General features: G+C 37.1%; 396 protein-coding genes, 8 tRNA genes, 3 rRNA genes and 3 pseudogenes (2 of these 410 cut by a window edge). 193 read left to right on the top strand and 217 right to left on the bottom strand.

Features of this window, described 5'->3' with window-relative positions:
* From sufD to G7050_RS01110, 7 genes are all read left to right on the top strand, one after another.
* Nucleotides 1-179, top strand: the 3' end of a protein-coding gene (gene sufD / locus G7050_RS01080) for a Fe-S cluster assembly protein SufD (RefSeq protein ID WP_166109949.1). 1162 nt of this gene lie to the left of the window's left edge; only the last 179 of its 1341 coding nucleotides appear in the window; its start codon lies beyond the left edge, outside the window; the stop codon is at nucleotides 177-179.
* Between the two features lie 102 nt (nucleotides 180-281).
* The gene (locus G7050_RS01085; protein WP_166109952.1) at nucleotides 282-1502 is read left to right on the top strand and encodes an aminotransferase class V-fold PLP-dependent enzyme; all 1221 of its coding nucleotides are present in this window, start codon (nucleotides 282-284) and stop codon (nucleotides 1500-1502) included.
* Between the two features lie 196 nt (nucleotides 1503-1698).
* A complete protein-coding gene (locus tag G7050_RS01090) occupies nucleotides 1699-2718 on the top strand; it encodes an endonuclease/exonuclease/phosphatase family protein (protein ID WP_166109955.1) in 1020 nt (339 codons plus the stop codon).
* A gap of 107 nt (nucleotides 2719-2825) precedes the next feature.
* Nucleotides 2826-4094 (top strand): nucleoside permease, encoded by a 1269-nt coding sequence (locus tag G7050_RS01095; RefSeq protein WP_166109957.1) that lies wholly within the window; start codon nucleotides 2826-2828, stop codon nucleotides 4092-4094.
* A gap of 13 nt (nucleotides 4095-4107) precedes the next feature.
* The gene (gene rsmI / locus G7050_RS01100; protein ID WP_166109960.1) at nucleotides 4108-4782 is read left to right on the top strand and encodes a 16S rRNA (cytidine(1402)-2'-O)-methyltransferase; all 675 of its coding nucleotides are present in this window, start codon (nucleotides 4108-4110) and stop codon (nucleotides 4780-4782) included.
* A 109-nt stretch (nucleotides 4783-4891) separates the two neighbouring features.
* Nucleotides 4892-5764, top strand: a complete 873-nt coding sequence (locus G7050_RS01105; protein WP_166109963.1) for a hypothetical protein — start codon at nucleotides 4892-4894, stop codon at nucleotides 5762-5764.
* Between the two features lie 129 nt (nucleotides 5765-5893).
* The gene (locus G7050_RS01110; RefSeq protein ID WP_166109967.1) at nucleotides 5894-6589 is read left to right on the top strand and encodes a YjjG family noncanonical pyrimidine nucleotidase; all 696 of its coding nucleotides are present in this window, start codon (nucleotides 5894-5896) and stop codon (nucleotides 6587-6589) included.
* 79 nt (nucleotides 6590-6668) lie between these two features.
* Here the strand turns inward: G7050_RS01110 and G7050_RS01115 are convergent, their stop codons facing one another.
* The 5 genes from G7050_RS01115 to serS all read right to left on the bottom strand — a co-directional run bounded on the left by G7050_RS01115 (nucleotide 6669) and on the right by serS (nucleotide 10924).
* Nucleotides 6669-7457 carry an aspartate dehydrogenase domain-containing protein gene (locus G7050_RS01115; protein ID WP_166109970.1) on the bottom strand — a complete coding sequence of 263 codons (789 nt, stop codon included), beginning with the start codon at nucleotides 7455-7457 and terminating at the stop codon, nucleotides 6669-6671.
* Nucleotides 7458-7607: 150 nt separating this feature from the next.
* Nucleotides 7608-8366 (bottom strand): MBL fold metallo-hydrolase, encoded by a 759-nt coding sequence (locus tag G7050_RS01120; RefSeq protein ID WP_166109973.1) that lies wholly within the window; start codon nucleotides 8364-8366, stop codon nucleotides 7608-7610.
* Nucleotides 8367-8527: 161 nt separating this feature from the next.
* Complete coding sequence (locus G7050_RS01125) at nucleotides 8528-9049, bottom strand: SPOR domain-containing protein (RefSeq protein WP_166109976.1); 522 nt, start codon at nucleotides 9047-9049, stop codon at nucleotides 8528-8530.
* 161 nt (nucleotides 9050-9210) lie between these two features.
* Nucleotides 9211-9621: a lipocalin-like domain-containing protein gene (locus G7050_RS01130; protein WP_166109979.1), complete on the bottom strand. Its 411-nt coding sequence runs from the start codon at nucleotides 9619-9621 to the stop codon at nucleotides 9211-9213.
* A 31-nt stretch (nucleotides 9622-9652) separates the two neighbouring features.
* Entirely contained in the window at nucleotides 9653-10924 is a 1272-nt protein-coding gene (gene serS / locus G7050_RS01135; RefSeq protein ID WP_166109982.1) for a serine--tRNA ligase, read from the bottom strand.
* A gap of 322 nt (nucleotides 10925-11246) precedes the next feature.
* Between serS and G7050_RS01140 the strand changes: the two genes are divergently transcribed.
* The 20 genes from G7050_RS01140 (at nucleotide 11247) to G7050_RS01235 (ending at nucleotide 24221) form a co-directional block, all read left to right on the top strand.
* Complete coding sequence (locus tag G7050_RS01140) at nucleotides 11247-12284, top strand: tetratricopeptide repeat protein (RefSeq protein WP_166109985.1); 1038 nt, start codon at nucleotides 11247-11249, stop codon at nucleotides 12282-12284.
* Between the two features lie 114 nt (nucleotides 12285-12398).
* The gene (locus G7050_RS01145) at nucleotides 12399-12950 is read left to right on the top strand and encodes an RNA polymerase sigma factor (RefSeq protein WP_166109988.1); all 552 of its coding nucleotides are present in this window, start codon (nucleotides 12399-12401) and stop codon (nucleotides 12948-12950) included.
* Between the two features lie 49 nt (nucleotides 12951-12999).
* On the top strand, nucleotides 13000-13350 hold the full coding sequence (locus tag G7050_RS01150; RefSeq protein WP_166109991.1) for a hypothetical protein: 351 nt from the start codon (nucleotides 13000-13002) through the stop codon (nucleotides 13348-13350).
* A 12-nt stretch (nucleotides 13351-13362) separates the two neighbouring features.
* The gene (locus G7050_RS01155) at nucleotides 13363-13830 is read left to right on the top strand and encodes a hypothetical protein (RefSeq protein ID WP_166109994.1); all 468 of its coding nucleotides are present in this window, start codon (nucleotides 13363-13365) and stop codon (nucleotides 13828-13830) included.
* 213 nt (nucleotides 13831-14043) lie between these two features.
* The gene (gene hisG, locus G7050_RS01160; RefSeq protein WP_166109997.1) at nucleotides 14044-14895 is read left to right on the top strand and encodes an ATP phosphoribosyltransferase; all 852 of its coding nucleotides are present in this window, start codon (nucleotides 14044-14046) and stop codon (nucleotides 14893-14895) included.
* A 12-nt stretch (nucleotides 14896-14907) separates the two neighbouring features.
* A complete protein-coding gene (locus G7050_RS01165; protein ID WP_166110000.1) occupies nucleotides 14908-15378 on the top strand; it encodes a hypothetical protein in 471 nt (156 codons plus the stop codon).
* Entirely contained in the window at nucleotides 15375-15902 is a 528-nt protein-coding gene (locus tag G7050_RS01170) for a GNAT family N-acetyltransferase (RefSeq protein WP_166110003.1), read from the top strand. The genes G7050_RS01165 and G7050_RS01170 overlap by 4 nt, the downstream gene beginning before the upstream one ends.
* A gap of 32 nt (nucleotides 15903-15934) precedes the next feature.
* Complete coding sequence (hisD, locus tag G7050_RS01175; protein ID WP_166110006.1) at nucleotides 15935-17209, top strand: histidinol dehydrogenase; 1275 nt, start codon at nucleotides 15935-15937, stop codon at nucleotides 17207-17209.
* Complete coding sequence (locus tag G7050_RS01180; RefSeq protein ID WP_185154940.1) at nucleotides 17209-17652, top strand: GNAT family N-acetyltransferase; 444 nt, start codon at nucleotides 17209-17211, stop codon at nucleotides 17650-17652. Before hisD ends, G7050_RS01180 begins: the two co-directional genes overlap by 1 nt.
* Nucleotides 17653-18117 carry a hypothetical protein gene (locus G7050_RS01185; RefSeq protein ID WP_166110009.1) on the top strand — a complete coding sequence of 155 codons (465 nt, stop codon included), beginning with the start codon at nucleotides 17653-17655 and terminating at the stop codon, nucleotides 18115-18117.
* 56 nt (nucleotides 18118-18173) lie between these two features.
* The gene (locus G7050_RS01190) at nucleotides 18174-18752 is read left to right on the top strand and encodes a DJ-1/PfpI family protein (RefSeq protein ID WP_166110012.1); all 579 of its coding nucleotides are present in this window, start codon (nucleotides 18174-18176) and stop codon (nucleotides 18750-18752) included.
* Between the two features lie 42 nt (nucleotides 18753-18794).
* Nucleotides 18795-19826: a histidinol-phosphate transaminase gene (hisC, locus tag G7050_RS01195; protein WP_221412834.1), complete on the top strand. Its 1032-nt coding sequence runs from the start codon at nucleotides 18795-18797 to the stop codon at nucleotides 19824-19826.
* 90 nt (nucleotides 19827-19916) lie between these two features.
* Entirely contained in the window at nucleotides 19917-20765 is an 849-nt protein-coding gene (locus G7050_RS01200; protein ID WP_166110018.1) for an SPFH domain-containing protein, read from the top strand.
* Between the two features lie 96 nt (nucleotides 20766-20861).
* Entirely contained in the window at nucleotides 20862-21977 is a 1116-nt protein-coding gene (hisB, locus tag G7050_RS01205; RefSeq protein WP_166110021.1) for a bifunctional histidinol-phosphatase/imidazoleglycerol-phosphate dehydratase HisB, read from the top strand.
* An 88-nt stretch (nucleotides 21978-22065) separates the two neighbouring features.
* Nucleotides 22066-22139: transfer RNA gene (locus G7050_RS01210), tRNA-Cys, on the top strand.
* Between the two features lie 445 nt (nucleotides 22140-22584).
* A complete protein-coding gene (locus tag G7050_RS01215; RefSeq protein WP_166110024.1) occupies nucleotides 22585-22782 on the top strand; it encodes a DUF6132 family protein in 198 nt (65 codons plus the stop codon).
* A gap of 5 nt (nucleotides 22783-22787) precedes the next feature.
* Nucleotides 22788-23090 (top strand): rhodanese-like domain-containing protein, encoded by a 303-nt coding sequence (locus tag G7050_RS01220; RefSeq protein ID WP_166110026.1) that lies wholly within the window; start codon nucleotides 22788-22790, stop codon nucleotides 23088-23090.
* Nucleotides 23090-23338: a hypothetical protein gene (locus G7050_RS01225; protein ID WP_255499238.1), complete on the top strand. Its 249-nt coding sequence runs from the start codon at nucleotides 23090-23092 to the stop codon at nucleotides 23336-23338. The genes G7050_RS01220 and G7050_RS01225 overlap by 1 nt, the downstream gene beginning before the upstream one ends.
* Nucleotides 23339-23342: 4 nt before the next feature.
* Nucleotides 23343-23816, top strand: a complete 474-nt coding sequence (gene trxA / locus G7050_RS01230; RefSeq protein WP_166110029.1) for a thioredoxin — start codon at nucleotides 23343-23345, stop codon at nucleotides 23814-23816.
* Nucleotides 23817-23855: 39 nt separating this feature from the next.
* On the top strand, nucleotides 23856-24221 hold the full coding sequence (locus G7050_RS01235; protein WP_185154941.1) for a winged helix DNA-binding protein: 366 nt from the start codon (nucleotides 23856-23858) through the stop codon (nucleotides 24219-24221).
* 72 nt (nucleotides 24222-24293) lie between these two features.
* On the opposite strand, the gene G7050_RS01240 is transcribed toward G7050_RS01235, so the two are convergent.
* The 8 genes from G7050_RS01240 to G7050_RS01275 all read right to left on the bottom strand — a co-directional run bounded on the left by G7050_RS01240 (nucleotide 24294) and on the right by G7050_RS01275 (nucleotide 37823).
* A complete protein-coding gene (locus G7050_RS01240; protein ID WP_166110037.1) occupies nucleotides 24294-26630 on the bottom strand; it encodes a glycoside hydrolase family 3 N-terminal domain-containing protein in 2337 nt (778 codons plus the stop codon).
* 21 nt (nucleotides 26631-26651) lie between these two features.
* Complete coding sequence (locus G7050_RS01245; RefSeq protein WP_166110039.1) at nucleotides 26652-27518, bottom strand: alpha/beta hydrolase; 867 nt, start codon at nucleotides 27516-27518, stop codon at nucleotides 26652-26654.
* Nucleotides 27519-27537: 19 nt separating this feature from the next.
* Nucleotides 27538-28839 carry a glycoside hydrolase family 2 TIM barrel-domain containing protein gene (locus tag G7050_RS01250; RefSeq protein WP_166110042.1) on the bottom strand — a complete coding sequence of 434 codons (1302 nt, stop codon included), beginning with the start codon at nucleotides 28837-28839 and terminating at the stop codon, nucleotides 27538-27540.
* Between the two features lie 32 nt (nucleotides 28840-28871).
* A complete protein-coding gene (locus tag G7050_RS01255) occupies nucleotides 28872-29699 on the bottom strand; it encodes a family 16 glycosylhydrolase (protein ID WP_166110045.1) in 828 nt (275 codons plus the stop codon).
* A 129-nt stretch (nucleotides 29700-29828) separates the two neighbouring features.
* Complete coding sequence (locus G7050_RS01260; protein WP_166110048.1) at nucleotides 29829-31613, bottom strand: TIM-barrel domain-containing protein; 1785 nt, start codon at nucleotides 31611-31613, stop codon at nucleotides 29829-29831.
* Nucleotides 31614-31633: 20 nt separating this feature from the next.
* Nucleotides 31634-33064, bottom strand: coding sequence for a calcineurin-like phosphoesterase family protein (locus G7050_RS01265; RefSeq protein ID WP_166110051.1), 1431 nt, complete (start codon nucleotides 33062-33064; stop codon nucleotides 31634-31636).
* A 65-nt stretch (nucleotides 33065-33129) separates the two neighbouring features.
* Nucleotides 33130-34659, bottom strand: a complete 1530-nt coding sequence (locus G7050_RS01270; RefSeq protein ID WP_166110054.1) for a SusD/RagB family nutrient-binding outer membrane lipoprotein — start codon at nucleotides 34657-34659, stop codon at nucleotides 33130-33132.
* Between the two features lie 38 nt (nucleotides 34660-34697).
* On the bottom strand, nucleotides 34698-37823 hold the full coding sequence (locus G7050_RS01275) for a SusC/RagA family TonB-linked outer membrane protein (protein ID WP_166110057.1): 3126 nt from the start codon (nucleotides 37821-37823) through the stop codon (nucleotides 34698-34700).
* Between the two features lie 790 nt (nucleotides 37824-38613).
* Between G7050_RS01275 and G7050_RS01280 the strand changes: the two genes are divergently transcribed.
* Nucleotides 38614-41394 (top strand): triple tyrosine motif-containing protein, encoded by a 2781-nt coding sequence (locus tag G7050_RS01280; RefSeq protein WP_166110059.1) that lies wholly within the window; start codon nucleotides 38614-38616, stop codon nucleotides 41392-41394.
* A 110-nt stretch (nucleotides 41395-41504) separates the two neighbouring features.
* Nucleotides 41505-43097, top strand: a complete 1593-nt coding sequence (locus G7050_RS01285) for a GDSL-type esterase/lipase family protein (protein WP_166110063.1) — start codon at nucleotides 41505-41507, stop codon at nucleotides 43095-43097.
* Between the two features lie 104 nt (nucleotides 43098-43201).
* Here G7050_RS01285 and G7050_RS01290 read toward each other — a convergent pair whose 3' ends face one another.
* The 6 genes from G7050_RS01290 to G7050_RS01315 all read right to left on the bottom strand — a co-directional run bounded on the left by G7050_RS01290 (nucleotide 43202) and on the right by G7050_RS01315 (nucleotide 50137).
* A complete protein-coding gene (locus G7050_RS01290; RefSeq protein ID WP_166110066.1) occupies nucleotides 43202-43825 on the bottom strand; it encodes a bifunctional 2-polyprenyl-6-hydroxyphenol methylase/3-demethylubiquinol 3-O-methyltransferase UbiG in 624 nt (207 codons plus the stop codon).
* A 162-nt stretch (nucleotides 43826-43987) separates the two neighbouring features.
* Nucleotides 43988-44176, bottom strand: a complete 189-nt coding sequence (locus tag G7050_RS01295) for a DUF2892 domain-containing protein (RefSeq protein ID WP_166110069.1) — start codon at nucleotides 44174-44176, stop codon at nucleotides 43988-43990.
* A 1-nt stretch (nucleotide 44177) separates the two neighbouring features.
* Nucleotides 44178-44489 (bottom strand): hypothetical protein, encoded by a 312-nt coding sequence (locus G7050_RS01300; protein WP_166110072.1) that lies wholly within the window; start codon nucleotides 44487-44489, stop codon nucleotides 44178-44180.
* 6 nt (nucleotides 44490-44495) lie between these two features.
* Entirely contained in the window at nucleotides 44496-47708 is a 3213-nt protein-coding gene (locus G7050_RS01305) for an efflux RND transporter permease subunit (protein ID WP_166110075.1), read from the bottom strand.
* A 9-nt stretch (nucleotides 47709-47717) separates the two neighbouring features.
* Complete coding sequence (locus G7050_RS01310; protein ID WP_166110078.1) at nucleotides 47718-48797, bottom strand: efflux RND transporter periplasmic adaptor subunit; 1080 nt, start codon at nucleotides 48795-48797, stop codon at nucleotides 47718-47720.
* A 20-nt stretch (nucleotides 48798-48817) separates the two neighbouring features.
* On the bottom strand, nucleotides 48818-50137 hold the full coding sequence (locus G7050_RS01315) for a TolC family protein (RefSeq protein WP_166110080.1): 1320 nt from the start codon (nucleotides 50135-50137) through the stop codon (nucleotides 48818-48820).
* A 90-nt stretch (nucleotides 50138-50227) separates the two neighbouring features.
* On the opposite strand from G7050_RS01315, the gene G7050_RS01320 reads away from it, so the two are divergent.
* From G7050_RS01320 to G7050_RS17990, 9 genes and pseudogenes are all read left to right on the top strand, one after another.
* Nucleotides 50228-50488 carry a LysR family transcriptional regulator gene (locus tag G7050_RS01320; protein ID WP_166110083.1) on the top strand — a complete coding sequence of 87 codons (261 nt, stop codon included), beginning with the start codon at nucleotides 50228-50230 and terminating at the stop codon, nucleotides 50486-50488.
* Between the two features lie 218 nt (nucleotides 50489-50706).
* Nucleotides 50707-51048, top strand: a complete 342-nt coding sequence (locus G7050_RS01325) for a LysR substrate-binding domain-containing protein (RefSeq protein ID WP_255499289.1) — start codon at nucleotides 50707-50709, stop codon at nucleotides 51046-51048.
* A 200-nt stretch (nucleotides 51049-51248) separates the two neighbouring features.
* A pseudogene (locus tag G7050_RS01330) lies at nucleotides 51249-52193 on the top strand (YeiH family protein).
* A 103-nt stretch (nucleotides 52194-52296) separates the two neighbouring features.
* The gene (locus tag G7050_RS01335) at nucleotides 52297-52701 is read left to right on the top strand and encodes a DUF134 domain-containing protein (protein WP_166110089.1); all 405 of its coding nucleotides are present in this window, start codon (nucleotides 52297-52299) and stop codon (nucleotides 52699-52701) included.
* On the top strand, nucleotides 52698-53021 hold the full coding sequence (locus G7050_RS01340) for a NifB/NifX family molybdenum-iron cluster-binding protein (protein ID WP_166110092.1): 324 nt from the start codon (nucleotides 52698-52700) through the stop codon (nucleotides 53019-53021). The genes G7050_RS01335 and G7050_RS01340 overlap by 4 nt, the downstream gene beginning before the upstream one ends.
* Entirely contained in the window at nucleotides 53018-53389 is a 372-nt protein-coding gene (locus tag G7050_RS01345) for a NifB/NifX family molybdenum-iron cluster-binding protein (protein WP_166110095.1), read from the top strand. The genes G7050_RS01340 and G7050_RS01345 overlap by 4 nt, the downstream gene beginning before the upstream one ends.
* A 51-nt stretch (nucleotides 53390-53440) precedes the next feature.
* Nucleotides 53441-53670 (top strand): annotated as a pseudogene (locus G7050_RS17845) (IS982 family transposase); the annotation flags it as partial.
* A 358-nt stretch (nucleotides 53671-54028) separates the two neighbouring features.
* A complete protein-coding gene (locus G7050_RS01350; RefSeq protein ID WP_166110098.1) occupies nucleotides 54029-54226 on the top strand; it encodes a hypothetical protein in 198 nt (65 codons plus the stop codon).
* A gap of 812 nt (nucleotides 54227-55038) precedes the next feature.
* A complete protein-coding gene (locus G7050_RS17990; RefSeq protein WP_166110101.1) occupies nucleotides 55039-55215 on the top strand; it encodes a hypothetical protein in 177 nt (58 codons plus the stop codon).
* Between the two features lie 588 nt (nucleotides 55216-55803).
* Here G7050_RS17990 and G7050_RS17850 read toward each other — a convergent pair.
* Nucleotides 55804-55932 carry a hypothetical protein gene (locus tag G7050_RS17850; protein WP_255499239.1) on the bottom strand — a complete coding sequence of 43 codons (129 nt, stop codon included), beginning with the start codon at nucleotides 55930-55932 and terminating at the stop codon, nucleotides 55804-55806.
* Nucleotides 55933-56931: 999 nt separating this feature from the next.
* On the opposite strand from G7050_RS17850, the gene G7050_RS01365 reads away from it, so the two are divergent.
* Nucleotides 56932-57180: a helix-turn-helix transcriptional regulator gene (locus G7050_RS01365; RefSeq protein WP_166110104.1), complete on the top strand. Its 249-nt coding sequence runs from the start codon at nucleotides 56932-56934 to the stop codon at nucleotides 57178-57180.
* Between the two features lie 332 nt (nucleotides 57181-57512).
* Entirely contained in the window at nucleotides 57513-58232 is a 720-nt protein-coding gene (locus tag G7050_RS01370; RefSeq protein WP_166110107.1) for a hypothetical protein, read from the top strand.
* A 205-nt stretch (nucleotides 58233-58437) separates the two neighbouring features.
* On the opposite strand, the gene rrf is transcribed toward G7050_RS01370, so the two are convergent.
* The 10 genes from rrf to G7050_RS01420 all read right to left on the bottom strand — a co-directional run bounded on the left by rrf (nucleotide 58438) and on the right by G7050_RS01420 (nucleotide 69974).
* Nucleotides 58438-58548 (bottom strand): 5S ribosomal RNA (gene rrf, locus G7050_RS01375).
* Nucleotides 58549-58664: 116 nt separating this feature from the next.
* A 23S ribosomal RNA gene (locus G7050_RS01380) occupies nucleotides 58665-61553 on the bottom strand.
* Between the two features lie 122 nt (nucleotides 61554-61675).
* Nucleotides 61676-61749 (bottom strand) — tRNA-Ala (locus G7050_RS01385).
* A gap of 32 nt (nucleotides 61750-61781) precedes the next feature.
* Nucleotides 61782-61855: transfer RNA gene (locus G7050_RS01390), tRNA-Ile, on the bottom strand.
* A gap of 159 nt (nucleotides 61856-62014) precedes the next feature.
* Nucleotides 62015-63542, bottom strand: a 16S ribosomal RNA gene (locus G7050_RS01395).
* The 16S, 23S and 5S rRNA genes sit together here with 2 tRNA genes alongside, the layout of an rRNA operon.
* 467 nt (nucleotides 63543-64009) lie before the next feature.
* The gene (locus G7050_RS01400; protein ID WP_166110110.1) at nucleotides 64010-64396 is read right to left on the bottom strand and encodes a DUF423 domain-containing protein; all 387 of its coding nucleotides are present in this window, start codon (nucleotides 64394-64396) and stop codon (nucleotides 64010-64012) included.
* A gap of 19 nt (nucleotides 64397-64415) precedes the next feature.
* The gene (locus G7050_RS01405) at nucleotides 64416-65762 is read right to left on the bottom strand and encodes a citrate synthase (protein WP_166110113.1); all 1347 of its coding nucleotides are present in this window, start codon (nucleotides 65760-65762) and stop codon (nucleotides 64416-64418) included.
* A 61-nt stretch (nucleotides 65763-65823) separates the two neighbouring features.
* On the bottom strand, nucleotides 65824-67086 hold the full coding sequence (icd, locus tag G7050_RS01410; protein WP_166110116.1) for an NADP-dependent isocitrate dehydrogenase: 1263 nt from the start codon (nucleotides 67084-67086) through the stop codon (nucleotides 65824-65826).
* Nucleotides 67087-67096: 10 nt separating this feature from the next.
* On the bottom strand, nucleotides 67097-67684 hold the full coding sequence (locus G7050_RS01415; RefSeq protein ID WP_166110119.1) for a DJ-1/PfpI family protein: 588 nt from the start codon (nucleotides 67682-67684) through the stop codon (nucleotides 67097-67099).
* 31 nt (nucleotides 67685-67715) lie between these two features.
* On the bottom strand, nucleotides 67716-69974 hold the full coding sequence (locus G7050_RS01420) for an aconitate hydratase (protein WP_166110122.1): 2259 nt from the start codon (nucleotides 69972-69974) through the stop codon (nucleotides 67716-67718).
* Nucleotides 69975-70550: 576 nt separating this feature from the next.
* Between G7050_RS01420 and G7050_RS01425 the strand changes: the two genes are divergently transcribed.
* The 9 genes from G7050_RS01425 to G7050_RS01465 all read left to right on the top strand — a co-directional run bounded on the left by G7050_RS01425 (nucleotide 70551) and on the right by G7050_RS01465 (nucleotide 84888).
* On the top strand, nucleotides 70551-71564 hold the full coding sequence (locus G7050_RS01425; RefSeq protein WP_370521929.1) for a linear amide C-N hydrolase: 1014 nt from the start codon (nucleotides 70551-70553) through the stop codon (nucleotides 71562-71564).
* 289 nt (nucleotides 71565-71853) lie between these two features.
* Nucleotides 71854-72441 carry a DUF3575 domain-containing protein gene (locus G7050_RS01430; RefSeq protein ID WP_166110128.1) on the top strand — a complete coding sequence of 196 codons (588 nt, stop codon included), beginning with the start codon at nucleotides 71854-71856 and terminating at the stop codon, nucleotides 72439-72441.
* A gap of 11 nt (nucleotides 72442-72452) precedes the next feature.
* Nucleotides 72453-73847, top strand: a complete 1395-nt coding sequence (locus tag G7050_RS01435) for a DUF3868 domain-containing protein (protein WP_166110131.1) — start codon at nucleotides 72453-72455, stop codon at nucleotides 73845-73847.
* Nucleotides 73847-74857 (top strand): fimbrial protein, encoded by a 1011-nt coding sequence (locus G7050_RS01440; protein ID WP_166110134.1) that lies wholly within the window; start codon nucleotides 73847-73849, stop codon nucleotides 74855-74857. The genes G7050_RS01435 and G7050_RS01440 overlap by 1 nt, the downstream gene beginning before the upstream one ends.
* A 90-nt stretch (nucleotides 74858-74947) precedes the next feature.
* Nucleotides 74948-75871, top strand: a complete 924-nt coding sequence (locus G7050_RS01445; protein WP_166110137.1) for a FimB/Mfa2 family fimbrial subunit — start codon at nucleotides 74948-74950, stop codon at nucleotides 75869-75871.
* Between the two features lie 38 nt (nucleotides 75872-75909).
* The gene (locus G7050_RS01450; RefSeq protein ID WP_166110139.1) at nucleotides 75910-77304 is read left to right on the top strand and encodes a hypothetical protein; all 1395 of its coding nucleotides are present in this window, start codon (nucleotides 75910-75912) and stop codon (nucleotides 77302-77304) included.
* Nucleotides 77305-77328: 24 nt separating this feature from the next.
* Nucleotides 77329-79284, top strand: a complete 1956-nt coding sequence (locus G7050_RS01455) for an FISUMP domain-containing protein (RefSeq protein ID WP_166110142.1) — start codon at nucleotides 77329-77331, stop codon at nucleotides 79282-79284.
* A 262-nt stretch (nucleotides 79285-79546) separates the two neighbouring features.
* Nucleotides 79547-82840: a TonB-dependent receptor gene (locus G7050_RS01460; protein WP_166110145.1), complete on the top strand. Its 3294-nt coding sequence runs from the start codon at nucleotides 79547-79549 to the stop codon at nucleotides 82838-82840.
* A gap of 11 nt (nucleotides 82841-82851) precedes the next feature.
* The gene (locus tag G7050_RS01465; protein ID WP_166110148.1) at nucleotides 82852-84888 is read left to right on the top strand and encodes a RagB/SusD family nutrient uptake outer membrane protein; all 2037 of its coding nucleotides are present in this window, start codon (nucleotides 82852-82854) and stop codon (nucleotides 84886-84888) included.
* A gap of 71 nt (nucleotides 84889-84959) precedes the next feature.
* On the opposite strand, the gene G7050_RS01470 is transcribed toward G7050_RS01465, so the two are convergent.
* Nucleotides 84960-85031: transfer RNA gene (locus tag G7050_RS01470), tRNA-Arg, on the bottom strand.
* A 180-nt stretch (nucleotides 85032-85211) separates the two neighbouring features.
* Between G7050_RS01470 and ung the strand changes: the two genes are divergently transcribed.
* The 7 genes from ung (at nucleotide 85212) to G7050_RS01505 (ending at nucleotide 97482) form a co-directional block, all read left to right on the top strand.
* Nucleotides 85212-85874 (top strand): uracil-DNA glycosylase, encoded by a 663-nt coding sequence (gene ung / locus G7050_RS01475; protein ID WP_166110151.1) that lies wholly within the window; start codon nucleotides 85212-85214, stop codon nucleotides 85872-85874.
* A gap of 42 nt (nucleotides 85875-85916) precedes the next feature.
* A complete protein-coding gene (locus G7050_RS01480; protein WP_166110154.1) occupies nucleotides 85917-88520 on the top strand; it encodes a tetratricopeptide repeat protein in 2604 nt (867 codons plus the stop codon).
* Nucleotides 88521-88720: 200 nt separating this feature from the next.
* A complete protein-coding gene (locus G7050_RS01485) occupies nucleotides 88721-90526 on the top strand; it encodes an HSP90 family protein (protein ID WP_166110158.1) in 1806 nt (601 codons plus the stop codon).
* Nucleotides 90527-90530: 4 nt separating this feature from the next.
* The gene (locus G7050_RS01490) at nucleotides 90531-91148 is read left to right on the top strand and encodes a DUF4253 domain-containing protein (protein ID WP_166110160.1); all 618 of its coding nucleotides are present in this window, start codon (nucleotides 90531-90533) and stop codon (nucleotides 91146-91148) included.
* A gap of 82 nt (nucleotides 91149-91230) precedes the next feature.
* Complete coding sequence (locus G7050_RS01495) at nucleotides 91231-93489, top strand: family 20 glycosylhydrolase (protein WP_166110163.1); 2259 nt, start codon at nucleotides 91231-91233, stop codon at nucleotides 93487-93489.
* Between the two features lie 281 nt (nucleotides 93490-93770).
* Nucleotides 93771-95984 carry a DUF4838 domain-containing protein gene (locus tag G7050_RS01500; protein WP_166110166.1) on the top strand — a complete coding sequence of 738 codons (2214 nt, stop codon included), beginning with the start codon at nucleotides 93771-93773 and terminating at the stop codon, nucleotides 95982-95984.
* Between the two features lie 166 nt (nucleotides 95985-96150).
* Nucleotides 96151-97482, top strand: a complete 1332-nt coding sequence (locus tag G7050_RS01505; RefSeq protein ID WP_166110169.1) for a glycoside hydrolase family 28 protein — start codon at nucleotides 96151-96153, stop codon at nucleotides 97480-97482.
* Nucleotides 97483-97569: 87 nt separating this feature from the next.
* On the opposite strand, the gene G7050_RS01510 is transcribed toward G7050_RS01505, so the two are convergent.
* From G7050_RS01510 to G7050_RS01530, 5 genes are all read right to left on the bottom strand, one after another.
* Nucleotides 97570-99738, bottom strand: coding sequence for a polysaccharide lyase family 8 super-sandwich domain-containing protein (locus G7050_RS01510; protein ID WP_166110172.1), 2169 nt, complete (start codon nucleotides 99736-99738; stop codon nucleotides 97570-97572).
* A gap of 168 nt (nucleotides 99739-99906) precedes the next feature.
* The gene (locus G7050_RS01515) at nucleotides 99907-101031 is read right to left on the bottom strand and encodes a glycoside hydrolase family 76 protein (RefSeq protein ID WP_166110175.1); all 1125 of its coding nucleotides are present in this window, start codon (nucleotides 101029-101031) and stop codon (nucleotides 99907-99909) included.
* Between the two features lie 61 nt (nucleotides 101032-101092).
* Complete coding sequence (locus G7050_RS01520; RefSeq protein ID WP_166110178.1) at nucleotides 101093-102238, bottom strand: SusE domain-containing protein; 1146 nt, start codon at nucleotides 102236-102238, stop codon at nucleotides 101093-101095.
* A gap of 29 nt (nucleotides 102239-102267) precedes the next feature.
* Nucleotides 102268-103899 (bottom strand): RagB/SusD family nutrient uptake outer membrane protein, encoded by a 1632-nt coding sequence (locus G7050_RS01525; protein ID WP_166110181.1) that lies wholly within the window; start codon nucleotides 103897-103899, stop codon nucleotides 102268-102270.
* Between the two features lie 20 nt (nucleotides 103900-103919).
* Nucleotides 103920-107063: a TonB-dependent receptor gene (locus tag G7050_RS01530; RefSeq protein ID WP_166110184.1), complete on the bottom strand. Its 3144-nt coding sequence runs from the start codon at nucleotides 107061-107063 to the stop codon at nucleotides 103920-103922.
* A 344-nt stretch (nucleotides 107064-107407) separates the two neighbouring features.
* Between G7050_RS01530 and G7050_RS01535 the strand changes: the two genes are divergently transcribed.
* Nucleotides 107408-111433 carry a hybrid sensor histidine kinase/response regulator transcription factor gene (locus tag G7050_RS01535; protein ID WP_166110187.1) on the top strand — a complete coding sequence of 1342 codons (4026 nt, stop codon included), beginning with the start codon at nucleotides 107408-107410 and terminating at the stop codon, nucleotides 111431-111433.
* Nucleotides 111434-111503: 70 nt separating this feature from the next.
* On the opposite strand, the gene G7050_RS01540 is transcribed toward G7050_RS01535, so the two are convergent.
* A complete protein-coding gene (locus G7050_RS01540) occupies nucleotides 111504-113210 on the bottom strand; it encodes a RagB/SusD family nutrient uptake outer membrane protein (protein WP_166110190.1) in 1707 nt (568 codons plus the stop codon).
* Nucleotides 113211-113224: 14 nt separating this feature from the next.
* Nucleotides 113225-116269 (bottom strand): TonB-dependent receptor, encoded by a 3045-nt coding sequence (locus G7050_RS01545; protein ID WP_166110193.1) that lies wholly within the window; start codon nucleotides 116267-116269, stop codon nucleotides 113225-113227.
* Between the two features lie 358 nt (nucleotides 116270-116627).
* On the opposite strand from G7050_RS01545, the gene G7050_RS01550 reads away from it, so the two are divergent.
* Both G7050_RS01550 and G7050_RS01555 read left to right on the top strand, forming a co-directional pair.
* Nucleotides 116628-117128, top strand: coding sequence for a GNAT family N-acetyltransferase (locus tag G7050_RS01550; protein ID WP_166110196.1), 501 nt, complete (start codon nucleotides 116628-116630; stop codon nucleotides 117126-117128).
* Nucleotides 117129-117197: 69 nt separating this feature from the next.
* Nucleotides 117198-117836 carry an HAD family phosphatase gene (locus G7050_RS01555; RefSeq protein WP_166110199.1) on the top strand — a complete coding sequence of 213 codons (639 nt, stop codon included), beginning with the start codon at nucleotides 117198-117200 and terminating at the stop codon, nucleotides 117834-117836.
* A gap of 129 nt (nucleotides 117837-117965) precedes the next feature.
* Here the strand turns inward: G7050_RS01555 and G7050_RS01560 are convergent, their stop codons facing one another.
* From G7050_RS01560 to G7050_RS01570, 3 genes are read right to left on the bottom strand one after another with little or no spacing between them, the layout of a single operon-like run.
* Nucleotides 117966-118544: a hypothetical protein gene (locus G7050_RS01560; RefSeq protein WP_166110202.1), complete on the bottom strand. Its 579-nt coding sequence runs from the start codon at nucleotides 118542-118544 to the stop codon at nucleotides 117966-117968.
* A 30-nt stretch (nucleotides 118545-118574) separates the two neighbouring features.
* Nucleotides 118575-120104 carry a PKD domain-containing protein gene (locus tag G7050_RS01565; RefSeq protein ID WP_166110205.1) on the bottom strand — a complete coding sequence of 510 codons (1530 nt, stop codon included), beginning with the start codon at nucleotides 120102-120104 and terminating at the stop codon, nucleotides 118575-118577.
* A 5-nt stretch (nucleotides 120105-120109) separates the two neighbouring features.
* Nucleotides 120110-120703 (bottom strand): hypothetical protein, encoded by a 594-nt coding sequence (locus G7050_RS01570; protein ID WP_166110209.1) that lies wholly within the window; start codon nucleotides 120701-120703, stop codon nucleotides 120110-120112.
* 517 nt (nucleotides 120704-121220) lie between these two features.
* Between G7050_RS01570 and G7050_RS01575 the strand changes: the two genes are divergently transcribed.
* Entirely contained in the window at nucleotides 121221-121847 is a 627-nt protein-coding gene (locus G7050_RS01575; protein ID WP_166110213.1) for an NUDIX hydrolase N-terminal domain-containing protein, read from the top strand.
* 14 nt (nucleotides 121848-121861) lie between these two features.
* Here the strand turns inward: G7050_RS01575 and G7050_RS01580 are convergent, their stop codons facing one another.
* The 3 genes from G7050_RS01580 to G7050_RS01590 form a co-directional block, all read right to left on the bottom strand.
* On the bottom strand, nucleotides 121862-122728 hold the full coding sequence (locus tag G7050_RS01580) for an alpha/beta hydrolase (RefSeq protein ID WP_166110216.1): 867 nt from the start codon (nucleotides 122726-122728) through the stop codon (nucleotides 121862-121864).
* 96 nt (nucleotides 122729-122824) lie between these two features.
* Nucleotides 122825-123775: an aldo/keto reductase gene (locus G7050_RS01585; RefSeq protein WP_166110219.1), complete on the bottom strand. Its 951-nt coding sequence runs from the start codon at nucleotides 123773-123775 to the stop codon at nucleotides 122825-122827.
* Nucleotides 123776-123818: 43 nt separating this feature from the next.
* A complete protein-coding gene (locus G7050_RS01590) occupies nucleotides 123819-125555 on the bottom strand; it encodes a thiamine pyrophosphate-dependent enzyme (RefSeq protein WP_166110222.1) in 1737 nt (578 codons plus the stop codon).
* A gap of 260 nt (nucleotides 125556-125815) precedes the next feature.
* On the opposite strand from G7050_RS01590, the gene G7050_RS01595 reads away from it, so the two are divergent.
* The 19 genes from G7050_RS01595 (at nucleotide 125816) to G7050_RS01685 (ending at nucleotide 141098) form a co-directional block, all read left to right on the top strand.
* Nucleotides 125816-126370, top strand: a complete 555-nt coding sequence (locus G7050_RS01595) for a TerD family protein (protein WP_166110225.1) — start codon at nucleotides 125816-125818, stop codon at nucleotides 126368-126370.
* 96 nt (nucleotides 126371-126466) lie between these two features.
* Nucleotides 126467-127021, top strand: a complete 555-nt coding sequence (locus G7050_RS01600; protein WP_166110228.1) for a TerD family protein — start codon at nucleotides 126467-126469, stop codon at nucleotides 127019-127021.
* Nucleotides 127022-127129: 108 nt separating this feature from the next.
* Nucleotides 127130-127816 carry a TerD family protein gene (locus G7050_RS01605; RefSeq protein ID WP_166110231.1) on the top strand — a complete coding sequence of 229 codons (687 nt, stop codon included), beginning with the start codon at nucleotides 127130-127132 and terminating at the stop codon, nucleotides 127814-127816.
* 147 nt (nucleotides 127817-127963) lie between these two features.
* On the top strand, nucleotides 127964-129061 hold the full coding sequence (locus G7050_RS01610) for a toxic anion resistance protein (protein ID WP_166110234.1): 1098 nt from the start codon (nucleotides 127964-127966) through the stop codon (nucleotides 129059-129061).
* Nucleotides 129062-129106: 45 nt separating this feature from the next.
* Entirely contained in the window at nucleotides 129107-130069 is a 963-nt protein-coding gene (locus G7050_RS01615; RefSeq protein ID WP_166110237.1) for a hypothetical protein, read from the top strand.
* Nucleotides 130066-130605: a transposase gene (locus tag G7050_RS01620; RefSeq protein ID WP_166110240.1), complete on the top strand. Its 540-nt coding sequence runs from the start codon at nucleotides 130066-130068 to the stop codon at nucleotides 130603-130605. The genes G7050_RS01615 and G7050_RS01620 overlap by 4 nt, the downstream gene beginning before the upstream one ends.
* Nucleotides 130602-131243, top strand: coding sequence for a VWA domain-containing protein (locus G7050_RS01625; RefSeq protein WP_166110243.1), 642 nt, complete (start codon nucleotides 130602-130604; stop codon nucleotides 131241-131243). The genes G7050_RS01620 and G7050_RS01625 overlap by 4 nt, the downstream gene beginning before the upstream one ends.
* A 115-nt stretch (nucleotides 131244-131358) precedes the next feature.
* Complete coding sequence (locus G7050_RS01630; protein ID WP_166110246.1) at nucleotides 131359-131997, top strand: VWA domain-containing protein; 639 nt, start codon at nucleotides 131359-131361, stop codon at nucleotides 131995-131997.
* A gap of 30 nt (nucleotides 131998-132027) precedes the next feature.
* On the top strand, nucleotides 132028-132663 hold the full coding sequence (locus G7050_RS01635; RefSeq protein WP_166110249.1) for a VWA domain-containing protein: 636 nt from the start codon (nucleotides 132028-132030) through the stop codon (nucleotides 132661-132663).
* A 25-nt stretch (nucleotides 132664-132688) separates the two neighbouring features.
* Nucleotides 132689-133753 (top strand): TerY-C metal binding domain-containing protein, encoded by a 1065-nt coding sequence (locus tag G7050_RS01640; protein WP_166110252.1) that lies wholly within the window; start codon nucleotides 132689-132691, stop codon nucleotides 133751-133753.
* Nucleotides 133754-133782: 29 nt separating this feature from the next.
* On the top strand, nucleotides 133783-134208 hold the full coding sequence (locus G7050_RS01645; RefSeq protein ID WP_166110255.1) for a hypothetical protein: 426 nt from the start codon (nucleotides 133783-133785) through the stop codon (nucleotides 134206-134208).
* A 245-nt stretch (nucleotides 134209-134453) separates the two neighbouring features.
* Nucleotides 134454-135995, top strand: a complete 1542-nt coding sequence (locus tag G7050_RS01650; RefSeq protein WP_166110258.1) for a PP2C family serine/threonine-protein phosphatase — start codon at nucleotides 134454-134456, stop codon at nucleotides 135993-135995.
* Between the two features lie 2 nt (nucleotides 135996-135997).
* A complete protein-coding gene (locus tag G7050_RS01655) occupies nucleotides 135998-137497 on the top strand; it encodes a helix-hairpin-helix domain-containing protein (RefSeq protein ID WP_166110261.1) in 1500 nt (499 codons plus the stop codon).
* Nucleotides 137497-138174 (top strand): HAD family hydrolase, encoded by a 678-nt coding sequence (locus G7050_RS01660; protein ID WP_166110264.1) that lies wholly within the window; start codon nucleotides 137497-137499, stop codon nucleotides 138172-138174. The genes G7050_RS01655 and G7050_RS01660 overlap by 1 nt, the downstream gene beginning before the upstream one ends.
* Entirely contained in the window at nucleotides 138152-138988 is an 837-nt protein-coding gene (locus G7050_RS01665) for a phosphoribosyltransferase family protein (RefSeq protein ID WP_166110266.1), read from the top strand. Before G7050_RS01660 ends, G7050_RS01665 begins: the two co-directional genes overlap by 23 nt.
* A 168-nt stretch (nucleotides 138989-139156) precedes the next feature.
* Nucleotides 139157-139438 carry a hypothetical protein gene (locus G7050_RS01670; RefSeq protein WP_166110269.1) on the top strand — a complete coding sequence of 94 codons (282 nt, stop codon included), beginning with the start codon at nucleotides 139157-139159 and terminating at the stop codon, nucleotides 139436-139438.
* A gap of 12 nt (nucleotides 139439-139450) precedes the next feature.
* Entirely contained in the window at nucleotides 139451-139705 is a 255-nt protein-coding gene (locus G7050_RS01675; protein WP_166110271.1) for an HU family DNA-binding protein, read from the top strand.
* Nucleotides 139702-140592: a hypothetical protein gene (locus tag G7050_RS01680; protein ID WP_166110274.1), complete on the top strand. Its 891-nt coding sequence runs from the start codon at nucleotides 139702-139704 to the stop codon at nucleotides 140590-140592. The genes G7050_RS01675 and G7050_RS01680 overlap by 4 nt, the downstream gene beginning before the upstream one ends.
* A 47-nt stretch (nucleotides 140593-140639) precedes the next feature.
* The gene (locus tag G7050_RS01685) at nucleotides 140640-141098 is read left to right on the top strand and encodes a hypothetical protein (RefSeq protein WP_166110277.1); all 459 of its coding nucleotides are present in this window, start codon (nucleotides 140640-140642) and stop codon (nucleotides 141096-141098) included.
* On the opposite strand, the gene hisS is transcribed toward G7050_RS01685, so the two are convergent.
* From hisS to G7050_RS01705, 4 genes are all read right to left on the bottom strand, one after another.
* Nucleotides 141082-142440, bottom strand: coding sequence for a histidine--tRNA ligase (gene hisS, locus G7050_RS01690; RefSeq protein ID WP_166110280.1), 1359 nt, complete (start codon nucleotides 142438-142440; stop codon nucleotides 141082-141084). The two genes, G7050_RS01685 and hisS, sit on opposite strands and share 17 nt — an antisense overlap.
* 403 nt (nucleotides 142441-142843) lie before the next feature.
* Nucleotides 142844-143746 (bottom strand): DMT family transporter, encoded by a 903-nt coding sequence (locus G7050_RS01695; RefSeq protein WP_166110283.1) that lies wholly within the window; start codon nucleotides 143744-143746, stop codon nucleotides 142844-142846.
* Between the two features lie 114 nt (nucleotides 143747-143860).
* Entirely contained in the window at nucleotides 143861-144268 is a 408-nt protein-coding gene (locus G7050_RS01700; RefSeq protein ID WP_166110285.1) for a DoxX family protein, read from the bottom strand.
* A 20-nt stretch (nucleotides 144269-144288) separates the two neighbouring features.
* The gene (locus tag G7050_RS01705) at nucleotides 144289-145545 is read right to left on the bottom strand and encodes a hypothetical protein (protein ID WP_166110288.1); all 1257 of its coding nucleotides are present in this window, start codon (nucleotides 145543-145545) and stop codon (nucleotides 144289-144291) included.
* Between the two features lie 226 nt (nucleotides 145546-145771).
* Between G7050_RS01705 and G7050_RS01710 the strand changes: the two genes are divergently transcribed.
* Nucleotides 145772-146332 (top strand): AraC family transcriptional regulator, encoded by a 561-nt coding sequence (locus G7050_RS01710; RefSeq protein WP_166110291.1) that lies wholly within the window; start codon nucleotides 145772-145774, stop codon nucleotides 146330-146332.
* Between the two features lie 74 nt (nucleotides 146333-146406).
* Here G7050_RS01710 and G7050_RS01715 read toward each other — a convergent pair whose 3' ends face one another.
* The 8 genes from G7050_RS01715 to G7050_RS01750 all read right to left on the bottom strand — a co-directional run bounded on the left by G7050_RS01715 (nucleotide 146407) and on the right by G7050_RS01750 (nucleotide 155716).
* A complete protein-coding gene (locus G7050_RS01715) occupies nucleotides 146407-147069 on the bottom strand; it encodes an NAD(P)H-binding protein (RefSeq protein WP_166110294.1) in 663 nt (220 codons plus the stop codon).
* Nucleotides 147070-147087: 18 nt separating this feature from the next.
* Entirely contained in the window at nucleotides 147088-148425 is a 1338-nt protein-coding gene (locus G7050_RS01720) for an NAD(P)-dependent oxidoreductase (protein WP_255499240.1), read from the bottom strand.
* Nucleotides 148426-148531: 106 nt separating this feature from the next.
* Nucleotides 148532-149296 carry a peptidylprolyl isomerase gene (locus G7050_RS01725; RefSeq protein ID WP_370521931.1) on the bottom strand — a complete coding sequence of 255 codons (765 nt, stop codon included), beginning with the start codon at nucleotides 149294-149296 and terminating at the stop codon, nucleotides 148532-148534.
* Nucleotides 149297-149510: 214 nt separating this feature from the next.
* Nucleotides 149511-149951 (bottom strand): DUF937 domain-containing protein, encoded by a 441-nt coding sequence (locus G7050_RS01730; RefSeq protein ID WP_166110300.1) that lies wholly within the window; start codon nucleotides 149949-149951, stop codon nucleotides 149511-149513.
* Nucleotides 149952-150133: 182 nt separating this feature from the next.
* A complete protein-coding gene (carB, locus tag G7050_RS01735) occupies nucleotides 150134-153352 on the bottom strand; it encodes a carbamoyl-phosphate synthase (glutamine-hydrolyzing) large subunit (protein ID WP_166110303.1) in 3219 nt (1072 codons plus the stop codon).
* A 104-nt stretch (nucleotides 153353-153456) separates the two neighbouring features.
* Nucleotides 153457-154527 carry a glutamine-hydrolyzing carbamoyl-phosphate synthase small subunit gene (gene carA / locus G7050_RS01740; protein ID WP_166110306.1) on the bottom strand — a complete coding sequence of 357 codons (1071 nt, stop codon included), beginning with the start codon at nucleotides 154525-154527 and terminating at the stop codon, nucleotides 153457-153459.
* A gap of 301 nt (nucleotides 154528-154828) precedes the next feature.
* The gene (locus G7050_RS01745; protein WP_166110309.1) at nucleotides 154829-155299 is read right to left on the bottom strand and encodes a hypothetical protein; all 471 of its coding nucleotides are present in this window, start codon (nucleotides 155297-155299) and stop codon (nucleotides 154829-154831) included.
* A gap of 9 nt (nucleotides 155300-155308) precedes the next feature.
* On the bottom strand, nucleotides 155309-155716 hold the full coding sequence (locus G7050_RS01750; protein ID WP_166110312.1) for a hypothetical protein: 408 nt from the start codon (nucleotides 155714-155716) through the stop codon (nucleotides 155309-155311).
* Nucleotides 155717-155888: 172 nt separating this feature from the next.
* Between G7050_RS01750 and G7050_RS01755 the strand changes: the two genes are divergently transcribed.
* From G7050_RS01755 to G7050_RS01765, 3 genes are all read left to right on the top strand, one after another.
* Nucleotides 155889-156062: a hypothetical protein gene (locus G7050_RS01755; protein WP_166110315.1), complete on the top strand. Its 174-nt coding sequence runs from the start codon at nucleotides 155889-155891 to the stop codon at nucleotides 156060-156062.
* Nucleotides 156063-156225: 163 nt separating this feature from the next.
* Nucleotides 156226-156702, top strand: coding sequence for a glutathione peroxidase (locus G7050_RS01760; RefSeq protein WP_166110318.1), 477 nt, complete (start codon nucleotides 156226-156228; stop codon nucleotides 156700-156702).
* Between the two features lie 41 nt (nucleotides 156703-156743).
* Nucleotides 156744-159209, top strand: a complete 2466-nt coding sequence (locus tag G7050_RS01765) for an endonuclease MutS2 (RefSeq protein WP_166110321.1) — start codon at nucleotides 156744-156746, stop codon at nucleotides 159207-159209.
* Nucleotides 159210-159224: 15 nt separating this feature from the next.
* On the opposite strand, the gene G7050_RS01770 is transcribed toward G7050_RS01765, so the two are convergent.
* The 3 genes from G7050_RS01770 to G7050_RS01780 form a co-directional block, all read right to left on the bottom strand.
* Entirely contained in the window at nucleotides 159225-160364 is a 1140-nt protein-coding gene (locus G7050_RS01770; RefSeq protein ID WP_166110324.1) for an endonuclease/exonuclease/phosphatase family protein, read from the bottom strand.
* Between the two features lie 235 nt (nucleotides 160365-160599).
* On the bottom strand, nucleotides 160600-161445 hold the full coding sequence (locus tag G7050_RS01775; RefSeq protein WP_166110327.1) for a lipopolysaccharide assembly protein LapB: 846 nt from the start codon (nucleotides 161443-161445) through the stop codon (nucleotides 160600-160602).
* A gap of 91 nt (nucleotides 161446-161536) precedes the next feature.
* A complete protein-coding gene (locus G7050_RS01780; protein WP_166110330.1) occupies nucleotides 161537-161989 on the bottom strand; it encodes a hypothetical protein in 453 nt (150 codons plus the stop codon).
* A gap of 236 nt (nucleotides 161990-162225) precedes the next feature.
* Here G7050_RS01780 and G7050_RS01785 point away from each other — a divergent pair, with 236 nt between their 5' ends.
* Nucleotides 162226-164040 (top strand): DUF349 domain-containing protein, encoded by a 1815-nt coding sequence (locus tag G7050_RS01785; RefSeq protein WP_166110332.1) that lies wholly within the window; start codon nucleotides 162226-162228, stop codon nucleotides 164038-164040.
* 315 nt (nucleotides 164041-164355) lie between these two features.
* Complete coding sequence (locus tag G7050_RS01790; protein WP_166110335.1) at nucleotides 164356-164856, top strand: flavodoxin; 501 nt, start codon at nucleotides 164356-164358, stop codon at nucleotides 164854-164856.
* A 64-nt stretch (nucleotides 164857-164920) separates the two neighbouring features.
* Here G7050_RS01790 and G7050_RS01795 read toward each other — a convergent pair whose 3' ends face one another.
* From G7050_RS01795 to G7050_RS01820, 6 genes are all read right to left on the bottom strand, one after another.
* Entirely contained in the window at nucleotides 164921-165364 is a 444-nt protein-coding gene (locus G7050_RS01795) for a thioesterase family protein (RefSeq protein WP_166110338.1), read from the bottom strand.
* 18 nt (nucleotides 165365-165382) lie between these two features.
* The gene (locus tag G7050_RS01800) at nucleotides 165383-165676 is read right to left on the bottom strand and encodes a DUF721 domain-containing protein (RefSeq protein ID WP_166110341.1); all 294 of its coding nucleotides are present in this window, start codon (nucleotides 165674-165676) and stop codon (nucleotides 165383-165385) included.
* 4 nt (nucleotides 165677-165680) lie between these two features.
* A complete protein-coding gene (locus G7050_RS01805) occupies nucleotides 165681-166781 on the bottom strand; it encodes a DNA replication/repair protein RecF (RefSeq protein ID WP_166110344.1) in 1101 nt (366 codons plus the stop codon).
* Nucleotides 166782-166928: 147 nt separating this feature from the next.
* Nucleotides 166929-168026, bottom strand: a complete 1098-nt coding sequence (locus G7050_RS01810) for a type I restriction endonuclease (RefSeq protein ID WP_166110347.1) — start codon at nucleotides 168024-168026, stop codon at nucleotides 166929-166931.
* A gap of 108 nt (nucleotides 168027-168134) precedes the next feature.
* The gene (locus tag G7050_RS01815; RefSeq protein WP_166110350.1) at nucleotides 168135-168890 is read right to left on the bottom strand and encodes a DUF5040 domain-containing protein; all 756 of its coding nucleotides are present in this window, start codon (nucleotides 168888-168890) and stop codon (nucleotides 168135-168137) included.
* Between the two features lie 82 nt (nucleotides 168891-168972).
* A complete protein-coding gene (locus G7050_RS01820) occupies nucleotides 168973-170337 on the bottom strand; it encodes an APC family permease (RefSeq protein ID WP_166110353.1) in 1365 nt (454 codons plus the stop codon).
* Nucleotides 170338-170550: 213 nt separating this feature from the next.
* Between G7050_RS01820 and G7050_RS01825 the strand changes: the two are divergent.
* A pseudogene (locus tag G7050_RS01825) lies at nucleotides 170551-170703 on the top strand (endonuclease VIII); the annotation flags it as partial.
* A 62-nt stretch (nucleotides 170704-170765) separates the two neighbouring features.
* Here the strand turns inward: G7050_RS01825 and G7050_RS01830 are convergent.
* Nucleotides 170766-172547 carry a biotin/lipoyl-containing protein gene (locus G7050_RS01830; RefSeq protein ID WP_166110359.1) on the bottom strand — a complete coding sequence of 594 codons (1782 nt, stop codon included), beginning with the start codon at nucleotides 172545-172547 and terminating at the stop codon, nucleotides 170766-170768.
* 590 nt (nucleotides 172548-173137) lie between these two features.
* Here G7050_RS01830 and G7050_RS01835 point away from each other — a divergent pair.
* Nucleotides 173138-173779, top strand: coding sequence for a biopolymer transporter ExbD (locus G7050_RS01835; RefSeq protein WP_166110362.1), 642 nt, complete (start codon nucleotides 173138-173140; stop codon nucleotides 173777-173779).
* A gap of 172 nt (nucleotides 173780-173951) precedes the next feature.
* Here the strand turns inward: G7050_RS01835 and G7050_RS01840 are convergent, their stop codons facing one another.
* The 13 genes from G7050_RS01840 to G7050_RS01900 form a co-directional block, all read right to left on the bottom strand.
* Nucleotides 173952-174548, bottom strand: coding sequence for a hypothetical protein (locus G7050_RS01840; RefSeq protein WP_166110365.1), 597 nt, complete (start codon nucleotides 174546-174548; stop codon nucleotides 173952-173954).
* 99 nt (nucleotides 174549-174647) lie between these two features.
* Nucleotides 174648-175118 carry a single-stranded DNA-binding protein gene (locus G7050_RS01845; protein ID WP_166110368.1) on the bottom strand — a complete coding sequence of 157 codons (471 nt, stop codon included), beginning with the start codon at nucleotides 175116-175118 and terminating at the stop codon, nucleotides 174648-174650.
* A gap of 180 nt (nucleotides 175119-175298) precedes the next feature.
* Nucleotides 175299-175817, bottom strand: a complete 519-nt coding sequence (locus tag G7050_RS01850; RefSeq protein ID WP_166110370.1) for a mechanosensitive ion channel family protein — start codon at nucleotides 175815-175817, stop codon at nucleotides 175299-175301.
* Nucleotides 175818-175974: 157 nt separating this feature from the next.
* Nucleotides 175975-176487, bottom strand: a complete 513-nt coding sequence (locus G7050_RS01855) for a ferritin (protein ID WP_166110373.1) — start codon at nucleotides 176485-176487, stop codon at nucleotides 175975-175977.
* 136 nt (nucleotides 176488-176623) lie between these two features.
* On the bottom strand, nucleotides 176624-177376 hold the full coding sequence (locus G7050_RS01860) for a YgcG family protein (protein ID WP_166110375.1): 753 nt from the start codon (nucleotides 177374-177376) through the stop codon (nucleotides 176624-176626).
* A gap of 201 nt (nucleotides 177377-177577) precedes the next feature.
* Nucleotides 177578-178159 carry a LemA family protein gene (locus G7050_RS01865; RefSeq protein WP_166110378.1) on the bottom strand — a complete coding sequence of 194 codons (582 nt, stop codon included), beginning with the start codon at nucleotides 178157-178159 and terminating at the stop codon, nucleotides 177578-177580.
* Between the two features lie 122 nt (nucleotides 178160-178281).
* Nucleotides 178282-179682: a chromosomal replication initiator protein DnaA gene (gene dnaA / locus G7050_RS01870; protein ID WP_166110381.1), complete on the bottom strand. Its 1401-nt coding sequence runs from the start codon at nucleotides 179680-179682 to the stop codon at nucleotides 178282-178284.
* 299 nt (nucleotides 179683-179981) lie between these two features.
* The gene (locus G7050_RS01875) at nucleotides 179982-180875 is read right to left on the bottom strand and encodes an MlaD family protein (protein ID WP_166110384.1); all 894 of its coding nucleotides are present in this window, start codon (nucleotides 180873-180875) and stop codon (nucleotides 179982-179984) included.
* 136 nt (nucleotides 180876-181011) lie between these two features.
* Nucleotides 181012-182364 carry an N-acetylmuramoyl-L-alanine amidase gene (locus tag G7050_RS01880; RefSeq protein WP_166110387.1) on the bottom strand — a complete coding sequence of 451 codons (1353 nt, stop codon included), beginning with the start codon at nucleotides 182362-182364 and terminating at the stop codon, nucleotides 181012-181014.
* A 61-nt stretch (nucleotides 182365-182425) separates the two neighbouring features.
* Nucleotides 182426-183433, bottom strand: a complete 1008-nt coding sequence (locus tag G7050_RS01885; protein WP_166110390.1) for a 2-hydroxyacid dehydrogenase — start codon at nucleotides 183431-183433, stop codon at nucleotides 182426-182428.
* Between the two features lie 195 nt (nucleotides 183434-183628).
* Nucleotides 183629-185158, bottom strand: coding sequence for a ribonuclease Y (gene rny / locus G7050_RS01890; protein WP_166110393.1), 1530 nt, complete (start codon nucleotides 185156-185158; stop codon nucleotides 183629-183631).
* A gap of 214 nt (nucleotides 185159-185372) precedes the next feature.
* Complete coding sequence (gene zapA, locus G7050_RS01895; protein WP_166110396.1) at nucleotides 185373-185675, bottom strand: cell division protein ZapA; 303 nt, start codon at nucleotides 185673-185675, stop codon at nucleotides 185373-185375.
* A 13-nt stretch (nucleotides 185676-185688) separates the two neighbouring features.
* On the bottom strand, nucleotides 185689-185985 hold the full coding sequence (locus tag G7050_RS01900; protein WP_166110398.1) for a hypothetical protein: 297 nt from the start codon (nucleotides 185983-185985) through the stop codon (nucleotides 185689-185691).
* Nucleotides 185986-186184: 199 nt separating this feature from the next.
* On the opposite strand from G7050_RS01900, the gene G7050_RS01905 reads away from it, so the two are divergent.
* The 6 genes from G7050_RS01905 to proS all read left to right on the top strand — a co-directional run bounded on the left by G7050_RS01905 (nucleotide 186185) and on the right by proS (nucleotide 194258).
* Entirely contained in the window at nucleotides 186185-186622 is a 438-nt protein-coding gene (locus G7050_RS01905) for a septal ring lytic transglycosylase RlpA family protein (RefSeq protein WP_166110401.1), read from the top strand.
* A gap of 138 nt (nucleotides 186623-186760) precedes the next feature.
* On the top strand, nucleotides 186761-189703 hold the full coding sequence (locus tag G7050_RS01910; RefSeq protein ID WP_166110404.1) for a calcium-translocating P-type ATPase, PMCA-type: 2943 nt from the start codon (nucleotides 186761-186763) through the stop codon (nucleotides 189701-189703).
* 420 nt (nucleotides 189704-190123) lie between these two features.
* Nucleotides 190124-190810 (top strand): hypothetical protein, encoded by a 687-nt coding sequence (locus G7050_RS01915; protein WP_255499241.1) that lies wholly within the window; start codon nucleotides 190124-190126, stop codon nucleotides 190808-190810.
* A 48-nt stretch (nucleotides 190811-190858) separates the two neighbouring features.
* Nucleotides 190859-191212, top strand: coding sequence for a P-II family nitrogen regulator (locus G7050_RS01920; protein ID WP_166110407.1), 354 nt, complete (start codon nucleotides 190859-190861; stop codon nucleotides 191210-191212).
* A 111-nt stretch (nucleotides 191213-191323) separates the two neighbouring features.
* Complete coding sequence (locus tag G7050_RS01925) at nucleotides 191324-192616, top strand: ammonium transporter (protein WP_370521933.1); 1293 nt, start codon at nucleotides 191324-191326, stop codon at nucleotides 192614-192616.
* Between the two features lie 160 nt (nucleotides 192617-192776).
* The gene (gene proS, locus G7050_RS01930; protein WP_166110414.1) at nucleotides 192777-194258 is read left to right on the top strand and encodes a proline--tRNA ligase; all 1482 of its coding nucleotides are present in this window, start codon (nucleotides 192777-192779) and stop codon (nucleotides 194256-194258) included.
* 102 nt (nucleotides 194259-194360) lie between these two features.
* Here proS and eis read toward each other — a convergent pair whose 3' ends face one another.
* The 3 genes from eis to ilvA form a co-directional block, all read right to left on the bottom strand.
* Entirely contained in the window at nucleotides 194361-195584 is a 1224-nt protein-coding gene (eis, locus tag G7050_RS01935; protein WP_166110417.1) for an enhanced intracellular survival protein Eis, read from the bottom strand.
* A gap of 179 nt (nucleotides 195585-195763) precedes the next feature.
* Complete coding sequence (locus G7050_RS01940; RefSeq protein WP_166110421.1) at nucleotides 195764-196636, bottom strand: endonuclease/exonuclease/phosphatase family protein; 873 nt, start codon at nucleotides 196634-196636, stop codon at nucleotides 195764-195766.
* A gap of 171 nt (nucleotides 196637-196807) precedes the next feature.
* On the bottom strand, nucleotides 196808-198070 hold the full coding sequence (gene ilvA, locus G7050_RS01945; RefSeq protein WP_166110425.1) for a threonine ammonia-lyase IlvA: 1263 nt from the start codon (nucleotides 198068-198070) through the stop codon (nucleotides 196808-196810).
* A 198-nt stretch (nucleotides 198071-198268) separates the two neighbouring features.
* Between ilvA and G7050_RS01950 the strand changes: the two genes are divergently transcribed.
* The 3 genes from G7050_RS01950 to G7050_RS01960 are packed head-to-tail and all read left to right on the top strand — an operon-like array spanning nucleotide 198269 to nucleotide 201721.
* A complete protein-coding gene (locus G7050_RS01950) occupies nucleotides 198269-199333 on the top strand; it encodes a hypothetical protein (RefSeq protein WP_166110428.1) in 1065 nt (354 codons plus the stop codon).
* A 28-nt stretch (nucleotides 199334-199361) separates the two neighbouring features.
* Entirely contained in the window at nucleotides 199362-200432 is a 1071-nt protein-coding gene (locus G7050_RS01955) for a hypothetical protein (protein WP_166110432.1), read from the top strand.
* A 20-nt stretch (nucleotides 200433-200452) separates the two neighbouring features.
* On the top strand, nucleotides 200453-201721 hold the full coding sequence (locus G7050_RS01960; protein WP_166110435.1) for a replication-associated recombination protein A: 1269 nt from the start codon (nucleotides 200453-200455) through the stop codon (nucleotides 201719-201721).
* Nucleotides 201722-201784: 63 nt separating this feature from the next.
* Here the strand turns inward: G7050_RS01960 and G7050_RS01965 are convergent, their stop codons facing one another.
* Nucleotides 201785-203347 (bottom strand): NAD(P)/FAD-dependent oxidoreductase, encoded by a 1563-nt coding sequence (locus tag G7050_RS01965; RefSeq protein WP_166110438.1) that lies wholly within the window; start codon nucleotides 203345-203347, stop codon nucleotides 201785-201787.
* Nucleotides 203348-203566: 219 nt separating this feature from the next.
* Between G7050_RS01965 and G7050_RS01970 the strand changes: the two genes are divergently transcribed.
* The 5 genes from G7050_RS01970 to G7050_RS01990 all read left to right on the top strand — a co-directional run bounded on the left by G7050_RS01970 (nucleotide 203567) and on the right by G7050_RS01990 (nucleotide 207895).
* The gene (locus tag G7050_RS01970; protein WP_166110441.1) at nucleotides 203567-204019 is read left to right on the top strand and encodes a YhcH/YjgK/YiaL family protein; all 453 of its coding nucleotides are present in this window, start codon (nucleotides 203567-203569) and stop codon (nucleotides 204017-204019) included.
* Nucleotides 204020-204155: 136 nt separating this feature from the next.
* The gene (locus tag G7050_RS01975; RefSeq protein WP_166110443.1) at nucleotides 204156-205133 is read left to right on the top strand and encodes a type I phosphomannose isomerase catalytic subunit; all 978 of its coding nucleotides are present in this window, start codon (nucleotides 204156-204158) and stop codon (nucleotides 205131-205133) included.
* A gap of 683 nt (nucleotides 205134-205816) precedes the next feature.
* Nucleotides 205817-206785, top strand: coding sequence for a ferrochelatase (gene hemH / locus G7050_RS01980; RefSeq protein ID WP_166110445.1), 969 nt, complete (start codon nucleotides 205817-205819; stop codon nucleotides 206783-206785).
* 92 nt (nucleotides 206786-206877) lie between these two features.
* Nucleotides 206878-207336, top strand: coding sequence for a PepSY-like domain-containing protein (locus G7050_RS01985; RefSeq protein ID WP_166110448.1), 459 nt, complete (start codon nucleotides 206878-206880; stop codon nucleotides 207334-207336).
* Between the two features lie 139 nt (nucleotides 207337-207475).
* On the top strand, nucleotides 207476-207895 hold the full coding sequence (locus G7050_RS01990) for a PepSY-like domain-containing protein (protein WP_166110450.1): 420 nt from the start codon (nucleotides 207476-207478) through the stop codon (nucleotides 207893-207895).
* Nucleotides 207896-207928: 33 nt separating this feature from the next.
* On the opposite strand, the gene G7050_RS01995 is transcribed toward G7050_RS01990, so the two are convergent.
* The 9 genes from G7050_RS01995 to G7050_RS02035 all read right to left on the bottom strand — a co-directional run bounded on the left by G7050_RS01995 (nucleotide 207929) and on the right by G7050_RS02035 (nucleotide 217806).
* Nucleotides 207929-209260 carry a HAMP domain-containing sensor histidine kinase gene (locus tag G7050_RS01995; protein ID WP_166110453.1) on the bottom strand — a complete coding sequence of 444 codons (1332 nt, stop codon included), beginning with the start codon at nucleotides 209258-209260 and terminating at the stop codon, nucleotides 207929-207931.
* Nucleotides 209196-209876, bottom strand: a complete 681-nt coding sequence (locus tag G7050_RS02000; protein ID WP_166110455.1) for a response regulator transcription factor — start codon at nucleotides 209874-209876, stop codon at nucleotides 209196-209198. Before G7050_RS02000 ends, G7050_RS01995 begins: the two co-directional genes overlap by 65 nt.
* Before the next feature lie 37 nt (nucleotides 209877-209913).
* A complete protein-coding gene (locus G7050_RS02005; RefSeq protein ID WP_166110458.1) occupies nucleotides 209914-210393 on the bottom strand; it encodes a gliding motility lipoprotein GldH in 480 nt (159 codons plus the stop codon).
* The gene (locus G7050_RS02010) at nucleotides 210383-211984 is read right to left on the bottom strand and encodes a regulatory iron-sulfur-containing complex subunit RicT (protein ID WP_166110461.1); all 1602 of its coding nucleotides are present in this window, start codon (nucleotides 211982-211984) and stop codon (nucleotides 210383-210385) included. The genes G7050_RS02005 and G7050_RS02010 overlap by 11 nt, the downstream gene beginning before the upstream one ends.
* Nucleotides 211985-212122: 138 nt before the next feature.
* On the bottom strand, nucleotides 212123-213241 hold the full coding sequence (locus G7050_RS02015; protein WP_166110464.1) for a DNA polymerase III subunit delta': 1119 nt from the start codon (nucleotides 213239-213241) through the stop codon (nucleotides 212123-212125).
* Between the two features lie 82 nt (nucleotides 213242-213323).
* Nucleotides 213324-214274, bottom strand: coding sequence for a methylenetetrahydrofolate reductase (locus G7050_RS02020; protein ID WP_166110467.1), 951 nt, complete (start codon nucleotides 214272-214274; stop codon nucleotides 213324-213326).
* Nucleotides 214275-214379: 105 nt separating this feature from the next.
* Nucleotides 214380-215717 (bottom strand): RIP metalloprotease RseP, encoded by a 1338-nt coding sequence (rseP, locus tag G7050_RS02025; protein ID WP_166110470.1) that lies wholly within the window; start codon nucleotides 215715-215717, stop codon nucleotides 214380-214382.
* A gap of 69 nt (nucleotides 215718-215786) precedes the next feature.
* Entirely contained in the window at nucleotides 215787-216932 is a 1146-nt protein-coding gene (locus G7050_RS02030) for a 1-deoxy-D-xylulose-5-phosphate reductoisomerase (protein ID WP_166110473.1), read from the bottom strand.
* 7 nt (nucleotides 216933-216939) lie between these two features.
* Nucleotides 216940-217806, bottom strand: coding sequence for a murein hydrolase activator EnvC (locus G7050_RS02035; RefSeq protein ID WP_166110475.1), 867 nt, complete (start codon nucleotides 217804-217806; stop codon nucleotides 216940-216942).
* Nucleotides 217807-218132: 326 nt separating this feature from the next.
* Between G7050_RS02035 and G7050_RS02040 the strand changes: the two genes are divergently transcribed.
* Both G7050_RS02040 and G7050_RS02045 read left to right on the top strand, forming a co-directional pair.
* Nucleotides 218133-219344 (top strand): pyridoxal phosphate-dependent aminotransferase family protein, encoded by a 1212-nt coding sequence (locus G7050_RS02040; RefSeq protein WP_166110479.1) that lies wholly within the window; start codon nucleotides 218133-218135, stop codon nucleotides 219342-219344.
* Nucleotides 219345-219453: 109 nt separating this feature from the next.
* A complete protein-coding gene (locus G7050_RS02045; protein WP_166110482.1) occupies nucleotides 219454-220749 on the top strand; it encodes a gliding motility-associated C-terminal domain-containing protein in 1296 nt (431 codons plus the stop codon).
* Nucleotides 220750-220810: 61 nt separating this feature from the next.
* Here the strand turns inward: G7050_RS02045 and G7050_RS02050 are convergent, their stop codons facing one another.
* The 5 genes from G7050_RS02050 to G7050_RS02070 all read right to left on the bottom strand — a co-directional run bounded on the left by G7050_RS02050 (nucleotide 220811) and on the right by G7050_RS02070 (nucleotide 226082).
* The gene (locus tag G7050_RS02050; RefSeq protein WP_255499242.1) at nucleotides 220811-222142 is read right to left on the bottom strand and encodes a TldD/PmbA family protein; all 1332 of its coding nucleotides are present in this window, start codon (nucleotides 222140-222142) and stop codon (nucleotides 220811-220813) included.
* 52 nt (nucleotides 222143-222194) lie between these two features.
* The gene (locus G7050_RS02055) at nucleotides 222195-223514 is read right to left on the bottom strand and encodes an NCS2 family permease (RefSeq protein WP_370521935.1); all 1320 of its coding nucleotides are present in this window, start codon (nucleotides 223512-223514) and stop codon (nucleotides 222195-222197) included.
* Nucleotides 223515-223585: 71 nt separating this feature from the next.
* Nucleotides 223586-224302 (bottom strand): DUF5020 family protein, encoded by a 717-nt coding sequence (locus tag G7050_RS02060; protein WP_166110488.1) that lies wholly within the window; start codon nucleotides 224300-224302, stop codon nucleotides 223586-223588.
* 95 nt (nucleotides 224303-224397) lie between these two features.
* A complete protein-coding gene (locus tag G7050_RS02065; protein ID WP_166110491.1) occupies nucleotides 224398-224625 on the bottom strand; it encodes a DUF1003 domain-containing protein in 228 nt (75 codons plus the stop codon).
* Between the two features lie 20 nt (nucleotides 224626-224645).
* On the bottom strand, nucleotides 224646-226082 hold the full coding sequence (locus G7050_RS02070; RefSeq protein ID WP_166110495.1) for a TldD/PmbA family protein: 1437 nt from the start codon (nucleotides 226080-226082) through the stop codon (nucleotides 224646-224648).
* Nucleotides 226083-226275: 193 nt separating this feature from the next.
* On the opposite strand from G7050_RS02070, the gene G7050_RS02075 reads away from it, so the two are divergent.
* The 9 genes from G7050_RS02075 (at nucleotide 226276) to G7050_RS02115 (ending at nucleotide 242171) form a co-directional block, all read left to right on the top strand.
* Nucleotides 226276-229074 (top strand): triple tyrosine motif-containing protein, encoded by a 2799-nt coding sequence (locus tag G7050_RS02075; RefSeq protein WP_166110498.1) that lies wholly within the window; start codon nucleotides 226276-226278, stop codon nucleotides 229072-229074.
* A 311-nt stretch (nucleotides 229075-229385) separates the two neighbouring features.
* Nucleotides 229386-232391, top strand: a complete 3006-nt coding sequence (locus tag G7050_RS02080) for a TonB-dependent receptor (RefSeq protein WP_255499290.1) — start codon at nucleotides 229386-229388, stop codon at nucleotides 232389-232391.
* Nucleotides 232392-232411: 20 nt separating this feature from the next.
* Nucleotides 232412-233938 (top strand): RagB/SusD family nutrient uptake outer membrane protein, encoded by a 1527-nt coding sequence (locus G7050_RS02085; protein ID WP_166110504.1) that lies wholly within the window; start codon nucleotides 232412-232414, stop codon nucleotides 233936-233938.
* 64 nt (nucleotides 233939-234002) lie between these two features.
* Complete coding sequence (locus tag G7050_RS02090) at nucleotides 234003-235037, top strand: glycerophosphodiester phosphodiesterase family protein (RefSeq protein WP_166110506.1); 1035 nt, start codon at nucleotides 234003-234005, stop codon at nucleotides 235035-235037.
* Nucleotides 235038-235042: 5 nt separating this feature from the next.
* On the top strand, nucleotides 235043-237328 hold the full coding sequence (bglX, locus tag G7050_RS02095) for a beta-glucosidase BglX (protein WP_166110509.1): 2286 nt from the start codon (nucleotides 235043-235045) through the stop codon (nucleotides 237326-237328).
* A 115-nt stretch (nucleotides 237329-237443) separates the two neighbouring features.
* The gene (locus tag G7050_RS02100; protein WP_166110512.1) at nucleotides 237444-238808 is read left to right on the top strand and encodes a glucoamylase family protein; all 1365 of its coding nucleotides are present in this window, start codon (nucleotides 237444-237446) and stop codon (nucleotides 238806-238808) included.
* A 75-nt stretch (nucleotides 238809-238883) separates the two neighbouring features.
* Nucleotides 238884-240638, top strand: a complete 1755-nt coding sequence (locus tag G7050_RS02105; RefSeq protein WP_166110515.1) for a family 43 glycosylhydrolase — start codon at nucleotides 238884-238886, stop codon at nucleotides 240636-240638.
* Between the two features lie 57 nt (nucleotides 240639-240695).
* Nucleotides 240696-241460 carry a prolyl oligopeptidase family serine peptidase gene (locus G7050_RS02110; protein WP_166110519.1) on the top strand — a complete coding sequence of 255 codons (765 nt, stop codon included), beginning with the start codon at nucleotides 240696-240698 and terminating at the stop codon, nucleotides 241458-241460.
* 93 nt (nucleotides 241461-241553) lie between these two features.
* The gene (locus tag G7050_RS02115) at nucleotides 241554-242171 is read left to right on the top strand and encodes a 4'-phosphopantetheinyl transferase family protein (protein ID WP_166110522.1); all 618 of its coding nucleotides are present in this window, start codon (nucleotides 241554-241556) and stop codon (nucleotides 242169-242171) included.
* A gap of 25 nt (nucleotides 242172-242196) precedes the next feature.
* Here the strand turns inward: G7050_RS02115 and G7050_RS02120 are convergent, their stop codons facing one another.
* Nucleotides 242197-242685, bottom strand: a complete 489-nt coding sequence (locus tag G7050_RS02120) for a DinB family protein (RefSeq protein WP_166110525.1) — start codon at nucleotides 242683-242685, stop codon at nucleotides 242197-242199.
* 414 nt (nucleotides 242686-243099) lie between these two features.
* Here G7050_RS02120 and ligA point away from each other — a divergent pair, with 414 nt between their 5' ends.
* From ligA to dapA, 3 genes are all read left to right on the top strand, one after another.
* Nucleotides 243100-245097, top strand: coding sequence for an NAD-dependent DNA ligase LigA (gene ligA / locus G7050_RS02125; RefSeq protein WP_166110528.1), 1998 nt, complete (start codon nucleotides 243100-243102; stop codon nucleotides 245095-245097).
* Between the two features lie 88 nt (nucleotides 245098-245185).
* Complete coding sequence (locus G7050_RS02130) at nucleotides 245186-245707, top strand: hypothetical protein (RefSeq protein WP_166110530.1); 522 nt, start codon at nucleotides 245186-245188, stop codon at nucleotides 245705-245707.
* A gap of 158 nt (nucleotides 245708-245865) precedes the next feature.
* Nucleotides 245866-246759: a 4-hydroxy-tetrahydrodipicolinate synthase gene (dapA, locus tag G7050_RS02135; RefSeq protein WP_166110533.1), complete on the top strand. Its 894-nt coding sequence runs from the start codon at nucleotides 245866-245868 to the stop codon at nucleotides 246757-246759.
* 144 nt (nucleotides 246760-246903) lie between these two features.
* On the opposite strand, the gene G7050_RS02140 is transcribed toward dapA, so the two are convergent.
* The 13 genes from G7050_RS02140 to G7050_RS02200 form a co-directional block, all read right to left on the bottom strand.
* The gene (locus G7050_RS02140) at nucleotides 246904-248961 is read right to left on the bottom strand and encodes a dihydrofolate reductase (protein WP_166110535.1); all 2058 of its coding nucleotides are present in this window, start codon (nucleotides 248959-248961) and stop codon (nucleotides 246904-246906) included.
* Between the two features lie 122 nt (nucleotides 248962-249083).
* Nucleotides 249084-250202, bottom strand: a complete 1119-nt coding sequence (locus G7050_RS02145; RefSeq protein ID WP_166110538.1) for a universal stress protein — start codon at nucleotides 250200-250202, stop codon at nucleotides 249084-249086.
* Nucleotides 250203-250209: 7 nt separating this feature from the next.
* Entirely contained in the window at nucleotides 250210-250464 is a 255-nt protein-coding gene (locus tag G7050_RS02150; protein ID WP_166110541.1) for a DNA-binding protein, read from the bottom strand.
* A gap of 55 nt (nucleotides 250465-250519) precedes the next feature.
* Nucleotides 250520-251248 carry a phosphatase PAP2 family protein gene (locus G7050_RS02155; protein WP_166110544.1) on the bottom strand — a complete coding sequence of 243 codons (729 nt, stop codon included), beginning with the start codon at nucleotides 251246-251248 and terminating at the stop codon, nucleotides 250520-250522.
* A 77-nt stretch (nucleotides 251249-251325) separates the two neighbouring features.
* On the bottom strand, nucleotides 251326-252084 hold the full coding sequence (locus tag G7050_RS02160; RefSeq protein ID WP_166110546.1) for an SH3 domain-containing protein: 759 nt from the start codon (nucleotides 252082-252084) through the stop codon (nucleotides 251326-251328).
* A 7-nt stretch (nucleotides 252085-252091) separates the two neighbouring features.
* Entirely contained in the window at nucleotides 252092-253918 is a 1827-nt protein-coding gene (locus G7050_RS02165) for a BatD family protein (protein WP_166117611.1), read from the bottom strand.
* 98 nt (nucleotides 253919-254016) lie between these two features.
* Nucleotides 254017-255270, bottom strand: a complete 1254-nt coding sequence (locus tag G7050_RS02170; RefSeq protein WP_166110548.1) for a BatD family protein — start codon at nucleotides 255268-255270, stop codon at nucleotides 254017-254019.
* Nucleotides 255271-255275: 5 nt separating this feature from the next.
* Nucleotides 255276-256019 carry a tetratricopeptide repeat protein gene (locus tag G7050_RS02175; RefSeq protein ID WP_166110551.1) on the bottom strand — a complete coding sequence of 248 codons (744 nt, stop codon included), beginning with the start codon at nucleotides 256017-256019 and terminating at the stop codon, nucleotides 255276-255278.
* A gap of 68 nt (nucleotides 256020-256087) precedes the next feature.
* On the bottom strand, nucleotides 256088-257110 hold the full coding sequence (locus G7050_RS02180; RefSeq protein WP_166110554.1) for a VWA domain-containing protein: 1023 nt from the start codon (nucleotides 257108-257110) through the stop codon (nucleotides 256088-256090).
* 70 nt (nucleotides 257111-257180) lie between these two features.
* Nucleotides 257181-258164: a VWA domain-containing protein gene (locus tag G7050_RS02185; RefSeq protein WP_166110557.1), complete on the bottom strand. Its 984-nt coding sequence runs from the start codon at nucleotides 258162-258164 to the stop codon at nucleotides 257181-257183.
* A gap of 14 nt (nucleotides 258165-258178) precedes the next feature.
* Entirely contained in the window at nucleotides 258179-259285 is a 1107-nt protein-coding gene (locus tag G7050_RS02190) for a hypothetical protein (protein ID WP_166110560.1), read from the bottom strand.
* 210 nt (nucleotides 259286-259495) lie between these two features.
* On the bottom strand, nucleotides 259496-260374 hold the full coding sequence (locus tag G7050_RS02195; protein WP_166110562.1) for a DUF58 domain-containing protein: 879 nt from the start codon (nucleotides 260372-260374) through the stop codon (nucleotides 259496-259498).
* 83 nt (nucleotides 260375-260457) lie between these two features.
* On the bottom strand, nucleotides 260458-261450 hold the full coding sequence (locus tag G7050_RS02200; RefSeq protein ID WP_166110565.1) for a MoxR family ATPase: 993 nt from the start codon (nucleotides 261448-261450) through the stop codon (nucleotides 260458-260460).
* 312 nt (nucleotides 261451-261762) lie between these two features.
* Between G7050_RS02200 and G7050_RS02205 the strand changes: the two genes are divergently transcribed.
* The 4 genes from G7050_RS02205 (at nucleotide 261763) to G7050_RS02220 (ending at nucleotide 265182) form a co-directional block, all read left to right on the top strand.
* On the top strand, nucleotides 261763-262197 hold the full coding sequence (locus G7050_RS02205) for a hypothetical protein (protein ID WP_166110568.1): 435 nt from the start codon (nucleotides 261763-261765) through the stop codon (nucleotides 262195-262197).
* Nucleotides 262198-262503: 306 nt separating this feature from the next.
* The gene (gene pgk / locus G7050_RS02210) at nucleotides 262504-263766 is read left to right on the top strand and encodes a phosphoglycerate kinase (RefSeq protein ID WP_166110571.1); all 1263 of its coding nucleotides are present in this window, start codon (nucleotides 262504-262506) and stop codon (nucleotides 263764-263766) included.
* 150 nt (nucleotides 263767-263916) lie between these two features.
* Complete coding sequence (locus G7050_RS02215) at nucleotides 263917-264720, top strand: helix-turn-helix domain-containing protein (RefSeq protein WP_166110574.1); 804 nt, start codon at nucleotides 263917-263919, stop codon at nucleotides 264718-264720.
* Between the two features lie 93 nt (nucleotides 264721-264813).
* Nucleotides 264814-265182, top strand: coding sequence for a VOC family protein (locus G7050_RS02220; RefSeq protein ID WP_166110577.1), 369 nt, complete (start codon nucleotides 264814-264816; stop codon nucleotides 265180-265182).
* A gap of 72 nt (nucleotides 265183-265254) precedes the next feature.
* On the opposite strand, the gene G7050_RS02225 is transcribed toward G7050_RS02220, so the two are convergent.
* The 17 genes from G7050_RS02225 to G7050_RS02305 all read right to left on the bottom strand — a co-directional run bounded on the left by G7050_RS02225 (nucleotide 265255) and on the right by G7050_RS02305 (nucleotide 292959).
* On the bottom strand, nucleotides 265255-266208 hold the full coding sequence (locus G7050_RS02225) for a hypothetical protein (protein WP_166110580.1): 954 nt from the start codon (nucleotides 266206-266208) through the stop codon (nucleotides 265255-265257).
* A gap of 238 nt (nucleotides 266209-266446) precedes the next feature.
* Nucleotides 266447-267145, bottom strand: coding sequence for a hemerythrin domain-containing protein (locus G7050_RS02230; protein ID WP_166110583.1), 699 nt, complete (start codon nucleotides 267143-267145; stop codon nucleotides 266447-266449).
* Entirely contained in the window at nucleotides 267142-267741 is a 600-nt protein-coding gene (locus G7050_RS02235) for a LuxR C-terminal-related transcriptional regulator (RefSeq protein WP_166110587.1), read from the bottom strand. Before G7050_RS02235 ends, G7050_RS02230 begins: the two co-directional genes overlap by 4 nt.
* Nucleotides 267742-267858: 117 nt before the next feature.
* Nucleotides 267859-268845: an alpha/beta hydrolase gene (locus G7050_RS02240; protein WP_166110589.1), complete on the bottom strand. Its 987-nt coding sequence runs from the start codon at nucleotides 268843-268845 to the stop codon at nucleotides 267859-267861.
* 96 nt (nucleotides 268846-268941) lie between these two features.
* Nucleotides 268942-270570 carry a glycoside hydrolase 43 family protein gene (locus G7050_RS02245; protein ID WP_166110592.1) on the bottom strand — a complete coding sequence of 543 codons (1629 nt, stop codon included), beginning with the start codon at nucleotides 270568-270570 and terminating at the stop codon, nucleotides 268942-268944.
* Complete coding sequence (locus G7050_RS02250; protein WP_166110595.1) at nucleotides 270570-271355, bottom strand: rhamnogalacturonan acetylesterase; 786 nt, start codon at nucleotides 271353-271355, stop codon at nucleotides 270570-270572. Before G7050_RS02250 ends, G7050_RS02245 begins: the two co-directional genes overlap by 1 nt.
* Nucleotides 271356-272180: 825 nt before the next feature.
* Nucleotides 272181-273806 carry a rhamnogalacturonan acetylesterase gene (locus tag G7050_RS02255; RefSeq protein ID WP_166110598.1) on the bottom strand — a complete coding sequence of 542 codons (1626 nt, stop codon included), beginning with the start codon at nucleotides 273804-273806 and terminating at the stop codon, nucleotides 272181-272183.
* The gene (locus G7050_RS02260) at nucleotides 273803-275353 is read right to left on the bottom strand and encodes a glycoside hydrolase family 28 protein (RefSeq protein ID WP_166110601.1); all 1551 of its coding nucleotides are present in this window, start codon (nucleotides 275351-275353) and stop codon (nucleotides 273803-273805) included. Before G7050_RS02260 ends, G7050_RS02255 begins: the two co-directional genes overlap by 4 nt.
* Before the next feature lie 124 nt (nucleotides 275354-275477).
* Nucleotides 275478-276431: a pectinesterase family protein gene (locus tag G7050_RS02265; protein ID WP_166110603.1), complete on the bottom strand. Its 954-nt coding sequence runs from the start codon at nucleotides 276429-276431 to the stop codon at nucleotides 275478-275480.
* Nucleotides 276432-276603: 172 nt separating this feature from the next.
* Nucleotides 276604-278262, bottom strand: coding sequence for a RagB/SusD family nutrient uptake outer membrane protein (locus tag G7050_RS02270; RefSeq protein WP_166110606.1), 1659 nt, complete (start codon nucleotides 278260-278262; stop codon nucleotides 276604-276606).
* 133 nt (nucleotides 278263-278395) lie between these two features.
* Nucleotides 278396-281548: a TonB-dependent receptor gene (locus tag G7050_RS02275; RefSeq protein WP_255499243.1), complete on the bottom strand. Its 3153-nt coding sequence runs from the start codon at nucleotides 281546-281548 to the stop codon at nucleotides 278396-278398.
* 133 nt (nucleotides 281549-281681) lie between these two features.
* Complete coding sequence (locus G7050_RS02280; RefSeq protein WP_166110609.1) at nucleotides 281682-282854, bottom strand: glycoside hydrolase family 105 protein; 1173 nt, start codon at nucleotides 282852-282854, stop codon at nucleotides 281682-281684.
* Nucleotides 282855-282938: 84 nt separating this feature from the next.
* Complete coding sequence (locus tag G7050_RS02285; protein ID WP_166110611.1) at nucleotides 282939-284321, bottom strand: polysaccharide lyase family 1 protein; 1383 nt, start codon at nucleotides 284319-284321, stop codon at nucleotides 282939-282941.
* Nucleotides 284322-284347: 26 nt separating this feature from the next.
* Nucleotides 284348-285985 carry a glycoside hydrolase family 28 protein gene (locus G7050_RS02290; RefSeq protein WP_166110614.1) on the bottom strand — a complete coding sequence of 546 codons (1638 nt, stop codon included), beginning with the start codon at nucleotides 285983-285985 and terminating at the stop codon, nucleotides 284348-284350.
* 110 nt (nucleotides 285986-286095) lie between these two features.
* Nucleotides 286096-287706, bottom strand: a complete 1611-nt coding sequence (locus G7050_RS02295) for a DUF5123 domain-containing protein (protein ID WP_166110617.1) — start codon at nucleotides 287704-287706, stop codon at nucleotides 286096-286098.
* Nucleotides 287707-287814: 108 nt separating this feature from the next.
* Entirely contained in the window at nucleotides 287815-289734 is a 1920-nt protein-coding gene (locus G7050_RS02300; protein ID WP_166110620.1) for a RagB/SusD family nutrient uptake outer membrane protein, read from the bottom strand.
* A gap of 12 nt (nucleotides 289735-289746) precedes the next feature.
* The gene (locus G7050_RS02305) at nucleotides 289747-292959 is read right to left on the bottom strand and encodes a TonB-dependent receptor (protein WP_166110623.1); all 3213 of its coding nucleotides are present in this window, start codon (nucleotides 292957-292959) and stop codon (nucleotides 289747-289749) included.
* A gap of 409 nt (nucleotides 292960-293368) precedes the next feature.
* Between G7050_RS02305 and G7050_RS02310 the strand changes: the two genes are divergently transcribed.
* The 11 genes from G7050_RS02310 to G7050_RS02360 all read left to right on the top strand — a co-directional run bounded on the left by G7050_RS02310 (nucleotide 293369) and on the right by G7050_RS02360 (nucleotide 309699).
* On the top strand, nucleotides 293369-297784 hold the full coding sequence (locus tag G7050_RS02310; RefSeq protein ID WP_255499244.1) for a hybrid sensor histidine kinase/response regulator transcription factor: 4416 nt from the start codon (nucleotides 293369-293371) through the stop codon (nucleotides 297782-297784).
* A gap of 382 nt (nucleotides 297785-298166) precedes the next feature.
* Complete coding sequence (locus G7050_RS02315; protein WP_166110626.1) at nucleotides 298167-299423, top strand: DUF4861 family protein; 1257 nt, start codon at nucleotides 298167-298169, stop codon at nucleotides 299421-299423.
* An 18-nt stretch (nucleotides 299424-299441) separates the two neighbouring features.
* Nucleotides 299442-300848 carry a glucuronate isomerase gene (uxaC, locus tag G7050_RS02320; RefSeq protein ID WP_166110629.1) on the top strand — a complete coding sequence of 469 codons (1407 nt, stop codon included), beginning with the start codon at nucleotides 299442-299444 and terminating at the stop codon, nucleotides 300846-300848.
* 55 nt (nucleotides 300849-300903) lie between these two features.
* Nucleotides 300904-301941, top strand: coding sequence for a sugar kinase (locus tag G7050_RS02325; protein ID WP_166110633.1), 1038 nt, complete (start codon nucleotides 300904-300906; stop codon nucleotides 301939-301941).
* Between the two features lie 37 nt (nucleotides 301942-301978).
* On the top strand, nucleotides 301979-302761 hold the full coding sequence (locus G7050_RS02330; RefSeq protein WP_166110636.1) for a gluconate 5-dehydrogenase: 783 nt from the start codon (nucleotides 301979-301981) through the stop codon (nucleotides 302759-302761).
* Nucleotides 302762-302924: 163 nt separating this feature from the next.
* Nucleotides 302925-303599: a bifunctional 4-hydroxy-2-oxoglutarate aldolase/2-dehydro-3-deoxy-phosphogluconate aldolase gene (locus tag G7050_RS02335; protein WP_166110639.1), complete on the top strand. Its 675-nt coding sequence runs from the start codon at nucleotides 302925-302927 to the stop codon at nucleotides 303597-303599.
* A gap of 88 nt (nucleotides 303600-303687) precedes the next feature.
* Nucleotides 303688-305280, top strand: coding sequence for an MFS transporter (locus G7050_RS02340; RefSeq protein WP_166110642.1), 1593 nt, complete (start codon nucleotides 303688-303690; stop codon nucleotides 305278-305280).
* 60 nt (nucleotides 305281-305340) lie between these two features.
* The gene (locus tag G7050_RS02345; RefSeq protein WP_166110645.1) at nucleotides 305341-306780 is read left to right on the top strand and encodes a tagaturonate reductase; all 1440 of its coding nucleotides are present in this window, start codon (nucleotides 305341-305343) and stop codon (nucleotides 306778-306780) included.
* Between the two features lie 98 nt (nucleotides 306781-306878).
* Nucleotides 306879-307301, top strand: coding sequence for an HIT family protein (locus G7050_RS02350; protein WP_166110648.1), 423 nt, complete (start codon nucleotides 306879-306881; stop codon nucleotides 307299-307301).
* Nucleotides 307295-308785: a UxaA family hydrolase gene (locus tag G7050_RS02355; RefSeq protein ID WP_304487125.1), complete on the top strand. Its 1491-nt coding sequence runs from the start codon at nucleotides 307295-307297 to the stop codon at nucleotides 308783-308785. The genes G7050_RS02350 and G7050_RS02355 overlap by 7 nt, the downstream gene beginning before the upstream one ends.
* 497 nt (nucleotides 308786-309282) lie before the next feature.
* Nucleotides 309283-309699 (top strand): energy transducer TonB, encoded by a 417-nt coding sequence (locus G7050_RS02360; RefSeq protein WP_166110654.1) that lies wholly within the window; start codon nucleotides 309283-309285, stop codon nucleotides 309697-309699.
* A 135-nt stretch (nucleotides 309700-309834) separates the two neighbouring features.
* Here G7050_RS02360 and G7050_RS02365 read toward each other — a convergent pair whose 3' ends face one another.
* The 8 genes from G7050_RS02365 to G7050_RS02400 all read right to left on the bottom strand — a co-directional run bounded on the left by G7050_RS02365 (nucleotide 309835) and on the right by G7050_RS02400 (nucleotide 320066).
* The gene (locus G7050_RS02365; RefSeq protein ID WP_166110657.1) at nucleotides 309835-311571 is read right to left on the bottom strand and encodes an ATP-binding protein; all 1737 of its coding nucleotides are present in this window, start codon (nucleotides 311569-311571) and stop codon (nucleotides 309835-309837) included.
* Entirely contained in the window at nucleotides 311568-312692 is a 1125-nt protein-coding gene (locus G7050_RS02370) for a sensor protein KdpD (RefSeq protein WP_166110660.1), read from the bottom strand. Before G7050_RS02370 ends, G7050_RS02365 begins: the two co-directional genes overlap by 4 nt.
* 11 nt (nucleotides 312693-312703) lie before the next feature.
* Nucleotides 312704-313789: a porin gene (locus G7050_RS02375; RefSeq protein WP_166110663.1), complete on the bottom strand. Its 1086-nt coding sequence runs from the start codon at nucleotides 313787-313789 to the stop codon at nucleotides 312704-312706.
* Between the two features lies 1 nt (nucleotide 313790).
* Entirely contained in the window at nucleotides 313791-314351 is a 561-nt protein-coding gene (locus G7050_RS02380) for a K(+)-transporting ATPase subunit C (protein WP_166110667.1), read from the bottom strand.
* Nucleotides 314352-314386: 35 nt separating this feature from the next.
* Nucleotides 314387-316417 carry a potassium-transporting ATPase subunit KdpB gene (gene kdpB / locus G7050_RS02385; RefSeq protein WP_166110670.1) on the bottom strand — a complete coding sequence of 677 codons (2031 nt, stop codon included), beginning with the start codon at nucleotides 316415-316417 and terminating at the stop codon, nucleotides 314387-314389.
* 15 nt (nucleotides 316418-316432) lie between these two features.
* Nucleotides 316433-318124 (bottom strand): potassium-transporting ATPase subunit KdpA, encoded by a 1692-nt coding sequence (gene kdpA, locus G7050_RS02390; RefSeq protein ID WP_166110673.1) that lies wholly within the window; start codon nucleotides 318122-318124, stop codon nucleotides 316433-316435.
* A 250-nt stretch (nucleotides 318125-318374) separates the two neighbouring features.
* Nucleotides 318375-318452 carry a potassium-transporting ATPase subunit F gene (locus tag G7050_RS02395; RefSeq protein WP_110312183.1) on the bottom strand — a complete coding sequence of 26 codons (78 nt, stop codon included), beginning with the start codon at nucleotides 318450-318452 and terminating at the stop codon, nucleotides 318375-318377.
* Nucleotides 318453-318731: 279 nt separating this feature from the next.
* Nucleotides 318732-320066, bottom strand: coding sequence for a sigma-54 dependent transcriptional regulator (locus G7050_RS02400; protein ID WP_166110676.1), 1335 nt, complete (start codon nucleotides 320064-320066; stop codon nucleotides 318732-318734).
* A gap of 545 nt (nucleotides 320067-320611) precedes the next feature.
* Between G7050_RS02400 and G7050_RS02405 the strand changes: the two genes are divergently transcribed.
* From G7050_RS02405 to G7050_RS02475, 15 genes are all read left to right on the top strand, one after another.
* On the top strand, nucleotides 320612-323788 hold the full coding sequence (locus G7050_RS02405) for a TonB-dependent receptor (protein WP_166110680.1): 3177 nt from the start codon (nucleotides 320612-320614) through the stop codon (nucleotides 323786-323788).
* A gap of 18 nt (nucleotides 323789-323806) precedes the next feature.
* The gene (locus G7050_RS02410) at nucleotides 323807-325462 is read left to right on the top strand and encodes a RagB/SusD family nutrient uptake outer membrane protein (RefSeq protein WP_166110683.1); all 1656 of its coding nucleotides are present in this window, start codon (nucleotides 323807-323809) and stop codon (nucleotides 325460-325462) included.
* Between the two features lie 8 nt (nucleotides 325463-325470).
* Nucleotides 325471-326658, top strand: a complete 1188-nt coding sequence (locus G7050_RS02415; RefSeq protein WP_166110686.1) for a glycan-binding surface protein — start codon at nucleotides 325471-325473, stop codon at nucleotides 326656-326658.
* A 12-nt stretch (nucleotides 326659-326670) separates the two neighbouring features.
* Nucleotides 326671-328791 carry a glycan-binding surface protein gene (locus tag G7050_RS02420; protein ID WP_166110689.1) on the top strand — a complete coding sequence of 707 codons (2121 nt, stop codon included), beginning with the start codon at nucleotides 326671-326673 and terminating at the stop codon, nucleotides 328789-328791.
* 67 nt (nucleotides 328792-328858) lie between these two features.
* Complete coding sequence (locus tag G7050_RS02425; RefSeq protein ID WP_166110692.1) at nucleotides 328859-330229, top strand: glycosyl hydrolase; 1371 nt, start codon at nucleotides 328859-328861, stop codon at nucleotides 330227-330229.
* Nucleotides 330230-330294: 65 nt separating this feature from the next.
* A complete protein-coding gene (locus G7050_RS02430; RefSeq protein ID WP_166110695.1) occupies nucleotides 330295-331290 on the top strand; it encodes a glycoside hydrolase family 5 protein in 996 nt (331 codons plus the stop codon).
* A gap of 1 nt (nucleotide 331291) precedes the next feature.
* Nucleotides 331292-333067 carry an acetylxylan esterase gene (locus G7050_RS02435; protein ID WP_166110698.1) on the top strand — a complete coding sequence of 592 codons (1776 nt, stop codon included), beginning with the start codon at nucleotides 331292-331294 and terminating at the stop codon, nucleotides 333065-333067.
* A complete protein-coding gene (locus tag G7050_RS02440; protein ID WP_166110701.1) occupies nucleotides 333064-334344 on the top strand; it encodes a cellulase family glycosylhydrolase in 1281 nt (426 codons plus the stop codon). The genes G7050_RS02435 and G7050_RS02440 overlap by 4 nt, the downstream gene beginning before the upstream one ends.
* Nucleotides 334345-334399: 55 nt before the next feature.
* Nucleotides 334400-335569 (top strand): glycosidase, encoded by a 1170-nt coding sequence (locus G7050_RS02445; RefSeq protein WP_166110704.1) that lies wholly within the window; start codon nucleotides 334400-334402, stop codon nucleotides 335567-335569.
* Nucleotides 335570-335683: 114 nt separating this feature from the next.
* Nucleotides 335684-337081: an MFS transporter gene (locus G7050_RS02450; RefSeq protein WP_166110707.1), complete on the top strand. Its 1398-nt coding sequence runs from the start codon at nucleotides 335684-335686 to the stop codon at nucleotides 337079-337081.
* On the top strand, nucleotides 337078-338247 hold the full coding sequence (locus G7050_RS02455; RefSeq protein ID WP_166110710.1) for an AGE family epimerase/isomerase: 1170 nt from the start codon (nucleotides 337078-337080) through the stop codon (nucleotides 338245-338247). Before G7050_RS02450 ends, G7050_RS02455 begins: the two co-directional genes overlap by 4 nt.
* 38 nt (nucleotides 338248-338285) lie before the next feature.
* Complete coding sequence (locus tag G7050_RS02460; protein WP_255499291.1) at nucleotides 338286-340583, top strand: glycoside hydrolase family 3 N-terminal domain-containing protein; 2298 nt, start codon at nucleotides 338286-338288, stop codon at nucleotides 340581-340583.
* Nucleotides 340584-340718: 135 nt separating this feature from the next.
* The gene (locus G7050_RS02465; RefSeq protein WP_255499245.1) at nucleotides 340719-341891 is read left to right on the top strand and encodes a glycoside hydrolase family 26 protein; all 1173 of its coding nucleotides are present in this window, start codon (nucleotides 340719-340721) and stop codon (nucleotides 341889-341891) included.
* 69 nt (nucleotides 341892-341960) lie between these two features.
* Entirely contained in the window at nucleotides 341961-343082 is a 1122-nt protein-coding gene (locus G7050_RS02470; RefSeq protein WP_166110713.1) for a glycoside hydrolase family 26 protein, read from the top strand.
* A 278-nt stretch (nucleotides 343083-343360) separates the two neighbouring features.
* Nucleotides 343361-345367, top strand: coding sequence for a glycoside hydrolase family 97 protein (locus tag G7050_RS02475; protein ID WP_166110716.1), 2007 nt, complete (start codon nucleotides 343361-343363; stop codon nucleotides 345365-345367).
* Nucleotides 345368-345432: 65 nt separating this feature from the next.
* On the opposite strand, the gene G7050_RS02480 is transcribed toward G7050_RS02475, so the two are convergent.
* Entirely contained in the window at nucleotides 345433-346323 is an 891-nt protein-coding gene (locus G7050_RS02480; RefSeq protein WP_166110719.1) for an AraC family transcriptional regulator, read from the bottom strand.
* Nucleotides 346324-346745: 422 nt separating this feature from the next.
* Here G7050_RS02480 and G7050_RS02485 point away from each other — a divergent pair, with 422 nt between their 5' ends.
* Nucleotides 346746-348026 carry a tyrosine-type recombinase/integrase gene (locus G7050_RS02485; protein ID WP_166110722.1) on the top strand — a complete coding sequence of 427 codons (1281 nt, stop codon included), beginning with the start codon at nucleotides 346746-346748 and terminating at the stop codon, nucleotides 348024-348026.
* On the opposite strand, the gene G7050_RS02490 is transcribed toward G7050_RS02485, so the two are convergent.
* Together G7050_RS02490 and G7050_RS02495 are read right to left on the bottom strand one after the other, a co-directional pair.
* Nucleotides 348007-348162 carry a hypothetical protein gene (locus G7050_RS02490; protein WP_166109435.1) on the bottom strand — a complete coding sequence of 52 codons (156 nt, stop codon included), beginning with the start codon at nucleotides 348160-348162 and terminating at the stop codon, nucleotides 348007-348009. The genes G7050_RS02485 and G7050_RS02490 overlap by 20 nt on opposite strands.
* 4 nt (nucleotides 348163-348166) lie before the next feature.
* Nucleotides 348167-348919 (bottom strand): S24 family peptidase, encoded by a 753-nt coding sequence (locus G7050_RS02495; protein ID WP_166110725.1) that lies wholly within the window; start codon nucleotides 348917-348919, stop codon nucleotides 348167-348169.
* Between the two features lie 156 nt (nucleotides 348920-349075).
* On the opposite strand from G7050_RS02495, the gene G7050_RS02500 reads away from it, so the two are divergent.
* The 15 genes from G7050_RS02500 (at nucleotide 349076) to G7050_RS02570 (ending at nucleotide 358164) form a co-directional block, all read left to right on the top strand.
* Nucleotides 349076-349321 carry a hypothetical protein gene (locus G7050_RS02500; RefSeq protein WP_166110728.1) on the top strand — a complete coding sequence of 82 codons (246 nt, stop codon included), beginning with the start codon at nucleotides 349076-349078 and terminating at the stop codon, nucleotides 349319-349321.
* Nucleotides 349322-349323: 2 nt separating this feature from the next.
* A complete protein-coding gene (locus tag G7050_RS02505; protein WP_166110731.1) occupies nucleotides 349324-349677 on the top strand; it encodes a helix-turn-helix transcriptional regulator in 354 nt (117 codons plus the stop codon).
* Nucleotides 349674-349832 (top strand): MerR family transcriptional regulator, encoded by a 159-nt coding sequence (locus G7050_RS02510; RefSeq protein WP_166110734.1) that lies wholly within the window; start codon nucleotides 349674-349676, stop codon nucleotides 349830-349832. The genes G7050_RS02505 and G7050_RS02510 overlap by 4 nt, the downstream gene beginning before the upstream one ends.
* A gap of 268 nt (nucleotides 349833-350100) precedes the next feature.
* A complete protein-coding gene (locus G7050_RS02515) occupies nucleotides 350101-350334 on the top strand; it encodes a hypothetical protein (protein WP_166110737.1) in 234 nt (77 codons plus the stop codon).
* Between the two features lie 126 nt (nucleotides 350335-350460).
* Nucleotides 350461-352464, top strand: coding sequence for an AAA family ATPase (locus G7050_RS02520; protein ID WP_166110740.1), 2004 nt, complete (start codon nucleotides 350461-350463; stop codon nucleotides 352462-352464).
* A 35-nt stretch (nucleotides 352465-352499) separates the two neighbouring features.
* On the top strand, nucleotides 352500-353384 hold the full coding sequence (locus tag G7050_RS02525; protein WP_166110743.1) for a recombinase RecT: 885 nt from the start codon (nucleotides 352500-352502) through the stop codon (nucleotides 353382-353384).
* A gap of 2 nt (nucleotides 353385-353386) precedes the next feature.
* Nucleotides 353387-353710, top strand: a complete 324-nt coding sequence (locus G7050_RS02530) for a hypothetical protein (protein ID WP_166110746.1) — start codon at nucleotides 353387-353389, stop codon at nucleotides 353708-353710.
* 92 nt (nucleotides 353711-353802) lie between these two features.
* Nucleotides 353803-354009 carry a hypothetical protein gene (locus tag G7050_RS02535; protein ID WP_166110749.1) on the top strand — a complete coding sequence of 69 codons (207 nt, stop codon included), beginning with the start codon at nucleotides 353803-353805 and terminating at the stop codon, nucleotides 354007-354009.
* A gap of 2 nt (nucleotides 354010-354011) precedes the next feature.
* The gene (locus tag G7050_RS02540) at nucleotides 354012-354206 is read left to right on the top strand and encodes a hypothetical protein (protein WP_166110752.1); all 195 of its coding nucleotides are present in this window, start codon (nucleotides 354012-354014) and stop codon (nucleotides 354204-354206) included.
* The gene (locus G7050_RS02545; protein WP_166110755.1) at nucleotides 354203-354481 is read left to right on the top strand and encodes a hypothetical protein; all 279 of its coding nucleotides are present in this window, start codon (nucleotides 354203-354205) and stop codon (nucleotides 354479-354481) included. Before G7050_RS02540 ends, G7050_RS02545 begins: the two co-directional genes overlap by 4 nt.
* Nucleotides 354478-355218 (top strand): MBL fold metallo-hydrolase, encoded by a 741-nt coding sequence (locus G7050_RS02550; protein ID WP_166110758.1) that lies wholly within the window; start codon nucleotides 354478-354480, stop codon nucleotides 355216-355218. The genes G7050_RS02545 and G7050_RS02550 overlap by 4 nt, the downstream gene beginning before the upstream one ends.
* Before the next feature lie 2 nt (nucleotides 355219-355220).
* Nucleotides 355221-355610, top strand: a complete 390-nt coding sequence (locus G7050_RS02555) for a hypothetical protein (RefSeq protein ID WP_166110761.1) — start codon at nucleotides 355221-355223, stop codon at nucleotides 355608-355610.
* Nucleotides 355607-355987, top strand: coding sequence for a hypothetical protein (locus G7050_RS02560; protein ID WP_166110764.1), 381 nt, complete (start codon nucleotides 355607-355609; stop codon nucleotides 355985-355987). The genes G7050_RS02555 and G7050_RS02560 overlap by 4 nt, the downstream gene beginning before the upstream one ends.
* A 10-nt stretch (nucleotides 355988-355997) precedes the next feature.
* Nucleotides 355998-356756, top strand: coding sequence for a DUF4494 family protein (locus G7050_RS02565; RefSeq protein ID WP_166110766.1), 759 nt, complete (start codon nucleotides 355998-356000; stop codon nucleotides 356754-356756).
* 4 nt (nucleotides 356757-356760) lie between these two features.
* Nucleotides 356761-358164 (top strand): DEAD/DEAH box helicase, encoded by a 1404-nt coding sequence (locus G7050_RS02570; RefSeq protein WP_166110769.1) that lies wholly within the window; start codon nucleotides 356761-356763, stop codon nucleotides 358162-358164.
* Here G7050_RS02570 and G7050_RS02575 read toward each other — a convergent pair.
* Nucleotides 358151-358408 (bottom strand): helix-turn-helix domain-containing protein, encoded by a 258-nt coding sequence (locus G7050_RS02575; protein ID WP_166110772.1) that lies wholly within the window; start codon nucleotides 358406-358408, stop codon nucleotides 358151-358153. The genes G7050_RS02570 and G7050_RS02575 overlap by 14 nt on opposite strands.
* A 165-nt stretch (nucleotides 358409-358573) precedes the next feature.
* Between G7050_RS02575 and G7050_RS02580 the strand changes: the two genes are divergently transcribed.
* From G7050_RS02580 to G7050_RS02640, 13 genes are all read left to right on the top strand, one after another.
* Nucleotides 358574-358858, top strand: coding sequence for a hypothetical protein (locus G7050_RS02580; RefSeq protein ID WP_166110775.1), 285 nt, complete (start codon nucleotides 358574-358576; stop codon nucleotides 358856-358858).
* A gap of 24 nt (nucleotides 358859-358882) precedes the next feature.
* Entirely contained in the window at nucleotides 358883-359038 is a 156-nt protein-coding gene (locus G7050_RS02585) for a hypothetical protein (RefSeq protein ID WP_166110778.1), read from the top strand.
* 11 nt (nucleotides 359039-359049) lie between these two features.
* The gene (locus G7050_RS02590) at nucleotides 359050-359277 is read left to right on the top strand and encodes a hypothetical protein (RefSeq protein ID WP_166110781.1); all 228 of its coding nucleotides are present in this window, start codon (nucleotides 359050-359052) and stop codon (nucleotides 359275-359277) included.
* Nucleotides 359278-359640 (top strand): hypothetical protein, encoded by a 363-nt coding sequence (locus G7050_RS02595; RefSeq protein ID WP_166110784.1) that lies wholly within the window; start codon nucleotides 359278-359280, stop codon nucleotides 359638-359640.
* Between the two features lies 1 nt (nucleotide 359641).
* Nucleotides 359642-359833, top strand: a complete 192-nt coding sequence (locus G7050_RS02600; protein ID WP_166110787.1) for a hypothetical protein — start codon at nucleotides 359642-359644, stop codon at nucleotides 359831-359833.
* Nucleotides 359834-359853: 20 nt separating this feature from the next.
* Entirely contained in the window at nucleotides 359854-361494 is a 1641-nt protein-coding gene (locus G7050_RS02605) for an N-6 DNA methylase (protein ID WP_166110790.1), read from the top strand.
* Nucleotides 361494-361943: a hypothetical protein gene (locus tag G7050_RS02610; RefSeq protein ID WP_166110793.1), complete on the top strand. Its 450-nt coding sequence runs from the start codon at nucleotides 361494-361496 to the stop codon at nucleotides 361941-361943. The genes G7050_RS02605 and G7050_RS02610 overlap by 1 nt, the downstream gene beginning before the upstream one ends.
* A gap of 4 nt (nucleotides 361944-361947) precedes the next feature.
* The gene (locus G7050_RS02615) at nucleotides 361948-362703 is read left to right on the top strand and encodes an HNH endonuclease (RefSeq protein ID WP_166110796.1); all 756 of its coding nucleotides are present in this window, start codon (nucleotides 361948-361950) and stop codon (nucleotides 362701-362703) included.
* Nucleotides 362666-362992: a hypothetical protein gene (locus G7050_RS02620; RefSeq protein ID WP_166110799.1), complete on the top strand. Its 327-nt coding sequence runs from the start codon at nucleotides 362666-362668 to the stop codon at nucleotides 362990-362992. Before G7050_RS02615 ends, G7050_RS02620 begins: the two co-directional genes overlap by 38 nt.
* 478 nt (nucleotides 362993-363470) lie before the next feature.
* Nucleotides 363471-364289 (top strand): hypothetical protein, encoded by an 819-nt coding sequence (locus tag G7050_RS02625; protein ID WP_166110802.1) that lies wholly within the window; start codon nucleotides 363471-363473, stop codon nucleotides 364287-364289.
* Between the two features lie 12 nt (nucleotides 364290-364301).
* Complete coding sequence (locus G7050_RS02630) at nucleotides 364302-365096, top strand: hypothetical protein (RefSeq protein WP_166110805.1); 795 nt, start codon at nucleotides 364302-364304, stop codon at nucleotides 365094-365096.
* Between the two features lie 28 nt (nucleotides 365097-365124).
* Nucleotides 365125-365946 carry a hypothetical protein gene (locus G7050_RS02635; RefSeq protein WP_166110808.1) on the top strand — a complete coding sequence of 274 codons (822 nt, stop codon included), beginning with the start codon at nucleotides 365125-365127 and terminating at the stop codon, nucleotides 365944-365946.
* A gap of 54 nt (nucleotides 365947-366000) precedes the next feature.
* Nucleotides 366001-366477 (top strand): VRR-NUC domain-containing protein, encoded by a 477-nt coding sequence (locus G7050_RS02640; protein WP_166110811.1) that lies wholly within the window; start codon nucleotides 366001-366003, stop codon nucleotides 366475-366477.
* Between the two features lie 75 nt (nucleotides 366478-366552).
* On the opposite strand, the gene G7050_RS02645 is transcribed toward G7050_RS02640, so the two are convergent.
* Genes G7050_RS02645 through G7050_RS02665 form a run of 5 tightly spaced genes read right to left on the bottom strand, consistent with a single transcriptional unit; the run spans nucleotide 366553 to nucleotide 371239 of the window.
* Complete coding sequence (locus G7050_RS02645) at nucleotides 366553-367104, bottom strand: hypothetical protein (RefSeq protein WP_166110814.1); 552 nt, start codon at nucleotides 367102-367104, stop codon at nucleotides 366553-366555.
* Nucleotides 367101-367643, bottom strand: coding sequence for a glycoside hydrolase family 19 protein (locus G7050_RS02650; RefSeq protein WP_166110817.1), 543 nt, complete (start codon nucleotides 367641-367643; stop codon nucleotides 367101-367103). Before G7050_RS02650 ends, G7050_RS02645 begins: the two co-directional genes overlap by 4 nt.
* Entirely contained in the window at nucleotides 367633-368277 is a 645-nt protein-coding gene (locus G7050_RS02655) for a phage holin family protein (RefSeq protein ID WP_166110820.1), read from the bottom strand. The genes G7050_RS02650 and G7050_RS02655 overlap by 11 nt, the downstream gene beginning before the upstream one ends.
* Nucleotides 368278-368309: 32 nt before the next feature.
* Nucleotides 368310-370751, bottom strand: a complete 2442-nt coding sequence (locus G7050_RS02660) for a hypothetical protein (RefSeq protein WP_166110823.1) — start codon at nucleotides 370749-370751, stop codon at nucleotides 368310-368312.
* Entirely contained in the window at nucleotides 370751-371239 is a 489-nt protein-coding gene (locus tag G7050_RS02665) for a hypothetical protein (protein ID WP_166110826.1), read from the bottom strand. Before G7050_RS02665 ends, G7050_RS02660 begins: the two co-directional genes overlap by 1 nt.
* Nucleotides 371240-371388: 149 nt before the next feature.
* Here G7050_RS02665 and G7050_RS02670 point away from each other — a divergent pair, with 149 nt between their 5' ends.
* Nucleotides 371389-372486 carry a type I restriction endonuclease gene (locus G7050_RS02670; RefSeq protein WP_166110828.1) on the top strand — a complete coding sequence of 366 codons (1098 nt, stop codon included), beginning with the start codon at nucleotides 371389-371391 and terminating at the stop codon, nucleotides 372484-372486.
* Nucleotides 372487-372494: 8 nt separating this feature from the next.
* On the top strand, nucleotides 372495-372887 hold the full coding sequence (locus tag G7050_RS02675) for a hypothetical protein (RefSeq protein WP_166110831.1): 393 nt from the start codon (nucleotides 372495-372497) through the stop codon (nucleotides 372885-372887).
* 13 nt (nucleotides 372888-372900) lie between these two features.
* Here G7050_RS02675 and G7050_RS02680 read toward each other — a convergent pair whose 3' ends face one another.
* From G7050_RS02680 to G7050_RS02740, 13 genes are all read right to left on the bottom strand, one after another.
* Nucleotides 372901-375138, bottom strand: a complete 2238-nt coding sequence (locus tag G7050_RS02680) for a phage tail protein (protein ID WP_166110834.1) — start codon at nucleotides 375136-375138, stop codon at nucleotides 372901-372903.
* Entirely contained in the window at nucleotides 375135-380582 is a 5448-nt protein-coding gene (locus G7050_RS02685; RefSeq protein WP_166110837.1) for a tape measure protein, read from the bottom strand. Before G7050_RS02685 ends, G7050_RS02680 begins: the two co-directional genes overlap by 4 nt.
* 106 nt (nucleotides 380583-380688) lie before the next feature.
* Nucleotides 380689-380907, bottom strand: a complete 219-nt coding sequence (locus G7050_RS02690) for a hypothetical protein (RefSeq protein WP_166110840.1) — start codon at nucleotides 380905-380907, stop codon at nucleotides 380689-380691.
* Nucleotides 380877-381428 carry a hypothetical protein gene (locus G7050_RS02695; protein WP_166110844.1) on the bottom strand — a complete coding sequence of 184 codons (552 nt, stop codon included), beginning with the start codon at nucleotides 381426-381428 and terminating at the stop codon, nucleotides 380877-380879. The genes G7050_RS02690 and G7050_RS02695 overlap by 31 nt, the downstream gene beginning before the upstream one ends.
* Before the next feature lie 71 nt (nucleotides 381429-381499).
* The gene (locus tag G7050_RS02700) at nucleotides 381500-382042 is read right to left on the bottom strand and encodes a hypothetical protein (RefSeq protein ID WP_166110847.1); all 543 of its coding nucleotides are present in this window, start codon (nucleotides 382040-382042) and stop codon (nucleotides 381500-381502) included.
* A gap of 8 nt (nucleotides 382043-382050) precedes the next feature.
* Entirely contained in the window at nucleotides 382051-382440 is a 390-nt protein-coding gene (locus G7050_RS02705; protein ID WP_166110850.1) for a hypothetical protein, read from the bottom strand.
* Complete coding sequence (locus G7050_RS02710; protein ID WP_166110852.1) at nucleotides 382440-382916, bottom strand: hypothetical protein; 477 nt, start codon at nucleotides 382914-382916, stop codon at nucleotides 382440-382442. Before G7050_RS02710 ends, G7050_RS02705 begins: the two co-directional genes overlap by 1 nt.
* Nucleotide 382917: 1 nt before the next feature.
* Nucleotides 382918-383217: a hypothetical protein gene (locus G7050_RS02715; RefSeq protein WP_166110855.1), complete on the bottom strand. Its 300-nt coding sequence runs from the start codon at nucleotides 383215-383217 to the stop codon at nucleotides 382918-382920.
* The gene (locus G7050_RS02720; protein WP_166110858.1) at nucleotides 383211-383543 is read right to left on the bottom strand and encodes a hypothetical protein; all 333 of its coding nucleotides are present in this window, start codon (nucleotides 383541-383543) and stop codon (nucleotides 383211-383213) included. Before G7050_RS02720 ends, G7050_RS02715 begins: the two co-directional genes overlap by 7 nt.
* A gap of 2 nt (nucleotides 383544-383545) precedes the next feature.
* On the bottom strand, nucleotides 383546-384721 hold the full coding sequence (locus G7050_RS02725; protein WP_166110861.1) for a major capsid protein: 1176 nt from the start codon (nucleotides 384719-384721) through the stop codon (nucleotides 383546-383548).
* 19 nt (nucleotides 384722-384740) lie between these two features.
* Nucleotides 384741-385349, bottom strand: coding sequence for a hypothetical protein (locus G7050_RS02730; RefSeq protein WP_166110864.1), 609 nt, complete (start codon nucleotides 385347-385349; stop codon nucleotides 384741-384743).
* Nucleotides 385350-385367: 18 nt separating this feature from the next.
* Nucleotides 385368-386051, bottom strand: coding sequence for a hypothetical protein (locus G7050_RS02735; protein WP_166110867.1), 684 nt, complete (start codon nucleotides 386049-386051; stop codon nucleotides 385368-385370).
* A 120-nt stretch (nucleotides 386052-386171) separates the two neighbouring features.
* Entirely contained in the window at nucleotides 386172-386453 is a 282-nt protein-coding gene (locus G7050_RS02740; protein WP_166110871.1) for a hypothetical protein, read from the bottom strand.
* A gap of 132 nt (nucleotides 386454-386585) precedes the next feature.
* On the opposite strand from G7050_RS02740, the gene G7050_RS02745 reads away from it, so the two are divergent.
* Nucleotides 386586-386774 (top strand): hypothetical protein, encoded by a 189-nt coding sequence (locus G7050_RS02745; protein ID WP_166110874.1) that lies wholly within the window; start codon nucleotides 386586-386588, stop codon nucleotides 386772-386774.
* Here the strand turns inward: G7050_RS02745 and G7050_RS02750 are convergent.
* Nucleotides 386763-388484: a hypothetical protein gene (locus G7050_RS02750; RefSeq protein WP_166110877.1), complete on the bottom strand. Its 1722-nt coding sequence runs from the start codon at nucleotides 388482-388484 to the stop codon at nucleotides 386763-386765. The two genes, G7050_RS02745 and G7050_RS02750, sit on opposite strands and share 12 nt — an antisense overlap.
* A gap of 204 nt (nucleotides 388485-388688) precedes the next feature.
* Here G7050_RS02750 and G7050_RS02755 point away from each other — a divergent pair.
* Nucleotides 388689-388755, top strand: a tRNA-His gene (locus G7050_RS02755).
* On the opposite strand, the gene G7050_RS02760 is transcribed toward G7050_RS02755, so the two are convergent.
* From G7050_RS02760 to G7050_RS02770, 3 genes are all read right to left on the bottom strand, one after another.
* Nucleotides 388753-388995: a hypothetical protein gene (locus G7050_RS02760; RefSeq protein ID WP_166110880.1), complete on the bottom strand. Its 243-nt coding sequence runs from the start codon at nucleotides 388993-388995 to the stop codon at nucleotides 388753-388755. The two genes, G7050_RS02755 and G7050_RS02760, sit on opposite strands and share 3 nt — an antisense overlap.
* 1 nt (nucleotide 388996) lies before the next feature.
* On the bottom strand, nucleotides 388997-390472 hold the full coding sequence (locus G7050_RS02765) for a phage portal protein (RefSeq protein ID WP_166110882.1): 1476 nt from the start codon (nucleotides 390470-390472) through the stop codon (nucleotides 388997-388999).
* Nucleotides 390473-390660: 188 nt separating this feature from the next.
* Nucleotides 390661-390804: transfer RNA gene (locus tag G7050_RS02770), tRNA-OTHER, on the bottom strand.
* Between the two features lie 66 nt (nucleotides 390805-390870).
* Between G7050_RS02770 and G7050_RS02775 the strand changes: the two genes are divergently transcribed.
* Nucleotides 390871-391041, top strand: coding sequence for a hypothetical protein (locus G7050_RS02775; RefSeq protein WP_166110885.1), 171 nt, complete (start codon nucleotides 390871-390873; stop codon nucleotides 391039-391041).
* Here the strand turns inward: G7050_RS02775 and terL are convergent, their stop codons facing one another.
* From terL to rpmB, 38 genes are all read right to left on the bottom strand, one after another.
* Nucleotides 391042-392514: a phage terminase large subunit gene (terL, locus tag G7050_RS02780; protein WP_166110888.1), complete on the bottom strand. Its 1473-nt coding sequence runs from the start codon at nucleotides 392512-392514 to the stop codon at nucleotides 391042-391044.
* Nucleotides 392498-392998 carry a phBC6A51 family helix-turn-helix protein gene (locus G7050_RS02785; RefSeq protein WP_166110891.1) on the bottom strand — a complete coding sequence of 167 codons (501 nt, stop codon included), beginning with the start codon at nucleotides 392996-392998 and terminating at the stop codon, nucleotides 392498-392500. Before G7050_RS02785 ends, terL begins: the two co-directional genes overlap by 17 nt.
* Before the next feature lie 75 nt (nucleotides 392999-393073).
* On the bottom strand, nucleotides 393074-393580 hold the full coding sequence (locus tag G7050_RS02790; protein ID WP_166110894.1) for a hypothetical protein: 507 nt from the start codon (nucleotides 393578-393580) through the stop codon (nucleotides 393074-393076).
* A gap of 3 nt (nucleotides 393581-393583) precedes the next feature.
* The gene (locus G7050_RS02795; RefSeq protein ID WP_166110897.1) at nucleotides 393584-393790 is read right to left on the bottom strand and encodes a hypothetical protein; all 207 of its coding nucleotides are present in this window, start codon (nucleotides 393788-393790) and stop codon (nucleotides 393584-393586) included.
* Between the two features lie 41 nt (nucleotides 393791-393831).
* Complete coding sequence (locus tag G7050_RS02800) at nucleotides 393832-394686, bottom strand: hypothetical protein (protein ID WP_166110900.1); 855 nt, start codon at nucleotides 394684-394686, stop codon at nucleotides 393832-393834.
* A complete protein-coding gene (locus tag G7050_RS17855; RefSeq protein WP_255499246.1) occupies nucleotides 394676-395446 on the bottom strand; it encodes a hypothetical protein in 771 nt (256 codons plus the stop codon). The genes G7050_RS02800 and G7050_RS17855 overlap by 11 nt, the downstream gene beginning before the upstream one ends.
* Before the next feature lie 34 nt (nucleotides 395447-395480).
* The gene (locus G7050_RS02810; RefSeq protein WP_166110903.1) at nucleotides 395481-395816 is read right to left on the bottom strand and encodes a hypothetical protein; all 336 of its coding nucleotides are present in this window, start codon (nucleotides 395814-395816) and stop codon (nucleotides 395481-395483) included.
* Nucleotides 395813-396028, bottom strand: a complete 216-nt coding sequence (locus G7050_RS02815; protein WP_166110906.1) for a hypothetical protein — start codon at nucleotides 396026-396028, stop codon at nucleotides 395813-395815. Before G7050_RS02815 ends, G7050_RS02810 begins: the two co-directional genes overlap by 4 nt.
* Nucleotides 396029-396065: 37 nt before the next feature.
* Nucleotides 396066-396638, bottom strand: a complete 573-nt coding sequence (locus G7050_RS02820) for a hypothetical protein (RefSeq protein ID WP_166110909.1) — start codon at nucleotides 396636-396638, stop codon at nucleotides 396066-396068.
* 12 nt (nucleotides 396639-396650) lie between these two features.
* On the bottom strand, nucleotides 396651-398141 hold the full coding sequence (locus G7050_RS02825) for a replicative DNA helicase (RefSeq protein ID WP_166110912.1): 1491 nt from the start codon (nucleotides 398139-398141) through the stop codon (nucleotides 396651-396653).
* Nucleotides 398083-398862 carry a hypothetical protein gene (locus G7050_RS17860; RefSeq protein WP_255499247.1) on the bottom strand — a complete coding sequence of 260 codons (780 nt, stop codon included), beginning with the start codon at nucleotides 398860-398862 and terminating at the stop codon, nucleotides 398083-398085. Before G7050_RS17860 ends, G7050_RS02825 begins: the two co-directional genes overlap by 59 nt.
* Before the next feature lie 9 nt (nucleotides 398863-398871).
* Nucleotides 398872-399063 carry a hypothetical protein gene (locus G7050_RS02835; RefSeq protein ID WP_166110915.1) on the bottom strand — a complete coding sequence of 64 codons (192 nt, stop codon included), beginning with the start codon at nucleotides 399061-399063 and terminating at the stop codon, nucleotides 398872-398874.
* A 9-nt stretch (nucleotides 399064-399072) separates the two neighbouring features.
* Nucleotides 399073-399237, bottom strand: coding sequence for a hypothetical protein (locus G7050_RS02840; RefSeq protein ID WP_166110918.1), 165 nt, complete (start codon nucleotides 399235-399237; stop codon nucleotides 399073-399075).
* A complete protein-coding gene (locus G7050_RS02845) occupies nucleotides 399218-400531 on the bottom strand; it encodes a PcfJ domain-containing protein (RefSeq protein WP_166110921.1) in 1314 nt (437 codons plus the stop codon). The genes G7050_RS02840 and G7050_RS02845 overlap by 20 nt, the downstream gene beginning before the upstream one ends.
* The gene (locus G7050_RS02850; RefSeq protein ID WP_166110924.1) at nucleotides 400528-401346 is read right to left on the bottom strand and encodes a hypothetical protein; all 819 of its coding nucleotides are present in this window, start codon (nucleotides 401344-401346) and stop codon (nucleotides 400528-400530) included. The genes G7050_RS02845 and G7050_RS02850 overlap by 4 nt, the downstream gene beginning before the upstream one ends.
* A 2-nt stretch (nucleotides 401347-401348) precedes the next feature.
* The gene (locus G7050_RS02855) at nucleotides 401349-401732 is read right to left on the bottom strand and encodes a Cas9 inhibitor AcrIIA9 family protein (protein ID WP_166110927.1); all 384 of its coding nucleotides are present in this window, start codon (nucleotides 401730-401732) and stop codon (nucleotides 401349-401351) included.
* Nucleotides 401719-402054, bottom strand: coding sequence for a hypothetical protein (locus G7050_RS02860; protein ID WP_166110930.1), 336 nt, complete (start codon nucleotides 402052-402054; stop codon nucleotides 401719-401721). Before G7050_RS02860 ends, G7050_RS02855 begins: the two co-directional genes overlap by 14 nt.
* A gap of 5 nt (nucleotides 402055-402059) precedes the next feature.
* A complete protein-coding gene (locus tag G7050_RS02865) occupies nucleotides 402060-402242 on the bottom strand; it encodes a hypothetical protein (RefSeq protein ID WP_166110933.1) in 183 nt (60 codons plus the stop codon).
* 3 nt (nucleotides 402243-402245) lie between these two features.
* Complete coding sequence (dnaN, locus tag G7050_RS02870) at nucleotides 402246-403370, bottom strand: DNA polymerase III subunit beta (RefSeq protein ID WP_166110935.1); 1125 nt, start codon at nucleotides 403368-403370, stop codon at nucleotides 402246-402248.
* Between the two features lie 292 nt (nucleotides 403371-403662).
* Nucleotides 403663-403736 (bottom strand) — tRNA-Arg (locus G7050_RS02875).
* 211 nt (nucleotides 403737-403947) lie between these two features.
* Nucleotides 403948-405246 carry an inositol-3-phosphate synthase gene (locus tag G7050_RS02880; RefSeq protein ID WP_166110938.1) on the bottom strand — a complete coding sequence of 433 codons (1299 nt, stop codon included), beginning with the start codon at nucleotides 405244-405246 and terminating at the stop codon, nucleotides 403948-403950.
* Nucleotides 405247-405559: 313 nt separating this feature from the next.
* The gene (locus G7050_RS02885) at nucleotides 405560-406285 is read right to left on the bottom strand and encodes an HAD family hydrolase (protein ID WP_166110941.1); all 726 of its coding nucleotides are present in this window, start codon (nucleotides 406283-406285) and stop codon (nucleotides 405560-405562) included.
* A gap of 60 nt (nucleotides 406286-406345) precedes the next feature.
* A complete protein-coding gene (locus G7050_RS02890) occupies nucleotides 406346-407278 on the bottom strand; it encodes a CDP-alcohol phosphatidyltransferase family protein (protein WP_166110944.1) in 933 nt (310 codons plus the stop codon).
* A gap of 16 nt (nucleotides 407279-407294) precedes the next feature.
* Nucleotides 407295-408161: a hypothetical protein gene (locus G7050_RS02895; RefSeq protein ID WP_166110946.1), complete on the bottom strand. Its 867-nt coding sequence runs from the start codon at nucleotides 408159-408161 to the stop codon at nucleotides 407295-407297.
* A gap of 45 nt (nucleotides 408162-408206) precedes the next feature.
* Nucleotides 408207-408902 carry a sugar phosphate nucleotidyltransferase gene (locus G7050_RS02900; protein WP_166117616.1) on the bottom strand — a complete coding sequence of 232 codons (696 nt, stop codon included), beginning with the start codon at nucleotides 408900-408902 and terminating at the stop codon, nucleotides 408207-408209.
* Nucleotides 408903-408998: 96 nt separating this feature from the next.
* The gene (gene pdxA, locus G7050_RS02905; protein ID WP_166110950.1) at nucleotides 408999-410090 is read right to left on the bottom strand and encodes a 4-hydroxythreonine-4-phosphate dehydrogenase PdxA; all 1092 of its coding nucleotides are present in this window, start codon (nucleotides 410088-410090) and stop codon (nucleotides 408999-409001) included.
* Between the two features lie 97 nt (nucleotides 410091-410187).
* A complete protein-coding gene (locus G7050_RS02910) occupies nucleotides 410188-410844 on the bottom strand; it encodes a hypothetical protein (RefSeq protein ID WP_166110954.1) in 657 nt (218 codons plus the stop codon).
* Between the two features lie 12 nt (nucleotides 410845-410856).
* The gene (rlmN, locus tag G7050_RS02915) at nucleotides 410857-411882 is read right to left on the bottom strand and encodes a 23S rRNA (adenine(2503)-C(2))-methyltransferase RlmN (protein ID WP_166110957.1); all 1026 of its coding nucleotides are present in this window, start codon (nucleotides 411880-411882) and stop codon (nucleotides 410857-410859) included.
* Between the two features lie 117 nt (nucleotides 411883-411999).
* Complete coding sequence (locus G7050_RS02920) at nucleotides 412000-413346, bottom strand: glucose-6-phosphate isomerase (protein ID WP_166110960.1); 1347 nt, start codon at nucleotides 413344-413346, stop codon at nucleotides 412000-412002.
* A gap of 106 nt (nucleotides 413347-413452) precedes the next feature.
* Complete coding sequence (locus G7050_RS02925; RefSeq protein WP_166110963.1) at nucleotides 413453-414451, bottom strand: NAD(P)H-dependent glycerol-3-phosphate dehydrogenase; 999 nt, start codon at nucleotides 414449-414451, stop codon at nucleotides 413453-413455.
* 49 nt (nucleotides 414452-414500) lie between these two features.
* Nucleotides 414501-416231 carry a lysine--tRNA ligase gene (gene lysS / locus G7050_RS02930; RefSeq protein WP_166110965.1) on the bottom strand — a complete coding sequence of 577 codons (1731 nt, stop codon included), beginning with the start codon at nucleotides 416229-416231 and terminating at the stop codon, nucleotides 414501-414503.
* 252 nt (nucleotides 416232-416483) lie between these two features.
* On the bottom strand, nucleotides 416484-418649 hold the full coding sequence (locus G7050_RS02935; RefSeq protein WP_166110968.1) for an HU family DNA-binding protein: 2166 nt from the start codon (nucleotides 418647-418649) through the stop codon (nucleotides 416484-416486).
* Nucleotides 418642-418932 (bottom strand): HU family DNA-binding protein, encoded by a 291-nt coding sequence (locus G7050_RS02940; RefSeq protein ID WP_166110971.1) that lies wholly within the window; start codon nucleotides 418930-418932, stop codon nucleotides 418642-418644. The genes G7050_RS02935 and G7050_RS02940 overlap by 8 nt, the downstream gene beginning before the upstream one ends.
* Before the next feature lie 109 nt (nucleotides 418933-419041).
* The gene (gene rimO / locus G7050_RS02945; protein WP_166110974.1) at nucleotides 419042-420346 is read right to left on the bottom strand and encodes a 30S ribosomal protein S12 methylthiotransferase RimO; all 1305 of its coding nucleotides are present in this window, start codon (nucleotides 420344-420346) and stop codon (nucleotides 419042-419044) included.
* Nucleotides 420347-420540: 194 nt separating this feature from the next.
* Nucleotides 420541-421497 carry a signal recognition particle-docking protein FtsY gene (gene ftsY / locus G7050_RS02950; RefSeq protein WP_166110978.1) on the bottom strand — a complete coding sequence of 319 codons (957 nt, stop codon included), beginning with the start codon at nucleotides 421495-421497 and terminating at the stop codon, nucleotides 420541-420543.
* A gap of 213 nt (nucleotides 421498-421710) precedes the next feature.
* Nucleotides 421711-421872: a DUF4295 domain-containing protein gene (locus G7050_RS02955; protein WP_166110981.1), complete on the bottom strand. Its 162-nt coding sequence runs from the start codon at nucleotides 421870-421872 to the stop codon at nucleotides 421711-421713.
* 15 nt (nucleotides 421873-421887) lie between these two features.
* On the bottom strand, nucleotides 421888-422076 hold the full coding sequence (gene rpmG, locus G7050_RS02960; RefSeq protein WP_166110983.1) for a 50S ribosomal protein L33: 189 nt from the start codon (nucleotides 422074-422076) through the stop codon (nucleotides 421888-421890).
* A 20-nt stretch (nucleotides 422077-422096) separates the two neighbouring features.
* Nucleotides 422097-422336 (bottom strand): 50S ribosomal protein L28, encoded by a 240-nt coding sequence (gene rpmB, locus G7050_RS02965; protein ID WP_166110986.1) that lies wholly within the window; start codon nucleotides 422334-422336, stop codon nucleotides 422097-422099.
* A 240-nt stretch (nucleotides 422337-422576) separates the two neighbouring features.
* On the opposite strand from rpmB, the gene G7050_RS02970 reads away from it, so the two are divergent.
* Nucleotides 422577-423827, top strand: a complete 1251-nt coding sequence (locus G7050_RS02970) for a metallophosphoesterase (protein WP_166110989.1) — start codon at nucleotides 422577-422579, stop codon at nucleotides 423825-423827.
* Nucleotides 423828-423834: 7 nt separating this feature from the next.
* On the opposite strand, the gene G7050_RS02975 is transcribed toward G7050_RS02970, so the two are convergent.
* Nucleotides 423835-426330: a hypothetical protein gene (locus G7050_RS02975; protein ID WP_166110991.1), complete on the bottom strand. Its 2496-nt coding sequence runs from the start codon at nucleotides 426328-426330 to the stop codon at nucleotides 423835-423837.
* A 384-nt stretch (nucleotides 426331-426714) separates the two neighbouring features.
* Here G7050_RS02975 and G7050_RS02980 point away from each other — a divergent pair, with 384 nt between their 5' ends.
* Nucleotides 426715-427647 carry a TIGR01212 family radical SAM protein gene (locus tag G7050_RS02980; RefSeq protein ID WP_166110994.1) on the top strand — a complete coding sequence of 311 codons (933 nt, stop codon included), beginning with the start codon at nucleotides 426715-426717 and terminating at the stop codon, nucleotides 427645-427647.
* 16 nt (nucleotides 427648-427663) lie between these two features.
* Here G7050_RS02980 and G7050_RS02985 read toward each other — a convergent pair whose 3' ends face one another.
* Both G7050_RS02985 and G7050_RS02990 read right to left on the bottom strand, forming a co-directional pair.
* Nucleotides 427664-431512 (bottom strand): DUF748 domain-containing protein, encoded by a 3849-nt coding sequence (locus G7050_RS02985; protein WP_166110997.1) that lies wholly within the window; start codon nucleotides 431510-431512, stop codon nucleotides 427664-427666.
* Nucleotides 431513-431657: 145 nt separating this feature from the next.
* Nucleotides 431658-434156 carry a TonB-dependent receptor domain-containing protein gene (locus G7050_RS02990; protein WP_166111000.1) on the bottom strand — a complete coding sequence of 833 codons (2499 nt, stop codon included), beginning with the start codon at nucleotides 434154-434156 and terminating at the stop codon, nucleotides 431658-431660.
* A 773-nt stretch (nucleotides 434157-434929) separates the two neighbouring features.
* On the opposite strand from G7050_RS02990, the gene G7050_RS02995 reads away from it, so the two are divergent.
* The gene (locus G7050_RS02995; RefSeq protein WP_166111003.1) at nucleotides 434930-436318 is read left to right on the top strand and encodes an MATE family efflux transporter; all 1389 of its coding nucleotides are present in this window, start codon (nucleotides 434930-434932) and stop codon (nucleotides 436316-436318) included.
* 32 nt (nucleotides 436319-436350) lie between these two features.
* Here the strand turns inward: G7050_RS02995 and G7050_RS03000 are convergent, their stop codons facing one another.
* Nucleotides 436351-437988 carry a sulfatase-like hydrolase/transferase gene (locus tag G7050_RS03000; RefSeq protein WP_166111006.1) on the bottom strand — a complete coding sequence of 546 codons (1638 nt, stop codon included), beginning with the start codon at nucleotides 437986-437988 and terminating at the stop codon, nucleotides 436351-436353.
* A 276-nt stretch (nucleotides 437989-438264) separates the two neighbouring features.
* On the opposite strand from G7050_RS03000, the gene corA reads away from it, so the two are divergent.
* Nucleotides 438265-439344 (top strand): magnesium/cobalt transporter CorA, encoded by a 1080-nt coding sequence (gene corA / locus G7050_RS03005; protein WP_166111009.1) that lies wholly within the window; start codon nucleotides 438265-438267, stop codon nucleotides 439342-439344.
* Nucleotides 439345-439354: 10 nt separating this feature from the next.
* Here corA and G7050_RS03010 read toward each other — a convergent pair whose 3' ends face one another.
* The 4 genes from G7050_RS03010 to G7050_RS03025 all read right to left on the bottom strand — a co-directional run bounded on the left by G7050_RS03010 (nucleotide 439355) and on the right by G7050_RS03025 (nucleotide 442855).
* Nucleotides 439355-440422, bottom strand: a complete 1068-nt coding sequence (locus G7050_RS03010; RefSeq protein ID WP_166111012.1) for an acyltransferase — start codon at nucleotides 440420-440422, stop codon at nucleotides 439355-439357.
* Nucleotides 440423-440556: 134 nt separating this feature from the next.
* Nucleotides 440557-441099 carry a DJ-1 family glyoxalase III gene (locus tag G7050_RS03015; RefSeq protein ID WP_166111015.1) on the bottom strand — a complete coding sequence of 181 codons (543 nt, stop codon included), beginning with the start codon at nucleotides 441097-441099 and terminating at the stop codon, nucleotides 440557-440559.
* 105 nt (nucleotides 441100-441204) lie between these two features.
* The gene (locus tag G7050_RS03020; protein WP_166111018.1) at nucleotides 441205-442113 is read right to left on the bottom strand and encodes an energy transducer TonB; all 909 of its coding nucleotides are present in this window, start codon (nucleotides 442111-442113) and stop codon (nucleotides 441205-441207) included.
* Nucleotides 442114-442141: 28 nt separating this feature from the next.
* Nucleotides 442142-442855 (bottom strand): pyridoxine 5'-phosphate synthase, encoded by a 714-nt coding sequence (locus tag G7050_RS03025; RefSeq protein WP_166111021.1) that lies wholly within the window; start codon nucleotides 442853-442855, stop codon nucleotides 442142-442144.
* Nucleotides 442856-443153: 298 nt separating this feature from the next.
* On the opposite strand from G7050_RS03025, the gene G7050_RS03030 reads away from it, so the two are divergent.
* Complete coding sequence (locus G7050_RS03030) at nucleotides 443154-444026, top strand: NAD kinase (RefSeq protein ID WP_166111024.1); 873 nt, start codon at nucleotides 443154-443156, stop codon at nucleotides 444024-444026.
* Between the two features lie 74 nt (nucleotides 444027-444100).
* On the opposite strand, the gene ruvC is transcribed toward G7050_RS03030, so the two are convergent.
* The gene (gene ruvC / locus G7050_RS03035) at nucleotides 444101-444667 is read right to left on the bottom strand and encodes a crossover junction endodeoxyribonuclease RuvC (RefSeq protein WP_166117617.1); all 567 of its coding nucleotides are present in this window, start codon (nucleotides 444665-444667) and stop codon (nucleotides 444101-444103) included.
* A gap of 95 nt (nucleotides 444668-444762) precedes the next feature.
* A complete protein-coding gene (locus G7050_RS03040) occupies nucleotides 444763-445074 on the bottom strand; it encodes a DUF4286 family protein (RefSeq protein ID WP_166111027.1) in 312 nt (103 codons plus the stop codon).
* A gap of 279 nt (nucleotides 445075-445353) precedes the next feature.
* Between G7050_RS03040 and G7050_RS03045 the strand changes: the two genes are divergently transcribed.
* Entirely contained in the window at nucleotides 445354-445530 is a 177-nt protein-coding gene (locus tag G7050_RS03045) for a hypothetical protein (RefSeq protein ID WP_166111030.1), read from the top strand.
* A gap of 69 nt (nucleotides 445531-445599) precedes the next feature.
* A tRNA-Ala gene (locus G7050_RS03050) sits at nucleotides 445600-445673 on the top strand.
* Between the two features lie 365 nt (nucleotides 445674-446038).
* Here G7050_RS03050 and G7050_RS03055 read toward each other — a convergent pair.
* The 4 genes from G7050_RS03055 to G7050_RS03070 form a co-directional block, all read right to left on the bottom strand.
* Nucleotides 446039-446407: a hypothetical protein gene (locus G7050_RS03055; protein ID WP_166111033.1), complete on the bottom strand. Its 369-nt coding sequence runs from the start codon at nucleotides 446405-446407 to the stop codon at nucleotides 446039-446041.
* A 168-nt stretch (nucleotides 446408-446575) separates the two neighbouring features.
* Entirely contained in the window at nucleotides 446576-447052 is a 477-nt protein-coding gene (locus G7050_RS03060; RefSeq protein ID WP_166111036.1) for a hypothetical protein, read from the bottom strand.
* Nucleotides 447053-447294: 242 nt separating this feature from the next.
* A complete protein-coding gene (locus tag G7050_RS03065; RefSeq protein ID WP_166111040.1) occupies nucleotides 447295-448761 on the bottom strand; it encodes a RagB/SusD family nutrient uptake outer membrane protein in 1467 nt (488 codons plus the stop codon).
* A 20-nt stretch (nucleotides 448762-448781) separates the two neighbouring features.
* On the bottom strand, nucleotides 448782-451898 hold the full coding sequence (locus G7050_RS03070; RefSeq protein WP_166111044.1) for a TonB-dependent receptor: 3117 nt from the start codon (nucleotides 451896-451898) through the stop codon (nucleotides 448782-448784).
* 955 nt (nucleotides 451899-452853) lie between these two features.
* Here G7050_RS03070 and G7050_RS03075 point away from each other — a divergent pair.
* From G7050_RS03075 to G7050_RS03090, 4 genes are all read left to right on the top strand, one after another.
* Entirely contained in the window at nucleotides 452854-453516 is a 663-nt protein-coding gene (locus G7050_RS03075) for a hypothetical protein (protein ID WP_166111048.1), read from the top strand.
* 8 nt (nucleotides 453517-453524) lie between these two features.
* Nucleotides 453525-454010 (top strand): hypothetical protein, encoded by a 486-nt coding sequence (locus G7050_RS03080; RefSeq protein WP_166111051.1) that lies wholly within the window; start codon nucleotides 453525-453527, stop codon nucleotides 454008-454010.
* Nucleotides 454007-456901 carry a hypothetical protein gene (locus G7050_RS03085; RefSeq protein WP_166111054.1) on the top strand — a complete coding sequence of 965 codons (2895 nt, stop codon included), beginning with the start codon at nucleotides 454007-454009 and terminating at the stop codon, nucleotides 456899-456901. The genes G7050_RS03080 and G7050_RS03085 overlap by 4 nt, the downstream gene beginning before the upstream one ends.
* 218 nt (nucleotides 456902-457119) lie before the next feature.
* Nucleotides 457120-457755, top strand: coding sequence for a bifunctional 2-polyprenyl-6-hydroxyphenol methylase/3-demethylubiquinol 3-O-methyltransferase UbiG (locus G7050_RS03090; protein ID WP_166111057.1), 636 nt, complete (start codon nucleotides 457120-457122; stop codon nucleotides 457753-457755).
* A 9-nt stretch (nucleotides 457756-457764) separates the two neighbouring features.
* Here the strand turns inward: G7050_RS03090 and G7050_RS03095 are convergent, their stop codons facing one another.
* Nucleotides 457765-458544, bottom strand: a complete 780-nt coding sequence (locus tag G7050_RS03095; protein WP_166117618.1) for a Cof-type HAD-IIB family hydrolase — start codon at nucleotides 458542-458544, stop codon at nucleotides 457765-457767.
* 93 nt (nucleotides 458545-458637) lie between these two features.
* Here G7050_RS03095 and G7050_RS03100 point away from each other — a divergent pair, with 93 nt between their 5' ends.
* Complete coding sequence (locus G7050_RS03100) at nucleotides 458638-458865, top strand: hypothetical protein (RefSeq protein WP_166111059.1); 228 nt, start codon at nucleotides 458638-458640, stop codon at nucleotides 458863-458865.
* Nucleotides 458866-458965: 100 nt separating this feature from the next.
* Here the strand turns inward: G7050_RS03100 and G7050_RS03105 are convergent, their stop codons facing one another.
* Together G7050_RS03105 and G7050_RS03110 are read right to left on the bottom strand one after the other, a co-directional pair.
* A complete protein-coding gene (locus tag G7050_RS03105) occupies nucleotides 458966-459670 on the bottom strand; it encodes a 16S rRNA (uracil(1498)-N(3))-methyltransferase (RefSeq protein ID WP_166111062.1) in 705 nt (234 codons plus the stop codon).
* 55 nt (nucleotides 459671-459725) lie between these two features.
* Entirely contained in the window at nucleotides 459726-460325 is a 600-nt protein-coding gene (locus G7050_RS03110; RefSeq protein WP_255499248.1) for a bifunctional nuclease family protein, read from the bottom strand.
* Between the two features lie 221 nt (nucleotides 460326-460546).
* Between G7050_RS03110 and G7050_RS03115 the strand changes: the two genes are divergently transcribed.
* Nucleotides 460547-460975, top strand: coding sequence for a GtrA family protein (locus G7050_RS03115; protein ID WP_166111065.1), 429 nt, complete (start codon nucleotides 460547-460549; stop codon nucleotides 460973-460975).
* A 54-nt stretch (nucleotides 460976-461029) separates the two neighbouring features.
* On the top strand, nucleotides 461030-461373 hold the 5' end (the start) of the coding sequence (gene coaBC / locus G7050_RS03120; protein WP_166111068.1) for a bifunctional phosphopantothenoylcysteine decarboxylase/phosphopantothenate--cysteine ligase CoaBC. Its footprint extends 859 nt past the window's final position; the window shows 344 of its 1203 coding nt (coding positions 1-344); the start codon lies at nucleotides 461030-461032; its stop codon lies off the right edge, out of view.

Consider the following 461373-nt stretch of genomic DNA (forward strand, 5'->3'; position numbering starts at 1 on the left):
ACCTGCGTGCAAGAGGTATCGCTAAAGAAGATGCTAAATTGTTGCTTATGCAGGCATTTACGGCCGATGTGCTTAAATTAATTCATATTGACGCACTAAGAGAGCGTCTCGAAGAATTAGTTGAAAAACGCTTTCGCGGTGAAGAAGCCAGATGCGGAGATTGCTCCATTTGCAAATAAAGTTTCAGACCTTTTTAGTTATTAGACAAGTATCAAAAAAAGGCTACTACAATCGGTAACAGAGCAATACAGATTAATTACTTACAAAAAACAAATAGGTCTATGACCTTAGATATAAATAAAATACGTGCTGATTTCCCGATACTTGACACCCAAGTATACGGGAAACAGCTTATTTATCTGGATAATGGAGCCACTACTCAGAAACCTAAATGCGTAATCGATAAGATTTCTGAAGTATATTCCTCAGTAAATGCAAATATTCACAGAGGAGTACACCATTTGAGCCAAGAAGCCACCGAACTGACTGAAAATACCCGTAAAAAAGTACAACAGTTTATAAACGCTAAACACTCTCACGAAGTAATATTTACTAAAGGCACTACCGAAAGTATAAATCTGGTAGCCTCTAGTTTTTGTCGCGAGTTTTGTAAAGAAGGCGATGAAATTATTGTTTCGGCAATGGAACATCATTCCAACATTGTGCCTTGGCAAATACAGGAAAGTATTACAGGTGTAAAGCTAAAAGTAATCCCTATCAACGAAAAAGGAGAGCTTATTCTTGAGGAGCTTGAAAAACTCATCACTCCCAAAACACGTTTGATTTCGGTAATGCATGTCTCCAATGTACTTGGAACAATCAATCCGATTGAAAAAGTTATTGAGATAGCACACAATAAAAACATTCCTGTTTTGATAGATGCTGCACAATCGATACAGCATATCGAAATAGATGTACAAAAGTTAGATTGTGATCTATTAGTTTTCTCAGGTCATAAAATATACGGACCAACCGGAACCGGTATTTTATATGGGAAAGAAGAGCTTCTAAATAAAATGCCTCCTTATCAGGGAGGGGGAGAAATGATCGGGTCGGTTTCCTTCAAGAAGACTACTTTTAACGAACTTCCTTTCAAATTTGAAGCAGGTACACCTAATTATGTAGACTTTATCGCTTTAGGAACTGCATTGGATTATGTAAACTCTATCGGATTATCAAATATCAGAGTTTATGAAGATGAACTTCTGGCATATTGTACCTCTGAGTTAATGAAAATAGATGGCATGCGTATTTTTGGAACATCCGAACATAAAAGCAGTGCTGTATCATTTCTTGTTAACAACATTCACCACTACGATATGGGTATGTTACTCGATAGAATGGGTATTGCCGTACGTACAGGTCACCATTGTGCCCAACCGCTTATGGAAGAATTGGGAATAGAAGGAACAGTAAGAGCTTCATTTGCTTTTTATAATACAAAAGAAGAAATCGATCAACTTGTAACAGGTATAAAACGAGTTGTTCAAATGTTTGGATAATACCAGAATCTTCAAGATATTAAAAGACTATTTATGGATCAATTTCATAGGTAGTCTTTTTTTATTCCTAAATTTGCGCATTCATCCTGACATAAAGCTCACAACGTTAATCGTTGCATTCGTCAGGATAGCAGCTAGAGTCGGTTATGTTTAGAAATATATTATTAAAAACTTTCGGTTAATCACCATATCAGTTATGAAGAAATACTTATTAATTTGTTTAGTCCTATTATCTTTAAGTGCTGTTGCTCAACAGAAAAAAGAAGTATACCCTATTGCTTTCTATAATGTAGAGAACCTATTCGACACAAAAAGAGACCTGAATATTGAAGATGAAGACTTCACCCCTTCGGGACGTAATAACTGGACAGAGGATAAATACAATAAGAAGCTCAATAACTTAGCATACGTAATCAATCTACTTGGTAAAGAAACTGTACCGACAGGAGCAGTTATTATAGGCATTGCCGAAGTTGAAAACCGTAAAGTAATAGAAGACCTCATCAAGACAGGCGACTTAGCCAAACGTAAATTTCAGATTGTACACCAAGATTCTCCCGATGCCAGAGGTATAGATGTGGGGCTTATTTATGATCCTTCGGTCTTCAAGGTCACATCGTATAAAACATATCCGTTTACACTACCCGGAACTAATGACATAAAAACGCGTGATATTTTAGTTGTCAGCGGACTATTAGGAGGGCAACCACTCAACGTTCTGGTTAATCACTGGCCTTCGCGTCGTGGGGATAACTCTTCGCCCTTAAGAGAGCGTGCAGCTGCTATATGTAAGCATATAAGCGATTCTATTTACAATGCAAATCCTAAAGCCGGTATTGTAATTATGGGCGATATGAACGATGATCCCAAAGATAAAAGTACACGCATTGTGTTAAATGCAAAGAAGAACCAGGAAGATGTACAAAAAGGTGGGTTATACAATACCATGTGGAAAATTCACGATAGCGGCATTGGCACTTTATGCTACAAAGATCAATGGAATTTATTTGATCAGATTATAATTTCTCAAAGCCTTCTAAAGAAAGGTGATAACAAACTAAATTTTGAGAAAGCAGAAGTTTTCAATAAAGACTTTCTCTTCCAACAATCGGGTAAATTTAAAGGATATCCACTCCGTACATTTTCGGGAAATACATTTTTGAATGGGTACAGCGACCACTTCCCTACCCTTATCTACCTGACATTCCAAAAATAATCAGATAATAAGTATTCTACCATGCTTAAACTCTCGAATTTCGACAAAATAAAAAACATATTTATATTATCTTTGATGCATAAATCATATAAATAACTAATCGTGTTATGAGCAGTTCTCTAAACCTTAAGTATCGCCTTATAATAATGAGCTTTCTCCAGTTTTTTGTTTGGGGATCGTGGCTAATTACAGTAGCTAACTACTGGTTTCAAACTCAAAATTGGGAAGCTGATAAATTCGGGGCAATATTCTCGACTATGGGTATAGCTTCTCTTTTTATGCCTGCACTGGCAGGGATTATTGCTGATAAATGGATCGACAGCGAAAAACTATATAGTGCTTTACATCTTCTAAGTGGAATAAGCTTATTTTGGTTAGCAAGTGTAGATAATCCCGACACATTTTTTTATGTGATATTAGTAGCGATGATATTTTATATGCCAACCATTGCTTTATCAAACTCGGTAGCCTATTCGTCTCTGAAGAAATACGATATGGATGTTGTTTCCAACTTTCCGCCAATCAGGGTATTTGGAACAATCGGTTTCATTGCAGCCATGTGGATTGTAAATTTAACGGGAAATAAAAGCTCCGAAAATCAGTTCTATATTGCAGCAGTGGCCTCTATTATACTTGCATTGTATTCGCTTACCTTACCTAAATGTCCTCCGCTAGCCAGAGAAAAAGGAGATACTTCACTTTCTAAGGCATTCGGTTTTGAAGCATTTAAGCTATTCAAGAATAAGCAGATGGCTATATTCCTTATTTTCTCGATGTTTCTGGGAGCTGCACTACAACTGACCAACGCTTATGGTGATGTATTTTTAGATGATTTCAAAAAAATACCCGAATTTGCCAATTCACAGATAGTAAGATATTCAACAATTATAATGTCTATCTCTCAGATTTCCGAGACATTATTCATTCTAGCCATTCCTTTTTTCCTAAAACGATTCGGAATCAAAAATGTTATGCTCATAAGTATGGCTGCATGGGTTCTTCGCTTCGGACTTTTTGCGTATGGTGATCCAGGGGCTCATGTATGGATGATAATTCTTTCTTGCATTGTATATGGTATGGCTTTTGACTTTTTCAATATATCGGGTTCATTATATGTTGAAACGACAACCACGCCGGCTATACGATCTGCTGCTCAGGGATTATTTATGATGATGACAAACGGTATCGGAGCTATCTTAGGAAGCTCAATCAGTGGATTATTAATTCAGTATTATTTTACCCATGCCGATGGTTCTAAAGACTGGCACGGTATATGGCTTTCGTTTGCCATCTATGCACTCGTCATCTTAATTGCCTTCTCTTTTGCATTTAAGCATAAGCACAATCCCGAAGCTATAAAAGAAACTCATCATTAAACACTAACAACCTATGGGTAAACTATATATTATACCAACACCTGTCGGCAATCTGGAGGATATGACTTTCAGGGCAATACGATTACTCAAAGAGGTAGACTTGATTCTGGCGGAAGATACGCGCACTACAGGTTTTCTCCTCAAGCACTTTGAGATACAAAACAAAATGCAGTCTTATCATAAGTTTAATGAGCATAAAGCAATTACTCATATTATTGATAGGCTCAATGCAGGAGAGAATATAGCATTGGTATCAGATGCAGGAACACCGGGCATTTCCGATCCTGGATTTCTTATTGGCAGGGAATGTATAAAAGCAGGGATTGATATAGAATGCCTTCCGGGAGCAACAGCGTTAATCCCTGCATTGGTTTCGTCAGGTATTCCATGCGATAAGTTTTACTTCGAAGGCTTTCTTCCTCAAAAAAAAGGGAGGATGACCCGCTTTAAAGAACTCGCCGAAATATCGACAACTATTGTTTTATACGAATCGCCTCACCGTGTATTAAAAACCCTTACACAGCTGGCTGAATACATGGGCGAAGAAAGATATGCTGCCACTTGTCGAGAAATATCTAAATTGCATGAGGAAACTTTACGCGGAACCTTGGCTGAGCTGATTGTACACTTCACAACAAAAGCTCCAAGAGGTGAATTTGTTATAATTATTGCAGGAAAAAATGAATAAATTCTAAAAATAAGCTATTTCTTTAGGAAAAGAATTAAATTTGATGAACTAAAGTAAAACTAAACGAGAGGGTTTATTGTTAAATAGGAAAAAGTAAAAGTAGATAATTATGAAAAAAGTAATTTTAGGATGTCTGTGCCTTGGCATGTTAGCATCGTGTAATGTAAAGAACTCTGATGAATATAAAGCATTGCAAGCTGAAAGAGATTCTTTATTACAAGTCTCAACAAAGGGACAATCAGACGTGTCGGACTTGATGGCAATGATAAATCAAGTAGAAGAAAATTTTGCTCAAATAAAAGAAGCTGAGAAATATTTAACGATAGAATCTAAATCAAAAGGAGAAATGTCTTCTGATACTAAATCTCGTATCACAGATGATTTCCAAATGATCAATGAAATTCTAAAGAAGAATAAAGCAGATATAGAAACGCTGAATAAGAGACTTAAGAATGCAGGTGGACAATCGGCACAACTTAAACAAACTGTCGAAAGACTAACTGCAGAACTTGAGCAAAGAAGTGCTGCCATATCGGAACTTAGAGATGCTTTATCGGCCAGAGATGCTCAAATTGCAGCGTTGACAGGTGAAGTTGAAAAACTAAATACAAATGTTGAAGACCTTTCTTCTAAAAATGTAGAACAGTCAAACAAAATTAAAGAGCAAGAAAAAGCATTGAATACCGGCTATTATATCTTCGGTACATCAAAAGAGCTTAAAGAAGCTAAAGTGGTTACAGGTGGTTTCATTTCTTCTCCTAAAATCTTAAAAGAATCTATCGACAAATCTATTTTCATCAAGATTGATATTCGCGATGTAAAAGAGATTCCGGTATATGCTAAAAAAGCAAAAATATTATCTGATCAACCTAAAGACAGTTATACTATTGCTAAAGATGCAAACAGCCAAGTAGTTATTAAAATTAATGATTACAAGAGATTCTGGAGCTTAGGTCAATTCTTGATCATACAAGTTGATTAAGGTCTAAGCAATCATTATTCTTACATATACAGTAAACACTGATAAGGCGCAATCTTTATCAGTGTTTCTTTTAGAAGGTCTAAGACCTTTTATTCATTTTAAATACACAAGACAATAAACCATAAGTAGATGAAATATACAACTATATTCTTTGATCTGGATGATACGCTTATCGACACAGCACTTAACAGCAAACAAGTACTAGAAGAGGTTTATACTGATTATATGATCAATAAGTACTATCCCAACTTTTCAGACTTCTTCCAAAAATATCAAAGCATAAATCTGCATTTATGGGATCAGTATGAACAGAACCTGATAAGTAAGGAAGAGTTGAAGAAAGGTCGATTTCAACAAGCTTTAAGGGATTTTACATCTATTACTACGGAACAGTCACTGGAAATGAATAATGATTTTATGGGGAGAGTTTCAAATAAAAAAAACATCATTGAAGGTGTCGAAGGTATATTGGAATATCTGCAACCGAAATACTGTCTTTATATAATTTCGAACGGCTTCTTAGAGGTACAAGATAAGAAGATAAAAAATGCAGGACTAGACTCCTACTTCAAAGATGTATTTTTATCAGATCATGTAGGTAAAAATAAGCCACATCCTTTAATATTCAACTACGCCTTAAAGGAGGCAAATACTACAACGAAAGATTGTATTATGATCGGGGATAATATTAATACGGATATTATCGGAGCTAAAAATTTAGGTATAGATCAAATATGGTTCAATCCTAAAGATATAACAGATACAAATAGCATAGCTCCCACATATACTGTAAAAACGTTACATGACATTAAGGCTATTTTATAAAGGCTTCTGCTTAATTAGCAGACCAATAATAGCTTGCAAACAAGATATATCAATAAATAACAAGGCGTTGAAATATCTTTCAGAATACAATAGGTGAAACAATATTGATAAGGGTGCTAACCACAGACCAACCTGCAATCTCGGGTGTGGCACTGTAGACATCTACAACAGCATGCACCTGATCATTCTTTATTTCAACCCTTTGAGTATCTCCTATAAAACCAGGGGTAGATTGCATTGTCACATGCATATTTTCAGGACCAACAGAGGCTAACGAAGCTGCAACCGAAACATTAAGACCTGTTGGAAAAACACCTATAGCCTCTCTAGCTGTTCCCGAAAAGACAACGCGTTTCTCTGTTTCCAATGACGGATTATATACGGCTGATCTTCTTAATACAGATTGTCCTTTTTCATTGAAGAACCTTGCCGTTGCATTCCCCATTAAAGTAGCAGTTCTCAAAACATCAAAACCGCCCGTAGCTCCGGATGCAATGTATATGCGTGTACCGCTTGCTTTTGCTGTTTTCATTACCTCTCGATAAAAAAGAGTATCTGCTAATGCTCCAATAGATAAAGTTACAATCGAAGTTCCATTCTTTAAAGTTGGTAAAGCCAGCTCTTTCATAGCAGCAGGAGATGCCGATTCGACCAGATAATCCGGCTTCAATGCCAATAAGCCTTCTAATGTTGGAGATGCCACACAAGATTTACCATGCTGTTTCATTTTAGTCACAATACGATCAGCTTTTGAAGCAGTACGCGAATACACTCCAACTAAATCATACTCCGGCAACAAGCCATTAACAACTGCATCGGCAACAATTTCAGCCAATCGTCCACATCCGAAAATCACTAACTTTTTCATACAAGCAAAGATAGCCTTATTATATAAATTTCAAAAAAAATCTATATATCCGGCTTTCGTTTATTTGATCTTGAAGAAAAGATGCTTCTGTATATGGTACGGGAAAGTATTAGCTTTTTAAAAGGAAGGTTGAGAAAGACAAAGAGCAGATCAAGGAATATCTAACTCTAAACCATCAAAAGATAAGAAAACATTCTCTGGTAATATTTTCTCCATTTCGGCATGCGAGCCAAACTGGTGACTCATATGAGTAAGGTAAGTCTTCTTGGCTGCAATCCTATCAATCGCCTCTAAAGCTTGTTCTAAGTTTTGATGAGATATATGCTCTCTTATGCGAAGAGCATTTATAACTAAAACATCCAGCCCCTCAAGTTTATGATATTCTTCATCAGGAATCGTTTTTAGATCGGTGAGGTATGCAAAATTTCCAATACGATAACCCATTATGGGCAACATTCCATGCATCAATCTAATCGGAATAATATCAACACCCGCAACTTTAAAAGGCTCGAGGCTGATTTCATTTAAAGCAATACTGGGTATTCCCGGATATTTGTGTTCGATAAAACAATATGGAATACGCGATTTTAATGCTTTTGCAACATACGACTCTGCATAAATCTCAATATCTCCAAACTTACAAAACGGACGTAAATCATCAATACCTCCTACATGATCATAATGCTCATGTGTAATTAAAAGACCATCAATAGGCAAAAACTCAACCTCTAACATCTGCTGCCTAAAATCGGGACCACAATCTATCAATATAGACTTGTCTTGAGTATAAACTATGACCGATGCTCTTAACCTTTGATCTCGTTTATCTTTTGATTTACAAATTTCACACTGGCAGCCAATTTCGGGTACTCCAGTTGAGGTTCCTGTCCCTAAAAATCTTACACGCATATTTATGTTGAGGTCGCAGACCTTTTAATTGATTCGGTATAATCCCTCAAAGATAGTGATGTTTCAAAAATAGTACAACTGAATCATGGATTGCTTTTATAAAAAAATGGCTATTTCTTGTTGAGAAATAGCCATTTTTTAATCTTTATATTTTGACTTGATTAGTATTGTCTTTGTAAGATCCAAAGATCATCAAAAGGTATACCGTATGTTCTTCTAAGAGCATCGCTCGAACCACTAGCTAAATATTTGTCACGGATTGTATTTCTTTCATGCACTGCAGCTCCTTTATCATCGTAACTGGCAATAATTACACGATACATTCCTTGTTCGTTTTGAGCCAGAATTATTTTGTATCCTTCTTGTTCCATTCTTGCTTTCAGAGCTTCTGCATTAGGTTTTACGCTTAATGATGCGATAACAACACTATATGCTCTAAGTCCTGCAGCATCAGTATCATATACTGGTGTAATTTTTTCTGTTCTTACTTTTTCGTTTGAGGCATCTGTGTAAGCAGGATAAGTAGGTTGTTTAGTAACCGGAGTTGCTGGAGCTTTATTTTCTTCCAATTCTCTTTCTTTTGCTGCCTCATATACAGATTTATAAGCACTTTGTTTTGGTTTACAAGAACCAAAAGCTACCAATAATGATAGTGCTAATCCAAATCCCAGTAGTTTATTCATAATCTCGTTGTTAAAAGTTATTTTTACAAAGATAATAATTTCTCTTATATCAAATAACAGATAAAGAGTAAAAATAGTTTAAGCTATAAAGCCGTCTACCCCTCCATTTTAAGTAAATTCAACTATTTATCACCTCAAATAATAAAAAGGTCTTATACCTCTTAATATTTTTTGAAATATAAAGTTTCTCCTTCCGACTCCAATTCCAAAGATGAAGAAGTATTCTTCTTTACAAAAAAACTTCGTGATAAGCTATTCCATCCCAAACATGTATCACACTCATATGGACGGAAACTATCCCACACTAAATCTACTTTAATTTCGCCTCCCGATACACTGTAATTTCCAAATCCCATAAAAGTTTCGGTATCTGCAGTGAGTTTTAAATACTGAAATACTTTTTTGTGAAATGCATAAAATATAGTATCTACATCCTGTACCTTCCCATCCGAAGTCTCAATACGGTTTAATTGCCATCGACCTTCCAGATTTGAATTCTCATCATCGCCACACGAATAGAAACCAAATAAAGTAAATAATAGGATAAGTAAACTAAATTTCCGAAAATTCATCTGCTAATTATATTAAGTAAAATGGCCGACCTTAGTCTATTTTATCAAAACCTGTGTAAGGAATCAAAGCCTTTGGAATATGTATACCATCGGGTTTTTGATTATTTTCGAGCAAAGCAGCTACTATACGAGGCAAAGCCAATGCACTACCGTTTAATGTATGCACAAGCTGAGCTTTTTTATCACCTGAACGATATCTGCATTTAAGACGATTTGCCTGATAACTTTCGAAGTTAGATACCGAACTTACTTCCAACCATCGTTTTTGTGCGGCAGAAAACACTTCAAAATCGAATGTCAATGCAGAGGTAAAACTCATATCACCACCACAAAGACGAAGTATACGCCAAGGCAGTTCGAGTTCTGTCACCAAAGATTCCACATGACTCACCATTTCTTTTAACGATTCGTATGAATGCTCTGGTGTATCTATGCGGACAATTTCCACTTTATCAAACTGATGCAAGCGATTCAATCCACGCACATCTTTTCCATAAGAACCGGCTTCGCGTCTGAAACAAGCAGAGTAGGCAGTATTTTTGATAGGAAGATCTTTTTCTTCCAAAATAACATCACGATATATATTGGTAACAGGCACTTCTGCTGTAGGTATCAAATACAAATCATCTGCTGTTGCATGATACATCTGACCTTCTTTATCAGGTAATTGACCTGTACCATAACCCGAAGCTGCATTCACAACATAAGGAGGTTGAATCTCCAAATAACCTGCGTCACGAGCTTTATCTAAAAAGAAGTTGATCAATGCACGTTGCAAACGAGCTCCTTTTCCTTTATAAACAGGAAAACCTGCTCCGGAGATTTTAACTCCTAATTCGAAATCTATCAAATCATATTTCTTGGCTAAATCCCAATGAGGAAGAGCTTCTTCTCCCAATTCAGGAATAACGCCACCATTTTTTATCTCTTCATTGTCTTCAGCCACTCTACCTTCGGGTACTTCATCTGCAGGCAGATTGGGAATAAGTACGAGCATCTCTTGCAGTTGACTTTCGGCATCTTTCAGATCTGCTTCCAACGTTTGAATACGACCTTTAACTTCTTGTACAAAAGTACGCAGACTTTCAGCTTCATCTTTCTTGCCATCTTTCATCAAAGCACCAATACTCTTCGATTTAGCATTTACATCCGAAAGAAGACCATCTAATTCAGTCTGTATATCTCTACGTCTTTTATCTTCACCCAAAACTTTATAAACAAGCTCTTTTGCATCGAAGTGTTTTTTAGCCAGTTTTTGTATAACAGCCTCAGGGTTATCATTAATAGTCTTGATCGTTAACATCTTATTCTTTAATATTAAGTACTAAAAATATGTATTGATATCAATATGAACAGCAAACACGAAGCTTCTTTCAATATTGATTTGAGGAACAAAGGTATAAATATTTTAAGTCACTTCGAGGACCTTATTATACAAATTTGATAATATATTACTCATATATACCTAAATATATTGCCGTTTTCAGATAAATACAAAGACATCGATAGATAAAAAGGTAAAATCGGTGAATATTCGGAAAAAATCATAAACTGATCCAAGTAATATAGATGACAATAGAGTTTTTTAGTACTTTTACCTCTCCAAAATATAATTTTCACTTAGAATGCGGTTATTAGTCATTACAATTATCCTTTTATTTTCTTGTTCAACGATATCATACTCACAGCCTGCATCTGATAAATTGATCAGAAAAGGTGTTAGCCTACACGATAAAGGACGCTATCAGGATGCTATCAGTTATTATCAACAAGCATTAAAGGCTAATCCTTCATCCATGTCTGCAACTTACGAGATGGCACTATCTTATCTGCACCTTAAAGATTACGATAATGCCTTAAAATATAGCACTAAAGTTATTAATGCCAATTTCAAGCCTCTTTTGGTAGATGCATATTGCGTAAAGAGTACAGCTCTGGCAGATTTGAATAAGCTGGACCAGTCTGTTAAATTATTAAATGAGGCTCTCGAAAGATGCGGCGATGAATACCTGCTTCATTATAATCTGGGCTTAAGCTACTTTAAGGCTAAGAATTTAAAATTATCTATTTTCCATCTTCAAAAAGCAATAGAAATAGATACTACACATCCGAGTGCATTTTTATTATATGCATATGTACTAAGTGATTCAGATAGATGGATACAAAGTTTTCTCTCGTTTCACTTCTTCTTATTGCTCGAACCCAATACAGACAGGTCGAAAGATGCATTTGGCGAAATGTATGATATTATTACACAAAAAATACCTGCTAATTCACCACTGTTAACGCCCGAGGATGGTATTGACAGACAAAAAATATATGATCAATTACGAACTATGCAACCTAAAGTTGAAGATCAACGATTTCAATATGCATATTTCGAACAAGCATCTCGCACTATCTTTTTCACTTTAAGCCAGATGCAGGATGACACCCGCAAGGGTATGCTATGGGATTTCTACGTACCCATTTATTCTGAGATACTTGAATCCGGATATTTTGAAACCTACTGTAGATATGTAAGTGTTTCTTATTTTCCGGTCTCTCTCGAATGGTGGAACAATAATACAGCAAAAGTAGATGGCTTTATCTCTTGGTTTGAAGACGGACAAGGATCATCTGTAGACAATGATGAAGATTTTGGAGACGATTCAGACTTGTAGAACGTAAACAAAAATAAACGGTGGAATGTTTAGAGTCTAAGAACCCTGCATTTTACTAGTTTATCTAAACAAAAACAGGTCTGAGACCTTAACTATTTACAGCACAAATATAGAATGACAGAAGCGGAAGAAGCTCTATTAGTTAAAAGACTATTGGATGAGAAAACCCAAAGGGATGCTTTCTCTGTTTTGGTGAAATCGTTCAGTGAACGATTATATTGGCAAATCCGAAAAATCGTGATTTCTCACGAAGATGCTAATGATGTTCTCCAAAATGCATTCATTAAAATATGGACTAATATCGACAGTTTTAGAGGCGACTCTAAACTGACTACCTGGCTATATAAGATAGCCATCAACGAAAGTATCTCTTTTGTTAATAAACAACGACAACAACAAAATGTACCATTGGATGACAGTGACAACTTTCTGGAATCAAAACTCGAGAGCGACTCCTTTTTCGATGGAGACGAGGCTCAGGTAAAACTTCAAAAAGCGATACTTACTTTACCCGAAAAACAAAGGATAGTATTCAACCTCAAATATTTTGAGGAAATGAAATACGAGGAAATGTCGGAAATTCTCGATACCTCTGTGGGAGCCCTTAAAGCGTCATATCATCATGCCGTAAAAAAAATTGAAGATTTTTTATCACAATTCAATTAAACCTTTTTCATTTTCAGGAGTCTATTATAATACTCAAAAGATTAGTAGTATGTTGAACAATATCGAAAAAAACAATCCATTCAAAGTTCCGGAAAATTATTTTCTGAATTTCAATGAAGAAATAATGAACAAATTACCGGAAAAGAAGGTGCAAAAGAAAATTGTTCCCTTATGGAGATCTGTCGGTAAATGGGTTGCTGCAGCCGCTGTAGTTACAGGCATTGCAATACTAGGTACCAACTATATGGATAACCATTCTCCCGACATCAATAAGTTCTCTATAGAAAGCACTATGAGTCCTGATGATAATTTAATTTCCTTGGAAAATGATTATTATCAGTTTATTGAAGATGACGCAACTCAATTGGTTTACAGAGATGCTGTTTATAATTTAGAATAAAAAAACAAGATTATGCAATATAAAAACATCTTACTCTTAATTATTCTCTCGGTATTTTCGTATTTTCCATTATCAGCACAGGAACATTCACATCGCGGAGGTTTCGATATAGAGGCATTCAAAAAGAAAAAAGCCGACTTTATCATTGAGAATGTACAATTAACCGATGCTGAGGCCAAAGCATTTATCCCCTTGACAAATGAATTGATGGATAAACGTTTTGAGCTAAACAGAGCTATAAGAAAAGAAACTCGGGAGCTTCGCAAAAAAACAAATAAGACAAATGCCGATTATGAGCGATTACTTGATGCAAGTAGTATGGTTAAGATAAAAGAAGCACAGCTGGAACAAGAGTATTTACAAAAGTTCAAGAAAGTTTTGTCTGCCGAAAAAATATATAAATATAAACAGGCAGAAGCACAATATATGAAAGATATAGTTGATCAAAAAGTCGAAGGCAATAGATATAAACGAAAATAATCGGGAAATCTCTTTGTGTTTTATTTTTTCTTACTATATTTGCCTTTGTATAAAGAAAATCAACAATGACAAGACAATTACATCATCATCACCTCTATTTCTCTTCATTTGGTAAGTGAGGTCTTATTATGATGTATTCAAAATAACACAAGAAGTAAAGACTTACCTAAATATAGGTGGGTCTTTTTTTTTAACTAATTATTTTAATAATATATGCTACGCATTGCTATCCAATCTAAAGGTCGACTCTTTGAAGAAACAATGGAACTTCTACAAGAGGCAGGTATTAAACTTAATAACAAGAAAAGAACTTTACTTGTTCCTGTAAAAGGTTTCGATGTTGAGATCTTATTTCTTCGGGACGATGATATCCCTCAAGCTGTTGCAACAGGCGTAGCTGATGTAGGTATTGTAGGAGAAAATGAATTTGTAGAAAAGAAAGAAGGAGCACTAATAGTCAAACGACTTGGCTTCAGTAAATGTCGCTTATCTTTAGCAATTCCTAAAGACATCGATTATTTAGACCTCAACTGGTTTAATAACAAAACGATAGCTACCTCCTACCCTCATATCCTCAATAAATACTTAGCTGATAATTCTATACAATCAGAAATACACGTTATATCAGGTTCAGTAGAAATAGCACCAAGTATAGGTCTTGCAGATGCCATATTTGACATTGTAAGTTCAGGTAGCACACTGGTTAGTAATCGTTTGAAAGAAGTTGCAGTTGTAATGCAGTCAGAAGCATTATTGATCGCTAACAATACTTTATCTGACCAAAAACAAAGAACATTAGACGAATTGATATTCAGAATAGAATCTGTACAATTTGCTGAAGGCAAAAAATACATCTTATTAAATGCGCCTAACACCAAAGTAGACGATATTATTTCTCTATTACCGGGGATGAAAAGTCCGACAGTGATGCCTCTGGCTGAGTCGGGATGGAGTTCGATACACTCTGTAATAGCAGAAAAACAATTTTGGGATATTATAGGAAAATTAAAAGCATTAGGAGCCGAAGGTATCCTGGTGATTCCAATCGAAAAAATGATCTTGTAAAAATATTCTCAGATGCAAACCGTCAAAGAATACTTCTCACTATTATATATAATATATATCAGCGTACTTATAGCCTCCTGCTTGTTTTTAGTTTTTTCATTAATAACAATTGAGGCTAATAGTTTCTCTGAACATGATATACCCTACATAATTTCAACCGGAGTTGTTATGATTGTCGGCTACATCTTATCTTATTTATACTCTAAAAAGAAAATAAAAGAAGCCAAACAGAAACGAGGATTACGAGAAAAGCTAACAGATTACAGGAAAGTGTTATTTATTCCTTGGATTATTATAAGTATTACAATTATATTTTCCATTATTTGTTATACTATTACTGGTGAACATGTTTTTGTCTGTACAACTCTTTTTTCTCTGGTTATTTTCTTATTGAACAAACCTAGCCGTAGAAATCTTATTGAAAGATTAGATTTGGAAAACGATGAGCAGCAAATTTTAGAAAATCCAAAATCAGCAATATGATAGAGATTACAAAAACAATTGTTTTACGCCCCACAACACTAGAATCGACTTCCGATATTTATGAAGCGATAATAAGTAACCGGAATTATCTGAGGACATGGTTGCCTTTTATTGATTCTACAATAGACAAAAGCTATACACAAGCTTATGTTCAAAGCGTAATTGATAATAAAGAAGTTCAATATAGTATCTACGATTCCAATAAGTTTATAGGCCGAATCGGTTTTAATCATATGGATTCGATAAACCATAAAGCGGAAATCGGTTATTGGATTATAGAAGAAGCACAAGGGAAAGGTATCATAACTAAATCGGTAAAAGAATTACTGATGCTGGCATTTACCGATCTCAACTTAAATAAGATCGTCATAAAAGCCGGCGTTGAAAACACGAAAAGCCGAAGCATACCCGAAAGACTGGGATTTACCCTTGAAGGCATCGAACGTGATGGTGAACTGTTGGTTGATAATAAATATACTGATTTGGCAGTTTACGGGTTATTAAAAAGAGAATTTAGGGTCTAAGACCTTATAAGATATACTTTATACTTACAAAAATGAAAGTCATAAAATATCCGCAGAAAAGTGAGTGGAGTAAAATCCTGGCTCGTCCTGCATTCGATACATCTTCATTAAATGCAACAGTAAGTTCTATCTTAGCTGAAATAAAATCAGGCGGAGATAAAGCTGTAATCAGCTATGAAGAAAAGTTTGATAAAGTACAATTATCCTCTTTATCTGTATCTGAAAAAGAGATTGAAGATTCCGATAAATTGCTTTCCGAAGAACTGAAATCGGCAATAAGGACAGCTAAAGATAATATTGAGAAGTTTCATACTGCTCAAAAATTTGAACCTAAAAAAATAGAAACCACTGCAGGCGTAGTTTGCTGGCAAAAAGCAGTGGGAATCGAAAAAGTAGGATTATACGTACCCGGAGGTACTGCTCCCCTATTTTCTACAGTTTTAATGCTTGCAGTTCCTGCAAAAATAGCAGGCTGTAGAGAAATAGTATTATGCACCCCTCCTGATAAAGACGGCAATGTAAATCCCGCCATATTATATGCAGCAAAAGTTGCAGGTGTGAATAAGATCTTCAAGATCGGAGGAGTTCAGGCTATTGGTGCAATGGCATACGGAACAGAAAGCGTCCCTAAAGTATATAAAATATTCGGGCCTGGAAATCAATATGTGGTAGCTGCCAAACAATTGGTCAGCTTAAAAGAGGTGGCAATAGATATGCCCGCAGGTCCATCGGAAGTGCAAGTGATTGCCGACGAAACTGCAAATCCGGCTTTTATAGCTTCTGACTTGTTATCGCAAGCCGAGCACGGAGTAGATAGTCAGGTAATACTTACGACTACCAATGAGAACATTATACAGTCTGTTGTCACTGAAATAGAAAAACAACTGGCAGAACTTCCCCGAAAAGAAATAGCGGAAAAAGCACTTCAACATAGTATTGCAATTTTATTAGACAACGAAGAAGAGTTGATCGAATTAACCAATGAGTACGCTCCTGAGCACCTCATTATTGAAACCAAGAATTACATTGACTTCGTTGATAAGATAATAAATGCCGGATCGGTATTTTTAGGACATTATACGCCCGAAAGTGCAGGAGATTATGCTTCGGGAACGAATCATACTCTGCCGACTAATGGTCATGCAAAAGCATATAGCGGGGTAAATCTGGATAGTTTCGTAAAGAAAATAACCTTTCAGGAAATAAGTAAAGAGGGTATCAAAAATCTCGGATCAACTATTGAAATTATGGCTGAAAACGAATTGCTTTTTGCTCATAAAAATGCAGTAACGCTTCGACTTAAATAATGATATTTAAACTGATTACATACGGTAGCAAGGAATACTCCGAAATGGTAGAATTACGTTATCAAATATTACGTAAGCCTCTCGGACTTGATTTCTCGGAAGAGTATTTATCCAAAGAGAAATCCGATAACCTATGCGTATGTAAAGAGGACAACAAGACCATAGGGGCTTGCATACTTACTCCGATTGATAATCATATTATTCAACTCAGGCAAATGGCTGTTGCTGACGATTATCAGGGCAAAGGTATTGGTAAAATGCTTATTGACTTTGCAGAACAAACAGCGTCGGATAATGGTTTTAACAAAATAACTCTTCATGCCCGCAAAACAGCTGTACCTTTTTATGAAAAGCTTGGCTATTGGATAATAGGTGACGAATTTATTGAGGTAAATATTCCTCATTATGAAATGGAGAAGAATTTGATACAAAAAATACAATAAATGGAAAATAATAACTGGGAAACTGAAAAAAAACAAGTACTAGATACTGTTTCGAAATATATAGATATCACACTGACACCTTTTGGTAAACCTCAAAGACAGGTAATAGATGTCGAAAAAAGAGATCCGATGTATGGTGGAAATGGTGTAGTATATATGCTTTCTCTTTTCGAAAAAGATGAATTGGTCAATAACCGTATCGGAGTTTACATGGTATTGATGAACAATGGCGACCAAGCCGGATTTCATGAGCATGGAAGCAAAAAAGAACAAGAGCTATACGTATTAGTACATGGCAAAGGCGAATACATCGAACGTATTGGCGAGGACAATATAACACGTAAGTTTGACTTAAAGAAAGGCAATGTAACCTGCATTCAGGGAGATAACAACTACCACTCTATTATTAATACAGGAAACGAACCTCTCATTATATTTGTAGTTACCACCTACGAAGCAAAATAAAGGTCTCAACACCTTCAACAAAAGTTGAAATAACTTAACTTTTAAACATTACAGCTATGATTAAGAAAATTTTAATGTTAGCAGGCGATTTCGTCGAAGATTATGAGTTGATGGTTCCATACCAAGCATTAGAGTCTCTAGGCTTTCATGTAGATGTAGTTTGCCCTGACAAGAAAACAGGAGATACGATTGCTACAGCCATACATGATTTTACAGATTATCAAACTTATATCGAATTAAGAGGACATAACTTTGTTATCACTAAAAATTTCGATGATGTAAGACTCGAAGAATATTCCGGATTATATATTACAGGAGGAAGAGCCCCCGAATATATCCGGCTAAATAAAAAAGTACTAGACTACACACGGTACTTCTTCGATAAAAACTTACCTGTTGCTGCAATCTGTCATGGTATTCAGGTATTAACTGCTGCAAAGGTTGTATCAGGAAGAACTTTAACTTGTTATGCAGCCGTAGCTCCCGAAGTCGATTTAGCCGGAGGTATATATAAAAATATTGCCCCTGCGGAAGCTATTACAGACGGAAACTTAACAACATCACCAGCATGGCCGGGACATCAGGCTATATTGGCTGAATTTTATAAATTGTTAGGCGTTAAAATTTCAATCTAAGGTCGGCGACCTTATTACTTTGGTAAACTTTTTATTTTTAAAATAATGAATCTACAACAGTTAGTTCGCAAAAACATATGGAATCTAAAGGCGTATTCTTCTGCCAGAGATGAATTCAAGGGAGAAGCATCCGTTTATCTTGATGCAAATGAGAATCCCCTTAATGGTCCTTATAACCGCTATCCCGATCCTTTACAATGGAAGCTAAAAGAAAAAGTATCCGAAATAAAGCAAGTCGATATCCAAAAGATATTTTTTGGTAACGGTAGCGACGAACCTATCGATATTGTTATACGTATTTTTTGCGAACCGACTGTTGACAATATTGTTGCCATCGATCCCACATATGGAATGTATAAAGTATGTGCCGATATCAACAATGTCGAATACCGATCGGTATTGCTTAAAGATAATTTCATTCTGGATGCAGATGCTGTTCTAAAAGCTACTGATGACAAAAGCAAAATTATATTTCTTTGTTCTCCGAATAACCCTTCGGGCAACTTATTGAATAAAGAAGAAGTTTTAAAAATTATTCAAGGTTTTTCAGGAATAGTAGTTTTAGATGAAGCCTATATAGACTTTGCCCCCGAAGCAAGCTGGATATCGCAATTAGATAAATACCCTAACCTTGTAATTCTACAGACATTCTCTAAAGCATGGGGAATAGCAGCAGTACGATTGGGAATGGCATTTGCTTCACCCGAAATAATCAGCTTATTTAACAAGGTGAAATATCCTTACAATATAAATATACTGACCCAAAACTTTGTACAATCCGAACTAGATAAAATACAACTGAAAGAGGAATGGGTAAAAACCCTCCTTGCTCAAAGAGTTTATCTTGTACAGGAATTATTAAAAATCTCATTTATAGAAAAGATATATCCTTCGGATGCCAACTTTATATTGGTAAAAGTTCCCGATGCCAATAATACCTATAATAAATTGGTAGATCAAGGTATTATCATACGTAATAGAAATACTGTATCTCTCTGCAATGGGTGTCTGCGAATAACCATTGGAACTAAAGAAGAAAATAACAAATTGATCAGTGCACTAAAATCAATTTAAGGTTACAATACTTTTTATTGCTTTGGAAAGTAAAGCAACTATCATTAGTTATAGCTTCAATATAGCGTTAAATATTTTACCTTACTCAATATGCCGATAGAAATAGAAGAAGATAAAAAGAAAAAGAAGGGTAATAAAAAGTGGAAGTTCTTACTTGTTTTATTCCTTATACTAGTAATAGGTGGAGTATTCAGTAAATTCTTCATGCAGATAAAACATATTCAATCCGGATATATCGGTGTACAATCGAGTATAGGAAACCCTTTGGATAACACAGTTGATTATAACTCTAAAGTAGTAAAAGGCTATGTAGTCTTTATGCCTATGTATACCGAGATAACAATATACCCTACTACCATCCAAACGGTCGCTTACGATTCTATCAGGGTAAATGCACTGGATGGTACTGAATTTATTGTGAAACCAAGAATATCCTATCAGGTAGATGAATCGAAAGTCGAACTGCTTTACAAAAGTAATAATCAATCTTTATCTGAAGTAAACAATAACTACCTCAAAGAAATAGTTGCTCACTCATATGCACAAGCGGCAGGAGTTTTCAGTTCAGATTCACTTGTCAGCAATAAAAATAGTTTTGAAACTCTGGTTGGCAATATACTATCGTCTAAAATGGGTGAAATCGGATTGATTCTGAAAAATACCAATTCGAATTTACAAATACCTCAAAAGATAAAAGATATTATCGCTCTTCGCAGTCAAGTGCTTCAAAATGCAATTTTAGCTGAGGACAAAATAAAGCAGGCAGAAGCAGAAGCTCAGATTGCACTATTGGAAGCTAGAACCAAAAGCAGAGAAGACTCATTAAAGAATTCTGCGATAACGTCTCTTGCCATTCAAAAAATGTTCATCGAAAAATGGGATGGAAAATTACCTGTATATGGAGAGACTCCTAAAATTTATAAAAATATAACTGAATAATAAGGTCTGAGACCTATTTAAAACCTTGGCAAGCATCACAACAATAGACTGTTATAAACTCGAAATAGATCATTAAATACTTTTATATACTTACTGATGAATAAAAAAGCCCTATTCATAGATCGAGACGGAACAATCGTAATAGAACCTCCTATCGATTATCAACTGGACAGCCTTGAGAAACTGGAATTTTATCCGAAAGTTATTCGGAATCTGTTTTTCATACAAAAAAATCTGGATTTTGAATTTGTAATGGTCACCAATCAAGATGGATTAGGTACTTCTTCATTTCCTGAAAATACATTTTGGCCGGCTCATAATAAAATGTTAAAGACGCTGGAAGGTGAAAGTATCACTTTTAGTGATATTCTAATCGACAGAAGCTTTCCCGAAGACAATGCCCCAACTCGTAAACCACGCACAGGTATGCTTACTAAATATCTTTCGGGGGAATATGACTTACAAAATTCTTTTGTTATCGGAGATCGACTCACTGATATTAAATTAGCAAAAAATCTAGGATGTAAAGGTATCTTTCTTAAAAAAGATACTGCGCTTCCTACGGAACTAAAAGAATATTGTGCATTGCAAACCGAAGATTGGGATACTATAAGTGAATTCCTTTTCGCCGGCGAACGTAAAGCGGAGATAAAGCGTACAACAAAAGAGACAGATATATACGTATCTTTAAATTTAGATGGCAAAGGCACGTGCGATATCCATACAGGATTATCTTTCTTTGATCATATGCTTGAGCAGATTGGCAAGCATTCGAATACAGACCTTACGATAAAAGTCAATGGCGATTTGAATGTGGATGAACATCACACCATAGAAGATACAGCCATCGCTTTAGGTGAAGCTATTGCTAAGGCTTTGGGAGACAAAAGAGGTATAGAACGCTATGGTTATTGCCTTCCGATGGATGACTGCTTATGTACCGTAGCTATTGACTTCGGAGGAAGGCCTTGGCTAGTATGGGATGCTGAATTTAAACGTGAAAAAGTAGGTGATATGCCAACTGAAATGTTTTTACACTTTTTCAAGTCTTTAAGTGATGCTGCAAAAATGAATCTGAATATAAAAGCAGAGGGTACAAATGAACATCATAAGATAGAAGGTATCTTCAAAGCACTTGCCAGATCTATAAAAATGGCCAAGCAACGAGATATATTCAATTACGAACTCCCTAGCACAAAGGGTGTTATTTAACACTGTGAAAACTTTGGGCTGAAATAGGTAAATTGTTTTGGTTAAATCAAGATATTGACTTATATTTGCACTCGCTAAGCCCAAAATTGGTTCCTTGGCCGAGTGGCTAGGCACCGGTCTGCAAAACCGTCTACGGCGGTTCGAATCCGCCAGGAACCTCCAAGTACGTTGAAAGATTAGAAATTACATTTCTAATCTTTCTCTTTTTAAGGAGTTACATCTTTTGAAAAAAGAGAATAGAAAGAAAAATTATAGAAATTACACAATCTGTTGGTCGAAAATTGGTCGAACTTTTTAAACAATTTAGACATGAGAGCAACAGTAAAATTAGTACTTCGGAACGATTATGTTCGAAAATGGATATCCTAACCTTTATTGTCAACCTATTTTAGGACAAGACATAATCAGAAAGAATTTTCGGAAGTTGTCAATCTATCGGGTGGTTATAAAACATATTCTACAGCAACAGCAAAATATTCAAAATAATATGTAACCCATTATCTATTTAAGGTTATTTAAGCAAAGATAATATAAGTTCCTGTAGAATTATTTTCTATTGGAAATAAATCGTTATCTTTGTTGTATAAATAATAAACAAATTATATAAATGCAAATCATAAAAAACTATTGGACTTATATACTAGGAGCATTAATCGGAGCAATAGCAGGCTACCTGTATTGGTTTTATATTGGATGTAGCTCCGGAACTTGTCCCATAACCTCCTCTCCTATAATAAGCACTCTTTACGGTGTTCTAATGGGAGCATTGCTGGGAAGTTTTTTTAAAAAGATAATAAATAAATAAATAACATGGCAGGATTTCTTAGCAAATTATTCGGATTGGAAGATAAGGCAGATTTTAAAACCCTTTTGGAAAATGGAGCTATACTTTTAGATGTCCGCACAAAAGAGGAGTATAAGCAAGGGCATATCAATAACTCTATAAATATTCCTTTGGATAGTTTGAATAGTAATTTATCAAAATTGGACAAGGATACGGTTATCATTGCTGTATGTCGAAGTGGCATACGTAGCAGCAGTGCTGTAAGTTTGTTGAAAAAGAGTGGTTTCGGCGAAGTATATAATGGCGGAAGCTGGTTCAACTTCAAATAATGGATAAGATGGACAGATTATTGAAAAATTGGTATTTGATGCGGATAGTTCGCCTGCTTGCAGGGGTAGGTATAGCAGTCTACGCTATCTCATCCAAAGATTATACCTTTCTTTTACTTGCCGGACTCTTTCTCTTTCAAGCTATAATGAATATATCTTGCTGTGGTTCGAAAGGATGCTATACCAATAAAGAGAAACCGAAGGAGAATATTTATAGAGATCAAATCAAAAAATACAAACCCAATTAAATTTATGAAGCGGATAACATTATTAATTATACTGGCAGGAACATTAATTTCCTCCTGCAATGGTAAAGAAGAAAATAAGGAACAAAAAGTAGAAACAGTTAAAACAGAAAATAAGATGAAAACGATACATTTGACAAAAGCAGAATTTTTGGCAAAAGTTGCAAATTATAAGACAAACCCCGCAGAATGGAAATATTTGGGAGACAAACCTGCATTAATCGATTTTTATGCAGATTGGTGTGGACCTTGCAAAGCTATTGCTCCTACTTTGGAAGAACTGGCTGCGGAATATGACGAACAGATATATATTTACAAAATAAATACCGAACAGGAGCAGGAATTAGCAGCGGCATTCGGTATCAGAAGTATACCTTCGTTGCTTTTTGTTCCGATGGACGGACAGCCTCAAATGTCGGCAGGTGCTATGTCTAAGCCTCAGTTAAAGGAGGCAATCGATAAAGTTTTATTAAAAAAATAAGTGTATTATTGTACCCTAATATTTAAAGTGGTTAGCAAGATGGAAAATATTCAGGTAAAGACCTTATGTCAGATTAGGGATGTGTATCGGTCTATCGCTGAATTCGAGATCGGTTTTCAACAGACTTTCGATATGAGCCTCAATGAAGGCATGTTACTATGTTCGTTAAATAAGAACAGGTATTCTTCCAGTGAGATTGCCGAAGTCTTAGGCCTTAGTAATTCGAATACATCGAAGGTTATCAAATCTGTAGAAAATAAAGGCATGATAAAACGTATTGTCGGCAAAGATGACAAACGCCAGATGTATTTTATTTTGACTGAGTATGGACGCAAAAAACTTGATGCTGTAAAGTGTGGAGAATTTGAGATACCCGAGTTGTTAAAGTCCTTTATTCTAAGATAATAATAAAACGTTTTTAGAAATATAGAAGATTGGTCGGAATTTCTTCCGACCAATCTTTTACACTTTTATTCTTTATTTTATGGAGTCCCAAGTTTGATCCTCGACACACTCTATATCTGCCGTTTTTCCTCCTACCTGAACTCTAAATACGCCTTTTTCAAGATGCCATTTATTGTCGGTATGCATAAATGCAAGTTCTTTTGCATCGATAGTAAAAGTTACAGTTTTAGTTTCTCCCGATTTGATTTCCAATTTATCGAATCCTCTTAAACGAGAATTATCGGGAGTAATTGAAGCTACCAAATCAGAAATAAATAATAGAACCGATTCTTTTCCATCTACTTTTCCTGTATTGGTTATATCCACAGAAATTGTTAACTTATCCGAAGGGGCGAAAGACGTTTTATTAACTTTCAGCTTATCGTACTTATAAGAAGTATAGCTCAATCCATAACCAAAAGGATATTGTACCGATTGAATTGATTCATAATCATACACACCTACCATTCGTTCTTGGTTCTGGCTGGGCTTGTAGTCATAGTTCAATAGCGAATTAGGGAATTTAGGATAAGTATAGGGCAGCTTCCCGGATGGATTCATATCACCAAATAAGATACCGGCTAAAGCCTCTCCGCCAAAACTTCCCGGTAAGTAAGTTTGTAATACGCCTTTAACCAAAGGTTCTATTTTAGATATAATTCGTGGGCGACCTTCGTTCAGTACCAATACAATAGGTTTTCCGGTTTTTGCCAATGCTTTCACTAAATCCTGTTGATTATCCGATAAGTACAAATCGTCCAAATCTCCCGGTTTTTCGGTGTAAGTATTTTCGCCAACGCACACTACAATTACATCGACCTGAGATGCTGCTTTAACAGCGTCCTCTATATTGGGGTCGTTCTCTTCGTAATATTTGCCCGACATTTTATACGTAACGCCCGGTACATAAACCACGTTTTCTTTACCGATCGTATTTTCTATGGATTTGAGTATTGTATTGCGGTTTATTTCCAGATCATCGGCTTTTTCACCTTGCCAAGACAGTGTCCATCCTCCATTGAGGGTTCTCATCGAATTAGCATTGGGACCTGTAACTAAAATTTTCGACGATTTGCTGAGTGGCAACACCAAGTCGATGTTTTTCAATAACGTGATCGATTCTGCTGCTGCATTGCGGGCAATGTCTTTGTGTTTCTTAGAACCAAAATCGGGATAGGCTTTATAGTCCCAATCGGATTTCTCAAATAATCCCAATCGGTATTTTAAACGCAAAATTCGCCTTACAGCATCATCTATGCGGCTCATCGAAACTTTGTTTTCCTTAACTAGTTCTACCAGATTTTTGCAAAAGCTAACTCCGTAAGGAATCATCGACATATCTATGCCGGCATTGATAGATAACATTACAGCTTCTTTTTCGTTGTTTACAATCTTATCTCTACGGTATAGATTATCTATATCCGCCCAATCGGTAACTACAACGCCATCAAATGCCAGATCATTTTTTAGAACCTGTGTCAACAAATTATAATCGGCATGAGTCGAAACGCCGTTGTTGATACCCGAATTGACCATAACCGACAATGCTCCTTGCTCAATAGCTTCCTTAAAAGGGCGTAGATGACGCTCGTAAAGCTCAATGTTGGAGATGAAGGCAGGCTCGCGGTCTTTTCCGGTAAAGGTTGCTCCATAACCTACATAATGTTTCAAACAGGCTGCTACATGGTTAGCTCCCACTTGTTCTCTGTTTTCGCCCTGATAGCCTTTTACAAACGATTTACCCATCTCGCTGGTCAAATAAGGGTCTTCTCCAAAAGTTTCCCAAATGCGAGACCAGCGTGCATCGCGTCCCATATCCAGTACGGGCGAAAAGTTCCAAGCTATATTGCTGGCTTTGGTTTCATAAGCAGCCATACGAGCTCCTTCAAATGCCAGTTCTCTGTTGAATGTAGCTGCAATACCTATTTGTTGGGGCAAAAAAACAGCTCCTTTAGTATAAGTTGCCCCATGTATGGCATCTATACCGTAAATACAAGGTATTCCGATATGCTTCATCGATGCTTTCTGTATTTGCGAAATGACTTTTTGCCATTCCTCCACCGTCAGAGGAGTATTAGTTGGACTATTCAATATAGAGCCTACTTTGTTTTCTTCAAAAACGACTTTCATCATTTTTTCATCAAGTTCGAAAGGAAATTTACTCGCATATGCATTATCGCCTTTCCCAATAACATCTAATGTTACTTGAGCCATTTGCCCTACCTTTTGCTCCAATGTCATCTTCAACATGAGCTGGGTTATTTCGGTTTCATATGGCGAAACTGTTTTTGTCTGTTTCTGTGCGGATGCAGTCACGCAGAATACCGATAGTGTGCCAACAATAAGTGTCTTTAAATAAATATTTATCATTTTTATTTTATATATAAGATTTTAATCAACTTGTCCTATAAGCCATTCTTTCAATAGAGATAACATTTGTTTGTGATACTTGAAATTTTCGTGCATCCCCCATCCATGTCCTCCTTCGGGGAAAATATACATGGCTGATGGAATATTATTTATCCTCAACGAATTATAATAGATTATACTATGTTCTGATGATACAACATCGTCATCGTTGCTGAGTAATATAATAGTGGGAGGGGTGGCGTTATTTACCTGCTTTTCTACAGAGTATTTATACAAATCGGCTCTGGACGGATTCTCGCCCAACAGATTGGTACAAGTGCCTCCGGGTGGTACCTCCATCAAGGTAGTTACAGGATAAAACAATATAGAGAAATCGGGACGAACATTGCTCCCGTCGACAGTTAAGAACTGAGTAGAAGCTGTTGCAGCCAAATGTCCTCCTGCCGAGAATCCGGCAATTCCTAATTTAGTTGGATTTATACCATATTTCACAGCATTCGATCGGAGGTACCGCATTGCCTGATGTACATCCTCCATTGGTACGCTTTTGTGCTTGTTTGGCATTCTATATTTGAGAACAATACCCGTAATGCCTATTGTATTGAGCCATTGGGCAAATTGCTGTCCCTCGTGTTTGTATGCCACTCCTCCATATCCTCCTTCCGGACATATCAAAACCGCAGGCGTATTTTTACTGCCGTTTGTAGGCTTGTAGATGGCTATGTTTGGTTCACTCACATTTGTGATCCAGTCGTTATCGCTATTCATTTCTTCTCCTGTCAACTTATTATCTGTAGGAGGTGCTTTTTCCCAAAGCTTTACAATCTCTTGCGATGATGCAAAACCATAACAGTACAAACCAAGTATCAAAACCAAGATCTTCTTCATCTCAATTTACAGTTTAGGGTTATTGTACTTTGAAAGGGATATTGGCCGTAGCAACAAATCCCGTATTGTCCAACACATAAACATATAACCTATAAGCACCAGGAGTCTTGATGACCGACGAATATGTTGGATCAGATGTAGTAGATACATCGCCTACTCTATCGGGACGTGGTTCATAAGAACCTCCCGAACCTAAAACTGTGGCCTCGTGCAATATTTCCCAAACATAACGCAAAGTGTCGTTTTCTTTATCCACCACTTTTACTTCAGCATTGAATTTAGTTCCCGGTTTTATGTATACATTTTCGACACTCTTTTTTCCGTTTATCCTAAACGAATCCAACACCGGAGCTGTTTGTTTCAATTGTGCACCTGTCCAAACACGTTGCATGGCTTCAACCATCGGTGTCTTTTCTCCTTTCAGCGGAAGACCCTCTACATCATTTTCTACAAACATACTGAACCAAGTTGGTGTACGCTCTTCTTTTTGTGCCCACAGGAATACAAAAGAACCTAAGCAGCGAGGATTGGAACGGATGTATTTATTATATCTTTCCTCGTAAACAATTCTCTTTTCTTCGCTTGTTTGCTCTATATCGGCTTTCCATTCAGTCTTAGGCATTTCCCAAAAACCAGTAGGTCCCCATTCGGTTACCATAAAAGGTCCTTGGTAAGTTGAATTATCAAACATCTCTTTCAATGTGTTGATCGCTCCGTAACTGTTTACCCCAACGTAGTCTACCGAAGGTGCATACTTCGCAATATTGTCCAACGCTTTCGGATTATGGGTTATGACGGTTGATACCAAATGTTTTTTATCGATAGACTTAATCAGTTGAGCAAGTTCTTCGACAAACTCCCACGCTGTTCTGGTATTCGCCTTTTCTTCGTGATCTATTTCGTTACCAAGCCCCCAAGCCAGTATGTTCGGCTCGTCTTTGAATGTTTCTGCCAATGTTCTTACTTCGGCTCTTTTGAGATTTTTGTAATCCTCATCATGATATTTTGTCGAATCCTTAGTCAGGTCAATACCTTGCATGATATACATTTTATTTTTCCGAGCCAAATTGAGATCCGATTGAATAGATGCAACATCTCCCCCCCAAGTTCTAAAAGCGTTTGCTCCACTTTCGCTGGCAATATCCAAACGGTTAGTGCCGCCTACTCCGTTTATAAAGGTGAGATCTCCATCGATATACAGATCAAAACTATTTTCCTTTTTTACAATTTCAATATTCGATTTTGGCAAGCTTTTTCCACAACTACTGAATAATAAAACTGCAACAAAACATTGAAAAACAAGAATTGTATATTTTTTCATATCATTAAGTTTATAAGTTCCGGTTCAAATTATCATTTACTTTTTTTATTATATACTCTGACGTAGTCTATGTCGAAATGTTGTGGAAAGCAATCTCCGCACATTCCTCTTGCTCCTCCTAGGCCACCACCGACAGCCAAATTGAGAATCAGATGAAATTCCTGATTGAAAGGCCATTCCTTAAATGTTTTACGTGCATTTTGAAAAACAAAGAATAGTTGTCCATTAATATAGGAGCGGAGTTCGTATTCGTCCCACTCCAAAGTATAAATATTAAATCCATCAGTTGCATTGGGAGTTACCAAAGCTTTCCCTACTTGTGTGCCTTTAATATGATTAAAAGTTCCGGTATGAACTGTAGAAAATACAGAATCAACTGCAAATCCAACATGCTCCATAATATCTATCTCGCCACATTCGGGCCATCCGCCATAAGTTCTTTTTGTGGGCATCATCCATATTGCAGGCCAAGTACCAAGACCCGAAGGGAGTTTTGCCGATACATCGATGCGGCAATACTTCCAATCACCCTTATCTTTGGTTGTGAGACGTGCCGAGGAATAATCTTTTCCATTGGTTGGTTCTTTTATGGCTGTAATGCGAAGCACACCGTTAGACACGTGTGCATTTTTAGCATTGTTTTCGGTATACCATTGGGCTTCGTTATTGCCCCATCCCCAACTATTACCATGTGTATCAAAATTCCATTTCGTAGAATCGGGTAAACCCGTGTATTCAAATTCGTCAGACCAAACGAGTTCCCATTTGGTCTTTCTCAGATTATTACTTATATACCCTTGACTAAAGAGAGTCAATGTGCATAGCATCACCAGACTAATTGAAAAAATAATTCTTTTCATATTTTCATAGATCTTGTTTATATTGTATTTACCTTATTTCCCCCGACTAAGAGCCAGTCTTTGTCCAAGGGAAGCGTTTATTTGTTTTTTTAATTGTTTGGATAGCAAACTGCCCAATAGTAGAGCTCATTACTTATAACTTATTTTAATATCGTTTTGAGTGTATTTATCTGCACTGAATAAATCACTTATATAAGTTTTACCTTCGTTTTTAAATGGTAAGATACGACCGTTTAATGTCAATTTTGTTACTGCTTTGGATGAATGGATACATATTTGCCAGTTTCTGGTATTTTTGATCCCCTTGTAATAACCCAAAGTAGGAGCTATGTTAAGTTTCGACATACCATTTGCATCCTTTAGCGATATCATTGTTTTAGCATAAATACCTTTTAGATAATCGTTACTATTTCCGTCATCCTCTATAAACGTAAATGCTGAATCTGCTCCCGGATATATATGTAAGATTAAGGTGTCATTAGTTCCTTTTTCTATCGACCGTGCATATTCACGCATGGGGATGATAGCTCCTTGACGTATAAACAAAGGTATTTGTCCGATTGGAGCATCTACCGTATAGTTTTTCTTTCCTTCATACAGCTCGCCTGTCCAATAATTGATCCAATTGCCATCGGGTAGGAGTACCTCACGGTTTGTAGCCCCTTGTTCGTATACGGGAGCAACAAAAATTTCGTTTCCAAACAAATATTCATAAATCTGCCCCTGAATTTTTCGCATCATCAATTCTCCTGTCAAACGGTTGAGGTGGGCATACGAATAGATATAAGGGAATAACTCCATACGCAGATGGGCGTATTGCCTATATATACTATCGGCTTGTGACGAAATGAGATAAGCCATATTGGCCGTTTTGTTTTCGGGTTGAGCAAAAGTTTCTACAATGGGCGAAAACATGGCGAACTGCAACCAGCGGATGTATAATTCCTCATCCAATTGGTCGGTAATTCCCATATCGAAACCGCCTAAGTCTTGCGAAAGGAATGGTATCAGACTACTTTTCTTATTCGGGTCGAGATACATGGCAATATTTTCTTTGAAAGCCACAGGAGGAACCCACGAATTAAATTTTTTATTGGGGTTTTCAATATTCCAGTCGCAACGAGTATCGTCAGTCCACTTTCCCGGATACTTTTTGTATTCTTCGGTTTCCTGCCCTCCTGTATGGGAAAATATCATTCCTCGCCCTTTTGTTTCTTTTCCGAATTCTTGCGAGAGTTCAAACATGGCTTTGCATACCGGGATAGCCGATGTACGATCGAGTTTGATAAAGTCTGCACCTTCGTCGAAAAAGTGTTTCATCCGCTGTTTAAAATAGGCTACTGCTTGCGGATTGTTAAAATCGATATTCCCGCAAAGCGTACCTTTCTTAGTTCCTCCTTCGGTTTGGTGCATAGCAGTCGTTGTACTGTTGTTGTGCCAAGGGTTGCTTTCTACATATGTATTTTTGAAGTACCCTTTGTCTTGAAAATCTTTAAAAGCCACTTCATTTCCTGTTTCGAAAATACAATCCCATGCCCAGAACCCTCCTTTTATGTTCTGAGATTCGAGATAATCCCACATCTCTTTTCTGTTTGGGAAACCAATGGTATCGGCAATAAAGTCCATGTATTTCTGAGGTCCTCTCCCTTTGTTTGCGTGATCCCAAAACCATGAATCTATCCAAAAGGCATCTATCGGATAATCGTGTTCTATGATTTGGTTTACACGCTCAATCGTTTGCTCCTGATTGGTGTATGCTCCATACAATACGCCAAATGCCCATGACGGAGGTAGTACCACATTTGTATCTGCCTGTGCCGTTATCGGATGAATGTATGTATGATTATCACTCCCTTTTTTGCACTGTGCAAAAATAAGAAGTAGTGATACTAATAGTAAAATTTGGTTTTTCATATTATTTATCTTATTCTAAATTATGGCTTATCCGAAATATTTCGAATATACTTATTTCCGAATCGATCTATTACCTCAATTTTCAGGCGAGCATTTTTATTTTTAGGTATCGCTTTAAAGATATGATTAGTTTTATCGTAGCTCAACCACTTATGTACTTTGTTTTTACCCGGTTGATATAGTTCTCTTGCTAGAGGATCTACTCCCCAGTATTGTTCCATATTACCTGCCAGTACCCCATCTTCGTACCATTGCACCGTCCAAGCAGGGTCATAATTATATACATTAGCAACAAAAGCATCCGGATTATCTATATCGCTACCTATCGGATACACTTTAAACTGGTCGTCTTTGGTAAGTCCGACACCTTTAAAATACCACTTCAGGTTATCTCCCTCAACTTCGTACACGGTATACCCTTTGGGTGTTCCATCGAGTCCTATTTCTCCCTGCCACCAGGCAGCAGAAGCTGCAGCATGTGTATGCTCGTATATTGAATCGTTGATAATGGTATTCCATTGAGTATGGCTATGTCCTGCCAGAATATGTACATTGTATCCTTTTAGCGATTGGTAGAATGCCTTATCGTTTATAAGTGAGTTTTTTTGCCTTTTCTCCATGCCGGGATGAAGGTCGCTATCCACATATTTGGTTGGTATATGAAGGGCAACGACTATGGTCGATCCTTTTTTTATATTGCTAAGATCGTGAGCTAACCAATCTAATTGCTGCTGTGGCAAATACCCCATATAATGATAGGAATATCCGTAGTAAAAGACATTGTTAAGTACTACAAAGTGTATATTTCCTATATTATACGAATAATAGTCTGGTCCAAAATGCGACTGGTACGATTGGCTTGCCGATTCGTTTGTTGTATTTGTATAGTCAAGATCGTGATTACCAATTGTCTGACAAAAAGGAAAATCCATCTTCGACAATGCTTTTTTATAATCGCCGAACAAATTTAATCTGTCAAATACCATGTCGCCACAGCTTATTCCATGGAAATAGGTGTCGTATTTTTCCTTTGTCTGTTTGACATCTTCGATTACTTTATCGAGGAGTTTAAATTCTTCGGGGTCGATAATCTGAGGATCAGCCCATACAATAAACGTATGATTGTTTTGTGGTTTATTTATTTTAGAAATCTCGAAATTATAAGTATCCTTCTGATCTTCTATTCTTTTGAAAAATATCGGAATCCCTTGTTCTCTTGGAGACTCATACCCCGATGGTAAAGAATAATAAACATATTTTTGATTTCCGTCGGTCATCAACTGAAAACGACCGTGTTTGTCGGTTTTAGCAAAGCCTTTGCCATCTGTTACGATAATACCTTCAAGCCCTTTCTTATCAGATGATATTTCTCCTTTTATGACCCGGTATTCAGATGCAGAAATAGTGTTTGCAAGAATCAAAAATATCAGTATATAAAATAGCTTTTTCATTTGCTTTTCATCAATAATAAAAGTACTCCCTCTTTTTGGGGAGGGAGTGCTTATTTTTAGTTAAATTATTTAAGTACCCACATCACCTTATTCACACCATCGTATCCATCGTATTGGTCGGCTAATGCCTTCTCGTAGTTTTCTCTGTTGTAACTACTTTCTGATGTCGGATATAGCCACCTTACCGGAATTTTAGTAGGTTCGTCTATATTCAAATTTGTAGTAGGATCAACAGGAAAGTTCGGATAATTAGTTCTCCTGTATTCAAAATAACTACTTGTGGCATCTTGCATAAAATTAAGGATATAACGTTGATACCATATTTGTTTCAACTGATCGCCCGTTGTTGATGCAAAAGCAACATTACCTGTGAAGTAGTTATCGATATATGCCTGATCAATAGCCATTGCGTGTGCATAAATGGCTTTAGTTTTCATTTGCTCTTTCAATGCCGACTTCACTCCCGACTCGTAGTATTTTTTTGCATCTCCCACTGTGATCCAATTTAAAATGCGGGCTTCTGCCAATATAAGCTGCTGTTCGGCATAGGTCATCCTCATTCTTGGTTCACTGGCATAGTCTTTCAAGTATCTCTGGTTCAAAAGAGAATATTCTCCTTCCAGATATTTTTGAGTCATAACAGTATAGTCTAAAGCTGCATCAACACCCTGGTAAGCATTGAAATCAGATTCTTGTTTTCCATCATTGATTAGTTTGGTTGCCGGTTCTGCATAGTAAAACAAACGCCTGTCATTCAATCTTTTCAGCTCATCTATTAGTAAAGATGAAATCACGGTACGGCTTGTAAACAGGTCGTTAGTCCCAGACAGTGGATGTATATCTACTATGCTGTAATTCAGTCCTAAAAATCCGGTGGATTCTTCTAATAGATTATTTGCATTTACAATTTCGGCAAATCGTGCTTTGATGTTTAACGATGGGTCTGCTTCTTTTTTGCTTAGACTCATCAATACTTTCAAGGCAAAAGCGTTTGATGCTTTACGCCACTTCGTCGGATCGCCTTTATAAGGGGTAGGGTCTCCATCAAATACAATTCCCTTTGAGAAATAACTATCAGCCTCTTTAAGCTCATCCAAAATACCGATTAGGACATCTTTCTGGGTATCGAACTTTGGTCGATACAAACCTGTTTCGCCTTTATTAGCGTCAGTATAAGGTACATCTCCCATCTGCATCGTAAGGTGGTAAAAGAGATATGCTCTTGCGAATTTAGCAATTCCCTTATAGGAGTTTTCCGTTGGAGTTCCTGTAGCATATTGAACCATTTTCTCCACGTTCTGCAACATAGTCATCCCTTCGAAGCTTCCATTTCCCATCTCATTATATTGCTGTGACATTTGACTTTGATTGGCAAAACCAATGTATTTGGCAAAGGCTTGGGGTTGTAAGAATGCATGGGCATCTCTTCCATTGAACTTAAGGCTACTCAAGATCACTCCGGTAGCTGTCATAGATGCATTAGCCTTGGTTGAAGAATCGGGATTGGTATTTAAATCCTCAAAATTGCTACAGCCAACAAGAATAAGGAAAAGGAACAGAAAACTTTTTCGAATAATTATATTTATATTTTTCATAACTATCATTCTTTAATAATTTCGTTTTTCGTTAGCTATTAGAAGCCCAGTCTAATATTAAACCCTAAATAGCGTTGCGATGGGTCTGAAAAATTTTCACTCCCTCCATCCGGATCTGAATATTTGAAATCTTTTGCCCAAAAGAGAACATTCTGGCCAATTGCCGATATGGAAGCATCTTTGGCTTTAAACTTTGCTGCTATATCCTTAGGCAAGGTATAGGTTAATGATATTTCTCTGATTTTAAGGAATGTTCCGCTAAATACATCTACCTCGGATGGGTCACCTCCCCAAGCTGTACCTCTATGTAATGCTTCCACATAACTTTTATAACTGGTAGCAATATCATTGGGTGCAAATACACGATTGTCCGTTACAATGTTTCCATAAGTATCAAAAGTGGCAGATCCTGACACTACTTTTGATCCTTGTGCCAAATAATTTTTAGACCCGGGAGTCTTTGCATCTAAATATCGCTCGGGGGTTAGAGAGTCGGGGTGTCCTCCCGAACGCCACATATACATAGACGTTATGGATTGCATATATCCGCCTACACGACCGTCCATCGAAATGTCAAGTGCCCAGTTTTTATACTTCAGGTTTGTATTTATCCCCCATATCCAATCAGGATCTTTATAGCCATATTTAAAGGATTTAGAATTAAAAGTAGGTACACCATTTAAATTTATAATATTCCCTTCTTCATCTTTCAGAAAAGGCATATATGTTTGTACATCTGTTCTTTCACCAACTTTCACCCATGTTCTATCTGCAGAATATTGAGGATCTAATTTTGTATAGCGCTCTACTGATTTAGACCAGTTGAACGACATGTTCCAGACAAGGTCTTTAGTCTCGATGGGTGTCACGTTTAAGGTCAACTCTACCCCGGTTCTGGTTCTTTCCTCTTCTGAATTAACCAGATTCTTCGAAAAACCAGAAGAAGGGCTTATGGATGCCTGAACAATATAATCGAACTCTCTTCTGTTGAAATAAGCAGCATCAAATGAAATTCTGTTTTTCAGGAAGTTAAAAGCTGTTCCGATTTCATAAGTCGATCTGGTAACAGGTCGTATTTCTGATCCTCGTATAAGTGTTTGATAAACAGCTGAACTTAGCCCATCCCATACATTATTATTAATTCCATAATTTGAATTTATCTCATAAATATTCGCCGGTCTCTTGGCTGTAACCCATGACCCTCGCACTTTCCACAAAGAAAGCCAATCAGTTTTCGGTAATAATTCGGATACAAGAAAGCTTCCTGAGAGGGATGGGTATAGATATGATCTTTGGGACTCGGCTAGAGTGGAAACCCAGTCGTTTCTGAGTGTTCCTTCGACAAATGCCATACTTCTCCACGAGACACCCATTTTTCCATATACTCCATTTGTTTGTCTTTTCTTAATTAGTGAAGAAACAGTTGATGGATTTACTGAACCTTTTAAAGAGTAATACCCCGGAATTGTTAAACCACCTTTTGTTCTGCCTTCTAATCCCTCGTTTTGGTAATAATTGATAGATGTCCCCGCTATTGCGTCAAACGCAAAGTCATTGATGCTCTTTGTTGCGGATATTATCAAGTCACTATTTATACTGTAACCTCTACTCTGACCAATATTAAACGAGCCTTTTTGTGATTCGCCCCACACCTCAGAAGCACTATCATCGTCTATAAGCTTTGTATTACCTGCTCCTTGAAACGAACCTTTCGATATCCTCACTTCCTGCTTGTTACTATATGTATCATAACCAACACGCCCTATTGCTTTCACTCCTTTTGCTAAGTCATAATTAATTTCGAAAGCACCGTTGAACACATCTTTATCAAGGCTATGTAACCTTTCGTTCCTATCAAAATACGGATTGTTGTTACCGGCAGTATAACTGTTGTTTTGTACTTCATCGGGTATCACCCAGTAATCTTTATAGTCTCTGATGTCCCAGTCGGGTGCAGACCATATAAGCAAACTATACATTGGATCGTATCCCGTATACCCATTAAATCCGATATTGGGTGATTTATGTTTGTTATATGACATACTGGTTGTAAAAGTAAATTTATCTACTTTTATATCAGCACCAATACTGTAGGTATATTTGTCGAATTTAGAGTTGGGGTACACACCTTTATTTTGAACCCATGTAGCAGATGCCCTGATATTACCCAATTTTCCTTTTTGTGCTATACTAACATTGTTATTAAGGACATATCCTTGTTCAAGAAAGTTATCGAAATTATTTGTACCACGTGCTGTATAAGGCATAGCTTTCATTTTCTTTGAAAAGGGATCCCACTGAATTACTTCCTGACCTTCGAGAGGTGCTCCCCACGAACCGTCGCCCGAGCGAACATATTCGAGGCTCCCGTCAGTATTTGTTTTTAGCATACGCCCATATTGTCCTTGCAAGCTGGGAATAGCCAAATATCCGGCTGTAAACATACTTCCGCTGTTTACAGATATAGAAAGCCCTTCTCTGCCCGATCCTTTTTTGGTAGTTATCATAATAGCTCCATTCTGACCTTTCTCTCCATACAAGGCAGATGCCGTCGGACCCTTTAAGACACTTATATCTTCAATATCATCCGATGGTAATTCTCCCAAAGTCATATTTTGATAAGGTACTCCGTCAATTACAATCAGAGGATCTTCTCCCCGTAATTTAATGGTTGGAGCAGATGCAAATTCTGTACTGTTTAATATATTAAGACCGGCAATCCTTCCGGTCAGAGATGTTGCGACATTTAGACCTTTTACGGTTTGGAAATTTTCGCCTTTTACCGACTGAACAGCGTATCCGAGTGCTTTTTCCTCACGCTTTAGCCCCAATGCGGTCACAACAACTTCGCCCAGCATCTTGTTATCTTCTTTCATTACCACCTCAAAAAAGGTTCTGCTCCCCACTTCAATTGTTTGTGCTGTATAACCTATTAATGAAACGATAATAGAAGAACCTTTACCCACTTTAAGCGAAAATGCTCCATCTATATCTGTCACAGTTCCATTAGTCGTGTTCTTTTCAATAACGGTTGCTCCTATTACAGCCTCTCCGCTTTCATCCAAAACTTTACCTGTAATCTGAGTTTGTGCTGTAACAGCAGTAAACCCAAAAATACAGAATAAGAAAGCGATACTCAATACTGTTTTTTTGTATTTCGACATTTTGATTAAATTTATGATTAACAAGAATTTATTCTTTTAAATTAATTTTAAGATCATCGTCTGAGCGACGAAAAGTAAAAAGATAGATCATCGTATTATTTTATTTTGCAAATTGTTCTTTATTACAATACCTCCTTTCTTCTCTTTAATGGTAGACAACTTTGTTTTAATTAGCTGCTGCGAATGTAGCAATCGTTGTATTGTGTATTATATTTTATGTGTACTTCAAAAATACACCACATCATATTTTCTAATTTTAATTGGTTTGTTGTGCTACGACTCCAGAATATAAAATTTGATTTCCTCAAATCATGTCTATTGATGGGTAATCTATAACGGATTTGTAACCATTTTTTCACAATATTTTCACCTTCGTTGTGTCTGTAAACTTGTATGATTACAGATCTAAAATTTCCATAATTAACTAGTAATTTGCACTATCAATGTAAATCTGAAAGAAATAACGGTGCAGATATAGCTATACGTACTTATTGACGGTTTAGCTAAGCTTACTTTTTTTATTCGCTTATTCGCTATTTGCTATAATACTAACTTAACAAAACTACGTTTGCGTCTAATTTAATGTCGCAAAAGTTAAATTTATGGTAAATGTGTGGCTTGACGTAATTTTGACGTAGTTTCGTTCTTGACTTTATTATCTGTAAAACATACATTTAACTCTTAGAAGAATACCTGCATGTAGTACTATGAAAATACAACGTACTCTACTATGTTTAAGCAAGAAGTATTTTTTTCTTCCTTTGTTATTTAATACTATAAGAACCCAGACATGAAAAATAAATTAATTCTATCATTGCTTATTCTATTTTTAACCAATATTGCAGGCTATACGAAGGATAACCTTGTGTTTCCGATAAAAAATTATTTAACAGAAGACTATAGGGCTGGAACACAAAATTGGGGTGTTATAGAGTTAACCGATGGTACGATTTGTTTTGCTAATAATGATGGACTTTTGGTCAAAAACGGGAATGATTGGTATACTTATCAAACCTCAAGAAGACAACTGCTAAGAGTTATTTGTGCATACCAGAATAAAATATATGCCGGAGGAGGAAATGAATTCGGATATTTTTTAAAAAGCTTTAGTGGTCATTATACCTATACATCACTTTCGGACAAAGTCTCGACGAAATGGGGGGAGATATGGAGAATAATAGTGCTGGAAGACAAAGTGTATCTACAAGGGAGAAAGGCTGTTTTTGTGTTTGATACGAAGACGGATCAGTTAGTCAATCAGATTAAATCAGACCGTTTCATTTATTTCTCAGCTCATGAAAAGCAATTACTGTTTCAGTCTAACGAGGGTGTCTATACGACAGATCTTAACTTTGACAACAAAAAAATTTTATGCGATAAATCAACAATAGATTGCAGTATCATAACTAAGATATTTTATATTAAGGAAGAGTTATATTTTTTTACTCTTAGCAATGGAATATATAGATATGTAAATAATAAAATAATCCCCTGTGACAAACCGATACATAAAATAGCCTCCAATGAGCAGATATATTGTGCAGTAGACTTGAAAGACAAAATTATCATAGGTACGGTTCTCGACGGAATCTACGTTCTCGATAATGATCTCAATATAATTAGACATATCAACACCTCCTCCGGTTTAAGAAATAATACAATTTTATCTCTTGGGCTCGACCATAACTCCAATGTATGGGTAGGGTTTGACAATGGGATAGGTTTTATGGATATCAATACCCGTTGTCTTTATTACAATTTCGATAAAGACATCGGGGCCGGTTATACATCTGTTAAGCATGGCGATTATAATTATTGGGGTACAAATCAGGGGCTTTTTTATACAAATGATAAGCAGGGTTTAGATAAAGTAAATCTTATTAAAGGAACTCAAGGGCAGATTTGGTGTATGAAACAGATAGGGAGTGCGGTTTACTGCGGTCATCATAACGGCTTATTTGAAGTTAAGGGTAATATTGCTCAGCAAATCGATGAAACTGCCGGAATAATGAATATTTTACAATTACCGGCTAACCCTGATTATTATTTAGTACGAGGTTACGACCTTTGCCTACTCTACAAATATAGTGATGGCAGCATAAAGAAGGTATCGGAAATAAAAACTCCTATATATGTTGAACGGAATATAAAAGTTGACAAAGACAATTTTATGTGGTGTGTTGATGGTGAAAACCTTGTCAGGTTTAAGATAAACATCGATAAATCTGCAATTGATGAATATAAGCTTTATTCATACCCGGGAGACAAGCATCTATTGTCGTTTGGAGGCGATATATTATTGTGGAACAGAGAAATCTTATATAAATTTGACGCTAAAACAAATTCGTTTGTAAAAGACTTCAAGTTAAGCTATTCGGAATACAATAGAAAAGATCTCATCGAACTTTTCTATTGTATTCCGACAGATGTATTCTATAAAACGGTAGAGGGCGGTAATAATTTCATCGGAGATTTACCAAAAGTAAAACGGCAAATGCTTTGGAATGTACAGATGCTGTCGAGTTATTCCGATTATTTTATTTTGAATGGCAGCAACGGATTTATACATTTTGGCTTTAGTCAGGCACTGAATTCTATTCAAGAAATAAAAGTCGTATTATCTGAAATCAAAACTAAGAGTAAATCTGATACAGAATACGAATGGATAGAAGACAATAAATTGAATTATAGTAATAATAATATTCGTTTCAAATTTAACAGCAATGATAATCCTCATATTGATTATCAATACAAATTGGTTGGATATGACGATAACTACTCTTCATTTTCCCCTAAAAACAGTAAGGAATACACCAATTTACCGGAAGGAAACTATTGTTTCGAGATTAGGGCTAAAGATGAGAGTGGAAGAATAAGTAAAACCCGAAAATTTGACTTTACAATTGATCCTCCATTTTACAGAAGCCTTCTTGCAAAAATAATCTATCTAATCCTTCTACTCGGCTTACTGATTATGGTATTTACGTTAATACAATTCCTATTGAAACGAAAAGAAAAGCAGTTGGATATGCTACGCCAAAAGGAGATTGAAGAATTAGAGAAAAATCATAAAATAGAAACTCTCTGTAAAGAGAAAACCATCATTCTGATTGAAAAGGAGAAATTAGAAGAATCTTTCGACCATAAACAGCGTGAGTTAACCAACTCAACACACAATATTATTGTAAAAAACAATCTCTTGATAGACATCAAGGAATTGCTCCAATCGATATACAAAGAAACCAATATCAATCTGCGTGATACTAAGTTAAATAAGATTTTCCATTTGATCGATTCTAATATTAATAATGATGAAGACTGGACTGTATTTGAAAGTTATTTTTCAGAAATCCATCAAAATTTTTTCAATAAAATAAAAAAAGACTTCCCCGACATATCCGCTACCGACCTTAAACTATGTGCTTACATAAAGTTGAATAAATCAACAAAAGAAATCGCATCATTAATGAATATATCGGCTAGAGGAGTTGAAACATCCAGATATAGGCTCAGAAAAAAATTAGGACTCGAACGAAATGAAAATATCTATAACCTTCTGTCAAAATATTAATAAAAGTATGCAAATTGAAAATAATAGCCGGGAGACGTACTTTTGAAGTACCAACGTATGTAATCAAAATAAATGTGATACTTTACTTTTGCAGTATAAAAATATAAATCATGAAAATCATTCGATCAATCTTACTTGGGTTACTAATCTTTTTGCCGACAATAAATTGCTTTGCTCAAACGAACAACAAATTATCTTGGGACGATATAAATAATGGACAATGGAATGAGGAGTTTGAGGAGGTATGGATACCATCTTCATTCGATAATACATCACAAGGTTCAATAGTATATAAGGCAAAGTCAGATACTCCCCGTCCGTTAATCGTAAGTCTCCATACATGGAGTGGTAACTACAAACAAGAAGACCGTTTGGCTCGTCTGATTGTAGATTACGACTACAATTATATTCATCCCGATTTTAGAGGAGCAAATAACAACCCCAAAGCCTGTGGCAGTAATTATGTAATTGCCGATCTGGAAGATGCCATAGAGTATGCTATAAGCAATATGAATGTTGACCGTGATGAGGTGCATATTGTAGGGACTTCGGGTGGAGGATATGCTACCCTGATTGCTTATATGAACATAAAGTATCCGGCAAAAAGTTTCTCGGCATGGGTTCCTTTATCCAATCTCGAAGCATGGTATTGGGAATCTGTAGGACGGAAACAAAAATATGCACAGGATATTTTAATTTGTACCGATTCGAAAGATATTCTTAATGTAGAAGAAGCACGCAAAAGATCACCCTATTTCCAAAAATACCCCGAGCTATTAAGGAAAGACGCTAAATTGTCCATATTTACAGGGATACACGATGGTTACACAGGCTCTGTGCCCATCACGCAATCGGTGGACATGTATAATAAACTGGTAAAAGAAACTGTACCCGCAGATCAGCAAAATTTGGTCTCGGATGCCGACAAATTGCAACTTATAGTTAATAGATGCTACCCTCTCAAAGAAACAGGTCGCAGTATTGGAGATCGAAAAGTACACTACGAAAAACAGAATGGTAATATTTCTTTAACTATTTTTGAAGGAGGGCATGAGCAAATAGTTAATCAGGTAATCCCCTTGATGCCTATTGATAAAAAATATGAACCTGTCTATAAAAAGATATTGAATCTCGGCGACTCAAACTCCAGTTTCGAATATAGTTGGCCTCAATTACTTACCCAAAAGTCACTACAACTAAAAGTACGTAATTATGGCATTCCCGGAAATACGGTTGGCTATGATAATCTCGGTCAGAAACGTTTGAATACTCTGGCTAATATAGATTCGTTACTTACTTTGGTGGAGAGGGAGACTGTTGCTTTGGACTATGTAATAATCAGCCTCGGTACGAATGATTGTAAAGCTATTTTTGACAAAAGGCAAAATGAAGCGAAAAAGAATTTCGATAAACTGATAAAGAAAATTAAAACCTCTCCATTGACAATGGGATCGAAGATCATTGTTTTATCTATCCCTCCGGCTGATATAAGCAAAATAAACGAGAAATATTATGGTATAGATCACCGAATCGTTGCTTTAAACGATTACTATAAGAAGCAGATCGTTTCCAACAAAAATATTATATTTCTGGATACTTACTCTTTGTTATTACCCAATATAGCATCATATACTGAAGACGGAATACATCTCAATGAAAAGGCTCAACAATTAATTACTGATGAATTGCTGAAGATACTTTGATTCTTATAACAAAGTGTTTTTTATTGATCAATACTTTGTCAATTTGATTATTATCAATAAATAACTATGTAAAAGTCAATGTTCGTTGATAATAACCTCTGAGATTAAATACTCTTTTTTCTTGCTACAAAATTAATAACCGAAGCTTTGCCATTATGCCCTTCGCCTTCATTGAGTAAAACATCTTCTTCTTTCAGAGAAAGGAACTCCATATCCTTGAAAATCTGGCGGATCTCCTGTTCCGAAAATAGCATATCGATATCTCGAGGACCTCCTGCCTGCAAATTTTCTTTCTGATTGCTTATATGTTTCTTAGCGAATGCTTCAAAAATGATAAGTCCTCCATTCTTCAGCAAGGGTGGTATTTTCATTAAATATTCGGCTTTTATATCTGATGGAAAATGTAAGTACAATAAAGCAACAGCGTCATAACCCGATGATGGATAATTAGAATGTATGTCATTAAAGTCTAATAAATGGTATACTATATTAACTCCGATTCTATCAGCTAAGCTCAATGCTTTATTTCTGGCTTCAATGCTTTGGTCGAAAGCATCAACTCCCCATCCTTCTTTTGCTGCATAAACACTATTTCGACCCTCTCCATCGCCCGGTAGAAGAATTTTCCCCACAGGTAATGTGTCTATGGTTTCCTTGAAAAAATTATTTGGATTTTCACCATAGACAAACTTTTCACCCTTGTACCTTTCATCCCATATATTTTTCATTACAATACCATTTAAATTCATCACTGCATATATCAAAAACCAAAGTTAAATACTTATTTAGAGCTAGTTTACATTACAAGCCTAATATTTTAATTAATAAAAAGAGGGCAAGCTAATATTATATTTGACTGGCCCTCTAATCATAATAAAAAATCGAAACAATCACTTATCCACCCTAAGCTTATCCAGTAAAGATATTAGCGGACACCATTTACTAAATGCCGACTGAATAAGGTTTATCGCCACAAAAGCAGGCAGTAATAACCACCCGACAGAGATGAAGTAAGCTAGCAAAATACCCAGAAGCACCATTGCTCCGGCAACTAAACGTATAATATCCTCTTGTTTCATCTTATATAAATTTTGAGAAATTTTCGACATCCAATACAAAAGCATGTACCGGAAACGGGTTATTGGTATCAACATTGCAGCTATCTATCTCAGTAATCGCTTTGTCGGCAAGCTCTGAAGTGGTGAAACTGAACAGCATAATTGAATTCGTTTTTGCAGTACGCGAATTGGCTCCATACCAACCGATATTTTCTTTTACTTTTTTGTATCCGGCAATATTTGTTACACTAAATCGACCTATTCCGGCTTTTTGGAGCAGGTCTGATACCTGCTCCTGATGTTCCTTTATACTTAATACAACCAATAGTTTCATGATGTGTTATTTTATTTTGTTTTTCAACATTTTGTAATATAGTAATGGAACTACAATCAGAGTTAGTACTGTTGATGTGATTGTTCCACCTATCAATGAGATAGCCAAGCCTTGGAAAATGGGGTCGAAGAGAATCACGATTGCCCCCAATACAACACCTCCGGCAGTCAGCACAATGGGTGTGGAGCGTACCGCTCCCGCTTCGAGAATGGCTTGTTTTAACGGAACTCCGTCTTTCAACCGGATGTCTATAAAGTCGATCAGCAGAACCGAGTTTCGTACCATGATACCAGCCAATGCAATAAACCCGATCATGGACGGTGCACTAAAGTAAGCACCCATAATCCAGTGACCAACAATAATCCCGATGAGTGACAGTGGAATGGCTGCCAGCTGCACAAGCGGAGTAATAAAGTTTTGGAACCATCCGACTATCAACACATAGATGATGATAAGTACGAATAAGAATGCAAGTCCAAGATCACGGAATACATCATATGTAATTTGCCATTCGCCATCCCATTTCAACGAGAAATTATCTTCAAACTTGGGTTGTTGGCTATATTCTTCACTCAAGGTATAACCCTCGGGCAGTTTAATCTCTGATAACCTTTCCGATACATCACTTATAACATACACAGGGCTTTCAAGTTCTCCTGCGACTTCTGTCAATACGTACACTACCCGTTTTTGATTTTTACGGAAGATACTCTTCTCTTTCTCCTCTTTGGTTACTTTCACTAAATCGCCGACAGGAATAGCCATACCTTGTTGATTGACAACTTTCATACTCAAAACATCTTCGATGCTTGATTTTTCTTTTTCGGGCAATTGAAGAACGATGCCTACCTGATTCACAGTGGAAGGCTGATGCAATACCCCCACAGGCATACCCGACAGGGCGGCTCTCATATTCTGAACGATCTGAGCAGTGGGTATCCCCAACTTCATAGCTTTTTCCTTGTCTACTTCAAACTTATATTCGGTCTGATCGTCTTCTACCGTCCAGTCCACATCCACCACATTGTCTGTGGCAATAAGCATATCTTTTACCTGTTTTGCTACAGCTATCTGCTGATTGTAGTCTGGTCCGTATATTTCTGCTACAATGGTAGACATCACAGGCGGACCGGGAGGTACTTCTACAACTTTTACATTCGCATTGTATTTCTTCCCGATAGCCTGTAGTCCTTCACGCATCGATTTGGCTATATCGTGACTTTGCTCGCTACGCTCCCCTTTGTCTACTAGGTTTACCTGTATATCGGCTACATTATCACCCATACGCATATCGTAGTGTCGTACCAGCCCGTTGAAGCTGATCGGGGCAGATGCTCCCACATAGGTCTGATAGTTTGTTACTTTATCGTTCTTGCTCACATATACAGCCAGTTCTTTCGTTACTGCCGCCGTACGCTCAAGGGTTGTTCCTTCGGGCATATCTATTACTACCTGAAACTCGTTCTTATTATCGAACGGTAACATTTTTACAGGAACTGATTTTGTATAGAAGAGTACAAAAGAACTTAATAGCACAACGGTAAGGCTAATCATAAATACCCAACGTTTTTTTCGGCTTTCCAAAAATGGAGTTACAACAGATGCGTATATCTTGTATATTTTAGTTTGATGCAATGCCGGTTCAGATTCATCTTCATGCGATTCTTTACCTTCTCCTTTTTTATCTTTATGACGTAAGAATAAGTATCCGAAGTATGGAGTCAGTGTCAGTGCAATCAATAACGAAAAAATCATGGCTATAGATGCTCCGATAGGCATCGGGCTCATATAAGGCCCCATCATGCCCGAAACAAATGCCATTGGCAGTACGGCAGCAATAACTGTAAGTGTTGCCAGAATAGTCGGATTACCCACTTCGTTAATCGCATAAAGAGCAGCTTGAAGTGGTGGTAACTTTTTCATTTTGAAGTGGCGGTGCATATTCTCGGCAATAACGATGGAGTCGTCCACCACAATACCCGTCACAAACACCAGAGCAAACAGCGTAATACGGTTAAGCGTATAGCCTAAAAAGTAATATGCAAACAGAGTCAGTGCAAACGTTACAGGTACGGATAGGAATACGACCAGTCCGCCACGCCATCCCATAGCAAGCATCACAAAGATGGTTACTACGATAATTGCGATGGATAAGTGCCACAGTAGTTCCGAAACTTTATGAGAAGCTGTTTCACCGTAGTTGCGGGTAACTTCGACATTCAGATCGTTGGTAATAACATCTTTTTTCAGATGTTCTACTTTGTCAATCACCACTTCTGCCAGTTTCATGGCATCTGCTCCTTTTTTCTTGGCTACTGAAATCGTAACAGCCGAATAATCGTCAGGCATATTGGCTTTCTTGTCTGCCTGTGCCACTCCGTAACCGAAAGATACATAGCGTTGCGGTACTTCGGGACCGTCTTCTACTTCGGCTATCTGGTGGAGATATACAGGTTGATTGTTGTTTGTGCCTACAATTAGATTTTTCACTTCATCCACATTGGCAAAGAAATTGCCTGTTTGTACGGAATAAACAACATCGCCTTTTACAATATTTCCACTGTGCATCTGCGCATTGTTGGCTTGCAACGATTGTGTAATCGAGCCAAAGTCGACCTTGCTTTCAGCCATCTTATCTTTATCGAGCTGCACTTTTACCTGACGGCTTTGTCCTCCGATAATATTTACCTGAGCCACATCGGGTATTTTTTTGATTTCGTTGCCTACCACTTCCGCTACCTGACGTATCTGATAGTCTCCCATCTTGTCACTCCATAGCGTAAAGGATAATGCCGGTACATCGTCAATGGCTCGGGTTTTCACCAAAGGCATAGTCACTCCTTGTGGCATACGATCCATATTTTTCATCAGCTCGTTATATAATTTTACTAACGAACGCTCTACATCTTCTCCTACATAGAACTGTACGGTAAGCATTGCCATGCCGTTCATTGATGTAGAGTATACATTTTCTACCCCTTTTATGTTTGAAATGATTTTTTCGACAGGTTGTACCACTCCCGACTCTACCTCTTGAGGTGTTGCACCGGGATAGCCGATCATAATGTCTGCCATAGGAACCTCAATTTGAGGTTCTTCTTCACGTGGAATGAATAATATGCTGAATATTCCTAAGAGCATAAAGGCGAGCATGAGTAGAATACTCAGTTTCGATTTGATGAATGCTCCGGCTATTTTTCCTGAAATTCCTTGTTCCATATTTTTTTCTTATTTAGATACAGATACTTTTACTCCGTTATATAACTTCCCTTCGGCTTTTAATACAATCGTATCGCTTTGGTTTAATCCCGAAAGGACTTCCACCTGATTACCGATTGTTTTACCCAGTCGCACCCAACGAAGAATTGCTCTGTCTTGGTCGTCTACGACATATACCCCTGTCAATTGATCGCGATTCACGATAGATGATTTGTCCAGCATAATTTTAGAAGATACACTTTCTCCCCCTCTGTTCGGGATTAAAATATTGGCAAACATCCCGGCACGTATATTGGCTTTGTCTTTTGTATCTATTGCCAGCTTAACTAAATATTGACCTCCTGTTTGAGATGCGGAAGGGCTTAATTCGCTTACTTTCCCGTCGATGGTAACGCCCAACGATTTAAGTTCTATTTTAGCAACATCACCTATTTTTACATACTGAATATAATTTTCGGGTACGGATGCAACGATTTGCAATTCGCCGTTTTCTTCTATGGTCAGTATCGGCATTCCCGGGTTTGCCATACTTCCTTCATCTATCATCTTTTGCGTGACAACACCCGAAAAAGGAGCTCTGATATTTGTATAGGCAAGCATTGCATTTACTTCGTTCATCTGCTGGCGAGCCATCTGTACTTTGGCATTCATCGATGTGTTTTGCAGAGCTACATTTTCGAGTTCCTTATCCGATACACTGTTTTGTGAACGTAGTGTTTTGAAACGCTCGTAATCGCGTTGTGCGTTTTTAGAGGCTGCTTCGGCTTCAGTAATCATTGCCTGCACCTGTGCTTTTTTAGCCAGAATCTCGTCACTGCTGATAGAAACCAGTAATTGCCCTGCCGAAACTTTATCACCGGGTTTTACATAGATTTTATTTACAAACCCCATCATGCGTGTGCTGATAGTAGCTGTTTGCTTGGCAGTAACCTCTCCACTCAGGTAAAAACCATCGTTCGATATTTGCGAGGGTGAATACACTTCTACCTTTACCGCTGTTTCTTTGCTCTCTTCTTTTTTGTCTGAAGAACACGAGTACAGCACTGCCACTCCCAAAATTCCTAAAACTGTATTTCTTAATGCTTTCATATAATTGTAATATCTATTGTTTATTCTAGTTCTGATAAAAATTCGAAGTATGATTGCGTGATGTTGTATGACATAATGGCTTGTGCCAGCATCAACTTTTGCTGCGATAACTGAGCTTGTGACATCAAGAGGTCGGTTGTATTCACTAATCCTTCTTTGTGTCTGTTTGCTAAAATGCGTAATGCTTCATCAGCCTGTTTTACACTTGCTTTTTGTTTGTTAATCTCGATTTGCAAATCACGCAAATCACGTTTCGTTTTATCGAGTTCCAATTGGCTTTGCTTAACATGTAGGTTCAATTCCTCTTGCATTTTATCTCTTTGGAATTGGTATGATTTGACTTTATTTTTATTCTGGTTCCCTGAAAATATATTCCAGCTCAGATTGATACCCACCAAGTATGAGTTGGCATTAAATCCCAAAGGTTTAGAATCGTTCAGTTGATAAGCTCCAAAGGCATTGATGCGTGGCAGAAAAGCCATTTTCGACGATTTAACCATCATATTGGTTGCATCCAATGCTTTATTCATAGCCATAATATCCGAACGGCCTATAGAAAGCATATTATTCTGTACTGATTCTATTTTCTGAGAAAGTGAATCTGTTAAATAGACTTCCTCTGCGGATTCCAATCCCATTAGTAAGCGAAGTCCGTCAGAAGCATTGTGTATATTACTTTCAGCCTTGGCTAATGCACTTTCAATGGTATTGACCTGTACTTGGGCATTCAATACATCTGACTTTTGGATTAGTCCTTGATCATAGAAATTAGTAACGGATTGGTGGATTTGTTTTACATCTTTCAGTGAGGCTTCTAATACCGATTGTGCTTGATAAGACATCTGTAATTGAGTATAAGCTTTCTTTACCTCATACTCAATGTACTCTTTTGTACGTTGAGCTTTGTATTTATATGCCTCTTCCTGTGCTTTTGCTCCTTTGCGGGCATAGATCATATCCATGTTAAGAAGTGGGAGTTTGGCTTCCACCTTAGCCGAATAGTCTTGTCTTGCACCCGGATTATTCAGCTTGGCAGGATCGAAGTCCATCGCCGTAACCGTTTGTTGTTGTAATAAAAAGCCGAAAGCATTGAGAGGGTTGTTTGTACTCATAGCCGTATAGCCTAAATCTACCTGTGGGAGAAATACGGCATCGGTCTGCCTATAGTTAGCATTTGCCATTTTTGTGTCCAACTCGGACATTTTTACATTTGCATTGTTCCTCGATGCCGTTTCAACGGCTTCGGTGATTGAAATATACCTCCTGTCCTGAGCATTTGCTGAAAGGATAAATACCATTATCCCCAAAGCTATAATGCTTACTTTCTTTTTGTCTATCATATCTTTTCGCTCATTTAATTCTTATGGAAATATTGTCTATCGGAAATCACATACAAAAATACGAACAGTTTCCACACAAACAAATTTCCAATGGAAAATAAAATAATTTTAACTTTTATCGAAAAGTGGGAGAATACAAAGATCATATCGAATTTTCGCTTAAATGTATTCCATTCGGTAGCTGTTCATTTAAATTTTATGAAGGCAACAGAAGAATTGTACATTTTACAGCCTGCTGTTACAAAGAACATAAAAGAACTGGAAACAGAATTGGATGTAAAGCTGTTTGATCGCTTATTGAACAAAGTTGCATTAACGGAAGCCGGCAGAATTCTCTTCGATTATGCCTAACATGTATTGGAGCTTGATAAGAAATTGACTTTCGACTTAAGCACATAAAATATGCAGGTCAACTCAAGTTGGAAGCCAGCACGACTATCGAATAGTATATACTGCCGTCAATATTAGCAAAATTCCATGAGCGACATACTGACATAGCATTGGTGTTGTTAAATGATAATACTGAGAAAATAGAACGGGCGTTACTCAGAAGCTAGATCGACATCGGCATAGAGGAAGGAAACTCCAAGAATAATCAGATGAAATATATTCCATTTATCAAAGACGAAATAGTGGCTATTGCAAATACTGCTCAGACTTTGTCAGAGAAGGATGAAATAAGTCTTTCAGAATTAAAATTATTACCTCTTGTGTTGAGAAAAGCTGGATCGGGGAGCCTTGAAGTTATATTAAAGAAACTTAAAAAACAAGATATAAAACTACAAGATTTGAATATTCTAATGCACCTGGGCAGTACCGAGAGTATCAAAAGGTATCTGGCAAATTCGAATTGTCTGAGATTAATTTCTATCAATGCGGTAAGTAAAAAAATTGCCAATGGGGAGTTTTAGATAATTGAAATAAAAGACTTTGAGATTGAAAGAATGTTCTACTTCATTCATACACATGAAAAGCTATCGGGTCTGGCTGAAATGTTTATGCAGTTTATCCAGCAAGACCATAACCAAAGGTCATAAAAGATAACAATTTTCGATAGACAAGGTGTTCTGTTTTATCGGAACTTTACTTACTGAAATTCAATTCTGAAAATATGAATACATTTATTTCTTATCTGAAAAAGAACAGGAAGATTATTTATGGAGTATTGCTTGCTTTATGCTTTTTTCCTTTTATCTCTCCTCCGGTAGCTCTTTTTATGGGGTTGACTTTTGCTTTGAACTGTGACTAGCCTCACCCCAATTTTAACAAAAAGTCATCTAAATATTTGTTGCTATTTTCTGTTGTAAGACTGGGTTTCGGAATGAATATGCATCAAGTATTGGAGTCAGGGAAAGACGGCATGGCATTTACTGTCATATCTGTGGTCTGCACTTTGCTTATTGGTCCATTCATAGCCTGGCGTATGAAAATCAATAAAAAGACAGGTTACTTGATAAGTTCCGGTACGGCTATATGCGGGGGAAGTACTATTGCAGCTATTGGACCTGTCATCAAAGTAGACGAGAGCCAGATGTCTGTTTCGTTGGGGGCAGTATTTATTCTTAATGCAATCGCTCTGTTTGTTTTTCCAATTTTAGGTCATTACGTTGGCTTAACCCATCATCAGTTCGGGTTGTGGCCTGCTATTGCTATTCATGACACCTGTTCTGTGATAGGAGCAAGTTCTGCCTATTGAGAGGAAGGTATAAAAGTTGCGACAACTGTGAAATTAACACGCACTTTGTGGATTATTCCTATTGCGCTTGTGACTTCATTTATTTTCAAAAGTAAATCTGAGAAAATATACATCCTCTAGTTTATTCTTTTCTTTGTATTAGCCATGATAGCTAATACGTTTTTACCTTTACCCGATTATCTGACAAGCAGCATCGTTTGGCTAGCTCGAAAAGGTCTTACGCTGACTTTGTTTTTTATTGGTGCTTCTCTTTCGATGGATGCATTACGCAAAGTAGGTATTCGACCTATGATACAGGGTGTTATTCTGTGGATTGTGATAAGTTCGGTTTCGTTGTTGTACATCCTATTTTCAACCTAAGCAAATTCTTTATAAGAAAATTAATTTAACGATCCTAAATAATACTATTATGAACTTATGTTCATAATAGTATTTGTATTATATTTGCCATAAGAAGAATAGCATGGCACGTACAAAGAAAAACAGATTTATCCAGATGGCTCCTCATTTTAGCGGGTTTAAGCCTTTGGGGTTGCTTTATAAAAGGAAGGATGCCGTTATTATCAATTTTGAAGAATATGAAGCCTTGAAATTATGTGATTATGAGCATCTATCTCAGGCGGAGGCTGCTAATCTTATGAATATATCTCGTCCTACATTTACGCGTATTTATGAAAGTGTACGCAAAAAGATAGCAATAGCTTTTATTGAGGCTTCACCGATTATCTTTGAAGGAGGAAATACCGAGATAGCAAAATGGTATAAATGTGATGACTGTGAAATAGTCTTTACATTAAAAAATGATTCTGAAGTAAAATGTCCACTTTGCGGGAGACTTGCTGCCACTTTAAATAAACCTAAATTATGATAATCGCAATTTCATCGGATGAGAATGATTTGAATCAAACAGTTTCAGGCAGTTTTGGGAGATGCCGCTATTTTTGTTTATATAATACAGAAACACTCGAAGCTATATTTGTGGAAAATTCGGCGACATCAAGCCAGAAAAATGCAGGAGCGAAGGCAGCTTATTTTCTATTAGAACAAAATGCAGGAATAGTAGTAGCCTGCCGCTTTGGAACCATAGCTATTGTTTATTTAAGAGAAAATGATATTCAAATAGTAATACCTCAATCACCAAAAACAATCAACGAAATTATAAATCAATTGAAAAAGCAGATAATATGAAAATTGCTGTACCAACAAGAGGAAATATTGTGGACGACCATTTCGGACACTGTGAGGCCTATTCGGTTTTCACAATAGACAATAATAAAAATATCGAAAATGCTGAATTATATCCATCACCGCAAGGATGCGGATGCAAAAGTAATATCGCATCTCTTTTACAGGAAGAGGGCGTGACTGTCATGCTTGCCGGTAATATGGGAACTGGAGCTTTAAACGTATTGACAGGTCATAGAATTAAAGTATATCGTGGTTGTTCGGGTAATGCATCGAAGGCAGTTCAGGATTTCCTGGATGGAAAGATTGCTGATTCGGGAGAAGGATGCGATCATCACCAAGAGGGGCATCAATGCAATCATGAATTGTAAATGGAAGTAGCTGTTCTAATAGATAATAACCTTGGTGCGGAAGAAACCGGAAATATCAACTTAGAGATTCCTATGCGCAAGAATCAATACAATTAGAAACATCAAGCCTTTATCTTTAGAAAATAAAGAAAACGTATTGAAACCTTATTCTCTCAGCTCTGTGATCAGATTATGATTCGTAGAAACTATGTCAAAATTTTAATGGGCTCAAAAACATAACACTTTATAAGACTATTAACCTGACAGTTATGCAGATCATAAATAAATTAAATAACAAATAATGATTAATCGGCTAGATGAAAACTTACCAAATGTTAATTATACTTATCCAATAAATTATGAAAATTAGTGAATTGATAGCATTATAGCAGAAACAACAAGAGTTGTACAGCGATTTTGAAATAATGGTAAGGGATCATCAAACTGGTAAAACGAACACAGTTGACCATGCTACTTACTGGACTAAGATAAAAGAGTATTATTTAGGAATAAACCAAAATAAGAGTAAATAGACCATTCAGGTAAATTATTGCTGAACAGCAATAGATATAATGATAATAACGCGCAAAATACAGATATTTGCCGAAGGGACACCACTGGAAAAAAGAATATTTGCATACAATTTATACGTGGGTAAGAATGGCTTTCAAACTGGCAAATCAGATTTCTACTCTTCGTTTTATCCAGGATAACCTGATTCAGATGATCTATCTGGAGGAAGGTATAAAAAGAAGACTAACTGATCATTGCAAAGATGAGCTGGGGATATTAAATTCATCGAGTCTGAATTCAACACACAAGTTATCTCATTCCCTGACTAAATTACCGATGGCATAAGAGCCTGTATTAATCAGTATGTCTGCAGATATTACAACAAAGAAAAAGATGAGTATTAATTTTTTGTTTGTTGCCTTATTGAGTATATAGGTAGAAAAACAAAGAATCACCGTAATGTTCTCGTTAATGCTATAAGCAAAAAAAGCTACAACATATTTATGATTTAGCAGATATATACCATAGTGATAATATTGACAAAATAACAGATGAACTAATCAGAGACTATTATATTAAACAAGGGAGATTTAATTATCTTGCAGACGCTCAATATTTGATCCCAAGCCATGGGGATATTGGAAAGTTCTATAAACGACTTATTGTAGACGTCTACAATAAACAAGACAAAAAGCATATTCAAACTTTAATTGAAGTATATAATTCGTGGATTTCCCGAAAGATTGAGGACTTTAATAGTAGCTTATACTACGAAAGCCGTGATTATCTGTATGAATCGTATGTGAAAGGAGAGGTTCTTTAGGATTCGATCCAAACCTGTATAATCAACTAATAATGATTTATCTAAATCATTATTAGTTGATTATACAATTATTAGACTAAAGAAAAGAAAAATACTGGTTATTTTTTGATATATAGCTATATAATCAATAATTAAAAGCTCCAACAAGAACCTCCATGTTAAAGATGATAGATCAAAAGCCTATCAGTTTTTTTGTATCCACCTCAAAAAATAGCATTTTACAAAATATTCTTTTTAAAGTTTTATTGAAAAGCTGTAGTCCGTTTGTAAACCAATGGTTAAAAACGATACAGATGTAGACCGTTTTTTTCGGCTCAAAACAAGGTAAAATGACATGCTCAAATTAAAAATATATTTAAGAATATCAAAAAAGGAAAGTAAGGAGGCTTATGTATGGATCAGCTTCTATATAAACAGGGTAAAGGTTAATTTTTCGACCAAGGTGAGTGTGTCTGTAAAAAATTGGAGTGAAACAAAATCGATGGTTTTATCAACAGACTCTTTCTTTTGATGAGATAATACTAGAGTATATGAAACGATACTATAACTATGAACTTGAATGTGGAAGTATTCTCTCCACTATTTATAAGAAACATTCCAACTTTAAGTTGCATCTTTCAGATAAATTCAGACAATATTTATTTGATACAAAATTAGTCTTGATGATTCCAAGAATAGAGCCATATAAAAAAAATACGTTAATAGATTTTGTTCTTTTATTGAAAGTCAGAAGATCGTTATTGTCTAAATGAGTTACTTTAAAGAAAATTCGAATACTTTTTCTTATTCTGACAATCGAGGCGTGATAGAAATGATTTTGTTGGGAGAGAACTTTCAATTCAAAATGGCTTATTAATTGCCTATAGTATATAATAAAAGGCTTTCATGACTACTGATCATTATCGATCGAGAAAAAACACGATGTAATGATTGATAACCTTAAAATAAACATTCCACTATCAGAAGTTGAAGATAGTAATATTGGCTGCTATCTCCGTTTACAGGAAATCCCCTGATACTTTCTGATCGTTCAACGGAAAGACATCCAGCTATATTATAGAGGCATGATAATCTAGGGCCCCCCCGATATCCTAGACCTTTAGTAACTTGTATCCGAGCCGGACTCCCAATTATCCAAAAATAGAAAATACACCGCTGCATAGCTAGCATTTTCCTCCATCGGCTCGGTAGATATTTTAGAAATAGCTTTCTCTTGTTTGATAAACATTTATGATATAGATATTTACTTCTTTTCGACCAAGTGATATCTCGACTATGGTTTTATTCTTTGATATACCCAGTTCTTTATTTTTTGTCTCCAATCATTTGATAACAAGAAATATACGATTCGGGTCGACAACTACTAGACGGCCTCCCCTAGAACTTAGATTAAGTGTAACTAAGTCCCTTTTATTCATGGGGCAAACAGTGATATAAACGATGATGAAGTGATTTGCTAATAGAGTAATTCCTTATCGAAGATGACTGTAGGTATAGCCCATTATGAGACTGAAATCTCATAATGGGTAGATAAGTTGATAGCGTTTTTCTTTTTACCTTTTGCCGTCTTTTTAAAGTCCATAAAATGTATTTATACCATTTATTGGATGCGTAGGTATATCAAAGAAACCTACCCTCAAAAGACCTTATTAACCAGTCATTTTAACTAATTCCTTGCTAATAATCTAGTATTTTTTTGCGAAGTTTAGGTTCTAGACTTCTGTCTATAAATCAAAGTGTATAGAAGTCGAAGGGGCGTCTGTAATCTGATTATTTACCGTATACAGCCACGGAGTATATTATCTGTTCGGTTGAACAATTTCACATCGAATGCTTACTATTCTTCCAAATGAGTCAGAAACTGTTAAACTTTCAAAGACATTATACCCTAATATTTTATTGCTTATAAATTAAAAGAATCATACATCTCAGGTATTTCAGCACTTCTAGGCAGCCTATTTCCTAAAAAAACAAACTATTATAGAACATTTATCTATAATCTTATGTTCTATTGTTTTATAATTTCTAGATGGGATAAACCCCATAAATCTTTTTAAATAAATCTTATTCATGTTTCAAGATTACTTTTAATTTACTTGCGTATTTTCACCAGTCCTACGTAATACTGCATGCAATCATATTGCATATTGTAATATAAAACACAGAATGCAATATATTTTCACAATATATTACATTCTAATAATAAATAATAGATTAAATTTAAAGTATGGGTAAAGAACTTGGTCAAACGCTTAAAAACATTGAGCAGATACGCAATGCCAAAGGATTTACACTGAAATATATAGCTTCAAGATTAGATACGAAACAAGCTGTGTCTGCTCTTATTATGAAAGGGGAAAGAGGTTTGCTATTTAAAATTCTAGAACAAATTGCAATGATTTTTGAGATAGATATAACAGATATAATAAAATATCCTGATAAATACAAAAAACAGGTAGCCCCAAAAAATAACTAAGGTTTTGATTGAGTTAAAAATAAGAGATGATGAGTTTATAAAACTAGGATTGAAAGATAAAGTATTACAAATCTTAAATAAATAATTATTATAGGTCAATATAATAACAAACCATACTTAGATGACAGAAAGAAGAAACTAAAAGATTAGAATGATAAAATATACGAAAAGCTAGATACATCTATTGAAGTATTTTACTAGTATAATGCAGGCAAAAATGAAAAAATAGTGTATATACTGATAAACCTAAGCTTTTATATACTGAATATAAGCGATACAAATTAAATATTGTATCGCTTTTGTATATTAAAACTTAATAAAATTATATTAATATGAAATTAAAAAACTTATTTGTAGTATTAACTACACTAAGCATTGTTTTTAGTGGATTAACGTCATGTAGCAATGATGACGATAACAAAGTAGCACCTATTGTAGGAACATGGAATTTAAAAACTACAGTAGGCGAGAATGGAACTAAATTAGCCGACATGATAGTCTATCTAGACTTTGGCAAAGAAGGAGAAACAATGAAAGCTATAATTGAAGGATTATTAGCGCAGAATGGTATTAGTGGTGAAGCGTTAGCAAATAAAGTAGAATCCGTTACCGCTAGATTTTCGGAAGACGGTAAGGTAAATATCTCTTTCAAAGAAAAAGGATCTACCACGGAAACTAATATATCCCAATTTATAGATCTTCACTATTATACAAGTTCAGATGGAAAATTGGTATATATAGGGATAGAGAAGAAAGTTGCAGCAGAACTTCTTCCACTACTTAGCTCGATACTTGGCAAAAATATAGATATCCCAACTCTTCAAAGCATATTAGTTACTTCTGATCAGTATTACTCAATTCCTTTAAATTTAGAGATTCAGAACAATTATGCTAAATTTTATGTAAAAAAAGATTATATCGCTAAAGTTGCCACTGTAGCAAATGAGATAGGATTAATTCCTACTGAATATCAGTTCTTACCTGAATGGATAAATGAACTATCAGATATGGATGATGTAACTATAAATGTCGGTCTTGGTTTTATTAAATAAAAAGTACACATAAAATTATTATACAAAAAAACTGAATACTACATAGTATTCAGTTTTTTTGTATAAGTATGTTTCTATAAAAAATATTTATGAACTAAACTAACATATGGGAGTTAGCGAGATTCTGTTGTGAGAGTGTAATAAATTGTGTTGTGTGTATATAATAAAACAGCCTCAGAGTATAAAACTCTGAGGCTGTTTAAAAAGAGGGCGGCTATCTACTCTCCCACCTAATGGCAGTACCATCGACGTGGTTGGGCTTAACTTCTCTGTTCGGAATGGGAAGAGGTGGATCCCCAACGCTATAACCACCTTAATATTGTAAATTAAATATCTACTTATAGAGATTTAATTGAGATGATGTAAAAGAGCTTTCAAATAACTTGTATGTAGCAAACCTGGGTCAATCAGGCGAGACTCTGGGCAGAGTCATGGAAAAAAGTTTCGGGCAATTAGTACTACTCGGCTATGACATTACTGCCTTTACACCTGTAGCCTATCAACGTCGTAGTCTGCGACGACCCTTATAAGGATATCTTATCTTGAAGCCGGCTTCGTACTTAGATGCTTTCAGCACTTATCCGATCCAGACTTAGCTACCCGGCGATGCTCCTGGCGGAACAACCGGTAAACCAGGGGTCTGTCCAACACGGTCCTCTCGTACTAGTGTCAGATCTCCGCAAATATCCTGCGCCCACGATAGATAGAGACCGAACTGTCTCACGACGTTCTGAACCCAGCTCGCGTGCCACTTTAATGGGCGAACAGCCCAACCCTTGGGACCTTCTCCAGCCCAGGATGTGACGAGCCGACATCGAGGTGCCAAACCATTCCGTCGATATGAGCTCTTGGGAATGATCAGCCTGTTATCCCCGGAGTACCTTTTATCCTTTGAGCGATGGCCATTCCATACTGAAACCACCGGATCACTATGCTCTAGTTTCCTACCTGATCGACTTGTCGGTCTCTCAGTCAAGCGCGCTTATGCCATTACACTCTACGAACGGTTACCAATCGTTCTGAGCGCACCTTTAGAAGCCTCCGTTACTCTTTTGGAGGCGACCACCCCAGTCAAACTACCCACCATACAGTGTCCCCGTATCCACGGGTTAGAATTCAAACAATTAAAGGGCCGTATTTCAAGGGTGACTCCACAAATACTGGCGTACCTGCTTCATAGTCTCCGGCCTATCCTACACATCAAGTGCCCAAATTCAATGTAAAGCTATAGTAAAGGTTCACGGGGTCTTTTCGTCCCATCGCGGGTAATCGGCATCTTCACCGATACTACAATTTCACCGAGCTCACAGTTGAGACAGTGTCCAGATCATTACACCATTCGTGCAGGTCGGAACTTACCCGACAAGGAATTTCGCTACCTTAGGACCGTTATAGTTACGGCCGCCGTTTACTGGGGCTTCAATTCAAAGCTTCTCATTGCTGATGACTTCTCCTCTTAACCTTCCAGCACCGGGCAGGTGTCAGGCTATATACTTCTTATTTCTAATTTGCATAGCCATGTGTTTTTGTTAAACAGTTGCCTGGACCTATTCTCTGCGACCTACATTGCTGTAGGTACCCTTTCTCCCGAAGTTACAGGGTCATTTTGCCTAATTCCTTAACTGTGAATCACTCGAGCGCCTTAGTATACTCAACCCAACTACGTGTGTCCGTTTTAGTACGGGTACGATATAGATTAGCGTTTAGCGGTTTTTCTTGGCAGTTTGTTTACCTACATTTTTAACTTGCCACAAGGGCTCGTCATACTTTCAAGTTCGACTCTTCTAGCGGATTTGCCTACTAAAATCAACATCTACACTCTTTAACCATCTATTCCGTCAGATGGCAGTAGTTTCACTTCTGCGTCCCCACATCACTCTATACAGTAGTAACGGAATATTAACCGTTTCGTCCATCGGAATCGCCCTTCGGCTTATCCTTAGGTCCCGACTTACCCTGATCCGATTAGCGTTGATCAGGAAACCTTAGTCTTTCGGCGAGGAGGTTTCTCACCTCCTTTATCGTTACTCATACCTACATTTGCTTTTCCGTACGCTCCAGAGTAGCTTACGCTACGCCTTCTACGCTGAACGGAATGCTCCCCTACCGATAATATTTTATCCCATAGCTTCGGTAACATGTTTGATGCCCGATTATTATCCACGCATCGCCACTCGACTAGTGAGCTGTTACGCACTCTTTAAATGAATGGCTGCTTCCAAGCCAACATCCTAGCTGTCTCTGTAGCAACACTTCGTTAATTCAACTTAACATGTATTTGGGGACCTTAGCTGATGGTCTGGGTTCTTTCCCTCTCGGACATGGACCTTAGCACCCATGCCCTCACTCCCGGTAAAAACTTATGCCCATTCGGAGTTTATCTGGACTTGATAGGCGGTGAAGCCCTCGCATCCAATCAGTAGCTCTACCTGACATAAGTTATAAGCCGAGGCTGCACCTAAATGCATTTCGGGGAGTACGAGCTATCTCCAAGTTTGATTAGCCTTTCACCCCTACCCTCAAGTCATCCGAAAGCTTTTCAACGCTTACCGGTTCGGTCCTCCAATTGGTGTTACCCAACCTTCAACCTGCTCAAGGGTAGATCACTTGGTTTCGCGTCTACTCCCATTGACTAAGCGCCCTGTTAAGACTTGCTTTCGCTTCGGCTGCGTACCTCAATAGTACTTAACCTTGCCAATGAGAGTAACTCGTAGGTTCATTATGCAAAAGGCACGCCGTCACCATTACTGGCTCCGACCGCTTGTAGGCACATGGTTTCAGGGTCTATTTCACTCCTCTGTTCGAGGTTCTTTTCACCTTTCCCTCACGGTACTGGTTCACTATCGGTCTCTCGGAAGTATTTAGCCTTACCGGATGGTCCCGGTGGATTCATACAGGATTTCTCGTGTCCCGCACTACTCAGGAGTCTGCTAGGCTTGGTTAGGGTTTCGTATACGGGATTATCACCCTCTGTGATCGATCTTTCCAAATCGTTCTACTACTCTAACTTCTTGCCACAGCGCAGTCCTACAACCCCAATAATGCCGAAACATTATTGGTTTGGGCTAATCCCATTTCGCTCGCCACTACTCTGGGAATCACTTTTGTTTTCTTTTCCTATGGGTACTTAGATGTTTCAGTTCCCCACGTTTGCTTCTGGTTAGACCAGATGACGGTTTCTTCAACCGCCGGGTTGCCCCATTCGGAGATCTTGGGATATAATGGATATTTGCTCCTCCCCCAAGCTTTTCGCAGCTTATCACGTCCTTCTTCGCCTTCGAGAGCCTAGGCATCCCCCATGTGCCCTTATTTACTTTTTTCTTCGCCTGATTTATAAGGGTTCTTACAAACTCTTATATACCGGTTTGATATATACTCGTTATATTTTTACTTGCTCTTTTTTACATCATGTCAAAGATCGTTTACCTATTACATAGGTATTGTGGAGAATAACGGATTCGAACCGTTGACCCCCTGCGTGCAAGGCAGGTGCTCTAGCCAGCTGAGCTAATCCCCCGTAGTGGGAAGCGTGACTTCCTTCGTACTTTGTAGTCCCAGGCAGAGTTGAACTGCCGACCTCTACATTATCAGTGTAGCGCTCTAACCAACTGAGCTATAGGACTGGCTTGTTCTTGTGCGCCTGAAACTGTGGATACACAGCTTCTCTGTTCTCTTATTTTGTTAGGTTGTACATAGGTTTTGAAACATTTTAAAAAAGACATTAGACATCGGGTAGATTCCTTTTCTTCAAAGGGTCTCTTTGTTAGACAAGGCTTCTCCAGAAAGGAGGTGTTCCAGCCGCACCTTCCGGTACGGCTACCTTGTTACGACTTAGCCCCAGTCACTAGTTTTACCCTAGGACGCTCCTTGCGGTTACGTACTTCAGGTACCCCCAGCTTCCATGGCTTGACGGGCGGTGTGTACAAGGCCCGGGAACGTATTCACCGCGCCATGGCTGATGCGCGATTACTAGCGAATCCAGCTTCATGGAGTCGAGTTGCAGACTCCAATCCGAACTGGGAATGGCTTTGGAGATTGGCATCCTGTCACCAGGTAGCGACCCTCTGTACCATCCATTGTAACACGTGTGTCGCCCCGGACGTAAGGGCCGTGCTGATTTGACGTCATCCACACCTTCCTCACAGCTTACGCTGGCAGTCTTGTCAGAGTCCTCAGCTTGACCTGTTAGTAACTAACAATGTGGGTTGCGCTCGTTATGGCACTTAAGCCGACACCTCACGGCACGAGCTGACGACAACCATGCAGCACCTACACATCTGCTATTGCTAGAAGATCTGTTTCCAGATCGGTCAGATGCATTTCAAGCCCGGGTAAGGTTCCTCGCGTATCATCGAATTAAACCACATGTTCCTCCGCTTGTGCGGGCCCCCGTCAATTCCTTTGAGTTTCACCGTTGCCGGCGTACTCCCCAGGTGGATTACTTATCGCTTTCGCTTAGCCGCTTATTGTAATATCACAAACAGCTAGTAATCATCGTTTACGGCGTGGACTACCAGGGTATCTAATCCTGTTTGATACCCACGCTTTCGTGCTTCAGCGTCAGTTATAGTTTAGTAAGCTGCCTTCGCAATTGGAGTTCTTCGTGATATCTATGCATTTCACCGCTACACCACGAATTCCGCCTACTTCAAATATACTCAAGAAAAACAGTTTCAACGGCAATTTTAAGGTTGAGCCTCAAACTTTCACCGCTGACTTATCATCCCGCCTACGCACCCTTTAAACCCAATAAATCCGGATAACGCTCGCATCCTCCGTATTACCGCGGCTGCTGGCACGGAGTTAGCCGATGCTTATTCGTATGGTACTTGCAATAGGTTACTCGTAACCTTTTTTACTCCCATACAAAAGAAGTTTACAACCCGTAGGGCAGTCATCCTTCACGCGACTTGGCTGGTTCAGACTCTCGTCCATTGACCAATATTCCTCACTGCTGCCTCCCGTAGGAGTCTGGACCGTGTCTCAGTTCCAGTGTGGGGGATAAACCTCTCAGTTCCCCTATCCATCGTTGCTTTGGTGAGCCGTTACCTCACCAACTGGCTAATGGAACGCATGCCCATCTTCTACCGATTAATCTTTAGCAAATATTACCATGCGGTATCCCTGCGTTATGGGGTATTAATCCGAATTTCTCCGGGCTATTCCCCTGTAGAAGGTAGGTTGCATACGTGTTACTCACCCGTGCGCCGGTCGTCATCAAAGTATTGCTACTTCATGCTACCCCTCGACTTGCATGTGTTAGGCCTGTCGCTAGCGTTCATCCTGAGCCAGGATCAAACTCTTCTTTGTATATCTTTTTTATATTCTTTGAAGCGTTTGTCTTTTTTTTACTCAAGGTTTTTGACGTTGAGTTAGAGTCTCTAATCTAAAATTAGTCTCTACCCGTCTAATGCTATATTTTTTGTTTCTTATGTATCAACCGTGTCAAAGATCGTTCTTTTTTGCTTCGTTTTATAACCGTCTCTCGGTTTTAAAGCGAGTGCAAAAGTAGTCGCTTTTTATATACGCTCCAAATATTATTACAACTATTTTTGAAAACTTTTTGAAGTATTTTTCAAAACATTCTTTTTCAGATATTTAGAGAGACAAAAAGATGGCAGAATAAATACCCTGCAATCTTTTTATGCTTATACGCTTAAAACCAGCTCTTTGGCAAATATATAAAATAATAAATAGCATATCCTATTTTCACCGTAACATTTTCAATTATTTAACTATCTAGCATCTCTTTGTTAGATACGGCATAACTAATACCCTCAGAACTTATATTTTACAAAATAAGCTATTAACAAAATCCAACCCAGAATTAAGAAAACACCTCCGATTGGAGTAATTGGTCCCAAGAATTTCAGATTAATATTCCAATATTCTGAAAAGGCTAGAAAGTAAATGGTGAACGAAAACAGGAACGTACCTATTATCAGACATAGGCTCGACCACTTCTCCAATGGTGTGGTAAAAGATAAAAACAATCCGAGTACTAACAATACAATTGCATGGTACATCTGATAGCGGATACCGACTTCAAAACTTGCCAGTTTATCCACCGACAGTATCTTTTTAAAGGCATGGGAACCTAAAGCTCCCAGTATAATTGTAATCAAGCCATAGAAACCGGCTATAATCAGTGTAAATTGTTTCATTATATATTATATATAGTAGTTATTTTCTTTCATCAAGTGGAATATAACTCTTAATATCGGAAGCATTTTTGTATGCGGGACGAATGATTCGTCTTTCTTTGAAGTTTAATTCCTCTATACGATGTGCTGTCCAACCTACAATACGAGCCATAGCAAACAATGGTGTGTATATTTCTTGGGGTAAACCGATCATATCATATACAAAGCCCGAATAGAAATCGACATTGGCACATACTTGCTTCTTCACATTACTTCCTTTATATTCCATAAAGTTCTTAATAGCACGCTCTTCCAGGAGATTGTAGAAATTATACTCGTCTTCACGCCCTTTTTCGATAGCTAAATCTCTAGCCATTTCCTTTAACAGGGTTGCACGTGGATCTGATATTGTATAAATGGCATGTCCTATACCATATATAAGACCTGTTTTATTATAGGCTTGTTTATTAAGTATCTTTTGTAAAAATGCATCTACTTCCGCGACATCTGTCCAATCTTTGATATTCTTCTTTATATGCTTAAGCATATCTACCACTCTTAGGTTAGCTCCCCCGTGAAGAGGACCTTTTAATGACCCGATACCGGCAGCAATTGATGAATAGGTATCTGTTCCTGCTGAACTGGTTACACGAACCGTGAATGTGGAGTTGTTACCTCCCCCGTGATCTGCATGAACCATAAGTGCCAAATCGAGGATTTTTACATCCAGTGGCGTGTACTTACTTCCTTTCATCATATATAAGAAATTCTCAGCTAAAGAAAAATTAGCTTTAGGATGTCTTATATGCAATGATTTTCCCTGATTGTGTCTCAATGCATTGTAAGCGTATGCTACAATTGTGGGAAATGTGGCAATAAGGTTAAGCGATTGTCGAACCAGATTTTCCTCTGATGTATCGTCTGCATTTTCATCAAATGTGTATAGCTCCAATACGCATCTTGAAAGGATATTCATAATATCTGAACCTTCGAGATCAAGAATGTGCATTGTTATCTTTGGATTCAAATCCATTGTCTGGCTCAATAACTGAGAAAATTCTCCTAATTCCTTTTTCTCGGGCAGATAGCCTGCAAGAATCAGAAATATAGTTTCCTCAAAACCCAAACGGTTTTCGCTTTGAGCACCTTTGACGATTTCTTCGATACTGATTCCCCGATACATTAATTTTCCGGGGATTGCTTTTAATGCTCCATCTTCGCCCCGCTCGTACCCTACAACATCTCCTACTTTGGTTAGTCCTACAACTACACCTGTGTGGTCTTCATTGCGGAGTCCTCTTTTTACATTATAGGTTTGAAATAATTCCGGATCTATTTGTGTTGTTGTGCGTATGGTTTCGGATATTTTCTTTATAATGTTATTCATCGGATATGTATTTTTATAGAGTTAATTTATTTGGGTCACAAGACCTATACTATTTACTTTATTACAAGTTACTTGTCAGAAGCTGGCAGAACTTGCTAGTGGAAAGGGTCGTTCCTCCCTCCATAAAGCGGGCAAGATCGGCTGTTGCCTCTCCTTTGCTGTAAAGGCGTTCAAGACCATTGGTTATAAGATCGCCTGCTTCAGTCCATCCCAAATATTCGAGCATCATTACAGCCGAAAGCAATAGAGATGATGGATTCACGACATCTTTCCCTGCAATATCGGGTGCTGTACCATGAGTCGCTTCAAAAATGGCATGCCCCGTCATATAATTGATATTGGCTCCGGGAGCAATACCAATCCCCCCGACCATTGCTGCTAATTGATCGGAAACATAGTCTCCATTCAGATTGAGTGTTGCAATAACCGAATATTCGGCGGGTTTTAATAATGTATTTTGAAGAAAAGCATCTGCTATTACATCTTTTACAATTAGCTTACCGTCTGATTTAGCCTGCTCCAATGTTTTATTGGCTTCCGCCTCTCCTTTATCTTTCTTGATTTTCTCCCATTGCTGCCAAGTGAATACTTTATCTCCGTACTCTTTTTCAGCAAGAGCATATCCCCACTGCTTGAAACCGCCTTCGGTAAATTTCATAATATTACCTTTATGAACAATGGTTACCGAGGGCAATTTGTTCTCTAAAGCATATTCTATTGCTGCACGAACCAGTCGTTCTGTACCTTCAACCGAAACAGGTTTTACTCCAAAAGAAGAGGTTTCGGGGAAACGAACCTTCTTCACGCCCATTTCCGTTTGAAGGAAATTCAGGAATTTTGCAGCTTCTGGTGTTCCTTGCATCCATTCGATACCTGCATAAATATCCTCTGTATTTTCACGGAAAATAGTCATATTTACTTTCTCCGGTGTTTTAATTGGAGATACTACTCCTTTAAACCAACGAACAGGGCGAAGGCATACATATAAATCTAAATCCTGACGAAGAGCAACATTCAACGAACGGATTCCTCCTCCAACGGGTGTAGTAAGAGGTCCTTTTATTCCCACCAGATACTCACGAAAGGCATTCATTGTATCTTCGGGAAGCCACGAACCGTTTTCATTAAATGATTTTTCTCCTGCAAGAACTTCTTTCCATTCTATTTTTCGCTGTCCTCGATAGGCTTTTTCTATAGCTTTATCAATTACTTGCTGTGCATTTTTCCAAATCTCTACTCCTACCCCATCTCCTTCTATAAAAGGAATAATTGGGTTATTAGGTACATTTAGCTTACCGTTATTGATAGTTATTTTTTGTGACATTATTTTTATTTTATTGTTTCCAAAAATCATCGTGATGCTTATCACTCTGCCAATTATATTCTATTCGAAAAGCTATTTCCTCTGCTGTATTCTTTCCCGAAAGATCACTTACAAAACCCAAAGTCATATCTATTCCAGCACTTACTCCTGATGAAGTATAATATTTACCATCAACGACCCATCGTGCCTGCTGTATCCAATTAACTCTATCGGAGTTACTTTTTACCCAATCGAAAGCCCGTTTATTGGATGTTGCTTTTTTTCCATCAAGAAGTCCGGTTCGTGCAAGTAATGCACTGCCTGTACAAACAGTTAATACATATCGACTTTTTTCAGCTAGTTGTTTTATTTGATCGATCAGGCTTGTATTCTCAACTACCTGTCGGGTTCCTAGTCCACCGGGAATAAATAATACGTCGTTAATCTTTATATCATCTATTTTCTGTGTTTCAATTCTTAACCCGTCTTTATTACTTACAATTCCTCCTTGTTGCGAATAATACCCAATGGTATAATTTTCAACTTTTCCGAAGACTTCAACAGGTCCAAAAACATCTAAAGTTTCAAAATCAGTAAATAGAATCACATTTATATTCATTCTCGATTTTATTGCTGAGAAAATGCAGGGATCATTCTCCTTTCATATAATTCAAAGCGCTTCCGGCCTTAAACCATTCGATTTGAAGTTGATTATAAGTATGGGCAACTTCAATCGTTTCCGATGTTCCATCTTTATGACTCAATTTTACAGTCAGATTTTTTCCGGGTTTAAAATCAGTCAAACCTAAGATGCTTATTTTGTCTTCCTCACGAACCTTGTCATAATCTTCTTTATTCACAAAGGTCAGAGCAAGCATACCCTGCTTTTTCAAATTGGTTTCGTGAATACGTGCAAATGATTTTACAATAATTGCTTTCACATTCAAGAAACGTGGTTCCATAGCTGCATGTTCACGAGAAGAGCCTTCTCCATAATTTTCCTCTGCAACGACAATCGAACCCAAACCTTTTGCCTTGAAGTTTCGAGCTAATTGGGGTACAGCTTCAAATTCACCGGTTAGGGGATTCTTTACCGAATTTGTTTTATCATTGAAAGCATTTACCGCCCCAATCAGCATATTATCCGATATATTATCGAGATGCCCACGGAAACGTAACCAAGGTCCAGCCATAGATATATGGTCGGTAGTACATTTTCCTTTTGCCTTTATCAATAAGGGTTGTTCAATAATATCTTTACCATCCCATACTGCAAACGGTTGTAATATTTGAAGGCGTTGCGAATCGGGTGCTATTTTAACCTCAACGACAGTACCCTCCGATACAGGTTCGATATATCCTAAATCTTCTACTCCAAAACCTTTTTGAGGTAATTCTAATCCTACAGGTTCTTGAAGTTTTACTTGTTCTCCCTTAGCATTGGTTAAAGTATCCGTCATCGGATTGAAACACAAATCTCCTGCAATTGTAAGTGCTGCCACCAATTCGGGCGAAGCTACAAAAGCGTGCGTATTTGGGTTACCGTCATTTCTTTTCGCAAAATTTCGGTTGAACGATGTCACAATTGAATTTGGACGTTCCGGATTTTCTGTTTCACGCTTCCATTGCCCGATACAAGGACCACAGGCATTTGCCATAATGGTTGCTCCCACTTCTTCGAATTCAGTCAATATACCATCTCTTTCTGCTGTAAAACGTACTTGCTCCGATCCCGGATTGATAATAAATTGTGCTTTAACCGATACATCTTTCGATTTTGCATCTTTTACAATAGAAGCTGCTCTCGACATATCTTCATACGAAGAGTTGGTACAAGAGCCTATTAAGCCTACCTCCATTGTTTGAGGATATCCTTTTTCTTTTACCACTTTTGCAAACTCCGAAATAGGATGTGCTGCATCAGGAGTAAATGGTCCATTAATATAGGGTTCTAAATCTGACAGGTTGATTTCAATTACACGATCGTAATATTTCTCAGGATTATTTTCAACCTCAGCATCTGCTTTTAAATGCTCCTTTACTGAATTTATTACCTCTACAATTTCTTCTCGATCGGTGGCAATAAGATATTCAGCCGATTTCTCATCGTATGGAAAAATAGAAGTAGTTGCTCCTACTTCAGCACCCATGTTACAAATAGTTGCCTTTCCCGTTGCTGAAAGTGAATATACACCTTCTCCAAAATATTCTATAATGGCATTTGTACCTCCTTTTACGGTAAGGATACCTGCCAGTTTCAAAATTACATCTTTAGCCGAAGCCCAACCGGATAGTTTACCCGTTAGTTTTACGCCGATAATTTTGGGCATTTTCAACTCCCAAGGCATACCTGCCATTACGTCGACAGCATCTGCTCCTCCTACTCCAATGGCGATCATACCTAATCCTCCGGCATTGGGTGTATGCGAATCTGTACCAATCATCATTCCTCCGGGAAATGCATAATTCTCCAGTACAACCTGATGTATAATCCCTGCACCGGGTTTCCAAAAGCCTATTCCAAATTTATTGGATACAACGCTTAGGAAATCGTATACTTCTTTATTGGTAATTTCAGCAGTATTTAAATCTTCTTTAGCCGATTTATAGGCTTGAATCAAGTGATCACAATGTACGGTAGATGGTACTGCAACCCTTTTACGACCCGAGTTCATCAGCTGTAAAAGTGCCATTTGTGCTGTTGCATCCTGCATAGCTACACGATCGGGGGCAAAGTTAACGTAATCTTCGCCTCTTTTATAGTCTTTAATAGGCTCATCTTTTGACAGGTGGGCATATAATATTTTCTCGGTAAGCGTCAGAGATCTTTTTAATTCTTCTTTCGCCTGTAATATCCTTTGAGGTAATGACTCATATATATTTTGAATCATTTTAATATCAAAAACCATCTTTTATATATCTTTTAGTTAATCTTCAATTCGGTTTTATAGCATTCTCAAAGATATAAATTTTAATTTAATTAGAAAAACTAAATTTATATTTATACATTCAAATTACATATTTATACATAAAGAGTATAGGGAAATAAAAAAAGCGAGTAAAACTCGCCTTTAAATTCATTAGTAACTCTTTTTTTTCTTATCCTCTTCTTTCACGGAGGGTTGTGCAGCTATAACTTTTGGCTTAACCTGCTTAGGTTTCTTTTCTTCTCTTTTAAAACGTTTCTCTCCCATAATATTATATAGTTTGGTAAAGATGTAAATGTAACTCATTACTCAGCCAAAACACCAGATTAAATATATTATTATAGGATATTAAGTTAAAGAAGCCAAAAACAGAACTAACAAACTTACAATCAGAAATATAAAACAAACAAAATAAGATAAGATTCATTAAAAGAAAAAGAATTTCATTGTATCTTTAAAATTAGGCTGAACTATCTTAACTTTTTCATTGTTATCAATACCAACATTAATTCATTTAAATTATCTATTAAGATGAAAAAAGGACTTTATCTTTTAGTGATGGCTATGCTCATCAGTTTCTTATCAGAAAAAACAGAAGCATGTACCCGTGTAGTATACCAGGGACCTAACAATACCATCTTAACAGCCCGATCTATGGACTGGAAAGAAGATATTATGAGTAACTTATGGATATTCCCTAGAGGAATGGAGCGGAACGGTGAAGTTGGACCCAACTCTTTAAAATGGCAATCGAAATATGGAAGCATTATTGCATCTGCATACGATATATCCAGTACGGATGGAATGAATGAAAAGGGTTTAGTTGCTAATCTTCTTTGGCTAGCCGAATCTGAGTATACAGTATGGGATCAGAAGAAACCCGGTTTAACGATAGCAGCATGGGTACAGTACGTACTTGATAATTTTGCGACTGTTAACGAAGCTGTTGCTGCTTTGGAAAAAGAAGATTTTGTAGTTATTTCGGATAATATGCCCAACCAAGACAGAATGGCTACATTGCATTTGGCAATATCTGATGTAACCGGAGATAATGCCATATTTGAATACATTAAAGGTAAATTGGTAATACATCACGACAGATCTTATCAGGTAATGACAAACTCTCCTATATTTGAACAACAACTTGCATTGAATAAATATTGGGAAAACATTGGAGGTACAACTATGTTACCGGGAACAAATCGTGCAGCTGACAGATTTGTAAGAGCATCTTATTATATCAATGCTATCCCTCAAGTTGAAGACACAAGAATAAGTGTAGCAAGTGTTTTCAGCGTTATTCGAAATGTTTCGGTACCTTATGGTATCAGTACACCAAACGAACCTAATATCTCATCTACAAGATGGAGAACTGTATCGGATCAAAAAAACAGGGTTTACTATTTTGAATCGACATTGTACCCAAACATTTTCTGGGTAGATTTAAAAAATATTGATTTCTCTAAAAATGCACCGGTTTTAAAGCTTGATCTTGTTAGCGGTGCAACTTATGTAGGAAATGCAGTAAAAGAATTTAAGCCCTCAAAACCTTTTGTTTTCCAAGGCATATAAATTAAACTTACAACTATACTAAAAAAGCGACCAAAAGGTCGCTTTTTTAGTATTATTTATTCAAGCAGATAAGACCAGTGAAAAATATATCAACTAACCATAACTAATAAGAGGTAAACACAGTAAAACACCAAGTTAAAACATTACTGCCCATTCTGCAATGTGAACAAAAGTTACAGCTACTTGTTTTTATATAAAATAAACAATCAGACTATTTCAGAACAATTCTTGGACTCAACACTAAAGAATATTGCACAACATATAATAACGGGAATACATCCTCTTTCTTATGAAATCAATCTTTGTACATAAGTCGACATTTATCTTGGCAGTAATCATACTCTTTGCGGCTAATGGATATTCTCAAAATATAGGACTCAAAACGAATGCTCTTTACTGGGCAACTACAACGCCCAATATAGGTGTTGAGGTAGCTGTCGGCCGAAAATTGACATTAGATATAACAGGAGGGTATAATCCTTGGGAATTTGGAAATAATAAAAAATTCAAGCATTGGGCTGCACAATCAGAACTACGCTATTGGCTGTGTGATACATTTGAAGGTCATTTTTTCGGTATTCACGCACAAGGTGGTGAGTTTAATATCGGCAGGATCGATCTTCCTAATTTCATATTTGGGTCGGATAGCGGAGACCATCGTTACCAAGGCTTCTTTGTTGGAGGAGGTATTTCATATGGCTATCAATGGATACTCAGTCCCCGATGGAATCTGGAGGCAAATATTGGACTCGGGTACAATTATATAAAATACGACAAGTTTGAGGCTTGTGATTGTGGAGAACGATTAGAAAGTAAATCATCAAATTACTTTGGTCCAACCAAAATCGGTCTTAGTATTATTTATTTAATAAAATAACCTGACATAACATGCCAATCAGCCGACACATATACATCCTTGCATTTCTCCTTATTTATGGATATAATACAGGTTATAGCCAAGAGAAATATGATAATATAAGCTTCGAAGTCAAGAAATTTACACAAGAAGGTGATTCTTTACGAATAGACGTTGATTTCAACTTCTCTAATTTGCAGTTATCTTCTCGTGAGCAATTAGTAATAACTCCGGTTATTAAAAACAGCGATAGAGAGTTAGACCTAAAACCATTACTTATTAATGGCAAAATTCGCCATAAGGTATACTTAAGACAAAAAGCTTTTGGGACTTTAGATGATATCAATAAAAAAGGACTTGAAGTTATCAAAAAGTCAAAACAAGGAAATCAAATTATATCATACTCAACTGCAGTTTACTTGGATGAGTGGATGAGGAAGTCGGATCTATATATACAAGAAAGTAGTTGTCCGGGTTGTGGTAAAGCTATCAGCAAAAATGAACGCTTAGTTGCTCAGAATCCGACATTAGAGACTATAGAACCATTAAATCAGGAAAATATTGAACCTGCAGTCACCTTTATCATACCTGAGGCAGACTCTATCAAAAAGAGGTATAAGCAAGGTAGTGCTTATTTGACATTTGAGGTCGGTAAATCCGTCATAAATACCTCTATTGCTGATAATGCAGCCGAACTCGCTATAATACATGCAACCTTAGAGGAATTAACAAGTGACAAAAATGTATCTATACAAGATATATCCATAATTGGATTTGCGTCTATAGAAGGAACTGCCAATTTCAATAAACAGCTATCCGAAAAACGAGCTAAATCATTACAGACCTACATTCAGCAAAAATACAGTCTTCCTTATTCTCTTTTTGATGTGAGTTGGGTCGGTGAAGATTGGGATGGATTGGTTACTCTTATCCAGAGTGGCAATATGGACAAGAAGCAAGAGGTTTTAGCAATAATAAATGATACCGAAATACTGGATGGCCGAGAGAAAAAATTAATGCAGTTGGATGGAGGTCAGCCCTATCGTTTTATGTTGAATACATATTTCCCCCTGCTTCGAAGAGTCAATTATGTAATCAACTACACTTTACCTCCATTCAGTTTAGAGGAAAGCAAACAAATCATAAGGAAACATCCTGATCAACTAAGCAGAAGAGAACTTTTTGTATTAGCCGATAGTTACGGTAAAGGAAGTCCCGAATTTTCCGAAATCTTAGAAATAGCTCTCAATGTATATCCCGATGATACAATTACCAGAAAAAATGCCGCTGCTTCATATATTATGCAAGGAAAATACAATAAAGCGGAAAAATTATTATCAAATACAAAACCAGTTAGAAATCAAGAAACTCTATATAATTCGATAATACAGAACAACGAGAATAATAATTTAAAACAAGACCAATAATGAAAAGATTTTTTCTATTAACAAGCATTGTAGCACTATTGTGCTCTGCTTGCAGCAACAACGATGACGAGAATTCTACGGGATCTAAAACCAAAGCATCCCTTATTGTTACTCTTTCGGGAACCGGAGGTACTTCTGCTCGTAATGTAGGTGCGCCTACTCAAGCCGAAGAGAATACAATACATTCTTTTACAGTATATATATTTGCAAATAATAGATTAGAGAAGACTGAAACATCTACAACTTTGTCCGGTCTATCTCTATTGATAGAAGATCTGACTACAGGTGCAAAAAAAGTAGTAGTCGTAGCTAATACTCCGGCATCCTTTCCTGATCTTGTTGAAGGAGACCCTTACAGTAAACTTGCAGAAGTAACCAGCTATATCAATCTGGATGATCAGACTAGCAGCTTGAATAACGGTTTGGTTATGAGTGGTGAATCTGATGCAACATTACAGTCTATTACTGTGGGTACAAATTCTATAACTATTCCTATTAGCCGGATAGTAGCCAAAATCAAACTTGGAGAAATCACCATTGATCCTGCTGCAGGAGTAAATCCTGCGTTATTTACACTTACTGGTGTAGCTATAATTAAAGCTAAATCGTTGTCATCAGTAGGCATACCATCAGTTATTACTACTACTCCGTTCTATAGTGGAATCGAAGGGATGACTGTTCAGAGCCCTAATATCAGAAGTTACTTATATGAAACTATTAGCTCAACCGATTTCGACGAAAGATTTTTTTATGTTTTTGCCAACGCAAATAGTGATGAGGACAATGGAACATTACTTACTTTGGAAGGAACTTATGATGGTGAGGTTATGTACTTCCCTTTCAGGCTTCCTGCTATCACACGCAATACTCAACATACATTGGATATAACTCTTCGCCGTTTAGGAACAGGCTCTCCTGATCCTGAGGTGCCTAGCGACCCGGCGACACTTACTGTAACAATTACGCCTCAAGATTGGGTGGTTGTACCTACTCAAAGTGTAGAATGGTAATTCTTTAGAATATAAGTAGAGAGAACAGAGTCATAAAATTAGTTCTCTCTACTGTATTAAAACTAGAAACGCTCCATAAGACAAACTAAAATGTCATACTCTAAATACACACATATTACCACTTTATATAACTACAGTATATTACTGTTGATATTACCTCTATGCCTATCATCTTGTATTAAAGATGATTTTCCAAACTGTAATACGACACTTTTTCTACAGATAAAAGCTGTTGATGCTACAGGGGTTGATATAACCTCAAGCGGAGAAGCCGGAGCTGCGGAAGTATATATTTTTGACAGAAATCAACGATTTATAGAACAGATATCGGTTACAAGTGAAGACATTAAGAATAAAGTTCCTCTAAAGATATTTCACAAAGGAACAAGTAACTTCACGGTTGTAGTATGGAGTAATCTGAATGGTAACCAACAAGTTGATTCTTTAACAAATGGCACCTCTATAGATCAGGCATTTGTTCAACTAAAAAGAAGTGCAGAGGGTTACGCCTTAAATCCGGATGATTTATTTCAAGGTATACTCAATATAAAAAATAATAGTAATGCCAGTTCGGATATTACGATAGAAGATAGCATAACTATACAACGAAAAACAGCCCTTCTCAATATAATGGTAAAAGGTTTGGAGTTTCAAAACCCCAATAATTATTACTTTATCATTAAAGGTGCATCCAAAGACACTTATAGTTTTAAGGGGGAATTGGTTGGCGATTCTATCAGATACAAACAAAATGGAGAGTTTAATACCTCCGGCACACAATTTATCTCATCGCCTTTTTCGCTGTATCCTCTACCCGAAGGCGGTCGGCTGACAATCTTAATATATAATGGCGAAAACTTAATTGCTACAGCAGAAACCAACAACAAAGATGGTAGTAATATAGTCCCCATAGTAGGAGTTACGACAAATGTATTGATAGACTTAAGGGCATCTTTAAATGTAAATATCGTAGTAACAGACTGGGAAGACATATACCATTGGTTCGAATGGTAACACATAAATATATAACTAAAATAAATTATTGAGCATCAATGATATCAATCAGTCAATATAGGTCAGGAACTGTTTCTAAGGTAAGACTCTTACTCTTAGTCTCTTCTATATTGGCTATACTAGCGGGCATATTGAGTTCGTGTAGCGAAGATGATACAACTATAGATACTAATCTTAGCAATGTAAAAGTTCAATTTTATGCTAATAATTTATCTTTTCTGAAACAAACATCGGAGGAAAGTCAAATAACAGAGATACAAACTTTAATATTTATAGACAATGGAGATGGCTATAAATACAGCTATAGTGTACCTGCAGCATCTCTTAATGCGGTAGACTCCTTAACAACCTCGTTCGATATAACACTTTACACAGTAACTAATCCGGTAAAAATATACATTATCGCAAACTCTGATAATGCAATCTCAAATAATACACCACTCGTGGGTGAAACCGAAGCACAGGTAAAACAAAAAATAATACAATCATTTTCATCAACAGGCATTAGTGCCAATTTTCCCATATGGTGCGAATATCTTCTTCCCTCAGGAATATCAAGTTCTCTCAATAATAATATTATACAACTGAAGATATTAAGAGCCATAGCAAGGGTTGATATAAGTGTGGAAGACGTAGAAAGCTCTTTCAGTATGACGAGCATTCAGGCATTTAGGGTTAACAGCCAATTCCAAATTACTCCTAATGCTTACTCTAACCCGTTACTTGTTTCCGAACCAAGTATACCCTCAACCAGTACAACAACCATAAATACGAATCCTATTATTATAGCTAATAATACATCAGAATCTCAGTTGTATTTGCCAGAATCGGCAGCTCCTTCTGTTGCCAATCAAACATCGGATGCTACTTGTGTTGTTGTGGGCGGCAGATATAATAACAGCGATGATATTACTTATTACCGGCTGGATTTTGCTCCAGACATTGCAGGTTATCCTTTGGGGCAAATCTTGAGAAACCACCATTATACATTCAATGTTATTGATATTACAGCTGCCGGATGGCCTACTCCCGAAGAAGCTGCCAGAAATAGATCAACTAATATTCAGGCTGCCATTCAGGATTGGGAGGATGTAGGTGCGAACGTAGGGCTAGGAGGAAACACTTACTACTTCCAAATATCAACACGTGAAATAACAATACCAAGCATTGCTACTCCAAATGCAAGCGGTTTTTCATTGGTTGCAACTAATGTACCAATTTATACAATACGTTGGTCGGACGCAGCAGGAAATCCTTTGGGAGAACCAGCAGATGTTCTTAATGACGGAGTAATACGAGTACTTAAGACACGCAATCTTATTGCAGTTAATGCTGTGGCAAACAATCCTTCACCAAGCACTGTTTTAAGATATGTATTAATAGAAGCCGACCGGGTTCGTATACTCCTTAAGATATATCACCTTGGAACATAATTAAGCAGATAACAGCTAATCAATATGAAAACGAAGAGAATATCTCTACAAAATATAAACCACTACAGTCAACAATTATTTTTATTTATAATTGTCGCTTTATTATGTGGCTGTTCTGAGGATATAACCAATAAAAACAATGGGAACTCAACAGACACCTATTTACAGTTCAGCGTTATTACAACTGACGCCACACCTCCTAAAAACATATTGAAATCAGGTCAAACTGATTCAGAAAGCACAATAAATCAAGTACAAATACTAGTCTTCGAAAATGATCTTTACCAGTATCGTGTAACAGGAACAGGTATTACTAACAGCGGTACTTATAGTGCAACCTTCAAAGCCCGTTTATTATCAAGCGATCAACCAACAACCATATACATTATAGCCAATTCCGATACCGAATTAGATACAAATGAGCCTCAGGTAGGTGATAATATATCAACGGTAAAGGATCGATTAACTAAATCGATTTCAGCAAATCCAATAAACGGAAACCTATCGATGTGGGGAAGTTATTCGTTTCCATCAGGTTTATCGGCAACAGATGACAATACAATTACCGGCATAAGAATGCTTCGTGCTGTGGCTCGGGTAGATGTTATAGCCAATGCTGTTTCGTCCAATTTCCAATTGGCCAGCATACAAGCTTTCCGTGTTGCAAATAATATGCAACTTATACCTGACAACCCTACCACAACACCAAGTGTTACAGAGCCGAGTGTACCTGTAGGTACTTCCTATAATATCAATACATCAGCAATAGCAACTCTACCCGAATCGTCGGTTGCTCAATTATATTTACCCGAATCTACAACTCCTGCATCCGGTGATCTGGTAAATGATGCTACCTGTATTATAGTTGGAGGGTATTACGGAGGAAGTAATACAATCACATACTACAGACTGGATCTGAATCCGGGGATATCAGGGCATTCATTTGGGCAGATTTTACGTAATCATCGGTACGAATTTACTATAACTTCGGTTTTAAGTGAAGGATATTCAACACCTCAAGATGCTGCAAACAATATATCTTCTTCGATGGAGGCACGGGTTGTATTATGGAGCGATTATGTTAAGCATATGGTGTTCGATTTAAACAATTATTTAGGAGTGTCAGAATCATATATAACCTTGCCGGGAGAAGCAAACTCATCCTACAATATTCTGATACAGACCAGCCTGTCTAATTACAACATGACTTGGGCTGATAGAACAGGATTACCCGAAGGCTCACCGTCATCGAGTTTAAGTGATGACTATTTTCAGGTAGATAAAGCCTCTGACGGATCATCTATATTAGTAACTGCAACTCAAGTAAACCGCGCAGATTCTACTGACAGAGTAAGATATATTCTACTCCAAGGGGCTGCATTGAAGTTACTTATCACCGTCATTCAGAAAGCCGTAAAAGTAGGTCCGGCACCCGGACCGGGCGGAGTAATATGGGCTGAAACAAATGTAGACTTGCCATATACCTTTGCTAGCCAAACAAGCATCGGTAAATTTTATCAATGGAATCGCAATACAGCATGGGCTAGCACAGGTACAGTTACCGGATGGCCCTCTACCGGTGCAGCAGGATTCTTATGGGAAGAAGCAAACGATCCATGCCCCACAGGATGGAGAGTTCCTACAAGAGACGAACTTCAGGCGTTGATCAACTCTACGGGCAGAAGTTGGCGAATAATATCGGCAGATTATGATTATCCCGGAGTATGGTTTGCCCCAACACAAGAGGAGGCTAATGATGCGACTTTTGAAGATCCGGGTAACGGGTTATTCTTTCCCGCCGGAGGTCGGAGAGATGCAACCGGAACATTAACCGATGCAGGTTTCAACAGTTATTATTGGGGCAGTGATGTTAACCCTCTTGGGGGTACAACCGAGATAATGAGTATAGCCAGTGGAACATACATTATATTTCCTGTAGCTAGTACGCTAGGATGTTTAGTCCGGTGTGTAAGAGATTAATTTCTAAATAAACTTCCTTAAATAGTGCCCAAAAGGTTTCGAGAATTAAATTCTCGAAACCTTTTTTTGTGACAACCCCATCCATTAACAGTAAAAAGCAAGATTCAAATTACAGAATTAATAACATTTTATAAGTTTTTTTGACAATGAATTAATTTTAGCCCCTATTTGACCTATTTCTCACCGTTGCCTCATTCAGATATACTCATCTTTGCTTTACCTTATCTTAATAAGTAAAATATTACAAATATCTAATTCCATTATGAAAAAGAACAATCATGTAACTTTACGAAGAAGGCATAAAGCGAAAATACTGCACCGTTTTGCCTTCATTTTTACACTTATGCTCATTATTCCTCTGACTTTATTTGCTCAGGAAAAAAGCATCACAGGACTGGTCACCGATTCTAAGACCGGAGAACCTCTGATTGGTGTTTCGGTTACTTTAGAAGGTACTAGTACAGGTACCGTAACTGATATAGATGGTAGATTTTCATTGAAAACACCAACAAACTCTACTTTAAGGGTTATCTATATGGGGTATATTACACAAACCGTAAAGGTGGGTAATCAAAGTAATTTGAATATCAAATTATCCGAAGATACACAATTACTGGACGAGGTGGTAGTGGTAGGTTTCGGAACACAAAAAAAGGTAAACCTGACAGGAGCGGTAGGTATAGCTAATGCCAAGGATATTCAGGATCGTCCGGTAATGCTTGCAACACAGGCTCTGCAAGGACTTGTGCCGGGATTAAATATATCTCAAAACAATGGTAGTTTAGAATCACGTGCAAAGATCAACATACGTGGTACAGGTACTATTGCAGACGGTTCGACAAACTCACCTTTAATATTAATTGATGGTATGGAAGGCGATATTAATGCGCTTAATCCTCAGGACATCGAGAATATTTCGATTCTGAAAGATGCATCTTCGTCCTCAATTTATGGATCAAGAGCTCCTTTCGGAGTTATACTGATTACCACAAAAAAGGGAACTATAGGAAAGACTTCTGTAAACTACAACAACAGCTTCCGATGGAACAAACCTCTTCTGCTTCCCCAAATGATGGATTCCTATACATTTGCAAATTATTTTAATGATGCAGCCTTAAATGGTGGAGGCACCGCTCATTTTGGAGATGCATGGCTTGCAAATATTTTAGCATTTCAAAAAGGGGAAATAACAACATCGACGGTGCAAAACAGGAATAACAACCGATGGGAAGAAGGTTTTGACCCGAATGGAGTAAATAACACAGGTGGTAATGACAATAGAGATTATTACAAAGAAATTTTCCGCTCCCGATCTATGGGACAGGAACATAATCTGAGTATCAGTGGCGGTAACGAGAAAGTAACCTATTACACATCGTTCAATATATTGGCACAAGATGGGCTTATGCGATTCAATCAGGATACTTACGACAGATATGCAGCCACAGCAAAGGTTGGATTCGATGCTGCTACCTGGGCTAGAGTTAATTATAGCAACCGATTTATCCGCGATAAATATAATCGTCCATCAGCAATGACCGATAACCTATTCGGAGATTTAGGGCGTCAGTCGTGGCCTACCCTACCGTTATATGATCCGAATGGATTTTTAATGCAGAGAACGGCTTTAGCTTTGAGAGATGAAGGAAACGACAAAACAGAAACCGATAACCTTTACCAACAAATCCAATTTGTATTTGAACCAATTAAAAATTGGAAAACTTTTGCAGAAATAAATTACTCTATAAAAAATGCAAACCGCCATTGGGATAAGCAGGTAACTTATATGCATGACGTTGAGGGTAATCCATTTGTTTGGTCGAAAAACTCCAATGTGCATGAAGATCATTTGAAAGAAAATCAAATGGGAGTTAATCTATATACCGAATATACTTATACGCTGAACAAGAATCATAATTTCAAAGGTATGCTAGGTGTTCAGTCAGAAAAGATGAAACAAACTAAATTCGGACTGCAAAGAGATGGGATCTTAGTACCGGGAATTAACGAAATAGATGGAACCAGCGGAACGGACTACGACGGCAGACCTGTGGTACCTTCGGTGAACGGATCAAGGCAACGTTGGAGCACTTTCGGATATTTTACCCGTATCAATTATGATTATCAAGGTCGATATTTAACTGAATTTAATTTAAGAAATGACGGTTCTTCGAGATATAGAAGCGGTAACCGTTGGGTTTGGTCTCCATCATTTTCTTTAGGATGGAATATAGCTCAAGAAAATTTCTGGAAACCATTACAGGATGTTGTGGGAACATTAAAAATAAGAGGATCATACGGTCAACTGGCTAATCAGAATACCGATAACTGGTATCCTACTTATGCTGCCATGACAGTAAAAGCTTCGGAAGGTGCATGGATGCAAAATGGAATTAAGCCTAACGTATCATGGGCACCGTTTACTCTTATTAACCAAGATCTTACATGGGAGAAGATTAGAACAACAAACATCGGTCTCGATTTTGGATTATTTAATAACAGATTAACCGGATCTTTTGATTATTTCGTCCGCGAAACTAGAGATATGTTAGGTCCTGCACCCGAAAGACCTGCCATTCTGGGTGTTGGTGTACCCAAAGCCAACAACACAGATTTAGAAGACAAAGGATTTGAACTCTTAATTTCATGGCAAGACCGGCTAAACAACGGATTAGGTTATGGTATAAGATTTACATTGGCCGATTATCAGACCAAGATCAAAAGATATCCGAATCTCACAGGTAGTCTGGGAACATATAATGCCGGACGTAAGATGGGCGAATTGTGGGGGTATGAAACGATAGGAATAGCTAAAACCCAAGCTGAAATGGATGCACATTTGGCTACTCTTCCTAAAGGTGGACAAGATGCTCTTGGCAATCAGTGGGGAGCAGGTGATATTATGTATAAAGACCTCAATGGTGATGGTAAAATCAATAATGGCAGTAATACGTTGGAAGACCACGGGGATCTTAAAGTTATTGGAAATACAACCCCTCGTTATCAGTTTGGATTCGAATTTACAGCAGACTGGAAAGGTTTCGATATGAGAGCATTCTTTCAGGGAATCTTAAAGCGTGATTTTTGGAATGGTAACTATTTCTTCTGGGGTGCTTACGGTGGAGGAGATAAACAAACAGATACAGGTGGTAGCGGTATGTGGTGGTCAACTGGATTTACACAACATCAGGACTATTTCAGAGACGAAAATACCAACTCGGTAGTAAACGGGGTAAATGATGTAAACCTCAATTCGTATTATCCAAGACCACTGTTTAATTCGAGTAAAAATACAAAAAGACAAACCGGCTACTTACAAGACGCTTCGTATATACGCTTAAAGAATCTCCAATTGGGCTATACACTACCAAGTAATATGTCAAAGAAACTTCATATTGCAAAACTCAGAGTATATGTTTCGGGCGAAAACTTATGGACAAAAACAGATATGGCAGAGATGTTCGATCCCGAAACAGTTGATGGAGGATGGGGCAATAGTGGAAATGTATACCCCTTATCTAAAGTGTTAGCATTTGGTTTGAATATTAATTTTTAATTTGATTACTCATGAAACTGTATAACTATATAACAAAGCTTTGTGCCGGTATAATTGTATCTACATTATTTTTTGCTTGTACCGACGACCTGAACCAGACTCCCATGTCGACCATTCCACCCGAAATATTTTTCGAGTCCGAATCGCAACTCGAGTCATATGTCAATAACCTGTACGCTCCCCGTAATAAATGGAACAACGGAAACGATCAGGAATTTGATGTACATGGCAACTGGAGCTTCGGTACATTCGGACTTGATAACAATACCGATAATATGAATAATAAAACTTCGGCTAACCACTTTATCCCCGGAGAATGGAGAGTCGATCAGACCGGAGGTGAATGGGCATTTGAATTTATCTACAAGTGTAATTACTTTTTGAAATATGCACAAGAAAAACTCGATGCAGGCAAAATAACTGGAACGAGGGCAAATATAGATCAATCTTTTGGAGAAGTTTATTTCTTCAGGGCATTTGAATATTTCAAGAAATTACAAAGGGTCGGCGATTTTCCGATTGTAACCGAACCTCTTCCCAACGAAATGAACCCACTTATTGAGGCTAGTAAAAGACAACCCCGCACAGAAGTTGCTAAATTTATTCTTGCTGACTTAGATAAAGCCATTTCTTTATTGAAAGACGACCCCGATGGAGGTAGAAAAAACCGTATATCGAAATATGCCGCCTATATGCTTAAATCGAGAGTTGCCTTATATGAAGGTACATGGATGAAGTATTTCCAAGGAACTGCATTCGTGCCGGGAGGATCGGGCTGGCCCGGTGCTTCAAAAGAGTATAACAAGAACTATACTATTGCCAATTACAGTGAGGTAATGAATAACTTTTTTCAGCAATGTATGGATGCGTCTAAGATTGTAGCTGATAGATTTCCTCTGGTAAATAACAACGGGATTCTTCAACAAACAGTATCCGACCCCGAAAACCCATACCTCAATATGTTTGCTGCTACAGATTTGAAAGGTTATTCGGAAGTTATTCTATGGAAACAATACGACAGGGGACTAGGTATCACACATAATGTGCCCATTGCTGCACAGACAGGCGGATATGTAAATGGTTTAACAAGAGGGTATGTAGACAATTTCCTTTTGGATAACGGAAAGCCTATATATGCGGATCCTGCAAGATATGCAGGCGACAATTACATTGCTGATGTTAGAAAAAACAGGGATGGACGTTTATGGTTATTTTTAAAAGAACCAAAACAAAAGAACTTATTATTCAATACCGAAAATGCAGGTCGTGCCAATCCAGTTGAAGCTTACCCCAATATTACCTCATCTAATGCCGAAGTTGGCTATGGTACAGGCTATGCTATTCGGAAGGGCGGAACTTTCGATGGTGCTCAATTGACCGATAACGGTGGGTGTTATACCGGATCTATTGTATTCAGATCGGCTGAAGCTTGTTTAAATTATATTGAAGCCAATTATGAAAAAAATAGCTCTCTCGATGGAACTGCTACTCAATATTGGAAAAATCTAAGAGACCGTGCCAAGGTTAACAATGACTTCAATGCAACCATTGCAGCTACCGATATGAGTAAAGAAGCCCTTAACGATTGGGGTGCATATTCTGCCGGACAGCTTATTTCGCCTACTCTTTACAATATTCGAAGAGAACGCCGCTCTGAACTGATGGCTGAAGGACTAAGAATGGCTGATTTAAGGAGATGGAGATCGTTAGATCAATTAATTATCAAACCTTATCACCTCGAAGGTATGAAGCTCTGGGGACCTATGAAAGCTTGGTATGTGGACGACAAAGGTGTTTCAATTCTGAAATATGGAGTGGTAGATGCCAATGTGAGTGCTCCCGACCAAAGTATTTACCTAAGACCTCAGGAAATAAATCCGAACTCTTTAGTTTTAAAACAAGGTGGATGTAAGTGGGCAATGGCGCATTATCTTTATCCGATAGCCATACAGCATTTTCTTATTACGGCAAATGGCTCTGTAGACAGTTCACCGATATATCAGAATCCGTATTGGCCTACTACTGCTAATGAAGGTGCAATTCAATAACTAAGTATATTACATAAACAAAAGAAGAGAGGCTTTACAATTGTAAAGCCTCTCTTCTTTTGTTTCAAATGTGATCCCGAAGGGAATCGAACCCCCATCATAGGAACCGGAATCCTACGTTTTATCCATTAAACTACGGGACCATTATGCAATTCGTTTGCAAAAGTATAAAAATATTTAGAATTCGATTTACTATTTACAGGATTCTATCTTTTTAAACACACTAAATTAATTATTGACACCCATTATTGACATAAAAGCCTAGTTTATATTTATCCTATTATTTATATCTTTGTCAAAGTCATCAAAAATATCACACAACTATGGATGTTAAAATTGAAGAGTCTTGGAAAAAACAATTACAAAACGAGTTTGAAAAGGATTATTTTATAAATCTCACCAATTTCATAAGGAATGAGTATCAAACAAAACAAATATTTCCTCCTGCTAAATTAATCTTCAATGCTTTCGAACATACTCCTTTTGATAAAGTAAAAGTCGTAATTCTGGGGCAAGATCCATACCATAACGACGGGCAGGCACATGGGCTCTCGTTTTCGGTTAATGATGGTATACAATTTCCTCCTTCATTGATTAATATATTCAAAGAAATAAATAGCGATTTAGGTATTCCGATTCCCCAATCGGGAAATCTGACACGGTGGGCAGATCAGGGAGTTCTGCTACTCAATGCTACATTGACAGTACAAGCTCATCAGGCAGGCTCGCACCAAAACAAAGGATGGGAGAATTTTACTGATGCAGCCATTAAGAAACTGGCAGATGAGAGAGAAAATATTGTATTTCTATTATGGGGATCATATGCTCAAAAGAAAGCGGCGTTTATCGACAGTAATAAACACCTCATTTTAAAATCGGTACACCCTTCTCCCCTATCGGCACACAGAGGCTTTTTCGGGAATAAGCAGTTTAGCCAAATCAATGACTATCTAACATCGAAAGGTCTGACACCTATTCAATGGTAAAATATAAAATTCAACACAATAAAAATTTAAAATAAAACAAATATGTTCGGATTCTTCAAAAGAAAAAATAAAGATAACGGAGCAAGCAAAGAGCAGGCTGTGCGAACGGAAGTTTCATCACAGGGAAGTATAGAAGATCAATATAAAAGCCTATTGAATAATCACAGAAGCAATCTTTCTGAAATATCCCTTGTTGCTCAAAAGTATATAGATAAAGATAATTATACGGATAAAAATGAATGGCTGGATGCTTTAGCTATTTGTGATATTGCTCTACAAGAGAACAAAGTCGATAATACGATCAAAGAACTTTACCGTCAGATATATACCCGTAACTGGAACAAATATGTATCGATGGAATATAACGACACTGATTATAAGTATTGGTTCAACCTGAATAAAGATATCAATGACCGTTTTATTAAAATTGGTCATACCAGAGGTTATTGCGAACAAGCCGATTTATACGGATCGGCTCGCAGGGGATACCGCAATTTAGAAAAGAAAATCGAATATCTAAAAGAAGGAGTTAAAGCCGAAGATCCCGCTTCATTAGGCGACTATGGATATGGATTATATCTAGGTTTGCCTGAATACGGCAAAGAAAATAAAGAAGAAGGCCGTAAATTGGTAGAACGCTCTATTGAATTAGGTTATGAATCAGCAGAAATACTTTTACTGTATATTGATTTCTATGATACTGATCTCGATCAAAGTATACTGCTTCAACGTATAAACGAATATATAGAGAAGACAGAATCAGAAAACCGTAAACCCTATCATCTTTTGGCTGATTTTTATCTGAGAAAAGAAAACGATCTGGATAAGGCTGTCGAAGTTATGAAAAAAGGAATAGCAGTGGGAGGTCATTACTGTGAATACCTTTTGGGGATGAATTATCTGAACGGAAGAATAGAGAATGCAGATAAAAATCAAGGAATAAAACTTCTCGAAAGTGCATACAGCTATCACACGGTATATGCTGCTAATTTCTTAGGACAGTATTATAACTTTGGAAATGATGAAAATACATCCATCGAAAAAGCTATTCTATGGCACGAAAAAGCTGCATTATATTGCTACCCTGAATCGTCATTCGAACTAGCTTGTATTTATTTATACAACGAAAACCTAAAAGATATACAGAAAGGCTTAGCTTATCTAGATCAGGCTATTGAAGACGGAAGCCCCAGGGGTTTAGCCGAAAGAGCATATCTGATATTGGAAACCGAAATATTATCTACCAATATAGATGAAGCTAAACAACTTCTCGAAAAAGCCATGGACATGGGTAACGAATATGCTCCTTACCGTTTAGGCTTAGGTTATCAAAATGCAGAATTCGTTGCTGAACCCGACTATAAGAAAGCTCTAGAATTATTTGAGCTGGGAGCTGAAAGAAACCACTTATACAGTATTGAGTTAGCAGGTAACTATTATCGTGTAGGTGTTGGTGGCGAAGATGAAGTAGCAGCAGAAAAAGCTGTTAAATACCTGACGAGAGCCATCGAAATGGGATCGGATTACGCTCGTATAGAACTCGCTTTTTGCTACGAAACCGGTTTCGGTGTAGAACAAGATTTCCAAAAAGCATTTGACCTATATCGAGAGGCGGCGGCAAATAACTACTCGTATGCCAACACCAAGATGGCGGTATATTACGAAGATGGTATATTAGGTGAAGCGAATACAGCCGAAGCATTCAATAATTATATGATTGCAGCCGCAGCAGGTATTCCCGATGCCATGTATCACTTGGGACGTTACTATAAATATGCTGTAGGAGTACCTGAAAACCCCGAAGAGGCTCTTAAATTATTCAATCAGGCTGCCGAAGCAAATAGTGCTCCCGGACTTACCGAATTGGCCATCAGTTACGAACAAGAGTATGGAGGTTTAGAGTTCGATGCAACTAAAATTTTGCATTATATGTCCAGAGCTGCCGAAATGGGATATACTTATGCCCAATACAAACTGGGATCGTATTACTACTACGGATTGGTCGAAACCGATCTGAATAAGGCTATCGAATGGTACACAAAAGCCTACGAACAAGGTTATCCTTATGCTGCACTTATGTTAGGCGAATACTACCTGTACAATGTAGGAGGTGGTGAAACCGAATATGATAAAGCATTTGCCTACTTCAAGTTTGCAGAAGAGCAAAACGTGATTTCTGAAGGTCTCGGTGTTTGTTATGAATATGGATTAGGAGTTGAGGAAAATGAAACCGAAGCATTCAAGTACTATACTTTAGCAGCTAATGACAATTATACGGCTGCAAAATATCGCTTAGGATTGTGCTACAGATACGGGCGTGGTACAACCGAAAACCTCACGGACGCTTATCGCTGGCTGTCCGATGCGGCTCAAAACGGCAACTACAATGCTCAGTATGAAACGGCAATGATGTTATTAAACGGCGAAGGTGTCAGTATGGATCAGCAACAAGCCATACAAATGTTGACTAAAATAGCTGAAGAAGATCACGACTATGCTCAGTTTGAACTGGGTAACTGCTACTTAACAGGAAAAGGTGTAGCCGAAGACGAAGTACAGGCGATGTACTGGTATCAGAAGGCTGCCGATAACGGAAACGAGCAAGCTCAGAAACTAACCGGAAAAAGAGAACGTCGAAAAAGATAAGAGATCGCAAACCTTTTTATTTATCTTATAGATCGATAAAATATCGTGTATAACTTAATTAACATTTCGAATACATCTAAAATTGGGTACTGTTGAAAAACAGTATCCAATTATTGTTTAAATTTGCAATGTACGATTGTAATCTTTTAAGTCTTAATGAATCTCACTTTATCTGAATAGATTACAACAAAAAATAAATAATGGAAGAAAACAACGAAAATAAATACCTCTTTCAAGTGAATTTGAAAGGGATGATCGAATTATTGTCAGAACATATTTACAGTGCTCCAAACGTATTTGTAAGAGAACTTCTTCAAAATGGTATCGATGCAAATACAGCAAGGAGATCAATTGACGAGAATCATAAAGGCATTATAAACATTTACCTGAATAAGGTAAATGATACTCCACAACTTATATTCGAAGATAACGGAATCGGCTTAACGGAAGAAGAGGTACATCAATTTCTTTCTGTTATCGGGCAAAGCTCTAAGCGTGGCGATTTTAACGAAAAAGACTTTATCGGTAAATTTGGTATCGGTATGTTATCGTGCCTAGTCGTAAGTCACGAAATTGTAGTTGAAACCCGTTCGCTATTGAAAGACAAATCGGTATGCTGGAGAGGGAAAGCCGATGGTACATATACTGTCGAAACGATTGATAACATAGAGAATGCAGGAACAAGAGTCATACTATCACCAAAAAAAGAATGGCTTCCGTTATTCGAAAAAGAAGAACTGAAAAAGAATGTTCTTCAGTTCGGAAATGCGTTACCTATTACCATTAACTTCATCACCGACGAAGGCACAGAGGTACTGGTTGACAAAGATCCTGTATGGCTCAACAAAGAAAGCTCAAAAGAAGAACTGATGGAATATGGTCGGAAAACATTCAACATCAACTTTCTGGATGCTTTTTATCTGCACTCAGAAAAAGGAGAGATCGATGGTGTTGCTTACATTATGCCCTACAAAGTTCAGTTCTCGGGTGCAAAACAACATAAGATATACCTCAAGAGAATGTACCTGTGCGAACAAGCTAACAACTTGTTACCCGAATGGACGTCTTTCGTGAAATGTATAATCAATACAAATGACCTCCGCCCGACTGCATCACGAGAATCTCTGATGGATGACGATGTTATGAAAGAGGCTAAAAAAGAACTTAGCAACTGTTTCAAAGACTATTTGAAAGTATTGATGCTGAGTGATATCAAAAAGCTTAGTGAGATCATCAATATACACCATATCTTTATCAAAGCATTAGCGGTTGAAGATCGTGAACTACTGAAAATGTTTATAGACTACATTCCTTTCGAAACAAATAAAGGACACATGACATTTTTGTCTATTAAAACATATAATGATATTGTTTATTATACCCCTTCGTTAGACGATTTTCGTCAGATTCGCCGGATCGCCGGATCACAGGGTAAAACCGTTATTAATGCGGCTTATTCATTTGAGGTGGATTTGATTCAAAAGATAAAGATTGCTTTTCCTGACATCCGTCTCGAAAAAATCACACCGCAAGATATCCTCGATACGCTTTCGGATGTGGTTGTGTCGGATGACGAGCGCTATCAGCAATTTGAAACAAGGGCAAACGAGTTACTTAAAGGTCAGTATTGCAAAGCTCAACTGAAACAATTTGATCCGATTGACACGCCTGCCATATATGTAGCCAATGATGAAGCTATGAGCAATAAGAATATCCAGAATCTATCTAATTCAGGAAATCCTTTTGCAGCCACATTACACAATTTCATCAAGAAAGAGGACAATATGCCTACCCTGTGTTTCAACAAGGACAACGAGATTGTACAAAATCTGATTGCCATTGAAGACGAGACACTATTCAATTCCGTAGTACATATCATGTATGTACAAGCGTTGATGCTTGGCGGATATCCTGTAAATAAAAAAGAAATGACTGTATTTAACGATGCTCTATACCAATTATTGATAATGGGCATGAGTAATTTTATTGGTAAATTTGATTTGTAAACGTATGAAAAACAGTATCCGTCTAGCCGCATTACTTCTTTGCATTATTTGCCTTTCTTGTAAAAACTCCGAAAATGGAAAGTCGCAAGAATCTATTCAAGAGAAAATGAGTGCATACACTGGTTCTCCTGTATCCAATCAATTTCCGGATATAGATAATGATGAAAACGAAGCATCGTATTCGGGATTCTGTTCTCTCCTCAAAAACAAAGATGATGGTTATAAGTTTGTTTTAAAGGAGAAAGATCATTTCAAGGAAAAAGGCTATCAGTTGTTTTACTTCGATGATGATGACCACAAGTTCTATCTCGGAGCTATAAAGAGTAACGACGAAATGGATATTCTAAGATGGCGTGGAACCAACGGAATCAACTACGATCATACCAATCAAGATGTAATAAACAAACTCGAAGAATGGAGTAAAGAGAATCCGGTAAGGATTGTCGGAGTCTCTTTTGATTGGGTTTTGTTTAACTTCGAACGTCCAGTCAAAGATATAGAACAACTTGCTAAAGAAGTATATGATTTCTGCCCCGACGTTGTAGAGCAAGGTGTAGGAACGATGGATGAATTGAAACACTTCATCAAAAAAGAAAATGGAATATACCTTTGGTGGGATTAACTACTTTCGATATACATAAAGAGCTAATCGCCGACAATACCAATACCTTACAACCTGATAAACTAAAATAAAACCTGATCTTATGACTAGTACCAATCGTTTAACCTGTATTCTGATACTCTTTCTGAGCCTTTTCTCTTTTGTGGGAAATGCTCAGACTATGAATAATCCTATTCAGATAATCCCTCAACCCAATAGTATAGAATTGGGCAAAGGAGAGTTTAAATGGAATAAGAAAACTAAAATTATTATTACCAACGATAACGAGGAATTAAAAGCAACTGCCGATTATCTGGCTGATGTTCTTTCCAATATCACTAAATCTCCCGTTAAAGTCACAAAAGGGAAACCGAAAGCCAAGAATGCACTCATCTTGCATTTGGGCAAAGGGCAAGGAGAGGAATCTTATGAATTGAATATAGATAAAGACCGTATTATCATTGAAGGCCTTAAACCTGCCGGAATATTCTACGGAATACAAAGTTTACTTCAGATGATTCCTGTAGAAGGAGGTAAATTTTCTCTTCAATCGGTTCAGATTAAAGATAACCCTCGATTCTCGTACCGGGGAATGCACTTGGATGTATCACGACATTTTTATACAAAAGAAGAGGTCAAAAAATTTATTGATCTAATCGCCATGTATAAGTTTAACCGCTTTCACTGGCATCTGACCGATGCGGCGGGATGGCGTTTAGAAATAAAACAATATCCTCTTTTGACACAAAAAACCGCATTCAGAGCCGAGGCCAACTACAATGACTTTTGGGGTGGCGAAAGAAAGTATGCCGATGAAGGTGCAGATAATGCTCATGGCGGATACTATACTCAGGACGATGCCAGAGAGATAGTTGCTTATGCGGCTTCTAAATATATTACGGTAATACCGGAAATAGAAATGCCGGGACATTCGGAAGAGGTATTCGTAGCCTATCCGAATCTTTCATGCTCGGGTAAACCTTATGTTGACAGTGATTTCTGTGCGGGGAACGATGATTCTTTTACCTTCCTGAATAATGTACTCGATGAAGTTATAGACATATTCCCGTCTCAGTATATCCATATCGGAGGAGATGAGGCTGGAAAAAAGTCATGGAAAAAATGTCCTAAATGTCAACAACGCATTGTGGATGAAAACCTGAAAGATGTAGATGAATTGCAAAGCTATTTTATCAAACGCATATCGAAACACCTTACATCCAGAAACAGAAACCTCATCGGATGGGACGAAATTATTGATGGCGGTCTGGCTTCTGATGCCACCGTAATGGTATGGAGAGGCAAAGAAAAGGGAGAAGTTGCCGCACGTCATGGCAACCATGTAATAATGACTCCGGGTAGCCACTGTTATTTCGACAGTTATCAGGCTGATCCGACTACTGAACCCAAAACCATCGGAGGATATCTGCCTTTGCAGAAAGTATATTCGTTTGAAGTGACTCCTGCCAATGACTCTCTCGCACCGTTTTATCTGGGTGGACAGGGAAATATATGGACAGAGTATATGACCGATTTTAAACGTGTTGAATATATGGCATTTCCACGGGCTATTGCCTTGGCCGAAACTTTATGGTCGAGCAAAGAAAGCAGAAACTGGAGTGACTTTAAAGCACGTATGGCAAATCAGTATCCCAGATTAGAGTTGTTGGATGTGAATTATCACAGACCTTCGTTTGAGATAGAGATGACAGAAAAAGTAGATACTGCAAATAAACTTGTGGAAGTGAAATTCGAGTCCGAATTAAATAATCCTGTCATTCGATATACACTCGATGGAACAGAGCCGACCAATGAGTCAGCTATTTACACAAGCCCTTTTACTATTGATCGGATAGCCCATATCAACGCTGCTGTTTTTGTAGATGACCAAATTCAGAAACCTATTTTAAAAAGAAAATCGGGATATCATCGGGCAGTGGGTAAAAAAGTGACCTATAATACCAAATGGCAATCGTATCCCGCAGGAGGAGAAACAGCTCTTACGGATGGTTACAGTGGTAGTTTGACTTATGGTGATGGACGTTGGCAAGGTTTCACATCGAATATGGATGTAGTTATAGACATGGGCAGTATAGTACAGCTAAACTCGCTAAGTGCCAACTTTATGCAACTTACAGGCCCCGGAGTATATATTCCCAAATACGTGGAAGTTTCTCTTTCGAATGACGGTGTAAATTTTGAGAAAGCTTTTAGAGTAGAAAGCACTGTTCCCAAAGAATATGACCGTTTAATCTTCCAGGATTTTGTAGGAGGACTAGAGAATAAGCAGGCACGTTATATCAAAGTCTTTGCTAAAAATAACGGAGGCTTTTTATTCGTTGACGAATTGGTTGTTAATTAAAATCTCAAAATAAATTAATCAACAGGCTTTTCGTTTTATCTATCTATTATAGGCATAAGGAGTTATGCTAAAAGTAACAGGATAGAAAAAAGAAAAGCCTCAAAAAGTGTCACTTTTGTAACCTTTGTAACCTTTTTAGACATACACATCTAATAATCAAACAATTGTCAAACACTCAAAAGTTACACACAGTAGTCACCTTTGTAACCTTAGTGATTACCTTTTGTTGCCAATGTTACCTTTCGTAGAATTGGATAGACCAAATCCTTAATACCATGAACATGAAAAATAAAATATTCTTATTTCTATTATTCTTTATACCTTTTACTATTTCGGCACAACTGTCAATAGTAAAAGATGGTAAATCGCAAATACGGATTATTGTTGATAAAAAAGACAGTACCGATATGAAAGCAGCCAATCTGATACAGGATTTTGTAAAAAGAATATCGGGTGCAGAAATAGCTATACTGGGAAGTGATTCGAAAATAAAAAAGGGAGATATCCTTATAGGAGATTTTCAGCTACCGATCAAAAACCTCGATCCATCGCAGATAAAAGAAGATGGTTTCCTCCTTTCGACACAAGACGGATATGTACGTATTGTCGGTGGAAAAGGAAACGGTACAATCTATGGAGCTGTCACATTATTGGAGGATTATTTAGGTGTTCGGTACTATGCCGAAAACCTGCCTAAGTATACTCCTTCTAAAAATATGGTACTGCCCGACACAATCCATAAGATTGACAACCCCTCTTTTCGTTACCGTCAAACCCAAGCATATAGTATAAAAGACCCGATCTATAAATTATGGCATCGTTTGGAAGAACCTAAAGAAGTCTTTGCGGGTAATCTTTGGGTACATACTTTCAATAGTATCCTTCCCGCTGCGAAATATGGTAAATCGAATCCCGAATATTACGCTTTTATCAATGGTGAACGCCGTCCCGGAACAGCTAGTCAATGGTGTTTGACCAATCCCGATGTATTGGAAAAAGTGGTGATTCAGATAGATTCTATTTTCAAGACTAATCCCGATAAGAAAATTATTTCCGTAAGTCAAAACGATAGTCAGAATCATTGTCAATGCGATAACTGCAAAGCAATAGACGAAAGAGAGGGCAGCCCTTCGGGAACTCTGGTTTACTTCTTGAATAAGTTAGCGGAACGTTTCCCTGATAAAGAATTTTCGACATTGGCTTACCTGTATTCGGTTGCTCCACCGAAGTATATCAAGCCGTTGCCCAATGTAAATATTATGCTTTGCGATATCGATTGCTACCGGGAGGTTACTTTACCCGAAAATACATCAGGACAAACATTTGTGAGAGACATGGAGGGATGGTCTAAAGTCTCGGATAATATATTTGTATGGGATTACGGTATCAACTTCGACAACTATGTTTCGCCGTTTCCTAATTTCCATATCCTGCAACCCAATATGCAACTCTTCAAGAAGAATAATGCGACCATGCACTTTTCTCAAATAGGAGGTGTAAAAGGAACCGACTTTTCGGAATTACGTTCGTATCTGGTTGCTAAACTTTTGTGGAACACGGAGGCTGACACAGAGGCTATAATCAAATCTTTTCTGAACGATTATTACGGAGAAGCTGCTGCTCCGTATTTATATCAGTATTTGAAATTACGTGAGGGTGCATTGATAGGTAGTAACAAACCTCTTTGGATATATGATACTCCCATCACTCACAAAAACGGGATGCTGAATGCCCCCATGATGAAAAGGTATAAACAACTTTTTGATGCTGCAGAAAAAGCTGTTGACAATAATCCGGAATATTTGAATCGAGTAAAAGAGGCTCGCTTACCTATTCAGTATGCAGAACTAGAGATAGCACGTACAACACCTATTGATAATGTAAATGAACTTAAAAGCAAACTGAACGCATTCAGAAATACAGCTAAGGAGTTGAATGTGATATACCTCAACGAACGTAATAATACAATCGTAGATTATTGCACTTTGTACGAACAACGCAACTTACCAAGAGAACGAAAGAGTCTGGCACACAATGCGAAAATAACATACATAACTCCCCCATCCTCTCCTTACGATAAAATCGGAGATACTGCCTTAACCGACGGTTTGTATGGCGGTGCCACTTTCAACGAAAGCTGGGTAGGATGGATTGATAAAGATGCCGAATTTGTAATTGACCTTGGACAAGTAAAAGAAATAGAAACCGTAGAGTTCGATTTTCTACATCAATTAGGTGCATGGATCTTGTTGCCTAAAAGCGTTACTTGTAAAACCTCGGTTGATAACGAGAACTTTGTATTGATGGGACACAAAGACATTCCCGAAGATCGCAACACGGAAGTGAAATATGTAAATATCCCTATCCAATCAGATAAAAAGATACAGGCTCGCTATATCAAAGTAAAGATAGAATCAATCGGACTTTGCCCGCCATGGCATTACGGAGTTGGTTTTCCTGCATGGTTCTTCTTAGATGAAGTATCTGTATATTAAACCATCAAAATCGGGATGCTTAGCTAATAGGTATCCCGATTTTGATTTAAGAGGATAGCAGAAACAATATACAATTGATCATTTTCAGTAGTCTTTTTCGCAACACGAACAGTCGCACTACAAAAGTTAATTGATATGTTTGTAATCTTAAAATCTTCAACTTACTATGAAAAGAAACAATCTGATATTATTAGCATTCATATTTTCGCTTATCTTTCAAACGAATGCAATTGCACAGAAACAAGATTTATTTCCCGATGGGACACCTGTTCCCGATTGGTTTCGACAAGTGCAGGAGACAAATATAAAGACATTGGGTAAAAGCTTTGTGATTACCGATTTTGGTGTGCTTAACGATAGTACCATTGTACAAACCGAAAAGATACAAGCAGTTATCGATAAGGCGTCACAATCGGGAGGAGGAGTACTGGTTATTCCCAAGGGAACTTTCCTGAGTGGCTCTCTGTTTTTCAAGCCCAACACACATCTTCATCTCGAAGAGGGGGCAACACTCAAAGGGAGCGATGATATCAGCAACTTTGCAATTGTCAATACTCGCATGGAAGGGCAAACATTAAAGTATTTTGCCGCCCTTGTTAATGCCGACAAAGTGGACGGATTCACAATATCGGGCAAAGGGACAATCAATGGAAATGGTTTGCGTTACTGGCAATCTTTCTGGCTACGCAGAGAGGTGAATCCGAAGTGTACAAATATGGATGAGTTGCGTCCCCGTTTAGTTTATATATCCAACAGCAAGGATGTACAGCTTTCGGGAGTAAGATTGATAAACTCGCCTTTCTGGACTACACATATCTACAAATGTGAGAATGTAAAGCTCTTGAATCTTTATATATATTCTCCTTCCGAACCGGTGAAAGCTCCCAGTTCTGATGCTGTTGATCTGGATGTATGCATCAATGTACTTATCAAAAACTGCTACATGTCGGTCAATGACGATGCAGTGTCGTTGAAAGGCGGAAAAGGCCCTCTTGCCGATAAAGACGAAAATAATGGAAGTAACCGAAACATTATTATTGAAGACTGCGTTTACGGTTTTTGTCATGGTGCTCTAACTTTGGGTAGTGAATCGATTCACAACCGTAATATCATACTCAGGCGAACCCGTGTAGATAATGCAAAGCGTTTGCTATGGCTAAAAATGCGTCCTGACACTCCTCAAAATTATGAGTACATTCTAGTTGAAGACATTACAGGAAATGCTTCTAACTTTTTATTTATACAACCGTGGACACAGTTTTTTGATCTGAAAGGACAAACCGAGATACCTCTCTCTTATTCGAGCCATGTAACCATGCGTAATATCAATTTTAAGTGTAATACTCTTTTTAATGTAAGCAATTCGGATCAATACAGATTATCCGATTTTACATTTGAGAACCTGAACATCGAAGCTCAGAAAGCAACTATTCATACCGATTATATAAAGAACTTCGTTCTAAAGAATTTAGTCATCAACGGTGAAAAGAAATATTGATCTGCTCATAAAGCAAAACCGCCGCAATATCAGCGGCGGTTTTATCCATTTTTGAAAGCTTTAAGGTCTGTGACCTTATTTTATCTATTACAAAGAAACGTCTAAGCTAAGCGAAGTACCACGTTTCTCACCCTTGGGTAAATTAAGGTTGTATTTTTTCTTATTTATTTCCAGCTTAACTGTTTCCAGTTGCTGGGTAGGATCGGCAAAAGTAATTTTTAATTTCTTTCCATCCTGTTTTATAAGGAAAAGCCCTGTTTCGTTACTTTTCAAATGAATGTCTTTTGAAATTTGTATATCAGCAGGAATATAAGATGCTACCAATGCCATATTCTCTTTTGACAGCCATACGGCTTGGATATCTTTTGTATTACTAAGTATTTGGATATCTTCGACATTAAACGTCTTTACTTCCTCCTGAGATTTTGCAGGCAGAATAAAGTATTTATAAGTACTACTTTCGGGATCTTTACCATGATCGATCCATAAAGAGACCACCTCTTTATTTTCAATCATATCTTTAGGATACATACTCATAACATCGTTCCATTTACCGGTTCGGGATTCCAAAATGGCTTTTCCTTTTTGTGGTTCGAGAATAATATATCCTTTGTTCCCACTAAAGAAACGAACCTCATTTTGGGGAGTAAATTCGACAAGATTTGTTTTATCCCAAGCATTATTCCTGAGTTGAAACAAGTCTCCTTTTTTAACTTGCTGTTCTATTGATGTAGTGACTACACATCCGCTATCGGCAGAGATTGCTGCACCTAAACAAAGAACATAATCATCTGTAAATATCCATGCTTTGCGTGCTGTGATGCCATCCCTGTAAAAATCCATTGCAGTTATCCCAAAGTGTCCGTTGTTGACATTGCCTACAAAATTACTGCTATTGTGATAGCCTCCCCATGAGAGTTCTTTTAATGGTGTATCAGTTTCATAGCTGGTAATTCCGGGTAGTTTCCGCCAATCCCAACAGGGATAGATATTCGAATATTCATCCCCATCAACATATGTATAGGTGGCTCCATCTGCCAGATAATAACCTTTCAGGTTATCTCCGTTTCCTGCCTCAGCTCCTATAACTCTATCGGATGACATTTTAACGGAAGCCATCCACAAAGGACGACGTTGTACTGTCATATCGGACATCCAGAAATGATATAATCCTGTTAAAGAGGTCGGCTGTCCTCTGTTCTCAAAATTATCTTTTATCAAGTCATTGTATTTATTCGCATTCACTTTATCAACCTCCGAAAGCATAAGGGCGGAAAATCCGACACTAAATGCTTTATGAATTTGTGCCATCCTGAAGAACTGCCTTCCTAAGGCGTTTACATCCATATAACCATTCCAAAGAATACGTCGGTATCCATTATTGATCAATCCACTTAAGATGTCCAGTTGTGACTGATCGAATCCAATAGCAGTTCCCGAAAACATCTGAGCCCAAAAACTCATACTCGAAATATAAGCAGCTCCATAATTTCCAAACTGCTGTTGTGCTCCATGCTGATGAAAGCTGTTATCGTATTTGATCCCTTCCTGATCGCCTATCTTAATCTCGGAAACAATAGTATCTCTGGCAGATGTAACGAGGTTCAAATCGTTTTCCAGAAGTCCTCTCACCAGAACATTTCCGGCAAGCCAAACTTTATTCTGACCTGTCAGACCAAACTTGGCATTCTTCATTATGCCCAAAGCTCCTTCTTTTTCTTGTGGTGTTAGTTTAGATTCAAACAGAATCAAAGCTCCTCCCAGTGTTTTAGGAATTCCGATTTGATTGTGCCACCAATTGAGACTTACCAGTTTTCTGTCAATCCAATATTCGAGCGATTTATGAATGGCTGCCTCAACGTCTTTAGATTCAAAGTATCCCGAAGAAGGAAGCCTGTATGCTTTAGTCAAAATAAGAATACGCTCAACGTGGGTCTTTGGTGACCACCCCGAACGGTTCTGATTATTATAGTCGACATCTTTCCACGAACCATCGGTTTGAAGACTTTCCAACAATCCGGCAACATCACTCGATGTGATATGGTAGCGATCCATGAGTTCAACTACCATTTGATCCGATACTGCCAATTCTTTGGGAAATGCTATGAGTCGGGCTACCAACTCCTGCTCTTTTTCGTTTTCTGACAACAAGAGGCGAATGTAGTTTTGCTTAATTGTATCAATCTCATCGGCATGAGTATAGAAAGATACGGAGACAAGCAAAGACAAAAAAATAATAGATAAGGTCTTTTTCACAATAGTATTATATTAAAAGTTAAGGATAGCTTGCTGAAACTCTCTATTGCGAAAATATAAAAATAAGATTACATAGTTGCTTATTTCTCATCTATATATCATAAAAAAGAAAGTCCGACTAATGCCGGACTCTCTTTAAATCTGAAATCTAATTTTCACTGAAGCCTCTTATTTCGATTTCTCGAATAAAGCTTTAGCCTCTATCATCATACAAGCACTGGCTTGCGATGTTAATTGGGTAGCACCTACAGGAGGATTATTCCATGAAGTACCAAACAAAAGATTCTCTTTATAACAACCCTTTCTCCATAATACATCTGCGTTATTATTAAAGAATGTAACATACTTATTCTTGAATGACGGATCAACACCATCGGTCAGAATAAGCTGCAAGAAATAACGCATAAATATACCTTTGAAGAGACCATTATCGCCATTGCCCTCATCTCTGAGGATATTATTACTTGTATCGATTAGCTTTATAATCGTAAAATTGGCGGCTTTCTGTGCATCATTTATATAAACAATATTGCCTGTTATTTTGTATAACTCTACGGCTGCACCAATAAATGTTCCCTGATTATATGTCAACGAAAAATCGGCAATCACTCCCGTATCTCCATTTATATTATCATACACAGCTCCTGTAGATTGGTTATACAAAGTATTCTTTTCCCAATCGTATATATCCAGTGCCCATTGTTTATATGCCTCTTCTTTGGTCAGTTGATATAATCTGGCGGCAATAATAGCTGCAGGTCCGTTCGAGCAAGCATTTTTGCTATACAATTGATATTTTACCCAAGCAATACCTCCTCCTGCTTTATCGTTCCAACCGGTTTCAATATCAGCCCATAGTTGTTTGACTGTAGTCAGATATTTTTCATCTTTGGTAATATCATATAAACGCAGCATGGTAAGTGCATTCCACTCCATATCATCATAAAAATCATTGTAGTATGTATTACCGTTTTTGACTTTTACGCCTGCATACCATTGGTCAAAATACGCCTTATATTTGGCATCATTTGTTCGTACGTATGCATCGATAATAACATCCATTGCATGTGCATTGGGCCAGTAATGAAAATCGAGCAACGAGCCATCACTTCCATAATTAAAGTAATGATCTGTAGGATTCCAGAACTGATCAATCAGTGCCATACTGCTACTATCTGCTGCTGCATTCCAGTCGATAGTATACGAATTCTGATCATATCCATATACATCTTTGGGATCATCGCATGATTGCAACAAAAGTAGTATTAAGGGAAATAAAATTAGTTTTTTCATATCTTAAGGTATTATCGAAACAAAGGGCGGGCAATTGTCAGCCCTTTGCTCCAGTATAATTTTATAAATTAGAAACCTTTTTCACTGTATGAGTGTATTCTTTATCACCTTGTAAGAACATAGAAATACTCACTACGGCTTTATCCATCTCACTTGTAAATTTCCACTTATCATTCCATTGATCCAGAGAAACTATTTTAACATAGAAATAAGACTCGGGACTTGTTGATGTCGGTGGCTCATCAGTTCCGTTTTTAGTACCCCACTGTTGAGTTACATTAACTCCCGAAGCATTAACGGTTTCCATTTGGAATTTGTAACGTTGATCTCTACCCCATCCTTCTTGTTTAAAGGTCACATTACCTTGTCCGGTAAAGATTCCTTTTCCTACATAATCAAGATTGAACAATACTACATTGGTAGGACAGAAAAACAGACCTATACTTTTTATCTCGGTAAATGTACCTGTTCCTGTATTATAGTCGATATTGATGCGATAAACACCTGTTTTATTTGCTGTTGTGCTTCCGTTCTCAACTAATTTAGTACCATCGACATAGAACGTACGCGGTGTTCCATCTTTACGATCAACAAACTGATATGTTTTACCTGCTGTTAATTTTGTATAGATCTCGAACTCTCCGATAGCAGTCAGTTTTAATGGAATAGCCTCAGATAAGTTTGTTCCGGCTTCCGAAGCTTCACCTGTAATAAATACTTCATCAGGAATCTCTGTAAATCCAGCTAAACGCGTAATCACCAATTTGCGTGACTCTTTTGCTTTTGCTTCATTCAAACCACGTGAAGAAATAACAGTCCAGATAACTGTACCAGTTTCTTGTGCTTCTATTCCAGCTAATCCGGCTATTTTGTTCAAGTCTTTATGCAGTATAGTTGCATGACCCGAAAATCCACTGTTATCGGATACTACCTTATAAATAGGACTCGAAAAATCTCCACCTTCTTTGTCAAAGACTACTTCATATAATGGTGATCCGCTATCTTCGGCTTTGGATGCTTCCCACTCAAAAAATAAAGATGCAGTTGCCGAACTTAGTAATTTTACGGCTCTCCCATCGGTTGGTTCATACAGCTTATTTACAGGAGTTATATTGGCATCCGAATAATTCATATCATCACTTTTACAAGATGATACAAGGAAAATAATTGATAATAATAGTATTGTATTATTTAATATCGTTTTCATAATTGTTCTTGTTTTGGTTAAAGGTCTGATTAGTTGGCATAGCCGGGATTGTTGGGTTTCAGATTCGGATTTAAGTCGATCTGAGAAAGAGGAACCGCCCACAGATAATCTCTACTTTCTACAAATTGCCTGTTATCAAGACGAATATTCTCGGTATTATTACTTGCAAATTTTGCACCGAACACATATCCGTTAAGGTATTTAGTTCCTGCTTTCCAACGTTTGATATCATAATATCTTAAACCTTCGAGAGCCAGCTCCGACCTGCGTTCGTTCCTTACAATTTCACGCAAAGCATCGGTTGATGCAGCCGATGGATAATCTAAAGCTGCAGAATCTGTAAATCCGGCACGTTTACGAATCAGTTTTATTGTATTATCCCAAACAGCAGAAGTTAATGCTCCCTGTTCAAGTTTTGCTTCGGCATACATGAGTAATACATCTGCATAACGGAACATGATGATGTTTAACGCCGACTTCAAATCAGCCTCGGCCTTAGGATCAAAATACTTCTTCACATAATATCCGGTAGAAGTTGTATTGGCACTCGAACTAACATACATATCAACTTTATTATCGTTACTTCCGGGTTTTATGTAAATTGTTCGCTTTGTACCGTCTGTATTAGTCCACTGGAAACCATGATATACAACCGTAGCACTCAATCGAGGGTCGCGGTTCACATACGGATTGTTTGCATTATAATCGGGATCTTCTGTGATTTTTTTGCCATTAAGAGTTATGTAATTATCAACCAGTGATTGTGTCGGTGCTTTGGCGTTTAACCTTGCTCCGGCTGACAAAGGAGCCATATCATACATTTCTTGCCATGTTTTTACCGAAGGGACATAAGCATAGTCAAGGATGACTTCGGTATTATACTCATTATCTTGAAGAAACATATCCGGGTAACTTGAAAATAAGCCGTAAGTTCCATACTCTCCTTGCACACTGATTAGCTTGTTGCAATATTCTTCGACTTTTGCCCAATCACTATCGTATAAGTAGGCTCTAGCTTGTAAAGCACATGCTGCACCTTTGGTTATACGGCCATTGTCGTCTTTTGATAGATTATCTCTTTTAGGCAAAAGAGGCATTATTTCATCCAATTCTTTATGAATAAATTCGATTACCTGCGCACGAGGAGTTCGACTGATGGTTCTTGATTCTGCAATGGTCAAATCTTTGGTAAAGAAAGGAACGTCACCATAGAAATTGGTCATACGGAAAAACAGATATGCACGGATAAAGCGAATTTCGGCTTTACGCTTTTCTTTCAACGAAGCATCCATATCGGGTACTCTTTCCACATTATCAAGATAAGCATGACATGTTTTGATTCCTTCATACGCCCATTTCCATTCATCGGCAAAACGTCCTAAAGAGGGATCGGCTAGACCATTACGAATCACACGTTCGGCAGTATTAGATCGTCCGTCAAACATATTATCACTTAACGATTCGTCCTGCCACATTTTTTCGGATTTATACATCTGGCTATATGCCATATTTACCACCAACTCCGAATTGTCTGTCGACAGCCAGAAGGTTTCATCGGTAAATCTATCGGTGGGCACCTGATCAAGATCATTGCAAGCTGACAGGCTAAATAGTCCTATACAACAAGCAATTAATATATTTTTTAGATTTATCTTTTTCATATAAGTTAGCTTATTATCGTTTAAAATTCGACGTTAAGTCCAAAACCATAATACTTAAGTAAAGGATAGTTTCGTGCACTATTAGCTGATCCGGACATATTAGAGTCATATTCCGAAGATTCGGGGTCGATGAATGAGTTCTTGCTTAAAGTCAATAAGTTTTGAGCATTGATAAATGCACGCACTCTATTGATTCCCATTTTTCCTGTGATATTCTTAGGAATAGTATAGCCTATCTGAATATTTTTAAGTCGAATGTATTTTCCATCCAATAGATTCAGGTCTGAACCCATTCCGTAGTTATTCTTTGTTGATGCCGAACCTGTAGCTGTTAGTCTTGGCCATGTAGGATTGGTATTTGTAGGAGTCCAGAAATCAAGTTGATGCTTGTATATCACATAAGAATAGTTGGAATGGAAAGGCTCCAGTAATTCACCACGAATCATCATATCTCTTTTGCCCACTCCTTCAATCAACATATTGAAATCGAATCCATGATAAGAAACATCATAAGTGACTCCAAATGTATAACGGGGAAACGCATTTCCTAGAACAAAACGGTCTTTTGCATCAATCACTCCATCGTCGTTTCGATCTACAAATTTCAGATCACCGGGCTTAAGATCCGAAGGACTTATTCCTACAGGAAGGGCTGATGCTTCTATCTCGGCAGCACTTTGAAAGAATCCGTCTGTCTTATATCCATAATATGAATTGAAAGGAAGACCAACTCTCAGAATCCTGCTAATCTCATCATTTGTTGAAATTTGCTCATATCCTTCGAACTTTAGAACTTCGTTTTTAGAATCACCAACAGTCAAACCGAAGTTGTGATTAAAATCACCTGTTTTCAAACGGTAATTCAGCGTAACTTCCCAACCTTCGTTTTTCATCTCTCCTGCATTGTAGTTCTTTAAACCTCCTCCAAAAACAGAAGGTATAACAGGAGTAATTAATATATCGGTAGTTTTCTTGTGGAAATAATCAAACGTAGCAGTTAGAGAGTTATTTAGGAAAGTAGCATCAAATCCAATATTGAAACTGGCTGATTTTTCCCATCTCAAATCGGGATTCCCAAAAGTAAATCCGGCACCTGATACTGCGTTATTATTGAATCCATAAATATTAGTATGCGGCTCGTATACCGTAAGATATTGGTATGGATCAATCGACTGATTTCCCAAAATTCCGTATGAGCTACGCAATTTTAAATCACCTACATTTTCCCTATATTTTCCCATAAACGATTCCTCAGATATTCTCCATCCGACTGAACCTGAAGGGAAAAATCCCCAACGATTTTCTTTGGCGAAAATAGAAGAACCATCGCTACGAAAGCTGAATTCGGCATAATACTTATCTTGGAAAGCGTAATTAACACGACCTAATATAGAGTTTATGCTTGTTTTCCGAGTTCTTTGCAAAGATACAACGCTACCATCTTCAACAATCTCGGTACCTGTAGTAGGAGTACCCAAAATAGGGTCGGTATACTTCATCTTTATCTCGTTTTGAGTACGAGTGTAGGACTCATTGGTCGCACCAAAAACTCCTGTAATATGGTGTTGTCCGAATGTACGATCGAAATCCAGTAATATCTGAGAATTTAATAAATATGTTTTTTCATTAAAATCTTCGGTATTTCGTTCTGCATTTACAAATACACGTGGCTTTATATCGTCTGCATTGCTGTACAGAGGCACTTGTATTCTTCGGGTAAACCTATGATCTGAAAAAATATCAGCACCAAATACTCCTCGAAGTTTAAGTCCTTCCATGAGTTTCAGGTCTGCCCCCAAATTGACATTGAAATAATCATTGTCGTTTTGGATATATCCACCTTGTTCAAGTTCTGCCAAAGGGTTTTGATCTGTCAATATATCATTTACCAGATACTTTCCATTAGAAGCCTGCATCTTAGTGGTATAATACGGAGGCACACGAGAAGCATTTATAATAGCATTGCTGGCTGTTGTAGCTTTAGAGTTGGTTCTTGTATAAGCAAGAATAGAGGTTATCTTAAGCCTTTGGAACTCTGTAACTATATTGGAACGTAAGTTATAGCGTCTTATACCAAAATCGGGACCGACGAAGTTGCTTTCCTGATCGTAAAATCCTCCTGAAAATAAATACGTGGTATTGGCACTACCTCCCGAAACACTTACATTGTAATTTTGTTGCAATGCTGTTCTTAGGATTCTGTCCAAATTCCATTCTTCCTCACCTTGATGAGCAGCCAGATCACGAATCTGATCGGGAGTGTATTGAGGATTAGCTCCAATATTAGTTAAGGCTAAATTTTTAAGTGTTGCATTTTGATAACCTGCAACCGGAGAAAACAAAACTTTAGGATCTTGTAACCCGATCATTCCATCGAGACGCACTACGGGAGGAGCGTTCTTCTTCCCTCTTTTGGTTGTTACCAAAAGGACTCCATTTGCCGAACGAGATCCGTAAATTGCTGCTGTTCCTGCATCTTTCAATACCGAAATACTCTCGATATCGGCAGGATTTAATTTATTTAAACTCGAATTATCAGAAACTAAACCATCAATTACAATCAAAGGACTATTGTTATTCATAGTAGATATACCACGAATATTAATATTTAACTGATTGTCATTCGGATTCATGCTTCGTTGCTGAATACTCAAACTACCTGATGCTCCTTGAAGAGCCTGTGTAAGATTCGATACAGGACGGTCTTCAATAAAGCTTGCACCTACCTGGTCTACGGCACCTACAACACTTCGTCGGGTAGTGGTTCCATATCCGATAACGATTACGTCATCAAGTACTTTCGAATTTTCTTTTAATACAATTGCCAGAGATGTTCTGTTATTCACAGCTATTTCTTCTGTTGTAAAACCAATATATGATATTTGCAATATATCATTGCTATTACACGATATAGAAAAGCGACCATCTATATCGGTTACTGTTCCATTACTAGCGTCGTTTTTCACGACCACACTTACTCCAATCAATGGTTCTCCATTATTATCTTTAACTGTTCCTGTAACAGTTATCTTTTTAGATGAAGGATCCTGCTGAGATGTATTCAAGGTACCAGTTTGCTCTGCACGTAACGTACAGGGAGTTCCCAAGAAAAGGGAAGACATAATCAAACTAGCCAAAGTTACTTTGTACTTTTTCCTAATCATATCATAACTCTTTAATGTTTATTTCTATAGGTTAACCGATTTATTGCTGTTATATGAAACAGCGAGAATAATTTTTCTTAGACGTAGAAGATTTAAATTACTTTTAGCTTTTTACATGGTTTTTAAATTTAAAGGTTCGTATTCCCAACAAATGTAATCAGATCAAAATATATGGTAACTAGAAAGAATCTCCTATTTTAGGCGCATGGCTCGAATCTGCACTACAATGTCTCAATAATGAACCCGACAATACTTTATTAGCAATCTTCGAGTAAAGCCAAATAAATATATTTAATCTATATTTGTCTGAATTTATTAGCTTAAATGTCTCAACCTGCAAAATCATGAAAGTTCACAAATCAGCCATAATAGTACTTATATTGTTCTGCGCCATTGTCTCAAAACTTAATGCCTATAATCTTCGTCAGATATCAGACAAAGAAGGACTATCGAACAGCTCTATTCTTTCGATGTCTCAGGATACAGATGGGTTTATGTGGTTTGGCTCATGCGACGGACTAAACATATTCAACGGTATCAGCATTGATGTCTATAAACCGACTACCGACAATAATAATATATCGGGGAATCTTATAGAAAGCATCCTAGAAGCTGAAAACGGAATCTTTTGGGTTCATACAAATTACGGGCTAGACAGGTTCGATAAAAGAAAAAAGACGGTAGAGCATTTCGATAATTTTAATGGGAGATACTTTTTTTGTAAGAATACGGAGAATGACATATTCATTCTGACAGAAGACAACAAACTGTTTTATTATCATAGCCCATCAAAGACATTTAAAAAGCTGGATATAGGAGGTATAACATTTAACAATGTACTCTGCATCAATGTAGATACAAACAATATCCTATGGATATTCACAAATGATAAGAAGACCAAAAGTTATTCGATACAAAAATCGGATGCGGGAGATATTAAGCTGAATCCGATACAATTGTTCGAACATGAAAATAAGTTACAAGGCTGTTTCTCTGAAAAAAATGTTGTGTATTTCGTAGATGATACTTATACAATGTATGAGTATAATTTATCGGATAAAAAGAAATATTATATCGGAAATATAAAAAACGAAATACAGCACAAAGGAAAAATCTCTTCTATTATAAAATATCATAACGATTATTTTATCAGTTTCCAGACAGACGGGCTTATTCGTTTAAAAAATACTCCTGAAAAACAAATCAATTATGAGGTAGAAGATATCAACATTAAATGTGGTGTATTCTGCTTATTAAAAGATAAATATCAGGATATTATATGGATAGGAACTGACGGGCAAGGAGTATATATTTACTCGAATGATGCTTACTCTATAAAGTCAACCTTATTCAGCAGTTTTGCTAAAAATATTGCTAAACCAACAAGGGCTCTTTTCTTAGATAAAGAAAAAACGTTATGGGTAGGTACCAAAGGTGATGGAATTTTAAGAATACTTGATTATAATTTCAGTAAACAGATTGAAAATAATAAAACAGAGTACCTGACATCTGAAAACAGCCCTCTTTTTGACAATTCGGTTTACTCATTGGCTTCCAGTGCTAAAAATATCCTGTGGATAGGAAGCGAAGAGGGAATTAATTATTATTCGTATTCTGAAAAGAAGATAAAAACGATTTCGATACAGGACAAAGGTGCCAGTATACAATATGTTCACGATATTCTAGAACTGAACGACTCGGTATTATGGGTAGCAACTGTAGGTACGGGTGTTCTCAAAATAAATATATCATGGAAAAACGATACACCCGTTTTTGACAAGGTAGAAAGGTTTACAATAAAAGGGGGAGATCTTTACTCCAATTATTTTTTTACTATCTACAAAGAAAGCGATACATCTATATGGCTCGGCAATCGTGGTTCAGGTGCATTTAACCTAAATACAATAACATCGCAACTGACTTCGTTAGAATTTGATAAGAAATATAAAATCAGGACTCTTAACGATATATTTTCCATTATAAAAGACGATAAGGGTAATATGTGGTTCGGGACAAGCTATGGATTGATAAAGCACTCTCCCGGAAAAGAGGATATTGTGTATAACGAAAAGATCGGTTTTCCGAATAATACGATACATGGCATACTCAGCGATTCTCAACAAAACCTTTGGCTAAGTACCAATCAGGGAATAATAAAATTTAATACTGAAAATGAAACCTTTCTGACTTTTAATCAATTAAACGGATTAAAGGTTACCGAGTTTAGTGATGGTGCTTATTATAAGGATAATACTACGGGCAACCTTTTTATGGGGGGTATCAACGGCTTTGTTACTATTGCCGAAAATAACGCCCTCTCCGAAGAATATCTCCCTCCTATACATTTCAATAATCTCGGAATTTTCGGCAAGGAATATAATATTTTCGATTTTCTTCAATCGAATAAAGACCGGGATGAACTTGAGCTGAATTACAGCCAGAACTTTTTTTCGATTTCATTCGTTGCCATTGACTATCTGAATAACAATAATTATACTTATCTCTATAATTTAGATGGGTTAAGTGAGCATTGGATTGATAATGGAGCTTCCAATACAGTCTACTTCACGAATATAGCTCCTGGAGAATACACTTTACATGTAAAGTACAAAAATCGAGTTACAGGTCAGGAAAGCCCTGTATATTCTATTACAATCAAGATTACACCTCCTTGGTATATGTCATTCACGGCATATACATTATATACATTAGGTATCTTGCTTGCTTTGGTTTTCGGGTTAAGAGCATTCTTAGAGCGTAATCGAAGAAAAAGATTGCTGGCTATTGATAAGCTCAGGCAGGAACATCAGGCTGAAGTATATGAGTCGAAACTTCGTTTTTTCACCAATATTGCTCATGAGTTTTGTACTCCTCTTACGCTTATTTACGGTCCGTGTAATCGAATTCTGACATATAAGGGGGCTGATAAATATATAATCGAATATACACAGTTGATACAGCGGAATGCGCAACGTTTAAATGATCTTATTCAGGAGCTTATCGAGTTTAGACGCATAGAGACAGGTAATAGAAAACCTCAAATAGAATCTATTCAGATTACTGAATTTACTCAGGATATTGCCGATACATTCAATGATCTGGCAGAATCAAAAGGTGTTGTATACGAGAAAAACATACTGCCTTCTCTTAGCTGGAATTCCGATAAAGGATTTTTAATTACCATTATCGTAAATCTCATATCTAATGCTTTTAAATACACTGATAGAGAAGGAATTGTTACTGTATCTGTCTGCATCGAAAATGATTCTTTATGTATAGTGGTTGCCAATACGGGAAAAGGTATCAAAGAAGAAAATATAGATCAGGTATTTGACCGTTACAGTATTTTAGATGATTTTGAAAATCAGGATGAGAAAACTACGATTTCGAGAAACGGGCTGGGTTTGGCCATTTCATACAGTATGATAAAACTCCTTGACGGCGATATTAAAGTTCAGAGTAAACCGTTTGATAAAACTGAGTTTATTGTTAACCTACCTTTACTACAAGTAACCGATAGTAATACTAATAACTCATTACCAGCCATTAACATAAAAAAAGATTATGCCAACACATTGGAGTTACCTAAATATACATTCAACGAACTAAAACCAACCATTCTGATTATTGATGACGAAATAGAGATGCTCTGGTTTATAAGTGAAATATTTACTGCCGACTTTAATGTTATTTCTATAAACAAACCCTCTGAAACTCAACAAGTACTTAATGATATCCATCCCAATATCATTATTTGCGACATAATGATGCCCAAAGTAAATGGATTGGCTCTGACCAAAGAAATTAAATCGAATCCCAAGACGGCACATATTCCCATGATTCTGGTTTCTGCTAAATATCAGGTGGAGGAGCAAATCGAAGGTATTACTGCAGGAGCTGAAATGTATATTACTAAACCTTTCAACGTTGACTATCTCAAAGCATCAGTTAAACAACTAATAACCAAGAAAGAAACTCTCAAAGATTATTTCAGTTCTCCCATGAGTGCTTTTGACTTGGCAAATGGTAAATTAACGCATAAAGAACATCGGAAATTTATTCAAAAGATATTGGATATCATTAGTAATAATGTGACAAATAAAGAACTATCATCGAAACTAATTGCTGACGAATTAAATATGAGTACGCGTCACTTGTACCGAAAATTAAGTGATATCGGTACAAACAGTATTGCTGATATGATTCGTGAATACCGTTTGCATATAGCTAAAGATTTACTGCTGAATACAACGATGACTATCGATCAGATAATTTACAAATCGGGATATGCCAATAGAGGTCCTTTCTTCAAAGCTTTTGCCGAAAAATACGGATGTACCCCTAAAGAATTCAGAGATAAAATGAAATAACTTAAGGATAGCTATAAAAAAGAAGAGGAAACGAATATGTTTCCTCTTCTTTTTTATAGCTATCCAATATTTATGGATTTTGTGTTAATGGACCCGGATAGGCATTTATATCTGCTTGAGGTATAAAGTGTACCACCCTTAAATCTGTCGCAAGAATAGGAGTCATTGCATCATGCGGTCCCGGATAATTGCGAATCATTGCATTTCCATTGCGATATACGTCATAAGTTCGATGTGCTTCAAAAGCCAGTTCCAACTGGCGTTCTTCATCTATTAATTGGGCGGCATTCGTAGCATTTAGCGAGGTATATCCACCTCCAATTATAGATCTCTCCCGTATCTTATTAAGATTTGTCAGAGCACTGCCATAATCGCCTTTTTTAGCATATGCTTCTGCCATATTTAAATACAGTTCGGCTAATCTCGATATTATAGGTGAATGCAGGTGCGAGTCATTATCCTGCAACGAACATTTTATAATATAAAACATGGGATATACGCGGTTCAATAACATTAGGTACTCCTTTTCTCCGACATACGTTTTCCCCTGATAAACAATAGAATATTGGTTTTCAACGGAATTTACTAATGTTAAAGGATAGCTGTTACCTGCAATTTTAATGTATAACGATTTATCGGGATTAATCCTTAATGTATCCTGTATATAGCTATAACCCGTTTGCACACCCGAAGCATTTTTCAAATCAGCAATAAAACGAAAAGCAGGTATCTTTTCACCTTTAGTATCTTTTACATATTGAGGATCAATAAACGCCCAACGAGCATCGTTCTTTTGTCCGGCTTTCCTTAACAAATCAAGGTACTTTGCACTGGCATACATTTCACCCCATCCTTGGCCTTGAAGATTGGCATACATACCTCCAATTCCGTAATAATGATCGTATCCCGAAAATTCGGAAGCCAGCCTTTTAACTGCGAAAATAGTCTCGGTCTGCCCTGTTGCATCTGGAGCGAAAGTATTATACCTCATGAAATTCACCCTATCAAGCAATTGATACTTTCCACTATCTATTACTTTCTTTGCATATGCAATCGCCAAATCGGCATAGGTAGTATTAGCATTTTCATAAGTACCACTCATGTACAAATATATTCGTGACAACATAGCTTGTGCTGCCTCTTTTGTAGCATAAGACGCCGTACTTTTGAGGGTCATCAATTCTTCTCCTTTTTTCAAGTCACTAATAGCCTGTGCATACGTATCCTTTACACTCGATCTGTCAGGCAGATGTAAATTACTTACGTCTGCAGGTGTACCGTCTAATAAAATCGGAACTCCCAGATTTGTTTCGGGCGATTGATAATATGGGCGTCCAAAAACACGGCACAAATAGAAGTAGCACATACCTCTCAAATAATATACTTCGCCCAATTTCTGATCTTTTTCGGCACTAATACCTTCGTCCGATATCTTAATCAGATCACTAGCCTGAGATATAATCCTATAACTTGAATTCCAAAAGGTTGTAAGCCGTCCGTTGTCGGTTATATGTTGGTAAGAGATAAAAGGATAAAACGAATCGGTAGATGTCCCTCTTATCATTATATTATCCGCCGGATACTCTCCTACCCTGTGCATAACATCAGACCATGCTTTCAGTTCAGCATAGCATCCATTCACTAATATCTTAAAAGCTGCGTCTTTATCCGATTCTATCTTATCTTTTGTATATGCATTATCAGGAAATCTGTCTAAATCACAAGATGACAGGACCAATAAGCAAATTGCTGTAAATATTATATGTTTTAGTTTCATAAGTATTGTTTGTTTTAAAGTGTAACATTTATACCCAATACAAATCTACGGGTCTGAGGATATACCGATGTAGCCACCCCGGTTATAGTAGATGTTTCGGTTACTCCATTATATCTTGGAGGAATTTCAGGATCAACACCCGAAAAGTGTGTAATCGTAAATAAATTCTCACCCGAAACAAATATCTTCAAGTTCGATACATAACGAATTTTACCGGTCAGATTATAACCTAAAGTAAGGTTTCTCATTTTCAAATAAGTTCCGGTTTCAAGGAAACGGGATGAAACTTTATTGGAATTACTCGAATTATTATATTTTGCCAATGGATGAGTCGCAATATCTCCTTCTTTTTCCCAACGGCTCCATCCGCTATGAAGATTCATTTGATTACGGTCTGTGTAAGCCCCATCAGAATCAAACTCGGCACGGGCATAATTATAAATCTTACCTCCGACTGAATAGTTAAATATTGCTGACAAATCGAAGTTCTTATAAATAAGATTGGTTGCAAACCCTCCGAAAAAGTCCGGTGTATAAGCACCCATAGCAACCTGATCGGCTTCACTATACTTAGATGTCGTCACACGGTTACCATCTTTATCCGTTTTAAACCATAACGGGTTACCATTAGCAGGATCTACCCCAGCCCATTCTTTCAGGAACCAAGTATCTGCATCTTTTCCGGGCGTTATCAGCTTGGATGCCGATCCTGCAATATTCGATCCGTCTCCAACTATCATCTCTTGCTTTTGTCCGTATAGCTTAGTAATTTTATTTCTGTTGAAACCTATATTTGCATCTACACTCCAATACCATTCTTTATTTTTTATAATATCGACACCAATAGTTGCTTCAAAACCTTTATTTTGCAGTTCACCTTCATTTCGCCATATTCCTGTTACACCGATAACTCCCGGTAAGGGAACATAATACAACAGATCAGAAGTTTTTTTAGCATAATAGTCTAATGTTACATTTACTCTATTAAATAGAGATACATCAAGGCCCACACCTGTCACAAACGACTTTTCCCATGCTAAATCCGAATTGCCAAGTTGAGAAATAATAGCTCCCGGCTCTCCATTATAGCTAAGCGGTTTTTGATTTGAGCCACTACCTGTTGTAAGAGCATACAGAGCTAAATGAGGATAAAGAGCTGTAGGTCGGTTACCCACCGATCCATAACTAGCTCTTAGTTTCAGATTATTTACATAGTCCAGTTTAAAAAATTTCTCCCTATGAATATTCCATCCTCCACTTATCGAAAAGAAGGTTCCATATCTCTTATTTGCACCAAAATTAGAAGCACCATCCCGACGGATTGAAAACTGAGCCAGATATTTGTCATCAAACGAATAATTTATATTAGATAAATATGACTGTACAGCCCATGACGAACGCCAGCTTATTGCCTTTTCGGCTTTAGCAGCTACAGTTCCCACTTCGAAACCCGGAGCAAAGCCGGTAGACATACTTTCGGTATTTTTAGAATTAAATTCGTTCCACTCATAACCTGCAACCGCATTAATATAGTGTTTGTCAAATGCCTTATTGATACGAATCAGTTGATTTGTATACAACCTGTTATTTGAACGCATACCTTCGGTTATTCGACCATTCACAGACTCTCCTCCTGAGGAGCGTGGATCTTCGTACGATGTGGAGTTTTTCTGAAAAAACTTATAACTATTTACAGATGCAAAAGTCATCCAGTCGGTAATCTTAATATCAAAATCAAAATTACCCATTACTTCATAAGCCTCCGATTTAGCATAATTCCATTGCAAATCGTACAAATAATTCGAACCCGTTGTATTTACCCATGTTGGGTTAGGTGCATTTCCAACCAAGCTGCCATCCTTATTGTAAGGGCTATCCCAAGGCAAGTTACCATACATGGCTCCTACTGAATGTTCCTTATCGTGAACATCTTTTCGAGAACCCATTATCTGTGGTTTTATTGTTAAACGATCCGAAACCTTATATTCAACCTTTAACAGAGCATTATATCGGGTGTAGTCGTATCCTTTTATGGCTCCTGTCTCGTCATACACTCCTAAAGAAACATATGATCTCAGCTTTTCGTTACCGCCATTTACCGATACATTATAGTCTTGAGCAAAGCCTGTTTGGGTTGCATTGTCCCACCAATCGAAATTCTTATTCCTTAAATCGGGAGTCCACCACCAGTTATTTGAAAATGCTTCGGGATTAGAAAATGAATCATATAAATCGTAAAGCTCTTCACCATTCATTATCTTAAATCTACCCGTATTCAAATCTGTTGCAGCAAACTTAGCCAACACATTTACAGATGGTTTACCAATCTTACCTTTTTTAGTTGTTACCAAAATTACACCGTTAGCACCTTGCGAACCGTACACAGCAGTAGAAGCTGCATCTTTTAACACAGTTAATGTTTCTATATCATTCGGATTGATATCTGTAGCACTACTGCCCATAATCACACCATCAACTACCCAAAGAGGGTCGGTACTTCCATTAATAGTGCTTTTACCACGAATTACAATTTTTCCGGCCTCACCGGGTTGCCCTGATCCCGGGCTTACATATACTCCCGGAGATTTTCCGGTTAGCAGATTTTCGACTGCCGGAGTAGTTGCATCTAATAGCTGTTTACTGTCTAATGTCTGTAAAGCTCCGGTAAGACTCTCACGTCTAATTGTGTTATATCCAACAACTACTACTTCGTTTAGGGCTTGCGAGTCGTCTTCCAATGCTACATCAACTGACGAACGTGCTCTAACCGCTATTTCCTGTGTTTTATAACCCAGAAAGGAAAAGATAAGTACTGCATTGTTTGCATCAGGCACCGATAGTTTATAATTTCCGTCAAAGTCGGTAACAGTTCCAATAACCGATCCTTTAACTTTCACACTAACCCCAATCATTGGTTCTTTTTTGGAATCCGTCACTGTACCTGTAACTGTCGTTTGTGCTAATATGCTTCCCGTCGAAAGGAAAAACAATAGCATCAAAAAAGATACTTTAATAAAGTAACTCTTTGCAAAGTTTTTCTGTCTAATCATGTTTTTCATTGATAGATGGTTTAATAATACAAGATTGTGTTCTCTAAAATTGTTTTTTTTTAACAAAAAAAACTAAAAGACAAATATAGTAAGTTGCAGGTATGGTTTTGTGAAATTTATGTTAAAAAAGACATTAAGTTTAAAAAGTCTAACATCAAAAGAATATTATCTGACTTCATATAAGTCACATATTATTTTAATCCTGATTATAAAAAAGATCATTCAGACTAGGTTTTAAACCTTTTGTTTTTCGTATTTTTGTCTTAGTTCAAATAATTCGGGTGTCATCCCTTTTTAATATTTCGGTAAGGCTAACCATTGTCCGTTGCAATTCTGAAATACATCATTAACATTTTGCATACTTTAAATGAATATAATACAAGCCAACTCAAGCCATATACCTGAGATACAACAAATAGCCATTAAGTCATGGGAAGTAACTTATTCAGATATCTTATCTCAAGAGCAATTCGATTATATGATTGAGATGATGTACAACCATGCTGCTTTAAATAAGCAAATGGCTGAGCAAAAGCATCATTTTCTTTTGATTCAAGAGGAGTCTACATCTGATTATTCGGGATTTGTTTCTTATGAACTCAATTATAAAAATCAAGCTAAGACTAAGATACATAAGCTTTACCTGTTACCGGAATGCAAAGGCAAGGGTATGGGACGCCTGTTAATTGAAAAAGTTATATCATTAGCTCAATCTGCTGATAATAGCCATTTGTCTCTTAATATGAACAGAGACAATAAATCTCTAGGTTTTTACAAGCAAATGGGTTTTGAAATTGTAGGTGAAGAAGATATTAATATCGGAAACGGATATCTTATGGAGGATTATATTTTCGAAAAAAAAATATAAAACCTTTTATCTCCGATCTTAAATAAAGAAATAAACAAATAGGGCATTGGCCTAATAAAAAATAGAATAATGGAAAATAATATTTGCGTTTTATTCGACATGGATGGTGTAATGATCGACACCGAACCTCAATACGACGTATTCTGGAAACATGCCGGAGACAGATATAATACAGGAATCGCTAATTTCGAAAAAGTAATCAAAGGTACTACCTTACCTAATATCCTCAAGAAATACTTTTCTCACCTGACTCAAGAGGAATTGAATAATCTTTCGGATAACCTCGACAAGTTTGAGGCAAATATGAACTTCGAAGAAATAACGGGTTCTGTTAAGTTTGTCAAAGAATTAAAGGCTAAAGGTATAAAAGTCGGATTGGTTACCAGTTCGACCGACACTAAATTAATTGCTGTAAATAAAGCGAAACAATTCGATCAACTATTTGATACGGTAGTATCTGCTGCCCGTGTAACTGAAGGCAAACCTAATCCCAGATGTTTTTTACTGGCTGCCGAAGATTTAGGAGTTAAGCCTAAGGATTGCATCGTTTTTGAGGACTCGTTTGCAGGAATAGAAGCAGGGATAGCTGCCGGAATGAAGGTGATCGGTTTGGCAACAACCAACTCAGCAGATTCACTTAAAGATAAGTGTTGTAAAGTAATACCTGATTTTAAAAACTTCTCTGTCGAAGATTTATTGTCTATATAAACTCTAAGAATAACAGCTATAGGCTTTATTTAATTGAGCCTCTCTATAAAATAGAAGACGCCTTTGATTAACTCAAAGGCGTCTTCTATTTTAATAATACAAATATTTAATTTTGAAGTAACAGCAGTATCATCTAACGACAAATACTATATTCATATAGGCATCTAAATTAGCATTCCGAAGTACAGTATAACCCATAAGTCCATTAGCATCAATACTATTTATAGTCAACAGAGTGGGATCATAATAAGTTATATAATAATACAAATCGGTAGCAGCAGCGAAGCTAGGAATTGATGGCGATGCTCCGGGACTACTGTTTAAGGGGTTAGTAAACTGATCTTTATATATTTGATACAAATCTATCTGGGCACTACCAAGAACAGTAGTTTTGATATTAATAGAAGGCATATATAAAAACTTTCGGTTAAAGAGAGTTAGGCATGTCCAAGCAGGAGCAGCTTCCGACCCTAAATTCTGAGAGATACAATTTAGATCCGTATCATATACTAAAAGGCTATTAGCTGGATTTACAATTGCATTTTTCTCATTGGTTGTCATGGTAGGTAAAAGCAAGCCCTTATCATTATTAGATGCATTAATATCAAGTGCTGCACTTGAATCGGGGACTTCCGTATATATTCCTATTTGAGAATACACGGATAAATTGAGCCATAATAAAAAGAATACTATATATAATTGTTTCATAATCTGATCAGCATTAAATTATTCCGAACCTTATTGTTGTAAGTCCGAATTTAGTAACCTTGTTCGAACCATACGATTGGTCATAATACTGCAGTCCAAAATCCTCACCGAATATACGAGTGATTTCAATGGTGTATTATCCGATTTATAGGGTGTTACCGTGAGTGTATATGCTCCTACTGCAGAAAAAATGTGAGATTGCTGATAAATAGTAGTACCCAAAGTCACAGACTGCTCAATGGTAGGACTTCCATCTCCAAAATCCCATATCAATTTGACTGCATTTTCATCAGGTGTACCCGACATGGTTATTTCAACCGTATATTTTGCGGTATTTCCCATACAGGCAAATGATTGTCCTTTCACATCTGCTACAAAAAAAGCAGACATGAAATTAGGTAATCCAAAAGAGGCATTATTTATTAAATAATTGGGAAAAAAGCGTACATCTGCCGCAGCATAATCTTCCTCGGGATTCATAATGGCCACTATCTCTTTACGGCCTACTCTGACTCCATATATCCGACCATCGGCTGCTAGTTGCAAACTTGATACATATACGGTATCGGCAGGTATATATGTTGCACTATTTGTTGTATTTCGCAAATCATTCCACGTTATTTGTTGCAAAGGTGTACGATTAGTCGTTGGAGAATAATTTTCTCCGGTAATAAACAAATTTTTTCCGGAAGGAGAAAAATCAAAATTATACCAATTTGTAGAGGAAGAGGGACTTCGAAATCTCACATCAGAAGGTACTCCCGTCTTAGGATTAAATATACCACTTAGGATTCCTGTGCGGTTAATATTTGAGTCATCTATAGCGGTCGCAAATTTAGTTCCATCGGGTGAAACCTTAATATATCCGGCAAAATTACGGTAAAAAGTAATCCCCGGTGCTGTTGGTTGTATAGCAAATGGATAAATATTATGATTTACTATTCCTGTAGAGGTTATTTCCCAAACATGAATAACACAGCCCTCTGTAGCCGAAGTAGATAACCGGCGATGAATCAACCAGAAATTAGGACTATCTCTCTTACGTGTAGCTGTGATATTTTCGTCTGTAGGACCGGCTAACAACTCTACATTTTTAGTACTTGTTACAGCTCCGTTTCCTCCATTAAGAGAAATATCTACTATAGAATAAGTTATACCGGCAGGCTGTTCATTATTAATCACAGAGATTGCATAAAATAAACTATCGCTACCTGGTACAGGCACTATAATTCCCGATTGAGTAGAAGACGATCCTCCCAACATACCTGTTCCATTTGCCATAACTGCATTAAGCCGGTTATAAATAGTAACTCCATCTCCCGACATTAAAAGATTTCCATCAGAATCAGAAAGTGTAAACGACCCTTCACTTGTATTTAGAGGTCCTATAACAGGACTAGGCATATCGGGTGTTGAGAGGCCTTTTGATGAAATTACTGTTTGTAAATTATTGAAATTCAATCCCGAATTAGCACCAAAATACCACCAGTTTGCTTCTTTCTGAGCATATGTGGTGAAAGCAAAAACGAAGAATAGTATGGATATTATGATAGATTTCATGAGTCTCATTTGATTACAAATACAACATTCATAAAAGAATCATAGTCTGCTTCCTGCAATATGGTATATGATACCTTTCCATCAGTAGACATACTATTGATTTGTATTACCTGATTATCGTAATAGGTGATATAATAATATAAATCGGTTGCCGACTGAAAATAAGGGATAGTATTGGGAGCTCCTGCACTTTTAAAGAAGTGTGTCGGATCGGCTCCTGTAAATTGATTCTTATATTCGGTGTACAGATCAATAGTAAAAGTACCTTCTGTTGAAGCATCAATAGCAATGGAGGGCATATAAAAAAATGATGACTGATTGTCCTTAGCGGATAAGGGAACCCACGATGGTACAGCGGCTGTTCCGGCATTTTGATAAATACTCTTTAGAGAGCTATCGTAAACAAGTAAACCGGGTGCCGGATTAGCAATAGATAACCGCTGCGAACTGGTCATTCGAGGAATAAGGACACCTTGTGTAGTAGAAACAATATCTAATGCTGCGCTGGCATTAGGTGTAGTTGTATTAATACCAACCTGAGCATTGCATAGACTTATAGCAAGAAGGCTGAAGAGTAATAAAAGTATCTTTTTTGTCATCGTTGTCTTATATATAACTAAGTTTTATCGAATAGCAGGCACTAAACCGAAGCATATACTATAAAAGCACATAACTACCAGATTTAGTTTAATTTTTCAATGCATTTAAAAACACAAATCCTTTAATTATTGTTTAGGATTTAACAACATTTTATTACGAAAGATAGAAAATAACTGTAGTTCAAAAATAAAATCATATTACCTCTTTAAGATACACAAAAAAAAAAATCAAAACACACTTATACAGCAGCTTAACTCATCCACTCACACCTAAAACACAAAAAAGAAATTATGTATATTCAACACTATTTCTTTAAATGTTATTTTATAAAAAGTTAATAAATACCTAATATTTTAACAATCTGTCGTTCTGTTTGAGAGTACAAATATATAATATTTTTAATCAAGAATATATTACAAGAAATAAATTAATTATACTTATCCGGTACTATTTTAACAAAAATTCAGTAATAATTATACGATTATTCAGTTTATATAAAATAGAGAAAGTAAAAAAATGAAAATAGAAAAAGAACTTCTAGAAATAGCTCAAAAAATACGAGCTTTGTCACAAACCGGATTGGTTTATTCTGATAATGAATACGATACCGAACGCTATGAAGAATTACTTCATCTAAGCAATTCTATGACTGCACTCATTAGCGGTAACGAAGTGTCCGTTATTGAAGGATGCTTTCGGGTAGAGGACGACTATGTAACGCCCAAAGTAGATGTAAGAGCTGTTGTATTCAACGATAAAGATGAGATACTACTTGTACAGGAGAGAGCCGATGGCGGATGGGCTATCCCCGGAGGTTGGGCCGACGTAGGATATTCTCCTACAGAAGTAGCCGTAAAAGAGGTAAAAGAAGAAACAGGTCTGAATGTGGAACCGATACAATTATTGGCTGTATTGGATAAGAAGTGCCACAATCATCCCCCTGCTCCACATTATGCCTATAAAATATTTATACTTTGCAAATGGATTGATGGAGAGTTCACCTCTGCTTTTGATATTTTAGACAAGGGATTCTTCAAACAAAATGAACTTCCTCCGCTCTCGGAAGAAAGAACATTGAAAAGTCAAATTGACCTGATGTTTGAATATAAAAATAACCCCGACAAAAAAGCAATCGTTGATTAAGATCTCAGACCGAATCATTGCATAGCAGCTATCATTATTTCTCTTGCTTCTTTTGCTTGAGGTATATTAAAAAGCGGAAAAAGGTGAACCATATTTTCGTATTCATAAAAAGAAAGGTTTACTCCTTTTTCTTTGCAAATTTCACTGAATTTATGACAATCGGGATATAACAGATCGAGTGTGCCAACAATTAAAGTCATGGGCGAAGCATCGGTATAATCACCATAAATCGGACTGACTAATGGACTTTGCAAATCGCCCATCGAATAAACTTGTCCTGCATATTTAAGACCTTCACAATCGAGGCTTGGATCAATCGGTTGAAGTGTTTCTATTTCAGGATTTGCCATAGCAACGTCCATCCACGGACTAATCATTATCAGATGTTCCGGTTTTCGCAGGTTATGCTTAGTTATTAATTGTGATAATCCGAGAACTAAACTTGCACCTGCCGAATCTCCGACAACAAAGATGCGTCCCTTGTTTTTGCTTACTTCTTTATATAGGTTTAAAATAAAATCGTATATTTCTATATAGTCTGATTTAGGGATTAAAGGATAATCGGGTATAACAATCTTATAGCCTAACTTATCTGCAAAATAAGTAACTATCTCCCAATGAATCAGAGATAACCCACATGCAAAGCCTCCTCCATGCAAATAGTAGATTGTATCGGTAGTTATCTGGTCTTTTACGGATAGGGTGTACACTTTCGATCCGTCTATAATAACCGTTTCTATATCATATTTGTTGAAGAGTCGATTGGGGGGCGGAACACTGTCATAAAAAGCTCCTCCCTTATACATATCTGTTTCAAGATTAGCTATTAACTTTTTTGTTCCTAATTTCCATAAAGCAGCTTCCAGAGCATCACTCGTCATATCTATATTTTCTTTGATTAAACTACAAAAATAGAAAAAGTCCGACAATAAACATTTATTGTCGGACTATCTCCTTATTTATCTATATAAAGTGGATTAAATCTTACTTATTGAATTCAACTTTTCAAGAGCTTCCTTTCTCAAATTAATATCCACGCATTTAAGAATATCCAATTGGCTTGCTTCAGATACACTTGCAATAGGTGCGGTTACCGATGGACGAGCCAATAGCCAGGCTAATGCTATTTGAGCAGGGGTTGCTTCGTATTCTTTTGCAACTTCGTGCAAAACTGTCAGAATCTTTTGCCCTCTGTCGTTTATATATTTCGAAAGGGCATCTTTTCTTTTGCTTTGAGCAATATCTTCAATCGAATTGTATTTGCCTGTCAAAAAACCACTTGCTAACGAGTAGTAACTAACTACACCTAAGTGATATTCTTTTGCTAAATCCTCATATTCTGTTTCATATTGTTTACGATCATACAGATTATATTCGGGTTGCAGACATATATATTCAGGGAAATTATTTTTACGGCTTACTTCTATTGACTCACGAATACGGGCTGGAGTCATATTAGAGGTCGCTATATAACGTACTTTTCCTTCTTTCACCAATTGAGCATAAGCTTCGAGAGTTTCTTCTATAGGGGTCGACAGGTCGTCATAATGCGTAAAATACAAATCGATGTGATCGGTTTGGAGTCTTTTCAAAGACTCCTCAACTTCATTCAGAATATACGATTTCTTTAAACCACGGTGTGTTTCAGAGATTTGAGCTCCTACTTTTGTGGCAATTGTAAGCTGCTTTCTCTTTCCCGTTTTTTTCAGCCAATTACCGATAATGGTTTCTGACTCACCTCCTTTATTTCCGGGAAACCATACCGAATATATATCTGCCGTATCAATAAAATCGAACCCTGCATTTACATATTTATCTAATATTTCAAAAGAAGCTTTTTCATCAGCCGTCCATCCGAATACATTACATCCTAAAGCAAAAGGTATAACTTCTAAATCCGATTTTCCTATTTTTCTCTTTAACCCCATATTTAAATCTTTTAAGTATTACATCATTAAAAATCAATTGAGTTTAAAGCACATCACGCCAGTGTTTCAAATTACTTTTGGCAGTATCCCAAACTTCGTCTACTCGTCCTGAAAGAATCAGTTTTGTCATCGATTTGGCGAATCCTGTCATTTGAGATAATTCTAATTTTGGAGGCATTGCCAAAGCATTAGGATCTGTTTGCACTGATATCAAAACCGGACCCGCAATGGCAAAAGCTTCACGTAATGTTTCTTCAACCTTAGAAGGTTCATTAACTCTGAACGACTGCATTCCCATAGCTGTAGCTATTGCTGCAAAATCGGGATTAAACATATCGGTTTCATAATCGGGTAATCCTGCAACTTCCATTTCGAGCTTTACCATCCCTAACGATCTGTTATCAAAAACAACTAACTTAATAGGAAGCTTATACTGAACTATAGTAGCTAAATCACCCATCATCATAGAGAGACCTCCATCGCCGCAAAAAGCAATAATTTGCTGATCGGGACGGGCAAAAGCTGCCCCTATTGCCATAGGCATAGCATTAGCCATAGAACCATGACTGAATGAACCCAGCATTTCGCGCTCGCCTGTTGCTTGCAAATAACGGGCACCCCATACGCAACACATACCTGTATCTACGGTGAAGATAGCATCTTTATTGGCAATCTTATCAATTACTGTTGCCAAATATTCGGGAGCAATGGTGTCTTCGCTTCCCGACCGATTAGCAGCCCTTGCCAAGTGATCTTTCACTTTGGCATATACTTTAAGCTGTGTTTGTAAAAAGTCATCGTCCTTTTTCTCATTGATTAAAGGAAGCAAAGATTCCAGCGTATCTTTTACATCGCCACCTAAAGCCATATCGACTTTCGCACGGCGTCCGATACGTTCGGGGCGAACATCTACCTGAACAATCTTGCATTTTTCGGGCATGAAGGTTTGGTAAGGAAAATCAGTACCTAATAAGATCAACAAATCGGCATCGTGCATAGCTGCATAGGCAGATGGCAAACCCAACAAGCCGGTCATACCGACTTCATAAGGGTTATCGTATTGAACCGCCATCTTACCGCGAAAGCTATATCCGACCGGAGATTTAATCAAAGATGCTAATTTTACGACCTGATCGTGAGCCCCTTTTGCTCCGATACCACAATATATAGTAACTTTTTCGGTCGAATTTATTAATTCAGCCAAAGCTTTCAGCTCCGAATTTTGAGGACGATATATACCTTTCGATGGTAAAAGATTTGCAGTTGTCGGACCTTCTACGGCATCACCTGCAGCAATATCGCCGGGTAGCCCTAATACGGCAACCTCTTTTTTATGGATAGTGTGCTGTAAGGCTGCCTGCAGCATTCTCGAAAACTGAACGGGTGTGGTAGCAATTTGATTATAGCCACTACAATCGTCAAATAACTTTATGGTATTAGTTTCCTGAAAATAAGACATGCCAAACTCCGAAGTTGCACATGTTGATGCTATTGCCAATACCGAAGCGTTACTCCGATGGGCATCATACAATCCGTTTATTAAATGCACATGCCCAGGTCCGCTACTACCGGCACAACATCCGATGCCATTCAACTCAGCCTCAGCAAGAGCTGCGTAAGCTCCAACTTCTTCGTGACGGACATGCACCCATTTTACTGTATTATGAGTTCTTACTGCATCATTTACTTCATTCAAACTATCACCGGTTACGGCATAAATATGTTTTATACCTGCTTCGTAAATCGTTTCGATTAACTGGTCTGCTACTTTTCTTCCCATAATTTATTTTAAAATTTATATCATGCGTATGATACTATAAACAATCAAAAGTATGTTTTAGATAAACGGTCTCCGACTTTTTAACCTTTATTAATCCAACAAAAAAGTAGGCTATACCTTTATTTAGTGGAAAATAGTTCAGTATTCGTGAACATAGAAATTTCAAATTTCAAAGGATTTATTATCTTTGTCTGTATTAGCTCCTTGTCTAAGAATTTATTTTTGACAATAATTTTAACTGAATAAAATACATTAGCAACATGGCAATTAATTTAACAAAAGGACAGCGAATTGATATCGGTCTTTCTAAGGTAGGTGTTGGACTTGGATGGGATCCTAACGAAAGTACAGGATTTGATTTTGACTTGGACGCATCGGCTTTTATGTTAGGTGATAATAAGAAACTTCCTGCTGACGAATTTTTCGTATTCTACAATAATCCTAAATCACCGGATGGTTCGGTTGAATCCTCGGGCGACGATTTAACAGGAGGTAATAGTGACGGTGATGACGAAACTCTAACTGTAGACTTAACCCGTGTGGATCCTAAAGTACAGGAAATAGTGTTTACGGTAACCATTCACGATTACGAAACCCGCAAACAAAACTTCGGACAAGTACGTAATTCGTTTATTCGTATATACAATGCTCAGACTAATGAGGAAATTGCCAAATACGAATTGGATGAGGACTTCTCGATAGAAACAGCTGTGGAATTTGGTCGTTTATACAAACGCAACGGCGAATGGAAGTTCGAAGCTATGGGTATCGGATATAAAGGTGGCCTTGAATATTTCGTTAATAAATTTGCATAAATACAGCAAGCCAGTAACAGTGAGCAGTTAACTTTAAACAAACTGATAACTGACACCGGATAACTGTTAATTGATAACTGATAACTGATTATAATTATGGCTATAAATTTAGAAAAAGGACAACGCACCGAGGTGAAATTGCCGAAATTCGTTGTAGGTCTTGGATGGGATACCAATTCATCAAGTACAGGAGTCGATTTCGACTTAGATTGCTCGGTTTTTATCTTAGGTGATAATAAGAAGATTCTTTCTGACGAGTTTTTTGTATTCTATAATAACCTTAAATCACCCGATGGTTCTGTAGAGCATACAGGCGACAATCTTACCGGTGAAGGGGATGGAGATGACGAAACTATAAAAATCGATTTGTCGAAAATAGATGCTAAGGCGACTGAAATATGTTTCATCGTAACGATTCATGAGGCAGAAAGCCGCAAACAAAATTTCGGACAAGTTCGTAATTCATTCGTCAGAATATACAATCCTGAAAATAACGAAGAGCTTCTGAAATACGAATTAGAGGAAGATTTTTCGATAGAAACAGCTGTGGAATTTGGTCGTTTATACAAACGCAATGGCGAATGGAAATTCGAAGCTGTGGGTGTCGGTCAAAAAGGAGGTTTGGCAGATTATTTACAGAAATATAGCTAAGGTCTCTAACCCAACTTATTATTACTAACGAAACAGATTGTGTGTTTTAAGAAATTACACAATCGAAGCCTACAATAACTTATAAAATAACATTAATAAAATACAGCTATGGCAATTAATTTACAGAAAGGTCAACGTATAAATCTAGAGAAAAGTTCAGGAGCAAAACTGGTTCAGTTTTGTGTGGGTGTGAACTGGGGAGCAATCGAATATCAAGCTGAAGAAGGCGGTTTTCTTGGCTTCGGCAAAAAGACTGTAACCAAAAGCAAAGATGTAGACTTAGATTTGAGTTGTGTAATGTATGACGAAAATGGTAATTTGGTGGATCACCTGTATTCTCCATTATACAGACCCGAACTTCTTGCTCAATTCGGATTAAATGCCGGAAAGCTTGTTTCAATTACAGGAGCAATGCGTCACACTGGTGATGATCTTGAAGGAGATAAAGGTGGAGACGATGGTTTGGATAACGAAATTATCACTGTAGACCTTTCTAAATTAGGTACTAATGTACACCGTATTTTCTTCTTTCTGAACAGTGTGGGCGAAGAAGATTTCTCTCAGGTTCCTTATGCGAAAATAAGAATGTACGAAGGTACCCCTGTCAAAGTTGATAGCGTATATGCTGAATATAATGTAGTTTCTGAACCTCAATACAGAGGTAAAAAAGCTCTTATTATGGGTGAACTTTATAAAAAAGGTGACGATTGGAAGTTCAATGCGATTGGTGATGCATTCGAAGATGTATTCCTTGGACAAACCATCCAACGTATCACGCAAAACTATGCTAAATAATTTTTAAGCATAATATATTCCTATCCTTTTTGCTTTTTTGTAACTTTATCAAGATTACATTTGAGCAAAAAGGATTTTAAGGTCTAAGACCTTTTTGTTACTTTGGCAAGATTAAATACAACAAATAGTTATAATTGAAAATACAATATGGATACTACTAATAATAACATCCCGACTCCATCTCTTCAAAGAATAGACAATCAAGGAAATATAAATCTGGAGAATCTCGATCAAAATGAAATAAGCAGGTTATCAGAATTAAATAAAAGCTTAGTAGTAACCGATGTAAACTCAGTTCTAAACTATGGAGTCGATTTACAATCGACAATGGAAAAATACAGTAATGACTTTCTGAACTCGGTCAGAACATTTAATTCAGGTGAAGTTGGCACACATATAAGCGACCTTCTTACCGAACTGAATTATATAGATGTAGACGAGTTGAATCAGAGTGGATTCAAAGCTTTTCTGAGTAAAGTTCCATTATTGAAGAATTTAGTTGTTAACGTAAAGAGAATATTCCAGAAATACGACACTGTTATTTCGAATGTCGACAAGATATCAAATAAAATTAAAGCCGGTCGCATCAATTCATTGAAAGACAATACGGCTCTACAGACTATGTTCGACAACAATGTTGAATATATCAAACAAATAGAACAACTTATAATTGCAGGTCAATTGAAATTTCAGGAACTGCAAGTGAAATTGGCAGAGATGGAAGGTAATCCTGCTAACTACAAAGATTATGAGATTGCCGATCTTAGAGAATATATCATGCGTCTCGACAAACGTCTTGCCGACATGAAAATCATTCGCTATGTAATGATGCAATCGCTTGCACAAATACGTGTGGTTCAAAACAACAATACAGCCATAGCAGACAAAGCTCAATCGATTATTTCTACAACAATACCTGTTTGGAAAAATCAATTGACTATTGCCGTTGCGTTATACAGACAGAAAGCAAATGTGGAAATGCAACGTAAGGTAGCAGAAACCACTAACACTATATTAGAGAAGAATGCTGAACTACTTCGTCAAAACAGTATTGAGGTAGCTCGCGAAAATGAAAACACGGTAGTATCTATCGATACATTGAAAAAAACAACTCAATCGCTTATCAGCACATTAGACGAAGTGAAAAAGATTCACGAAGAAGGTATGCGTAACCGTCAGGTGTTAGATAAAGAATTGCAAACATTAGAAACAGAATTAAGAAAGAACGTTCAAGGAATTCGTTAAGGCAACAAACCTTATTTTATTTCTTGGAAAGGACCCCATTTATAAATGACCGATAACAGAACAGAGATATTAGATGCTTCGGATAAAATAATTCAGAGATTATATGACCTCATTACTTTCTTTGAGGATCAGACAATCATGAAAATTTATTTGCAAAGTCAGGTCATTCATAAACTTTTTGAGGAAAACCCCGACATGGATATTAATAAGCTTGAATTGTACCATATTCAATTTACAAGCACACTTATCGACCTTCTGGATAAAATCAGAAAGAAGAATGAGCGCATTGTAAATAGTATGGAAAATGAGATTGAGCTAAATAATGATATGATTGGCAAACTCAGACAGGCTATTACTCAGGAGGGGGGATTTGAGGCTGAGAAGTTACAACAAGCTCAACGCATCACCAGGTCTATCTATAATTTGCATAAGGCATTATCATCTCAGTCTTCAGAATATCCTTATACCGATAATATTAATGCCTTCAGTATTAAATATTACAAGGATTACTTCTTTGATGCTGATCCTCAATTGTTAGATTCATTAACATCCTATAATCATTCGGACGCTTATAGAAACACATTCGGGGTTATAAATAAAAAACTATTGACAGCTCTTGTAAAAGAAAGTTATAAAGTACAGTTTTGTTTCGGTATAAGAATCAATAATACATTGATGGAGATTTATAAGATACAGAACGAGGAGAGTTACTTTTCGTTTCAACCCACTAGAAATAATTTTCTCCCTTGCGATATAAACGTATTCCCATACAAGGAATGGGAAAGCGAATCATCTAAGAAGGAACGATCGATAAAGGAACTTATGCAGAAAAATCTTCAGCTGGAAAGAGATATCAAATTCAATCTGAGACATATCGATTCTGATATTAATTTGCTTTTAGGCGAGAATCTGAAAAGGATAACTGAGCTTGATTTTCTGGCAGACCTAGAGAATATTGATATTCAAGCCAATACGCTTCGAACGATGATCGAAACAAAAATGATATGACAACCGATACATTACCAAGCCGGCGAACAATTCGATTACAGGGATATGATTATTCCTCATCGGGAATGTATTTTGTTACCATATGTACACAAGATAGAATATGTTTATTTGGTGAGGTTATCGGAAAAACTGTAGGGGCTGGGCTCTGCCTTGCCCTCAATGATTATTATATTAAGTTATCTCAATATGGTGAGATTATCGAAGAACAATGGATATCATTGCCTAACCTTTTTCCTAATATTATTTTACATGAATATGTCATTATGCCCAACCATTTTCATGCAATAATAGAAATAGATACATGGGCAGGGCAGAGCCCAGCCCCTACACTCGGCAACATAATAGGTTCGTTTAAATCTATTTCTACAAAAAAATGTAATAAAATGGATAATATATCCGGACAAAAAATCTGGCAACGCAATTATTACGAACATATTATCAGAAACGAAAAATCATATAATAATATTACCGATTATATAGCCAATAATCCTATAAATTGGCAATCGGACGATTACTATATAAATAAAACCATATGAGACGACTTCCTGTATATTTGCTTCTGGATACTTCTGCCTCTATGAAAGGTCAGCCTATCGAAGCCTTAAGAAAAGGTATCGATACCATGATAAAGGCATTGCGTAAAAATCCACAAGCGATAGAAAGCGTATATATAAGTATTATTACATTCAGTAATACGGCACAGGTATTGGTACCATTAACTGATCTGGGATCATTTCAGATGAGTGAATTGCAAGCTACGGGACAAACTGCTCTTGGGGCTGCCCTTAGATTGGTTACAGACAGAATAAATTCGGAAATCAAAAAAAATACAATGGAAGAAAAAGGTGACTGGAAACCTATTGTATTTATTATGACGGATGGAGTTCCGATTGATGACTGGAAAAAAGGAGCTGATTATTTTTCGACCTGTAAAACTGCGTATACTGTTGCTTGTGCAGCAGGAAGCCATGCTGACACTTCTACATTGAAGCAAATAACCCCTCATGTTATCAGTCTAGAGAAAGCCGATGAAGACAGTATGTCTCGTTTTTTCCTGTGGATGTCATCTTCTATCGGAACAACTTCGCTGAAAGTCGAAACAAATGGAGATACTCTTGGCATATCGAGCTTGGATGAACTGCCCCCTCCTCCACCCGATATCAATATTCTTTAAAGTCACATATTTTTCTATATTGCTTTTGAAGATATAAAGCGGGGGTAGCTATCTTTTATAAAATATTGAAATAAATAGTTGAAATTACTTGAGACAAACATAAAACCTAAATAACATGAGAAGATTACCTGTTTACTTAGTTTTAGATACATCGGGATCGATGCACGGTGAGCCTATTGAAGCGGTAAAGAATGGCGTACAAGTTCTGATCTCAACCTTACGTCAAGACCCATACGCTTTAGAAACTGCTTATTTGAGTATAATCACTTTTGATTCTTCGGTAAAACAAATAGTTCCATTGACCGAATTGTCGATGTTTCAGATGCCTGACCTTAAAGCTAACGGAACAACAGTTTTAGGAGAAGCTTTAGGCGTATTGTCTAAAACAATAGATAAAGAAGTTGAAAAAACAACAGTCAAACAAAAAGGTGATTGGAAACCTCTCGTATTTATTATGACAGATGGTGCTCCAACCGACGACTGGCAAAAAGGACTGAACGAATTCAAAAAGCAGAAATATGGTATGGTTATAGCTTGTGCTGCCGGTCAGAATGCAAACACTTCCATACTAAAACAAATTACAGAAACAGTAGTACAATTAGATAATACCGATAGTGCAACCATTAAAGCATTTTTCAAATGGGTATCAGCATCTATAAGCTTCGGTAGTCAGAAAATAGAATCAGGCGGACAGGAAATCTCAGGTTTGAGCGAATTGCCTCCTCCACCTCCTGAAGTAAATATTGTATTATAATAGTTACACTAACATAAGATATAAATAGATATGAGAAGATTACCTGTATATTTATTATTAGATACATCGGGATCGATGCGTGGTGAACCCATCGAGTCGGTAAAAGTAGGGCTGGAATCTATGGTTTCGAGCCTTAGACAAGATCCTTTTGCTCTTGAATCGGTTTTTATGAGCATCATTACTTTCGACAGAGAAGTAAAGCAAATACTTCCTCTAACCGAGTTGGAAAATCTGCAACTACCCGAAATAGTTACACCGGAGTCGGGACCAACACATCTGGGTGAGGCTCTTGAAATGCTATGCAAAAAAGTTGATGCGGAAGTAAAACTCAGCACTTCGGACGAAAAAGGTGACTGGATGCCTCTACTATTTATTATGACAGATGGTAAGCCTTCCGATTTGCAGAAATACAACCAGATGATACCTGAAGTAAAGAAACGCAATTTTGCAAGTATCATAGCTTGTGCTGCCGGAGTAAAAGCAGATACACAGCCATTATTGGCTCTTACCAATCAGGTATATTCTTTAGATACAACCGACAGTTCAACATTCCGTCAGTTTTTCAAATGGGTATCGGCTTCGGTAAGTGTTGGAAACAGAAGCGTTGGAACAAGTAATGACATAGCATTGCCACCTCCACCTCCCGAAATACATACTGTTATTTAATTATTTTTTCAAACCAAGCACACCTATGAGACGACTACCTATATACTTTTTAATTGATGTTTCCGAATCGATGATCGGAGAACCTCTTCAGCATGTACAATCGGGTATGGAAGCCATTATAAAAGAGCTTCGCACCGATCCGTATGCATTGGAAACCGTTTGTATTTCCATTATTGCTTTTGCGGGCAAAGCTAAAAAGCTCAATTCAATGGAGGAATTGTATAATTTCTATCCTCCTAAATTACCGATTGGAGGTGGTACCTCGCTTGGTAACGCAATGAGTTTTCTGATGAATGATATGGATCTTTCGATAAGAAAAACGACATTGGAAGCCAAAGGTGACTGGAAGCCCATTGTATTTTTATTTACAGATGGAGCACCGACCGATTTCACGGATACAGCCTTTAGCAAATGGAACGAGAAGTTTCGAAAAGGAGCCAACTTAATAGCAATCTCCATAGGTGATAATATGGATACCAGAATATTGACTCAGATTACGGATAATGTTCTTCAATTAAAAGATACAGACGAAGTTTCATTTAAGGAATTCTTTAAATGGGTTACTGCCTCTATCAAAACAACCAGTATGAGTATCAGCGATCTGAGCAGCGATGACTTAAAGCTTGCTCCTTTCTCGGATGATATACTCAACAAAATAGAGATGGAGATGAATGCTCCCATAAAGGTAGATGAAAATTTTGCCGTTATATTAGGTAAATGTCAAAAGACATCACAACCTTATCTTCTGAAATATCAAAAAAGATTAGCCTCTAATGATTTTTCTCATCTAACCAGATTGGGAGGTCATAAATTTAAATTTGTAGGAGCTTACCCTATTGATAATTCGTACTTCGATATGGTAGACGGTTATGCAAATGGCAGCTTAAGCGGAAGCAAAATAAGTACGGATGAGCTGATTGGATTTCCATCTTGCCCTTGTTGCAGTAATCATATTGCCATAGGGCTTTGTATGTGCGGAAGTATCATGTGTGTAGGTGATGAACCGATGAGCCATTGTCCATGGTGTGGAATTCAGGTTTCATTTAAAGGCTCAGACGGAGGAATGGATATAGGACGCACCAGAGGTTAAGAAATATTTAATAAAAGCAAACAGCAGAAATGAGATTACAAATAATATTTACATCAATACTTACAATAATATTATCAAGTTGTTCAACCTATCAAATTCCACTTGATAGTTTTGAAGAACAATTCAGAGACAATGATCCTGGACAATTAAATAGGGTAAAAACAAACACTCCGGCTTGGGGTACAATAGAATATCAAACAAATAAAGCAGATGTCATTTTCTGTGTAGATAAAAATAATAAAGCTAAAATCTTAAAAAAGAGTCCTTCTCTAGAAATAAGAATTACAGAAAAAAGTAAAAAGAAAACAGTATTTTATGCAGATCAGGTTTTTGTCAGAGATTCCCTTATTTGTGGAGAAAGATCAAGAATAATAAACTCAAATAAGTGTATTCCATTAAAAAATGTCAAACTGACCGAAATACAGGATGGACATAAAAATTATAAATATAAGTAAATAGTTAAATTCGGCTTTTATCTATTGAAAATAAGTATAACTCGTTGATATAAATAAAAAAAAGAAAGCATCTAAAAAGTGTTACTTTTGTAATGTTTTCAACCTTTAAAACCTATATATCAACAATTTACAAAAATTACAAAAACAGACATAATTAATCGAATTGTAATCTGGTTTTGTAACTTTATTGTTTAGTTTTTGTAAGCTTCGTAACCTCTCTATATAAATATTTTAGATGATTTACTATGGATTTTGAAAAGATGATTTCTTATCTGAATATTCAAACTGAATATAAAGAGAAACTCCCTGAGTTCTTCGAACAGGAAGATGTCAGAGAATTTCTTTTACTGAAATGGAAAGAATATGTAAACAACCTGTCCTTAGAATCAGAAGATGAGGTGGTTGATAGCGATGAGCCGAATTTAAATAACACCGATAATGATATAAATATGGCAACTATACCCAATATACCCGAGGACGAAGAAACTAAAGCTCGTCAAACAGTTAATCCCTACATTGATTCTAAAGACAATGACCTGGACCGTAAACTGAAAGCTAAGCATATACAGCTTCAAAACGGAAAAGTGAACCAACCTTACCAATGTCTGTTCGACATTACCGTTTTTGGAATAGCAGATATCGGAGATTTTGAATTGATCGGTTTAGACGAAATCGGATTAAAATTCAATCCATCAACTGATCTGATCGAAGGTATACCCAATAAGGCAGGGGATCATCGTATCACCCTTAAATGCAAACGCAACGAATGGAGCGAAGGCGATCCCATATTCGAACGTACGATCACTCTTATTATTAATCCCGATCCTCGTTCTTTATGGAATAACATCCCTACTCCGGCTAATATTGAATACTATAAACCCGATTCGGATTGCAAATACATAAAGGTAGAAAAGACCAAAGGGATTTTCGGCTTAGGCAAGAAGGAACAAAAAGATATAGTTGCTGCAAGTCAACGTGGACGCTCTCATGCACATGAAGGTACTCCTCGAGATGATGATTTCAGCATCTTACATCAGCAAAATGAAGGATGGTACATTATGACCGTTGCCGATGGTGCAGGCTCTGCCAAGTATTCGCGACAAGGGTCTTTCATTGCTTGCCAAACGGTATCCGATATATGCAACACTCAATTTGCTAAGTACAATAAAGAGGTTGATGAGCTTATCAAGGATTTCGAAAAAGACAGCTCTGATGTGAAGCGTAAGAAATTAGGTGATGCTCTTTACAACATTATAGGGTCTGCCGTATTCAAAGCTTATAAGAATATTGAAAAAGAAGCAGAGGAAAAAGAAAACCAGATAAAGGATTATGCTACTACCTTATTGGTGACGGTTTCTAAAAAATTTAAGTTCGGATGGTTTGTTGCTGCTTTTTGGGTAGGCGATGGCGGTATTGGAATCTATAATAAGGATACCCAATACCTGAAAATTATGGGTGAACCCGATGGAGGAGAATTTGCAGGTCAAACCCGTTTTCTTACGATGTCGGAAATAATGCAACCTACCGAGATTTACAAACGCTTACGTTTCGAAATTGTAGAAGACTTCACGGCCTTGGTACTTATGTCTGACGGCATAACCGATCCCAAATTTGAGACTGATTCGAACTTGAATCGAATCGAAAAATGGAATAAGCTTTGGGAAGACATTACATCAACTGTTGATTTGACCGATGATAATGTTGATTCGGCACAACAATTATTACAGTGGCTCGATTTTTGGTCGCAAGGTAACCACGATGACAGAACGATAGCAATACTTTATTGATAATGAGTGATAAGATTATAACTATAAAAGCAACTGACGGATCAACGGTTCAGTTTGTGGATAAGATAATAGGTTCGGGAGGAATGAAGGATGTATACTTCAGCCCCGATAAAACATATGTAGTTGGTTTTTTCAGAGACAAGCAGGATTTTAATGCTAAAGACCGACTTCAAAATATAACAGGTATATATCGCGAACGCATATTTCAACAAGAAGGTGGCGACTACTGGCAAGACCTATATTGTTGGCCGACTAAAATAGTTGAACATAATGGTAAATTAGGCTTGGTATGCCCAACTTATCAGCCTTGCTTCTTTTTTAAATACGGATCGGTGAATGATGACTTCCTTGGAATAAAAGGTCGTGAGAAAGAAGGCAAATGGTTTGCTTCGGCAAAAAATCAAAATCGATTTCTGGCTCCCGAGGAAAGAGGAGACTGGTTTAAATACCTGCAAATATGTATTCGCATCAGCCGTGCCGTAAAACGTATGCACGCAGCAGGTCTGGCTCACTCCGATCTTTCATACAAAAACGTATTGGTAGATCCGACTTCGGGCAGAGCTGCCATTATTGATATTGACGGACTTGTTGTTCCCGGAAAATTCCCCCCCGATGTATTGGGGACACCCGACTTTATAGCTCCCGAAGTAATTGCTACAAAACATCTGAAAATAGATGATCCTAATCGTAAATTGCCAAGCATTACTACCGACAGGCATGCTCTGGCAGTGATGATATATATGTATTTATTATACCGTCATCCACTGCGAGGTGGAAAAGTTCACGATTTGGATTCGGGCAGAGATGAAGAACTGTCGATGGGAGAAAAAGCATTGTTTATTGAGCATCCTACCGATGCATCCAACAGGGTTAAATCGGCTCAATTACAAGCAAGCCAATTACCTCAGGCTGATCCGGCAAAGATACCTTATACGGTCTGCGGTCCTTATCTGAAAGAATTATTTGATAAGGCATTTATAGACGGACTACACAATCCCTTTGTTCGCCCAACAGCCAATGAATGGGAAGATGCATTATTAAAAACGGTTGATCTTTTACAACCTTGTCAAAACTCAAGATGCTGGCATAAGTGGTTTGTTTTTGATAATAGTACAAAGCCCAAATGTCCGTTCTGCGGAACTGATTATAAAGGACAATTACCGGTATTAAACCTATATTCGTCACGTCACGAAGGAACATTTACCCCCGACAATTATCGGTTGATGGTTTATAATAATCAGTACCTTTATATGTGGCATGCTAATAGGAATATTTGGCCTAATGAAAAATTAACCGACGATCAGAAAAAGCCTGTTGCGTATTTTGTTTTCCATCAGAATAAATGGCTGCTTATCAACCAGCGATTGAAGGATCTGGAAGATAAAACCGAAGGGAAAAAGATTGGAATAGGTGAAGCGGTAGAATTAACCGACAATAAACAAATACTCCTTTCTAAAGAAAATGGAGGTCGGCTAATTGTGGTTCAAATGTTAAATAATTGATGAAAATAAAAAATATTTCATTTGATCTTTGGATGACTCTTATAAGATCACATCCTGAGTTCAAATTAAAACGTGCCGAATTAATAGCCGATACTTTTAATATAAAAAATATCTCCCCAAAGGAGATCGATTCTTTTATACGCTCGGTAGATAATGTTTTTGATCGTTACAATATGATTAGCGGAAAAAAACTATCTGCGAATAAGATGTATCAGAAACTTTTAGAAAAGTTAGTTCCTAAGGAAACTTCTGTTACGTTGGACATAGCTATTAGCCTGCGTAAAGAAGCTGACGATCTCTTCGGGCAATATCAGCCTGTCTTTTTGAATGAAAATATCCCTCAAATACTCTCTCAGCTAAAAGAAGAGGGGTATGTACTGAATCTGTCGAGCAATACAGGCTTTATTGAAGGAGAAACACTTCGAAAAACATTGGCAAATATGGATATTCTTGAGTACTTCGATTTTCTAATATTTTCGGACGAGATAAATGCTTCTAAGCCTTCCTCGCATTTCTTCCAACATGTTTATGACCACATAAACGTTCCTAAAAATGCAGTTTTACACATTGGGGATAATCCTAAAGCAGATTATCAAGGGGCAAAGAACTTCGGTTTTAATGCTTTATTAATTACAGATCCTAATTATACGATTAATGATATCAGAACAAAATTATAAAGGTACTATCACCCACTTTAGTGGCTTTCTTATTGATAACGAAAATGAGTTTGGATTCTCAGCAGTCGATTACTCTAAATTCAAATACGGAGCAATTAATATTGCAAGAGAATTCGGGTATCTTCTTGCTGATCGTTTCATTGAAAATTGCTTCAAAGATCATTATAACGGAAAACAGATTGTTGTACTGCCTAGTGCATACTCATACATTCCTACTGCTTCATTCTTTATGAAAGTATTTTTCGTTGAAAAACTCAATTTATTTTTATATAAAAATGGATATCCTATTGTTCAGGAGACTAAAATAAACAGGACTGTTACCTATCGTGAAGATTATGGCGAGATGTCGGCACAAGATCGGTACAACCTAATCAGTGGAGATAGTTTTCATGTAGATAAAGCCTATGTCGAAGATAAGCAGTTATTGTTTCTGGATGATATAAAAATAACCGGGACACATGAACGAATTATCATTAAAATGCTCAATGATGCACAGATCAGTAATGATTGTTACATGTTATATTTTGCAGAACTAATAAATTCGAATATTTCTCCAAAATTCGAAAACTATTTGAACAACTATTTTGTTAAAGATTTGGAGAAAGTGAACGACATCATCAAAAATGAAAATTTCATTTTCAACACCAGAGTTGTTAAATACATATTAAATGCAGATCCAGCGGAATTCAAAGCATTCATTAGCAATCAAACGACTGATTTCAAAAGAGATATACTCTTTCAGGCGATAGGTAATGAATATTTTAAATTTGAAAACTACTTGGAGAATATTGATATGTTAATGAAGCTCACCTAAATACCTAATTTATTACTATTTAGAATAAATGTTTACTCTAATTTAACGGAATTTAATTTAATTAAAAACAGATTAATCTCCGGTCTTTGTTCATTAATGCAAATATTATTTTTAATTTTGCACTGAGTTGATCAAGTCAAATTATAACTTATAATAAAAAAACAAAAAATGGCAAGCAGAACGTCCTATAATTACCAGAAGGAGTTATTAGTTAAATTAAAAGAAACATTAGAAGTGTTTAGAGAAGACATGTCGAATGTAGCTAGAAATTATAAGAATTCAGTACAAAATCTTCATGATCAGGAAGGCTTAATGGATGAAACTTATGATGAATACTACATCAACTACTTAAACCCTACGGTTGAAATTCTGAATAGTATATTAGAACGTATCGATACTGAAGATGTAGCTTTTATTGAAAAAGAAATCAATTTCTTATCTAGCCGTTAATAGACTTAAATTATGATGGACGAATCCAAATTGTGTGATAATATTAGAAATAGCTTAAAAGCAAAGGGAATAGATCTCTCTGAGAGGGATATCAGTAATCTCTATGCTTCGACCATGTCAAATATGTATACCATACTTGACGAGGGTAAGACTATAGACATTTCTGATTTCGGCTCATTTTGGAGAAAAAAAACAGAACCGGCATCGGTTACTTTTTTTAAACCTATAGAGAGGCTTCTTGAGCGTATAAATACCAGAAAGAAATGAGTAAACAGACGGATCAATCGGAACTAAGTCAGATTATTGCACTGCAAACCAGATTGGATCAACATATTGTTGACGCATTTATTGGTCAACTATTTAATGAGATAGAAAAGAGTCTCGTTGTGGATTCTCATATCAAAGTGGATGGGCTTGGGCTTTTCAGGGTAATAAAAAGCGGCAATTCGCACCGTATTTTATACTTAGGGAGTAATGCACCAATAGATAAAACTATTGATCTGTCTCATTTAAACAATGAGTCAAAAAAAGAACAAACAATAGAAGATCATCCAAAAGAAAATGAGATGCAATCTTCTTTGGCTATAGAAGAAAGTTCTGACCACACCAAGCCTGAAATGCTAAACGTGGAAAAAGAACTTATTTCAGATAACGAAATAAGTGAATCAGATGCAATAGTAATTCGAAATTTTCATAAATCAGAAAAGGGTTCAAATAGGATTCAAAGCCCTGTTGTTAATCCCCGCAAATCCAATTTAGTAAAGACCTGTATTATTACTCTGATCGTTTTAGCTGTATTGGGCATTGGATATATTATTCTATCCGGCTCTACAATCAAACACAAGGAGAAGTTATCACAAAAAATAACCTTCAAGGAATTAGATAATACGGACACTCTCACTTATAGCCGTATTATAATTCCCGAATCAGATGTGTCTCTGCAATATATTGCTAAGATTTATTATGGAGACGATGTGTATTGGCCATATATATACAATGCGAATAATAATATCGTAAATAATTTATTGATAATACAGGCAGGTTCTATAACTAAAATCCCTAAAATTTCAGTTGATCTTGTAAATTTGCACAACGGAAAAGAGGCATCTACAGCTAGAGTTTTAGGTGATGAAATTTATAAAGAGATTCGATAATCGGACATTTCTTTTACATTTATATTTTAATATTCTAATAAGCAAAGATGGGAAAATCTGGCAAATCGAGACATAAAAGGAGAAACTCTGGGACAAAACAATTATTAATTTTATTATTCGTTTTGTGCGTCTTAGGCGGGGGATATTATTATATCAAAATATATTCTCATGAAGAGATAGCACCCAATCCTACCCTGGATAATACTGCTCAATACAGCATTTTAGAGAATAATGATTCTATAAACTACTTAGCTGTTATCATATACAAAAACAATGTTAGCATAAATAATATCTCAGCGACCTTCTATAAAGATGAAATGTTCTGGCCTTACATCTATATAGAAAACAAAGCTGTGATTGTAAATCCTCTCAATATAGCCAAAGACGTAGTCCTTAAAATACCACGTCTTTCAGACAGAATACTGAACATAAATGATACTGCCAGCGTAAGAATAACTAAAGAACTAGCCGACAGCATTCTGAACAACGTTACAGATCCAATTTAAGACACTCTTCGACAGTAAGTAATTGCTGATCACCCGATTGCATATTCCTAAGAGTGACTTTACGCTCTCTCATCTCATCTTCTCCCACGATAATAACATAAGGAATTTTATTAGAGTCAGCATAAGACATCTGCTTCTTCATTTTAGCAGCTTCAGGATAAATCTCAGCCGAAATACCTCGTCCTCTAAGCTGACTTATGATGGGTAATATATAATCCTCCTCTGCACTTCCAAAATTCACGAATAGAACCTTAGTCCCCTGCGTAGAATCCTCGGGATATAGTTCCAATTGATTGAGAACATCAAAGATTCGGTCTGCACCAAAAGAGATACCCACACCCGAAACATTGGGAAGACCAAAGATACCTGTCAGGTTATCATAACGTCCACCGCCCGTAATACTACCTATCTGCACATCTAAAGCCTTCACCTCAATAATTGCACCTGTGTAATAATTAAGGCCTCTGGCTAAAGTCAGATCCAACTCCACTTCCGAAGCAATATTCAGCAGTTTTGCCTTATTCAATATAAACTCTATCTCTTCAACTCCCTTAAGGCCTATTTCAGAACCCGAAAGACTTTCCTTTAGAGTTTCCAATTTAGAGGTATTATCACCCTCAAGAAGAATAATAGGTTGAAGCTTTTCGATAGCCTCAGCAGGTATACCTTTCGATTGCAATTCTTCATTTACTTTCTCCAAGCCTATCTTATCAAGCTTATCGATAGCTACTGTGATATCCACAATCTTTTCGGGCTCACCTATTATTTCGGCTATACCCGATAATATCTTGCGGTTATTAAGCTTGATGCAAACCCTTATTTTCAAACGTCTGAAAACCTCATCGATAATTTGAAGCAATTCAACTTCATTGATTAATGAGTCGGAGCCTACCACATCGGCATCACATTGAAAGAATTCACGATAACGTCCTTTCTGAGGACGATCGGCACGCCATACCGGCTGTATTTGATAACGTTTGAACGGGAAAGTGATCTCATTGCGGTGCATTACCACATAGCGGGCAAAAGGCACAGTAAGATCGTAGCGTAAGCCCTTTTCCGATATTTTTGTTGTCAGGCGGCTCGAGTTTTTCTCTGCCAATTCATCATCCGTTATATTCGAAAGATAATCGCCCGAATTAAGGATCTTGAATAATAGTTTATCACCCTCTTCTCCGTATTTACCCATCAGAGTCGATAAACTCTCCATTGCCGGAGTCTCAATTTGTTTGTAACCAAACAATTTATATACTTCTCTGATTGTATCGAAGATATAGTTTCTTTTTGCCATTTCCTCTGGCGAGAAGTCTCGTGTTCCTTTAACTATCGAAGGTTTTTGCATCAGTTGTTATATAAGTAAGTAAAAGAATATATATTTATGCGGATACGCACAAATGCAAAGGTATATAAAAAGATACAACCAGAGAATAGTTTCAAAACAGCGAATGCACTAAAAATACACATTAATCCTGTGCATTGGAGCAATCAGCATTTACGCTTACAAAAAAGTTACAATTAAGATTACAAAATCAAACATAAGTGTACATTTTCGGGTATATTTTGTACACTTTTTGTCACCCTATTAAATCATTGTTATTCAAACAATAAACTCATAAAAGATTACAAAAGTGACAAAAGTGACACTTGCACATACATGCTTACTTTTGTCTCAAAAATGATTGATTTATTTCCGCCTGAATTTATTCTATCGTTCATCATAAAGCTTTACTTTATAGATAAAACGGTTATTTCTTTTTAAACCAATTAACACCAAGTACACCTATAAAGATAAGTATAGAACTGACAATATGTATCCAAGTGATTGAGTCGCCAAGAATGGTGACTCCCGCAAATATGGCGACAACAGGCACGAAGTTTGCGAATATACCTAACTTTGAAGCTTCTACACGGGCATACGAATAATTGCTGAGTATCAATGTAAGGGAAGATGACAAAACTCCAAGATACAAGATAGTGACCACGTATTCGAGTGACAATAATGGTTTCAAAAAGCTACTTTCAGATTCGGAATATATATATTTCCCGGCAGCTAACAAATTGAAAAACAAAGCCCCCAAAGCAATACAGAAAAATGCTAACGGAAACGGGGTAAAGCGCTCCCGAAGCTTTCGGGCAAAGACACCGTATGAAGACAATGCCAAGCTGGAAATCAACATCAATATATAGCCTAACACCGATCCGTCAGATCCAGCCCCGAGCATAATGGGTATGAATACAACGCCAAAGACTGATAACATGGCAAAGAGAGACTGTATGAGCGATATTTTTTCTTTTAAAACAAGAGCGGCAATAGCCATAGTCATCAACGGGAATACGGCATGTATTAATCCGGCTTCGGCAGAGCTAATATAACTCAATGCCCATATTTGTAATCCGAATGTAAGTGTAGGATAAAGCAACGCCATAAAAAGACCCCACGAAAGGTCTTCTTTTTTTAGCGACAATTTATTTCTTCCCCAAATTGCTATTGGCAGCAAGGCTAAAAACGCAATACCAAATCGATGAGCCAAAGCATCCAAAGGATGTGCGTGTGCCAATGATATTTTCACGAATAGAAATGAGAATCCGATTATAAGGGTGATAGCAACTGTTGCCATGTATCCTTTTGAAGTTTCTGATAGTTTCATATGCTCTTCATTTTAGTGATAATAAAAACACTTCTTCTCGATTCCTGATAAACACCTACATTTATTCTCTTTTCGCAAAAGAACCATGTACTCAGTTTCTTTATTTAAAAACTTTTATTTAGACGCTTCCTCCGGCATCTCCATTTTGGAAGCAAGCAAAGCCATAGCCAATAATCCGCCTACAATAGCTGTATTTTGAATAAAGTCTAGAAATGAGGTTTGGAACATCATCCCTTCCATTGTCCAAAAATTGTGCATCATAAAAGTTAGTGCCAACATAAAACCCGCCAAAATTACAGATACCCATTTAGTCTTTAAATTTATAATTAACAGCACTGCACCTGCCAGTTCCAGAAAAGTTGCGATTGCCAATAAAACATCTACCATTGGCAACCCTTTGGATGCCATCCACATTGCAGGCCCATCCCATGCTACAACTTTGTGAATACCTGCTACTAAAAATGTTATGGCAACGAGAAATCTTGCTATAAAATAAACCGGTTTTATAAATGAATTATTCATAATGATTTTTATTAAAGAATTTAAAACATAAAACTTGTACCTAATGCTATCTGATCAGCACTTGTTCTTTTGATTTGAGCAACTTCATTATTCACGGTATTCCATTTTGTCTGTGCTCTGAAATACTCTAATGAGATATTAACCGGACCCAAATTGTATTTGAGCATCGGCACAAAGATTTGATTATGCAGACGTGAATCTCCTGTGACAGCTTTCTTGACATCACCATCATTCGGATTATCATACCCATACATAAACCAGGCACTAAGCCTTTTGTTGAACGCATAACCTGCTTGTGCCCACGCCCCATTGCCTCTTATATCACCAAACTGAAGCAGATTTCCCCATATTTGTCCAATCGATCGCCCTGTGTATGCACTGCCTTGCAGTGTTATATTATCATATGCAAGTATGGTTCCCAACTGGACAGCTTTGCCTGTCAGCCCCGTGTAATCTTTTGTTAAAGGATTGTAGATTTGCTTTCTGTCGTAATGACCTACCAAGCTTACTTCCCATTTGAAAGCTTTAGAGCGATTTTCTATAAAAACTCCTACTTCAGTTTGTGGAACCCCAATTTCTCCGGCATCGCGACCATAAGGCTCACTTGCAGCTCCTAACCAACTACCTCTAAAGATGGCAGCATCAAGCCTGATTTTTGTTGATGCTTGTTTAGAGTTAAGATTTTGATATACAAACAATCCGGGATTTCTGAATCCGATTCCTCCGGCAGAACCGTATCCCATTGCAAAATGGGTTACCGATGCCGGAAATGTAGCAACCATAGGAGTCCAAGCCTGTCCTAAACGGATTCGGGTTTGATTTTTATGCAGTTCCACATAACCGACTCTCAATCGAGGTAGCAAATTCTCGTCTGCAAACCCTCCCTGCCCGGCATATCCTCCTAGAAAATCAATCTCGACCCTTCCCGAAGCAGTCCAATTGTCTGGCAGATTATAGGCTGTAGCCTTCAGTATGATCCATGTCTTTCTCAAATCTCCTCCAAATTGATTCTTTTTATCTGCCGGTTGTGAGGCATTTGCCCACATGGTAATAGAACCGTCTCCCATACCGAAACTGCCATTCTGATAAAATCCTGACGCTGTAATTACACCGTTCAATGATGTTTTAACAATAGGCTTGTTACCTGCTTTGGCAAACTCGGCGGAATCGGGTCTTTGCACTATTGGAAAATTAATATCTATCTGAGCTATAGCTTCTGTACTTATCAATGCCAAGAGCATTATTATAAATAAGTATCTGACTTTATTTTGTATCATAATGAGGCTGTTTTTAGTTTAATAAATTGATACTGCAAAGTTCGTGTATGAAGAATAATAGTATGTTACAATATTTTGGAGTTAATTTATATTATTTCAAGGATAAGTAAGCCATGAAAAAGATTCGTGAAATAGTCTAACATATAAACGATCTTTTTGAGTAGATTTGTGTTTAATAAATAAATGACGGTATTAGTTCCAAGTTAATAAATACCTATTTTTATATATGAAATATTACGTAAAAAACATGGTCTGCGACCGTTGTAAGATGGTGGTTAAACAGGAAATCGAAAAACTCGGTTTGCAAGTATTATCTGTATCCCTAGGAGAGATTGAATTGATTGAAGATTTAAACTCCGAGCAAAAACAGCACGTAAAAGAAGTTTTAGAGACTTTAGGTTTTTCATTAATTGACGACAAAAAAAGCCGGCTGATAGAACAAGTAAAGACTATACTCATAGAACTGGTACATCATGATAACAGTGAGTTGAAAATAAATTTATCCGATTATCTGAGCGACCGCCTGCACCTCGATTATAATTATATAAGCAATCTGTATTCGGAGGTAGAGGGTACGACTATCGAAAAATACTATATAGCCCAAAAGATAGAGAGGGTAAAAGAATTAATCGTTTACGATGAACTCACTTTAAGTGAAATAGCTTTTAAACTAAACTACTCGAGCGTAGCTCATCTTAGTAGCCAGTTTAAGAAAACAACGGGACTGACTCCGTCTTACTTCAAAAACATTAAAGCTGAGAAACGTAAACCTTTGGATAAGGTGTAAAGGATAAAAAACGTCAAAAAACAGTACAACTTATCCGCTTAATTAGATACAAAGCAGGTGAAAATATATCTTTTTTATAAGGAGTGGATTTTGTCGGACTCGTAGATATGGAATCCTTCGGTTGCAGCCTGAGCTACAGTATACATGGCTTGTGCCACCCGGCGAGCTTGTATAGGTTTGTATTTTTTTAGTTTTCCGACTAAGCAGAACGAGAAAAGTTTCATCACCACTTCCCCCACTTTCTCCATAGGTCGTACATCTTTACGTTTGCCCAAAAGAGAAGACGGACGAAAAACTGACGTAGATGGTATATTTATTCCTCGCACCGAATCTTCGCATTCGCCCTTCGTTTTCAGATAGAAAACAGACGAGCCGGCATTAGCCCCTATCGAAGTAACCATTAAATATTGCTTAACTCCGTTTTCTTTTGCTGTCGCAGCAAATTTCACGGGGTAATTGTAATCTACCTTTCTGAAAGCTTCACGCGTCTTAGCCTGTTTAATGGTAGTACCCAAACAGCAAAACAAATCATCGCCCTTTACCAAACCGACATAGCTATCAGGTTTGTCAAAGTCAATAATATGCTGAATCAGCTTAGGATGATTTCGGGATATTTCTTTACGAACAAAAATAACGACAGAGCTATATTCTTCACTATTGAGTAAAATATCAAGTAAGAAGCTTCCGATCAATCCGGAAGCTCCTAACAATATAGCAGTTTTATTATTTCTGTTCATCTTCAAAAAATTTCGGGATTATACCCCTAATAATTTTACGGCATCTACATATTGCGATATACCCGAAGCCACACGTTTTGCTTCGCGCATTGCCAATACTACCGTTTGAGGTGTATGAACCACATCACCGCCAGCAAATACACCTCTGCGAGATGTCATTCCGTAAGGATGCTCTTTGGTTGTAATGTATCCACGCTCATCCACGTCAATACCCAAAGAAGTAGATACAATTTTATTTGCAGGCTTAGAACCTACCGCCATAAATATCCGGTCTACGGGCAGAGTTATTTCACCCTCGGCAGTATCCACCTTCAAGCCCGATAATATGCGGTTACCTTTCACCTCTTTTCCTACAAATTCTTTGGTACTCGCTTCCAGCAAGAACTGAACGCCCTCGGCTTTTGCCTCCATGAATTCGGAGCGTAAAGCAGGCATATCTTCCTCTTTTCTGCGATAAACAATAGTAACACTCTCAGCTCCCATTCGCAAAGCTGTACGGGCGGCATCCATGGCTACGTTTCCGGCTCCGATAATAGCAACTTTATCGCCTTTCCGTAAAGGAACCTCCTGACGGTTGATATCTCCACTGGCAAATAAACTCACCATCCTCAAAAAGTAGGCTGATTGCGAAACTCCGAAAAGGTTGCTTCCTTCGATATTCACCGATTGAGGTACGGCTGTACCCGAACCGATAAAAACGGCATCAAAACCTTCTTCGAACATGGCATCTACCGTAATATCTTCGCCAACGGTGCAATTGTTTCGAAAATTAACACCAAGAGCTTCTATTTTTTTAACCTCACGGCGTGTTATCTCGTTAGGCAACCTGTATTCGGGAATACCATATAACAACACTCCTCCGGGTTCTTTTTGTCCTTCAAAAACAACAACATTAAAACCATCTCTCGCCAAATCGCCTGCTACGGTAAGACCCGCAGGACCCGAGCCGATAACAGCCACCTTGCCTCTGGTTTTAGCTTTAAGACGTTCTTTCGACAATCCCATCTCACTGTCAAAATCGGCAATAAACCGTTCCAGTTTACCAACCTTCACCGGATTGCCTTTCTTGTTGAGAATGCAATGACCCTCACATTGTTTTTCGTGAGGACATACCCTGCCACATATTGCAGGCAGGTTACTCTTCTCATTTATCAGCTCCATTGCCCCTCCGATATTTCCTTTAGATAACTGATGTATCCATTCGGGAATTTTATGTTCTATCGGGCAACCTTGCACACACAACGGATTCTTGCAATTTAAGCATCGCTTGGCTTCGTCAATAGCCTCTTTCAATGTATAGCCGGCATGTAATTCAGCTAAGCCTATAACTTGTTCTCTGTCAATATCTTTATCCACCTCTACTAAGTTATATTTGTTCTGGATAGCAAAGATATGTATTTTTTGCAATATCAGATTATCAATTCAATCTATCCCTTATATGTAAAATCTATATAAAAAAGATTTATTCAGTAACGATCTTTACATCCATCTTGATATTCTCAACAGGACGATCTTGGGCATTTGTTTTTGCCTTCTCTATTTTTTCGATTACATCAAATCCCTCAATAACTTCTCCGAATACAGTATAGCCTCCATCTAAACTAGGCGCACCACCTATGGCTTTATAAGCGTCACGTTGTTCTGGCGAAAATACATTTGCCACATCTGTTTTAGATTCCTCCTGAGCCTCAGCATACAATCGCTGTCTCAATTCGGCCAAAGAGTCACGGTCTCCACTGCTATAAAAATCTTTGATCGCACTTTTATATTCTAACTGAAGTTCATTAAATCTCTTTTGAACCATTTTCTCCTGACGTTGCTGCTCAATCTTATTCAGTTCTTTATCCGAATATTTTTTTCCTGTAACAATATAAAACTGAATGGCAGACGATTCTCTATTCGGATTTACATCATCTCCTGTACGTGCAGCAGCTAAAGCGCCTTTTTTATGAAAATATTTAGGTATTCTAAATTCAGCAGGCACGGTATAATCCAAGTCGCCTCCTCCCAAATTCGAACCATCGGCTGCAACTCGCGATTGAGGATCGCCTCCCTGAATCATAAAATCTTTGATAACACGGTGAAACAACAGGTCTTTATAAGCACTGTCATTGATTAGTTTCAAAAAATTGGCTTTATGCAAAGGCGTGTCATTATACAGTTTCAGTTTAATATTACCGAATGTTGTTTCGACTACTACCAGAGTATCTTTTTCTTGTGAATTAATATTGCTCATTGTTATAAAAATAAATAGTAATAAGGTCATCGACCTCTTTATTGTTGCTGTGAGTGTTGACATAGTTGACATGTGATTACGTGTTAAAAATGGAAAGTACAAAGGTAAGTTTTTTTACTTATTTCCGATAAAAAAAATGAAAGACTCTCGCAATGCTTGTACCACATTGTGAGAGTCTTTTAATCCCCAGAAAACTTTATATATTCTATTTATTACCGAATAATCCTCCAAGCATTCCTAAAAGGCCACCACTACTTTTTCCTCCAAGAGCTCCGATAAGCGATTCTACAGTAAATCCTTCATCGTTGGGATCGTTTGCTTTTTGAGAAAATAAACTCATTATAGCAGGAATCACTGCCGAAGCAATACTATTGGCTATATCTTTATTTAATCCCAATTTCTCACTTAATGCATTTACAACAGAACTTTGCAGACTACTCACAATATTGCCACCACCCGATTCTCCGGAAAACATACTAGTTATTGAAGATATATTATCAGGAGTAAAGTATTCTTTTAATCCTTCAACAACAGTAGAGGTAGTGGTTTCAACAACCGCAGATCTTTTGTCTGCGGGAATATTTTCATTATTAGCAATAGCAGGCACTACCTGCTCTTTTACTAAATCTATAATTCCTTCTAGCATATCCTTATCAATTAAATTATAAAAGGTTGGGTTACTTATTGCATTTTTCTATTAAAACATCGGAATATATATTTTGTTCAAAGCATAATAACCTCAACATTAGATTAGAATAATAAAATAAGAAAGGGCAGATTAATCTGCCCTTTATATACTAGTCTCAATCAAGATACGATTCGAATTATTTATTCGTATTCATCCCATGCTTTGATCTCAAGATCATCCACATTCACTTTGCAGAATGCTTGGATAAATGCCGATGCCAATCGAGAGTTTGTCAGCAATGGAATATTAAAGTCGATAGCTGCTCTACGAATCTTGTATCCATTATTCAACTCGCTGCTCGAAAAGTTCTTAGGTATGTTTACCACTAAGTCGATCTGTTTGTTTTGGATCATTTCCAAAGCACTCGGTTTTTGATCTTCCGATGGCCAGTATACCTGAGTAGCAGGTACTCCGTTATCTACCAAGAATTTCTGTGAGCCACCTGTTGCATAGATGTCGTATCCTTTTTCGTGAAGCAGTTGAGCTGCCTCTAACAATGCCACTTTCGATTTAGCAGGTCCTGTAGAGAAAAGCACCGTTTTCTTAGGTATACGGTATCCTACCGACAACATCGATTTAAGCATTGCATCGTGGAAGTTGTCTCCGATACATCCCACCTCACCCGTAGAAGCCATATCGACTCCCAAAACAGGGTCGGCTTTTTGCAGGCGAGAGAACGAGAATTGAGATGCTTTGATTCCGACATAATCCAAATCGAAAGCATTCTTGCTTGGTTTCTCAACCTTCATACCCAACATTACTTGAGTAGCCAGTTCGATAAAGTTAATCTTCAAGACTTTCGATACAAATGGGAATGAGCGTGAAGCTCTCAGATTACACTCGATAACCTTTATCTCGTTTTCTTTTGCAAGGAACTGAATATTGAAAGGTCCTGATATTTGCAGTGCATGAGCAATCTCACGAGCTACTTTTTTCACCCGGCGGATAGTTTCCACATACAAACGTTGTGCAGGGAACTGAATGGTAGCATCACCCGAGTGAACTCCGGCAAACTCTACGTGTTCAGAAATTGCATACATCACGATGTCTCCTTTGTCTGCTACCGCATCAAACTCAACCTCTTTTGCATTTTCGATAAATTCTGACACAACCACCGGATGTTTTTTCGACACCTCAGCAGCCAGTCCCAAGAAGTTTTCCAACTCCTGATCGTTAGAGCAAACATTCATCGCCGCACCCGAAAGGACATAAGACGGACGGATCAACACCGGATAACCTACTTCGTCTACGAATAGTTTGATATCATCCAGAGAAGTCAGCTCTTTCCAACGGGGTTGGTCTACTTTTATTCTATCCAACATGCTCGAGAACTTGTGACGATCCTCAGCATTATCGATACTTTTTGCAGTTGTACCCAAGATATTTACTTTAGCCTCATCCAAGCGGATAGCCAAGTTATTAGGTATCTGTCCTCCTACCGAAAGAATCACCCCGTGAGGATTTTCCAGTTCGATAATATCCATCACACGCTCGTATGTCAACTCATCGAAGTACAGGCGGTCACACATATCGTAGTCGGTAGAAACCGTCTCAGGGTTGTAGTTGATCATTACCGAGCGGTATCCTTCTTTGCGGACAGTTTGCAGGGCATTCACCGAACACCAGTCAAACTCTACCGAAGAACCGATACGGTATGCTCCCGAACCGAGAACGATAACCGATTTGTGATCACCCAAGTATTTCACATCATTCGTTCTGCCATTGTAAGTCAGATACAAATAATTGGTTTGTGCAGGATATTCCGCAGCCAATGTATCGATCTGTTTCACGACAGGAACTATTCCGTGTTGCTTTCTGATCGTACGGATGTCTCTTGCAGCATTGTCAACCAAGCTGGGTTCTTTACAAATTGTTTTTGCAATCTGAAAATCCGAGAATCCTTTTTGTTTCGAAGTACGAAGCAAATCTATGGGTAGCGATTGTATATCGTCGTATTTCTTCAATTCTTGCGAACATTTGAAGATAATATTCAATTTTTGCAAGAACCATTTATCAATTTTAGTCAGATCATGAATCTTGTCGATATCGTATCCTTTAGCAAATGCCTGATATATATAGAATATACGTTTATCGGTAGGATTACTCAATTCGTAATCGATATCGTCTACAGGAAGAGGCTTGTTTGCCGTAAATCCGTGCATACCGATATTCAACATACGAAGTCCTTTTTGTATCGCCTCTTCGAAGTTACGACCGATAGCCATAATCTCTCCGACAGACTTCATACTCGAACCGATTTCTTTAGATACTCCGTGGAATTTACCTAAATCCCAACGAGGTATTTTTACTACGATGTAGTCAAGAGCCGGCTCAAAGAATGCACTTGTTGATTTCGTCACCGAATTTTTCAGTTCGAATAGTCCGTAACCCAAACCTAATTTAGCAGCTACAAAAGCCAACGGATAACCTGTTGCTTTAGATGCCAAGGCAGATGAACGGCTCAAACGGGCATTCACTTCGATTACTCGATAATCTTCCGACTCAGGGTCGAATGCGTATTGTACATTACACTCCCCTACTATGCCGATATGTCTTACAATTCGGATAGCAATCTCGCGTAATTTATGAAATTCAGAATTTGTCAGCGTTTGAGAAGGAGCAACCACAATACTCTCACCGGTATGAATACCTAGCGGGTCGAAATTCTCCATGTTACAAACCGTCATACAGTTGTCGTACTTATCACGTACCACTTCGTATTCTATTTCTTTCCAGCCTTTTAGTGATCTTTCGACCAAAAGCTGTGAAGAATAGTTCAATGCTTTTTCAGCCAAAGTACGAAGCTCTTGTTCGTTGTTACAGAATCCCGAACCTAAACCTCCTAAAGCGTATGCTGCACGTACAATGATGGGATAACCTAATTCGGCTGCTGCTTTTACAGCATCTTCTATAGATCCAACCGCCATACTTTTGATGGTTTTCACATCTATCTGATCCAGCTTTTGAACGAACAACTCACGATCTTCGGTATCCATGATTGCCTGAACAGGCGTACCCAAAACTCTCAGGTTGTATTTATCAAGAATACCTTGTTCGAATAGTTGAACACCGCAATTCAATGCAGTTTGTCCACCAAAAGCAAGAAGTATTCCATCGGGTTTTTCCTTTTGTACTACCTTCTCCACAAAGTATGGAGTGATAGGCAGGAAATATATTTTATCTGCACTACCTTCCGAAGTTTGCACGGTAGCAATATTCGGATTGATGAGCACTGTCTCGATTCCTTCTTCTTTCAAAGCCTTCAAAGCCTGAGAACCCGAGTAGTCAAACTCTCCCGCTTCTCCGATCTTCAATGCTCCCGAACCGAGTACCAGAACTTTCTTTATATCTTTATCCATTGTATTATAAGTATTATAGATATTAATTACTGTTTTTTCATGTAGGGGTGAATAGTCATTCACCCTAAAAATCCATCGGGCAAATATTTATTTGCCCCTACATATCACAGTTTATCAAAAAACATATCGAATATGAAATCTGTATCAGTAGGACCGCTGGCAGCTTCGGGGTGAAACTGTGCAGAGAAGAATGGTTTCGTCTTGTGACGAATACCTTCATTCGTTCCATCATTTAGGTTCGTGAAGAGTGGTTCCCAATCCTCGCCCAGAGATGCGTTCGATACTGCAAATCCGTGATTTTGAGAAGTGATGAAACATCTTTCGCTGTTAGCCAATCGTACAGGTTGATTGTGACTACGGTGTCCATATTTTAATTTATAAACAGTAGCTCCACCCGCTTTCGACAATAATTGGTTACCCATGCAGATTCCACAGATAGGTTTACCTGTTTCCATTGCCTTGCGTATATTTTGAACTGTCACTTCACAAAAATCGGGATTACCCGGTCCGTTCGAAATAAACAATCCGTCAAATTCTATCTGATTAAAGTCATAATCCCAAGGCACACGTATCAGAGTAATATCTCTCTTCAACAGGCAGCGGATTATGTTATGTTTCACTCCACAGTCAACCAGAACCACTTTTTTATCCCCTGTTCCGTAAGTTATAACTTCCGCACAGCTTGCTTTCGCAACTTGATTTTCAATATTCGGGTCTAAAAAGTCAATTTCATTTTCGTCTCCAAAAACGATTTTACCTTTCATCGAACCTTTTTCTCTAAGAATCTTGGTTAACTCACGTGTATCTATACCATAAATTCCGGGTACATTATGCTCTTTAAGCCATTCACCCAAACTTTTCTTTGCATTCCAGTGAGAATACTCATGTGAGTAATCCGAAATAATCAGACCACTAATCTGGATTTTTTCCGACTCGAAAAAGTCCGAAATACCATTGGTAAAAGAATCCTCGGGAACTCCGTAATTACCAACTAGGGGAAATGTTACTGTGAGGATTTGTCCGATGTAAGAAGGGTCGGTAAGACTCTCCGGATAGCCAACCATAGCAGTACTAAATACTACTTCTCCGGCTGCCGCCTTCTCAGCACCAAAAGACCTTCCGTCAAAGATAGTCCCATCATCAAGAATCAATCGTACAGGTTTGTCTGTCTGCATTTTGCGATAGAATTATATATATTAAAAAATGAGTGTTTATGAGTTCACAGGTAGGTAAAAAAAAGGAACAAGAGTTACGAGAACCTGTTCCTTTTATAATACTTTATATATTTTCTTCGTTGTAATCATCTATAAATATCGTCTCAAATACCCTGTGAATATCTGAGTTACAAAAGTAATAAATAATATTGTAATATTAAAGTATATTTTGCTGATAAATGATTATAAATTTATATTAAAAAAATGCAGGCTGAAAATAACTCCAACCTGCATTCTTTTTGGATAAATATTTTATGTGCTTTTATTCTACATCTAAGTTCATTTCCAAACGCATCTCTTCTTTCACCTTCTCCCAATCGCCGGCTACATTCCAAGAGTGGTTCAGTGTATCTTTGTCTATAAAATCATTCATTGTCTTATAAGAATGTATAAGCTCATCATAATAAACCTCGTGAATACCTGTCTTAAAGAACTCTTCACGACTCATGTCAAAAATCATGTGATTATCTTTTACTATGGTATATTTATACATTAATGTAGTCATAGCTCGCGCAAACTCTTTCTGTTCTGGCGTATACACATCCATGGGAGCATTTATCGAATCTCCTCTAAATAATAGACTATCGGGGATAATAAGAATATTTTTGATACTATCCGGCCAATGCCATTCTTTATCTTGCGGTGTATTACTTATACTACTTCCCCTCAATCCATAAATAGAAAATACTCCTACAATTAATAAGATTGATAAACTAATTAGAATCTTTTTCATTATATAATTTTAAAATATTAATTGCCAATTTGCATAACCGCCGTTAGGATCTGATGGTTGAAAAAATATTTCAACCCACTCATTTGATGCCATAAGAGGTACATCAACTGTTACAGGCACAGCCAAGCCACCACTTCCAGTATTTATTTTTATAGTGTTTTGAGACTTTGTCTTACATATGTAATTTTGCCAAGCAACAGCTCCACCACCACAAGTAAACCGTACAGCTTTTGCTCCATTAGGACAGAAAAAAGCATCGCTAACCATTTGTTGATCTATAGAAGTCAATAGTCCTGAACTTCTTTCGCCTCTTTGTTTAGGCAACTGATTCTGATTTAGCTTTTCAACTTTTTTCGTAATCCTACCTTGAACTTCTTTTTGAAGAAAATTACTCATTTGTTTTTGTCTTGTTTTCATCTGCTTTAATTTTTATTTATATTTAACAATTGAACTATAGATACACCTTCGTAGCTATGTTTCATTACATAGATAATTTTAATAGAAAATAATGGTCGAAGTGAGTAACTTCTCCATCGTTAGTTTATTTATTGTATTTTTGTACTTTACAATTAAATACAATTAAAACAATATGATGAAGCCCCGTCTCGGTATGACTGCCCGCACAGGAGAAAAATGCCCCAAAAGTGGAGTATGGAAAGCCATGGGAGTTCCCGAAACTGTTACGTTATCAGTTTCAAGAGGAAACAGAATGCCTGCAAATGGCAATAAAAATGTAAGCTGGAAACTGATTATTATGTTCTGATATCTATCTTTCAATTCTTTTGAAGAGTATAGGTATAATTAATAATCAGACAATATCAAACCCAATGAAAATATCGAAAAAGAAAATTTTCGCACTCTCAAGTATCGTGTTACTACTTATAATAGTAGCATATACTTTTTTATCACCCTTAAACACAACAGATATGAGCATTTATAATTATACAGTAAAAGACTCCAAAGGAAACGATGTCTCGATGGAAGAATATAAAGGTAAAGTAGTATTGATTGTAAACACTGCCACCGAGTGCGGTTTTACACCTCAATACAAAGACTTACAGGATTTATACCTGAAATATAAAGACCAAGGATTCGAAATATTGGATTTCCCTTGTAATCAATTTGCAGGTCAGGCACCGGGAACAGACGAAGAATTGGCTTCGTTCTGTGAAATGAAATACAATACAACGTTTAAAACATTTGCCAAAATTGATGTCAATGGAGATAATGCAGACCCGTTGTTCAAGTTTCTGAAAGAAAACAGCAAAGGTTTTATTACAGAAGCTATCAAATGGAATTTCACCAAATTCCTAATCGATCGCAACGGAAAGGTAGTAAAACGTTATGCCCCAACAACCAACCCCTCAAAAATAGAGGGCGACATAGAGAAAGAATTACAGTAAACAAGGTCTGGAACCTTACTTAATGATAGAGAAACAGGAAAGTGATATACCCCGATAATTTTGAACAAAAAATAGGATTTGATAAAATCCGCAACTTAATTACGTCCAAATGCCTAAGTACGTTAGGCGAAGAAAAGACCGACGAAATGATTTTTTCGTCAGACTATAATACGATACAAAGTCAACTTTCGCAAACAGACGAATTTATACGCATCATTCAGGAAGAAGATAATTTTCCTGTCAACCATTTCTTCGATGTACGCCCCGCCCTTAAAAATATACGGGTAGAAGGTACTTGGTTAGAAGAAAGTGCAGTATTCGACCTTCGCCGATCGTTGCAAACCATCAGAGATATTGTCAGTTTTCTAAAAAAGGAAGACGAAGAAAATACGCCCTATCCTCATTTGCAAGAATTGGCAGGAGAAGTACTTATTTTCCCTCAACTTCTCACCCGAATAGATCATATATTGGATAAATACGGACGCATCAAAGACAATGCATCGCCCGAACTGAATCGTATTCGCAAAGAGATAACCCATGTATCGGGAGGTATTTCCAAAAGCCTGAATGCGATATTACGTGCCGCACAATCAGAAGGATTAGTCGAAAAAGACGTAAGCCCAACCATGCGTGACGGACGATTGGTAATACCCGTTGCACCTGCTTTCAAACGAAAATTGAAAGGTATTGTGCACGATGAGTCGGCATCAGGAAAGACCGTTTTCATAGAGCCTGCCGAAGTGGTAGAAGCCAATAACCGTGTACGCGAATTGGAAAGCGAAGAGCGTAGGGAAATTGTAAAAATCCTAATCGCTTTTACAGATGAAGTACGCCCTTTAGCACCCGACATCGTTCAATCATACGATTTTCTGGCTTGGATAGACTTTATCCGTGCTAAGGCTCGTTTTGCTTTGGACATTGAAGCAATAAGACCCACTGTAGAAAATAAACAACAGGTAGGATGGGATAAAGCAAAACATCCCCTACTCTATCTTTCGCACAAAAAACAGAATAAGTCTATTATTCCACTTGATATTTGGCTCGATAGCGAAAACCGTCTGCTTATTATATCAGGACCTAATGCAGGAGGTAAATCGGTCTGCCTAAAGACAGTCGGTTTACTGCAATATATGGTACAATGCGGATTATTGATTCCTCTGGCTGAAAGTTCGAAAGTAGGTATTTTCGACAAGATATTTATAGATATAGGTGACGAGCAATCGATAGAAAACGACTTGAGTACATACAGCTCGCATCTTACCAATATGAAAATGTTTGTACGTAATTGCGATTCAAAATCACTATTATTGATTGATGAATTTGGTGGAGGAACCGAGCCTCAAATCGGTGGAGCAATTGCCGAATCGTTGCTGAAACGTTTCAATGAAAAAGAATCGTTCGGTGTAATTACTACTCACTATCAGAACTTGAAACATTTTGCCAACGAACACCAAGGTGTTGTTAATGGTGCTATGCTCTATGATCGACATTTGATGCAACCCCTCTTTACATTATCAATTGGTAATCCTGGAAGTTCGTTTGCCATAGAAATCGCACGTAAAATAGGTTTGCCCGAGGATGTAATTGCCGAAGCTTCAGAAATTGTAGGTAGCGACTATATTAATATGGATAAATACCTGCAAGATATTGTTCGTGACAAGCGTTATTGGGAAACCAAACGCCAAAGTGTTCGCCTGAAAGAAAAACGCTTGGAGGAGATAACATCTCAATATGAAACAGACCTGACTGATGTAGGTAAACAACGCAAAGAGATTATTCGACAAGCAAAGGAGGAAGCTCAACGCTTACTTTCAGATGCTAATGCGAAAATTGAAAATACAATTCGCAGTATAAAAGAAGCTCAGGCCGAAAAAGAAAAAACAAAGGAAGTACGCCAAGGTCTTGCCGCATTCAAAGCAAAGCTGGAAGCTGAAGAAACTCAAGTTGATGATAAAATAAGCCGTAAAATCCAGAAGTTGCAGGAAAGGGAGAAAAGCAAAAAAGAAAAACCCAAAGCAACTAAAGAAGAAAAACTTCAAACTATTTCAGTTGGAGACAGTGTCCGCATGAAAGGGCAAATCTCAGCGGGGGAAGTCATGGAGATTCAAGGTAAAAATGCAGTTGTAGCTTTCGGTATGATAAAATCGACAGTCAAACTAGAAAGTCTTGAACGGGTTAGCAAGAATCAAATTAAACGAGAGGCTCAGAAAAGTACATTCGTCAGTTCTCAAACCAGCGATATGACGTACGATAAGAAGCTAAACTTCAAACAGGAAATAGACTTACGAGGAATGCGTGGTGATGAAGCCTTGCAAGCCGTTATGTATTTCATAGATGATGCTATCCAAATCGGAGCAGGGCGTGTCCGTATCCTCCATGGAACCGGTACAGGTGCTTTACGCCAGATTATACGTGATTATCTTCGAACTGTAAATGGGGTAAAGAATTATCAGGATGAGCATGTCCAGTTTGGAGGTGCAGGCATTACAATAGTTGACTTGGATTAACCATCCAAGTCTCTATTACTTAAATTTAATCCACGCCCAAATCGGATAATGGTCTGAATATTTAACATCACCCACCGTACAATTATAAGCTTGAAGATTAAGGCTGTGCATAATATAATCTATCCTGAAATAAAAGCCGTCTTCATGATACGTTATGCCGACTCCTCTTCCGGTATACTTAAAAGCATCCAGAAAATTGCCTTTTATCGTTTCATAAGCATATGATATCGGAGGCTCATTAAAATCACCACAAACAATCATTGCATCCGTTTTCTCCCTTTGTATCCGAATACAATCAGCTATAATATTCGCCTGAGTAGCCCGTGTTTTAAAAGCCGGATCTAAATGACTGCGTATGGTCTGAGTAACTGCATCCAACTTCTTTCGGTTTTTATCAACCACCAATTCTTTAAACAGAACCTTATCTTCGGCTGTAAGCCTGTTAGATTCCAAGTGATTATTCACAATAGTTAGAGACTTCTTTCCTATCTTTATCTCATACATTCCCGCCCCATTAAAAGCACTTTCAATAGGAATCCGTGCAACCTTTTCTATCGGAAATTTAGAATAGCAAGCTAAACCATACATACATGAGTTTATAGTATCCCCCAATCGGATAATAGTACGATAAGGATATTCTTCTAAAAAACCATCTAATTCTTCGAGTGATATTATCTTGTCTTTATCCTTTTTTTCTTCCACGGCAAATTCCTGCATACAGATAATATCTGCACCACTATTTGCCATATACGAAAATATAGGGTTATTACGAGCTTCGTCACCTGTCAGCCAGTCAAATCCTCTGACATTATAGGACATTATCTTAAAACTCTTCTCGGGAATATCTTTTGAGGGAGAATTTAATGGAATATATGTATTAATAGAGTTCCAGCAAAATAGAAGGATAACTAACTGAATTACAAAATATTTCCATTTCAGAAAAACAAGCCAAACAATAAAAAAACAGACATTAATAAAAAGCAGTATTGGAAAGCCTAATCCCAGATAAGATATAATTACAAAATCAAATGGAGATGTCACCGGAGCTAACGTAGAAAGAAGTAATAGTAATGCAACTAAAACATTTACGGTGAGGATCAGATACTTCAACCCCTTACTTACATTTATTACTAAATGTTTACCTTTAATACCCATACAAACCCTTCTTTTCTTTTCGGCAACGAAGATATACTTATCTATCGAAATCTGCTCTATCGTTTAAGACTCTTTAATAGAAAATATAACATCACAGACAAAAAGATTGTTTTAAGAGGGCTATAAACAATCTTGGGTTTACAGATTACACAAAGGCGTACATCAGTGTAGTCATAATACAAAAAGTTCCTTCTTTTTTTTAAGAAGGAACTCTGATTTATATCTATTTTTAATATTATACCAATCTCTTTCGAGGAACTCTATTCCTATAATTTACAATCTCCCTTTTGCCATCTTTATCGGCAACAATAGCAGAAGATCCTAAATTTTCGAGACGTTCTACCTCTGCCCAGCATTTCTGAGCCTCATCTTCATTCCCAAACTGTTCATGAATCAATGCTTTAACGTAGACTGCATCAACAAATTCATCAGACTCGCAATATATTTTATTTAGACATTCCAATGCAGTATCGTATTTCTCCAGTTCATACAAAGCTTCACCTTTGAAATATAGTCCTAAAGGATGATTCTCCTTTATTTCCAAAAAGATATTACTATAATGGAGCAACTCTTGAAATTTATTGTATTCGGACAAAACCCTCAACAAATACTTTAACGACATGGTATACAACCGGTCAGCTGCATCTAATTTCGTAAAGCTGACAATGGCTTTTTCGCATTCAGAACGATACTTATCAGGAGATTCAACATTTAACAGTGCAGCTAAGTAGTTTATTATTCCAATACTGAAACTGGAACTGGATGGGGAAATCTTTGCAAACCAAGCGAAAGCTTCTTCGTATTGTCCGGTATTTACGTAAGCACCAACAACATCAACCATTGCCTGATCATAGTTTGGTACAGAAGGTGATAGTTTTGCAAACCACTCGATAACCTGTTCATCTTCGCCTAAAGCAGATAAAGAGCTTAAAATATGGATTAGTGCCTCATCATAGTGCTTGTTGGACGAATTGACTTGCTTAAAATACTTAATGGCGTCGGGGTAATTGTCTCCTTCGAGACATTTTACCCCTTGCTCAAAATTTTCATTTGCCTTTTTAAAAAAATCAAAAAGTCCCATTAAAAAAAATTAGTTAGTGTGCTTGAGGAAACTCATTCGTATTAATAGAGTAAAATAACTTCAGTTTTCCATAAAGCAATCGAAAAAAACATCAATCATTTTTATAGGGAATGCTTTTCGACTCACAAATTTCTATGATCTGGCTTTTTACATTCTTCAGGTCATCGTACTTTAACCCACTGATATCCACAGTATATTGTTTACCATCAGTCTCTGACATTTTCAAATAACTCACGCCCAATGCTATTTCTCGAACACTAATCCATTCAGCCTTATATAACGATTTCTGATTCGGCATTTTAACATAAATACGGTTCGAATCCATTACAAAAATCGGACGAGCCGCCCATACCGTTACAGTCAGAATAAGAATAGCTCCAAGTACGATCAAAACCAATGCTGCAAAAAAGTCAAACGTAAACGCATTATTCAATGCCTGCATTACTGATTGATAAAGACCATATAAAACGGCATACCCTCCTATAGCAAAGCATAAGACCTTCTGACTTTTTGAGTCATTATAATTAATTACATATTCATTCATATAGTTTCGTTTTATGTTTATACCTAACAAAGGTAAAATTTTAACTGATATTATATATGTAAATGATTTTTAAAATAATCTTTGTTTTTTAAGCAACAGCAAGGCTAATATCCTAGCTAATCTAACAATATGAACAAAAATAAAAGCAATAAATAGTCTTAATACGGAAAATATTTTATTAATTTGTGTTATAAGAAAATTAAGAAGTGGAATACCGAACCTAATTACCCCCTATTATGAATGAGAATATTGATCCTGCATTGCCTCTAAACGAAGAAACAGAGAATAAACAAGAGCAAGCAGAAATAACTACTGAGCCACAAGTTGCAGAATCTAAATCTTTTACAAAAGAAGAGATTATAAAAAACTTGCAAGAATTATCAGCAAAAGCAGAGGTACCGACCCGTGCTGATGTAGATAATTTGAAACAATCGTTCTATAAATTAAAATCGGCAGAGAATGAAGCCTTGAAAGAACAATTTGTAGCCGATGGAGGTGATATTAATTCGTTTGTTATTCCAACCGATCCTATCGAGGAAGAATTCAAAACACTTCTTAATACTATCAAAGAGAAAAGAGCTAAAGCTTTGGCTGACGAAGAAAAAATAAAAGAAGACAATCTCGTAAAGAAAGAGAGAATCATCGAAGCCATTAAAAATCTGACAGAAAGCACAGACGATTTTAATAAATTATACAAAGAATTTAAAGACCTGCAACAACAATGGAATGAGATTAAACTTATTCCTGCAGCAAAGGTCAACGAAATATGGAAAGCATATCAGTTGCATTCCGAAAAATTCTATGATCTGATCAAGATCAATAATGAATTTAGAGACTACGACTTCAAAAAGAATCTGGAAATTAAAACCAGTATCTGCGAGGTTGTAGAAAAACTACAGGAAGAATCGGATGTAGTTTCGGCATTTCACCAATTACAAAATTTCCATCAACAATGGAGAGAAATCGGACCTGTAGCTAAAGAATTCAGAGATGAAATATGGGAGCGTTTCAAAGCTGCATCAACCGAAATCAACAAAAAACACCAAAGCCATTTCGAAGAACTTAAAGGGCAGGAAGAAACAAATTTAATTGAGAAAACGGCTATATGCGATACCTTAAAAGCTATCGACTATTCTCAACTTAAGAATTTCAAAGATTGGGATGAAAAAAGCCACGAAATAATTGCTCTTCAAGCTAAATGGAAAACGATAGGGTTTGTTCCTAAAAAAGTAAACAGCCAGATATTCGAACAATATCGAGCATTATGCGATACTTTCTTTGAGAAAAAAGCAGAATTCTTCAAACATCAAAAAGATGATATGGAAGAAAATCTGAATAAAAAGAGAGCACTTTGCGAGAAAGCCGAAGCATTGAAAGACAGTACTGATTGGAGAAAAACAACTGACGAACTTATCGCTATCCAAAAAGAATGGAAAACAATAGGTGCAGTACCTCGTAAGTATTCAGATGCAATCTGGAAACAATTTGTTACTGCTTGTGATTATTTCTTCGAACAAAAGAACAGCAACACATCTTCTCAAAAAGAAGAAGAGGTAGCAAACCTTGCAACGAAAAAAGAAATTATCGAGAAAATAAACGCTCTTTCAGAACAAACTGACTTAGCGGATCCAATGGCTACCTTACGTGAGCTGATGAACGAATGGCATCAAGTAGGCTTTGTTCCTTTCAAGGAAAAAGATAAAATTTACAAAGAGTACCAAACGGCACTTGATGTACAATTTGATCGCCTGAAAATGGATAAATCGGAACGCAGATTACAATCATTCAAATCGAATGTAGATGATATCGCTAAATCTGAAAGACCTAAAGGCCGACTATTCAGAGAGAGAGAAAAACTTATGCACCAATTCAATAAAGTAAAATCTGACTTGCAGACTTACGAAAACAACATGGGTTTTCTTTCCATCTCAAAAGGAGCAAGCGGCTTATTAAAAGATATGGAGCACAAAATTCAGGATCTGAAGAACGAGCTCGAACTTACTGCTCAGAAAATAGAAACTATTGATAACAATTTAAACTCTATTGATTAGTATTTAGAATCAAGCATATAAAGAAGGCAAATCAATTGATTTGCCTTCTTTGTTTTCTATAATATTAAATAAATTAGGAAGTACACACAAACATTATCTAGATTTGGATGTTATTATTTCAAATGAATTTAAATAATGGTCTTGGATTTTTCAATTTGATTTCAATAGAAATATATCAAAATATAACTTTTAATCGTTTTTATTAAGGTCACAGACCTTTTTATCACTTTGGAAAGTATAACAAATATAGATTGTTACAACTATAAAATATACCAATAAATTTTATTCTTTACTTATTTATAATAAAACTGAATTATGAGCAAAATAGCGATCGTTTACGGAACTTCAACCGGTGCAACCGAAGGTGTAGCATCTAAAATTGAAAAAGTATTAGGAAATGCGGATACTCAAATCTTCGATGTAGCCAGAGTAACTGTTGATCAATTGAAGCCTTTTGATTTTCTAATTTTAGGAGCATCAACTACAGGTTACGGTGACCTTCAGGATGATTGGGATTCTTTCCTTCCTAAATTCAAAGCATTTGATTTTACAGGAAAAAAAGTAGCTTTATTCGGACTTGGAGACAGCTCTTCTTATTCTGATACATTTGCAAATGGCATGGCTGTTATTTACGAAGCAATCAAAGATAATGCCGAAATAGTAGGAGCGGTATCAACTGAAGGATACACCTACGATGATTCGGAAGCTGTAGTTGACGGAAACTTTGTTGGTTTAGCTTTGGACGAAGATAATGAATTTGACCAAACAGATGCTCGTATTGCGGCATGGGTAAAAGACCTGAAACAATACATTTAAGTAAATACTATATATGACAACAAATAGCCCGACTCTAATCAAGTCGGGCTATTTTATTTTAAATTTAGAACTTCATACCTTCAAACTCAGACATTCCATGTCTCCAAATTTCGGGCACAGCCATTGCTTGGCTAGTTTTGGGATTATAAGCTACAACAACGGAATGACAACGACATTTGATTTCGCCTGTCAAAACATTCCTGACTTGCTGAAGAAAAACAACACTCTTGTTTCCTATCTTAGTAACTTTTGTATCTACAGCTACTTTCTCTTTATAAAATACAGGTGAAATAAAATCTACCTCAATACGAGCTATTACAATAATACCATCTGTCCAACTCACATAAGAAGTTCTGAGATTTTCAAGATAATCGATCTTTCCCAGATCAAAATAACTGAAATATATATTATTATTAATATGCCCCAATGCGTCTATATCATTAAAACGAATCTGTATGGGCAACGAACTTTTAAATGTATCTCTCGATACGTCTTCTTTAACTTCCATTTTTACTTACAATTGCACTTATCTGAATACAATGTCTTTTACAACGTTCAATCCGGCGTGTGTATTCAGATTTGTTATTAATTTTTCCTTACACATCATCAACTCCGAACGTAAAACGGACGATGTCAAACTAACATATAATATATTATTCCTTAAATATACATTGGTTGTGTATGAGGCAATAACGGGACCCAAGGTTTTCGCCCAGCCACTTATAACACGGCTTTCGGCCAGTTTTCGTTTAAAGAATTGATTTTCTTCAAAAAACTGTTTTAGAACTTCGCCTAAGCTTTCGGTATTTCGCTTCCTCATACTTTTACTTTAATTGAAGTACTCCTCCACCCTCTACCTGATAGAGACGGTAATCACTATTTAAACCTTTAAGTATCTCATCCAAATGATCCCTATTGGTATCTGTAATAAAAATCTGACCAAAATTATCTTCCGACACCAGCTTTACAATCTGTTCTACACGGGTTGAATCGAGTTTATCAAAAATATCATCCAATAATAATATAGGTGTAGTTGATCCTGCTTTTTTCAGGAAATCGAACTGAGCCAGCTTCATAGCCACCACATAGGTTTTATTTTGCCCCTGAGAACCAACTTTCTTGATCGAATAATCATCCATACGCATATCCAAATCATCGCGATGAACGCCTGCTGTTGTATATCCGAGAATTTTATCTCTCTTCCGTTTATGCTTCAGCAAATCAACCAGATTTCCCTCATCAAGTGGCGACTCATATTTTAATTCGACCGTTTCATTCGATTGACATATAAAATTATAATAATACTGAAACGTCGGTATAAATTGCTCTACAAAAGCCTTTCGCTTTGTATGTATAATCTGCCCTTCATAGGCAAGTTGTTCTTCCCAAAGCTCGTAAAGCGATTCATCGGCCTGCATATCCGATTTCAGTAATGCATTACGTTGCTGCAAAGCTTTATTATAGCGAATAAGAGCATGCAAATACTCTTTATCGAATTGTGACAACACAACATCCATAAACTTACGCCGTTCGTCGCTTCCTCCGGTGATTAGATCGGAATCCGAAGGCGAAACCATAACCAAAGGCAAGCAACCGATATGGTCGGACAATTTTTCGTATTCTTTCTTATTTCGCTTAAATTGCTTTTTTTGACGCCTGCGTAAACTGCAAAAGAACTCTTCTTCGTCACTACCTCCCAATAGGTAATAGCCTTGAATCAAAGCAAAATCGGCATCATGTTTTATGTTTTGGGAGTCAACCTGATTATTATGACTTTTACAGAACGAAAGATAATATACAGCGTCCAACAGATTGGTTTTACCCATTCCATTTTTGCCTATAAAACAGTTCAATTTGGGAGAGAAAGTCAACTCAGCCTGCTCTATATTCTTATAACCTAATATCGATATACGTTCTAAAATCATATAGATACAAAGATAATAAAAATAGAAAGAGCTTTAGTCGATATTATCATTCATCATTGTGCCGAAATAAGTAAAATAGCATAAGCGGTATCGCTTATGCTATTAGGCACTACTTATTAAATATAGTACGATTTTATTTGAATATATTTATTGAGTCAAATAATACTCAACGATAGATCTTAAATTTTTAGCATATTTATAAATATCATTAAGAGTTTCTATTCTATTTTTAGTCTCAACCTTATCCGTATCAAAAGTAGCAAGATATCTAACGTTCTCAGAGTTAAAATACAAACGACATATTGGTTTTCGGTTATTATCATCAAATAATACACCAAAATATGAATTCGTATCCCGATCTACGACTCTATTAATATCAACTACTTCATACAAAATAGCTCTTACAATATTAAAACCATCTATCTCGTCTTTTGTTGTTACAATTTTACCATCTTCCGACATGTAAACTACATTATCAGGCAAAGTCTTAGGAGTTTCTTTTTCCACCTCTATAGCAGAGGTCGTTTGAGAAGTTTCGGTTTTAAGGGCAGTTTTCAACCGATCTGATATTGTATCGCTTATCAAGCCTGCTATTGACTTTTTCACTAATGTAGTAAATTGATCCAAAAGTTTTGCAGTAATAGCTCCGTCATACACCTGCTTGGATATAAGTTTTACAAACTCTGGACTCGGATTTGTAAATTCTTTATTTAGCACAACTTTTAATTCACTTGTATACTTAAGCTCATTTGCAGAACTAAGTATGTTATCAACATCAAAGTATGTTTTATGAAACTTCTTTAGTTCTTCAAGTTGGTTGCTTCTCAGATCAAGCAAGTTTATTTCTAGAAATGGCTTTTCATCCATTCTGTTCGGAACCTCAAGATCTGTGTAAAAACGATAAATTATGCCATTAGTTAATAACCCAAATTTCGCATTAGAAACATGGAAATAGCGTAATAGTTGATTATCATGTAATGTAAGCTCTTGCTTCCAGTGTTTACATTCGACAAGTATTACTGGCTGATCGTCTTTAAATATGGCATAATCTATTTTCTCCCCTTTTTTTGTTCCTATATCACAAGTAAACTCGGGCATTATTTCAAGAGGGTTAAACACATCATATCCCATTGCCTGAAGAAATGGCATTATTAATGCATTTTTAGTTGCTTCTTCTGTATGCAGATTCTCTTTTACCTTTTCGACCCTTTCGGATAGCAATTTTATCGCGTCTTTGAAATCCATAGTTGTAAATTTATAAAGGATTAATACACAAAGATAAAAATACCTAACAAACAGATTCTAACTTTTTTCTCCCTTTATTCTCTCTAAACCAATTAAATAAATGATAGATTATCTTAAAGGCAATACCTTTTTCATTGTATCCACAAATACGGCAGCCATGTGCTGTTGTATAAATTTATCTTCACCTCTCAGTTGATGCCAGCCATATACAACCCCATCTATGGTTTCGGTATTATCGTCGGCATACAATCTGCTCATTTGCAACTTGGTTACAGGGTGAGGTGTATTCTTTGAGAATCCTATATACTTGTCGAACTCAATTACCGGGAATCCCCATTTTTGAGCCAATAATCGAATCGATTCATTATATATGGGACGAGCATCGTGCCAGTGAGTCGATAAGATAATTATGACAGGTTTACCTGATTGAGTATTATAATATTTTGATTCCTTATCGAACTTGAGATTGTAACAATCCGAAATATATCTTTTGATTACATAATCATAAGCGGCAGCATAATTAGACCTATCGAAAGGCACTTTATAATCTGTGTAATTTTCCTTCAATGCCGAATTTTCAAAAACATCCATATTGTGTACATGCATAATAACAAAAGCATCGGCATTTTCCAATTCTTCTTTCGAGTACAATGTACCCTCATTCATTTTATTGGCTGCATCGGCAATTGCCTGAGCTCCCACGGCTTTATTTAAAGGTGTAGCATTTAATTCCTTGCAACCCAATTCAAACCAGCCATTCTCGTAAGAGGCAAAAGACGCTCCTGTCATTAAGATGTTATATTTCTCCTGAGATGAGACACAAAAAAAAACAAATAAGAAAACAAATAAAAATAACTTTTTCATAATCAATTAGAAATACAATAAGTCGAAGTATGCTTTTGTAGGCATTCTCAAACATTAATATTAAATATGTGAACCTTTTTTTCTACTTATGGGATTTTCTGAATATCGGATAACAAAGCAAACCTACCAATAATAGACCAACAGATATAATCCAATAAATAACAGGAACGATAGAACCTATTATTCCAAAATAGATGAATACCAGAGAGAATATAAATGCAAAGAACAATCGTATATTATTTGCTTTCGAAGATTCTATTTTTCGTTTCTTAATCAATACATACTCTGATATGATAGTAACCAGATAAGTCGGCAGATTAATAAAAGCCGCTACAGTTGTAATATTTACAAAATGCGAAAGACCTTGCGTATTACCACTGATATCGGAATAAAAATTCAAAAAGAAGAAAATAGAAGTAATTACTCCCGAAGCAATCAGTGCTACATAAGGAGTCGAATATCTCGGATGAATCTTAGCAAAAGAAGCGATAAAAAATTTGTCCTTACTTGCTGCATATATACTTCTGCCTGTTGTAAGAATCCATCCCGACAAAGCTCCCACCACAGATATAAGAATAGCTATATTAATTATATTGCCTCCCATATTGGTTCCTAATGCCATGTTTATTGCATCTGCAAACGGAGAATTAGATTCAGCCAACTGATCTTGAGAAATAAGGGCAAGAAGTGAGATATTAATAAGAATATAAATAATACCAACAATAGCCAATCCCCACACCACACTCCGCTGAATATTACGCTCGGGATTCTTTATTTCCCCTCCTGCCATAGTCGAACTTTCGAGACCCGTAAAAGCCCAAAAGATTAAAGCTATTGCAGCCGAAAACATTTTATATATATCGGTCTCTCCCTGTAATGACAAAGGTAATGAATTACTCACAAAAAGATCGAAATTAAGATGAGGTACAGCCAACAAAATAACCAAAATAAACACACTTGATTTCAAAATGGTAGTAACGATACTGATCCATCCGGCAAACTTAACTCCGCAAATATTTATATAAGTGAAAAGCCAAAGGATAAACAAAGTAGCTATTAATTTGCTGACCGGAAAATCAAGTACAGGAATTAACTGTGCTAATTGAGTAAAAATAAGATCAACAATGGCAGCATTTCCAACCGCCGAACCTACCCACCAAACAAGGCTGACTATATACCCCCAGAATTTACCTAAGGCTGCTTCCGTATATACCACCGGACCTCCTGCTTTAGGTATCGATCGGCTTAAATTACCATAACTCAAAGCGATTATAGTTGCCCCGATAGCAACCACAACCCAAGCCAATATAATAATGGATGGTGTTGCCACTTTAGCCAAAGCAGAGGGTAATCCGAAGACTCCCGAACCAATCATATTCCCGACAACAATAGTAATTGCTGCCAAAAGCCCCAAGTCTCTTTTAAGTGAAGTATTTTTAGAAGACATCTAAGAAAAATTAAGTAAAAGGAAATATATAATAGTATATTTTTGTTGATACGGGCAGACCTATGAGTCTGTCCGAAATCGGTGAACACACAGGTTCACCCATACAGCCAAAGCAATAAATGGCTCTGCGAACTTAAATTGCGGGGCAAATATAATAAACAAAAAACGATGGAATACTATTTTCTTAAACGTAACCATAGGATATCTTTATATAAAAAAGATATATATGGAAAGTCGGGACGCTACAAGTCGATTCTATCTAAAAATACGTATAAAGAGCCTTGCTTGAATTGTGGTGATACCATCGTAAAAGAAGCCTATTTGGGAGGAAGCATTTACTATTGCCCCACTTGTCAACGAATATAAATAAAGAGTGGCTATCCGTAAATAGACAGCCACTCTCCAATATATTAAACAATCAAATGATCTTAGTTGATAAACGCAAGCACTTGATTTTTTTGAACTTTTGCACCTTGTTTTGTTTCGATTTGAACAATCTTACCTGATTTCAAAGCTTTTACTTCTTCAATGCCATAATAAGCTTGGATGAAGGCAATTATATCGCCTTCTTTTACCGAAGTCCCTACTACCGGAGCAGTAGATTCGTCAGCCAAATCGATTTGCCAGATTACCTGACCCGACACTGGAGCTTGTACAGGTTGAGCATCAGGATATTTTTCTGTTACTTTCTCTATATCAAAATTGGGTATTTCAACTATAGGGCGGGTAACGATAATTGGAGCTCCGGCAGCAGCTTTCGCTTTTTCCAAATCTGCATTGAAACGCTCTTTAGCCAATCCCGATTTATAATCACGGTATTGACGGTCGTGCATTGCCAACTCAAATAACTCTTCATCATCTTGACCGTAATCCCATCCGTTCTCGTCCATTTCTTTACGATATGTATCAAGAGCATCCGGATATTCTTCTTGAGGATTTCCTGTATAGAATTCAAGATTTTTAGATTTTGCCAATTCGATAATTTCGTCATCCAATTTACCGGGAAGCATACCTGTTCTACCTAGAATCATATTCCAGCTATCCTTATCAATATTCGAGAAACGAGCTTGTCCTTGTGCCATAGAGAAGATGTTCATAAGAGCAATATTCTTCACATATTGGCTGAAAGGTGTTACCAAGGGAGGATAACCTAATTTAGGCCATATATAAGCAACTTCATCAAACAGTTGAACTACAAGATCATTCAATGTAACTTCAGCTTTACCATTGTTGCGAAGTGCCATATTAATAGCCGAATGCATACCTTTAAGGTCAGCCATCATCGATCCCATCATTCCTCCGGGAAGACCGCAACCCACAAGTAACGAAGTCATTATTTTATTAGATGGATCGATAAAGTATCCTAAGAAATCGTCAATGAAAGATTGTGTCAAAGCACGAGCTTCCATATACGCTTTCATATTGATGTCAGGCACAGAAAATCCTGCATCCTTCAACATGGCTTGCAATGTAATGATATCAGGGTGTACCATTCCCCATGATAGAGGTTCGATAGCTGCATCTAAGTAATCGGCTCCGGCACGTGCAACTTCTAACATCGAAGCAACCGAGAAACCGGGTCCTGTATGACCATGATATTCAATAGGAATATTAGGATGTCTGTCTTTTAGTGCTTTTGTCAATTTTCCAAGAAAAGCAGGACGACCTACACCGGCCATATCTTTCAAGCAAAATTCGTCAGCACCAAAATCAACTAATTTATCTGCAAAATTTACATAATAATCAACTGTATGGATTGGCGAGTGGGTGATACAAAGGGCAGTCTGAGAAATCATACCTGCTTCTTTGGCATACTTAACCGACAATTCAAGATTTCGAGGATCATTCAATCCGTCAAAAGAACGGGATATATTAGTTCCTTGTGCACATTTAACTTTAAACATCAAACGACGTACATCTTTTGGCACAGGGTTCATACGCAAACCGTTCAAACCACGCTCCAACATATGAGTCTGGATTCCTACTGCATTGAAAGGAGCGGTCCATTCGCGAACAGCCGTATTGGGGTTTTCGCCATAAAGAAGATTTACCTGTTCAAAAGCACCACCATTTGTCTCCACACGGGCAAAACAGCCCATATCAATAATAACCGGTGCGATTTGTGTTAACTGGTCTACACGTGGCTGGTATTTTCCGGATGACTGCCACATGTCACGATAAACGAGACTAAATTTGATTTCTCTTCCCATAGTGTTTTTATGTAATGTTCAAAGATAAAATTGGCTTCTGGAGACCAATTCGATCTTAAAATTATAGTGAATTCTATTGCGATATTAAACCTTCGTTAAGGTTATACAAATTTAGAGTTTTCATTTCAATTAAGACGAAAAAATAAGATATTAAAATTATCAATTTGACATAAAAAGTAATGATAATTATTAAAACTGCACTCTTACTTCAAAAGTGTGCAATAAAATAAGTTACGCTACCATCAAACTGTAATTTACTTTTACAAAAGCCACTTATCATACACGTCAGACTTAATTCATAATATCTATTTTTCGCTATGTATAACTGACACTTTTTAAATAAACTTTCTTAACTTATATTATTATGTAACTCATTTCTCTTTAGACATAACTAGCAATAGAAGAAAAACCAACTTTCAAAGAAAGATTTTACAGCCATATAATCTTCTACATTCCAACAACTTGAGATCAATCAAGTTTTTTTTCGCTTTTTTTTCTACTTTTTCTCCTATATCTATTATGGAATTCCAATCCTATTTTACTCTATTATGTAGACAAACGAATTATAAACAACTTTAATTCTTACCGTCATGGCTGAAATGAATACAAACTCCAATAATGGAGATAAAAAGAAGAAAGGGCAACCTACAAAAATGAATCTTCGTGTTGATTTCACCCCCATGGTGGACATGAACATGCTGTTGATAACGTTTTTCATGCTATGCACAACACTTTCAGCACCTCAGGTGATGGATATAGTGATGCCGGCAAAAGCTCCGATAGATGTAGATGGACCTGAAAGCCCAGCTTCAAAAACCATAACATTGCTCTTGAGTGAGAATGATCAAGTATTTTATTATTGGGGAATACCTGAATATCAAAATCCAAACTCTCTACAAAAGACAGATTTGGGAGTAGATGGGCTTAGAAATGTTCTTTTAGAAAAAAATGGTGTTTTAGCTCAACAAGTTAAGGACTTGAAACAAAAAAGATCTAAAAAAGAGATTTCGGAAGAACAATTCAAAAATGAATTATCAGAACTGAAGAAATCGAAAGAAAGCATAACTGTTATAGTAAAACCAACAAATAGTTCTACATATAACAATTTGGTAAAAACTCTGGATGAAATGCAAATATGCAGCGTTGGTAAATACGCCATCGTAGATCCCGAAGCAGGAGACAATTATTTAATTGAAAATTACAACAACTTTAGCTTAGCACAAGCGAGATAAATATCAAACAACCCTCTTTTATTACTACTTTTGATTGAAACGCCGTAAAACAGAAACTACGCTGATTTACGGCTTTCATCTTTTTTATAGTCAACATTAAGCTATAAAAGTATACAGACTATTTCAGAGTTATAGCGTTCTCTAATCAATTGGTACAGTTAGAATTGATTACTTATTTACCTTGCCAGCTAAATGTATTTATCATTTCCTCAATATCTTTCATTACAAATTCTGTAATTGGTGCAACCGAATCTGAATTGACTTTTTCTGCATAATAAAATGATCCTCTAAAAAAATGGCTCACACTATCGGTAAGAAAAAATTGAATTGGTGTCGCTACACTACCTTCTATAGAATACACTGTTCCCGATACACCTCTATCAACATTAATATATGTCTGCTGAATTATTTCATCAGCCTTTAGAGAATGACTAAAAGCCAATTTATAGCTATCCTCCAACACCTTAGGCAAAGTCAATTTAGAAACAGGCAAATAAGTACAATAAATTATAGCATTATACTTAGGATAGACGATATTAAACCATATCTCATTTTCCACCTTAGATTGAAGTGTATCTATATGTACCTGATCCGAGTATCTAAATGAAAATTTCGGAAAATTATACTCAACAGTTTCACCTGTTGCATTGTCAATACGATTATAACCTTTTGGTTTAGGCGTATATTCATTACAGGCCGAGACAAACATCAAAAGCATTAGTAATGCAATAGTATTTATGGTATTATTCAGATTTTTGATTGATATCATAACCAACTAAATAGGTATAAGGAGTCTTTAGTACAAAAAAAATGCAGACATAATTAATATAGATCTGCACTTTTTCATTATATTTTATTGAGATAAAAATTAGAAAGGTAAGTCATCGGCCTCATCTTCCATCGGCGATGAATTTGTTGTTTGAGATTGTGGTGTTGATGGAGTAGAAGCAGGCTGCTGTTGCTGCCCATATCCGCCACCGGTATTACCATCTGACTGAAAATCACCCTTCTTTCCTAAGAGCTCAAGGTTATCAGCATAAATCTCCACAACATATCTTTTTATTCCATTTTGATCATCATACGAACGAGTTCGAATTTTTCCTTCAACAAACAATTGTGTACCTTTTTTCACAAATTGTTCGGCAACTTTAGCCAAGCCTCTCCAGCAAACAACATTATGCCACTCGGTACGATCGGGAATCTGGGTACCATTGGCTGCCGTATATCCACGTTCGGTAGTTGCTAATGGAAAATTTACAACTGCACTACCATTATCAAAATATCTGATATCGGGATCTTTCCCTACATTACCTATTAATATTACTTTATTGACTGACATCTCTGCTTGTTTTTATTTTAAGATTTGCTAAATTACGATCGACTCTTTGTACAAAACAAATATAATATTTTTTTATGTAAGCATATAATTAAGAATTCTAAAATACCAGTTTCCCCCATATCATATGCCAAACAAGTTAAATTATTATATTCATCAAAATAACAAAAAGAGCAGAGCCTCTTATTCTTCTGTATCTTCCCATTTCTTTATGTGAATAATGGAAACTCCTTTTTGAAAGAAAAGAGAATTAGGATATGAAATTATCTCACCTTCATGAGTTCTCAGTAAAGTATGAAACGACAATATATCTTCTACTACAGCATCAAAGGGCATATCTTTATCTAAAATGCGAATATAATCACCAACTCTGAATGTGGATGTGAAAAAGATTATAATTCCGGCTGTTATGTTACTCAATAATGACCATTGAGCAAACATGGCAACTCCTATTACAGCAAATATAGAAGAAAGTGCAACCAATAGATTACGGGGATCAACCCCCCATATAATTACAAAACAGATGGCAAACATTATATGGATCATAATATTAAATACTCTGACCACTTGTTTAGTCCGTGCTTCTATCTTCTTACTGAATGTGGCATATTTTACAATCAACCTTCTTACTATATACTTTATAATAGGTATTGAAATAACCAGAATAGCTGTTGCTATAATTTGTACAATATATCCTTCCATTTTACTATTTGGGGCAAAATCTCGTTATTACACGGTTAGTATAGTTATGTCTTGCGACTTAACTTATAAATATACAGATAAGCTCTTTTTCTCTAAAAGCGAAAAGGACGGATTCTTCAATCCATCCTACTCAATAAATTTCTAAAGATTATATATCTTAATCGTTACTTGCAAGCGGAGTATATTTTCTACTTTTTAGTTCTCTATCTAATGTGTAGATACCAAATCCATTGTCCTTGATCATTTCCAAGCTATCAACCAAATCCTGCGCTGTTGCTTCTTCTTCTACTTGCTCATCAACAAACCATTGAAGCATCGACAAGGTTGCATAATCTTTCTCTTCGTTTGTCAACGTTACAATATTATCGATCATAGTTGTAACTTGTTTCTCGTGAGCCAAAGCAGCCTTAAATGCATCCAAAGGAGTTGCCCAGCTATGTGGCACTTCTTTTATTGGACTGATTACAGCTTGTCCTCCACGAGCTAGGATATAGTCGAAAATTTTCATTGCATGATCCTTTTCTTCTAAACCTTGTACCTTAAACCAGTTTGCAAATCCGTTCTTACCTTCTTTTGCAAAATGAGCTGACATTGAGAGATACAAATATCCTGACCAAAATTCTGCATTAATTTGTTTATTTAATGCATCTTCAACTTTCTTACTTATCATAATGACTTTATTTTAGAGTTAATAATAAAATATATAAACTTAATTGACTTGTGACTATTACAAAGATAAACTTTTTACATAGACCAGACTTGCTTCAAATCTCTTTAAATTGGTAATATTACATAGAAAAAATCTATTACCAACCACGTCCTGCACCGCCTCCGCCAAAGCTACCTCCGCCGCCTCCGCCAAAACCTCCGCCACCGGAACGTCCGCCGAACCCACCAAAGCCGCCGCCAATTATGGGAGGAAAAAAGCCTCCACCTCTTGATCCGTTTCCCTTATTGTTTTTATTTGCTTTACTTATAAAATATATGAACAGCAGCACCAGGATTATCCCGAAGATAATATCGCCCGTTGTTAATTCATCCGTATCTTCATCCGCCTGAAACTGTCCAGATAAATATCCAATCATAGCTTCCACGGCATTTTTTGTTCCGGTATAATAATCATTCTGTTGAAAATAAGGCAGCATATAATTATCAATAATACGCCCTACCTTTGCATCATTTAATTTTTCTTCCAGTCCATATCCTGTAGCTATAAATACTTGCCCTCGACTATTTCCAATCTTAGGTTTAATTAGTATTATCGCCCCATTATTTTTTCCTTTTTGACCAACACCCCACTTTTCTCCTAAACGAAATGCATAATCGGAAACATCATAACCATCCAAATCTTTTACTGTTACAACATATATCTGAGTAGATGTGGTATCATTATATGCAAGCAGCATCTGCTCCAGATTATCGCGATCTTTGTCATTGAAAATGCCTGCAAAATCATTTACCAATCGTGGAGGCGACATCGGATCAGGTAAATTCTGAGCACTGGCAAAACCGCCAATCATTACCAATAATACCAAGAGGTACTTACCAAAAGAGTTCATATGATGATATTTTGAAATCAATTTTCACGTTAAATTATTCTACAATTCAGAGCTATACTTTATCGAAATAAGTAGCTATTTGCTCTACACCCCCAACCCTAAATTGGTTGGAAATCTTCAAATATAATATATATTAAACAAACAAGTTCGATATAAGTTATATATACCGAACCCATTCACATAATTTATTTTACTATTAAACTAAAACTGAACTGTGGGAGCTGTCTGGCTTCCGGCCTCAGCCTCGAAATATCCTTTCTGGGTAAAACCAAACCACCCTGCCCATATTGTTTGCGGAAACTTTCGTATATACTGATTATAGTCTTTTACTACCTCATTATACTTATTGCGCTCTACTGCAATCCGGTTTTCTGTACCGGCCAATTCATCCTGCAATGCCAAAAAGTTTTGATTCGCTTTTAGATCCGGATATTGTTCCTGCACCATTAATAATTTCCCCAAAGCAGCACTTAATTGCCCTTGAGCCTCTTGATACTTTTTAAGGTTTTCTTCCGACAAGTCCTCTGCATTCACTGTTATCTGTGTTGCTTTGGCTCTTGCATTAACAACCTCTGTCAAAGTCTGTTCTTCATGTGTAGCATACCCTTTTACGGTAGCCACCAAATTAGGTATAAGATCAGCACGACGCTGATAAGCATTCTGCACCTGTCCCCATTGAGAGGAAGTAGCTTCTTGCTTTTCGACCATCGTATTATACGAACAGCTAGATAAAAATACACTTGCTAAAATTGCAATCAGAAAAGTAAACTTTACAGTCTTCATAGATACATTTTTTTTAACTCTTATAACTAGTAAACACTAAAGAGAGTAAGTTGTTTAAATAAATCAAATATATTTTCAAGGAAAAGTATTCAAACAAAAAAACCGAGACTAGCTCGGTTATATTATTTCTTTAAGACTTTTTCTATCTCATCAAGATCATCTCTAAAGGATTTATCAACCTGAAGCTGGTCTTTTACGGTTTTACAAGCATGTAATACTGTAGCATGATTTTTCTTCCCGATTACTGACCCAATCTGAGCTAACGAAAGTTCGGTATATATTTTTGACAAATACATGGCAACTTGACGAGCCTGTACGATCTCTCTCTTTCTGGATGCAGTTTGCAACAATTCGGTTTTGATATTAAAATGCTTACAGACTACCTCCGAAATACTATCAATTGTAACCTTTTTCTTTTCGATCTTACGGATAGCCTGACCGATGACGCGCTTAGCTAAAATCAAATCGACTTCCTTATTATAGATTACAGAATATGCCATTAGTGAAACAATAACACCTTCCAAGTCACGAACATTCTCTGTTACATTATCGGCTATAAATTCTACAACATCAGCCGGAATCGCCAACCCGTCATGAAGAATCTTATCGTGAAGAATTTTGGTTCTTAAATCAAAATCAGGGTTTTCTAATCTTGTGGTAAGTCCCCATCTGAAACGAGTGAGTAAACGTTCCTCAACACCTTGTAATTCAGAGGGAGCTTTATCGGAAGTAAGAATCAACTGCTTATTGTTTTGGTGTAGATGATTGAAAATATGGAAGAACGTATTTTGAGTTTTCTCTAATCCTACCAACTCCTGAATATCATCTATGATAAGGACATCTATACCTTGATAGAAATTTATAAAATCATTTACTGTATTAAAACGGGTAGCATCCGTATATTGCACTTTAAACAAGTGTGCAGAAACATACAATACCTTCTTATCCGGAAACATATCTAAAATACGTGTTCCGATAGCATGACAAAGGTGAGTTTTTCCAACTCCTGACGTTCCATGCACAAACAAAGGATTGAATGCTGTCTTTCCTGGATTGTTTGCAATAGTTTCTCCCGCCGTTCTTGCTAATTTATTACTAACACCTTCGAAAAAATTATCGAACGTATATTTAGCATTTAGCTGAGAATCGAAATCTACAGATACCGTTTTTTGAAAAGGGTTAGGGATTCGATTTGCTTGTTTGGGTGTAATTTTTTCAACACTCAAAGATTTTGTATCGCCCCTGTAATCAACATGCGTATTGGTTGTATTCTCAACAAGTATACGATAGTTAAGAATAGCCTCAGGACTAACTTCACGATGTAAAGTCATTCTGAGTAGATCAACGAATTTGTCTTCCAAATATTCATAGAAAAATTGACTTGGAACCTGTATTGTAAACACACTGTTTTCAAACGAATGTGGCACAATAGGAGAGAACCAAGTTTGATAAGTTATCTCAGAAACATTATCCTTGATAACATTCAAACATTTATTCCATAAAAAATTGACATTATTATTCATCGAGATCTGCAATACTACTTTTTGATTTCTATACTATTTTATTTCTTTCCTGTTACGGTAATACAAAATTTGAAAATAAATTCAATTTAAACAAGTGCTAATAAATTTGGTTTTTCGGATACAGTATATATCATTGTAAATAAGCGATTTAAACCAGAAACAAATTACACACATATAAGGTTTTATCTCTCAATCGTTTACAAGATATTAACAATAATAAGAACGACTTAAATCCGCATTAAAGGATTATAAACAATTTATTGCATTTTGTTTTTATTTAGAACAATTCTAAATAACGATCAAAAAACTTTCACATTAATATATCGTGACGGATTCTCTTTCACATCCTTTAATAATAGCGAAGCATTCCCCATAGTCACGTTTAAGCTATCGTAAAGTGCTCTATCATTGAGTAAAAGCCCCAAAGAACTATCTTTACTATTGAGCTTGCTTGATAGACCTTGTATATTCTTAAGGGTAGAATCTATTGAGGTATAAGATGATACCAAATCGATTAATTTTAATTGACTGGTCATTCCTGCCAAATCATTCGAAACGGTAGTCATATTATTAGTCATAGTAGGAATATTCTTATTCAAACTCAGCATCATTTGATTCAATTGCTTTGAAGAAACAGCTAAATCAGAAGTAATGACTTCTACGTTTTCTAAAGATTTCACCAATGCTGGATTATTGACAAGAAGCTGCAAACCCATCAATATAGAATCGATCTTAGGAACCAAAGCTCCAACCTGAGGTAGCACATCGGCTCCGATTGACTCCATCATTCCTGCAACACGTACACCGGGAATGCGATCGTCGAAAGTGTAGTATTCTTCTGTATAAGGATTTTGCTCCAATACAACAGTTGCATTACCCATCAAAGAAACATCCAACTTTACCTTACTTCCTTTATTGAGTTTTACTCCTTTATCCAGATTTAAAACAACAGCTACTTTATTGGCTGTGTCGTTTTCTAATTTCATAGAATAAACCAACCCAACCTGAAAACCATTCAACACGACAGGTGACGAGAGAGTAAGTCCTGTTACATCATCAAAAACAACAGTGTATGAATTAGATGGTTTAAATATATTGATACCTTTCAGAAAGTTTATGCCAAAATATAATATAAATAAGGCAACAACAAATGCAATACCAATTTTAACTTCTTTCGAGAATTTCTTTTTCATATATAATCTTATTCAATTAAACCCTATTTAATTTTTTAAAGCCTTAGGCTTTCTTATTGCGTTGAAAACCACAACAGCAAAAGCTGCTATAATCAGAAAGTATACCAATCAAATACCTCTTCAATCAAGTCAACGCTTATTTAATGCGTACATTATTTTTAAATCGAACAATAAATGCATCCTTAAATTTTGTACGAACTTCCTTTTGCAACCTTAAAGCCTCAGCTTCAGTTGTAGCCGAACCATATGTATACTTATAGGTTGAGCCATCCATATAAAAACCAACAGGCGATAACCCTTTAAACTTAGGTGAGTTGGAAGCAAATTTCGAACCTCCTGTCAAAAATTGAACTCTATACTCTATCGTACCAGAAGAAACAACAGACTTTGTATTATTGTTCACATTTGAAGAAGTTTTAGTTTCCTTCGAAGGAGCGACTGAATTAGACGACGATACTGATTCTGTTTTTCTAGTTTTTTCCTGCTTTACTGCAGGTTTCCGATCTCGACTATTCGTATTCGTTAATTGAGTGACATCCGTATTTTTCGATATATACTTAGGTCTATTATTAGAACTTGCCGGAGTTGATTTGTTCGTATCCTGAGAAGATGTATTGTCATTATCATCCTCATTGCTATCTTCTATTAATATTATATCATTCGCTCTTGCTGATTCTTTCTTCGTTACACGAGAAGTTCCAGCATATGATTTACCTTGCTTCTTATCGAATTCCTTTTTATACTTTTGCAACCCTGAAAATATCGCACTTGCCATATTTCTCTGTCCGGTCGAGGATGTTAGATATTTAGCTTCTGTCGGATTATTGATAAACCCAAGTTCTATAAGAACACTAGGCATACCTGATTCTCGCAAAACAAGAAAACCTGCTTGCAAAACACCCCTATCAACCCTTCTTGCGACTCCCGTGAAACCACTTTGTACATTGCTTGCAAATTGTAAACTTTGCTCCATGTACTTGTCGGTCATAAACTCGAAAATAATGTTTGATTCCGGAGAGTTAGGGTCAAAACCTTCATAGCGCTTCGTATAATTATCTTCTAACAAGATAACCGAGTTCTCGCGTTTTGCAACTGCTAAATTCTCTTCACTCTTTGCCAATCCCAGAATATAGGTATCAGCACCCGATGCCGTAGTTACTTTGGCTGCAGTAGAATTGGTATGTATCGATATAAAAAGATTGGCTTTTGCCTTATTTGCTATATCAGCACGTTTATATAAATCCACAAACACATCCGTTTTGCGAGTATAAACAACTTTTACATCCGGCATGTTCGATTCTATCAATTTACCAAGAGCCAGAGCAACACCCAGGTTTATTTCTTTTTCTTTATAAGTACCTCTTACAGCTCCACCATCTTTGCCCCCGTGACCTGCATCAATTACTACTACAAATTTATCATCTGCTGCATTAATTGCCGTACACATTACCCAAAATAGGATGGTAAAAACTAAAAATATTTTCTTCATAAGACTATCGTAAGGTCTCAAACCTTAATATTACTTAATGATCAAGGATACAATAAATTTATTATTTCGGTTGATAAACAACTTCATTTTTAACTTCTTTTCCAGCAAAGAAATCTGAAATATTTTCGAAAGTAGTATTCGCGATATTCCCCATAGCCTCCTGAGTAAAGAATGCTTGATGCGACGTTAAGATTACATTATTAAATGATAGTAATCTCGCCAAGACATCATCAGTCAACACACTATCTGAGCAGTCTTCATAAAAATAGGCACCTTCTTCTTCATACACATCAAGTCCGGCATAACCCACTTTTTGACTTAGCAGTCCTTCAATCAGATGTTTTGTATGAATAAGTTTTCCACGGCCTGTATTTATAATCATAACGCCATTTTTCATTTTAGCGATAGATTCTTCACATATCAGATATTCAGTTTCTTTAGTCAATGGGCAATGTAAAGTAATTACATCCGAAGTAGAATATATTTCATCTAAAGATACATATTTCACGTCGTTCTTCTCAGCAAACGCATAATCAGGATATAGGTCATATGCCAAGACATTCATTCCCAGACCTCTCAAGACACCTATTACTGTTTTTCCGATTTTACCTGTACCAATAACCCCTACAGTTTTGCCATACATATCAAATCCCATGAAACCATTTAGAGAAAAGTTCCAATCGCGGGTTCTGATAAAAGCTCTGTGCACTTTACGGTTCAAGCACAACATAAGGGCTAATGTATGTTCGGCTATTGCATGAGGAGAATAATCCGGCACACGGGCTACTTTTATTTTCCCGGCAGCATAAGCGATATCTACATTATTAAAACCGGCACAACGCAATGCTATAAATTTAACACCCATTTCGCATAGTCTATCAATTACATATGCATCAACATTGGCATTAACAAATATACAAACGGCATCAGCCCCTCCGGCCAATACTACATTATGCCTGTCTAGATGTTCTTTATAAAAGCTTAATTCGAAGCCGTATACTTCATTAACTCTATTAAATGTATCTTTATCGTAAGGCTTTGCATCAAATACAGCCACTTTGTATGCCATAACATTTATTAGTTATATGTTTATAATCTGATTTCCTTCTACAAATGTAACAAAATATGCGTTAATATATAGTATCCAGAAGCTTGTTTCAGATAAAATATATCTAAGCCCAGTCAGTTTATTTATTAAACAACAAAGAGGCTCTTCATAGAAGAACCTCTTTGTTAGACATATTGGTTTAATCGCTTAAAAATCTTATTTAGCGAAACTTACAGCTCTAGTTTCTCGAATTACAGTAATCTTCACTTGTCCGGGATACGTCATCTCGTCTTGAATTTTCTTAGCTATTTCAGCTGACAATTTTTCTGTTTCCACATCATCCACTTTGTCTGCTCCAACAATAACACGAAGCTCACGACCGGCTTGTATTGCATATGTTTTTAACACACCTGGATAAGACATTGCCAATTGCTCCAAATCATTCAAACGCTTGATATAAGCCTCTACGATCTCGCGACGTGCACCGGGACGAGCTCCCGATATAGCATCACAAACCTGAACGATTGGTGCTAGCAATGTTGTCATTTCGATCTCATCGTGGTGAGCACCTATTGCATTACAAATATCCGGTTTTTCTTTATATTTTTCGGCAAGCTTCATACCTAACAATGCGTGAGGTAATTCCGGCTCATCATCCGGCACTTTACCTATATCATGCAACAGACCTGCTCGTTTTGCTTTCTTCACGTTAAGACCCAATTCAGCTGCCATTATCGCGCACAAATTGGCTGTCTCACGAGCATGTTGCAATAAGTTCTGTCCATAAGACGATCTGTATTTCATTTTACCGATCATACGGATCATTTCGGGATGCAAACCGTGTATACCTAAATCGATGGCTGTTCGCTTACCTGTTTCAATTATTTCTTCTTCAATTTGTTTCTTAACTTTAGAAACAACCTCTTCGATTCTTGCAGGGTGAATACGTCCGTCTGCTACTAATTGGTGCAGCGCTAAACGTGCGATTTCTCTTCTTACAGGATCAAACCCTGAAATTACAATTGCCTCTGGGGTATCATCTACTACGATTTCAACACCCGTAGCAGCCTCAAGTGCTCTGATATTACGTCCTTCACGTCCGATGATACGTCCTTTAACTTCGTCCGAATCAATATGGAAAACAGTAATGGCATTTTCAATTGCTGTTTCTGTAGCAACCCTTTGTATGGTTTGAACTACAATTTTCTTAGCCTCTTTATTGGCCGTCATTTTAGCCTCTTCTACAATCTCGGTAATAAACGACTGTGCATCAGATTTTGCCTCATCTTTTAAGGCTTCCACCAATTTAGCTTTTATTTCGTCTGCCGACAATCCCGACAGAGCTTCAAGTCTTTCTACTTCTTGCTTGTGAAGTTTATCAAGATCTTGCTTTTTCTTATCGACTATTTCCAACTGACTATCAAGGTTGTCTTTGATAGCTTCTACTTCGCTTTTTCGGCGTTGTATTTCTTCTTGCTTTTGATTGAGTGTTTGCTCTCGTTGCTTTACTTTATTTTCGGCAACCTGCAATTTCGAAGTACGGGCATTTACTTGTTTTTCAAACTCCGCCTTCATTTGTAAGGCTTGCTCTTTTACTTCGAGTAATTTATTTTTCTTAATTACCTCAGCTTCACGTTCCGATTCTTCAATACGTCTTTTTAGTCTCGCATTTGTTACAAAGTTAAGAACGAGCCAAGCTACTACTACACCTCCAATGAAGGCGATTATCGTAAATACTATTTCCATAGGGCTCTTTTAAATTTCAAATTTATATCTGCTATGATATTCTTATGTTTAATTAGTTAACTATATTCTGACTGCACAATAGATGATTGTATCTCATAGTCTATTGTATACAAAGCCTGAGGCTTTAAAACAAAAAAAACTAATCGAAAAAGAAACAGAAAACTGCTCATTCCCAATTAGCGCAAGTGTTTTAATAGCAAAGCAAAAAGAAATACTACTTAGAATTTTTAAGGTAAATATCCAATTCATCAATCAGGGATTTGACCTTATCCTCAAACAACTTATTATTAGCCTCGAGTTCTGCGGTATCCGACAGCGCCTGAATGGTAGTCATCGTTAGATAATCTCTTTCCAGCAAGCTTTTGGATTCAGACTCGGCAAAATAATTCCTATATTGATTCGTTTTCTTTTCTATTGCCACAGCGGCATCCCGGTACTTTTTTTCATCTTTACGATGAATTCTCAACCGATACGACCGATCTAAGACACGTAATGTTATGATAAAATGCTCACTCATGATCTATCTGCCTTTATATTTTCAATAACGCGATACATTTATCTAAATCCTGCACTAATTTCAACAATCTTTTTTTTGCTTTATCAACACCTTCCTGATCAGTTCCGGTTAATGTCTTTGCAAATTTCAGGTTATTGTATTTCAAATTCAATTGTTCCAATTGGGTATTGATACGATTTACTTCTCCGTCTTTCTCCTCCAATTGGACCCTCAAGTCCTGATTCTCTTCTTTCAAAGAATCACACAGATACATCAGTTGACGCAATCTAAACTCAAGTTCCGAGAGCAATTTCTCATGCTTTTCTGCCATAAACAATTAAATCAACACAAAAATACAGATATTTGTGAATAAACAAAAGATTACAGCCACTTTTATACTACAATAAACTTTAAATAACATGTTTGATTATCAATCAGAACAATAAGTCTTAGCTCTTTTTATACATTACGGATATTGATAATTCCTGAATTATAATATCTTTGTAACTGAAATAGACTCAATAAGAAAGATGAAAAGAACTCTTACTCTACTATTATTTCTGTCTTTGTGTGCAGTAATAATCAATGCACAAACCCCTTCCAATGTCGAAACAGGTAAAGCGACTTATTATGGCAAGAAGTTCAATAATCGCAGAACAGCCAGTGGAACAGTCTACAAAAGAGATCATTTTGTATGTGCTCACAGAACATATCCTTTCGGCACAAAACTTCTCATAAAAAATCTCAAAAACGAAAAAGAAGTTATAGTTGAAGTTATAGACCGTGGTCCCTTCAAAAAAGGGAGGGTTATCGACATATCATATATTGCCGCCAAAGAATTGGATATGATACATCATGGAGTTACAACGGTAGAGGTATCGGAGTACATAGAACCCGATACTTTATCCATACTGGAAGCAGCTAATTCTATAAAAACGGATACGATAATTGAACCTCTTATAAACTAAGATTGTTTATATCGATTTATAACAGGGTATAATCAAGGTTAATCGCATAACCGCAACATAATTATGAAACGCCACAATAAGCAATCCTACATTTTTTAAATACTGAATAAAAACTAAACTCTATTTTTATATTAATTTATGGAACATAAAAATCACCGCACAGGACTTACCGATGCGCAAGTTCTCGAAAGCCGGAAAAAGTACGGAGAAAACGTGCTTACCCCTCCCGAAAAAGAACCGCTATGGAAACTTTTTTTGGAGAAATTTGAAGATCCGATTATTCGTATATTACTGATTGCTGCATTTCTTTCATTAGGAATAGCAATAGTAGAACACATAACCAAAGGTGAAGGACATTACTCTGAAACAATTGGTATTTTTTGTGCCATATTCTTGGCAACCGGAGTTGCTTTCTGGTTTGAAATGGATGCAAATAAAAAATTCGACATCTTAAATCAAGTGAACGATGACGACTTAGTGATGGTTATCCGCAACAACAATGTATGTCAGGTATCAAAACGTGACATTGTGGTTGGAGATACTGTTTTACTTGAAATAGGAAATGAAGTTCCTGCTGATGGAGAATTAGTAGAAGCTGTAAATGTGCAGATGGACGAATCGTGCCTGACAGGTGAGCCAAGCATCGATAAAACCATAGACCCCAACGAATTTGAAGAAGGGGTTACCTATCCTTCCAATTATGTATTGCGTGGCACTAAAGTGATCAACGGTCATGGAGCGATGATTGTTGCAAAAGTAGGTGATGCCACTGAATTTGGGCAGGTTGCCGAAAAATCGGCTGAAATGGTCGAAGGTCAGACTCCACTTAATCGCCAATTAGATTCTTTAGCTAAATTTATCGGTGTTGTAGGTATGGTATTGGCTGTACTCACTTTTGCTGTACTATTTATCAAAGATATCTTTTTCAACGCCTCTCCCGATGCTCCACAATATTCTCTTGGACAATTAGGATTAGTGGGTGCTGTAATAATAGGTGCTGTAATTGCCTTATCTAAAGTGTGGATTCCAATAGTATACGATGCTTTTGAATTAATGGGCAAAGATAAAGAAATCCCTGACAGTGTAGAAAACGGCGGCTGGCTCAAATGGATGGGTATCGGAGTTCTTACATCTATAGTTCTGGCTACCATAGGTTTTGCTTTTGGAGTAAATCCGCTAGAACCAACTTCATGGGTATCATTGGATACTGCAGGGCATATTTTACAATATTTCATGGTAGCTGTAACATTGGTTGTAGTTGCCGTTCCCGAAGGACTTCCAATGAGTGTAACTTTAAGCTTAGCTCTTAGTATGCGTCGTATGCTAAAAGCAAACAACTTAGTACGCAAAATGCATGCTTGCGAAACAATGGGAGCAACAACTGTTATTTGTACCGATAAAACAGGAACGCTTACCCAAAACCAAATGCAGGTTTCTTATACCAATTTCTATAGTCTTCACGACCAGAAATTAGGAGATGATGAAACCAGCAAAATGATTATCGAACATATTTCAACCAACTCTACTGCATTCCTCGATTTTTCGGATGCTTCGAAAGCTAAGGCTTTAGGAAATCCAACGGAAGGAGCTTTACTTTTATGGTTGAACAGCAATAATATTAATTATCTGGACGAGAGAGAAAGCACAAAGGTTATTGAGCAACTTCCTTTCTCTACCGAGCGTAAATACATGGCTACTATCGTAGAATCAAATGCGTCTGCGAAATCAAGAAGAATCATGTACATAAAAGGTGCTCCGGAAATTGTTCTCGAAAAATGTTCTGTTGTTCAAACAGAGAACGGAGCGGTACCTGTATCTGAATTGAAAGAAAAGATAGAAGAGCAACTTTTGCAATATCAGAATCAAGCAATGCGTACATTGGGCTTTGCTTACAAAATTGCAGATGAATCGACTGCTATAGATGCTCATGACAAAGATTTTATCTTCCAAGGTATTACTGCTATTTCTGACCCTGTTCGTACAGATGTGCCCCATGCGGTGACCGAGTGTCTGCAAGCAGGCATCAACGTAAAAATAGTTACCGGTGACACCTATGCGACTGCTCGCGAGATCGGACGCCAGATAGGTATATGGAAAGATGATAAAGATTCTGACCTGAATATTATAACAGGTCCCGACTTCGAAGCGTTATCAGACCAAGAAGCTCTAAATAGAATAAAGGGTCTTAAGATAATGTGCCGTGCACGTCCATCCGACAAACAACGTTTAGTATCATTACTGAAACAATCGGGCGAAATTGTAGCTGTTACAGGTGATGGAACAAATGATGCTCCGGCACTTAATCATGCTGACGTAGGTCTTTCGATGGGATCGGGAACATCCGTGGCAAAAGAAGCCAGTGATATCACTTTGCTGGACGATTCATTCAGCAGTATTGCTGTTGCTGTTATGTGGGGACGTTCGCTTTATCAAAATATTCAGCGCTTCATCATATTCCAATTAACAATAAACGTTGCGGCTCTTCTTCTTGTATTTTTAGGTTCCATTTTCGGACATGATTTACCTCTGACGGTAACTCAGATGTTGTGGGTAAACCTTATCATGGACACATTTGCAGCAGGAGCTTTGGCTTCATTACCTCCTAATCCGAATGTAATGAATAACAAGCCTCGTAAAAATACAGACTTTATTATCACCCCTCCAATGAGAAGCAAAATCTTATTTGTCGGTTTAATATTTGTAGCTGTTTTAATGGCGATGCTATTCTACTTTAATGTACAAGCAAATCTGGATACATTCTTCGATTATATAGATGCAGACCATCGTTATGCTTATTTCTTGTCCTATTTCTTTACTGTATTCGTTTTACTACAGTTCTGGAATATGTTCAATGCAAAAGCTTTCCAAACCGGAAAATCAGCCTTTGCAGGAATGAAAGATAGCTTCGGATTTATAATCGTGGCAGGAATTATATTGGCAGGACAAATGCTTATTGTAACATTTGGTGGAGATGTATTCCGTACAGTTCCTCTACTTGCTAAAGATTGGGGAATCATTATAGCTGCTACATCTTCAGTATTGTGGATAGGTGAACTTGGTAGACTATTTACAAAAAAGTAATTACTAATTATTCTACATAAGAAAAGGATAAATAACAGAGTTATTTATCCTTTTTTCATTTACCCCCATTAAAAAAAAGCGAATATACATAATCGACAAAACAAATATCTCAGGTTGTTCACGTGAACAACCTGAGATATTTGTTTTGTATGATCAATCAAAAAAAAATGAAAAACAAAAAGCACAAATACGATCATTTAGACACAAAACGAGAATAAAACAAACTATCTGATAAAATATTCTATCTAAAACTTTCAAATTAAAACAAAAAGATCTACTTTTACGTTATAAAAAAATCATATGACAGCAATCATCGGAATTTAATTTCAATTTTCTCAATAAATGATAATATTAACATTTTTAAATATTTAGACTATGAGGGGTAAAAAGTGTTTTTTAGGTTTAATTGCTTGTTGTTCAATGTTCACAAACGAAGCTTCGGCTCAATCAGAGACCGGATCAAAATTAAAAGCCAATCTTTCAGCAGATCTTGTTAGCAGCTATGTTTGGCGTGGTATTAAGCAAGCTGCCGGAGCAAGTGCTCAACCTGCAGTTTCGGCTTCTTTAAATGGGTTTACTCTTGGCGTATGGGGATCAGTAGATGTAACCAGCAATGATCATAAGGAGGTTGACTTTTATGCCTCTTATACTTCTAATAATATAATTTTTACAGCCACAGACTATTGGTGGGATGGCGAAGATGCACTTCATTATTTCAGTTCTCCTACAGATGGAAACGTTGGACACTCTTTCGAAACTGCTCTCGCATACACTCTCCCTCAATCATTTCCTCTCAGCGTATCATGGAATACGTTTCTATTCGGTAAAGCCAATAAAAAAGCAAACGGAGATAATTCATTTTCAACCTATATCGAATTTAATTATCCTTTTGCTATTAAAGAAGTAGGCTTTAGAATAGGAACCGGCTTTACTCCTTGGGCAAGTACCATTTACGGAACTGATAAATTCAGCTTTACATCGGTGCATCTAGGAGCATCCAAAGAAATAAAAATAACAGAATCTTTCAGCGTTCCCATATTTGCCAATGTAATTGTGAATCCGGTTCATGAAGATATAAATTTTGTATTTGGAATAACACTCAGATAAGTTCGAATCAAACAAATAAACATATATAACAAAATAATAAACCGAAGTATGAAAAAAATTGAAGCCATTGTTCGTAAATCTAAATTTACCGAAGTACGAACAGCTCTACACGCAGCAGATATAGACTTCCTTTCATGGTGGGATGTGAAAGGACAAGGTGATGCTAAACAAGGATTAATATTCAGAGGTATCGCCTACGATATTAATGCCATCGACAGGATCTACATATCATTTGTAGTCAGAAATATTAATGTTGAAAAATCAATCGATGCAATACTAAAATCGGCATTTACGGGAGAAAGCGGAGACGGACGCATATTTGTTTCGTCAATAGAACAATCGATACGAATTCGCACAGGTGATCACGGAGACGAGTCTCTTTATAATAAAGAAGAAGAATAAGGTAAAAAGAGGTTATTAGGTAAAAACATCAAAAAGGTAAACGTGATTATGAAAAAGAGATTGATTCGATATACAGCATTAGCCGGTTTATTATTAGCCACTCCGGCACTTATGGCTCAGGAAGTCACAGAAACAGTTCCCGCAGCAACTTTAGATTCGGGAAATACAGCATGGATTATAGTAGCAACCGTATTGGTATTAATGATGACCATACCGGGGTTGGCTCTATTCTATGGCGGATTGGTTCGTCAAAAAAATGTACTGAGCATTCTTATGCAATGTCTTATCCTCACAGCAGTTATTACCATCGAATGGTTTGCAATTGGGTATAGTTGGGTATTCGGCACAAGTTTTATGGAAAGTGGCAGTTCCCTGGGAGCTGTAATCGGAGGTTTCGATAAAGTATTTTTACATGGTATAACGCTTGAGACTTTGACAGCAGGAAATATTCCGGAGATACTATTTGCTTTATTTCAATGTATGTTTGCTGTTATTACCCCTGCTCTGATAATCGGGGCGTTTGCCGAAAGAATAAAATTCTCGGGGTTTCTTCTTTTCAGCATCCTATGGGCACTTTTCATTTATAACCCTATGGCTCACTGGGTTTGGGGAGGCGGCTGGCTTCAACAAATGGGAGCTATTGACTTTGCCGGAGGTACAGTAGTACACATCAATGCAGGTATATCGGCTCTGGTAATGGCCATAATGTTGGGACGTCGTAAGGGATATCGCACTACAGGACACCCTGTAACACCACACAATATACCTTTCGTAGTAATGGGTACAGCTTTACTATGGTTAGGATGGATTGGCTTTAATGCAGGTAGTGGATTAGCAGCCGATGGTCTGGCAGCCAATGCTTTTCTGGTAACACACTTTGCGACAGCAGTTGCAGCTGTTACATGGATGTCTCTGGAATGGATTATCAATAAAAAACCAACCGTTGTAGGTATTTGTACAGGTGCAGTTGCCGGATTAGTTGCTATCACACCGGCAGCAGGTACAGTTGATGTAATGGGTGCATTTTTTATCGGACTTATTGCCTCTTTAATCTGCTTTATTATGGTGGCATATGTAAAACCCAAACTAAAATACGACGATTCTCTGGATGCATTTGGGGTACATGGTATCGGAGGGCTTGTAGGTGCTATACTTACAGGAGTATTCGCTACTCAGTTTGTAACAGGAGCAGACGGGGTTCAAGGTGCTTTGTTTGGCAATTGGGATCAACTATTGATACAAATAATAGCCAGTGGAGCTTCTATTGCATTTAGTGCTATCGGTACTTTCGTACTATTTTTTATTGTTGATAAACTGGTAGGCTTACGGGTTAGCAAAGAGGACGAATCTATCGGTCTTGATATTTCTCAACATGGAGAAATTGCATATACCGAAGATGAGTAAACAACAAAAAGGTCTGTGACCTTAGTTCCGGGAAAAGGGCAGGCGGTAGCAATATTGCTTGTCCTTTTTTATTTTCATAATATCAATAGTATTTATCAATTGGCTTTTTTGCTAACTTTGCGGTACTAGAAAATAATTTGAAAGAAAAGTTATACAACACATGGCAAAAGAGCTTAAAGAACTGACTCCAAGAAGTCAGGATTATAGTCAATGGTATCTTGATTTGGTACTAAAAGCAGATTTAGCAGAAAACTCTGCTGTACGTGGATGTATGGTTATTAAACCATACGGATATGCAATATGGGAAAAAATCCAACGTCAGTTGGATGATATGTTCAAAGAAACAGGTCACGAAAATGCATATTTCCCGCTTTTCATACCCAAATCGTTCTTAAGCAAAGAAGCCGATCACGTTGAAGGGTTTGCCAAAGAATGTGCTGTTGTAACTCACTACCGCTTAAAAAACGATCCCGAAGGAAAGGGTGTAATAGTAGATCCGGAAGCTAAACTAGAAGAAGAACTTATCATTCGACCAACATCGGAAACTATTATTTGGAATACATATCGTAACTGGATTCAATCGTATCGCGATCTTCCTATACTGATAAATCAATGGGCTAATGTGGTTCGATGGGAAATGCGTACACGCTTGTTCCTTCGTACTGCCGAATTCCTTTGGCAAGAAGGTCATACTGCGCATGCAACCAAAGCAGAAGCAGAGGAAGAGTCTCAAAAGATGCTCGAAGTATATGCTGAATTTGCAGAGAAATACATGGCAATGCCTGTAGTAAGAGGTGTAAAATCGGCTTCGGAACGTTTTGCAGGAGCTATCGACACATATACTATTGAAGCTCTGATGCAAGATGGAAAAGCACTTCAATCGGGAACTTCTCACTTCTTGGGACAAAATTTCGCTAAAGCATTTGATGTGAAGTTTACTGATAAAGAAGGTAAACAAGATTATGTTTGGGCAACATCATGGGGAGTTTCTACCCGTTTGATCGGTGCACTTATTATGGCTCACTCCGATGATAATGGTCTTGTACTTCCTCCTAAATTGGCTCCATACCAAGTGGTAATCGTGCCTATTTACCGTAGCGAAGAGCAATTAGCTCAGATCAACGAAAAAGTAAAAGGAATTATTTCTGCTCTAAAAAATCTGGGAATCAGTGTAAAATACGATAATGCAGATAATAAAAAACCGGGATGGAAATTCTCTGAATACGAACTTAAGGGCGTACCTGTTCGTCTGGCAATGGGTGGTCGTGATCTTGAGAACAACACAATCGAAGTTGCTCGCCGCGATACTCTAACTAAAGAAACTGTTTCGTGTGACAACTTGGATCTATATATCAAAAACCTTTTGAATGACATTCAAGAGAATATCTACAAGAAAGCTTTTGATTTCAGAACAGCAAGCACAATCAATGTAGATTCATACGATGAGTTTAAAGTAAAAATAGAAGAAGGCGGATTCATTATGGCTCATTGGGATGGAACTCCCGAAACTGAGGAAAAAATCAAAAATGAAACCAAAGCAACCATCCGTTGTATACCTTTAGAGGGAGATAAAACTCCAGGCAAATGTATGGTTACAGGTAACCCATCAGCTCAACGAGTAGTATTTGCAAGAGCATATTAAGAAGGTCACAGACCTTTTTATTATACTCTATATATAACAAAAAATAAGGAAGCTCTATGTTTTACATAGGGCTTCCTTATTTAGCATAGCAAAATAAAGCAATTAGAAATAATCAGAAAAATAGGGCTGATTATCGGGTATTATTTGCTCTAGTATTTCAAGTGTATTTTCGTCTGCTTGCAGTCGTTCAATTTTATGCAGATACGAGGGACTTCGATACGACATCAACATGGTGGTCAATGTCTGAATATCCAGATATACAGGATTACCGACTGCTTCATTTGTATGAGTAAGTTTACCTTTTTCATTCTTCACCAGACCAAATACACCCTGATTCCATTCGGCAATAGTATCAGATACCACAAAATGGAAAGGTGTAAATATATCCGAATCTTTAAACGGAAAATTATTGAGAAATTCAGTCACGTCAACTATCCGAGCCATATAATAAGGCTCTATGGTCTCTTTGATCTGTCCGTCATCCAAAAGAAAGTGAAGAGGATCGTTTTTATAAATATTTCCCTGCACCTCATCAACCATCGAATAATGGGCATAAACAAAATTCCAAAGCCCTACTCTAGCTTCTTGATTTAAGTAAATAATATCTTTGATATGAAAAATATCTTCTTCTATCCAATATAAGATATATCCTTGAGGAACATCTTCCTTATCATAATAAACAGCGGCTGTTCTTTCATCTTCGTTTTCCCATCTCCAATACTCTTCCCACTCTTGATTACCACGAATTAAGGCTCCATGATTACTCCGAGCAAATTTATCATATACCGAAATCACATCGGGATCGGTTACGGGTAATCTTTCTGCAAAACCTTTTACCGAAATATTTTTAGGTATCTGACTATCTTTTATCGTAAAAGTCAAGTGATCGGACATGATCTCCCACCCTTTGCGTCGATAATAGGGTATCGAATAAGGATAAAGATAAGAAATCCATTGCCCCTTATTTTTCATTATCTGCAATCCTGATTTTATAAGATCGTTCATTAAACCAAGATTGGCGTATTCGGGGTATGTACCCACTCCTGTCAAACCTCCCATCGAAAATATTGTTCCATGAATATTTACCTGACATGGATAAATACAGAGTTGAGAAACCAACTGATCTTCGTTAAACCATCCGATAACATCTGCATTTTTAAGTATGGGACGTTTCGATTTTACAATCTCACCATCCTCATACCCACTTTGTTGAATATCGTTATTCGTTACCTGAAATACATACCGCAACAGTTCATTAAACTGATCCAGATATTCAAGCCCAAAAGGTTTTAATACTAACTTCTCTCTTATTTTACTTCTTTCCATAAACGGAATTATGTTATTTTTCTAAAGATATTCAGTCTTCTTATTTAACAGGATATAGAAAAAATTGTTTTACAGCATGTTCTTTCTATTCTCTAGAAGTATGGAATAACAAAAGGGAGGGATTTTTAGTTCTCCTCCCTTTCATATCATCTTATAAAATTTACTTTTATTAAATCGGCTTATTTTACCCACTCTGCATTTACTAATACGGGAAAATGATCCGAGGGAAATTTACCGATGTTATAAGTATCGGTTAACATTCCCCATCTGTTCGTTTTGAAATGCTTGCTGAAATAAATATGATCCAATATTTCGTTATTGCTTATAATACCCCTATCCAAATCATCCAGTTTATCAAGAGGTTTTCCCCAAGCATTAAACGATGAGTTATTGGCATAGGGTTGTTCAACATCATAATAAGTATCTCTCAATACCCCTGAATTATTAATCAGTTGAGCCCATGAGCTATCCATTCCTCCATTGAGGTCACCCATAAATATTACAGGCTTATCACCTGCTATTTCTTTTATTTTAGCTAGTATTAGCTTACTACTTTCGTTACGTGCATAATCTTTTTCATAATCATAGTGAGCACTGAAAACAAAAAATTGCTTACCCGTCTTTTTATCCTGCAATTCAACCCATGTACAAATACGATTGCAACAAGGTGCGTCCCAGCTTTTAGAGGGCACATCGGGTGTAGCAGATAACCAGAAATCACCCTTGCCTAACAATTGATATTTGCTTGTTTTATAGTATATCGCAGAATGTTCTCCTTGTCCGTTTCCGTCCCGACCCTCACCGTAGTAATCATAACCGGGTAAGGCAGCTTTCATATCCTGTAGCTGATTAGGTAAAGCTTCCTGTGTACCGAAAAAATCGAAATCATGATATTGTACTAATTTGGCAATATAAGGAGAACGGTCTTTCCACATATTACCAACATCCGATGCATTATCGTTTCTTACATTATAAGTTCCGACATTAAAGCTTTGTGCATTCACAGCAAAGGCAGCCATTAACAGTACTGCACTGATAAAAAATTGTTTCATGATAAAATTAATTTGAGAATTAAAGGTAATAAGTAAAAGTTATTTTTTGATGATATATTCGCAGATTATAACTTTCTATAACTGTTTCTTTAATCGAACTTATAAAAAACTGAAATAAAAAAGAGGGACATTATTCTAATGTCCCTCTTCTTATTTATTTACATATATTCGTTATACTATATATTTTCCCAAATCGCTATCAGGGTCAAGCCGCGTAAAATCAAGACCATATTTAACCATTCGCTCTATCAGTTTATCATACTCACCTACCGAGTCTACTTCTATGCCTATTAATGCTGGGCCATTTTCACGGTCGTTCTTTTTCATATATTCGAAACGGACAATATCGTCATGCTCTCCCAAGACTTCATTCAAAAAGTCTTTAAATGCATTGGGACGTTGGGGAAGCCGTATAATAAAATAATGCTTCAAACCTTCAAAAATCAGAGAACGCTCCTTGATCTCCTGCATACGGTTGATATCGTTATTGCTACCACTTACAATACAAACCACATTCTTTCCTTTTATCTCTTCGGCATAATGATTCAGGGCAGTAATAGCCAATGCTCCGGCCGGTTCCACAACAATAGCGTCTTTATTATATAGTGTAAGAATAGTAGTACACACCTCACCTTCGGGAACAAGACAAATATCGTCGATCACTTTCTCGCAAACAGGATAAGTAATATCACCTGCACGCTGTACTGCTGCACCGTCTACGAACTTATTGATATGAGCCAATGTTACCGGATGTTTTGCTTCGAAAGCAGCTTTCATACAAGGTGCTCCGGCAGGTTCCACACCTATTATTTTGGTATTGGGCGAATGATCTTTTATATAAGCACCTACTCCGGCACAAAGACCGCCGCCGCCAATAGGAATAAAAAGGTAATCAATAGTTCCTTCAGGTATTTCTTTTAAGATTTCGAGCCCGATTGTACCCTGCCCTTCTATCACCTGAGGATGATCGAAAGGAGGTATAAAAGTCATATTATGCTCTTGGGTATATATTTTTGCAGCATTGGCACAATCATCAAATGTATCACCTACTAAAATGATTTCGATATTGCCATTACCAAACATTCGCGTTTGCTCAATTTTCTGTTTAGGAGTAATTTTCGGCATAAAGATAACACCTCTAACCCCCATCTGATTGCAACTATAAGCAACTCCCTGTGCATGATTACCGGCACTGGCACACACTACGCCTTTTTTCAGCAATTCGGCATCCAGACAACTCATCATATTATACGCTCCCCTTAACTTATAGGAACGAACTACTTGCAAATCTTCACGCTTCAAATATATATTTGAATTGAAATTACGGGACAATGAAAGATTTAATTCCAGTGGAGTTTTTTTGATAACCTCGCTCAATCTGATTGCAGCTTCTTCGATATGAAGATCGAATTCTTCAGTAATTTTTGATAACATCTAATTAGTATGGTTACATTTCGCATCGGCAAATGTACAAATTTGATATCTAATATGCATTAGATAAAATCCAAAAAGAACAGTACTTATACAAGTGCATTCATTAAACGACAGAAAAATACACCACAACTCTATTATTGCAATATCCTCAGATTTATTTTACCTTTGTTACTACTCAAACACTAAATAGGCTAATAGATGAATCATAATCTGGAAATACAAAAAATATTACTGAAACTGGAGTCATTATCACATCCGGAAGATAAAATTAATTTATTGAAGCAAGCCATACAGATCGCAGATGCCAATAACGATCTGGATTGGGGATTTGATCTGCGTCTCGATCTTATATCGCAGGAGAAAGATACGTCGCATTGTACCGAAAGCTTTCCAGCCTTTACCTGGATACTTAGTACATACGATGCCAACCCCGAATTATTCAACGAAGATGACTTTCTTTGGGAATACAAATGGATGGCTGCTGCTGCAAGGCGTAATGTAAATATTTCACGTCAGCAGGTGGAATCTATTATGGCTGACCTGAAAATGAGGATGGAACGCAATGGGTATACTCCTCGTGGATATTATAGTGTGATGATTTATTGGAATCTTTTCATTGGTGATATGCAGGAAGCAAACAAGTATCTCGAATTGCGGGACAATACTCCTCGTGATCGGATGTCGCACTGTCCTGCCTGTGAACTGGATACAAAGGTAGAGATTGAACTTATCGAAGGTCAATTTGATAAAGCCATAACCACAGCCAATGATCTTATTACAAAAAAACTGACTTGCGGAGTTATGCCTTTGGCTACTTTTTGTAATCTGACTTATTATTTATCGAAAGCGGGTGACGAAAGAGCTGCTGAGTTTTTCGCAAAAGCCGAAGAGGAAATTGCAGAAGCTAAAGAAAACGATACTTCACTCATTTCAAACATATCAGACCTTATTTTCTATCTGAACAAAAACGATAGAGACAGAGCTTGGGAATATTTCCAGAAATATGCCGATTGGGAAATAGGGGCAGAAGATGCAATCAGTTTCGATTTCTCGAAAAACATCTTGACTCTGCTTAAACAAGAAGGAGAAAAACAATTGACAATGAGCGAGAAGCTGCCTTACTTTAAAGCTGACGGGAATTATAAGATAGCCGATCTTTATGATTTTTATTACCAAAAAGCTCGAAATCTGGCTCAGCAATTTGATGCACGCAACGGAACTAATGCGTTTATGAAAGCATTAGAAGAAACAGTATCCCTATAAAAGGTCTTGTACCTAAAACTCAAATAGAATGAATTATAATCTTGAGATACAGAAAATACTTTTAGATACTGAAAATGTAAAAGACGCCGATGACAGAATCATGTTATTAAAACAGGCGATACATATTGCCGACGCTAATAACGATATGGATTGGGGCTTTGATCTCAGGATGGAGTTAATTCGTAACGAACAGTTTACCGCTCACTCTCGTGAAAGTTTTCCTGCCTTTGCATGGATATTGAATGCTTATGATTCTGACCCCGAGATGTATTCGGAGGAAGAAATTCTGAACGAGTACAAGTGGATGGCAGCCGTATCCTACAATAATCTGAATATATCGAAGCCACAGATAGAAGCTATTCTCGAAGATTTCAGAAAAAGGTCTATTGATTGTGGAATGAGTAGCCGAGAGTATTACAATATCATGTCCAACTGGTCGCTTTTTCTGGGTAGCAAAGAAGATGCCCGTAAATATCTCGATTTAAGAGATAAGGAATCTGAGGACAGCATGACTTCTCTGAGTAACGACCTCATTACAAGTATCTATGTAGAGATGTTTGAAGGTGATTTTGACAAAGCAATTGCCCATATTCAGGAATTTACAGCACAACGTTCTGTTCACAAAATGAACCCGATTCCTGTTTATAGCGGACTCATTTACTACTTTGGGGGTAAAATGAACGATCCTAGAGCTGCTCATTATTTTGCAGAAGCGGACAAGGAATTTTCCGAATTGGCTAATTATCCTTTTCAATTATATGAAGTAACTTTGATGATGTATTATATGTCCAAATTCGAAAAAGAGAAAGCTTGGACATACTTTGATAAATATGTAAATTGGGAACTTGGTGCTGAAGATGCTATCCGATTCGATTTTGCAGCTTCAACACTAGCCTTATTTAAAGGTGGAGGTACTCGAATAATAGATAATATAAGTAGTAACCATCCTTATTACAGGGAAGATAATACCTATAGTCTGGATGATTTATACGATCATTATTACAAAATTGCTCTTTATTTTGCACAACAGTTTGATGAGCGAAATGGTAATACACATTTTAGCGAGCAATTAGATGAAGTGCTTCAACAAATACAATAACAAAGTGTAAACTAAAAAATATGAGCCAGCCTTTAGCAGAACGTTTACGTCCCCGATCTTTGGACGAATACATCGGTCAGAAACATTTGGTCGGTGAGGGAGCTGTATTGCGACGAATGATAGATTCGGGGCGTGTTCCTTCATTTCTGCTTTGGGGACCTCCGGGTGTAGGAAAAACAACTCTGGCTCAAATAATTGCCAATACGCTTGACACCCCCTTCTATACACTGAGTGCAATTAATTCGGGTGTAAAAGATGTACGTGAAGTAATAGATACTGCTAAAAAAAATACCTTTTTCAATACCACCAAAAGCCCTATTCTTTTTATTGATGAAATCCACCGTTTCAGTAAATCCCAACAGGATTCACTTCTTGGGGCAGTAGAAACTGGAGTAATAACTTTGATAGGAGCAACCACCGAAAACCCTTCATTTGAGGTTATTCGCCCGCTTCTTTCACGTTGTCAGGTTTATGTACTTAAATCTTTAGATAAAGCCGACCTGCTCAGTCTTATAAACAGAGCTGTAACAAAAGATACTATTCTGAAAGAAAAGAATATAGATATACAGGAAACCGATGCACTCTTAAAATACTCGGGAGGTGATGCCCGAAAATTATTGAATATCCTTGATTTGGTTATATCGGCAGACGAAGGTGATACGATTATAACTGATAAAATTGTAACTGAACGTCTACAAGAAAATCCCGCTGCTTATGACAAAGGCGGCGAAATGCATTACGATATAATTTCAGCTTTTATCAAATCGATACGGGGAAGCGATCCCGATGCAGCTATCTATTGGCTTGCCCGCATGGTTGCAGGAGGTGAAGACCCTAAATTCATAGCCCGCCGATTAGTTATCTCGGCAGCCGAAGATGTTGGTTTAGCAAATCCGAATGCTTTGCTGTTGGCAAATGCTTGCTTCGATGCCCTTCAAAAAATAGGATGGCCCGAAGGTCGTATAATACTGGCTGAAACGACCGTTTATCTGGCAACTTCACCCAAAAGTAATTCGGCATATTTATCTATTGACAAGGCTTTAGCATTAGTAGAAGAGTCAGGCAATTTACCTGTACCTCTACACCTTCGTAATGCACCAACCAAATTGATGAAAGAGTTAGATTATGGCAAAGAGTACAAATATGCCCACGATTATAAGGACAACTTCATTCAACAAGACTACCTGCCTAAAGAAATAAAAAGTGCCAAGTTTTGGGAACCTCAAGCAAATCCTGCCGAATTGAAGATATTGGAGCATTTGCGAAAATTATGGAAAAACAGGTATTGATTAGCTTAAAATAAAAAAGGGCGAAAATTATTCGCCCCTACAAAATTCTATATCAATAAATAGTTAGTTTTTCAATAACACTCCAGCCAAAGCCTCTGCACAGCGTTCGCCATCCATTCCGGCAGAAACAATTCCACCTGCATAACCTGCACCTTCGCCACAAGGATAAAGACCTTTTATTTCGACATGTTGAAGAGTCTCTCGATCACGCAAAATACGAACAGGCGAAGACGTACGGCTTTCGACACCCAATAAAATAGCCTCGTTAGTCAAGTACCCTTTCTGTTTTGCTCCCACTTGATTAAGCCCGTCTTGCAAACGTTTCGAGATAAATGGAGGTAGCCACTCATTCAAGTTAGAAGATGTAATACCCGGTGCATAAGATGTCTTAGGCAGTTCTTCGCTTTTTACATTGTTTACAAAATCAGACATAAGTTGTGCGGGTGCAACCTGAGTTTTCCCTCCTGCAATCCAAGCTTTCTCTTCTAAGTCCTCTTGAAATTTAAGAAGCTCAAGTTCTCCATATTCTTGGTATTCGGGAAAATCTCCGGGATGTATTTCAACTACAATTCCCGAATTTGACCATTTTGATCCACGATTAGAGGGCGACATTCCGTTGACAACCAATTGACGATCGCCACTTGCAGCAGCTACCACAATTCCACCCGGACACATACAAAACGAATAGACACCTCTATCGCCCGATTGAACTACAAAATTATATTCGGCAGCAGGCAAATATTCGCCACGTCCTTCAGGATTATGATATTGTATCTGATCTATCAAATGTACAGGATGTTCTACCCGAACACCTACTGCTAAACCTTTAGCTTCGATCTTTACTTTCTTGTCATGGAGCATATAATATACATCTCTAGCTGAATGTCCTGTTGCTAATATTACATACCCTTCAAATATTTTACCTGTATTGGTTTTGATACCTTTTACTTCATTATTCTCAATAATAAGTTCATCCATACGGGTCTCGAAATGAACTTCTCCTCCTGCCGAAATTATTTGTTCACGCATCCTTTGAATAATTGCCGGAAGTTTATCTGTTCCGATATGAGGATGGGCATCAATCAGAATATCGGTAGTTGCTCCATGCTGGCAAAATACATTCAATATTTTATCGGCATTGCCACGCTTTTTGCTTCTTGTATAGAGCTTTCCATCCGAATAGGCACCAGCTCCACCTTCGCCGAAACAGTAGTTGGAGTCTCCATCAACAATATGCTCCCTATTGATAGTCGCTAAATCTTTTTTACGTTCTCTTACCGATTTACCTCTTTCCACAACAATAGGTCGTACACCAAGCTCAATAAGTCGTAAAGCAGCAAATAATCCACCGGGACCTGCTCCTACAACTATCGCCTGAGGCGACTTACTTACATCGGGATAATCTGTTTTATCAAAAAACACATCTGGCTGAGGTTCTCCGATATATAACCTGACACGTAAATTGATAAAAATATTACGCTGACGAGCATCAATCGAACGTTTCATTATCCGCACATCTGTAATCTCCGTCATTTTGGTATTGGTTTTATCTGCTGCAATACCTTTAACGAGATTTATATCTGCGGCTTGATCGGGGCTTACCCTTAAGTCTATATCTTTTTGCATAAAAATCAAATCTTTGATTACAAAGATAAATGAAAATAAATTAGGTTGGTCTGTTAATAAATTATCTCTATCAAAATTTCAGACCTTTATTAGCCAAATATACTAAAGAATGTTTAAGTGAGCCCCTTAGAGCAACAATAAATATTTTACTACACTTATTCATATTTTATTCTTGCAATTAATTGTTACTTTTGTGTATAATCTTAAATAAAAAACATCATGATAATAGACAGTATTGAAAAAATTTCGAACTATGAAAGCCTGAACCCTTTATTTCCTAAAGCGATTGAGTTTATCAAATCCTTGGATATGAAAAACCTAGAATTGGGAAAAATTGAAATTGACGGACAGAACATATTTGCAATCATCAGTGAAAGCAATCTGAAAACTCCTGAACAGGCAAGACTTGAAGTTCATAATAAGTATTTGGATATACAAATACCAGTTTCGAAATCCGAAGGTTTTGGATGGATAGAAAGAGCCGGCTTACAAAAAGAGGCTGCTCCTTTTGATACAACTAAAGACATTCAATTCTTCGAAGATAAGCCTACTGTCAAATTTGATTTGATGCCGGGTAACTTTGTTATCTTTTTTCCGCAGGATGGACATGCTCCATGTATCGGAGAAGGCTCGGTTATTAAGATTGTTATAAAAGTAAAAATGGAATCATAAGGTCTCAGACCTATTTATTGTCTAACCAGTATAGAAACGGCTATTAGGTATCGTTTTGATATACGACATTAAATACTGTCTGCCACATAAAAGTAAATATTTCACATTGCTTATTAATCAAATTTATATAACAATCATGAACTTATATCCACTGAAATTCAGTCCAATCCTAAAATCAATCATTTGGGGTGGATCTGATATTTGTAAATTTAAAGGCATAACACCCCAACAAGATGGAATTGGTGAAAGCTGGGAAATATCGGGTGTAGAAAACAACGTTTCGGTTGTTGACAATGGAGACCTGAGAGGTCTTAATCTTCAAAACCTGATAGCTCAATATAAAGAGAGCCTTGTCGGAAAACATGTATTCGAGAAATTCGGATCTACTTTTCCACTTTTAATCAAATTTATTGATGCCAGAGATAATCTATCGATACAAGTACATCCCGATGACGAATTGGGAATGAAAAGACATAAGTCGTTCGGCAAAACCGAAATGTGGTATGTTATTAATGCAACTCCGGGAGCCTTCTTGTATTCGGGTTTTGCTAAAGCTCTTAGCCCTGACGAATATGTGAAGAGCATAGAAGATAACACTTTTGTTGACTACTTAGCTAAACACGATGTGAAGAAAGGCGATTCGTTCTTCCTTCCCGCAGGACGTGTACACGCTATCGGAGCAGGTACATTTATTGCTGAGATTCAACAAACATCCAATATTACTTATCGCATCTACGATTACAACCGTAAAGATGCAAATGGTAATGGAAGAGAACTTCATACTGAGTTAGCCAAGGATGCGATTGATTTTAAATTGTACGACAATTACAAAATTGACTATTCACACAAGGCTAATGATACTGTTGCATTGGAATCTTGTCAGTATTTCACAACAAACCTGTTGGAATTAGATAAGCCATACACACAAGATCATAGTAACAAAGATTCTTTTGTTATTTATATCTGTATGGACGGAAGCTGCGAAGTGAAAGATTCTAATAATAACGCTATCGAATTGAAGCAAGGCGAAACTTTATTAGTACCTGCGGCTAACACCAAAAATATTACTATAACTCCAAATACTCATGTTCAATTATTGGAGACTTATGTATAAATAAATATTCTGAGCAAGGTCTCAAAATTATTTAAGACTCATTAAAGAAGAGGGATAGGACATAACAAGTCTCATTCCTCTTTTTTCATCGGGGTATGGTTAGGTAGAATTACCACTATTGACCACTTGCACAAATACTAAAACAATGTATTATAAATTATGATTCCAATGATATAGCCAATAATTAGCAGAAAGACTTATTGTAATATTGACAACAAACAAAAAGCACATATCCTATGTAGTCAGAATAAGCATAACGCTATATATCAACAACATAAACACCACCCAATAAATACTATATAAATCAAAAGCACAAATAACCTAACAAGATAGAACACATCTAAAATTTATTCTAATATCAAATAAGAATTGAAAAATATAAATCAAATCAATAAGGATAAGTATTCTTTAAGTAATTAGAATATTTAATCTAACATCCCCTGGTAGCAATGAAAACATATACCTTTTGCTACAACAAAGCAACAAAAAGGTCTGTCATCTTAAAATGAAAGTAGGTTCATGGCAATACTCAATAATTTGTTGTATTTTTATACTTATTACTTTAAAAGTATGTTTTAAATTCGCAGAACTATTTATTGCTTTGCATACAAAACCGCAATAGGTTGTTATGCACTTGAAATGCACCATTAATATTTTCTTTTACTTAATAGTAATCATATCACATGAGAGGCATTCTTATTGTAAATACAGGAAGTCCCAAAACGAAAAGCAAAGAAGATGTAAAATTCTTTATAGGAGCCATGTTATCCGATCCGCTGGTCATGACAGTACCCGATTGGATAAGACCAACTCTTGCTACTAAAATTATAGCTCCACTAAGAGCTTCCAATTCTGCATCACATTATTCTCTCATTTGGGATGATAATCAAGCCGAATCGCCCTTGCTATATAATACAATGCAACTGGCTCGAAAAATAGAAGATGCTACACACATGCCCGTAGAGGTAGCTATGCGTTATGGATTACCTTCTATTCCTGATGCTCTAAAAAAACTAAAATCTAAATGCGCAACATTACACGAAGTAGTGGTTGTACCTCTCTTCCCCCAGTATGCCCAATCGTCATATAAAACAGTTGTAGATGCTATCGCCGATCATTTTTACAAAAAGCCTTATTCATTCAGGCTAAAAATCATAGAACCATATTACAGCGACCCCAACTATATACATGCTTTAGCAGAAAGCCTTAAACCTTATGTCAAAAAGGAATATGACAGACTTGTATTTAGCTTTCATAGCCTGCCACTTAGCCATGTAGAACTGGGTTGGAAAAAAGGGAAAGATTTCGATTATGTATATCAGATAAAAGAAACCGTAAGATTAGTCAGTAAGGAATTAGATATTGATCCTAAAAAAAATCGCATTGTATATTCATCTGCAATTGGACCTAAATGGTTGAAACCGGATTTGAATGAGACAATGAAACAACTTCCTGTCAATGGTGTAAAAAGGGTTATTGCTATCACACCCGGATTCCCGGCTGATAACCTCGAAACTCTTTATGACATAGGTATAGTTGCTAAAGATAACTTTATGAAAGCCGGAGGAGAAGAGTTTACTTTTGTTCCTTGTTTAAATTTCGAACCCTATTGGATTGAGGGTCTTATTAAAATGATTACAAATAAAGTATAATCCCACAATTTATCAACTTCAGAATATCTTTAGATTTGATATTTACGTTTGTCGTATAATTTACAACATACTAATATTAAAACTGAAGTGTCATGAAAAAGTTGCATATTCTATCTATCCTACTTATTACTTTTCTAACGTTATCGATTCCTGCTGAAGCAAGGCATCGGTACAAACAAATTTCAATTTCGGAGTTACCATCAGAGGGTAAATCTTTTCTTAAAAATCATTTTAAGAAGAATAAAGTATATCATATAAAAAGAGATAAGCATGGATATGATATACAATTAGATAACAATATTAAAGTCGAGCTGGATTATTATGCCCACTGGAAACAAATCAAGACTAAAGAATATGGGTCTTTACCTCAATCTATTCAAAAGTTACTCCCAAAGAAGACTAATTCTTACATCAGACAGAATTTTAAGGATTGGAGAATTACTGAAATAAAAAGAAAAGATTACGGCTATAAAGTTGAGTTAGATAATGGACGACGAGATGCCGAATTGAAATTCAATCACAATGGCGATATTTTAAAGGTTGATTACTAATATTGCTTCATACATAATAAAGAAAAGAGGTACCCTACGCGGTTACCTCTTTTCGTCTCATTAAAAGCGAAATAGAGAACAGGCTTTTCATATCACAATTATTATGTATTTTTACAGTCAATAGAACATTATCCCTTTTATGAAATATATCATATATATACTACTCATATTTGTTTGTTTTCCGAATATTTCCGAAGCTGGTAATAAAAAGGGGGAACTACCTCCTAATGCTATACAATTTATAAATCGCCACTTTCCGAAGAATGAAATTGTAAAATCAAAATCTGACAATGATGGTTTTGAAGCAGACCTACGAAGCGGACATGAAATTGAGTTTGACAGCAATGGCAACTGGATTAAAATAAAAGGAGAATACACACCTATGCCTAAATCTATAATTGACTTATTACCTATAGGCATATCTCAATACATCTCAAAAAATTATCCACGCCGAGCAATTATTAAGATAAAGAAGAAAAAATATGGGTATAATGTAGAATTAGCCAGCTCTGTAGAGCTTAAATTCGGACACAAAGGTGAATTTATAGGGAAAGATTAATCTTGTAGGCTTTTTATTCTCAGAATAATATCATCAAGTAAAATCTAGAATTGTAAAAAATACATTCTTATCGGGATAAGAGTATTCTATCTTAAATTTATTTTTATCACATATCGACTTTATAATACTCATTCCTAACCCGGTAGAGTCTCCTTTTCTGTTACTCACCATTCTTTCGAATAAGTTTGCAGATTTTCCTTCGATTATCTCGCAAGAGTTTTCGATTGTTAACCTTTGTGTATCTAAGCTAATCTTGATATATCCTCCCTGTATATTATGACGTATCGAATTACTAATTAGATTGGATATTAAGAATTCTGCAAGATGAGCATCCATGCGTAAAATACAATCGGAGATATTTAAGGTTAACGTAATTTCTTTTGCTTCAATTAATTCAACAAGTCCTTCAATATAATTATTTATTATAACGGAAATATTTACTTCGTTAACTTCCTGGAATTGATCATTACGAATCTTCGTTAATAACAAAAGTGATTTGTTTAGTTTTGACAAACGTAAAACGGCCTTTGATATAGTATTGAGAGATAATGAAGCATCTTTATCATCAAATGTTCTTTGTTTTAAAATTTCTAATTTCGATTGTACTATAGCTAATGGGGTCTGCATCTCATGAGAAATATCTTCCGAAAAGTTTTTCATATTTTCATAATCAGCGTTTATTTTACGAACCATCTTGTTTAAGACATTATTGAGGTCATCGAACTCTTTAATACCCGAATCATTGAGATTAAGCTCCTCTCCTATTCCCAAATCATAATCCTGTAATTTATTCATCGTATTATAGAAGGGGGACCATGCCTTCCTTTTCAGGTAAAAATCTATTAAATAGATAAATATACCGAACAACACAAATATTAGGATAAGTAATCCGACAATAATATATAATAAATCATCAAGCACTATTGTAGGCTGATTCAAGGTAATAAGATGCTGTTGTTGCTTATACTCTACAACAAAATAAAGTTGACGATAAGGTTGAAAATCGCCTGTAGCCTCGCTATATAACAAAGTATCTTTAAGACCTAAAGTATAATTATCTGAGTTATTTATCAGTCTTTCTTCTATGCGGTTAGGCTGAAATACCGATGATGTTATAATCGTTAGCGTATCATTTAACTTTACATAGTTTTCTACTCGATCTTTATATTCATAAAGAATCTGATCGGTAGATTGGTGTATAAATGTATTGAAGATAAAGAATGTAGATACACACCCCAATACTATGATAAAAAGTAAGGTAAGTAATAAATAACGTCTTATGACATGGAATAGGCTCATTTCATTTATCTTCGAATTGATAACCGACACCATACGCTGTATGGATATAATCTTTGCAACCTGCATCAATAAGCTTCTTACGAAGGTTTTTGATGTGCGTATATATAAAATCAAAAGAGTCGGCTACAAGGCTCATATTATCACCCCACAAATGTTCGGCTATTGCTTCTTTGTCCAATACTTTCGACTTATTGGTAATGAAAAACAAAAGTAAATCGTACTCTTTACGGGTTAGGGTAACTTCTTTATCGTTAACAAATACTTTCCGACTATCAAATGAAATTTTTATTTCATTAAAGTCCAGCACATTCCCACCCTTAAAACTCCGTCTTCTTATTATTGATTTTATACGTGCATTCAGTTCCGAAAGATGAAAGGGTTTTGTTAGATAGTCGTCCGCACCTATATCTAAGCCTGTTAATTTATCATCAAGGGAATCCTTTGCGGAAATAATAATGACTCCAGCTTCGGTATCTTTTTCTTTAAGTAATCGGATCAAATCAAGCCCACTACCACCGGGCAGTGAAATATCAATTATAAGGCAATCGTAATTGTACATTGAAATTTTATCTTCTCCATCCGGATAATTAGAAGCCGTTTCAATAGAAAAACCTTCCGATTGGAGATATTCGACTACTGATTCCTGTAAATCCAATTCATCTTCAACTAATAGTAGTTTCATGGTCGGTCGAAGTGTTAGTTTGTAATAAGAGAGAACCTTAGTTCTCTGTACTCTCTATCTTTAAGCCTATTTTCTCAATACCCTGCAAAGGTTCATCACGCATGCCATGAACGACCTTTAACTGGTAATTTCGCTTCTCAGGAAAAACAACATCTTTTTTATAGAGTAAAGGTAACTGATACAATGAACCAAAACCTGATCCATGCCATTTGCCTAGTTTATCAGCCAGTTCATATTGCTTTTCTTCCAATGTGAAATTTTGAGATTCAAAATCATCCAGAATATATAACCAGATATTCTGATATGGGTAATCTGAGTTATTCACCAGTTCAATTGTTACATCATAAGGGACATTAGGTAGGACTGATAAAGAATCTATATCAAAGTAAATTGTATCTAACTTACTCCACTCATCTTCTTGAAGTTCGCTAAAACGATAATATGCCTCTCGTTTTTCACACGAGAGACATACAAATCCTATTATCAATATACTTATGTATACAAATTTATGCTTCATTCTGAGGCGAATTGTCATTTCGGTTGTTCCGATTCTCATTATTTCGAGGTCTGTTTCTAAACCTGTTATTATTGTTTCGATTCTTATTACGTTGAGAATTAGGAGCAGATTCCTTATTTTCATTGCTTACTGCAACATTCTTAGGTTCTTTCTCCGTAGTTGTTGCTTGAGCAGTAGCTTCGGTCTGAGGACGTCCTCCGCCTTTGACAACTTTCTTCTTTCTGTTCTTGTTATTCGAATTATTATCGAAACGATTAATGTTATCTTCCAGAATATCCATAGCTCCGGCTTTCTCCTGCACTTCGGCATTCTCGATATCTATTCTCACAGGCTTATTGCCGTTGCGATTCATCTTCATTACCTCATAGACACGATCTTTATTGACCGTCACCAAATTGGCTGCAAAGTGCTTATCTGTTGAATAAGTCATCATACCCGAAAGTATATCTGTCTTAAAATGGAAAAACGATCCGTCCTTTGTATCCAGAACAATCTCACGTGAAGGCAGCTTTTTCTGAGCTTCTACGTAAGTATCCACTTCGTAATTAAGACAGCATTTGAGTTTTCCACATTGACCAGCAAGTTTTTGAGGATTCAGAGATATATCCTGAAAACGGGCTGCGGAGGTAGATACCGAAACAAAATTCGACATCGAGCTTGAACAGCAGAGTTCTCTTCCACAAGGGCCGATACCTCCTACTCTTCCTGCTTCCTGACGGGCTCCGATCTGCTTCATCTCAATTTTTACACGGAATTGTTCTGCATAAACCTTGATCAGCTGACGAAAATCGACACGTTCATCAGCAATATAATAGAATATTGCTTTGTTTCCATCGCCTTGATATTCCACATCACTGATCTTCATATTCAGATTCTGACTTTCGGCTAGTTCACGGGCCCTTAGCATCGTTTTATGTTCTAATGCTTTAGCTTCATTGTATTTATCAATATCCAGAGGTTTAGCAATTCTATAGATACGTTTTTGTTCGCCTGGCTGACCTCTGTAATTGCTTTTCTTCATTTGCAGAAGAACCAATTTTCCGGTCAGGGTAACCTCTCCGATATCATGACCGGGAGTAGCTTCTACTGCAACAATATCTCCTTTATACAAATCGAGATTGTTACTATTTAAATAGTAGCCTTTTCGCGTATTTTTGAATTGAACCTCTACCATCTGAGTCTCTAATTGCGACTCGGGCATATCATAAAGCCAATCAAAAACTTCTAACTTGTGAGTACCTTTAGTACTACTGCAGCAGCCTCCGCCACCTGATGAACAGCCACCCGAAGAGCAACCACCTGATGAACAACCGCCACCGCCGGACGAACAACAACTGCCTCCTGTGGGGGCTGACGGTGCATTAGCATCTGTTGGAGAACCTCCGGAAGTAGCCTCGGCCTCAGCCTTTTTCAATGCTCCTCCACAAGCTCCTCCTGGATTTTTGCCACAACCACAAGCTTTCACTTGCATTCCATTTACTACAACGGTTTGTTTCTTTTTACCGCATGTGCAACCGATCGGAGTTTTGCATGTGCCTAAACAATCGTTTACCGGCTTGTACTGTTTATTGGGATTTAAATTAAGTTCCATAATGTTTTAAATAAAACAAAGCCCCTTTTTCGACTTTGTGGGTTTATATAAGCAAAAGTAAGTATTTAATGCAACATCTTTTAATTATAACTGTCAGTTGTACTTATACTTGCCAAAGCAATAAATAGGTCTACGACCTTATCTTTTCAAAAGCATGGTTATTTTCAGACATAAGTCAAAAAAGACCATCTTTGCATTTACATTCTGTTCGATATGCCGTTCGGCTAAAGCCAATTCGGCTGTAAAATCTATTATATTTTTTTCGTTGATAAAAGGAGCAAAACGATTTCCAAAACGGTTCTCCTCTTGATTTAAATATATCATTTCCGAATGTTTGAGATTACTTACAAAGTACTCACGTATCATTCTTTGACAATATACTAAAAAATTCTTCTGACGTTCTCTTCCAACTGTTGCTATTTCATTTGCAATCGCCTTAATATCTTTGATACTACGGGCATAGGAAGATCGCATCATTTGAACAAAAAGATTAAAAAAGAACTTATGTTCTTCATCCAAACTAATGGTTTCAATAGCTTTCAGATAGCTGCCATTGGCTATGTGAGCTACCGTAACTGCATCTTCGGGTGTTATATTATATTCTGACTTTAGAGCTTCTACAATAGCACTCTCTGCAATATTATGTATATTGACACGCTGACATCTCGACTGTATGGTTGTTATTATCTGGTCAGGAGTATTAGAAACCAATATGAAAACCGTTTTATCATAAGGTTCTTCTATTATTTTAAGGAGCTTATTGGCACATGCTTCGTGCATTTTTTCAGGTAGCCAGATGATCATCGTTTTATACTTTGCCTCGTATATTTTAAGGCTCAGTTTTCGGATAATCTCTTCGCTTTCCTTTGCATAGATCATACCCTGGGCATTCTCAGCTCCAACATATGCTAACCACTGGCTTAAGCTGAAATAATGATGCTCGCCTACAAATGTCCTCCATTCATTGATATAATCATCACATACTTCTTTTTTGTCTTTCTTGATTACAGGAAAAACAAAATGAAGATCGGGGTGTGCGAGTTTCTTATATTTAAGACAAGAACTGCACTTTCCACACGAATCGTTATCCTGAGGGTCAAGGCAGTTCAGATATTGAGCATAAGAGAGTGCAAGAGATAGTTTACCTACCCCTTCCGGTCCGCAAAAGAGTCGGGCATGAGGTATAATACCTTTTTTAACCGAACTTATCAATTGTTCTTTTACGTCTTCTTGCCCTATTATATCTTTAAAAAACACTATTCTTTATCTTCTTTTATTTAGTTTTCGAGCGAATATTTATTCGCCCCCTATACTCACCGCTTTGTTAACTGTTGACGGATTAATACACCTCTTTAGCTATGCGGCGTACACTTTCGGTAGCCATTAGAGCATAAAAATGAATACTGGGGACTCCGTATTGAATCAATTCTTTACATTGTTTAATCCCCCACTCTATTCCGACTTCTTTTGCATCTGCATCCGACTGACATTTTCTCAATTCGGAAGCCAGCTCTTCGGGAATATCAGACCTGAATGTTCTGGGTAAAAGAGTCAGATGATTCGTTTTATATATCGGCTTCACTCCGGGAATAATCGGTATAGAAATACCTTCGGCACGACAACGTTCTACGAATGAAAAATATTTACTGTTATCAAAAAACATTTGAGTCACAAAATATTCTGCACCTTGCTCTTGTTTCATTTTCAAGTAATGAATATCCGACTCTAAGTTGGGAGCTTCTTCATGCTTCTCGGGGTAACAAGCCATTCCATAAGAAAATGGAGTTTCGAATCGATCAAAAGTTCCTCCATCGGCTGTTATTCCTTCGTTAAATTGATTGACCTGCACCTGCAAATCAGTTGCATACTGATTCATATTACCCGCCAATTGATCCGACTCAAGCTTATGAGCATCTCCTCTTAAAAGAAGAAGATTATGAATTCCCAAGAAATTTAAATCTATCAAAGCATATTCTGTTTCTTCTTTCGTAAATCCTTTACAGATCATGTGAGGAATAGCAGTAATATTATATTTATTCTGTATAGAAGCTGCAATTGCTACAGTACCCGGGCGTTTTCTTACATTCACCTTAGTTACTGTCCCATCGGGCATTTCCTTGTATATATTTTCGCTGTGATGCGTAGTTATATTTATATACTTGGGATCAAATTCGATCAGCTTGTCTATTATGTTGTACGCTTTCTGAATACTATTACCTTTCAAAGGGGGCAATATCTCAAAAGAGAAAGCGGTTTTTCCATTATTTTCGATTAAATCTGTAACTTTCATTATCCGTATTTACCTTATAAGTAAAGAATAAAATTTATTGGTCTATTTTATAGTTGTAACTAACTATTATACCACTTTAGTCAGTGGTAAGATAAATCTGATACTTTACTTGAATATGGCTTTAAAAAGGTCATTTCCGTTTGCATAAATCAGTAAAGCAAAAATAAATACCATACCTGCAACCTGAGCATACTCTTGGAATTTTTCATTCGGTTTTCGGCGAGTAATCATTTCGTAAAGCAAAAACATCACATGTCCACCGTCCAACATGGGTATAGGTAAGATATTCATCACAGCCAAAATCACAGATAAGAATGCAGTCATAAACCAAAATGCCTGCCAATCCCAAGTAGCAGGGAACATACTTCCGATACCACCAAACCCACTAAGATTAGATAAACCTTCTTTTGTGAATACAAATCTGAATTGTGCAATATATCCTTGTAGGGTTTCTTTTGCCAGATTCACTCCCGCCGGAAATGAAGCAAAGAAACCAATATTATCATGTCTCAACTGACAAATCGCTGTCAATGGGATAGAAGTAAATCCTAAAACACCCGAACTATCTACAATTGCGGTAGTACTATATAGAGAATCGCCTCTGTAATAACTGATAACTACTTCTGAATTTAGATTCTCCCCTATATTTTTCCGAATTCCGGCGAAAGATTCTACCGCTTTACCATTAACCGATACAATACTATCTCCTTTGATTAAACCGCTTTTTTGGGCGATACTGCCTACAATTACACTGTCTACAACAGGTGGAATTTTCATTTCATAAGCCATCTTTTTTGAGCCTATCATCTTATCGGCAAAATCTAAAGGCATAGTTACAGTTTGTAGCTCTCCGTTTCGCTCAATAACAACTTCTTTAGCATTGGCAAACTTCATCAGGGTATTTATATCCAATGTTTTATCCATGTGATATTTTAACTCTTTGCCATCAGCACTTATAATTTTATCGCCATCCTGAAAGCCTGCATCTTTTGCAACCTGACTAAACTCCATACCACGGCTTACATCTTTAAAAGAGATATAAGAATCGCCCCATGAGAAGAGAATCATTGAGTAGATAAATATTGCCAAAATTATATTGAAAAGAACACCTCCAATCATCACCAATAGACGTTGCCATGTCGGTTTAGATCTGAACTCCCAAGGTTGTTCGGGCTGTTTCAGTTGCTCTTTATCCATCGACTCGTCGATCATTCCGGCAATTTTCACATACCCTCCCAAAGGTAACCAACCGATACCATATTCTGTATCGCTATTTTTAGGTTTAAACTTGAATAAAGAAAAACCTATATCGAAAAAGAGGTAAAATTTCTCGACCTTAATTTTAAATACACGGGCAAAAAAGAAATGTCCGAATTCGTGGACAATAACCAATATTGATAAACTTAAAATTAATTGTAACGCTTTTATGAAAAATGTTTCCATTAGTCTGTTTTAGAAAATAAATAATTAAGATCGTTGATCTCTTTACTATGATTTGTTAGTGACCTAAGCTTAAATAAAAGCAGCGGCCACTTCTCTGGCTTCGATATTTGACAACACATAGTCGTCATACGTTGGCTTTTGAATAAATGAAGCTTTCTGCATGGTTTTCTCTATAATGTCGCTCATCTCGAGAAAGCCTATTTTTTCTTTTAGAAAGGCTTCTACAACTATTTCGTTTGCAGCATTTACGATGCAAGGCATATTTCCCCCTTTATTGGCTGCATCAAAAGCAAAGGCCAGATTACGGAATCGATCCATATCAGGCTCTTCGAAAGTCATAGTACCCAGTTTAAATATATCCAGTCGTTCGAAATTAGATTTCAGACGATTCGGATAGGCAAACGCATATTGAATCGGTAAACGCATATCAGGTAAACCCATCTGCGCTATAATAGAAGAATCTTCGAATTGTACCATCGAATGAATAATAGACTGAGGATGTACAACTACCTGCACTTGATCGGGAGTAAGCCCAAAGAGCCACTTAGCTTCGATCATTTCAAAGCCTTTATTCATTAACGTCGCCGAATCGATGGTAATCTTAGCTCCCATCTCCCAATTAGGATGTTTTAGAGCCTGATGCTTAGTCACTTTTTGCAATTCATCTTTGTTGAATTTACGGAAAGGGCCACCCGAAGCAGTCAGTAATATTTTCTCGATAGGACTACATTCGCCATTTAAACATTGAAAGATAGCCGAATGTTCCGAATCGACCGGTAATATAGGCACTTTATTTTCTAATGCCAATTCTGTGATTAATTCACCCGCAACTACCAATGTCTCTTTATTGGCCAATGCAATAGGCTTTTTAGCTTTAATAGCACTGATAGTTGGAGCCAATCCGGCATAACCAACCATAGCTGTAAGCACTATATCGATAGGTTCGCTCTGAACTACCTGAACAATAGAATCCATTCCTGCCCAAACCTTAATAGGCAGATCAGCCAATGCTGCTTTAAGGGCTTCATATTTATCTTCATTAGCAATCACGACCACCTCAGGCTGAAATTCACGGGCTTGTTTCACCAGCAAATCCAAGCTATTATTTGCAGTGATAGCATATACCTCAAATTTATCGGAATGCTCTCTGACCACGTCTAATGCCTGTGTGCCTATAGATCCTGTTGATCCTAATATAGCGAGTTTACGTTTCATCTATTTTTTAGAATGATATATATAATTCGGGATTGATAGGGTTACCCTTATACCAAAGTTCGAATTGTAATGTTGTTTTTTCTGAATTGTCTTTTCCATTACCTACCATGGCAATAGCTTCCCCGGTTCTGACTTTATCTCCTGTTTTTTTCAAGATCATCGAGACTCCTTTGTAAACAGATATAAATCCGTTTTTATGTTGTAATTGAAGCATATACCCATTATCGGCATAGCCTGCAAAGACAACGGATCCTTCGAGAGTTGCTACCACACTTTCACCGGCAGTAACAATCTTCACCCCGTAATTCCGCGAAGGAAGATTAAATTTCCCTGTGATTATACCTTTTACCGGACGAAAGAAAGTAACGCCTTCGGTGGGTGTTGCATCGGAAGTGGAAATAGTTGACAGGTTGTATTTTTCAGCCTCTTCATACTCTTCCCTGTATTTTCGTTCTTTATCGGTACTTTGTAAAGATTTGTCGGTTTCGGAGATTGTAACAGTATCCACTTTATTTTCGGAATCAGGCTGTACTTTTCCTGCAAAAATATCTTTTATATTTTCCAAATATGCCAACTGGTAACTTTGTTGGAGTTCTAACGAATCGACCTGAATAGCTGCACGTATTGCCTGTTCTCTAATCTCGGAATCTAAATAACCGGGTAAGTAGTTGCGAATAGGTGTTGATATTATTATCACAGAGGCAATTACCATCAAAATAAAAAAGGACGTCAAATACAACATAATACCGTAAAACATCGAAACACGAAGTTTCCACACTTCTTCAAGTGTGTTCTCATTCAATATAGACAAACGGTACTTGAAGTGTAGCCGTTTCCAAAAACTATGTCGATTTTTATCTTTTCTTTTTGCCATTAAATCATTTTAAGGTCTCAGACCTCATTAAAACCTTACTTGATTCATTATACCTAAGCGTACTAATTCTTTGATATTTCTCACCAAATATAATCAAGCATGCAAATTTAATAAAAGAAATACAGATTGTGGCTTTGCGTTTTAGTATTTCATTAAAGAAAATTAAATTCGATCATTTTAATTCAACAAATAGGCTATTCGGTAAAATATTTCTATCAGAATCGTTTCTTTAATTTTTTTTAGCTATTTTTGCAGCCTGCTTTTTCCAGAAAAAAAGCTTGAAAAAGTGGTTATAATTAATATTTCTATTTATTATAAAGTTATATATGAGCCTATTAAGTAATAAGCTATATCGATATGATGCTGCCAGAAACGCTCGCGCTGCAGGTATCTATCCTTATTTCAGAGAAATTCAGAGTGACCAAGACACTGAGGTAGTTATCAACGGTAGAAAAGTCTTGATGTTTGGCTCAAATGCCTATCTTGGATTGACTAATCACCCCAAAGTTGTAGAAGCTTCAATTGCTGCAACCCGTAAATACGGGACAGGAATGGCAGGCTCTCGTTTTTTAAACGGAACTTTGGACATTCATGTTCAATTAGAGAAAAAATTAGCCGCATTTGTGGGCAAAGAGGATGCATTAGTGTATTCAACCGGCTTTAATGTTAACCAAGGTGTAGTAGGCTGTATTACAGGCCGTGAAGATTACATCATTTGGGATGAACTAGATCATGCTTCAATAATTGAAGGAAACAGAGCTTCTCTTTCTACGAAATTGAAATTCCGCCACAATGATATGGATTCTTTGGAGAAACAACTCCAAAAATGCGAACCTGACAAAGTTAAACTAATTGTGGTTGATGGTGTTTTCAGCATGGAAGGTGATGTTATCAATCTACCAAAAGTTGTAGAGCTATCTAAAAAGTACAATGGTAATATTATGATCGATGAAGCTCACGGTTTAGGAGTATTCGGTCGTAACTTCAATGGTAAAGGCGTTCATGACTATTTCGGTCTGACTGACAGCATGGATCTTATCATGGGAACTTTTAGTAAATCATTGGCATCTATCGGTGGTTTTATTGCTGCAGAGGAAACAATTATTGATTATCTTCGTCACAATTCACGTCCTTATATATTCAGTGCAAGTGTTACTCCGGGAGCTACTGCTGCTGCAAATGCTGCTCTTGATATATTGATGAGTGAACCTGATCGTGTAGAGAATTTGTGGAATATCACAAACTATGCATTAGAAGGATTCCGTCAGTTGGGTTGTGAAATAGGACATACCAATAGTCCGATTATTCCTTTATATATACGTGATAATGAAAAAACATTCATTATAACCCGTACTTTATTTGAAGAAGGTGTTTTCGTGAATCCGGTAGTATCTCCGGCTGTTGCTCCTAAAGACACGCTTATACGATTCTCATTAATGGCTACTCATACAAAAGAACAAGTGGACATTGCTTTAGATAAAATCGGGGCGATATTCAAAAAAATGGGCGTACTCGCAAACAATATGGAAAAAGCTTAAATTTAAGTTTCCTACATAATAAAATAAAACCCTCTTTCGTTTAAAGATAGAGGGTTTTTATTTTTATATATACGACTAAGCATTCATTAAAAGATCTCAATATCAAAATATGAAGTATTTTCTTACATGTTTATTCTTATTCGCAATTACAATTACATCATCGGCACAATACACAGTATCAGGAGGTATTGGAGAAAAGCCTTATGAATATACTGACGGACTTGGAGGCACAGGTATTTCTAAAATATACATTTTAAATACTTTCTCGGGAGCTACCATAACGTATACGTCAAATGCAGCTGTTGTTCGTTTCTACAAATACAGCCGATCTTTATCGGATAAAGTATTAATCCCCTATTCTGATATATCGACAAGTAACAGTGGAAATAATACAACATATACAATAACTAATCTGGAAGATTCAAGAGGATATTTCGCAGAGGTAAATGGTGTAAATAATGCTGTAATATGGATAATTGACTACAGTAAGCATCTGCCCATATTAAATTCAATCGAACCCTCTGAGGGAGGAGACAGATGCGAATTCCTGAAGTTATTGATAAACAAATCTGATGATCTACCTTATTATGCTACCACCGGAGGTGAATATTCGGTCATAAGAAAATACACAATAGAATATCCTGATTTTGATGGAACTTCAAAGGAGTTCAAAGAGGTAATCAAGACGATAGGTCCTCGTGATATTGGTATAGATGCTACAATTGATGCACCACTAAAGGATACTAAATTCACGCTCAGTGGTGATCAGATTGCAAAGCATTTCGGACTGGATATACATATTGACAGTAAAGAATATACGGCAATTGCGGTTAAAGCTTTTATGGATGCAGTGCAAGTGAATAGCAGTGAAGAATCAACCGGCCTGGGAGGTTCTGCTCCTGCTCAGATTAACTTCTCGGGATATGGCAATGATCCTACCGCCCGCTTCTATACATGGTTTATTTATAATACATCCGATATGGAGAACCCGATAGTTCGCTATACCGATCAAAATATTCGATATACATTTAATAATGCTGGAACATTTCGGGTTGTATTAGAAGTTGCGGACAGAGGTTCTGTCTGTGCAGATACTGTAAATGTTCAATTCTCTATTGCTGAATCAGAACTTAAAGTACCGAATATTTTCTCTCCGGATGCAAACAGCGAAGAAGCTAAAGTTTTTAGGGTTACTTACAAATCGTTAGTTAAATTTAAATGTACGATTTTCAACCGATGGGGGAATAAGCTTTACGAATGGACTGATCCGTCAAAAGGATGGGATGGTAAATACAATGGTAAATATGTGAATACAGGAGTTTATTTTTATGCGATAGATGCTCTCGGTTCGGAAGGCAAGCATTATAAAATGGCAGGAGATATAAATGTGATACGAAAGAAGTAAAGACGTAGTATTTAATAGAAACAAAAAAGATGAAAGCTTTAACTTTCATCTTTTTCTATTTTTATAAACCACTGAAACTTACATTTTCAAATAGGAGCGATGGTATTTGCCGTGAAGAATTTAATGAGAGAGGGTCATTCCCAACTTCTACCAAATTATTCCATAGCTCAAGAATATTTCCTGTTATATTCATTTCACCGATTGGAGTTGTTACAATTCCATTCTCAATAAAAAAACCTTCTATTCCGAATGAAAAATCGCCTGTGGTACTATTCGTATTTCCTCCATTAAAACCTGTTACCCAAATTCCATGATGCATTGTGTTCAATAGCTGAGAATGATTTTTGGAGCCATGTTTCAGTTTCACTATTGATGGAGATGCGATAGTAGGCTGCGTATTTAATTTAAGGGCATTATAGGAATCAATAAAGTAAGTATTTAAAACTCCTTTATCAATCAATATCTGATCTTTAGTAGCAACACCTTCACCATCGTACCAACGAGAACCGAATGATCTTCTCTGATGGGGATTATCTATAACGGTAAGTTTATCCGACACAATTTTGTCTCCTAACCTGTTTAATAGGAATGTATTTTTTTGCTGAATTGCAGTACCATACATAGCAGAAATAAGTGGAGATACTAATTTCATGGATACCGTATTGTCTAGGAGCAAATTATACTTTCCTGACTTTATCTTGGTTTGCCCAAGCTTCTGAAAAGCCCTCTTTAGTGCCTTCCGGGCAATCCCCTCGGTTTGCAGATCTGTCCAATATAATTTACTGTCATACCAATAAGACTCGGGACGTGCGTCACCTGCGGTTTTGAGTGCAACTTCTGCGGTTAAACTATAAGCTGTATCTTGAATCTCTCCCTCAAATCCGTTACTTGCCACCATGTACTCGGCACCGCATCCGTCATCGTAACTGGATACGACTGATACTATACGGTCATCTGTTCCGTAAATCTCCTCAACTGTAGCTTTTGCAACAGCTAATTTCTGATCGACTGTATAATCAAAAAAAGTAGCATCGAATAAATCTAAATCATCCTCGGAGTTCATCTTATAATAACGATCCATATCGGGCAATTGACGACATAAATCGGGAGCTAGGAAGCGTGTCGAAGCAATACCATCTTTGATAAACGCCTCCAATTCGGACTTTTCAAGTCTATTTGTCGAAAGGGTTCCATATCTGCCATCCACATATAATTCTATGTATAACTTATTTTCGGAACTCTGATGCAGCTTATCCAACTGAGTATTTCGATACTCAAAAGAGTTATTATTGGCTACGGTTAGAGACACTCTGGAAGAAGAACAGCCATTTTTCAAGGCTATTTCCATCGCCCATTGTGCTATATCTTTGTGTTGACGGGTTATAAGTGTCATCTTTTAGTTGTTTTTAAATAAATAAAGTGCTTTAGTATCTGTATATCTAAATTTACATTTTCTCCCAGATATGGGCAGCGTCAAGTCCTAATTTTATAATGAACAGAGCTGATAAAACATAAATCATTGTAGAAACATCCTTATATCTTCCCGATAATATTTTAACAAAGAAATAGGTAAGTATACCAAAAACAATACCTTGTGCAATACTGTATGTAAAAGGCATAAAAATGAGTGTAACGAAAGCCGGTAAAGACTCCGTAATATCATCGAAATTTATTTTAGCTACTGCCGAAATCATAAACAGCCCCACAACGATAAGCGCGGGTGATGTTGCCGAAGCAGGTACTATGAGAAACAAGGGGGCAAAAAACAGTGCCAGCACAAACATAAAAGCTGTACTTACCGAAGTTAGGCCTGTACGCCCTCCGGCTGCAACCCCTGACGAACTTTCGATGTAGGCTGTAATTGGACTTGTACCCAAAACCGATCCTATAGTTGTACCTAAAGCATCTGCAAATAATGCTTTTTTCATCTGAGGGAAGTTACCGTCTTTATCTAATAAACCGGTTCTCGAAACTACCCCGATAAGAGTTCCTACGGTATCAAAAAGATTTACAAATAAGAATGTAAATACGACTAATGCCATATCGAATGTAAATACTTTATCCCATTGGAATTGAGCAAATGTAGGAGCCAAAGACGGAGGAAGACTTACCCAATTACCTTCGGGAAAATGAACTATTCCAGCAAAAACACCGCCAATCGTCGCAGCGACTATACCTATCAGAATAGCTCCATTTACATTGAGTGCCAACAAAGCTCCCGTAATAACCACTCCTGCCAGTGCAATCCAAACATTCGGATTTGCCATATCTCCCAAAGAAACCAAAGTGGCATCATTTCCAACTACTACCCCTGCACTTTTTAATCCGACGAGTGTAATAAATAAACCGACACCTACGGGAATGGCTTCTTTCAAAACCCGAGGGATACTGTTTACTATTAATTCCCGAACATTAAAAAAAGTAAGAAGTATAAATATAAGTCCTTCAATGAAAACCGCTGTTAAAGCAAATTGCCACGTATAACCCATCGTGAGCACAACCGTAAAGGCGAAAAAATTATTAAGCCCCATCCCCGGAGCTTGTGCAACAGGCAGATTGGTAAAAAATGCCATAAAAAGAGTAGCTATAACCGAACCTAAAACCGTAGCTGTAAATACTGCAGCCCTATCCATTCCGGTTTCTCCCAAAATATTCGGATTTACAACCAGAATATAAGACATGGTAAGAAAGGTTATCAGTCCTGCGAATAATTCGGTACGGACAGTCGTATTATTTTCTTTCAGTTTAAAAATTTTCTCTAACATATTATTCATTGGGTATATTTATGAAGTAGATGAAAGTATTTAATGGTCTTTTAGAGTTATAGAAAGAGACCTTAGAAGGTCCATTTACCGGCAATGGTCGGAAATACATACAATTTATTTTTATAGTTTGAAGTGCCATAAAAATTATTGGTAATTTCTATTTCACTACCAAAAGACAGATTCTGATCTATATTATACCAAAACTGAGGTTCTGTAAGCAGAATAACTTTTTTACCTCCTTTACCGGATACTCTGTCTTTATTTTCAGTCCAAACATCAATAAACCCGGTTAATGTTACTTTATTATCAAACAAGTTTGTATTCCAGATTCCTGTCCATTGCACATCGTGGCTCACTTTATCAAAGGTATTATACTTGTAAGTTAAATAGGTGCTAATAAATACAGATCCAAAAGCATGATCGTACGCTCCTCCGATCATATAGGCATTAGGTATCGAAAATCCTGAAAAATTGTCACCTCGAACTATCCCACCATTAAATTCGACATGCGGCATAATAGGACTATTACCTACTTTTATATTCCTATAAATTTCTAAATAAGCAAGACCAATATTGCCTCTGCTTTGATTGAAATCAATATCGATAAAACCAAAAGTAGATCCCCATTTATCGGGTTTAAACATTTGAAATGTTGCCGTAAAGTAATTTCGTGGTGCGACATCATTGTTTAAACTGTGTCTTGGATCGAAGTGCAGTTGAATTTCCTGCGAATAAGAGATAATAGATACTGCGAATAGAAGTAACGAAAGAAGTAAATGTTTTTTCATAGAGTTCTTTGCTCAATAAATTATTAAACGTGTATTATTTAGACAGAATAAATTATTTACTAAAGTTATAAAGAGTTATCAATCTCAGATTGATACTAGAATTGGTTGTTCTTATTATTTTTTTCAACCTGTGCCAATATATCATTCATCATCTCAATCTGAATCTTTTGAATTTCGATGAGCTCCTGCTGTTGATATATCATCAGGTGATCTATCTTTTCATGCAAAGTGCGAACTTCCAATTCCGATTTCAGATTAATCATATAATCTTTCTTTGAGCGATCGCGATCTTTTTCTTCCTGACGATTCTGACTCATCATCATTATTAGAAGTTTAGTTAAGTCTACTCTCCTCCTACAGTCAACTTACTCACCAACACCGAAGGCAGCCCTTGTCCTACTGGAACACTTTGTCCATCCTTTCCACACGTCCACGAACTTTCGTCAATCTTCAGATTATTACCGACCATAGTTATATCAGCTAAGGCTTTAGGCCCGTTGCCTATAATATTTATATCTTTTATCGGCTGGGTTAATTTTCCGTTTTCTATTAAATAGCCGGTTTTCACATAAAATGTAAAATCACCTGCACCGATCTGTACTTGACCGTTACTAAAGTTATCAACATAAACACCTTGCTTTACGCTGGCAATCATCTCCTCATTGGTCATATTGCCCGATTCCATATAGGTCACACGCATGCGTGGCATAGGTACATGACGGAACGACTGACGTCTTCCATTTCCGGTAGGTTTTACACCATAGTATTTTGCACTGATTCTATCGTGTAAATAGCTTTCAAGAATACCGTTTCTTACGATATATGTCTTTTGGCTTTCGACACCTTCGTCATCAAAATTAATTGCACCTCTGGCATACTCTATAGTACCATCATCAACTACATTTATATTGGAGTTACAGATTGATTTCCCTAACAAATCGGAAAATATAGAAACATTCTTACGATTAAAATCGGCTTCAAAAGCATGTCCTATTGCCTCATGCAGTAATATCCCCGAACCTCCTGCACCCATGACAACAGGCATTTCGCCTCCTTTAGGTTTTACGGCATCAAACATAAGGGCTGTTTGCGAAACTGCTTCATTAGCCAATGTTTCCAGTAAACCATCATTTAAGAACTCAAAGCCTTTACGGTAAGCACGTGATGCAAAACCATTCTCGATCTTCCCGTTTTGTTCCATCGTACATCCTCCGTACATTATCGCCATAGGGCGGTAATCCCATGAAAGAATACCTTCGGAATTAAAGAATAATATATAGGAAGTGGAATGATTCAGACTAACCGAAGCTTTTATCACTCGGGGATCAAGTTCAAATATGCGGGCATTAAGCTTTTCTATAAATTCTTTTTTCTCATTTACCGAGACATCCTGCCAAGACTTATTTATTTTATAGTAATTTGTAAAATGCGTTTCGGTTATATTTATTGAAGTGCTTTGTTTTAAAGTATGTGCTATTCCGGCTGCGGTCTTTGCAGCTTTCAGCATATCCGCAAGCGTTGTATTTTCGACATAGGCATAGCCTGTTTGCTCTCCTACAACCACTCTCACACCTACTCCATAATCTATGTTGGAAGAGGTTCTGTTTACCTCTCCATCGCGAAGAGAGATGCTACTATTGATGGTATGTTCAAAATAAAGATCTGCATAATCTCCTCCTTTTGCCAGAGCTTCATTTAACACTTTCTGAAGATCTTCTGTCGTAACACGAAAATGAGCTAAAACATCATATATATTTACATCTGCACCCAATCCTATCATCTATTATGTTCTTTCAACTATTTAAAACCATATTATTCAATCTATCACCCTTTGGTTATGGCACTTACCAAAGCAATTGGCAGGTCTTGGACCTTATAACATTTTCGTGCATCAAAATTAATCTATTTTTCTATATCTTTATCCTTTCGTTACAGAAACCATACAACAAATACAATAAAAAGTCAGAGAAAATATGACTCGTAATATATTTTTGACAGTTATAAGTGTCCTTATATTATCATGCGCCGGAATATCAGCCAACAATCCTAACATTATCAACTTTAGCAGGAACGACTACCAGGCCGGAAATAAAAACTGGTCTTTGAGCGAAGACGAGAAAGGCATAATGTATATTGGAAATGATTTAGGTTTATTGGAGTTTGACGGAATAGACTGGCATCTGAACAAATTGCACAAAGCCGATGTAGTAAGAGCCATATACGCAGCTTCCAATCAGACGATATATACCGGAGGTTATGAAGAATTTGGCAGATGGGACAGAGATATCAGCGGCATTCTTAAATATACTTCTTTGAGCGATAACCTTCCCGGAGGACCTTTGCATAATGATGATATCTGGAGAATCTGGAAGAGAGACAATCTTGTGTATTTCCAGTCATTCAAAAACATATACATATACGATCAGAATAATGTGTATAAATTTCCGGAACAAAAAAACATCCTTTTTCTGATAAAAGTAAGGGATGAATTATGGGTTCAGGAAATGGGAGGAAGCCTCTTTAAAATCGAAGGGAACAGGTATGAAAAAATAGCGGGCAGTGATATATTTTCCAAAACAGAAGTCAAGACTGTACTGCCGACTTCGGATAATAAATACATTATAGGTACATCTTCGATGGGGCTCTATATTTACGACGGATCAGAGTTCAAAGTCTGGAATAACAACAGAGAGCTTATAGACAATAATGTTAATTGCGGATTAGCTGCACGAAATGGTAATTACTATTTCGGTACAATACTTGGAGGCATATATGAGGTGTCTCCCAGTGGCAATATAACCAATCATTTCAATACTGAAACATATCTCCATAACAATACCGTACTGGCCTTATATGAAGATCGCTCCAATAATATCTGGGCAGGGCTGGATAGAGGTATTTCATGTATACAATACCTAAATGGCATTAGCTGTATGACCGATCCTAAGGGCAAAATAGGAGCAGTATATTCGGCTGCATTGTATGACAACAAATTATTCATTGGCACCAACCAAGGCACATATTATATAGAAAAAAATGATTTATATAGTATGAACGCTCTTTCTAAGTTCAAGTTGGTTCCCAGAACCGAAGGTCAGGTATGGAGTTTAAATGTTATTGATGGTCAACTGTACTGTTCACATAACCGGGGTCTATTAATTATAGACCGGAATCTATCGGTAACATCCCCCTATAAAATAAACACAGGAGTATTCTATACACTGGAAAAAGATAAAGACCATCTTCTTTTAGGAACTTATATCAGTTTAATGTCTATAGATAAAAGCACAAAGACTCTCTATAAACTCAATGAAATTCAGGAACCTATAAATAAAGTCCAGACGGATCATCTCAATAATGTTTGGTTGCAGCACATGAACAAAGGCATATACCGAACCAGACTCAATGATGATTTTTCGAAAATAGAATCATTCAAATATTACGGAAACGAAGGACAACAAGACATTCCCTATAAATTAAAGTTATTCAAAGTAGGAGGAAGGGTTGCTTTTCTAGGTAATAATAAATTTTACACCTATAACGATATTGACGGTACCATTGTACCTGAGCATGCTTTAAATGAATGCTTCCGTGATATTTCAGGGCTCAAAGAGGTTGTAAATATATCCCCTAATAATTTCTGGATCATAGGTAATGATCTTATTTATAATGTAACTTACAATGATAACACAGCCCAAATAAAATTCAGAATAGACATCGGTTATAAGAACTTCTCGATGATCGATAATTATGAAAATATTGTAAATCTGGATGATGACTATAGCCTGGTTTGCTTGGATAACGGTTTTCTATTATGTAAAAATAAAGTCACAGCCGAAAACAAACCAATAGCTCAACCTTATTTTAAATCTATCAGAATATCTAATTCAGGGGGTGAATCGGTTTATCTTGATAATAACTTCAATCAAATAAGCCATTCGTTCAATACTATAAGATTTCAATTTTCAACAGCTGAAACCTTAACGCGTAATATATCCTTTAAATATAAGCTTGAAGGGTTAGACGATCAGTGGTATGTGTTGAAAAATCAAAATAATATTACCTATGAACGTCTTCCTAAAGGAAAATATACCTTCGTTGTTGTTGCCATAGATCGTCAAGGAAACAAATCGGAGGAGATAAAATTCTCTTTCGAAATACTCGCACCATGGCATCAATCCGGTTGGGCCGTTCTAGCCTATTGCCTATTATTTATTTTGTTCATCACTTCTATAATTATGTATATCCAATACAAGTACAAAAAATTGCATATAAAGAAGTTACGCATATTGGAGACCAAACGCTTAAACCTTATCAACGAGCTTCTAAAGCAGGAAGTAGAAGAAAAAAATGCAGAATTACTTTCTCAAACTTCATTTATTATACAACGTAATGAACTTATTCTTAAAATAAAAAATGAAGTAGAAGAGTTCTACACGAAACAAAACAACAAAACATTGACTCCACTTTTTCAAAAGATAAATACCCTATTGAATAGTAATCTTGATAGCGAAGAAGACTGGAAAACATTCCTTATTAAATTCGAACAAAAGCACACAAATTTCTTTAAAAAAATAAAAGAAACTTACCCTCAGCTTACAGCAAATGACCTGAGATTATGTGCCTGTTTAAAACTGAATTTAGACTCAAAAGAGATAGCTGCATTAATGAACATTTCGGTAAGAGCTGTAGAAAATAGCAGATATCGACTACGCAAAAAGCTTGATATACCTTCGCACCAGCATCTAAACGATTTCTTTTTGCAAATATAAAAGGCACACAATATCAATTACAAAAACCTAATTAACAGCATATTATTTTTTTTTGAGTAGTAATAATGAGGTATGGTTATTGTTAAATATAAGACCTATGTATACATTATGAGACAAATTTCATAGCGACTGACCTTAGTGTTTTTACATTTGCTGCAACTCATTCAAGAAAAACAAGATATTTTTTACTAAAATTCTTATGGCGTTTTTTAGAAATATTTAGACTTGTCAGGCTGAATGAAAAAATGTTAAACAGTAAAAATCAGAAATCCATGAAAGAAACTAGATTGACCTCTACGAGGAGAATCAGTATGAAGTTTTGTCTTCTACTATTCTTAATCTTCTCAGCAAGCATCTCAAATGCTTTTGCTCAGACTACAGTAACAGGAGTAGTCACCGATGAGCAAAAAGATCCACTACCGGGTGTTAGTGTTACAGTCAAAGGTTCCACTACAGGAACAGTTACCGATTTTGACGGTAATTATTCCGTTACCGTAAAATCAGGCGATGTACTTGAATTTACATTTTTAGGAATGAAACCACAATCAATTCCAGTTGGGTCTAAAACAAAAATCGACGTTGTATTAATTGATGATACCCACGAATTAGAAACAGCAATTGTAATTGGTTATGGTACTGCAAAAAAAAGAGATTTAACAGGATCTATCGTAACAGTAAAAGGAGATGATGTATTTACAAAACCGGCATCTAATCCATTGGCCTCTATACAAGGTAAAGTAGCAGGGGTACAAGTAATAAATACCGGTAAAGCTGGACAAGATCCTGAAATTCGTATACGAGGAACAAACTCTATCAATGGTTACAAGCCTTTATATGTGGTAGACGGATTATTTAATGACAACATTAACTTCCTGAATCCTGCCGATATCGAATCTATGGAAATTCTTAAAGATCCCTCATCATTAGCAATTTTCGGGGTACGTGGTGCAAATGGTGTTATCATCATTAATACTAAAAGAGCAAAAGAAGGGCAAACCCTTGTGAATATAAATACAGCTTTTGGCTTCAAGCAAGTTGTAGATAAAATAAAAATGACTAATGCTCCTCAATTTAAAGAACTTTATAATGAGCAATTAGTCAATCAAGGAGATAAGCCTTACGATTTTACAGACTGGCAAGCAAACACAAATTGGCAGGATGAAATTTTCCAAACCGGATTTATGTCTAACAGTAACGTTAGTGTAACAGGTTCTACAGATAAAAGTAAGTTTTATCTAGGAGTAGGATATGCTTCTGAAGAAGGAAATATTAAGCATGAAAAATTCGGAAAAGTAACTGTCAATTTAAGCAGTGACTATAATCTAACTAAAGACATTAAAGTTGGGTTTCAATTTAATGGTGCAAGAATGACCCCTGCTGATCAAAAATCCGTACTTAAAGCTTTATATGCAGCTCCAGTAGCTCCCGTATTCAATGAAGAGTTTCAACTATATCACGCTCTGCCTAGCTTTCAAAAAGCACAAATTGAAAACCCAATGGTTGATATTAGTGCAAGAAGCAACACAACGAAAGCTTTAAACTATCGTGGTGGCGGTAATGTATATGGAGAAGTAAACTTCCTTAAGAACTTCAATTTCAAAGCAATGTTTGCTCTTGACTACAGATCTGACGATAGCCGTAAATATACTCCTATAGTTGCAGTATACGATCCATCGATTGGAGGCCCCAACCCTATTGACACTTTAGGTACCAAAAAAACGAGTGTACAGCAGATAAAAGAAGATGAAACTAAAGTACAGGCTGATTATGTATTAACTTATACCAATAAGATTAACGACCATAGCATTACAGCAACCGCAGGTTTCACAACATTCTATAATAGTTTAACAAAACTTACCGCAGAAAGAGGTCAAGGAGAAGGTTTACCTATACCTAATAACCCTGATAAATGGTATGTGAGCATGGGTGATCCTAGTACATCTAAAACTGAGAGCGAACAATGGGAGAGATCAACAGTATCATTCCTTTTACGAGCTCTTTATAGCTACAAGAACAAATATCTGTTTAACGGTTCATTCCGTCGCGATGGATCTTCGGCATTCTTCTATACAGGTAATCAATGGCAAAATTTCTACTCTGCAGGTGGAGGTTGGGTTATGTCTGAAGAAGACTTTATGCAAAACCAATCTGTTATTGACTTCTTAAAGATTAAAGGATCTTGGGGTACACTAGGTAATCAAAACATGTCGACTCCATATCCGGCACAACCTCTTTTGACAAACGAAACATCTGCTATATTTGGCAATCCTTCAGTGGAATACCCTTCATATTCTTTGAAATACATCCCAAATCCAAATTTGAGATGGGAAAAGATTGAAGCTTGGGAAGCCGGATTTGAAATGAATATGCTTGCAAATAGATTGCGCTTAGAAAGTGTATATTACAAGAAAAACACAAAAGATCTTCTAGCTGAGATCCCAGGAATCGCAGGAACAACACCTGGCCTAGGAAACTTAGGAGAAATTCAAAATAAAGGTTTTGAAGTTGTAGTTTCGTGGAATGACAAGATTAATACTGACTGGGGATATAGTATAAGTGGAAACTTAACAACAATAGACAACAAAGTAAAATCACTGGTACAAGATGGATATACTATCATCAAAGGTGATAAAAACATATCACATACTACAGCAGGATATCCTATTGGATTCTTCTATGGCTATACTGTAGATGGTGTATACCAATCCGATGCAGATATTGCTAATTCTCCTAAAAATACTTTAACAACTGTAAAGCCCGGAGACCTTAAGTTCAAAGATATGGATGGTGATGGCAAAATAACAACTGCCGATAGAGGTATGATTGGTAACCCAACTCCTGATTTTACTTATGGTATTTCACTAGGACTTAATTACAAAAATTTTGACCTTGGAGTTGACTTGATGGGGGTATATGGAAATGAGATATACAGAACTTGGGATAACTATAACTGGTCACAATTCAATTATATGTCTCATCGCCTTGACAGATGGCACGGAGAAGGTACATCTAACTCAGAACCGATATTGAATACAACCCGTACAATAAATAATGAAAACTCAACTTATTATATCGAAGACGGAAGTTTCTTTAGAATCAGAAATATCCAAGTAGGTTATACTTTTGACCAAAATGCACTAAAAAAAGTACGTGTAAAAGCCTTGAAAGTATTTGTTAATGCTCAAAACTTGAAAACTTGGAAAAACAATACAGGTTATACGCCTGAATTAGGAGGTGATGCTACAGCATTTGGTATAGACAATGGATCTTACCCTATGCCTGCAATATACACTTTTGGTCTAAATCTTACTTTCTAATTATATAAAATAATATTTTTATGAAACGATTAATAAAAAAATATATACTTCCGGCAGTACTTATAGCCGGATTGAGCCTAACAAGTTGTAGCGACTTTTTAGATAGAAGTCCTCTCGGAAATTTAACAGAAGACGATGCACCGGGAGGTATAAATCAGGGAAGAGTATTCCAGATTTACGGGCTTATGAGAGGTTATAATATTACAGCTGGTATACCTGCATTTGCTATACATAATTTCCGTTCTGAAGATTCGGAAAAAGGTAGTGATGCTGGGGACGGATCTGATCAGGCAGCTTTTTTCGATAATTTTGAATACAATACAACCAATGGTGTATTGGCTTCTTATTGGACAGAAAACTATAAGGTTATAGTTAATTGCAATACAGCGATAACAAGTATTGAGGAGCAAGCAACCAGAACAAAACAAGATACTATAAATTATGGGGAAGCTAAATTTTTTAGAGCTTACGCTTTCTTCAATTTAGTAAGAGCTTTCGGAGAAGTACCTAAAATAGATTTTAGAGTAACAGACCCTGCTCAAGCTAATATCGCAAAATCTCCAGCAGCTGATATTTATGCACTGATTGACGCAGATTTGGCTGTTGCAGTTAAATACTTGCCTACACACTGGTCAAATGATTTTACAGGTCGTTTAACATGGGGGGCTGCAAGATCATTACAAGCAAGAACTTATATGATGCGTAGCGATTGGAACAATATGCTAGCCGCTTCAAAAGACGTAATTAATTCGGGATTTTACAATCTAAGTACTCCTTATGATAAAATCTTTACTGATAGCGGTGAAAACTCTCCTGAATCGATATTCGAACTACAATGTATGTCTACAGCGGCTAAACCAAACTCCACTAGTATTGGTAGCCAATTTGCAGAAGTACAAGGTGTAAGAGGATCAGGTCAATGGAACCTAGGCTGGGGATGGCATATGGCTACTACTGAGCTTATGAATAAGGCTTACGAAAAAGGTGACCCTCGTAAAGATGCAACATTATTATATTTCCGCAGAAGTGTAACAGATCCTATTACTCCAGAGAACACCAACACTCCTTTCGGAGAGTCGCCTGTATCTACTGCAATGGGAGCGGCATACAATAAAAAAGCATATACAGATCCTGCTTTACGTAAACAATTTACAAATGGAGGTTTTTGGGTAAATATAAGATTGATACGCTATGCAGATGTTCTTCTTATGGCTGCTGAAGCTTCAAACGAGTTAGGAATGAGTTCTGATGCTCTTAACTATTTAGAACAAATAAGAAGCCGTGCCCGTGGAAACAACACCGCTATTCTACCTAAAGTTACCACTACTAGCCAAACTGAATTGAGAGATGCTATTCGTCATGAAAGACGTGTAGAACTAGGCTTAGAACCAGACCGTTTCTATGATTTAGTACGCTGGGGAATCGCTAAAGAAGTATTACATGCTGCCGGTAAATTAAATTATCAAGATAAACATGCATTACTTCCTATACCTCAGGTTGAAATAGATAAATCAAATGGAGTATTAGTTCAGAACCCTAATTTCTAAATAATAAATTGATATAATAGGGGCATATTTCTGTCCCTATTATATTTTTATATCAAATCAACCCATGAGAACGCTAAGAATACTACTGTTTCTATTAATTTGTGTACCGTATATTTCGCTTTCAGCATCTTCTAGATTAGTGACTCTTGACAAATATATTATACCTGTCAATGTAAAAGGAGCTATAATTGGAAAGGTCGTAATAGAAGGCAATGACAAGGTCACTTTAGAAAAGGATACTTCAAAGCTTTTTCTAATAGATCAATCGGGTTACATTAAATTAAAACCAACCGTAGCACTTTCGGCCTCATCACCTATCAAATACGAGATTATACTAAAAACAGGCAGTGGAAATAAAGCTTTTGAATTAGTCAAAGACGAATTTATTCACAACAAAGTAATAGCCCATCGTGGTGCATGGAAAAACCATGAGGCGAGTCAGAATTCACTGAGTTCATTAAGAAAAGCCATCGAATTAGGATGCGAAGCTGCAGAGTTTGACGTTTGGCTATCATCAGACAACAAAGTAGTTCTTTCTCATGACCCTACAATTGGAGGCAAAACAGTTGAAGATACTCCAGCCAAAACATTAATGGAGATTCCCCTGAAAAATGGAGATTTCGTTCCCTCACTAGAGGAATACCTTGGGTGTATTAAACACCAAAATAAAACACGATTAGTGTTAGAACTTAAAGGTTCGCAAAAAGGGAAAGACCGCAGTTTAGCACTTGCTGACTCGGCTGTTCAATTAGTTCACCGCTACAAAGCTCAAGCTTGGGTTGACTATATCAGTTTCGATTATGAAGCATTGCTGCGTGTAAAGGAATTAGATCCGACAGCGGTGATTTCATACTTGGAAACAAATAAAACGTTAGAAGAATTATCTGCTGACAGAGTAGATGGGATAGATTATCATTACAGTGCATTCTATAATGATGAAAAACTGACAGATAAAGCAAAAAAATTGGGTTTAACAACCAATGTATGGACGGTAAATACCGAAGAACAAATGCAATATCTCCTACAACAGGGTGTCGATTATATAACAACCGATGAACCCGAATTACTTTTGAAATTTATAGAAACACATTATAAATAATAGATATGAAAAAACTATTAACTATGCTTTTTTGCTGTGCCGCAATTAGTGTCGGAGCCCAGCAGAGCAGTACAAGAGATGTAAAAATGGATCGATTCATCGACGATCTGATGAGTAAGATGACTCTCGAAGAGAAAATCGGACAGCTTAATCTACCCGGTGCAGGAGACATTACCACCGGTCAGGCTAAAAGCAGTGATATCGCAACCAAGATCAAACAGGGTCAAGTTGGAGGTTTATTCAACATCAAGGGTGTTGAAAAAATCCGTGAAGTACAACGTGTAGCTGTAGAAGAAAGCCGCATGAAAATACCTATGATTTTCGGTATGGACGTTATTCACGGATACGAAACCGTATTTCCTATTCCATTAGGATTAGCTGCAACATGGGATTTGAAAGCAATAGAACACTCAGCACGTATAGCAGCCACAGAAGCTAGTGCCGATGGTATATTCTGGACATTCAGCCCAATGGTTGATATCTCACGTGACCCACGTTGGGGACGTGTATCGGAAGGCAACGGAGAAGACCCTTTCTTAGGTGGAGCAATTGCGAAAGCAATGGTTCGCGGTTATCAGGGTGATAATACTTATTCTGACAATACTCATATTATGGCTTGTGTAAAACACTATGCACTATATGGTGCAGGTGAAGCCGGACGTGATTATAACACGGTAGATATGAGCCGCAACCGTATGATGAATGAATACATGTATCCATACAAGGCAGCAGTAGAAGCCGGTGTAGGTAGTGTTATGGCTTCATTCAACGAAGTAGACGGAGTGCCTGCAACTGCCAATAAATGGTTAATGACAGACGTACTTCGCAAGCAATGGGGATTCGAAGGTTTTGTTGTTACTGATTTTACAGGAATCAGCGAAATGATAGAACACGGTATCGGCGACTTACAAGAAGTATCGGCACGTGCCCTAAAAGCAGGTGTAGATATGGACATGGTAGCTGAAGGCTTTACTGGTACAATTGCGAAATCGTTGAAAGAAGGTAAAGTATCGCAAGCTGATATTGACCAGGCTTGTCGTCGTATACTTGAAGCCAAATATAAATTAGGCTTATTCAAAGATCCATACAAATATATGGATGTTAAGCGTCCTAAAAAAGAAATCTACACGGAAGCAAATCGTGCAGTAGCTCGTAAAATAGCTTCAGAAAGTTTCGTATTGTTGAAAAATGCAGGAAATGTTCTTCCTCTTAAAAAACAAGGAAAAATTGCAGTAGTAGGTCCATTGGCTAATACTCGCTCTAATATGCCCGGAACTTGGAGTGTAGCTGTTAATCTGGATAAACCTCAAACGGTTATCGAAGCTATGCAAGCTGTTGGTGGAAAGGATGTAAAAATAGTATATGCCAAAGGAAGCAACCTTACAGCTGATGCTAAACTGGAAGAAAATGCAACTATGTTTGGACGTACTCTAAACAGAGACAACCGTACTAAAGAAGAACTATTGAACGAAGCTCTTGAAGCATCTAAAGATGCAGATGTTATTGTTGCAGCATTAGGTGAATCTTCGGAGTTTAGTGGTGAAGCAAGTAGCCGTTCAAACATTGATATTCCTGATGTTCAAAAAGAACTATTGGCAGAACTTCTAAAAACAGGTAAACCAGTTGTACTAGTATTGTTCACAGGTCGCCCATTGACTCTTACTTGGGAAAACGAAAACGTACCCGCTATACTTAACGTATGGTTTGGTGGAAGTGAAGCTGCCCCTGCAATTGCAGACGTAGTATTCGGTGATGTTAACCCTAGCGGTAAACTGGTTGCCACTTTCCCACAAAATGTAGGTCAAATTCCTCTTTTCTACAATCATAAAAACACAGGTCGTCCTTTGGCCGAAGGTAAATGGTTCGAGAAATTCCGTAGTAACTACATTGATGTTAGCAACGAACCTCTTTATCCATTCGGATACGGTTTGAGCTATACTCAATTTACATATGGCGATGTTGTTCTTAGCTCTGCTAATTTAGATCAAAACGGCGAACTGACTGCCAGCATTACTGTTACAAACAGCGGTAAATATGATGGAAAAGAAGTGGTGCAAATGTATATCCGCGATTTAGTGGGTAGCATAACCCGTCCGGTTAAAGAATTAAAAGGTTTCGAGAAAATAGAATTAAAAGCAGGAGAAACTAAAACAGTTAGTTTCAAGATTACTCCTGAATTACTTAAATTCTATAACTACGATTTAGAATATGTATTTGAACCCGGAGATTTTGATGTTATGATTGGTGGTAGCAGCCAAGATGTCAAGACAGCCAGATTCACTTTAAATTAAACTGTTCTTAGGTTCTATAACGCCAAGTGAAAGAGGTTGTCAGAACAAATTCGGGCAATCTCTTTCCATATTTAAGCAACAGAACTTTTTTTATACTAACTAGAAAAATTATCTTATGAAAAAGGTATTCACTCCGTTTATAATATTTAGTCTTGCACTGTTATTTACAAATTGTAAAAATAACAGCAATAATGCTCAAGACGCAATTGCGGAAAATCCATCCGTAGAAATTAGTGACGAGGCTCTACTCGACAGTGTTCAACGACGCACTTTTAATTATTTCTGGGATGGTGCCGAACCAACCAGCGGTATGGCTCGTGAACGTTATCATGTGGATGGAGAATATCCTCAGAATGATGCAAACGTTGTTACTTCTGGAGGTAGCGGATTTGGTATCATGGCAATTATTGCCGGAATAGATCGTGGTTATGTGACTCGCGAAGAAGGTGTAGCCAGAATGGACAAGATTGTAACTTTCTTGGAGAAAGCCGATAGTTTTCATGGAGTATTCCCTCACTGGTGGTATGGCGAAACAGGTAAAGTCAGAGGTTTCAGCGACAAGGATAATGGTGGTGATCTAGTAGAAACATCATTCCTGATGCAAGGTCTTTTGGCTGCACATCAATACTATGTAAACGGATCGGATGCCGAAAAAGCAGTAGCTGCACGTATCGATAAATTATGGAAAGCAGTAGACTGGAACTGGCATCGTAACGGAAAAAATGTACTATACTGGCACTGGAGTCCTGAGCATTCTTGGGAAATGAACTTTGCTATCCGCGGTTTCAACGAATGTTTAATTACATATATTCTTGCAGCAGCCTCTCCAACTCACGGAGTACCTGCACCTGTATATCACGAAGGTTGGGCCGAAAACGGAGCAATAGTAGATCCTCATACTGTAGAGGGTATTAAACTTAACCTGCGCTACCAAGGAACAGAGGCCGGTCCTTTATTCTGGGCTCAATATTCTTTCTTAGGATTGAACCCTACAGATTTGAAAGACGATTATAGTGCCAACTATTTTGATGAAATGAAAAACTATACGCTTGTTAATCGTGCTTATTGTCTTCGCAATCCAAAAGGATATAAAGGATATGGTGAAAATGCATGGGGATTAACTGCCAGCTATTCTACCGTTGGATATGCTGCACATGAACCTTCCGAAAGAGGCGATCATGGGGTTATTACTCCAACCGCTGCTGTAGCTTCAATTGTTTATACTCCCGAAGAATCGATGAAAGTAATACGCAATCTTTATTCGATGGGAGACAAAATGTGGGGTAAATATGGTTTCTACGATGCTTACAGCGAAACAGACAACTGGTATCCTCAACGATATTTGGCTATCGACCAAGGTCCTATAGCTGTAATGATTGAGAACTACCGTACCCAATTACTTTGGAAATTATTTATGAGTCATCCTGATGTTCAAAATGGTTTGAAAAAATTAAATTTCGGAAGTCCTTCTTTAAAATAATAAGTGTAAAATAATAGAGAGCTTGTATTTACAACAGGCTCTCTATCTTATTAAATAATATATCTAACCTCTATCATGAAAATATTAAAATACGCTATACTATCCATACTCTGCATATTGGGAGCGAATACCTATGCACAGCAGAAAACATATTGTAATCCTATTAATATTGATTATGGATATTGTCCGATCCCTAACTTCACGGAATGGGGAAAACACCGTACCTCTGCCGATCCTGCCATTGTGAATTACAAAGGCGATTACTATCTTTTTTCTACTAATCAGACCGGATACTGGTGGAGCAGCGATATGCTGAACTGGAATTTCGTTTCCCGCCCTTTCCTTACAGAAGAAGCAATAGAGCAAACTCCTAATAAATGGGACGACCTTTGTGCTCCGGCTGCATGGACAATGGGAGATACTCTGGTAGTTTTCGGATCTACTTACTCTCGTATATTTCCAATCTGGATAAGTACCGATCCTAAGAATAACAAATGGGAAAAAGCTGTCGAGCATTTCGATATCGGAGGTTGGGATCCTGCATTCTTTACCGATGACGATGGTAAACTCTATATGTATAACGGTAGCAGTAACGTATATCCATTGTATGGAATCGAATTGGACAGGAAAACATTCCAACCGATAGGAACCCGTAAAGAGTTACTCTTAACTGATGGGGATAGAATAGGATGGCATCGTTTTGGAGAACACATGGATAATACTTTCCTTAAACCATTTATGGAAGGTGCGTGGATGACCAAACACGATGGTAAATACTATCTGCAATGGGGAGGTCCCGGAACCGAATTCAGCCATTATGCCGATGGTTATGCTGTAAGCGACAGTCCTCTCGGATTCTTCGAACATGCATCATTGCCATTAAGTATGAAAGCCGGTGGTTTTATTCGCGGAGCAGGTCATGGTGCTACTTTCCAAGACCGTTGGAATAATTACTGGCATACATCGACTATGGTTATCAATGTAAAGAATAACTTCGAACGCCGTATCGGAATATGGCCTGCCGGATTCGACAGCGAAGGCAATATGTATTGCAATACTGCATTTGGAGATTATCCTCACTATATACCAACAGGAGAAGCCGATCACTTGAAAAGCCAGTTTACCGGATGGATGCTTTTAAATTATAATAAGCCTGTGCAGGTTTCATCTACTTTAGGTACGCATTATGCCAATAATATTGTAGACGAAAATATCAAAACTTACTGGAGTGCTAAAAGTGCCGACAAAGGTGAGTGGCTGATTTCGGATTTAGGTGAAGTTTCGACAGTATATGCCATACAAATAAATTATGCTGACCAAGATGTCGAATTTATGGGAAAAACTTTAGGTAAATTTCATCAATATAAAGTATATTCGTCTCTAGATGGAAAAAAATGGGATGTACTCATAGATAAGAGCAACAATAAAACGGATGTTCCTCATGACTATGTAGAATTAGAGAAGCCCGTTAAAGCCCGTTACGTAAAACTCGAAAACATACACATGCCTACAGGTAAATTTGCCATTTCGGGATTCCGTGTATTCGGATTCGGTGCCGGCGAGAAACCTGCTCCTGTTGAACAGTTCATGGTATTACGTACCGAAACGGATAAACGCAGTGCTTGGTTGAAATGGAAACCGGTAGAAGGTGCATATGCGTATAATATCTATATCGGAATAGAACCCGACAAATTATATAGCAGCGTAATGGTTCACAATACAAACGAGTATTATTATGCAGGGATGGATAGAACCAAACCTTACTATTTTGCGATTGAAGCCATTAACGAAAACGGCACATCGACTTGGACCAGAGGCGAAGCTAAGTAAAGGTTATAGACCTTTTACTAGTCTAGTGAATTATTGAGATCTTTAACTATTGACAATATGAAATCGAAACTATTAATTGTATTCTTATTTTTATGTTCTGCTCTTACTTATGCACAGTTTGAGTCTGCCAGCTATATGATCAACGGATATACTATTCCCTATCAGGTTATGTTTCCCAAAGATTATGACGCAACTAAACAATACCCTCTTTTGGTATTCCTCCATGGTGCGGGTGAGCGTGGCAGTGACAATGAAAAACAGCTTACTCATGGTAAAGATTTTATGATTGATCATTTTCAAGCTGAATATCCTGCAATAGTTATTGCTCCACAATGCCCCGAAGAAACCTATTGGTCTAATGTAGAGAAACAAACTTTAGGCAATAAAACCACATTTACATTCGGGTTGTCAGATAAAGCCACCCCTTCGATGGAAACTTTGGTTTATCTGATAACGAACTGGATCAACTCCGGAAAGGTCGATCAAAGTAAAGTATATGTAGGAGGTCTTTCGATGGGCAGTATGGGTACATACGAACTTTTGTGGCGTATGCCCAATACCTTCGCTGCCGCTTTTGCCATATGTGGAGGCGGTGATGTTTCGAAGGTTCAATACTATACCAAGAATACAGCTCTCTGGATATTTCACGGATCGGCAGACAGTGTAGTGCCCGTACAATTTTCACAACAGATGTACGAAGCTCTCAAATCGGCAGGAAACGAAGTAAAATATACAGAGTATCCGGATGTTAATCATGGCAGTTGGATAAATGTATTTCAGAATAAAGAACTAGTTCCATGGCTGCTAAGCCATAAAAAATGATTCTTCATAGAAAATCAGATTAAGAGTCTTTGGGATGAGAATTCCAAAGACTCTTTTTTATTCGTATCTTTGTCTTGCTAAAAATAGTATCGAATGCTTATCTATACAGAAGAAAATAAGGGTTGTAAGTGGGGAATCTGGAAGATGGAAGAAACTCCCGAACTTTTATTATCTCAATTAACGAATAAAGAGGATCTGATTCGTTTTATTGATACTACAACTTCTCCTGCAAGAGTTCTTGAACGAATTTCGGTAAGAGTACTTCTCAAAACACTTCTCGGAGAAGAGAAAACAATAAGCTACCAATCGAATGGAAAACCGTACTTCGAAGACCGTTCTGTAAACATATCCATTTCGCATACAAAAGATTATGTAGCGATTATACTTTCGCAGTCGCCCCTATTAGGTATCGATATAGAGTATACTTCAGACCGGGTAAGACGTATTCGTTCGAGGTTTATATCTGATGTGGAATACATTAACCCTGAAAACGAAACATTACATTTACTACTTCATTGGTCAGCTAAAGAAACTATGTATAAGGCGTTGAGCCGTGAAAAAATCGACTTGAAGAATAATTTCCACATTAAGAAATTCATCCCGCAAAACCAAGGTTACTTCGAAGCACAGGAAACATTTACGGAAGATAGCCTCAACTTCCGGATTCAATACATTGTAACTGATGATTATGTAGTTACATATACGCTATAAACAGGGAGCTAACTGCGCATTTTGATTACACATGGATTTGGCATAACTCATGGATCTCGTTTATATGGAGATGCAAATGAGGCAGATAATCTTCTATCATACTCCTCAAAGATATCTTATCTCCGAATGTATTCAGCCATTCATTATTTAATTTACTCTGATCTACATGGTTGATTACATGAATAACATGCAGGTTAGAATATTTCCAAAGTTGAATTAAATTATTCCAGTTTTCTGTCTGATAGTTTTGAATAGCTATCCATCTATCATTATTTCCAAGATTGGCATAATCGGGAAAGATCAGCGGACTTGGTTGGTTTTGCAAATGTATAATACGATGGGTATTGTTAGAAGCCGAATCAATTAAATGCCCAAGTATCTGTTTGATTGTTCTATTCTGCTTATTGAACCTTGAGGCTACAACATCCTCACTTAAAGAACTCAATAGAGGTTCTTCACGCTCTAAAACCTGTATGATACCATTCGTAGTTTGAGAAAAATCGACTCTTGACATAATAATAGAACTTTAATTGTTTATATAATTATTCGCTATTTGCTTCAAATAATCCCAACATTATCAATTAAGATACGAGACCTTTTTATTGCTTCTTGTTTATCTATATTATAAAGAAATAGGAATGATTGAGAATAGCAAAATAAAAACAATACAAAAAAGTGTCACTTTTGTAACCTTTGTAACCTTTTCGATACTTTTCTGCTGATTATAAACAATTTACGAAATACAGAAAAGTAACACTTTTGAGACGAATTTGTACTCCAATTGTATAGTATGTAGTATATAATTGTCACCTTTATGCAACGAGTGTCACCTAAAATGTTTTATGGGCTATCCATATTTTGCATACCCATCAGCATTTCTAATTAATTTCGTATTTTTGTAGTACAAGAGAATTATAAAGTATCAAAAATGGAATCTATCGGGCAGCAAATCGAACAGTTAAGAGAAGAGCTTAACATGCATAATTACAACTATTATGTGTTGTCTAACCCCACTATATCAGATTTTGATTTCGATAAGAAAATGCAGGAACTTATCGACCTCGAAACCTCACATCCCGAGTATGCAGACCCGAGTTCGCCCTCGCAACGTGTAGGTAGCGATATCACCAAAACTTTTAATCAGGTAGAACATATTTATCCTATGCTTTCGCTCTCGAACACCTATTCGGAAGCCGAAGTTATAGAGTTTTACAATCGGATAAAAAAAGATTTGAACGACGACTTCGAAATTGTTTGCGAACTGAAATATGATGGTGCTTCGATCTCGCTCACTTATACCGATGGCAAGCTGACTCAGGCAGTAACCAGAGGCGACGGTGTTAAAGGAGACGATATTACAGCCAACGTAAAAACCATACGAAGCATACCTCTGTCTTTAAGAGGAAACGACTACCCTGCCCTCTTCGAGATTCGAGGGGAAATACTGATGCCTTGGAAAGTATTTGAGGAACTCAATAAAGAGAGAGCCGAGCAGGAAGAGAATCTTTTTGCCAACCCCAGAAACGCTACATCGGGGACTCTTAAATTACAGGATTCAAAAGTAGTTGCAACCCGTAAGCTGGATGCCTATTTATATTATATGTTGGGGGAAAATCTACCTACCAACGGACATTACGAAAATTTATTGAAAGCCAAGGAATGGGGTTTCAAAACTTCGGACGCAACCATTAAATGCAGTACTTTGGATGAAGTGTTTGCTTTTATAAAGAAGTGGGATGTGGAACGGAAAAACTTACCTGTTGCAACGGACGGTATTGTTCTGAAAGTAAACTCTCTATTACAACAGAAAAATCTGGGATACACAGCCAAATCGCCCCGATGGGCAATTGCATACAAGTTTCAAGCTGAACAAGAGGTTACACGTTTGTTATCGGTATCGTATCAGGTAGGACGCACAGGGGCTATCACTCCCGTTGCCAATCTGGAACCTGTAAAGTTATCGGGAACAACTGTTAAAAGAGCATCGCTATATAATGCCGATGCTATTGATGCCCTGGATCTACATATCAATGATATGGTATATGTAGAAAAGGGTGGCGAGATCATACCTAAAATAACCCGAGTAGATACTGATGCCAGAGAAGCAGGAAATCTGAAAGTTGAATTTATCAAGGAATGTCCCGAATGTGGTACTACTCTGATAAGAGACGAAGGCGAAGCTGCTTATTACTGCCCCAACTATATGGGATGTCCTCCACAAATAAAGGGACGCATCGAGCATTACCTGACCCGCAAGGCAATGGATATTGCAGGCGGTTCTGAAACGGTTGAACATCTGTTCAATGCCGGATTGATACACAATGTAGCCGACCTGTATACTTTGCAATGGGAACAGGTGGCAGAACTGGAACGATGGGCCGAAAAGAGTGCAAAAAACTTGATTCAAAGTATTGCTGACTCGGTAAACATACCCTACCCCAGAGTGCTTTATGCATTGGGTATACGATTTGTGGGCGAAACGGTAGCCAAAAAAGTTGCCAAAGCGTTCCCTTCGATTGACCTATTGATGCAAGCAACTGTGGAACAACTTGTTGAAGTGGATGAAATAGGTGAACGTATTGCACAAAGTATAGTCGATTTTTTCAAGAAAGAAGAAAATCAAGATATTATTCGTAAATTACGTCTGTTTGGAATACAATTCGAAACTTGTGGAAGTATTACAGACCAACAGACCAACAAGCTGGAAGGGTTGACTATTGTTATCAGCGGAACGTTTGAAAAGCATTCGAGAGATGAATACAAAGTTCTGATAGATCTCAATGGTGGAAAAAATAGCGGCTCTATTTCGGCAAAGACAAATTATGTATTAGCCGGTGCAAATATGGGACCTGCAAAATTAGAAAAAGCACAAAAGCTGGGAGTTAAAATCCTGAATGAGGATGAGTTTCTAAAAATGATAGAATAAGGTCTGAGATCCTATTCTTACTTTGGCAAGTATGACTGCAATAGCCGGCTATAATTGTAAAGTTTATCATTAAACACTTAATTTATATATGCTTGATTATTTTTTACGAAGAAGTATAAAATCAGAATTAAACAATAACAATCGGAAACATACTTTCCTCAACTTTGAGGGAATTAAAAATGTACTTGTCTTATTCGATATACAAGACTGGGAAATAGTATCTCCTATTATCGAAGATCTTGTACAACACGGAAAATATGTGATGGCGTGGACTATAAAACCCAAGCCAATACAAGGACAAACACTTCCTGCCAATCTTCCACAGAATGTCAGGGTTGTCGATACTCAAAAAGACCTCGATTGGAAACGCTTAATTCGCCCTGCCATACTTGCTGAGTTTGATAATCTTAAATACGATACTTTTCTTGATTTATCCTTAGAGCCAAATGATTACAGCAAACTACTACTTGTGCGTAATAAGAGTAACTTTTGCTTAGGCTTTACTAAGAGAGAAGAAAAGTTATATGATTTTACGATACTCAAAGAAGATGATCAAAGCTTATTTGAAGCTTATGAACAACTCAAAATTTATCTGGCTCATATAAAATAGGTTCTTTTAAACTTTTCACTTTTCGGGCTAGATAGGCTAAGCACTGGTACCAAAACAATAAAAAGGGAAATATAGTATTTTACAGTAGTTAAAATTGTTTATCTTTACGTCAAACTTTAAGAAAGAAGATCAGCAAGATAAAAGATTGAATTGAACTTATGTCAAGAATTAATCTAAGAGGTGTAGGAGTTGCGTTTATCACTCCTTTCAAAGAGGACGAGAGTGTCGATTATGAAGCTCTTATCAGACTTGTTGATTATCAGATACAAAATAATACAGATTATCTTGTCGTTCTGGGAACAACTGCCGAAACCGCCACCCTCACCGAAGAGGAGAAAACAAAAATTGTAGAAACTGTTATCAACAGGGTAAATGGACGAATCCCGATTGTTTTAGGAGTCGGAGGAAATAATACCCGTGCAGTTGTAGATCATTTAAAAAATGGTAATTTCGAAGGTATAGATGCTATTCTTTCCGTAGTACCTTATTATAACAAACCCTCACAAGAAGGTATATACCAACACTATAAGGCGATCGCAGAGGCATCTAAGCTTCCGGTTATCCTCTATAATGTTCCGGGGCGTACCGCCGTGAATATGACTGCCGAAACTACTTTGCGTTTAGCCAATGAGTTCAGCAACATAGTAGCCATCAAAGAGGCTTCGGGTGACATGGCTCAAATGGATGATATTATCAAACGTAAGCCCGATAATTTTGATGTTATTTCGGGTGACGATGGTATTACATTTCCGCTTATCACATTAGGTGCAATTGGCGTTATATCGGTTATAGGCAATGCTTTCCCAAAGGAGTTCAGCCGCATGACACGTCTTGCTCTTGAAGGTGATTATCAAAGTGCACTCACTATCCATCATAGCTTTAGCGAACTGTTTAAACTCTTGTTTATTGACGGTAATCCGGCAGGGGTAAAATCGATGTTGCACATGATGGGATATATCGAGAATAAACTTCGTTTGCCATTAGTTCCGACTCGTATTACGACTTTCGAGCAGATACGCTTGGTATTGAATGAATTGAACATAAAATGCTAAGGTCGCAGACCTTTTTTATTGCTTTGGTCAGTAAAACAGCAATTATTAGTTATAACTATCAACTGTAGTAATACACAGTGCATCATACAAAAAGAGCTTGCAATATTTGCAAGCTCTTTTCATTTATAAAGTAATCCCAAATAATCAATTATAGGTTGGCAATGAAGAGAAGTCTTTTGAATATCTCAACATTTGATCTACATAACCTTCGTTATATGAAATCTTTACATCCGTAATCTTTCCGTCCTTATCTGTTACTGCTTCAAAGACAGGATTCACAAAGCCTTTGTAGGGCTTTAAGTTAAGGGCTTTGTATCTTGCCAAAACTTCTGCCAATAGTTTCTGATCTACTTGTACAGCATAATTCTCAACCAGACTTTTAGCTCCGTTGAAATCTCCTTCCGATTTCACTCGTTGTATCTCAGCTAATAGCTGTCCGAATAAGTTGCGAAGTTTAGCATAGTCATTAACAACAACGAAAGTCTTTCCGTCACGTTCTTTAAATTCAACTACATTATCTGCTTTGCCTTTTTCATAGACCCATCTGGCAATCAATTGACGATTACGCATGTGTGCTTCTTCGATGGTTTTACCCGGTTCGATACGTGTCAATTGGGTCATCAAACCATTCATCATAAAACGATAGTATTCTGCTTTATAAGCGTCAGCACTCGGGATGATTCCCAGCTCTACTAATTTGGGGTCGGCAATATAATATAATCCGAATAGATCGGCACGAGCTTCCTCAATAGTAGAACCATAAGCTTTCAGAGCATCGGGGTCAACTCCGGGCATTAACTGACCTGATCCATGACCTAGTATCTCATGCAAATCAGTATGCAACACGTCGGTGATAAAGCCGTATTTGTGGAGCAATTCCAATTCTACAGGTGACCATACAAACTCATCACTGAATCCGCTATGCTCGGCTGCCTTATCGTATGCTTCCATTATATTTTCGATAGTTACCGATTTCGATCCATAATCTTTACGTATCCAGTTCGAGTTTGGTAAATTGATTCCAATAGGAGTAGATGGATAGCAATCGCCTCCTAATTGAGCAACTGTAATTACTTTAGCAGTTACACCTTTTACTTCTTCTTTTCTGAAACGAGGATCAACAGGTGAGTGATCTTCAAACCACTGTGCATTGGTACTGATTATTTCGGTACGCTTTGTTGCTTCGGTATTCTTGAAGTTTACTGTTGCTTCCCAGCTGGCTTTCATGCCCAGAGGATCACCGTAGCTTTCGGTAAAGCCATTCACAAAATCTACCCGAGATAAAGAATCTTGTACCCAAGCTATAGCATATTGGTCGAATGTTTTCAGGTCTCCGGTTGTATAGAAAGAAATCAATTTATCAATTGCTTTCTTCTGACCGTCATTCTCGGCAACACCTTTCGCTTTTTCAAGCCATCCTACGATGCGTTCTATAGCGGGAGAGTATAAGCCTCCTACTTTCCATACTTTCTCTACCAGCTTGCCGTCTTCTTTTACCAAGCGGCTATTCATACCATACATGATAGGAGTAGAATCATTCGGATTCTTCATTTTAGCATAGAAAGCTTCTACTTCGGCTTGTGTTACTCCTTCGCCGTAATAGTTATTAGCTGATGTTTTGATTAAATCTACTCCATCCGCCTGATTCACTTTCTTGGGCATTACATTCGGATTGAACATTACAGGCTCGATCATAACCAAGAAATCATCTACGCTTTGGTTTTCCATTGCGGGAACTTTATCAGCAGGTAACTTCTTTACTTCAGCTTCAAAAAATTCCTTCGAAAATCCGGGTAAGAATTTCTCCTCTCCGTAATGGTGGTGTATTCCGTTCGAGAACCATACTCGTTTCAAGTAAACTTCAAACTCCTGATAGTTCTTATCTGTTTTATCTCCTTTATAATTCTCATAGATTGCTTCCAGAGTACGGCGTATTGCCAGATTATACTTCCCATTCTGATCGTACAATATATCACGCCCTTCGGCTGCTGCCTGAGATAGATAATAGATCAACTCTTTTTGTTCTAAGCTCAGTGATTCGAATTCGGGTACTTTATAACGCAATATTTGCAAATCTGCAAAAGCGTCTACCTCATACGTAAAGTCGTCATTTTGAGAAGCTGTATCCTGAGGTTTATTACCTCCACAACTTCCAAAGACGATCGACAGTCCTGTCATTGCCATCGCGATAGTCTTCTTCATTAGTTTAATTAATATTATATATTGTTTTGAGTATCTCCTTATTACAACAAATATAGAATCTGCCCAATATTTAAACCGGGCGGATTCTATATTCGATATTAGTTGTAAATACAGATAAACTGTTATCCTCGTAAAACGAATAACGGAATATCGGATTGAAATAACATTTTGCGTGACACGCTTGGACGGAACATACGTGTAAATAGATTCCTCTTAGCGGTAGTCAAAGCTATTATGTCTATATTGGCTGCTTCAACGAATTGCTCTAAACTGACCAGGCTATCAGTACTTGATATCAGTTTATAATCAATCTTGATATTGCTGTATTGTTTTTCGAAATACGATTGTATTCCTTCGAGTTTTATAAGAGTCCACTTATCCGTTTTTTTATCTTCAATATGAGTTAGATGTATTTTAACCTCCTCATGATTGAAAAACTCCATCATTGCAGCAAAAGATACCAGATCTCGCTGACTAAAGTTAGTGAGAAAAGAAATATTCTTCACTTGGTGGAAATCGGTAAAAGATGTTCTCTCGGGAATTGCCAATAGGGGTATTCCGGTCATCTCAATAACTTCTGCTGTAACACTACCGATAAGGTCAGCACTTTTCTGATCTTTACCTCGTGTTCCCATCACTATCAATGCAGGTTTGTAATCCTTAGCATAGGCTACAATTTCTTCTTCGGGTAATCCTTCTTTCAATACGTAAGAATAATTAATCGGAGGAAACTCACCACTTGCTATTTTTTCATCAATAGTATTACATAGTTTTTGGATATCCTTATTTACCCTTTCCAGTATATTCTGAAAATCGGCTTCCTCTTTGCCTTGATAGGCAAATGCTTCTGCCATAGGCAAAGCTGTAGGATAGTAGGGATTAAAATATACGTGGATAATTTTAACTTTAGCCTTTATTTCTTTGGCTAGGTTAAAAGCTATACGACAAGCCTTTAATGAATAATCGGAAAAATCAACCGGAACCAGAATGCGTTTTCGTCCATCGTCAGTTCTGTAAGTTTCAGGTTCGCTGTAGCTAAACAAGTTACGACTTTCCACCACATTCAAAGCCTTAGGTAAATCCGATTCTTTTATTCTAAGACGTACCCCTGCGGAAGTATTGGAATTTTGATCTCCTACATCTTCCATCAATACAGAGATGTTTTCACTCTCTAATACTGATTTTAAAATCTGAGCCTTTTCATTTGTATGAATGGCAAGTGTTACTAATTTATCGGCCATAATGTATTTACTTTTTGTCTTTATCAATCATCTCTAAAGCCATATCCAGTATAGCGGTATCTTCGAGCAATACAATCCCTCCATTGGGACCTGCTTCGATGTGTACCCCACAACTTTCACCGTCTTTATAACTGTGTCCTCCGAAATAATTCCATACGGTTTCTACAGTCAGGTTCAACTCTTTTGCCATCTTATGGATACTTCCATCGGGCAAACTGTCTTTAATCTTACGAAGCTCATTGTACTCAATTGTTTTTGTCATAATCACATATGTTAAGGTTGAGACTAAGATTGTTGCTTAAAATTAAGCAATCATTTTAGAAAAACCAACGAAACCCGTACATAAAATTCATAAAGCTTATAATAAATAATGTTATGACTATTACACCAATGGTTACAGAGATGATATTCGCATGAAGTGCAGAGTAAGCCGGTACTTTTACTTCTTCGATAGTTTGCTTTAATAAACGGATACGCCCATATTGAAAAAGCAAATATATTAGAAAGCCAACTAAAACACCTAAAAACATGCCACCTATCACATCCGAAATAAAATGCACACCTAAATAGATACGTGAATAACATGTTATTGTTGCCCAGGTAAATATAACAACCGTAAACCGGCGGTACTTAAACATTAGGGACAGAAAAGTTGCAATACCAAAACCATTGGCTGCATGAGCGGATATGAAACCAAAGCGTCCTCCTCTATAATTATTTACAATAGTTACGTAATCTTTAAAATCGGGGTGATGACTGGGACGTAACCTTTCAAATATCGGTTTTATAACTCCTGCTGACAGCTGATCACACAATGTACCCAGCAGAACCATACAGAAGAGCAACAACACAGCTTGTTGCCATTTCGTCTTGTAGAAAAAAACACCTAAACCAACTAATACAAGAGGAATCCAAGTAGCTTTGCCGCTATACATCCACATAAAGCTGTCCCAAAAGACATTATGGAATTCATTCAACCAAAGAAAAGCTCCTCTTTCGTAGGGAAGAATCTGTTCAACCAGATTCTCGGGGTTAGTTTCTATCATATTTATGTTACGAGTTACAGGTTACAAATTACAAGAACTATCGACTAATAACTCGCAATTTATAATTTATTTACTTATCAGATTATTTCCAATTTGTCTTTTTGTATCCAACCGACACTTCCATTATCAATTTCAATTTCATACCAGCTTCCATCTTCTTTTGTTATTGATACTTTTGTGCCAGCATGAAGTATAAACAACTCTTTTGAGGTTGTGTTTGGTGAACTCACAACAGGAGCCGAACCTGCCATAATAATAGCCGTATCTCTATTCTCTACGTTCTTCTTCTGTGTATATGCGAATATATTTGTGAAAAGAAGAAATACAAACAATACAACACCTGAATAAAAGCCTGCTTTCTTTAAACTAAGCTTTGGACTAAAGAAGAATAAAAACAAGCTTCCTATAAAAAGAAGAAAAAATACGATGGATAACTTTGCCCAGCTATTTGAAGGTAGAAGATCTCTTACTCCATTAAACCACATCTTTAAAAAGAAGTTATCGGCAGTTAATATCTTATCTTCTATTTTGGTTTGGGCATATTCAATATTATGCTTTATATCACGGTCTCCGGGGTCATAAAGTTGTGCACGTTCGTAATTAAGCAAGGCTAAAGGAATCTCATTCACTCTGAAATAAGCATTCCCCAGATTATAATACAATTCGGCAGAAGCCTTACCTTGTTCTTTCTGAGCTTTAATTTCACCTTCGAGGAGCGTTATCGCATCTCTGAAATCGCCATTATCATATGCCTTTTGAGCTTGCTCTGCCACACTTTGTGCACTTATGCCTAGTGTAGAAATTATTATAAAAATTGATATAAATAACTGTTTCATAACAATCTTATTTTTTAATTCTAGAATTTTCCATTTCTCCAATTGCATCTACTGCATCCTTATACAAATCGTCCATTGCGGTATCTGACTCAACAGGAGCATAGCGTGCAAATTCGCAGGTATCCAATATCGAAATGAATTTAGTTACCAGCTCCTGTGAAGCTCCAAATCGAATAAGTTCCTGCTCTATATTGTCTCGACTCAAATCAGCTACAGGAATAACGAGTTTATCGCTCAAATATCCCCAAGCCGCACGCAGCACTTCTTCATAGAATTGCTCTTTCTTATGAGCTTGTAGATATTTACCTGCCAATTTAAGACGTTTAACAGCTACTTTATTAGCCCGTTTAGTTTTCATTCGGGCGATATCTGCATTTTCTTTAATTTGTTTGCGATACAATACTAAGAAAACAAGAAACAATACCAATGGTATTATATACCAAAACCAGTATCCTAATGATCCGAACAGAAAACTATTTATAGTAACCAAAGAAGGATTACCTGTCTTAATATGCCTGATATCCTGCTCTACCTGAACATCTGTTTGAGTAAAACTTGTCGCGGAATTACTACCTGCATGCGGATCTTTCGCCACATTCAGAGTGTATTCGGGAGTAGATATTGTTTTATATGATCTCGATTTAATATCGAAATAAGAGAATACCAAAGGTGGTATCTTAAAGGTTCCTTGATAACGGGGTATAAACAGGTATTCGATTGTTTTTGTACCAGTAAGACCATTATCCGTATAGGTTAAGTCATTCGTAATCTTAGGATCATATGACTCAAAATCTTTAGGAAGTACTAATTCGGGAGTTTTAATCAACTTCATATTTCCTGTACCCGAGATAACAAGCTTGATCGTCACCGGATCATTTGCCTTTATATCGGTAGCCGAAATAGAAGGGGTCATAGAAAATGTTCCCACCCCATTCGAAAAGTCAGCAGGTTTCCCTTCGGGTAAAGGACTAACATCAATAGTCAGAGGACTTGTTGTCATTGTCTTCTTAACATCTGTCATTACATATTGAGGTCCAAAGAATGTCTCAACGGTTTTCCCGGATCTTACATTAAAGACCATTTCAATCTTACCCGATGGTATTGTTATCTTGCCCGAACGTTGCGGGAAAAGAAGGGTTCTACGCAAATCGACAGCATAGTAATTACGTCCGTTATAATGCTCGAATGTCATCTGACGTGTAGCTGGTAAAGGTTGTTCTTCGACCATAAACCCATCAAATTCGGGGAATTCTATTTTACCGATATCACGCACTTCCAGCGTTGTATAAAAACGGAAAGTCACGACAAAGGATTCTTGTTCCGAAACTTTTGATTTTGATACGATAGCACGAATAAACGCATCCGATGAACTTATATTCTGTGCTGTAGAAGTTGCAGCTGAAGTCTGACCTCCGCCGCCTCCGCCCGATTGTTGAGCCTGAGCATTTTTATCGGGAGGTAGTACCTTTACCTGAATAGAGTTCGAGGTATAACTTTTCCCTTTAACAGTTATGGTAGCTGCCGGAATAGTAAATGTACCCTCCGCACTTGCTGATAGTGTATAAATATATGACTCCGAAGAATCGGTGGTAACATTACCATTTATAACCTGTGTACTGGAACTCGACGATATAGCCGGTCCATATAAAATTTCGAATCCTTTGATGGAAGATGGTACATTAATATTATCACCATTTCCTCCTCGTAGTGTATAAGTCAACCGAAACTGATCTCCCTTAGCTACTGCACTGGGAGCACTGGCCGTAAATTTTACTTGTGCATTTAATCCTAAACCAAGGAATAAAAGTATCCATAATAACAAATGTCTTTGCATCTTTTGCCTGTACATTTTCATATTTCTTTAACTAATCCCTATTTTATTTATAATATCACTATTCATTATTTCCTGCGAAGATAATTATATCCTTCTATTTATCGGTAAGCAATCACACTACCTTTAATCTTAGGTTCTATTATTGAAACTGTATGTTCCGAAGAAAGCAGTGTTTTATAGTTACCCGACTCCACGTCTAAATACACAAACCGAGCTGAAGGGATTTTATATGTTCCAGCCTTGTTCGCAACCAACAAATATCCGAAAATACGCTCACTTTGTAAGCCGAAGTCTGAAAACATAACATCGTCATCGTTACTTACCATATCATATACCTCAACCCCATCAGGTAAATCTAGAACAGGAGCAGATGCACTATTCAAATCACCATATCCGTCAACGATCACTTTGAGAGCGAAAAGTTCACCGACTTTAACCTGAGAACCTTTTACTTCGGATTGTATTTTGAATCGCCCTATTGCCCCCGAAAAATCTGTCGGCTTCTTTTTGGGTAATGTAACAACTTTTACAAAGGTTGGTTCAGATTTTAATTGTTTATCAACACTTTCAATTGCAGCTTCCCCCGGATAGAATCCTCTTTTTGTATTTAAACTTCTGGTATTAAAAGTCAAATTCGCTTTAACTTCAGGTATAACCAATTGTCCGATACGATTAGGGTATATAGTTATTATCCTCAAATCTCCGACATAATACTCAGTTCCGTTGTATTCCTCTTTTTTAAATATCGGGATACCTTGATGGTCATAGAACGGTTTTCCACCGACATCGAAGCCATCCAATACCGGATAATCGATTTCTTTGACTGAGAGTAAAGGTACTTTTGTATATAATTGACAAGACAAAACAAGTGCCTCGTCTTCATATATTTCAGGTCTGGAAACTTGTGTCCTAATAAAGGCATCAATATTATACTGATATTGTCCCCAATTCTCATTCTCTGGCAGAACCTTTAATTGAACCTCATTCGTTTTATATTGAGTACCCCTAAAGTCGATGGAGGCAACTGGTAACGAAATAATTCCCTTCTTTTTAGCAGCCACAATATACATAAACGATTGCCACATTTCTACAATACCTGCTATCCTTCCATTATTTGAGATGTGAGGACCACTTTTAATTTCAAGCCCCTCAAAAGATTTAGGGACATTAAAATTTGCACCTTCTACAGAACCTTTCAAAATATACTCTAAACGAAATGGCTCATCGACACTTACTACAGAAGGGCTTTCAATCTCAAAAGTGACATCTTGCGCAATCAGACTTTGAGTAAGACAACATAATAATAGAATAAAAACTTTTGAAACTGTTTTAGCCTCAGTTATTAAACCCATTTATTTTACCAGTCTTTACCTTGTCTTCTATTACTATCGTTTTGTTTTTGTCTTTCAGCAGCTTTCAATTGTTGTACACGCTCTTGTGTTTCTTTTTCATCCTGCTCTATCGCTTTCAACAATTGTTGAATATTTTCCTGCGACATTTGATTTTGCTGATCCTTGTTTTGATCTTTCTGATTTTGATCTTTCTGATCTTTATTTTGGTCTTTGTTTTGATCCTGATCCTTGTTTTGATCTTTATTCTGGTCTTTATTTTGATCCTTGTTCTGATCTTTGTTTTTGTCCTTATCCTTATCTTTATCCTTATTCTCTTGATCCTGAATCATTTTTTGAACTGTTGCCAGGTTATAACGGGTTTCCTCGTCATTCGGATTCAATCGTAAAGCTTTTTTATAGGCTTCCATTGATTCCTTTAAGGCTTTTTTTCTCAAAAACGAGTTCCCTATATTGTGCCATGCATTACTCATCTTGGTAGGATCGGTATTTTCGGCCGCCAGATATTGCTGATAAGTCTTCAATGCCTCATCTATATTCCCTTGTTTATAATATGTATTTGCCAGATTATAAATAGCTTCCTTAGAGGATGCATTTTTGGTAAGAGCTTCTTTATAACTAGCTTCGGCAGCATTGTATAATTGCTCGTTATAGGACTTGTTTCCTTGCCTTATATCTTTTCGCACTTCACGTTGTGCAAAAAGTCCAAACGAAACAGCCAGCAGTAATATAGTAAGAGTAATTTGTTTCATAATCAACTTATAAGTACTTTCAAGTATTTAGGTTATATCATTTTGACTTTACAAATGCACTAACCTTGTTATCTGAATAATCTGATATTTCTGAATATTTTATTTTTCTTATCGAATATGCATATTTCTACCAATAATAGAACCAACATACACCATGCAAAGAATTGAAATTTCTCATCGTATTCCGAATAAGCACTTCCTTCGACATTCTTCTTTTGCAGTTTATCCAATTCAGCCTGCAAACTCTTCAGTGCATTATTAGAATTATCTGCTCTGACATACATTCCTTTTCCTGCCTGAGCGATTTGCTTACACATCTCTTCATTCAACTTAGTGACAACAATATTACCCTCATTGTCTTTTTTCATTTCATTGCTTGTTGCCGACATTGGAACAGGCGAACCTTCAGGAGTTCCGACACCTACCACATTAATCTGTATGCCCGCTGATGCTGCTTGCTCTGCCAATTGTACTCCATTATCCTCATGGTCTTCACCATCGGTAATAAGAATTATCGATTTATCGACCTCCTTATCATTCGTAAAACTATTCATGGCAATATTTATCGCACTTCCAATTACAGTACCTTGAACCGGAACTAAAGAAGGGTCTATATTTTCGAGGAATATTTTTGCAGATTGGATATCCGTAGTCATGGGTAATTGTACATACGCCTCTCCGGCAAATACTACGATCGCTACCTTATCATTTTTTCTTTCGTCAATGATTCGTGTAAGTATCTGTTTTGCTTTGGATAATCTATCGGGGTTGACATCTCTCGCCAACATCGAATTAGATACGTCGATGGCAATCACTAATTCGATTCCTTTTTTATCGACCTTTTCTATTTTAGTACCGAATTGAGGGCGTGCTGCTACAATTATTCCAAAAACAATTACAGCAAAAATCAACCAAAATTTCAAATACGAACGTTTTAAAGAAAGCTCAGGCATCAAGCGTTTTATCAGCTTCAAATCTCCAAGTTTCTTTACAGATTTTAGTTTCTGCATGTTTAACAGGATAAATCCCACTACCAAAACAGGCAGTATAAACAACAGATACAAATATTCGGGGTTAGCAAATCGAAACATATCTAAATTTTATATTCGGTGAGGTCTCAGACCTTTTTATTACTACTTAATACCATATACATTACTATACTTACGGAATACTACGGAATATTGTCCGACGCAATACAAGCTCTCCCAACAACAGAGCGATAGCCATTAAAGCATAAGGCAGATAGAGCTCTTGTTTACGGGTAACTTTATTTACACTGATCAGGTATTTTTCCATTTCATCAATCTGTGTATATATATTCTTAAGACTCTTGTTATCCACTGCCCTGAAATACTCGCCACTAGTTACGGAAGCTATCTCGGAAAGTGTTTTTTCATCTATATCTACAGGTACATTTTGTATACGTTCTCCAAAAGGAGTCATAACCGGAGCGGGTGCTGTTCCTTGCGTTCCTACACCAATTGTATAAACACGTATACCGTAACTTTTAGCCAGTTCGGCAGCAGTTATAGGAGCAATCTGTCCTCTGTTATTCGAACCATCGGTCAACAAAATAACTACTTTCGATTTCGATTGACTATCCTTAAGCCTGTTTACTGCATTTGCCAAACCAAGTCCAATGGCTGTACCATCTTCAATCATTCCCGGTCTTATCTCATGCAACAGATTAAGAAGTACACCATGATCTGTAGTTAGAGGAGCTTGTGTAAAACTTTCTCCTGCAAAAATCACGAGACCGATCTTATCCTGTTCACGATCGGATATAAATTCCGAAGCAACTTTTTTGGCAGCCTCCACACGGTTAGGCTTTAAGTCTTGTGCCAACATTGATCCGGATACATCGAGTGCCATCACAATATCAATACCTTCCGACTTAGATGTTTCCCATGAATTACTTGCCTGAGGGCGAGCAATTACAACGATGACCAAAGCTATTACAATAAGTCTGATCACAAAAGGAAGATGCCTCAAATGCACTTTCCATGAAGCATGAACACCTCTAAAAGCGGCTGTTGACGACATTTTTATAGTCGCTTGAACTTTCCGCAATTTAAAGATATACCACCCAATAAGTGGAATCAATAATAAAAGCAAAAATAAATATCGAGGGTTTGCAAATTCCATTTTGGACTTATTTTTTAGCTATTAGCGTTTGTTGTTCTATTTTCATTACCATCTTTATCTCCTGAAATCTTCCAGTTATCAGAATCGCCTTTCTCAGAATCATCACGTTCGTTTAGTTGATTGGGATTCACAGGCTCTAAGACCTCTTCTTTTTTAGTTTGGTTGACAAATAAGTAGGCATTCACCAAGCTTAAGTCATTTTCGTCAGGGAATGGCTTGTATTTAGCGAATTTCACTAAATCGGATAATTTCAATACCTGATGCAAACTTTCGGTTGAAGATTCGGCAATCATGAAGTTTTTCACAACATTCAATATCTCATCAGATGTCATTTCAAAAGCACTGACACCAAAACGATCTTCTATATATTTACGTAAAATATCGGTTACCTCGGTAAAGTATTCCTTCTCTTTACCTTGCTGCCAAAGTTTCTCTACTTTCACATGATCAAGGGCATGAAGAGCAATAACATGTGGAGGTTCGACAACTACAGGTTTGAAATAATATCCTTTCTTCTTCTTTTGAATATACATGTATACACCGACTCCAATTGCAGCCAGAATAAGCAGGATTAGCAAACCTATAAGTATATAATATATGTAGTCTTGCCATACAAAAGGAGGGGTTTGGATATTCTTTATATCAAAAACACCCAGTTTATCAAACTCAATAGAGTCTGTTTGCTGAGTATTTAATTGCTCCAAGTAATTCAATGTAGCTTCTGATAAAACAGGTGAGATCACCTTCAATCCAAAACCGTTTGACTGTATGGTATCTTTTCCATCCAACACTGGCAGATATGGTATGTGATACAATGCCGAATCGAACGAAGTAACTATATATTTTTGAGTTATAGTCATTACCTCATGAGCATATACAGTATCGGGCTTAGGCATAGCAAGTACTTCTACCCCACTCACCAGAGAGTCTACATAAGCCGGAAATACAAGCTGCCGACCTTTGGGAGCGATAACCTCTAAACTAATGGTAGCTTGTTGTCCTATCGCTATTTCATAAGGCTGTACAGTTGCTTTTGCGGTCGATCGTTGAGCGAAAACAGCAAACTGTATAGAAATACAACTTAATAGAATAGTTAGTATTAATATTTTTTTCCTTAACATAAATATTCTGACATATTTAAGGTCTAAAGACCTATTTGTTACCTTGATAAGTATAAAAAAGGATTGACGAGTAAGCGAATTATAAGTAAACTTAATTTGTGAACCTGTTTACCGAAAGCTTGTAAAACCCGAAAATCATTAAATACTTATTATTACTTATATATGATTCTGATATTTCAACCTGATGGATAAAAAACCTCAAGGAAGGTATCATCTCATATAATTTCGTTTCTGAAATAAAGCTAAAAGACCCTTTACGTAATCCTGATCGGTACTCATAGACACATTATCGACTCTACTCTTTGTGAAAGACTGTTGCACTTCAAACAGCAATTTTTGATAATGTCTGTTGTAACGCTCTCTGACTTTCTTCGAAGATGTATCTACCCATGTTTCTTCCTGAGTTTCGGCATCTACCATTTTCATTAAACCTACTGATGGCAATTCGACCTCCAACTTATCATAGATCTGCAATGCAACCAAATCATGTTTACGATTGGCTATTGTCAAGGCATTTTGATAATCATATACATCCAAAAAGTCTGAGATAAGAAAAGCTGTACATCTCTTCTTTATGGCATTCGTCAAGAACTTTAATGCCATAGTCAAATCTGTTTGAGTCTGTGTCGGCTGAAAATCGAGAAGTTCACGAATGATATACAAAATGTGCTTCTTTCCTTTTTTAGGAGGTATAAACTTTTCGATCTTATTCGTAAAGAATATTACGCCAATCTTATCATTATTCTGAATGGCCGAAAACGATAAAGTAGCCGCTATTTCGGTTACAATATCACGTTTGGTTGCGTTTTGAGTTCCAAAGTCAAGACTTCCCGAAACATCGATAAGCAGCATAACAGTCATTTCGCGCTCTTCTTCAAAAATCTTGATAAAGGGCTTATTATATCGGGCAGTCACATTCCAATCAATATCGCGAATATCATCACCATAATTATATTCCCTTACCTCCGAGAAAGCCATCCCCCTGCCTTTAAATGCAGAGTGATACTGCCCTGCAAAAATATTGCGAGACAATCCCCGGGTTTTGATTTCTATCTGACGTACTTTTTTTAGTAATTCACTTGTTTCCATAATTGTTCAGTTATCATCGCTTTTGTATTTATTGGGTAACTACCCATTATTTGATGACCGTTAACTATTTACAGCTAACTGATTTATGGAACTTCTATCTTATTTAGTATTTCACTAATAATTTCGTCTGAAGTTGTGTTACTTGCTTCGGCTTCATAAGTAAGACCAATACGGTGACGTAATACATCATGAGCAACGGCTCTTACATCTTCGGGAATTACATATCCTCGGCGTTTGATAAATGCATAAGCTCTTGACGCTAGTGCTAAACTGATTGATGCACGAGGTGATGCTCCAAATGCAATCATATTTTTCAATGATGGTAAACCATTATCAGCAGGAAAACGTGTAGCAAATACTATATCAACAATATATTTTTCGATCTTTTCATCCAGATATACATCCTTTACTACTTTACGAGCTTCCAATATCTCATCTGCTTTCAATACAGGTTTTACCTCTTCGTAAGCATCGTTGATATTTTGACGAAGAATTAATTTTTCTTCTTCTTTCTTTGGGTAATTAATTACCACCTTCAACATAAAACGGTCAACCTGAGCTTCAGGTAGCGGATATGTACCCTCTTGCTCTATCGGGTTTTGGGTAGCCATTACAAGGAATGGTTTTGGCAATTTCAATGTAGTTTCGCCAATAGTTACCTGACGTTCCTGCATAGCTTCTAGTAAAGCACTTTGTACTTTAGCAGGAGCACGGTTAATCTCATCCGCCAATACAAAGTTGGCAAATACAGGCCCTTTTTTAATCAGGAATTCTTCGTTTTTTTGACTGTATATCATTGTACCGACAACATCGGCAGGCAACAAGTCGGGCGTAAACTGTATACGGTGATAATCGGCTTCAATTAGAGAAGCTAGGGTTTTAATAGCCAGCGTTTTTGCCAACCCGGGTACCCCTTCGAGCAATATATGACCGTCAGACAACAATCCGATCAGTAGTGATTCGACCAAATGCTTTTGTCCGACTATCACTTTGTCCATACCCATCATTATCATATTAACGAACGCACTCTTACTTTCTATGCGTTCATTTAATTCGCGAATATCAACTTGAGCCATAAGTAGAAATATTATATTGTTTATTTTTTGATTTTCGTTAAAAGACTGACAAATTTATTAATGTTAAATCTCAGAATGAATATTTTGTCGTTAAAAAAGATTAAGCTAAGGCAACAATCTTAGTGTGAACAACGGTTTTTTGCAATTTACAACATTATAAACCTAAAGATCACTTTTTTTATAAAAAAACACCCACTTACGGCTCTGACTATTCGAGACTTTGAACTATTAGATATTATTTATACTTTTGCACCTCTCTTAAGAAATCCTTGTATAGAGGAATCTTATTTACACACTAAAGAATAGCTATTTATGAAAAAAATGATTGTAATTATTTTTGCTTTATTCACACTTTGTGCAGCTCAAGATATCCAAGCCAAAGGGGTAGTTGTATATCACAACGGGCCTAAATTTGAAACTCTGAAAGAATTGCCTGCTGATGTTATATTAGAAGGAAAACATGTAAATGTAGGCGTCGCTTACGATCAGTTTGGTATCTTTTGGCTTCCGTTGTGGAACTATGGCACACCCGAGTATTCGCTTGTATCTGACGATGAAGAAACTGCCTGGGCATTAACCAGCGAAGATATAGAAGCAATCAAAAAAGAATACAACATTGAACTTCCTGAGAATCCAAGTCCTTCGCTTTGGAACAAGATAGGATTAAAGCCTATAGTAATATTATTTATTGTTTGGGTTTTATGGGGGTATTTCAGAAAAGAAAAAACAGACGAAACAGTAGCATAATTATCGTGTGATGACCATATAGAATATACAAGACGGCTTTAGTGGGAAAAATCAACTAAAGCCGCTTTTACATTTATACACAAAGTATTATTTACCATATTATCGGCAACGATAACGAATGTTTGGCGGCAAAATCAGAGCAAAGTAAACCTCTGGATATTTAGTATTGGATTTTCTTAGAAGTTTTTGTACCAAAACAAAAAATATCTTCAAACATAATTTTGTATATTTGTGTCCCTTTGGATTAAAACCCATCCAGGAAAAGCAAAAACGATAAAAACTAAATATTTTTAATTACAAACAGTTATGATAACAATTGACAAATTCAACTTTGCCGGTAAAAAAGCATTTGTGAGAGTTGACTTTAATGTGCCTCTTGATGCTGATTTCAACATTACAGATGACACACGTATTCGTGCGGCTCTTCCTACTTTGAAAAAAATTCTTGCAGACGGAGGTAGCCCTATTATTGCATCTCACTTAGGTCGTCCTAAAGGAGTTGAAGACAAATATTCATTGAAACACATTCTTGGACATGTATCTAAACTTTTAGGTGTAGACGTTCAGTTTGCGAATGACTGTGCTGGAGAAGAAGCTGCAATGAAAGCTGCTGCTTTACAACCGGGAGAAGCTCTTTTGTTAGAAAACCTTCGTTTCTATGCTGAAGAAGAAGGCAAACCTAGAGGTTTAGCTGATGATGCTTCGGATGACGAAAAAGCTGCTGCAAAAAAAGCAATTAAAGAAAAACAAAAAGATTTTACTAAAACTTTGGCTTCTTATGCTGATGTTTATGTAAATGATGCATTTGGTACCGCTCACCGTGCTCATGCTTCTACAGCATTGATCGCTGATTATTTTGATGCAGAACACAAAATGTTTGGATTTTTGATGCAAAAAGAAATCGATGCTGTTGATAAGATCATGCTAGATCCAGCTCGTCCATTTACTGCAATCATCGGAGGATCTAAAGTTTCTTCTAAAATTGATATTATCGAGAATCTACTTTCGAAAGTAAATAACCTAATCATCGGTGGTGGTATGGCATTTACATTTGAGAAAGCTAAAGGCGGAAAAATCGGTAATTCTCTTTGTGAAGACGATAAATTAGAGTTGGCTAAAGAAATTATGGCTAAGGCTAAAGCTAACAATGTAAATATTATACTTTCTAGCGACGCTAAACTAGGAGACAAATTCAGCAACGACGCTAATACTCAGTTTGCTGAAGCTAATGCAATTCCTGACGGATGGTCTGGTTTTGACATAGGTCCTAAAGGTGAAGCTGAATTTTCGGAAGTTATCAAAAACTCTAAAACTATTCTTTGGAATGGTCCGGTTGGAGTATTTGAATTCGATAATTTTGCTCACGGATCAGAAGTAGTTGCTAAAGCTATTGCTGAAGCTTCTAAACACGGTGCTTTCTCTCTTGTTGGAGGAGGTGATTCAGTTGCATGCGTAAATAAATTTGGTCTTGCTGATCAGGTTTCTTATGTATCAACCGGTGGTGGTGCATTACTTGAGTTCATCGAAGGTAAAATTCTTCCTGGAATCAAAGCGATCAGAGGATTTTAAGCCAAGCTTAAATATATAAAAGCAAAAAGAGCCTGTTCCGATTGGAACAGGCTCTTTTTCTATTTGAGAGTTAAATGTCCTTTTTTTACAAGTATTGAAACAAATTATCGTTTACCTTTGATTCTTGCTAATCATCTCATTTGATCTATTTTGGAAACTTTCAACATAATATACCCATCACCTTTACTTGCTCCTTACATCAGATATTATTGGCTATTGAAAGTAGATACTATTTCCGAAATATCAGAGACAAGTATTCCCGTTGGCTGCATTAATCTTATCTTTCATCGGGCAAGCAGAATGTTTTCCGAAACATCCAACGAATTACAACCACAATCATTTGTAGGCGGCCTATCCACCGGATTTACGGAACTGACTTCAACAGGAAATATAGATATGATTGTTGTTGTATTTCAACCCTTCGGAGCAAGAGCCTTTTTCAGTTTACCAATGAGTGAATTTTTCAATAATTGTATTTCAGTACATGACATTGGAGATATTGCACTCAAAGAATTGGAAAAACAAATTCAAGATAATCGCGATAGTCTATCATCGATTGAACTTATTGAGAAACATTTCATTAAACAGCTACATGCTTTTGATGATTATAACTATAAACGAATTGTAGCAGCCATAGAGGCAGTGAATAACCAACCTCAAATAGAGATTACTTCACTTTCTGATATAGCTTGTCTCAGCTACAAACAATTCACTCGTATATTCACTGAATATGTGGGTGCTAAGCCCAAAGAGTTTACACGTATTATTCGTTTTCAAAGGGCATTGTATATTCTGCAGACTAATCCGAAAATAAGCCTTACTCGGTTAGCTTTTGAATGTGGGTATTACGATCAACCACATCTTATCAAAGAATTTAGAATCTTTGCAGGCTGTACTCCGACTGAATTTATTGCAGCTTGTAATCCTTACTCCGATTACTTTTCGACCCTGTAAGGAATGTCCTTTTTTTACATGTTTAGCCAAATGAGTAATTCTACTTTTGTAAAGTCAAACAGAGATCAATATCTCTAATTAAAATCAGATTTTATGAAAAAGTTAATTGCATTTTTTGAGATTCCGGCTACTGATCTAAACAGAGCTGTCAAGTTTTACCAATCGGTTTTAAACACTAAACTATCAGTCCATGATTGGGGACAAGAAAAAATGGCATTCTTCCCTGAAGAAAGTGGAGTTTGCCCCGGAGCTATCTCATGGTCGCCGACTTTTATACCTTCTAAAGACGGCGTACTGATTAGTTTAAATTGCGATAGCATCGAAGACTCTCTTGCTATAGTTGAAGCAAATGGAGGAAAAACTGTAATTCCTAAAACTAAAATTGAAGCCGAAAATAGGGGTTACTTCTCTGTTTGTATCGACTCCGAAGGAAACAGTATCGGCTTGTACTCTGATCTATAAAAAGCACAAGAGTCAGCATTATTAAACGCTGACTCTTTCTGATAATAGCTTTAAGCAACAGGTAAACTGATTCTATTTCATTCTTTGTGCTCTAATATTTCGCTCAATATACTCTTGGTTATCATCAACAATCCAAAGGCTATCTTTTATTAAGCTACTTAAAAAAGATGAAAACTTTGTAGCCCCTAAATAATTGAGGTGATCTAAGTCTAGGAATTCTTTGTTTTCAAGAGGAAAGTCCTGAAAATCCAGAAAAGTAATATCTGACAGATTTTCTTTTCTGTAAGTTTGAAGGAATTCCTCGTTAGCCCGATAAGGATCCAGGGCATGTGTAGGAGTTCTAAATAAAATCAAATTAACACCTTTCTCAACACATACCTCTTTTATCTTTACCAGATATTCTAAATTAACAGAACCCACTTCGAATATGTCTTGTTGTGTAGCTTTAGCTTGATGGTTAGCTCTAATCAGTGAATCGGTTTTCGAGAAATGAAATTCATCGTAACCTCCCCAATATTTATAGGAAGGATAAAAAGTCCCGCCCCATTTAAGGAAACCAATATTATCTCTGGCAATTATAGGTTGTATTGATAAAAAGCCAAGAGGATTCTCTCCTAAAACAGCTAATTTTTCACGATTTTCAATAAGAGGAGCATATCTCAAATACTGGGTAGATAAATACATATCTGTCCATATAAACCTATCCATTATCTTAGTTAGCTTAAAATTAGAATAGTCAAGAAAAATATACTTCAATTCAGGATTTACATCTATTATTTTTTTGATTTTTGTGTACGAGTAGAAGAACGACTCTCCCGCTAAGGCTAAATTTACAGCCCCATCAATTTCGGAATCACGTATACTACAAGAAACAAAAGAGCTACCTACAAATAGATATTTTGTATGTGGCGATAATTTATAATATCGATTATCTTGTATTATTTTATTCAAAAAGAAGATAATAAAGAAAGTAATACTGCTCAATAATACAACAAAGAACAATACTTTTCTACAAAAAAGTTTCATTCTATGATATTTGAATAATATAAATATTAAGGTTTATTCTCATAATAGTTAGTATAATGTGTAAACGTAAATAAAATAATAACCTCATAAAATAGGCTATAAGGTTTTACAGAAGAGATTTCATACAGAAATAAAAGTAATATAAAAGTTTGGTATATTAACACATTACCTTCAACTTTCTACTACTTTTACAAATCTATTTATGTAGAATGGAATCACATTTGTTAACTTGCTCTAATTAGAGAAGTCCTTTTTCGATATTCTTCACTCTTGGAATAACCAAACTGTCCTCGATAAAAGTATGTGCCTCAAGCTCTTCTTCCGACATATACAATTCGAGCAAAATATTAGTCATCAAAGCCTGATCTTTTACTCCTGATACATATTTGAGCAGAATACGTTTAAGGTCAGCTATTTTTTCTTCTATATTGTTGTGGCGCTCCTCAAAGATATTAATAGAGTATTTATCCTCATTAGACTTGTTCATCAATGACTGCACATATGGAAATACTGTATTATCTTCGTATTTCATATGTTCATATACTTCTTTCTTATAATTGTCAAAGAAGTCCAACACCAACTTCTCAAGGCTTGACTCTTCTTCCGAAAAAATCAGCTTTAATTTGCGTCTGATATTGGGTAATCGACTTTCCAGAAAATATTCATGGGAACATTTCAAATAATATAGAAATGGCTCTAGAGGCAGCTTATCAAACTCCTCCTGAACATCCATAATCGGTTTGTTAGACTGAATATTTGCCAGAAACAAGAAGCATCTCGGATCAAAATTGTATTGTTCACAAACAGCTTCAACACTTTTATCTCCAAATCCCAAAGAGAACTTAAGACGAGTCAACAAAAGCAATAATTTGTAATCAGCATCAATAAGATCCGACATTTTCATTGCCTTACTATATTTTACCGTTATATTGCTCATAATTGTATGTCTTTAATGTCTACTAATTTATTTAATATTGCATAGATTGTAAGTCCCGAAACACTATGAATTTCGAGTTTGCGTCCTATATTTCGTCTGTGTGTAATAACTGTATGTATCGATATATTATGGTGTTCGGCAATCTCTTTATTGCTCATCCCTTTTACAATACTTATAAGTATTTCCTTTTCACGGTCGCTTAATTCTTCCTGATCGGAAGCTTTCGATACATCCTTATTTAAACATGTCGAAAGTACTTCTTCAATCTTAGACTCCGAATCATTTATTCTGATTACAGCATCATATGACTGATAAAACCGTTCGTCTATCATATTATATACCAATGCAATCAACGGTATATGTTTTTCTATATTCAGATGCTGCCTCACATCTCCCTTGTGCGAATGCCCCAACAACATGGGGTTGATAAGAACTGCATCCGGCTTCAATATTCCAAGCTGATAATTAATATCCTCCAATTCTTTCAACTCAACCACCTTCGATACAATAGGCAATTGAGAAAGTGTGTATACTAATCCCTTTCTTATAATATATGAAGTTTCAGCAACTGCTAAGACCTTACTTAAATTTGCCATTGTTTTAGCTTCTTATCTAGAATCATTCTTTATAAGCACAAAGAACGTTATTTAAATCCGAGCAGACAAGTACCAGTTTAAACTTTTAACAGAAAAATAATGGAAAACTAATCAAAATCACTTAAATATCTTATTTAAATAATCAGTCATGTACTTTACAGTGGTTTTAAACCAAGGTTCAAACAACCAGAACGGGTGAGGTGTATCGGGTAATGAGTGCATTTCGGCAGGTATGTTGTATGCTGATAGTTTATCAATAATCTCATCCCGGCCTCCATGAAACCGCGGAATAGAACTGTTTATGAAACAAATAGGGGCAGACTTACCGGTCACCCAATAAACGGGTGAAGCTTCCATCCAAAGCTCTTTTTTCTCCTCATAAGTGCCTACCAACCATTTAACTGAGGCAGAAACTTTATTCTTAGAAATTGCTTCTACAACACCATCCAGAGATTCTTTAGTAGTAAAGTCTGAGATTCCGTCTATGTTTATCACCGCTTGTACTTCACTCGAATGATTAGGATATTCCCTATTAACTCCTTCATAAGAAAGCTGTCCATTAGTTACTCCGATTAAGGTAGCCAACTGACCTCCTGCCGAGCATCCCGACACTGCTATTCGGGTAGTATCAATTCCGTACCGTTCGGCATTAGCCCGCATCCATCGAAGAGCTGTTTTCAGATCATGTACAGCCGCAGGATAAAGGGCTTCGGGGGATAAGCGGTATTCAACAGGAACAGTAACATATCCCTGTGAAGCTATTTGCAGTGCCATAGGTATCTCCTGAGATAAATCGCCTGAACTCCAACCTCCCCCATGTATCATCAATAAGGCAGGGTATTTTTTGTCATCGTCAGGTCTATAAAGATTTACATGTAACGATCTGTCTGCCGTCGGTTGCGAATAAACAATACTTTCTCTGGCAATGACATTATCAGGCAAATGGGGTTTGACGATTTTTATGTAAGGACGTTTTTTACTCTCCTTAATATAAGTACTATAGACAGTAAAGGATGTATCACGAGGTATGCCGTCAATCATTACCTGAGCGGAGAGCATATTTCCGGCTAGCAGGAGAACTATCGCTATTATTATATATTTCATTAGCTGCTTTTTATACTAATCAAGAGCAGAGGTAAAACTACTAAACCTCCGCTCTTAATAACCATAACTAGATACAAAACTAATAATCATTGCTGACTACTTTTCTAACCTAAACCAATCTAGATCGACCCTTCCGCCATCATTTTTCGGAATGGGACGAGAGCAGAATGTGCCAATCTTAGCACCAATCCATTTACCTTCTTTCGCTTTGAACTCATTACCTAATGTTATATATTTTTTGTCATCAGTACTATAACTGAATGTACATTTGTTTCCTTCGGTCATTTTTACCCGTAGATAAACGGTAGGCTCTTTTAACTTTACTGAAGCGTTTACCAATTCTTTAGTTCCTTTTTCCGCATTTATACATTCCGATTGAGACAACACGAAACCCTCGGCAGTATTTTCAAACGATAGCAAAGCATAATCCAATCCCATTACTACAAGCCCTGTTCTTTCACCCGCAAAACGGGGATCGGGTTTGAGGGTCAACTTCACGGTAGCCGTAAAGTCGGGTGCAGGAATCTTTTGCAAAAGTAGATTCGGAACATCCCATAAGCTTTTATAATCATCTGCAACAGGCACTGAATACAAACTCAAACAACCTTTCTCTTGATTGGCAAAATACCACCACGATAGAGGGTTACCGTGCCACTGCCATTGCAAACCTAATGTATTAGCCGAGAATTCGTCACTTTCGGCGGGGGTAGCTATCGGATATGTTTTACCTACATTGGGTTTCTTGTAAGTGAGTACGGGTTCGCCGCAACCGTCACCATCTTTATCAACTCCAATCACAGGCCAGTCATTTTTCCACACCATCGGTTGAAGATGAGTGATTCGCCCCACTGCTCCTACATCCTGAAAATGTATAAACCAATCTTCGCCCGTTTCGGTATCCACCCAAGCACCTTGGTGAGGTCCATTAATCGGAGTTTTACCCTGATCCATTACCACCTTACGTTCATAAGGGCCAAAAACATCTTTCGAACGCATAGCCAGTTGCCAACCTGTAGCAACGCCTCCTGCGGGAGCAAATATGTAATAATATCCGTTGCGTTTGTAGAATTTAGGTCCTTCGATAGTAGGATCAAGATCGTGTCCGTCATAAACAATACGCGACTCTCCTACCGCTTTCTTTCCATCGGGAGTAAGGCGTGTTACTGCCAAAAGACTCTTTATTCCTGCACGGCTTCCGGCATACGCATGAGCCAAATATACATCTCCATTGTCATCAAATAAAGGACAAGCATCGATCAGACCCTTTCCCTCTTTTACCATCACAAGAGGCTCCCAAGTTCCGGCAGGGTCTTTCGTTTTTGTCATGAATATCCCCTGATCGGGGTCTCCATAATAAATACAAAACTCCCCTTTATGATATCGAATGGCGGGAGCCCAAACTCCACCACCATGTTCTACCTTCGAAAAAATTGAGTCGGGGGCCAGTTTATCAATAGCATAACCAATAACAGTCCAGTTAACCAAATCTTTAGAATGAAGAATGGGTAATCCGGGTACACAATTGAAACTCGATGCCGTCATATAATAATCGTCCCCTACCCTGCAAACATCAGGATCGGAATAATCAGCATACAAAACCGGATTTTTATACATTCCGTTTCCCTGATCCGAAACCCATGTTTTTGAGATATTATTTTGAGCATTCATTCCTGACATTGCACAACACAGCAATAGTCCAAGTATGCTTTTTCTGATCATTTTCATTATTTTATTTCTTTGATTAAAGGTTTTACATTGTTCTCTTTCAATCCTTCGACGAATAAGGATGCCATTATTCGTGCGCCGGTTTCTTTGAAATGTGTATTATCTGTTTTTCCTTGGGGGAAGATTTTATTTTCCCCTGCTTCGATATGTAAGAATAGCGATGCCGATTGATCCTTTCCCAAATCGATAAGAAGTTCTTTGCTCTTCTCATACATATCTATCATCAATACATTTTTATCTTGTGCCACCTGACGAGCCAGTTCTACATACTCACCATGTGAATCCTGAAATACACCTTTCGAGTCGAAACGCCTTCTTACCACCGAAGTACAAATAATGGGAGTTGCCCCTTTGGCTTTTACCTCATCCACAAAACGAGTAAGGTTTTCGACATACTGCTTAGGTGGAGTATAACGATCGGGACGATCTTCCGCCGAGTCGTTATGCCCGAATTGGATTACTACATAATCTCCCGCTTGCACATTATCCAGAATCTTTTGCCACCATCCCTGCTCAATAAATGTGCGTGAACTTCTTCCATTTTGAGCATAGTCTTCGATTACAATATTCTGATTAAAAAACTCAGGAAGAAGTTGTCCCCATCCTCTTTCGGGAAAAGCTTCCGAAATACTGTCACCTGCTATACTATCCCACACATTTTTGTACAAAGGCTTAAGAGCCATAGTAGAATCGCCTGCCATAAATAGATGTACAGGTCGATTTTTCCCTGCAAAAAACATGCAAAAAGTTACAAGAGTTACGGATATTACAATTAGTTTCTTCACTGTTATTCAAGGTATTAATTAAGAAAAAGTAACAACATGCCCAATTAAGTTACAAATAAGCTAACACAGTACACTTTTGCGAATCACCTAAATAGCTATCTATCAACAAATAAGACCTAAAAACATTACAAAAGTGACAAAAGTGACAACTTTTTCGATGTTTTGTTATTGTCACCTATTTTCCATTTTTCAAAGAGCCTTTATATTACTTATGTCAATCAATAGTTGAGATTATATGTTCTATTTAATTGTCTTTTTACTACGCGCAATCACAGATTGCTTGTATTCCTTTTGACTCGCCTTCGCTTCGTCGAACGTTGTTTGCCCAAAGTAAGCCGCAAAAGGAATCAAAAAGGCTTTGTGCTGCGTAGCTTGCCTGTCTGACCTAAAGCTTACAGGCTAAACTAAACCTACTGCCTATCGGCACGTTTAGTTTTACGCCTGCTTCGCTTGTCAGCCAACGGCTACGCCACTGATGCACCGGGGCTGACGCACGTAAGTGGCTTTCGTCTGTCAGGCTTCCCGACCTTGCCGGTTGCACGGGGTACCCGCAGGATGAAGAAAGCGTTAAGAAACAAAAGGATATCAGCATTAAATGTTTTCTTTTGTTTTAGCTTTCGAGTCCGTAGCGGGTCGGGCAAAGAGGCTAAGTCTTGATCTTTTGTTTCGTTTTGCATCAAGGCAAAATGAAAAACAAACCCGATAGGGTGCGTTAGAAAATAGAACATTAAACAAAACAACTACTGATTCGTATTACTTATAGATAAACATATTGATTTTAAGCCACATAAAATCTTTAGCAATACATTTAAAGAACGTAGTTATTTATTTCTCAAATAAAAGCCCTTGAATTTTCACATTTCTTATACTGATATACTTATCGTCAGCTTCCATCTTATACCAAGGATAGAAACGAATATAGAACGTTTCGCCTTGCGGTATTTTCAGTACTTTATTGAATGTATATGTCTTAAATTTCTCATTGGGAAGATCATCCATAACAGCAATATCTTCGCTCTCGGCAAAGCTCTTATCTAACGATGCCAAAGCGGTAAAGGTCATATATTTGCCACCTAAAGCCCCCATTTCGAAGCTTAACGAATCCAGATAGAATGTACCTCTGGGAGCTGATATAGCTAATTCTAAATAGCGGGAAGCATTGAGATCAATATCCCCTACGGGCCATTTATTGTCTAATGTAGTCAATAATACGTCATTATTCTTGTCTACAAATTTCAACCCGACAACCTCAGCCTTTACTGCAATATTATTGGCTGTTAATAGGCTTTCCCGTAAATTTACAGACCAGTCGGTTTGCACCTTTTGAGCATCTTTTACAGACAATCCGGCTCCTTTTATTCCTATTTTTTGATACACTTTATTGTCAACTGATAATAACAGGTTACCCTCATAGTTTTTTGCCTTATCAGGATTAAAACGCACAAAAACAGGATAGCTCAAATTACCATCAGTATAGGATACTGATAATTCCTTTTGAGGACTTCCGCTTTTACTTGCCAGCAATTCGAATGGCGATTCTATTGAAAGTTTTACTGTTCCAGATTTTGGATTAAGATTCAAGCCCTGCAATGTAAACATCTTCACCGTAGATCGCCCTAAAAACTGCGATCCGAAATCCCATTCCACAGGCTTTATATTTATATCAGACGACAATGTGAGGTAGTTGGTCAATATACCTTGCCTCATCAAGTCTTCAACAGCAAGTCTGGCATATAGTATTCCCCCCATTGCTTTTAAATGGGTATTATCATTGTTGGCATAAATAATTTCTTTCGATTTCTCTGCACCATATTCGAGAACCACCTGTTGAGTCAACAACGTCATATCGACCAAAGGCACCGACAAATCACGGGCAAGAGACCGCATCGCCATAGGATAGTTCATTGTTGAATCGTCAGGAGCCAATTCCGTCAAACTATGCAACCCTTGTCCTGTGATTTGATTATTTTCATTAAATAGTCTTCTTACGATAGGTGTAAACAAAATAGGGATAGCTCCTCTTTCGCGTGATTCATCAACATATCTTTGCAGATATCCTTGATATTGCCCCCAAGCGGCTGTACCACGTCCAGTTTCATCATTGGGATCAGTATCCTGTCCCGCAGCCTTTTCATCATTGTGCCCGAATTGAATAAAAACATAATCCCCCGGTTTTAAACTGTTTCTTAAATTTCTCCAGAATTCGTAATAAAACGATTTAGAACTTCTTCCATTTTTAGCTGCATTGACCGATTGAATATCACCTGTCAGAAACAAGGGTAACATTTGTCCCCATCCTCTCATTTCTTTCTCTCCACTATTTTTGTCCTCATCGTAGTTTGCCATTGTTGAGTCGCCAATAGTCAGTATTTTAATTTGAGCAGAAAGCGTCCCTCCCAAAAGGAAAAAACCTAAAAGTAAAAAGCTGATAAATATTCTACTATATCTCATTTGTCTACTCTTGGAGTTTTTACATTACTCAAAAAATTATTTCCCCATATAACATTACTGTTTTTTATTTGGCAAAAAATATCAGCAGAAGTTAACTGAAAACAATTATTTATTAAAACATTACTCACATTATTCAATTCAACAATCGGCTGATTGCTTAGCGGTGCTTTTGATCTTACATTATCCAAAACAATGTCTTTACAATCGTCGAAAGCAAAAGATGCACCTTTCTTTACGGCTAAATCGACATTGTGAAATTGGATATTCGTGGCTGTCTTAGCCGTGAAACCCTCGTCGGCAGTCATATTTATATTCGAAAAAGAAATCTCTGAAATCGGCATCTCGTTGATACCAGTTATATATCCCACTTTTTTGATATCACTACCCGTAACATCACTTATATGCACATTACGAAATACGGGTGTACGATCCGAAACAGGCTCTTCCTTAGAATCTTTATCATAGAAAAGATCGAATATGAATGCATTACGCTGAATATTATTCATCACAATATTACTCACTCGTATTTCTTCAACCACACCTCCACGTCCTCTTGACGATTTTAAACGGATACCTGCATCCGTACCATTAAATACGCAATTAGAGATAGCGACTTTTTTAACTCCTCCCGACATTTCGCTGCCGATAACAACCCCTCCGTGACCGGCAAGCATTACACAGTTGGTAATGGTCAGATTTTCGCAAGGTCTGCCATAGATACGTCCATCTTCATCACGTCCCGATTTGATCGTTATGCAATCATCTCCTACACTGATAAAGCAATCCGAAATACGTACATTACGGCACGATTCGGGATTAATTCCATCCGTATTATGTCCCTTAGGATTGCTCGAAGGGTTATTTATAGTGACACCGTTTATTACTATATCATCGCATCCGATCGGGTTGATTGTCCAGAAAGGTGAGTTTACAATCGTGATACCTTCTATATGGATATTCTTACATTCCAAAAATTGAATAAACGGAGGACGGAAAAATTTACGCTCCAACGTCTTTTCGTAATAAGGCGAAACCTTTATATTTTTATTGGCATCAAGCCATTGTTGCTGCAATTGATTGGTTGATGAAGTTTTTCCTGTTGCATTAATTTCATTGATAAAACGCTTCGATTCATCCCACCACTTAAAACCTTGCCCATCTATTTTTCCTCGACCTTTGATCGTGATGTTCTCTACTTTCTCGGCATGGATCAGTGGCGATAAACTATTCATAAATACACCCTCCCAACGTACTTTAACGAAAGGAAGATAATCTTCGAATCGATCTGAAAATCGAAGTACTGCACCCGACTCTATATCCAATGTGATATTACTTTCGAGGTGAATAGCTGCTGTCAGATAATTTCCGGCAGGGAAATAGATTGTTCCTCCTCCTTCGGACGCTGCCTTCTTTATTGTTTTATTGATTAAATCTGTACATATTTTCTTTCCTGTTACATCTGCACCTAAAGCCTGCATATTATACACTTTAGCTTGTAAGGCTAAAATCGAGAGAGAAAATACAATCAGTAAAAAAGTCTTCTTCATAATTAAACGTTTTAAGGCTTCGTGCCTCTTTAAGTAAAAGAAAATATTTAATGACACATCTTAAAGGCATAACAACCTATCGTTGTTTTGCTTGCCAAAGCAATAAATAGTTCTGCGAACTTATTTATTTTATTGCCGTAGGATTCCAGTTATCACATCCCTTAAGGGCATTGGATACGGTATATTTTTCGGCTTCCTTCTTCGTTAATATTTTTGCCCATTTTACACGCTCGGAAGTATTAGCACCTTCCCCCGAATTATTGTATTCCATATAGCGGGCTGTCTTTTCGTTTTCTGCATTTCGCCAGTTATCCCACCCTTTTGGACTGATACCTTTGGGTAAGTATGTATTCATAAAAAGAGTCATGGCATAGGCACGCCACGGACGTCCCAAATACATTTCGGTAACTTCGTCTGCTAATTTCACTGTACAATTATTGAAAATATATCCGAATTCTATATCCTCAGGCGTATTAGCTGCCGTGATATATGAATTCTTTTTGCAAAAAATTTCGCATCGCTCGAACCAGCAAGTCGATGGCCCGAAAATAAAATCGGTAGTGCCTTCAATGTAGCAATCCTCGAAATATTGTCTTTGTCCCTGCTTTCCGGCATAGATCGTATCCTGATGTCCAAGAAAGCGGCATTTACGGAAAATAACCCTGTCTCCTTCTACATGAAGTGCTACTGCCTGCCCCAGTTGAAGAGATGAATTTTCGATAGTAAGATTCTCAACCGTTATACCATTTCCTTGAATAAGAAACGAATACGTTTTGAAAGTTCCCATCTTGTTTATATTCGCATGATCGTCATAGGTAATGATTGTCTTTTCCATATCCTCACCTACCAGTTTTACATTGGTAAGATAAGAGTGAAGAACTAATTTCTCTTTATAAACTCCCGATCTGATATAAATTGTTTTAAGCCCCGACGGGTCAAACGCCCGTACGGAATCTATTGCTTGCTGAATAGTGCGGAAATGCCCTCTTCCATTACGATCTACAATAATATCATACTTATCTTGAGCAAATGCCCCGAATGAGGCAAATAATAAAAAGAGTAAAAGAATTTTTCTCATGCGGTCAAAAAATTTAAGGTAAGGTCGCCGACCTTTTATTTCTTTGGTAAACAAAACAGCCAAAGCCTGTTAGAAACTAAATATATCACTCGCTCGGTTTAATAATCCGTAATTGTTATCATAAGGGGTAATTTATTTTACCCCTTAGATTTCTTATTTGACAGATACTCCTTTAGTATCCCGGATTCTGTTCTACTTTTGCCTGATTCAGGTTAATAGCATCTAAAGGTATAGGACGCAATATTTTATTTTGACCGTCCACTCCTTTAAAATAATCGGCACCGATAATATTAGGATTGTATTTTACAGCATATTCGATCAGTTTACCTGTACGTTTTAGATCCATCCAACGGTGATATTCGCCTGCCAGCTCTCTTGCTCTCTCATCCAGAATAAAATCTATCGATACATCAGAAGCCTTTATACTCATATCATATCCTGCTGCGGCAGCACGTTTGCGAACCACATTTATCCGTTCTGCTGCTTTGGCTGAATTACCTGCTTTGTAATAAGCTTCGGCTGCTACCAGATAGCTTTCTCCCACACGTGCGAGTATAACATCACGTGTACTTCCGGTTGTACTGAAAACCGAAGTAGGATCATCAAACTTGCGTACTACGGCTACTCCATACACATCGCCCGACATTGCCGCAATGTACGTAGTTGGCTTACCTGAGACTGTCAGAGTATTTTCCTGCATAGGGATAATAACAGTTTTTGATCTTGTAGCAGGGTTAGCGGCACGCCATGCGGCAGTATCGGCAACTTGCCAAGCCGGTGGATAGTAGTAGAGTACTTTTTCGGTATCCAACTGTTTGCTTTTTGTGTAAAAGTCATAATAATGCGTATAAAACTGAACCATAAAAGTTCCTTCATAACGAGTATCACCTTTCGAAAACAGTTGATGCAAACGAATAGTCGGAGTAAGTGTCGATGTGGTATACTTGTTTCCGTCTTCGACTCCTCCCAGATAAGTTCCGAAAAATGCTTGTTGCATATTCCCTGAAGTAGGAGTGGCTATCGATGATTCATCGTATTGCACCGACCAGATTATCTCTTCATCTTGCTCGTTCTTTTGGTCAGGCCAAAATAGATTATTGAAGCTGGTTGACAATGTCTGATTATTTATGGCAGCATCGGCATATTCGGCAGCTTTAGTAAAATCGGCAGCCGTACCAAATGTTTCATATCCACGACATAAGTAGGTTTTTGCCAGAAAATGGTTTACTGTACGCTGATCAACCCTTCCGAATACCGGAGTTTTAGCAGGCAAACTGCTTTTCAAATCTTCCATTTCCGAAATTATAAAAGCATACGTATCGGTTGCCGATTTACGTTCGAACGAAACTACCGGCGAATCGATCATATCTTTTACAAGAGCTACTCCTCCAAAGTTCTGAACAAGTAAATAATAGTAATAGGCACGGATGAATCGGGCTTCGGCTTTATATTGTCCTAACAGATTTGTTGCTTCGGTATGGTCGGCATAGTAAATAGCTGTATTTGCCAACTGTATACCTGCATAACAATTTGTATAGAATTTCTTCACATCCGGATCGGAGTCCAATAAACCTTTATAGGTACCCAATCCATCGGGAACTTTATTTCGACCCGAAGCATACAGGTCTGTTCCGGCACAGAATATCCACGGTTCTATTCCATATACTGCACGTAGAGAAGAATATACAGTATTCATCAAGCTATTATAACCTGTTGCGGTTCCATAAAACTGATCTCTGGGAACATTCGATTTATTATCCTGTTCCAGGAAATCACTACATCCAACCAACGGCAGAATGAGTAAGAATAATATGTAATATATTTTTTTCATTGTTGCTCAATTTTATTATTAAGGTCTCAGACCTATTTATTGCTTTGGTAAGCATAATAGCGAGAGGCATTTATAGTTGTATAATGTAACAATAAATACTTAGTGTTGCTTAAGTAATAGCAGGTACGACACCTTAAAACTTAAGATTTACACCAAATTGATAGGTTACTGAACTTGGTCCGCCGCTACCGTCTGAAAGAGACGCTGAAGCCCATTCGGGATCAAATCCCTTATAATCGGTAAATACAAAAGGGTTTAAAACATTTACATACAGCCTCAAATTCGATACGCCTATATTCGATAACAGTTTGCGTGGAAGCGAATATCCAAAGGTTATATTCTTAACTCTGACAAATGATGCATCTACATAGTTATTCGACCCCGATTCGCTATCGCTCGATATACTCCAATATGCTCCTCCTCCGTTATTTATACCGCTATTGTTGGGGTAAGGGTATGCCTGACTGTTGCGTCCGGCTGAAACTCCTACCGTACCATCAGCATTTAAAATAGGTGTGCCTGCCGGAATGTAATAATCCATCTTTAATTTACTGCGTCCACGATCTTTATAGTCAGTAAATTCTACCATAAATGGACTCAACACATTTACACCTTGTTTTGTATAGATAGAAAACGAGAAATCAAAATCCTTCCAATTCAAATTAGAGGTAAAACTTCCAGTCCAATCAGGCAGGGCTGATCCCAGAATCATTTTATCTTTTTCGTCTATCACATAGTTTTTGTCGCGGTCAAGCACTTTTGCCTGTCCTTCGTACTGACCATATTTTGCGGCCTCGGCAGCTTCGTCAGCAGTCCAAACACCTATTATCTTATAATTATAAAGCGCATCCAACGATTCTCCGATAAACAGTTTATTTCCTACGTCATCTACTTTTGCACCGTAAAGCTCTACAATCTCATTTTTATTGGCTGAGAATACGAAAGTAGTTGACCATTGAAGATTTTTTGTAACAACATTCATTGTTGTCAAAGCCAACTCAATACCGCTGTTACGAACTTTACCTACATTATCCCACATTTTACCTCCGTATGCTCCCGTTTCAAGAGGCATGGTACGTTTGTAAATAAGATCGGATGATAATTTGTTATAATAGTCGATCGTACCATTGATACGTCCGCCAAAGAATCCATAATCAAGCCCAAAGTTAAATTCTTTCGATTTTTCCCACGACAGGTTTTTATAAACCAATCCGTTAGGACCGTATCCATTAGCTCCTACTCCGCCGAAATCATACCAGTACTTTTGTTTGGCAAGAGCTTGCGTATCGTAAGGACCTACACCTCCGTTGTTTCCGGTATAACCGAAACTGGCTCTTAGCTTAAGATTACTCAATGCATCGAACTTCATGAAGTCTTCTTCCGAAACTCTCCAAGCCAATGCCATGGAAGGAAACATTCCCCATTTTTTACCTTGAGCAAACTTAGACGATCCATCCCAGCGGCTTGTTACCGTAGCCATATATTTACTCTTATAGGTATAATTGAACCGTAAAGCATGGGACAGCATGGTTATTCGTTGATAGTTACTGCTAACTTTCTCGATAACGGCTGCCGATTCCAAGTTATGAAAACTTGTTTCGAAAGGCATATCCCTTACCTTGGTATAATCCATATTATACTTATTATCATAGATACTAAACAGATACATACCATTAAAGTCATGGTCTCCGATAGTCTTCTGATAATTTACCTGATTATCCCATGTATAAGTAAATCGGTCCTCATTGGTTACCTCTGCGGCATTTACTCCGGCAGCAAACTGAGCTGCTGTTTTTACGCCATTATAAACTCCATGACGGCTTGTATTATAAGTCGGCAGGAAGCTACTTTTTACGGTTATCTCCTTTGTTGGATTATACTGAACATATACATTTGCCAACACATCATAAATCTTTTCATTATCTTCTGCATTCATCAAATCGATAAGAGGATTTATAATTCCTGAGAACTGCCCACTGCTTTCAAATATATCTTTTCCTCCGGGAAGCAACACCAAATCACCGTTTTTATCATAAGGAATAAAATATGGATTGGTTCGGAAACTGTTCAAAACAGCATTTTTACTCCCGAAATCTTTCTCGGTCATGGCCATATTTGCAGAAAAACCAACCGAAAATTTGTCATTGATTTTATTATCTACAGACCCTTTGATATTGTATCTTTTATAATTATCATTTACAAATACACCATCTTCGTCCTGAAAACCTACCCCAACGCGATAAGCCAGATTTTTGGTATTACCATTTATACTGATAAAATGATTTTGTTGCTGTCCGTTCTGTGTCACAAGATCAGGCCAGTTTGTATAATCTTTCTCCTGAAATATTCGTTTCATTACCTTACTATCACCATTCCAGAAGTTCTTAAGATCGCCACTTGTTATACCATACTCAGGTATACCTGTTGCATACGCTTTCTGCAACTGAGCATTAGTCATGGTTGTATATCTGGCAAAACGGTAATCGCTAAACTCGTCGCCACTCATAAAATCGGGCATACGAGCTACATTTTTAGATCCATAATATCCGTCGTAAGTAACCGATACCTTGCCCACATCAGAAGGTGTGCCTTGCTTGGTTGTTACCATAACAACTCCATTGGTTGCTCTGGATCCGAAAATAGCTGTAGAAGAAGCATCCTTCAAAATATCAAGACGTTCAATATCGGCAGGATTCAGGAAGTCAATACCATCCGTAACAACTCCATCAACAACATAAAGAGGAGAACCTCCCTGCATCGAACTCTTTCCGCGGATTTGAATATCAAATCGCCCACCTGCTCTACTCGAGTTTTGGGCAATATCAACCCCTGCTACTTGTCCTTGCAACGATTCCATCACACTGGTTGCTCCTTTTGCAACAATATTGTCAGCGGAAACGCTACCAACCGACCCCGTAAGATCGTTCTTCTTCATGGTTCCGTATCCGATAACAACCACTTCATCCAGTTCCGAGAAATCGTCTCTCATAACAATATTCACCACTTTACCGGTGATAGGAACATCCTGAGTTTTCATACCAATATACTTGGCTTCGAGAATTTTTGAGGTAGCGGGAACAGACAGCGAATACTTTCCGTCTAAATCTGTTATTGTACCTGTAGTAGAACCTTTTACTGAAACCGAAACCCCTATTAAGGTTTCTCCTTTTGAGTCTGTCACCGTACCCGATACTTCTATTGTCTGCTGTGCAAATGCACTTTGCCATGATAATAGAAAAAATAAGGCACACATCACAGACAACGTTTTCAAAATTGTCTTTTGCATGGTGTGGTTAAAATTAAGAAGTTTAAGGTCTAACGATTTGATTTATAAAGCTAACTTGTTACAATAGTAGAATATATTTATCGGTTATACAGGGGACATTTTGACTACTCAGGGTAGTCAAAATGTTTTTATTTTATTTACCTAATAATAAACTCATCATTATAAATGGCCCGACTGCTTTAGGGTCGTTATCTCTGATAGGTTCCGATATATAATATTCGAAACTACCGTCACGATACACTTTTTCACCACCTAACCCTGCAACCGAACATCCGTCTGTTATCGATATGGTACCATCAGATTCTTTTTTTACAAATCTCTTCACAAACTGATCGTATGCTTTCTTTCCTTTCTTTTCGTATGACTTATTTAAATACCCTTTTTGTGCACCTTTAACCCATGTGTAGATAAACATAGCCGAACCGCTCGATTCGATATAGTTGCCCTCTCTGGTTCCCATATCGGTTACCTGATACCACATGCCTGTCTTAGGGTCTCTAAACTTTTCAACGGCTGCACAAGCATCTTGCAGGATAGCAATAATTTCAGCTCGCTTAGGATGATCTTCCGGTAAATAGTCCAATACATCCACTATAGCCATCATGTACCATCCTATACTGCGTGACCAAAAGTTAGGCGACAAACCTGTTTCGGGATTCGCCCATTTCTGCTGACGGCTTTCATCCCATCCGTGATAATACAATCCTGTTTTGGCATCATACAGGTATTTATGTGCATCCAATATTTGTAAGGTTACTTCGTCGAACAGATCGGGTTCATTAAAAACTTTACCATATTCGGCTAAAAACGGACAAGCCATATACAATCCGTCTAACCACACCTGATGCGGATATATCTTTTTATGCCAGAAACTGCCATCTGCCGTACGTGGATGGGTTTTCATCTGATTACGCAATAGAGTCATAGCTTTTTTGAAACGCTCCTGCTTTGTTTTTTCGTAAATCGGAAATAATATTTTCCCTGTATTTACTCTGTCGATATTATATTCCTGCGGTTTATATGTTTTGATCTGCCCGTCTTCGCCAATCATAAGATTGGCATATGAATATGCATAATCGAAATATTTCTGATCTCCTGTTTTTTGCCATGTTTGTAAAATGGCTTGCAGCATAAGTCCATGGCAATAATTCCATTTGGGTTCTTTCGAAAAATCAAGCATCCACGATTCGGGATTTCTTTTTATTTCGGAGTTTACCATCCAAACAGAATAGGGTTTGCCTGCAAAAACCGATATGCCGGACAGGGATATCAATAGGATGATGAATGTAAAAAGTATTTTTTTCATGGTTCTCTTTATTTAAAGGTGGTCAAAGACCTTTTGTTTGGTATAACTCGAAAATAGTATATAAATACTTGCAGTAGTCCGATTCTATTTCATAATATCTTTAACCAGACTATTTAAATACACTTCAAGATAAGTATATCCTTCTTCATTTGTATCGTTTGCTGTTTTGTTCGGATAGTTAGCCTCTAACCAGCCATCGGGAATACCATCGATATTAGTATCGGTAATAACCTCTTGAGGGTCGAAACTGTACACTTCCCATCCACCCACATCTTTTTGTGAATCAATCATTCCGGGTCTGGTCGTACTATCCCGTGAAGCCCTGACAGGAGTCAGACCGTCTCTTACTTCGACAATGATACGTGTATCGGTCTTGTCTCTTTTAAGACTGGCTCCACTTTTGGCTAATACTTTTATAAAAGCTGTTTCTGCATCATCGGTTTCAACCAAAGGTACTTCAAAAGGAACCAACGAAATCAGTTCTTCTTTGTTCTTTGTTGACGGATTGGGTTGAAGTCCTAGCATATTATTTTCAGTTGTTGCTTTATCTCCATATATATAATTCCCACTGAGGTAAAATTGTCCCCAAACTCCGGCTTCTTGTTTATTGGTTCCATCATCTGCATTAGGAGAGAATATTCTATTCGGATTCGAAGATGTTTTCGATGGTTTATAATAGTTGTTTATAAAATTATATCTGCCACCTTCTCCTGCATATCCGCTATTACTGCCCCAGTTGTAGATCACATTATTTCTGAAATCTACCAATTCCAATTCGGGCAAAGCTGTATAACGGCTACCGCACATACGAGGGTTACGGCTATCGTGATGGGCTAATAGATTGTGATGAAAAGAAGCCGTTTTTCCACCCCATATTCCGCCATAACCGTGTCGGCCTTTTCGGTGAACCGATGCTCTCAGGCTTTCGGAAAGAATAGACCATTGTAATGTAAAGTTTTCGTTATCGTAGAAAGACCCGCACTCATCAGTACTCCAGCTTAATGAACAATGATCTATAATAATATTTCTGCTTTTATTTCCGGATAAAGCATCGTCTTCAACACCCGACAGGTCTCCCATTCTAAAACGTATAAAACGAACTATAACATTCTCGCCTGTTATTTTCACCGGATAATTAGCTATACAGATTCCGTCACCGGGGGCACTTTGTCCCGCAATAGTAGTATTGGATAGAATATTTAATCTCGATTTCAGATGAATTATTCCTGCGACTTTAAACAGAATAACTTTAGGTTCGTTTCCCCTGAGGCACCAGCGAAGGCTTCCTTCGCGGGTCTTTTTGTCTCCAACAAGCGTATCTTGGAGGGTTGTTACATAATAAACAGCACCACCACGTCCACCGGTAGTATACATTCCACCACCTTCGGCTCCGGGAAATGCCGGAGTTTGGGCATTTACAAAAAGACCAGCCCATAGTAACATCAGAAATAATATCGTGTTTTTCATAGTCTGAGAATAAAAAGAGAATATGTTTACTCCTTGGTTATTTTATCAGCTTTCAACATCTTGGGTAATGCTATTTTTCCATTAAGCTTACCTGTGATTTTTACAACTTCTTTTAGAGAATCAGGATAAGTTAATCCTGTAGCATCCATATTTTTTACATTATTCAAAATTAATGCCGGACCTTCTTTAGGTATAATCTTCACATTTTTGAAGGTAATACCATCCGATTCCGACAATTCTCCACCAAAGGTAGAGGTTATTGTTGTGTTTTCGAGATTAATGTTTGTGATATTCATTTCGGGAAGCCCGTTGAAGTACATTGCTCTTCTTGCATTTCTGGATGTGAGATTTTTCACATATATATTTCTGAAAACAGGAGTTGTTTCGTCCACTTCATAAACAATATTTTCTACAGGCGTTTCATCTCCATCCTCTAAGGCTTCCGATGCTGATTTGCCTCCATAGTATAAATCGAACAAAAACGACTCGGTAGCAATATCGAACATGTTTATATTATTCACATAAATATTCTCCACAACACCTCCTCGTCCTCTGCGACTTTTAAATCTCAAACCGACATCTGTTCCTAAAAATTGACAATTAGATACCGATATATTACGCACTCCTCCTGACATTTCGCTTCCTACAACAAAGCCGCCATGTCCTTGAAATACTTTACAATTATCGATGATTACATTCTCGGTGGGCATACCTCTACGGCGTCCATCTTCATCTTTTCCCGATTTGATACATATAGCATCATCGCCGACATCGAATGTACTGTTAACTATTATCGAATTCTGACAAGACTCCAAATCCAATCCGTCACCATTCTGTGAATAGCCGGGATTACGGACAAATACATTATCTACAATTACATTTTTACACATCAATGGGTGTATATTCCAACTGGGTGAGTTTTCGAAAAGAACTCCTTCGAGCAAAACATTTTCGCATTCGATGAAACTAACCATAACGGGACGCAGAAAATCTTTTACAGATTTCCACTCTTCATCCGATAAGTCCCCTTGAGGAACATTCATATCACTCATATCATTTCCCTTGAGCGAACCTTTGCTAGGGAACCAATAGTTACCATCTTTAACAACACCTCCCGATTTAATCACTCTCTGCCAATGGCTATCGGTTACTTTACTTTTTTTCAAGGGTCTCCACGCATCGCCCGAACCGTTGATCGAACCTTCGCCCGTGATAGCTATGTTTTTCAGATTACGACCCGAAATAGGTGACTGACAACGACGGGTGTCAAGTCCTTCAAATACGGTATGAACTAATGGGTACAAATCAAAATCTGAGGAGAATAAGATTAAAGCTCCCTTTTCGAGATGCAGATTTATATTCGATTGAAATACAATAGGACCTGTATACCAAATTCCCGAAGGCACTGTAAGAGTTCCTCCTCCTTTTTGAGATAAAGCTTGCATTGCTTTAGCAAAAGCCTCGGTATTTAGAGTAGCTCCATCGGGTACTCCTCCATAATCTGCTATTGAGACATTATTTGCAGGAAATGTGGGGCGATCCAACACCGGCATTTCGAAAGGCAAGCCTTTATATAAATAATTATATCTGTCACCAGCATGAAGCAAACCCGGAACGAGAAAACAAACGGCAAGGATAACTGCAATCTTATTTAATGTGTTCATTTTTTTCAATGTTTCTATTAATAATGGAGGTAAGGCACAGACTATATTATGACTTTATAACTGTAGTCCTTACTTCCTTATTTTAATTTATAATTCGGTCTTCATATCATTTACCACCAACGGGGATCGCCGGGTTGTTTTTCTCCACCAATGTTAGTATCCTTGATTTTGAAATTTCCATTCGCAGGATCGGTAAATAAATTGGTCGATGTATTTTCATAATCCAAAACCCCTGTCAGCGGATAGTTTGAAGCAACCGCATAGTCATTCGTTTTATAAGAATCGTATACAAATGTGCTTTCTATTTTCGGGTTGGTTGCCCGGGTAGACACAGAAGCATCTGAGGCTCCGAACAGGCTGTTATTTATACTGAATGTTCCTGCAACATTGGCTGCTTTTCCATCGAAATTGATGATGTATTTATCTTTTGCTTGTGCATCGTAGAAAGTACAATAATTAATACTTATCGATACAGGTTTCGATTTGCAAGTAATAACATTTGTATTGTTTAATTTATATACTGTACTATTTTTCAAGCTAATATCTTTTACTGATACCGCAGCAGCATCTATAGATATAATACCATAACTTCCGATATTACTGATTATACAGTTATCAATATCAATCAAGCCGACAGTTAACGCAGCACGCATACGAAATACCCCTCTAAAGGCAGATATAGTACAATTATCCATTTTGAATTCGGAAATCGTTCGGGCTGTAGTTGGATTATCATTCATCACATAATCAGCTGAAGCATCTGTACCTGTAACAGTCATGTTGTGTATCCATATTTTGAAAGAGGAAACAGCATTATCGAGTTTAATCTCCTTAAGGCTGATAGCTGCCTGTCCTTCTCCCGATAATCCCCATAATGTAAGAGATTTTATATGTGCCGGAAGTGTCCATGCATCGCCTATTTCAAATTTTGCAGATGAAGGGATAACTAACACAACTTCACTTTCGGTTATTGCATTTAAGAAATCGACAATATTTTCGGTACCTGTCATCGTATATCGTTTTCCGTCGCCCGATATTTTCTGAGCAGTTGTAAATGATTTTGTTCCTTTTTTACGATCTCCGTTATAAATCTCAACAGTATAAGATGTGTTCTCTTTAAGATCCGATAATTCTAATTTACTTTCTGTAATATTAGACGGGGATAGATCGATTTGTTTTTTAGTTCCTCCACTTGATAATATGATATGAGTCACTTCGGCTTCGGCCTCCCAAGTTAATGTTGCCGAACTTTCGGTGATATTACTCACTGCATCGAAAATTTGTTCTCCAGAAGTCTTGAAAGTCAATGTTACCCATCTCGATTCCGGTAATCCGTTATTAGATGTTACTTTCATACGGGCTGAGTATCTGCTCTCTGGATCTAATTTCTTTACCGTAGCAAGATATAACTTGGATGTAGAGTTAGGATCCAGCACAATGTCATCTGCCAATATCTCAACAGTATTGGTTATGGTAGTGAACTGTAAACTATCTTTACTGAATTCTATAACATAAGATTGCGCATTGGGCACACTCGAAAAACGAAGGCTCACCGACGTTGCTCCAACTTGTGCTGTTTCGAATGTTACCGGACTAAATATCCGGTTAAAGCTGTCGTCTACACCCCAGTCATTTACATCTTCGCAGGATGAAAACCCCAGAGTAAGACCAAGCATAAGCAGACTGCTTATTATATTTTTTATTGAAAATTTCTTTTTCATTCTATTTACTTTAAATGAGTTAAGTAAAAAAGTATTTACGATATACTTTCTGGTTAAAAACAGCTTCGGAGGTTTCACCGCCCAAAGCTGTTAAGAGCTTTTAAGACCTTAGTAACCGTAAGAATTAGTAACAATCCCCTGATAATCTCCAATCACACTACTATGAATCGGATATAAATAACGGTTATCGCATACACCGTTGTACTCTTTGAAAAGTCCTGAGCTAAACAAACGGATTCTCTCTTTATAGCTTTTTTTATTATCTTCAGAAAAGCCCGACATCCACTTAACCTTAGTATATCCGCGAGCTTTCAACTGGTTATCATCCAAAGCATCTAAAGCTATGTCGCCCGCATAATAGTTAGTACTGTCTTTGGCTATATTTTCTTTATCGTCTTTATATTTGTAATATATATTTTGAGGTAACGACGATACTTCTTTGCCAAATATATTGGCTGTTTCGCCATTGATCATAGCCAGAAAAGCGGCTTGTTGATCTTTAATTTTCTTTCCTAACAGATTCCAACGAATAAGGTCAAACTTGCGAATAGCTTCACCGCCAAATTCCCATGCTCTTTCATTTACCAATGCTTGAAAGAACTGTTCTTTTGATCCTAAATTATTTATATAATCAGTAACATTTTTAGACTCGTTTTTTGTTCCGGCAAAAGCTCTTGCCCTCACTTGCTTCAAGGCGTTTTTAGCAGATTCGGTAGGTCCGTTTAGCTCATTTTCGGTCTCGGCATACATCAACAGAACATCTGCATATCTCATGTTGATCCAGTTTATTCCATACCCCCATTTACCATTGGCAGCCTTATTCTGAGCTAACCATTTTGAGTTTTCAGCCATCCAGCGTTGATCCCATTTTGCAAAATTGTAAGAAAGAGGATTGCTTTGAAATACTTCCTTCTGATCTCCACTGGCGTTACCATACATTATCGTTGCAATGGTTGCATCTCTACGGGGATCTTCTTTATCAAAAGAATAGTAATAATAAGCACTTGTATTCACCACATTCGAGTTATTACCATATCCGTATTTCGTATTGGTGTAGAATCTGATTCCGATACTATAACCGATTTCTCCACTTTGACTTAGTCCAAGTGCAACTTCATATAAGTTTTCTTCATTCGCTCCATCTGCTTTCAAGGCACATACATCTTTCCAGATATCTTCATAGCTAGACTTCAGACGGTATTTACCCTCATTAATTATTTCCTCACATTGAGTACGTGCTATTTTATAATAATCAAGATAATCTGACCTTCTTTCGGTCGGATACCCCGGTTTATCTCTTAATGAATAACCACCTCTTGTTAGAGCAATACGGGCAATAATACCTTTAATGAAACCTCTACTGATTCTTTCCGAGTTAGAATAAGAAACGGAACCCGCACTTTGCCCTACCCATGGAACATCTTTTTCTATTGCTAACAGATCTTTGATGAGGTAGTCACAAATCGAATCACGGTCTGTTTTAACCAGATATACATTAGACAAGTCATTCTTGGTTGGCTCTGTTTTGAAAGGAACATCTCCCCAATGTTTCACCAACTCATGATAGCCCATTGCTCTCATTGCCACCGCTTCTCCCAACAACGATTTCATTGCTTCCTTTTCTTTATCTGTACCCGAAGACATAAGGGGACTGTTCTGTATTCCTTGAATAACCAAATTAGCACGTTCTATCATTTGATAGATTCTAGTCCAGATAAGAGTCGAATTACCCGAAGTTGCATAATAATTAGAAACACCTCTGTTGGTATCCTGATTATAGCTCGTTTCATCGGCACCCACAAATTCGATATCATTATTTGTACTCCAGTTTATCGATATACGCTGTGCATACATTTGTGCATCGGCTATACGGTCATAAATACCTTTTACCGCCGACTCTGTGTAGTAAACTGATGTGTATACAGTTTCGTCCGTCATCTTCGAATCGCTGCTTGTTTCCAGAAAATCATTGCAGGACGAAAGCATGAACGAAAAAGCTGCTACGGTTATATATATTAGTTTTCTCATTGTACTTATTTTTTAGAATGTTATATTGATACCACCTACAAAAGTTTTGGCTTTAGGATATGCCGAATAATCTACCCCGGGAGTAAAGGGATTTTCTTTACTGGCTCGGGTACTGACTTCCGGATCGGGACCTGAGTAATTGGTCCAGCAATATAGATTATACCCCGTAGCATATATACGTAGAGATTCTATCAGCCATTTCTTTGTCATTTTTCTAGGTAAGGTGTATCCTACTGTCAGGTTATTTAATCGGAGGAAAGATCCATCTTCAATAGCCCATGAATGCAATACTGTTGTAGTCATCATCGGATGCCAGATAGTTTTGCCTGCATTGAGTTCTTGCAGAAGAGCAGGATTTGCATTTTTACCTGAATAAATATTGTTACCGGTAGAAGGATCAATCGTTGTAAAACGATGTTGAAGACTCATTATATTTGCTAAATTCTGATTCTTACGAGTCAATAAGAAAGCACTATTATCTAATTTATTGGCATTGTATATGTCATTACCATAAGACCAGTTAAAGAATATAGAAGCATCAAACCCTTTATAAGTGGAGTTAAAACCAAAACCACCTGTATGTTTCGGTAATGCATTACCTATAACTGTTCTGTCATTTGTCGTTATTTTATCGGTTCCGTCATCTGCTATTTTTTTCAACTTCAGAGCTCCCGGTCCAAAATAACTTCCGTTTGCAATTAAGCTACTGTTATCGGCTACACCTGGATTAATAACCCATGCCATTTTACCCTGATCCCATGTAAAATCATCAAAACTATACATGCCATCAGTTACATAACCATACATTTGTCCCAAAGAGCTTCCTTCTTCGATCAGATAATCATAAGTTGGTTCTGCCGAACCATTCCAACCCGAACCATATAATTTCGATTTAGAACCTCCATACGAGAACTTATCCACTTTATTTTTATTGAAGGCAATGTTGAATGTTCCTGAAAATGTAAATTCTTTATTATCTATAATATACGCATTTACTGAGAACTCAAGACCTTTATTAGAAGTCTGCCCTATGTTTTGATATTGGCCATCGTATCCCGAAGTTGTAGGAATAGGTGATCTTACAATCAGATTTTTGGTAATATTATTATATAAATCGATTGAACCTGAAATTCGGCTATTCAGTATGCCAAAGTCTATACCAAAATTGGTCGAATAAGTAGTTTCCCAAGTTAATCCGTTACTTTTCAGAGTTGCCGAAGGGGTTAATATACTTGTTGCAGTCTCGTTTGGATAGAACACACTCGAACTCGAAGAGCCGTACTCTTGTTTATAATAAGGATCGACCCGTGCATTACCTACAGCCCCATAACTCAATCTGAGTTTAAGGTTATCCAGCCATGTATTTTGTGATTGCATGAATTCTTCTTCGGATGCTCGCCAAGCCAATGCTCCACCGGGAAAGAATCCCCAAAATAATCCGGGACCAAACACACTGATTCCATCCTGACGGGCGGTAAAAGTTACCAGATATTTATCCATCAAATTATAATTGGCACGTCCGAAAAATGAAGACATCCTCAGAGGTTCTCCCAAAGATGTTATTATAGGTTCTGCCTGTCCGTTATTCATCGCAGCCAATACTTCTTTCGATGAAAAATCAACCGGAAAGTATCTTGCCTCCACAACTTTTCTATTCATTACTCTTTCGCTAAGCTCCTGCCCTGCCAGAACATCAAATTGATGAATCTTATTGAGCTTGAAATTATACGATAGTGTATTAATGAATCGCCAATCGTGTCCTTTTTCATCTGTAATTCGGGCAACAGGTTGTCCTCCATAAGTTTTAGAAACCCCTGTTCCGCTTGTCCAAACATTGTCTGTATTATTCTTCAAGAAAGCATAGCTGAAAGTACTCGAAAATCTAAGTTTCTTTATAATATCCCAATTAAGTCCGCCAATATAAGTATTGTTGAACTTGTTTACTTTTTTATACTCATTATTGATATCGTCAAACGGATTATTCAATGCACTGTTAATACCGGCCTGATCGTCGTCATCACTATTAGAAGGATCGAAGCCTGCCAGCCCTTTAGTCGGACTATATTTTACGGCATTACGTAATTTCGTATTTGCTCCCGATCCCGAAGACACACTGGGTCCGGTAATAACCTCGTTAGTTACACGCACATTAAAATTCATGCTAAGATTATCCCTGATCTGGCTATTTACTTTAAAGTTTACATTATCACGTTTATAACCTGAATTTATCATGATATAATCTTCATCGTTACGTGTCAGGCTAAGACTATAGAGAGCAGCTTTTGTCCCTCCCGATATTCCTACATTGTAATATTGTTGAGTACCTGTATTACCAAATACTTTATCTTGCCAATCAATTCCCGGATCAGATTTATAGATATCTATATCCTGAAAGCGACCATATAATTTTTGAAAAGTGCTAGTCTGATCTAATTCATATTGATAATATACATACTCATAAGGACTGAGTACTTTAATAAAATCGTCTGTTTTTTTTGCTCCATAAGAAGCATTAAAAGTTACAGATATTTTCCCTTCACGTCCACTCTTTGTGGTGATAAGAATAACACCATTTGCTCCCTGTGCTCCGTAAATAGCAGTCGAAGCAGCATCCTTCAGCACGTCAATAGTTGCAATATCCGAAGGAGGAATATCTGTTATGCTATTCACTATAATTCCGTCCACTACATACAACGGATCATTATCCTGTGAAATAGATGTACCCCCACGCACACGAATACGTATTTGAGCATCAGGCGAACCATCGGCAGCCACAACACTTACCCCCGCTAAACGCCCTGTAAGAGCTTCGGCAGCAGAGGCTATAGGTAAGTCTTTAAGTGATTTTTCGGATATAGAAGCAACAGATCCTGTGAGGTCTTTTTTCTTTACAGTTCCGTAACCAATAACCACAACCTCATCCAATTCCGAGTGGTTGTCTTCCATAACGATATCAACCACCGAACCCGAAATAGGCACTTCTTTTGATATCATTCCAATATAAGAAGCTACAAGAGTTTTTGCTCCCGCAGCTACAGAAAGAGTATACTTTCCGTCGAGATCGGTAATTGTTCCGGTGCTCTGTCCTTTTACAGCTACAGCAACCCCGATTAATGCTTCGCCTTTAGTATCTGTTACCGTACCACTTACTGTTTTTTGTTGAGCAAATACATTTTGCCCGTATAGAAAACAGAATAAGGTACATATCAGAACCAAAATTTTCATACTTGTTTTTTGCATGGTCATTCAAATGTGTTTAATTAGGTTAACACTTTAGTTTTAGATTTACAATCTGGTAGCTTGATTCAATTGCAATGTTAATTTATATTATTTGCGACTACGGGGGATATTTTGACTAGAAAAGGGAGAATATTTGATCTACCCGCCAAAACCAAAACAGGAAAGAATAGACAAAAATGAGAGAACCCGATTATATCATCCAATTCTAAAATCGACATAAAAAAGAAGAGTTACTGTTTCCCAACCGATTAAGTCTTTCACACATATTCTTCACTCCGCCTCAAGAAGGGGGACAAACAGTCGCATAAGCGGGGTCAAATTGATTTATTAAGACTGCAACCCTTCTTTTTTTCACCAAACACACTTATATTTGTATATAGCCTATACCCAAATAATGAGAAACCGATATTTTCTTTCATTGATCCTTCTTTTAGCGATCAGCACAACTTTATTCTGTCAACCCAAATGTTATTTTGAACATTATGGGGCAGATGACGGGCTTCCTCAACATACCGTTATGAGTATTTTGCAGGATAAGAAAGGTTTTATGTGGTTCTCTACCTGGGATGGACTCAGTAAATTTGACGGTTACAATTTCTACACATATAAAATCCAAGCCGGTGATGCATACCATATGAGAAGTAATCGAATCGATTACATTTACGAAGATAAGTATGGATATATATGGACTTTATCTTATGACAGGGAAGCCCACCGATTTGACCCAAGAACCGAAAAATTCATGGGTATCAGATCTTTGGAAGAATATAAAGACTTTACATTTATTACAACATCTATAATTCCCACGCCATCGGGCAAAGTCTGGTTGATTTCGGAGAAAACCGGATGTGTATCTGTTACAGGATCGGCTTTTGATGTCCAGTTTTTTAACATTCAGAACAAAAAAATACAGGCTAATCAAGTCTACACCGTCTTTGAGGATAGCCAGAAAAACACATGGCTGCTTACAGACAACGGACTATATAATGTTTCGGAAGATGGTAAAACCATCCAGCCTCATTTCTCCGAAAAAGAGTACAACCAGACTAAACCCATGCAGAGTTTTTACTCATCCATGGAGTTAAAAGATGAGATATGGTTTGGCTCAGATAATGGCAGAATATGGATTTATAATAAGAAAGACGGACAGTTTGATCTTTTTGAGACACATTCCTCTTCCGGTATAAAACTATTAGAAAATATCGATGATACCCAACTATTAATCGCTACAGAAAACGACGGTTTTTTCATCTATAACTCGAATACTAAAGACCTAAAGAAATTTACGACAGCAAACCTTCCGGAAATGCCAGTGAATGAGATCGTATCCTGCTATATCGATAAGTCGAAAAACATTTGGTTTGAAATGGACTATCGGGGCGTTTCGAGGTTTGACACTAAAACTCAAACGATAAAACACTTATCGACTAAGACCGAGAATTTCAGTTCCATCGTCTTCCCTCCCAATTTCTTTATTTTCGAAGATAATGAAAACAGAATATGGGTTCACCCCAGAGGAGGTGGGTTCTCTTTATATGATCCACAAAAGGAAATACTTCAGCCTTTTTACAACGAGGCATCTTCTCCTACATGGCGATTCTCGGATATGCTTCATGCAGGATTCTCGGATAAACAGGGTAACTTATGGCTTAGTACCAGATCACACGGCTTAGAGAAGATTATCTTTAACAATGATGTATTTAAATCTACCATTGTAGATAAAAACACACATTCGACCATTAATAATGATGTCCGCTGTATTTTTGAGGACAGCAACCAAAACTTATGGGTCTCTGCAAAAGGCGGTAAGATATTTGTATATGATTCGGATAAAAATCCAATAGGCTACCTCTGTAAAAACGGGAAAATAGAAAACGGAGACCCTATTGATGGTATTTGCTATTCTATGATTCAGGATGATGAACAGAACATTTGGATAGGAACTAAGGGCGAAGGAATATACAAGTTAACCCCTATTACAGGATCAAAGCAGTATAAAATAGTTCAGTATAAAAACTCTCCTTCCGACTTGTACAGCCTAAGCAGCAACAGCATATACAGTATCTTTCAGGACAATCACAAAAGAATCTGGATAGGTACGTATGGAGGAGGGCTTAATCTGGTTGACCCGAAGCAAGATGGACGGTTCTTCAATTATAAAAACAATCTGAAAAACTATCCAAATCAGTTCGGGGCTCAAGTACGTATTATTTCATCGGACAAATTCGGTAATATTTGCGTAGGAACAACCTTCGGACTTATCATGTTCTCACCTAATTTCGAATTAGTAAGTTCCATTGATTATAAATCATATACCAGAATCCCCAATGATAACAACAGCCTTAGCGGAAACGATATATATGACATTTGCACCACAAAAACGGGAGAGACTTATCTGGCGACTTTTGGCGGTGGACTAAATAAAATAACCGAAACAAACAATGAGGGTTTTCCTCAAAAATTCACATCGTACACAACTATAAATGGTTTACCATCGGATGTTATACTTACAATTACGGAGGATTACCGCGGTAAACTTTGGATTACAACTGAAGGAAACCTGACAAAATTCGATCCCGAGAAAAAGACGTTCGAAACGTATTCTGAAATAAATCGCTTGATTGAAGGACAGAATTTTTCGGAAGGTGCCCGTTATGAAGCAAAATCGGAAACCATACATTTTGGCTTTTCGAAAGGATTTATATCAATAAATCCGGATAAAATTCATGACAATACATTTAAGCCTTATGTAGCACTTACTAATTTTCAGATATCCAATAAAGATGTACTTATCGGTGAAGACTCTCCGCTTAACTTAAATATAGACGATGTCGAATTGTTACGCCTAAATCACAAGCAAAACTTTATAAGTTTGGAGTTTGCTGCATTAGATTACGTAGATCCAAAGCGTATTATGTATGCCTACAAACTGGATGGTTTTGATAAAGATTGGATCATAACAAAAGAACAACGCATAGCCAATTACACCAATTTATCTCCGGGGGAATACATATTTCGAGTAAAATCAACGAATAGTGACGGTATATGGGTCGAAAACGAGCATATCTTAAGAATAGAGATAACTCCTTCATTCTGGCAAACCAAGTGGGCATATTTCTTATATTTCGTTCTCTTTACAACTGCTCTCTTTATTATTCTACGGGCGATAGTTATTTATTACCGGCTTAGGGATAAAGTAAAACTAGAGCAGGAACAAACTGAAATGAAAACCCGTTTCTTTACCGATATTTCGCACGAAATACGCACTCCCCTTACAATGATTGTATCGCCTGTCGAAAATATAATTGAAGACCAAAAGACCCCTCCGGCAGTAAAAAACCAGCTTCAGTTAGTCTTGAAAAATGCCAATAGAATGCTGGATATGGTAAACCAGATTCTCGATTTCAGGAAAATACAAAAGAAAAAACTAAATATTCAACAGACCAACATCGGTTCGTATATAGTATCTGTTTGTGATAATTTCCACGAAGCAGCAGCCGAACAAAGAGTAACGTTAAATATAGATAACAAAGCAGGAGATACTACAATCTGGGTAGACAGAGACAGTATCGAGAAACTGATGTTTAACCTGCTCTCAAATGCTTTAAAACATACGCCAAGCGGTAAAAATATCGATGTCATTATTTCTGAAGTAGCTAAAGATAATACCATATCACTTCAGGTAAAAGATGAAGGAAATGGAATGACCAAAGAAATTCTAAATAAGCTATTTACACGTTTTGCATCCTTCAACCTCGATAAAAGTAAACCAAGTACAGGCATCGGGTTAAATATCGTCAAGGAAGTTGTCGACAAGCACCATGCCAGTATATCGGTTTCGAGCGAAGTAGGTAAAGGTTCAAGCTTTACCATTAAATTCCTGACCGGTTTACAACATTTTGAGAAAGATGACAATATCATCTGCGTATCTAACGAGTCCGAGAAAGAAGACGCGATTATACCCTCAGATAGAAAGACAGAAACAGATATCGAAGACAAAATCACACTCATTGACGAATCTCCTCAAAGAGAAACTGTATTGATAGTCGAAGACGATTCTGATTTAAGGCAGTTTATACGAACCATCCTTGAGCCTCATTACGATACGCTTGAAGCCTCTAATGGAAAAGAAGGATATAGCATGGCAACGGCAAACCTTCCTGAGTTTATCCTCAGTGATATTATGATGCCCGAAATGGATGGTGTTGAACTGCTCCAACATATTAGGAGAAATCCCGAAACCAGTCACATACCACTTATACTGCTTACTGCTAAAACCGATATAGAAAGCAAGTTAGCTGGACTAGACTATGGAGCTGATGATTACATTACAAAGCCTTTTAGTGTGAAGTATCTCAGAGCAAGAATTGATAACATTATCGAACAACGTAAAAGGTTATATGAATTTTATTCGATAGGTAAACAAACGTCAACATCACCTCAGGAAAAACCGGAAACAGAACATCAAATTACCCAACAAGATGAAGCCTTTATCAGGAAAGTCAAAGAAATTATAGAGAAGAATATCGACAACAGCGACTTTCTGGTAGATAACTTGGTGACTGAATTAGCTACCAGCCGAACCGTCTTTTTCAAGAAATTAAAAAGTTTAACAGGCCTGGCTCCTATCGAATTCATTCGGGATATAAAGATTAAATATGCAGCACAATTAATAGAATCGCAACAATACACGATAAAGGAGGTATCTTTTATGATAGGCATATCCGATACTAAATATTTCACCCAGTGTTTCAAAAAAATATTTAATATGACCCCCAGTGAGTATAAGAATAAAAAAAAAGATTCTTAAGCTATATCTGATATGAAGTTTTATAAAATAAAAATTCTTATTTTAGTATCGGTAAGTATTTAATAAAACCTTATACGTATCGTTTGAGGTATATTTACACTTGCTAAAGCCGTAAATCGGCTTATAACCTTGTCTAAACTTAAACCGTAAAATCGTAGAAAAATACGGGGTATAATTAATCAAAGTCAAAATATCCCCCATACTCAAATGGACTCCTCTATATATTTGTAATAAGAGGCTGTAAAACCTTAATAAATCTGAATCAGGTCAAAAAATGCATGAACAAGGTCAAAAATGACATTATCTAATCTTCGGGTTATTCTACCTTTGTTCATCTTATAGAGTTTTCTCACTTTAGATCTGATAGACTTAAAATAACACCATGGATAAACTGATAAATATGAGTATTCTTCGTTTTTCTCACCAAGGAGTATTGATAGCAACAACTTTACTATTGTCATCTGCCTTATCGGTTAGCAATACATTCGCCCAAAACAAAAATGTAGTAATCGAAAACAAAGGCGCTAAAACGATTCTAGATTACACCGTTGAAATTCCTGTTACAGATTTAAAACTTCCAATAGGAAATTATATCGGCGTATTGCCCGACCAAACTATTGTTCCTATTGAAATATCTACCGACATAAATAATAAAGAATCGGCAATACTTCCTATAGGAAAATTAAATGCCGGAGAAAAACAAATCATTAAAATCCAGAAAGGATCTAGCGATTCATATCCAAAACGTACCTATGCCGAATTATCTCATAAAATAGGAGGAGAATTTGACGGACCTAAGTATGTGGGCGTACACTCTTGGGTAAAACCCAATAAAATCACCCTTCCGGGTAGTTTTACCGATCACTCATATTACATAAAATACGAAGGTCCCGGATGGGAGAGTGACAAAGTCGCTTTTCGTTTCTATTTAGATAACCGCAATGCCATTGATGTATTCGGCAAAAAGACTACCGGTATTGTTCTACCTGCCGTAGGTGTAGATGGTTTTGACAATTATCACAAAATGGCTCCTTGGGGAATGGACAATATGAAAGTAGGAAAAGCTCTCGGGATAGGATCTATTGCAAGTTGGGACGGCTCCAAAGCAGTGCGTGTAGACAAAAAAGACAGTACATCCTGCTATATTCAGGCAGACGGAAAAGTACGTTCGCAGGTGAAAACCATTTACTACGGATGGGAAACCAACGGAGTAAAAACCAATCTTACCTCACTCATTTCTATTGATGCAGGAAGCAGAGCTTCGCACATGGAATTATCGGTAGATAAAGCTGTACCCAATATAGCGACAGGAATAATCAAAGATAAAAATTCGGAACTGATTATAAGTAACGATAAAAATAGCGAATGGTCTTATATTGCCACTTTTGGTAAACAAAGCCTCAACAACGACATGCAAGGGTTGGCTATTTTTGCAAGAACTAAACAGATTAAAGAAATAACAACAGACGAACTGAACCATGTACTGGTTCTAACTCCTCAGAATAATGCTGTTGAATATTACTTTATGCCGACATGGGAATTAGATCCCGAACCTGTTGTAACTAAAGCAGACTTCATGAAGTGCATTGATGAAGTATTAAACCGACTAAATAACCAAATACATATCTCAATTAAATAATTGAAAGGACAAAATATCATGAAAAACTTTTTAGACGAAAATTTTGTATTGGAAACCGAAACAGCACAAGCACTGTATCATGAACATGCAAAAAGCTTACCTATTATCGATTATCACTGCCACTTAGACCCTAAACTTATTGCTGAAGATTACAGATTCGACAACTTAGGTGAAATCTGGTTGGCAGGCGACCATTACAAATGGCGTGCTATGCGTACAAACGGCATAGATGAACGTTTTTGTACGGGAAAAGACACTTCCGATTGGGAGAAATTCGAGAAATGGGCTGAAACAGTACCCTATACGATGCGTAACCCACTCTATCACTGGACTCATCTTGAATTGAAAACAGCTTTCGGTGTAGAAAAGATATTAAAACCCGAAACAGCAAAAGAGATATACGATATATGTACTGCTAAACTGCGTACACCTGAGTTTTCGGCTCGCGGACTAATGAAACACTACAATGTAGAAGCAGTTTGCACTACTGACGATCCTATTGATAGTCTTGAATATCACATCGCACTCAAAAAAGAAGGCTTCTCGGTGAAAGTACTTCCAACATGGCGTCCCGATAAAGCAATGGCTGTAGAAGTTCCTGCTAATTTCAGAGCTTATGTTGAAAAACTATCTGAAGTGTCGGGAGTAACAATCAGCAACTTTACTGATTTGATTGCAGCATTACGCAAACGTCACGATTTCTTTGCTTCAGTTGGATGTAAATTATCCGACCACGGAATCGAAGAGTTTTATGCGGAAGACTATACTCAATCAGAAATAGATACCATTTTCAACAAAGTATATTCTGGAAAGGAACTTACAGGTGCTGAGATCATCAAGTTCAAATCGGCAATGTTGGTCGAAGGGGCTATTATGGATTGGGAAAAAGGTTGGACTCAACAATTCCATTACGGTGCTATCCGTAACAACAATACCCGTCTCTTTAATCAATTGGGAGCAGATACAGGTTTTGATTCCATCGGAGACTTTACAATCGCTAAAAACATGTCGAAATTCTTTAATAGATTAGACACGGATAATAAACTGGCGAAAACCATTATTTACAACTTAAACCCTCGTGATAATGATCTGATTGCAACTATGATCGGTAATTTCCAAGACGGATCAGTAGCTGGAAAAATACAATTCGGTTCGGGATGGTGGTTCTTGGATCAAAAAACAGGAATGGAGGCTCAAATGAATTCTCTATCGAATCTTGGATTATTGAGCCGTTTTGTAGGTATGCTTACCGATTCACGCAGCTTCTTATCCTATCCACGACACGAGTATTTCAGAAGAATACTTTGTAATCTGATAGGCAATGATGTTGAACAAGGCTTACTGCCTTCTTCCGAATTACCATTCTTAGGAAAATTAGTAGAAGATGTTTCTTATTACAATGCCAAAAACTTCTTTAAATTTTAAGGTCATAGACATTAACTTATAAATAAAACAACAAAAAATATAACTATCACACGATATGAAAAAAGTAGTCACCTTCGGCGAAATCATGCTACGCCTGTCAGCCCCCGGCTATCAACGCTTTATCCAGTCCACTAACCTGAATGCCACCTTCGGAGGCGGCGAAGCCAACGTAGCCGTATCCCTGTCCAACTACGGCATACCCACCGACTTCGTAACACGCCTACCCAAAAACGACATAGCAGACTGGTGCATCTCAGACCTACGCAAATACAACGTAGGAACCAGCAACATACAAAGAGGCGGAGACCGAGTAGGCATCTACTTCCTCGAAACAGGAGCCGTAGCCAGAGCCTCCAAAGTAGTCTATGACAGAGCAAACTCAGCCATAGCCGAAATCAAACCCGGCATGATCAACTGGAGAGAAATCTTCAAAGACGCGCAATGGTTTCACTGGACAGGAATCACACCCGCCCTCTCACAAGGAGCCGCAGACGCCTGCCTCGAAGCCATCAAAATAGCCAATGAAATGGGAGTCACCGTATCCACCGACCTCAACTACCGCAAAAACCTGTGGAAATACGGTAAAACAGCCGACCAAGTAATGCCCTCACTCGTAGAAGGATGCGACATCATACTCGGAAACGAAGAAGACGCAGAAAAAGTATTCTCAATCAAACCCGAAGGCTTTGACGTAGCCCATACAGGCGGAGAAGTCAACGCAGCCGAATTCGAATCCGTATGCACCCAGATGATGAAGAAGTTCCCCAGAGCAAAAAAAGTAATCATTACCCTGAGAGGCTCCATCAATGCCAATCACAATACCTGGGGAGGATGCCTGTATTCGGATAAACTATACCAATCCAAACGATATGACATCAGTCACATTGTAGACCGTGTAGGCGGAGGAGATTCCTTTATGGGAGGATTAGTTTACGGACTGATTACTTACCCACAAGACGACCAAAAAGCCCTTGAGTTTGCAGTGGCAGCTTCCTGTTTGAAACATACTATTTATGGTGATTACAACTTAGTGACTGTTTCAGAAGTGGAGAACCTCATGAAAGGCGATGGTTCGGGTAGGGTATCTAGATAATGACAAAATATCGATTTTAATAAAGTAAACAGATAAAATGCAAGATCAATTTTCCCTAAAAGGTAAGGTAGCTCTGATTACAGGAGGAACTTACGGTATAGGGATGGCTATGGCACAAGCCTTAGGAAAAGCCGGAGCCACAATTACATTTAATGCAAGAAGTGAAGATAAAGTAAGAGAAGCTGAGCTAGAGTGCAGAGCTTTGGGGCTGGATGCGTATGGTTATGTTTGTGACGTAACTATCGAATCTAAAGTTCAATCAATGGTTAGCGATATTTCTCAAAAGCATGGAGATATTGACATTTTGGTAAACAATGCAGGCATCATCAAGCGTATTCCTGCTTTGGAAATGTCGGTAGAAGATTTCAATGAAGTGATCAATGTTGATTTAACAGGTCCTTTTATTGTCTCAAAAGCGGTAGCTCCGGGCATGATACGAAAAGGAGGTGGCAAAATAATCAATATATGCTCCATGATGAGCGAATTGGGTCGTGAAACGGTTACAGCCTATGCAGCAGCAAAAGGCGGACTGAAAATGTTGACTAAGAATTTAGCTTGCGAATGGGCTGAATATAATATTCAAGTCAATGGCATAGGACCGGGCTATATTGCAACTCCGCAAACAGCAGCATTAAGAGAAGAAGGTAATCCATTTAACGACTTCATCATGGCTAAAACTCCTGCTGCACGCTGGGGAACGCCCGAAGACCTCGAAGGCCCGACTGTATTTTTAGCATCTAAAGCATCTGATTTTATCAATGGTCATATTCTTTATGTAGATGGAGGAATTCTTGCTTATATAGGTAAACAACCCAAGTAAGTATAAAAAAGGTCTGAGACCTTAAAAATACAAGAGTAGATATGCATAGTTTATTTTAGATTGTCAGCATAGTTATTTCGGTTATAAATGATTAGTTTTCTGCATATCTACTCTTTTTAAGAAAAAGAATTTATATTAAGTATTCAACAAAACGAACAAACATATGTCCCGATTCAGTCGTATAGAAGCCTGCCAGGCGATGGCACAAACAGGCATGGTACCCGTCTTTTACAACAAAGACCTGGAAATATCCAAACAAGTAGTCAAAGCCTGCTATGACGGAGGCGTCAGAGCCTTCGAATTCACCAACAGAGGCGACTTCGCCCATGAAATCTTCGCCGAACTAGTCAAATGGTCAGCCCAAGCATGCCCCGATATGATACTCGGCATAGGCTCCATCGTAGACGCAGGCACCGCCTCCCTCTACCTCCAACTCGGAGCCAACTTCGTAGTAGGCCCCTTACTAAACCCCGACATCTTTAAAGTATGCAACCGCCGCCAGGTAGCCTACATACCCGGATGCGGATCCGTATCAGAAATAGGATACGCACAAGAACTGGGAGCCGAAGTAGTCAAAGTATTCCCCGCCGGAAACGTCGGAGGACCCACCTTCGTTAAAAACGTCAAAGCACCCATGCCCTGGTCAAGTATCATGGTAACAGGAGGAGTAGAACCCACAGAAGATAACCTTACCAAATGGATCGAAGCCGGAGTAACCTGCGTAGGAATGGGCTCCAACCTCTTCCCTAAAGAAGTAATAGCAGCAGGGAACTGGGCGGAAATAACCCGTATGAGTAAAGAAGCACTGGCCATCATAGCCAAAGCAAGACAAAAATAAGGTTGACCTTATTGATACTTTTATTTACACCCTATTGTTAGATGAATAACAAAAAGGTCTTAGACCTTAAACCTTTAAATACCTATAAATGAATACACCTAATCAACCCACACAAAAAATGACCAACTACAGGTGGACCATCTGTGCCATGTTATTTTTTGCCACCACAATCAATTATCTGGACAGGCAGGTACTCTCCCTGACCTGGAAAGACTTTATATCGCCCGAGTTTCATTGGACAAATGACGACTATGGAACAATAACCGCACTATTCTCTATATTCTATGCAATAAGCATGCTATTTGCCGGTAAATTTGTAGATTGGATGGATACCAAGAAAGGATTCCTCTGGGCAATCGGGGTCTGGTCGTTCGGAGCTGTAATACATGCCTTCTGCGGAATAGCCACATCAGGTATAACAGCCGGAGAATGGTTTGTGGGATTCGAAGGTGCACGTGAAGCAATTGCTGCCGTACAAAATATAGGACGCGTAGCCAATGTAAGTGTCGTACTCTTTATTATAGCACGATTGGTACTGGCCATCGGTGAGGCAGGAAACTTTCCTGCAGCTATCAAGGCTACAGCAGAATACTTCCCCAAGAAAGACAGGGCTTATGCAACCAGTATATTCAATGCAGGTGCAACCGTAGGAGCACTCGCAGCACCCGTTACCATTCCTGTTATTGCCAAATTCTGGGGATGGGAAATGTCATTCATTATTATAGGAGCACTCGGTTTTATCTGGATGGGATTCTGGGTATTTATATATGACAAACCCGAAAAAAGCAAGAAAGTAAATACTTCCGAGTTAGCTTATATTCAACAAGATCAGGAATCAACAGACTCGATAGAAGAAAAAGTAGAACAGACACAGGAAAACAAAAAGATAACTTTCAAAGAAGCTTTCAGATATAAACAAACTTGGGCATTTGCTTTCGGAAAGTTTATGACAGACGGAGTTTGGTGGTTCTTTCTATTCTGGGCACCCGCTTACCTAAGCTCGGTATACGGAATCAAATCATCGGATACGGTAGGACAATTAGCTATTTTTGTACTCTATGCGATCACGCTTCTATCTATTATTGGAGGATGGCTACCCAGCTACTTTGTAGATAAAAAAGGAATGAATCCATATGCAGGAAGGATGAAAGCCATGTTGATTTTTGCTTTCTTCCCCCTATTGGCTCTACTGGCTCAACCGTTGGGATATATATCTTATTGGGTACCTGTTATTATCATTGGTATTGCAGGGGCAGCTCACCAAGCATGGTCGGCTAATATTTTCTCAACCATCGGCGACATGTTCCCCAAGAAAGCCATCGCAACTATAACCGGTATCGGTGGTATGGCAGGAGGAGTAGGTTCCTTTCTGATCAATAAAGGATCAGGCACATTATTCGATTATACTCAAAAGCATTGGAGTACCATAAACGGACAACCTTTACTCGAAAAGTTCCCCGAATTTAAATCAGCAGAGGCTACAGCCGAACTCCTCAAACAAAACAATGTGAGCGGTATCGAAGAATTCCTCAAAATGTTAGCTCAATCGGGAGATACTGTAGTCAACGGAATAAGTTCCGGATACATGATTATATTTTCGATATGTGCCGTATCATACCTGATCGGATGGACTGTAATGAAAATACTTGTTCCTAAATATAAACCAATTACTGATTTGTAAAATAAAAATAGTTACGGGCTACAAGACTTGTAACTCATAACTCTGATAAAATTACTACACATGAAAAAGTTAAATAAAACAACCGTAGATAAAAAAGAACTTCCTGTAAAAATACTTCAATTCGGCGAAGGTAACTTCCTTAGAGCTTTCGTTGATTGGATGATCCACAAAGCCAACGAAGCAGGAGTAATGGATCATGGTATTGTTGCCGTACAACCGATTGCCGGTGGAGAATTTGTTGCTAATATTTTCAATGAGCAAGATTCGATGTATCACGTATACCTAGAGGGAATCAAAGACAAGAAACCTGTCAAAGAAGTTACTTTGGTGAAGAGCATCAATGAAGTATTGAATCCTTATTCTCAATATGCAGAATACGAAAAATTGTTCTTGAGTGATGGTTTAGAAATGATTATTTCGAATACTACCGAAGCAGGTATTCGTTATGAAGAAGGTGATGATCTGAATGCAACGCCTCCTAAATCGTTCCCCGCTAAGATGACCGCTTTATTGCATAAACGTTACAAGAAATTTAACGGTGATCCCCATAAAGGTTTACTTATCATTTGTTGTGAATTGATTGAAGATAACGGATCGACACTTCGTGAATATGTATTGAAACACGCAAAGTATAACAAGCTGGAAGAAGGCTTCATCAATTGGATAAATACAGCCTGTCACTTCTATGATACATTGGTAGACCGGATTGTTCCCGGATTTCCTAAAGAAAATATCGACGAAATAAAAGCAGAACTAGGATTCGATGATAATCTGGTTGTAAAGGGCGAATATTTCCATGTATGGGCTATCGGTGGTGATTCTGTTATCAAAGAAAAACTACCATTAGACAAAGCCGGATTGAACGTGCTTTTTATGGATGACATAAAAGATTTCCGTGCTAAAAAAGTCCGTATTCTGAATGGTTCTCATACAGCAATGGTTCCTGTTTCTTTGCAATTGGGATGCCAAACGGTAATGGATGCTTTCAATACTCCTGAAGTTGAAAAATACATCAATCAGATGGTAGCTACCGAAGTACTTCCTGCGATTGACGAGGATCCCGAAGAATTAAAAGCTTTTGCTGCTAAAATTCTGGAGCGTTTCTATAATCCTTACCTGAAACATTATCTGAAAGATATTTCACTAAACTCTATTTCTAAATGGGAAACACGTGATTATCCTACAGTATATGATAACTATAAGAAGTTAGGAAAATCTCCACGATTGACTACTTTCTCTTTTGCGGCTCTTTTGGTTCTTTACAGTGGAAAATCGGAGGTAAGTTTTACACCTAATGATACGCCCGAGTTTATCGAATTCATTAAATCTACTTACAAAGAGTACGATATAAATGGATGGGTAGCAGGTATTCTTGCCAATAAAACGATGTGGAAAGAAGATTTTACAGAAATACCCGAATTTGGTGAAGAAGTAGCCGAAGATGTAAAACTGATTCTTAATAAAGGAATGCTTAAAGCATTAAAAGAAATTATCTCATAATAATTATTGATTGAATTATATATACTTCAAACATAGAAGGGTAATCGAATGAAGTGTTATCCTTCTATGTTTTATCAACTGAAAAACAGCCTTTAACCATGAATAACGATTGCTTATACTGTACTAAAAATCAGACTCAAAAAGATCTGATGATCGAGATATGCGAACTTAGTGTTTCAACAGTATTTCTGTTCAAAGAACAAACACATAAGGGACGATGTATTGTAGCGTATAAGAATCATGCTACAGAACTATATGAACTGGAGGGACAAGAACTGCTTTCGTATATGGAAGATGTCAATCTTGTTGCCCGAACTTTAAAAGAGTTATTTAATCCTGCGAAAATAAATTATGGGGCATATTCTGACAAATTGCCTCACTTACATATACACCTCGTTCCTAAATATATAGATGGAATAGACTATGGTTCGATATTTGCAATGAATCTACAGAAGGTATATCTGTCTGACGTAGAATATACTGAAATGATCAACTTAATAAAAGCCAGATTAAAATCATGAATAAATATCTAAAAATAAATCCAAAAGACAACGTTTGCGTTGCTATAGAAAACCTCAATGAAGGTGATGTTCTATCGGTTGATGGGGTTAATATGACGATCAAAAACCCAATAGAAACAGGGCATAAATTTGCCATTACGGATATAAATACGAATGAGAATGTCGTAAAATACGGCTACCCTATCGGGCATGCAATTGCAGACATTAAGGCAGGAGAGCATGTGCACACTCACAATGTGAAAACCAATCTACATGATAATCTGCAATATGCGTATGTACCTGTACATCCGAAATTGAATATCCCCAAAAGTGACCTGACAATAAACGGTTATTTACGCTATAATGGTGAAATGGGTATTCGTAACGAATTGTGGATAGTACCCACGGTAGGTTGTGTAAACGGACAGGCTCAGGCAATTATAGAGCGTGTAAAGAAAGAACTGGATGTTTCACACATTGATGATATCCGTGTATATACTCATAATTACGGTTGTTCTCAACTAGGAGACGACCATACCAACACGCAAAAAGCGTTGGCTGCTTTGGCTAAACATCCCAATGCGGGTGGTGTATTAGTACTAAGCTTGGGATGTGAGAACAATCAACAAGCAGATTTCAAAGTAGCCATGGGTGAATGGGATCACGAACGTGTACGATTCCTCATTTCTCAACAAGTACAGGATGAAATAGCAACCGGCTTCGAAATGATGAGCGAATTGGTTGAAAGAATGAGAAAAGATAAACGTGAACAGCTTCCATTATCGAAACTTAAAGTCGGGTTGAAATGTGGCGGTAGCGATGGTTTTTCAGGAATCACAGCCAATCCTTTGGTAGGACAATTATCCGACTGGTTGATAGCCCAGGAAGGTACAAGTATTCTGACCGAAGTTCCTGAAATGTTCGGAGCTGAAACGATATTAATGAACAGAGCCGAAAACGAAAAGGTATTCAATGATACGGTTTTACTGGTAAATAACTTCAAAAATTATTTCCGTAAATTCGATCAGGAAATATACGAGAACCCATCTCCGGGAAACAAAGCTGGTGGTATAACCACACTTGAAGATAAATCGTTAGGCTGTACTCAAAAGGGAGGAAATTCGGAGGTTGTAGATGTTTTAGACTATGCTCAACCTGTAACTAAACATGGATTGAACTTATTAAATGCTCCGGGTAATGACCTTGTTGCAGCATCGGCATTAGCAATGTCGGGTTGCCAGATCGTATTATTTACAACAGGTAGAGGAACTCCATTCGGTTCTTTTGTTCCGACTATGAAAATTTCTACCAACTCGAAATTGTACAACTTCAAAACAAACTGGATAGACTTTAATGCCGGCACTTTGCTCGAAGGTAAAAGCATGGAAACTGTACTTAAAGAGTTTATCGATTTCATTATCCAAACATGTGATGGTAAACACCTTAAACATGAAGAAACAGGATTTAAAGAAATCGCAATATTCAAAACAGGCGTTACTTTATAAGCATCTTAACACTCTCTCTTATTTATATTGGATTAAAAGAAAAAAGCATCTGCAAAAATTCGCAGATGCTTTTTTTTTAGGAGTTATTATTTATATAAATAATGATATTGTAGCAGATTTCCCTCTACTCCATAATAATAGCCTTACCCTCAAAATAAGGAAATCTAGTTATACCTATTATGATATATTTTCATGTTATTTATCTATATTTGTCCAACTTATTTAATCATCGATTAAGATGCTACTTATTTTTCGATATTTATTTCTGTTTCAATCTTTTATTTTTGGCATTATCGGACTTTTCTTATTGATATCTTTTCCTATGTTTTATATCGCAGTTCCAGAAAGATTCAATAATAATGATCCTTTAATATATGGTTCTATATGCGGATTAGCATTTACAGGAATAAGTTATGGTTTTTACTATATAGCTCGAAAAATAGAACACATCATCAATAAGTCTAATTAGTATTTCATTTTTTTTAATTAAGACTATTATGAGGGTATTATTATTGGCTTTATTGCTTTTATTTTCCATTTCTTTTTATGCACAAACCAATGATAATAAACCAAACATGAATCATCAAGACTCTATTGATGCAGGTCTGAAAGTCAAAATACCAGAGTTTCCCGATGGCATTGATGCTTTAATTGCCTTTTTAGGTAATAATCTAAAATACCCACTTGATGCAGAAAAACAAAAAATAGAAGGACGAGTTCTAGTTCAATTTATAGTATCAACTACAGGAGATGTTGAAAATATAACTATCCTTCAGAAGCTATCTCCTTCGTGTGATGAAGAAGCGATAAGAGTTACACAGCTTATGCCCAAATGGATACCTGGAGAGATGAAAGGAAAGAAAGTAAATACAATCTTCAAATTACCTTTTAATTTTAGTTTACCCCAGAAATGACAAGACCATACTCGTTTTTGGATAAATATTTTTTAGCATTGGGATTTATATCTGAACTCTATTTTCAAGTAGAGCTAAGAGTTCATTAAATACTGTTTCTATTTATGAACACAATCACAGAATTTAATTAATATCTTATTTTTCTATAACACTTGGCAAAACAAAGAAAAATGTACTACCCATACCCTGAGCCGTTTCGACATCAATAGAACCTCCTTGTGTTTCGATAAACTCTTTACTGATTGCCAGTCCTAATCCTGTTCCAGATTTAGAACTTCCGGGAACTTGAAAATATCGTTCGAATATCTTCTTCTTGTACCGACCATCAATACCTTTTCCCGTATCTCTTACCGAAAACAAAACTCCTTCCGGATGCTTTTTCAGTGAAATAATCACCTCGCTTTTTTCTATTGAATATCGAATTGCATTCGTTAGAAAATTAGTCATCACCCATGCTGTTTTCTCGGCATCGGCATGAACAAAAGGTATATCCTCTTCAATATCCGATTGAAGTACAACATGTTTTTGATCTGCTTGAATTTTAGTTGTATCAATCGCATACTGTAAAATGATACGTGGATCGGTAGCTTGTATATTCAATTGAATGTTTCCCGTTTCGACCTGAGACATATTCAGCAATTCGCCTGTTATCTTAAGGAGTCGTGAACTATCATCTTTTATACTTTCGACCAATTGCTTTTGCTCGTCATTCAGCTTGCCTGTTTCGAGGTGTTCCAATAATTGTGTACTCATTTTTATAGACGAGATAGGAGTTTTCAACTCATGAGATATGGTAGCTATAAAATTGGTTTTAGCAGAATCCAGTTCTTTGAAAGGTGTGATATTTTTCAGCAGTATTACGTAGCCAATCAATTCGCTCCTCTCCTCCCCTGTTGGCGTAACTTCTATATTAATTATCTCTTTTTCGAAATATGATTCTTTGTTATCTGTATAAATTTTCAACGGTGTTTTTTTATCCGTTTCTTTCAACGGCTTTATAATGTCTACAATAAGCGTACGTATCAAATCGTTACTAACAGCAATATCCACTACCGATTTATTGATAATCTCGGCTCTGGTTAAGCCTGTAATCTTTAGAGCCTCATCGTTTACAAACAGGATTATTTTATTTTCGTCAAGCCCTATCACCGGATCGTGCATATTATTTATCAGAGTTTCTACCCGCTTCTTTTCTTTGAGGATTTTCTCTAATCGGCTGCTCGAATATTCTTCGAGTTTCTCAGCCATCGTATTAAACGATTTAGCTAAATCTCCGTATTCGTTATGACCTTCGAAGTGTACTCGCTGACTATAGTTCTGATTGGCAATCTGCCTGATGCTTTCGGTTAGTTCACGTATTGGTTTTGCGATATTGTTGGGTAACTTTATTAATAATCCGAAGGCTATAAGAAAGCATAAAGCACCTGTTACAACAATCCAAACGATAGCTGCCTCGGCTGTATTATTGGCGATTTCGCTTTTCTGCTCGATAGCTCCCATATTCAGCTCCATCAACTTGGCAATATCTGTGCGGATATATCCCTGTATTGTATCATTAGTCATATCGACTTTAAGCTTCTCAAAATTCTCGGCAATATCTAAAGTCACATTATCTTCATTCCTTTCGGTCATGTTGTGTAATTGCTTTTCCAAATTACTACCGAACTTCGAAACCGCTTTCGGATTGTCTTTCATCTCATCCAAAGCCAACAGCATATTACGAGAGTATTCCATCGTATTGTAATTGGCTGTCAATATATTATTTGTGTCTCTTTTCAACTCGTTAATATACCACATACTAACCCCTGCCAAAAGGATAATAAGGCAAAAAAGGAGTCCGACTCCGAATGTCAATTTCTTTTTTATTTTCATGATAAGATAATTAAATCAATTCCCTCAGCTTTTAGTGTTTTCAGTAATTCATTCATCGGTCGAGTTTGTAATACCATCCGAAACCAATGCAAATGAGGCATTCCGATACATACGGTCGATACATTCATCTTTATAGCCTGTTCCACAATTGCTTTAGGTATACTCTTATGCTTTACCTGTATAACCTGACCGCCCAATTCGACAGCTAATTTAAAACTATTAATCAACTTTCGCTGACTATCCAGCGCTATTTTATCGAGGCTCTCCTGCGGTCGCTGAACATACAACACATACCACTCGCCATTGTAATAGCCTGCCTGACGTGCTGTTTTCCTGATTATATTGTTTGCTTTCTTCCCGTTACTGCCAATACACGCCATAAATGTCATATGCTTGCTAGGCGTAGCATTGGGTGCTTCACTATCGGCTTTGCGTACCACATGACTGGCAACCTCTTTGAGAGCCAATTCTCTCAATCGAAGGATATGTTCACTTTTGAAAAAATTATCTAAAGCCGACCGTATTTTATCTGTGGGATATATTTTTCCATCCTTTAAACGGGAGATCAAATCCTCGGCAGTAAGGTCGATATTTACAACCTCATCCGCCATTGTGATTATGCGGTCTGGAATACGTTCGGCAACCTCAATACCTGTAATTCTCTTTACTTCTTCATTGAGACTTTCGATATGTTGAACATTTACGGCACTGATTACATTGATTCCTGCTTCTAAAATTTCTAATACATCCTGCCAGCGTTTTTCATTTTTGCTGCCCTCGATATTGGTGTGTGCCAATTCGTCGATAATCACAATTTCGGGATGAAGATTCAATATGGTCTGTACATCCAGTTCTTCAAGTTCCTTTCCTTTATAGAAAATTTTTCGGCGTGGAATTATCGGCAATCCTTCTAGTTGAGCTGCAGTTTCTTTTCTGCCATGTGTTTCGATATAACCAATCTTAATATCAATGCCATTTTCCTGAAGAATGTGTGCTTCCTGAAGCATACGATAAGTTTTGCCTACACCGGCTATCATACCTATGTAGACTTTAAATTTTCCTTGCCTCGATTTTTTTATCAGATTCAGGAAATGTTGCACATTATTTTCTCTTTCTTCCATCAAAGTATAATTTAGAATCTCACTGCTAATGCTGTCGTTACAAATACATCAGTATCAGTAAATCGATCTTCTTTTTGAAACACTTCATTTTGACTGGCAAAAACCCGTCCCTCAACTCTCCAAACAGCAGCATCTGAAATGAGATAATCAAAATTAAGAGAATATCCCCATGTTTCAAACCCATCAGGAGCTTCTGTTGAAATGATTACACCTTCTTCATCCTGATAATATTCAGCTCGGGCAGCTACATTTATTTTATCGGATAACGAATATCTTCCTAACAAAGCAAAAGTATACCATCTGTTATAACTGCTACTGCCTTTCTCTTTCTGTTCCCAACCAATATCAAACCCGGCGGTGAGATCCAATTTATCTGTCAGTTGAAATTGCCCGAAAAGATCGTGAAAATAGCGCATTTTTCTCTCATTATCGGGTTTATCATTTCCGATAAATGAACTGCTATTTAAAGTAACTCTAGCATTCGGCTTGAAAACAAGCTGATGCCCGAAAGCAGGCGTATTATTTCCGTCTACACGCTGAATACGTTGCCATCCATTCAAAATTAAACCACTTAGCATCCATCGGTTATCATCGGTGGTATAGGTTACTTTTGCCCCAGTTTCGAAGTAAGGCGAATTTTCAGCCATAATACTTCTTGTTAGCGTCCAGCAATCCATTCCGATAGCGCTTTCGAATCCAATATGCGATGCGAAAACTCCTGCATCTATCCAGATATTTTTAGTCTTCGATAATTTAACTCCGATATTTGCCTCATAGATATTCTTCAAAACTCCGGGTTCGGCTGCCATGTTATCATTACTATATGTACCCGCCATTAACCCCAGATTAGCTCTGACATTTTGTGTATTGTAAGATGCTTTGATCATCCCGATATTCAGATTCACTTCGTTGTGCCTGTTATAAGCATACATAAATGGTTGCCTCTGATGATTGTAGGGTTTATTGAAGTCGTAGCTATAATAAATATCTCCATATCCACCGATAGTAAGAGGAGAAGCTACTTTTGCATCATCTTGCGAAAACGCATTGATTGTGAACATAGTCAACAATGTAACTATAAAGCTTACTGTTTTCATCTTATTTCAACGTATCAAGAGCTATATTTAATTTCAGTACATTAATCTTTTCTGTTCCGAATAATCCTAATAATGGTTTTTCGGTTTGTTCATCAACTAATTTCTGTACCTCCGATTCAGACAATCCACGTACTTTAGCAATTCGTTTTACTTGAACATGGGCTGCTTGTACCGAAATATCCGGATCGAGTCCACTGGCACTTGCTGTTATAAGATCAACCGGGATTTCATTCTTTGGAATACTTGGATTATGCACTAGAAAAGTATCAATCCGGGCTTTTACTGTTTCCAAATATTCACTGTTCGAAGGTCCTTTGTTACTTCCTCCTGATCCTGCCGCATTGTAATTGACAGCAGATGGGCGTGACTGAAAATACTTATCACTTGTAAATGACTGCCCAATATTACTGTAATATGTATTGCCTGAATATTCTATAATCTCTCCTTTTCCATTATTGGGAGACAGTTGAGCTATACCCCATACGCAAACAGGATAAACAACCGCGAAAAGTATAACAGTAGCTATCGTTAATCGAATAGCAGGTAAAATATCTTTTTTCATTTTATTTTTATATTAAAAAAACCAGATTTGTAACCTTAGAAAAAGAAGGACACCAAAATATCAATAAGCTTTATTCCAATAAATGGTACTATTATACCACCTAAGCCGTATATAAATAGGTTTCGTCGTAATAATGCTGATGCACCGATTGGTTTATAGGTTACCCCTTTCAATGCCAAAGGAATAAGTATAGGTATAATGATCGCATTAAAAATTACTGCTGACAGAATAGCACTCTCCGGGCTATGCAACTTCATTACATTCAAACCTTGCAAAGCAGGGATAGCTGTTATGAACAGTGCAGGAATGATAGCAAAATATTTAGCCACATCATTCGCAATACTGAAAGTGGTAAGTGTACCTCTGGTCATCAATAGTTGCTTTCCGATTTCTACGACTTCGATCAACTTGGTAGGATCATTATCCAAATCGACCATGTTTCCGGCTTCTTTGGCAGCTTCCGTTCCACTGTTCATGGCAACACCAACATCTGCCTGAGCTAGTGCAGGTGCATCATTAGTACCGTCACCCATCATGGCAACCAAGCGACCTTCGGCTTGCTCTTTCTTGATGTAGTTCATCTTATCTTCGGGCTTTGCTTCGGCAATAAAATCGTCCACCCCTGCTTTTTCGGCAATATATTTTGCGGTTAATGGATTGTCTCCCGTAACCATTACGGTTTTTATCCCCATTTTCCGAAGACGTTCGAAACGCTCCTGTATTCCCGGTTTAATAATATCTTGCAGTTCGATTACTCCAACTACTTTTTCATTGACAGAAACAACCAAAGGTGTTCCTCCGTTGCTTGATATCTGCTTTACTCGTTCATCTACATCATTGGGATATTCATTTCCTGCTCTTTCAACTAAAGTCCTTATAGAATCAGCCGCTCCTTTTCGAATGCGGATATCGCCTGCATCAACACCCGAGCAACGAGTTTCAGCCGTGAATGTGATAAACTTGAATTGGGGAGAAGATACATCATAATCGGACGGACGAACATTTACCAATTCGATAATAGATCGTCCTTCGGGAGTCTCGTCAGCCATAGAACTTAAGACTGCCGTTTTTACAAACTGTTCTTCGTCTGTTCCTTCAGCTGGATAAAAAGAGGTCGCTTTACGATTCCCTATGGTAATAGTTCCTGTTTTATCTAATAGAAGAACATCTATATCTCCTGCTGTTTCTACCGCTTTTCCACTTTTGGTAATCACGTTAGCTCTCAAGGCTCTGTCCATTCCTGCAATACCTATAGCAGAAAGCAATCCTCCAATAGTTGTAGGAATCAGGCAGACAAATAACGAAATAAATGCTGCTATGGTAATAGGTGTATTCGCATAATCGGCAAATGGTTTTAATGTTACACACACGATAATAAATACCAGTGTAAAGCCTGCCAATAATATAGTCAAGGCTATTTCATTGGGTGTTTTTTGTCGGCTTGCACCTTCTACCAAAGCAATCATTTTATCAAGAAAGCTTTCTCCGGGTTGAGTAGTCACCATTACTTTTATTTTATCGGACAGTACTTTTGTACCTCCCGTAACGCTGCTTTTATCACCTCCCGATTCTCGGATAACAGGGGCGGACTCGCCCGTAATAGCACTTTCGTCGATGGTTGCCAAGCCTTCTATTATTTCGCCATCGGCAGGGATTATATCTCCTGCTTCGCAAAAGAATACTTGCCCTTTATTTAGGGATGAAGATTGTACTATGGTCCACTCTCCTCTATCATCCAATAATTTTGCAGGAGTTTCTTCCCTTGTTTTACGGAGATTATCCGCCTGAGCTTTTCCTCGGGCTTCGGCAATAGCCTCAGCAAAATTGGCAAACAGAAGAGTCAGCAAAAGAACTATAAAGACGACTATATTATATGTCAAGCTTCCTTGCGAAGTATTGCCAAACAAGGTACTGAGGCAAACAAACAACATAATAACCGTTCCGACCCAAACGGTAAACATGACCGGATTGCGGAAAAGATCTTTAGGATTGAGTTTTATAAATGAATGTTTCAATGCTTCTTTCAATAAAGCCTTTTGAAACAGTGATGGATTATTTGATTTCATTTCGTATGTATATAATTAGTACAATGAAAAATGTTCGGCAATAGGTCCCAATGTCAAAGCAGGGAAAAAAGCCAGAGCCGCAATGATGGCTATTACAGCAAATACCATAAGTCCAAAAGTCGAAGTATCGGTCTTTAGCGTTCCCGCACCTTCGGGTATGTATTTCTTGCTTGCCAATAATCCTGCAATGACTACAGGTCCTATAATCGGAAGGAAACGAGACAGTAACAATACTATACCTGTACTGATATTCCACCAAGGTGTATTATCGCCCAAACCTTCGAATCCACTGCCATTATTGGCTGCCGAGGATGTATATTCGTAAAGTATTTCACTGAATCCATGAAAGCCGGGATTATTCAATGTTGAAGCTGTAAACTGTGGAAATGCGGTTGCTAAAGCGGTTGCCGTGAGAATGAGAAAAGGATGCAGTAAAGCTATAATCATAGCAATCTTCATTTCGCGAGCCTCAATCTTTTTACCCAGAAATTCGGGAGTACGCCCCACCATCAGTCCACTGATAAATACGGCGAGAATTATAAATATGAAGAAGTTTAACAAACCGACTCCGCACCCTCCATAAAAGGCATTTATCATCATTGCCAATAGTTGATTCATTCCCGATAAAGGCATGGTACTGTCGTGCATCGCATTGACCGATCCTGTGGATATAACCGTAGTTACAATACTCCAGAATCCTGAGGAAGCTGCACCGAAACGAACTTCCTTACCTTCCATTGCTCCCAACGAATTATCTATGCCCATGGATGTTATAGCTGGATTTCCATTCTGTTCTAAAAGAATATTAGGTGTTACTAACAGGAGAAAGCCGATAGTCATAACTCCGAAAATCATCCACGATAGTTTTTTACGCTTGATAAAATATCCAAATGCAAAGATCATAGATAATGGAATTATCAACTGCCCGATCATCTGCATCATAAAAGTCAGATAATTGGGATTCTCAAGCGGATGTGCCGAATTTGTTGCAAAGAATCCCCCTCCATTGGTTCCGACATGCTTAATGGCAATAAAAGCGGCAGCGGGTCCTCGTGAAACCTCAACAGTGCTTCCATCCTGCAATGTCGTCATGGTATCCTTTCCCTCGAAAGTCATGGGAGTACCGTTAAAGACTAATACCAATGCCAATACAAGAGATACAGGCAACAGTATTCTAACACACGATTTCACCAAGAAATTATAGAAATTACCTAACTGATCGGTACTTTTTTCTCTGAATGCTTTAAATAATACAACCGCAGCAGCCATTCCGGTTCCTGCACTTACAAACTGCAAAAACATAAGCCATATCTGGCTTAAATAGCTGACTCCTGTTTCACCCGAGTAGTGCTGTAGATTACAATTTACCAAAAACGAAATGGATGTATTGAAAGCCAAGTCTGCCGACATGTTCGGATTTCCATCCGGATTTAATGGTAACCATTGCTGAGTCATTAATAAACCCATGCTAATCAGAAACCAAACTAAATTAATTGTCAACAATGCTGATAAGTGTTCTTTCCAAGTCATTTCTTTCAGAGGGTTTATTCCTCCTATCTTGAAAAGTATTCGGTCTATCGGGTCGAAAATTGGGTCAAGCCACGTTTTACTTCCTTCATAGACTTTTGAAATATATTTCCCGAGCGGAATAGCCAAAGCCACTGCGATTAAGAATGTTGTTATTATACCAAGTATTTCAGTGTTCATTTTTTATTAAATTAAGTTCGCAGAACTATTTATTGCTTGAGTATTTTCTATGACTAAATATTGAAAATCTCCTATTTTAGTTGTTCGGAATTATTAGTCTGAGTAATATTCCAAAAAGAAGAGCGATAGAAAAGAAGAATATTAGTAAGTGCGTTGACTTAATTCTTTGCCTCCTTTCAACTAAGCAGCGTAAGTGAGAGATAAGGCGCTTTGATTTTTCAGTTTTCATATCACCAACTATTTTCATTTCTTAAAATTTCTCAGGATGTAATAATACATACACCATATAACCTAAAACTACAATTGCGATAACGAATAAGTATAACATAACTTTAAACTTTATTGAACCATTCAATTGATCTGTAAAAGAGGGCAAAACATACTATTGCCAACACTACTAAAACTCCAACCTGCATTTTCTTTCTTTTTTAATTAGACTTATATTTACTACGATGTTAGTATATATGCCAATCTTGTGCCAACAAAATTGGTATACCATCAAGCTATTGAATAATTGATTGTTATGAATGTTACGAAAAATGAAGGCATAAAAAAAGCCTATCATTTTGATAGGCTCCTTCTCAAAACGAGAATTATATTATTGTAGCTATAATTTATATTCCTCTACTTTTCGATATAATGTAGCAATACTTATTTCTAATAATCGGGCAGCTTCGGCTTTATTCCCTTTCGTATAATTCAATACTTTCTGGATATGAGACTTCTCGATACTAGTCATAGATAAAGACGAAGTTGCACTATCAGAGATATTCGATTGTTGCAATTCGAAAGGTAAACAGTCAATAGTCAATATATCCTCATCGGCAAGAATGACACTACGTTCTATAATATTTCTCAGTTCGCGAATATTACCTTTCCATGTATTTTGTTCGAGTGTTTTAATATATTCGGGAGAAAGAAGTTTTATCCGCTTATTCATCTTTGCAGCAAAAACCTGAGCAAAGTCATTTGCAAACAGCTTAATATCCTCAACCCTATTTCTCAGCGAAGGAAGTGCTATCTGGAAAACTGACAGACGATAATACAAATCGCTTCGGAATTGCCCGTTTTCAATCTCCTTATCCAGCTCTCTGTTCGTTGCAGCTATTATCCTGACATCAACCTTAGTCGGCTTAGTTTCTCCTATTTTAATAAACTCCTTTGTTTCGAGAACTCTCAATATTTTAGCTTGCAAATCCATAGGCATTTCACCGATTTCATCTAAAAAGATAGTTCCGAAATTGGCTTCTTCAAACAATCCTTTCTTATCTTTTAGTGCTCCTGTAAATGCACCTGCTTTATGTCCGAATAATTCGCTTTCCAATAAATCTTTGCTGAAAGCCGAGCAATTGATAGCAACGAATGATTTATTTTTACGATTCCCTCCATAATGAATGGCTTGAGCAAAGACCTCTTTACCTGTACCCGTTTCACCTGTCAAAAGAACGGTAGTATCAGTAGCTGCTACTTTGCGGCTCATATCAATGGCAGCTTGTATAATTCTTGATGTACCTATAATATTGTCGAACGAATATTTCTGCTCTACTTTTTGTTCAAGCTGAGTGACCCGTTTTGACAATTCGGTTTTCTCTAAAGCCCTATACAAAAGGGGGATAATACGATTATTATCATCACCCTTGGTTATATAATCGAATGCTCCGTTTTTTATGGCTTGTACTCCATCGGGAATATTACCATATGCCGTCAGAAGAATTACTTCAGTCAGCGGTTGTATCTTTTTTATTTGCTGAATAAGTTCTACCCCATTGGCATCGGGTAACTTCACATCACAAATTATTGCATCGAAATCTTGCTGCTCTATTTTCTTTAGAGCAGTCGCAGCATCTTCTGCCTGAAAGACCTGAAACTTTTCCAGCTCTATGATTCGAGCCATCAGTTTACGAAGCTTTTCTTCATCATCTATCAATAGTATTTTTTTCACTATATAAAGAGTAATTGATTTGGATGTAAAAATACATTTTTTTCCGTTTGAAGAACTATTTATTATGTATACAACTATAACAAAACCAATTACTATAAGTGAAAAAATATTTAATGATATACTTTAAAGTCATAACAACCTATCGCTGTTTTGCTTGCTCAAGCAATAAATAGTTCTTCGAACTTAATACTTCCGATAATTGGTAATATAAAATATTTACAAAACCAGCTAAGAAACAGATATAAAATAACTTATAAAAATCAATAAATTATCACCAATAAGTCAAGTGGTACTTTTTAATCAACATACACATCAATAAAGTATCATTAATATACTAATATTAATGAATACCAAAAGAAAAAAACACATACAAAACACTATACACAAAGCAATACATCTGAAATGGGAATAATAACAAAGAAACAATATGGATAAAAAAGTATCACTATTAGATAATAAAGCATTTGTTATGTAGTCTACTTATAAATACTTTTACGATGTTTTGTATATATTATTTAACCTTTATTGTAAATCATAGGTAAACCATGAAGAAAATCCTTTATTTTTTGTTCCTATTCTGTGTCATGCCCGCCCTTGTGCATGCTCAGGATTTCCTGATCACAGGAAAAGTGACGGACGCAAACGATAGTTCGCCATTAGTCGGAGTAACTGTCAAAAATCAGTCTCAATCATCTACAATTACTGATTTGGATGGAAGCTATAGTATAAAAGCTAAAAAAGGTGACGTTCTCACATTCTCTTTTCTGGGCATGCTAAGCCAAAGTGTGAAAGTAGAATCAAACAAAAGTATCAATGTAGCATTAAAAGATGATAATGTAGCATTAAGTGAAATTGTTGTTGTTGGATATGGAACCATGAAAAAGAAAGACCTCACAGGTTCTGTTTCTTCTTTAGATGGTGATAAACTAAGAGAAATGCCTGTCGCTAATCTCGATCAGGCTCTACAGGGAAGACTTGCCGGTGTACAGGTGACATCCAACTCGGGAACTCCCGGAGCTGCCACATCGATACGGATTCGCGGTGCAAGTTCTATTACCTCAGACAACGAACCTCTTTATGTTATTGACGGAATCCCCATGCAAGGATCAGGAGCTGAAATTGCCGGTTTCGACTGGGCAGGAGGATCAAACGGACAAAACAAAGTAAACCCGCTTGCAGCAATTGCTCCAAGTGATATTGTTAGCATCGATGTATTAAAAGACGCTTCGGCTTCGGCTATCTACGGATCGGCAGGAGCTAACGGGGTTGTAATAGTTACTACACGCCGCGGTAAAGCCGGCGAAGTAAAAATAAGCTATGATGGTTTTGCATCAGTATCGAACATCCCTAAAAAACTCGACATGATGGATCTTCGTCAATATGCTGTTTACCAACAACAATTATCAGCAGATCTGGGAAATACTCTTTCGGACTACTTTAAAGACCCTTCACTATTAGGTAAGGGACAAGACTGGCAGGATGCTGTATTTCGCAGTGCATGGGCACAGAGCCATAATGTTTCGGCAAACGGAGGATCCGATAAGATTCAGTTCTCGGCTTCGGGTGGATGGTATAGCCAAGACGGTATTGTTATAGGATCGGGTTTCGAACGTTTCAACTCCCGTTTCAATTTCGATGCTCAGGCTCGTAAATGGCTCAGACTGGGTGGTTCTCTTGCTTATTCGCGCACCAATGAAACCATTACTCTTAATGATGGGGGTGACGGTGTTATTATGTCTGCCCTTATGATGGGCCCCAATGTACCTGTAAGAGATATGGATGGTAATTATGCAGGTCCCGAATCGGTCGAAGGTGTATCATGGAATCCTGTTGCAATAGCTATGCAACGTAATAATAAACTGCTTCGCAATCGTACGATGGGTAATTTTTATGCATCGGCAGATATAACAAAAGGATTGGTTTTCAGGGCTGAATATTCATTTGATGCTTCTAACAATACCAATAAGGCGTTTCACCCTACTTTTCATTGGGGGGCATTGAAGAATGACATTAACCGTATCATGCAACGTGAAGATCAATCGATCTTCTGGATTCAAAAAAATTACCTGACATGGGACAGAACATTCAAAACAAAGCATAATATAAACCTGATGGCGGGATTTGAAGCCCAAAAATCAGCATGGGAAGGAACTCAGCTAATAAAAAATAACCTAACGACAGACGATATACATGTGATTGGCATTGACGGATCATACGAAACGAACTCCGGCTGGAAAGACGAATCAACCCAAGTTTCGGTATTCGGCCGTGCTAATTACAATTATGATAATAAATACTATTTAACTGCGACTATGCGTCGTGACGGATCGTCTAAATTCGGCCCCGATAACCGTTGGGGAAATTTCCCTTCGTTAGCAGCCGCCTGGCGTATTACGGAAGAGTCTTTTATGAAAAACCTGACAGATATCTCAAACCTGAAACTTCGTTTGGGTTATGGTATGGTGGGTAACTCCAATATCGGAACCTATCTTTTCGGGTCGTCCATGTCTGCCATGTCTACCCCTTTGGGAACAGGATACCGTGCAACAAAAATCTCGAATCCCAACTTGAAATGGGAAACATCGGTTCAATATAATGCAGGTATCGACTTAGGCTTATTCGGTGGAAGAGTAGACCTAACAGTAGATGTGTATTCTAAAAGGACAAAAGACCTTTTGCTCCAAATTTCAATCCCCAGCTACTTAGGCGGATCAGATTATAATGACATCCAAGCTCCTTATGCAAACATTGGACGTGTAGACAACAAAGGAATCGATATATCACTTTCGACACATAATATCAAAAATAAAGATTTCAACTGGACGTCTAACGTTATATTTTCTCTGAACAGGGGAAAGGTGAAAGAACTTAACGATGACAGTCAGGCTATTTATGGTAGCTTAAACTGGTACGCCGAATTCCAAACTGCTACAATAACCAAAGTAGGTCAGCCATTAGGTGTATTTTACGGTTACAAAACAGATGGTCTTTTTAAAGATAAAGAAGACATACTGAATCATTCGGTACAAAAGGCCGACCCAACAAACAGTAAAGTTAATTATGTAAACAAAACCGGAGGTGTTTGGGTTGGTGACATGAAGTTTGTAGACTTAAATGACGATGGTATTATTGATACCAATGACCAGACTATAATAGGCGACCCGAATCCTGATTTTACATTCGGATTCAACAATAACTTTACATTTAAAAGCTTCGATTTAGGTATTGCAATGAACGGATCGGTAGGCGGAGATATTCTCAACTACTCGCGTGTGCTTATCGAGGGACAAACAAGTATATGGAATAATCAATCGACTGCCGTTATAGGTCGTGCTCAGATCGGCTTGCGTGATCCTCTTGGTTCTGCTACCGATCCTAATAATGTTTATCTTCTTAATCCATCGGCAAGCGTACCACGTGCTGCAACTAACGATGTAAACCGAAACAACCGTATGTCGGATCGTTTTATCGAAGATGGTTCTTTCCTTCGTCTTGCCAATATTTCTTTGGGATATACTTTACCTAAAAATATAGTAAGCAAATTAAATATCGACAGGCTCAGGGTTTATGTAAGTGGTCAAAATCTTTTCACCATCACAGGCTATTCGGGCTATGATCCTGAAATCGGTGCATACAATCAAAACTCTTTGTTGCAAAATATCGACATGGGACACTATCCTCTTCCTCGTATGTTCACATTCGGACTAAATCTAGGTTTTTAATTTAAGGGAATTACGATCATGAAAAAAATTATAAAATATATAAGTCTGGCTGTTATCCTATTGACTACAGCATCTTGCAACGACTTCTTAACAGTCACTCCGCAAGATTCATTGACTACAGACAATTATTACAATAGCGAATCGAAAATACGTGCCAATACTGCCACCTTATACGGTAGTGTATGGTGGGATTTTCACAGTCAGTTCATGTGGCTTGCCGGAGATCAAATGGCAGGTGATCTTTATTATACTTACGATCAGGAAGGTCAGTTCTTCTTTTTCAGTTATAACAATGGTAATGCATATATTACCAGAGGGTGGAAAGGATTATTCCGTGTAGTATCGTATGCCAACTCGGTTATTAATGATATGCCTCCCGCAGCAACTAATGTTTCTCAGGAAGTTATAAACAGGGCTGTAGCGGAAGGACGTTTTGTGCGCGCAGTTGCTTATTATTACCTCACCGAATATTGGGGCGAAGTGCCCATTATAGAGAATTCGACAGAAAAAATAGTATCGGGTGATCTTTTCGTACCCAAGAATACACGCAAAAGCTGTTACGAATTTATGATTCGTGATCTTGAATATGCGGCAAATACCCTTCCCGACAAAGATGCTCAACTGGGTCGTGCTACTAAATGGGCAGCCAAAGCAATGCTGGCTAAAGTACATCTGACTTATGCAGCTTCGGCAGTAGGCAATTCGGCAGTATATGGTGATGCCACTACTCATTTCACCAAGGCCAAAGAATTATGTACCGAGATTATCGAAAAGAGTGGACGAACCCTTGATGCTGATTACCAAAACTTATTTACAGTAGAAGGTAACAACGCAAGTGAATCATTATTTGCAATACAATGCCAAACCGGAACATACGGAGGCGGTAATTCGCGTAACGCAAACTTTTCAAGAAGCTCCGTCATAGCCGACCAAACCTGGGGAGCAGGAAAAGGACCAACTCTTGACCTTCAAAAAGCTTTCGATCAGCAAAAAGATGTTCGTCGCAGATGGACATATATGAAACAAAATGATAAATATCCGATGCTTAACAAAGTCAATGGAGGTTATACATACAACAATTTTGTGGAAGCTGATAACGAAAATCCGAATGAGATTCTGGCACATATCAAAAAATATGTAATAGGTAAAGCATCCGATACCGATAATAAAGTAGGTTTAAATCAGGATGCTGCAAATAATATTCACATCATTCGTTTAGCTGACGTTTATCTGATGTACGGAGAAGCAGTATTAGGTGCTAGTGCATCCACAAGTGATGCTAAAGCTCTAGAGTATTTCAATGCCGTACATAGCGACCGTGCAGGTCTTACCGAAGCAACATCGCTAACGTTCGAAAGTATTCTTAAAGAACGCCGTTTAGAATTTGCTTTCGAAGCACTTCGCTGGTTGGATATCAAACGGTATTATTATCGTAACCCAAGTGCAGCACTTGCCCTGCTGAACAGCCAAAAACGCGAGTTAATATATGTTCTGAAAGACGGCTACTCTTCGGCTGAAGATAAAAATAACAATAGCAATTACGAGGAGTTTGAACCCGCAGCAGGATTTGTAAGAGTATACGATTCTCAGATGTACTTACCTATTCCGGCAGAAGCACTTACAGGCAATCCTCGCTTTAAAGAAGATGCAGTTGATTACACTTTTAACGATTGATTAAGACCATGAAAACATATATAAAAAATATATCATTACTGGCTGTGATGCTTACTTTTATAGCAGGCATATTTACAGCTTGTGACAACGATGACGATAACGGCGCAACGCCCATAATCAGATATGTACGCACAACAAGTGCAGCTCAATCTGATTCGATTATTACAAGTGCTTATCTGGGCAATACAATAGCCTTGATAGGTGACAACTTTTCGAATGTAAGAGAAGTTTGGTTTAACGATCAACAGGCAAGAGTAAACCCTGTATTTGTAACGAACAATGCTATCTTGGTAACTATTCCGAATGATATTCCGACAGAAGTTACCAATAAGATACGACTCGTTACAAGAACCGGTATAGAATCGCTGTTCGATTTTGCGGTAGATGTTCCCACACCTGTACTCAATTCTCTTAAGTGCGAATATGTGGCTGATGGCGATATTGCGGTTATAAACGGAGACTTCTTTTTAGAGCCCAAAGTTTTTTTCAATGGAAACATGGCTGCCGAAATAGTTAACTTTACCAAAACCCAAATTCAGGTTAAAGTTCCCAATGGCTCTAAAGCGGGTCCCATAACCGTTGAATCCATCTACGGCTCTACACGATCCAAATTCAGTTTCCGCGATAATAATGTTCAAACGCCGACAACGGTAATCTTTGTTGATTTTGAAGAAACATCATGGAACACATGGGGATTAAGTGCTTTTGCCAGTCAAGGTGGCCCCACAGGAAAATATATGGTTCTGGAAGGAACAACCGGAGCGTGGGCTTGGCCTGGTAATCCTCTACAATTTTATTTTAACAACCCAATTCGTAAACCCATAGTTTCGGAAGGTGATATAGATAATCTCGCTCTTCGATTCGAGGCTAATGTACATGAATGGCATGATACACCTCTTCTATTGTGGTTCTCTAAAAATCAAGATACGCACGATGTTGACGGAGCTGATCCGCAAGCTCACTGGAAACCTTATCTGAATAGTGGCGTAAAATCAAATTTTGTAACTGATGGATGGATAACCGTAACTATTCCGTTAACCGATTTCAAGTATAACAAAGACGAATCGGATGATAAACGTGCCATTTCGAGCTTAAATGAACTAGTCGATTTACATGCTATGTTTTTCGGAGCTGCCGATGGAGCAAGCAATGTAAAGTTATGGATAGACAATATGCGAATAGTAAAATATAAATAAGGATTGGATACAATGAAAAAGAATATATTAATATACTGCACATTTGTACTTGTGCTTATAACTATGGGTTACGGCTTTTCGGCTTGTAGCAAAGATGATGATGGCAGCTCGCCATACCTTGAAGCTTTTGGACCCAGCCCGGCTTTACGAGGTGGAGAACTTCGATTTCTGGGTAAAAACCTCAATAAGGTAACAGAAGTAGTACTTCCCGATAATATTTCGATTACCGAAATAACGAGAATTTCGAATGATGAAATTAAAATAACCGTTCCTCAGAATGCAGTTACAGGTTTTGTTGTACTAAAGTCTTCGGACGGAGATATTACCACTAAAACAAAACTTACTTTTAGTGAACCTATCGTTATCACTAAGTTTCATAAAACAGGAACCGAAGATGTAACATCGGTTATTGCCGGTGACAGAATTACATTTACGGGTGATTACATGAACCTCATCAGGGAAGTAGTATTTACCGACAACACCGTTGTTTCTCTGAACCGCACGGAAGACGGCAAATATGGACGCGATACGCTCAGTGTAATTGTTCCACTGGGAGCACAAAGCGGAAAAATAGCTCTTTCGAACGGAGCTGAAATGCCAATACTTGTCTACACGGATAAAGATCTTACTGTCGCCGCAGCTAAGGTAACTTCTATATCTCCTGCCACAGTTAAAGCCGGTAAGGAGCTTACAATCAAAGGAGACCACCTTCAGTTGATAGAGAAAGTTAAATTCGCAAGCAATCTCGAAGTTGCAATTCCTGCAAGAGAAAACCCATACGCAGAAGTGACCGAATTAAAAGTAACCGTTCCTCTGGATGCTCAGGATGGTAAAGTTACCCTTGTATCTTATTCGGGTTTAGAAGTAGAAGCGGGTACAATAACCATGACTCTGCCCACTGTTTCAAAACTATCTCCTTCTCCCGTTAAAGGAGGTACAACTATGACCATACAGGGTACTAATCTCGATTTAGTTACAAACATAACATTCCCGAATGTTGAAGATGCTGTTGCTCTTAAAACGAAAAGCGAGACAGAAATAACAGTCGATGTTCCTCTGGCAGCCGCTGATGGTAACTTAATCTTCCATACAGCATCGACCAAAACGGTAGAAAAGGCTTATACCACCGTGAAATCGGCAATTACAGGTATCACGCCTACAAATCTTACAGCAGGTGAGAATATTACCATAAAAGGTACTAACCTCGATTTGGTTCGCTCCGTATCATTTGGTGGAGGTGCTTCTGCAACTGTTACACCAACAAGTGCTACTTCGTTTACCGTAGCTGTACCCACTACTGCAACAAGCGGAACTATTACCCTTCATTTGGTAAATGAGGCAACCGTAGCATCGACCATATCATTGAATGTAACACCTTCGACCAATCCGGTTATTAGCTCTATGCCCGAAAAAGCCAGACCGGGCGAAGAAATTACTTTGAAAGGGACTAATCTTAATACAGTAGAGTCTGTTTACTTCGGCAGTACCAAAGTTACCTCCTATATTACACGCAGTGCAACTTCAATCACACTGATAGTACCCGAAAAAGTAACTATGGGTGCACAAACGGTTAAGATGGTAAATTATGAGGGTAAAGAGTTCAAATCCGCCACTACTATTAATATTACAGGGCAAGAACCCATTGTTGATCCATCATTGGTATGGGCCGATTTTGAAGATGTAAGCTGGACTTGGGGACTTTGGGGTGGTGTTGGACAATTTCTTAAAGAAAACGGAAACACATACTACAAAGGAACATCTACAGGGGCATTATCCGGCACTTGGTTATGGGCAAATAACAATCTTGTGCTCCCTGCCTGTCCCAATATTACAGACTATGTAGTAAAAGCAGATATGAAAATTACCAAAGACTTTGTACCCGGAAATTACGCAATACAAATGGCTATAAACGGAGTATGGGGGTGGTGTGATTCTGGTTTCTTCCCCATGGCTTCTGACGGCGTGACTGCTTCTACAGGCGGAGGATGGATTACCGTAACATGGTCGTTCTCCACTTTGGGCATCAGTACGGCTCCTGCCGGAGGTAAAACTGATACAGGTATGTATATCAATTCTTCGTCTTTCGATTGGTCAAACGTAAGCCTTGATAACTTCAGATATCAAAAGAAATAAGTAAAAAATAAACTCAGTTAAGTCTTTCCGATAAGAAAGGCTTAACTGATAACAAAATACAATATCTATGAAAAAGAATCTTTTTTCAACAAAATTATTCCTTATTATCTCTTTTGCACTTCTGTCCTTCTCCTGCAAAGACGATGACGAAGTAACAGGCACACAGAGGTATAAAGAGCCTCCGGTTTTATTGTCTTCAATCCCGGCAACAGGAGGAACAGTATCATTTACGGATAACACTATCAGGTTGATTTTCGACAGGGAAGTGACCGTAGTAAACTTGGGTATGGTAAGCGTAAATAATGCCATCATTTCAGGTTCATCTATTTCGGGCGACACACTAACCTTTACGTTAGACGGGATAGACGAAAAAACTCAGTATACATTAACCATAACTAAAGGGGCAATCAAAGGAGTTCCGGGCTTACTTAATCAAGAAGATATCACTTTGTCATTCAATACGGGTGAAGCCCCTGCTTTAACTAAAACTCTGGCTATGCCCAATGCTTCGGCTCAAGCAAATAATGTATTTAATTTCCTGTTGGAAAACTACAGAAACAAAATTATATCGGGGTCTATGGCCAGAGTGAACTGGAATACCGATGAAGCAGACAGGGTTTACAGGTGGACAGGGAAATATCCGGCTATCAATACTTTCGACTTTGTACATTTATACGCTTCGCCAACCAATTGGATCGATTACAGCAATACTACGGTAGCCGAAAATTGGTGGAACAACAAAGGGTTGATTTCAATTATGTGGCATTGGAATGTACCTATTGAGGGCACTTCAAACTTTGGTTTCTATTACACAGGAAAAAACAATGGCGAAGGTGAAACCTCTTTTGACATTACAAAAGCTGTTCAGGATGGAACTGATGAAAATAAAATCATAAAAGCCGATCTTGACAAAGTGGCTACTCACCTATTGGCTCTGCAAGCAAAAGGCATACCTGTAATATGGCGACCATTGCACGAAGCCGCAGGAGGCTGGTTCTGGTGGGGAGCTAAAGATGCCAATTCGTATAAAGCACTTTGGATATTGATGTTCGATACATTCAAAGCCAAAGGAATCAACAACCTTATCTGGGTATGGACTACCGAAACCAATGACAATAGCTGGTATCCGGGAGATGCTTATGTAGATATTATCGGACGGGATATCTACAATAAAAAAGATGCCGCTGCCATTTATAAAGAATACCTCAGCATCAGAAAAACATATCCGGGCAAAATGGTTACTCTCAGCGAATGTGGAAACGTTGCGAATATATCCCAACAGTGGAGTGCCAATGCTAAATGGTCGTGGTATATGCCTTGGTACGATTATAATGCAACTGACGAATCGGAACACTCTCATGCAACTAAAGCATTTTGGACTGATGCTTTTGCATCTGATAAAGTGATAACCAGAGATCAGATGCCTTCACTAAAATAAGGATTCATGTATAATTTAGTAGTCCGCTGAAGTTTAAGCGGACTACTAAAACAAATTCTCCGTGTATGAAAAAGATTTCTATATACCTTTTAGGATTGGTATTTACATTACTATCGGTATTTCCTGCTGGTTGCTTTTCAAATAACCCTATAGAGGGAGATAAGAGCGATTTTGTGGCTGTAAACGGCAAGCTGTCGGTACAGGGGATATCTTTGGTTAATGAGGCGGGAGAACCTATCGTTCTTCGGGGAGTCAGTCTTGGATGGCACAATTGGTGGCCACGATTTTATAATAAAAGTACGGTTGCATGGCTGAAAAAAGACTGGAACTGTAACCTTATCAGAGCAGCAATAGGCGTAGACCCCAAGAAAGGATATATAGACAATCCCGACTTTTCGATTGCATGTTTAACCAATGTAGTAGATGCAGCTATCGAGAACAATATGTATGTAATTATCGATTGGCACAGTCATCATATTCGCTTAGAAGAAGCTAAAGCATTTTTCACTCTGGCTGCCGAGAAATACAAAGATTACCCGAATATCATCTACGAAATTTATAATGAACCTATCGATGACTCATGGGAAGAGGTCAAAGCATATTCCGAGGAGATAATCAAAACAATCCGGTCAATAGATAAAGATAACGTAATATTGGTAGGAACACCTCATTGGGATCAGGATATACATCTGGCAGCCGATAATCCGATCAGTGGTTATGATAATATTATGTATACCCTTCACTTTTATGCAGGTACTCATAAACAAGAGTTAAGAGACAGAGCCGATTATGCTCTTAGTAAGAACTTACCCATTTTCGTTTCGGAATGTGCCGGAATGAATGCAGATGGTGACGGCGCTATCAATCTTGAGGAATGGAATACATGGAAGGAATGGATGAGCCGGAACCAAATCAGCTGGGCAGCATGGTCTATTGCCGATAAAAACGAAACATGCTCTATGATAAAATCAAAAAAATCGCCCGCTTATGGATGGACTGAAAACGATCTGAAAGAATGGGGTAAAATTATACGAAATACATTGCAGAAAGAAAACAGATAATATGAAAAGAATTACCAACTATTTTCTATTGATTTTGATAGCAGGATTAATACTATCCTGCAAAACCAAAATAGCAGAAGATACCAGCCCCAAAATAACAGAGAGCTATTCTGACTCGTGGCGTTTTCACGCAGGTGAAGGAACCGACAGTGCTTGGTTCGATACTAAGTTTGATGATAAAAACTGGCAGGAAGTCACATCACAGAAACTACTAAAAGATCAGGACATATCGTTAGACAATGGTTTTGGATGGTATCGAAAGACCATACAGTTATCGGATAGCTTACAGCAAGGAATCAAAAACAAAGGAGGATTAGTACTTCATTTGGGCAGATTGGCTGCATGCGACGAGGTATATTTCAATGGTCAACCGGTAGGTAAAACAGGAGAGTTTCCTCAAAACTACATGGGTTACTTTGATAACGAAAGAAACTACCTGATAACTTCCGACAAAGTAAATTACGGAGGAGATAATCTTATTGCTATCAAATTTCACGATGGCTGGAATGTAGGCGGTTTTCTGGAAGGAGCAAAACTATCTGTATCAACTGCCGAAACCAATGATAAAATTTTACTAGATGTAGCCGTTGCTGATTCCGACTATATATTTTTAGGTGAGAACCCCATACAAATAACCGCAAAGATTGAGAACAAAAACAATTGGGATATTGACGGAAAATTAATTGTCACATTGACTACTGACGATTATCAGCCTGTCAAGTCGGATTCTTTGAACATATCCATTGAAGGGTTGAAAAACTATTCCAAATCTTTTGAGCTGGCAAACCCTCAACCCGGATTTTACAGATATACCGTGCAATTGAAACGCAACAACGAAATTGTTACAGAAAAGAAGTTCAATGTGGGTTACGAACCTGAGAAAATACAATCGCCCATCGATGCAAAGACCGACTTTAAAGAATTTTGGGATAACAACCTTAAAGAACTGGCAAAAGTAGCCCCTAATTATAAGCTGACTTTAAAGCCCGAATATTCTCAACACGGATACGATATGTATCTCGTTGAAATGTATTCTTTCGGAAACGAACTCATCAGAGGATATTATGCCAAACCTCAAAAGGAAGGTAAACATCCTGTTATTGTGGAATATATGGGCTACGGATCGTCTCCTTATCCGGCGAACCAATGGTGGGATGGTTTTGCATACTTCGTTCTTTCGGTGAGAGGACAGGCGTTGAATCAACCAACCAACCGCTTTGGAAAATGGATTACCTATGGTCTTGATAACAAAGACGACTATTATTACAGAGGTGCATTTATGGATGTAGTACGGGCATTGGACTTTGTTTCGTCCCGTCCCGAAATTGATTCGGATAAGATAACCGTGCGTGGAGGAAGTCAGGGTGGAGCATTGTCATTTGTGGCTGCATCGCTCGATAAACGTGTAAAAGTGGCGGCTCCTAATATTCCGTTTCTATCGGACTATCCCGACTATTTTAAAATTGCTCCCTGGCCTAAAAGCGATTTTGATGAGTATATGAAAGCACATCCCGAAGCAAAATGGGAAGATGTATATAATCTGTTATCTTATTTCGACATCAAGAATCTGGCTCAATGGATAGAATGCCCTCTTATTATGGGTATTGGTGTACAAGATAATGTATGCCCTCCGCACATCAATTTTGCCGCCTACAATCAGGTAAAATCAAAAAAACGCTGGATGGCTTTTCCGCATCATGCACACAGTGTGGGTAAGGAGTACAACGACGCAGCCATGGCTTTTATAAAAGAAACACTAAACTTTAAAGATCAATGAAAAAACTGATTCTACTTGCAGCTTTAGCTTTAAGCCTATTCTCCTGCACCGAGAAGAAAGCGGTAACTGCTCCTTCTTTCGTAAAGCAGAAGGAAGGCAAGCTTACGATAAACGACAAGCCTTACTACTTTATCGGCACTAACTTCTGGTTCGGGGCTATATTGGGTTCCGAAGGGCAAGGCGGTAACCGTGAACGTTTACTTAAAGAGCTTGATTTTATGAAAGAAAACGGCATCAATAATCTTCGGGTTCTTGTAGGTGCCGACGGACATAGCGGACAAAAGGTAAAAGTTATGCCGACTCTTCAAATAGAGCCGGGAGTGTATAACGATACTATTTTCGACGGATTAGATTTCCTCATGGCGGAACTGGGTAAACGGGATATGTATGCGGTACTTTATCTTAACAATAGTTGGGAATGGAGTGGCGGATACGGACAGTATCTCAATTGGGCAGGACGTGGCGATGTACCCGAAGCAGGGGTTCAGGATTGGCCTGTATTTGTAAAGCATGTTGCCCAATATGCCGATTGCGACACTTGTCATACCTTGTTTCTGAATCATGTAAAGCACGTTATCACCAGAACCAACCGTTATACGGGAAAGAAATATATTGACGATACTGCAATCATGTCGTGGCAGGTGGGTAACGAGCCTCGCTCATTCAGCGATGAAGGTAAACCTGCATTCGTAAAATGGTTGAAAGAAACTACTGCTCTTATCCGTTCTCTTGATCCTAATCACCTTATTTCATTGGGTAATGAGGGTACTAAAGGATGTGAAGAAGACATGAGTCTTTTCGAACAAATCAATTCAGACCCCAATGTCGATTATCTGACCATTCATATCTGGCCTAAAAACTGGAGCTGGATAGATCCTGCTCAGGTAGTAGCATCTGTAGATACAGCAATCGTTGAAACCGATAAGTACATTGATAATCATCTGGCTATTGCCAAAAAGCTAAACAAGCCTATAGTTATCGAAGAGTTCGGATATCCGCGCGATAATCACAAATATACATTGGACGATACTACGGTTGCACGTGATAAATATTACTCCAATATTTTCTCGAAAATAATAAGTTCGAAAGAAAACAATGGTCTGATTGCAGGATGCAACTTCTGGACATGGGGAGGATTCGGAAGACCTGCTCACACATTCTGGGAACCGTGGGACGATTATGTAGGTGATCCATCGCAAGAAGAACAAGGTTTAAACTCTGTTTTCGATACAGATACGACCATCAAAGTCATCAAAAGCTATACTCAAAAACTATAATATTCTGAACTTATACTATTATTCAACCATAAATAGATAAAACAAAAACGTGAATATGAACGCACTATTCAACAAACGATTAAAAGCTGTAACAGCTGAATATGAAGCATTGGTTACCCGTACAAATGAACCTTTGCTCCCGGGAAATGGCATCTTCGAGAGATATAAGTATCCTGTAATTACAGCAGGTCATGCACCTGTATTCTGGAGATACGACTTATCACCCGAAACCAATCCGTTCTTTATGGAACGTTTCGGGATCAACGGAACTTTCAATGCAGGGGCTATTAAATGGCAGGGTAAATATCTTTTGGCAGTCCGTGTAGAGGGAAACGACCGCAAATCGTTCTTCGCTATTGCCGAAAGCCCCAACGGTATCGATAATTTTCGTTTCTGGGACTATCCCATTGTTATTCCCGAAACCGATAACCCCGATACAAATGTGTATGATATGCGTCTTACGGCTCATCAGGACGGATGGATTTACGGTGTATTCTGTTCTGAAAGAAAAGACCCGAATGCTCCTGCAGGCGATCTTTCATCGGCAGTGGCGGCAGCCGGCATTGTCCGCACAAAAGATTTAAAAAACTGGGAACGGTTACCCGATCTTAAAACCAAGAGCCAACAGCGAAATGTAGTATTACATCCCGAATTTGTGGACGGAAAATATGCACTTTATACCCGTCCCCAAGATGGTTTTATTGATGCCGGAAGCGGTGGCGGAATCGGTTGGGCATTGGTAGATGACATTACTAATGCCGAAGTGAAAGAAGAAACGATTATCAACCATCGTTACTATCACACGATCAAAGAACTCAAAAACGGAGAAGGTCCCCACCCGATCAAAACCCCGAAAGGATGGCTACATTTAGCACACGGTGTAAGGGCTTGTGCAGCAGGATTGAGATATGTTTTATATCTTTACCTTACAGATCTAGATCAACCGAACAAGTTGATCGCCGAACCCGCAGGGCATTTAATGGCTCCTTGGGAGGAAGAACGTGTAGGCGATGTTTCGAACGTACTGTTTACAAACGGATGGATAGCCGATGATGACGGTACCATATATCTCTATTATGCATCGTGCGACACGCGCATGCACGTTGCGGTTTCGTCTGTAGACAGATTACTCGATTATATATTGAATACAGCTCCCGACGGTTACCGGTCGGCAACTTCGGTTCAAACCTTAAGTCAACTTATCGAAAAAAATCTGACAAAATAAAGGCTTCGCACCTTTTTACCACTTTGTAGGGATGAGTCTCCCGCTTATCCGAAATTAATCGAAAGAACAGAACTCTACCCCTACAAACTCAAATTGATTATTAAATAAATACTCATGAACACAGATAAAGTCACATTAAAAGAAAAAGTCGGATACGGTCTGGGCGATGCAGCATCGTCTATGTTCTGGAAGCTGTTCGGCATGTATCTCATGTTTTTCTATACAGATATATTCGGCATAGAGGCAGCCGTAGTGGGTACCATGTTTTTGGTGACACGTATATGGGATTCACTTTTCGATCCCATTGTAGGTGTTGTCAGCGACCGAACAGAGTCAAAATGGGGTAAATTTCGTCCCTACCTGTTATGGGTAGCCGTTCCCTTCGGCGTACTGGGCGTATTAACCTTTACCACTCCCGATTTTTCGCCTACAGGAAAAATAGTATATGCCTATATCACCTATTCGCTGATGATGATGGTATACTCCTTAATCAATGTACCTTACGCATCGTTGCTGGGCGTGATGTCGTCCGACCCTAAAGAAAGAACCGCCTTGTCATCATACCGCATGATATTTGCATTCTTAGGCAGTATATTGGCTTTGATACTGATAGAACCTTTGGTGAAATTATTCGGAGGAAGCGGCGAAGGAGCAAACCTGACTTTCGGATGGTCTATGACTGCTATTGTATTTGCCGTTATTGCCGTCATTTTCTTTTTATGTACTTTTTCGTGGACAAAAGAACGTATCCGCCCGATTAAAGAAACAGGTAATTCGCTGAAAGAAGATGTAAACGATTTACTTGCCAACAAACCTTGGTGGATATTACTGGGAGCCGGTATCGCTGCTCTGATATTCAATTCGATTCGTGACGGAGCAGCCGTTTATTACTTCAAATATTATGCAATAGCTCCCGATACTTTCGATTTGGGAATCATTGGTTCGGCTCTCTCTCTGACAACTATCTATTTAGTATTGGGTCAAGGGGCTAATATCTTGGGGATTCTTTTTGTTACCCCTGTTTCGAACCGCATAGGAAAAAAGAAAACCTATTTGTTTGCCATGTTGTTTGCCACCGTTTTCAGTATTGCTTTTTATTTTGTGGGCAAAGACAATATACTTCTGATGCTTATTCTACAAGTACTTATCAGTGCATGTGCAGGAAGTATATTTCCCCTGCTTTGGTCGATGTATGCCGATATAGCCGATTATTCGGAATGGAAAACAGGACGCAGGGCTACGGGTTTGATATTCTCTTCGTCTTCGATGTCTCAAAAATTCGGATGGTCGATAGGCGGGGCACTTACAGGATGGTTGTTGGCTTACTTCGGCTTTCAGGCAAATGTAGAACAAACGGTCGAAGCTCAGGACGGAATACGTATGATGCTGAGCTTTTTGCCTGCAATAGGGACTGTTTTATCAGTCGTATTTATCAGTTTGTACCCATTGACAGAACAAAAGTTACAAGAAATTACAACTGATTTGGCAAATAAGAGAAAGGATCAAAGATGAATGAATTTAAGAAAGAACTAACAGATAATATCCTGCCTTTTTGGATCGAAAAGATGCAGGACAATGAATATGGGGGTTTCTATGGTCGTATAGACGGCAACGAAATACTTCATCCCAAAGCCAATAAAGGTGCTGTTCTAAATGCCCGCATTTTATGGACATTCTCGGCAGCTTATCGTATCCTGAAAAAAGAAGAGTATTTAAAAATAGCCGAACGTGCGTTTCATTATATCAAAGATTATTTCATTGACAAAACTCACGGAGGTGTGTATTGGGAGCTCGATTATTGGGGAAATCCGGTTAATACCAAAAAGCAAACCTATGCACAAGGATTCGCTTTATACGGATTTTCGGAATTTTACAGAGCCACCGCAAATCCCGAAGCTTTGGCAATGGCTAAAGAGTTTTTCTTTTTACTGGAGAAATGCTTTGATCCTAATCTAGGCGGCTATCTGGAAGCCTATACCCACGATTGGCAACCTATCGAAGATGTACGTTTGAGTGATAAGGATGCAAATGAAAAGAAGACAATGAATACTCATTTACATGTATTGGAACCATACACCAACCTTTGCCGTATTTGGGACGATGAGCAACTCAAAGATGCTCAACGTAAGCTTATTCACATCTTTACCGATAAGATATTAGATTCGAAAACAAATCACCTCAACTTGTTTTTTGACGAAGAATGGAATGTAAAATCGACTGCCATATCATATGGTCACGATATCGAGGCAGCTTGGCTTTTATATGAAGCAGCCGAAGTTTTGGGAGATAAACAATTAACCGATAAAATAAAAACACTATCTCTTAAAATAGCCGATGCAGCAAGCGAAGGCTTACAAACCGATGGCAGTATGATTTACGAAAAAGATGGTAATCATACAGACTTAGAGCGTCATTGGTGGGTTCAAGCCGAAGCTGTAGTGGGTTATATGTATGCTTACAAAATTTCGGATAATGCCGATTATAAAGAAAAAGCCAAGCAAGTCTGGACATATATACAGCAATCTATTGTAGACAAAAACAATGGTGAATGGCATTGGAGCAGACTTGCGGATGGCAGTATCAATACACGAGACGACAAGGCAGGGTTCTGGAAATGTCCTTATCACAACGGACGTATGTGCATGGAAATGATCGAATCTTTCCAACCTTTTTATTAAACATCTTATATATCAACATGAAAAAAACGGTATTATTAATGGCAGCAACTCTCGGCATTGCATCGGGCGGACAAGCTCAAACCAACAACGATATGAACAAACAAGCTATCGAGATAGTCTCTAAAATGACACTGGCCGAGAAAATCGGTCAAATGGCTCAGGTAAGTATAGATGCAGTCTGCAAAGGAGAGGATACGCCTCCAACCAGTACTTTACAACTCGATATGGATAAACTGCGGGATGTAATAGTCAACTACCACGTAGGATCTCTTTTGAATTCGCCCAATACACGTGCACGCACTGCTGAATGGTGGACAAATGTTATCAGCCAGATTCAGGACGTAGCATTGAAGGAAACACGCACCAAAGTTCCCGTAATATACGGACTCGATCAAATTCACGGGGCAACTTACACGGCAGGCTCTACCATGTTTCCGCAGGAGATTGCATTAGCTGCCACATGGAATCCTGCCCATGCAAAGAAAATGGGAGAAATCACAGCCTATGAAACCCGTGCGAGTAATGTACCTTGGAATTTCTCGCCGGTACTTGATCTGGGTATCGATCCTCGCTTTCCTCGTCAATATGAGGGATTCGGTGAAGATCCTTATATCGGGTCAGTATTCGGACACCAACTAATCAAAGGGTATGAGGGCGATGATAATAATGTAGGCAATCCCAATAAATTGGCTGCTTGCATGAAGCATTTTATCGGTTACTCTGCTCCTATCAGTGGTAAAGACCGTACACCTGCTTATATACCTCAATCGGCTTTAATGGAATACCATGTACCTGCTTTCAAAGCTGCTATTGATGCAGGAGTGCATACGGTAATGATTAATTCGGGTATTATCAACGGAGAGCCCGTACATGCCAGTTACGACCTTTTGACAAAACTGCTGCGCAACGATTTAGGTTTTGACGGGATGATCGTTACCGATTGGGAAGACATTAACAAGTTATACTCGCGTGACCGCATGGTTCCAAACATCAAAGAGGCTATTAAAGTGAGTATAAATGCAGGAGTGGATATGTCGATGATTCCTTACGATTACAAAGAATTCTGTACTCTATTGACAGAGTTGGTAAACGAAGGACAGGTGCCCATGTCACGCATAGACGATGCTGCACGAAGAGTGGTATTATTGAAATTACAACTCGACTTATTCAATACACCTAATACGTATCGTAAAGATTATCCTCAATTCGGGTCTAAAGAATTTCAACAGGCATCGTATGATGCGGCGGCGGATGCTATTACGCTGCTGAAAAATGACAATAATATACTTCCTCTCCAGAAAGGTGCTAAAATATTGGTATCGGGTCCTAATGCTGTCAGCAAAAGATCGCTAAACGGAGGATGGACATTCTCTTGGCAAGGTGAAAAAGTGGATGAATTTGCAAGTGAATATAATAACCTGCTGGACGCTATTACCCATATGTATGGCAAAGAAAATGTTTCTTATGTACCGGGTGTAAGCTATACGGCGGCAACCGAATATGCAACGGAACACAAAGACCGTTTTGATGAAGCTATTGCGGCTGCTAAAAATGCAGATTATATAATCTTATGCTTGGGTGAAAATTCGTATTGCGAAAAACCGGGAGATTTGGATGACTTGTATTTGAATGATCTTCAAACAGAACTGGCTAAAGAGTTCCTCAAAACAGGTAAAAAAGTAATTCTTGTTTTGAGTGAAGGAAGACCTCGTGTAATCTCTAAAATATCTTCTCAGGTAGATGCTATCGTTCAAACCTATCTTCCGGGAATTTTTGGTGCGGATGCTTTGGCGGATGTATTGGTGGGTAAAGTAAATCCTTCGGGAAAATTACCTTATACATACCCTGCATTCCCTAACTCATTGGTGCCTTATTATCATAAACATTCGGAAGAGCAAAAGAGAGGCGAAGGTGTTTACAATTACGAAGGAGACTTCAACCCCGAATATCACTTCGGATTTGGATTGAGTTATACGACATTCGATATCTCGAACCTGAAAATAAACAAAACGTCTTTTGCCAATAATCCGAAAGAGGAAATTATTGTTTCGGTAGATGTAAAGAACACAGGAAATGTAGAAGGTAAAGAAGTAATTCAACTTTATTCGAGCGATTTATTTGCCAGCCTTGTTCCTGATGTGAAAAGATTGCGTCGATTCGAAAAAGTATCTCTTAAAGCAGGTGAGTCTAAAACCGTAACATTCAAACTGACATTGGATGATCTGGCTTTCTACAATCTGAAAAGTGAGAGAGTAATCGAAGCCGGAGATTTTGAGCTGCAAGTAGGTTCATCATCCAATGATATTAAAGAAAAGACGGTTATCACGGTTTTGTAGAATTATCTTTTCTTTATCCAATCTCTGTGAATACAACTTTGTGGTCTCTGTGGTAAAACTAAATACACACAGAGGTCACTAAGTTATTTGACAAAGAACTCTAAGCTCTTTAAACACTCTATACCCTTTAATCTTATGATGCACAAAACAATCGCTTTTATTTTTTGCTTCTTGTGGCTCTCTGTTATATATGCTTCCGACTTTCTCTTAGTCGACCCACTGGCGACAGCCGAGACCAAAGCCTTGTTTTATAATCTGAAAAAGATAGAACAATCGGATCGGGTTATTTTCGGACAACAGGACGCTACCTTATACGGTCGATCGTGGGTAGGCGACAGTAACAGAAGCGACGTGAAAGACCTTTGCGGGCAACACCCTGCATTGATTGGGTTCGATTTTGAAGCTGCTACAGAAAATGATCCTGTAAAATTCGAAAACATAAAGAACCGATTGGTCAAAGCAACTAAAGAAGTTTACCGTCAAGGTGGAATTATAACCTTTTCGTGGCATAGCAAAAATCCTGCTAATGATGGTAGTTTCTATTGGGAGAAGAATCCTGTGGAATCGGTAAAAGATATTCTTCCCGAAGGAAAGCTGCACTCGAAATATAAACAATATCTGGAGTCTATAGCCAAAGTCATGAATGATTGCAAAGGAGATAATGACGAACTTATTCCTATTATTTTTCGCCCTTTCCATGAATTCGACGGCGATTGGTTCTGGTGGGGAAAGGGGCATTGTTCGAAAGATGAATTTATTGCACTTTGGCAATTTACCGTTACCTATCTCAGGGATGATATGGAGGTGCATAATCTGCTTTATGCTTTCTCTCCTGATTGTAAATTCTTTACTGAAGAAGAATTTATGGAGTATTATCCGGGAGATAAATATGTGGATATTATCGGAATGGACAATTATTGGGACTTTAGACCTGATGGTGCAAATGATCCTCAACTTGCGGCACAAAAATTAAAAATTGTTTCGAATATTGCCACTAAAAAGAATAAGATTGCAGCTTTAACCGAAACAGGATTAGAGAGGGTAAGCAATCCGCTTTGGTACACCCAGGTGTTGCTACCCGTTTTACAGAGTACAAAGATTGCGTATGTAATGGTCTGGCGAAATGCGAGCGATTTACCAACGCATTATTATACACCGACAGTGGGACATCCTGCGGCTCAGGACTTCATCCGTTTTTCGGAAGATAAGAATATTCTATTCCAATCGGATCTGCCTGATATGTATATAAGTCGTCACAATTTACTAGACAGTAGGGGCAGTGGCTCTGCCCTGCCCGTCAAGCAATAAAAAATTAGAGGGTGGAGTAGTCCCCCCTTACAAGCGTTCTCCGCAAAATATGAAAAAATGAAACAAAATATGAAAAAGAAATTAATACTGGCAACAATAGCACTTTCGAGCCTTTTTGCATGTAAACAGAAAGCAGTAGAGGAAATTCACACCAAACAACTTATAGACAAAAATGCGACGGCTGAAACCATAAGACTTTATAACACCTTGTTTGAACGGCTTGACAAAGGTATTATGCTTGGGCATCAGGACGATTTAGCTTATGGACACAGTTGGTATAAAGAAGCAGGCAGATCGGACGTAAAAGATGTAACGGGAGATTATCCAGCCGTGTTCGGATGGGAGTTGGGACACCTCGAAATAGGTGCAGAGTTTAATCTGGATTCCATTTACTTCTCAGATATGAAGAGGTATGCACAAGATATCCATCGTATGGGCTCTATTAATACATTCAGCTGGCATGGCGATAATATGGTAACAGGAAATACTGCCTGGGATTGTGCACAGGATACGGTTGTAAAAACCATCCTCGCAGGAGGTATAAATCACGATCAATATATAAAATGGCTTGACCGTGTTGCAGACTTCTTTCTCGACCTGAAAGATGATAACGGTGTACTTATTCCCGTAGTTTTCCGCATGTATCACGAACATACAGGAGACTGGTTTTGGTGGGGAAGTAAACAATGCACACCCGAGGAATATAAGCAGCTATGGATTATGACTGTAGAATATCTGAGAGACAAACGCAATGTGCATAATTTGCTCTATGCTTATTCGCCTTCGGAGACTAAAGATGAAGCCGAGTATCTGGAACGTTATCCCGGAGATGACTATGTGGATATTGTTGCATATGACTCTTATGTACCCGGAAAAACAACTGAGGACATCGAAAAATATAAAGCCGGTATGGATCGCAATCTCCAAATTGTGACTAACTATGCAAACAAGTCGGGAAAACTTCCAACTATCGGAGAAACAGGAATGGAGGGTATCCCCGACTCTACTTACTTTACAGAAACCGTATATCCTGTTATCAATAAATATAAAATCAGTTGGATTTTGTTTTGGCGTAATGCATGGGAAAAGCCTGAGCATTATTATTTACCTTTTGAGGGGCATCCTGCATCTGAGGACTTTAAAAAATTTGTATCTTTAGAAAATATACTCATGAACAAAGATATTCAGTAGAGTAAGTTCTACTGAATATCAATTTCTTTTGTTATTTTATCTATAAATACAGATAGGTCTGATTTTAAAAGTTACAGAAAAAAGTAAAAAAGAATTGAAACAAACAACAGGTGTAACTTTTGTCACTTTTGTAACCTTTTATGAGATATAAGTCTAAAATACAACATCTTGCGGAATGAACAAAAATAACATTATTCAGTCACTTTTGTAACCTTTTTTGTTACCCTATTGTCACCTTTGATACTTTACTGTAAAACTATTTAATAAATATACCCAATATGCGAAATACCAATAAATCGTACATTCTATTATTGATTCTGGCTATTATCTGTTGCCGGACATCTGTTTCTGCTCAAAAGCAGTTCTTGGTGCAGTCTCCAGACAACGAGCTTAAAGTAAACATATCTGTTGGTAATACAATAGAATATTCTGTCTCCCACAATGGCGATCTAATGATAGCAAACTCGCCTATATCGATGTCGTTGACCAACGGAATGTCTTTTGGGGTAAACCCCAGGATAGCAAAGTTATCCACTAAAACGTTGAATGATACAATAACGGCTTCGGTATATAAACGAAAAGAAATTACAGATACTTATAACGAACTTATCCTCAAATTTAAAGAAGGGTTCAGTCTTGTATTCAGAGCATACAACGATGGTATAGCCTATCGCTTCGTTTCAGACTTAAAGAAACCTTTTGAGGTAAAAAGTGAAGAGGTAAATTTCAATTTCCCGACAGATCAGAAAGCGTATATTCCTTATGTACAAAACATAAAAGAACCTATTGAGAAGCAATTCTACAATTCGTTCGAAAATACGTACCAGCATATAAATATATCTCAGTGGGACAAAAAACGTCTGGCTTTTCTGCCCTTGGTAGTAGAAGGTGTAAACGGGAAGAAAGTATGTATTACGGAATCTGACCTGACAAATTATCCGGGGATGTATCTATACAATGGTAATGGTTCTACTACTTTAAGCGGAGTATTTGCACCTTATCCTAAAGATATAAAACAAGGCGGCCACAATATGCTACAGGGCGAAGTACAGTCGGCAGAACCTTATATTGCACGATATAACGGAGCAACTAATTTCCCTTGGCGCATTATAATAATTTCGGAGAATGACAAGGAACTGGCTGATAATGACATGGTATATAAACTGGCTACACCCAACAAAGTGGCAGATGCTTCATGGATCAAACCCGGAAAAGTGGCTTGGGATTGGTGGAATGACTGGAATCTGTACGATGTTGATTTCCGTTCGGGTATTAATAATGAAACTTATAAATATTATATTGATTTTGCTTCGCAACATGGTATCGAATATGTAATATTGGACGAAGGTTGGGCAGTAAATCTGCAAGCCGACTTATTTCAGGTAGTTCCCGAAATAGATCTAAAAGAGCTGGTTGACTATGCCAATAAAAAGAACGTAGGACTTATTCTATGGGCAGGATACTATGCTTTTAATAAAGACATCGAAGGTATCTGCAAACATTATTCGGAAATGGGTATCAAAGGCTTTAAGGTTGACTTTATGGACAGGGACGATCAGCCAATGGTAGACTTCCACTATCGGGCAGCCGAGATCGCCGCAAAATACCACATGATGCTCGATTATCATGGTACATATAAACCGACGGGATTGCAACGTACATTCCCCAATGTAATCAATTTTGAAGGTGTTCACGGATTGGAGCAAATGAAATGGTCGCCCGAAAGCGTAGATCAGGTTACATACGATGTTACTATACCTTTTATCAGAATGGTAGCCGGACCTCTTGATTATACCCAAGGGGCTATGCGTAATGCTTCTAAAGGCAACTATCGTCCTGTCAACAGTGAGCCGATGAGTCAGGGTACACGCTGCCGTCAGTTAGCGGAATATATTATATTCGAATCGCCTCTGAATATGCTATGTGATAACCCGTCCAATTATATGCGTGAGAAAGAGTGTACCGAGTTCATAGCTAATGTGCCAACGGTGTGGGACAATACTATAGCATTGGATGGCAAAATAGGTGAATATATTACTATTGCACGGGAGAAAGACAATGTATGGTATGTAGGTTCGCTTACCAACTGGGATGCAAGAACACTTGATGTTGATTTGTCATTTTTAGGTGAAGGCAGCTTTAAGGCTGAGGTCTTTAAAGATGGTGCGAATGCCGACCGATCGGGACATGATTATAAAAAAGAAGTAATTGACATACCATCTGACCGGAAACTAAGTATTCCAATGGCTTCAGGAGGTGGTTATGTGATGAAAATTTACAAGTAGTTTATATTTACCTTTCACTAAAATAAAAGTAGGGTTCTCCAATGTGAAAACCCTACTTTTATCTATTATAAAAAGAACTTCGATTCTTTATAATTCTCCCTGAATTCACGAGGGGTGCATTGTTTCTTCTTTTTGAAAATACGATTGAAATTAGATAAGTTATTAAATCCACACTGGATGGCAATTTCGGCAACACTGTGAGTTGTATCAACCAACATTCGAGTTGCATGCCCCAGGCGTATATCGTTGAGTGAATCGATAAAATTACGCCCTGTTCTCTGTTTTAAGAATCTACTGAATGAGACTCCAGTCATTCCCACCAGATTAGCTACATCCAGCAGGCAGATATCCAGATTGTAGTTTGCCAGCATATAACTGTAAGCTCTCTCAATGCGTCTGCTGTCGTAATTTTGAGCATTGATATTGAACGAACGACTTGATAATTCTCTCATCCCCTTAGACTGCGACAAATCATATAAAATAGCAAATAGCTTAAGAACGGAATGGGCTCCTTCGTGTTCTGAAGCCAATGAGTACATTTGGCTTCTTACCTTCTCTATTGTTTCTCGCGAAAAGGTAATGCCATAGGCTGCTTTGGCAAACATTTCCTTTACTGATCGGAACTGATTCTTTTGAAGAAGATGGTCGTTCAATAAATCGCCATGAAACTGAATGGTTATTTCTTTTATCTCTTTCGATGTACAGTTATGGTCAAACCATCCATGTTCGAGATTTGGACTTGCAATGAGCGTCAGTTCCAAATCATCTATATCTTCGACACTGTCTCCGACAACACGCTTGGCTCCTGCTCCATTCTCTATAAAATTAAGCTCAAACTCTTTATGGATATGAATTGGGAATGTAAACTCTTGCTTTACCCTCGAAAAAATCATAAAACAATCCTCGTCAGATAAAGGGGTGACTTCTCTTAAGATTGAATTCTTAACATTTTCCATGGTTAGTAATTTTAGGGTGCAGACCTATTCGTAATATTGTAACTTACTAATAACTGTAGTAAATATAGTTAATAATTAGCAATCTCGTAGATAAGCGTCTGTAGTTTTAATCCCACTCTAATTTTTAAAACAAGGGAGTATCGATATTCATGTAGTTCAACTTTCACTCATAAACCACCCCTAACCACAACAAAAAAGCACCTACAACTTTCGTTATAAGTGCTTCTGTAGTGACCGCGCCAGGATTATTTATCTATCATAGCTATATAATACAAAATCAAACGATTAGCAGATTAGAAACGAAAGTACCTGATAATCAAACAATAAGAGCATCACAAAGCATCACATTAAATCATATTGAATAATATTTCATCATATCTATTTTTGTAAGTACTTTTACGGAGTACTTACTTTTTTTAGAAATGGAAATAAAAAAATATCTTGTTCGATTCAATCTTATTTCTTCCAGTAAAGATAAAGAAGAAAAGCAAATATACCTAATAACAACGATAGACGGAATAAAGGTTTATTATTATTCAGGACATCGAATTAAGCCGGATAATTTCGTTATAGACAAAAAGGAATCCATATATCAAGTAAGGAAAAATACTTTCAATCAAGCTGGAGTTCCTGCATCAACGATCAACTCCAGACTAAGAGAATTAGAAAATGCTTCACTTGTTGTATTTGAGCAAAACTTCAAAGGAAGAGACATGGAATTCTCTAAAGATGAATTTAAAAGGCTTCTTCAAATTCAATTAAATGAATATGAGGAAATACAAGATTCAAACACTATCGGCTTTGGGATATTTGAATATTATGAGAAATATAAAAACGAAGCTAAAGTTTCTGACGGAAGAAGAAGACATTATACAGCAGATATTAAGAGACTTCGTGAATATGAAAAATCTAAAAAGAAGCCAATCACATTTGATAATTTAGATATTATAGATTACAATAAATACATCTCTGAAGGTAGAGTGGCCAATACTGTTGTTTCTATAATGAAGCGCCTAAAAGGGTTCTTCAGCTATTGCAAAATGGAGTCAATTGTAAAAGAGAACCCTTTCGATAGAATTAATTTTGCTGCTAAAATTGGTGTTGAAATGTATGCTGAGCCGGTATGTATGACCCGAAGTGAGCTAAAGAAGCTTTATGAAACAAAAATGCCGAATGAATTGACCAACCTAGTAAAAGATATGTTTTGCTTACAAGCAGCTTTAGGCTGCCGAGTCAGTGATTTCGTAAGATTAAAAACTGACAATATAGATAATGATCTGCTTACCTACTTTCCTTCTAAAACGAAAGAATATGCCAACAAAGTTATTGTACCCTTATCAGAAAGGGCAAAAATAATAATTAGTAAATACAAAGGGAAAGCTAAAAATGGATTACTTATGCCTTTTCTACACCCTAACGAATATAACGAACAATTAAAACCGGTCTTTAGAATTGCCAAATTGAATAGAAAAGTTATTCAATACAATAGAGAAAAGGGTATCGAAGAAATATCTGAGCTTTGCGAACTAGCTACATCGCATCTTGCCCGTAGGACTTTTGTTGACATCCTCTGTCAGGCTGGAGAACCAATTCATGTAGTAGCATCAATGTCCGGGCATTCTGAAAATTCGAAAGCTTTTGATCGATACAGGAGGCGCCCAGAGCAGCTACAGAAAGTTGCCGTTAATAGATCAATGGACTAACGGCATTAGCCTCCTCATACCTCACCAATTTGTACTCTAATAGTGCATTTTCTTGCTCTAATGCTATTATCTTACTATTAGCATCATTTAATTGTTTACGCAGTGATGCTATTATTTTATCTTTTTCGTCCATCATATATTTACCAACCTCTATTATTTAAGATCTTAATTACCTTCCAAACACTCACAATAAAGCTTTTCGGCAATTCCTCTGCAGGCACATTCTTATTGTGAGAGACACATAAAACATAATCATTAGGATTACTGTCGTATCTGGTTACTTCTTTGATTACACGACGTCCATCTTTCAACTGTACAACAAATATATTCCCATAACCAAAGTATTCTTTCCAATTTACAACTTCTCTTATTTGAACTACACATCCTGCCGGACATGTAGGATTCATACTGTCGCTAGTTACCTGTATACATACGTCACCATGCAAAGCATCAGTAAAGGGAATATAAGCTTTTATGTATTCTTCGTCAGTATAACTTATGTCATTAACTTTATGCATACCACCCACGGCATCTGAGTTGATTAAGGGAACAAGCCGATATGTCCCGTCATTCGGAATTTCGTACTCTTTATCCGATGGTCCATAAATCTCTTTTACTCCATATTGTGCATTATCTTCATTTGCGGTATCAACTACATTTTGATCATTATTCTTATAACTACGATTACTATTTAGCATCTCTCCCACCCCTGTAATAAGCCAATTAATATTCAAATGAGGATACCTGATAGAAATTAATTCTAATTTTTCTTTTCTTATAGAAAACCCCACTTTTGACACAAAACCATTCCCCAGCCCTACTATGCTCTCAAATGCTTTTGCTGTAATCCCCTCGTGTTTAATAAAAGAATACAAACGATCTTTTGTTGTCATTGTTAATTAATTATAAATTAGAATTAATTTCTACTTTTAATAGAAGTCGAATAGAAGTAATTTCTATATTTGCATCACGATCGTAATAAAACGTATTACGATATCGCAAAGTAAACCAACAAATATAATAAATAAAATACCTAAAAATGGTGAGAGATGGAAGAAAAAGACAAACTACAAATCATTAAGGAAAGATTTAAAGCAGAGGGTCTTGATGGTGATCTGGCAGAAGTTGCCAGAAAAGCCAAGACCTCAAGTCCTACTATTCTCCGGGCATTAGAGAAAGAGAAATATAAGGATATTAAATCTAAAAAACAGATTAAAGGCTTAAGAGTCCTTGTAAAGATACTCAATGATCGCAAGAAAGAAGAAGCCGTATTTGAAACAGAATTACATGCATAACCATGTTTGAAAAACTCACCAATACACAATCTGAGGTATTAGCCTATAACGGTGCAGGTCTTTCAACAGGTGAAATAGCTGACAAGATGGGTATTTCTACCGAGACAGCTAAAACACACCTAAAGAATATAAAAGAAAGATTAGGGCTTCAAAAGATAAATGAATTAGCTGCGTATTACTGGGTTACGATCTTCGGCGAAAGTTTTGAGGAAAAGAGAAAACAAATATTAGCTACAGTTATGCTAATGTTTTTCATGATAACAATTCTCCCTCAAGAGGATAACCAGGACTTGCTGAAAAATAGAAATAGAATAATAAGAACAAAGGTATCAACCCGTAAAAACCACCCAATATGACACTTATAAAAGGCAACAGAGCATTAGCAGAACAACTGGGTGTTCATCCTAATTCTATTACAAATTGGCTGAATAAAGGACTTATAAAACCGAAAAAGAGAATTCTAAATACAATTTATTACGATTTAGAAGAGGTACTAAAGCTCAAAAAATAATTTTCTCAATCATAAATCAGGCAAACCGTGCATAGAGTTGCAAGGTATTTACTAATAAAATTCGACTCAAATTCTCAACATCGAAAATAGTAAAAGCAAGATTTATACAAATGGAAAATGAGATGAACCTAGAAAAAAAGCGTAAACAAATAAAAGACTTATCTGCTGAAATTAAGAAAGATGAAGAGTTCAGCAAAAAGGAAATTGTTTGTTTATGGGTACTCGGAATAACAATTGGAATAGGTATTTCATATATATCTTATTCATTATGAAAAAGAAAAGCCCATTTAAAACATTCATTAGAGGTGCAGCTGTAGCTTTTGGCTGTGTTGTTATCCTCTCCATATTCATGGCTATAGGCATATATACAGCAGAGAAGAAAGGCAAAGCACCACAAAAGCCAACTTCACAAGATCTCAAAGAACTCAATGAAATGCGAGTTTACCACTCTCCCAAAGGTTTAGTTGAAGTAGAGGATGGACTAATAATTATCAGACGATAAGCAACGCATTGAAATAAGAGAGAAATACAAAACAGGGAATTACATCCAAAAAGAGCTTGGGATGCTATACAGTGTAAACCAAGGGTTAATCAGCAAGATTACAAGAAACTCTAAATAAAACAAATCATGAAGCTAATAATTAGACAATTAGTGCTCTTAAATTTTAAGGGCATAAGAGACTACATTTTGTCTCCAAATGAAACAGTCACTAATGTACATGCTACAAACGGTGCTGGAAAGTCCACAATCTGCGATGCGTGGTCTTGGTTGTGGACCGGCAAAGATGCGAAAGGACGTGCCGATTACGAGATCAAGACTCTTGATGAAAATAACGAAGCTATCCACCATCTGGAGCATACCGTTAAGGTCAATATGGATGTCGACTATTCAAAATATGACGTATCACGGACCTACAAAGAGAAATGGGTGAAACCTACAGGAGAAGAAGAACGCAAGCTCGATACTCATACAACTACTTTCGAATGGGATTCGATTCCTCTTACTTTGAAAAAAGACTTCGATCAGAGAGCAAGCCAGCTATTTGGTAGTGCTGAACAGTTTCACCTGTTATCAAATCCTCGTTTCTTCTTAAATATGGAATGGCAGAAACGCCGCAAGCTGTTGATGGAATTGGCCGGAGTAACCGATGATGTTATCCTCAATAAGCTATCTGCAACCAGTACCGATTTTGCCAAACTGATTGAGGAATTGGGTAAGAACAATCTTGATGATTTCCGCAAGAAGTTGAACGCCGAAAAGAAAACATTGAAATCGAAGATTGACGAGATACCGGTTAAGATTCGTGAGGCTACTCTTGCTATTCCCCAAGAACCAGACTATGACAGTATCGAGAAATCTATCAAGATAAAAGAAACAGAGGTTTCAGATATTGACGATCAAATTTCTGATATATCAAAAGCATATGAGGGGCAAGCCGAAGAAATCAAGAAACAACAATCTGTTATCCTTGAAAAAGAGCGTCGTATAGCAGCTATAACCAATGAGGTTGAGATTGATGTTAATAGGCATAATGGAGAGGAAGATAAAACGCTCATAAAGCTCAACAGTGATCTTGTGCAGATAGAATCATCTATCCGAACTCATAATTCTGATCAGGCACTTATCATTAATAAGATTCATAATAAAGAATCAGAGATCGAGAGTCAAAAGGATCTTCTATCTACACTTCGTACAGCATACGGTGAGTTGAATGCTATTGAAATGCACGAGAATGACAAACATTGTCCGAGCTGTGGCACTGAGTTAAATGGTGAAAAGCTTGATAATGCAGTTGAGAAATTCAATGCTGATAAGGCTCAGAAGCTTCAAGCGAATATTGAAAAAGGTAAACGAGAAAAAGGAGTACTCGATTCGTTAATCGCTCAGCTGACAGATCTTAACCAACAAAAAGAAACCATCACCTCTCAACTATCGGAGAAGCAAGGTGCAAAAATTGCACTTCAGAAAGAGATCCAAAAAGAGAACGATCGTCCAAAACAAAAGTATGTTGCATCTGAGTTAGTGAAAAAACATGCAGAATATCAACGCTTAGTTAGTGAAATTGAAGAACTGAAAAAGCAAAAAACAGAAATCTCACAGCCTGATACTACAGAGCTTCGCCAAAAGAGATCACTTATAAGTCGTGATATTAATGAGTTGAGAGAGCAATTATTCATCAAGACTACTGCCGAGAATCAGAAGAAGCGTATTCAAGGTCTTGAATCAGAGCTAAAAACTCTATCTCAGGAACTGACAACGCTCGAAGGTAAAGAGTTTATAGCTGATAAATTCAACCGTGCCAAAATCGAAGCCATTGAGAACGGCATCAATGGACTATTCGCTTCAATCAAATGGAAGATGTTCAAACCACTTATGACAGGTGGTGAAGAAGAATGCTGTGAGGCCCTTATCGATGGTACACCATATCAAGCCGCCAACAATGCCGCTCAGATCAATGCAGGTATAGAGTGTATTAACACTATCTCTAAACACTTCGATATGTATCTGCCAATCTTCGTAGATAATGCCGAAAGTGTAGTTGAACTTATCCCTTCTGAATCTCAGATTATCCGCTTTGTTGTGGATGAATCGTGCGAGAAACTGACTGTCAAAGAATCATTATTTGCGTAAAAAACCAATTTTAAAAATCAATCAAATAAATAATCATGTCAACAACGCCAAACAATCAAGTAGCAGTACAAAAAAATATAACCGAAATGGTGCTGCAAAAAATAGAAACATTCAAACAAGCAGGGGAGCTTCGTCTCCCTTCCGATTACAGCCCCGAAAATGCACTGAAGGCAGCGTATCTGGTTCTACTAGAAACGAAAGCAAAAGATGGTAGACCAGTTATGGAGGCTTGTACAAAAGAAAGTATAGCCAATTCTTTGCTGAAAATGGTGGTTTGGGGATTATCTCCTCTAAAAAAACAATGTGACTTTATCGCTTATGGTGATAAACTTTCATGCGATCCTGAGTATACAGGTAATATCGCTTTAGCAATTCGTTACGGAGGTCTGAAATACCACAAGGCCAATGCCATATTCGCAGGCGACGATTTCAAGTTCGAGGTAGGTATTGATGGTAGACGTAAACTGATACACCACAAACAAGACTTATCATCTATCGGAGGTGATGTGATCGGTGCGTATGTCACTTATGAACTCGAAAATGGTATTCAGGATATGGAGATAATGAATATCGTACAAATACGCAACGCCTGGATGCAAGGTGGCTCGAAAGGTACTTCTAATGCACATAAGAACTTCACTGACCAGATGGCTATTAAAACAGTTTACAACCGTATGTGTAAACTTCTTATTCGAGCTTCAAATGATGCGCCACTTATGGCTGATAGCAATTCAGACGATAGCGAGAAAAAAACAGATATCATATCGGAAGCTAAGCAAGAAGTAATTGAGAATGCAAATGCAGAAGAAATCAGTTTTGAAGATATCCCGAACGAAACGCCTCAAGCACCTGCGGAACCTGAACCAACACAGCAGAAATCAGCTCAATCAAGTAATTCACAAACCGAAATACCGTATTGATTATGAACGAATTTAAAGGAACAAAAGGCGCGTGGACTTTAGATAAACCATTTAAAGACAATCTAGGGAATGTACTCATTGATATAGTATCAGATCAAGGATGTTGTGAAAAGTGTAATCGCAAGAATGGCACTTACCTAGTCGCTAGAACATTTAAAAATGCAGTTGGAAATAATGAATCTAAAGCCAATGCACAATTAATAGCAACAGCACCTGAATTGCTAGATGCTTTACAAGATTTGGTAAAGATTGTAGAAAATGGAGATGTTACTAATCATTGCACTGAATATGCGAAACAAGTTATCAACAAATCATTAGGAAAATAACCCAAAAGGATAGGAGGAATATAGGGGTGCTTGCCTTGCCTTAATAGATTGGTCAAGAAGCCAACGTCCTATCCTTTTTAATATAAAATAAGATGGATATATCAACATACCAAAAAGCAAAAGATATTCAAGTAGAGCTAGATAAGGTTTATTCCGTACATGACAAACTAGCAAAAGGGTTTTGCGAAATAAACATTGGAGGGGTGCAAGTTCCATATTCTAAGGAAATCGGAATGAAACTCTATAAAGCTATCACGGATCATATTAAAGAAAAAGAGGACGAGTTTAAAAAATTGTAATAATGGAAACAAAAATATACATAATCATAGGCTATTACTTACAAGAAGCTGGCTACAAGATGTTGCGAGCATACAATGACAAGAAACAAGCCGAAAAAGATTTGGCAATGATTCAAGATATTGACAATAACCGTGAATGGAAGATTGAGGAAGTAGAATTATTCGGACCAATACCGAGCAAACTTATAATGCGATGAATTTAACTCCAGAAACAGTTTCAGCGTACAAGGAATTAATAACTAATCCTCAAAATCATGGATTAGAATTGACTTCTATTACAGACTTCTTCATCAAGAGTGATAAGGTTACAGCAAAGCATATTTTAGCAAGAGCATACATAGACCATATACAAAAGCCATTACCTAAAGTAATACTTTATATCATCATGGATGAAATATATGGACAATGCTCTGAAAAAGCAGATGATGGGAATTTAGGGTATAGGCTAACTTTTAATACCGAATCAAAATGAAACTTCACATTTTAGGTTCCAACAGTAATGGCAATGGGTACATTTTAGAAGGCAAAAGCCAGACACTCCTTTTGGAGGCTGGCTTACCTCTAAAGGATGTAAAGGAAGCTCTCAATTTCGATCTGACAAAGGTTGTGGGTGGTATCGTTTCTCATCTTCATGGAGATCACTCAAAATGTGCATCTGATTTTATAAAGAATGGTATTCCTCTTTGGATGAATCTTGAAACTGCTGAACATATTGCAAATGGTAAATCATCAAGTTTGATATTTTGTATAACTGCCGGAAAACAATTCTCGATCGGGGAATTTAAGATCATTCCTTTCTCTGTTAAACATGATGTTCCTTGCCTTGGCTTTATGATCAACCACCCAGAGAGCGGCAATATCCTATTTGTAACAGATACGCACTACATCCCCAATCGATTCAAAGGGCTCAATCAGATACTGATAGAAGCTAATTACGAAGCCTCAATATTAGATAATAACCTTTATGATGGTAAGATTGATAATACGAGATATCAGCGTGTCCTCCGTTCTCATATGAGCGTAGAAACTTGTGTTGAAGCTCTAAAAGCAAATGACCTAAAAGGTGTACAGAATATAGTTTTGATACACCTTTCTCCTCAGAATTCCGATGCAGATCTATTCAAAAGTAAAGTAGTGGAAGCAACAGGAAAGAATGTACACATAGCCCTCAAAGGCTTGGTGATAGACTTTAGTTTAAACCCTTACTGAATATGAAAGAGAAACTTTTAAAACTGTGTGAGGACAAAGGATTTGCCCTAAAAGAAATAAATAAGTATCAGTTTAGGATTCTTAAGGGTACTACAAAGATACTTGATATCTGGGATGGTAGATATTCATTTAAATATTTTCCAGATAACAAACAGTATTACTTCTGTTTCATTCATTGGCTTAAGCAATTAGAGCTACTTCTTGATGCGATTAACAACGGAGGAAGTTTGAATATCTCGGACATATTCATGACAGTTCCTTTCAAAGTGCCAAAGAAAAGCGGATTCTGGTCTTATGATAAAAGCAATCTAATGATTGGCTATTCAGCTTCATGGGGGGAAGAGGAGGCTTTTAAAAGTAAGTATTATAAATCATTAAAGCAATCCTTATGACACTCCAACAAGAAGCTCAACAAATACAGGATTATCTCGACATTACTTGTTCCGAGAATCCCGAAGAAGTACTCGAACGCATCCGTTCTATTATGCCATATATCAGCCGTACGGCTTTTATGTTGGCAGAAGCTAAGAAAGCTCTGAGACGAAAAAAAGCATCGGAAATAAGCAATACAATCATCAATATAGCCAAAGAGCAATGTTTATCGGCAAAGGTGCAAAACACATTGATAGATTCTATTGCCGAAGAAGAAGCTTACTTGGTTGATTGGCTAGACAGATTGAACGCTGCTGCAACCCATCAAGTGGATGCTTTACGCTCTATATTAAGTTACGAAAGAGAGAATTTAAGATTAAATAAAACAGGATATTAAAAATTAAATTATGGAATTACAAAAGAAGACATTACCCGTAGAAGAAGCCAACGGCTGGTATTTAATGAAAACAGAAAAACGTTGTTGGAGTGAAGAATTCATTGACGAAGATTCGGGCGATCGAACAACTGAAGAACGAAGCGAAATACTTTGCGGAAAAGGTACTCAGATAAACGATATAATCAAATCGCTTCTTCTTGAAAATGGTATTACGACCGTCAAAGTATCAAACGTTGCTCTACTGGGTGAACAAGATAAAAAGTTTAATCTGTGGGAAATTGCGATAAAAGTACTTACCGGAAAAGGAAACAAGAAAAGTTATATCGTAACAGCCGATAGCCCTGCAGCTGCCGAAGTATTTATATCAGAATATCTCGAAGTAAATATGGAAGCTGTTTTCAAGCTTATCAAGATCAATGAGCAAGATTATAACAAGGTTATCAAAATTTACGATTCCGAAAAAGAACAATTGGAGCTAAATAAGAAACGGATCTGCTGGTACAAAGCCCAGATATATTCTATGTTAGATGATGGAGACGACGAAAGCGAAGGAAGCAGTGCCGGATCAAGGAATATTCTTGTACAAGCAACCTCTTTTGAAAAAGCAATGGCAGCTATCAAAGCTGTTATGATTCAAAACGAATTCGATAGCATATACAACACTTTCAAAAAGATCGAAGAACTCAATATCGTAGATGTGTTTATGCCTGATGAAAATTTAGTATACTATTCAGACGAGGATCTTACAAAAATCACTGTAGAAGATTAAAATTATGATTACACTTCGTAAAAATCAAACAGAACCAATAAGCAAGGCAACGGCGTTTTTCAAGGAGAAACGCCCGGCTCCTTCTCTTATAGTATTACCAACAGCTTGGGGAAAGTCTATACTTACAGCTTTTGTAGCTAAAGACATGGAAGATAAATTGCTCGTGCTCCAACCCTCTAAAGAACTCTTGGAGCAGAACTATAAGAAATATGTATCGATGTGTGGTGATTTTGGAGCACAAGCCGGTGTTTATTCTGCTTCTTTTGGACGTAAGGATATCAATAAGATCACCTATGCAACGATCGGAAGTATAAAGAAAATAGGCAAGACTTTCAAACAACTTGGATTTAAGAAAATGCTGATCGATGAAGCACACCTTTACCCACGTGAAGCTGATTCTATGCTTGGAACTTTTCTTGAAGATAGTGAGATATCGCACGTACTCGGTATAACAGCCACACCCATTAAATTGCAAGCAAATACCGGTCTTAATGGTGAACGTTTCTCTAAACTTGTGATGCTTACAAGTAGGTCCAAGAAAGGAAACTTCTTCAAAGACATTGTACATGTGAGCCAAGTACAGGAAATGATCGAACTTGGATTCTGGAGTAAATTAGAATATAAAACATCCGGATTCGATAGCTCTCAGCTCGTTTATAACTCTTCGAAATCAGAGTTTACGGAAGATAGTATGCAACGTGCCTTTGCGGCCAATGATATACATAACCAGATCAAACAGGAACTTGACTTAAATAGTGATCGAAAACATATCCTGGCTTTTGTACCATCCATAGACGAAGCGATCCAATTTGCACAAGAATATCCAAATTCGGCAGCCATCTATTCAGGTATGCACAATTCGGAGCGTGAACGTGTGATAGATGAATTTAGAAAAGGAAATATCCGTGTCATATTCAATGTGCGTGTGCTCTCTACGGGGTTTGACTATACTAAGATTGATTGTATTATTCTCGGAATTTCTACAGCTTCTATTGCTCTGTATTATCAGATTTTAGGACGAGGAACACGTATAGATGATGAAAAAGAGAACTGTTTAATATCTGATCTTGCCGGAAATGTTGATCGATTCGGTAAAGTCGAAGATATCACATTCGAAAAAGAACGGATATGGAAGATGTACGGTACTGGAGGAAGGCTTCTTTCGGGTATTCCGATACATGAGATTGGAACAATAAAGAAAGGCGATGTTGAGAAAGAAGTGCAGAAAAGCAGTTCAAACATCGGCAAACCGCTTGATACAATGCCATTCGGACAACATAAAGGCAAAGATTTTAAGGATATCCCAAAAGAGTATAGAGAATGGGTACTCAAATCATTTAATTGGCATGCTGCTAATATGAATCTGAAACAAGCAATTGAGGCGAGTATGCCGATTATACCTCAGTGATGGCAAGATTAGCTCCACATTTCGGGCAGCTGAATGTAGAATGCTTAGGAGTAGCAAATAATTCAGTTATTTCTACTTCTAAAGCATCTGCAATCTCAATAAGCCTTTTTAATGGAGGATTACCTTCTTCATTTATAGCTTTAGACAATCCAACTTCTGTCATACCCAGCTTTTCAGCAAATTCTTTTTGAGTGATTCCTTTTTCTTTTAGTATCTCTTTAACTCTCAGTTTAACTTTATCCATAGCGATTATCCTACTTATTATTTAACCACAAATGTAATAATATCATTTAAAACAAACCGACAATTTAATTAATTAATAATTTTTAATAGTTTATATTTTCCACATATTAAACTAATAGTTAGTTTTACATCATAATAATTAAACCAGCAATTAAATATTTAAAATATGGGAACAATAGATTTGAAACTAAAACCAAAGCATCAAGACAGCGTAATTGCTCGTATGTTAGATAACAAGAATATGATTGAGTATCTAAAAAAGGATGTGCTTCCTTTTACTTATCAAATGCAAGATTGGGAAAAGAAAGAATACAAAGAATTATATGAGGCTAAACTGCAAGAATTAGAAGATCAAAAAAAATATATAAGGGAGAATGAAGCTCCACTAAATCTTATTCTTTGTGAGTATGGTACATCTGTAGCTGTATTCATTCATAAATACATTCTTTAATTAATCTTACAAAGACATACAGATATGATTTACGATTTATTTTATACAGACATGTTTTGCCAAGAGTTTACCGACTTAGAAAAAGCCATTAAGATGGCAAAACAAACCGTAAAAGACAACCCAAGTTGTAAAGGCGGATATACGATAAGATTAGATGGTTTAGTTATTTGGAAATATTAAAACATACAGAGATGAAAACAAATTTTGAAAATCATTTAGAGGCTTTAGATACTGCGATTCTTGTTGATCGTAAACGCGGAGAGTGCTATCAGTTAAGCTATCATTTCAAAGATTACTTTTTCGCCTCTTTGACCCAATCAACGTCAAATCAACCTGTGAAAGAGAGTTATATCACTTTGCGAAAAATACAATCAGGTTTGGCTTGCAGGAGATATAGAATTTTGGAAGTAAAAAACTAAATGGATAACTGGCTATTGACATTTACTGAGTTTTCCGAAAAAGTGAAAGCTATCAGGTATCCACAGTATTATGAGGATTATTATAGACTCGGAAAAAAGCACTTAACAGGCTATCACTACTATTTGTATATAGATGAAAATTTAAACGTAATAAATCCATATACAAAAAAAGATCAAAACAAGAAATCTATTGCTCATTTTATTAGCACTTGTTCGAGAGAGGATGTTTTATTACAAGCATATAATTTCATTCTTAACTATGCTTATGACAATGGATTATTTGATGAAAATGTGTGTGATATAGAAATAATTGAGAGACAAATTAATTATATGAAAAATATAAAAACAACAAACAATAAATAAGATGTGCACCATCGAATCAACAAGAAGAGCAATTCAATATCATAATAAACATGTTGCTTACGAAGCTGAAAACGCTTGGTGGTATCACTTCTTCCAAGCAGCCGGTTCTAATAACTACGATGTAGAATATGCGAACAGTTTACGCATAGACAAAGTATCACCCGAAGAAGCAGCAGAAAAAGCAAAGATTTAAACTATTAAGGCTCTATGACAATGGATAAACAAGACGTTCTGAAACAATGCTACATTGAAGATAATATAATAAAACTACCCTCTATGCAACTTGATAGAGATCTGTATCTGGAGGTAAAAACCGCCCTCGAATTAATTGGGGGCAAATGGAAGAGTGGCAAAACACAGGGCTTTGTTTTCAAAGAAGATCCTACCGAATATTTAGAGAAACTTTGCAACGGTGAACAAATAAACCTCAAGAAAGAATTTCAGTTTTTCGCAACTCCTCCAGCTATTGCTGAACGTCTTGTCGACTTAGCAGATATCAAACCAGAACATGTAATACTAGAGCCATCTGCAGGACAAGGAGCTATAATAAATGCCATTCACAAAGTATGTCCTGATGCAGTTGTAGATTGCTTCGAGCTTATGGACCTTAACCGTTCCTTTCTTGAAAAGCTGGATAATATAAATATTCTGGGTAATGATTTTCTTGCTGAGAAGAAAGATAAATTATACGATCTGATTATTGCCAATCCTCCTTTTTCAAAGAATCAGGACATAGAACATGTTGCAGAAATGTACAAATGCCTTAAAGATAATGGACGCCTTATTTCTATAATGTCAAACCATTGGAGGTTCGCTTCTGGAAAAAAAGAAGCTGCATTTAAAGAATTCATCGAAGAAGAAGGAGCCCGCGTCTATGATTTAGAACCAGGGGATTTTAAGGAGAGTGGAACGAATATACAGGCTTGCATTATAGTTCTTGATCGGAATAATCCGGAAGAAGTAAAACGTTTATTATCCATCCTCGAAAAAGGAGAAAAAAAGATAAAAGAGAAAGCAAGCAGAGATAAAGATCATATTCCACCATCTGAATCAAAGAAAGCTGAACAGGAGTTTGCAAATATGTTTAATGACTTCATGTATCGATTCAGTAACTCAGAGGTATTTATTGATTTTCTTGATTACTGCTTACTTGTCTTTAGATGGTGGGAACCAAACCGGGATTTCTCCTATTGGGAAAATAAATACAAAGACTCATTTCCTAAACTCCAGATCATGTTTGAAAAGCTCAGTATTGCTTCTGAGGATGGAGGAGAGGGCATGTATGACGCCTTGGGTGATCTCTTCATGGAATTAGTCAGTCACGGACGAAACGGTCAGTTCTTTACACCCGATAATGTTTGCGATATGATGGCTCAAATTACATATAACAAAGTTGAAAACGGACAGAACATACTTGACCCTGCATGTGGTAGCTCCAGAATGCTGTTAGCGACAGCTAAAATGAACAGACATATAAACCTCTTTGGCTGCGATAATGATATTACTTGCTGCAAGATGTCGGTTGTTAATCTTCTTCTAAATTCGCTCACAGGTGAAATCGCCCACATGGATTCTTTAAGAATGGAGTACCACAAATCATGGTTCTGTTATACTAAGAATGTAATGGGTATTAATCTTCCAATGTATGAGCTTATTGAAGATAAAGAGACCTCCCCTTTATGGAAGATACATATAAACACCTTTGAAGCCAACAGCGAGAGCAGAGAGGCCGCCAAAGATGAAAAAGAAGTAGTAATTGAAGAACAGCAACCAGGACCAGAGGAAACGATTGTCATTCAATCACGTAAAAAGAAAAAAGATACAGCTCAATTAACCCTTAATTTTTTTGAATAATGGAAGATCAAAAGTTATTACCAATGATAATGGAGCCTTATTACTATTTATTAACTGCGAAAAGGTATGACCATCCACCAAGGGCAAAAGATGGCAGACGCAAGGTTGTATTGATTCGTGATATTATCCACCCACATACAGGAGAACTCTTAGGAGGATATAATAAAGGTACTATTGGCGTTGTAATACCTCTTGATGATAACTCTTTACAACGACAATTCATTGAACACAATAAATGGATAGCAGGTAATTCTCTATTATTCAACAACGATACCCAGCGACTAGATAAAACTTATGACTTCTTTCGATATGGAACTCACTACAAGACAAAAAAGTATGAATTGAGCCATTGGCATACATATATAAGTCGATTTGATTTTGAGTATATCGATGAGAAAGAAGAAGAAAAGGAGAATACAGAAATAATACAATTGTCATTTGATTTTTAGAATTATGAAAAAGTATAATTGGACTGAAGAAAAAATAGAGCTCCTAAAAACTCTATACCCAAATGAAAATAGCCAAAAGATAGCAGATCAATTTGGTTTCTCCATATATGCTATTTACAGAATGGCTTGTTCCTTGGGTTTAAAAAAGTCTGGAGAATTTCTTTTATCAGATAAATCAGGGAGATTGATCAAGGGAAAGACCAGACAGGAGGGTGTTCACTATCAATTTCCTAAAGGCCATGTTCCCATGAATAAAGGTAAAAAGCAAAAAGAGTTCATGACTCAGGAGGCTATTGATAAGACCAAAGCAACCAGATTTAAAAAAGGTCAATTACCTCATAATACTAAACCTATAGGCTATGAGCGTATAGATAAAGATGGCTATTTATACTATAAAGTGGAGGGCAAAAGAAAGCTTGTCTTAAAGCATCGCCATGTATGGGAGCAGCATAATGGATCAATACCCAAAGGGTATAATATTCAATTTAAAGATGGCAATAAGCATAATTGTGATATTGAAAATCTTTATATGATATCCCGAGCCAATCAAATGGCAAAAGAGAATTCAGCCTCGAAGAATCTCCCCGACAATGCAGTAGCTGTTTATCTGGCAGGGAAGCGTGGATCTGATAAAGTATTTGTTGAACAGCTCAAGCAGTACCCTGAACTTATACAATTAAAACGAAATCAAATATTATTAAACCGTAAAATAAAAGAACAAAATGGAAGCAATCGACAGACTAAAACAAATGATCGGTAATGTGTACCGATATGAAGGTGGTATTGTAACCGTGTGTGATGTAAAAATAGTAGAGCCTTTTGGCATCTTAAAAGCTGATACCGGTGATATTAAAATATCACTCGACAATATCGACGGGGAATTAAGCTTCTTGTCTCTCAAGAAAGATAACGAGATGGTACGTAGTCCTACCGTTATGCAAATGGTATATCAGAGTGGGGCAATGTATGCACAATTACACGAAACTCTGTTAGATAACATTAAAATGGTACAAGAAAATAGCGGATATATCAACAATGTTTTAAATTAATTTTTTATCTTTGCAAAAGATAGTTTTTTCAAGACTAAAAATGACTACAGCATTAACAAACATATCGCCAAATAACAATCTAAACATTAACAATTTAGGCTTGTTTATTTGCGTCGAAATATTAGAGAGAGAGAGAGAGAGAGAGAGAGAGAGAGAGAGAGAGAGAGAGTAAATTACTTATTAATAAAAATATTTCAGGCGGAATTTTCCGTCTTTTTTCATTATTGCGTTCAAACGACGCAGGATGCTTCCTTCAGCAATATTTCCGCAATAAATATTACATTCATAGTTGTTTCCGTAGACGTTTTTGTGCAACCGGTTTGTCTTTGTTGTTGTTTAAAATCGGCACAGATAGTACGTTTACCTATGGCTCAACTATATTTAGCAATAGTGTGTAGTGATTACACGCTGTTGCTCTTTTATTTTAAACCAACTAACTAACCTCATTAGAGTGTTAAATTAAATTACAATCAAAAAAATGAAAAAGTTTCTGTTATTAACTATTTTGAACCTATTAAGTATTTCTCTGATTGAGGCACAGGTGGGAATTAATACAGTAAGCCCATTAGGGGTTTTTCATATAGACCCACTGAAAGATACTAATGCCTCAGGAAGTAGCGGTAGTAATGATGACATCATCATTACTAATGATGGAAAAATGGGAGTCGGAACATTAAATCCGAAAAGTAACCTCGATATCAATGGAAAGATAAGAATATCTGATGGCACAGAGCAGAATGGATATACTTTTGTCTCTGATGCCAATGGCATAGGATCGTGGCAACCATTGCTATCTCCTCTATCAGTGGCAATGGATGGCATTGATTCAACCTCAAATAATATTTTTTTGATACCTAATAATAATTCTTTAAATGGACCAGAGAAGTGGTTTTATACAAAATCTTATATTGATGTAAATCCAGGAAAGCAATTAATTGCATCTACATTATATACTGCTCTAGGTGGTGATTTGCAGAGTTTGCCTAATTCTTTTTTTTACAGTGCTACTTATAGCTTATCCACATCATCATCTGCTTTTCTTTCTCCTGAATATATTCTCAATACAGGAGGAGGACGCTTTATTACCCTATCAAATAATTACCCAAATATATCGGGATGTAATTCAGGATTTTGGGCTGTGAATAATTCAACATCAGCTCCTATTAGATTATTTATATGGGTAAAGGTATATTTCTCTACAAGCGTAAATGCTCCAAATGCCTTTTTCACAAAATTAGCATCTAACTATTGGTTTGAAAATGTTATATGCATAAGTCCTATTGACGAAGATTTTTAAATTAAAAACATAATGATTAAAAAGAAAATTTACTTATTGGTCTGGTTCAGTACTTCCTTTTTGACTGTACATGCACAAATAGGAGTTAATACAGATTATCCTAAAGGTCTTTTACATATCGATGCTAAAAGTGATAATGGAACGGTTGAAGCTCCCATGACAATATCAGATGATATTGTCTTTGATCGTAATGGAAATATGGGAGTTGGAAACATCATCCCCATTTCCAAAGTCGATATAAAAGGTACATTAAGAATAAATGATGGTAGTCAGCGAGTTAATTACGGACTAAAATCAGATTCAATCGGAGTTGCTAGTTGGCAACCTATATCAATAGCTGCACGGATAGATATAGCAAATCTAGGAACGGGAATAATTTCACGTAGAATAAATAGCTTCCCTAGCAGTCAAGATACATATTATCCCACTCGCGGTTATATCACCGTATTACCTGGTAAATCAATTATCAGAGCATCCTTTGGTAACCGATTAAGTGAACCTTTGAATAATAACGCGTTATTGCAAATAAGATATACATTGTCTAAGAACTCTCGTATTTTTATAAAAGCCGATTTTCTAAATTATGCAAAAATGGGGTATATAACATTAACAGGTTTATTTCCACAGACATTGATGACTGGATCGGGTTATTGGCTTGTGGAGAACAAAACGGGAGCCGATCAAAAGTTATATCTTTTTTATAGTGTTGTATATTCAAATATAGTAAGTAGTACAGTTAATCTATTGGATATAGGGTCGCCAAATATACCTGAAACGATGATAGCTATAAGTCTAATAACAGGATAATATGAGTATAAAAATAAATAAAAAACAAATGAGAGTATATTTAGTTACCATTATATTACTTGCTTCAATTAATGCATCCTCTCAGGTGGGAATTAATACAGTAAATCCCAGAGGTCTTTTACATATCGATGCTAAAGCAAATACCCCAGATAGTGGAATTGTTAACCCTAATTTAACAACAGATGATGTGTTATTTTCTGAATCAGGAGTTATAGGATTGGGTACACTGAGTCCATTTGAGGGTGTTCGTGTTGATATTCGGGGAAAAGTGAGGATTGACGATGGCACAGCAAATCCGCTGAATCATGCCTTTGTATCGGATAGCAATGGTATTGGACATTGGTCTCTAGTAGCTAACAAAGTAAAAATAGCCACGACTATGGGTACAGGTATTGCACGTCTAGATGTAAATACAGCCAATCAAAATATCTACAAACCTACTGGAGGTTATATTGATATACCACAAGGGCTTGTCCTAATTCAGGCTTCTTTATATAATCAAATTGGAGACTTTGAAACCCCCAATGGATATATAATATTGAAGTATGCATGGCACGAGCAACCTAACGAGTTTAGTGCATTTTCAATACCTCCTTTAACAAAATTTCATTACCGAAATAGCGGAGGATGGGGAGTTGTAACAACAGTAGGTGCTTATCCTAATTTTATAATGATAGGTTCGGGTTATTGGGCCATTAATAATACATCGGGAGGAGTACTTCGTTTGTATCTCTTTGCAGCATTGAATTCTTATAATATTACTGATACAGATGGAGTCTGGTTAAATAGTGTAGGTGCACAGGCATGGCCAGAAAATATGATTTCAACATCTTCCATTGAAGATATTTGATTAATAGAATTAATTAGCAAAGTTTATTATGCCATTTTATATTTTAAATGTAAAATGGCTACTCTTCAAACTTGTATTGAATGTAAAAAGCAAACTGTTTCCGTAATCTCGACTCAAGAAGGACCTCTCTGTTATCAATGTTTTTCAGAAAAGAAAAACCCATCCACCAAGGGTAAAAAGCATGACAAGCCCGAAGAACGGATGCAGATCGAGTTCTTTAATCAAGTACCTATATTCTTTCCAAAATTACCAAACAAGCTTCTTCTTGCTGTTCCTAACGGTGGATCCAGAAATATTATTGAAGCAAAAAATCTCAAAGCACAAGGGGTAAAGTCTGGTGTTAGTGATGTGCTTCTTCTTATACCAAAGAAAGGTTATTCATGTCTTTGCATTGAGTTTAAAACTCCAACAGGTAAACAATCTGATGAACAGATTGCTTTTCAATATCAAGCAGAGGAATACGGTAATAAGTATGTAGTTGTCCGATCCGTTAAAGAAGCTATCGATACATTGAAGTGGTATCTGGAATAATGATTATCAATATTGGCCAAAATAAAAACGCCTGATTCATAAGATTCAGGCGTTTTGCTATAAGTAAAACATATACTAGAATTTATACTTTAAACCAAAGTCAACACCTTTTTTATTAAAGTCGGTAACATATCTTAATTCAAAACCAAGATTGTGATAAAAGAAACCGCCACCAACACTAACATAGTTGAGAGTATTATATGAAGCTGAAACAAACGGCTGCCAAGTTTTTACTTTGTATATTGTTGTTTGCTTCTGTATAGGAGTAAATGAATATCCGAAATTAAAAGGTTTATTATACTGCACGGAAAAATCAATATCAAGCTTTCCGTTATTATTATCGAAAAGAGTTTGTTTGTAATCTCTTTTCGTTATCCAGTCCTCAATTATTGCTGCAGTATCAACTATTTCAGTATTTTCTTTGTATTTATAGATTGGATCGCTAGGTTTAGTGACTTTGAAGGGCGTAAGAATCGGGAACCAATCTCTTACCGTTTCACCTTTTATATACTTAATGTCAGTTTTGGTATCGATAGTGGATCGACCGATAAAGAAGCAAACAAGTCCTCCTATAATAAAGCCAATGATTAGGTACTTAATATAAAATCTTAATTGTGTTGTTTTCATTTTAATACCTCCTTTGCTCTTTGCCAAATCTTATATCTATCATCATAACCGTTAAGTCCTCCATTAATAGCTTTGGTAAGCTTCTTGAAGTCATCTTCTTTGAGAGTTGCAAAACGATTGAGTTTGTTAACGTCCCAATACCAGAAAGCAGATAATACAGCGTATTGAGGCTCCTTTAATAGTTCCGGACTTTCTACAAAATCTGTACCCATCGGAACATTTGTTACCCACTTATCAAATGCTGTATAATTAGCTCGTCCTGTCACTTGTATGAGTCCACGTCCTTTATATTTCTTACCATCTCCTTTTTCAGTATTACCTAAATCTTTACGGCCTTCATATGCCGAACCGTTCGCTAGTTCTTCTGCATATAGTAATTGCCCTGATTCATGTCCAATTTGAGCAAGAAAGGCACATATTCTTTCAAAGGTGTTAACTTCGTAATAGATGAAAAAGTTATTCAAATACGGTAAGTACTTCAAGCGGTTGCTTTCTGTAGAATTAGGATATATTTTTTTTAGATCGTCATTAGTTATCATCTTGTTTTTCCTCCTTTTTTTTATCAGATATTTCTATACCTGTTTTGTTTTTAAATATGCTTGTAACGGATGATATGGTATTATCTAAGAAATCAAATATCTTAAGGTCATGTCCTAATCTGATCAGGTTTTCATCAATAGATTTTAATTCCCATCTGAGAACAAAAAACATTAGAAATAGTCTGATCGTTTTAAGCAAAAGCATGAAGACTGATGTTATATCAAAATCAATTAGGTTTTCTATTACTCCTATATTCAAGCTTCCTGTTTCTATTATCATCAGGTTCACAAGATGAAACCCCATAATGTAGGTTACGTATTTAATCACCCACCTTAAGCCTTTCTTTGATTCGGGATTAAATCTCTGATTGGGATTTTCTTCAATCCATTCTTTTTTTGATGCTCTGATCCCGGTCCAATAATCAGCAATCATAACGATAAATACTGTAGACGCAAACAGAACACTGACTCCGGCAATATTGACCGTAAAGTGATGTATCTGATCTGTGATATATACTATACTGGACCATACGAGACTCCAGATGCCGCACTGCTGCACTTTTGTGGTTGATGTATCGAACATCTTAGGAAGGAAAGTGAATTGCTCGAAAGCTGCTTTTATATATTCTTTCATATTAATTCGTGTAATGTTTCCATTTTTTTATTTTACCATCTTAATTTAAAATCAGTAGCATCAGCCTCAAAGTCATTAACTCCCAATTCCCAAATGTATAAAGCAGGTTCGTCTGCTGTACCTATTTTGTCTAATACGTGAGTCTTAATGTTCCACGCTGTAAGGCTTTCATTTAGAAAACTGTTTTCTATTAATCGATTGTCAGTTGTACTTCTGCGAAGTGTACCACCTGTAGAAGCATACACTTTAGGCACTCCACCTAAAGCCGTAATAGCTCTTTCTATGAATTTTGCCCAACCGACAGTTGTCGAATTGAAAGAATAGCCTGCACTGATCGAGTCACCGATGTTTGCTACTATTTTACCCGTCCAAAAAGTACCGAATAGAGGACGTAAAGCTTCTGTTACTCTATAGGTAAGTGCATTAGCTAAATCCTGTGAACCGTCCGTTATTCCGGGATGCAACCCATCAGAGGTAAACTTTTTCAAGTTGTTATAATCGACACCGGCAATGATATTAGCATCATTGAAAGTTAATCCCATTATATCAGCCAAATTGATAAACGGAATGTTTCTGTTTCTGCACATGGCTTCTTGTGTGGCTATCAGGCGACGGTTATGACCGTTACCTTGACCACCGTCATAAGTGAAGTGCGAAATAAATACATGTCTTGCTCGTGGTTTTGCTGCGAAAACACGATCCAATGATTGATTAAATGAACCAACAAAAGTGTTATTGTTTCGCATATTGATATTGTAGTCACCACTTGGTGTACCTCCACCATCATCTATTATATTCGCTGATGATATGAACACGTTAGGTAAATAAACCCCGTTATCATAAGGCTCTGAATCTGTCAGATCGGATGAAGCAATATTTACGGCTAGATCGCCGCTTGTATCTTCCGGGTAAGCTTCGTGAATAAACCATGTATTTGTAGGTGCATTCGTTCCCGAAAACCAACAATTGACTCTTATATAATGACAATTTGGAGGTGTGATGAATGAACCTGATGCCCAACCATAGGCTTCTACAGGGTCTATAATTGCAGTAGAATCATTAGTACTGTAATAGTTGATTTGCCTTGAAACTAAAGGTGATGGTGCTAATCTGAGTGGTAAATTATAAGCATAGCGTGTATTCGGCTTAACGGGTATAAAATTCATAATATACCCTGATCCGGCAAAGGGTACGGCTGCATGTTCTATTACTCCACTGGTAACTATCCAGTAATCGCCTATCTTCTGTAATTCAGCGTATGGAGGTAATATATTTTTTCTGATAGGTGTTCCACTATCTGATGAAATACCGTGTATATTGCTTAGTGCTGCTGTGATTGTCGATGCAAAATCTAAGGACGCTAAAGTGTTGCCTGAACTATCAGTAAGAGAGCCACCGCCCCCACCGCTACTGCCTACTACTTTTAATGTGACAGTCGTTCTGGAGTCGAATGCTGCTTCCGGATAAATACGTTGACCGCCTTCAGCCTGAACATATATTTGATATTTATCGGTTAGCTTCACATTCATACCTAACCAAAGATTAGTGTCATTGGTTTTAAATCGGATTGTACTATTGTAGGAAGCCCATATAAATTCCTGCATGAGTGCGGGGGCTGTAGTTCCAGAAAACAAAGCTGCACTGGGAGGCATATTACCTGTTCCGGTGGTTATAGTGGTTGGAGTACCTGTATTTCTCCATTCGGCTTTTAAAACCGTACCTCTATCATTTACGCTAACGGGTAAATTTGTCAACTTAGCTAAGGCATTAGCTAATCCTCCTATTTCATACCACGTATTTGGGTCTAACCTGATTGTTGTAAAAGCGAATCCGCTTGTATCGCCGGGTGTTGTTGTGGGTTGTGGCATCATAGATGCAGCAGATATTGGTTCGTTAAACCAATTGTTTGTATACAATTGACCTCCTTTGATATTAGCTCTCAATTGAGTCGTTAGATCGCCTGTACCTGCAACGCCGTTTTTAAAATAGGTAACGGGTGAATTGTCTGCTAGTTTTTTATCGGCTTTGAGTGCTAGATCTGCAAGGGTAACTTCTCCTACTATTTTCCAATTGCTTTCGGTTGCCCAACCGCTAACGTCTGTACCTTTGAATTGTTCTACTATCGAACCGGATGCAATACGATATACTATAATTTGATCTAAGCCTCTAAGATTGGCAGGAACTGCGTTGCGAGCTGCTGTTTTGTCTGCATACGTTACGCCTGCAATTTGTGTGAGATTGTAAATAACTTTTGTATTTGGCACTGATTGTGCTGTTTGTCCTGTGTCTACTCCACTAATCCACCAATTTCCATTAGCACCTATAGTGGGACTATCTCCTTTATTGCCTTTTAGCTGAAGCATAGTTGCCCTAACACTTTTGCCTGTTACATCTACTCCTATAACGGTTAAGCCCTCTATCGTAGGAGCGACGGGCAATTTCGATACATCTATTAAGTCGAATTCTTGTGCCATTATGTTATGATTATTTTATTTGTATCAGTACTGAAAACTTTACCACTTTCTGTTTTAAATGCTCTATAAAAGATTATTTTGTCTTGTTCTGAGGGATTAGGCTCATTAAATCTGACCGAGAGTTTACCCTTCTGTCCATAATAGCCAAGATCCTGAAAGTTTGTTGTTGTGAAATTGTAAACCTTCTTGATTTTGATCACTTTCATTTGCACCCATCCTCTATTTAATTCTGCGACAAAAGCATCGTATTTTTCAAGGAAATCATCTTCTGAATCTGCCAGAAAGCAAAAAACTAGCTGTACATCACGTTCGTCTAATCTGGGATTATCGACAATCACTCTTTTGCCGTGTTCTGATCTGTTTTTATTACTAATAAACTCTTTATTATTAGCCGGCAGAAGTAATGCACGCTCACTTCCTTCTTCGAGAAAAACGCTCCAAGTTTCCCACGCATCTTTATCGTTTATATATAGTTGTCTTGGAATCATGCAATAATACTTTTTACAATAAAATATAAGAGAGAGAAGATTATATCTGGAGACAAAAGCAATCAGAGAGAATAAAAGGAGAAAAAAGTTAGATTATAGTTTGATAGTATTTATATCTTTGTCATATAAATAAATAATTATGTAATACTATGGACTTTAAAGACGCGATTAAACTGCTATCAGAGAGAGTTGATAAAGTAAAAGATAATTTACACACAGAGGAAGCAACAAAGAATGCATTAATAATGCCATTCCTACAAGCAATGGGCTATGATGTTTTTAATCCCCTTGAAGTAATGCCTGAATTTACCTGTGATATTGGTATTAAGAAAGGAGAAAAAATAGATTACGCTATCTTTAAAGATGATCAACCTATAATTTTAGTTGAATGTAAGCATTGGAAACAAGAGCTAACCCTACATGACAATCAACTGCTTCGTTATTTCCATGTATCAAATGCTAAATTTGGCCTATTGACTAATGGTATTATTTATAGATTTTATACAGATCTTGAAGTACCAAACAGGATGGATGAAAAACCATTTCTTGAGATAAATTTACTTGATTTAAGAAGCAGCCAACTCGAAGAATTAAAAAAATTCCATAAAGCATATTTTGATGTAGAAAATATATTAAGTTCAGCAAACGAACTTAAATACACTAGTGAACTAAAGGTTGTATTGAATAAAGAGTTTACAAATCCAAGTCCTGAATTTGTAAAACTTATATCAAAACAAGTTTATGATGGAACAATGACTGCTAAACTTTTAGAGCAGTTCACTACTCTTGTACGTAAATCTATATCCGGATTAATTAGTGATACAATTTCAGATCGATTAAAAACAGCTCTAAAAACTGAAACTTCGCAAGATCAGAATATTGAAGAAACAGCTAAACAAGCACCCCCATCTCTCCCCGTCAACGTGGTATATATGTCTGAGGATGGAAAGATTGTAACAACACAAGATGAAATAGATGGCTATAACATTGTGAAAGCGATATTATATGATACTGTAGACATTAAGCGTGTTGTTGATAGAGACACTAATTCTTATTTTGGAATATTATTTGACGATAATAATAGGAAACCAATTTGCAGATTATACTTCAACTCTGAAAATGTGAGATATATTGCAACTTTCGACAAGGATAAATTGGAGACTAAAAATAAAATCGAATCATTAAGTGATATTTACAAGTATTCTAATGAAATTCGTAATGTTGTCAAATCTTATTTAGAACAATAATTATAATCATGAAAAAATTACTCTCACTACTATTTATTTTGCCGTTATTTATGGCATGTTCAAGCGATGACGATCCTAAAACTTCTGGGCAAGATTATACGAGTTTTGTGGCTTTCCACAATGAAGATTTAACAGCATCTAATTGTGTCGCAGGATACAAAAAAGATGGCAAATATTATAAACTAGGGAATTTAGGCGATTTAACAAAGGGGAAGTATTCTCCAGAAATAAAAGTTAACGATAATTCGATAACTGAGATATACATTTTTACAGATTATAACGGCGGCATTAGGTTTAACACTGCTTTCAAACTGAAAACAAAAGAGAAGAATGTAATAGAAATCAAAGGAAGCGGTACAGGATTCACAGATAAAACTGATCCAACACAATACCCTCAATAAAAAAGAAGAGAGCTTAGATGCTCTCTTCTGGTGTAATATCTAATTTACCATTGTTAAGCCACAATTGACTTGGCTTTAGCCCCCAATCGCTCTTTGGTAGTTTTCTCAAAATTACTTCTAAAATATCATTATCAGATGGTATACTCGCTTGAAATCCTCTAATCAGTTTATTTGACTCATCAAACTCCGAAACAGACATTCCTGCATAAGACACCTGAGTAAATCTATTCTCATGGCTAGACTCTAAACCCGAAGCCAATAATCGCGTATTATTATTGTTGTAATCGAGAGATAGAATAGAGCCAGATTCGCCAAAAGACCATTTTGATAAAACAGAATTATCAGAACCAACCAATTTTAGAGACCTATCTACCGGATCAATAACTATCCTATATCCATTTTTATTACTTTCGAATTTACCTCTTAAGTATACTTCATTAGCTATTAACTTTCCTAAGTGGGTAACAACAAATTGAGCGATATCTTCAATTAGTGTAGGATCATTTGCGGCATTGATAGCCTGGTCTAAAGTACCACCTGACCAAATTGCAACATCATTCTCACCTCGATTGATACCATTGATACCGGCATTCTCTTTCCATACAGCCCCCTGCATGTGACCGAGACGAATAAGAGTAGTAAGTATCAAGCCTCCTTCAATGACAGTGCTATTCTCTAAAGCTTCCCTCAGATAGTTTAAGGCCCTAACATTACGTAAAGCTCCGTTTGCCACTCTCATGGCCTCAACATGTTGCAGATCCGCTATCTCCCTGTTAGTTTCAATCGACTTATCAATAGTTCTTAATCGTGAGTAACGAGGCTTATCACCGATGGTATATGTATCATCGTAAGTCTCTAAACTCTTTTGGTAGCCAAACACCCTAGATGATCTTGAGCCCTCTCTCAAAATATCACTTACAAGCTTCACTTTCTGGCCCAATGACATGCTAAGCTCATTGTGATATGCCCATACAGGATTTACCGGACATTCATAAGTTGCATTATCTTCTAATACGCTTTGATGCCACTGGGTAGCTTCTTCCAAGAGTTGCTGTTCAGCTTCACCGACATATTGATTCCCGACTAATGATATATCGAAATTAAACAACACATAATTATCTCCTAAGCGTGGTTTTAATAGATCATTCGGGATAGTAAGGTTTGGTATATCTTGATTATTGATGATCTCGAATTCCTGAGTACTATCATGATATTTCAGTTCAAAAGTACGCCCCGATAACCAACTATTATCACCAAAAGTAACTGATAATGTAAGTCCCGGAAGTATATAATCAGAATTGAAATTCAGAGCTGAATCTTTGAAGTAAAACACTAACCAAGGATTGCCATTTGCATCTTTCTGAGTATCATCAATCCTGAGTTCTGTAATCTCGCCTGTACGCTGTGGAAAGATATGATCGAATTTCTTAACGCCATGTATTATTTCATTAGGCTTCATATTGGGAAAAGCATCTATGAAATCACCATTCGAAACTGGTAATCTAAGACGCCTCTGTACTATGGCATCAACAAGCGAACCGCTTTCAGTTGCCCTGTAATTAGTAGGGATATTTCGCGTAGATCCGAAGGCAAATAATCTGGTACAATAATCAGCACTATTGTTATTCGATCTTTTAATATCAGTCAGTGCTGCATCCCTCTCAAGCTCTATTTCTTCTCCATGTTCATAATATCCAAGATTAAGGGTTTTATTCTCATAATCGAGCCACCACTCAGCACCGAATTTCTCTGCTATCTCTGTCAGTCCGTCAAATGTATTTTGTGAATCAAAGCTTATCAGAATAGGCGTCATGGTAGGACAAACTCCCATTTTCCATTTATCCGATTCTTCTGTTAAGCCGAAATAGTCATTAATGCAAATTAGAGCTATCTGGAGGAATTGCTGAGGTGTGCCTGTTAATTCCCATTGCGCCTCATGCAGATCTTGCATGGTATAGAATAATACAAAATCTTGAAAGAACATTTCGATTGCCTCAAACTTCAAAGTATAGATATACTCGAATATGCTTTTTTCTTCCGGCAATGATTCTTCTCGGATTGTATAACGTTTATTTTGATAATTGATATACGATCCACGAGCGAACTCAAAATAACGCGTGTAATTGAGTTTAAGTTGAACATAGTGCTCATTCATCAGCTCACGCTTATAAAGTCCACCAGCAAAGCCTAATGTTGCTATTTTATTATCAGAGATGCTAAATACATCAATATCTTTTCCTGTTGTTATCATAATTGGCTTAAGCTATTTTCGATTCTACCTAGTTTCTCATTCATTGTGTACAGCTCTTTGGTGTTTTTATTTATATCTTGTATGTTGTACATCATGTCAAGTACAATATTGCGTATCTCTTGGAAGTTAGAGGCAAAAGCTTTCAGTGTATTATTAGAATCTGTATTTATATTAAGTAGAGTTAATATATATCCTTCAACATTAATCATACTCATCTGAATAGCCGTGAATCTACCCTCCAGAGCTTTACCTGTATCTTGGCTCATGGTTTCATAACCACCTTTTGAGGCAGATTGAGAAGAGGAAGAGTCAGATCCGGTCCAATCCAATAAATCTTTAAGCGCATCCCGCTCCTTTAAGGCATCTTCTACTATTTTATTATATTCAGCTTGGAGGTCTGCGTATTCTTTAGCATTGATACCATCTTCTTCATTTGCTTTTGCAAAATTATCATACCATGATTGTAGCTTTTCACGGTATTTGTCTGCCACTAAGCTTGAGAGTATTGCTTTTTGCAAATAGTTAGCGAAATTATCGGCAAAGTCTTTAGATGAACTATCCATATCCATGAGTGTATCAATGAAATCATCGAATACACTGTCAAATGAAACTTGAGTAAGCTGTTCTTTTATCGATTTATTGATATCCTCTATCTTCTCTGCTCCGTCTATTATATTATTAAGATATTCTTTAGTCTCATCGCTTAGCTTGGCCCAGAATGTAGGAGCATCTTCTTTTAGTTTCTGTAATTGTTCAGATGTGAGATCAAATAGACCTGTCATTCTTCCTCCCGAAACAGATCCGTATAATGACTCAGAGATATCATTATTATTTGCCCATTGCTGTAATTGTTCCCAACCTTCAGAATTCATTCTTTCTCTTTGCCTTACGCCTTTAGAGTGAGAACCTGCGCTGGCTCCTGAGTTTAAATATTCTTTTCCTAGTAATCGATAGGACTCAATACTCTTGTTGACTAAATCTTCTGCTTCTTTACCTACTCTTTTAGCCTCTTCTCCGTATGCCATCGATAGATATTCTTTCTTTTTATCTATCAGTTGATCCCACACTTCGTTCAGGCTGTCATACTGCTCTTTCATAGCATTGAATTTCGAGTAGTCAGCACCAAAGAGTCCATCCAGTGCATCTACGACTTTAGATATACCGGAAACAACAGCCATAGTTCCGCCTATTACATCCCCTGACATTATTTGACCTACTCCTTGTGCTGTTTGCCCTAAACCGCCTATTGCATCTGCAATACCTGAAATCTTATTTCCCAGATCATCATTTCCCACGATATTGCCTAAGTCTTGACCGAATTGAGAAACAGCAGGAGAGAACTGAGATACAGCACTGCCGATACCTGAAATTCCTTGACTTAAGCTTCCTCCGTTTATTAGATTTATTGCATCTTTTACTTGTATTTCAAATAGCTTAAATGCACTTTTCCCTCCAAGCTCTCCTTTTAGCTGCTTAATAGCATTTCGTAATGACTCGACCTCCTGTGTGGATTGAGATAGGTTATTGAGCGTGTTCTCGGTAATACCTAAACCAAGAATATCATTCTTAGATACATTTTTACCTCCTATTGTAGCATTACCTTGTTCATCTTTTACAGCTTCTAAATATTGTAACAATAAGTCAGCTTTCTCAATGATAGCCTGCATCTCATTGACACTCTTTCTGGATGCATCTGCAAATAATTGCCCCATAAGGGTAGCACTATTTCTTATAGAATTATCAAGCTCATCGAGTTGATTTTGTTTTTGTTTTTCAAGCGTTGCAGCATCTCCTTTGGTTAAGGCTTGATCTATTTCTTTATCATATTTCTCGATGATGGCTTTACGCTTTTCTTGATAGGTCCCAAACTGAATCAAATGCTCATTCCAAGCCTTCTTTTCGGCTTCCATCTGCACGAATGCCTGGTTATTTCTTTTGTTATTTATGATTGTATCATAAGAAGAAGTGTCAACGGAAATAGAGGAAGAGTCAAACTTCTTTTTTAAGTACTTACTATTCTGTTTTGCTTTCAAGTCCTCAGCTGCATCAAACTTCTCTCTTTCAGCTTGAATATAAGCTTGTATATAATCCTCTTTGGATCTTTCCAAAGATTGGATTTCTAAATAACTGTCAAGTTCTCGCTGATAGCGTATCTTTTCTGCTCCTTCGGATAGATTACTTATATAGGACTGGGTAAGTTGATTCTCCAGATCTTCCTGTTTGCGTCTATTCTCAAGAGTTTGTTTTGTCTTAATGTCGGCTATTTTCTCTTCCTGATCGGCAATACTTTGAGCTTTTTTTGCTGCTTTTTCAGCAGCCGTTTCGGCTTTATTGTTAGCAGTTTCAGCGGCTTTTGCAGCTTTATCAGGATCTTCATAAACCTTAAGATCTTTTTTAGCTTTTTTTGCCGTTTCGCCTAGTTCTTTATAATTATCCTCTAGTTTTTTTAATTTATTAAATTCTTCCGGGTTTGTATTTACTAATGATGTGAGTATGCTTTCACCTGCTCTCAATTTCTTTAATTTATCGGGGCTTAGGCTTTCTTCCAGTTCTTTAAAATCTTTCACCTGCTTTTCGAGTGTTGATTTATTGACAACGGGAATAATTGCCGATCCTAACTGTCCTGTTAATTTTTTCTTTTCTTCATTAAGTAACCGCATTTTAGTTAGCAACTCATTCAACACAGGATCAGCACTAGCAAAAGCATTTTTTATGGCAAAAGGATTTTTGTTCCAATTATCTAACAATTCATTGATACTATTGAATTTCTTTTCAACATCAGAAATGGGAGATATTGTCCCGTCAATATTTCTTTTATATTCCCCTGTTTTTAATATACTCTCAAGTATTGAAGCTTCCTGCTCTTTGAGTACTTGTAGTTGGTCCTGTAATAATTTATTACGTTCGGCTTCTGGCTTTGCTTGTAATTCGGCTTCTTTTAGATTATCTTGTCTTTGCTTCTTCTCTTTTTCAAGTCCGGATATAGTTCTATTTAGAATATCTAGAATGTTATTACTGGATCTTGTATACTTATCCCAGAATGACATATCTAAAGCATCTCCGATCTGAGATCTTATGGAAGATGCTAAACTAGCATTGCCTGATCTTTGAGCCGCCATCAACTTATCATAAAGAGCATTTAGCTCAATAAGTTTAGCCTCTTGATTAGTAAAGTCAAATTCATTTATAGCAGCATTTAGCAACTTCTGCTGCTCAGTGGCCCCCAAAGCTTTGAATGTTTGGATATCCATATTTTTCAACAAGTTTGGATATAACCCCTGCAATTGCTTATATGCTGATATTTGATCAAATATCGTCTTAGTCTCAGAGTTAACAGTACCAACTAATTCACTTGTTTTTCCTGATAATTCATCTTTTTTCTTCGAAGCTTGCTCCATTACTTTATTCAGAGACTCTTGAGCTAGCTCTTGAACGGACGTTGCTGTTGCAAGTTTGTATATTCCATATCCTAGAGCCACAGCGGCAGCTGCTGCCAACACATACGGGTTCGGTGCAATAACGGCCCAAAGATTTTTAGCGACAGTTATTAATCTCATCTTAGCGGCCGCAAGCATATTTGTTGATGCCGTGTTGGCGTTTGCAACTACTGTATTGATTTGTGTAGAAGCCGTATCGGCATCTGTTGCAATTTTTTTTATAAGAATTTTGCCTCTGACCGTTTGTTTAATAAGCCCATTATGAGTAACTGCTGCTGAATTTTCTTGTTCGGATAGAGTATTTACTTTATTAGTGAGACTCTCAATTTGTTTCGTTGTTACAGATTGAGTACCCGCTGCAATTTCGGCTTTCTTGGCTACTACATTTCCTTGTGCAGCCAAAGCCTCTGCTTTGGCTGATACGAGTTTCTGATCGATAGTTACTATTTCAGCTCTTTTGGTTGCAATTGATTTAACGGCAGCGGCCTCTTCCCTTTGTGCGGCATTTACCTTGGCATTTAAAGCTGCTACTTCGGCTTTTAGTACTGCTAGTTTCTCTCCTTTAATACCTAGCTCCTGAGCATCCAGAACAGCTTGTTTTGCTTGTATTTGCTGCTGGGTTAATAAGAGTGTATTCTTTTTTGCAATTTCAGCCTGAGCAATAGTATCAGATATCGATTGTTGAAGTTGAATTTTCTGACTATTTAATAAAATAGCGTTTCTTCGAGTTAAGGCTGCCGACTCTTGGGCTGTTGCTAATGATTTTTGTTGTTTAGCTGCAACATCAGCTTGTGCAGTTGCAATTGCATTTGATAATTCTTCTTTTGCTGCTACTGTTTTGGCACGAGCAATCTCCAAGGTTTCTTTTGCTTCGGCACGTTTGGCGTATAAAGCTTTTAAGTTGGCTTGTTCTTCTGCTAATTTTGATTGTATAGACTCTCTTCTTGATTCGATCTCAGCTCTTAGAGCGATCAATTGTTGAGCTTTTCCTTCGGTCAATTTACCACTAGCAACAGCAGCTTTCAAATCGGCATTCGCTTCCTGCTCTTTGAGAGGAAGTAGTTTCGTTAATTCAGCAATTTCAGCCTCATAGCGCATTACTGTCACAGTCTTATCTATGGATGTATTGAATACCATAGCGGCCTTGTAGAGCCCATATGTAGCTATGAGAGCAGTTAAGGCTTCGCCAACTGTCTTGTAATTCTCAACCAATACAGTAGCAACCTTATATCCTCCGGCAATCAATCCTTCTTGCGACTTTCCTATTTCGTTGAAAGCATCCTGTAAACCACCATCCAATTGAGCCTGTAGTCCTTTTATACCTTCAGCCTGCTTCTGTGTCATACCGTAGAACTTACCGCCCTCAGCTGTAGCGGAAGCAAAAGCATCAGCAACCATTTCAGATGAAATGGAACCGTTCTCCATTTCTTTTTTGAGATTACCTATCGACTTGCCTGTTTTCTCCGATATTGTCATCAGAGGATTAAACCCAGCATTGATCATTTGAAGCAAATCCTGCCCCATTAGTTTACCTGTAGCAGACATCTGAGCGAAAGCAAGAGAAAGAGATTTGAAACGTTCTTCGTTTCCCATTGATATATCTCCAATCTGCTTAATAGTAGGAATTACCTTTTCTGCTGATATACCAAATCCAAGTAGGGTTTGAGCCGAGCTCGCAACTCCATTCATTGAAAGAGGGCTATCTACAGCAAACTGCTTCATCTCGGACATAAATCCAGATACACCTTTTCCTCCTAGAAGTACCTCAAATGAGGATTCGAGCATTTGAATTTCTCCGCGAACGTTTATGGTCTCCGATCCGAATGCTTTCAATCCGGCGATACCAAATCCAATGCCTGTAAGTCTGGAGATCTTATCACCCATTGCACTGATATGATTTCCAAACTGATCGATTCTACCTTCTGCTTGATTGAGTCCACTATATAATCCAGAATTGTCAACACCAGTGGCCATGTAGAGTGCGCCTTCCCGATTCATTATTCCCATATATCCTGTTTCTCTTAAAATATAAAGTCCGCACTATCTTCTCAGACAATGCGGACTTTGACAATCACATCTAAAACTACTTTCAAAATCAACTTAATATATAAAGTCAAACACCGTTTACCTTTCTTACCCGTTTTGTATTACCGGTATTAAAATCAATAACCTCTTTATATTCGGCTTCTGTATCTTCACCGTTCATTTGTTTGTTTCGTTCATTGAGTATATAATTATGCTCCCTGAGAATGGAAGCTATCAGGACGTAGTCACTATCGAGGGTTTCTTCCGGTTTAAGACCTAACGTCTCGCAGCAGATCGAGAGGAACATGAAACTGCTTTGTGGTTCCACGTTTTTTGATTCTTTTGAAGGGCTATTATCTCCTCTTCGCTTAGCGGGCTCACATTTTTGCATAGTGTGATAGAATTGAAAAAAGGGTTATAGTTTAACCTGAACAGTATCGCATTAAGAAGAATATAAATATCATTCCATGTGCAATTATCTTTTAAGACATCCTTAAACCAATCAGGCATATCTCCTTTTTTATTATGGATACCAATACATACAATATCAAATAGCAACTCATCATACTTACTGATAAGCTGCTCTATACTGCTATCAAATTCAATGTCTTTTTTGACAGTTAATTTATCAGTGTCTTCACTATCGATCTGTATGAGTAGAGGTTTTAATTTAAACCAAGTACGTACAGTAATAGGCCTGATAACTATATTGTCTCCAACCTTTTTTCCTGCTGGAAGGGAAGATAAATCTGAGAACTCAAAAGGAATTGTTATCGGCTGGCCTGTAACAGCACTACTCTCTAATTGTATGACTTGTTTTACACTCATGTTTTTACTTTAAAATATAAAAGGGTACGATTATACACCGTACCCTTTATTTTCATAGATAGTTTATGAAGTTATCCTCCGACTTCTTCATCAACAGTTTTCACTTCACGCGAGAACGAAGATTTACGAACTCCGGCAGCAGTAATAGGTGTTACAACTGTTGCTCTAACCAACATTAAATCGGTTTGCTCAACACCCGGAGCTTGAGACAAACGAGCAAATATGTCAGCTTTAGGAATAATATATTCGACATACTTACCTTCATAATCTGCTGTTTGTATCTTTATGCTCTTAATTATACTAGGTGTTTCAATAGGAGCCTCCCACTTTTCACCCGTTACAGTGCCACCCATAAAGTCTTTTTGCTCTTGTGCCTTTGGTGAAGGAATGGCAAACTCTATACTCGAGACATCTGTTATTCGCGAAATCACAGCCCAAGGGTCTTTTTGGCCCATTGCTCTGAATTGAACCTGAGTTCCATCGGCAAAATTAAAGACGATGGTATCTTCATGTATCTCTGTATACTGAGTATATGTTGCTGCTGCAACTCCATCGCCAGGAGTACCGGCTCCTAAATATTTACAATCTACGGCTAACGTTCTTTCTCCTGCCATAATAATTATTAATTTAATTGTGTAATTACTTCTAATCTGATATTTGTACAATCGAAGCCTGCTTTTGCTTCGCCCAGAGATTCGGACCACACGATCCTTGATTTCCAATACATACCCACCGGATGGGTTATATCTTTTAATGAGGAGGCCATCTTTCGTTTAACTTCTTTCATCAGCGATCGGTTTGGCATACCATTACTTAGTTTTTTGATGAAGATATTTATATTGACAACCGGAGCTTTATTAATAACCTTTGTTGTCTCCATACCTATTCCACGAACGGTATAATGATTATCTTTCTCACCCGTAGCTGAATTGTCTTTATAACCGGTGATACCAACATTAGCTTCTTCTGTAGCTGCGAAAACAATGTCTATTATGTCAAATTCATCTGCCATTATATTCCAAGTCTATTAAAGAGTGAAGTACTTTGTTTTCTGATAAATTCGTCAGATCTGGAAGCGGCCAACGAAACGACATCCTTGTTTTCAATCGCTTCAACAAAAACGGCGTATTTCATACCTGCAACAGCAATCAAGACATACCCATTATTATAAGTTCGGACTAAATCAGTAGCTAATTGTTCCGCTTCACGCTTTCCTGTATCTTTATCTGTACCAATGCTGTCAGAGACCCTAAAATCTTTACCGAGTATCTTTCCATCCTTAACTATGACATAGCCGATAGAAGAACGCAGATTACCTGTATGATCGATATACTGACCACTCAGGCGAGCAATCTTTACGAATTCTTCTCCTGTTCGCTGTAATAGCTGATAGATGACCATATCGGCACGTTCACCTACTTTCTTAAACAACTTATTGATATCGCTTTTTTTCCATAATGGAGTAAGTCCGCTTTTGCGTGTTGCCATCTCAGATATAGATTACAGTGTGAGTTTGAAATGGCTCCCAGCTCTCGATCTTAGCATCTAACCCGATGCTCTCAATCTTAATTCGGGTTGCACCTTCAATTTTCTTGTGCTGAGTAGAGAATTCACCTTTAACTGTAAATTCTTTTCCATCGGGATTGGTTTTAATCTGATTGCCGCTGTTGGATGGGAAATATTGACCTCTTACTTCTGTATCAGAAGAAGGACCCTCAACCCATTCACCGTGCTCCAGTTTACCGGAAGAAACCGTGATAATTGCTATATGTGAATATCTCTTTACCATGACTGCCCTGCTCTTCCTCTTGGTACTCGAATACTATTACCTAAAGCCTCTGCTTTTTCCGATTCTCCGTTCGCAATATATAACTCCCTAGCTTTTTGCGTATACCATGCACGAGGATAGGTAATAGATAGTTTGTTTTCCGTGAAATCGGGTAAACCACCTATCATAGCATAAATATCAGCTACTGCTAACTGTACTGAGGACTTATTAGAAGCAGTATAATCAGCCGCCCCATTTAAGGAGCGGTCGATCAATACCGTGTCAAGGAAGCTTTCACCATCCCCTGTACCCGGATATGTTAATATTGTTTCTCGGATTGTTGCCATAATCAATCTTCTTCTTGCTCAGCCCTGTCTTCTTGCTCAACATCTTCTCCTAAGAAACGAGCTGGGATATTGTCAGTACCCTCTGTGTTCTCTGTTTCACTCCAAGCTGTTCCGTCTGCTTTCATGATGTACATAGCATCAGGATCGTTCACAACAGGGAAAGCATTCGCCTCTGCTTTCGTCCATTCTTTGAAAGGTTCAAGCTCTGACCATTTTGACAGGAAGATAAAATCTTTCTTCAAAGTGATTGCTTTCTTGCTTACTGCTTCTGATCTTTCGGCAGCGATAGGCCCATGTTGCACATCACCTACATTCAAATCCTCAAGAAAACAGATGCGTTTACGAGTCCAAGGGTTAATGGTTCTACGTCTGCGTGACTTATCTTCGATACGAACAGCAGGAGCAACAGTTACGATCTGTACAGGTATTTCCTGTTCTGACAGATACTCGTTGATCAGCTTTTTAGTAATAGTGATCTTAGTAGTTCCGTTGATCCATCCTTTTACTTTCTCGATCGTTGACTTTTGTTTTTTCAACATAGAGAATGAGGATGAATGCATTACCACATATTTAATAGCAACACCATCCTCAGATGCTTTTACTATTACATCTTCTATATCCTGAAGACCATCGGCAGTAGCAGCATTTTCCCAATCTGCAGACGATTTCATCTGGTTAGCGATTGGCATACCACAACCAACGAATTCTGCTGTGACAATACCGTTATTGTTATTGGCATTTAGCAAGAAACCACCTCGTGACATCATTTGCATACACCACCATTCGAAACGTGCTCTTACGGCATTATACACGAAATCCTGATCTTTAAAAGCTAGGTTTAGGATTTCCAACTGTGCAGCATCACCCGATGCATCCCTTTGCAACTGCATATATTCGTTGTAATCGCTTTCGTTCATACCACGTTTTACTGCTGTTTTAGGAATCTCTCCGGATAATTTGGCTACAATCTCCCGTGTCTTTTGAGGTGCAGAAGCATCCCAGCTGATCACGTCAGCAATAACAGGAGCACCTTTTTCCCCTGTTAAGGTCTCCCATTTCAAGGAAGATTTTTGCTTAACACCGAAGAAGTTAGGGAAATACATAGGTCTGACATGACGTGTATTGAGACGAGCCCCCATGTTCTTACGGTCTACTTGTTTGATTAATGATCTTTCCATTAATATTATTTTTTAGATGTTATACAAAACGAATAAATGGTAACATGGCTTTTAAGCCATTGTCGATAGGAAATGGTAATACTGATTTATTGATAGTACCACGAACAAGCAAGCCTGAGCGTTGATTAGCGACTGTCAAGTCAACTTTATTCATGGTGACTACTAATTCACCATCATACTTCATTGTAGCGTCTCCTGCTTCGGCAGCCTCTTTAGCTAATACCAGAATATCACCTACTGCAGCAGCTCCTATGGTTCCATCCAGAGTAATCAAATCAAAAGCCTTGTCTGATTTGTCAATTGCCGTGATTATATCAGCTGCTTTGGCAAAATCACCACCATTGGTTACTGCATCACCTACAGCAAATAAATGATTCTTTTTGACTTGATACACGGTAGCTGTGGCAGTAGCTACAGCAGATACTTGAGCTGTCTTGATTGTTTTATAGATCCTTGTATCCGGATCTTGAACAACGATCACCAATGGAGGTAATTCAGGCAAGGAAGCTCCATCAAACAATACCCCTTTAAAATCGGAACGGTCTATTGTACCTCCTCCGATCACATCCTCGATAATCTTTTCGATCCCGGGATGATACTGAAATTCTTTTTCTCTTTTTAAATACATAATTTGATATTATTGAGGTTATTTACTAAGTCCCAAGTCAACCGTTCCCGAATTGTTTGGGGTTACATCGCTATTCATTAGGGTAGTCCATTCAGCCTCCGAACGATCTTTTAACTGAACAGATCCCGGAGTATATTCGCCACTGGCCACTTTAGCGTCAATAGCTTTTTGTTGAATACCTATAAATTCATCGCCAAGAGTTTTTACCTGATCTTCTAACTTTACATCAGAATCGAATTTGATACGATCCAGCCATCCTTCAGGAAGCTCAGCTGCTTTAATTAGAGAAGCGGCAGTTGCTTTTTTCTCGGCTAATACTGAGGATTGCTGATTACCTTTAAGAAGCTCCTTCATTTCTTCCAATTGCTTGTTTTGTGCATCGAGAACAGCTTTTACGGCTGGATCAAGTCCTTTGAATTTATCTTCATCTGGGTTTGGATTATCAACAGGCTTGCCTCCTTTCAAACCATGCTCTTTTTCATACGCTTCAATAGCCGCTTTTCTTGTAGCTTCTTCGGCATCCTTTTGAGCTTTGGTTTCGGCCTCTGTGATAGCTGGTAAAAGGTTATCCTTGAAAAGATCAACAGCTCCGGCTACATCTTCTTCTTTTTCAAGTTTGAAAGCTTTAAGAATGCGATCGGCATGCTTTTCGTCAATACCTTTCTCTTTGAGAGTCTTTTTTATAAAATCGATTAGTTTCATACACTTTGTTTTAAAATGTTTTTATCTTAAAATATAAGTGCTGATACTTTTTTCCATTGGGCAATAAAAAAGCACCTAATCTTTCGAATAGATGCTTTAATTGGATTATAATAGACTGCTCTACTTTTCTGAAATATTGTCAAATGTCTCTCCATTGCTAGCCATAATATAATATTTGAAGCCCTTGTATAAAGGCATTAAAGAGTCTGTGTCTTCCTCTTTTACTGGGTTTGCATCAAAACATACTACGCCATAAACATCTTTAAGATCATCCTGAGACCAAAGCTTAGTCCTTTCAGCAAATTCCTTCTCATTCTTTGATTTCAAAACTAACACATAATGAATATCTAAACATGTGTTGATTTGAACATTTTCTTTTGTAATCGTCCTTAAAATAAACATATCTGTATGTATTTATATATCGGCTACTCTGTTATAGGTTTTCGCCATTCCCTGTGAATTAAAAATATAAGCGAGAGGGAATTTTTCGGAGAATTAATATTTTAGAGTACATTTGATAAAACTCACATCTATATGAAAGAAGAATTTACCACCAAAATGCACTCTGAACTGTTAGGCGATGAAATCTCAAACCTTGATCTACGTATCATGGGTATTTATGGTGCAACAGGTCGAGGTGTATCATTAAATGAGGCCTTGAAGAAATATGATGTATCAAGAGAGATTTATGACAAGAATATAGACCGTGTATTATCGGAATAAGTATTTCTCGAATACTTCTTTTTGTTTGGCATCTGTTAAATCAATAGTTCCAGACCAATCAGAACTCAATAGTATTTTTTTTCCATAAGGTTTAGAGGCTAGTTCGTGCATAGGAATGTTTGCACCTTTATATTGCTCTATCCACTTATTAAAATCATTGAAATCTGTTTTTGTTATCCTTTGATTATTATGCATCACATGGGCCCAATGGGTAATATCATTATATTCGCTTGCTTTTGCTGAAAAGCCATACTTTGCCCAAGCATATCCACCAACATCCATATTAGCCTGTATACGTATCTCTTTAATACCTGCATTCTGATATTGCTTATACATAGCTTGAAGTAGTTCTTTTGAAACACCTTTACCTTGTAGATCCTCTGGTAATTTGAGAGTATCGTGAAAAACCACATCTTTCTGAAAGAATCGTTTTAAACTAAAATCATTATCACCGGTACACCAAAATTCGATCTCATCTTTATAAGCATTGAGATGTTTCGACCTTATTCCTAAGCCGTACTTATCAGATATCTGCATCAGATCATTATTAAATTCTTCCATATTGAATCCTTTAATAACCTTGTCGTATTCACTCTCTACATTATCCTTAATGTGGAAACCTTCTTGCTTTAGACTTTTGGGATTGAAAACATATTCTTTAGAATGACTACTCTCTGACTTCAAGAAATATTCTTGATTCTCTTTTACAAACCACTGATTTTTATTTGCTTCTTTCTCGTTTATGAAATCAAATGCTGATTGCGGAACAGTAGTAATAATCTTGTCTTGAGGAACTTCACCAGTCAATAAATAGTCTGTAAATTCTTCACCCTCTAGCATAATGGGAACAGCAAAACAAATGCAGAAAGGATGATTACCGATAAACTTATAGTTAGGTGGATATTTACCCACCATCGGATCACAGATAGCACAAGGTCCTTTATTCGACTTTGAGCGATGAACTTCTATACCCAAGACAAAGCCTTGATTCTTCCATCGTTCATGATCTGCTGTATGGTATGCTTGATTTGTTTCGGTAACAGCTACACGAAGAGCGTTCATATAACTGCTTCTGTATCGACCTTGCCCGGGATGATAGTCTTGCATAGGTTTTGATAGAGTAAGATTACCATCTTCATCCTTTATACGTCTGAACCGTTTATCGGGATCCTGTAATAGCTGTCGAATATCTTGAGAGATTATAGCAGCTGGGCGTCCTGTCGAAATACCGGAAGAAAGATAATATTCAAGATTCTGTTTTGCTCCATCTACAGCATTCCAGACTTTATCAGATACGGTAGAGCCATCAATCTGCCTTTGCTGAAAAGCTTTAAGAGCATCTATATTGCTAGCGAACATACCTTTTTCAAGTTTCTCATACTTACTTTGTCCTATGAGTTCGGGTAAAGCCAAGTCTTTAATGAATGCTTTTAATAAATCATCGTTTTTAAGGTTCGAAGCTTCCCAAGCTCCGGTAGTGTTATTATTGATATTAGTTAGTAGATCACTATGCAGGTCTTTTAATAGGTTGTCTATCTGCTTTTCTAAGGTTGCATTACGAATCCAGACATTATCGGTGTTCTTCTCGGTCCATTGAGTCAATATCAGACCTGATCGACGAGTGAAGTCATCGAAAATACGCTTTACTTGCCCTTGCTGATTGAGTAGGCGTAAGACATGCTGTTTATCGTGGAAAGAGAGTGAGGACATAAAATATATTTATTATTTTTGCATTAGGTTTGAATGGTTTAGATGGTTCGAATCCATCAACAGGCTTACGCAATATTGCGGTATAATCTTAAAATCATTTTATTATGGATTTTGAAAAAATTATTTCAGCCATATTTGTCAATTTGATTTCAGATTTTATCAAATTTCTTTTTAGAATATTTCAATTAAAATTGGCAGTAAAGCGGAAAAATAGTTTAATGGTAAAACATCACATTTGTGAAAATTGCGGGTTCGAGTCCCGCTTTTTTTATTTCTCTTCCTCTTCTATTTTTGTAAGTTTACCCCACTTCTCCTCCCATGCTTTTTTCAGCTGATTTAGCAATAGAGAGCCACCCTTTCGATATCGACCAAGAAAGGCAATGCCATTTTCGCTATCCTCATATACAAGCATAACACACTTAGCCTTTAGCCGATCCATAGTAGCTTTTACAATTTCTTCATCTGTTAACTCAGATATCGGAAGAGTCCTTATTTCTCGGATGTTCTTCATATCATTGCCCTCCAAATCCATTAAACCCGATCATATTACTACGTTCGCTCTCTTTCTTTTCATCCTCTTCCATACGTGCTAATTCGCCTTCGATATCTCCTGCAGGAGTGAGAGGTGATTTAGAGACAATAGTTTGTTTAGAGTTGAAAGCCTTACCTCCTCCGGCAATAGAAAGAACATTTGCATCTTCAACTGGATCTTTAGGAAGTATCGAATCAAAGGATACGGTTATCCAATTGCTTGCAAGCTGTTGACGGTATTTAATATTAGTTATGTTAGCTATACCGGCAGACACTACAGATATGCATCTCATCAAAGCAGGACGAAATGTTCTCATGTTCATTTTCATCTTGATCTCAGCATCTAGCATCATAAAGCGACGAGATACTCCGGATAGATTGCCAAGGCTTTTAAGATTATCGAAAGATAGATCCGGCATAGATGCACCTGAGTACTGCTCGTTCTTGGTTTCGTCCAGTTCTTTTGTGACTGAATCAATTGATTGTTGCCAATTCAAAAAGTCTGCATCACCGTGATATTCTTTGCCACTGTCTTGGTCAACCCTCATAGGGAATGTGATTTCTTTTCCAACAGTATTTTTACCGGGTAAACTTGTTTCTCCAAATACTTTCATAATAGGCTCTGCAAAGTAGTCGTTTGTATCAGCCATTCGTGAATGACGCATTTCTCGTGCGTCCATCATAGATGAAACTTCATCCCATATCGGCTCATAAACTTCACCATAGACAATAGGAAGAAGGCCCCACGGATTAGGGAACTCTTTACGATCCCATCCATTTGTTGACTGAGTACCTATTACAATCTTTTCACGCGTCCAAATCATAGCTTGTTCACGTATCATATCTTCACTATCTGTGATCTGATAACGATGTATAAAACCGTCCATCTTACTACCATCGAAATGAGGGAAGAACTCATATAGAGCATTTGTGTCTTTAGGCAAGCATAAGATTTTACAATTCAGTTCTGACGATTTTTTACCACTCCAGTGCTCGTAAGTCGTTGGGTAAAATACAATGGCAGCTTTGGTTTCCGATAATACCTTTTCGGCAAACTCAATCAAGACATCTTGCATACCGAGTACTCTCTCCCATACACGTTTGAACTCGTTAAAACCGTCGTCTTGTACGTCTGCTGATATATTCATTCGACCACCGAACATCATTGCTGTATCAGTCCGGACTAGCTTACGGGGAAAGTTACTTATGATTCGAGCTACATCGATAGTCTTATCATCCAGACGAACAGGCCTACCGTGCTTATCTTTCAGTGTATCTGAATATACTTCGAGCCTCTTAGGTTCACGCCATCCTACGGAAGCTTTACGACGTCTTCTGTCACCGTCATATTCTTCTTTGTATTCGGCGGGGTTGCGGCCCTCTATTGTATCTACAGATAGATCATTAACGATCTGGCCAAAGTTTTCATTTTCGAGAATGGAATAAATTGGAGGCATGTTCTTTTCTCTTAAAATATAAAGCGCGAAAATCTTTCTTACCAAAACAAAATAGGCAACACATTTCTGCATTGCCTATCTTATTACTGCGGGTACGCTATCGAATTAGCTACTTTCGAAATAAAGATGCTATATTTGCAACTAAAACAGACTTTACTTTCACGTACCCTTTCCATCAAAAATGTTTGGGAGGATGACAGGACTTGAACCTGTACGCCCCACACCGGATATTTCTTCGGGCATTATCATCTACTTTCATAGTAAAGATCGCAGCCTCCGGACAACATGTAGGGCTTAGTATCATCAGCGTATACCAATTCCGCCACATCCTCATTTGATATAATATATAAATGGAAAAAACTTTTACCTTTACGAGATATATTTTAAATCTAAATGTTATGAGAAAAGAGAATTCAATTTATCAAGTGTGGTTAAAAGGAGTAGAAGGATATACAATAGCTTTAGTTATTAATGGTCGTTTTCACGAGATGCATAAAGGAAATGTAAATAAAACTCCTATTGATGAAGATCAAATAGAAAAATACGAGTATTTAGGAGAGAACAAATAATTACCTCACTCCTGTCCCCCTAGCAACCTGTCTTTGTTGTTCACCTTTGATATTGCCTTTGATAGATTCAAAGAATTCAGCTAGGATCGTTAAACTATCCGGTGCGTCATCGTGTTTATTGCCGCCTTCTTTCTTGTAAGAAGTAAGCCACTTCATGAACCACCAGTAGTCAGACCCTTTACTATATTCCGATTCGTCTAAGAAATGACAATGTGCTTTTATCCAACCAGACTTCATAAGGATTCGGGTTTGCTTGTTCTTTGTAGTTGGTCGAGCCTGTATGATAACTTTATTAAGCTTATCGGTCTCTTTAACGATTCTACGTACATCATTAGCAAATATCTTACCTCCATTATTGGACTCGCATCGCATCTGATCGAGTTTAAAGTCTATAATCGCTTGAGCCAATCGAGGACCGGTTATCTCAACAGCATCTTTCGTAAATAATGCTTCTGTGATAAATAGCTCTGATCCGAATACCTTTGCAAAAGGAGAACTGAAATAATCGTCTCCCTCATCGGCTACGTCAGTCGATGCAATCTTACCATCGGGAACACGCCCTTTGATATCTGCTTTTTTGAATCGTTTGAGTTCTGATTTAGGGAATAGCAATCCTTTTAATTCAACTGGGTTCTGTTGATACTCAGCCTCCCAAATACTCTCGTCGGTTTCAGCTTTCTTGTCTAAGTAATATTCAGTAGTGTGTACATCTTCGCAGAAAGACTGTTCGTTCTCGTCTAATGCCGATATACGGATAATCTCATGGTAATACTTACCCTCTCTTGATTCTTCCAGACGCCCCAACACATCACTAGCGGACCAACGAGTACCAATATCAATACAACAGCAGTTACCCTCAGTACGAGAATCGTGTGTACCTTGAAACCAGCTCCAAGTCTTTTCATTGTTATTATCAGAAAGAGCGTCTTCGAGTGATTTATATAAGTCATCGGTCATTGCAAGCATCGAAGCTCCGAACCCGATAACTGTACCACCAACACCCGCTCCGAAATAGCTTACTTGGCGTGCCCCCTCTATACTCCAGCCATGAACGTTTTGTTTATCTGCTTTGAGCTTGATCTCCGGGAATACTTCTCGGTACTTTCTTGATTTTACTATATCACGGGTATCATAGGATAGTTTATTATACAGTGGATCGGCACAACAGTTACGCATGACTGATTCTTCAGGGAAGTGTCCGAACATCCAACTAATGAAAAGAGATGAAAGATAAGACTTACCTGCACGGGGTGGCATACTCACAGCAAGTCGATAAGTAGTGTTATTGGAGAAAGAAATAAAAACACGCATATATGCTTCGGCTACCTTTTTTAGGAAAGGCCGCTTAACAAAGAACGAAGGGTCCATATACAAGCAATAAGACCAGAATTCATTTCTGGCCTCTCGCTTTCGCAGTATGATTGCCGCTTCTGCTTTACGAATTAATATTTCTCTTTCACTCAGTTTTTCCATCGACTATATTTTGCAGTTCTTCATCCGATAGAGCTTCCAAGCTACTTTTTATACCTACTTCTCCGGATAGTTTATTCTCCTGTCTGTTCTTCCAGTTATCAGAATCTTGGTTCGTAAGGGTGAATATTACAAGTGTGGGATTAGGCTGGTAATGCTTCTTTGTAACGACATGCTCTTTTACTTTGACGATAGCTTTACCATTATCGTCTTTATTGCCTGTATCAGTAGTAACGGTTCGTGTTTCATCCACTGTATATCCACGAAGCATCTTAACAAGTGATTTCTTGGCTTCGACAACGAGCAGTTCATTAAACTTATCCTGAGCCTTTTTTATAGCATCTGCAAAATCTGCATTTTTAGATTGCCAATCATAATAAGTTCGTTCTGAAATCTTCACCTTTTCGCAAATCTCAGCAATCGTATAGCTGTCTGTACTTATCATGCTACAGATATTGTCAACTATCTTCTTATTATACTTTGCCATAGAGTAACTGCTTTACCCTAAAATATAAAGAGGAGCTACTTTTTAGGTAACTCCTCTTTAAACTATATAAGGGTATTATTTACTGTTTGGAATATCTTTAATCAACATTTGGGGATTTATGTCGATCCAGCTTCGTCTTTTATTGTGGAATTTATCAGAATTCATAACTAAATATTTCTCTACTTTATCTATAACATTTCGCAAATGGTCTGGGAATTGAATGAATAAGAAGTCAAAATTAATCATTTTTTCATATACGACATCCATATCTTCATGCACAATTAGCTTCTTAGGCTTACCAGTCATTGTACAAAGTAAATTATTAAAGAATGAAAGAGGACGAGGGTCTAAATGACCGGCCAGTCTTTCTAATATAGCTCGACTACTTGACTTTCCGATATAAACAATGTTATTATTCTCATCAAAAAATACATATACGCCTAATAAACTTCTATTGTTATGAAGCAGGTCAACAAGTTTTAATTCTTTTACCTTTATTCGGTCTGTTCTAAGTATTTCAATATGCAATTCTTCAAGGGATAACTCTTTGATCTCATCATAAAATAGAATAAACTTGCTCATTTTTTATTCCTCCATCTTTGCCATTGCATCCGCCATATCGATACAAATTTCTAATTCATTAACTGCAGCTTTTAGCTCAATGAACTTGCGTTTATCTACAGCTGTTGCTAAACCCTCAGCCTGGCTTTCTATCTCCGTCAACTCTTCTTTCTTACGGGCAAGCCTGTTCTCCAAAACTTTTTTGTATATCATAAGTGGGGTTTCTTTCATGACGGATCGTTTTATTTTCCGTCAAAGTTATTACTATTTCTTTATTTCTTTTTATGCGATTCATTAATTATAACAGGAACGGCATTCTTCCAACTTATCCGATGGTGCAATCTCCTGTGTGTTTCTCCCATTGGTACAATCTTACAACATGAGGGTGCATACATCACCGTGTAAAAGCTTTTCACGTATGTACCTGAGTCGAGATAAAGTTCTGTCATTCCTCCGGAGTTCGATTGTGTCGATAATTGGTTTATTGCTATATTGGATAGAGTAAGGAAAACATTTCCACGACTCTGAACATTTGTATATGTATTAACGTCTTCATTGATTCTACCTACAAACTGAAAAGGTCGATCCGTTGAACAAAGAAAAGTATTCATACACTTTCGAAACAGTTTCCTGCCTTTTCCGAATTGCCCATTCTCCCCTCCTATAAAATCACCACTTTGGGCCATAGCGATACTCTTTACATTAATAGTCTTATAGTAGTCGAGCATAGCATCAAAGATTACATCAATATTTTTCATGGATCGATGAAGATATTTTCCTTTTGAGGTGAATCTGTAAGAGAATGCTGTATAATCATCATCTAGCTGCATGAAGTACTTTATTCCGAGATTCTTTGCAATTTCAAAACATGCATTCCTGGCATATACAATTGCCCGCCTATCTTCGAAATTATCTCCTTCATCAAATGTATCAGATATAGCTTTTTTATCGAATACGATCACCTTATCTCCGTATGCCTGCTTATAGGCTTCCGCTTGTATGTCCTCATTATCGATAACAATATAGATACGTCCTGTATATCCACATTTGAGGAGTGAACTATATGTATGCACTTTAGTAGGCCTCCCATGAGTTAGTATGAATACGGCAAAATCTTTATTCTTCATGGTCAATGTCATATTGTTCGTCAATAGCTTGAGTTAACTTTACAAAGCCTTTCGACATGGCCGAATCGAAATCTATAATCACCAGTGCTGAATCTTCCATGAGTTCTTGAACCTCCTTATCTGAGTTTGCATAAAAGTCAGCTATTTTTTCATAATTAAAGACGATATGACGTGATGCTGCACATACAAGGAACTTCTTATCTTCATTACTAAGATTTGATATTTCGATTTTAGATACAAGCTCGTTATATTTATCCATATCGAAAAGATCAGAGATAACAGGCTTTTCATTCTTTGGCAGATATTCAGGTGTTGTAATCTTATTCGTATAAAGATTATTATTTGATGTTTCTTTATTCTCGGATTCTACGCCAATATCCAAAGAAGAAACGTCAATACTGAATTCCCAGAGATCAAGTTCATTAGGGGTAAAATCTTCCATCACTGCTTCCATGTCAAAGACCGATGTATCATTGGTATGATTATCAGCAAGAGCCAACGCTTTACGCCTTGCATCACCTGTTTTGAGGTCTGTTCTCTTGATGGCAATTAATTCAGCTCCGTCTGATTCGATAATACGAATTTTCAAACCTAACTCTTGTGCCTGTTCGTAAACTCCATTGCCGGCAATGATGCAATCTTCTTTATCAATTAGTATCGAACGGCCGGCTCCGCAATCGACTAGGCTCTTTTGTATAAGCCTTTTATTCTTTTCTCCGTGTATACGGTAGTTCTTAGGATCAAACTTTAATTCTGACATGCCTTTTATTGGTAAAATATAAAAGGCTGAGATATTATACTTTATATTGGTCTTTTAGGCAATCTGGAATATAAACAGTGTACATAGGTACTATTCCATGTTGTTTAAGAGCATCATCAAAAGAATCTGTTAGAGTATAGAACGGCGATTTATGAATATCAACTACTGCATTATTATAGATATTCATAGGGATAAACATATTTCTATACTCTATGCCTCTAATTTCTAATTCTTTTATACAGTCACAAATAAATACTAATGTATCAATAACATTATTCTTTGGGAACTTCCAAAACTCAAACTTATCTATCTGAAAATATATTGATTCTGTATCATTCAGTAGATCACTATTTAACAATACCCTTTTCATAACTCATCCTCAGTTTTAAAATGCAACTTATTTCCTTGTTTTATAAGATCAAATTTTCTCTTTACCCTTTGCTTTGTTGCTTCTATTTCCTCTGAAGCAACAATGATTTCCAACTCATCTAAAGAACAATCATTTCCGAGTATATAACCATCTGTATTTGTACTCCAAATATTCCAGAGGTCATTTTCTTTTTTAATTATTACCCAACTCATAACTAACTATTTTTTATATAAATATACGATAAACACTTCAAAATAAACTTTCTCCATTGATTTTACTTTTTATCAATTCCAGTACCCGGTTGTAAATATCATACAGGTCTTTTTTATCTTCTGGTCCTTCCCATTCTGAAAATCTATTACATTCAAAGAACTTCCAAGAGAATACATGCTTTGCTTTCTCTGATAAGTTTAAACTATCAAAGGCATCTCTGACAATGTGCATTTGATCTAAGATCTCTCCTGATCGATCAGGTTCATTGTCGGGATCGTCTATAAGATCTACCCATTGAAAGTCGATATTATCATCCACCGGAATAGGTTTATACTTATGACGATAGGGTGATGTTTCAGAGGTAATATTCAGCTTTATCATTTGCAGAATATAGAAATCAAGCTCCGTGTATTGTCCTTTTTTACTCTCGTAGAGTTGTAAGATATATGATTGATTGGATTTTAATTTTTCCAATAACATAGCCAGTACTTCATTCAACACGTCGATGGCTTCATCATCCATATTTGCATGGGAACAATGATAGCGGGCATAATCGAGCCAGCGATCATACCTTTCGGAAATATATTTATTTATTATTTGATTTGCCATCTGTTGTCTGATTTAAAACGGTGTATCTCCTTTTTGATCTTGAAAATCTGTATTTGGCGATATTACAGGAGGTATATATTCATCAGCCGAAGACTGACTTACTCCATTATCCCAAATTTTCTTGTATCGGTTATCGTGATGGAAGATGATCGGTTGATTGCGTGCTCCTTCTCGATATTTAGATAAAATAAGTTTACCTCTTCCTTTCCAAAGAACACCTTTACTGTCTTGTACGTCGGGGTTATAGTAATCAGGCTTATGAATGAAAAGAACAATGTCTGCATCCTGCTCTATGTCTCCAGACTCTCTTAAGTCCTCCAGTTGTGGTTCTTTTATGGCGGTTCCTTTCATTGGCCTGTTTAGCTGAGAAAGTAAGATGATCGGAATATCTAGTTCTTTAGCAAGGTTCTTCAATTCTCCGGTGATATATCCAATTTCTAACTGCCTGGATTGAAACTTCATATTTGTACGGATCAAACCCAAGTAGTCAACAATCATCATCTGTAACTTCCCTTTTCGTTTCAATCTTCGGGCCTCTGATTTAAGATTATTGATATAGCGGATATTGTGATGATCGGCAATGTTAAGTTTCAGATTCCACAATTGACCGGCTCTTTCATCCATTGCCGACCACTCCTCCGTACTCATTTGTCCGCTTTTTAAGTGACGGCTGTTAATACGATCATCTTCGAGCAAATAACGATTGACCAGCTGGGTTCTTTTCATTTCAATTGATACAAACAAAACTTCTTTTCCTGCTTCGGCTGCTGCTTTTGCAAATGAAAGAGAATGCTGTGTCTTACCCATACTTGGACGAGCTCCAAGAATGATTAAATCGGGGGCAGACCATCCACCTGCAAGTATATCATTAAGCGTATTAAGGCCTGTAGGTATTGCTACCTGTATACCTTTTTCTCTTAATTCCTGAGTCTTGGATGCCGTTTCCATTGCTTCGGTTAAAGCTTCACCCATTGATACAGACTGACAATCACTTGAATTAGAAGCTAATTCAGTCAATGACATTTCAAGCTCCTCAAGTGTCTCCTCTACATCCAATGTTTCGTCATAGGCTTTTACTGACAGTTCGGAAGCTATACGAATCAGCTTTCTGGATTTTGCTTTTTGATTGATTATCTGAGCGTGATAAATGATATGTGCAGAAGATGCGATTTTATCTGAAAGATCTGCGATGTATAAAGGCCCTCCGATAACATCTAGTTCACCGCTGCTTTTTAGCTCCTGAACAACTGTAAGCATATCAATAGGATTACGTTTTACAGAAAGGCTTACAATCGCTTTGTAAATGATTTGATTCTTCTCGGAATAAAAATCATTCGGGGTTAATATATCTTCAATTTCCTGATACGCCTTTGATTCTATCAGCAATGCACCGAGTACTGCTTCTTCAAGCTCTATTGCCTGAGGTTGTATTTTGCCTAGTTCATTAGTCGACATAGGCTGGTAGAGTGCGTTGTTGTATTGTTTCTTGTTTTGATTTCTCATCTTCTTTCTTTAACCAATTTAGAACTGTTCGATACAGATTCGTGTATCTCTTTCTCAGATCTTTCCTGTTTTCGATCTGTTCAATGATATTCGCGATCTGTTGTCCTGTGTAATTACTTTTTAGCTTTAAAAACTCATCCCCTGTTATTTGGGAAGGGAAATTTTTAGGATTTGAGCAATATGGAGCTTTACGCGATAGCCAATCTTTGAATTTCTCATAATCCGTATGTGAGGGTGAAGAGCCGTGTGGCTCTTTCTGAATACTCTCGATAGAGAGTATTTCTTTAGTAACAGTATTAACAGTATTAGATTTTGTTTCCTCTGCGTTTCCTTGCTGTTTCCTGACTGTTTCCTTTTCACTCACAATAGTATTATATTTATCGTAATTACAGACAGTTAAGACGCTCTGACCTGTTTCTTTCACTGTTTCACGCTTAATCATTTTATCAGTTTCAAGCATCTGAATATAATTACCGACCTTTTTAGTAGACCATCCAAAGGCTGTGGCTAGAAAACGAATAGAGGCATAGATCTGTCCCCGCTTTACTATTACAAGCTTTCCCTTATCGAGTACTTTCGTGTCCTCAAATCTTGCCTCTTTCAGTAAGAAAAGCCAAGCCTCGAACCTCGAATATTCACGCTCCTCGCACCATAGATAGTGCTCAAATAGCTCTCGATTTAACGGAATAAAGTTTGATAGTAAGTTCTCTTTCTTTGCCATTATCGAATATTATAATTTAGGTAAGCTCTTTTGCAAAAACTCTATCAACTCGTTTACCTCAGATTTATCAAACTGTATTTCTGAATTTGGTGAAATAAGACCATCTTCATCTTCGTTAAATGTCCTGACACTCATACAATCATGCTCTAAACTAAATTCAATAGAATTGTTTAAATCTTTTATTTTCAATATTGCTGCCATATCTATATCTTACTTAAAATCTAATTCTGTTTGTTTTCTCTTATCAAGCTCATTCTGGTACTCTCTCAAGGCTTCACGGGTGAATGTTTCGTTCTTCATCAAGCCAAACTGGAGAACACCGGATAATCTAGCCTCGCAACGAATTACACCATGCTTAAGCTGCTGCAGTGACATTCTTTTTAGTTCCATCTTTCTTGCGTTTAGGTTTAAGACGCTCTTTGATTAAATGCATATTCTTATTTACAAGCTCAATAATACGATCGTGGTACTCTGTATTTTTATTCTGCAAGCCACGGCATTGAACTACCTTTAGTTTCTTGAGTGAAACTTCAACCGTTTCAATTCGCTTGCCTCTTATCTTGGCTGATAAAATAAGGGAATCTTCTTTTAGGGCATAAGAGCTGACGCAATGGTGTAAGGCATCGCCCTCTTCAATGTGTTCTTTCACGCTTTCTAATACTCGAACTTTAATCTTTCCATCCGTGAAAACAATTCCCGAGAATATGGCTTTGAGTTTCAAAAAGACTTTTTCATCTTTAAGTAATTTTTCTCGTTTAAGTTCTGCATCTTCTTTATCACGTTGACGCTTTTTTTTGGCCACTAACAAATCGTGTTCTTTTTTCAAGTTTTTAGGGCATACATAAAAAGCATTATGCAGATCCTTTCTTAAATATTGAAGAAGATCGAGATAGTCAAACCACATCTTTATATCTTTGATCTTATACTTATTTCTCAAGCAAATCTTAATTGATGACCAATAGTTATAAATTCCGTGCTTCAAATTATAATCACTGTAGCAACCTAATAAATCATATCGCTTTGCTTTTAGGAGTGTCTCTGCCTTTGAATTGTCTGGTACAATCTTAACTGCTTCTAAAAAAGTAAGACCCTCTAAGTTGTGATTTATACCATACTTTTGATACTCAGTTTTGAATATTGAATCGGGGTGAAACTTTTGCGGATATACGTCATATTTTCGTTCATCACTTTTATTCTGAATCTCCATATATCCACCCCACGAATCGCAATACCAATTTACTGTATGTCTGCGTGCTACTACTTCTCTTTTTCCATTTGGTAATATCCAGTGTTGTAGTATCTCAGAGATAAAATAGTGAACAGGCTTTCCCACTTTGTAATATGCGAACAGCTCAAAGTTTCGTATTACTTGAAATTCGTCACATATCTCAGCTATAGCAATATAAGTTTTTTGCTTATCAGTGCTTTTTCTTGATTGCTCCACTTTAATCTTAGTATTACAATGAGGACAGACAGCCCGTTTACGACTTACAAGTGTAGGAGAAAAGGTATTACCGCAATCCATGCAGATTACTCTTGATTTGGTAGCATAGCCTTTATGATCTAAGCATTCGACTTTGGCCCATGATAACATTTTATTTTCGACATTAAATAGGTAATTCTTACTTAGTCCTAGAACTCGATGGTGCATTTTTGTACGTGGTTTCATGGCTGAACCTCCTTTATGAATAGGTTATAATCACGATTCACACAATTGTTAGGAAGATTGCTTCTTTCTATTCCTGCTTGCTTGAGAAAAGAATCTTTGAAATAGAATTTAGCTTCTATATGCCTATAGCACATTAACATTAGGCTTCGTAAATTCTGCCAAGCATATTTTTGCCCAGACATTAGCCCAATCTTATATAAATCGCAATAACCATAAGTTTCCTTTATCATTTTTGCAGATGACTCAATATCAACGATTGGTTCAATAGAAGCGAATGTTTTAAAACCTGCATCGTATAGCTTCTTCATCGCATTGATACGTTCAGCGTTAGTAGATGCGTTAGGCTCTAATTCGTCGTGACCCGTAAGAGTGAAGCCGAAAGCGTAATATTTTCTAAGATAAGACGAGGCAATATTTCCATCACTTAAAAATTCATCAACCCATTCTGTACATTTAGTTAATATTTTAACAGGTATTTGGTTGTGTGTGCAAAATCCAGTTGCTCCATTAGTCAAACCCAAAGTTTCTTTCAGCATTGGATCAGTTGTGAAAGAGAAGAATAAGCCATGTCTTTGCAACTCGGTTATATTTTGTTTTGCTTCCTTTACAAATACTTCCAAGGCGTGAGCTTCACTTTTGAAGCAACTCTTTAATTTTGGAGTATCACCACCTAGTATTTTGGCTCCACGTCCTTTTCTTAAGTAGCAATATTCGCAACCTACTGAACAACCTACATAGAAGTTGCAAGCCCAATAACTATACTCCCCGGCTTTACCAGATGGATTATAAATCGTTTTTCCTTTAAACTCTTCCATAATCAAAACAAGCTTAATTGTCCAACATCTTCTTTCTTCTTAGGCTTGATCTTAGCTTTGGGAGCTTCTTTCTTAACCTCTGTTTTGGGAGCCGAATTACTAGCTACGGATTTCACGTTCGCAGGAAGTTTACTAATCTTAATATCGTCCTCATCATAATAGTGAACCGCCATGCTATATACTTCGTCATCGTCCATTTGACAACCTTTGGTACCTCTATTAATATTTACACTAGCTTTGAGGACTTCTCCCATGATGTAAGAGAAACATTCATCAATGTTTTTGTTTTCTTTTGCATACGTCACAGCAAAGAGAGAATCTTCTTCTGCTCGCTTATCTAAGTATGCCTTTATTTTGTCTTTGACTGAATTATTACTTGTTGCCATGATTGTTTCTATTTTGTTCGTCCATAATCTTCCATAACTTTTTGTAGAATTTCTCGTTAGGAATTTTCCCTTCAATTGATTCACCAAGGGCGACAAAGAATTCTCCGTTATGCTGTAGGTTATTGAAGTCAATTGCAAATTTTGCGATCGCTTTTGCTTGAGTAGTATCGAGTTCATCCAATCCGGATAAATCACGTTGATTCGATTCTAGTATCTCCAGAGCCTTTTCAAGACCTTGTTTGGCTCCTGCATTCTCTTCCTTATTGATATTCTCTAATTTGAGAATGAGTTTTATCTTGCGTTGTAATTCTGTTTTTAGCATGGTTGTTATCTCTTACTTATTAATTCGTTAATTGATTGCTTTAATGCTCTTCGATTTAGAGGGTTGTTGCTGGGAGATTCAATTCTGATTCCTGTTCTTGTGGCAACATAACCGGTATATTTCTGGTTATTATCACTGATAACGACAACTGAAATTTCAAACCCTTTGTATGATCCTAATTTTTTCATTTCTTAATCATTTAGCATCATTGGCATTAATAAATAGGTTAACTTATCGGTTGATTTATTATCAATAGGAGTAATGAGAGTGGCCCGACTTGGATCGGAGAACGACATTTGAAGATCAGACGTTGGAATAGCAGCTATTAGCTCTGAAAGAAAGTGACCTTTAAAACCGATAGCTAGTGGATCGTTATTATACTCGCAAGCAACAATTTCTTCCGCTGCTGTTGAAAAGTCGATATCTTGTCCCGATATCATAATCTGGTTATTTGATAACTGCAGCTTAACCAAACTGCTTGCCTGATTTGAGAATACAGATACACGCTTCAATGCACCTTTTAATTCAGGTACACCAATAGAAAGAAACTTATCATTATTGGGGGGAATAACAGAGCGGTAATTGGGATATTTACCTTCGATTAAAGTAGCTTCAATGCTCTCCGAATTATATTCGAGACGAACAAATCGGTTATCTATAAAAATATCGACTAATTCATCTGACGGTGATATAGCATTCTTTAGAATCGTTGCTATTTTTTGAGGAAGGATAAAATTAATAGTTTCGTTTATGGATTCGTCAGTGTATTCAGCTAAAGCCAATTTGTGGCCATCAGAAGCAACAAAATTGATCAGTCCTGCTGATATATCAAAATACACACCATTCATTACAGGGCGTAGCTCGTCATTGGCTGAACAAAAACAAGTTTTCTCAATACCTGATAAAAGAACTTTAGCTGGAATAGAAAGTTTAATTGCTTTGGATGTGTCTTTATCTTTTGGGAATTCATCAGCCGGCTTGCCAGTCATTTCGAACTTTCCGCCTTTATATTTGACTACTATTCCATAACCTTCACCAATTGTAATGGTAATTGGTTGTTCCGGTAGTGTTTTTAAAGCTTCAATTATTAATTTAGGTTCAATACAGTAGGTAATATTATTATCAGTTAATATTCCTTCAATAGAAGTATTCATCCGACCCAAGTAGTCGGCTGCCGATATTTTGACTCTACCATCTTGGATGTCCAATAGGATATTTTCCATTATAGGAGTAGCCGGTTTAGAAGAAATAATTTTGCTGACCGAAACTAATCGGCTTAATAATTCTGATTTTGAAATTGTGATTGTTGTTAACATAATGCCTAATTGTTTTTAAAGGCATCCATGCAAGAGGGGAGGTATTTACTAAAAAATATGAGGTAGCTATATAAACACAAAAAAGCCAAATCTCACATCTATGTGAAATTCGACTCAAATTCTCTTTGCAAAGATATATACATTTATTTTACATCTGCAAATAAACGATACAAATTTTCAAATTTATTTTTTCATTGATTAATTTAAGGATGTTTTGGTAAGTGCTTTTGTAAGTACCTAAAAACAAAAGTCTGCAAATCGTTGATTTACAGACTTTATAGCTTTTATTTTGTGACCGCGCCAGGATTCAAACCTGGAACCTTCTGATCCGTAGTCAGATACTCTATTCAGTTGAGCTACGCAGCCATTGCTTTAATGCGTTGCAAAAGTAAGGCTCTTTTTTATATTATGCAAGTATTTAGATACTTTTTTAATAAATATTTTCAGCTAGATATTCCTCACACACTTAAAATTCTCATGTAAAGAAGCTTATGGTTTCTGTAATATTTAAGCCTGTTGAGAAAAAAGAAAGGAGGACTAAGTCCTCCTTTCTTACAAATTATATAGATATGCTATATTAGTCGATAAAGTCTACAGTTTCTTCACCAATCATTTTGCGAAGTGTGTTTTTTAACTTCACATATTGGATGAATAAATCGTGCTCTGCAATCTGATTCTTTTCGTGCATTGGGCTCTTGAAATAGAATGATAACCAGCTTTGGATACCGCTCATACCTGCACGTTGTGCAAGGTCAGAGAACAACACAAGGTCAAGACACAAAGGAGCTGCAAGGATAGAGTCACGGCAAAGGAAATCCACTTTCAATTGCATTGGATAACCTAACCATCCGAACAAGTCGATATTATCCCATCCTTCTTTATTGTCCTTACGAGGAGGATAATAGTTGATACGTACTTTGTGGTAAACATTACCATAAAGTTCCGGATACAATTCTGGTTGAAGGATATTATCAATTACTGATAGTTTAGATTCTTCTTTTGTTTTGAATGATCCTGGATCGTCAAGAACTTCTCCGTCACGATTTCCAAGAATATTTGTAGAGAACCATCCGCTAAGACCTAACATACGAGTCTTGAACATAGGAGAAAGAACAGTCTTCAACATAGTTTGACCAGTCTTGAAGTCTTTTCCACAGATCGGAACTTGTTTTTGTGCCGAGAATTCCCACATTGCAGGAATGTCAACAGTTAAGTTAGGAGCACCATTGATGTAACCTACACCTTCAGCAATAGCTGCATAAGCATATAAGTTAGATGGAGCAATATCTGCATGATTTTCTTTTACTGCTTTTTCGAAAGAAGAAAGGCTTTTGTGGATTTCACCAAGAGGAGTAAATACTTCTGTACTACCGCACCAGATCATAACTATTCTATCGCAGTTATTTTCTTTTTTGAAGTTACGGATATCTTCTCTTACTTGTTCCATCAAGTCCCATTTAGTAGGAGCTTGTTTTACCCATGTACCATGAAGTCTTTTTACAAAGTTTTGATCGAATACAGCTTTCATTGGTTTGATAGCCGAAAGCTCATCTTTCACTTTGTTTAGATCTTCATCTGTCAATACTTCAGCATGTTTAGCTGCTTTATAAACATCATCTTCGAAAAGATCCCATCCTCCAAAAACGATATCATTAAGATCAGCCAAAGGCACTGCATCTTTAATCTTCGGGAAACGGTTTTCTTCTCTTTTACCCAAACGCATTGTAGCTAATTGAGTGATTGAACCAACAGGAACACCTAATCCCTTACGAGAAATTAATGTACCTGCAATAAATGTAGATGCTACTGCACCACCAACTCCGACAACAAGAACTCCAAGTTTTCCCTTGGCTTCTTTCACTTGTACTTTTTCCATTTTTTAATTTTAATTTTAAAATTTACTGCAACCCGCAGCAATCCTTTAAACTGGTGAAGTTATTTCATCAGGTAAGTATTACCTGAATCCATAAAATCACATATAATAGAATAGCTTCAGCGAAAGCCTCTTTCCATTTTATTCTCCCAACCCGGGCTTTTCAACTAAATAAATTTAGTCTCCATTATTAGAAATTGACATTACAACTAACACTACAATACTACCAAAATATACAAGTAAGGTTTATAACCTTTTCAATATCTTATCTAACGCCTTAGGTAAGAACTGCTACAATATAACAGTTTTAATATCCTTAATTCAGTTGAAAAATATCTTCCAACTCCATAAAGTCTGTAATAATAACATCAGCAGTTGCATTTTCTTCATCATCGCCCCATCCCGGACCTTTCAACCAAATGGTCTGACATCCGTTTTTTGACGCCGGTACTATATCTTTTGCATGGGAATCGCCTATTACGACGATATTCGAAGCCGGAAGATTCAACTTATCCACACCCAAACCAAATATAGCAGGATCGGGCTTTCTAACTCCTACAACAGCCGATTCAATAATATCATCAAAGAAATCAAGCAATCCGAAATCCTTTAATACAGCTTGCACATTTCCATAGAAATTAGAAACTAGCACCATTGGATAACGTTCACGTAAAGCATTCAAAATCACTTTCTCTTTGCTTATAATCTCTTTGGCAAAGTTATAACATTGCGTCGAAATAACAAGAGAATAGCTTGATGTTTTATCATTATTATCCAATATATTTTGTTCGATCAAATAACTAATCTGAAGGTCAGTCTTTATTTTCAGTAACTCGAAGAAGTTATGATTCGGCTGCACATCGGGGTGTACAGCTAAATAGCGCTCAACATATACAAAGGCTTCACGAAAGACTTCTTTAGTTACAGGCACTTCCATATCCTGATAAGCCTCCCATAATACTTCAGCCCAATGTTTACCATTGCTGTCAATTGTACCTCCGTAATCGAAGATAATACCTTTTACTTTTTCTAGCTCAAACATATTTATTTGCATCTGATTTTATTATCATTTTCAAGAAGAACAACTATTTAATTAAAATATTTAAATAGTGTTTTGAACTTCATATTTCCCCTCCTCTATCTGCTTTGTAAATGTCTTGCACATTTTCTCATGGCACGAAACCATATATACTAAAATCACATTAAGCACTACAAGCTCAAAAACAAAGTATAGCCAGGGTTGTTTAATAAGTACTGCAACGAACAAAGCTATTGCACGAGTATTGAAAGACAAAATATTAGTCCATTTCATCAAAGGTAGGCTTTTTTCTCTGAAAGCAACTCTAAATTGCTCCGGAGCAGTTTCTCCAAACCGGCTTTTCAATAGTTTAAACATTTCCTGAAAATTTGCCGACCAGCTTTCCTGACCTTTAGTGTAATTCAGGTAAAAGGTAAGAACCAGTTTCTCCCAGAAGTTAGCCCCCCATGTCAATTCCACGTTTTTCTCTCTCAGTTCGGCTGTATTGTCTAATTCACTACCTGATTTTCCTTTCAAAAATAACAAGTGTATATTCCTGTAATAATCAGCCATGGAAGCTTGTTTGCTATGGAAATATCCCGTGATAACAGCTAAAGCCCAAATACTCCATCCCCATACCGGGAAAAGGCGCATACAAATGGCAATATAAATAGATATAAACCACAGATTTCCGGCAAAGCCGTCCAATACACGACCTAATGCTGAAAACTGCTTGGTCATGCGAGCCAATTGTCCATCGGCACTATCAAACGAATTTGCCCAAACAAGTAAAAATATTCCTAAAAGAGTAAGCCATAAATTATCAAAGTAAAAACAAATACCCGACCCTACTCCAATAAAGATACTCGCTATAGTAACTGCATTCGGTGTTACTCCTAATTTCTGAAAGAGCAGCGCCCATCTATAACCTATTGGGCGATAAAAATAAATATCGATAAACTCTTCTGTGTCCGACGACTTGAGCGTAGACTCCAAAGATGGTTTATTTTGTTCCATTAATTTAGGGTTTGTGTTATTTTAGATTCTTTTGTACATGCTTGTCTATACACTCTGCAATTTTAGATGCAGCTTGCTCACGACAAGGGGCAAAACTAGGCCAGTCATTAAAATCTATAATTTTGAATGATCCGTCTTTTGCAACCACACAATCACCGCCATATATTTTTATATTCAGAATCTCTCCTGCTTTATCGCATGCTTCTTTCAAAGCGTCTACCGAGAATGGATACTGATTAGCCGCTCCGTTTATTTCTTCTAGCCCAAATTTACTGTGACTCAGGTCGAATGGATAGAAATGATAAAAGAAATCTGTATCAGCTACTCCATAAAACTTAACCAAATCACCTACAAGATGTTCATTTATAACAGCATTAGGTATTCCTCTGAAAGCAAATTCTTTTAATATTTCTCTAGCTTCGGTAATACTTCTGGCAAAAGCAACGTCTTCACGGTGAATGGCATGAAAGTCTCCTCTTTTGATCCAGTAGGCATTGGCTTCCATTTCCTCCAACAACTCTGTAGGGTCTTCGTTACAATCTATAATTATGCTTTCGGGATGAGGTATCTTATTATCCATAAGCATACGTGTCATTTTTCCTCGCGTACAATTTTCGATACCATATGCAGAGTTAATAACTACCGAACCGGTATCTTCTAGATGTTTCAACCATTTGATTGTACTCTTATCACGAGCCATATCAAAAATATATTTATCCTTGATATCACTTAACACAAATTCGGACTCGGTATAATCCTGTACATCATAACCCATATCCCGCAAACATTGTGCTGTGAGGTTATAGATAGTACCATCATTACCGATATGGTTAGGCGAGTATTTAGTTTGTCGCTTTATCCCTGTTAATTTTCCTTTAGACATAATTATTAAAAATATAATTGCTCTACTTTTTGATTTCCTGTTTATTTAATTTCGAAGAAACGCCTCAGCTTTTACAATATCTTCGGCATGATCAACATCTACAATCTTCGGAAAAGGATATGCCTTGAGACACAATCCGTCAGCCACTAATTGACGTTGAAAATTCCGCATGCGCGATTGCCCCGAAGACAAACAGTTTTCGAGTGTATCTATTCCTTTAGGTGTTAAACCGTATATACCTCCCGAAATGTATTTACATGAATCCGAATTATCCAGAAATCCAGTAATTACCATATTTTGATTGACATCCACATAGAGAGGTTTCTCGTCATCAATATAATCGGTTACAGCCATCATTCCATCCGATTCAGCATCAGCAATGAACGCTTTGATATATTGCTCGAAATCTTCTTCTTTAAATATTGTATCAACAGTAGTTAAGCAAAATTTACCTTCACGCAAAAATTCCCTCAATTCGAAGAAGCTATGCATCGAGCTGGGAGTCGATTTTATAACAATATTAAGTGGAATATCCAGTTTTATTTGCTTTACGTATTCTTGCACTGCTTTCATCTCTTCATTTACAATGATACTGATGGAGTCAGCTTGGTTCTTTGCGAAAATATCAATGAGGCGACGAATCATCTCCACCCCGTTTAACTTTACAAGAGGCTTTGGTAACGTAACCCCTTCTTGTGCCAACCTCGAACCTTCTCCGGCGGCTATTATTGCATAATTCATCTTATCTGCTATTGTAGGGACGTATTTCATACGCCCATTGTAATATTCTATTTATTGAGGGCATATACAATACGCCCCTATGGTATTATAATAATATCAATCTGCCGATTCTTCTTTTGTCAGATCTAAGACTTCGTTATCTCCACCCTTCTCATAATACATTTTTCTCAAAGGATTGGCATGGGCTTTATCATACTCTTTACGATTACGTAAAGTGTCAATTGCCAGATAAATTGCCTGACGAAAAGAATCCTCAGATGCTTCGTTTTTCCCCGCAATGTTATAAGCGGTACCGTGTGCGGGAGATGTGCGAACAATAGGCAAACCTGCCGTAAAGTTAACACCTTCCTCCATTGCCAGAGTCTTGAAAGGAACCAAACCCTGATCGTGATACATAGCCAATATACCATCAAAGGATTTAAAGCGTCCTGATCCGAAAAAACCATCGGCAGCATATGGTCCAAAGCATAAAATGCCACTTTCTTCCATCTCACGCAGAGCAGGAATAATAATGTCGTTTTCTTCTGTCCCTAACAAACCATTTTCTCCGGCGTGAGGGTTCAATGAAAGTACTGCAATACGGGGTTTATCGATATTAAAATCGCGAAGTAACGATTTATTAAATATGTCGATTGTTTCTTTAACCTTTTCTTTAGTGATGCTTTCGGCAACTTTACCTAAAGGAAGATGTCCTGTAACAAGTGCAACTCTTAGATCTTCTTTTGCAAGAATCATAAGAGACTTTGACGTATCCTGTCCGAATTTCTTTTCCAAATATTCGGTATGACCCGGAAAATGGAAAGTATCTTGTTGAATATTATCCTTATTGATAGGTGCTGTAACCAATACGTCAATCAATCCGGCAGCCAGATCTGCTGTAGCTCTTTCCAATGAACTTAGCGAGGCATCACCTGCTGCTTTGGTTGACTTTCCGAGTTCGACCTTGATGTCATCGGGAATACAATTAATAACATTCACTTTATTTATCTCTGCTTCACTCGCTTCTTGAATCAGGTTGAAGGTAACAGGAGGTAATTCTAAAGCTTTGCGATGATAGGCTGCAACTTTTGTTGATCCATATATTACAGGAATGCATAATTCTGCAATACGGAGATCTCCAAACGTTTTAAGTATGACTTCATAGCCAATACCGTTAATGTCACCGTGTGTAATTCCTACTTTTATCATTATATTAGTTTTCTAAGTAATTCGTATATTAAGGTCTCAGACCTTTTTATTGTATCTTCTAAATTGACAAGCTCACAGTCTGATTTACTTGAACCGTCTATTTGATTACCTTTTCCCATTGGTGAGCCAATTGCTCGGCATAGTCGGTAAATGTATTCACCGCATCAAATTTATGAATAGTATATTCGGGTTGTCCTTTTACCTTCGAAATATCAATAGGTGAATAGCCATCGTGTGCAAAAAAGAATACTTCTTTAGTATTGCTATTATAGAAAGTTGTATTACCATTCGCTTCAAGAGCAAAAGTCACAAATTCCTTTACGTCCAAAGGCTCAAGACCCTCCGATTTACATGCAGCAATATAGTTTTCTTCCCAACCTCCCATACCTATAACAGCATCTTTTAAAGTGAAAGTATGCTCATTATTAGTAAGGAAAGTATCTATATTCCGATGACCGCCAATCCAATACCGAACGATAGTCCCTACGTTCTTAGAGAATACGGCATGTTCCTGTATTATATTGCGTCCTCTGGGAACACAATGCTCCATATGACATAACCATCCTGATGTATTACCATGTTTATCTGTCCAAACATATTGACGATAAAGCTGATTACTGTTTATTGTAAAATCAATCCAGCTGGCTTTCAACAAAAGTTTATTTAATGCAGGAAATGTTGTTTGAAATTCTTTATCAAACGTATCTTTTCCATCAGAAATATTTGTAAAAATTATATGTGGGTGTTTACTCATAACGACATCCTTTTATTGCTTACTTTTCTCAGTTGACAACATTCCGCAAGCTGCAAAGATATCTTCACCTCTTGATGAACGTATCGTACACATCAGACCCTTACGGGTTAAAAAATCCCTGAATTGTATCATTGTTTCGTTGCTTGATGTAACAAGATCGACATTAGGGATAGCATGAAATCGAATCAAATTGACCCGACAATCGAGACCATTCAAAATTTTGAACAATTCTTTAGCATGTGCTATAGAATCATTAAAATCTTTAAACATTATATATTCGAAAGACAAACGTCTTTGTTTTGACCAATCATATTGTTTCAGCAGATCGAGAACTCCCGATAAAGGGAATGCTTTTTCAGCCGGCATTATCGACAATCGCTGCTCCTTCATAGGTGTATGTAAACTTACAGCTAAATGAGCATTACTCTCATCTAAAAAACGTTTCAACTTAGGAGTTACTCCTGTAGTAGAAACGGTAATTCGCTTCGGGCTCCATGCAAAACCATAGTCCGAAGTCATTATATCCAGTGTTTTTTTCAATTGTTCGTAGTTGTCCAAAGGCTCACCCATACCCATAAATACGATATTGGTAAGATCATCCGATTCATCTATCGAACATACCTGATTCAAAATTTCGTTGGCAGACAGGTTTCCATTAAAACCTTGCTTCCCTGTCATACAGAACAAGCAATTCATCTTACAACCGACCTGAGACGACACACACAAAGTGGCTCTTTCATCTTCGGGGATCATTACCGATTCGATAAATTTCCCTGCATCCGTTTTAAACAGATATTTAACCGTTCCATCTATCGAGCGTTGATCTTCGACAGGTAAAGAACGTCCTACATCGTATTTTTCCGACAATAGGTTTCTATTTGCTAACGATAGATTTGTCATTTCCTCTATCGATAGTACTCTTTTTTTATATAGCCAATCCGCCATTTGTTTAGCGGCAAACTTAGGCAAGCCACACTCTAATGCAACATCTTTCAGTTCATCTAAAGTTAGTCCCAATAGGTGTTTTTTCTCTATCATTCTGTACTCTTAAGTAATTTAGTATTTCTATTTGCAGGAGTAAAAATTGTATACTATCTAAAAAGATAAATGCATAGATTTACTCCTGCAATTTAGAAACAAAAAGGTCTACGACCTTTATAAACGTTTTTGTATTTCTTCGTGGTCTTTTTCAAAACCCGGTTTATTTAACAGTGCGAACATATTCTTCTTATAAGCCTCTACCCCTGGTTGATCGAAAGGATTTACCCCTAAGATATAACCGCTTATACCACATGCTTTCTCAAAGAAATATATTAATTGTCCTAAATAATATTCGCTCAATTCAGGAATCTCAATCTTGATGTTTGGAACACCTCCGTCAACGTGAGCCAACTGAGTACCTAGTTCCGCCATTTTATTCACAAAATCAACACGTTTGCCAACTAAAAAGTTCAAACCATCCAAATCTTCTTCATCTTTAGGAACAAGAACCGTATGATGAGGATTTGCTACCGAAAGAACAGTTTCGAAGATAGAACGTTCGCCTTCCTGAATCCATTGCCCCATTGAGTGTAGGTCGGTTGTGAAATCTACAGCAGCATTAAAGATACCTTTGTTTTCTTTACCTTCACTTTCTCCGTATAACTGTTTCCACCATTCTGCAAAAAAGTGAAGCTTAGGATTGTAGTTAGCAAGTATCTCTATTTTCTTACCTTTTTTGTACAACTCGTTACGAGTTACAGCATACTGTTCAGCAAGATTTTTCTCGAACGGAACATCCGGTGTTGTATTCTTTTCCATGAAAGCTGCACCTTGTACCAGTTTTTGGATATCGAATCCGGCAACTGCAATAGGAAGCAAACCCACAGGAGTAAGTACTGAAAAACGACCTCCTACATTATCAGGAATCACATACATTTTATAGCCTTCTTTTTTAGCTAATGTATGCAAAGCACCTCTTGCAGCATCGGTGATTGCCACAATACGGCTTTGAGCCTCAGCTTTTCCTACTTTTCTTTCCAATTCTCCTTTGAGGATACGGAACGATAAAGCAGGCTCGGTTGTTGTTCCCGATTTTGATATATTGATAATTCCGAACGATTTATCGGTCAAATAAGCGATAAGTTCCGATAGATAATCTTCCCCGATATTTTGACCGGCATATACTACCACCGGATTTTTACGATCTTTTTGCAACCAGTCAAAAGAGTTCGATAGAGCCTCAATCACCGATTTCGCTCCCAAATAACTACCTCCAATACCTACAACTACTACAACTTCACATTTGCTTCTCAACACCTGAGCTGTATTTACAATATCTTTCAGGTCAGCATCTGTAATAGATGAAGGCAGATTTAACCAACCTAGGAAATCGTTACCTTTGCCCGAACCTTTGTGTAAAGTTTCATTGCATTGTTTAGCCAAAGCTGCACCAGCTTCTATCTCTGACTTATTTACAAAAGAAAATACTTTATCAACATTTAAACTTATAACTTTTTCCATCTCTCTAAATTTATTTATCGGTTTACTCGTTACTATTTATTACTTTATCTAAGCCTGCACCAGCTTGGGATTAAACTTACCAAAGCAATAAAAAAGATTTGAGACCTTATTTTAATATTTCTTCTCTTAAACGTTTTATTTCTATACGTGCCGGAACTTTCTCATAAAGAATACGATAAACAGTCTCGACAATAGGAATATTTATGCAGTAATCTGCATTCATCTCCATGATACATTTAGTTCCGTAATAGCCTTCGGCTACCATTTCCATCTCTATTTGAGCAGCTTTCACAGAATATCCTTTTCCGATCATTGACCCGAATGTTCTATTACGGCTAAAACTTGAATAGGCTGTAACCAATAAATCTCCGATATAAGCTGATTCAAATATTTTTCGTTTGACGGGCGAAACTACTTCCATAAATTTCTCCATTTCCTGTACTGCATTCGATACTAATACAGCCTGAAAATTATCGCCATATTTCAATCCGTGACAGATACCCGCAGCTATAGCGTATACATTTTTCAATACCGCAGCCAACTCTATACCGCTCACATCTACCGAAGTAGACGCCTTTACAAATCGATTTGTAAATATACGTGCTACAGCAGTTGCCATTGCCTGATCTGTACACGCGATGGTAGGGTATGTCAAACGTTCGAGTGCTATCTCTTCTGCATGGCAAGGACCTGCTACTATTGCGATTTTATCCGAAGGAACTCCGTATTCCTTTGTCAGATAATCAGTCACTAACAGATTTTCTGGAGGTATAATTCCTTTTATAGCAGATATAATAAACTTATCACTTATCGGCGTTTTTAGTTTCTCTAAATGAGTTTTTAAAAACGGAGATGGCACTGCCAGAATCAGAGTATCAGAGTTATTTACTATTTCGTTGATATCTGAAAAGAACGAAATTCGATCCAGATTAAACGGCACATTAGATAAATAAGACGGATTATGTCCTACTTTTATAAAATCCTCAATTTGTTCAGGACGACGCATGTACCAATTGATATGCGTTTCCTGTGTCAGTACTATTTTTGCAAGAGCCGTAGCCCATGTTCCTCCGCCTATTATAGCTATTCTTCCCGGATATTTCATCGGTCTTTATTCATGTTAAACAATTGAAACTTAAATCAGGTTTGTAACCTTATTTTTTAGCATTGTTAACCCATGCTTGTACCTCTTCTTCTTTTGGATTAGCCAATTCGAGTTTGTGCTTTTTGTTTAATTCGCACAACTCCTGACGTAATTTGTTAGGGTTAGCTTCTCCCAAGCCTTCTATTGTCAAATAACCGGCTTTTTGAATAGCTGATACCCATTCTTCGGGAATTCCTATTTCTGTATATTTTGTGGCAGCATCTTTCTTTGCTACTTTTTCGGGTCTCATTTGAGGGAAAAGTAACACTTCCTGAATAGAGGTTTGCCCTGTCAATAACATTACCAAACGATCCATACCTATACCCATTCCCGATGTTGGAGGCATACCATACTCTAAAGCACGAAGGAAGTCCTGATCGATAAACATCGCCTCATCATCTCCTTTTGCCGAAAGTTGTAATTGCTCCTCAAAGCGGTTACGTTGGTCAATAGGGTCATTTAATTCAGAATAAGCATTTGCCAATTCCTTACCATTAACCATCAATTCGAAACGCTCCGTTAATTCGGGATTCGTTCTATGACGTTTACATAAAGGTGACATTTCAATCGGATAATCGGTAATAAATGTAGGCTGAATGTATTTACCCTCACATTTTTCACCAAATATTTCGTCGATAAGTTTACCCTTACCCATTGTTTCATCCTGATCAACACCAAGTTGCTTACAAACTTCACGAAGTTGCTCCTCGTTCATACCATTGATATCAATACCTGTATGATCTTTGATCGCATCAATCATCGTTACACGTTTGTAAGGAGCTTTAAAATTAATCAGATTGTCCCCTACCTGCACTTCTGTTGTTCCCAATACATCCAAACAAACCTTTTCTATCATTTGCTCTGTAAATTCCATCATCCAGATATAGTCTTTGTAGGCTACATAGATTTCCATTACAGTAAATTCGGGATTATGCGTACGATCCATACCTTCGTTGCGGAAGTTACGTGAAAATTCATACACACCATCAAAACCACCTACAATCATACGTTTCAAGTACAACTCGTTGGCTATTCTCAGATAAAGAGGAATATTAAGGGCATTATGGTGAGTTATAAACGGACGTGCTGATGCTCCTCCGGGTATACTCTGTAACACTGGTGTATCAACTTCGATGTAACCTTTTTCATTAAAAAGATTACGCATCGAATTAAATACTTTTGTACGTTTTAAAAATATATCTTTTACACCTTCGTTCACTATCAGGTCAACATAACGCTGACGGTAGCGCATTTCGGGATCGGTAAATCCATCATAAGTTACTCCATCTTTTACCTTAACTACGGGCAAAGGACGAAGTGATTTAGATAATACAGTCAAAGTTTCGGCATGAACAGATATTTCGCCCATCTGAGTACGGAATACATATCCCGTAATTCCGATAAAGTCACCTATATCCAAAAGTTTCTTGAAAACTACGTTATACAGATCTTTATTCTCATCAGGACAAATATCATCTCTGGTGATATACAACTGAATACGTCCTTCAGAATCCTGAAGATCTACAAAAGCAGCTTTTCCTGCAATACGACGGCTCATTATACGACCGGCAATTGCCACCTGACGACGCTCTGCACCATCTTTAAAGTTGTCTTTTATTTCAACCGAATATGCATTCGTTTCATACAACGCAGCAGGGTACGGATCGATACCCAGTTGACGCATTTCGTCTAAACTTTTTCTTCGGAAAATTTCTTGTTCACTTAATTCTAGGATACTCATTATCTTATATTCTTTTAAGGTCTCAGACCTTTTTTATATTTTGGCAAAAAACTGTGAATACACTATGCTATCAGCATAAATTCACGAGTCGGTAAAATTACAAATTATTGTACGTATTTTATATATAAATACAAAAAAAGAATAGCAGATCTCCGTATCTGCTATTCTTTTTTAAGGTAGTATACACCCTATTCCTCATTTTATGAAGCGTTATTATCGACTATAGTTATAATTGATAATAAAACGATCGCTTTATCTTTGTCTTAAAATTTTAGTTTCAAGATTTTTTGCGGTTTGTATTGCTTTTGAATCTTTGGGATTATAGACTCCATAATCAGCCAAAGAGGGTATAAGTAATCTAGTACCTATAGGCACATTATTCGGATTAGCAATATTATTTTTATTTGCTTGATAGATATAAACCCAGTAATCAGGGCTTCCATAATAAGTTGCAGCCATCGTTCTCAAAGTTGTACCTCTCTTAATCGTTGAATATTGAGGTTTTGAGGCTGTACCTGTTTTAACATCAGGGTTAGTAGGTTGAGAGGATACTGTTCCTATAGATTCTTTTCTATTTTCGTCAGCATATTTCTGCAAGTGATACTCCGCTTTATTAAGAATACCAAACTTTAGTTTATCTGATATAACAAAGCCGTTTTTTTCGGCATTTATAAGCTCTGTAGTCAAAGAGTCTGCATCTCCGACAACATTAGTAGTAGGCGATTCAACTGCTTGTTTTACTTCCGGCTTTTGAGCAATAGCAACTATAGGCTCTTGCTTCATTGGCTTCACGGTATCTTCAACCAGACCGCGCTGCACTCTTTTCATTGAATCGAGCAAAGCGTCTGTTACCTGAGCACTCGAAGAGGTATTCTCATCCGTTGTAGTTGAGTCTACTGCAGATAAATTGGTTCTTCCTAAATTATATTCAAAGTCATAAGGTTTGGTCAGCATTTTAACCAATCCATAACTCAAGAAACCTACAATTACTAAGAAGAACAATATTACGGGTAGCCATTTTCTCAACTTAGAAATTCCTCCCGGATTACTATAATCTGTATAAGGAATATCAACCGGATCTATAGTATCGGTAAAAGATACACTCCTGATTGCAGTAGGCTTATTATTTCCGGCAAAACTACGTGCATTCAAAGTTTCAATAACATCCTTCTCTTCACCAACAATATCGGAAGCTTCTTTTGAAAGCTTCTTATTGAGTGGAACAAAACTAGAATCATCTATAATATCCTCTTCATCTTCCCCGGGAAACAAAGGACGCTCGGGATCCTGATTCGAAAATGTCGACTTCGAGGCTTTTTGGGGAACATCGTCAATTGAAGATTGTTTTTCAACTTCAGCTTTTATATTTTTTTCAACAACAGGAACAGGAATAATAACATCCTCTTCAGTCTCGATTTCAGATTCAAAATCTGACTCTAACTCAATATCATCCGCAATTATATCCTTTATTAAAGGAGCACTTAAAGAAACTTCGTTTTCTGACACAGAAGTTTCCGATTGCTCTTTCACTTCATCCTCTAATTCCGGTTCAGATAAACTCTCTTTTATTTCAGTAGTGATTATTTCTTCTACTCTATTTTCTGACGAAACCACAGTTTCCTCATTCAAATCAACAGAAGAATCGTCATCTATCACGGGTATCTCCGGAAGATCTTTCAGCACTATTGGAAACTCTTTTTTCTCTTGAACTTCCTGCAAAGGAGCTTCTTTTTCAGTCTTCGAAGCATGTGCCCCTACTTGAAGGTCATCTTTCGGCACCGTCAAAGTAATAGAGCCGGTATTTTGTTCCGATGAAGAACTTGTGTAGGTATACACAAATGATCTCGGATAAACCTGATTTCCTGAAGGTTTTGGTTTTGATATTTTAGAGTTTTCGGTATCTCGTGTGTCTTTTTCTTTCACCTCTAATTTTGTATTGGAATTTTCAGAAACAGACTCCACCTTAGTAGGCTGTCCTGCTTCATTGACGATATCAACATCGTCCTCTTTTTTATTTATATTGACTTCTGTACTTTCAACAACCTCGTTCTCATCTATATCTTCATCGTCCTCCACAGATGTTTCGAAGACAACTCCATCTTCTAACAGAATTGTCTCAAATTGAGAAAATGGTTTATTTACTAAATTTTTGAGAACTTTATCCGGAATAAAACTCAATTTATAATGAGATGGTATTTCTATTTTCTCACCGGTATTTACATTAACGCTTTCTCTGCTACTTACCGATATCAATTTAAAGGTTCCAAAATCTTTAATTTTGACAAAGTCATTATCAAATATACGTTCCAATATCAACTGGAAAAACTCTCTAAAAAAAGAGTCTGCATCCTTTTTCGTTATTTTAGCTTTCTTCGATAAAAGATCAACTAAATCTTGAAGTGATAGTTTTTCATTCATTCTCGGACAACTTTTTTAATTTATCTTTCACGACTTGCCCGGGGCGAAATGCCGGAGTAATCTTTGGTGGTACCAGAAAACGTTGTTTTGAAACTGGATTTACAGACATCCGCTCCTGGCGTCTTTTTGTTTCAAACAATCCAAACCCTTGTATATTTATAGAATCAGAATTAGCCAGATTAGTGTTAATTACAGATACAGCATCCTCCATAATCTTTGATGTTTGAGCTTGTGTCCACTCTAACCTTTTAGACAGTTCTGCAATTAATTCTTTATTTGTCATAGATTTACAGGATTATAAATACTTTCAACAATCTGCCATATTTTCTCTGCTATCATCCTTTGGATATGGCTCCTACCAAAGCTAAAAACACCGATATACTGCTACAAGTTCAATTGGGAACAACAATATTTCCATACAAATCAAAAGGCTCTGCCTGAGTTATAATAACATTATAAATCTCGCCTTTGTTCAACGGTATATCTTTTGATATCAATACTTCCGGATCTACTTCCGGAGAATCATATTGGGTACGCCCTACATAATAATCGGCATCTTCTCTGTCTATAATTACCGAAAGATGTTGCCCGATCTTAGATTCATTAACGCCTAAAGAGACACGCTCCTGTACAGCCATTAACATATCCATTCTTTCCTGTTTAACTATTTCGGGAATATTATCTTCATATTTTTCGTACGCATAAGTGCCTTCTTCATTTGAATAAGGAAAAGCTCCCATTCGTTCGAACTGAGCCTCTTTTACAAACTGCATCAATTCTTCAAAATCGGCCTCCGTTTCATCCGGATGTCCCACCAAAAATGTGGTTCTGAGGTGAATTCCAGGAACTTCATCTCTAATTCTCTTTACAAGAGCCAGAGTTTCTTGTTTTGTTATACCACGTCTCATTTTTGTCAACATATTATCGCTTATATGCTGAAGGGCAATATCCAGGTATTTGCATACATTATCTCTCTCGCGTATTACACGAAGCAAATCATAAGGAAATTTAGTCGGATAGGCATAATGGAGACGAATCCACTCAACACCTTTTACATCGGAGATACGTTCGATTAATTCGGGAAGTTTCATTTCTTTATAACGATCAAGCCCATAGTAAGATAAATCCTGAGCTATAACCTGAAATTCCTTAACACCCTGGGCAACCAACGATTCTACCTCAGATACAATCTCTTCCATAGGGCGAGATTGATGACGTCCTGTCATAATAGGAATAGAGCAATACGAACATGAACGATTACACCCTTCTGATATTTTCAGATAAGCATAATGTGCCGGAGTTGTTAATGCTCTCTCGTATTGGACATCTTTTCTAAAAGATTTCCCTAGATCGGTGATAAGTCCTTTCCAACCAAATTTACCGTAGAATTTATCCACTTCGGGTATTTCTGCCTGAAGTTCTTCCATGTATCTTTCGGAAAGGCATCCCATCACAAAAAGTTTATTCAGCTTTCTGTTTTTTTTAGCTTCTGCAAAACCAAGTATCGTATTGATCGACTCTTCTTTTGCATCACCTATAAATCCACATGTATTTATAACTACAATTTCACCTTCGGGCTTTTCCGGATCATGCTTCACAGTATATCCATTAGCCAGAAGCTGTTTCATTAACATCTCTGAATCTACTAGGTTCTTGGAACAGCCTAGCGTAACAACATCAATTCTATTTTTTTTCATTCAAAAAGAATCCTTCTTTCTTAGGTATAAGTAAGAGTAAATATTTATTGCCTCTTTTTAAGTCTAAGAGTTCACAAACCTTATCAAAGGGTCCATTTAGAGACCTGGTTTACTCTCCACTTCTCAAAACAATAAAAGGTCAGTAACCTTAAATCCTGCAATACACTCTATTGCAACAACAAAAGTAACACAAATTACCCGCCAAACAATGAGTTCACGAATTCTTTTCGCTGGAATACCTGCAAATCATCAATACCTTCACCCAGTCCGATATACTTTACGGGTATCTTAAACTGATCTGAAATACCTATTACAACGCCTCCCTTTGCAGTACCATCTAGCTTTGTCACAGCCAAAGCTGTAACATCTGTAGCAGCAGTAAATTGTTTCGCTTGCTCAAAAGCATTTTGCCCTGTCGAACCATCCAAAACCAACAAAACTTCATGAGGGGCACCGGGAACAATTTTATTCATTACATTTTTGATCTTCGACAACTCATTCATCAATCCGATCTTATTATGTAAACGTCCGGCAGTATCTATTATTACAACATCTGCGTTATTGGCTTTTCCAGAGCTGATTGCATCAAATGCAACGGAAGCCGGATCAGAACCCATTGCCTGTTTCACGACCGGAACACCAACTCTTTCGCCCCAAATAACCAATTGCTCTACGGCTGCGGCACGAAAAGTATCGGCAGCACCAAGATATACAGATTTTCCTGCTTTCTTAAACTGATTAGCTAATTTTCCTATTGTTGTAGTCTTACCTACTCCATTAACTCCTACAACCATTATCACGTAAGGCTTATGATCTATAGGCAAATCGAACCCGACAGTATTATCACTCGAGTTATTTTCGGTAAGTAATTCAACAATTTCTTCACGAAGAATAGTGCTCAATTCATCCGTATTTACATACTTGTCTTTGGCAACACGCTCCTCTATACGTTCGATAATTTTCAATGTAGTATCTACACCTACATCCGAAGTTATTAATACCTCTTCTAAATCATCTAATACACTATCATCAACTTTAGATTTCCCAACAACAATCCTCGAGAGTTTGGTAAACATATTTTCTTTTGTTTTTTCCAAACCCTTATCCAATGATTCTTTTTTCTGTTTCGAGAAAAAGTCGAAAATGCCCATACAATCTATTATTTATTCTTGAATACTTCAGGTCGAAGACCTATTTATTTCTTTGGCAAAATAGTTATAATTAGATAATCTTGCTAAAGATTCTGTTAATCGCCACTACTACTCGACTCTATCGTGAAGCAAGCTATACAAAGCTAATAAAGGATACACAAAAAACCTCCTAACAAATTCTTGAAAGGAGGTTTTTAGTTATTTTTAACTAAATTATTTTGAAAAATAATCTTTCACCGATTCATTTGGAACCATTTCTTCCTTAAATGTATAAGCTCCTGTTTTAGGCGATCTTACCATTTTAATTACTTTTGCATAATTACGGCCATCTTTAGATGATGGATCGCGGTAACCTGCGACTGTTTTCTTTGCCATGGTTTTATATTATTTTTACTTAATTTCTTTATGAACTGTAACTCTCTTCAAAACCGGATTGTATTTTTTCAATTCCAATCTTTCAGTTGTGTTTCTTCTATTTTTAGTAGTAATGTATCGTGATGTACCAGCCAGACCACTTTCTTTATGCTCGGTACATTCTAGAATCACTTGAATTCTGTTTCCTTTTGCTTTCTTTGCCATTTTTTAGGTTCTCCTTTGATTTAAGCTTTTAAATAACCTTTTTCAGCTGCTTTTTTCAATGCAGCATCCAAACCAATTTTATTAATTGTACGAAGACCTGACGCAGATACATCTAGACTAATCCAACAATCTTCTTCTACCCAATAGAATTTTTTCCTGAACAGGTTGATGTTAAATTTTCTCTTAGTCTTTTTATTTGAGTGAGAGACATTGTTACCAACCATAGCTTTCTTTCCTGTAATTTCACAAACTTTGGACATCGCTATTATATTTTATTTTTTATTTATTTTATTCCTTGCCGTAGTAAAACAGGGTGCAAAATTAAACCTTTTTTTTGAATCAGCAAATTATTGTCAGTTAATAAACTATCTTTTTTCAAAAAAACATGACTGCTTAATAATCTTATTCTTAACCAGGAACAATTCGCTCAACACAACTTTGAATACAAATGCAAATATAGTAACTTTGTTGATGTCTAGAAATATATAATACTAAATACTATGAAAAAACTTACTTACGCACTGTTTTTTGCGATTATCTTTTCATATACCCATGTAGCAGCTCAATCGGCTTTTAGCTTTATTGTTGTATCGGATACACATCTTGGAAGAGATGGATCTGAAGACAAAAACAGAACAACATTACGTTATTTACTGAATCAACCGAATAACCCGGAAGCTATTTTTGTTGTGGGAGACCTTACGGACAATGGCTACCAGAAAGAATATGACCTCTTCAAAAGAGTATTTACGGAAGAGTTACCTGATAATTTCGCCAAGTACTACTGCTTAGGCAATCATGACAGATACAACGATAAAGGAGATAAAAATACCCGCTTTGAGAAAACTCTGGGTCAAGACCTCAACCAGTATGTCGAAATAAATAATTATCCTTTCATCTTGATTAGTATGGAAAATTCATCATATGATAAATGTTATACCGCACCTTCCCGGAAATTTTTATCAGAAAAACTGCAATATGCGTCTCAAAAATATCCGGACAAACCTATTTTTGTATTCTTCCATATGCCGGTAACAAATACTGTATACGGTTCATACGAAATTGGAGGAAAAGATTCATGGGGAACCGATGGGTTAAAGGATATCTGCGAGCAATATCCACAAATTATAGCTTTTTCAGGACACTCACATTATCCTATTGGAGATGAGAGATCGATACATCAAGATAAATTCACCTCGATAAATGACGGTAGTATTGCCTATTCTGAAATAGAGACCGGCAAAAGCGAGGGTATACACCCCGAAGGTTTTAATGATGTTACAGAAGGAGTGATAGTTAGTATAGACAACAATATAGTAAGTATACACAGACACAATACTACACAAGGTGCTGAAATAAAAAAGCAGTGGGAAATAAAACCGCCTCACGATGGATCTGCATTTATTTACAAAGACAGAAAGGATAATAAGGCTCCCGAATTTGCTAATGGAATTGAACCTTCTTTTGACAATATTACCAGAAACAGCTGCAATCTAATTTGGAAACAGGCTACCGACAATGATATTGTACATCATTATAAAATTACAATAAGCAAAAAAGGAGAAGAAAGCTTATCTCCTGTTACAGAGACTGTTTTTTCAGGATTTTTCTTGAATGCAGAAATGCCACAATCCAAAAGTTGGAATATAAAGGGACTGGATAACAAGTCAACCTATGATGTTTCCATCTTTGCAATAGATTCTTTCGGAAATGAGTCGAGACCTATAAAAGGCTCATTTACTACATTATAATAAATACTTAAAAACCCATACCAAAACCTATAAAGAATCGGGCATCATCGTTAGATGCGAAGTAAGAAAACTTGCCTGTGTACTTTTTGAACAAAGTCAACCACCAGCCTCCACCATAAGAGGTGTGCCATCTGGTCGATTCCTCGTTAGGATACCATACACGACCATAATCAACTCCAACAAATACTCCATACTGAATAGGTGTAAAAGGATTCTTCAGATGTCCTAAATCGTACCGGAGATCAGTATGTTGATAAAGCGATTGCTTACCGATAAAACGGCTTTGCCTGAAACCCCGAAGTTCAACCGATGCTGCCTGATAAAACTCATAATAGTTGGTAAATAAGGCTGTACCTAAAACCTCTGTTGCCAATGACAGGCGATCGCTAAATGCTATTTCGAAAGAAAATTTTGACTTTATATAAGGAAAGTTGCGGCGTATATCACTTACAGTCCAATTGATACCCGAAGTTAGCAGAAAGTCTAATGAAGGCACCAAAGCACTCAATTGCCGATGCATTTCATAAGTCAAACTGATATCCATAAATACTTTTGTATCAAATACCGGATCTCCATCTTTATATATCTCATTTATAAATCGATCTGTTGGATGATCAATCTTGTATAATTCAAGCATAGTTGAAGCTGTCAGCTTATTTTTAGTGCCAAACCTCCAATAATACGAAGGTTCAATATGATATTTTGCAATTCCAACCCGGTTAAAATCAATGGATTCATCTTTAAAACCATTTGTCTGATTTCCATATCCAAAGAAGTTATGAAAATCATTTGCAATACCAAAGATAGCTTCTATATTAAAACCTCTTCTTTCATCGAGAGACGGGAAAAGTCCCTGATACATCAAACCATCTAAATAACTATAACCTATTCTATGTTGATAGCTATAGGGCGATCTTTTAAAACCATACATCGTTTTACTTACATACGCACCCAAATAAAAACCTAAATCGGAGTCGTATACACCCCAGGGAGTAAAACTCACCGTTTGATACTTGAGCTTCTTATAATCGTATTCATGAACTTTTTCAACATTCGTTCTTGTCATACTAGCTCCATCAAGAGTATCATTCAGTAAACTATGCGATTTATAATCATAAATATCCGCATTTTTTCCTCTTTCGACATGATAGATGTTTATCCCTTTCCCTCCGACTAAAGTTATCGGAGTTCCCCTTTTTGTTCCTGAAAATCTGAAAGTATCATCTCCTCCTAAACCATACAGCCAGATTTCGTTGGTACTTTTATCATATTCTTTATCAAATAATAGCTGAGATGAGTTTCTATCATAAATCCTAACATTAGTAGTATGTCTATCTTTTTGGTTTATAACAAATAAATCATCCTTATTTGTACCTGTAATTACAGGTGTTTGCTGCAATATATCATAGTACTTTTGAGCTATCACTTCAACAGCATCCCTCCGTTTTTTTAAATTATCTTTTATAATTTCAGTATAGGGAGATACATAAATTTCTTCCGGCAGAGCCTCAAAGGCCTTATCGATTACCTCATCGGTTAATGCCGACTTTATATACTTTGCCTCTTGGTACCAAACCTCACGCCCTGTCCTTGCAACGAATGCGACATCTAAAGGAATACCAATTCCATTTGCCTTTTTCAGATTCTTAATATTACTATCGTAATTGGTTATACTATTAAGGCCTAGAACACCCAGCATTATTTTAAAAAATGCTCCGTCGATCTTTGTGAAAGCATGGCTACGATCGGTTACAAGTGGCATATATACAAGACTATCTCCATGAGGCACTTCATACCAATGCCAACTTTCTCGAGTTTTGTTCCAGTCCCCTATTAATATATCCAAAAGCCGCTCACGAATATACTCGTATTGATCGACATGGAAAGATTTAGATTCTTGTATTTTAGCTAATAACTCTTCTGTTTCTATAACTTTGGAGTGAACACTAAATGCCTTCAGGTCATATATGGCTATCAACCGATCCTGCACTCCACTGCCATCTGCAATTGTATCAGTCGTTACATGTTTTGGAATATAGTAAATTTTAGACTCAAATGAACTGACTCCAACTTTCTCCGCTAATTCATCAGCAACCATAAAAGCGTAAGGATGAGTTATAGTATAAGCATCCCCTATAAATTTATCTAAATAAGTACCTTTAAATTCTTGTTTGCTATAAGTATTCTTGAAAAAATCCGATTCCATAAATGTTGTTGCTCCTCCCAGAGGTCTTACCATATACAGGTGAGCATCTTTTGCTTCGAGAAAAAGAGCATGCAAACGGGGTACTTGTGCTACAAATGTCAGTCCACCATACAAATCATACAAACCGGTTGATTTTACGGTTATCGGTGTAGAGTAAAGTTTACGATAATGCTTACCTATAATAAAATCATACATTCCTGATCGTTCATGCGAATTCTGAGGATAGATAGATTTTCTTATTACACCGTCCTCATAAAGAGGTATGGTATCTTCTTTCTGTTTAACAGAAGTATCCATAGCCGAGACACTAAAATGCAATAAGCTGTATATTAAAAATACAACACTAAACTTTCTAAAATTGGACATAATTCAAAGGTATGTTATACTAATTTCAATACAAATAGTCATACACAAAACATTTATTTTTGACAGTTAAACTATCTCGGCAAATGCATAACAAGAAGTTAAATTACAAGATTATAGATATGACTTATGATGTGTTTAAGGTCTTAAATCTTAAAATTGTATTTAATTTGATTTGCTAGTATAACAATTTGTACCTTTGCATAGTTTTACGGGACAGCAAAATTAAGCGCACAGACCTATTTTATATTTTGGCAAGCTTAATGATTATAGCCTGTTAGACTGTATAAAATTTCACTAAATACTTTCATTCAACTAATGATAAATAAGCCATATAAAGAGTTTGGGGATTTCCTAAACAGCATATTTCCTCATAAAGTCCAGAAAATATCCATCAATGCAGGATTTACTTGTCCAAACAGAGACGGCTCTAAGGCTGTAGGCGGATGTACCTATTGTAATAATCAAAGCTTTAGCCCCGGATATGGAGGTAAACAGCGTACGGTTACCGATCAATTAAGAGACGGAATATCTTTCTTCTCACACAAATATCCGGAAATGAAATATCTTGCATATTTCCAGTCCTATACCAATACTTATGATGATATCGATAAATTGATCTTATTATATGAAGAGGCTTTGGCATATCCGAATGTTGAAGGCATTATCATCGGGACACGTCCGGACTGTATGCCTAAGGAACTTCTCGACTATTTTGAGAAGCTGAAAGACAGAACATTTCTTCTTATAGAATACGGGATCGAATCGACACTTGATTCAACCCTTGAGTTTATAAACAGGGGACATACTTACGCAGAAAGTATAGAAGCCATATATCAAACAGCTGCTAAGGGAATATATACAGGAGCTCATATGATCTTGGGACTACCCGGAGAAAGCCGTGAGCAAATGCTTGAGCATGCCGACAAATTATCGGAGCTTCCTTTAACTACACTCAAGATGCACCAATTGCAGCTTATTAAAGGTACGGTTATGGCTCGGCAGTATCGCGAACACCCCGAATGGTTCAATCTGTTTGAGGTCGAAGATTATATTGACCTGTGCATTGATTTTACGGAACGCCTCAACCCCGATTTCATCATCGAGCGCTTTGTGTCTCAATCTCCTAAATCGCTGCTCATTGCACCCGATTGGGGATTGAAGAACTTCGAGTTTACAGCTAAAGTTCTTAAACGATTCGCAGAACGCAAAGCCTACCAAGGCAGGCTTTATAAATCGGTAAAGGCTTAAAAGACCTTTTCTTATTTTATTTGGATTTATCAGGATGCTCTTCAGCATCCTTTTTCTTTGATTTCTTATCACTTCGAAATATCCCTTTCACCTTGTTCAAAAAACCGGTAACCTTTTTCGCAAAGTTCTGTTTCTTTTGAGAAAAACCGACAGATTCTACGACCGCAGGCTGTAGTATTTGCCAAAGATAATTGAACGTAGAGTGATAGGCATCTCTCTCGATAGTTACATGTACATGCCTTGCCTTCTTATATTCCTTATCTGGATTATTCTTTTTTATTACCTTATTTGCGATTGTACTGACAAGTGTATTTGTAGTCAATTCACCATCTTTGTTCCTCAAGACCGAAACAGTCAAGTCATTATACAGCATAAGCATCTCAATAGTAGCCCCTTTACTCGAAGCATCGGTACTAAAAGTTAAAGATTTTATATGTCCATCCTCAACTTTAGCCGGTGCCATAGGTGTAATAAGCTGATTTAAGTCTCTTAAGTCAAATTTATTCAGATGTGCTTTTAGATAAAAATGATCATTCAGAGAGTCTACAGGCAACATCCAGGTAGCTGTAAAATATCCTGTACCCATAAGCCTGCCATCGGCATTTAGCTCTATATATTGTTTTGGACGGGATACTATGTTGGTGAGTCCCGACAAACGTCCATTCATATTTGTAAAGAAAATGACTCCTGATGTAGTTCCATTTTTAGGCAGCTCTTCGTATACAACCTTGAAATTTTCGACATTAGCCGTATCAATAGTAAATTTAACAGGCAATTTTTGCAGTCCTTCATAAATCATAGGCATGATATTATGTTGAATTTCAATCTGCTGATTCTTGAAATTCAAGAGCTGTACATCTTTAACTAATAAATCCTTAGCATGAAATACATTATTGGCGATGTATCGATTGAAATCGATACCCGACAAAGATATGTGCCCTACTCCTACATCAAACCAATCTTTGTGCGTAGGATGATGATATGCAAATTCTTTTTTAGGATAAGCCGGTACAAGGTGTAAATTTTCAATCACCAAACTCCCTGCATTCTTTTTTAAATCTATAGCTTCGGCTTGCAGTGTATAGAAACCATTATTCAGCGGAAAGCTAAAATTCCGTGTACTAAAATTAATATCGTCCAACACGAATGTTTTCAAATCGCTGTTTATAATCAAACCACTAAAGAAAAGACTAGTTCTATTTAGCTTCTGTTGTTTGTTAAGCTTTCCATTCAAAGTACTTGCATAATCAATATTGGCATCAGCCACGTTAAACTTATCTATGGATACTTGCTTGGCAATCTTCTCGAAGATGCTATAAAAATCTTGCTTTTCGGATTTTACAGTATTAATTCTTGCCGTTTTCGAAATTTGATTAATCTTCACATCGGGTTTAGCAATATCCACACTCGCCAGATTAAACTTGCCATTACCCCACTTTAAGTTTTGTATATTAATATCAGTTGTTTTAAAATGCAATTTAAGACTGGGTTGATCGGCTCCGACTTTAATATTTGAAATATCGATCTGCCCTACATCTAAAGATCCGGTAAAAGCCTTAGAGGGGGAAGATTTACTATTTCGTCCGACTCTTTCGTGACGTTTAATGTAATTTATAACAGGAGATTGTAACGTGATGGACCCGATTGATGTCTTTTTCATTTCGGCATCCCATGATAAAGATTTGAGTTGAAGATCATCAAACTTTGTTTTCAGGCTATCTTTAGTTGTTTGGTCAAAGTATTCGATATCCGCATTTCGAATATCAAAGACCCCTGCTACAAAATTCAACACTTTATCTCTTTTCTCCGCTTCTTTTTTAACCGCAGAATGAGTGTTTCCCGTCTTTACTATTTTTAAGTGAGGAGCTTCTATATCCAGAGAATTAAACACTATAGTATTTTGTGTAGGAGAAGCCTTATAGTCAATACTCCTCAAAGCTACGAATGGTGTTAATAGAGAGAAGTAAGTATCGGGAGCTTTTTTCCATGACTTAGTCAACGGAAGTAGTTTTACATCATGCAATTCTAAATTCCCTCCGATGCCCGTAAATATCCCTTTTCTTATCATCAAACGATATTCTTCACCGGGTAAGACATTATCGAACCGCTCGAAACTAAAACGGATATTGTCTGAAGCAAAATAAGTATAAGAATGCTCTATGGTCGCTTTATTAATCAAAAAGTTCGATGCCGAAAAATCGACCTTAGGTAATTTATAAACAACATCTTCTTTTTTCGTCTTATCCCTAAATGTAATATTTCCACTATTCAGATTTACTTGATTTATTGATATGTGATTAAAGAATGGCACAACAACATTCAGATTGGCTGATTTTTTATTTCCCTCAGGCGGCTCTTGTGACCTTCTTGCTTTTCGGTTCTTCACATATTCTATTTTGGGAGCATCTATGCTCAATTGCTGAGCCTTCATCCCATTATCATATTCCAATCCCGATAAGCTTATCGAATCTATTGTTCCTTCAATATAATCACGTTCAGTTTTAAGAGACAGAGGGGCTAGCTTAACATCCTTTATCTGAAAATCTCTTGTCACCGTATTTAACTTCATACGACCTATTCTCATCGCATGATTCCTACTCACAACAATACCTTCGATATCTGCTGCATCCAGCGAGAATCCCTGTGAGTATAAAAAGCGTTGTTGAATATCTGCCAGAGAATCGACTTTGAAACCGTATGCTTCAAAGTTAAACCGATCCATATTATATACATCTATCGTATCTCTTAATCTATTAGTATATTTCAATTTAGCATCTTCGATACCAATTTTATCTATCGTTATACTATGTAATATTGGGGATACTATGGCATATAAAGTCCATGAAAGATTTATTGTATCTTTAGTTTCAGACTTCACCCGAGGTTTGACTTTTACGCTATCTCGTCTTATATTAAAATATTGTATTTCAGATTTATTTATATCGAAAGAACTTGCTTCTAAATGATTAAATGCATTTATTCTTTTAAAGCGGACTCCTTTTACTTCAATCGATTGTACTTTAGCTTCGAGGTATGTATCAGGAAGAGTATGCTGCTCTTCCCACAAAAGAGTCTGAGGCTGCAGATGCACTTTATTTATCTGAATAATAGAATCCTTGGTACTTAATCTGATGTTATCGGTTTCAAGTAAGAACTGATTATTGGAGAGTAATACCTGTGGCTGATTAGTTGTAAAATCGAAATTATCACAAAAAAGGAGTTTACCTGATTGTGCGGAATTTTCATCCAAAACAAAATTGTATGCATGAAAACTAACATCTTTCAATCCATATACGGCAGGTATACCCTGATCATCAGTTACGTAAGTTATGCTGGCATTCTCCAGATTCATCTTTTTAACACTCAATATATCCATATAGGGAGAAATCATCTCATACAGAGATTGAGTATTGGGATTATTACTCTTTACTTCAGCCCGGGATAACTTACCTGAGTTGAAAACTTTTACAATAGGCGTCTGTATTTCAAAGAGATCGAAATGCAGTTGACGATAGCTAAATAGCCAAATTAAATTGAGACCTTTAAAATGAATTCTTTTTATTTGAATATCGAAATAATTGGGGGGTAAACTATCTTTTGATGCCCACTCTTTAAAAACCATAGAATCGGGCTTCAATTCTACCTCTTTGAGGGTTAGCTCGCCATTGAAAAGTCCAATACTGAGACCTTGTGAATGAAACTGATACAAACCTCCGGTTGCATCCGAAATATATTCGCTAAGCTTTTCCCGCAAGAAGACCTCGAGTCTCTCTCTCATATACCAATTGACCAAAAATCCTCCCACAACCAATAGGATTATGACAGAAAAAACGATCTTAAGTATTTTTTGTTTCTTTTTTTTCATAGAGAGGGTCTCTTATTTTTAACAATATTAGTAAAACTATTCCTTTATTAAACAAAGCCTCTGCGATTATGTTTCATTCAAAACAAAAACATCCCTAAGTTTTTTATTACTCAGGGATGTTTTTTACTCTTTTTATTAACCTCAGTTATTGACCTCCGCCGCCACCTTGTGAATTATTTCCTCCTGAACCGCCTCCCATAGAATCATCATTTGTAATTCCACGCACGGCTTTTTTGATCTGAGCTTTCATCTCTCCAAATCGATAAGATACTCTCATAGCAAAAAATCTCCGCTGATAAATACTAAATGATTCTGTATGGAAACTCGGATTATCTATCACATTTCTAAACTTCTGATGATTTGAAAAGAAATTAGAGGCCGAAATATTGATATTCAATTTATCCGACAAAAAGCCTTTCGAGAAAGACAAGCCATAGTAATTGTAAGAAGGTCCCCGTCCTTGTATATTGAAATATGGTGTACCACCACCTAAATATACATTTGCCTTATAATCTTTAGGTAATGTATATTGCATATTAGAATAAGCATTACCTACAAAGCCTGAGTTGGAGAGCTTAAACTCCGCATCATTCGACTTTACATCTATATAAGAACCTGATAGATTTCCTGTAAGCCTAATTTTAGGCGTAGGCATCCAGCTCAAATTGGTATAGAGTCCCAACCGTTTACTTTTGCCTACATTAGCATATGTTGTTCTGCTTACAATACCGTCCAACTCTGTAATACGCTCAATTGAGTTATCCACAAAATTATAGGATAAACTGGCGTTCATATTGAATTTAGGGTTAAAGAAATTGTAATTCAAATCAATAGTGTGAGACTCAACAGGCTTTAGGTTCGGATTACCAACGCTACTATTTAGAGAATCGGTTCTATTCTCAAAAGGATTTAATTGCCATATTCCGGGTCTTGATATACGCATATTATATCCCAATCGAAGACTCTGCGACTGGCTCAACTGATAACTGACAGTAGCTGATGGAACCAAGTTTGATAAATTTGTTTTAAAATTTTTCTCATCGGCAACCTCGCTTTCTGCCAATGGATATTTTATATCCATATGAGTACCTTCATACCTTACCCCCGCTTTAAAACCAAACTTTTTGAATTTCACGGCATAACTTCCATAGGCGGAGTAAATATCTTGTCTGTGTTTAAATTCGTCTTTTAAAGAAGGTTCATCAACCCAGCTTCCTTCAGCATCTAAAAATTGGCGTCCACTATTACTTGCATTTAATCTTGTAATATATTTAAGTCCGGCTTCCAGGTTATGAATTTTCGCAAATGGTGTTGCATAATCGACCTGCATGGTATGCTCTTTTTGGTCACCATTAGAATACTGATTATTTCTTGAATCTGTTTGATTTAAAATACCGTTTATTCGATTATCCGAACTCCAATCATCGGGTTCCAGAGCTAATCGATATGAAATTGTAAGTAATCGATCTTTCACTGTTTTGGATGTCATCTGATAATCGGCCTTCAATTCTGTTGAACCATATCTGTAAGTTCCATCTGTAAATTGATCAAATTCTTTTATCGGTGTAAATGCTGCATCTTCCATTCTATTGTTAGTATAAGAAGTCTGCTTTCCGTCTCCGGCGTATCGCCCGAAACCGATATTAATTAAATTCAGAGAATCTATTTCATAACTAAGCTCACCATTACCAAACTGACCGTTACCTCTGTTTTTGCCTGTACCACTCTGAATTAAATACTTATTCTCTAAATCCTTAAAATTCTCTCTAACCAACGATGTCTCATATTCGGGATTTCGATACTGATACAAAGTATAGTTACCTGTAAACCCGAACTTACCGGATTTAAGCATTAAGTTACCACCTACACCATATCCACCCTGCGAATTTACCCAACTATTTACAGTTGCGGTATATCCACCCATTGCTGTATTTTTTTGTGTGATAATATTTATGATACCGGCTACCCCTTCAGCATCGTATTTAGCACCGGGGTCGGTTATTACCTCTATATCTTTAATAGTACTTGCGGGCATGCTTCTCAAGACATCTTTCGGATTGCTTGCCAACATCGAAGAAGGTTTTCCATTGATATAAATTCTGTATGCTGACGATCCTTTGAGTTGAATATTTTCTTCGCCATCCACAGTTATCATCGGCACTTTTTTAAGCATATCCAAGGCGTTGTTGGTCTTAGATTCGGGGTCGTCTTCCATGCTGTAGGTTATCTTGTCCAGATCAACCTTTATCAAAGGCTTCTGGGCAGAAACAACAACCTCGTTAAGCATCTTACTATTATCTTTCATTAAGATATTTCCTAAATCGAGAGTTTTGTCGTTTGTTAAAACAAAAGGTTTAATAGTAGGTTCCTTCCCTATAAATTCGACGGTAAGCAAATACTCCCCTGCCTGATTCATCGAGAATTGAAATTTTCCGTTTTCATCTGTAGGTACAACCTTATCTACTTTTCCGGAACTGGCCTGCTTCGATATTTTAATTGTTGCATAAGGAATTGTTTCGGCTGTTAAAGAGTCTGACACGACACCCTTGACTTGAATTTTCGGCTCTATGGGAGCTTGCGAGACTACTATTAAAGGAAAATACAAAAGAATAAGAAAAACAGCGAATAGTTTCTTTGTTGACATAGAGTCTAGTTTTAAGGTTCCTAATTAGAATAGTAAAGTCTCAGACCTATTTATTGCCCGTGCAAGTATAACAACGATTGATAGTTACATCTTTAAAATACGGCTTTAAATACTTTCAGCTACTTATATTTATATTTACAGATCGTTTTTCGTTCTCAAATATAAATCCTCAATTTAAAATAACCTATCATTCAAAGCTACTATTATCTTTCAAAAGCTCCATTTTACTATTATTTATCTTTATTTACCATTGATTAACCCTACAATCCGATTACTCATCGGGGTGATATTTATCTTGCTGCTTATTGAATAAAAAAGGGTCAGGTATTTCAAAAAAATTGAAGTTTTAGAGGATAATTCTATAACTTTGTGCTGCTTTATCTGAAAACAAAAAAACGCGAATAGAAGGAGATACTCTTACCTTTGGGGAAGGGTAATAAATAGGAGTTTTATCTATATTAGATGAAACAGCCTCTGAGAACAGAGACTAAAAAAAGGATAAATAAGCAACACCGGAAATGTGTGCACTTTTGTTACTTCTGTAACCTTTTTACTTATTAAATACTGATTATCAACACAAAACAAAAGTGACAGAAGTATACACTTTGCAGCCCAATGGCGGTCACCTTTGTCACTTTATAGTATACCTTTTGTAACTATTGTCTCCTTCCGGGTTTCATAAAATTATCAGATCATTAAAGATAATATGGAGCAGTTATCTTTATTGCCAATCTTACGTATTCCATTGCTCTTCATTCTTAAATTCTAAAAAAATGCAACAAGTTGCAAATGTTGACGAACTCGAAAACAAAAACATTGCTAAACTACTCTGGCAATATGCACTACCTGCTATTGTAGGAACATTAGTCAACTCACTTTATAATGTGATCGACCGTGTTTTCATCGGTCACTGGGTTGGAGATGACGCCTTGGCCGGTTTAGGTCTTGTACTTCCTATTATGAATATTACAGCAGCCGTAGGTATGCTTGTTGGAGCGGGTTCGGCAAGTCGTATTTCCATCTATCTGGGAAAAAAAGATAAGGATACAGCCGAGCGGATAGCAGGTACTTCATTCCTTATGACAATTATCATCAGTGGCATTGTTATCGGACTATTGCTTCTATTCCTAAAACCTGTACTCATGTACGCGGGTGCCAGTGCAGAGACTTATCCGTATGCTCGAGATTTTCTTGTCATTTTTTTACCGGGTAATCTCTTCCTGTCCTTATGCTTCAATTTTAATAATATGATGAGGGCATCGGGTTATCCGAAAAAAGCGATGATCACTATGCTTATCAGTGTAGTAGCCAACATTATACTAGCCCCCATATTTATACATTACTTAGGATGGGGAATGAAAGGTGCAGCTGCGGCTACTTTTATTGCTATGGTTATTGGCTTTACTTTTGTGATGCAACACTTTATCAATCCGAATAGTTATATAAAACTTAGATGGAAAAACATTCGACTGAATAAGAAGATTGTTTGGTCGATAACATCCATTGGAATGTCGCCATTCCTTATACAACTTACGGCATCTGTAGTTGTCTTTTTCATTATTGCACAGCTCAAAATATATGGAGGTACGGACTCACACTCCAGCGATATGTCGATAGCCGCCTATACTATCGCCAACACGATGCTTATGCTTATCGTAATGATCGTACTAGGATTGACACAAGGTATGCAGCCTATTGTAGGATATAATTACGGAGCCAAGAATTACGAAAGAGTAAAGGAGACATTAATCTATACAATCAAGGTAGGTACTATAATCACAACTTTCGGTTTTATTCTGGGATTTTTCTTTCCTCAAATATTTGTCAGTTTCTTCGGACCGGGTCCCGAACTAGCCGAGAAGTCGGCAACAGCACTTCGTCTTGTTGTTATATGTTTTCCTCTGGCAGGGTTTCAAATTGTTGTGACCAACTTTTTCCAATGTATCGGTAAAGCAGGTAAGTCGATCTTCTTAAGTCTTACCCGTCAGGTGTTATTTTTGGTTCCTGCTTTATACATACTACCTCAGCATTTGGGACTAAAAGGAATATGGTTATCGATGCCTGTAGCAGATGCTCTTGCAGTAATCGTAACTTTTATATTATTTACATTTCAGGTAAGAGCGCTGAAAAAAGAAGCAGATGCTCTAACTTATAATCCATAATTTCGGATTGAAGTAGTAACCCGAAAAGGTTACTACTTTTTATTACTTCTCCCCTTCACCTCATCATAGGTCAATTCACCTACGTAACGTTCTTTGGGCTCAAATTGCATAGAGAAAATACTTCTCTTATCATCATAATCCGAATAGTGTAATCCGGCCAAATCAGATAAACTAAATAAAAAATCGGAGGTCGAATAACTGCGTGTCGTATCAAGAACCAGATCTTGACGTTGCATTCTAAATTCAGGAGACATCCATACCAGAAAAGGAACTTCACACATTGAGGTCGATACCTTTTCGTAAGCATGCCCGGCAAACTCTCTTGTCTCATATACTTCTTCCCCATGATCAGAGAAATACACCAAAGCTGCATTTTTGTCCGATTGTTTATGCAGGATGGATATTAACTGAGAAATTATAAAATCATTGTATAAAACAGAGTTATCATATTTATCTATAGTACGTATTGCTTTTTTATCACGAAACTTGGTCTCTTGAATTAAATGATCCTTCTCGTTATTAAATACATTATAAGAGGGAGTATATCTAAACTCATACGCCATGTGATTACCAATAAGATGTATCAGTATTAGCTTATTTTTTTTCTTATCTTCTGCCAAGATACCTTTAAATGCTGGAAAAATTATTTCATCCGATTGTTTTTCGGGAGCCAGGTTTGAGATGTTTTTCGATAAATTCAGCAATACATCATAACTGGTCTTAAAGTTTCCGCCAAAAGGCTGATTACTTATAAAATAAGTCTCATAGCCGGCTCTATTGAACAGCTCGAATATAGAAGGTTTTTCTGTAATGTGGTCGGGATTATCCTTGTCAGCCAATGTCAATACCGAACGTAATACGGGAATGGTATGCACTTGAGGTGAGATTACATCGGCATATACCAATAAACTATCCCCTAATCCTGCTAATTTAGGATTCGTGTTTCTTGGATAACCATACAAAGACATGTGCTGCCGTGTTAAAGATTCGCCAATCACCACCACTATGGTTTTGGGTACTGTATCCTGATGAATGTCAGTCACTTCATAAGGTTGTGATTGTCGTTCCAGAATAGCACACTCCTCTTTATTCAGCCTAATTTTATAATTGACAAATAACTTATAAAAGTTAACAAAATACACAGACCTTGACAAGTGAGGAAGCGATACAACCAATATTAAAGAAACTAAAGCCGAGAAGAAAGCTATCTTATGTTCCTTTACTTTTAAAGGCTTGCCGACTCTCATCTTCCATATAATCAGGAAACACAAGAGTATATAGACTACACATCCAACTATAATCCAAGGATTAAAATAATGCACTAAAAACTCTTTGCTTTCCTCAGGATTGGTTTCGAATAAGCTTATAACACTGTCTTTCTGGAGTAAAACATGAGCAAACAACAAATAACTGGTGTATATTGTATTAGGGAGATAAGAGATTATGAATAAACCGGAAAAGACTAATTTTTGAGTCCTCGATTTACAGAATAACAATAAAATACCTATGGAAATAAAAAGTATTAAGTTAATTATTATTATAACCGAAACATGTTTATAAGAAAGATTTTGAGCCAAAGGACTCAAAAGTGGAAGAAACATAATCATATAAAAGAGGAAGAAGATCTGTAACTTCTTACCATACAATGCATTTACAAAAGAATTATTCATCAATAGTCATTCAATATTTAATTTTAGTATGTTTATTATGTATATATCCATCCGCTATTCAGATAAACACATAAATAATAGCCTTTTATGACGGTATTGACTATAGAATAAATATTTCGACACACTTAATCATAATAGGAGTGGCAAATATAGCATTTTTTCTTATTTTTGATCTAGTTAAGGTCTCGTACCTTTTCATTCTCTATCCAAGTATAATAATCAATGTCATTTATAAATATCCAATAGTAAAACGACTTAATCAACATACACAATATTATGGCAAAACGGAACTCTACCAGAACTCATAGCCGGAAACATATAAAGAATGCCCACCTGCTTGAAAATCTTACTTATTTGGGAGATATACAGATTCCGACATCTATAGAGTTGGTGCAATATAACACAAAACAAGTTTCTACAAAATCCATTCCTCCTTCTGATAAAATAAAAGATTTGATAAAGGACGACTGCATAAACTGGTTTAAAATAGTGGGGATAGCCGACGCCGAAATTATATATAATATCTGTAAGTCATTCGGCATACCACGATTTGACGTAAAAGATTTACTGTCGTGGCGTAACGTAACCAAAGTTATTACATACGAACATAATACTTTTATATTAATGTCGGGGTGTTTTATTGATGGATCTCAGGAGTTGGATCTGGATCATATTGCTTTTATATTAGGAGATAATTATGTTATAAGCCTTCAGGAAAATGCCAGTCCTATATTTACAGATGTACAGGAGGCTATTAAAAATTCGAAAGTACAAATACGTGAAAAAGGAGCGGATTATTTATTATATATATTACTCAATTGTGTACAATCTCTATACAATGATACCGTTTTAAAATTAGCTACAAAAATAGATGACTTGGAGGATAAACTCATTGATAATGACACTAAGGGTATTGATATAATGAAATTTATACGCACCCGAAAAAAAGATTATTCGCTATTGAAGCGTGCCGTTACATCTATGCGTGAAGAGTATTCGAATATATTACATAATGACAACCAACTAATAAAGTCAGAGAATAAAATATATTTTAATGATTACGACGACCGATTAAGAACGGCTTCTGATGACCTTGATATATTCCATGAATCCATCACATCATTAGGCAATTTATACTTCAACAACAATAACCTAAAGATGAATAATGTTATCACGAAGCTCACCGTCGTATCTACAATCTTTATACCTTTGACTTTTATGGTGGGGGTATGGGGGATGAATTTTGAATATATGCCCGAGTTGAAATGGAAATACGGTTATATTGTTGCGTGGGGAATTATGACGCTAATTGTTATATTAGCCCTTCTCTTTTTGAAGAAGAAAAAGTGGCTATAGTAAGCTAACTCTAGGTATTCTTTACTAAAAGACGCTTACTCAGTTTTTCTTTCACCCATTTATTTGCCGGAGTTTCAAAATATTTGAAAGACAAGCCGGAGACTACAATAGTCAAGGTAAGCCCCAAAACAAAAACAACAGGTTTATCGACATCCATATCCAACAAAATGAAAGTTCTTCTTATATACCAAAGAACTATCGCATGAAACATGTAGAAAGCGAAACTAATCTCGCCCAACCAGATAAATGTATCATTCGACAGGAATTTAGAAATACTGCCTGCCTGAAAATAAAATACAGATATAAATACTCCTACAGGCAGCCAGTACCACATAGAATAGCGATAAACTTCGGGTATAAAGTAAGCTACTATATAGAAAACCAGAAATAGAAAGATTGCTGATATCTCCATTACTGTAGGTGAAATCTTTCTTCTAAAATTTGCCACCTTAACCGACTGGCATATATTATAAAACAATATTCCTAAAACAAAATCTAATAGCCGCACGGGAGGATAACTATAAAGAAACCATTCTTGATTTTTAGTCCCGTTAAATATCGGACATAGAAGAAATACAAGAATCCCTGCTAAAGTAAAACCCACAACAAACTTACGCTTCATAGTTGCGAACCAAGCTATCAACAGAGGAAACAAGAGGTAGAAAAACATCTCGTCCGAAAGGCTCCATGCTGCGGTATTAAATCGTATTTCATCGGTAGGATAAAAGCTTTGTACTAGAAATATATTCGAAATAAAATTGGTTATATAAGGTTCGTTCAACGGGTGATCCTTTCTCATATACACCCAAATCAACATCGTGAGAATATGCAAAGGGTATATACGTGCAAAACGTGCTACATAGAAAGCTCCTTTACTGATTTTATTTTCGTTAAAACCTTGTTGATAGACGTGCGTCAGAATAAAACCACTCAAGATAAAAAAGAAGCTAACTCCCACACATCCCTCGTAAAAGAGATGGTGAAGAAACGGATTTGTTCCTTTGTCGAAAAGAATATTATGGCTCATAAAAACCATAAAGGCAAAAACAAACCTTAGTGACGTCAGTGGTTTTATCATCAATATTGATTTCTGTCCAAGATTACAGAAATGATTTAAAGTTCATTAATATCCAAAATAATATTATGCAAATATATTAAAGAGGCAGGGGTATTAAATTATCCCTGCCTTCTTTTATTTATATATCAATCTGATTATGCTAATAATAAACCTTTAGCTACCTCTTGTCTCTTTTCTTTACCTGCCAATATCTCCAGCAATTGAAGGGCAAAATCAAAAGTCAGTCCGGGACCTCTACCTGTTACTACTTTACCGTCTATAACTACAGCCTCCTGTGTTTTCAGATTTGCTCCATCCAGATATTTTTCGAATCCGGGATAACATGTCGCAGATTTACCTCTAAGCAATCCTAAACCTCCTAAAACCATAGGTGCTGCACAAATTGCAGCTATATCTTTGTCTGCCTCGGCAAATGCTTTTACTTGCTTTTTTAATCCTTCGTGATCATTAATCTTAGTTGTACCACCCGGTAAGATCAACATATCAATAGCAGTAAAATCTATATCCGAGAATAATACATCTGCAACTACAGGAATAGCATGACTACCAACCACTGTTTTTTCGTCAGTCAACGACACCGTTTTTACATCCACTTCGCCTCTTCTCAATATATCTACAGTAGCCAAAGCTTCTATTTCCTCAAATCCTGTTGTTAAAAAAATCAATGCTTTTTTCATATTCAATTCTAATTAAGTAAAGAATAAAATTTATGGGTGTTTTTTTAGAGTTACAACAATCTATAATTGTTATACTTGAATAAGCAACAAAAAGGGTCTGTGAACTTAGTTCAGGTTAAACTTATAAGTAATTGTACCTTTTTGATTATTCAAATTAGAACTTGTGGCAAATTTAGTACGACGGGCAGCTCGTAATGATTCATTTCTTAAACTGGCATTAGTCGTATTTGTTCCTTTGCCAATACTCGCTTCTATTACGTTTCCTTTTGGATCGACAATTATATCAACAACCACAGTTCCGTAATCGTCCACATGATAATCTGGAAGCTTCAAACCTCCTGCACCTACTCCTCTTCCTCCCAAGTCGTAGGTTCCTGAGCCTCCTACTCCTGAGATTTTTCCAGTACTTCCATTTCCTGAAGGCGAACCTTGGGTTCCGGTTCCTTGTGTATTACCTCGGCTACCGCTACCCGATCCATTGCCAAACAGACCAGCCATTTGGCTATTTATATTTTTCTTTCGGGCAGCTTCTTCCTGTGCTATCCTATCGGCTTCAGCCTGAGCCTTACGCTTTACCTCTGCAGCAGCAGCTTCTTTTCGCTTTTTCTCTGCTTCGGCTTTTTTTGCTTCATTTATAGCGATGGTTTTCTCCACATCCTGTGTTGCTGTTGGTGCCTTGGTTTCTTTAGTTGTAACTTTAGGCGTGGGTGCTTTTACGGGAATAGGCTCCACCTTTGTTTCGGGTGTTGACTCTCCTAAATTATTGGGCATGGTCGGGTCTGATTCTATAGGCTCTGTAACATCTTCGGTCAGTCCGTTTCCTCGTCCGAAGGGCTCATCATCTCCTAATGCATCAGCAACGTTTCCAAACATTACGGGTACACCACCCATCTCTTGACTGTATCTGTTATCACTAACGGGTTTAATATAATAGAATAGTAAACACAACAATAGAATTACGTGAAACGCTATTGTTCCCGCCAAACTTATTGTCTTTTCTTTTACCATAGCCATCGGCAATTTTTTTTTATTGGTCTACGACCTATTTCAAACAGTTTTTATATGCTGCAATTGTTCTTTCTAATCCCAGATAGAGAGCATCACTTATCAATGCATGACCAATAGATACCTCTTCAATGTAAGGAATATTTTTATAAAAGAAGTTTAGATTCTCCAAGCTCAGGTCATGTCCGGCATTTATTCCTAAACCCAGTTTTTTGGCAATCTTTGCAGCTTCTATAAACGGAGCAATAGCTTCTTCTTTATTCTTCGGATACAAAGTAGCATAAGGTTCGGTATACAATTCAATTCGATCTGTTCCCGTTTTAGCTGCATACTCTATTATTTCGGGATCAGTGCCCGTAAATATAGATGTACGAACTCCCATTGCTCTGAATTCATCTATAAGATCACTTAAAAGCGACTGATGGACTTTTGTATCCCATCCTGCGTTAGATGTTATCGCATCGGGTGCATCGGGAACTAAAGTTACCTGAGTCGGTTTTACTGTTTTAATCAGTTTTATAAAATCAGTTGAGGGATAACCTTCAATATTAAACTCCGTCTTTATCTGAGCTTTTAAGTCATATACATCTTTGAACTTGATATGACGTTCATCGGGACGAGGGTGCACGGTTATGCCTTGGGCTCCAAACCTCTCGCAATCGAGAGCAACCTGCAAAACATTGGGAACATCTCCTCCTCGTGCGTTTCGTATGGTTGCAATCTTATTTATGTTTACGCTCAACTGTGTCATGATAGCTTCTTTTTGTGATTTAGGTCACAGACCTTTTTATTACTTCTTTCTGATACAAAATACCCCGATAGTTATACTTGAAAATACAGCAATTTATGAATGAATGTATTTAATAATAAAACTTTTTCACCAACTTTGCATCATTGCTCATATACTATTACGCAAATTTAATAGTAAATACCGAAACTTGATACTATTTCAGTATTTTTAAGGTCAAAGACCTTTATTGCTTTTTCAATATCAGAGTGGTTTCCATTAAATGAGCGATTTGATAAACAGACAGAAAAATGTACCTTTTATGAGAATTGGAATTTTCGGCAAAAAATATCAAAAAAAAGAACAAATAAAAAAGGTCTTTGATATCTTATCTCAGAACCATGTTGAGATTTTCATTCAAAAAGAATTTTATGAATATCTTAAGCCTGACCTTGACCTGAAGGATTACGTTGCCGGTATTATAGATTATAATAACCTCAATTTAGATATGGCTTTCAGTATAGGTGGTGATGGTACATTTTTGCGTACGGTGTCAGCTATAAGAGAAAAAAACATCCCAATTCTGGGTATCAATACCGGAAGGCTTGGTTTTCTGGCTGACGTTTCGGAAAAAGATATGGAAGAAACTCTGTCCGAAATATTAAAAGGTAATTATACAATAGAAGAACGTAGCCAACTTAAATTGACCGTTAACGATTCTTCCGCCGGAATAGTAGACTATGCCCTTAATGAAATAGCCATACTCAAACAAGATTCGTCATCAATGATTACAATTGATGTAAATATCAATGGAGAAAGGCTTACATCATATGAAGCTGATGGTTTACTTGTCTCTACTCCAACCGGCTCTACAGCCTACTCACTTAGTGTAGGAGGCCCCATTATGGCACCAAACACCTCAAACTTCATCATCACAGCAATCGCACCCCACAGTCTGAGTGCACGACCTTTAGTTATTGAAGATAACAATATACTGACCTTACATGTCAGAAGTCGCAGTTCATGCTTCTTAATTTCCCTTGACGGGCGTTCTAAAGCAATGCCTGTAAATGGAACAACTCTCCAGATTAAGAAGGCTGCAACTTCTGTACTTGTAATAAAGCGCATAGGACAAACATTCTACAGTACCTTAAAAAACAAGCTGAAATGGGGAACTGATCCGCGTGTGGATTAAAACATTACCAATCCTGAATATCCAATTATTTACACCGCCCTACTAAAACAGAGCGGCAATCACTGATACGTTATCTACTTATCTCCCTTTACTTTATTAGGGTTCTGATTTATAAAATCCTTCCAACTATTAAATTTTTTCTCTTGAGTCGGATTATTAGTTTGAAAAAAATGACACACAGCTGCCGCCAATCCATCAGTCGCATCCAGTTGAGGGAGCATACTTTCATCGGGAATTTTCAAATACTGCTGAAGCATATAGGCAACTTGCTCCTTTGCAGCTTTACCATTTCCCGTTATAGACATCTTTATTTTCAGAGGGGCGTATTCGAAAATCGGAATATCTCTTGACAAGGCTGCCGCCATAGCAACTCCCTGAGCACGTCCCAACTTCAACATACTCTGTACATTCTTCCCGAAAAACGGAGCTTCAATTGCTAATTCATCCGGAAGATATTCTTCAACTAAAGCGAGAACTCTTTCGAAAATACGTCTCAGTTTAAGATAATGATCGTCATATTTACTTAATTGTATTACCCCCATTGTTATCAATTGGGGTTTATTATTTAAAACGCGTAATACTCCGTATCCCATAATTTGAGTACCGGGGTCAATCCCCAGAATAATACGCTCTTTATCTATTTTAGCCATTAATTTTTTATTATGGTAACTTTATTCAAACCAATACGTAAGTTTGATTTCAAAGATTATTACAATTCTGAATCGCCTATAAACTATCACAATAACGATACTTCTTCCATAAGAGTAACAAATCCGCCCACTTTAGTGCCAAATCTTCGCCCCATCTCCAAACTTAGGCTCTCCCCTGTTTCTTCTGCCCATTTATTTAAAGTGTCAATATCCTTTGCCTTAAATTGCAAGGCATAACTTACCCCACTTTCTTCATGCTGACGTTCTATTTTGGCTAAAGTCGGATGATTCAACAAACCACTTTTTACAGCCTGAGGCACATAATAAGTCTTTACAAAGGCTATAAATTCGTCCTGTATTGCATCTTCAACATGCAAAGTCGTATTAAATATCAACATAATTATTCTATAAAATTTATCTATACTTTATACAAAGATAATCAGATAATTTGCTTTTAGTATCAAGGCGCAATCGACCCAACACATAAAATACACATATACAGATTATTATAAGTAAATATATCACAATAAACATTTAATTGCAATTAACACAAGACCCTGATAATTATTTAACTATAAAAAAATATCATTTTATGCTTAAATATCTAATTTTTTTCTGAACTTTCTCTCCGAATTATCATTATAAGAGTAGTAATCATTTAAAAAGAAGGGATGCGTATGAAAAGAGATTTACACTTGAAAAAGGTTTATGTTGCGGTAGCTTTAACGGCACTTACTATCCTTCCGACAGCATTTGCTATTGGAGCCTTTCTGGATAACAACAGAAAATCAAATAAAGCAACATCAATGACACATCAACAGACAGAAGCTCTGCCTAAAGATGTAGGCAATTAATTTATTCTTTTTTTCTCAATAAGGCAACAGTTCGGGAAAATCTTATATCTTTGTTGCATAATTGAGAACGGGGGATTAGCTCATCTGGCTAGAGCGTTAGACTGGCAGTCTAAAGGTGATCGGTTCGAGTCCGATATTCTCCACTGAAACTTTAAATCCTCGAACAGAAATGTTTGGGGATTTTTATTTAATCAAAAAATGTAAAATATAGATAAGCAAGTCCTATTATTACCCCAAACGCAATAGGTAATCCTATTAGAGTATTTATACAACCATGACTTAAGTTATTAGCCTCATCATCAGAACTTCCTTTTAAATATTTTAATGGTTTAGGAATCCTATGGTCTTCAGAAATAAATATCGAATACGTACACCAATAGACCTAGCCGAATTGATTATAATATTTTCCATTTAGGGAATATTTTTTCAGAATCCTCACAAAAAAACCTCTAGACTTTGGTGCTATGTTCCGCAAATATCGAATTCTCATCCAGAAATGTTTGGGAATCTATTGTTTTTGAATAGTATATTTCACATCAAAAGAAGATGTTGAATTCCCTTCATAGACTTTACCGTCCCTGATGGTATAAATCAAATCAAAGGAGGACGATGAGTTCCCCTTATAGACTTTATCGTCTTTGATGGTATAAACCAAGTCAAAAGAAGACATTGAGTTCCCTTCATAGACTTTGCTGTCTCTGATGGTATAAATCAAGTCAAATGAGGACGTTGAGTTCCCTTTATAGACTTTGGCGTCTCTGATGGTATAAACCAAGTCAAATGAGGACGTTGAGTTCCCTTTATAGACTTTAATACTTTGACAGTACCCATTCAGACAAATGACTATAAAAAGAAATGTAATAATAAGTTTTTTCATGATTTTTCAGGTTAATTTACTACTATGATTGACAAAAATTATTATAGTTTATAATAAACTCTTCGATAAAGATAGTAATCCTTCCAAAATCCACACTAAAAGAGTTCGAGATTCTGGTACTATGTTCCACGAAATTTGGAATCCTCAAATAGTGATATTTTGGGGTTTTCACATTAATAGAAGCGGCAAAATAACTTTGTATATATCCTCACTATTGTTGACCGTATAAATAATATTATCCGAAAAAGCAGTACTACGGCCTTCAAACACCTTATTGTCTTTTACAGTGTATACAATATCGAAAACAGAGGTTGAATTACCTTTGTATATCGAATTGTCTTTTACAGTGTATATGATATTATCTGAAAAAGCAGTACTTCTACCTGCAAATATTTTATTATCTTTTATAGTATATACAACATCAAAAACAGAGGTTGAATTACCTTTGTATATTGAATTGTCTTTTATTGTGTATATGATATTATCTGAAAAAGCAGTATTTCTGCCATTAAACATCTTATTGTCTTTTATCGTAAATACAATATCAAAGACAGAGGTTGAATTGCCTTTATAAAATATATACTCGGAAGCAGAGCTGATAACACTTATAAGGAACAAAGTAGTTATTACTATAATCTTTTTCATAATTAATAGATTTGTATGTTGCTTTGACTAATAAACGATAAATAGGTTTAATGCATATATATTATAAAACTAATAACTTTTTCAAAATCTTCACTAAAAGAGTTCGAGACTTTTGTCTCTAATCTTAACATAGATTCGATTAGGTTTGAAAAAACAGAAGATAGCCAATAGGCTATCTTCTGAAAATTATATAGAACTTATGTTAATCTATTTTTGACCTTCCTTTTAGTTCAGATCTTAAATTACAAGTTAGGGTTATTTGTCGATTCCGTAGATGGTATCGAAAATAAATAATAGGTACTATTAGGAACAAAGTCTTTACCATCAGGTAATTTTGTCACTGTATGCCCTTGCATTTTGATCGTCTGACTTCCCGGGATTAATGTTCCTGAAGGAACCTCTTTCCTTACTACTGCCTTTTGGCGTCTAAGAATATCAGATAAAGCAAATCCCTCGCCAAAAAGCTCTTTACGTCTCTCTATCAGAATTTCTTCGATAAGCTGTTGTTTTGATAAACCTGCCAGATCAGGTGTCGCTGCTCCACGCTGAGTTCTTAACTCATTCAGTTTAGCTATGGCATTACTCAATTGATTTAATTCAGCAAAGGCTTCCGCTTCGATCAATACTTGTTCTGCCTTTCTCATTAATACAATATCTCCAGTTTCGTTTGATCGCATTACAAATTTTTTATACATCAATCCACCTAAGAAACGAGTTGTATCCCATTCGAATAATCTGAATCTAACATCGCCTGCATCGTTATTAAATAAATCCTTAAAATAAGGATCAGCCATAAAGCTGTAATAACCCGAAGCTTTCGAAGAGACGTCTTTAAATTGGAAACTATAACTAGCTACATTTTGATCTGCCGTTTGCCCGTGTCCCCATATCCATTCTGCATTATTATAATCATTAAAGCCCTTAAAATAATCTTCCTGTGCCATCCATTTATAAGCAGATTGAGCCTCATTTGCATATTTTTGAGCTTGTGCCCATCTGTTTGTTTGTAGATAGAGGCGTGCAAGAAGACCCGCAACTACATTCTTATCCATTTTATATTTCAAGCCACCTCTATCGTATGTTCCTAAATTATTGTATGCAGCTAATAGATCAGTTTCGGCTTGTTTGTAAACGTCCTTTACCTGACTGCGTGGTTTTCCTACAGTTTCTGTAGTCGAAGGCTCTGTATAGATTGGTACAGACAAGGCTGTAGAATCTTTAGCATAAGCAAAATTGTAGAATGTTACTAAATTGAGATATAAATATCCCCTTAAAGCTTGTGCCTGAGCTTTTATTCTAGCTTTCTGTTTCTCATCTCCAGGAACACCATCTATTCTGGTTATCAAACTGTTGGTATTATCTATCCCTTTGTATGCAAACGTCCAGATTGCAGTCACTGTTGTTGCAGTGGTGTTCGACATATTTGTAAATGAGTAGTGAGCAAGATAGCCATATTTACCGGGTTGCAGAGCCGCATCGTTACCCATAGCATCGCTGGTTAAAAGGACAGTCGTGAAACCGGGGTTTTGATAAGTGGAGTAGGTATCCCACAAATACCTCCATGTCCCGTTCAGGACATTATCTGCATTATCTGCATTTTGAAATACTAAATCGCTATTGACAGCATTAGTAGGAACCACATCCATTTCGCAAGAATTGAAGTTGACTGCTAGTAAGATTCCTAAAAGTGAATATATATATATTTTCATTTAAATAATTTTTTAATATTTTAGAATGAAAGATTAAGTCCAAATGAAATTGTCTTCATGGCCGGATATCTATAATATGAAATACCATTGACAGCTTGTTCCGGATCCATTCCTTGTTCACCAAAAATTGTAAACAGATTTTCGGCTTGAGCAAACACACGTAAGTTCGATACCCCTATTTTATGCAATAGGGGTTTTGGAACAGTGTATCCCAAATTAACATTTCTTAATCTTAAGTAATCTGCATCGACAAGAAAGCGAGTCGAAGTACTAGTCAATGAATTAGCTGTCGATGTTATCATGCGCGAGACATCAGTATCTCTATTCTCTGGTGTCCATCGATTCAATAGATCTTCCGACATCGCACGTCCGGCATTAGAACCATAATTCATTATCATCAATTTATCTCTATTGTATATTTTCCCACCCAATGCATAAGCAAATAATGCTGAGAAATCAAAATCGCGATATGTGAAGCTGGTACTAAATCCACCAACTAAATCGGGCAGAGAGCTTCCCGCTGTAATTCTGGAAGTAGTATTGTTGGCTTCATTATAGCTTTTCGTTTTCACGCGGCTTCCATCCGCAACCGTCTTATACCATTGTGGCATACCATCTTCGGGATCGACCCCTGCCCATTCCACTAGAAAGAAATCGTATATAGAACCTCCTTTAGTTAGTATATTAAAACCATTTGATGATACTATCGGATCTTGAGGCAATTTGGTTATTGTGTTTTTGAAATGTGTTGTATTTGCCGAAACTGTCCATGTAAGACTATTTGTTTTAATAAGAACACCTGTCAAAGAGATTTCGTAACCGACATTCTTCAAGGCTCCCACATTGGCTGTATATCCGTTATAGCCTATAGACGGTGGTTTTGGTAGAGAAAAGAGTAAATCTTTGGAACGGCGCACGAAAAATTCGAATGAACCTGATAACCTGTTATCGAAAAATCCAAAATCGGTACCTAGGTTAAAATTTAAATTTGTCTCCCACTTCAAATTTTTATTAGACAGAGTTGTTCTTACAAATCCTGATTCCCCTAAATTACTGTTAATATCGAATAGGTCTTGATAAGCATAATAATTTCTGCTTAGACTACTATTTTGAATCTGGTCATTACCCTGACCTCCATAGCTGGCACGTAGTGTCAATTTGGTTACTTGGCTTACATCAATTAAGAAATTTTCTTGCGAGAGTCTCCATGAACCGCCTACCGACCAGAAAGTACCCCAACGAGAGTCGGGTGCGAATTGAGATGATCCGTCCGTTCTGATCGATGCAGAACCATAGTATTTGTTGTTATAGTTATATTCGGCATTGGCGAAAAAACTCAGCAACTTATACTTATCCGAGAAACCTCCAAAAGAGTTTAACTGACTGGCTGCATCGGGCTCTGTTAAGCCTAGTGCAGGCAGTCCGCTACGCTCACCCGAAATGAATGTTGTATTATATTCATAATACTCTTGTCCTGCCATAAGTTTCAGATTATGGGCTGTATTTATTTTAGTTGTATAAACCAAAATATTATTACCTGTAAATCCTGTTGTTTTTCTGTTTAATTTAGCGACTGTTCCTGGATAACCATTTTCAGAAGCCTCTCCATATTCAGGATTAGCATAATCATGATCGTTGCGATTCGTATAATCCAGATTAGCACTGGCCTTATAAGTAAGACCTTTATACAAATCAAATTCGATAGAAGCTCTTAACGATGCTACATCACGAGACACCTTATTAAAGTCATAATGAGAAGACCCCAGAGCGTTTTGACCTCTTAAAGCTGCAGATGGTCTATACAATCCAAAGTCAGGAGTTTTCACTCCGTCGACCAATGCTCCTGTTTCAGGATCACGTAACCATACAGGATAAAAACTAGGAATCAGACGTGCAGAATTAAGTGTATTTGAAGTATTACTATCCTCTCCCAGAGGTGCTTTCTGATCGGAGTGAATTAAAGCGATATTTGTAGAAATACGAATTCCTTTTCTTATTTCTGAATTAAGATTTACACGACCTGTATACCTTTTAAAACCTGATGCCAAAGCAATACCTTGATCATCCAGATAACCTAACGAAATATAGTAAGTCGAATTTTCACTACCTCCAGATATATTTACTTGAGCTTCGGTACGGTTTGCATCCTGTGTATATGCATCAGACCAGTTATCATTCCACAAAGGGACTGCTCCCGCTACAATTTTACCGTCTAAACCAACAGGCTCAGCATATTTACTCCCATAAGGATTGATACCCAAGTTGCCTACTATATTGGAAGATGCATATTTTGCAGCCACATCTGCCGACTCTTTGTTATTGTATAAACGTTGATTTCTTAAAGCCTCCCAATAGAGTTCCCAATACTGATCGGTACTAACTTGTTTATAATCGGCCACTGCACGGGAAGATACCCCATATACAAAGCTGGCATCAATCTTTGCTTTATTTGCTTTTACTCCTTGTTTAGTCGTTATTATTATAAGTCCGTTAGCTGCACGAGAACCATAAATAGAGGTAGAGGCGGCATCTTTCAAAACATTGATAGATTCAATATCCGCAGGGTTCAGTGAATTCAAGGCGCCGTCAAATGGAGCACCATCTACTATATACAAGGGTGTACTTGCGGCATTAACAGAACCTATGCCTCTAATATAAATATTAGCATCAGACCCCGGCTGACCGGATGATGATATAGACTGAACTCCGGATGCGGCTCCTTGTAGTAAACGGGTTACACTACTGACTTGTGCCCTCTCAATTTCTTTTTTTCCGACTGTTGAAGCAGAACCTGTGAATCCGGCTTTAGAGGCTGTACCGTAGGCCACGACAATTATATCGTCTAGCTCTTTAACATCAGGCTCTAGTGATACATTCAATTTGTCACTTGATACTGTTATTTCTTTTACTCCATATCCCAAAAATGAGAATCGAAGTACCTGCGATTTCTCTGCATTTATGGAGTAAGTTCCATCGACATTGGTTGCAGTACCGGTTGTAGTTCCTTTTATTGAGACGGAAACACCTGGTAAAGGTTCACCATTTTCATCTGTAACTTTACCCTTTACCACATAGTTTTGTGAAAAAGCAAAAGTGCTAAATAAGATGAAAAAAATAAATAGTAATTTGGTTTTCATTAATTGTAAACGGTTTGTAAATAAAAAAATATTTGATATCCCATTTCATGTATCACAAATGGAAAATAGTTTCTAAAAGGAGGTCAAATACAAATATTACTTTGAAAAAAAATAGAATTAGTAGATAATTTTCTTCAGAGCAAGAGTGAAAGATTAACTTCATTTCAATAATTTTTCTGAAAAGTAAATAATTTTCACAAAAATAATTTGTTTGTAAAACTAAACAAATACCATAAATATGGTATATCAATACACTACCCCCTATACTACATTTAATTTTTATTAACATGTCGCTTTCTTTTCGTAACGATAATTTATTGAGAACACACTACAATCCATTCAGCATCAGACATATAAAATAGATGTTATTCTAAAATAAGAGTATACCCTAAAATCGCGAACCAAAAGCGGCCTGTCCAGATAAGTCTGAGGTTATATCTTTGATAGTCTAAAATATACTTTATATTCGTGTCTCTACTAAAGAACAAAATATTTCAAGGCAATATATAAATTCATCAAAAACGAAAGATATAATATCTGATCTATCTTCTTTTGCCTTCGAAACTTTACATTTCTGCTTAAACGCATCTTCTAATTGAGATGCACTAGAGTTGGTTTCCAATACTTCATCATTAATTTATTTATGAATCTAGCCTAACTTTAACTGTTAAAAATACATTCAACAATAAGATCTCAGGAAATAATCTTTTTTCTCTCCAAATAATATCTTTGTTAAAGAAAAAACCACATATTATTAAGCCATAAACACTGCTATAAAACAATATGCAAGATAATATTTAGCAAGCTAAAAAAGACTATCTTTTTCTGTTCTAGACTAATAAAAAATAATCTTTCATGCTTTTTTCCTTTTTTTATATACTTTTATTTTTTTATTTGTGTACTTTTGTTCTTTAGAGTAAAGATATTAAAACAACAACGACAATAAATAACGACAATGAAAAGGATTTTTTTATTTATACTAGGAATCTATAGTATAGGCTTTCTACAAGCACAAGTGGGTGTTAACACTACAGATCCAAAGGTTAGTTTAGATGTACAAGCTATTGCGACAGATGCGACTACTGCAGAAGGTCTTACAGCTCCTCGACTTACACTTAACCAGTTAGTATCGAAAGATGCTAAATATATTGCCGACCAAACAGGAACAATTGTTTATGTAACTAATACAACCGGTACAACAACCACTAAAACAAGAAAAGTAACTACAGTTGGTTACTATTACTTCGATGGAACTATCTGGCAACCAATCGGTCCTGATGAAAGCTTACGGTTCTTTTATATGCCGTCAATAATATTACCAACGGACACATCCGACCCAGCATACAATACAGGGACACAAACATTTACAATAGATTTATACAAAGCCTATTCAGATCAATTTGCTTTAACTAATTCAGGTACTTCATATAAAAGCCCTGGTGCAACTGCTCTCCCTATATCAGCAAGTAATGCTTTGGAATATTTTATAACCTATTACGATAATTCAGTTTTTCAAAGCGTTGCAGTAAGCAATACAGGAGTATTAACATATAGATTGCCTGCAGAGCTTACTCTTTCGGAAAAAACATTTATGAATATTGTATTCAAAGTAAAATAAAATAAATTATGAAAATATTTCATACGCTGATATTATGTTTATGCACTTTATCTGCATATTCGCAGTCTAGCAAAGCAAATAAAACAGATGGAACATATCTGTTTGAAAAAGCTGTATTTACCATTTCCAATTCTAATTCAAAGTCAGAGGTTGATACCCGTATTATAACCGATCCGGCTTTAGTAGATACAACGGATATGTTTCTTCAGAATATATTTTTGCAGGCTACTATCAGTAATGGGATATTATCATTTTGTGTTCTACCAGATCAATCAGAATATACAGTAGAGGACGGAATAATACTGCTTCCGACCAAAGAAAAATCTGAAGTATCCGCTTTGAAGCATAGTCAAAGGCAATTATCACCTTATTCGTCTTCTTTTAGTGATAATAGATTAACTTTTACCTTTATTTTTCTATATGGAGATTCCAATTATGATTTTCCTTTAGAAGGTAAATTGACCATTACCTTAACTAAACAAAAATACGGATGAAACAACTATCTTATAAAATATTCTATTTGTTCCTATTCATATTTTTAGCTGGAAATATAACGGCTCAGGACTGTGCCTCTAATTTCACGGTAACGACGGCATCTACTCCATCAACCTGTCAAGCTAACGGAACGGTAACGGTGACCCTTAACGGTGACTTGACCAATCTTTTCAATATTCAATACGGATTGACCTCGCCAACTACCGGTTTTACGATTAATCCTCAAGAACATAATGTACTTACAAATATTCCTGCAGGTAATTATACAGTAACGGTACGTGCTTTTTGTAAAGTAAATGCCGATTATGATGTGGTTAAAACTGTTACCAATGTAACCGTAGGAGGTAATTATAAAGTACCTTCTGTCTCTTTCAATGCAACAGCCTCGCGCAAGTCTTATGACATATGTAATACAGGTATAATTGTATTAAATGTTACAGATGGTAGTGGAACTTTTACCTTTAATATAACATCGGCACCGGCCGGTGTAACAACAGGTATTGTTACACCAACCAAGAACGGTAGTCTTTATACATTTCCCGGCGAAAATTATCCGTCGGGCGATTATGCAGTACAGATAAACGATGGCTGCTATACGTCCGTAGCAACTTTTACATTGGGACAAATCTCTGGTTTTCCAACTTTTTCGAACTCCTCTTATAGCGGATTCAGACCAATACTTGCTGACAACTCGTGTAGTGCTGTTTATTGGAGTGCAGGCATTGTAAGCAGTAACTTTCCAGACTATTACCGGTATTATCTGGATGGTATGTACGAAGTAGGTGCTGCACCGGGAGGAGGAACAATGCCTACTAATTGGACTCCATGGACAACTTCTCAATTAACATTAAACTTATCTCCATACACGCTTGCTGACTTCTATACTCCCAAAACTATATCTGTATATACACGATTAAAAGGTTGCCCTGATAATTATACCAGTATAACAACCTACATGAAGAAACCAACAATGACCGCAAGTTACACTAGGAGATGTGATGACTATCTATATACTGTCAGACCTTGGACAGATTATGACGGATTGTTATGCTATCCGGTCTCCCTTGTTATAACTCAGGCAACCGGTGCAGGAGCCGGAACTGTAATTTTGAACAAGACTAATTTATCGAATCCTGTATCAGAGCAACTTGCTTTGGAGTATAGCATTAGCTATAATGTGCTAATGACTGATGCTAATGGAACTGTAATGACAACGAGCACGAATATTAGCAGAGGAACTATGTCTCTGTCTTACACCGATGATAAATGTAGTAATCTCTTTCGATTGTACTACAGCTCTCCTAACGACCCTTGTTATCCAATTGAAATAACGATCAAAGATCCTTTGGGGGTAGTTGTACACTCTAACACCCTCACCTCTACCTTAACAAGTTCAACTGTTGATTTAGAATATGGCAAGTCGTATACGTTCGAAGCGGTATATGTAGGAACAAATCCTCTACGCACTTACACCACTACCATAAATAGGACATCGAGTCTGCCTACCGGTTATACGATGTCTGTCTCCGGAGCTAATAATTGCTACGAGGATCGAGGACAATTATATATTTACTCCAATGGATCGGTCTACTTTCCAATAGGTACAACGTTTTCGATAACCGGTCCGGCAGGATATACCCCGCAAACATACACATCGACTAGCTCGTCTTATTATTATTATATGCCTGCCACTACCCTGCCTGCAGGAACTTATACTTTAAGTGTCGTTCATGGATGCGGAGACCCAACTCCACTAACAACAACGATCAACACGAATGGAATATACAGTGGTAAAGCATTAAGCTATACTACAGAGAATACATGCTCGGGAATGAGGGTTACTCCTTCGGGATTAATGACTTATCAGGGTACTAATACGACTACCTATTACAGGCTAACCAATGGCCCTGCAGGGTATGACAAAACAGTAATTTCACCCGGTGGATCATTTATTTTTTCTACCCCGGGAACTTATACACTAGGTATTCTAAATACCAATAGTGCCAATGGTTGTGTGATCAACACGAAAACGATTGTTTATACCGCCCCACCATTGGCTCTGAGCCAGACAGGAAGTAGTGCTTATGAATGTACCGATGGAGCTACAGGGGTAATCCTTTTGCAAGCCATAAACGGTGTAGCACCTTATACTTACCAGCTCTGGAACAAAGACAATACCGTTCAGATCAATATCCCCGAGATAGTCTCTTCCGGACAAGTACACTTTGATTACGGGGAAGCTGATTCTACCTATACAGCACGTATCATGGATCAGTGCGGCAATAGCTTCAGCCAACAGATCACTATGGCCAAGCTAAGCACCGCCCGTATCGTTTACGCCGAAGACAATAATGTTTGTACCGGAGATACTATTCAATTAAAATGTATCACACTCGGTAATACAGCCTATAACTGGACAGGCCCCAACGGATTTTCGACGACCGTGCAAAGCCCCAAGATAGCCGATGCAGATACAACTATGACAGGATGGTACAGAGTAACCGTTATGCCCGAATTTTGCGGTGACCCCGTACAGGATAGCGTTTATATCAATGTGTATAAACCATTGACTACAGGAGCGGTTACAGACAGCCAGACAGTATGTGTTCGTACAGTAGCCAATACTTTAAGCTGCGCCGTAAGAGGAGGTAGTGGAGTATACACCTATCAATGGCAATCCAGTACAAATGGTACCACAGGATGGACTAATATAGCAGGTGCAACCAGTGCCACATATACTCCTCCTACTCTTATTCAGTCGCGAACTACTTATTACCATGTAATAGTTACCGACCGATGCGGAATAGTTACCAGCAACAGTATGGCCGTGAACTTCAAACCTTGCTATATTCCCGTCAACCCGAATATCCGCTCAAGAGGTGGGCGTTAAAATAGAACAGAGTATGCAGATACTTTCTGCATCATGACATAATAAAAACCAAACAATGAGGGTGAAGTACTATTTAGTATTTCACCCTCATTGTTTGGTTGAATAATCTTTACCACACTAGTATCACCTCATTAAAATAAATATACTGCATAGATTTAAGTGCCAATAAAACTAAAATATTATCTTTAGGCTTTAGTCATCAATGATATTAGTTTCTTATGCAAGACTCCGGTTATTATAGCTCTGATAGAAAAGAAATTTTCCCTTTTATACCTCAGGGAATAAAGAGAACTTTAGATGTTGGTTGTGCTACAGGAGTTTTTTCCGCAAAACTAAAAAAGGAAAGAAGCACCGAAGCTTGGGGTATTGAAATGCTCGAAGAGGCTGCAGAAATAGCTAAAACGAAATTAGATAAAGTTTTAATAGGCTCTTTCGACGAAGTATCGGGAGATCTCCCTCAAAAATACTTTGACTGTATATTCTTTAATGATGTACTTGAACATATGCCATATCCTGAAACTTGTTTATCGAAAATAAAAGCCAACATACATCCTGAGGGGAAAATTATAGCATCAATACCTAATATAAGACACATCGAAGTATTAAGAGAGCTACTATTTCAAAAAGATTGGCACTACAAAGACTCCGGAATCTTGGACAGAACACATCTGCGTTTTTTTACTAAGAAAAGTATTATAAGAATGTTTGAAGATTGCGGATATAAAATAGATCAGATAACAGGTATCAACGGTGTTAGCCCCTTTTGTTTTACATCACTTATCAACAAAGTATTATTAAATTCATTGGATGATATAAAGTATAAACAATTTTTGGTTGTAGCTTCGCCCGTTTAAGTTCTTTTATCAGATAAGTCCAAAGTGTTTTAATGCATTAGAGATTCCGTCATCATCAACTGAATCAGTTATATAATCGGCAACCTGCTTAACTTTATCTCCGGCATTATCCATAGCTATACCTAGAGCCACATATTCTAACATTTGAATATCATTACCTCCGTCTCCAAAAGCCATTGTTTCGGAAAGGTTTAATTTATAATATTCAAGAAACTTATCAATACCTGTACGTTTACTGTTGCCCCTTACATTAACATCTGCAAAAAGAGGATGCCAACGACTCGCATCGCAATTAGTCAGAACCGTTCCTAGAACTTCCTTCTCTTGATTATCATTTATAAAAGCATCGATTTGCAGAACCTCAGCCATCTCAGCTTCAGTCAATTGACCGACAGGAGATAACGGTACATCCACCAATTGACTTATTGCTCTTACATTTTCATCAATAAAATTAATCACCTCCCGTTTCTCTGTTATAAATATAGATGGAAACGAGAAGACTTCTTTATGGTAACGCAATAAAGCTTCTATATTATCTTTGGGAATTGGATTCGTAAAGATTGTTTGATACTCTCCATTTATACAATGAGCTCCATTTAATGTTATAAATCCATCGAAAGTTAAGCCATTCAAATCGCCTATCTGATTAAAATAACGACCTGTAGCTATAAATACTTTAATACCTTTGCTCTTTACTTGATTAATTGCATCAATTGCCGATTGAGGTATAGAATGTGTCTTAAAACTTTTCAGCGTTCCATCTATATCAAAAAAAATAGCTTTTATCATCATTTTAGTTCTCTATTAAGTGTTCGGGCTTCACCTATCGAACGCTAATTCTTATAATTTATTATCTTTACATATCTAAAATAAATAGCAAATATGGACGAGCCATTAAAAGAAAACAATCAATCAACTCAACCTACTGAAGCACTTAAACCACTTATTGACGCCTTTGTTGAGAGTGCAAGAAGGTCTTTGGAGTATGATGTAATTAAATATTCGATGAAGCGGTACGAATCTTTTATATTCAAAGGTTACTACAAGAAGAAATTGTACAAAGCCATTCTGGCTCTACGCGAATTTAATAAAGATGTAGCAGATAAATAAGGTCTCTGTAATCTTATTTATTGTGAGGGATAATGGTGATTGGGATATTTATTATATACAAAAGAATCTATAATAGAACTTTTAACGGAAAAACATCGGATCAACCGTTTAATATCTGAATTGTATTGCAGGCGACCAAGGCTGCTGTTTCTGCACGTAAACGACTCTCACCCAAACTAATCGGCTCAAAGCCATATTTCAATGCTTCCTGTACTTCCTGCTCACTAAAATCGCCTTCTGGCCCTATTAATAGCAGAACATTTCCATTTGCTTTATAGATATGTTTCAATAGTTGTTTTTCCTGTGGATAACAATGAGCTATAAATTTCTGTCCATCAAAAGGCTTCTTAATAAAACTAGAAAAAGAAATCATTTCGTCTAATTGGGGAAGGACAGCTTTTTGAGACTGCTTCATTGCCGAAACAAGTATTTTCTCGATACGTGGCAATTTTATTTCCTTGCGTTCCGAATATCTACATAATAAAGGAGTGAAGTGATCAATACCTATTTCTGTTGCTTTTTCGGCAAACCACTCTATCCGGTCTAAATTTTTAGTGGGGGCAAATGCAATCTGTAAATAATTACTCCATGGTTTAGGTTCGACTCTTGTTTGTGTAATATTTACGACACAATGTTTTTGATGGGCATCTACAATTTCTGCATCAAAAAAATGTCCTTTCCCATCAGTTATTAATACCTCATCACCTTCTTTTTTACGCAATACTCGCACACAATGAGCCGACTCGTCTTGTGGTAAGGTATTGTCCTGCTGAATATCAGGTGCATAAAATATTGTTTTATCCATTGGAGTAAAAGTCAGACCTTAATGTTGTATTTTAAAGTAATAACGATCGTAATCCTTAATGTTTAAACCGTTTATCCATTTCATCACGGAGGACAGATGCTAATTCATAATCTTCGTTATCGATCGCCTCTTGTAGCATCGAATTCAGCTCTTCTTCACTAAGCAAAGCATAGCTATCCATATATTCTGTAGTATCATTACCTGAGACTATTTCTTTATTATCTATATCATCTTCGCCTTCACTGAATACAATTGCCAGCTTCTGCATTATTTCTTCGGTAGTATATATCGGAGATTTACTTCTAAGAGCAATACCAATGGCATCAGATGTACGCGATTCTATGGATATTTCTTTTTCCCCTTGCTTGAACATCAATTTAGAATAGAAAATTCCATTGTCATACTTATAAATAAGCACTTCCTGAAGAACAATTCCCCATTCAGATATAAAGGAGTAAAATAAATCGTGAGTCAACGGACGTGGCGGAGAAGTATTTTGCAACTTAAAGGCAATAGACTGAGCTTCAGGCGTCCCGACAACAACCATGAGACGTCTTACACCATCCTCCTCAGCCAAAACCAAGCCATATGTACCTGATTGTGTTTGGTTAAACGAGAATCCCAAAACCGATAATTTCACCTTTTTGTCTATCACAATAAATAACCGTTGTAAAAGTATTCTAATTCAAAAATAGTCATTTTTATGTTATTTAGAGTCCATAAAAGTAAAATTTTAAATAATAATCGTACAAAAAGACAAATTCAAAAAGAAATAAAGCCCTATCTTTGGACTCTTAAAGAATAATAACAGATATGTTTATAACTATAATGGTTACCACAAAGATAAAACAATCTGATATCTAAGCCTATAAATTAATGAAACAGTCTTTCAAAGAATTAGCAAAATACGGAGTAGTAGGTCTTGTCGGGTTAGGTGTGGACTGGGCTGCATTTTTTATTTTTAGAGATGTATTTGGTATTAATTATATTGCATCACATATCCTCAGTTCAATACTGGCAATTACCAATAATTTTATTCTCAACAGCTATTTTACATTTAAAGCTACCGACAAAATCTGGCAAAGAGCTATATCTTTCTTCGGTATTGCCGGTGTAGGATTAGTTATCGGATCGGTATTACTTCCCGTTTTTGTTCAGCTTATAAGTTTCACATTAACTCACTTCGACCTATCGTTAGCTCCTAAGATTATCCAAAATTTAGCAAAATTGGCTATTACGGTTATTATCGCTTTTTTACAATTCTTTCTGAACAAATATTACACGTTCAAGAAAAAAGAGGTATAAGGTCTCACACCTATTTATTACCTTTGTAAATCATACAATCTAGATAATAAAGAAATGACACTCAAAGGTAAACATATAGTATTAGGTATAACAGGCAGTATTGCTGCATATAAAGCAGCATCTTTAGCTCGTTTATTCGTTAAAGAAGGTGCCGAAGTACAGATAGTGATTACTCCTTCAGGAAAAGAATTTATTACTCCTGTAACATTATCTGCTTTAACAGGAAAGCCTGTAGTAAGTGACTTTTTCGGTGCCAATGACGGTACATGGCATAGTCACGTAGACCTTGGTCTGTGGGCTGACTTTATGATTATAGCACCTGCTACAGCTGCCACAATGGGTAAACTGGCAAACGGAATTGCCGATAACATGCTAGTTACAACCTATATGTCGATGAA

It is taken from the genome of Dysgonomonas sp. HDW5A (assembly GCF_011299555.1).
GTDB lineage: Bacteria > Bacteroidota > Bacteroidia > Bacteroidales > Dysgonomonadaceae > Dysgonomonas_A.

Coding starts and splice junctions, on each gene's coding strand:
- G7050_RS01085 (WP_166109952.1), top strand. CDS start 282: ATGACCTTAGATATAAATAAAATACGTGCTGATTTCCCGATACTTGAC.
- G7050_RS01090 (WP_166109955.1), top strand. CDS start 1,699: ATGAAGAAATACTTATTAATTTGTTTAGTCCTATTATCTTTAAGTGCT.
- G7050_RS01095 (WP_166109957.1), top strand. CDS start 2,826: ATGAGCAGTTCTCTAAACCTTAAGTATCGCCTTATAATAATGAGCTTT.
- rsmI (WP_166109960.1), top strand. CDS start 4,108: ATGGGTAAACTATATATTATACCAACACCTGTCGGCAATCTGGAGGAT.
- G7050_RS01105 (WP_166109963.1), top strand. CDS start 4,892: ATGAAAAAAGTAATTTTAGGATGTCTGTGCCTTGGCATGTTAGCATCG.
- G7050_RS01110 (WP_166109967.1), top strand. CDS start 5,894: ATGAAATATACAACTATATTCTTTGATCTGGATGATACGCTTATCGAC.
- G7050_RS01115 (WP_166109970.1), bottom strand. CDS start 7,457: ATGAAAAAGTTAGTGATTTTCGGATGTGGACGATTGGCTGAAATTGTT.
- G7050_RS01120 (WP_166109973.1), bottom strand. CDS start 8,366: ATGCGTGTAAGATTTTTAGGGACAGGAACCTCAACTGGAGTACCCGAA.
- G7050_RS01125 (WP_166109976.1), bottom strand. CDS start 9,049: ATGAATAAACTACTGGGATTTGGATTAGCACTATCATTATTGGTAGCT.
- G7050_RS01130 (WP_166109979.1), bottom strand. CDS start 9,621: ATGAATTTTCGGAAATTTAGTTTACTTATCCTATTATTTACTTTATTT.
- serS (WP_166109982.1), bottom strand. CDS start 10,924: ATGTTAACGATCAAGACTATTAATGATAACCCTGAGGCTGTTATACAA.
- G7050_RS01140 (WP_166109985.1), top strand. CDS start 11,247: ATGCGGTTATTAGTCATTACAATTATCCTTTTATTTTCTTGTTCAACG.
- G7050_RS01145 (WP_166109988.1), top strand. CDS start 12,399: ATGACAGAAGCGGAAGAAGCTCTATTAGTTAAAAGACTATTGGATGAG.
- G7050_RS01150 (WP_166109991.1), top strand. CDS start 13,000: ATGTTGAACAATATCGAAAAAAACAATCCATTCAAAGTTCCGGAAAAT.
- G7050_RS01155 (WP_166109994.1), top strand. CDS start 13,363: ATGCAATATAAAAACATCTTACTCTTAATTATTCTCTCGGTATTTTCG.
- hisG (WP_166109997.1), top strand. CDS start 14,044: ATGCTACGCATTGCTATCCAATCTAAAGGTCGACTCTTTGAAGAAACA.
- G7050_RS01165 (WP_166110000.1), top strand. CDS start 14,908: ATGCAAACCGTCAAAGAATACTTCTCACTATTATATATAATATATATC.
- G7050_RS01170 (WP_166110003.1), top strand. CDS start 15,375: ATGATAGAGATTACAAAAACAATTGTTTTACGCCCCACAACACTAGAA.
- hisD (WP_166110006.1), top strand. CDS start 15,935: ATGAAAGTCATAAAATATCCGCAGAAAAGTGAGTGGAGTAAAATCCTG.
- G7050_RS01180 (WP_185154940.1), top strand. CDS start 17,209: ATGATATTTAAACTGATTACATACGGTAGCAAGGAATACTCCGAAATG.
- G7050_RS01185 (WP_166110009.1), top strand. CDS start 17,653: ATGGAAAATAATAACTGGGAAACTGAAAAAAAACAAGTACTAGATACT.
- G7050_RS01190 (WP_166110012.1), top strand. CDS start 18,174: ATGATTAAGAAAATTTTAATGTTAGCAGGCGATTTCGTCGAAGATTAT.
- G7050_RS01200 (WP_166110018.1), top strand. CDS start 19,917: ATGCCGATAGAAATAGAAGAAGATAAAAAGAAAAAGAAGGGTAATAAA.
- hisB (WP_166110021.1), top strand. CDS start 20,862: ATGAATAAAAAAGCCCTATTCATAGATCGAGACGGAACAATCGTAATA.
- G7050_RS01215 (WP_166110024.1), top strand. CDS start 22,585: ATGCAAATCATAAAAAACTATTGGACTTATATACTAGGAGCATTAATC.
- G7050_RS01220 (WP_166110026.1), top strand. CDS start 22,788: ATGGCAGGATTTCTTAGCAAATTATTCGGATTGGAAGATAAGGCAGAT.
- G7050_RS01225 (WP_255499238.1), top strand. CDS start 23,090: ATGGATAAGATGGACAGATTATTGAAAAATTGGTATTTGATGCGGATA.
- trxA (WP_166110029.1), top strand. CDS start 23,343: ATGAAGCGGATAACATTATTAATTATACTGGCAGGAACATTAATTTCC.
- G7050_RS01235 (WP_185154941.1), top strand. CDS start 23,856: ATGGAAAATATTCAGGTAAAGACCTTATGTCAGATTAGGGATGTGTAT.
- G7050_RS01240 (WP_166110037.1), bottom strand. CDS start 26,630: ATGATAAATATTTATTTAAAGACACTTATTGTTGGCACACTATCGGTA.
- G7050_RS01245 (WP_166110039.1), bottom strand. CDS start 27,518: ATGAAGAAGATCTTGGTTTTGATACTTGGTTTGTACTGTTATGGTTTT.
- G7050_RS01250 (WP_166110042.1), bottom strand. CDS start 28,839: ATGAAAAAATATACAATTCTTGTTTTTCAATGTTTTGTTGCAGTTTTA.
- G7050_RS01255 (WP_166110045.1), bottom strand. CDS start 29,699: ATGAAAAGAATTATTTTTTCAATTAGTCTGGTGATGCTATGCACATTG.
- G7050_RS01260 (WP_166110048.1), bottom strand. CDS start 31,613: ATGAAAAACCAAATTTTACTATTAGTATCACTACTTCTTATTTTTGCA.
- G7050_RS01265 (WP_166110051.1), bottom strand. CDS start 33,064: ATGAAAAAGCTATTTTATATACTGATATTTTTGATTCTTGCAAACACT.
- G7050_RS01270 (WP_166110054.1), bottom strand. CDS start 34,659: ATGAAAAATATAAATATAATTATTCGAAAAAGTTTTCTGTTCCTTTTC.
- G7050_RS01275 (WP_166110057.1), bottom strand. CDS start 37,823: ATGTCGAAATACAAAAAAACAGTATTGAGTATCGCTTTCTTATTCTGT.
- G7050_RS01280 (WP_166110059.1), top strand. CDS start 38,614: ATGAAAAATAAATTAATTCTATCATTGCTTATTCTATTTTTAACCAAT.
- G7050_RS01285 (WP_166110063.1), top strand. CDS start 41,505: ATGAAAATCATTCGATCAATCTTACTTGGGTTACTAATCTTTTTGCCG.
- G7050_RS01290 (WP_166110066.1), bottom strand. CDS start 43,825: ATGAAAAATATATGGGATGAAAGGTACAAGGGTGAAAAGTTTGTCTAT.
- G7050_RS01295 (WP_166110069.1), bottom strand. CDS start 44,176: ATGAAACAAGAGGATATTATACGTTTAGTTGCCGGAGCAATGGTGCTT.
- G7050_RS01300 (WP_166110072.1), bottom strand. CDS start 44,489: ATGAAACTATTGGTTGTATTAAGTATAAAGGAACATCAGGAGCAGGTA.
- G7050_RS01305 (WP_166110075.1), bottom strand. CDS start 47,708: ATGGAACAAGGAATTTCAGGAAAAATAGCCGGAGCATTCATCAAATCG.
- G7050_RS01310 (WP_166110078.1), bottom strand. CDS start 48,797: ATGAAAGCATTAAGAAATACAGTTTTAGGAATTTTGGGAGTGGCAGTG.
- G7050_RS01315 (WP_166110080.1), bottom strand. CDS start 50,137: ATGATAGACAAAAAGAAAGTAAGCATTATAGCTTTGGGGATAATGGTA.
- G7050_RS01320 (WP_166110083.1), top strand. CDS start 50,228: ATGGAAAATAAAATAATTTTAACTTTTATCGAAAAGTGGGAGAATACA.
- G7050_RS01335 (WP_166110089.1), top strand. CDS start 52,297: ATGGCACGTACAAAGAAAAACAGATTTATCCAGATGGCTCCTCATTTT.
- G7050_RS01340 (WP_166110092.1), top strand. CDS start 52,698: ATGATAATCGCAATTTCATCGGATGAGAATGATTTGAATCAAACAGTT.
- G7050_RS01345 (WP_166110095.1), top strand. CDS start 53,018: ATGAAAATTGCTGTACCAACAAGAGGAAATATTGTGGACGACCATTTC.
- G7050_RS01350 (WP_166110098.1), top strand. CDS start 54,029: ATGGCTTTCAAACTGGCAAATCAGATTTCTACTCTTCGTTTTATCCAG.
- G7050_RS17990 (WP_166110101.1), top strand. CDS start 55,039: ATGCTCAAATTAAAAATATATTTAAGAATATCAAAAAAGGAAAGTAAG.
- G7050_RS17850 (WP_255499239.1), bottom strand. CDS start 55,932: ATGTTTATCAAACAAGAGAAAGCTATTTCTAAAATATCTACCGAGCCG.
- G7050_RS01365 (WP_166110104.1), top strand. CDS start 56,932: ATGGGTAAAGAACTTGGTCAAACGCTTAAAAACATTGAGCAGATACGC.
- G7050_RS01370 (WP_166110107.1), top strand. CDS start 57,513: ATGAAATTAAAAAACTTATTTGTAGTATTAACTACACTAAGCATTGTT.
- G7050_RS01400 (WP_166110110.1), bottom strand. CDS start 64,396: ATGAAACAATTTACACTGATTATAGCCGGTTTCTATGGCTTGATTACA.
- G7050_RS01405 (WP_166110113.1), bottom strand. CDS start 65,762: ATGAATAACATTATAAAGAAAATATCCGAAACCATACGCACAACAACA.
- icd (WP_166110116.1), bottom strand. CDS start 67,086: ATGTCACAAAAAATAACTATCAATAACGGTAAGCTAAATGTACCTAAT.
- G7050_RS01415 (WP_166110119.1), bottom strand. CDS start 67,684: ATGAATATAAATGTGATTCTATTTACTGATTTTGAAACTTTAGATGTT.
- G7050_RS01420 (WP_166110122.1), bottom strand. CDS start 69,974: ATGGTTTTTGATATTAAAATGATTCAAAATATATATGAGTCATTACCT.
- G7050_RS01425 (WP_370521929.1), top strand. CDS start 70,551: ATGGCTATGCTCATCAGTTTCTTATCAGAAAAAACAGAAGCATGTACC.
- G7050_RS01430 (WP_166110128.1), top strand. CDS start 71,854: ATGAAATCAATCTTTGTACATAAGTCGACATTTATCTTGGCAGTAATC.
- G7050_RS01435 (WP_166110131.1), top strand. CDS start 72,453: ATGCCAATCAGCCGACACATATACATCCTTGCATTTCTCCTTATTTAT.
- G7050_RS01440 (WP_166110134.1), top strand. CDS start 73,847: ATGAAAAGATTTTTTCTATTAACAAGCATTGTAGCACTATTGTGCTCT.
- G7050_RS01445 (WP_166110137.1), top strand. CDS start 74,948: ATGTCATACTCTAAATACACACATATTACCACTTTATATAACTACAGT.
- G7050_RS01450 (WP_166110139.1), top strand. CDS start 75,910: ATGATATCAATCAGTCAATATAGGTCAGGAACTGTTTCTAAGGTAAGA.
- G7050_RS01455 (WP_166110142.1), top strand. CDS start 77,329: ATGAAAACGAAGAGAATATCTCTACAAAATATAAACCACTACAGTCAA.
- G7050_RS01460 (WP_166110145.1), top strand. CDS start 79,547: ATGAAAAAGAACAATCATGTAACTTTACGAAGAAGGCATAAAGCGAAA.
- G7050_RS01465 (WP_166110148.1), top strand. CDS start 82,852: ATGAAACTGTATAACTATATAACAAAGCTTTGTGCCGGTATAATTGTA.
- ung (WP_166110151.1), top strand. CDS start 85,212: ATGGATGTTAAAATTGAAGAGTCTTGGAAAAAACAATTACAAAACGAG.
- G7050_RS01480 (WP_166110154.1), top strand. CDS start 85,917: ATGTTCGGATTCTTCAAAAGAAAAAATAAAGATAACGGAGCAAGCAAA.
- G7050_RS01485 (WP_166110158.1), top strand. CDS start 88,721: ATGGAAGAAAACAACGAAAATAAATACCTCTTTCAAGTGAATTTGAAA.
- G7050_RS01490 (WP_166110160.1), top strand. CDS start 90,531: ATGAAAAACAGTATCCGTCTAGCCGCATTACTTCTTTGCATTATTTGC.
- G7050_RS01495 (WP_166110163.1), top strand. CDS start 91,231: ATGACTAGTACCAATCGTTTAACCTGTATTCTGATACTCTTTCTGAGC.
- G7050_RS01500 (WP_166110166.1), top strand. CDS start 93,771: ATGAAAAATAAAATATTCTTATTTCTATTATTCTTTATACCTTTTACT.
- G7050_RS01505 (WP_166110169.1), top strand. CDS start 96,151: ATGAAAAGAAACAATCTGATATTATTAGCATTCATATTTTCGCTTATC.
- G7050_RS01515 (WP_166110175.1), bottom strand. CDS start 101,031: ATGAAAAAACTAATTTTATTTCCCTTAATACTACTTTTGTTGCAATCA.
- G7050_RS01520 (WP_166110178.1), bottom strand. CDS start 102,238: ATGAAAACGATATTAAATAATACAATACTATTATTATCAATTATTTTC.
- G7050_RS01525 (WP_166110181.1), bottom strand. CDS start 103,899: ATGAAAAAGATAAATCTAAAAAATATATTAATTGCTTGTTGTATAGGA.
- G7050_RS01530 (WP_166110184.1), bottom strand. CDS start 107,063: ATGATTAGGAAAAAGTACAAAGTAACTTTGGCTAGTTTGATTATGTCT.
- G7050_RS01535 (WP_166110187.1), top strand. CDS start 107,408: ATGAAAGTTCACAAATCAGCCATAATAGTACTTATATTGTTCTGCGCC.
- G7050_RS01540 (WP_166110190.1), bottom strand. CDS start 113,210: ATGAAACTAAAACATATAATATTTACAGCAATTTGCTTATTGGTCCTG.
- G7050_RS01545 (WP_166110193.1), bottom strand. CDS start 116,269: ATGAAAAACATGATTAGACAGAAAAACTTTGCAAAGAGTTACTTTATT.
- G7050_RS01550 (WP_166110196.1), top strand. CDS start 116,628: ATGAATATAATACAAGCCAACTCAAGCCATATACCTGAGATACAACAA.
- G7050_RS01555 (WP_166110199.1), top strand. CDS start 117,198: ATGGAAAATAATATTTGCGTTTTATTCGACATGGATGGTGTAATGATC.
- G7050_RS01560 (WP_166110202.1), bottom strand. CDS start 118,544: ATGAAACAATTATATATAGTATTCTTTTTATTATGGCTCAATTTATCC.
- G7050_RS01565 (WP_166110205.1), bottom strand. CDS start 120,104: ATGAAATCTATCATAATATCCATACTATTCTTCGTTTTTGCTTTCACC.
- G7050_RS01570 (WP_166110209.1), bottom strand. CDS start 120,703: ATGACAAAAAAGATACTTTTATTACTCTTCAGCCTTCTTGCTATAAGT.
- G7050_RS01575 (WP_166110213.1), top strand. CDS start 121,221: ATGAAAATAGAAAAAGAACTTCTAGAAATAGCTCAAAAAATACGAGCT.
- G7050_RS01580 (WP_166110216.1), bottom strand. CDS start 122,728: ATGACGAGTGATGCTCTGGAAGCTGCTTTATGGAAATTAGGAACAAAA.
- G7050_RS01585 (WP_166110219.1), bottom strand. CDS start 123,775: ATGGGGTTAAAGAGAAAAATAGGAAAATCGGATTTAGAAGTTATACCT.
- G7050_RS01590 (WP_166110222.1), bottom strand. CDS start 125,555: ATGGGAAGAAAAGTAGCAGACCAGTTAATCGAAACGATTTACGAAGCA.
- G7050_RS01595 (WP_166110225.1), top strand. CDS start 125,816: ATGGCAATTAATTTAACAAAAGGACAGCGAATTGATATCGGTCTTTCT.
- G7050_RS01600 (WP_166110228.1), top strand. CDS start 126,467: ATGGCTATAAATTTAGAAAAAGGACAACGCACCGAGGTGAAATTGCCG.
- G7050_RS01605 (WP_166110231.1), top strand. CDS start 127,130: ATGGCAATTAATTTACAGAAAGGTCAACGTATAAATCTAGAGAAAAGT.
- G7050_RS01610 (WP_166110234.1), top strand. CDS start 127,964: ATGGATACTACTAATAATAACATCCCGACTCCATCTCTTCAAAGAATA.
- G7050_RS01615 (WP_166110237.1), top strand. CDS start 129,107: ATGACCGATAACAGAACAGAGATATTAGATGCTTCGGATAAAATAATT.
- G7050_RS01620 (WP_166110240.1), top strand. CDS start 130,066: ATGACAACCGATACATTACCAAGCCGGCGAACAATTCGATTACAGGGA.
- G7050_RS01625 (WP_166110243.1), top strand. CDS start 130,602: ATGAGACGACTTCCTGTATATTTGCTTCTGGATACTTCTGCCTCTATG.
- G7050_RS01630 (WP_166110246.1), top strand. CDS start 131,359: ATGAGAAGATTACCTGTTTACTTAGTTTTAGATACATCGGGATCGATG.
- G7050_RS01635 (WP_166110249.1), top strand. CDS start 132,028: ATGAGAAGATTACCTGTATATTTATTATTAGATACATCGGGATCGATG.
- G7050_RS01640 (WP_166110252.1), top strand. CDS start 132,689: ATGAGACGACTACCTATATACTTTTTAATTGATGTTTCCGAATCGATG.
- G7050_RS01645 (WP_166110255.1), top strand. CDS start 133,783: ATGAGATTACAAATAATATTTACATCAATACTTACAATAATATTATCA.
- G7050_RS01650 (WP_166110258.1), top strand. CDS start 134,454: ATGGATTTTGAAAAGATGATTTCTTATCTGAATATTCAAACTGAATAT.
- G7050_RS01655 (WP_166110261.1), top strand. CDS start 135,998: ATGAGTGATAAGATTATAACTATAAAAGCAACTGACGGATCAACGGTT.
- G7050_RS01660 (WP_166110264.1), top strand. CDS start 137,497: ATGAAAATAAAAAATATTTCATTTGATCTTTGGATGACTCTTATAAGA.
- G7050_RS01665 (WP_166110266.1), top strand. CDS start 138,152: ATGATATCAGAACAAAATTATAAAGGTACTATCACCCACTTTAGTGGC.
- G7050_RS01670 (WP_166110269.1), top strand. CDS start 139,157: ATGGCAAGCAGAACGTCCTATAATTACCAGAAGGAGTTATTAGTTAAA.
- G7050_RS01675 (WP_166110271.1), top strand. CDS start 139,451: ATGATGGACGAATCCAAATTGTGTGATAATATTAGAAATAGCTTAAAA.
- G7050_RS01680 (WP_166110274.1), top strand. CDS start 139,702: ATGAGTAAACAGACGGATCAATCGGAACTAAGTCAGATTATTGCACTG.
- G7050_RS01685 (WP_166110277.1), top strand. CDS start 140,640: ATGGGAAAATCTGGCAAATCGAGACATAAAAGGAGAAACTCTGGGACA.
- hisS (WP_166110280.1), bottom strand. CDS start 142,440: ATGCAAAAACCTTCGATAGTTAAAGGAACACGAGACTTCTCGCCAGAG.
- G7050_RS01695 (WP_166110283.1), bottom strand. CDS start 143,746: ATGAAACTATCAGAAACTTCAAAAGGATACATGGCAACAGTTGCTATC.
- G7050_RS01700 (WP_166110285.1), bottom strand. CDS start 144,268: ATGAATAATTCATTTATAAAACCGGTTTATTTTATAGCAAGATTTCTC.
- G7050_RS01705 (WP_166110288.1), bottom strand. CDS start 145,545: ATGATACAAAATAAAGTCAGATACTTATTTATAATAATGCTCTTGGCA.
- G7050_RS01710 (WP_166110291.1), top strand. CDS start 145,772: ATGAAATATTACGTAAAAAACATGGTCTGCGACCGTTGTAAGATGGTG.
- G7050_RS01715 (WP_166110294.1), bottom strand. CDS start 147,069: ATGAACAGAAATAATAAAACTGCTATATTGTTAGGAGCTTCCGGATTG.
- G7050_RS01730 (WP_166110300.1), bottom strand. CDS start 149,951: ATGCTAGAAGGAATTATAGATTTAGTAAAAGAGCAGGTAGTGCCTGCT.
- carB (WP_166110303.1), bottom strand. CDS start 153,352: ATGGATAAAGATATAAAGAAAGTTCTGGTACTCGGTTCGGGAGCATTG.
- carA (WP_166110306.1), bottom strand. CDS start 154,527: ATGCAGACAGACAAACCTGTACGATTGATTCTTGATGATGGGACTATC.
- G7050_RS01745 (WP_166110309.1), bottom strand. CDS start 155,299: ATGAAAAAGATTCTAATTAGTTTATCAATCTTATTAATTGTAGGAGTA.
- G7050_RS01750 (WP_166110312.1), bottom strand. CDS start 155,716: ATGAAAACAAGACAAAAACAAATGAGTAATTTTCTTCAAAAAGAAGTT.
- G7050_RS01755 (WP_166110315.1), top strand. CDS start 155,889: ATGATGAAGCCCCGTCTCGGTATGACTGCCCGCACAGGAGAAAAATGC.
- G7050_RS01760 (WP_166110318.1), top strand. CDS start 156,226: ATGAGCATTTATAATTATACAGTAAAAGACTCCAAAGGAAACGATGTC.
- G7050_RS01770 (WP_166110324.1), bottom strand. CDS start 160,364: ATGGGTATTAAAGGTAAACATTTAGTAATAAATGTAAGTAAGGGGTTG.
- G7050_RS01775 (WP_166110327.1), bottom strand. CDS start 161,445: ATGGGACTTTTTGATTTTTTTAAAAAGGCAAATGAAAATTTTGAGCAA.
- G7050_RS01780 (WP_166110330.1), bottom strand. CDS start 161,989: ATGAATGAATATGTAATTAATTATAATGACTCAAAAAGTCAGAAGGTC.
- G7050_RS01785 (WP_166110332.1), top strand. CDS start 162,226: ATGAATGAGAATATTGATCCTGCATTGCCTCTAAACGAAGAAACAGAG.
- G7050_RS01790 (WP_166110335.1), top strand. CDS start 164,356: ATGAGCAAAATAGCGATCGTTTACGGAACTTCAACCGGTGCAACCGAA.
- G7050_RS01795 (WP_166110338.1), bottom strand. CDS start 165,364: ATGGAAGTTAAAGAAGACGTATCGAGAGATACATTTAAAAGTTCGTTG.
- G7050_RS01800 (WP_166110341.1), bottom strand. CDS start 165,676: ATGAGGAAGCGAAATACCGAAAGCTTAGGCGAAGTTCTAAAACAGTTT.
- G7050_RS01805 (WP_166110344.1), bottom strand. CDS start 166,781: ATGATTTTAGAACGTATATCGATATTAGGTTATAAGAATATAGAGCAG.
- G7050_RS01810 (WP_166110347.1), bottom strand. CDS start 168,026: ATGGATTTCAAAGACGCGATAAAATTGCTATCCGAAAGGGTCGAAAAG.
- G7050_RS01815 (WP_166110350.1), bottom strand. CDS start 168,890: ATGAAAAAGTTATTTTTATTTGTTTTCTTATTTGTTTTTTTTTGTGTC.
- G7050_RS01820 (WP_166110353.1), bottom strand. CDS start 170,337: ATGTCTTCTAAAAATACTTCACTTAAAAGAGACTTGGGGCTTTTGGCA.
- G7050_RS01830 (WP_166110359.1), bottom strand. CDS start 172,547: ATGGGAAGAGAAATCAAATTTAGTCTCGTTTATCGTGACATGTGGCAG.
- G7050_RS01835 (WP_166110362.1), top strand. CDS start 173,138: ATGGCTGAAATGAATACAAACTCCAATAATGGAGATAAAAAGAAGAAA.
- G7050_RS01840 (WP_166110365.1), bottom strand. CDS start 174,548: ATGATATCAATCAAAAATCTGAATAATACCATAAATACTATTGCATTA.
- G7050_RS01845 (WP_166110368.1), bottom strand. CDS start 175,118: ATGTCAGTCAATAAAGTAATATTAATAGGTAATGTAGGGAAAGATCCC.
- G7050_RS01850 (WP_166110370.1), bottom strand. CDS start 175,817: ATGGAAGGATATATTGTACAAATTATAGCAACAGCTATTCTGGTTATT.
- G7050_RS01855 (WP_166110373.1), bottom strand. CDS start 176,487: ATGATAAGTAAGAAAGTTGAAGATGCATTAAATAAACAAATTAATGCA.
- G7050_RS01860 (WP_166110375.1), bottom strand. CDS start 177,376: ATGAACTCTTTTGGTAAGTACCTCTTGGTATTATTGGTAATGATTGGC.
- G7050_RS01865 (WP_166110378.1), bottom strand. CDS start 178,159: ATGAAGACTGTAAAGTTTACTTTTCTGATTGCAATTTTAGCAAGTGTA.
- dnaA (WP_166110381.1), bottom strand. CDS start 179,682: ATGAATAATAATGTCAATTTTTTATGGAATAAATGTTTGAATGTTATC.
- G7050_RS01875 (WP_166110384.1), bottom strand. CDS start 180,875: ATGAAAAAGAAATTCTCGAAAGAAGTTAAAATTGGTATTGCATTTGTT.
- G7050_RS01880 (WP_166110387.1), bottom strand. CDS start 182,364: ATGAAGAAAATATTTTTAGTTTTTACCATCCTATTTTGGGTAATGTGT.
- G7050_RS01885 (WP_166110390.1), bottom strand. CDS start 183,433: ATGGCATACAAAGTGGCTGTATTTGATGCAAAGCCTTACGATAAAGAT.
- rny (WP_166110393.1), bottom strand. CDS start 185,158: ATGGAAATAGTATTTACGATAATCGCCTTCATTGGAGGTGTAGTAGTA.
- zapA (WP_166110396.1), bottom strand. CDS start 185,675: ATGAGTGAGCATTTTATCATAACATTACGTGTCTTAGATCGGTCGTAT.
- G7050_RS01900 (WP_166110398.1), bottom strand. CDS start 185,985: ATGGCAGAAAAGCATGAGAAATTGCTCTCGGAACTTGAGTTTAGATTG.
- G7050_RS01905 (WP_166110401.1), top strand. CDS start 186,185: ATGAAAAGAACTCTTACTCTACTATTATTTCTGTCTTTGTGTGCAGTA.
- G7050_RS01910 (WP_166110404.1), top strand. CDS start 186,761: ATGGAACATAAAAATCACCGCACAGGACTTACCGATGCGCAAGTTCTC.
- G7050_RS01915 (WP_255499241.1), top strand. CDS start 190,124: ATGTTCACAAACGAAGCTTCGGCTCAATCAGAGACCGGATCAAAATTA.
- G7050_RS01920 (WP_166110407.1), top strand. CDS start 190,859: ATGAAAAAAATTGAAGCCATTGTTCGTAAATCTAAATTTACCGAAGTA.
- G7050_RS01925 (WP_370521933.1), top strand. CDS start 191,324: ATGGCTCAGGAAGTCACAGAAACAGTTCCCGCAGCAACTTTAGATTCG.
- proS (WP_166110414.1), top strand. CDS start 192,777: ATGGCAAAAGAGCTTAAAGAACTGACTCCAAGAAGTCAGGATTATAGT.
- eis (WP_166110417.1), bottom strand. CDS start 195,584: ATGGAAAGAAGTAAAATAAGAGAGAAGTTAGTATTAAAACCTTTTGGG.
- G7050_RS01940 (WP_166110421.1), bottom strand. CDS start 196,636: ATGAAACAATTTTTTATCAGTGCAGTACTGTTAATGGCTGCCTTTGCT.
- ilvA (WP_166110425.1), bottom strand. CDS start 198,070: ATGTTATCAAAAATTACTGAAGAATTCGATCTTCATATCGAAGAAGCT.
- G7050_RS01950 (WP_166110428.1), top strand. CDS start 198,269: ATGAATCATAATCTGGAAATACAAAAAATATTACTGAAACTGGAGTCA.
- G7050_RS01955 (WP_166110432.1), top strand. CDS start 199,362: ATGAATTATAATCTTGAGATACAGAAAATACTTTTAGATACTGAAAAT.
- G7050_RS01960 (WP_166110435.1), top strand. CDS start 200,453: ATGAGCCAGCCTTTAGCAGAACGTTTACGTCCCCGATCTTTGGACGAA.
- G7050_RS01965 (WP_166110438.1), bottom strand. CDS start 203,347: ATGCAAAAAGATATAGACTTAAGGGTAAGCCCCGATCAAGCCGCAGAT.
- G7050_RS01970 (WP_166110441.1), top strand. CDS start 203,567: ATGATAATAGACAGTATTGAAAAAATTTCGAACTATGAAAGCCTGAAC.
- G7050_RS01975 (WP_166110443.1), top strand. CDS start 204,156: ATGAACTTATATCCACTGAAATTCAGTCCAATCCTAAAATCAATCATT.
- hemH (WP_166110445.1), top strand. CDS start 205,817: ATGAGAGGCATTCTTATTGTAAATACAGGAAGTCCCAAAACGAAAAGC.
- G7050_RS01985 (WP_166110448.1), top strand. CDS start 206,878: ATGAAAAAGTTGCATATTCTATCTATCCTACTTATTACTTTTCTAACG.
- G7050_RS01990 (WP_166110450.1), top strand. CDS start 207,476: ATGAAATATATCATATATATACTACTCATATTTGTTTGTTTTCCGAAT.
- G7050_RS01995 (WP_166110453.1), bottom strand. CDS start 209,260: ATGCAGGTTGCAAAGATTATATCCATACAGCGTATGGTGTCGGTTATC.
- G7050_RS02000 (WP_166110455.1), bottom strand. CDS start 209,876: ATGAAACTACTATTAGTTGAAGATGAATTGGATTTACAGGAATCAGTA.
- G7050_RS02005 (WP_166110458.1), bottom strand. CDS start 210,393: ATGAAGCATAAATTTGTATACATAAGTATATTGATAATAGGATTTGTA.
- G7050_RS02010 (WP_166110461.1), bottom strand. CDS start 211,984: ATGGAACTTAATTTAAATCCCAATAAACAGTACAAGCCGGTAAACGAT.
- G7050_RS02020 (WP_166110467.1), bottom strand. CDS start 214,274: ATGAAAGTTACAGATTTAATCGAAAATAATGGAAAAACCGCTTTCTCT.
- rseP (WP_166110470.1), bottom strand. CDS start 215,717: ATGGAAACATTTTTCATAAAAGCGTTACAATTAATTTTAAGTTTATCA.
- G7050_RS02030 (WP_166110473.1), bottom strand. CDS start 216,932: ATGAAACGTAAACTCGCTATATTAGGATCAACAGGATCTATAGGCACA.
- G7050_RS02035 (WP_166110475.1), bottom strand. CDS start 217,806: ATGGCAAAAAGAAAAGATAAAAATCGACATAGTTTTTGGAAACGGCTA.
- G7050_RS02040 (WP_166110479.1), top strand. CDS start 218,133: ATGAGCCTATTAAGTAATAAGCTATATCGATATGATGCTGCCAGAAAC.
- G7050_RS02045 (WP_166110482.1), top strand. CDS start 219,454: ATGAAGTATTTTCTTACATGTTTATTCTTATTCGCAATTACAATTACA.
- G7050_RS02050 (WP_255499242.1), bottom strand. CDS start 222,142: ATGACACTTATAACCCGTCAACACAAAGATATAGCACAATGGGCGATG.
- G7050_RS02055 (WP_370521935.1), bottom strand. CDS start 223,514: ATGTTAGAGAAAATTTTTAAACTGAAAGAAAATAATACGACTGTCCGT.
- G7050_RS02060 (WP_166110488.1), bottom strand. CDS start 224,302: ATGAAAAAACATTTACTTCTTTCGTTACTTCTATTCGCAGTATCTATT.
- G7050_RS02065 (WP_166110491.1), bottom strand. CDS start 224,625: ATGATGATGAGTCAGAATCGTCAGGAAGAAAAAGATCGCGATCGCTCA.
- G7050_RS02070 (WP_166110495.1), bottom strand. CDS start 226,082: ATGATAGGATTGGGTGCAGATGTAAATATATATGATGTTTTAGCTCAT.
- G7050_RS02075 (WP_166110498.1), top strand. CDS start 226,276: ATGACTCGTAATATATTTTTGACAGTTATAAGTGTCCTTATATTATCA.
- G7050_RS02080 (WP_255499290.1), top strand. CDS start 229,386: ATGAAGTTTTGTCTTCTACTATTCTTAATCTTCTCAGCAAGCATCTCA.
- G7050_RS02085 (WP_166110504.1), top strand. CDS start 232,412: ATGAAACGATTAATAAAAAAATATATACTTCCGGCAGTACTTATAGCC.
- G7050_RS02090 (WP_166110506.1), top strand. CDS start 234,003: ATGAGAACGCTAAGAATACTACTGTTTCTATTAATTTGTGTACCGTAT.
- bglX (WP_166110509.1), top strand. CDS start 235,043: ATGAAAAAACTATTAACTATGCTTTTTTGCTGTGCCGCAATTAGTGTC.
- G7050_RS02100 (WP_166110512.1), top strand. CDS start 237,444: ATGAAAAAGGTATTCACTCCGTTTATAATATTTAGTCTTGCACTGTTA.
- G7050_RS02105 (WP_166110515.1), top strand. CDS start 238,884: ATGAAAATATTAAAATACGCTATACTATCCATACTCTGCATATTGGGA.
- G7050_RS02110 (WP_166110519.1), top strand. CDS start 240,696: ATGAAATCGAAACTATTAATTGTATTCTTATTTTTATGTTCTGCTCTT.
- G7050_RS02115 (WP_166110522.1), top strand. CDS start 241,554: ATGCTTATCTATACAGAAGAAAATAAGGGTTGTAAGTGGGGAATCTGG.
- G7050_RS02120 (WP_166110525.1), bottom strand. CDS start 242,685: ATGTCAAGAGTCGATTTTTCTCAAACTACGAATGGTATCATACAGGTT.
- ligA (WP_166110528.1), top strand. CDS start 243,100: ATGGAATCTATCGGGCAGCAAATCGAACAGTTAAGAGAAGAGCTTAAC.
- G7050_RS02130 (WP_166110530.1), top strand. CDS start 245,186: ATGCTTGATTATTTTTTACGAAGAAGTATAAAATCAGAATTAAACAAT.
- dapA (WP_166110533.1), top strand. CDS start 245,866: ATGTCAAGAATTAATCTAAGAGGTGTAGGAGTTGCGTTTATCACTCCT.
- G7050_RS02140 (WP_166110535.1), bottom strand. CDS start 248,961: ATGAAGAAGACTATCGCGATGGCAATGACAGGACTGTCGATCGTCTTT.
- G7050_RS02145 (WP_166110538.1), bottom strand. CDS start 250,202: ATGGCCGATAAATTAGTAACACTTGCCATTCATACAAATGAAAAGGCT.
- G7050_RS02150 (WP_166110541.1), bottom strand. CDS start 250,464: ATGACAAAAACAATTGAGTACAATGAGCTTCGTAAGATTAAAGACAGT.
- G7050_RS02155 (WP_166110544.1), bottom strand. CDS start 251,248: ATGATAGAAACTAACCCCGAGAATCTGGTTGAACAGATTCTTCCCTAC.
- G7050_RS02160 (WP_166110546.1), bottom strand. CDS start 252,084: ATGAAACAGTTATTTATATCAATTTTTATAATAATTTCTACACTAGGC.
- G7050_RS02165 (WP_166117611.1), bottom strand. CDS start 253,918: ATGCAAAGACATTTGTTATTATGGATACTTTTATTCCTTGGTTTAGGA.
- G7050_RS02170 (WP_166110548.1), bottom strand. CDS start 255,270: ATGGGTTTAATAACTGAGGCTAAAACAGTTTCAAAAGTTTTTATTCTA.
- G7050_RS02175 (WP_166110551.1), bottom strand. CDS start 256,019: ATGAAACAAATTACTCTTACTATATTACTGCTGGCTGTTTCGTTTGGA.
- G7050_RS02180 (WP_166110554.1), bottom strand. CDS start 257,110: ATGTTTCGATTTGCTAACCCCGAATATTTGTATCTGTTGTTTATACTG.
- G7050_RS02185 (WP_166110557.1), bottom strand. CDS start 258,164: ATGGAATTTGCAAACCCTCGATATTTATTTTTGCTTTTATTATTGATT.
- G7050_RS02190 (WP_166110560.1), bottom strand. CDS start 259,285: ATGTTAAGGAAAAAAATATTAATACTAACTATTCTATTAAGTTGTATT.
- G7050_RS02195 (WP_166110562.1), bottom strand. CDS start 260,374: ATGGAAACAAGTGAATTACTAAAAAAAGTACGTCAGATAGAAATCAAA.
- G7050_RS02200 (WP_166110565.1), bottom strand. CDS start 261,450: ATGGCTCAAGTTGATATTCGCGAATTAAATGAACGCATAGAAAGTAAG.
- G7050_RS02205 (WP_166110568.1), top strand. CDS start 261,763: ATGAAAAAAATGATTGTAATTATTTTTGCTTTATTCACACTTTGTGCA.
- pgk (WP_166110571.1), top strand. CDS start 262,504: ATGATAACAATTGACAAATTCAACTTTGCCGGTAAAAAAGCATTTGTG.
- G7050_RS02220 (WP_166110577.1), top strand. CDS start 264,814: ATGAAAAAGTTAATTGCATTTTTTGAGATTCCGGCTACTGATCTAAAC.
- G7050_RS02225 (WP_166110580.1), bottom strand. CDS start 266,208: ATGAAACTTTTTTGTAGAAAAGTATTGTTCTTTGTTGTATTATTGAGC.
- G7050_RS02230 (WP_166110583.1), bottom strand. CDS start 267,145: ATGAGCAATATAACGGTAAAATATAGTAAGGCAATGAAAATGTCGGAT.
- G7050_RS02235 (WP_166110587.1), bottom strand. CDS start 267,741: ATGGCAAATTTAAGTAAGGTCTTAGCAGTTGCTGAAACTTCATATATT.
- G7050_RS02240 (WP_166110589.1), bottom strand. CDS start 268,845: ATGAAATATATAATAATAGCGATAGTTCTCCTGCTAGCCGGAAATATG.
- G7050_RS02245 (WP_166110592.1), bottom strand. CDS start 270,570: ATGAAAATGATCAGAAAAAGCATACTTGGACTATTGCTGTGTTGTGCA.
- G7050_RS02255 (WP_166110598.1), bottom strand. CDS start 273,806: ATGAGATATAGTAGAATATTTATCAGCTTTTTACTTTTAGGTTTTTTC.
- G7050_RS02260 (WP_166110601.1), bottom strand. CDS start 275,353: ATGAAGAAGACTTTTTTACTGATTGTATTTTCTCTCTCGATTTTAGCC.
- G7050_RS02265 (WP_166110603.1), bottom strand. CDS start 276,431: ATGAGAAAAATTCTTTTACTCTTTTTATTATTTGCCTCATTCGGGGCA.
- G7050_RS02270 (WP_166110606.1), bottom strand. CDS start 278,262: ATGAAAAAAATATATTACATATTATTCTTACTCATTCTGCCGTTGGTT.
- G7050_RS02275 (WP_255499243.1), bottom strand. CDS start 281,548: ATGCAAAAGACAATTTTGAAAACGTTGTCTGTGATGTGTGCCTTATTT.
- G7050_RS02280 (WP_166110609.1), bottom strand. CDS start 282,854: ATGAAAAAAATACTTTTTACATTCATCATCCTATTGATATCCCTGTCC.
- G7050_RS02285 (WP_166110611.1), bottom strand. CDS start 284,321: ATGAAAAACACGATATTATTTCTGATGTTACTATGGGCTGGTCTTTTT.
- G7050_RS02290 (WP_166110614.1), bottom strand. CDS start 285,985: ATGAACACATTAAATAAGATTGCAGTTATCCTTGCCGTTTGTTTTCTC.
- G7050_RS02295 (WP_166110617.1), bottom strand. CDS start 287,706: ATGAAAAAGAAATTTTCAATAAAAAATATAATAAGCAGTCTGCTTATG.
- G7050_RS02300 (WP_166110620.1), bottom strand. CDS start 289,734: ATGAGAAAACTAATATATATAACCGTAGCAGCTTTTTCGTTCATGCTT.
- G7050_RS02305 (WP_166110623.1), bottom strand. CDS start 292,959: ATGAAAATTTTGGTTCTGATATGTACCTTATTCTGTTTTCTATACGGG.
- G7050_RS02310 (WP_255499244.1), top strand. CDS start 293,369: ATGAGAAACCGATATTTTCTTTCATTGATCCTTCTTTTAGCGATCAGC.
- G7050_RS02315 (WP_166110626.1), top strand. CDS start 298,167: ATGGATAAACTGATAAATATGAGTATTCTTCGTTTTTCTCACCAAGGA.
- uxaC (WP_166110629.1), top strand. CDS start 299,442: ATGAAAAACTTTTTAGACGAAAATTTTGTATTGGAAACCGAAACAGCA.
- G7050_RS02325 (WP_166110633.1), top strand. CDS start 300,904: ATGAAAAAAGTAGTCACCTTCGGCGAAATCATGCTACGCCTGTCAGCC.
- G7050_RS02330 (WP_166110636.1), top strand. CDS start 301,979: ATGCAAGATCAATTTTCCCTAAAAGGTAAGGTAGCTCTGATTACAGGA.
- G7050_RS02335 (WP_166110639.1), top strand. CDS start 302,925: ATGTCCCGATTCAGTCGTATAGAAGCCTGCCAGGCGATGGCACAAACA.
- G7050_RS02340 (WP_166110642.1), top strand. CDS start 303,688: ATGAATACACCTAATCAACCCACACAAAAAATGACCAACTACAGGTGG.
- G7050_RS02345 (WP_166110645.1), top strand. CDS start 305,341: ATGAAAAAGTTAAATAAAACAACCGTAGATAAAAAAGAACTTCCTGTA.
- G7050_RS02350 (WP_166110648.1), top strand. CDS start 306,879: ATGAATAACGATTGCTTATACTGTACTAAAAATCAGACTCAAAAAGAT.
- G7050_RS02360 (WP_166110654.1), top strand. CDS start 309,283: ATGAGGGTATTATTATTGGCTTTATTGCTTTTATTTTCCATTTCTTTT.
- G7050_RS02365 (WP_166110657.1), bottom strand. CDS start 311,571: ATGAAAATAAAAAAGAAATTGACATTCGGAGTCGGACTCCTTTTTTGC.
- G7050_RS02370 (WP_166110660.1), bottom strand. CDS start 312,692: ATGGAAGAAAGAGAAAATAATGTGCAACATTTCCTGAATCTGATAAAA.
- G7050_RS02375 (WP_166110663.1), bottom strand. CDS start 313,789: ATGAAAACAGTAAGCTTTATAGTTACATTGTTGACTATGTTCACAATC.
- G7050_RS02380 (WP_166110667.1), bottom strand. CDS start 314,351: ATGAAAAAAGATATTTTACCTGCTATTCGATTAACGATAGCTACTGTT.
- kdpB (WP_166110670.1), bottom strand. CDS start 316,417: ATGAAATCAAATAATCCATCACTGTTTCAAAAGGCTTTATTGAAAGAA.
- kdpA (WP_166110673.1), bottom strand. CDS start 318,124: ATGAACACTGAAATACTTGGTATAATAACAACATTCTTAATCGCAGTG.
- G7050_RS02395 (WP_110312183.1), bottom strand. CDS start 318,452: ATGTTATACTTATTCGTTATCGCAATTGTAGTTTTAGGTTATATGGTG.
- G7050_RS02405 (WP_166110680.1), top strand. CDS start 320,612: ATGAAGAAAATCCTTTATTTTTTGTTCCTATTCTGTGTCATGCCCGCC.
- G7050_RS02410 (WP_166110683.1), top strand. CDS start 323,807: ATGAAAAAAATTATAAAATATATAAGTCTGGCTGTTATCCTATTGACT.
- G7050_RS02415 (WP_166110686.1), top strand. CDS start 325,471: ATGAAAACATATATAAAAAATATATCATTACTGGCTGTGATGCTTACT.
- G7050_RS02420 (WP_166110689.1), top strand. CDS start 326,671: ATGAAAAAGAATATATTAATATACTGCACATTTGTACTTGTGCTTATA.
- G7050_RS02425 (WP_166110692.1), top strand. CDS start 328,859: ATGAAAAAGAATCTTTTTTCAACAAAATTATTCCTTATTATCTCTTTT.
- G7050_RS02430 (WP_166110695.1), top strand. CDS start 330,295: ATGAAAAAGATTTCTATATACCTTTTAGGATTGGTATTTACATTACTA.
- G7050_RS02435 (WP_166110698.1), top strand. CDS start 331,292: ATGAAAAGAATTACCAACTATTTTCTATTGATTTTGATAGCAGGATTA.
- G7050_RS02440 (WP_166110701.1), top strand. CDS start 333,064: ATGAAAAAACTGATTCTACTTGCAGCTTTAGCTTTAAGCCTATTCTCC.
- G7050_RS02445 (WP_166110704.1), top strand. CDS start 334,400: ATGAACGCACTATTCAACAAACGATTAAAAGCTGTAACAGCTGAATAT.
- G7050_RS02450 (WP_166110707.1), top strand. CDS start 335,684: ATGAACACAGATAAAGTCACATTAAAAGAAAAAGTCGGATACGGTCTG.
- G7050_RS02455 (WP_166110710.1), top strand. CDS start 337,078: ATGAATGAATTTAAGAAAGAACTAACAGATAATATCCTGCCTTTTTGG.
- G7050_RS02460 (WP_255499291.1), top strand. CDS start 338,286: ATGGCAGCAACTCTCGGCATTGCATCGGGCGGACAAGCTCAAACCAAC.
- G7050_RS02465 (WP_255499245.1), top strand. CDS start 340,719: ATGATGCACAAAACAATCGCTTTTATTTTTTGCTTCTTGTGGCTCTCT.
- G7050_RS02470 (WP_166110713.1), top strand. CDS start 341,961: ATGAAAAAGAAATTAATACTGGCAACAATAGCACTTTCGAGCCTTTTT.
- G7050_RS02475 (WP_166110716.1), top strand. CDS start 343,361: ATGCGAAATACCAATAAATCGTACATTCTATTATTGATTCTGGCTATT.
- G7050_RS02480 (WP_166110719.1), bottom strand. CDS start 346,323: ATGGAAAATGTTAAGAATTCAATCTTAAGAGAAGTCACCCCTTTATCT.
- G7050_RS02485 (WP_166110722.1), top strand. CDS start 346,746: ATGGAAATAAAAAAATATCTTGTTCGATTCAATCTTATTTCTTCCAGT.
- G7050_RS02490 (WP_166109435.1), bottom strand. CDS start 348,162: ATGATGGACGAAAAAGATAAAATAATAGCATCACTGCGTAAACAATTA.
- G7050_RS02495 (WP_166110725.1), bottom strand. CDS start 348,919: ATGACAACAAAAGATCGTTTGTATTCTTTTATTAAACACGAGGGGATT.
- G7050_RS02500 (WP_166110728.1), top strand. CDS start 349,076: ATGGAAGAAAAAGACAAACTACAAATCATTAAGGAAAGATTTAAAGCA.
- G7050_RS02505 (WP_166110731.1), top strand. CDS start 349,324: ATGTTTGAAAAACTCACCAATACACAATCTGAGGTATTAGCCTATAAC.
- G7050_RS02510 (WP_166110734.1), top strand. CDS start 349,674: ATGACACTTATAAAAGGCAACAGAGCATTAGCAGAACAACTGGGTGTT.
- G7050_RS02515 (WP_166110737.1), top strand. CDS start 350,101: ATGAAAAAGAAAAGCCCATTTAAAACATTCATTAGAGGTGCAGCTGTA.
- G7050_RS02520 (WP_166110740.1), top strand. CDS start 350,461: ATGAAGCTAATAATTAGACAATTAGTGCTCTTAAATTTTAAGGGCATA.
- G7050_RS02525 (WP_166110743.1), top strand. CDS start 352,500: ATGTCAACAACGCCAAACAATCAAGTAGCAGTACAAAAAAATATAACC.
- G7050_RS02530 (WP_166110746.1), top strand. CDS start 353,387: ATGAACGAATTTAAAGGAACAAAAGGCGCGTGGACTTTAGATAAACCA.
- G7050_RS02535 (WP_166110749.1), top strand. CDS start 353,803: ATGGATATATCAACATACCAAAAAGCAAAAGATATTCAAGTAGAGCTA.
- G7050_RS02540 (WP_166110752.1), top strand. CDS start 354,012: ATGGAAACAAAAATATACATAATCATAGGCTATTACTTACAAGAAGCT.
- G7050_RS02545 (WP_166110755.1), top strand. CDS start 354,203: ATGAATTTAACTCCAGAAACAGTTTCAGCGTACAAGGAATTAATAACT.
- G7050_RS02550 (WP_166110758.1), top strand. CDS start 354,478: ATGAAACTTCACATTTTAGGTTCCAACAGTAATGGCAATGGGTACATT.
- G7050_RS02555 (WP_166110761.1), top strand. CDS start 355,221: ATGAAAGAGAAACTTTTAAAACTGTGTGAGGACAAAGGATTTGCCCTA.
- G7050_RS02560 (WP_166110764.1), top strand. CDS start 355,607: ATGACACTCCAACAAGAAGCTCAACAAATACAGGATTATCTCGACATT.
- G7050_RS02565 (WP_166110766.1), top strand. CDS start 355,998: ATGGAATTACAAAAGAAGACATTACCCGTAGAAGAAGCCAACGGCTGG.
- G7050_RS02570 (WP_166110769.1), top strand. CDS start 356,761: ATGATTACACTTCGTAAAAATCAAACAGAACCAATAAGCAAGGCAACG.
- G7050_RS02575 (WP_166110772.1), bottom strand. CDS start 358,408: ATGGATAAAGTTAAACTGAGAGTTAAAGAGATACTAAAAGAAAAAGGA.
- G7050_RS02580 (WP_166110775.1), top strand. CDS start 358,574: ATGGGAACAATAGATTTGAAACTAAAACCAAAGCATCAAGACAGCGTA.
- G7050_RS02585 (WP_166110778.1), top strand. CDS start 358,883: ATGATTTACGATTTATTTTATACAGACATGTTTTGCCAAGAGTTTACC.
- G7050_RS02590 (WP_166110781.1), top strand. CDS start 359,050: ATGAAAACAAATTTTGAAAATCATTTAGAGGCTTTAGATACTGCGATT.
- G7050_RS02595 (WP_166110784.1), top strand. CDS start 359,278: ATGGATAACTGGCTATTGACATTTACTGAGTTTTCCGAAAAAGTGAAA.
- G7050_RS02600 (WP_166110787.1), top strand. CDS start 359,642: ATGTGCACCATCGAATCAACAAGAAGAGCAATTCAATATCATAATAAA.
- G7050_RS02605 (WP_166110790.1), top strand. CDS start 359,854: ATGGATAAACAAGACGTTCTGAAACAATGCTACATTGAAGATAATATA.
- G7050_RS02610 (WP_166110793.1), top strand. CDS start 361,494: ATGGAAGATCAAAAGTTATTACCAATGATAATGGAGCCTTATTACTAT.
- G7050_RS02615 (WP_166110796.1), top strand. CDS start 361,948: ATGAAAAAGTATAATTGGACTGAAGAAAAAATAGAGCTCCTAAAAACT.
- G7050_RS02620 (WP_166110799.1), top strand. CDS start 362,666: ATGGAAGCAATCGACAGACTAAAACAAATGATCGGTAATGTGTACCGA.
- G7050_RS02625 (WP_166110802.1), top strand. CDS start 363,471: ATGAAAAAGTTTCTGTTATTAACTATTTTGAACCTATTAAGTATTTCT.
- G7050_RS02630 (WP_166110805.1), top strand. CDS start 364,302: ATGATTAAAAAGAAAATTTACTTATTGGTCTGGTTCAGTACTTCCTTT.
- G7050_RS02635 (WP_166110808.1), top strand. CDS start 365,125: ATGAGAGTATATTTAGTTACCATTATATTACTTGCTTCAATTAATGCA.
- G7050_RS02640 (WP_166110811.1), top strand. CDS start 366,001: ATGGCTACTCTTCAAACTTGTATTGAATGTAAAAAGCAAACTGTTTCC.
- G7050_RS02645 (WP_166110814.1), bottom strand. CDS start 367,104: ATGAAAACAACACAATTAAGATTTTATATTAAGTACCTAATCATTGGC.
- G7050_RS02650 (WP_166110817.1), bottom strand. CDS start 367,643: ATGATAACTAATGACGATCTAAAAAAAATATATCCTAATTCTACAGAA.
- G7050_RS02655 (WP_166110820.1), bottom strand. CDS start 368,277: ATGAAAGAATATATAAAAGCAGCTTTCGAGCAATTCACTTTCCTTCCT.
- G7050_RS02660 (WP_166110823.1), bottom strand. CDS start 370,751: ATGGCACAAGAATTCGACTTAATAGATGTATCGAAATTGCCCGTCGCT.
- G7050_RS02665 (WP_166110826.1), bottom strand. CDS start 371,239: ATGATTCCAAGACAACTATATATAAACGATAAAGATGCGTGGGAAACT.
- G7050_RS02670 (WP_166110828.1), top strand. CDS start 371,389: ATGGACTTTAAAGACGCGATTAAACTGCTATCAGAGAGAGTTGATAAA.
- G7050_RS02675 (WP_166110831.1), top strand. CDS start 372,495: ATGAAAAAATTACTCTCACTACTATTTATTTTGCCGTTATTTATGGCA.
- G7050_RS02680 (WP_166110834.1), bottom strand. CDS start 375,138: ATGATAACAACAGGAAAAGATATTGATGTATTTAGCATCTCTGATAAT.
- G7050_RS02685 (WP_166110837.1), bottom strand. CDS start 380,582: ATGGGAATAATGAATCGGGAAGGCGCACTCTACATGGCCACTGGTGTT.
- G7050_RS02690 (WP_166110840.1), bottom strand. CDS start 380,907: ATGTTCCTCTCGATCTGCTGCGAGACGTTAGGTCTTAAACCGGAAGAA.
- G7050_RS02695 (WP_166110844.1), bottom strand. CDS start 381,428: ATGAGTGTAAAACAAGTCATACAATTAGAGAGTAGTGCTGTTACAGGC.
- G7050_RS02700 (WP_166110847.1), bottom strand. CDS start 382,042: ATGGCAGGAGAAAGAACGTTAGCCGTAGATTGTAAATATTTAGGAGCC.
- G7050_RS02705 (WP_166110850.1), bottom strand. CDS start 382,440: ATGGCAGATGAATTTGACATAATAGACATTGTTTTCGCAGCTACAGAA.
- G7050_RS02710 (WP_166110852.1), bottom strand. CDS start 382,916: ATGGCAACACGCAAAAGCGGACTTACTCCATTATGGAAAAAAAGCGAT.
- G7050_RS02715 (WP_166110855.1), bottom strand. CDS start 383,217: ATGGTAAAGAGATATTCACATATAGCAATTATCACGGTTTCTTCCGGT.
- G7050_RS02720 (WP_166110858.1), bottom strand. CDS start 383,543: ATGGCAACAATCCGAGAAACAATATTAACATATCCGGGTACAGGGGAT.
- G7050_RS02725 (WP_166110861.1), bottom strand. CDS start 384,721: ATGGAAAGATCATTAATCAAACAAGTAGACCGTAAGAACATGGGGGCT.
- G7050_RS02730 (WP_166110864.1), bottom strand. CDS start 385,349: ATGTATTTAAAAAGAGAAAAAGAATTTCAGTATCATCCCGGGATCGAA.
- G7050_RS02735 (WP_166110867.1), bottom strand. CDS start 386,051: ATGAAACTAATCGATTTTATAAAAAAGACTCTCAAAGAGAAAGGTATT.
- G7050_RS02740 (WP_166110871.1), bottom strand. CDS start 386,453: ATGTTTATTTTAAGGACGATTACAAAAGAAAATGTTCAAATCAACACA.
- G7050_RS02745 (WP_166110874.1), top strand. CDS start 386,586: ATGAAAGAAGAATTTACCACCAAAATGCACTCTGAACTGTTAGGCGAT.
- G7050_RS02750 (WP_166110877.1), bottom strand. CDS start 388,484: ATGTCCTCACTCTCTTTCCACGATAAACAGCATGTCTTACGCCTACTC.
- G7050_RS02760 (WP_166110880.1), bottom strand. CDS start 388,995: ATGAAGAACATCCGAGAAATAAGGACTCTTCCGATATCTGAGTTAACA.
- G7050_RS02765 (WP_166110882.1), bottom strand. CDS start 390,472: ATGCCTCCAATTTATTCCATTCTCGAAAATGAAAACTTTGGCCAGATC.
- G7050_RS02775 (WP_166110885.1), top strand. CDS start 390,871: ATGAGAAAAGAGAATTCAATTTATCAAGTGTGGTTAAAAGGAGTAGAA.
- terL (WP_166110888.1), bottom strand. CDS start 392,514: ATGGAAAAACTGAGTGAAAGAGAAATATTAATTCGTAAAGCAGAAGCG.
- G7050_RS02785 (WP_166110891.1), bottom strand. CDS start 392,998: ATGGCAAAGTATAATAAGAAGATAGTTGACAATATCTGTAGCATGATA.
- G7050_RS02790 (WP_166110894.1), bottom strand. CDS start 393,580: ATGAGCAAGTTTATTCTATTTTATGATGAGATCAAAGAGTTATCCCTT.
- G7050_RS02795 (WP_166110897.1), bottom strand. CDS start 393,790: ATGAAAGAAACCCCACTTATGATATACAAAAAAGTTTTGGAGAACAGG.
- G7050_RS02800 (WP_166110900.1), bottom strand. CDS start 394,686: ATGAAGAATAAAGATTTTGCCGTATTCATACTAACTCATGGGAGGCCT.
- G7050_RS17855 (WP_255499246.1), bottom strand. CDS start 395,446: ATGTCAGAATTAAAGTTTGATCCTAAGAACTACCGTATACACGGAGAA.
- G7050_RS02810 (WP_166110903.1), bottom strand. CDS start 395,816: ATGAAAAGGGTATTGTTAAATAGTGATCTACTGAATGATACAGAATCA.
- G7050_RS02815 (WP_166110906.1), bottom strand. CDS start 396,028: ATGAGTTGGGTAATAATTAAAAAAGAAAATGACCTCTGGAATATTTGG.
- G7050_RS02820 (WP_166110909.1), bottom strand. CDS start 396,638: ATGGCAAATCAAATAATAAATAAATATATTTCCGAAAGGTATGATCGC.
- G7050_RS02825 (WP_166110912.1), bottom strand. CDS start 398,141: ATGAGAAATCAAAACAAGAAACAATACAACAACGCACTCTACCAGCCT.
- G7050_RS17860 (WP_255499247.1), bottom strand. CDS start 398,862: ATGGCAAAGAAAGAGAACTTACTATCAAACTTTATTCCGTTAAATCGA.
- G7050_RS02835 (WP_166110915.1), bottom strand. CDS start 399,063: ATGGCAGCAATATTGAAAATAAAAGATTTAAACAATTCTATTGAATTT.
- G7050_RS02840 (WP_166110918.1), bottom strand. CDS start 399,237: ATGTCACTGCAGCAGCTTAAGCATGGTGTAATTCGTTGCGAGGCTAGA.
- G7050_RS02845 (WP_166110921.1), bottom strand. CDS start 400,531: ATGAAACCACGTACAAAAATGCACCATCGAGTTCTAGGACTAAGTAAG.
- G7050_RS02850 (WP_166110924.1), bottom strand. CDS start 401,346: ATGGAAGAGTTTAAAGGAAAAACGATTTATAATCCATCTGGTAAAGCC.
- G7050_RS02855 (WP_166110927.1), bottom strand. CDS start 401,732: ATGGCAACAAGTAATAATTCAGTCAAAGACAAAATAAAGGCATACTTA.
- G7050_RS02860 (WP_166110930.1), bottom strand. CDS start 402,054: ATGCTAAAAACAGAATTACAACGCAAGATAAAACTCATTCTCAAATTA.
- G7050_RS02865 (WP_166110933.1), bottom strand. CDS start 402,242: ATGAAAAAATTAGGATCATACAAAGGGTTTGAAATTTCAGTTGTCGTT.
- dnaN (WP_166110935.1), bottom strand. CDS start 403,370: ATGTTAACAACAATCACAATTTCAAAATCAGAATTATTAAGCCGATTA.
- G7050_RS02880 (WP_166110938.1), bottom strand. CDS start 405,246: ATGGAAAAAGTACAAGTGAAAGAAGCCAAGGGAAAACTTGGAGTTCTT.
- G7050_RS02885 (WP_166110941.1), bottom strand. CDS start 406,285: ATGTTTGAGCTAGAAAAAGTAAAAGGTATTATCTTCGATTACGGAGGT.
- G7050_RS02890 (WP_166110944.1), bottom strand. CDS start 407,278: ATGGAACAAAATAAACCATCTTTGGAGTCTACGCTCAAGTCGTCGGAC.
- G7050_RS02895 (WP_166110946.1), bottom strand. CDS start 408,161: ATGTCTAAAGGAAAATTAACAGGGATAAAGCGACAAACTAAATACTCG.
- G7050_RS02900 (WP_166117616.1), bottom strand. CDS start 408,902: ATGAATTATGCAATAATAGCCGCCGGAGAAGGTTCGAGGTTGGCACAA.
- pdxA (WP_166110950.1), bottom strand. CDS start 410,090: ATGATAAAAGTAGGAATTACACACGGTGACATTAACGGTATTGGCTAT.
- G7050_RS02910 (WP_166110954.1), bottom strand. CDS start 410,844: ATGAGTAAACACCCACATATAATTTTTACAAATATTTCTGATGGAAAA.
- rlmN (WP_166110957.1), bottom strand. CDS start 411,882: ATGATAGAGAAAAAACACCTATTGGGACTAACTTTAGATGAACTGAAA.
- G7050_RS02920 (WP_166110960.1), bottom strand. CDS start 413,346: ATGGAAAAAGTTATAAGTTTAAATGTTGATAAAGTATTTTCTTTTGTA.
- G7050_RS02925 (WP_166110963.1), bottom strand. CDS start 414,451: ATGAAATATCCGGGAAGAATAGCTATAATAGGCGGAGGAACATGGGCT.
- lysS (WP_166110965.1), bottom strand. CDS start 416,231: ATGAGTATCCTAGAATTAAGTGAACAAGAAATTTTCCGAAGAAAAAGT.
- G7050_RS02935 (WP_166110968.1), bottom strand. CDS start 418,649: ATGAATGAAAAACTATCACTTCAAGATTTAGTTGATCTTTTATCGAAG.
- G7050_RS02940 (WP_166110971.1), bottom strand. CDS start 418,932: ATGACAAATAAAGAATTAATTGCAGAACTGTCTAAAAGGTTAGAGTGG.
- rimO (WP_166110974.1), bottom strand. CDS start 420,346: ATGAAAAAAAATAGAATTGATGTTGTTACGCTAGGCTGTTCCAAGAAC.
- ftsY (WP_166110978.1), bottom strand. CDS start 421,497: ATGGGCATTTTCGACTTTTTCTCGAAACAGAAAAAAGAATCATTGGAT.
- G7050_RS02955 (WP_166110981.1), bottom strand. CDS start 421,872: ATGGCAAAGAAAACAGTCGCAGGTTACCGCGATCCATCATCTAAAGAT.
- rpmG (WP_166110983.1), bottom strand. CDS start 422,076: ATGGCAAAGAAAGCAAAAGGAAACAGAATTCAAGTGATTCTAGAATGT.
- rpmB (WP_166110986.1), bottom strand. CDS start 422,336: ATGTCCAAAGTTTGTGAAATTACAGGAAAGAAAGCTATGGTTGGTAAC.
- G7050_RS02970 (WP_166110989.1), top strand. CDS start 422,577: ATGAAAAAACTTACTTACGCACTGTTTTTTGCGATTATCTTTTCATAT.
- G7050_RS02975 (WP_166110991.1), bottom strand. CDS start 426,330: ATGGATACTTCTGTTAAACAGAAAGAAGATACCATACCTCTTTATGAG.
- G7050_RS02980 (WP_166110994.1), top strand. CDS start 426,715: ATGATAAATAAGCCATATAAAGAGTTTGGGGATTTCCTAAACAGCATA.
- G7050_RS02985 (WP_166110997.1), bottom strand. CDS start 431,512: ATGAAAAAAAAGAAACAAAAAATACTTAAGATCGTTTTTTCTGTCATA.
- G7050_RS02990 (WP_166111000.1), bottom strand. CDS start 434,156: ATGTCAACAAAGAAACTATTCGCTGTTTTTCTTATTCTTTTGTATTTT.
- G7050_RS02995 (WP_166111003.1), top strand. CDS start 434,930: ATGCAACAAGTTGCAAATGTTGACGAACTCGAAAACAAAAACATTGCT.
- G7050_RS03000 (WP_166111006.1), bottom strand. CDS start 437,988: ATGAATAATTCTTTTGTAAATGCATTGTATGGTAAGAAGTTACAGATC.
- corA (WP_166111009.1), top strand. CDS start 438,265: ATGGCAAAACGGAACTCTACCAGAACTCATAGCCGGAAACATATAAAG.
- G7050_RS03010 (WP_166111012.1), bottom strand. CDS start 440,422: ATGATAAAACCACTGACGTCACTAAGGTTTGTTTTTGCCTTTATGGTT.
- G7050_RS03015 (WP_166111015.1), bottom strand. CDS start 441,099: ATGAAAAAAGCATTGATTTTTTTAACAACAGGATTTGAGGAAATAGAA.
- G7050_RS03020 (WP_166111018.1), bottom strand. CDS start 442,113: ATGGCTATGGTAAAAGAAAAGACAATAAGTTTGGCGGGAACAATAGCG.
- G7050_RS03025 (WP_166111021.1), bottom strand. CDS start 442,855: ATGACACAGTTGAGCGTAAACATAAATAAGATTGCAACCATACGAAAC.
- G7050_RS03030 (WP_166111024.1), top strand. CDS start 443,154: ATGAGAATTGGAATTTTCGGCAAAAAATATCAAAAAAAAGAACAAATA.
- G7050_RS03040 (WP_166111027.1), bottom strand. CDS start 445,074: ATGTTGATATTTAATACGACTTTGCATGTTGAAGATGCAATACAGGAC.
- G7050_RS03045 (WP_166111030.1), top strand. CDS start 445,354: ATGAAAAGAGATTTACACTTGAAAAAGGTTTATGTTGCGGTAGCTTTA.
- G7050_RS03055 (WP_166111033.1), bottom strand. CDS start 446,407: ATGAAAAAACTTATTATTACATTTCTTTTTATAGTCATTTGTCTGAAT.
- G7050_RS03060 (WP_166111036.1), bottom strand. CDS start 447,052: ATGAAAAAGATTATAGTAATAACTACTTTGTTCCTTATAAGTGTTATC.
- G7050_RS03065 (WP_166111040.1), bottom strand. CDS start 448,761: ATGAAAATATATATATATTCACTTTTAGGAATCTTACTAGCAGTCAAC.
- G7050_RS03070 (WP_166111044.1), bottom strand. CDS start 451,898: ATGAAAACCAAATTACTATTTATTTTTTTCATCTTATTTAGCACTTTT.
- G7050_RS03075 (WP_166111048.1), top strand. CDS start 452,854: ATGAAAAGGATTTTTTTATTTATACTAGGAATCTATAGTATAGGCTTT.
- G7050_RS03080 (WP_166111051.1), top strand. CDS start 453,525: ATGAAAATATTTCATACGCTGATATTATGTTTATGCACTTTATCTGCA.
- G7050_RS03085 (WP_166111054.1), top strand. CDS start 454,007: ATGAAACAACTATCTTATAAAATATTCTATTTGTTCCTATTCATATTT.
- G7050_RS03090 (WP_166111057.1), top strand. CDS start 457,120: ATGCAAGACTCCGGTTATTATAGCTCTGATAGAAAAGAAATTTTCCCT.
- G7050_RS03095 (WP_166117618.1), bottom strand. CDS start 458,544: ATGATAAAAGCTATTTTTTTTGATATAGATGGAACGCTGAAAAGTTTT.
- G7050_RS03100 (WP_166111059.1), top strand. CDS start 458,638: ATGGACGAGCCATTAAAAGAAAACAATCAATCAACTCAACCTACTGAA.
- G7050_RS03105 (WP_166111062.1), bottom strand. CDS start 459,670: ATGGATAAAACAATATTTTATGCACCTGATATTCAGCAGGACAATACC.
- G7050_RS03115 (WP_166111065.1), top strand. CDS start 460,547: ATGAAACAGTCTTTCAAAGAATTAGCAAAATACGGAGTAGTAGGTCTT.